This window comes from Bacillus sp. B19-2, assembly GCF_022832475.1.
GTDB lineage: Bacteria > Bacillota > Bacilli > Bacillales > Bacillaceae > Bacillus > Bacillus paralicheniformis.
Genome location: NZ_JALHKQ010000001.1, coordinates 572324 through 1033696, shown reverse-complemented (window position 1 = coordinate 1033696; position 461373 = coordinate 572324). Strand labels below are relative to the sequence as shown.

The window sequence follows — 461373 nt, the reverse complement described above, 5'->3', positions numbered from 1 at the left end:
AAAGGCGGATTTGTCCGCGCCGAATGGAGCGAAGTCCTGAAGCTGATTTCGGCTTCCCTTCTGTACACCATTGCCAAATACGGTCCTGACCGCAATGTCGGCTTCTCGCCGATTCCAGCCATGTCGATGCTCAGCCACGCAGCGGGGTCACGCTTTATGTCCCTGATCGGCGGGCCGATGCTGAGCTTCTATGACTGGTATGCCGACCTCCCTCCTGCTTCACCGCAAATTTGGGGAGATCAAACCGACGTTCCGGAAAGCAGCGACTGGTACAATTCAGGCTACATCATGACATGGGGTTCTAATGTGCCGCTTACCAGAACGCCTGACGCTCACTTTTTAGCCGAAGCCCGCTATAAAGGAGCAAAAGTGATTTCGATCAGCCCGGACTTTGCCGAGTCCTCAAAGTTTTCCGATGATTGGCTGAGCATCAGACAAGGAACGGACGGCGCACTGGCCATGGCGATGGGCCACGTCATTCTGCAAGACTTTTATGTCAACCAGAAGACGGAGCGTTTTATTGATTATGCAAAACAATATACCGATTTCCCGTTTTTGGTGACTTTGAAAGAGGAAAACGGAACGTTCACAGCAGGCCGCTTCCTCCATGCTAAAGATATCGGGCGTGCGACAGAGCATGATGAGTGGAAGCCTGCCGTTTGGGACGAAGACACAGATGGATTTGCGATTCCGCAGGGCACGATGGGCTCCCGCTGGGACGGCCAAGGAAAATGGAATCTGCGCATGGTTGATGAGGATTCAGAAAAACCGATCACACCTCGGCTTTCCATGCTTGGACACGAAGATATGATCGGCACGGTCAACATTCCTTACTTCTCACATGACGGCAATAAAGTGCTTGAAAGACCGCTTCCGATCAAAAAAATGATTCTGGACGGCGAGGAAGTTTTTGTTTCTACCGTTTTCGACCTGACGCTCGCCAACTATGGCGTCAACCGCGGAATCGACGGACAGACGCCGGCATCATTTGATGATCCTGAACCGTTTACACCGGCTTGGCAAGAGCCGATTACCGGCATTAAAAGTGAAATGGTGATCAAGATCGCGAGGGAATTTGCGCAAAATGCGATTGACACAGAGGGCCGCTCAATGATCATTGTCGGCGCCGGGATTAACCATTGGTTCAATTCAGACACCATTTACAGAGCTGTGCTGAACCTTGTGCTTCTCGTCGGAGCTCAAGGAGTTAACGGAGGCGGCTGGGCCCACTATGTCGGCCAGGAAAAACTCCGGCCGGCCGAAGGATGGCAGACGATCGCGACGGCAAAAGACTGGGGAGGCCCTGCCAAACTGCAAAACGGAACATCATTTTTCTACTTCGCCACCGACCAGTGGCGCTATGAAGATCAGGAAATCAGCGGGCTCGCTTCCCCTATCGCAAAAACATCGCGCTACAAGCACCACGCCGATTACAATGTGCTGGCGGCAAGACTCGGCTGGCTTCCATCGTATCCGACGTTTGAGAAAAACAGTATCGATCTGTATAAAGAAGCTGAAAAAGCAGGCGCTGAGAACGCTCAGCAAGTCGGAAGCTATATCGCCAGACAGCTTGAAGAGAAAAAGCTCAAGTTTTCGATTGAAGATCCTGACAATGAAAAGAACTTCCCGAGAAATTTATTTGTCTGGAGAGCCAACTTAATCTCGAGCTCCGGCAAAGGTCATGAATATTTTCTGAAGCACTTGCTCGGCACGACGAACGGACTGATGAACGATGATCAGGACAGCATCCGCCCCGAAGAAATCACATGGCGTGACAAAGCGCCTGAAGGCAAGCTCGACTTACTGGTCAATCTCGATTTCCGGATGGCGGGAACAGCCCTTTATTCAGATATCGTGCTCCCTGCGGCCACCTGGTACGAAAAGCACGATCTCAGCAGCACGGATATGCATCCGTTCATCCATCCGTTTAATCCGGCAATCAGCGCGCCGTGGGAAGCAAAGTCTGACTGGGATATTTTCAAAGCATTGGCAAAAGCGGTTTCCAATCTGGCTGAAGAAATGGACATGGAACCTGTAAAAGAGGCTGTTGCGACTCCTCTTCTCCATGACACTCCACAGGAAATGGCGCAGCCGCTCGGGAAAATCAAAGATTGGAGCAAAGGCGACTGCCCTGCCGTTCCCGGCAAAACAATGCCGCAAATTCATGTTGTGGAACGGGATTACAAGCAGATTTTCAATAAGATGACATCGCTTGGACCGAATGTTGTCAAACAGCCGTTTGGTACGAAAGGAATGAACTGGTCTGTTGAAGCAGAATATGATTCCCTCAAAAAAACGCTCGGCGTCGTAAAAGACGACACGATCGCCAAAGGCTGTCCTGACATCAGTGATGCAAGACAGGCTGCGGAAGCGGTATTGACCCTCTCTTCCACTTCAAACGGGAAAGTAGCCGTTAAAGCGTGGGAATCGCTTGAAAAAATAACGAATCTTGAGTTGAAAGACTTAGCTGAAGAACGGGAAGAGGAATGCTTTACATTTGAGCAAATTTCAGCTCAGCCGAAAACGGTGATCACCTCCCCTGCTTTCAGCGGTTCTGAAAAAGGCGGACGGCGTTATTCTCCGTTTACGACGAACGTTGAAAAACTGATTCCGTGGAGAACGCTGACCGGCAGACAGTCTTTTTACCTTGATCATGAAATGATGACGGAATTCGGCGAGAACATGGCGACATTCAAACCGATCCTGATCCACCGCCCTTTCTTGAACAAGCGTCCGGATCAGGAAGGAAAAGAAATCGTGTTAAACTACTTAACACCGCATAATAAATGGTCGGTTCACAGCATGTATTTTGATTCCCTGCCGATGCTTACCCTTTTCAGAGGCGGGCCGACAGTCTGGATGAATAAAGACGATGCGGAAGAAACCGACATTCAGGACAACGACTGGATCGAGTGCTTTAACCGAAACGGAGTCGTCGTTGCGCGGGCCGTGACATCACACCGGATTCCAAAAGGAATGGCCTTTATGCACCATGCCCAAGACCGGCATATCAATGTGCCGGGGACAAAACTGACGAATAACCGCGGAGGGACCCATAACAGCCCGACCCGCATCCATGTCAAGCCGACGCAGATGATCGGAGGCTACGGTCAGCTCAGCTACGGATTCAACTACTACGGGCCGACAGGAAATCAGCGCGACCTCAATGTCGTGATCAGAAAATTGAAGGAGGTCGATTGGCTTGAAGATTAAAGCTCAAATCGGAATGGTGATGAACCTTGATAAATGCATCGGCTGCCATACATGCAGCGTCACATGCAAAAACACATGGACAAACCGTTCCGGTGCAGAATATATGTACTTCAACAACGTCGAAACAAAACCGGGCATCGGCTACCCTAAACAATGGGAAGACCAGGATAAATACAGAGGCGGCTGGGAGCTGAAAAAAGGCAAACTTCAGCTCAAATCAGGCGCCAAAACAACACGGCTCATGAATTTATTCTACAACCCGTACCAGCCGACGATCGATGACTACTATGAACCTTGGAACTATGATTATGAAACGCTGACAAACAGTCCGGAGAAAAAACACCAGCCTGTTGCAAGGCCGAAGTCTTCCATTACGGGAGACTTCATGAACCTTGAATGGGGTCCGAACTGGGAAGACGATCTTGCCGGCGGCCACATTACAGGCCTTCAAGATCCAAACGTCAAAAAAATGGAAGAATCGATCAAGACTGAATTTGAAGACGTCTTTATGATGTATCTGCCAAGGATATGCGAACACTGCATCAATCCTTCCTGCGTCTCCTCCTGTCCGTCGGGAGCGATGTACAAACGCGAAGAAGACGGGATCGTTCTCGTCGATCAAAATGCGTGCCGCTCATGGAGACACTGTGTATCATCATGCCCTTATAAAAAAGTGTATTTCAACTGGCAGACGAACAAGGCGGAAAAATGCACATTGTGCTTCCCCCGCCTTGAAGCAGGACTGCCGACAATCTGCTCTGAGACATGCGTCGGCAGAATCCGCTATCTCGGCGTCATGCTTTATGATGCAGATAAAGTCGAAGAAGCGGCTTCAGCCGAAAATGAAAAAGATCTATATCACTCCCAGCTGGAGATTTTCCTTGACCCGAATGATCCCGCTGTCGCAGAAGAAGCAAAAGCGCAAGGCATTCCGCTGGAGTGGATCGAAGCAGCGCAAAAATCTCCGATCTACAAAATGATCATCGATTGGAAAATCGCTCTGCCGCTGCATCCTGAATACCGGACATTGCCGATGGTATGGTATATTCCGCCGCTCAGTCCGATTATGAATATGTTTGAAGGAAAAGGAACGGCCCAATCAGCTGAAGATATCTTCCCTGCCATTGATGAAATGCGGATTCCGATCGAATATTTGGCCAATTTGCTGACTGCCGGTGATACACACCATATAAGAACGACATTAAAGAAAATGTCTGTGATGCGTATGTACATGCGGGCGACCCAAACGAACAAACAGATCGATTCAGCCCTGATTCAAGATACCGGATTGACTGAAGAGCAGATTGAAGATATGTACCGTCTGCTTGCGATCGCCAAATACGATGACCGCTTTGTCATTCCGCAAACCCATCGCGAAGAAGTCGCGGATCTGTACATGGAACAAGGAAGCTGCGGATTATCGTTTGCCGGAGGACCCGGCTCTTGCCAAAACATATAACACTGGAGGGAAGCTTCATGAATGGAACAGACAAACAAACCGTTTTTGCCGCTCTTTCTCACCTCCTCTCCTACCCTGATGAAGAGTGGAGAAAAGAACGTTCCGAATGGCAGCAGATCATCGGCGAAATCGAACATGAAGCGCTGAAAGGACATCTGCTTGCCTTCTTGGAAAGCGCGGCTTCCTATTCGTCTGAGGAATTGATCGAAACGTACGTATATACGTTTGATTTCGGCAAAAAAACGAACCTTTATGTCACCTATTTCAACTCCGGTGAACAAAGGGAGCGCGGAATTGAATTGCTGCAGCTGAAAGATCTGTATCAGCAGTCCGGTTTTCAGCCGACAGACAAAGAGCTGCCGGATTATCTGCCGCTCATGCTTGAATTTGCTGCAGTCGCCGATCATGAAAAAGCTGCGGCTGTTTTCCAAAAATACGCAGCGAACCTGGAAGAATTAAGATTGCAGCTTTCAGAGAATGAAAGCATCTATACGCCGTTATTGGACGGATTAATGATGATTTTAGAGGAAATTGGTGTTGAAAGGAATGTACAGCCATGATCGAACAAATACTGTGGGTCATCCTCCCCTATATCGTCATCACCATTTTTATCGGAGGACATATATACCGCTATCAACATGATCAGTTTGGCTGGACGGCCAAATCAAGCGAAATGCTCGAAAAGAAAAAATTGGCGCTTGGCAGCAGCCTTTTTCACTGGGGAATCTTTTTTGTCATCGGCGGGCATGTGATGGGAATTTTAATTCCGGAAAGCCTTTATGAGGCGCTCGGCGTATCAGAGCATATGTACCATAAAATCGCGATCGGTTTCGGACTGCCCGCAGGCATCGCCGCGCTGTCAGGACTTATCATATTGACCTACCGCAGATTCACGGACAAACGGATTCGAAAAACGAGCTCTGCCGGTGATTTCATCACGCTGGTCGCTTTGTTATTCGTCATGACGACTGGGCTTGCAGCAACCTTCTTGAACATTGATTCAAAAGGATTCGACTACAGGACAACAATCAGCCCGTGGTTTCGCAACATTTTCTTATTCAAGCCTGATGCCGGGCTTATGGCGAGCGTGCCCCTCTGGTTTAAGCTTCACATCATCATGGGCTACGTCATTTTCATCGTCTGGCCGTTTACTCGGCTCGTCCACGTATTCAGCATGCCGCTAAAATATTTGACAAGAAGCTATGTTGTTTATCGGAAACGGGCGCCCCGGAAAAGCATGTAAACATTTTCCCTAAAGCTAAAACGGCTTTAGGGATTTTTTTCTCCATAGGCAAGCTACCCATAGTCCCCATCAATCATACGATAAAGCAAACCATCAGAAAGGAGCGTTTTTATTGTATCCATACGATCCTTCACTATATGATCCGTATCGCCAGCAATTTCCGCCGGGTCCGCCTCCGGGAGCAGGAGGACAGCAGCAACAGCAGCTGCTCCCCCCGCCGCCGAGCCAATTTCCGCAAGACACCGGCCCTTCGGTATTTGCCGTTGATCCCGGCGGAATCAGAAGATGCCTGTTCAAATACACGTTCATCCGCTTAAGAAACGGCAGCCGTTTTTGGTTCTACCCGGTTTTCGTCGGCCGTCATTCGATTGCGGGCTACCGCTGGAGGCCGCGTCAATTCCGCTGGGTTTACTTCGGTATTGACCTGAACGAGATCACTTCTTTCAGCTGTCAGTAAAAAATAAGAAAAAGGCGCCCCCCAAGGACGCCTTTTTTCATATGGTTTATTTCGATTGCAATGTTTCCTTCTCGTCTTCCCAAGCCTCTGTGTTTTTCAGACCTGGAATCGAGCTTGCCTTAAAGACAGGGTTCTTCCCTGCTTTGCGCTGTTCAGTATAGTCTTTCAGCACTTTCGCAGCAATCCCGGAAAGAAGCAAAATCGCAATCAGGTTAATGATCGCCATTAATCCCATAAATAAATCCGCCATGTCCCACACAAGCTGGAAACCGGATACAGATCCGAAGATCACCATTGCAACAACGGCTGTACGGTAAACAGCAAGCGCCGTCTTGCTCTTTTTAATAAATTCAATGTTCGTCTCACCATAATAGTAGTTTCCGACGATTGAGCTGAAAGCAAACAGGAAAATCGCCACTGCGACAAACGCAGGCGCCCAGCTTCCAATGTGATGCTGCATGGCTGCTTGTGTAATTTGAATGCCGTCAAGCTCTTTGCCCGGCGTCAGATTGAACAGCAGAATCATAAAGGCTGTCGCACTGCAGATGACCATCGTATCAAAGAATACGCCAAGCGTTTGGATAAAGCCTTGCTTCGCCGGGTGAGAGACATTGGCAGTCGCCGCTGCGTTCGGCGCGCTTCCCATTCCGGCTTCGTTTGAAAACAAGCCGCGCTTCGCACCGATAATAATGATGCTGCCGAGCGTACCCCCTGCAATCTGCTCGATCCCGAAAGCATCTTTCACAATCATCGCGAAAACGGCCGGTATTTGAGAGATATTTGTCAGCACGACAAATAAAGCAAGCGCAAGATAAATGACCGCCATAACCGGAACGATCAATTGCGTGACAGTCACGACGCGTTTCAAACCGCCGAAAATGATAAATCCGGTCAAAACCGCCAAAATAATGCCGACCGTTGTTTTATCAAGGTTGAAAGCCCCTTCCATCGAACCGACGATCGTATTGGCTTGCACCGCATTAAAAATCAAGCCGAATGTAATCGTAATTAAAACGGCAAAGATAATGCCCATCCATCTGGCGCCCAGCGCTTTTTCCATGTAATAAGCAGGCCCCCCTCTGAAATGATCGCCGTCTTTGACCTTGTACACTTGAGCCAGCGTACTTTCCACAAAGCTGGAAGCCATACCGACAAGCGCGACAACCCACATCCAAAAGACCGCTCCCGGTCCTCCTGTTGCAACAGCAAGCGCGACACCGGTCAGGTTCCCCGTGCCGACACGCGAAGCGGCGGAAATAAAGAAAGCCTGCAAAGACGAGACGCCTTTTCCTTTCTCCTCCTTTTGTCCGACGATACGAAACATCTCGAAGAAATAGCGGAATTGAACGAATTTCAATTTAAACGTAAAGAACAGGCCTATTCCTATTAATATATAGACTAAATAAGTCCAAATAAAACCGCTCGGGACATTGATGATTTCGCTTAAAATTTCTTCCATAGCACCCTCCTGAAACAAACGAATTTTGTTTTGATGTTAAGTTTTCTAACATGGTAGGATTATATCATAATAATGACACAAGAAAAACTAGATAGAATTTTCTGTTTTTTAAACATAAAGGCTGTTTGCATCATTATTACTTTAGACCTAATGCTCATTATAGCAGAGTATCATCTTTATTCATACATAAAAATGCGCTTTCATTCCGAATGCGCTACGAAAAATCTCATGTTGTCAATAAATATTTGCCAACTGTCACAAAATAATCATCTTTTCTTATCACATAAAATATGCTAAGATGATGAGATACTAAGGGGATGAGATCAAATGAAAAAGACATTGTTTCTGCAACTGTCCATATTCTTTTTAGTCATTGCGAGCCTTCATTCGTTCTCAATGCCCCAGATGCCGGCAAATCACCATACGCAAAAAGCCGCTGTTTCAGGAGATGAACTCCATGAACTGACAGTCGGCAAATATGGTGACGAAAAGGCGAAATCATTGTGGAATTCACTCGGCTTCGGAGCTGAATCCATCCTTCTCTTAATCTTAGCTGCGGCTTCCGGCCAGGCGTTCATGATGAACAGGCGGAAAGAGCATCTGAAGGCATTTATGCTCGCGGTGTTCTATCACTCTTCTTATTTCGATAAAGTGCATGTTTTAAAACCATAACCATACGAAAAAAAACGGGAGGTTTTAACATGTTATTTATCATAAGAACGGTGATTATTGGACTATTTTCATTGGCAGCAATCAATTTGTTTGTTTTTCAAGGAATTGAATTCATGCATGCGTTTACCGATCTTTTCAATCGCCAGGACAGCTGAATTTAGCGACCCGAAAAAGCTGGACAATAAAATTTCATAAAGCAGTTTGATTGGCATGAATCCGGCATTGCACGGATTCATGCCTTTTCATTTGGTCTTCCTTTGTCTTCTGATTGCAGTAAGACTTTAAAGCGGAACAATTCTATTATACTTAAATACAACTTTTCCATCTTCTTCAAAAACAATTAAATTTTTTCGAAAAATTTTAAACATTTTTTTAACAACTGCCGCCGTTTTATTTCAAATCTACAAATATAAGATATAATGTTACTGTACCAATTAAATACCAATTACTTATAGAAAGAAGATGTTCATATGAGTAAAGTATCCGGAAAAATTGCTTTTGTTACTGGCGGAGGCCAAGGAATTGGCGAAGCAATCTGCAAACGCTTGGCGGAGGATGGGTTCGCTGTTGCAGTTGCCGATTATAATGCAGAAACTGCGACACAAGTTGCTGAGGACATTAACCAGCAAATCGGTAAGGCAATTGCAGTTAAAGTGGATGTTGCTGATCGTGACGATGTTTTTAAAGCAGTCGATGAAACGGTTAAACGCCTCGGCGGTCTTGATGTGGTGATCAACAATGCAGGTCTTGGACCAACCACACCTATTGAAAGCATTACATATGAAGATTATCGGAAAGTCTATGATGTTAACGTCGGCGGTACTTATTGGGGAATACAAGCAGCTGTAAAAGCCTTTAAAGAACTTGGGCACGGCGGGAAAATCATTAATGCTTCTTCTCAAGCCGGCCAAGTCGGTAACCCGGGCTTGGCAGTTTACGGCGGAACAAAGTTCGCTGTTCGCGGGATTACGCAAACGGCGGCAAAAGATCTAGCTGAATTAGGTATTACTGTTAACGCCTTTTGTCCGGGTATCGTTAAAACGCCTATGATGATGGGGATTGCACAGCAAACCGCTGATGAAGCAGGCAAACCATTTGAATGGGGAATGGAACAATTCGCTAAAAATATTGCATTAAAACGCTTATCAGAGCCGGAAGATGTAGCAGCATGCGTTTCTTACCTTGCAGGGCCGGACTCAGATTATATGACCGGCCAGTCTCTTATCATTGATGGCGGAATGGTATTTAATTAATTTTAAAATTTATTCAATATGGAGGGCGGAATTTTCCGCCTCCATATTGAATAACAAGCTAGAGCTGATATCGTCACGGTTCGTCCAACCACGCCCCGTTTAAAAATTTTGACCAAAGAACGTCTTCCCTTTGAAACCCCTGTTGCACTAGTGCAAAGATTTCCCCTGCGATAAGCGGCAACCAAGATAACTCCTTTCTATTCCGCTCCAAACCTCATAGGTTTATTTGCGCGCTTTTTCCGTCAATTTGTTTATTTCCTCCATTTCTTTCGATTTCCTCTAAACTGCGACCTCGAGTTTCAGGGACGCGTGTCCGGATAAATACAACTCCAAGTAAACAAATCACACCGAAGATTGCAAACACAACTTCTTGAGACATCGAAGCGGTCATAATAGGAAATAGCAATCCAACCAAGAAAGAGCCAATCCAGTTAAATGATGAAGCTAATCCAGACGCACGCCCGCGAATGACCAGAGGGAAAATTTCTCCAACGATGACCCAAGTTAAAGGAGCCCATGTGAATGAATAAAGTGCTACATAGATACTTAAAAAGACAACCATCATCATCGGATTTGCATTAGGAATTAATATATTCAATATTGCCGGCAAAATAAAGGACAGCCCCATAACGGTTCCGCCTACTGTTAATAAAGTGCGGCGATTAAATTTATCAGCAATCATGATGAATAGTAATGAACCTAGCACGAGAATAACGCCTTGAATAATCGGCCACATCAACGCTGAACTTGCTGCATTCCCTGTTGCTTTTTCTACAATCAAAGGAATGTAATAAAAAATTGCGTTCGCACCCTGGAATTGTTGAAAGGCGGCAACACCGACACCGGCAATTAATAAAAAACGATATTTATTACTTAATAGTGTAGACCAAGATGCTTTTTGATTTGCCTTCGTCTCTTCTCTTGCAGTTTCTTGAATTTGTGCTATTTCAGAATCAATCTCTCCTTTGTTAGAGCGAATATAGCTCAACACCTTGCGAGCTTCATCAAGTTTATTGTTCTTGATTAAAAAACGCGGTGATTCGGGTAACTTTAACATTCCAACATATAAGATCAAAGCAGGTACGGCAGCCAAACCAAGCATCAACCGCCATGCCATTGTTTCCGGCAAATCTTTCAAGAGAAAATCAACAATGTAAGAAAGCAACATTCCAGAACAAATCATGGTTTGATTAATTCCTGACAGCCGTCCGCGTAAACGTGCAGGCGCCATTTCCGACATATAGGCCGGGACCAATGCAGAAGCAGCACCAACGGCCAATCCCAATAAAACCCGAGAAACAATCAAAAACAGGACCCCGTTATGAGGTGCTATTCCTGACAAAATGGATCCAACAACAAAAATGACAGCGGAAATTAAAATCATTTTGCGACGTCCCAAACGATCAGAAAGCTGTCCGGCCAGGGCGCCTCCAAAAATAGCGCCTAACATGACCGAAGAGGTAATCCAGCCAATAACCCCGGCGTTGTCTTGAAGGTTCCAATCATGTTGCAGAAAAGGCAAAGCACCCGTCATAACGCCGATATCATAACCGAAAAGAATGCCGGCAAAAGCCCCGAAAAAATAAATGAAGCCACTTGAGATTTTCTTTTCATTAACCATTAAAGTTCCCTCCTCAAGGTTGAAATGATACTGTGTAATCCAGCCACCAAAATTATCGATGGCTTTTTAAGAACTCATAAAAGTGTTTTCAAACCGCAAATACATGCTAGGATATAGGTGGGATTTCTCACTAACATCATGGTTTTATTCGCCTATTATTAAACGCTTTCAATTTTTCCGGAATATGACGATAACGCTTACAAAATCATGAATATTTCGATATCTGATATCCCTATTTTTCACCTCCAAGGAAGCAGAACCTCCTCGGAGGTTAGAGGCATTACTTAATAACCACATATTCCAGGTCAACCAGTTTTGCATAAGTGATCATTTGATCTGTTGTTACATTCAATGAAACAACTGTATGGTGACCGCCGCCATTCTCAAGCCACGCTTTCACTCCATCCTGGAAGTTAGGCTTCACTTCCCAAAGCACCCGTGCCACTGGAAGGTTTGGTGCCGGAACAGTTGGTTCAAATGCAGAAACTTCGTTAATCAACAGTTTGTAGTGCGTACCAAAGTCTGCCATTGAAACAACCACACCATCTCCTGCTTTTCCGTCGAACACTAAGCGCGCCGGGTCTTCACGATCACCAATACCTAATGGAGATACGATAATTTTCGGTTTGTTGCTTGCTAAAGATGGGTCAACTTCAAGCATATGTGATTGAAGGATTGATTCTTGACCGGCAGCTAATTCATATGTGTAATCTTCCATAAAGCCGGTTGATTGGTTGCGGCTCATCACTTTAAGTAAGCGATCGAGCGCTGCCGTTTTCCAATCTCCTTCACCAGCAAAGCCGTATCCTTGGGCCATCAAACGTTGGACGGCAAGACCCGGAAGTTGTTTCATCCCATATAAATCTTCAAAGTTAGTTGTGAAGGCATGATAACCACCATCTTCCAGGAAGCGTTTAATGGCGATTTCATAGCTTGCTTGTACTTTTACGCTCTTCTCCCAATCTTCCTGACTGTAACTACCATAATCAAATTCATAAAGATCTGCATATTCAGCAAACAATTGATTAATGTCTTCATCTGTAACCGAATTCACGTATTGAACAAGATCACCAATGCCAAAGTAATCAACTGTCCAGCCAAATTGAATTTGCGCTTCAACCTTATCCCCTTCAGTAACAGCAACGTTACGCATGTTGTCACCAAATCGAGCGACCTTGATGTTGAAGCTTTCGTTATAAGCAACCGCTACGTCCATCCATTCCGCAATTTGCTGTTGCACTTCAGGACGCTCCCAATAACCTACGACAACTTTATTTTGTTTTTTCAAACGGGCATTGATAAAACCATATTCACGGTCCCCATGAGCAGATTGGTTTAGGTTCATAAAGTCCATGTCAATCGTTGTCCATGGAATACTTTCATTAAATTGTGTCGCTAAATGAAGTAACGGTTTTTGTAATAATTTCGTTCCGCGAATCCACATTTTTGCAGGTGAAAAAGTATGCATCCAAGTGATAACACCGGCAACTTCGTCACGATAGTTCACTTCTTTCATGATGTTTGTGATTTTATCTGCACTCACAGCTAAATCTTGCAATACAAGCGGGTATGGCAATACAGCGCTTTCATTTAGAGCATCAGTCACGGCTTGCGCGTGCGCTCTGACTTCTTCCAGCGCTTCTTCCCCATAAAGATGTTGTGAACCTACGACAAACCAAAATTCTTTTTTTCCTGTAGTTAACATCATAACCCTCTTTTCTAAAATGAATAGTTTGATAGAATCGATTTACTTTTGACCATAATAAGCATTTTCACCGTGTTTGCGTAAATAATGTTTATCTAAAATATATTGTGGTAATTCGTTTGCAAAATGATTTAATTCTCGTGTAAATAAATTCATTTTCGCGACTTCGTCCAACACCACACTATTCAATACTGCTGATTTTACATCTTTGCCCCAAGTAAATGGACCATGACCGTGAAGTAAGACACCAGGAACAACTAAAATATCTAACCCGCGCTCTTTAAAAGTTTCGATAATGACATGACCTGTTTCTGCTTCGTAACCTCGATCAACCTCCTCTTGTGTCAAGTAACGGGCACATGGCACGGAACCATAGAATGTGTCTGCATGAGTGGTTCCCATCGCGGGAACATCAAGGCCTGCTTGAGCCCAGATTGTCGCCCAAGTTGAATGAGTGTGTACAATTCCTCCAATTTCAGGGTAATGCTTATAAAGTACCGCGTGAGTCGCTGTATCTGATGAAGGCCTCAGTACTCCTTCAACAACATGGCCATCTAAATCAACAACCACCATATCACTAGCTTTCATTGTTTCATAATCAACACCACTAGGTTTGATAACGAATAAACCAGTTTCACGGTCAATGGCACTTGCATTTCCCCATGTGTATTTCACGAGTCCATATTTAGGCAAGTCCAAATTTGCTTGTAACACTTCTTCTTTCAGTTGTTCTAGCACGTCAACCCCTCACTTTCCACTCATTAAATCAAATGATCCACAGCGGCCTGCTCAATCATTAAACCTTTTTTGTACCGTTCGATAAATGCTTCAAATCCTTCAACATCTAATTGATCAGGGTAAATTTCTTGCCCGGCATCTTCTTCAAAGACTTTTTTGTCGAGGAAATCTTCCAAGCTTTCTTCTTGATCTTTGTTCATCATGTAAGAAGCAAGAATAGCCATCCCCCACGCACCGCCCTCTCCGGCTGTTGCCATCACCGATACTGGCGTATTCATTGCAGCTGCAACTATTTTTTGTCCGACAAGAGGGGTTTTGAATAAACCGCCGTGAGCTAAAATGCTATCAATTTCAATTTTTTCCTCTTTGGTCAAAATATCCATTCCGATTTTCAAAGCTGCAAAAGCTGCAAAAAGGTGTGTCCGCATGAAGTTCGCTAAATCGAAACGACTCTCTGGTGAGCGGACAAATAACGGCCGGCCTTTTTCTAGTCCTGTAATATTTTCACCGGAGAAATAACCGTAGCTTAGTAAGCCGCCGCCATCTGAGTCAGCTACCAATGCTTTATTCAACATCACTTCGAATAATTTATTGATTTCAACCTTTTGTCCCATTGCCTCAAAAAATTCACGAAACAACCCTAGCCAAGCATTCATATCGCTTGAGCAGTTATTCGCATGAACCATTCCAACCGGACTGCCATTTGGCGTTGTTACCAAATCAATTTCCGGATATACTTTTGAAAGTTCTTTCTCTAATACAATCATGGCAAAAACTGAAGTTCCTACTGAGATGTTTCCAGTGCGTTTCCTCACACTATTCGTAGCAACCATTCCTGTTCCGGCATCGCCTTCCGGCGGACAAATCGGAATGCCTGGTTGTAAATTTTTTGATTGATCGAGAATTTTCGCGCCAATTTCGGATAATTCGCCAGCTTGCTCGCCTGAAATATAAACTTTAGGAAGAATATCCTTTATCCTCCAAGGATAGCCTTTGTTCGAAATCAATTCATCAAATTGCTTGACCATCGATTCATTGTAATTTTGCGTTGATTCATCAATTGGGAACATGCCCGAAGCATCTCCAATGCCAATTGCTTTATTGCCAGTCAGCAACCAGTGAATGTACCCGGCTAAAGTGGTGATATAATCAATGCGAGGCAAATGCTTCTCTTCATTTAATATCGCTTGATATAAATGAGCAATACTCCACCGTTCAGGGATATTGAATTGAAATTGATCAGTTAATTCTTTTGCTGCAGCACTGGTTGTTGAGTTACGCCAAGTTCGAAACGGAACAAGCAGCTCCCCTGTGTTGTCAAAAGCCATATATCCATGCATCATGGCAGAAAATCCGATAGAACCGATTTTGCGAATGGTGATGCCATAATTTCGTTCAACTTCATTCTTCATTTCACTATAAGCTGTTTGCAACCCGGTAATAATATCTACTAAGTTGTACGTCCAAAATCCATCTTCCAAGCGGTTTTCCCACTCATAACTTCCAGATGCGATTGTTTCAAAACTACGATCAATCAACACCGCTTTAATACGTGTGGATCCGAATTCAATTCCAAGTGATGTTTCTCCCTCAGTTATCGCCTGCTTGATGTTTACTTGATTCGTTTTCACGTTATCCCCCCTCTGATAGCGATTTCAAAATTATTCGAAAGAAGGCATTCCCCTTTTCGCTTAACTTAATTACAGACTTAGTATATTTTTTGTACGTACATTTGTCAATTAAGAATTAATATGTTCATATAAATATCACAACGAAATTTCTGTTCGTTTTCTCTTAAACGCTTATAATAAAAGGTATTTGTATAACATAAAATCTAAAGAAAAAAATTAGAATTACTGTTCATTTTCACGAAAATAAGGCGAAATCTTTTCATTCATTGAAAGCCATGATAAAATATGTCCACACAAATCATTCAATTAAAAAAATTAGAATGCGAACAATTATGAAAGAAGTGAGTGAAATGAAGCCAAAGTATAAGGTCATCATTAATGATATAAAAAGTAAAATCCTTTCAGGAGTTTACAGGGTAGGAGAACAAATTCCTACTGAATCCGCCATACAAGAAGAGTATAAAGTCAGCCGGCACACTGTTCGAAAGGCCATTTTAGAGCTGGCGAACGAGGGGTTTTTAAGAAGTGAAAAAGGGTCTGGCACTTATGTAAGTAACCAGTATCAATCAAAACCTGGCGGGAATTCCAATAATAAAATAATCGGTGTAATCACGACCTACATTTCAGATTACATTTTCCCCTCAATTATTCGCGGAATTGAAGGGAGATTGAATGAGGCTAATTATTCGTTACTATTAGCTAGTACAAATAATGATGTCGAACAAGAAAAAAAAGCTTTGGAAATGATGCTGTCATTTGGCGTAGATGGTTTAATTGTTGAACCTACGAAAAGTAATCTATACAATCCTAATATTGCTTACTATTTATCGTTTAAGGAACAGGATATTCCTTTCATCATGATCAATGCTTATTATGAAGAATTAGATGTTCCTTTTCTTTGTCTCGATGATGTGCAGTCAAGCTATCTCGCTACAAAAGAATTAATATCAAAAGGGCATACACAAATTGGTCTCATTTCAAAAATGGATGATTTACAAGGAAAGTATCGAATGAAGGGCTATATAAAAGCGCTTGGTGAAGCCAAATTACGATTTCAACCAGAGCATGTGCTTTCATACAATACAGAGACGAAGCTGGACCTATACACAAACCTGAAGAAGTTTTTAAATGAAAAGAGAGACGTGTTGACTGCAATTGTTTGCTATAACGACGAAGTAGGGTTGGAAGTAGCAAATGTATGCAGACAACTTAATATTTCTGTCCCGGACAAATTGTCAATTATTGGTCAGGATAATTCGTATATTGCCAAAAATGCGAATATCAAACTAACAACATTGACACATCCTCAAGAACAAATGGGACACGATGCAGCTGATTGGGTCATCAAGAAATTACAAGGAAAGAAGGACTTACCAAACGAAACCTACTATCAGCCTGTGTTAATTGAAGGTGAAACCGTAAAAGAGTTAGACGTACAATAAAGGAAAACCCAGTCCATGTTCACTAAAGGCGTGAATACGGACTGGGTTGTTTTACTCTGTTATCAATTAAGCAGCAGAGAATTTTCATGTATTTGACGCTTACTCCAAAAAGAAGCCCAACAAAGAAAAAAGCTTGTATCACAAGAAAAGTAGCCTAGTGTTTAAAAATCAACCTGTTTAAGGTTTATCTGGCATGTTCTTTTTCAGCAGCATTCTTCGCGGTTCTATTCTTGATGGGCATGTTGTGATATGAGGTCGATTTCACTCCAGTTCATGTTTGCTGATCCATACATCTGTTACTTCCCCTGCCTCATCTTCGTCGATGATGAAAGAACCGTTGCTGTACCGGTCATGAAGCTTGATATCTTTGACAAGCAGCTCCTCTGTGATACCTTTTTCGGTTTGAAGCGTGATTTGAGCATGATATGAGCATGCGAGCAGCCCGGTGATGCGGTGAGGTTTTTTCTTCAGTTCCCTCAGCATGAGAACCCCTCGTTTCGCCCGTGACGTTTTTTCAAATTCGGTGCGGTTCATCCGCTTAATAGATCCGCGCTGGGTCGCGAGCACAAGCACATCCGATTCCTCTAACACCTGCCCGCTGGCGACAAAGTCGCCGTCTTTCAAATTGACGCCTTTGACACCGGCCGCCCTTGCGCCGACGACGCTGACCTCATCTTCTGAGAACCACAGACCGTAGCCGGAATGTGTTGCGATAAACAAATCTTTCGTTCCGTCCGTTACATGAACATCGACCACTTCATCGTCGCCTTTTAAGTTAAGAGCGACCAGTGCTTTTGAATAGCGCTGTGCTTTATACTGCATCAGCTGAGTTCTTTTCGCCATTCCGTTTTTCGTAAAGAACAGCAGGTATTCAGATTCGGTAAACTCTCTGACAGGGATCGCCTTGACGATGGATTCATCGCTGTCGATCGATATGATATTTGTGATGTGCTGACCCAGGTCTTTCCATCTGATATCAGGAAGCTGGTGAACCGGACAATACACATAGCTCCCTTTATTTGTGAACAAGAGCAGTACGTCTGTCGTATTCATTTCCAGCTGACAGAGCAGACGATCGGTATCTTTCATGCCGAAGTCCTGGCCGTTTGATGCAGCAAAAGACCGCTGGCTCGTTCGTTTAATATAACCGTCTTTCGTCACGGTCACATAAACGTCTTCAGACGCCACCATCACTTCAAGATTGATTTTGATTTCTTCGATTTTTTCTTCGATGACAGAACGCCTTTGACCGGCATAGGTTTTCTTCACCTTTTTCAAGTTGTCTTTGATCACTTTTAAGAGTTTCTTGTCATTGGAAAGGATCTCTTCCAGCTCTTTGATCTTCCGGTCGAGTTCTTTTGCTTCTTGTTGAAGGGCCGTAATATCTGTGTTTGTCAGCCTGTACAGCTGCAATGAAACGATCGCTTCAGCCTGCGGCTCTGTAAATGCGAACTTTTCGATCAGATTGTTTTTGGCATCGCGCTTGTCATTGGAGGAGCGGATCGTCGCGATGACTTCGTCCAAAATGGACAGTGCCTTCATCAATCCTTCTACGATATGATGCCTTTCCTTCGCTTTTTTCAGCTCATACTGAGAACGGTTTGTGATGACTTCTTTTTGGTGGCCGATATAAGCGTCCAAAATCGATGTGAGATTCATCAGCATCGGTCTTCTGTTATGAATAGCCACCATGTTAAAGTTGTACGGAATCTGCAAATCCGAGTTTTTGTACAAGAAATTTAAAATGCCTTGTGCATCCGCTTCTTTTTTCAGCTCAATCACGATTCTGAGTCCTGTCCGGTCGGTCTCGTCACGGACTTCGGAAATCCCTTCGACCTTCCGTTCAATCCTGAATTCGTCCATTTTTTTCACTAAATTCGCTTTGTTGACTTCAAACGGAATTTCAGTAATGACAATTTGCTGGCGGCCGCCTCTGATCGTTTCGATCTCGGCTTTGCCCCTGATGATGATTTTACCTTTTCCGGTTTCATAGGCTTTTTTTATGCCTTCTTTCCCCTGAATGATTCCTCCGGTCGGAAAGTCCGGTCCTTTTACGAGCTCCATAAGGTCATCCACACTGCAGTTCGGCGAGTCAATCCGCCTTATCACGGCATCGATCACTTCTCCGAGATGGTGCGGCGGAATGTCAGTCGCATACCCGGCGGAAATCCCTGTCGATCCGTTGACAAGCAGGTTCGGGAACATCGCCGGAAGGACGACGGGCTCCTTGCTTGTATCATCAAAGTTTGGCACAAACTCGACCGTTTCTTTGTCAATATCTCGCAAAAGCTCTGAAGCGATCGCTGCGAGCCTTGCTTCTGTATAACGCATCGCAGCCGGCGGATCACCGTCGATGCTTCCGTTGTTACCGTGCATTTCAACCAGCACGTTGCGAACCTTCCAGTCCTGGCTCATCCGCACCATCGCTTCGTAGACCGAACTGTCTCCGTGAGGATGATAGTTCCCGATTACATTACCGACCGTTTTTGCGGCCTTGCGGAAATTCTTATCGTGCGTGTTTCCTTCCGCATGCATGGCGTATAGGATTCTTCTTTGAACAGGCTTCAGGCCGTCCCTGGCGTCAGGGAGCGCCCGATCCTGAATAATGTATTTGCTGTATCGGCCGAAACGGTCGCCGATCACGTCTTCCAATGGTAAATCATGATAAATCTCTGGCTGTGCCATTTATTTAAACCTCCTCAGCGACCGATAAATTCTCGTTTTCTAAAATGTTGCTTTCTTCATCAAGTCCGAAAGCGACGTTTTTCTCAATCCATTTTCTTCTCGGCTCAACTTTGTCGCCCATCAATGTCGTCACGCGCCTTTCCACACGGGCTGCGTCATCGATTTTAACTCTGACAAGCGTTCTTGATTCCGGGTTCATTGTCGTTTCCCAAAGCTGGTCAGCGTTCATTTCGCCGAGACCTTTATAGCGCTGAATCGTATATCCTTTTCCGACTTTTTTGAGGACGTCGTCCATTTCCTCATCAGACCAAGCATATTCAATGATTTCTTTTTTGCCCGACCCTTTGCTGACTTTATAGAGCGGCGGAAGCGCGATAAACACTTTTCCGTGCTCGATCAGCGGCTTCATATAGCGGTAGAAAAAAGTCAGGAGCAGCACTTGGATATGAGCGCCGTCTGTATCCGCATCTGTCATGATGATGACTTTGTCGTAATTAATGTCCTCAATGTCAAAATCGGCGCCGACCCCTCCGCCGATCGCGTGAATGATCGTATTGATCTCTTCATTTTTAAAAATATCGGCCAGCTTCGCTTTTTCCGTATTGATAACCTTTCCGCGGAGCGGCAGGACAGCCTGGAATTTCCGGTCTCTTCCCTGCTTTGCTGATCCTCCGGCAGAGTCACCCTCCACGAGATACAATTCGTTTTTGGACGGATTCCTTGATTGTGCAGGCGTCAGCTTGCCGGAGAGCGTCGCTTCGGATTTCTTTCTTTTCTTTCCGCTTCTTGCCTCTTCTCTTGCTTTTCTCGCAGCTTCTCTTGCCTGGGAGGCTTTAATCGCTTTCTTGACGAGCAATGTTGCCGTTTCCCTGTTTTCTTCAAGGAAATATGCGAGCTGCTCGGAGACGATCGCATCAACGGCTGACCTTGCTTCACTCGTGCCGAGCTTTCCTTTTGTCTGTCCTTCAAATTGCAGAAGCTCTTCTGGAATCCGGACGGAAACGATTGCTGACAGGCCTTCCCGGATGTCCGTTCCTTCAAGGTTTTTGTCCTTTTCTTTTAAAAGGGCCACCTTTCTCGCATATTCGTTGAATGCTCTCGTCATCGCCGTTTTTGCACCGGACTCATGGGTTCCCCCGTCCTTTGTTCTGACATTATTGACGAATGACAGGATGTTTTCGGAATAGCCGTCATTAAATTGAAACGCGAAGTCCACCTCGATGCCGTTGTGCTCCCCTTCAAATGAGACCACTTCAGAAAGCGCGTCTTTCTCCTCATTTAAATAAGCGACAAAAGCTTCGATTCCGTTTTCGTATAAAAACGTTTCTTTTGTTTGATCGCGTTCATCGATCAATTCGATTTTTAATCCTTTTAACAAAAAGGCTGATTCTCTCAGACGCTCTGAAAGCGTTTCAAAGTTAAATGTCGTTGTGCTGAACATCGTAGGATCAGGCTTGAAATGAATCAGGGTGCCGGTCTTTTTGGTCGTTCCGATTTTATCAAGGGATGTCACCGGTTTGCCGCCGTTTTCAAAACGCTGCCTGTAAACATTTCCGTCCCGCTCAATCGTGACTGTCAGCCACTCGGACAGGGCGTTTACAACGGATGCACCGACGCCGTGCAGCCCCCCGCTCGTTTTATAGCCGCCTTGGCCGAACTTTCCTCCGGCATGCAGCACTGTCAAAATAATTTCGGGAGTCGGTTTGCCGAGCTTATGCATTCCTGTTGGCATTCCCCGGCCTCTGTCTTGCACCGATATGCTGTTATCTTTATGTATCTTTACTATAATGTGATTCCCATGGCCCGCGAGGACTTCATCGACGGAATTATCGACGATTTCATATACGAGATGGTGCAGGCCCCGGCTGTCTGTCGAACCGATGTACATACCGGGGCGTTTTCTGACCGCTTCCAGGCCTTCGAGCACCTGTATGGAATCATCATTATAGTCAACTTGCTGTTTCTTAACCAAATGCATAAACCCCTTTCAAAAATCAAACATTGCTTATAAAGAATAATACACACTCTGTTATGTAAAGCAAAGTATTATCCGATTCTTTTCCAATCGCTTCAAGCATTGTCGGGAACATGTTAAAATGAAAGCCGCTTTTTTGCACAGCCGTCATTTTACACGATTCGTCCCCTGGAGGACAAGGCTTTTCCACCAGCAATTGGAAAATCATTCTTAAAAAAACTGTCCAAGACTTATTGTAGCCGTTTTCCACAGCAATTCGCAAACATATTCTCGCATAAAAAAGACAAAAACCCTTGAAAAAACAAGGATTTTTGTCTTTTTTATGCCGATTTTGTTAACGCGTGCGCCACTTTTATACACAAATCCATAATCACCGTATAGCCTTTTTCGCTCAGAAGCCGATAAGCCTCTTCGTTGACAAGCCCCTGCTGCGCCCAAAACACATCTGCGTCTATCTCCAGGAATTCCTTTGCGACATCGGGCAGATGTTCGGATCTTCTGAACACATTGACGATATCAATATGTCCTTCAATGTCTTTTAATGATGCCACAGCCTTGACGCCCAGCGCTTCATCTATGGCCGGATTGACAGGGATGATGTCATATCCCGCGTCCTGCATCGCTTTTGATACCATGTACGATGTTCTTTCAGGATTGTCGGACAGGCCGACTACCGCGATTCGTTTGCTGTTTTCAAGAATGCTTTTGATTTCCTGTTTAGAAGGGTTTTCCATGGCGATCACTCCTTTTACGTTCAGTTTACACGAAAGCAAAGGCGATAATCAAAATTTTCATATGATTAGGGCGCATTATCTTGTATGATATATACGGTACTTTTAAAGAAAAGCCGTCATGAAAGGCGCCTCTCATGTTAAAATAAAGAGAAGGGATCATCTAAAAAGGAGAAATGAAATGTTAATTGCTTTATTATTTGTTTTAGCCTATCTACTCGGCAGCATTCCGTCCGGATTAATTGTCGGAAAGGCCGCCAAAGGAATCGACATCAGGGAACACGGCAGCGGCAATCTTGGCGCCACCAATGCATTCCGGACACTTGGGGTGAAAGCCGGCTCCATCGTGGTGGCTGCGGATATTTTGAAAGGGACGCTCGCCGCCTTTCTGCCCGCCATCCTCCACATCGGCGTACACCCTTTGTTGGCCGGTGTAGCCGCAGTCATCGGGCATATGTTCCCTGTGTTCGCAAAATTTAAAGGCGGAAAAGCTGTCGCTACTTCCGGAGGCGTATTGCTTTGCTATCAGCCTTTTCTGTTTCTCACAATGATTGCGGTGTTCTTTCTGTTTTTGTATATCACAAAATATGTATCGCTTTCTTCCATTTTAACCGGCTTGTATACAACGGTTTACAGCCTGTTTACGAAAGATCTTTTATTGGTGGCAGTCGTCGCCTTTCTAACGGCGTTTGTCGTATACAGACACAGGACGAACATTAAACGCATTATGGATAAAACCGAGCCTAAAATCAAGTGGATGTCCGGCAAAAAATGAGCATGTCCGAAAAACATTATATTTTCATGATCGGACAAAATCGTTATATACTATAAATAGATTCAGCATGCTTTGAAACAAATGATGAAGGAGTGCTTGCCCGTGAATTTGAAAATTAATGAAGAGGCGCTTAAATGGTATAAGGACGAGCTTGATTTAAAAGAAGGAGATCAGGTTCGCTTCTTTGTCCGCTACGGAGGCTGCAGCAATGTTCAAAAAGGCTTCTCCCTTGGGGTTTCCAAAGATGAGCCGCAGCAAATCGGTGTGAGTGCGGAAAAAGACGGCATTACGTTTTTCGTTGAAGAAAGTGATGTATGGTATTTCGACGGCCATGATCTGCTTGTCACCTATAATGAATCTTCGGAAGAGCCTGTTTTTGAATATCAGTAAAAAAGAGCATTTTTTCAGCTTGCAGAGAAACTCTTGTTTTTCTGCAAGTTTTTTTATTTTTTATCTTAATTAAAGTACCGAAAAAAAGACTTCCGACACATAGGCCGGCTTGCCTGAGTGTGCGGCACATGCACACCGTGCGCTGCGTACACCTCCCCGAACAAATGAGTAAGGTACAGACTTTGTATATCTAAAATGCAGTTCGTCTAAAATAAAGCGGCAAGGATTTTCCCATTCTTCAAGATTTTTTCACAATCTTCTATTATACAGAGTCATTGACATCGAGGTGTTTGGACATGTTTTACGGTGTGATAACCTTTATTTTGCTAGCTGTTTTTCTGATCTTTTATTTAACGGACCGAAGAAGGATCATCAACGGTTTTTTATTCAATCTATTTTTTTGTTCATTTCTTGTTCTATCCTACTATCTGGCATACGTTGTCGGAATCGGATTTTTCAGACTGTTCGTCATTGTACCGCTGCTGATCTTTTTCTTTATCCTAACGTTTGGTCTATTTGCTTTAATGATCGGGTTATTTCTGAATGCGAGAATTCTTATCAAAAGAGAAGGACGACGATTGTCTAATTGTTTGACTTTAATTTCCGGGTTAGGCATTATCATATTTTTCCTATTGTCAGTGATTGACCCCGCTCGTTTTTTATCGCCAAATGTTCAGCCATTGTTTGCGGGATCATCGCTTATTACGGTCTATTTCTTTTTTCATTTAACAAATTTCTTAACAGCTTATTTTCTATATCAATTTAACAGACCGAAGCTTAATCAGGATTACATCATCGTTCTCGGGAGTGGATTAATTAACGATACAGTACCGCCGCTTTTAGCAAGCAGGATCAATAAGGCTGTCGATTTTTATTGGAAACAGACAGCTGTTGCTTCTCCGCCGAAAATCATCTTCTCCGGCGGGCAAGGACCTGATGAAAATCTTTCTGAAGCTGAAGCGATGCAAAGATATGCTTTAAAAAAAGGGATACCTGGAGAGCACACTTTGAAAGAAGACCGTTCTGTCAATACATATCAAAATATGCTTTTCTCCAAACAACTGATGGACTCATTAACAGACGGCAAATATAACAGCATCTTCACAACAAACAATTTCCATCTGTTCCGCGCCAGCCTATATGCAAAACGAGCAGGCTTGAAAAGCGACGGCATCGGTTCAAAAACCGCTTTTTATTATTGGCCGAACGCCATGATCCGTGAATATATCGCTGTGGTTGTGATGAATCGTAAACGGCATAGCATTGTCGTAGGAACGATATTGGGTTTTTCTATACTTTTGACCGCAATTCATTTTTTCATTGATTAAAACGTCAAACATGCGTCTTGAGATGTTGGTTTGTCTGGATGGCACCAACAAGAATGCTATTGATGGAAGTCTCGATGGATTATGATGGGTATTTTTGAAGGACATCTTCACCAGAAAGATGTCTTTTTGCTTGGAAAATATAATTTCACTACTCCGATGATTCAAATAGAATGGAAAACGATTTTCCCGCTATTTCGCAAAAACCTCCCCTTCTTTTATCTGCAACAAGCCGCAACTGAAAAGTGATGGTCTCAAATGCTAAAGCCTCAATTGACCCTTATCAGATCTAATGGTGAACAGATTCTTTTTTCTCAATGCTTCTCTCTGCTTCAAGTAGCTGTTTTTTTGGTGCGCTTGAACTTTAAATTAAATGCTTACAAAAGTGAAAGGAATATGTAAGAAAAATCAATAGTTTCGTTTGGAGGTTTTATATATGATGGGTTCGAGGTGATAAATAATGAAATGGTTTTTAGGGATTTTAACGGCAGGACTGATGATTTTGGCCGGGGGCTACTTTTTATATTCCGGATATTATTCAACGGAAGATTATTACGTCAAAATTACAACAGATCCAAAAGTCGTGAAAGAAAAAGCGAGTGATGGATACACATATATAAATTATAACTATGATGTTACAGGTTATGATAAAGATGGAAAACCCAAAAACCTAAAACTCTCTTCTCAGGAAAAAATGCAGAAAGGTCAGTATTATATTATTCATTGGGAATACAGAAGGGACATCATATCCAGCAAAGAAAAAGTAAGCGAGAAGCAAATAGATCAGGACATCATGCACAAATTAAACAATCAAAATGAATGAGACGCTCACTCTGCTCCCTAAAACTTCTTGTTTTAGGGACTTTTTTATGAAAAATAAAATGACTGCGGCCTTATCAAGGGATGAAAAACACTGAGGTACGACATCATTGAAACTAAAGATATCGTTCCGTCTTTTTCTCCTTCAATTTTTGCTCATCAGGATGAAACAAGCAAGAACAATGCTTGCTTGTTTCAAGGGTGTCCGGGTTTCTCTAAAACATCGGATGATTCGAGCCTGAAACGCTTGATATGGCTTGAGAGCTTTTCTTGTTTTAAAATCTCGATCTGCTTCTCTCCCAATAAATCAAAGTGAGGAAATTTGCTTCTTTTATGGATCCACTCTTTTTTCAGTCCGTACTGTTTGCCCCACTCTGCAAGCTTATCAATGTTGCCGCATCCTGCTTTTGTCACGGTATTGACATCCGGATACCTGTCATCGAGCCAGTAATGCGTGAGGAACGCAACTTCGCCGTTTGAAACGGCGCGCTTCCATTCGTTCAGCTCGTTTCTTTTAATCCCGAACGCCATTACTTTTTGGCCTCTTCATAAGCTTCATGCCACTTTGGATAAAGCTTGCGGAACTGAACCGGTTTGAAGCTGTCCCCGTCAACGCAAATATGGGACGATGTGGCCTTCACAGCGGTTTCACCAGCGGAATTGAAGATTTCATACCCATATACCGTTTTAAAGCCGTTATATTCTTCAATCCACGTATGTACCGTCGCGGTTTCACCGTAGCGAAGAGGTTTGACGTAGCGGACATTGATATCCACGACAGGCGACAGGATGCCGTCTTTCTCCATTTCGGCGTAAGAGAAGCCGAGTTCTTTAATTAAAGCCGTCCGTCCTACCTCCATCCAAATCAAATAATTGGCGTGATAGACGACGCCCATTTGATCTGTTTCGGCATAGCGGACTTCTATTTCTTTTTTTGAGACGTACAAATTCCCTCTACTCCCTTTTCACAATGTATATAATCCAATTTTAGCATATACAATGGGCAAAAACACGACAGACGGCTTCATGCAAAAAAACCAGGTCGCCCTGGTTTATTGGTGATATCCGTTTTCGCGGTCTTCCGCCTCGTCATGGATTTCATTACGCATCGCCTCAATGCTTTCATTTCGGCGTTGATTTTTTTCGCGGATCTGCTCCTGTTCCGCCTCGTTGGCAAAAGACAGCTGCTCCTCAGACTCCTCGATATTTTCGATTGTGTTCTGCACCATGTCTTGAAGCTTCTCCACGTTGTCTGATCTGTCATCCGGATGATGTTTTTGGTGTGTCATGCGGGTCTCTGCCTCCTTTTCTTCTTTACTCGCCTTTTGTCTGCATAATGATCGGCGTTTCTCCTGATTTATCATGCATCTTTTTTCCTTTGTTGCGTTTATATTCTACCGGTTTTGTCCCAAGATGGCTCGGGGCAAATTTAGACTGTTTGTCATGTTCCCTCGGCATGTCTATCCCTCCTTTTCAGCATTAGGATTCTCAAAAAGGAGCGTAAACATGAATCGATTTTTAAAAAGTCACTTCAGCTTAAATTTCTCTTCAAGCTTATCTTCCAGCCGATCAAGAAACTCCTGGTTGGTCATGAGCTCCTTTTTGTTTTCCAAGACAAGTTCTTCAAATGTCCGCCTTTTCGCTTTTTTCATGTTGAATCACCTCCAGCTTGTTTTCATTTTCACCATTTTTTGGGCAATATAAGCAAAAAAGCCGGGATTTTTTATAATCCCAGCTTTTCTTCCATATTCTTTTTCGACATCGTCCCAAGGACGATATCTTTAATGATTCCGTTTTCATCAATAATAAATGTCGTCGGATATGAAAAAATCTCGTATTTCGCATTGATGCCCGTTCGGTCTAAGACAATGGGAAAATGTAAACCGTGCCTTTCGGCAAACGTTTTAACCGACTCTTCGTTTTTCTCGGAAGATGTAAAGTTGACGGCCAAAACAGCAATGTCCCGATTTTCGTTTTGGAGTTCTTCCATTGCAGGCATTTCTGTTTCACACGGTTTACACCAGGTCGCCCAAAAGTTTAACAGCACTTTTTTTCCTTTAAAGTCTGATAAAGTTACATCGTTTCCATCCTTTAAAGACGGAAGCGTAAAATCAGGCGCCTTGTCTCCTTTCGCAATGCCGATTTCGGCTTCCTTTTGCCCTGTAAAGTTCCATACCGCAAGACCGGCCAAAACGAAAAGAAACGCGGCAGCCAGCAATTTTTTCATCATCGGCATCCTCCAATTCAGGATCACGCTGAAAAAAGAAGAGAAAGCTAAAGGCTCTCTCTCCTCATTCAATTACTGTTTCATTTTATTGCGGAGCACCATTTGCAGGATTCCGCCGTGACGGTAATAATCGATTTCCACTTCGCTGTCAAAGCGGACAACAGCTTCAAACGACTTGACTGTGCCGTCTTCGGCAATTGCTTTGACTTGAACGAGATCGCGCGGGCGCACCGTCTCACTCACGTCAACTTCAATCGTTTCTTTCCCGGTCAAACCGAGCGTTTCAGCGTTTTCTCCCTCTTTAAATTGAAGCGGAAGCACGCCCATCAGCACAAGGTTGCTTCTGTGAATTCTTTCGAAGCTTTCTGCAATGACGGTTTTGATGCCGAGCAGATTTGTTCCTTTTGCCGCCCAGTCGCGGGAAGAACCCATTCCATAGTCTTTTCCGGCAATGACGACCAGACCTGTGCCGTCTTCTTTATACTTCATGCAGGCATCATAGATGGACATTACTTCTTCTGTCGGCCAATACGTTGTATAACCGCCTTCTGTACCAGGAGCGATCTGGTTTTTGATTCTGATGTTGGCGAATGTTCCCCTCATCATGACTTCATGGTTTCCGCGTCTTGAACCATATGAGTTGAAGTCTCTAGGAGAAACGCCTTTTTCCTGCAGATATTTTCCGGCCGGCGTGTCTTTGCCGATCGCTCCCGCAGGAGAAATATGGTCAGTCGTGACAGAATCTCCGAATTTGCCGACAATGCGCAAACCTTTAAGCGGTTCAACCGTACCAGGCTCAACTGACATGTTTTCAAAGAACGGCGGGTTTTGAATGTAAGTGGACTCTTCATCCCATTTATACAGGGCTTCATCCGTTGTTTCAATTGCATTCCAGCGTTCATTGTCATCAAACACGCGCTCATATTCTTTTCTGAACAGCTCAGGAGTAACGGTTTGCTTCACGACGGAGTTGATTTCGTCCATCGTCGGCCAAATATCGTTGAAGTATACGTTTTGACCGTCTTCTCCGACGCCGATCGGTTCGTTTTTCAAGTCAATATCAACCGTGCCCGCCAATGCATAGGCCACGACAAGCGGCGGAGACGCCAGGTAGTTTCCTTTGACAAGCGGATGAATCCGGCCTTCAAAGTTACGGTTTCCGGAAAGGACAGACGTAATCAGCAGGTCGTTTTCGGCAACCGCTTTTTCGATTTCAGGCGCAAGCGGACCGGAGTTCCCGATACATGTCGTACAGCCGTATCCGACGATGTTAAATCCAAGCTCGCGCATATACGGAAGCAGACCTGAATTGACTAAGTATCCTGTTACGACTTTTGAACCCGGAGCCAGGGATGTTTTCACATAGTTCGGTACTTTCAATCCCAGTTCAACCGCTTTTTTAGCGACAAGGCCCGCACCGATTAAGACATAAGGGTTTGATGTATTTGTGCAGCTGGTAATCGCCGCAATTGCGATCGCACCCGTTTTCATGACGGCTTCTTCGCCGTTTTCAAGCTTAAATTTGATTTCTTTGTCAGCCTCACTCGCGTTTAAACCGAATCCCTGGTTGCCCGCAGGGCTTGCCAAATGCTTGTGGAACGTCTCTTTCATGTCAGTCAGCGGAATGAGATCCTGAGGACGCTTCGGACCTGAAAGATTCGCCTCAACTTTTGACAAGTCAATTTCAACGATATCGGTAAATACGGGATCTTCCTGATCAGGCGTGTAGAACAATCCGTTTTGACGGCAATATTCTTTCACCACATTGATATGTTCTTCATCACGGCCTGTTAAACGCATGTATTCCAATGCTTCCTCATCAACAGGGAAGAAACCGCAAGTCGCACCGTATTCAGGAGCCATATTTGCGATTGTCGCACGGTCTGCAAGCGGAAGTTCCGCAACACCCGGTCCGAAGAATTCGACGAACTTTCCGACCACGCCTTTTTCACGCAGCACCTGTGTTACTTTAAGCGCCAAGTCCGTCGCCGTCGTGCCGTTCGGCAGCTTTCCGACAAGCTTCGCTCCGATTACTTCGGGTACAGGGAAATATGAAGGCTGGCCGAGCATACCCGCTTCAGCTTCAATTCCGCCGACGCCCCAGCCGAGAACGCCGATTCCGTTGATCATCGTTGTATGGGAGTCAGTACCGACAAGCGTGTCAGGATAAGCGACAATCTCGCCGTCTTCTTCCACAGCATGGACAACGTTTGCCAAATACTCAAGGTTCACCTGGTGAACAATACCTGTAGCAGGTGGAACAGCTTGATAGTTATTAAACGCTTTCTTAGCCCAGCTTAAAAATTTGTAACGCTCTGCATTTCGTTGGAATTCAAGATCCATATTAATTGTCAATGCATCTTCCGTACCCGCTTTGTCAACTTGTACGGAGTGGTCGATGACAAGGTCTACCGGTATTTCAGGATTGATTTTATCCGGATCTCCGCCGACTGAAGCCATCGCTTTTCTTAATGAAGCAAGGTCTACAACGGCTGGAACGCCGGTAAAGTCCTGCAAAATAACGCGGGATGGTTTGAAAGGAACGTCAATATCCTTTAATTCGGCAGTGCCCCATTTTGCCAAGTTTTCAACGTGTTCCTTTGTAATGACTCTCCCGTCTACTTGACGAAGAACGGATTCGAGCAAAACTTTAATGGAATAAGGCAGTTTTGATACGTTTCCGATTCCTTGATCCTCTAATACTTTTAAAGAATAATAGCTGTACGTTTTGCCTTGTACTGTAAACGTTTTTCTTGATTGAAAAGCGTCTTTTTTTGCGACTTGTTGCTGATTCGCCATTTCTCCAAAATCCCCCTTTAAAGATCAAGATCATACGCCAGAAAAATCGGCATATTTCACCACAATTTTCTCACAATTTAATCTTAAAACAATTTTAAACATAAGTAAATATCAATGTTTTTATTAAATTCAATAAGAATGCCTTATATACAGAAAAAAGTTTATTTTACTGGAAATACATTTTTTTATACAATACACCCGCTAAGGCTATACTACAGTCTGAGGTGATCGAAATTGGCCAAACGAAAAGCAAACCATGTCATCAATGGAATGAACAATGCTAAACGCCAAGGAAACGGCGCGGGATATATTGAAGATGACCAGCATATTCTCACTGAGGCGGAACGCCAAAACAACAAAAAACGGAAGAACAATCAATAAATACTAAAATCCTTCATGATGGCTTAGGAGGTTAAGACATTGACAAATAAAAACGACGGCAAAGATATGCGCAAAAACGCACCGAAAGGAGCTCAGCATGGGCAGCCAGAGCCCTTGAGCGGAAGCAAAAAAGTTAAAAACCGGAACCATACGAGACAAAAACATAATTCCAGTCACGATATGTAATATTTTCCGCGTCTTTCACGGCGCGGTTTTGACTTTAACTCTCTGGCGATGCAACCTCCTTCACATGAATTCACAGCTGTGCATAATCTAACGGTAAGGCTAGGTATGGAGGAATGATCAAATGACAAATACAAAACGTTTCGATTCCGCAGATTTTGATAAAGAATGGATGAAACAGTTTGTTGACGACCCTTTTCTCCTCTATGATGAGACTTTACCGATTGACCTTTACGAAACGAGCACTGAATATATAATCGAAGCAGATTTAAGCCGCTTGAATGCCCGGAACCTTGACATGACGTTTTCCGGCTACGATTTCAAGCTTGCGGTTAAAACCGATGAACAGCATTACGAAAAATCGCTGATGCTTCCTTTCTTTTTGAATGACAAACAGATCGAAGCGGAATGCGAAAACAGCATTCTTGCAGTTAAAATCAATAAGGAAGCAAGCCAAGAGGAAGTTTCGCTTTCATTTCATATTCCTTTTATATCATACATGCACAACAAGCAGAACCCGGACAGCGCTTAAAACACTTTGCCATCCGGGTTTTTTCCGTTCGTTCGTCAAATATCCGCTAGCAATTCTCTATGGCCGATTAGGGAATTGCTATACAATAGATTATGTTCTAGCATCTCTTTTGATCAGGCCGGTGTCCCATTTTATATTATTTTTTCTATGTTCTTCTAAAACGCCTTCATGTAAAATAGGTTATAGACAAAGGAGTGATGAGAGATGCTGGAAGGATGGTTTTTATGGCTGATGCTCGCTTGGATCGTCATCATGATCGTCCTCTTGTCAATCGGCGGTTTTTTCATGTTTCGCAAATTTTTAAAAAGGCTGCCTAAAGAAGATGGGAAATCTGAGCTGGACTGGCAGGATTATTTTATTGAACGGACAAGGCATTTGTGGAATGACGAAGAAAAAGAACTGCTTGAAGAATTGGTTTCTCCCGTACCCGAACTGTTTCGCGATGTAGCAAAAGCGAAAATCGCCGGAAAGATCGGAGAGCTCGCATTGAAGGAAAAAGCCGACGCAATCGACCGGGATTTAATCGTCAGAGGCTATATTATGGCCACACCGAAAAGAGACCATAAATTCCTCGTGAAGCGTTTAAAAGAAAAGAACATTGATCACTCTTCATATCAAGAGCTTTTTAAATAAACAAAACCTTTCCTGAAAGAAGGAAAGGTTTTGTTTTAATTGACCTGTATGTGATTTGACGCTTCAATCTGGCTTGAAAGCTTTCTGAACGATAAAAACATGGCAATCCGCCAAGGAACGATCATCCCGAAAGCCAGAATCCAAAACATTCCGCTCAGTGCGCCGTAATCAATCGTTGTGCTTAATATGCTCTTCATCACAATCCGGATGACGAGCAGCGCAATTAAAATAAACACAAACGATTTGGAGCGTTTAATATAGATTTTATCATCGCGGATTTCAAATTTTGAGGTTTTAATTAAGAAAATAGAAAAGATCATGCCCACTGTGAGAGCTTCCAAAAATTCGGCACCGGTCACGTGGAACATCGGAAATAAAAACATGAGAGCACCGGTGCTCATAAAAATCGGAGGCAGTATAATTTTTTTGGCCGTAGCCGGTTTTTCAGATGACTTGATTCTGACAGCCATGACAATGACGGCCATCACGACGGCAAGTATAGATGAAACGACGATCATCATACATATCATCCCTTTTTCTAAAGCTAATTTCTCTACTTGTTACTATACTCCAAAACGAAGAAAAAAACCATGTTCAAGTTTTCAGCTGCAAGGATTTCCGAGCACGTGGCGGATCGCTTCGATGACTTTCGTCTCCTCGAAAGGCTTGACGATAAAGTCCTTGGCTCCGGCTTCGATCGCTTCAACAACGATTCGCTTTTGCCGCATGGCCGTACACATGATCACTTTCACCTTCGGGTTCAGCTTGATCATGTCCTTTAAAGCTTCAATCCCGTTTTTCACAGGCATCGTAATATCCATGATAACCAAGTCCGGCTGCAGCTCTTGATAAAGCAAAACAGCTTCTTCCCCGTTCCCGGCTTCACCCGCGACTTGCAAGTCTTCTGTTTCAAGTATTTCTCTGATTTTATCTCTCATAAATTTTGCATCATCAACAATTAAAACCCTTGTCATACTCCCCTCCAACATCATTATTCAATTTTGCTGTGAATCAGTCCTATTGTAACAAAAAACCAAGGCGGTTCTTAGCCAGGTTTCTAAAAGCCTCTGAAATCGCCGAACAGGCCTGACAGTACGATAATGATTTTCGTCATCCAGTCAAAGAACAGCAGGATTCCGACTACAATCATTGCAATTCCGCCGATCTTCATGATGATGAGCTGATGCTTCCGAAGCCATTTCATCTTTGTCATGAAAAAAGACAGGAGCAGAAACGGCAGGCTGAATCCGAGCGCATAAAGCACCATATAAGGCACAGCCGACATCGGGTTCGTTCCGGCGAGGGTGATGACCGCTGCAAGAATCGGACCGGTGCAGGGCGTCCAGCCGGCGGCAAATGCCATTCCGATTCCGACAGAACCGAGCAGGCCGCCGGGCCTGTTTTTAAAATGGAGGCGCCTTTCTTTCATTAAAAATTCAGGCTTAAAAACCCCCAGTGTGACAAATCCGAAAAAGATGATAAATACCGCGCCAAGCTGCCTGATGAGCTGATGATAATCCTTAAAAAAGGACCCGACAAGCGATGTGCTGTAGCCGAGAGCCACAAAGATCATCGAAAAGCCAATCAGGAAAAAGATCGTATGTATCAGGCTCCTTTTTTGAAACATAAGTCTGTCAGAATGGATTTCACTCATACTGACACCTGTAATATATGATAAAAAAGCGGGATACAGCGGCAGGCAGCATGGCGAAATAAACGATAGAAACCCTGCACCGAAAGCGAGAATATAGTTGATATCAGCCATCTCTTTCTCCCTTCTATTTTTTGGAATACCATGAAAGAAAATCATTTGATATGACAATTACATTTCAATTTCCTAACATATCACAAAAAAGGATGTTGGTTTCACGAATTTCTTTATATAATCAATTTTGACAATTTACCCTTATCACCTTCAGAATTGAAAAGGAACCTATATATGGATATAATAACATTTAGTAGGCAACAAAAAGATGATTTTTACAGAAGAAAGGATAAATTCCTGTGATGAAAGAAAATCTGCTTCATGAAATTGAGGAAAAAAGAAAAGAGCTGCTAAAAATCGTCATGACAAACGGCATGACTTCACATATCACCATTCAGCACAGCCAGCAGCTGGATATCCTTCTTTTAGAATACCAAAAACGATCTCTCGGACATACACAATAATCATAGATCAAAATAAAAAACCCGGAAGCGGGTTTTTTATTTTATAACCATGTTCCTTCTATGTCATAATCGCATTCGTATTATTTCGTTTGATTTTCCATGGCTTTCATCATTTGATTAATTTTCTTTTGGGATGGTTTCATACCCATCTGCATCATCATCATGCGCAGCATTTGTTCATTAATTGGCGGATTTTTTTTCAAATAGTTCATCATATATTTACGAGCAATAAAAAATCCGAGTGCAACACCTGCGAGCAATGCTAAAACGCCCACTAGGATGACAACCCACAAATCCATTTAATTTCCTCCTTCATGTTGTCTCGTATAAAGTGTACTAAACCAAACGCTATTATACAACATTTACAGTCCAAATTCTTTTTTTTATACAAAATTTCTTTCTTTCACAGGGTTCAGCCAGCCGTAACGTTTCATATTAAAATCCATCGCAAGGAAACACGGACTTACTTTCCGCAAAACCTCAAAGAAAACCGTTTCGGCATCGAATGGACCCTTCGCCAAAATCTCAATATGACGGTCTTTGATAATAAAAGAAGCGCTTCCTTTTGGAACAATCAATCTGTATATATAGTCAACTTGTGTATAGTCTTCCCGGCAGAGGTTCATTTTCATTCTTTTGTGTATATGGGCAGCGGGAATCGGTTTTGTAATGAACTCGATCTGCTTGGCGGCTAATTGAGACTTTTGATCGGGGCTCGTCCAATGATAATCGTAAAACAGCTTGAACATGACAGACTCTCTTCCAAAATAATGGCCGGCAAATTCCTCTTCTATCAAATACGTGTAATAATGGCGTTCCATCCCTGTCTCATCCCCCTGTTTCGAAGAATATATGCTTTCTATTATACAAAAGGGGGTTAGAAATAATTGTCTGATGATGATAAAAGAAGCGACTAATTTTGTCGAAACGAAAAAAAGAGAATGATCCGCAGATCATTCTCTTTCATATACCCGATTAGCGATTTAACAGCTTTTTCACCCGGTCAACTACATTCACAGGCGTAAAACCGTATTCTTTCATGATCGTTTCGCCGGGAGCTGATGCACCGAAATGGTCGATTCCGAGAATGTCCCCGTCAGTGCCGGTATATCTCTCCCATCCGAGCGGCGATCCCATTTCAATTGCGAGACGCTTTGTCACATCAGTTGGAAGAACAGCGTTTTTATATTCGGCCGGCTGCTTGTCGAAACGATCCCAAGACGGAACGCTGACAACGGATACGTCAATGCCTTCTTTTTTCAGCTCGCTTTGTGCGTCAAGCGCAAGGCTGACTTCAGATCCGCTCGCAAGCAAGATCGCTTCCGGTTTTTCGTTTTGACTTTTCGAAACGACATACCCACCTTTTTCAACGCCTTCATAAGCTGCTTCAGCAGACTGATCGATTGTCGGCAAGTTTTGGCGTGTCAACACAAGCGCAGTCGGCTGATTTTTTGATTGAAGCGCCAGTTTCCAGGCTGCTGCTGTTTCATTTCCGTCTGCAGGTCTGATGACGGACAAGTTCGGCAGCGCACGAAGCGATGCCAGCTGTTCAATCGGCTCATGAGTCGGTCCGTCTTCTCCGACGGCAATGCTGTCATGTGTAAACACATATGTGACAGGAAGCCCCATTAATGCCGCAAGACGGATCGCAGGTCTCAGGTAGTCGGAGAAAACGAAGAACGTTCCGCCGTATACGCGAAGGCCTCCGTGGAGAGCCATTCCGTTCAAAGCTGCTCCCATCGCAAATTCCCGTACACCGAACCAGATATTTCTGCCGGCGTAATCTTTCGCTGAAAAATCTCCGCCGTTTTTGATTGTCGTTTTGTTGGAGCCGGCCAAGTCAGCGGATCCGCCAAAGAAAAACGGCACTTGTTGAGCGATTCCGTTTAACACTTCCCCTGAGGATGCACGCGAAGCAAGGCTGCTTCCTTTCTCATAAGCAGGTACTTTCTGATCCCAACCTTCAGGAAGCTCGCCTTTCATCGCAAGTTCAAGCTCTTCGGCAAGTTCTGGGTGGGCTTTCTTGTATGCGGAGAACAGCTCGTTCCATTCCGCCTCTTTTTTCTTACCCGCTTCCTTCACTGTTTCGTTAAAGTGTTCGTACACTTCGGAAGGGACATGAAAATCTTCTTCGTATGTCCACTCATACGCTTCCTTCGTTAATTTCGCCTCTTCTGAGCCGAGCGGAGCACCGTGAACGCCGGATGTTCCCGCGCGGTTTGGAGAGCCGAAACCGATCGTTGTTTTCACTTCAATTAATGTCGGCTGCTTTTCATTTTGTTTCGCTTTCTCGACGGCCGCCGTAATTTCAGCAATGTTATTGCCGTCTTCAACATAAAGCACTTCCCAATTCATCGCTTCAAAACGCTGCTTAACATTTTCAGAGAATGAGCGGTTTAATTCACCGTCAAGCGAAATGTCATTTGAATCATAAAGCACGATGAGACGGCCGAGGTTTAAATGTCCCGCAAGCGAAGCCGCTTCCGATGAAATTCCCTCCATCAAGTCTCCGTCACCGCAAATGCTGTATGTATAATGATCAACGACGCGATAGTCGTCACGGTTGTAAGTTTCCGCAAGGTGACGTTCAGCAAGCGCCATTCCGACAGCCATTCCAATTCCTTGGCCAAGCGGGCCTGTAGTCGCATCTACACCCGGAGTATGTCCGAATTCCGGATGCCCAGGCGTTTTGCTTCCCCATTGGCGGAAATTCTTGAGGTCTTCAATTGAAACGTCATACCCGCTTAAGTGAAGCATGCTGTATAGAAGCATTGATCCATGACCGGCAGAAAGCACAAAACGGTCCCTGTTAAACCAATTCGGATTTTCAGGGCTGACATTCATCATTTTTGTCCAAAGCGCATAAGCCATCGGAGCAGTCCCCATCGGCATGCCCGGGTGACCGGATTTAGCTTTTTCAATCGCGTCTATGGAGAGTGTTCGTATTGTTGCGACAGATTTTAATTCAATCGTTTTCATTATGATCCCCTTCCTGTATGGACTCTACTTTCTTATCATAAATCTACCCATCGGTTTTCACAACCATTTCAGCTCAAAAGCAGTGAAAATTGACGAATCTTTGCCTTCATTTTAAATTGTAGTATATACAAAAAAGGAATACGATATCGGCGTATTCCCTAAATTAATGCAATCGGCGGTTTCTTTTTTCCTGTTTGAGCTTTTCAGGCGTCACATCATTACCTTCAGGGTCAACAATCGTCACAGTTTTCAACGTGTTTTTCATAGACGCGCGGACGCCTTGAAGATATTCCTGGCGAAGCTTCTGCTGTTCTGCTTTTTCTTCGTCTGTTAAAGATCCGCTCTTTGCTTTTTTGGCAAGCTCGTTAATTCTGGCTATTTTTTCATTAGAAATCATAAGATACTCCTTTGATTCGGTATATATCCATCATACTACTAAATCCGCTTTCGTTTGACAACAGATTAGTCTGCAAGGCCGTCCTTATACTCCTGGTAGCGGCGGTGAACGGTTGCTTTTGAAATGCTGTATCCGAACCCTCTCAACACGGCTGCAATCTCCGCAAACGTCAGCTTGTTCTCCCTGAGCCTGACGATTTCTGAAAGAGGCGCTTCGATCCGCTCTCTCCCGCCGCCTTCATTGCGGTGTTTCAGATTCCTCTCCGGGCGGTAGCCGTTTTCGACCGCCTTCTTCATTCCCCGCTTAATCTTCAGGTTATGTATTTTCCGCTGGTATTCTTCGACAATGCCGACAATCTCCAAAACCATCGAATCCGCTTCGGAAAGCTCAAGCTTTCCCCGGTGTGCCAGCGTGTAGATTTGAACGCCTTCTTTATATAAACAGTGAAGAAGGGCAATTTTGGCATTCCCTCTTCCAAGCCGCGTATCATCCTGTATTAAAACCGCGTCGATGTCTGATGTTTTGATTTCCTCGAGCAGATCGAAGACGCCGTCGCGGTCCATCTCATATCCGCTCGCCTGCTCGGAAATGACGTTCACGACGTTCATCCCGTGCTCGGCGGCAAGCGACTGAAGCTCTTCAGCCTGCCGTTTTAATGAGGTTTCCTGCTGCTCCTTCGCAGTGCTTACCCTGGTGTAAATAATCGCATTCATGGAAATCCCCTCAATCTTTTATTCTACAACTGCAAGCTGATATTGATCGGAGTGCTGTTTGGCTACCGGCAGAATCAAGACATCGCCCGGTTTAATGACGGAAGTCGGCAGATTGTTTTTATCGGCGACCCATTCGATGAATTTTTGTTTGTCAGCGGGTTTTCCGCCTTTGATCCGGTCGGCCAGCTCCCACAATGTATCGCCTTCCTGCACTTCTATTTTAACATATTGCTTTCTTTCTTCGATTTTACCGGCAAAAGACACAAACAGAATACAACAGCTGATCACAGCAGTAAACAGACTGACAAAAATCAATGATTCTCTTTTCATATCCATCACCCCAGAATGTTTGTTCGGTTTTATGATTTCAGTATACATACGAACAAATGTTTCTGTCAATCGTTTTTTTCGAACCTATGTTTGTACTCAAAGGAAAAACATGCTATAATCTAGCTAAAATCGACGTTTTGAGGTGCAAAAAATGACGAAGCTATCAAAAAGACAACTTGATATTTTGCGTTTCATTAAAGAAGAAGTGAAACGCAAAGGCTATCCGCCTTCCGTCAGGGAGATCGGAGAAGCGGTCGGCCTGGCGTCAAGTTCAACGGTACACGGCCACTTGGCAAGGCTTGAAACGAAGGGATTGATCAGAAGGGATCCGACGAAGCCGAGAGCGATCGAAATTCTCGATACAGAGGAAGAAATTCACATTCCGAAAAATCAGGTTGTCAATGTCCCGGTCATCGGAAAGGTGACGGCCGGTACGCCGATTACCGCAGTCGAAAACATTGAGGAATACTTTCCGCTTCCTGACCGCCTGGCGCCGCCGGATGAGCATGTCTTCATGCTGGAGATCATGGGCGAAAGCATGATCGATGCCGGAATTCTTGATCAGGATTATGTGATAGTCAAACAGCAGAACACCGCAAACAACGGAGATATCGTCGTTGCGATGACCGAAGACGACGAAGCGACTGTTAAGCGGTTTTTCAAGGAAGAAACACATATCCGCCTTCAGCCGGAAAACCCGACGATGGAACCGATCATCCTCCAGAATGTGACGATTCTCGGAAAAGTCATTGGCGTATTCCGCACTGTTCATTAAAAAACGGACTCATCAGCAAAACCGCCGGCCGGCGGTTTTTTTTCGCACGAAAAAACAGGCTCACATCCATACGGCAATGAAGGATGCGAGCCTGAAACAGAGGGATTGATCATATGCTTACATTACCATTATCCCCCAAAGTGGTTTTCTTGTCAACAAAAATGTTTCCTGGAGGAAACATTTTTTTCGTTGTCTCCCTTTTATTGAACGATAAACAAAATTCTCGTCCCGTCAGCGTAACCGCTCAGCCTGTTCCCGACCCAGGAACCGGCTCCGCGGTTATCCGATGAGCTGACATATCTGACCGACGCTCCTTTTCCCCCTTCTTCACACATGGCCATCGGCCATTCGTCACGGTCAAAGCCCGGCTTGGTCGGAATCCCCTTTAATGATTCCTGACGGCGCTTATCCGCTCCCGATCTTTCAATTGTGCAGACATCTGAATGGCCCGCTTTGATCGCATCGCTTATATGAGCGCCGGTTTCAGGATAGCGCGATGCCGGAAAATACAATACGTCATCATACCTTGCAGCGCCTTCGGCATGCTGAGGAGAATATGCAGCCCCTCCCGAAAGCCCGAGCAGCACCAATGCGGAAAACAGCAGATGAACCGTCCATTTTTTGATCATGACAAAAACAACCTCCTCTTGTATATGCTGGTATCACTTACAGATTAAGAGAGAATTGTTTTTGCTTTTCTGGCTCTTTGTGAAAAAGACGTTTAGATTGTGTAAATAAACGTTTATTCTTCTATGATCAAGTTAAATGCTCGGTCATGCCTGTGATAGAATTCCTCGATATCAAACTGCACGTGCTTTTGCGTCCGATCTAAACGTAAACATGTACATGCGGCTGCTCGATACGCAAACTTTTTCATCGATGTAGTTTTTTAAAATAATTCATTCACACAACAAAAAAACAGGCGGCAAATCCGCCTGTTCATACGGCAACTTCAAATGTCAGCTTGTCGCCGTGCTTATAATCAATTAATTTAAAATCATCGATTGTAAAGTCATAAAAGTTTTTGATGTCCGGGTTGATCCACAGCTTCGGCGCTTCATACTGCTCGCGTTTCATCTGAATGTTTAAATTGTCGATGTGACGGGTATAGATGTGGCAGTCGCCGATATTGAAGATGTATTCGCCCAGCTCATAACCGAGGACTTGGGCGATCATACGCTGCAAGACGTTATATTGGAACACGTTGAACGGGTTGCCGAGCGCCATGTCATTGCTTCTCGCTCTTACTTCCAAAGAAAGCTTTCCTTCCTTCACATACCATTGCGTCTCATAGACGCAGGGCGTCAAGGCCATGCCGTCCAAGTCATCGGGATTCCACAGCATAGTCAAATGCCTGCGTGAAGACGGGTTATGCTTCAACTGATGGAGCAAATAATCCACTTGATCGGCTTTCTGACCGTTAACCGTTCTGTTTTTCTTCGCTAATTGATAGCCGTACGCTGCTCCGATTGTGCCGTCTTCAAGCCGCCATTGATCCCAAATATGAACCCCCATATCGTTCAAAACTTGAACATCATTGGATTTCAGCTGCCAGATCCAAAGCAGCTCTTTAATGGCCGTTTTCCACGCCACCTTCTTCGTCGTCAAAATCGGCACTTCTGAATTGTCAAACCGCATTTTTTCGCTCATGATGCTCAGCGTATGAGCCGGCGTTCCGTCTGAATCCCACTTCGTCCGGACCTGATATTCTTCATCGGAGATCCCTGATTCAATAATTTTTTGAATGATTGCATTGTATTGCTGGTCATAATGGCTCATCTTATCCTCTCCTCTTTCCACATGATATGTATAAAATGAGTTTTTTTCAAGGTTTAAGATCATGCGCGGGTTTGATAAATCTCCAACGCTTTCTTGATAACATTTTTATCGTATCCAGTGACATCATGGATTTTCTCAGTCCAGCCTGCGATTGTGTCCGGCTTCGCTTCTCTGTATAATCCTTTGCTCGTGCTAAGATAGATGTCCCAGCCGCTGAATTCCCAATGCGCGATTTCATGTTGAAACGGAATTCTGCATTCCAGTAACGGCTCAGGCTTCAATGCCGCTTGCGAGTATTCAGCCGCCTCCCAAAAAACGGACATGTCAACAGGGTCTGTAGAGTAGACTTGAGTTGACACCTTTCCGTTCGGCCGATGGTAAAGGACCTTAACTCCGCCGGTTGTCGGCTTGACTTGAATTTGTGCTGCCGGGAAAAAACCGTCCAGCTTTTCACTGGTATAATCTTCACATTCGAAGTCGATCAGAATCGGCTGCAGCCATTGGTCTCCCAGATCACACAAAAAGCGCCGTCCTCTTTCATCAAGCGCGATGACTGCGGCATGCGCACGTTCTGTTTGGAACGAACGGCCGATCGGAAAAGCGTCCACTCCGTCTTTTGTAAACTCGTCCAGCAGCCAAATCGAAAGGTCAAAGCAATTACCGGCAATGCCGTACTCTAGGTGGTGTTCCTTCATCATTGATACGTTCCGCTGTTTCTGATCCCCTGCCTGATGATAAAACCATGCCTTTGTCAGCGTTTCCATCGGAAAAGCGTCGAATCTTCTCCACGTACGGAGAATGGCGTCCGGAGCAAACATCATCTTCCCTCCTGTCCAGAAGCGATTGTTAACACTATTATATACGGGTGCCTGAGACGAAAAAAATCCCTTAGCAAGGGATTTTTTCGTTTTATTTTCCTTTCTCATCGGTCGGAATCTGAATCAGGGAATTCGATCCTGTCGCTTTAGGCATTTTTCCGTCCCATTTTTGGATCCATTGATACTTGATCATTTCATCTGACATCGATTTTTTAATAATTTCGTTGTACTCGGCGATACCTTGGGCTTCGATCTTTTTCTTTTTCGCTTCCGCTTCGGCGATCTTCAGCTCTGTCTGCGTTCTTTCCAGTTCCTGCGAAGACTTCACGCGCGCGTCAATCGCTTCTTGGGTCGCTTTATCAGGCTTTGGCACACCGAGTGTTAAATCGTCAATGACAAAGCCGAGACCCTTCATATCATCTGCAAATGTTTTTTGGATTTCTGCAGCGGCGTCAGATGATTTTTGTCCGTATGTATCAATGACGGAGTATTTGGAAATCGACTTTCTTGCAGCGTCCCACAACCTTGTTTTCAAGTAGCTGTTTTCGATTGATTCAATATCAACCGCTCCGAATTTATTAAACAATTCTACGACTTTATCAGGCTGAACGACATAGTTGTAGGCGATGTCCATTGAGATGTTTTTGCCGTCAGAAGTAGCCACTTGAATATCCTGATTGTTTACAGTCTGCATCCGCACCGGATATCTTGTGACTTTGTCAAACAGTCCGACTAAATGCCAGCCTTGATCGAGCGTTTCCGATTTCACCCCGCCATTCGGGGAATAAACAACGCCGACATATCCGTTCGGAATTTTCTCGATGAACAGGGAAGCCGTGAATCCTCCAATAATTAAGGCAACAGCGACAATAATGCCGCCGAGCAGCGTTTTGTTTTTATTCTTCTTTGGTTTTTCATTCATCTTTGTCATCCTCCAGCGTTTTCTTTATTTTGCTCGCTCCGCTTCCGACTTTTTTAAAAAGCGGGCTTAACATAAGCCATACGCCAAACCCTATAATGGCTAGCAATATGATCGAACCAATCATGACTTTCACTTTTGTTTCACCCCTTTTGCATTTGTTGATTGATCGTATGACTAAATAAAATCATTTCACTTATGTTTACGTTCATATGAACTTAAAGTTTCATTTTTTTAAAATTTAATAGAAAAAATTTTATCTTGTGAAATCAGTTGCATCGGTTTAGGATATGTCGGATATCTTATTCTTTATGCCGCTTATATGAAAGTGTGTTCGTATATCAAATAAAGAAGCGGCATGCCGAACCAACTATCAGCTGGGCACATACTAAAAAAAGAGCCAATCATTTGGCTCTTTTAAAAATATTAAATTTCAATTATTGTTGATTGCCCTTTTTAACCCATTCAGCTACTGTCACTGTGCGTTTAGCTTGATGTTTCACTGCAGCTTCTACGTCTTCAATCATCTTCCCGTTTTGATCGACTGTAACACTCGTTCCGTATGGATTTCCGCCAGCCCCGAAGAGGACAGGATCAGTGTATCCAGGAGAAGCAATAATAGCTCCCCAGTGCATCATTGAAGTATATAAGGACAAGATCGTTGCTTCTTGACCACCATGTGGATTTTGAGCGGAAGACATTGCACTTACAACCTTATTCACTGTCTTGCCGTTTGCCCAAAGTCCGCCTTGTGTATCAAGAAATTGTTTCATTTGCGATGCCATATTGCCGAAACGTGTTGGTGTACTGAATATAATAGCATCTGCCCACTCTATATCTTCAGAGGTTACGACTGGAATGTCTTTTGTTGCATCAACAGTGGATTTCCACACTTCATTTCCCTCAATGACTGATTGCGGAGCCAATTCTTGTACTTTTAAAACTTTGACCTCAGCGCCTGCTTCTTCTGCTCCTTCTGCAGCCCATTTGGCTAATTGATAGTTTGTTCCGCCCATACTATAAAAAACTACAGCTAATTTTACATTTGACATATGATCCATCTCCTTTGATTTTCTAAATAATTTGTTTAAAAATCCCATGTTTTCACACCTGCTTTTTTGTTTTCTTTTCGGCAATCCTTTTAAGAACCACCCCCTTAAAAGTGTTTCTCTGCCATTATTATTCCTTGCCAGAATAAACTTAAAACATTTCAAATTAATAAATCTCAACCCCGAGATATTTTGGCTGGTTATATTACTTCGGTCTTTTTCTGGTGAAGATTTCGCCAATCTTTGCGTAATCATGCCCGGCTAAACGACTAATGGCGCCGAGGCCTCTTGGATCGATTTTTCCATTCTCATAGATGCTGCTTTCGATATGATATTGAACGACTCTGCCTATCATAAAATCGCATCCGTCAGAGTGCTTAACCCCCAACTCTAATGAATACTCCAGAACACACTCCATACGCACTTTTGCTTCTTTCACGCCCGGCACCGAGACTTTCACACTTTCAACGGGGGTTAACTCCGCGAACTGAACTTCACTTTGACTTGGTGGTAGGCTGGCAGCCGTTAAATTCATTTTTTCAACGTTTTGTTCATCAACGATATGGACCACAAATTCTTTGCTGTTCAAAATGTTTCTCGCTGTATCCTTTTGGCTCCCTTCAAAACGTTGAATAGAAAGGGAGATCATCGGAGGATTTGAAGATACAATATTAAAGTAACTAAAAGGAGCTCCGTTTAAGACGCCCTCCTCTGATAAACTTGTAACAAATGCAACAGGTCTCGGTATAATACTCCCGATTAAAAACTTGTAGTTCTCTCTTTCTGTTTTTGTGTTGGGATCAATGGACAGCATCGAATCACTTCCTTACAAAAATTAATCCAGCTCCTTCACTGTTACAGGAATTAATCTTCTTTCTAACTGCTCTCTGTAGTGTTCATACTGGGCCGGCAGCATTAACTGTTCTCCCATTGTCTGATATGATTCATCATGGGCGAATCCTGGTGGATCTGTTGCAATTTCAAATAAGATTTCCCCGTGTTCTCTGAAATAAATCGCGTTAAAATAATTTCTGTCTTGCACAGGTGTAACACGGTATCCGTTTTCCGCAACATATTTTTGCCATTCCAATTGATCATTGTCATCAATGGCTCTCCAGGCAATATGGTGAACTGTACCCGTTCCCATTTGTCCGCTTCCTATAGTTGTTAATTTCAAATCAATCATATTTCCTATGTCACCAGCAGAACGAAAACGTACAAAATCTCCTTCTTCTCCAACTTTTTCAAGCCCCATGACCTTTTCTAATAATTCAGCCGTTTTTTCCGGTTGTTTGGATAACAGTGTTGCTCCGCCAAATCCTTTGATTGCATTGTCCGGTGTGATTTCCCCTACTTTCCAGCTGTTCTTTTCCCCTTGTTCTCTTTCGACAATTTCCAAATGCAGACCATGAGGATCATCGAACTCTAAGTATTCCTCTCCAAAACGGTTCATTTTTGTATAAGGCACATTGAATTTTGCTAATCTGTTTTCCCAAAAAGCCATTGCGCCTTTAGGAACGGCGTAAGAAGTCACTCCCACTTGACCATCTCCAATGACTCCCGGGCTGGCACCTGCCCATGGAAAGAATGTAATAATCGTTCCCGGTTTCCCGCCTTCATTGCCAAAATAGAGGTGGTATGTTCCCGGATCATCAAAATTAACGGTTTTTTTCACTAAACGTAAACCAAGAACGCCAGCGTAAAAATCCACATTCTCTTGCGGATGGCCGACAATCGCTGTAATGTGATGGATTCCAGTTGTTTTCTTTTTCATTCCATTTCACTCCTCTTTCATGAAACATAGCTTTATGATGAGATATACGTTACAAATTCATTTACAGGTTTTCTAAATCCCCGTGGTTTTCTGCTGTCTATTTTTTCCTTCCAGAGGGTGATCATCATGACAACCTCATATTGCTCACTTATATTCCACACCTCTTTAACCTTTAAAGGATCAAAACAAACGGGACACGTATCCCCGCCTTTTTCTTTAGCAGCCATGAGTCATTCCTGATGGCTTCATCCCTTTGAAATTCTATTGTCTGGATTGATCGTATCGTTATCCATATCATCGTATCTTTTTTACTTAGGACTCCGAGCAGTTTTCAACCTTTGTAGATTTCTTTTGCTTGATGAAAATCCTTTTTGTCACCCAAAACGATGATGACTGCTGATGAGCTTAGGATCTTGTTATGTCATTATGCTCCTGTTCAGAAATAGAATCCCCAGAACAATATTTATTCCTCATTATCATGAATTCATATATTTCGAATTCGAGATATTATGATAAAAAAATTTACATGCTTTGGGCATGGAAGCCAAGTTTTTTTAACTTTTCAATTAGAACTTCTTTTTCTTTTATGTCTAACCCGCCGAAAATGACTTTCATAGCTGTTTTATGTTTTGGAAAAAGGTTGTTCATCAGTGCAGTTCCTTCATTCGTTAAGGCAGCGTATGTTATCCGGCGATCTTTAGGACAAGGCCTTCTCACTATGAGCTTTTTCTTCTCCAGCTTATCTATAACATAGGTAATGCTGCTGCTCGCGATTAATACCTTTTCGCCTATTTTTTGTATCGGCTGATCGCCTTTACTATAGACTAATTCCAGAACAGCAAACTCAGTTGGGTTTAGTCCTAAACATTTAATGTCCTCTTCCACACGCTTTTTAATCGATTGCAGTGCACGAGACAAGACAATAAATGCCTTTAAAGACAACTCCTCTTCGTATCTCTCCATATCTTGACTGCCCACGGTATTCATCCTTTTTAATTATCTCGAATTCGAGATAATTGTATAATAATGATTTGCTTGTGTCAACTTTTTAAAATTGTTTTCATTGATTTGCGGCGTACCATTGACAAAGAGGATTCGAATCTAACACAAAAAACCGCCGACTCAAGGTCGGCAGCGCCGGCTGTTTCAGAAGTCTTGTCATGCATGAAATAGTTTGTCTTTTATCTGGAGATGCAGCTTCGGATTCAGCAAGAATATAATGGACTGAAGCTGTTCCTGTTTATTAATCGAAGAATCCGCGTGGTGTTGATGGTTGTATCCGTTAAAGATCGCTATCAGCGTGGTGGCCATCACCTTCGGATTGAGCTGTTTCTGAACGATACCTTCTTCCTGGAGCTGCTCGATCAGTTCGACAAAAAACTCCCTCCATTGCTCATACAGAAGAGCTACTTTACTTTGAATCTCAGGATATCTATGACTATTTGCCATAAATTCCAAAAATAAAGCTGTCGAATGTTCTTTATTTGATGTTTGAATCAAGTGTTCAATCCCTGTGAGCAATCCCCTCAGCGTCTTTTTTCGAAAACAATTCATGCTGGTTTGAAAGCGATCTTCCATCTGCTCATTCATAATATGGAGAAACAGCATCTCCTTTGACTTAAAATACAAATAAAACGTAGCTTTAGAAAAACCGGCTTCTTTCATAATTTCATCTACAGAGGTTGCCGAATATCCATTTTGGGCGAACAGATGATATCCGGCTTCTACGATCTTTTGAACCGTATTCTGTGTCTTCTTTTTCATTAAGCTGTCCTGTCCTCTCTACTTCTCTAATTAAGTTAAACTATCTATGTATTGAGATATACTGGGAACGTCAAGGACTCGTTATGTGAAAGAAAATTGGAAAAAGACGCTTAAAATCTTTTGCTCAAACATACACTTGCAGCCAGCGCGGACGTTCTTTCATCAAGCATAGCAGTCACATATAAACACCGCCAAGTGACATAAGCCCGGTAAGTCAACAATGCCGATCGCCCTAACAGGCCGGTAGCCGCATGTTCCTTTCCTTGCAAAATTCCCAACATTCATTCTAGCATTTACTGCTAAAAACTTCATATATATTGTAATTTATTTAATTGGATTTTTCTGTTTTTTAAAAGCCTCTATGAAATACCCGGGGTCCACATTCACTTCATAAGCAAATACCCCCTGGTTCGTATGGAGGTAAAGCAAACCGGCCTCGGAAAAAGGTCTGTATGATACATCGTGGACGTGCTCAAGGCGATACTGGCGGCTTGCAGTTAAAATTTTATCGTTGTACAAGTACATTTGATTTTGCTTTTTTGTATAGGTTTGCCGGTTAAAATCAATCGTCCGTTCTGTTTTGTAGTAGCTGACAGCGGCGATGGCCTGATGGCACCCGTCTTTCATTTGAAACCTCCATTTGCTATTCATTGATTAATTTGGACATGACATATTCATCAACATATTGTCCTTTTACTTTCAAAGCGTGCTTTTTAGTGCCTTCAATGATAAAACCCATTTTTTTGTATAAACGCACGGCGGCTGTATGATGGGTCATAACAGTCAGCTCAAGTCTGTGAAGCTTTTCTTCACAGGCCCATTTTTCCAATGCCTGTAACAGCTTTCCCCCAATACCTTGTCCGATATACGTTTGGCGTATGCCGATGATGACATGGGCGCGGTGGCGTGTTCTCTGAACCTGTCCTCTGACTGCTGCAACATATCCGACTAAGGTTCCGTCATCAGCCGCACAAACAAAAACTTCACACACGCCGGATTGGATCTGTTTGATTTGCCGTTGTGCCTGAAGCTTTCGTTCACCCGGTTCAAACAGCATGAATTCAGATTCTTCATCGATCGTTTCACAGAGTTTGAGATAGCTTTTGGCATCTGAATCCTTTATTTTTCTGACTTGCACGAAAAAGCCCTCCAAACAGTTTTTAGATTATCTATATATTCTGAATTATAATCGCATAAAAAAGGCTGTGCAAACCGCAGGTGCCAAATCAATTCGCAGCTTCATCAAAAAAAATAGCAAAACCGCCGGCATTACTTTTCAAGCAGCCTCGGTTTCGCAGGGTCGCACGCAGGTTTTTGCGTATTTGTTGATTCAGCGATTTTCATTAAATAATAACATTCTTCCCTCATCATATGGTCTGCCATCAGCGCAGAGAACGTACCGAGCATCTGATCTGTAAGCTCCATCTCCTCCACTTCTTTCAAAAAGGTACGGAACAGCTCGACCTCAAGCTTCACGTCTTTATTCATCCTTCTGAGAGCAGGAAAAGATTCAACATTCGCTCTGAGATATCCCGTCAACTCAACGGATTTAATATAGAACTGTTCAAAGTGTTTGACAAGCTCCCGGCTCTTCTCTTTCAAACGTTTTTCAACCGCATCCAGGTCATCGGCAATTGCACCAGCATGTCCGGCGGCATCCATCAGCCACAGCATATGGTGGTGCAGCTCATGGAAAACAGGCGGCACTTCCCGTTTTTTCAAGTATTTAAGCACAAGCAAATATTCCTCCAGTTCATTTACCATATGGTTGATAAAAGTCGGAGAAAGGTGAATTTTAATATCGCCTGTCAGGTGCCTTTTAATGATGGAGAGTTTAAATTTCCTGAACTGCAGGGCATATTCTTCAGCTTCAAGCGTTAATGAATACAAATCAGGCGAAGTATTCACCTTTTTCAGCAAAACATCGAACGTCTGCTTGAACTGCTTCGCCTTTTGAATATCTTCCTTTTCCCTTTCGGCCAAAGAATCCAAAATAAAACGCGCATGATCACCCAAAACCTGAAGCCAAAATTTATGTTCGAAAACGGCCGTCTCCTTATAAGTTTTCAAGCTTGCGCCTCCCTTTAAATACCATTCTTCAATATGGCTATTCGCTGCAAGCACGAAATATGATCATGCAAATAGAAGCTGATCAATAAAGATTCGGAGGCAGCACGTCATCCCGGGAATGTTGAATGACTGATGGCGGCGTATCATGAATATATGCAGGCGCAGGTCTTAACACCGGTTTTTTCGCAAGGGGCTGAGGATGTTCAACATACTGAAAAACGCCTTCCCCATCCATGCTTGGTCCCTTCGCCCATCTGCCTGCAGCGCTCTCGTTGCCTCTTGAAAAATTAAATAATACATGGGAGACTTCCCGTTTTTCCAGATTGCGCGGAAATGTGCTTGGGACGACGACATTTTCTTTCGCTTCCAGTTCTTTAATGGCTGCAAGCCACTGGTTTTGATGCATCGTATCCCTTGCAATCAGCCAGGAGAGCATATCTTTGACACCGCGGTCCGTCGTCTCTTCATAAAGGCGGACGGCCTGCAGGCGTCCCTGCGATTCCGCGTTTAAATTTGCCCGGAAGTCGGCAAGCAAGTTTCCGCTTGCGATAATATAATCGGCGGTCCAGCGGTTTCCCACGCTGTCGACCGGCATCGCCCCTAACCCTGACACTATGGCATGCTGCGGATTCATCCCTCCGAGAATGGCACCGAGCACCGGATCTTTTGCCGCTTTTTCAAGATCGCCGACCGGCGCACCGTCCAAAAGCCTTGCGATCATCGTCGCAAGCATCTCGATATGGGCGAGCTCTTCAGCTCCTGTATCCATCAGCAGATCTTTGTACTTCCCGTTTCCCCTGACACTCCAGCCTTGAAAAAGATACTGCAGAGCTACTGAAATTTCGCCGAACTGTCCTCCCAGTATTTCCTGAAGCTTTTTCGCAAATAATGGATCGGGTTTTTCAGGCTTTGCACGATACTGCAGTTCTTTAATATGAAAAAACATAAGATCGCTCCTCTCCTAAAGCTACCTTATGAACGATAAGAACAATAGGTGTTTGTCTATCCCTTTTAAATGAGTTTCTATGAACCGCTAAGAAGGTCTTTAATCCACATATCAACTTGACGCTCAGACATTCCTCCGACATACATCCGCTCGGGCGATCCTTCCCGATTAATGAATATACTTGTAGGCAAATAATAAATTTCCCAAGAACGGTAAACTTCTGCCGATTGATCCAAAGCGACCGGAAAAGTTAAGCCATGGCGATCGACAAAGCTCTTTACCGCACCTTTCGATTCACGCACATTGACAGCGATGATTTCAAAACCGTCTCCTTTAAAACGGTCATAAGCTTTTTGCATGACCGGCATCTCCTCTTTGCACGGTGTACAAAAAGTCCCCCAAAAGTTGACAAGCACCGCCTTTCCCCGTAATGTTTTCAGTTCGATGTCACCGCCCTCTAAAGTCGATAATTTAAAATGTAAGGCCTGCTGATGAAGGGCGGCGCCTGCCTGTTCATTCCGGCCTCCGGCAACATGCTGATAAAGAGCATAACCAGCCGCACAACATAGAAGCAAGAGGATGGCGCCTCTCAGTAAAAGCAGCGTTTGTTTTTTCATTTTTTTCTCCCGATATATTAGCCCTGATATGAAAAAAGGACTTTGGAAAAGTCCTCTCCCGGGCTTTCTTTATGATGAGTAGTCCGGTACTTGATGCTCAAAGCCGTAAAAGCCTGTAATTCCAACATCTCCGCAGCCCGACACTTTTGTGATATCCAGGAAATGATTGCGGTGCGGCGTCCCGCTCACTTTATCTGCAGCACTTAAATGAAGATGATTTCCCGTAAACTCTTTCTCGCTTAAAGTGATCGCATGTCCTGTTAACGTGATTCTCTGCAGCTTGATATTGAGTGTGCAGCCTTCTGCATTAAAAATCGTAAACTTATAATACAGCCATGTCGGGTAGTAATTTACATTGGTGCTGTCCGCCATAAAAAATCCCACTTGATCTTCAGTCATTGTCATGGTCGTCTTTTTCTCATCTTTTGTAACCGCAGCATCAGCAGGCTGAATATGAAAACTGAAGGCCATCATGATTGAAAACAATATCAAAAATAAAATTTTTTTCATTGGCGCCCTCCCTTTTTCCATATTATAAACTTTATTGAATAAAAAGGATATTGAAATTTAATTTCCCGTCTCCGGATGAGTGTGCCGAACGATTCCTTACAAAAGTGTAATGTTCATGTCACGTTATTCGATTTTTTTATCAGACAATGAATCTTAGAATGATAAATGAGGTGAAATTGTGAAAAAGCATATCGTATGGATCAGCCTGATGATCATATTTGCCGCATTATTAAGCGGATGTAACTTAAACCGTGTGGGGACAGACGAATATTATGTTCACATTACCGGAAACGGGAAGGAAGAAACGTCCAAGTTTGACGACGGCGAGGAATACACCGTCTTCAAATATGAACTGGCCGGTTTTGATGAAGACGGTCAAGAAAAAACAATGGAATTCACAGCTGATAAAAACCTTCGCACAGGCGCGTTTTTGCAGCTTTTCTATTCTGAAAAAAAAGGCGTGAAATCGTGGGAAGAGGTTGAAAAAGACGACATTCCCGCCAAAGCCAAAGATCGATTAGGTGTGAAAAATTAAAAAAACATGCGGGAGATGGCGCCGCCATCTCTTTATTTTATCCTTGCATGCCTTCCTTTTTGCTTTTTTTAAGTGATAAAAATTCATCCTGAAAAATGCACATTCTAATAGCGTTACGATAATAGCCGTCAACGAAAAATTCATCCTGCAGCTCGCTCTCGATTGTGAACCCTGCCTTTTTATACAAGTGAATCGCTTTTGCATTATCTTCATCGACGATCAAATACAATTTGTGCAAATTTAAGACGGAAAACGCGTAGTTCATCGCCAAATACGTTGCGCTTGACGAATACCCGTTCCCTTGATGCTCGGGATCAATGATGATTTGAAACTCCGCCCGTCTGTGAATATAATCAATTTCGACCAGCTCAACCAATCCGATCATCTCAGTCTCTTTCTCTATGATAAAGCGCCGTTCGCTTTGGTCATGAATGTGTTTGTCAAACAAATCCTGCAGTTCAACAAAAGTCTCATACGGTTCTTCAAACCAATACGACATAATCTTCGCATCGTTGTTCAGACGGTGGACAAACGGAAGGTCTTCTCTTTCGAGCGGACGCAATTTAAGCTGATTCAACATATCAGCAACCTCCAATATAAATTAAAATTTAAGATGATGTAAGGCGCAGGCCGATCACCCCGACAATAATAAAGCCAAGTGAAATGAGCTGCGGAGCACGAATACGCTCTTTAAACCAAAATAAGCTGACTGCCGTAATGCCGATGCTGCCGATCCCGGTCCAAACCGCATACGCAACACCGGCTGAGAGCACCTGCATGGCTTTTGAAAGGCAGAAAAAAGATAAGCCAAACCCCAACACCATGACAATAATCGGCCATTTTTTTCTTGTGCCGTCTACATATTTCATAGCGATTGCTGCAATAACCTCTTCGATTCCGGAAATCACCAAAAACATCCACGGCATCATCAATCACCTCCTGATTGGGTATTGTTCTCTTTTGTAAACATCTTCATGCCAATAATGCCTCCCAACAGCACGATCAAAAAAAATATTTGCCCTCCTGAAAAGGGTTCACCCATAAAAACACCCGTCACATATGTGCCGGCCGTTCCGATCCCGACAAATACGGTATAAGCCGACGCCATCGGAATGTTCCTGTAAGATCGTATCAGCATGATAAAGCTTGCCGCGATCAATACAAAGATCATCAGCCAATCGGCGAAGGAATCCGCATGTTTAAGGCCTGAGGCCCAAACCACTTCCAAAAAACCCGCAATAATGACGAGGAGCCAACTCAATGATAACACCCTTCCTGTTGTGAATGAACGTCAGTCATTTTTAAGCCGATAAAAAATGAACAGCTGCAGCCGGTCATTTTTCACTTGGTTCCTATGCTTCTCTTCAGAAAAGTAAATATCTCTTTTTTGAACACACTGAGCTCTTCGTCTTTTTCCGCCCCGATGTAATAACGTTCCGCCGTGTTTTCGACAAAGTTGATAATCGTTCTGGCCGTCCAGCGCACATTGATGTCAGGAATGACCTCGTTTTTCTCAACTGCTTCTTCAATAAGTCTTTCAAGCCAAGAATAATAAGGCTGATAGATCGCCTCCCATTTTTCCATCGAATGGTCAAAGGCAAGACCTGAGTAGCAAAGAACGATAATATCCTGATGAAGTTCCGTCATGTTGAACGTCTCATCGATCATGATGTCCAAGGCGGTCCAGAAAGACATGGTTCCGTCGACCTTGCTCTTTATATGGTCCAAAGAATGTGTCAGAAGATTTTCCGCGATCGCTGGAATCAGCGCATTTTTGGATGAGAAATAAAGATAAAAAGTGCCTTGCGCAGTACCCGCCTTTTTCACGATATCTGAAATCGACGCCTTATCAAGCCCCTTTTCAGAAATGACTTCAATGGCAGCCTGCAAAATCTTTTCATATTTGCCGGACGTGTGCTTTGGCATATGGCAGACCTCCTAAAAATGAATGACTATCATTCATTTTAGGTGATCGGCTTTTCATTGTCAACCGGGCGGCGCAGGACTTATTTCCTTAAAATTTCTTTAAAATCTTAAGCATACGCTGTCTTTGGATATGAATTCCTTTTATACTTTACACATATACCGAAACAGATGGAGTTGATATTGTTGAAACTGCTGATCAAGCTGGTATGCGGAGCTGCTTCTCTTATCGCAGTCGTCCTCGCTGTATGTTTTGCAGTGAAACGGAACAAAGACAAACAATAGGAATTAGGAAAAGTTCTCAGCTAAGCTAGGGAAATGCAATGATCATAGTGATCATGAAATCGCACAATCGATTAGACCTCCTACAGATTTCTATTAATCTTTTTGGACTATTATGTTTTATGAAAATACAACATATAAATCATTATTCTAATGAGTAAATAAAGAGCTTTTTTAAATATAAAAACCACGAAGGGGCTATAGAATGGAACTTACGATCACCAGAGCACTAAGCGAACTCAAAATGTTGGATAAAAGAATCAAGCGGGCCGTAAATGAGAGCACATTCGGAGGCTTGATGATCGGAAAGAAACTGCCGAACGGATTTCGGACAACCGAAGACTTGGAAACTAGGGCGAAAGCCGATTATCAATCGGTTGAAGCCTTAATCAAAAGGCGAAATGCCATTAAGTCCGCCATTGTTGTATCCAACGCGACGACCAAAATCGAAGTGGCCGGAGTCAGGATGACCGTGGCTGAAGCCATCGAAAGAAAAACCTCCATCAGCTACGACATTCAGCTGTTGGATAAGCTGAAAGAAGTGTACGCTGATTTAGTCGACGAGGCCGACAGCGTCAATCAAAAAGTAACGGAAAGACTTGACAAACATCTGGAGACTCTTTTCGGAAAAGACGGCAAAGTAAAAGCCGCTGAAAACCAGGAAATCGTCAAATCTTTCCTCGCTGAAAATGAAGCCAAAATCATCGATCCGCTGCATCTAAAAGAGAAAATCGATTCCTTATCAAAAAAGATCGAGGACTTTGAAATGGAAGTTGACTTTGCATTGTCCGAGAGCAATACACTCACCAAAATCAAAATCGATTGACGGCCGATTGTTAGCCAACCGAAAACCGATAAAACTAAACACCTTCCGAGGGAAAGGTGACTCCCTCCTTTTATTTCATCTGCACAGCCAAAGAGACGCTGTGCCAACAATGAGATAAAAGCTCAAAGCTCAGCGTTCAGCGTTTACAGCTTAAGTATCAAAGCTCTTAACAGTTCAAAGCTTACGCCTTAAAGTTAAAAGATCGATAAAATCTGGGAGAAACGGCTGCTTGAGCATTTGTTTACCGGCTCAGTCGGTTGCCGCCCAGCAGGTTGGCTAACAATGGATATCAATAACAAAAAACGTCTATATAGACGTTTTTTTATAATATTCAATCCTTATAAACATTAATTTTTCGTTTTGTTCTTTTCTTTATATAACCAAAAATAATAAATCACCCAGCCTGCCAATATAAATAACATCCCGACCCAATACCCTTGTTCTTTCGGGACTAAAAAACTAGATATAATTGCTAATATTAAAGCCGGTACCATAATGATAAAGTATTTCTTTTTATCTAACATCACGAACACCCTTGTCATTTATTTTAAACATATATACGATATAGACGCTGTTTGGTTTCAGGGTCTCACACTGTTTATATATCATCAGGACTCAAGTCTGCAAAAACCCAAAAGCTGGCTAAAGGCTTTTGGGTTTTTGCAAAATATAATGGCCGCGGGCAGGCTTTTTAATATCTGGGCGATGTTTCATCAAGCTCTTCATAAATGTCGTCATGTTTTTAATCGGAAAGCCGGTTTCTTTCTCGATTTCAGTTTTGAGCTTAATTCCTTTCAAGCCCTCTTCATAGCGGCTTAAAATGTTTAAGGCAGCCTCACGCTGTATGGTTGTTTTTGATTGGAAAATAGTATGAGATGGAGTCTTGATGGGCGGATGTTTGTCAGCGGCATGTTGGGATTGTTTTAATTCCTCTGCTGCAGCGCTTGCCAAGTCGATCAATGAAGACTTTTTGTTAATTGCGGGATCACTCTCCCGATCCAATTCACGCAGCTTCGAATAAATGTCCTGTCGTTCTTTTCGCAATTCCCGCATCACCTGAATCTCCGCATCTCCCAGCTGTTCAAGTCTCAAACGCAACGCTTCTCTTTCGTTGAACATATCTCCCACATCCTAAAATTAAGATTCCATTATAGTTTATAGGACTTTTTTAACTTTAACAATTTATTTAAAAATAAATTCAAGAAAAGTTCTTTTTATCGTTAAAACATATATGGAATATAAAGGATGATCACGTTCACGATTCCTCTTTGGGCAGCACCGACGGCATGGCTGATATTCTTGTATCAATCGGCATATCCTTCGTCCGTCTCCTCCAAATCATATGATCATATCCCTTCCCCCAATAATCCTTCAGCACATAGTCAGGCTCGCCGAATTTCTTCTTCCATATTTTTTGTGCACCGGGATAGCCGCTGTCCAAACAAAATTCCTTCACTCCCCGATTCAGAAAGGTCAAAAACATAACGCTTAACAGCAAAGTCCCGATTCCGTGTCTTTGATAATCCGGATGGACAAATACCGTTCCTACCTCATATAAATCCTTTAAAGCCCCATCCGTACAAATATCGATCAATTCGCTGGCAGGGCCATATTCGATTGTACCGATGATTTTATTCAGACGTTGATCTGAAGCGATAAAAAAGTGCCGGCTCTTCTCATTGCTGTGTAAGTCTGCTTTCAAGTATCGCCTCTTACTTTCAATTTCACTTTCTTGATCATCAAGCAGATCTGATATCCCCTCTTTAGCAAAGGTATCCTCGACCACGATTCTGAAAAACTGATTCAGCTCTTCAACGTCGTCAATTTGCGGCCTTCTAATCTCAATCTCGTTCATTTTAAATCACTTCCTTACTCAGTGATAGTCGTTTCATTTATACCACGGAATCTTGGTTAATTTCATTTTTTCCGCGTTCTCTTCATCTCCGGTTTTCCACTCCACTTTAACTGATAGCGCATGCCCGATGACATCCTCTTCAGGCATAAAATCAAAAGTCGCGATATGATCTTCCATATAGCCTCCGCCCTCCATCTCCTCTCCGGTATATTCAGAAAGATCGTATTCTCCTCTGTCATCATACTTTTTGCCGTCTATGTATAAGGTGATTGTTTTCACGATCGTTCTTTTCGCATCTTCTTTCGCGCCATCCCAATATAAATTCAAAAAATAATTAGGCCCGATTGACGTTTTATCTGATTTCTCAATCGAAGCATGCCACAGACCGCTTTCCCCCTTTCCTTCATACACCACTTTCTTTCCGAAAATCATTGCACTGACATATCCCCCGCCAATGAAAAGCAGAATGGCGCTGATCATCAGCAGCCGTTTGAGTCCATTATTCTGTTTCATCATATCCCCCGCTTTCATCACAATAGTAGTGATGACGGTGAAAAAAGTTACGCAAAAAAGGCGCCATAAACGGCACCTTTTTAAAATCATATTTCCCCGGGATATTCAGCGCTTTTGACCAATAAATTGAATGACATGAGACAGGCCGTTGTGCCAAGCCCCTTCATGACGAACGACTTCCCCCATAAAAAAGTGGACAATACGCCAATCTGAAAAGGTTTGTAAAAATTCTTCCGGTGTATATAAAAGCTCCGGATCCTGCGGCCCGCCGCTTTTGTAAGGAATTTGGTGCGTCGAATACACTTCCGTCACGAAAAATCCCCCCGGCTTCACGGCTTCTTTTACTCCAAGAAGCGTTTTTCGGCGCAGCTCTTCTGGAAAATGTCCGAAAATACATACAATCTCGTCCCACTGCCCTTGGTTCCAAGACGCTTCATTTAAGTCAACAAGCTCTGTCTTTACTGATACATGACGTGTTTCGGCAAGCTTTTTCGTTTTCTCCAACCCTGATTCGGCATAATCCCATGACGTGACGTTCATCCCTTGTTCTGCTAAAAAAACCGCATTGCGCCCCTCGCCTTCTGCGATGGCTAAAGCATCGCCCGACAATTGAAGTTTTTTCTGCGAATCTGCCAAAAACGCATTCGGTTCCGTTCCATACACATAGTTCTCATCTTGAAAGCGCTCGTGCCAAAAGTTCATCGTTTTTGTTCTCCTTTTTTTAGAAGCTTTCATATCAATGATATACCCGTTTCTTTTAGATGATGCATCTCATTTTCGCTTCGCAGTCAAACTCGATACTCTCCTTCGAATTAACCCTTATCATTTGTTCGCAAATGAACAATAATCATGATGACGCCTAAAATGAGAAGCAATACAGGATAAAACAATACAGATGATTGAAAATAAACCGAAGCTTCACTATTGCCATCTGCATCAATTATATAATGAGGAAAAGCAACAGATAACACCTGTAAGAAAAACAGCGTTAATAGACCCAGCAAAATTGAAACAAATCCGGAAACAAAGTACATAAAAAAACCTCCTATTAGCCCATTTTGAAAATTGCCAGCTTTTTAATAAATTAAAGAAATTATCCCTCATGAAGCTGCTTTAATTTTTTTCGGATGAAAGAAATCGTATCTAATGCCAGTTTTTTGCGACAAAGAACAATTCCGGCATGGCCGCAATTGTAGAGATGTCTTTCGGGTTTCCCCCAGCTTTCCCACAACTTATCAGCATCCTCTAAGTGAACATATTGGTCATGAACGGCGGAAATCAGCAAAATGTTATCTTTGTTAACTTTCGGCACAGCTTGGCTGGGATCTGTAATTTCCCAATATGTTTTTAAATCTTCATATGTCACACCATGCTGTTCCAATTCTTCTCTTATGAATTTACCCGGGACGGTATTCCATATCGAGTAAGAAAGACGATTCGCATAAAATATCGATACCACGATGTCGATTTCAGTCTCAAGGGCAGCCATTAAATTTGTAATCCACCCGCCTAAACTGACGCCCACTATAATAACAGGACCGGTTTTATTTGCTTTGATCCAGTGAATGAGCGCCCGTAAATCGACGACAGCTTGTCTTGTTGATTCAACTGTACGATTCAAATTCGCACTTATCATCAATTCACCGCTGTAAAGCGAATGTTCCGGCTCTCTTTCAAAATGATACGGAAGAGAAAAGTAGTACATGTTCCAGCCTAAATCGTTCATCATACGCTCATGAAATATCTTTTTTATTCTGCCGTATGAATCCATTCGCCAGCCGTGTACAAAAATAACATTAGGTTGATCTATATCATTCTTATTTAAAAAAACCTCGCCTTTTAAACTATCATTGACAGTATCCCCGGATGGAATGATAGATTCATAGCTGAAATGTCCAGCCAAATAGTTTTTTCTCGCTTCATGAAGAATAAAAGAGACATCAGCCGCTTTTGCTTGATAGAATTCGTCCCTGTCAATCGGACTCAATGAAAAAGCGGAAAAATGTTTTTCTTTACTTCTTTTCCTGTGCAAATCATATAACGCTAAACGATCGATCAACTTTGCAAAAAACACTTTTTGCCCTCCTGATTGGTATAAGTAATGGTGATTCTTTTCATTGAAGAATGTTTGGCCAAGTCCTTCATCGAGCATTGGCCAGCTAACCGGTCTCATTTCCCGATTAATTATTCAAAGCTGTCTTCATCTGTTTTGTTTATTTGTTGTCACTCAGAAGGGGCGTAAAGAAATGCTATTATATTTGTTCTAAAAATGCCAATAGTTCTGAATCATTAATTTCAAAAATTAAAAATTGGATATAATCGATTTTGTTCGTATCTGGGAAAAGAAAAGGATTTATCGTAAATTTCGTGGCGGATTTCCCTAACATGCCTGCAATGCGCAGAGCGATGTCTACATTTTCAAAATCAATATTAAAGGCTGCAAACTCTTGATTCACATAATAATTTCTTATTTTTGTATCTTTTGGGTTTGGTGGGTTTGACGCGCAATTAAGAAATGTCCTTAGTTTTTCCGGATCGAAATTCATCAATAGTCCCCTCCAAAGTATAGTGGATGCAACTTTCATGTAGAGTAAGGCCATTGCTTACGGTCCTTAACGATATGCCATACAAATTGTTAAGATTAAAGCAATTGGATACAAAACCGATGCTAATCTCTGCTTCTTTTCATCAATATGAATGAAGTTTTTACGAGATAAAAAATTGCGAATTTCAGGTAAGAATATCAAAATAACTTGTGACAAGAAAGACAGCTTTTGCATTAGGGTAAGCGGGCTAAACGTAAACCCGAATCCTGCATTACCTCCTATCGTTGACCAATACATATAAAAATTAAGGAAAGGTATGACGAAGCAAAATATAAGTCTATATTGATTAATATAATCATCGTATTTTTCAGCATTCATGCCTTTAGAAGAAAATCTAAATCCATAGATGAAAAGAAAAAGTGTCCCGATACTTAATATCGGCTGCTTGATAAAATACGCGAATACAAAAGCTATTAAAAACATAATTTACTCCTTTGTAACCATTGTTAATCATCACCATTATACAGGACGAAATGATGAAAACAGCAAAACCTGCACGAGATAATATCAAATCATCTTTCCATTTTTAAATTCTAGGACAACCTTTTCTCATCATCTCCCTACAATCTTTTTCCATACCGAACGTAAGTTACTCTTCTCAGCTGCGGTAAAGTCGGTGTTTAATTTGAATTCAAACTTTTCATTCATGTGTCTCGGTATGACATGAAAATGCAGGTGTTTAATATCTTGCTGAGCAAAATGACCGTTGTCTGAGAGATCGTGTAATAATATGATCCAGTCTTTCAATATGCTTATTTGGTATGATTAATGTATGGCCACTTGTAACAGGGTTTATATCAAGAAATGCTGTTACATCGTCATTTTTATAAACCTCATAACTTGAAATTTTTTGACTAACGATTTCACAAAATATACATTTGTCCATTTCACTATTCATACTTTGTTAAGTGTCCCTCTCTTTCTGAAGTTTTTTCGGATGCACAAACTCACAACTCGTTAAGATCCTTTATAAACTAGAGATATTTGAAAAATGATCTAGCTCATGTTTAATCCGAAATTCGAAATGATTACCTTCCTTTATTAATCCAAAGATATTTTCCCTGCATGTTAAAATAGAGAAAGAAACCGAACTTTATTAATCGGTCTCTTTAATATTGATTTCTTTTTCTTATAAACATTCCCAAAATACACCCAACAATTGCCGCTGCAACATTGAGTATAAGTTTATTCTCCAGGGATAAATTTTTGGAAGGATACTCAATATAAAAAGTCACTAAAAATACGGCAATACCCGCGAAAACTGGCGGCAAAAATCTAATAAAAATCTCCCCTTCTGATAATTTTTCATTGCTTCGAATTCTTTCATTCAATCTAATCATTTGTCGGCAGCTTTGCATGCTACCTTATTTTATATACAGATAATAACATATCAACCTATATATAGATACAGTTCGATTGATACATGAGATATTTCCTTAAGACAGCGTTTGGAGTGCGATTGAAAATCAGAAATTCTTATTGCCCAGTAATGATCGATATAGTTAAAGATCTGCGGTTTTTTTAACTTCATTAATATCACTATAATTTTAAGGAGTCAGTTGGATGTTTATAAAATATAATGAATATGATTTACTAGAACTTTTTGAGAGTGAGCCAGCCAGTATAGCTGATGATCCAGAGGCTGGCGATTTTATTTACACTTATAAAGATAATCAAAACTTCAAGTTAATTTTGACGCTGGATGTTTATCAACTAACTTGTAGCCTGGATATAACCTATAAAGATTTCGCGGTATTTACTGGTGTTTTTCAAAACGTAACTAGCATTAAGAGAGTTGAAAATTTCATGGTTGTAAGTATTGGAGAAGAAGAGAGAATAAAAGTAAAATTCACTAAGCAAGTTGGAGTAGAATTACTTTAAGCTTTTAAGTTGTGTTGAAAAATAACTTTCTTGGCGGGATGAGATTGCATTTATCGAGTGCTGTTATTTATCTTCGCCCTTTCTTTAGACTCTCCTTTGTAAAAGAACTTATAAAAACGTCTTTAACTTAATAAAACGATATCTCCTCATAGTCAATATCATTGATGAGCTGTCCAATCGTTGCAATGCGTTCATCTTCTAATTGTTTAATAAACTTCATATAATATGTTTCCCACTCGCTCTTTGCTTCAACGCAGTCAGCAACAATGTCAATGAAATTGAGAATTCCCCCTCTTAATTCTTCATAAAATACAATTTTCGCAAAAATGGCCAATTCAAAATTCCCAAACGTAGCAAAAAGTGCGTCATATTCGTCGTCAAACAGACATCCCGAATTTAGCAAATCCAAATAATCATGCAGTGAAACAAAATGATCGCGGATCAGCGATATTTTTTCTGCTGTGTTTTCTCTTTCCATGATGCAATCCACCAATTTCCGCATTTCAATATCACTCATGCGATCATTTTCATTTAACATTAACGCTATTGGTTTTTCTCTCTCTTCAATTTCTGTGATGATCAACATTTTGAAGCCATCAATTTCCGCAGCGTTATTTACCCTTTGAATAAATTCATTGCGATACAAATTGATATAATCAGTAATCGTTTGATCTGTCTTTAAATCCCGCTGTAACCGATCAAATGCTTCGTTAATCAAGTTTGCCCTTTTATCAGCATGGCAATCACTTAACAACCGACTCAACCTGTCATATTGAACTTCAGAAATTCTGACTTGATTGGCTTCGCCCCCGGATAGCAGTGAAAAAACAGCATTGGTTATCATTAACTCAAAAATATTAAAAAGTTCTATGCGATAATTAAAGCGGCATATTCTCCCGAAGTTTGTCAAGATATACATTAAATCGTGATGGTTAAAAAAGTGACAGAATCTCGTTTCTATCAGCAGTCGCTCTAAATACTGTTTAATATAAAAAACACCTTGCAGTTCCATGTTGTCAATGGCTAAAGGATAGTCAATGCTCGCCATCGTATTTTGAGCTTCAAAAATAATATTATAATGATTCATAAATACAGGTAACGATTCGTCAATGGTTAAATTATAAGCATCAACAGGCACATCTAATTTTAATTTTTTTACGTCTTGATACAATTGTTTAGCTTCTTCAAAATAACAGTGAAGTAATTCGACACCTTTGGTATATATATTTTTTATACTATCAGAACGTAAATGTACTATAATCTCTTCAGGTTTCTCAAAATGGAGAGCATAGGCATCTATTGCATACATGAGGGAAACCATAATCCCTTCCGCCGTTTCTGTAGTAACCGACGTACTTTCCCCTTTGGTATACTGGCCTATCAATCGTTGCAGGATTTGCATAATCTCTACCTGTATCTTGTAAGCTTTTTCGCTGGTAATAACCCCAACCCTTTGGCCTTCCTTTAGAAGCGACAACATATATTGGCTTTGCTTTAACTTTGATTTATCAATCGTAAAATTTGAAACCAAATCATAGCGATTTAAAGTATTTTCTTGTCCCATGTTATTCATCACCTTTATATAAAGACTCACTTCTCATCGTATTTCTTCTGAAACTCTCCGCGAGTTCCTCCATTTTACTTCTTAATAACTCTAAAGACCCCGCAGAAGGCCCGTTAAAACACTCCATCATCTGATGAATCAGTTTCATGTCACCTATCTTATCTTCTGTTTCATTTCTGAGATAATAAAAAATCTCCTGAAGCTCGATTAACGTTTCGACATCATGATCCTCATCCATATAGGGCGAAGCAGCAAACACCTCAATTAATTCCTTTAGTACTTCAATCCCCAGCTCTATACGTCCATGATCATGAAGCACTTTATTTCTATAAACGATTAATGTTTTGATATCGCTGGGTGTTAAGATCAAGCCATGCTCTTTTGTTTTTTCATTTAATTCAAGCAGTTCCATCATAGGTTTTGATTGAGGGGATAATTGAATGGAATTCAAAAAACGAGATAAGTTCATAACCTCTCTTCCTTTCAAAAGCATCTTTTTTTAAAAAAACATTGACTTTTCATTTCTTGTGTGTTATAATAAAATTGTTTTACTTTTTATTAACATTCATTAATTTATTCTATTTACTTACATATGTCAATAGTTGTTTTTCAGCAGCATTGTTTTTTTCCCTCTTAAATCAGCTTTTTACTCCTCAAGACCAATTCACCTCAACAGATTTCTTTCAAAATTTTTATCTACGTATACTTCATTCTGTTAAAATTGTTGTATTACTTAACTTTTCTAATTTTTTTAATCTTTTGTCTTAGACCCGTAAATACCATCAGTAGACGGTCCCGCTGCTTTCTGGACGTGTAGCCGACTATACCTTGCTCTCTTAGGGCTAAAGAACAGCCAACGTTTCCTGAACTTGGACGTACAGCCGCTCCTTTCATTTCATGCATTTGTCACTTTAAAGATGCCGGCCAACAGCGTGTTGGATGATCTCTTTCCATTTGTACTAACTTTTTTCAAACTAAAAAGGCTGCAGCTTGCAACCTCATTTTGTTAACCTTTTTGTTTCAATGCCTCTTTCTGTTCTGGATATGATAGGTTTTCATTTCGTTTTCGACAACAAAAGAAATAAAGACATTTCAATAAGGAACTCATACTAGAGAGTAAGTGAATGCCAGTGTTCATAGTGAGAACTTCGAAGGAACTATAATGTCCGAGTTGAAAACAAACGGTTTTGTTCTTCAGTCAAAGAATGAAATAAAGATGCTTATTTCATCGACATCTCAATCCTAAATGTGGTAAAATAGATGACAATGTTAACCATAAAAAGGAGGATTATGTGTATATGAGTATTATTATTTTGGCCTCCATACTTTTATGGAGTACATTAATCTATGAATTAAGTAAATCTCCAAAAAAGCAAAACAACCGAAAAATTGTATCTTTGATATCTTTGGGCTCTTTATCAACCTTAGTTATTACTATTTCGCTTTTTCAAAACCTCCCGTTTTAAAAATTGTTTATAACTAAATCGATCGTATATGTCGTCGGCGTGGTATTGCTATAAAAAAATCCTTCTTGCAAGAAGGATTTTTTATTCATTATTCTCTTCTTTATTATCCAATTCTGGAAAATCCTCAATCATTGATCGAATATCTTCAACAAATTCTTTCTCTGTATATTGACCATCCGCGTGTTTTAGATTATCCAATTTTCCGCAAATAATCTTCAGGATTCCCTTTGCGTGCTCTTCTTTAAGGCCGTTTACTTTGTTTATATTCCTATCCAACTCAAGCATTCAAAAGTTTCCTCCCTCAGCTTATTGTTCACCCTAATATAACATGTCCACCCAACTTAGTATTTAGTTCTTTAGGTCACTTTTGCCGTGGCATTCCAAGCTGACCACACTTTGCGTCTAACACACGTGGTTTTGCTCTTGGAATACAGGTGCTGACATGAAATATATCAAGGAAAGCAACTGATGTTTAATCCCATATCAGTAAGAAACTCGACCAAGATATAATCGAAGATTACGAGGATTATCTCTCATCGATTATGAAGTTAGATTAGAAACTTCAAATTTTTTGGTCACCAAATCTTTTGACCAAAAATCAAAAACCCCCTGACACCACTGGTGCCAAGGGATTCCTAAATTAATACTGAGACATATACTGCTCGCGCTCCCAAGGATGAACTTGTGTGCGGAACATATCCCATTCGATTTCTTTTGCTTCGACGAAGTGTTCGAATAGGTGGTCGCCGAGGGCTTTGACCATGACTTCGTTTGATTTGAATTCTTCGAGAGCGTCTGCGAGTGTCGCAGGAAGGTCGACGATTCCGTTTTCGAGGCGCTCTTCTTTTGTCATCACATAGATGTTGCGGTCGATCGGAGCCGGTGCTTCGAGCTTGTTTTTGATGCCGTCAAGTCCTGCTGCAAGAAGTACGCTCAAAGCAAGGTACGGGTTCGCAGAAGGGTCTACGCTTCTGACTTCTACGCGCGTGCTGATGCCGCGGGAAGCCGGGATACGGATCAACGGGCTTCTGTTTTGCGCGCTCCATGCCACATAGCAAGGTGCTTCATAGCCTGGAACTAGGCGCTTGTAAGAGTTGACAGTCGGGTTTGTCACGGCTGTAAAGCTTGTTGCGTGCTTGACGATGCCGGCGATGAATTGCTTTGCCGTTTCACTCAGCTGAAGGTCAGCGTCTTTGTCAAAGAAGGCGTTGGCGCCGTTTCGGAAGAGTGATAGATTGCAGTGCATGCCTGATCCGTTTACGCCGAACAACGGTTTTGGCATGAATGTTGCGTGCAGGCCGTGTTTGCGCGCGATTGTTTTAACAACGAGCTTGAACGTTTGGATATCATCGCAAGCGCGGATGGCTCCGGCGTATTTGAAGTCGATTTCGTGCTGTCCAGGTGCAACTTCGTGGTGAGACGCTTCGATTTCAAAGCCCATTTCTTCGAGCTCAAGTACGATGTCGCGGCGGCAGTTTTCGCCAAGGTCAGTCGGCGCAAGGTCGAAGTATCCGCCTTTATCGTTCAGTTCAAGCGTAGGCTCGCCTTTTTCGTCAAGCTTGAACAGGAAGAATTCCGGCTCCGGTCCAAGATTGAAATCTGAGAAGCCCATGTCTTCCATTTCTTTCAAAATGCGCTTCAAGTTATTGCGCGGGTCGCCTTGAAACGGCGTGCCGTCCGGATTATAAATATCGCAAATGAAGCGGGCTACTTTACCTTTTTCGGCGGTCCATGGGAAAATCACAAATGTATCTAAGTCAGGGTATAAGTACATATCGGATTCTTCAATGCGGACGAATCCTTCGATTGAAGAGCCGTCGAACATAACCTTGTTATCAAGTGCTTTTTCCAGCTGGCTCACAGGAATTTCAACGTTTTTAATCGTTCCAAGAATGTCTGTAAACTGAAGGCGAATATATTTTACATTCTCCTCATTTACTAGTTTAACAATGTCGTCTCTTGTATACTTTGCCATTCGTAAAACTCCTCCTCTAAAAGGTAAATGTATATAGCAATACAGTTGCTAACAAATTAATGAAAAAACCTGGACATGTCTCCCTGGCGGAATGTCGTCCCTCTTTGGAAACGGCCTGCTTGGATAAGCTCGTTTTTCAGCAGTTTTCTCAGTTCTTCATCCGACAAGTTGTGTTTCTCTGCTTTTTTCGGCTTGTCTTGTTTGTCTTCTTTTTGTTCGTTTTCTGTTTTGGCGAAAATTTGTTTGATCCCCGCCATGTTTACACCTTGTTCGATCAAATCTTTAATTTCGAGAAGCTTATCTACATCATGGAATGAAAATAAACGTCTGTTCCCTTCGCTTCTTGCAGGAAATACCAGTCCATTTTCCTCATAATACCGAATTTGTCTTGCGGACAGTTCGGTCAGCTGCATGACGATACCTATCGGAAATAAGGGCATTGAGCGGCGAATTTTATCACTCATCTCAATTTCCTCCTTTTCTTATATAAATTTATTATATGTGATGTTATATAATGTGTCAACACGATGTAAGGATTCTTTACATGGAAATATTCTTTATTTTCTTTACATTAATCCCTGCTTCATGAGCGCATCCACAGCACTGCATATCGCATTCTTCACATGGGAATAGGTTAAACCGCCTTGGACATATGCCACATAAGGCGGTCTTATAGGGCCATCCGCTGATAGTTCAATGCTTGCTCCCTGTACAAAAGTGCCGGCCGCCATAATAACATCGTCTTCATAGCCCGGCATATAGCTCGGATATGGTGTCACATGGGCGTTGACAGGAGAAGCGTACTGAATCGCCTGACAAAACGCGATCATCTGCTCCGGAGTGGAAAATTCGACAGACTGGATCAAATCGGTCCGCTTGCTGTCCCACGAAGGATTCGTCCGAAAGCCGAGCTTTTCGAGAAAGCGGGCTGTGAACACGGCTCCTTTTAATGCCTGGGAGACGACATGCGGCGCAAGGAAAAAGCCCTGGTACATCTCCTGAAGGGTGTACAACGACGCACCAGCTTCACTGCCGATTCCCGGTGATGTCATTCTGTAGGAGCAGGCTTTCACCCATTTTTCCTTGCCGGCGATATAGCCGCCTGTTTTGGCGAGGCCGCCTCCCGGGTTTTTAATCAGCGAGCCTGCCATCAGATCCGCTCCAACATGGCACGGCTCACGTTCTTCTACAAATTCGCCGTAGCAGTTGTCGACGAAAACGATGATGTTTTCGTTTATTTCTTTAACAAAGCGAATCATCTTCTCAATCTCATCAATTGTAAAAGACGGACGATCGGCGTATCCTTTTGAGCGCTGGATTCCGACGACCTTTGTCTGCGGTGTGACGGAAGCTGCCACGCGGTCAAAATCAACGGCTCCCTCTTCTGTCAGCTCAACATGGCTGTATCCGATTTGGAAATCCTTCAAAGACCCCGAGTTTTCCTCACCTCTGACGCCGACGATCTCTTCAAGGGTATCGTACGGTTTGCCGGTGATGTAAAGAAGTTCATCCCCCGGGCGGAGAACGCCGAATAAAGCAATTGATATCGCATGGGTTCCCGAAATGATCTGCGGTCTGACAAGGGCCGCTTCACCGCCGAAGACGTCGGCATAGACTTTTTCCAGCGTATCGCGGCCGATGTCATCGTATCCGTAGCCAGTCGATGGTGTGAAATGCGTGTCCGATACTTTGTGCTTTCTGTAGCTTTCAAGCACCCTCCACTCATTTCGTTCACTGATTTCATCAATTGTTTTATGGATCTGAGCGATATCGGTTTCAGCCTCCACCGCCGTTTTCTTTAGTAGCTCTCCGTGTTTTAATGTCTCAAACATGTTCTACAGTGTCCTTTCCTACATATACTTCTTCAGCTCTCCCAAAATGTTTTGGTCAGGGAGAATATATCCTTCTACTTCATATACTTCGCGATCTTCGTCAAAAACAGTGCTGTTCGCCATTGTCTCAGACTTGATTCTCGACAATAGCCTTCCTTCTGAAGCGGGGATCCTTACATCATACGGAATGAGCAGCTCCTTTTTCAGATAGTCTTCAACCGCCTGCTTAAACAGCGGCAGGTCTCCGTCTATTTTGGCGCTCGTCATGATATGCCCTCTCCCTGAAGAAGGGATGAAATCCGGCCGCTTCCAGTCTCTTTTATTATAGACGGTTAAAACGGGAATATCGTCGGCTTCAAGTTCTTCAAGAAGGCGCTTGACCGTCGCTTCGTGGCCCTCGTAGTCTTCGTGTGAAGAATCGATCATATGAAGAATCAGATCGGCTTCTTTTACCTCTTCGAGCGTCGATCTGAAAGCCGCGATCAAAGTCGTCGGCAGATCCTGAATAAACCCGACCGTATCCGAGAGCAGCACGCTGTATCCGCTCGGCAGCGTCATTTTGCGGGTCATCGGGTCAAGTGTGGCAAACAGCAGGTTTTCTTCATAGCTGTCGGCGTCTGTAAGCCTGTTAAACCATGTCGATTTCCCTGCATTGGTATAGCCGACGAGCGCGATTTGCAGTACGCCGTTTTTCTTTCTTCTTTCTCTGTATCTGCTTCTGTGGCGAATGACGGTAGACAGCTGCACATTGATTTCATGAATCCGGTTTCTGATATGGCGCCGGTCGGTTTCCAGCTTTGTCTCCCCTGGGCCTCTTGTTCCGATTCCGCCGCCTTGCCTTGACAGGTTGATTCCCTGGCCGCTTAACCGCGGGAGGGCGTATTGCAGCTGCGCCAACTCAATTTGCAGCTTTCCTTCCCTTGTCCGCGCACGTTTGGCGAAAATATCGAGGATCAACTGCGTCCTATCGATAATTTTCACGTCAAGTGTTGTGACAAGCGCTTTCAGCTGACTCGGCGACAATTCGTCATTAAAAATTAAAACATCGGGCGACAGCTCTTCACAGAGCACCGCCAATTCATCTACTTTTCCTTTTCCGATATATGTAGCAGCATCCACACGGTTCCGCTTCTGCGTGACCGTGGAAACAACCGTTCCATCGGCCGTTTTCGTCAGCGCGGCGAGCTCTTCCATCGAGTATGAAAAACGCTCATCAGACACGTGCGGAAGCTGGCATCCGACTAATATGGCTTTCTCTTTCATGACGTCCTGTCCGTTCAAGTGATCATGTTCCTTTCTTAACGTTAGTCAATAAGCAGTACTATCATAACAAACGAAGGGAGCGGTTGCCAGAAATCCTCGAAAATAAAAAAAGAACGCGCCATTATACGTGCGGCGCGTCTTCCTTCAAGTCGAGATCCTGGCTTTTGATGGTTATCAGGTCATTCTTTAAATAGCAGTCCCCCATCAGCAGTCTCATCGCCTGCGAGCGGATGGATTTTTCGATCAGGTTGCGGACGAAGCGGCCATTGCTGAACTTCGCGGGGCTGACCGTGCTTTTGACGGCCATCAGATGGTCTTTCAGCTTCCATTCGGCCTCAGGGCTGAACTGATACTCCCTTTCCGCCATCATCCGTTTCGCAATGTCCATCAGCTGGCTGACTGAGTAATCGGGAAAATCGATGCTGATCGGAAACCTTGACTGAAGGCCCGGGTTTAATGAAAGAAAATGATCCATTTCCCGCGAATATCCGGCGAGGATTAAAATAAATTCGTTGCGCTTATCTTCCATATGCTTGACTAATGTATCAATTGCCTCCTTGCCGAAGTCTTTTTCTCCGCCTCTAGCAAGGGAATAGGCTTCATCAATGAACAGGATCCCGCCCATCGCTTTTTTGATTAAATCCCTCGTTTTTTGCGCCGTATGACCAATGTACTCACCGACGAGATCGGCGCGCTCCGCCTCGATCAGATGGCCTTTTGAGAGAACATTCATTTCGTAAAAAAGCCTGCCGATCAGCCTGGCGACGGTCGTTTTTCCGGTTCCCGGATTTCCTTTGAACATCATGTGAAGCGCCTGTTTTCCGGCTTTAAGGCCTTGTTCTTCGCGCTTTTTATTGACGAAAATCCAGGCGTAGATTTCCTTAATATTGCGCTTCATTTCCTCCATCCCGACCAGCGTGTTCATTTCCCTTTCAATTTCCTTCAGAATGCTGTGTTTGGCTTCATTTTTTTGCAGTGCGGCCTGATATTCGGCTTCAGCCTCTGAATTGGCCAAAACCTGCTTTTGACCGTTCAGTATGATATTGATTTGTCCGTTGTTTTTATAAGTAACAGCCCTTTCCAACACACTCACCTCACCATTCTCTCTTTATATCCTATTCATGGCGCGCTTAAGCCGTGACAGACGCCCACATGACTAGCGCATTCCGATGTTTTTTGAGAAGGACGGGGCAGGTCTTGTTGAAACCTGCGCTTTCCCGAGAAATACTTTATTTCTTATTGTATTCAGGTAAGCTGTGCGGACAAACCAATTTTTTATTTCTGTTTACCTTTTTGGTGGATGCTTAACGGGTTGACATGTTAGATCGGAAGAAAATGATGAATGATGAGGACCTTTGGGAAATGGAGCCAATCCGTCTGAAGATGTGCTGCGGCTGTTGCTCGGCTCAGTTCTTTCATCTTCTCTTTGTTAGCTTTTGATTGAGTAAATCCGAAGTGATGAAATGCGTGGCAATTAACACATATTAAATCAAGTTCAATTACTTTTACTACAGATTAGCAACAGGATGACAATTGTTTATTATTATTAGTTTTAATCTAGTGAAACAATTAATTATTGAGATTTAAGTATTAACTTTCATTATATCTTTAAGCTTTTTAATATCTAGATAAAACGATGGTTTTTATTCGCATTCATTGTATTCAAGATATAAGTTAAGCCATTCTTCTTCCTCTGGGAATGGCTCCTTATTTGTCCGATACCACCCATTAAAATATGCTACCAAATGCATCATTATCTCTTCTGCTCGTCCTTTAGAATCCATTCCTAATTGAGTAAAACCATTTTTACTGCTTAATGGATCTTTATCTCCTGGTTTATCGAAATGAACAAGAGCTATATAATATCTTCTGAGTCTGTACCAAAAGGTAATACTTCCCCCGGAATGGTCTCCAAAATGCATTACATCTACCTTCGGCTTAAAGCCTCTTAATCTTAAATAATCAGCGATTTCTTCAGCACCAAATTCTTGATCTATTTGCCCTCTTTCTTTGAGTACCAAAATTAACCCCTCTCTACGTAAAATGATTATTAGAGCTAAAATTCATCAACTATTAAATTTAAAGCAATAAACAACAGAACAATTGCTATTACAATAATTGTTTCGATAGTATAGGTTTTGTGATTTTTCTTCTTTTTCATTTCCTCCCTATATTTTTCTTGAAGCTCTTTCCTCTTCTCATCCATTTTCATTATTAGGCTCCCCTTTCGCCAAAACCAAAGTATGAACCTATTTTCGAGTCGTCTAAACAATGGGTACTTAAGAAACTAAAACGTAAGACATACGAAACCTGTGTTTTGGTTCCATTATACAACAAAGGAAAGAATTATTGGCCAAAATGAGAAACAAATAATATGATTCCTATCCCTGCGCTCATCGCACCAAAAAGATTAAATCATCGTAAAGTCGAAACTTATATCTGAAGGTGATTTAATGGAGAAAGAGTTTGAAACAAAAGGATATGACACATCCACTGTGTACGATTATTAAGTGTATCCTGATGTACATTACGGCCGCTGCGACAATTGCGACTATACGCTGTTCAAGAGCTCTGTTAAAGACGTATATTCCTGCGTGAATGTCGACGCTGCGGGATGAAGAAGGGCATTTAGCCTCTCTTCTTCAGCTGCCCGGTTTAGGTTAAAATGCTTCTTAAGATACTTTGCCTTTATCTAAACGTCTTTTATTCACTCGGCACCTTCTGGAGATCCTTTTTTAATTTAATAGCTGATGCATCAATAAAGTGTAACGATGAGGTAATATCGTCCAAAGCACTTGCATTCGAATCTTCATATGCTTCCGGTAACTTATCATATATATTTTGGAAACTAGAAACCATTGAATCATAATCAACGCAAACATCCCTGAATCGATCAGAAGGACATGAAAAACCTTCACTTGTCTTAATAATAGAGAACATTGTAATAACAGTGTCCTGTTTGACTGTTCAATGTTTTTGCTGTTACCTTGAGGTTCATTTAGAACTTCTAAGCATCTAAAACAGTTCCCATACTTTCAGTTAGTTGTTTGATACTTTCTTTGTAAGACTTTTCTTAACTTGTGAGGCTGTTTTCTTCTGTGCTTACAGTTTCCTGGTCGTCTGACGATTCATTTTCTTTACTTGTTTGGCTACATGCTGCTAAAATGAGTAGCCATGTTTAATAGAATAAAGTAACTAAAGTGATGTCTTTTCAAGTTTGTTCTCCTCTTCCAGTTTGTTATTTGACTGGAAACAGATATCTTACATATATTTCAATATTACCGTCTTTATATACAGCAATTTTTTCATTATCCTACTCAATCTTTTGGATAAGGTTTTTAGCATCTTTGTTTTTCCTTGGTATGCTCGATGCTACAATATAAAAAATGCAAAGTTAAAAAGTGGATATGGAACAAACATGCTAATACAATAAAAGACTATAACGGGCATAAAAATTGCTGTAATTATCTTCCCAAAGTTTCCATACAATACCCGTTCGCCGTTTTCATTGTATTCATCAGCAGTTGCTAAATTTAGGATCGATCGATAAGCTTGATAAAGGAACGCTAATCCAAACATTTTTCCAAGAAAATCAGAAATCGGAATGTCTAGCAAACTAAAAAGTGCAGCAACAACAATAAACCCTAAGATTAGCTGCCATCCTTGTTTAGTCCACCACATCACGTATAATTCTCCTTAAAATGTTTTAGCCCCTATTCAGTTCGTTTTATTCAAAATTAAAACTTGCAACTAATAAAGAAATGTGCAGTGAATGGATATTTGTTGCAGCATTTCATTTCCTTAGCTGTGTCCTTTTTAATATTATAATTTTTCATAATAATAAGCTTTGACCCAATGATAGTTTCTACCCTTATGTTCACACCATTCAACAAATCTCTTTGATTGTTCTTCCGTAAACATCACCCAGTCATTCAATAGATCTTGATAATAGTTAAGTGCCTCGTTATTGTTTTTTCTTGTTTGTTGACATTCTACCTTGTTGTTTAACTGCCGGGACTTAGCAAGAAGTGCTGTGTCTTCTTTAATATCGCCAAGATATAAATCTTCAGAGATATGATGAAATGAATACCAAAGGGCGTTCAAGTTAATATCAATTAGCGTTAATAAGGATAGTTGTTCATTCCTGCCACCATATCTAAGTGCATTGTTTAAGTAATCAATACGGTTTTCAGTATTTAAAAACACCCCATACCACCTATATGGTCTTGGATCTTCGGGATTACTCTTCATCCATTTCTCAAGTAAAGGCTTTAAAAGTTCCTTTTCCAATGGATGAACGAGTACATGGTGAATATCATCTGATGTTTCAAATAAAGCAAACAGCCAACAAGCAAAATTTTGTTGTGCATTATCATCCCATTTCTTTATCTCTTCAATAAAGGAAGATAATGCTTTAAAAGATTCCTTTCGTAACCCTTTTTCTTTGAGGGAACAAAACTTTTTAAATAATGGATACTCATCCAATCTGTCATTTTTTAAGATATTAGTTAAGACATTTACCATTGTTTACATCTCTCTTTATTCGGATAAATTCGTCATTTTATTCTAAACCATGTAACCCGATTCCCATTTAAAAAAACCTCCAAGTCTTATTTCAGATAACAAAGATCCGATTTCAAACTCGAAGGTGTTTTTTATTTGTCTCATCTTGCGGGGCAGTCTCCTCGTCATTAGTTTTTTGAACGCGAGCGTGAATATGCGGCGTTCTCACTGTGTTATATTGAGGCGCCTTATCTTATGTACGTGACATTCGATTTCTGTCTAGATAAGCAGTGCCGCTCCATTAATCCCTTCTACACTGACATAACACAGAAAGGGAAAATTAAATTTCTTATCTTTTATTAGATTTAAAACCTTTTGACACCATGTTTTTTCTTCTTTAGCCAGTCTGAATTTGCGATCAATCAAGAGATAACGGCCAAAGTTTTTTGACATGCTATCTGAGTCCTTGTTTTTTTCTAGCTCCGCCATTTTTTTCAATTGGGTATCAATTGTTTTTTCTAAATTTCTGATTCGATCCTGAATTAATTTTAGAGAATCTTCCTCTTCCAACAGCCAAATCGAATATACTTTAATAAGAAATTCGTCCCTATTTATTGGATCTGCAGGAGATACGGCGATCCAATCTTCTAACGCTTCTTTCCCCTTTTCTGTAATGGAATAAATTTTTTTATCAGGTTTCCCTATTTGCTCTACATGCTCGTATTCAAGAAATTCTTCTTGTTTCATTTTATTTAGCAAAGGATATATTTGACTATGTTTTGCCGGCCACACTACCTCGAGGTACTGAACTAACTCATATCCTGAACAAGGTTTTCTGCCGAGAACACTTAGAATGGCATATCCTAAAGTATTTATATCATTCACCTCAATCTTAACGGCGGTTACTTTATACTATTTTTAAATCCAAAGGTTAAACAAGCCCTCATTAATACCCAAGTTATACATATAGTATACACCAAAAACAGCACTTATTACACCCGTCGTTATCCCTAGTGTTCCGCTGATTGCCCCTCGCTTCTTACTCAGCACAAAGGGAATTCCAATGATTGTTGTATAGAAAAGCATACCAATAACTGTTCCGGCGCCGAATATAAGAATATATATTGCCGCTTCCCCCACACTCTTTACGGTACTTATCGTTAATAAGACCATAGCTCCGCTTCCTGCAAGACCATGAACTAAACCGATGAATGTTGATCTTAAGTATGTTACCTTTTTATGGCGGTGTTTATGGTCACCGCTGCTTTGATGGGTGTGGAGATGTTGATGCGTATGTACATGGCTATTCTTGAAAGAAAGTATCGTTTTAACCCCTAAATAAACAAGCATAATTCCTACTAAAAATTCTAAGGACATCGACCACTTTTCTGATATTTGCCCCTTCATTACAATGACAATGATTCCAACTATAAATAATGTTACCGTATGGCCTATGCCCCAAAATATGCCCGCTAAAGAAGCTTGCCATAACTTTTTACTTTGACTTGCAATTGTCGATACCGCAATCACATGGTCAGGTTCAATCGCATGCTTGATTCCTAAAATTAATGCCAACATTAAAACCGAGAATAATGTGCCTTCCACAAAATACATCTCCTTTTAGCTTGAATCTGAAAAAAACCAACAATTGAACAGTTGCTGGTTTTTTTCACCGTTAATATTTTCTTAAAAAACTCGGGGTTTTGTTAAACCATACTTGGTTGAGAATATGATGAAATTCGGAAAACAGACTTTCGATGATCTGCGTTTGATTTGCTAATACCCGTACGGAAAACCCAGGGACAGCCAATAAAGATATGCCTATTTTATATTGTTTTGTCTGAGTATCAACGGCCTGATATAAACGATCAAGAAGGTCATGATCTACTTTTTCATTGATCACAATCATGGAACCTAAATGAGAATAGCCTTCCATTAAACCGAGACTATCTATATTTTGTTTAGCTGGGCATAGTTTGATATGGTCATAGACTGCCAGCTCATTTTCCATATAGATTTCATTATTGAATTGAAGCGTATCATAGGTAAACTTTTCTCCACTAGGGGACCATCCAGGAGTCACAATATCTGAATAAAGGAACGTACATCCTTTTTCAATATATACTACATTTTTTTGTTTATACCGTGCATTTTGATAGCCGATAAGCGGATCGGGAATGTACTCAAGATAACTGCCTTCCTTAAGGTTAAATTCAGTTTCCTGATATGCATGCATATGCGGTGTCTTATATATTTTAGTTGCCGATTGGGTTGTTAATGTTAACCTTGCTTGTTTCTCCAGTGAAATCTTCATTTGATAGCGATCACCGTCTAAATAACCGCCGCCGGGGTTTAAAATGTAATAACAGGCTTGTCCTGATTCATCATGATAAATAGGACGCATGACTTTATACGCCCCTTGAAAATACACATTTTTCGCTATGGTCTTTCCATTTTTTTCTTCAGCGCTCAAACGCAAAACGCCTGTCCAGTCCCCCATCTTACTCCAGTCCTTTTAATAGTGCATTTTCCTTAATCCAGTCAATGACTTGATCAAGACCTTCATTCGTTTTTAAATTTGTAAAAGCGAATGGCTTGTCTCCGCGGAAAACCTTCGTATCAGATGCCATAACATCCAGGTTTGCTCCAACGAAAGGCGCTAAATCTGTTTTATTGATGATAAATAAATCAGATTTAATCATTCCTTGACCGCCTTTTCGCGGTATTTTCTCCCCTTGGGCCACATCAATAATATAGATTGAAAAGTCAACAAGTTCAGGGCTGAATGTGGCTGCCAGATTATCCCCGCCGCTTTCAACGAAAATAAGTTCAACGTCTGGATTCTTCTTCACTAGCTCATCAATGGCTGCAAAGTTCATTGATGCGTCTTCGCGTATTGCCGTATGAGGGCATCCGCCTGTTTCCACACCTATAATGCGATCTGCGGGAAGCACTCCGTTGTTCATTAAAAATTTGGCATCTTCTTTTGTATAAATGTCGTTTGTCACAACTGCCATACTCATTTCATCTTGTAAATGCCGGGTTATTTTTTCGACTAACATCGTTTTCCCTGCTCCTACAGGTCCTCCTACACCGATCCTAACTGGATTCATACCTAACACTTCCTTTTTTTATTAAGACATGAAAATACGAATATTTACACGCTCGTGCATCATCTGAGATAATTCCAAACCGGGGGAAACAATCCCAAATTCTTCTTCATGTAAACTTTGAATTTTTTCTGTTGCTTCGATTAAAACAGTCTGAAATTCTTGAATTGTCTTTTGACCTGCCACTTGCCCTAGAGGGACGGCCCGTACCGCATTTTGGACAAGATTTGAGACTACAGAATACAAATAGTACAAAGTAGTCGTTGATGAAGGGACACCAAGATGATGACCTACAATCGTAAATACAATGGAGGGATGTCCAAACGATTGCTTTTGATCTATACGCTCCCGATATGTTGAAAGAATGGGTATCTCATATAGGGATTCAATAAGATTTAACATCCGCTCGCCCATCCTTTGGGTTCCTTCTCTTGTTTCACGCGGCAAACTTTGAACAGTCAACATGCGATCTAATTTCCATACTGTTTGTAAATCTTCATTCTCTAACGCTTCATATACTAGGCGGGATGCCAACCCATCAGAATAAATGAGCTGCTCGTTTACATACGTATGAAGCCATTGTACGAACGTTGCTTGATCATAGACTTTATCTTCTTGAATATAGGTCTCAAGACCATACGAATGACTAAAAGCCCCGATAGGGAAATTTGAATCGCATAGTTGGAGTAAAGATAGAATATTAATCATGGCTATGGCCGATATGGCGGAAAGCCTGTTTTACTTTTCGGTCTTCACGTTTATATGGAATTTGCATGTCTTGAAGCAACTCTTCTACAAGATAATCATATTGAACAAGCATTTCGTCCTCTTCAAACTGCGCCGGCAGGTGGCGATTTCCTAATTGATGAGCGATCGTTCCCATTTCATTCAAAGTGCGCGGTTTGATGACTAATAAATCATCGGATAATACATCGATAACGATCATATTTTGATCATTCATATACAAAACATCACCAGCGACAAGGTCACGCGGTTCTTTTAAGCGTATTCCAATTTCGTTGCCATGATCTGTTTTCACCCGTTGGATTCGTTTTACCAAATGAGCACTTTCGAGGTAAACTTTTTCAATATGGCGTTTTTCAATTTCCTCTTTTTCCATGTTTTCAATATTTGTTACGATTTGTTCAATTATCATGACTCTCACCTCAGAATAGGAAATATCGTTGACCCATTGGCACCTTATCAACAGGGTCACATGTAATTAATTGGCCATTTACTTTCACTTCATATGTTTGTGGATCGACCGTTATTTCAGGGGTTTCGCCATTCAGCTTCATATCTTTTTTCGTTAGTTTGCGAATACCGCGAACCGGAAGAATGATTTTTTGCAACCCAAGCTTCTCATGCACTTTGTCATCGAAAGCTGCCTGGGAAATAAACGTAATGGAAGTGCTGGACAGCGCCTTGCCAAACTGCCCATACATCGGACGGTAAATCACAGGCTGCGGTGTCGGAATAGAGGCGTTAGCATCTCCCATTAAGCTCTCTGCAACAAAGCCGCTTTTAATGACCATTTCAGGCTTCACACCGAAAAATGCTGGATTCCAGACAACGAGATCGGCCATTTTTCCTGTCTCGATAGAACCGACATATTCGGAAATACCATGCGTAATGGCAGGATTCATTGTATATTTGGCAATATAACGTTTGACGCGGTTGTTGTCCGAAAGCTCGCTGTCGCCCGCCATTGTTCCTCTTTGTTTTTTCATCTTATCGGCTACTTGCCAAGTACGTAAAATGACTTCTCCAATCCGTCCCATCGCTTGGGCATCCGAACTAGTCATACTGAATACACCCATATCCTGGAGAATATCCTCTGCTGCAATCGTTTCGCGTCTGATACGTGAGTCAGCAAACGCCAAATCTTCCGGAATGGATGGATTCAAGTGGTGACAGACCATTAACATATCTAAGTGCTCGTCTACCGTATTGACTGTATAAGGTAATGTCGGGTTCGTAGATGACGGCAGAACATTGTTGAAGCTGGCCGATTTAATTAAGTCAGGAGCATGTCCTCCCCCTGCACCCTCTGTATGGTACATGTGAATGACGCGATTTTTAATAGCGGCCATTGTATTTTCCATAAATCCGCCTTCGTTTAATGTATCCGCGTGAAGGGCAACCTGAACATCATATTTGTCAGCCACACTTAGCGCATGATCGATAGCTGAAGCTGTAGCGCCCCAGTCCTCATGAACTTTCAGTCCAATGGCGCCGGCGCGTACTTGCTCTGCCAGCGGATCTTCTGAAGCGGCTTGTCCTTTTCCTGTAAACCCAACATTAATCGGCATGCCCTCTGCCGCTTCAAGCATTCGGTGCATATGCCACTCGCCCGGTGTAACTGTAGTAGCCTTTGATCCTGCAGCAGGGCCTGTCCCTCCTCCAATTAGGGTGGTAAGACCTGAAGCTAATGCTGTTCTGATTTGTTCCGGATTAATAAAATGGACGTGAGTGTCAATTCCACCTGGAGTAACGATCATACCTTCAGCAGCAATAACTTCTGTACCGGCGCCAATCACAATATCCACATTGTCCATGATTAGCGGATTACCTGCTTTCCCGATTCCAGCGATTTTGCCATCACGAATTCCAATGTCCGCTTTATAAATACCAGTGTAATCTAAGACAACAGCATTCGTAATGACAACATCTGCTATTCCCTCTCCACGTGTAACCAAAGGGTGTTGTCCCATTCCATCACGAATAACTTTACCGCCGCCGAATACCACTTCATCTCCATATGTCGTGTAGTCTTTCTCGATTTGGATGAGCAAATCTGTATCTGCCAGACGAATAGAGTCCCCTGTAGTCGGACCGTACATTTCAGCGTATTGCTTTCTTGGCATCTTGAAACTCATGATTGGTTCCCCTCTTTTTCTAATGATCCGTCCACTTTATTATGAAATCCGTATACCCGGCGTTCGCCGGCGTAAGGCACTAATTCCACTTCTTTTTCATCACCGGGCTCAAAACGCACAGCCGCTCCTGCCGGAATGTTTAGTCGCTTTCCAAATGCTTCTTCTCGTTTGAATTGAAGCGCTTCATTCGCTTCATAAAAATGAAAATGTGAACCTACTTGAACTGGGCGGTCACCTGTATTCGTTACAGTCAATTTGGACGCCGCTCTTCCGACATTACAAATGACATCTGTTTCTTTTAAAAATAGTTGTCCAGGTTCCATATAAATAGCCTCCTACCAATTTTATTTAATTGGACTATGTACAGTGACAAGCTTTGTGCCGTCTGGAAATGTAGCTTCTACCTGGATATCATCAATCATTTCCGGAATGCCTTCCATTACATCTTCCCGCGACAATATGGTTGTTCCATATTCCATCAACTCCGCAACTGTTTTTCCATCCCTTGCTCCCTCCAACACTTCATACGTTATCAGGGCTACTGCTTCCGGGTGGTTCAATTTCAATCCCCGTTCTTTACGTCGCTTCGCAAGATCTGCAGCGACAACAATCATAAGCTTGTCTACTTCACGCGGTAATAGTTGCATCACAAAACCTCCCTGTATTTTTATTACGACCAAACGGTGAGCATTCTTATAAGGGGGAGCCAGTTCATTACGAACATTAACATTCTGAGCTGACAGCGCCAAAACTAAAAAACTGAAAATATATTTGATTCCTCTGCTTCTGTTTTAAATATATATCATTTTTTACATATATGTCAATTTATATATTCAAAAATTTATATATGATACACTGAAGAATATATAACCTTGAAAAGAAAGGAGAATATTCATTATGCGAAAAAACAAACATCATTTATTAAGCGAGGGGGTGTTTTCCCGTTTAATAACAGCTTCTCTCAAAGGCATCTCTCAAGTCATCCTGATTGAGAATGTGATGACCGGCTTTCTCATCCTTATAGCTATTACTATTTTTTCCTATTATTTAGGTATAATCGCTTTGTTATCCGCTATTATCGGTACTTTAGCAGGGAAATTGGGAGCAGCAGATGAAAAGGTTATCAATCAGGGTCTATTAGGATATAATTCTGTGTTAACAGGAATAGCATTGGCATCATTCTTAACTGGCCCTTACATGTGGCTTGTCGCTTTAATTGGATCAGCCGTAGCAGCCATTTTTACAGCCGCCATGATGCATTTTACGAAAAGAACCGAAGTTCCAATCCTTACATTCCCCTTTGTTATCCTGACGTGGTTTATATTATTAGCTTCATACAAATTAAATGGAATTAAATTAAGTTCTGCCCTGGTGCCTCAAGATTTAACACACTGGAAACTAAAGACAGCAGGGGAAGTCAATTTAATAGACGGGGTCTTTCATGGAATTGGACAAGTATTTTTTCTGAATAACACAGTATCCGGGATTTTAATTTTTCTCGCTGTATTTTGGGCAGGAAGAAAACTGGGACTTTATGCAGTTATCGGAAATGCAGTTGCCATCATCATTGCATTCCTTTTAGGAGGGGAGCGTTCTCTCATCACATTGGGTCTTTACGGGTATAACGCAATTTTAACGATTCTGGCCGTATCTGCCGTTTTTAAAAGTGAACATAACCGGTTTGCATTTTTATCAGGGATCATTTCAGCTTGCCTGACAGTGCCTATAACAGCAGGCCTCAACACGTATCTTTTGCCATATGGACTCCCTGCCCTAACAATGCCGTTTGTTCTTTGTTCATGGCTGTTTTTAGGTGCAAGAAAGGTTCTGCCAAACTTATAGCTTTGCCTATTGATGATGTAAATCAGCCGCTTAGCGACAATCATTGGCATGTAAAAAGAATTGGGGCGGTAGAGCAGAAGAAATATGATAAGAAGTAAATTCATGGAAGAAACTCATGATGTCTTACTATACTAATATACTCGTGTTTAGACATACATGAATGATAACTTGAGAAAAACGATGGTGGGCTAGAAGAATACATAGGCCGTGAAAACTTACCAGGAATGCCGGGGTTTTTATAGGAATGTTCCATTTCATATAAAAAGAGTTGACCCTTTCCCTTCCTCACTATAAACAAACAGAGAAATATCCCGACTCAATCGAGAGCGCAGAAGTACATTACCCCATGAAAAACAATCATGATGCCATGAGAGCGTCTCCGACATCATTCAGATGATTAACTGCTTGATAAGACCATTAGGAAAATGATTCCATCCGGTCTGAAGATGTGCTGCGCCCGCTGCTCAGCTCTCCCCTGTTCCACTTTTATCTTTCATGTTCTGTTACTGAACCAATTGTCAGTAATGCGCAAACAGGGATAAACCCATAGCATACTGTTCCAGTTTTGCCTTCATTGATCATCAAGAAAATAAAGAGGATTTGGACACATGGAAGGCATCAAAAGTGAAGTTGAAAGTAACTGATTTGGTTAATGAAAAAAATTCTGTCTCAGGAAGAATACAAACGATTGAGACAGAATTTTGTCTTACTGATTACTTATACACGTAGCAAGTTCCATCGATAACCGTAACACACGTATACGTTCTGTGATAAGATTTACCTTGGCTGTCTCTAAAGAAAACAGTTACAGTATTGTTGCCATTCCATTGGAATTGATAGGCGTCTGGATACTTGTCTCGAATCGGAGTTAAATCCGGTGCAGCACTTGCAGGTAATCCAGATACCAACAGAGCCCCAGCCACTGCAACCGCTCCCGCTACTTTTTTGAGTTTGTTTTTAAACATAAACACATCCCCTTTTCATTTTGTTTACCTATTAAATGCTTGTCCACTTAATAGACACCTTGAGCTTAACACCAAAAGGATGAAAAAATTGTCAAATGATGTAGAATTGAAAAATAATTCAAAAATAATACACATTTTTACAATTTATTAAACATAACTTTAATCACTTTTCACTCAAGATTCACTTTAATTCCATTCCTAATATTTCAGAATCTGCACCATTTCGGTAGCCACATTTAATACATCTCACCCGGCTTTTTTCCAAATTGCCTTTAATTCCGCCCAATTACCTGCTGGATTTTCTCAATTTGATCAACCTTGAAAAACACTACTATTCAATTATTAAAGACACATTAAATGGAACTTCAATCACATTCCCTGGTGACTTATCAAGTAAAGCATCGTGAATATTCGGGTTATTTTTTTTCAACTTAAACCTTTGAACCCTTGTTATTTCAGGGTCAAATGAAATATTTTGAGATTTAAACTGCAAATTTATAAGCTTATGATATGTTTGGATAAAAAAAATCCTTCCATTCTTCTAAAGCAGATGTTGAAACGTCGTCTGGGCTTTCGAGCATACGATAACCATCTGCATAATGGAACATTAATAACCCTATACCATAATCGCAATTCTCATTCTCAAGAATTGCTCTCGGAACATCAAAACCACTATTCCAATTATAATTCGCTGAAGAAGAATCACAGGGTTTTCAATATTTCTCATCACTCTTACTAAACGTTTTATCTGTATTATAAAGCAGTTCTTCGAGGAACTTAATATCTTTCTTCTCCAATGGTGTTTTACCTCCTAACAAAAACTTCAAATATTAGTCGACCAATTGTTAAAGCTTTCTCCTTCATCATTAGGAAATTTGCATAGGTTTCCGGCCACTCCTTATATGAAGATGATGTCCATCATCGGATTTTTTCTCGATTTGAAAAAGCACTCAATCAAAGATTAAGTGCTTGAATATATTAAATTATTCTTCATCGTCCAACTCTTCGTCTTCTTCCCAGTTTTCTTTCATTCGTTTAAGTTTATCATAAAAAAACTCTATAAAACTGCTGGCTACAACATTTTCATATCCATTTTCTCGATCCCAGATAAATACTGGACATTCCCCATTCCCCATCTTGTTTGTATCTAAACAATAAGCAAAGAAGTCAATATCTTCTATAACTACTAACCCATCTGTAAGGTTATAATGTTTTCTATATTCATTTGTGAATTCAACTACAGATGCTCCACCAAAATCATAACCAAGTATATCTACTCCATATACTCCACCTGATCCAAAGTTTTTCAAGAACCATTTATAGCTTTCTGGCAAATTGACATGAAGATCGTGTTCAATACCCAAAATCTTGTCATTATCTATTCCACCCGTAAAATCCTTATCTTTTGCATTTTGAGATAAGAAATCTGTTACCTCTGTGTAAATATCCAATGCAATAACCTCTCTTATTCTTCAAATTGTTTTGCTCTCCATTTCCAGTATCTTGCTCTAAAATATTCATATTGAACTTTTAATACTGGATCATTTCTAAAGCTCTCACCCTTGGATTTAAGCCCATGTATTACTTTATAATACTTTGTATGCCAACTATTAGGTATCTCCGCCATTGTTCCACTTTCTTCTTGAATAAGGTGATGTAAGTTTATTTGTGTGCCATCTTTGGCGAAGGGAGCTTTGCCATCTTTCATTAATTCCAAATTGGTTCTCCCTTTTCGGTCTTTTTGATTAGGATCAATATCCTTCCATGTATAAACTCTTCGACTAACATTTTTAATCTTTCCTTTAGCCTTAACATGTCCCTTAACTTCTGTAACTCCATATCTCTCTTTGTTAACCCAAGGAAGGCTTATACTTTTTCCTGTAAACGGTTTTCTGCTTATATCAGAGACTTTCTTCGCAAATTGAATAAGACTGTCTTTTATATGCTCCCCATTAAGCGCATGATAAGGAACTTTCCCCCCGCCTGCAAGCTTGATTTGCGGCGCAAAAGGGTTATGTATTTGAATCCCTTTTATGTTTGAAGCAACCCTTTGCATCGATTTCTTGAAAGACGCTACACTTTTGTCCAAAGCTTGTTTCGATACTTTTTTAGAAGCTTTAGTTGCTTTGGCAGCGACCTGCCCTACCTTCCCCGCTTTTGCAGCTTTGTCAACGCCTTTAGAACCAACAATCGATGTCCCGACCATTCCAACGGCATAGCTAAACCATCTGGCTTGGGTGTAAGAATCACCATTGACGACATCTCGTTGATACGAGTCTTCAATTCCTTTTTTTATAATATTAAATGTGACATCAGGATGATGAAGCGTAAAGTTAATGCCCTCAATCGTTTCGTCTGCGTGAACGACCATGTCCCATAGGCCTACGGCAGTGTCGACAACTGCATTTTTGAGTCCTTCAGCGCTTCCTTTAATTGCGTTGCCAAAATCACGAGCGCCTTCAATTTGATTGAAATACCGCTGTTGCCAAGGGGAAAGGTTTTCGTAGCCAATTTCCGCAGCCATCTCATAAAACTCTGAAGCCGTTGAAAAATTGAAATCATCAAGCTTCTTCTTGAGTTTAGCAATTTTATTATCCTGTTTGCTAACCTCGCTAACTTCTTTTTCAAGCTTCGATCTCTTATCCAGCTTATCCAACATGATGCCCATCGCTGTGTCTTGGCCACCACGCAAAGCATCCATTTTATCCGGCTTTAAAATCGCGCCTTTTTGATAGCCGGTAATTTCAATTTTAGGGCCTGTATACATTTTTTCAAGCCTGCTTATGTATCGCTGCATCGTTTCCAGGTCGTTTTCGGCCGTTTTGAGAGCGCTTGTCTGTTCGCGGTCAAAAGTGTGCAGCTTTTCAATTGTTTGATTAATTTCTTTTTGCGCTTTTCTATTCTGTTCATGAAAATCGCTGTCATTCAAGTCAGGCAAATCGACAATATGGCTAACCTTCGAGATCGTGGCGTTGGCCTTAGAAACTAAATGTTTCGTTGTTCGATCAGCAGCGTTTAAGCCATTCTCCAGCTCGTGTTCGAGAAAGGACTGTGAAATAAATCCGTTGTGGTTTGGTTCTAGAGAGTTCAGCGCGGTTTTCATTTTCTTTAACGCAGAACTGTATTCCTCTATAAAAGTATCATAGAACTGTAGAAAAGGGGTGTGGCACTCCTTATAAAATGCACGAATTGCGTCCCCGCCTTTTCCCTTTAAAGCATCATCAAGAGATGCGATATCCTCAACGCTTTTTTTGACTTGAGCAAATTCGTCTGACTGATGTTTTAATTGTTCCAGCGTTTGATCAATGGCTTTGTGCAGCGCCTGCACATCCAAAGTCTTCATGGCACTCTCCTCTAATACTAAAGTTACAATCATTTTAGAGTTTACCACTTTATAGAAGGAAATTGGGGAATAAATCCTGATCATTCATGAAAATGAATCATTAGAATCAGGATAAACAACCTACTCAAAAAAGACGACCAAAAATCCGGCCGTCATGTTCTATAATAATTTTCCGCTGTGTAATATCTCCACTCCCAAAATGGCTGCCCATGACACATAACATATCGGTCTAAAAATATCTCAAAATTTAAATCGAGAGGCTTATACTCAAGACCATCCTCAAGTAAATAAAGGTATTTGGGATCTCCTTCCTTGAGCCTGTCTCTGTCAATCATTAGGTCGCACTCTTCCAGAAAATGTCCAATTGGAATACCGCTAACATCCTCATACAATTCCTCATCTTTCAGTTCTGTGTCGATTTCGTTGAGGTTAAATAAATGCAGACCTCCGCCAATATTCACTCCATCTAAAAGACTATCAAAAATTCTAGCTCCATTATGTAGAGTTAAAAATTTTTTATAATCATCAGGAAGAGATAATTGATGATGCGATTCGAAAGCGCGTATATCGCTTTGAGAGGCTCCGCTGTCAGAGAATGTGACAAGAGCATCTGTAATTTCACCTTCAGAGCCAAGGCTCCTAATGACTCCATTTTGATCTAATAAACTCTTTAAGCCATTCACGGTATTCTGAACGAAACTTGTCATGTTCATCCCCTCTTATTACAGGTGACTTGTTTCTCCACCAACGTGAGACTTTTTTTATGCCCCTCTATTTACAGAGGAAACAAATTGCTCGGGATTCCGTAATCATCATAAGTTTGTCTTTTAAGGATCCAAAAATTAAGGTTATTTAGGTCTAGGGTAAGCTGAGGCAAACAAATAGCTGCATGAAATAGCCTCCTTGCAAATCTCCCCCGACTTTCACGGTGCAGTCTTATCCTCAAATGTTTCCTCTGAGGCACAACTAAATCACTCCAGAAATATAATATCTTTTATTTTCGCTCTAAATCTTTGCTTTTCACTTCCTTTAATATCTCCCTAAGCAACTGTTGGGTTTCCTCGTTTTGTTTGCGATTTATCTTGTTTTCCTTTATCAGTACGATCAAGTAATATAAAAATAAAATGATAGCAGAAAGGATAAGCAAATTAGGCAGCAGCACACTTAACATTTAATATGTAAACCTCCTATTTAAAAAGATGTCCGTCAAACGATATGAACACCTTTTTTCCATTGAACCCCCTTTTTGCTTGAAGTGAACAGTTGCACTTTGCCGCACTTTAAAAACTTGTTTACATAAAACGACTTCCTCAAGCGGCGGTTACTGATCACATCAATTTTTAAAATGGAGTTTTTTTATTTCTTCAAATTTTGACAAAAACAGGGCAGGTCTTGTTGAAACCTGCGCTTTCCCGAGAAATAATTGTGCGGACAAACCAATTTTTTATTTCTGTTTGCCTTTTCTATAGATCAACCATCCGGCCAGAATGATCAACAGGCCTGATGCGTCATAAGCAAGGTCGAATAAGAGGCGGTTCGGGCTTAGCGGGTTGACGTGGTGAATCTGAAGAAGATGATGATTGATGATGCCCTCAAGGAAATTAAACCAGCCCGCCCCCAGCAAAGAGGCTCCCCAAAAGATGTGCTGCGGCCGGCTGCTGCTCAGGTCACCTCTGTTCCACAGCAGGATCCCGCCGATAAAAAGGATGACGAGCGAAAACAGATGGAACAGTCCGTCGCTCATAATTTGGTGAGAGCGGTCTGTGTCCATGTACACGCTGTGCCATTGAAGCAATTGGTGAAAAACGATGCCGTCGATCATGGCGATGATGCCGACACCGAACAGAAAAGGTCCCCAAAACGCTTTTTTGTTTTTCATATGATTTGTCCTCCTTTATTTGCTAATCTGTTATGTAGCCGCCGGCTTAAAAGATCAAACCGGTTATGTTTACATTCTCTCTCGAAAGCAATTATCCTCTTTTTACCATATGAGTATTTAAAAAGCTGATCCGAAAAGGTGTCTTCATTCCTTTCAGATCAGCTTTTTTATTTATGAAAGGCGGGAAGCCCGCACACGTTTTGTTTCCATGTCGTTAATGGTAAGTGTCTCAGGGTCAATCACGACACCGTAATCTTGCAATGCTGATTCAATGCTGACAAACTCGTTGAAGACGTCGTCCAGCACCTTTTCCGGTTCACGTTCCAGCGGATTCCCCCAGCCTCCGCCGCCTGCACGGTAAAATTGGATGATGCCGCCCGCAGGCATTTTGACTTCAAAAGCCGTTTCATCGATCTCTCTGGCTTCGTCTGTTCCATACCCGACGATCACCTTGTTGCTTGGTGCATCACCTGCTCCGCAGAAGCCTTTTGTTGTATTTCGGACCCCTGCCATCATGACGCTTGTGCGGCTTTCCTTTAAGTGCTGGATCTGAACGTCCAACCCGGGGGTGCCTCTCCATCGGCCTGCTCCCGTAAAATCGCTCGTATATTCATGCTTTAATACACGGCTCGGGTATTGAACTTCAGTCATTTCAATCGATGGCAGAATAACTCCTGTCATAACGGGAGGATAAAGTCCCCATCCGTCCGTTTCGTATGCAGCCCCCGCACCGCCGGTATAGCCGTAAAAATTCAGGTTCACCCACGGCTTCCCGTCGTCGTATTTTCCGTGAGAATAAGCGAGAGGAAGCTTATGGGCGTTCACTCCGACGCGTTTTGGCGCACATTGGGAAATGGCCTGGAGAACAGCCTCAGCTATTTCTGCCCCTACGCACGCAGTCGCGTGTCCGCACGGTGCCGGCAGCTGCGGGTTCACAACTGTTCCTACAGGCGCAGTTACTGTTACCGGATTCATATATCCTTCATTGATCGGAATATCCTCATCACAGCAAGTCGAAATACCGACAAAAGCAAACGAAGTCGTATTTGAAAGCGGGCTGTTGATGAAGCCCTTTACTTGCGGAGATGAGCCGGTAAAGTCAATGTGAAGATCGCTGCCTTTCACAGTCACCGTTGCGCGAACCTTAATATCGCGGTTGCCTTGAAAGTCGTGGTCAGCAAATGTTTCACCGACATAGGTGCCGTCCGGCCAGCTGCTGATTTCATCGCGAACCCTGTTTTCTGTATATTGAATCCGGTTGTCAATAGCCGTAATCACCTTTTCGGCGCCATATTTATCCAGCATCGTTTGGATTCGGGAGGCAGCGACCTTGCATGCCCCGATCATCGCATTTAAGTCGCCTTCAAGCCAATGGGAAAGCCGGTTGTTTGCAACAATTAAATCGAATACATCCCTGCGCTTATCTCCCCGCTCATAAATTTTTAATGGCGGAATCCGCAGCCCGTCATGCCAAATGTCTTTTGAGCGCGGATTGTACCCTCCAGCAACCGGACCTCCATTATCGGCCATATGACTTCGGACAGCAGGAAGCAGGATCGGCTTGCGATTATAAAAAACCGGCATGACGATTGTCCAGTCAAGGCTGTGCGAGCCTCCATGATACGGATCATTCACCAGAAGAATATCTCCAGGGTGAAGATCGTACCGAAAAGCGTCCAATAAATGGTCAACTGCGCCTACTACCGCATAAAGGTGCAGCGTACAGCCCGGGGCTTGCGCGACAAGGCGCGATTTTTTGCCGGAAAGGTCAAAGACGCCCGTCGTAAAATCGTGCGCTTCGTTAAACAATGGTGAACGGGCCGTTCTCGTAACAGTGGCGCTCATTTCCCTGGCAACCGCATCAAGAGAACCGCCGACCACCTGTGATAGAATAAAGTCCTGATTAATCATAGCTGCTCCTCCTTTTGAGAGTAGGTGAAGACGAGGAGCTCGCCTTTTTTCACATGTTGGTTTACCGTGCTTTCATAAAAGATTTCGTCATGATCTCCCGTTCTTGACAGAGATCCGTATTCTCCCCTTTCGCTACAAGGGAGAAGAAGGTTGAAATAAATATCGTCCTCCTGGTTAAGCAGAGACACTTTCATTTCCTCCCCATTGTCCGTCCACTCCCGGGAAACCATTTTAAAACCGTGGTAAAGCTCCAATTCCTCTGCAGAGACAAGCATCCGTTGACCAAATAAAGCAGGCGGCCCGAAGCCTTTTGAAGCTGAAGGATACCCGGGCGCCAGAACGATTGATTTCGTTTCGGCTTCCGCGCCAAGCTCCGGATAAAAAACGGCCTGCGGACCTGTCCCGTAAATCGGCGGAAATTCTTCATTCGTCCCTTGTCCGTTTTGAATGGCTTTATATACCGCTTCAGCGATGAAATGGCCGGTAATGCTTGGAGCTAATGCTGTCGCTGCAGGAAATTCCGGATCCAAAATCGTTCCCAGCCTCGTCTTCGTTTGAAAAGGTTGAAGCGTTCCTTCATTGATCGGTATATCATCTGCAATCCTCGCCAGGAACGGCCAAACGGCAAACGCCTTCGTTAAAGCGGCAGGTGAATTAACAGGCTTTACGGATTGCGCAGATGATCTGCTCAAATCGATCTCAACCGCATCGTCCTTCTTTGAGATTTGCACATGAATTATACTCTTGCTTCCTTTGGAAACTTCAAACTCTTGGACAGCGCTCATTTCAGTTTCAGGCAGGTGAGAGACATGATGCTCAACCCTTTTTCGGCTGTATTCAAACATGCTGTCGATCGATTCGGTCACTGTTTTTTGGCCGTAGCTGCCGAGAAACGTTTTCAATTGCTGTTTGGCGCCATGCAAACATGTATACATCGCTTCCAAATCCGCTTTAAAAGAAGCGGGCACCCGGCTGTTTGATAATAAGAAACGAAGAATATCGGTCTGCAGAACACCTTGCTTATAAAGCTTCACCGGCGTAATCCTAATATTTTCCTGCCATACTTCAAATGCATCGGGATGGAATCCGCCCGGATACTCGCCGGCCAAATCGATCATCTGAGCGCGGACAGCGGGGAAGAGAACGAGCTCTCCTTCAAGGAATAACGGCGCCGCCATGGTAAGCGACTGTCCTTTCGTTCCGCCGCTGTATGGATCTGCGACGAGCAACACATCTCCATCTGCGATATCAAATGAAAAATAGTCGAACAGATTTTCCACGCTTTCTTTTAAGGAAAACAAATGTTCAGGCTCATATTGATGTTGAACCGCGATTTTCAGCTCATTCGTAAAAATCGCTGTAGCAAATGCCCGGTCTTGTGAAAGCAAGGGAGAACGGGAGATGCGCTGCAAATTATCCCCGACTTCTCTGCCGATCGATTGCAGCTTGCTATAAAGAATTTGAGCTTGGATCATGCATTTCCACCTCTAGTCGCCTGTTGAGAGTGCTTTACTTCAATGACACAGTTGCGGTAAGAATCGATTAGCGCCTCATGTCCCGGATAAACAACAATGGTCGTACCCCATTGCTCAATGATGGCAGGACCGACAATCAGGTTGCCCGGCTCAAGCATTGATCCGTTGAAAATAGGCGTCCTCGTCGGTTCGATGTCAAAATACATCTCTCGTTCGCCCGTTTTCGCTTTTGAAGGGTCCTCCTGCTCAAACGGCTCCTCCTTAAGCTTTAACGGCTCTCTGACCCCAACCAGGTCAAGGCGAAGATTTAAAATTTCAATGTCGTGCTCGGGATCTTTATGGGCAAACATTCTTTCATGAAGGTCATGGAAATCTGCCGCCGTTGCTTCAAGATTCAATTCTGTTATTCTCCGCGTTCTCGATTTTACCGGTACGGTGACTTCATGGACTTCCCCGGCGTAGCGCATATCGATAAAGCGGCGGGTTTCATATTGATTGGTGACCGACTGGCCTCCCAGTTTTTCGCGGGCCGTCTGTTCCATCTTTTCAAAATCGGCATTCATCGCTTGCAGGTCAACGTTTTTCAGATTTTCAAAGCGCGTCCTGAGCTCCGTTACTTTAAGGTTTGCCGCCACATCGCCGAGCGCACAGAAGACCGGGGCAAGGGATGGAACAATAACGGTTTTAATGCCGAGGTCTTCCGCCTGCTTGCCTGCATGGATGGCTCCGGCGCCGCCGACAGCCATTAGGGCGAAATTCCTTGGATCATGACCCCGTTGTGTCGTCACAAAGTGGACTGCATTTGACATATCGCTGTTGACGATTTGTGAGATCGCAAGAGCGGCTTCCACTGTCGAAATCCCGAGCGGTTCAGCAATTCGTGTACCGATCGCCTTTTCAGCCAGTGAACGGTCAAGCTTCATTTCTCCACCAAGGAAGTTATCTGGGTTAATATAGCCTAAGAAAACATTCACGTCCGTAACTGTCGGTTCTTCTCCGCCTCTTCCGTAGCAGGCCGGCCCCGGATTGGAGCCTGCGCTTCGCGGGCCGACTTGTAAAGCTCCGCCGCTGTCAATCCAGGCGATGCTTCCGCCGCCGGAGCCGATCGTGTGGATATCCATCATCGGCAGAGCAACCCGGTATCTGCTGATCCAGTTCTCAGTCGTGATCGCCGGATTTAATTTTTCGATAACCGAGACATCGTAGCTTGTTCCGCCCATGTCTACGGTAATGACGTTCTCGTAGCCCGATTTTTCTCCGATAAAGGAAGCAGCCGTCACTCCTCCGGCTGGACCTGAGAGAAGGCCTCCTGCGGCAAATTTTCCGCTTTGAATGACATTTTGCACCCCGCCGTTTGATTGCATGACAAACAGTTCTCCGGCAAATCCGTCTTCGCGAAGCCGTTCGTCAAGATGGTTCAAGTAGCTTTGCATAGAAGGGCCGGTAAACGTGTTGACAATGGTCGTGCTCACCCGTTCAAATTCCCGAATCTGCGGCAGCACTTCATATGATAACGATACAAACATGCCGGGAGCTTCCTCATGAATAATCTCTTTAACGCGAATTTCGTGCGAAGGATTCATGAAGCTGAACAGAAAGCAAACAGCAACCGCCTCGATCCCCTCTTGGATAAACCCGCGAACCGCCCGGCGGACGGCTTCTTCATCAAGCTCAGTTACGACATTTCCCGTATGATCCAATCGTTCAGGAATCCCCACACGATACCTTCTTGGGACAATTTGATAAGGAGCTTCCAAGCGCGGAGAAAACACGCTTTCTTTGTACGCGCGACGGAATTCGATTTCGTCCCGAAAGCCTTCCGTTGTGAGAAGCCCCACCTTTGCTCCGTTATATTCCAGCAAAGCGTTAGTGGCAACTGTTGTTCCATGGACCACCAATGGACTATTGGCTAACAGATCCTTTACATCTATTCCGATGATTTCAGCCATTTTTTTAATCCCGTTCATGACACCATCAGACTGATCAGGGGTTGAAGGCGTCTTCGTCGAAACCATTTTCCCTCCTTTGTTGACAGCCACTAAATCTGTAAACGTCCCGCCGACATCAATTCCAAATACCCATTGGATTTTTTCATTCATCATTGAAAACCCTTCCTCCCTATCCGCTTAAAAACCAGACGATTCCTCTGTCGCTTCTCCGATTTCGTAACGTAGATTTAATTTCGTGAAAATAAATGTAAAAATGATATAAATCAAAAATGCAAGTATAGTAGAGTTAATCGGTCCGATACCGAACGTTATCTTTGAAGCGGTAAAACCTCCGATGATCACCGAAAGAATCGCCGCGACATTCAGCTTCGAATAAGTTGTTCCAGCCCCGAATCGATATTGTTTTTTCTTGATGACAGGTGCTGTGATCCAATGATCGGCGATCATCACTCCTGCGATCGGCGGAACATATAAACCTAAAAATGTTAAGAATGGCACAAACATATTCTGGACACCTAATAATGCAATGATGATGCCGATTACGCCCATGATCGCCACAAGTGCTTTCTTAGGAATGTTCACAACATTGCGAAGCCCCAGAGATCCGGTATACAAATTGTTATCGTTCGTCGTCCATTGTGCAAAAACGATGATGAAAAATGCCAAAAATCCAAGCCCGAGCTTGCTCATCGCGGCAGGAATATTCGGTGTTGACCCGATATCCGGAACATTCGCAGCAATGGCCATTGCTGCTCCTGCAACAAGACAGAAAACACCTCCAAGGAAATAACCGGCAGACGCACCTATTCCTCCTGAAACCGCTCCTTTTGCATATCTCGTCACATCAGGAAAAACAACCGCACCTAATGCAGCATTTCCAACTACGATTGTAATTCCGGCAAATATCGTCATAGGGTCTCCTGTCGGATGAAACGTCAGCAAGTTATGCCAGCTTCCAGAATAATTGACAGCACTCACGATGCCCCATATAGAAAAAATGACGACTAAAGGTACAGCGATAAAACTTAAAGCGGCAAGTCCGCGATATCCTATAAAAGCGGTAAGGATCATTAAAATACCGCCCCAAATGATGGCGACTTCAGGCTTTGCAAGCCAAACACCCGGAAACATTTCAGAAATGGTCGTGCCGAAAAAAGCAACCTGCCAGCCAAACCAGCCGATTCCCAGCGTCAGCGCCAAGACGATTCCAAAAAGGCCCGATCCGTAGCGTCCAAAAGCCTGACGGGCAAGAACGGTTGTCGATATTCCGTATTTTGCACCCATTACACCTTGAAAAAAGCCATAGACCGCAAGAATCAACATACCTAAGACGGCAGCCAAAACGGCGTGCGCAAAATTTAATCCCTGGATCAGCGCTCCTCCAGTCACAATCGTCGACAATGAGATAATCCAGGCACAGCTTGTAATCGTTATGTTAAAAATCGATTTTCTCTTATTTTCAGGCACTGATGTAACAGCAAAATCATCAGCATTTGTATAGGAAGGTTTTTTACTGTTGTTTTCCATTTTCATGCTCCTTCGTTTCATCATGTAGATCGTTACACCATATTCGTATCAATCGTTACCCCTCGTTTTAACGTATTGCCGATTGTACATGCCCTTTCAGCAGAGGTGATTAATTTGTTTTTATAGTCGGTCGGAAGATGCTCAGGCAATTTGACGCTAACCGTACATTTTTCAACACGGGACGGGCCATCGGGCGCTTTAGCGGCGGAAACAGAAACTGAAAACTCATCCTCCTGCACCTCTATGCAGTCCCTTTCAAACATCCTTTGCAAAGAAATGGTGATACACATCCCTAATGAAGCTTCCAACAGCTCAATCGGCGAAAGGCCGTCTGAATTCGGAGTGAAAGATCCCTTCGCCTGCATACCGGCTTCATGAAAAATCCCAAACTCTCCATTCGTTTTTCGAATAATAGACAAATTTAATTCCTCCTTTGGCCAATCAGCCCGAAAAATTCAAAATGAACCAATTCTTCAGTCATTTCATCAACTGAAAACTTAGGAACATAATTCAGATCATGCTTTGGCCCAAACAGCCATTTTGATAGTGTGCCCAACACAAGACTTGTTAACATGGTGGCCTGCAGATCAGTATTATGGGAGGAATTTAGCATGCCAAGCTCTGTAGCCCTTTGGATGTTCTTTTTAAATGCTTGTTCAACACTGATCAGCGCCTCTTCGATTGCCTCCCTGATATCCGGATCGGCGCCTTGTCCCTTGACTAATAAAAACGTCATTAAGTATCGGTTCTCCTGTGCAAACGTAAAAATTCTTTTCATAAGTGCTGTCGTGGATTGGATCATATCATCTGTAAGAGCAAACGTCTGCCTGTAGCCTTGATGAATGGCTGCAAGAAGGTTTTCTTTCCCCTTGTCTATGATTTCCTTGGCGATTTCTTCTTTGCTTTTGAAGTGCCAGTAAAAAGTTCCCTGTGCAACGCCGGCCTGTTTGACGATGTCTGAAATTTTTGTCGCGTGATATCCTTTCGTAGCAAAAATCTCAAGCGCGATATGTAGCAATTCCTCTCTTGTATCCGTATTTCCCAAGTGTTTCCCTCCTTACCCTGAAATCTCGATTGACAAGTCAGTCAGTTTTAGGGCTGTTATTCCTATTGGATTTGTAAGAATAATCTTATACAATGTTTTTTTCCTAGTCAAGTTGCTAACCTTTCCATTTTTCGCGCAATTACAAAATATGAGCAAAGTAAAACCTCTATTTCATTCTTTCATCCCTCTCACGGCACTGGATCAACCGGCTTTCGGTTTATTTTTTCAAGAGATTTGCAGTTTCATCGACTAATTCTAATAACGTTTTTTTATGATGTGATGATGAAACTTTTTGATGATCTAATTCCCGCAACCTGGAATAAATGTCTTTCCGCTCATTTTGGAGTTCGCGTATGGCTTGTATCTCGGCATTGTTCAGTTGTTCCAGTCTTAATCGGAGCGCCTCTCTTTCGTTGAACACGTTCCCACCCCCTAACAAAATATTACTTGTAGTTTATAGGACTTTTTTCAGTTTAACAATTCTTCTTTCTTAAAAATTTGCGTGTTCGATTTGGATGAACGGGATTTTGCCGGGATTCCAACTTACTTTTTATGGAGATATTTTACGGCTTTGAACACGAGGAACCGGACTTAAAAAGACCAAAGAGAACTCAGCCGGAGTCCTCTTTGGTTTTTTATCGCTACATCACCTTGTTGAATTTCAAAATCTTCTTGGAAGATTATTTTCATAAAAGAAAAATGATATAGATACAAAGCTGCAAATTTTGTATTCTTTTCATCAATCAGCTCTTGCATCATAGACTCCTTTTCGCCAAAATACAAAGTGTCCCTCAAAAACAGCAAGACTTCCCGCTTTGAAATAATCGTTCTAATTATCGCAAAAAGGAGTTTTTAAAAATATGATCATTTTAATACTAATAGCCGGTATTTTGGCCGGAATGGCCATTCCTGTTCAAACCTCAATTAATTCACGGCTAGGCATGAAAATCGGGTCTCCTTACGGGGCGGCGGCCATATCTTTTTTTGCCGGGACGCTTATCCTGCTCATTGTCGCCTTAGTGACAGAACGTCATTTTTTGTCTATCATCGGACTTCTCCCTTCCATCCCCTTGTGGATCCTCATTGGAGGCGGATGTTTAGGCGTTTTTTATTTAACTTCAAATATTTTGTTGCTTCCGCGTCTTGGATCAGCACTGACGGTTGTCGTCACTTTGCTTGGGCAGATGGTGATGGCTCTGGCCATCGATCACTTCGGATGGTTTCATATTCCCGTTCATGAATTAAACTTTCCTAGAATCATCGGCATTCTGTTCATCATCTCCGGGGTTTTCATTATCAAAAAATATGAATAGCAAGGGAGTTCATCATAGATGAAAAACAAAACGATGCACATTTTTCTTTACATGATGCTCGGGCTTTTTGCCGGAATGGCATCCCCGATTCAAACATCTATCAATTCAGAGCTGAGAAATGCTGTCCAATCACCTTTTATCGCTTCACTAATTTCGTTTTTGGTGGGAATGGTCATTCTTCTCTTTCTTACGTCGATCATTGAGCATCGTCGGTTATTTCATTTAAACAATTTACAAACAGCAAAAACCTATATCACGAGCAACCCTTGGTGGCTCTGGACTGGCGGAATACTTGGCGTCATCTTTATTACATCCAATATTTTGCTTTTACCGATTGTCGGAGCGTCGCTTACTGTTGTTTTAGCTTTAAGCGGCCAAATGATCATCGCCCTCATCATTGATCATTTTGGATGGTTCGGAACCCCCAAACACCGCTTGAATGTGCAGCGCATGCTGGGAATTGTCCTGATGATCACGGGAATTATCATCATTCAGCATTTTTGATGTCAGTCATTTTTGCACCTTCTGCCTGCTGGAATTCAGGCATTCGTTTGATTTGACAGCATTCACTTTAAAATGAATAAAAGGGCGGTGTCCGCCCTTTATTTACAGTAAGTTAGTTTACATAAAATATTTACAGTGAACTGATTTTAAGCAAATAAAAAAAGCCATTTTATTCAAATGACTTAAGTGAAGTGCTGCAATTGCCGTATGCAAGTAAGAAAGTTTTAAACCACACTCCTCAAAGTGGGTGTCTGCAGAAACGTTCCTGTCGTCCTTTCGAGGAAGGCATGACATTCCGGTTCCGATATAAAACTCCCTATTACAGCTTAAAGGTTAAAACTTAATTATCATTACGTACAATGCAGCGTAATTGAATTATATGATAAAAACATTCAAAATGCAACCTCTTGCCTAAAGAGAATATGACGCTCTATAATAAGTTGAATATTTAAAAAATTCTGCAATCTATCAGCGATCGTACAACCCTTCTCGTCCATCTGTTCATAGACTGTCTATTGAGGTGATGTCTTGTGGTAAAAATTTTTATCGATCCCGGCCATGGCGGGACTGATCCAGGCGCTTCAGGCAATGGTTTGCAAGAAAAACAGTTAACATTGCAAACCGCCTTGGCTTTAAGAAACATACTGCTGAATGAATATCAAAATGTTTCAGTCCTGTTGAGCAGGACAAGCGACCAAACCGTCAGTCTGACGCAACGCACGAACGCTGCGAACAGCTGGGGAGCGGACTACTTTTTATCGATTCACATGAATGCCGGGGGCGGGACAGGTTTCGAGGATTACATTTATCCCGGCGTCGGCGCACCTACCACCACCTATCGGGATATCATGCATGAAGAGATTTTAAAAGTTGTCGATTTCAGGGATCGCGGCAAGAAAACGGCCAATTTTCATGTACTAAGAGAAACAGCCATGCCCGCACTTCTTACGGAAAATGGCTTTGTAGACAATATAAGCGACGCCGAGAAACTGAAGTCATCCGCGTTTATTCAAACCATTGCCAGAGGCCACGCCAACGGACTCGCAAGGGCATTTAACCTTTCCAAAAACGCCGCAGCTCTCTATAAAGTGCAGATCGGCGCTTTCAGGACCAAAACCAACGCCGATTCGCTTGCCGCTCAAGCGGAAGCGAAAGGGTTTGATGCCCTTGTGATTTACAGGGACAGCCTTTACAAAGTGCAAATTGGCGCTTTTTCTTCAAAAGAAAATGCCGAAGCGCTCGTTCAGCAAGCCAAAAACGCCGGATTTGACGCTTTCATTTACCAGGAATAGGGACAATCATCAAGAAAAGCCCGCGATCTGTCTCGTATAGATCGCAGGCTTTTTTCATGCTTTTGCAGCTTTACTTTGAATCGCCGGCTTTTGCGTTTGATTCGATGCATGGCTGTTCAACACCATTCCGATAATCACAAGAACCATGCCGCTCCATGAGATGGCACCAGGAAGCGGACTTGAAAGAAGCAAAATTTCACCAGCGGCAGCAAACAGCACTTCAAACGATTGTGTGGCCTCGACAGCCCCTAATTTTCGCATATCCCCTTTTACAAGATCGGTTGCGGCAAAGAACAGCACAGTTGCGCATATTCCGGAAAAGACAGCCACCAAACCTGACTGAATGACTTGTCCCCGGCTGGGCACACCCGCCGACGCCAGCCCGTACAGCGAGAGGATCAGCCAAAACGGAAGGCTTGCCAGCGTCATCCCCAATACCCGCTGATAAGCATCAAGGCGCCCGGCGCATGCTTCCATCATTTTTCTGTTCCCAAGCGGATATGCAAATGAAGCCAACATAACCGGCACGACGCACAGCAGCATCCCATGTAATGAAAGCTGTGCCGCATGCTCAGCCTGCATCAGCGCCACCCCGATTAAAATGATCACCGACATCGCCAGCCCTTTATAGGGAATTTTGCCCCTCATCTGTACGGGACCTGTTTTTGTTTGGATGGTTTCGTAAAAAAGCGGCGCCAAAAGGGAGCCGGAAATAATCGTGATTTGCCATGTTCCTGCGATCAGCCAGCCCGGCCCGTAAGCCGCCGCAAAACAGAGCGGCGCATAAAAGAGGCCGAAGCCGACGATGCTCCATCTCAGCCAAATGCCCGGCGCTTTTTTAATTTCCTGAAAAAGCTCTTTTACGTTCCCCCTCAGCCAAACAATGACAAATAAAAGAGGCGCCATAAAGATAAATCTTAACGATGCGCTCCAGATCCAGCTTCCCCCTTCAAGCTCCATCGCCCTGTTTAAAACGAATGTAAAAGCAAAAAAGAAGGCTGCAAAAACGCCCAGTATAATCGGCCTCACAATCCCCTCACTCCTTTTCCTGATGTCCGGCCAATCGGTCTCCGAGACTGAGCCAGTTTTCCTCGGCAAGCCTGATGGCCGCATCCCGATCCCGCTGTCTGCAGGCATCGATGATGTTCTGATGCTGTTCGACAGATTTCAAGCTGCCGATCGAGGAAAACTGCGACATTTCAAGGCGGTAAATTTTCGAAGAAATTCTCTCCAATGCCCGGGTAATTTCCGGGTTTTTTGATGCTTGTAAAAACACCTCATGAAAAGCAGCATCCGATTCGATTGCTTCGATAATGTCTTCTTTTTGAATCGCTTGCTGCAACGTTTTGTTATGCGCCTCCAGTTGATCAAGGTCTGAATCCGTTAAAAAAGGAAACGACAGTTTGACAGCCAGCGCATGCAGTGCTGCAGTGACTGTAAAAGCATGTTCAGCTTCCTCGCGATTTAACGGTGCTACACGTGTTGCTGAACCCGGAACAGTTTCAACAAGTCCTTCATCTTCCAGTCGTTTGAGCGCCTCCCTGACAGGTGTGCGGCTGATGCCAAACTGCTCTGCAAGCTCCTGATCATGCAGGCGCTCCCCCGGCTTAAGTTCCAAATGTACGATGGTGCGCTTCAGCGTTTGATACACTTCTTCCCGAAGAGAAATTCGTTTGATTCGTTTAATGTTATTTTTCATCATAAAACCAATATATCGGATTTTGGTTTTATGCACAACCAAAAAGAGATTCGTTTTTATCAAATCCCTTTCACTTTAGCGGCGTATTTTTTTTTCGCCTGACAATCTTTGCAGATGCCGTACAGCTCCAATCGGTAATGTGTCACTTTAAATCCGGTCAGCCGTGCCGCGATGTCTTTTACTTTCTCAAGTTGCGGACATTGAAAATCGACGATCTTTCCGCATGCTTCGCATATGACATGATCATGTTCCTCTAGAGCCAGATCAAAGCGAAGCGGATCAGTAAAGCCCATTTCTTTTATAAGACCCTCTTGTTTAAAATAGCGGATGGTGTTGTATATCGTCGCTGTACTGACGGCGGGATAGACTTCCCTTAATGATTGTTGAATTTCTGCTATTGTGGGATGGTTCCTGTTGGCTAAAAAATAATGGTAGATGGCCAGCCGCTGCGGCGTCATTCGAATCCCTTTCTGTTTAAGCTGCGCCATCGCTTCCTGCTTTACATTCGTCTCGTTTTCCATACCTCTTTCGTCACTGCCCCTTTTTCCCTTGAATCTTCCGATATTCTTTACCCGGCGGCCTTAGAACCGGAGTTCTTTAGGTGTGGTGTTCATTTAATAAACGTTCTCCTTGATCCGATCAAAAGCCTGCCACGGCATCAGGGCACAGTTATGACGGGCCCGCAACGGATGGACGCCCATCAGGGAAACGGCATCTCCCAGCAGATCCTCTGCCGGTTCTTCTCCTTTTCTGATCATATTTTCCATCGCTGCACGCATTAGGCCGGCTTCTTTTAACGTCTTTCCTTTTATCAGTTCAGTCATGATTGATGAGGAAGCCATACTGATGCTGCACCCATCTCCGATAAAAGCTGCGTCTTCGATCTTTTCATCTTTAATGTCGATAAACAAAGTCATCACATCACCGCATGTTGGATTTTTGTAATGGACGTAATACGCGCCGTGTTTATCGATTTTTCGAAAATTTCGCCTGTATCTTGCATGATCCATAATGACGGACCGATACAGCTCTTCCAGTTTCGGCATGAAATGATGCTCCTTCCCTGTTAAACAGTTTATTTTGGTTGAAAGAACAAACGGATTCAGTTATACTTCCGTTGTTAAATCGTAATTATTACGATTTAATGATAACCGATCAAGCAGTTCAGCGCAAATGAAAAGACACAATGAAACTCCTCTTCTAATAAAGAGGCAGCTTGGTCAAACGCAAAGGGGGAAGGATTTTTATGAAGGAGCCAGACCGCATTCAACTCGATTCTTTTCAAATGACAATTTTGTCTGATGGAGCATTTCGAGTTTCAAGGGATTTCTTTTTGGCGGGAGGAGACTCCAAGGAAACAGAACGTTATCCTGAAGAATTTGAAGCAGCGCTGAACTTTGCCTTTCTGGAGACGAACGGCAAACGGATACTGATTGATACGGGATTTGGCGAAACAGGCGGACAAGAAAGCGGATACTTGATTCATCACATGACACAGGCGGGAATCAAGCCTGATTCTATAGACTATGTCATTTTGTCACACAGTCATTTAGATCATACGGGAGGTCTTCTGAATAACGGGAAACCCGCTTTTCCAAACGCTGTTCATCTGATCAGTGAAGCAGAATGGCTGTACGCAAAACAAACGCCGGCTTCTGAACAGTTTCGCATTCTGTCCGCTGTCCGGCCGCTTCTGAAGCTGCTGACAGAAGATACCGAACTGCTTCCCGGACTGAAACTGATCCATACGCCCGGACATACACCTGGACACTTGACGATTGAGTTACAAACAAAAGACGGGGTCTGTCAGATCACCAATGACGTATTTCACATTCCCGAAAGCATTTCCAATCCAAAGCTGCGGGTTTCGCTTGAGCATGACCCTATAGAGGGAGAAAAGACAAGAAGACTGCTGGTCCGGCAGGCTTATAGCGGCCAGGTCCTGCTTCACGGGTGTCATTTCCCCTACCCTGGTTTTGGGTTAATCGAAAAGCAGGGCTCACTTTTTCAATGGAAACCGGTTCAAAACGAAAAGAAAACTCGCTAAATCAGCGAGTTTTCCAATTTATACTAAAATATCAACGACAAACTGTGACCAAGATTCAAGTCTGTCATAGACGTTTTTTTCTTTCAGATCACTGGCTTTCATCCAGCGGCCGGCAATCTGTTCCTTTTCTTTAACTTCAACGTGGGCGCCCGGTTTTAATTCAAGCGCTGAAAGGATTCCGATATGTACTTCTCCGACGCTGTTTTCATCATCATTAATCAGTCCGAGCGTCACCATTTTTTCTTTATCTGATTCCTTAATCAGAAGCTCTTCATCAAGTTCGCGGTCTGTGTTTAACTTCAGAATACCGGAAAAGTCAAGCCCTTCGGCAAAGTTCATGTGGCCGCCGAAGCCGAGTGACAGCTTGTTGTGAAGCCGCGCTTCCCCTCCGCCTTCGAGCCGCTCGTATACAAATATTTCGTCGTCTCTTTTGATGACAACATAAGGGATCGGCTGTTTAAACGCAGGATCTTCTTCGGCGTCTCCCCTTCTCATTTCACTGAAGTGCTGTTCAATATGCGCCATGATCTTCCCGACCTTCTCGCCATCGCTGTTGACGCCTTGGAAGGTCAGCGTTTCATTTGCAAATACGTTTTCCCGCGGGACCACGAGAATGATTTCATCCATTTTTCCCATTGTATCCGTTTCCTCCTCAAAGTGAAAAGAGCAGATTCGTTCTGCTCTCATTTTGCCGTGTATCTATAACTGAAAGGCGGGGCTTGGGCGCGGATGCGCCCTTTTAGCCCGGCCGGCTTACTTATCGTCAAAGTAAAAATCGTCGTCTCTTAACGGTTCAACTGTTGCTTTTTTGTAGCCGTTCCCTTTCATTGAGAAGAAGTCATGTGACTTCGTTTTCGTATTCAACCCGTTCAACACGATCGGATTGATCTCTTCTTCTTCAAAATAAGCTTCAAAGCCAAGGTTCATCAGCGCTTTGTTGGCATTGTAGCGGATGAACTTCTTCACGTCGTGTGAAAGGCCGACCTGGTCGTACAGATCTTCTGTATATTCAAGCTCATTTTCATAAAGCTCTTTCAATAGATCAATGGCAAACGCGTACAGCTCTTCTTTTTTCTCAGGTGTCTGCTCATTGTAAATCTCCTGAGCGAGCAGGCCGACATAGACGCCGTGAATCGCTTCGTCCCGCAAGATCAGGTTGATGATTTCGCCGCTTTGCATCAGCTTGCCCTGTCCGTAAAAATAAAGCGGGTAGTAGAAGCCGCTGTAGAACAGGAAGCTTTCTAAATAAACGGATGCGACCATCGCTTTAAACAGCGAGATTTTATCGCCCTGGCGGATTTTCTCATAGAGTCCGACAATGACCTGAGCTTTTTTCTGCAAATATTTGTTTTGTTTAACCCATTCAAAGACTTCGTTGATCGTCTCTGTCGGGGCAAGCGTCATGAAAATGTTTGAATAGGACTTGGCGTGGACCGCGTTTTCCATCATCGCCATGAAGTTCAGCACCGCTTTGCGCTGATGCCCTTCCACATGCTCAGCGACAAGGGGCATTCCCGTGTTCCCCTGCTCTGTATCGAGTAGTGTCAGCCCCGCGAGCACCTTCATGTATGTGTCCTGTTCATTTTTACCCAAGTACTTCCATGTCAGAAGATCCCCATTAAGCGCGATCTCTTCCGGAAGCCAAAATTGCTTCACATTTTGGTTGTAAAACATTTGGGTAAAATCATCTTCATGCTTTGACCAGTTTGCTGCATCATAAATTTTCGTCACTTTCGCATACTCTCCTTTAATCAAACGACACAAGAAAGGCAGCCTTCTTGCCCTGTATCCTTCGTTCTTGCATAGTAAAGTGTTTTGATTCCTTTATGGTGGGCATAAAGGTCGATCCGGTTCAGATCGCGTGTCGTCATTGTATCTTTCAGGAACAATGTAAAGCTTATGCCTTGGTCAACGTGCTGCTGAATCGTCGAGATCATGTCGACAACTCTGAACATGTCCATATCATACGCTTCTTTATAGTAGAACCAGTTGCTCGGCGCAAGTCCAGGCATCGGATAGTACGTCTTGGAGTTGCCGTAAGTTCTTTCTTCAATCCGCTCCATGATCGGCATGACTGATGCTGTGCTTGACTGTACATATGAAATGGACCCGGTCGGTGCGATGCACAGTCTGTAGCTGTGGTACAATCCGTGTTCTTTGACAAACTGTTTCAGCTGCTCCCAGTCTTCTTTTGTCGGAATGTGCATGCCTTCAAAAAGCTTGGCCACTTTTTCGAATTTAGGCGAGAAATCTTGTGTCACATACTTTTCGAAGTATTCACCCGTTGCGTAAGCCGAACCTTCGTAGTTATGGTACGTCTCGCCTTTTGCTTTGGCGATCTCGGCAGACCGTTCAATCGAGTAGAAGTTCATCATCATAAAGAAAGTGTTCGCGAAGTCCCTCGCTTCCTCACTTTCGTAGGCGATATTGTTCTGTGCCAGGAATCCGTGCAGGTTCATCGCTCCAAGGCCGATGGATTTCATCGCTTTGTTCGCTTTTTTGACCGCCGGTGCGTTCGTAATGTTCGTCGTTTCAGAAACGTGTGTCAGCGAATCGGTTGCAAGCTTAACCGTCTGCTCAAGCGATTTGTTTTTCATGACGTTCAATATGTTCAATGAACCAAGGTTGCAGGAGATATCAAGGCCGATCTCATCTTCTTGACCGTAGTCTGTGTATGAAGAAACTTGTGAAGCCTGAAGAACCTCCGAGCAAAGGTTGGAAAATTTAACCTTAGAAATATGATTGTTCGCATGCGCGTTGTTGACATTGTCCTGGAACATAATGTACGGATACCCGGATTCCGATCTTAACATCGCAAGCTTTTCAAGCATCTTGCGCGGGTGGACTTTTTCTTTTTTGACGCGCGGATCTTCCACAAGCCTGTCGTACATCTCGTTCATGTCCATTTCATCGAGGTGCTCGCCGTACGCTTTATAAACGGTGTGCGGATAGAATACGTATGCCGCTTTATCCTCTCTTGCAAGCTCGATGAATTTGTCTGGAATGACGACTCCGATGGACAATGTTTTCACCCGGACATCCTCATCAGCCGAAATCTTCTTCGTATCGAGGAAATCGTTGATGTCACGGTGGAAAATGTTTAAGTACGCAGCGCCTGAGCCTTGTCTTTGTCCCATCTGATCAGCGTAGCGGAATGCGTTGTCAAGAAGCTTCATCACGCCGACGACGCCTTTTGTCGCGTTTTCGACGTCTTTGATCGCTTCGCCTTTCGCACGCAGTTTTGAAAGGTTTAACGATACGCCTCCGCCGAGCTTTGACAGCTGCATTGAAATATCAATCGCTCTCGAGATGTCGTTCAAGGAGTCATTGACTTCCAGGAGGAAACAGCTGACCAGCTCTCCGCGGCGTTTGCGGCCGGCATTTAAGAATGTCGGCGTGCTCGGCTGATACTCCTGGTTGATCATCATTCTGACGAATTCCTTCGCCTTCTCCTTATCCCCGTTTGCAAAAAATAAAGCTACGATAGAAATTCTGTCTTCATAGCGTTCAAGAATTTTTTTCTTGTCGTTTGTCTTCAGCGCATAGTCATTGTAAAACTTAAAAGCGCTCATAAAGGACGGGAATCTGAATTTTTTGGCGTAAGCCTCTTTGAACACTTCCTTGATTTCTTCGAACGTGTAGCGGCTTAAAAACTCTTCTTCATAGTAGTCATTCTTGATTAAGTAATCGATTTTCTCTTTCAGATCATGGAAAAATACCGTATTTTGGTTGATATAGTCTACAAAATAACTATGTACAGCTTCTTTATCTTTATCAAACTGGAATTTCCCGTCTTTTTGGATCATGATCTCATTGTTTAACTGGATCCATTTTGGCACTTGATTTTGTGACAACTCTTTCTACCTCCTGAGTAAACAGTTCAACGTCTTTGGCCGTCCCGCTGAGCTCAAATTTGCCGAGAATCGGAACCTGATACTGCTTCGAGATTTTTTCTGCGCTTTTCGCAAAATTGTCTCCCCACACTCTGTTTCCGCTTGCCGCAACTCCCAAAAGAAGATGGGCGTTTTTCTCAAGAAACATCTCAGTCGTTTTCGGAACTTCCCCAAACCCTGTCGTGTACGTGATCAAAACAAACGGTTCGTCTAGATACTCCTCTGTGCTGACTTTCCGTTTATTGCGAAAAGGCGTCTTATCCACAAAGCGCTGAACGTTTCCCGTTTTTGAATCAAATACGATCTGAATCATCATTATCACGACCTAGTAAAATTGTTTCCGAGTCTTTCAACTCGAACCTTACACAATATATAGTATACTATCATTCAAGAAAACACAATATATTGTGATCAGGTTGATGAAAGTTCACAATTTGCTTCAGCTTAGGAGGCCTAAGGCCAAAGAAATATGAGTAGAATGAGAGCCGTTCGCTCATCCTACTCACAAACCGAAATCTATCATAACACGAAAAAAATTGAGTTAGTAGACTAGACTTTTTCGCTTATTTTTTGTAAGTGTCACAGCACTTGTTCTCGCATACCTCTTTAATATCGGCTTCGATGCCGAGTTCCTTAAGAACTGACTGAACAGCCGTCATGATCGACGCTTCCCTGACAAGTTCTTTTCCGTTGACGAGAATACTTGTGCCGTATTCATAGCAGGAATCATCTTCACACGTCTCTTCCCAATGGTTGATGACGATCTTAGGTTTCATTGTTCGCTCATTCCTTTTCATTTTCAAACTGAATTGATGTAAACACTACTTAGTTTAGCGATTAGATGCCGCTTTGTAAATTTGAATGCCTCGGTCTTTCACAGGACGTATTGTTGGCGGCGTTTTAGACAGGATGTCCGGCAACGGCCGCAGTTGATTGTAAAGTCGCCTCGAAAACGACAAAATCCCAAAACAGTAAACTGTTTCAGGATTTTGTCAGGCAATCTGAAAAGACCATGCCAGGCATGGTCTTTTAGCCGTAAATCGCTATTCGAGTTCGAGCTGAACGTTTTTTTGCGGTGCAAACGTGGAAATGGCGTGTTTGTATATAAGCTGCTGCTTTCCTTCCGATTCAATCAACACTGTAAAGTTGTCAAATCCTTTTACTTGTCCGCGCAGCTGAAATCCATTCAGTAAAAAGACCGTGACAAATGTACTTTCTTTCCGAATCTGATTCAAAAACTGATCTTGAATATTTATCGATTTCATGTTTCTGGTCCTCCTTGTTTCTCTATACCATACTGTTTCGATTAAAGTTCGAGCTTTCCTGCTATGTAAGTGAAAATTTCCTGTTTTTTCTGCTCGATATTGACAGGGGGCGTCATGTCATACCAGGCGACATCCATTTGATTTCTGAACCATGTCAGCTGTCTTTTGGCATAGCGTCTCGAATTCCGCTTCAACGTCTCAACCGCCTCTTCCAAGGACGATCTGCCTTCAAGGTGCGCATAAAGCTCTTTGTACCCGATGGCCTGAACAGACTGGCAATTTCTTATGTTTTCATCATAAAGCTGTTTCACTTCATTCAGCAGCCCCTCATCCATCATCTGGTCTACGCGGCTGTTGATCCTGTCATACAGCACTTCCCGCTCCATCGTCAAACCGATGAGAGCCGTGGTGTATAAAAGCTCTTTCCGCTGGCCTTCCATATGTTCGGACATCGTTTTTCCTGTCGTATGGAGGATTTCAAGCGCCCTGATGACCCTTCGTTTATTGTTTGGATGAATGGTTTTTGCCGCTTCGGGATCGCGCTCTTTCAAAAGACAGTGAACATATTCGGCTCCCCTCTTGTCAGAGAGCGCCTCCATCTCCGCCCGGAACTCAGGGTCGCCCGCTTCCTCTGTGAATGAATAGTCATAAAGGACAGACTGAATATAGAGCCCGGTTCCCCCGACAATCATCGGAAGCTTACCCCGCCTGTCAATCTCTGCGATTTTTTGTCTGACGATCTCCTGATATTCAGCAACCGAGAAAGATTCCGTCGGTTCTTTAATATCGATCAGGTGATGTGGAACCCCGTTCATTTCTTCTTCTTTGATTTTCGCTGTGCCGATATCCATTTTTTTGTAAATTTGCATCGAATCTCCGCTGATAATTTCCGCATTCAAATGCTCGGCCAGCATCACGCTTAATTTTGTTTTACCGACAGCGGTCGGTCCGATCAAAACGATGACCGGCGGTTTCGTTTTATTCACTGCTGATCACTCTCTTTAAACAAGCTCCTCCCATTATACCATTTCACGTTCAAAAACATCCATTTCATTTTACCCGTTTTCATCATTTCCCAAACATTTCCTCACCAGCCTATCGGCTCATTTCCCACGATTTCTCTTGTGTAGCCTTTAAAAATATGCCGATGCCTTTCCTTCATTCCATCGCTTACATACACGACTCCGCCATATCTGATCGGGGGAGCCGCAGAATATGCCAGATAGGTCGTGCCCTCGATTTCATGATAGTGCGTGCCGTCCGCCCGCGGAATCGCGGGCCCCGTAATCGCGTAATACCTGTGGTAATGTCCCTTTTCGAAAGAAGTGATGCCGGAATAAAAATGAACGTGCCCATCTGTATTGCTCCCGTTTGCCGGCTGGGAAAAGCCTTCAATTAGGTGGTAATGGCCATTGGCAGTCGATGTTCTCGCCCTGTAGGCGTGGGCATGGGGAGGCGCTTTTGACCAATCCGACTGATACAGCGTCATGTTTCATTCACTCCTTTTTAAGGGCGGCTTCATTCAAAAATACGACGGGTGCCCAGGCAAAAACGGCTGGGCAGAATACAGTGATGTTAGTCAGGTTTCATTTTATTATTGGAGGGATTTTTTTATGAATCATTTCGAGCAAGCTCCTGTATATTACGACGACAACCAGCGCATCATCGGCAGACCTTACTTTGGCGGACCTTTTGGGCGACCGTTTTTCGGACCGCGTCCGTTTTTCGGCCCGGGCCCCTTCTTCGGAGGTTTTTTGGGCGGGCTTACTGCCGGAGCGCTTCTCGGCCCTTGGGGATATCCGTATCCGCCGTATCCTTACTATCCTTTTTATTGACAAATAAAGGCTCTTCCAGGGGCCTTTTTACATAACTTTTTTCTTGACTTAGAACTTTTGCATCAATTAAGATGGATTTTACCAACCGGTTAGTAATGCGGGTTTTTTTTATGTCTAAAAAAGAAGAAATCTTTGAAGCGGCCTGATGACGATTGCGGAATAAACCTTTAACACTTTAAAATCGTTTATGGGCGGCGTTTTTTGATATTCGAATGAAAACTGACTTTGTACAAGCGCCCTTGCTGCGGCAGCATTTCTTAAACCGCGGCGTGAGTTGTGTGAAAAGAGGGCTGGCAAATGGTCAAAGTCTTTTGTTTCAATTGGAACTGCTGGCTGACGAAGAGAAAGCTCTCCTTTTGAATCTTGAAATAACATCGATAGAGGAGGATTTCGTATGATTGCAGGCTACATTTTTCTACTGATCGCCATCTTGTCAGAAGCGGCGGCAGCCGCCATGCTGAAAATATCTGACGGGTTCGCGCGCTGGCAGCCGTCGGTTCTCGTAGTGATCGGCTACGGTCTCGCATTTTACATGATGTCACTCACATTGCAGGTCATCCCTCTAAGCCTCTCCTATGCGACTTGGAGCGGAGCGGGCACCGTTCTGACTGCAATCATCGGCGTCTTGTGGTTTCAAGAAAAGCTGAACCGGCGAAATATCGCCGGCATTATCTGTCTCGTGTCAGGCGTTGTCCTGATCAATCTGTCATAAGGAGGAGAATGTCATGAAAGGCATGATCTTTTTGGCGGCTGCCATTTTGTCCGAAGTATTCGGAAGCACAATGCTGAAGCTGTCAGAAGGCTTTAGCGTCCCCCTGCCCGCGGCCGGTGTCATGATCGGTTTTGCGGCTTCTTTTACGTTTCTGAGCTTTTCATTAAAAACACTGCCTTTATCTGCGGCTTATGCGACTTGGGCCGGCACCGGGACGGCTTTGACAGCTGCGATCGGGTATTTTATATTTCAGGAACCATTCAATCTCAAAACTCTTATTGGGCTTGTATTGATCATCGGCGGCGTCTTTTTGCTCAATTCAAAGCATGCTGACGCCGCAGACCAAAAGGCTCAGCTCCCGGTCGAAATCTAATCCGCTTTGGAGACGACAATCTTCGGCTCTAATTCAATGGCGACATTGCCCTGAACCGCCCTTGATATCATACAGGATGTCTCCGCCTTTTCAGCCAGTCTTTCGGCAAGTTCGACCTCTTTTTCCGCCGCTTCTTTCGGAAGACGGATCAGAGGTCTGTGAATGATTTTTTCGTATGTAAACACCCCGCCTGTCACATCGACAACGGCCTCGGATTCCATCGTCAGGCTCTCTTTTTCCAATCCGCTCCTTTCCATCATGGCTGCAAGCGTGATGATATAGCAAGTCGCAGCGGCACCGAGCAGCATTTCGTCAGGGTTTGTCCCTGCCCCCGGACCCTCCATTTCCTTTGGAATTGAAATTTCTGTTTTTAAATTCCCGCTTTCAATCCTTCCGATGTCGTTACGTTTTCCAGGCCAGTCTGCCTGAAGGTAAAAATGATGTTTAGCCATAAAAAATACCTCCTTTTTTTATCCTGCTTTAAAGTCTACCGGTATTTGACCTTTATGTCTGTTGATTTGCCTAAAAAAATCGGTAAACCGTGACAGACGTCTAACACACGGGGCATGAGCGGATCATAGAATACAACGAAAATCCGCGCAAGAAAGGACGAAAAAAATGGAGAATGTAGAACATTTACAGCAGACACCGGCTCCCGAACAGCATATGCATATCCCCCAGTATCAGCACGCCGAAACAGCCGTGCACCACATCAAATGTCCGTTGTTTCCGCACTTGAAACATAAGACATTGTGCACGGTTGCGCCTTTTGTTCATTACGGTTTAAATGAAGCGCAAGCCACTTCCTATCACCATGCCATGGAAGAAGTAGCGGCAATGGCTTATTTAATGGGCATGGGTATGGACCCTCACTTGGCCTACTGTACAGTTGAGTCATGGGAAATCAACGAAACATTTTATTAATTAGACTGAACGGTCAAAAATAAACAGAAAAGACCGTTCAGTCTCAGGAACGAGTTAAAGCAGACGCCGGCGTGTTCATTGGCGAAATCAGCCAGTGAACGCGGTTTTTTTCCCGTGATGCGTTCCACTGTATGGTGTGATGCGTTTTTCTTTGCCATTCTTGATTTTCTCGTCTAGTTCCGATATGAAGCTGGCATAAACGGGAGATAATCCTGCTTTTATATACCTTTCCCTCAAAGCGGACACTTCGACATTGACATGCCTGCCGCTCTGCCGATAATTGCCGCAGCTCCAGCATAACTCGAGGCTTCCGGCCCGGTCAAGATATGGCTCGTATTATACCGTCCATTCAGGAACATATCGCCTGACCGCGTGATGAAGCTTCCCGAATACGGGTCCGTCTTCATCGATAATTGCAGCGCTGAGCAGAACAATGCGGCGGACGCCGAATGCCGCTGCTATTTCCAAAAACGGTGCAACGAGTGGCGACGGTTTGAATACACCGACAGGCGCAACCAAATATAATGAGTTCGTGATTTTTAATGCGTCTCTGTAAATTTTTTAATCATTCCAGTCAAAATACACATGTTCCGTTCCGGCCATTGCAGGCATTCTCCGGCTTGCGATCCGGACGCCGGCGCCCGGAACGTACAAGCCGTTTGGCGATTCGGCTTCCAGTCGTGCCGGTTCCGCCGGTAATCAATATTGTTTTCTCCACTTTTATCACTCACTTGTTAGGTCATTAAAAAGTCTGCAGCCGTCTCCCGAACGATTCGATGACAATCAAAGGATTCCAATCATCTTTGTAGTGGACAATTTTGCTCTCTTTCATACTGTTGGGAAGATCCGTCTCGCACACCGTGCCTTCACATTCAAATTCGACTGCCGCATAGCCCGTATTTGCCATTTGAAGAATAGTGGGCGCTGTAAAGCGGACAATATCGATCTTTTCGGGAAAATCCTTTATATATTCGTAAATAGCCGACTTTCCTTCTATTTTTTTAGGAAAACCTGGCGGCGACTACGGATGCTCAAACACCGCGTCTTGATCCCAAAGCTGTATCCACTTTTCCATATCTTTTTCGAGCATCGACTGCAAAAATGGTTCCATCACATCGGTTATCGTATGCGCCATTTTCTCTCCCTTATTTTTTGACCATTCGGTCTAAAATAGTGATAAAAACGAGCGGCAGCCCATCTTCCCTTTTAATCAAGAACAGACAGGCTGACATCGATCAAATCCTGAAGGGCGTCAAAGTCCTCCGTTAACTTCGCCTGAAACGTTAGAGACAGCCGGGTTTGATTTAAAAAACGGGCAACTGCTGAAAGATCTTGGCCGCCCTTCTTTAGTTCCCCCTGTGACTCGGCCCGGACAAGCGCTTTGTAAAAGGCGGTTTCCAGCTGCCTTGTCTGCTTATCAATGTATTCGGCAACCTCTTGATCACGGGGAATTTGTTCAATTGCGCTGTTGATGATATAGCATGCCTTTGAGCGTTCGGGGTCTTTCAGAGCGTTTAAGCTTTCCTGAAAGATCTGCCGAACCGATTGCTTCACTGAGCCGGGGCTTTCAAGCCTGGCGATCACTTGAGCATTTTTATCATCAAGATATCTTGTAAGAGCGGCTATAAACAGATCCCGTTTCGTTCCGAATGTATTGTACAGACTTTGCCTGGCAATTCCCAGGCGGCTGAGCAGCTCTTGCATCGATGCGCCTTCATAGCCGAATTGGCCGAAAACCTCCATTGCTTTATGAAGGACGAGGGCAGCATCGAATTCTTTGCTTCTTCCCAAGCCTTTATCACCTCCTTTATTTGAAGAATACGCTTTTTAGATCGATCAGTCAAGAATTATCCGCTTCACGGATCTATTCACGGTTCCGATTGAGAAAATCGGCGCATGATCCTTCAGCGCCGGTCATAGACATAGCATAAAACCCCTGTCGCATACAGAGGAACAAAAGGAAGTGTGCCCGTTGTTTATTTATACGGTTCAGCCGGGAGATTCATTATTTGTCATCGGTGCCAGGTTCGGAATTTCGATTGACCAGATCCGATTGGCAAACGGGTTGGTCGAAACAAACATTGTCCCCGGACAGGCTCTTTTAATACCGCTTTATACATATACTGTTCAGCCGGGAGACAGTTATAACTCGATCGCCCTCCGGACGTTTGTATCCGCCGAAGCATTGCAAAAAGCAAATCCGTCTGTAACGCCTGCCAATATGAGGCCGGGGATGAAAGTGACGATTCCGGAATTGCCGAAAAAACCGATCACCGCTTTAGGATATTACACATTGAGAAACCCCAGCTTAGACCAGGAATTGATTCATAATTTTGCCCCCTACGCCACATATCTGGCATTTTTTGAATACCACATATCAAGCGACGGATCGTTAAGCGAGCTGAATGATTCACCGGCCGTACAAACGGCCTGGAGGCGGCGCGTTCCTCCCCTCATGACAGTCACCAATCTGACAGAAGCAGGCTTTAGTCCGTCTCTTGCGCACCGCGTATTAAATCAGCCTGCAGTAAGAAACCGGCTCATCGACAATATTGTTCAAACGATTTCCAGAAAAGGATATGCAGGCGTCAATATTGATTTCGAACAGATTGTGGAGGAAGACAGAGATTTATTTTCAGGTTTTCTCCGCCTGTTGAAAGAGCGGCTGAAGCCTTCCGGTTATGTGTTGACGGTTGCCGTTCCGCCGAAAACAAATGAAAATATCGCCTGGCTGAAAGGGTATGACTATGGCGGAATCGGCGCAGTGAGCGACCTTGTCTTTATCATGGCATACGACTGGCACCACGGAACAAGCGGGCCCGGCCCCGTCGCTCCGATCAATGAAGTCCGGCAGACGATTCAATTTGCCCTTCGCCATATTTCAAAAGAAAAAATCATTCTCGGCTTTCCGCTTTACGGCTATAACTGGACGCTGCCCTATCAGCCTGGTGCCGTATACCCGGGAATCGCCAACCAAGACGCCGTTCAGCTCGCCATGAAGCACCAGGTACCGATACAATATGATACAAAGTCTGAATCTCCTTTTCTCCAATACACAGATGAACAAGGCAGAAGGCACATCATATGGTTTGAAGACGCACGCAGCATCGGAAGAAAACTGCATCTCATCATCGAATACGGACTTGGCGGCGGCGGTGTCTGGCAGCTCACGCTCAGTTTTCCGCAAGGAACCTGGCTCTTGACCAAATTCTTTCGCGTCAGAAAAGTTTGATCGCTGTCGTATGAATAAGCCGAATCATCTCCCCTTTTATAAATCAATACAGTTCACAAAACATTAGAGCATCATGAGCTGTTCATATTTAAAAACCTTTGCCTGACAAAACCTTCAACAATGACAGGAATGATGCAGGATCAAGAGCTGCACGACATCTTAGAGTGTGATGCGGTCTGCGATGACTGAACAAGTGTGCCACCGATTTTTTAAATTCGGGGAAAACCGGTCAGAAGTGCGCAACGACGCGATTGACACCCATGAACAGAGCGCAGGCTAAATGGGGTATAATCTCTGAACATATTTCAGATTGATACCTAGGCTGCCAAGTCGGCTGAAGTCTCTTCCGCACCTGTAATGAAAACGCGTGAATCCCCCGCAGTTCATACGCGGGGGATTCTTATTTAAACGGTTTCTTCTTTTTTCTCATCATAATCAATGACTGCCTTTGGAAGAGCCGTATATTTCGCCCAGTAAAATACCGCAATCGATCCTGCTGCGATCAAGATTAAATCGATCGGCGTTCTCAATAGGCCGAGGCCGTTACCGAATGAGCCGAGATACGACAAAATCAAGAGCATGACATAATAACCGACAATCCACCAGCTTGATTTAAGCTGCTGTGCAAACGAAACATCGTCTTGGGGAACATATTTTTTACACGCGCAATAAACGGCAAACATCACGAGCTGCGATCCGAGCAGCCATGACACGGTGTTCCAGCCTGACCAATAGACGATATAAGACGCAAATACGAAGGATACAGGAGCAATGACAGCCATCCCCTTGATTTGCAGAGGCTTGTTGAGCTGCTTGGCATTCACATTCAGAGCTGCTGCTGAAACCGGAGCGATCGCATAGGAAAGGATCAGGGCTACAGAGCAAACATTGACGAGCGCGTCCCAAGACGGAAAAGGAAGCGTCCAAAAAACGGCGAGCGCAAACGACAGCCACAACGACGGACGGGGAATTCCCGTCGGTTTATTGACCTTGGCAAACACTTTGAACAACGTGCCGTTCCGCGCCCATGCATAAACCAAGCGCGATGTCGTATTCATAAAAATATTGCCGTTTCCGCCGGGTGATAAGATTGCATCCAGAACGACAAGAGTGGCAAGCCAGCCCATCCCAAGAAGCACCGCGATGTCTTTGAATGGAAGAGAAAACTCCTTGCCGATCGCTTTCCAGCCGTCATTCAGCATATCAGTCGGAATGGCTCCGATGAACACCACTTGCAGTATCGTATAAATGCAAGCCGAAACAATGATGCAAATCAGCAGAGCAACCGGGATGTTCCGCTGCGGATTTTTTACTTCGCCGGCGACCGAAACGATCGGATGAAGACCGAGGTATGCGAACATCACCCCGCCGGTCGAAATGGACGCCTGCACCCCGCCAAAGCCAAACGGCGCCAATTCTCCCGCAAAGTTGGCCGACTTAAAATGGAATGCCAACACGACGATGATCGTCAAAGGAACAAAATACTTAAAAACCGAAATAATTAAATTTGATTTCGCAAACGCTTTGACACTCCAATAATTGAGTAAAAAGAACAAACAAAGCAGCACAAACTGCAAAAGCCAGCCGATAATCGTCGGCGATTCAGAACCTTTTATCGTCAAACCGGGAAACCAATAAGCTACATATTGCCTGACAGCCGTCACTTCGATTGAAATCAGGCTTGTATAGGCAACGATCGTAATAAACGAAATCAAGTATCCGACAAGGTGGCCGTGGGTATACACCGGGTAGCGGATAATCCCTCCCGTCCGCGGCAAAGCAGCTCCCAGCTCGGCATAAACGAGGCCGATTAAAAGGATAATGACACCGCCGATAATCCACGAAAAGCTTCCCGCGGGCCCGGCTTTTGAAGCGACATTGCTGACGGCAAACAGCCAAGCCGATCCGAATATCGCACCCATGCCGATCAAAATCAGGTCAAGCAGAGAGATCGTTTTTTTGAAATTGCCCTGATTTGACAAATCACTTCCTCCTTTTAAATACATTTAATAGAAGGTAGTATGTTCAAAAAGCGCCTCTGTATACTTTTCCCGCTTCCTTTCGGCTGCAACAAAAAACCCGGGGATACCCCGGGTTCCTTCATATGGTTATTTCACTCCTGCCGGTGCTAAAAATGCCTCAATTTCATCTGCTGCTTTCTCGGCCCCTCCTGCTTGTTTAATGTGCTTTTGCATGTCCTGTACTCGTTTCAGGACATCGGGGTTGCCGTCCGTCTGGGAGACGGCTTCCCGCAATGAAGCAACTGTTGTGTCCTCCGGCTGCAAATGCTTGCCAAGTCCGAGTTCTTCGACGCGGCGGGCAGTGATTTCCTGTTCAATCATTTGCGGGATGGCAACAAGCGGTACACCGGCATTCAATCCTTCCATCGTACTGTTCATACCCCCATGGGTGATGAAAAGCTCCGCTTTCTTCAGGATTTCCAGCTGGGGAACGCGCTGATGAATCGAAAAGTTATCAGGTATGTCGTCAAAGCTTTCAGGATCGATTGTCGCGCCGACAGCCATGACCACCTGCCACTTCGTGTCCCTGAATGCTTCTATGCACATATGATAAAATTCCGGCCAGGCATTGAACGCCGTCCCTAAAGAAATGAGCATGACAGGACGGCCGCTGTTCGAAATAACCGGCGTGTCTTCTTCCTGAAACTTGCGTTTGGCTAGAGAAGGACCGACAAAAGAAAACCGTTCATCAAACGTTTCGCCGTAAGGCTGAAAAGCACGAGGCATAAAGACAATGTTCAATTTTGCCGGTTCGAACATCTCCTCAAAACTAAATGACGGAATATTCTCATTTTTCAAAGCGGCTTCTTGCTCAGGCGTGAGTTCGATCTTAAACTCTTCAGACATTGATTTGAATGAAAAATGTTCGTTTTGTGCATATGAAGAACAAAGGCGAACCGCCTCTATTCCAAACTTCTCAGCCAGCATTTTTCCCGCCATGGCCATAAAGTCAAAAAGGATGAGGTCAGGCTTGTCGTTCTCATAAAGCGCTTCAAGCTGAGGAAGAACCTCCTCCATTTCTTTCATAAACATCATCGGAGCCTGCGTCATATCTTTTTTATTTTTCATCAGCTCCCGAATTTGCTGCGGATCGATATTTAAAGTTGAGCGGTAGTTAAGCGGCTCTGCCCCAGTTTCCTCAACAGCTTTCACAAACTCATCCGTTACCGGATATGTTACCCGATAACCGCGTTTGACAAGGCTTGCCGTTAAAGCAAGCGTCGGATTAATATGCCCGTGAGCGGGAATATTAAAAATCGCGATATGTTTTTGGCCCATTTTTTAACCTCCCGTTATTTTTCGCTTCATAACAGTAACGATGATTTTAAATCTCTTTCACTATGTTAAACAACATATTATAGATCATAAAGGAAAAACCCTTCAAAATTAAATTAAAATTAAAAAATACTAATATAGTCCTTTTTCTCACAAAAAAACACCGAACTTTAGCCCTTAGTTTAAGGCCACACTCGACTTTATTCCCCTTTTCGTTACCGTCGACTTATATTTCAATCGTTTTAAAACAAAAAACATCCGTCAAAACAGCACTCGTTTTAACGGATGTCATGAAATTGCCATATTTTAAATTTAGTTTAAATTATTCTGTAAATGATGGTAAATCCAAAAAAATTTTTATAATGTTATTTTGTCGCGCTTCCTGCTTCATTTCCTTTCAAAACTATCGTTTATCGTTTCCTTCTCATCATAATTAGATATGAAAGGACTGTTGTTATTGGTATATACAGCGGAACATCTTGATGATTATTTAATGGAACAAGCATCCAACAATCATTTTCACGGCAGCATTTTGCTGGCAGACTCAAACGGTATTCTGTTATCGAAAGGATACGGTTATGCTAATTGCAAGGACAAAGTGAAGAATAAACCGTCTACACGCTACCAAATTGCTTCGCTGACAAAGCAATTCACAGCCATAGCGGTCATGCAGCTGCAAGAAAAGGGGCTGCTTCATACAGATGATCCGGTACAAAACTATTTAGAAGGCTATCCGAACGGAGACAGCATTACCATCAAACATTTATTAAGCCATACGTCCGGAATTCCCGATTTTCTAGAGGATGAATTGCTCGATATTGAACTGGAGCGCGCACCGTTAGACCAATTTATCGGCCGTTTTATTGACAAGCCGCTCGAATTTCGTCCGGGACAAAGGTTTAATTACAGCAATTCAGGATACATACTGCTCTCAAAAATCATTGAAACAATCACAAATGAAGCTTATGGAGACGTCATTCAACAACTAATCTTTGACCCTTTAGGCATGAAAAACTCCGGTTTCTTCACTTCTCCGGAAGATATTTCGCCCACAGTCGGATATTTATGCCTGAATCGCGAAATGATCAAAGCGCCTATCGTATACGGCTACGGGGAAAGCGGGCTGTATTCAACCGTTGAAGACTTGTACTTATGGGACAGGGCGCTTTACACTGAAAAGCTTGTCACAAAAAGCGCTTTGAAAGAAGCGCTTTACAGCTGCGTCAAAAAACCGGCTTTTGCAGCCGAGGGCCCTTCTCCGGCACTCATTCAAAACAATTCGATCGGATACGGATGGTTTATTAATCATCAAAACAAGTATAAAATATGGCATGATGGAGAAATCCACGGTTTTATCAGCTCGATTAACCGATACATGGATGAGAAAAAAGTGCTGATTATGCTCAGCAATTGCAACCTGTCAAAAACAGACGAAATTTCAGAAAACTTGGAACAAGCTTTATTGCAAATGTAGAAGCTAAAAACACTGAAAGGCAGCGGGAGCGGTATGATCAGAAAACTATTCACTATCATCATCATGGCAAGTATCATCGCGATCGGATTCGTCTTTAAAGATTCCTGGCTCGGCGTCATCAGGGACGGAGGCGTTTATTCGGTGCTATTCAGCATGCTGCTTGTGGCGGCCTGTGTATTTTTCCCGATCGTCCCGTTTGCGCTCATTGCCGGATTAAACGGCGCTTTGTTCGGAATCGCAAACGGCGTGCTGATCACGCTGACAGGGTCGATGCTCGGCACCATGCTCCTGTTCTTCCTCTCACGTTACGGATTCAGAGATTTGGCTCGCAAACGCTTAACGAAATACCCGAAAATGAGCGAATATGAAGCCTATTTTAACCAAAATGCTTTTACAGCCGTACTATTGGGCAGACTGATCCCCGTTATCCCCGCCGTTGTCATGAATATTGTCTGCGGTTTAAGCAAGGTGAAATGGGCTGTCTTTTTCGCGGCTTCGACACTTGGAAAAATCCCTAATGTTCTCGTCGTCTCTATCGCAGGTGCCAATTTCAGTGAAAACAAGCTGATCTCTATCGGTGTCTACGGCTTATACATGGCGATCATCGCGCTTGTCATCTACAGAAAGTATCCCCATCTGACTCAAAAACATAAGGAGACGAAACAGACAGGGAAACCTTCTTGACCCGCTGAGGCGGCAATGATAGCCGCCTTCGTTTTTCAGTTGAACGTCAGCCGATTACAACAGCCGTACCATATCCGATGAGTTCGGAGGTACCCTGGCCTGCAGATAGTTCGAACCTTAGACCGACGATCGCGTTTGCTCCGAGTTCTTCAGCTTGATTCACGAGCCGTTCCCTCACAGCTTTTTTCGAATCCTCAAGCATTTGGGTGTAATTTTTTAATTCTCCGCCAATGACCGACTTCAATCCTGACAGGATATCTTTTCCGATATTCCGCGACTGAACGATGCTGCTGGTGACAAGCCCTTTAACTTCGACGATATTTTGATTCGCGATTGTATCTGTTGTGACGATGATCATTAATATCCTCCCTTTTCCTAAACTTACTAGCTACCATACCATATCCGCCGGAAGCGTGCAGTTATTTATCCATCATATCGGCTGGATTTTTAAAATGTTAAGTTTTTCATGCTAAGTTTCACCACATTGCATAGCCCGCCGTTTCAATCCGGGCTTTTCACAAAGTGGGAAATGATTCAAAAGAAGTAAATATAGATAACTTTATAGCATTGTTAATTTCAGCTTCACAAGATAACACGATTTCATCACAGTTGATTCTTCTTCCACTTCCTTATTTTAGTCCTGAAGTTTTTAAATGGAGCCACAGAGTTGACGTGAATGAACCTTATAGCGGGCCACTTCGGATTTTTGCCTGTCCAATTGAAAGTACCTTGGATGTATAACTCTTCGTCCGTGAGCGTATCAATCCAAGATTGAAATTGCGACTCTGCTTTCTTGAATTCTTGACGAAGCTCAGTTAACGAAAGCTGAGAATAGGAATCATAAAAAGATTGATAAAGGGCTCCTAATTGGTTCCATTTATAATGAGGAGAGGGAGTTACAACAGTTTTCCCAAAACGCTCGTCCCTATCCCAACTCATTAGGAGGTTCAACCATCCGAGCTGATAAGCAATGATTTCCCCCGGAGTTCGATCTACATCTGGATCGAGAACATCTCTCAACTGATCGGGAATATCGTCAAACTCACCATCCAATAACAAATAACGCTTATGAATTTCTTCTTTTAAATGTTTTTTAGACTCATACACCATAATCCCCCCTTGATCATAACTATAGTGTACAGGATTCGTCCGACTTATTTTAAACTTTTTAATAAAGAACAGTTGAATTTCCGCGTCAAGAGGTAATGTGAGGGGTTCCCTGCCGTCGACCCTTCAGAGGAACTCTCGATCCCGAAATTCCTTGCGGCCATTCGAAACCCTCCGCGCATCACAAGAATCGGCTCCCTTCACCTACTCGCGAAAGGCGCCTATCTTTCTTTTAAAATATTTTTCTTCTTCTTAGGAAGTTTTACGTCAAATACGGTTTTCTTTTTTTACACAAAAAACGGCTGGGCTTAAAAGCCCAACCATCCAAAAATCTCAAAACCTTTTGTGTTTGCAAGTCAATAAATAAAGCAATCAGCCAACCAAGTAATCCGCTGCTCTCTGCTCCTTGATTTCCGAAAACGTACCCGCCCCGTATGCAGCAAGCGATTCGCTTATGTTATCTTCGGCAAAAGCTTCGACGGCCGTATCTTTCCCCCCCTTCGGCAGCGAGGACATTCAGGACGATCATAGCAACCGGAACGGGCAGCACAAACCATGCCCATTTCAGCACAGATGTTGACTTCAAATTACCGAATAAAAGCAGCAAAACGTCAGTCAACGAATAGACCACAGGATGTCACCGTACCAGATGCCAAAGGCATGAATCAAACCGACCAAAAGCAAGATGAACAGCTTTCTGCAAAAAAGCATACGCGGGTCGCAAAAAAAGACATATTGACTAAAAGAATGCCAAGTAAAGCAAACCCGCGGATGATATCAGGTTCACCAACTCTCTCCTGGGAAACCGGGGTCAACGGTAATCGATGATTCATTCCGTACCTGTACTCCCTATCGGCATAGATTCTTATATATAAGTTTCCTTGTGCTCCGAAAGCCGGGGAGGACTTCTCATTCATCTTATTTGCAAGTCTTATACGATATTCATCAGATCTGTTCGGAAAGATCGTTCCGCTCTTGATTAAAACATTGCACTACATCTTTCAACATTTGCGGGGTGGGCTGCGCTATTTTATTCATCTTATGATCAAGATGATGTGGTTTTTAAAAAGCTGATGACCTTCTGCGAGACCGATTTAGCCTCTGTTCCCAGCCAAATGAGATGACCCCAACTGTCTGCCTCATAGACTTCTGAAAAAGGGATCAGTTCTTTTGCATGATAAGCATGCTCGGCTGGAACAAGACGATCATAGCGGGAATGCATAATTAATACCGGACAAGAAATTTTCTTCAAATGATGGAAAGATAAATCGTCTATATTTTTTAAATCAAGCAAAAACCCTCGACTTGAACGCTGTCTGTTGTTCATTTTTCTCATTTCTTCAATATCTCCCTCCGTCACTTTCAGCAGTGCCTGATCAGCAGGTAGTGTAGTAAAGGAGGACAGCATTTTCTTAAAGGTCCACTCCGGAAATCGATTGTTAAGCGCCGATATTAGCTTCCATACGGTCTTTTCAACAGGCGGCCGAAAGATGATCTGGCCAACTTTATATTCAATATCCTTCGCTGTTAGCCACTGCTTTGTGACAGCGCTTTGCAAAATTAAGGATTCTACTCTTTCAGGGTATTTGGATGCAAAGCATATTCCGCTTGGCCCGCCGGCTGACACCGCAACCACATGAACTTTCTCGATATTCAAATGATCCAGCAGTTTCATATAGTAATAGCAGGCAAGTTCCAAACTGTCCCCGATTTCTTTCGATGTTCGGCCATACCCTGCACGGGAAGGCGTGATGATAGAGAATCGGCTCTCATAAAGATCTCGATACCCAAATTCTTCGCGGCAATTCGAATGCCCCCCGTGCATCACAAGAATCGGCTTCCCTTCACCTACTCGCGAATATTCAATTGTCAGTCCGTCAATTTCAAAGGTGCCGATGCTTCTTTTCATCATTTTCATCCTCTCAGGAAGCTTTACATCAAATACGTTTTTCTCTTCATTATGTTTCAGAAAATCCATACAACCTAAAAAAACGGCTGGGCTGTCCCGCCCAACCATTCGAATATCTTAAAATTTTTGTCGTTTGCAGGTCCATAAATAAAGCAATCCGCCAGCCAATACAAAGACTGTGAATATCGCAAACGAGCTGCTGAATACACGCTTTCGGCATTGTCCATTGCCCCTTCATTGACCTTTAATCGTGACATACTGAGCAAGCCAGCCTTGTACTGTGCTTTTCCGAGAGCTTAATCAAATTCCCTGTTTAAATATTTTTTTAGTTCCTTTTTTTGTTTTTTCGATACGAGGATATATAAAATATCGCCTGATTTAATTTTCGTTTCTCCGTGCGGCGTGACCAAATCTCCGTTTCGGATGATCGCATTGATCAGGGCGTCTTTCGGAAAGCTGATGTCTTTCAGTGCCTGCCCGGTGATGGCTGTTTGGTCATCGATTTCAAATTCGATAATTTCGGCGTTCGCCTTGCCGATGGAAACAAGCTCCAGCGAATGCGGTGCTTCGACTTTCTGCGGTCCGTTCAATTTCAATTTTTCTGCGAAGACCGATATGGTTGACCCCTGGATCAAAGCCGATGTTAAAACGACGAAGAATACGACATTGAAGACCAATTGGCTGTTTTCAAGCCCCATCGTCATGGGAAATGTTGCGAGAACGATCGGAACGGCCCCTTTTAATCCGGCCCACGACAAGAAGATTTTTTCGTTAAAATGAAAGCCCATTTTGATGGTCGACAGAAAAACGGCAACCGGCCTGGCGATAAAAATTAAAATCAGCGAAAGCAGGAAGCCTTTGAAAATGATGTCGAAAGATAAAAATTGGGCAGGAAAAACCAATAATCCCAGAATAATAAACATCAAAATCTGCATCATCCAGGCAAAACCTTCATTAAACCTGAAAATAGAATGTCGGTAAGTCAAATCTTGATTTCCGATGACAAGCGCGGCAATGTAGACGGCAAGCAAGCCGCTCGCCCCGATGACATCTGTAAGACTGTAGGTAAGAAGCGCAAAAGCAAGCGCAAAGATCGGATAAAGTCCGCTTGAATCCAAGTTGATTTTATTAATGGCAAAGCTGGCGAACCGCCCGAGTAAATATCCGAGCAAAAGCCCCATTCCCATCTGCCAGAAAAATGAAATCACAAGCATGAAATAAGATGAATGATCAGCCGTCAGCAGCTGGATGAGCGATAACGTCAAAAACATCGCCATCGGATCATTCGTCCCCGACTCTGCTTCCAGTGTGGAGCTCAATCTGTCTCTAATATTCTGGCCTTTCAAAACGGCGAAAATCGCGGCCGCATCTGTAGAACCGACAATCGCTCCGAATAAAAAGCCTTCCATCCAGGAAACATTAAAAATCAGTTTGGCCGCAACCGCAACCACACAGGTGGTTAGCAACACGCCAATCGTTGCGAGCGACAATGAAGGAACGGCGACCGCTTTGATTGAAGACCACTTTGTTTGCAGGCCGCCTTCAAAAAGGATGACGACGAGTGCGATAATTCCGATCAGCTGGGCTAGCTCGGGATTATTAAAATAAATAATTCCGAGACCGTCGCTCCCCATGATCATCCCGACAACTAAGAACAATACGAGGGCAGGAACTCCGAGCCTGGTCGAAAATTTTGTTGTCAGTACACCGATAATCAGCAATAAGGCCGCTAATAAAATAAACTGTTCCATATTAATGTGTTCCAACCATTTATCCTCCTCCCAATCTTAACCGATACTGGTGCTGTCCACCGTTCTTTTACCCGAACCGGCACCTTCATAAAACGTATGTAACAGACGATGTTCGTGTATGCTCGTTATGGGACCGTCCTTCAGCCTTCACTCTGTCCGTGAAACTTTGTGCCTGCAATCGCAATAATCCCAATAATGATTGCGATTGGAATCCAAATCACGGCAAACGGATGCGCAGGCTCAGCAAGTGCGGCGATGACGGCCCCCAGGCAATAGAGCACAATCGTCAAAGCGCGAAGCCATGCGTCCTTATGGATGACCTTTTGGTCGTTTTTGCTGAGGAACCGTTTTGTCACATCTTCGAAAAAGTTTGCGAGCGTCCCCGTTAGGACAGTAGTGGAAATCCCTGCAATGCCGAGCTTTCTGGCTGCTGTGGTCTGAAGCCCCATCGCCATGCTTAACAGCAAGATCAAAAAGTGTGGCGAACTTTCATAGAAAGTCAGACAAGCAAATAGAAGCAATACGGCTGCTTCAACAGCAAGTGCAATCGTGACGCCTGACGGCCAGAACGATTTTTCCTGTTTTCCGACAATGGCTGCTGAAATAATCACGCCGATGATAAATCCGAACAATGCGATCAGCGAGTACACGGCGGTCGCATGAAGAGAATTGCCGATTGATAATCCTAACAGTACGATATTCCCGGTCATATTAGCAGTAAATACGTGACCGATACTTAAGTACCCAATCACATCTACAATACCTGCTGTCAAACAGAGAAGCAAAAGCATGATGTTTCGATCATGAGCAGCATTCAATGTGATTCAATCCTTTCGAAGCTATTCTGCCCGGCGGAATGTTAAGCCATTCCATCCGGTATGTCATGAGCCTTTCCTAAGGGAAAACTCGTTTTGGGGGCTTTTTTATTGTTAGAAAAAGAGGGGGTCTTAACGAAAAAATGCGGGCGATCCGATCATGCACCTCAGCAAAACACTTATCGCTCATCGTGTTACATCTGCCATTCAATTGTATCATAAGCATTAAAATTTTTTATAAATGAAGTTCTTAAAAACTTGTTTTTAATAAATGGGAACACACTTCTTACTGTTAAGGAAGCAGGCGCCCGGCGTTTATTGCATGATCCATCTGTTTGCCTAAATAAAAACGAACGAGCCGCCTTTTAAAAGCGACTCTTCCCCCATTCCTTCAATACTTGCAAAGTTCATGTTACACGCGGGAGGACTGATTCACTTCATATGCCACCCGTATTCCCGATTCAATCGCTCCCTGCATCCACCCGTGAGTGAGGGAAGCGTGCTCCCCGGCGAAGTACACCCTTCCCTCAGGCGTAGGAATATAAGGATACAGCTCCAATTCCTGACCAGGTTCGAAAGCTGTAAATGCTCCCGCTGAAAAAGGATTTTGCGTCCAGCTGAAAGAAGCGCCTGATACAAACTCAGAATACACGATATCTCCATATATTTTCGCTAAATTTTTCAGCGTATAGCGGATCCGCTCTTCTTCCGGCTGACTGTCCCATATCAGCGCTTCATCAGCCCACGTATAGCTCGCTAAAATAACAGCATGCCCGTGTGCCCCTATGCCGCTGCTTGGGTAATATGAAAAGCGAATCGGTAAATCGGTAATGGATCTGCCGCCTCGCTGCCCGACTCTTTCCCAAAACCTGCTCTTAAATTCGATTCCTATTTTTGTCGCGGCAATATAGTTAAGCTCCCGAATCGCTCTCCGCTTATGGTAGGAAATCGAATCAAACGGCTCAAATGTCACAAATCGCAAAGCTGAAAAAGGAATGGTTACGATTGCGAAATCACTTGTCAGCGCTGAATGTTCTGCCGACTGTTGGTGGATACAATGGGCTGTCACATCGTGTTCAGTTTGAGACATTTTCATCAATTTTTGACGGAACAAAATATCGGCCTTTAATTGCGGAAGAAAAGCTTGTATCAGCAGGTCCATGCCGCCTGTAATCTCATAGAAACGAGACGGCGATGTAAAAAAGATCGATTCCCTCAATACTTCCACAAGTGACAATCCCATGTACGCTTCCATATCCAAAAGTACACCAATCATATCAATGGCGCCGTTTGAAAAATGAGTGTTGAGAAAAGAACCCAACGATTCCTTCTTGTATTGTTTTTCAACAATATTCCAATTTCTCGCCGGATCTTGGCTGATAAAATTGAGGATAGGCTGCAGAGCAGAAAGCATCAGCTGTTCAGCCGTTTTTCCCTGCTCATGGGGAGCAACGGGGAACCTTAAAACGCCCGGATGTCTTTCAAACTCATGAAGACGGGTTTTCACGCCGTTGACGTAAAGAATATCCATGGGGGTTCTGTTGATAAACTCATTGACAGGCAGATTAAATTTCTTAATGTATTCCATCGTTAAAGTATGGATATCGGGGATGCGCATCGGACCGGCATTGAAATACAACCCTTCGCTAAAGGGCGCACGGGAAGTAAAAACACGCCCTCCCGCTCTGTCATTTCCTTCTACCATCGTCACTCTGTGCCCGGCACTCTTTAATAAAGACGCTGCGACAAGCCCGGACAGCCCGGCACCAACAATCATCATATGCTTAGGATACTGTGTTGTTTGAAGGCCGTTCCTAATGAGATGAAGCATGTCTCCCTCAGTTAATTGAAAATTCAATTTACTCAGCGCCCTTTTCGGTGGATTTATTGCATTATATTCCGTTTAAAGGGCGCCAATCACCATTTTCATCCTCTCTGCACGAAGACTCCGCATGAGGGCGCAGTTGCAAATGGGTCAACTATTTTAAAAAATGTAAATCAATATCCTATACCGAATTTATAAAGTGACATAGGATAAACTATGTATCTTTAGGGAGGTGAAACATATGAGCGGAGGATACGGAAGCGGTTTTGCTTTAATTGTTGTCCTGTTCATTCTCTTAATCATCATTGGTGCCAGCTGGTTCGGCGGTGGTTATGGAGGCTATTAAGTTCGTTCCGTTTTAAAAGCGATAACCTATGACCTTCTCCTTATTTTACATGTTCTCCCCTCTCGCTTATCGTTATTGACTCCATTATGAAAGGCTCTTTTTAAAAAGAGCCTTTTTTTAATCAATACAGGAAAACGCGCCTCTATTGAGCTTCGCTTTGCTCCAAAGAAACACTATTTCCCCCTATGCTTTTGTTTCGCTTTTTGCTTTCTGAGTAAATACTTTTGTTCTTTTTCCTTTTCCCGCTGCTCTTTTGTCAGCCGCTGTTTCTTTCGTTTTCTGGCATCCAGCTCTTGTTTTATCGCTTCTTGCGCCTTATGAGACACACCGGCATTTTTCAATTCTTTAGACACTTGCCGCTGCAGCCTTTTCGGATTGATTTTGCGCGGGCGGCGGGCGTCCAGCCTAACTCCTTCCTGTTCTGCTTGTGACAGTGCCTGTAAAAGTTGATGATGAACAAAATGCAATACTTCCGAATCCTTCGGCTCTTTGCCAAACAAATGCCGGACAGCTCTCAGCTTACCTCCAATCACAACTTCAATGACTCCTATCCAAAACTGACCATCATAGTAAACCGTTAATTTCATAACGATTCCCTCCTCCACCAACATGTACTTCAGAGAATGACGGACATCCCGAGGAGGGGAAGGTTACTGGCATGATCAATCATGCATCCGGACTACCAACCGAATCGTGTTTTTTCATTCTCCGCTAAAAATTTTATCAATTTTTCCAGTTTAGGAAAAGGGGTAAAGTTCTTTTGTATCAATATATTAAGACAGAGTTAATCGAATCATAGAGAGACCCTGCCCGTTTCTGAAATCTTGTATCTAAAGCAGATCCAGTTTCAAAATGACGCGAATTGCAAGGATATAAAACCATTTTCCTTTCAACCAAAAAAGAAAAACAGAATTTGGTTGCCTAGTGTATAATATAACCTGTACATAAAAGCTTTCCTCACTCAAGGGAAGTCTTGCTCACCCTCATTGAAAGGGGGTGATGCATATGACAACATTTGAAACAATCTCATTAATGATTGCTTTCGGCATGTTAATTGCCGTGTTGTCAAAAAAAGAAAAATAGACCTCCCTTGAGCCTGGAAACTTAAAGGGATAGGTCTATCACTTAGATCCTATGAGCAAGCCCTTGGTGGGCTGCTTTTTTGTACACTGACTCGACTGTTGGCGCAGTCGGGTCTCTTTTAGTTTATGCATTTTCCAAAAAAGAAATACTTGTGTTAACCAACAGTCAGTTGGTTAAGTGGCGCTTCTAATGAGATTATAACACATGTTCCTTTAAAGTTTCTCCTATTTGTTATCAAAAAATCAACGTTATGTTTACTTTCAAAATCACGTAAAGGTGCAGCTGGATACCTCTTCTATTTGCATTTCACATGAAAAAGAGATAAAATGATTGTTAAATCGTAATAATTACGTTTTATGCGCCACATTGAAAAAAAGGCCATATAAATAAACAACCAAAGGCCGCAAAAAAGAAAACGGCAAGAGAAGGCAGAATTATAGAGAGCTTGCGAAAGGAGTGAAAAGCTCAAGGTGACGATGAAATACTGAGGAGGTTACCGGGGCCTTCTACCCGTTATGGGTATCACCATTCGGGACAGTTATCGACCGGGGCTGCCTCTATATTCATTCTTAGTTCTTTATCATTTTACCCCTTACAAATCGTAATAATTCTGTTTTACTTGGAGGGAAGATACATATGGCGACATGGGATTTAAGTCATATGAAACACCATATCTTTATCTGCAACGGCAGCAGTTGCAATCGGGTCGGGGCTGAGGAACTGACTCAAGTGATTCGGCAAGAAATCTCAGAGCGGGAGCTTGACGATGTCATTCATACAACGCGCACGCGGTGTAATGGTAGATGCCGAGATAAGTGCGTGGTTATCCACTACCCGAAAGGAACTTGGTATAAAGATCTAAAACCTGAGGATGTCCCCCTCCTGATTGACTCGCTTTGTACCAATGAAGATTATCAAGAAAAAGCGAGCCATTTGTATGATGGTCAACGTTTCGAGCGTTCACCTGGCGTCATCGCAGGAGTTCCAAAAGACAAAGAAAAAGTAATCAAAGTATCGAAAAAATTGTAAATGGAGTCGAATGATCATGCCTTTAACTAAAAAGAAAATTCCTGTCACCATCCTCACTGGATATTTAGGCGCCGGGAAAACCACACTCTTAAATCGAATACTTACAGAAAAACACAATCAAAAGATTGCGGTTATTGTCAATGAGTACGGAGAAGTCGGGATAGACAATCAGCTCGTCGTAAATTCTGAAGAAGAAATTTTGGAAATGAACAACGGCTGTATCTGTTGCACGGTCCGCGGAGATTTGATTCGTATTCTGAGAACTCTTGTATTCTCAATGGATCAAGGGAAAGTTGCATTCGATCGAGTTTTAATCGAAACAACGGGACTGGCTGACCCAGCTCCTGTTGCCCAGACTTTTTTTATGGATGAGCTGCTGTCCGACTTATTTGAAGTTGACAGTATCGTCACGGTAGTAGACAGTAAGCATATCACAAGGCATCTGGACGATCAGGATGAAGCTCAAGAGCAAATCGCATTTGCTGACGTCATCATCCTCAATAAAACAGATTTAGTATCGAATAACGATCTGAAATCCTTGGAGCAAAGACTTGTCAACATGAATCCTGCGGCCAAGAGGCTGCATGCCAGAGATTGCAACATCAATTTAAAAGATATACTGGGGATCAATACGTTTGACGTCAATCGAAAACTTGAAATCGATCCTCATTTTCTAGAGGATCATCACCACCACCATCATGATGATAAAGTGTCTTCTATTGCTTTTCGGGAAGAGAAGCCTCTTGATTTGGCAAAAGTGGATCATTGGATGAGTTATCTCGTACGGGAAAAAGGCGAAGATTTATTACGTTATAAAGGGATCCTTTCTATTAAAGGGGAAGAATATCGAATCGTATTCCAAGGGCTTCATATGCTGTTTTCAGGACGCCCGGACCGGAAGTGGAACGAAAACGAGACAAAACAAAGCGAACTTGTTTTCATTGGAAAGGACTTGGACAAAGAGGAACTGGAGCGGCAATTTAAAAATTGCATCGCAAAGTGATATTTTTCGCTTTGTTGGCCCTCGCTTTGCTTAAAATAGAAAGAGCCGAGCTTTGATTTTGCGAGTCTTTTTCAAGGGCAAAGTGAGTTTTTAAGCAGGTTATTGCCTGCTTTACTTTTTGTTCTTATAAGAGCTTCCCTACGTCCCTTGACTATCGCGCTGCATAGTTTACAGCCGCTCTTTTGGAAAATGGCCCTTCATTTTGTCGGATAATATAAAACAAGCACTCAATCAACGGATTAAGTGCTTGTTAAGACATTGGAGGGAAATACCAACGTAAAAAAGGTCAATAAACCCAACGCAAGAAGCCCATCATTGGTGTCTAACTTCAGTTTGCCATTCCTACTGTCACTTCTCCATCATGGTAAAACTCAATGACATAGCCAAGTTCACTATACATAAACGTATCTGAACCAACCGCAGTTACGTCATCAATAACAGTTAAGGCGTTTTCTAAAGTAGTCTTAACTGCCGGATCATCAGCAGGATTCCAAAGAATAATGACAGAAGTGTCAGTTATACCGTTATCTTCTAACCATTTGAATAATTCATCAGAATATTCTATTCTCTTTTTGTTTTTTACCTTTTCCCAATCAATTCTTGCCCAACTTGTTATAGGAAACTGCTTACTTAGAGAATTGAAATACTCCCCAGTGAGCTCTTCAGATAGAATTTCTTTTTGCTCTCCTAATGCTTCTAAACACTCATCAAATAAATCCAAAATATCCACCTCTATCTGTTAAGATGTTTCAATAGCGCTTTGAATGTCTTCTCGTCACCATCAAAAGAAATATAATATTTTTTTGCTTCTCTTTTTCCCTTTCGGAAATCTTCAATATTTATATGAGGCCCCTTTTCGGGATCGTAATCCAAACGCCATCTTACTTTTTTGTCACTAGATCTTCTGCCGATAATTTTACCATAACCTGCGCTTACTTCTAACCTCCCTACAAGTGGTTTTGAGTCCGGTCCTAGATCTCCAATAATCTCCATGGCTTTATTTCTAGCTTGCTCGTAAGTTTTAACCTTTGGAAGGGCTATTTCTTTTCCACTTTTAGAAGGTTTCCCAATAGATTTAGAGGATTTAAATAACACACTCTTCTTCTTATCCTCAAGCAGCTCCTTCAGCAAAGGCGTATTCTTGATATTAATTGTTTTCTCCCGCATTTGAAGCATTCCTTCTAATGCGGGAGTATAGCGATTTTTAGGTGGATGGAAATGCTGTTTAACAGAATTAACACTTTTCTTTGCTGTTTGGGCTGCAGCCTGGCCAGCTTTGCCAAGACTTTTCGAGCCTGATACGACAGTGGGACCGGCTTCCGCCAACCCCCATATCGTCCCAATCGCATAAGCAATATAGTGTCCGCGAGAATATGAATCCCCATGTACCATTTTTTCGTCCCACGAATCTGCGATTGATTGCAACATACCTTCGTAGGCGGCTTTGTAATCATACTCAAGTACTGAATTTACAGTTGCTTTTGGGTTTTTAATAAAGTCGTCTGCGTGTCCAATAAGAGCTTTACCTGTTTCAATCGTTCCTTGGATAGTATCTTTTGCAAAATCATATCCTCCAACCACAAAGCCTTTCATACTTTCTAAGACATGTTTTCCATCTTCCAGAGTTCCTTTAATCGGATCTGCTCTGAACTCATAGGCTTCTTCAATGGCAGTAACATAATTCATCTGCTCAGATGTAAGATTATCATATCCAATCTCTCTAGCAACTTTGAGAAATTCATCCGGATCATCATACAACTTTTCAAGTTTTTTCTTTAACGTATCAGTATGACTCATAGGTTCTATTTTGCTAGCCTCTTTTTCAATCTTCGATCTTTTATCCAGCTTATCCAACATGACGCCCATCGCTGTGTCTTGGCCACCACGCAAAGTGTCCATCTCATCCGGCTTTAAAATCGAACCTTTTTGGTAACCGGTAATTTCAATTTTAGGGCCTGTGTACATTTTTTCAAGCCGGCTTATGTATCTCTGCATCGTTTCCAGGTCGTTTTCAGCGGTTTTAAGAGCGCTTGCCTGTTCGCGGTCAAAAGTGTGCAGTTTTTCAATTGTCTGACTGATTTCCTTTAGTGCTTTTCGATTTTGTTCATGAAAATCGCTGTCATTCAAGTCAGGCAAATCGACAATATGGCTAACCTTCGAGAGCGTGGCGTTGGCTTTGGACACCAGGTGTTTTGTTGTGCGGTCCGCAGCATTCAATCCTTGTTCCAGCTCGTGCTCAAGAAAGCTTTGCGAAATAAACCCGTTATGGTTTGATTCCAGAGAATTCAGCGCGCTTTTCATTTTCTTTAGCGCGGAACTGTATTCCTCTATGAAAGTATCATAGAACTGTAGAAAAGGGGTGTGACATTCCTCGTAAAAGGCGCGAATCGCGTCGCCGCCTTTTCCTTTTAAAGCATCATCAAGTGATGTGATGCCTTCAACGGCTTTTTTGACTTTAGAAAATTCGTCTGATTGTTGTTTTAATTGTTCGAGCGTTTGATCTATCGCATTGTGCAACGCTTGAACATCCAGCGTCTTCATGGCATTCTCCTCTAATACTAAAGTGACATATCAGTATAGAGTTTACCACTATACGGAAACTAATTGGGGAATAAATCCTGTTCCTCCACGAAAATGAATCTTTGGGATCAGGTCATTAAACCTATTTGCCGAGGGTTTGAAATACATAAAAAAAGCCGCTATTCAAACGGCTAAAAGGATATTCCAAAAACTCATTTTTAGGTTAAACAACAAAATAATGATTGGGTGCGCTTGTGATGTTTCTTGAAGCTGTGTTCATATCATCGTTGTTCGAAAAATGACTGAGAAAGCCAAGTCCAATTATCATAATCCCTAAACCGACCTTCATTTTAGACTTCATACAAACATTCCCCCTTCAATATTTGCTTTTGAGCATAGACCATCTTTTTAAGACAGATGAGACTATCCTCTGTTTTTCCATTATAATCTAGATAGGTGCCGGCTAACAATGCCAGCTCTTCCAAATACGGAAATCCTTTGCTTGTTTCCAGTCGATTGAAAATTTTAAAAAGCGATGTAGTTTCACACCGTTTTATATAAAGTGACTCGAGAGCTTCAAAAAGGCTTATAAACAGATGATCTTTAAGCTCCACAGCACTTCTAAGCCCTTTTCGGTAATAATCCTTGGCTTTATCATACTTATTTTGTTTGAAATTGATTAGCGCCAAGTCGTGGTATGCTTGCGGCAAATTTTTTGATTTAAATTTTTTATATTGAATTAGAGCTTGTTCAATATATCTTGCAGCCTTGTTTAAGTTGTCCATTTTGTGATAGCAGTTGCCAAGGTTGTAAAAAGCAGAAGCGTATATCTGTGGATTTTTCTTTTTTAATAGTTCTGCGCCTCTAAGTGCTTGATTTAGGTGTGGAAGAGCCTTTTCATGATTCTCTAAATCATCATAATTCCCAGCAATGACAAAATGACACTGAATAAGGCGAACAGAATAGAGTTCATATTTTTTGTAAATGCTATATGCACGCTCTGCAAAGGTACATCGAAACGTGGGTCATTTTCATGTGGTAATAGACTTCAGCCATTTTAAAGTGAAATTCCGCTTTTTCAATCGAATCTGATATAGCAGGAAATTGACGTTCCGCTCTTTTATAATAAGTAATTGCCTTCGTATATTCTCCATTCCTAAATTCGTACATCCCTCGAAAAAAATGATAATAATACGTAAGCATATGATCTAATTTTCGTTTATTCCCTTCAACCCTCTTCAAATATTCTGATAATTCCATCTATTTTTCACCCGAAGGTGCTATATATTCAATCATTATACTGTGGCGGAAAGCCATCAATTGATAGTAGATTAGTAAATCCTGATCTTCTTCCATAACCTCTATATCCCTTTCAATTTCAGCTTTTAGCATTTCGGCGTCTGTCACATTGAATTTTTGAATATGCTGGTGCCACTCCGTAATTTTCATCCCCACTTCTGCAGATGAGATTCTAGCCAACCTTTTCACCCTTCCCTTAACTATACTAATGATGTAAATTTTAACAATATTTCATCATTCGAAAAAGACGTTCGGGCCACCGCAATTAAATTTTCGGTTCCTCCCGCAACAGCAATTTGGGAAAATATTAAGAGCAATTGATTTAATGGGGGCGATTTTAGGTGATTAAAGTTAGAGGCTATTGCGGCTTTTTAAAGGGAAGCGCTATATAATCCCGAGAGCTGTCGAAAAGATTGTAAATGGCTCGCCGTTTGACCAAATAGTATTTGTCCTTTTTCAACCCCATCTCTATATAAATCTCAATGTCCTTTATTTTTTGGAGATCAACAGGCTGAGAATTCATATACTTCTACCTAATCATAAACTTTATACAATGGGCTTTTTTAAACGGTGAAGATTGCACCACCTAGGCAAATATACAATTATGTATAGACAAACTTCCAGTCCAAAAATAGTCGAATATAATTCTTTATTATAAATCGTAAGATAAAAAGGAGTGATAGGGCTTGTTTTATGATCAATATCCTGTGAACCCGTTTTCATTCCCATCTTTTCATCGGCCATTTGGAATTGAATCCAGTACCTATGTTCGGAATATGCGAGCATTTAGAGATCTTGACCACCTTCGCAGAAATATTGTTCGTTTATTGAGCAGGATGGGGTATGTATTAGTCAGAATTGGAGTGGATCAATTTAATAATCTAGGAGTTACAGGTCAAAGACCCGGTACAGCTTACCAAGAGCTATGTGAAATCTGGATTTATCATAAACACCTTGAGGGCAGAAGTTACGAGGAAACCGTTCTTGCTGAATGTACTACTGATGAAGAGGCTAAAAGACATGTAGACCAGGTTGTCGCCGCACTACAGGGAATGGTTCGACCTATAGAGCCTTAATTGTTAGAATTTGCTTCATTAAAGTAGAATCAGAATCACATTCAAACCATATATCATTAGGGGAAAAGGGCCGACAAAGTAGAATAGAAAAAGTCCCCCATTTTGTCGGCTTCAATCGAGTGCTGAAACTGTTGAAAAAATGAAGAAAAATACAATGGGCTTTCAGTCTTCAACTATTTTTTTCATTTCACATCAGTAGAATTCTCATTAACCTAATTTGAAACATCAGGTAGCCGCAATTATCACAGCGTCCGCGATGAACATATTGTATCAATTACTGACTCCCATGCTGTTGAGGCAGGATCAATAATTTTAAAATGTTCCACATCTGGAAGCACAATTAATCTAACATTACTTCCTTGTTCGGTTGCCTTGAAATAGTAGTCTTTGCTTAACTTTATTGGAACATGACGATCCAACACTCCATGAATTAAAACATGGTCGATTTTTATCGGCAGCAACTCAATTGGAGAAGCAACTTTATAGCGTTCAGCAACCTCATGTGGTGACCCACCCATTAATGCGGATACATGACTTTTCATTCCTTTTTCTTCGTGAAATTCCCTCATTTTTATTAAGTCTGTTACTCCAGCTAAACTTATTACTTTGTTGATAGACACAAACAGCTTATTAAACATTTGATCTGATTTTGCTTCAGTTCGAGAAGCTAGCCAAAGTGCTAAATGCGCTCCTGCCGAATGACCAATAACAATTACACTTGACAGGTCTAAATCATAAGGTTCCATTAACTGTGACAGATGATTTATAGCATCAATTACATCGTTAAATGTCCCTTTCCAACCTCCTCCTTCTTCCCCTACTCTGCGGTACTCAATGTTCCAAGTGGCATATCCCCTACTAGTTAAATCCTCAGCAATAGGATTATTTTCTTCTAAGCCATATCTCGACTGCCAAAACCCCCCGTGAATCATAACAACTACTGGGCAGGGCTCTTTCCTTTCAGGCATCCGTAATACACCAAATTGCGAGTGATGTTGCCCATAAGATATTTTAACTTTATTAGACATCATTCCCCTCCCCCTTTACGTGAGGCATCTGCAAAAGATCCGAAAGCACCCCATCCGATCGATGCGAAATCGAGCCGGGCTATAGCTGTTTCAGGTGCTTTGATATTTCTTGGACCGCTTCGTAGTCTTAGTCAATAGAAAATTTCCCCCTATTAGAAAAAGAATCGATGAATAAATCCTGTCTCTCTGGTGAAAATGAATCATTTTATTCACGCTGATAAGCCTAAATCAAAATTCCCCTTCCGAAAAACTTATAAAAAAGGAAAAAGATTGTCAAAAAATGATCCGTTCTGTAAAATAAACAATATGAAGAAAAAGAAAAGGCTACATACTAATTTTCCAGAAAATTTTAAATAGACAAAAGAAAGGATGTAAAGGTCATTGGAAGTTAAACTCGCATCTGAAAAAGTTGCAAAGATGCTTAATCAATGGTACGGGATGATTAAACGCCATCAAATCACAGAAGCCATAGCTTTAAAAGAAGAAATTCAAAGTCTCATCAAACACATGAGTGAAGATCAAAACCTGCTGCTCTACTTTAATTTGTTAGACTTTAGATATAAGTTGATGACTGAAGAAATTGAGGAATCCAATAAGCTTTATCAAAGTATAAAAACGATCGGAGCGGAAAATACAGATAATATGATTGTCTATTATTCTTTGTTTTTTTCAGGAGTTTATGAATTCTATAAAAAAGATTACGTTGAAGCCATCAACTTCTATCAGCTTGCCGAAGCCAAACTCCGCAATATACCCGACCAGATTGAGCATGCAGAATTTCATTATAAGATTGCCGAAGCTTACTACCAGATAGATCAACACCTTATTTCAATAAGCCACGCCCAAAAGGCAAGAAGCATTTTCCAAGAACACCCAGATTATAAACTTAGATCTGTTCAATGTGAGATGACCCTTGGCGCTAATTTATATGACATGTACAGGTTTAGTGCAGCAGAAGAGCATTACCAAAAAGCGTTGAATGAAGCAAAAAGCGCAAAATACTATAGATTGGTTGGCATATTATATCATAACCTTGGATTAATTTATGACAAGAAAAATATTTCCGGGTTAGCTGAAGAATATTTTAAAAAAGCGATCGAGATCACAGAACATATTGAGTCAATAAATGGAGTCCGGACCCTTTATATGATGGCAAGCCTGTTGTATAGAAATGACAGAACAAAAGAAGCAAGAAGCTGGTATGAGAAAGGGCTTGAACATGCAGATTCAACAGACGAAGATGAATACCAAGCAAAATTAAGATTAATTCACTCTTTATATGACCATCATAATGATGCTGCAGTGAACGAATCATTACAATACCTCGAACAAAAAAATTTATGGCCAGATATTTCAGAACTTGAAGAACAAATTGCAGAATATTATTTAAAACAAGGAAATTTATCCAAGGCTGTTGAATATTTAAAAAGAGCATTAAAAGCAAAAAATCAAATTTTGAAAGTAACGGAGGCGTTAGCATGAAAAAATTAAGTATCATCGGCGTATTAAGCATCCTTACACTCACTTTTGCTTTTGGCACTTTTGAAAAAGCGAGTAACTTTGGGCAAGAACAAGGGTTTCATGTTGCCGAAAAAGCAATCACCGGCTAAAAAATTAAATCAGTGTTTCAGATTAATGACTGAAGCGGACTCCTAAAGAGTCTGCTTTTTTGTTCTTAACAGCCCTCAGATAAAACCCGAGAGCTGTCGTGAGATTGTAAATTGACCCGCCGTTTTATTTGATAGTATTTTTCCTTTTAAGGCAACCTCGATATCAATCTCAAGGAGCCTTTTAATCATTCACATTGCTTTTCATTAACCATTCTACTTCCGTTAATTCTTGTTTTTGAACGTCTTTTGTGTGTTTTTTTGTGAAATGGGCTTTAACAGCTTCTTCGTTTTCCCAAATCTCCCAGAGCATAATTTTGCGTTCTGATGGCTCAAGGGGGTACGCATGGAATTGTATGCACCCTTCTTCTTTGTTCGTTTCTTCCTCAAGTTTTTTGAATTCCTTCATTATTTCATTGAGGTCTTTATCACTGATAATTTTTAAGCATGCCGTTATGTAATGCATCCAAATTCCCCCTTCAAATCATTTCATAGCTTTTCATTATAACATTTTCTCAAAAAATGAAAACAACTACGAAGCTTGTCTAATGGCTGTCCTATAGGTTTCCACTTAAAAGAGGCTTTATCTTCCCTATCTTGAGAATAACCGGACGATATACGTGCTGCTTCCTAATCTTCTTACAAACGGCAAGATTTAAAGCAGCCCTGCTAAAAGCGGTCAAAATGTGGTCAATAAAATGAAAATCGCTCACAGCCGTTGATAGATCAAGGATTGTGAGCGATTAGTAATTACATGACCCGCTTAAACATCTTCTCCATCTCATACGTCGAGTAGTGAATGATGATCGGGCGGCCGTGCGGGCATGTGAATGGGTCGGATGTTCTGCGCAGCTCATCGAGCAGGGCGGTGATTTCGTCGTCCCGCAGATGATGGTTGGCTTTGATGGAGCCTTTGCAGCTCATCATGATTGCGGCTTCTTCGCGCAGTTTTTTGATGTCGATCGTGCGGTCATCAAGGACTTGTTGAATGATGTCTTCAATGATCATCGTTTCTTCCCCTTTTGGAAACCAAGTCGGGTGGCATCGGACGATATAGCTGCCGGCGCCAAACGATTCGAGAAAGACGCCGACTTTGGCTAAATCGTCCAAGTGCTGGTCGATCGTCAGCGCTTCATTTTTTGAATAATGGAATGTCAGCGGTACAAGCAGGTCCTGGACTTCCGGTTCGACTTCTCCGACTTTTTCACGGAAATACTCGTATTTGATCCGCTCCTGTGCAGCGTGCTGATCGATGATGTACAGCCCGTTTTCATTTTGGGCGAGAATGTAGGTGCCGTGCATTTGGCCGATCGGATACATGATCGGCACCCTTTCTTTTGGCGTCTCTTCGTCATGGACGCTTTCGCCTGCCTGTTCCGGCTCGGCTTGTACGGCCGGTTCGGCTTCCGGCGTATACTCTTCAGCTCCGGGCCATTCAGACTCGGTCTCTTGCATAATGCTTTCTTCACGCTCTGCAGGAGCGGAAGGAGGCGGGTCTTTGACAACCGAGCTTAATTTCATCGCCGAAAACGAAGGCTCCGGCTTATATTCTCTTTCAACATCAGGACCAGAAAGAGGTGCCGGCTCTCGCACCTGGTCGAAATCAAGCTTTTGCTGCTCCGGTTTATTGATCAGAGGTGCGGTTTTTTTCGGAACTTGCACGCTTGGAATGAGCTGCTGTTGTTTAAAGACGTCTTTGATGGCGTCGCGAATCAGTTCGTGAAGTTCCGTCTCTTTGCTCAGCCTGACCTCCAGCTTTGACGGATGCACGTTGACATCCACAAGCAGCGGGTCCATGTTGATTTCAATAAACGTGATCGGATGGCGGCCGATCGGAAGAAGCGTATGGTAACCCTCGTGGATCGCTTTCACGAGCGGAAAGTTTTTAATGTATCTGCCGTTGACGACAGATGACATGTAATTTCGCGATGCGCGCGTAATTTCAGGAAGGGCGATATAGCCTTTCACTTCAAAATCAAGAGATCTCGCTTCAAGCGGGAGCATTTTTTTGGCAACCGCCGTGCCGTAAATCGCCGCAAGCACATGGCGGACATCGCCGTTTCCGTTTGTCTGCAGAAGCGTTTTCCCTTGATGACGCAGCCTGATCGAAACTTCCGGGTGGGCAAGGGCGATTCTGTTGACCACATCTGTAATGTTGCCAAGCTCCGTATGGATCGTTTTCATGTATTTCAGCCTTGCCGGCGTATTGAAAAACAGATTGGTAACTGTAATTTCGGTTCCTCTGCGGCTTGACGCTTTTTGCTCGGAAATGATTCTTCCCCCCTGAAGCGTCAAATGGGTGCCTGCTCCTTCTCCGGTGCTCGTTTTAATGCTTAAGTGTGAGACAGACGCGATACTTGGCAAAGCTTCTCCGCGAAATCCGAGCGTTCTGACGCGAAACAGGTCGTTTTCGTCTTTAATTTTGCTTGTGGCATGACGCAAAAAAGCTGTTCTGCAGTCTTCTGCATCCATCCCTTCGCCGTCGTCAAGCACTTTAATCGAGGCGAGACCCGCTTCTTCAACATCGATTTCTATCACGGAGCTGTTCGCATCGATGGCATTTTCGACAAGCTCTTTGACGACCGACGCAGGCCTTTCCACTACTTCACCCGCCGCGATTTTATTTGATAAATCGTCTGGCAGCTGAACAATTTTTGCCAAGTTGGGTCACCTCTTTATTACTTTAGTTTTTTTTGCAGCCTGTACAGTTCATTCATGACTTGTATAGGCGTCATATCGAGCAGATCCATCGTTTTAAATTCGGCTAAAACAGCCTGCTCTTTTTTGGAGAGCTTCGTCTCTTTTTCTTTCGGCTTGTCCGTTTCAAAAAATGACAGCTGGGCCGGTTGATCTGCAACAGTTGCCGCGACTTCTTCCGCCGCCTCTTTTACCGTATTCGGAGCCGTTGATGGAGCCGCTTCTTTGGCGCCGGATTCAAGTTCTTTCAGGATCGTTTTCGCCCTGCGGATCAAACCGTCGGGCAATTCGGCCAGCTGCGCGACATGGATACCGTAGCTTTTATCTGCTGCGCCTTCTTTTATCTGGTGAAGGAAAACGACCTTTCCTTCGTATTCTTCCGCACGAACGTGAACATTCTTCAAGTCGGCAAGCTTTTCTTCAAGGGACGTCAGCTCGTGATAGTGTGTGGAAAATAAAGTCTTCGCGCCGATGTGCTCGTGAACGTACTCGATGATCGCCTGCGCCAGCGCCATTCCGTCGTAAGTGGACGTACCCCGGCCGATTTCGTCAAATAGAATCAAGCTGTTTTTCGTCGCATGAACGATCGCATTTTTGGCTTCAAGCATTTCCACCATAAACGTACTCTGTCCGGATATAAGATCATCCGCAGCGCCGATTCTTGTAAAAATCTGATCAAAGATCGGCAGCACCGCTTTTTTGGCAGGAACAAAACATCCGATCTGCGCCAAAATGGAGATCAGCGCCATCTGTCTCATATACGTGCTTTTTCCTGACATATTCGGCCCGGTGATTAAAAGCATTTGTCTGCCTTTGCCCATTTCGCAGCTGTTCGGAACGTAAGACTGGCTGTCCATCACCTTTTCTACGACCGGATGCCGTCCGTCGATCACCTGAACGACGTCCTCGGAAAACTCCGGTTTAACATAGTGGCGGTTTTCGCTGATCGTCGCAAAACATTGGAGCACATCAAGCTCGCTCATCATTTTTGCCAGCTGCTGCAGGCGCGGGATAAATTCCTTCACCTTGCTGCGAAGCTCGGAAAACAGCTCATACTCCAGCTCGCAAATATTGTTTTCCGCTTCGAGAATCAGCGCTTCTTTTTCTTTCAGCTCCGGCGTGATGTAGCGTTCTGCATTGGTCAGCGTCTGCTTTCGTTCATAGCGGCCTTCTTCAAGCAGATGGATGTTGGCTTTCGTCACTTCAATATAATAGCCGAACACCTTGTTAAAGCCGACTTTTAAAGAGCGGATTCCCGTGTACTCGCGTTCTTGCTGCTCAAGCCTTGCGATCCAGTCCTTTCCGTTCTTGCTTGCGTCCCTGTATTCATCCAGCTTCGCGTGATAGCCGTCTTTGATCAAGTTCCCCTCTTTTAATGAAAGAGGCGGATTCTCGTATAGCGCATCTTCCAAAAGATTCAAAAGATCGCCGCACGGATCGATTTTCCCGGCGCGCGCTTTTGCTTTCGGATGGTCGAGGGAGCCGACAAGCTGTTTGATGGCCGGCACTTGTTTCAACGATTCTTTCAGCTGGATCAAATCTCGGGCATTGACGTTGCCGTATGCGACCCTTCCGGCGAGCCGCTCGAGATCGTATACTTCCTTCAGCCGTTCGCGCAAATCTTCCCGCTCAAACAAATGGGCGATCAGCGTTTCGACGATTTCCTGGCGCTCTTCAATCTGTCCCTTTCTGATCAGCGGCCTGTCGATCCATTGCTTTAACAGGCGCCCTCCCATTGCCGTTTTCGTTTCATCCAAAAGCCAAAGAAGCGAGCCTTTTTTGTTTTTCGAACGGATCGTTTCCGTCAGCTCAAGATTGCGTTTCGAATACAAATCGATTTTCATCGCTTCTTCGAGCTCGTAAGCCTGAACGTTTTGAAGGTGGTCAAGGCTTCTTTTCTGCGTCCGCTTCAAGTAGACGTAAAGCCTCATGAACGTATCGACAAGCTCTTTGGACGCCAGTCCGTTCACAATGTCAGGCCATTCATCTGCTTGTTCATCCTCGAAAGAGATCGTAGCGCCGCAGCGCTCTTTCAGCAATGTGACATCTTTCTCGTCAAAGTTGCGGCTGACGACGATTTCCCTTGCTCCGACAGAGTAAATCTCGGAAACGACATCATCAAGCCTTTCGATAATCGTCACTAAGTTCTCGCCCGTCGTCAAATCAGAAAAAGCGAGCCCGTATGTATGCTGAAATTCACTGACAGAGGCGATAAAGTTGTTTTCATTTTCATGAATTCCTTTTCCGTCCATCACGGTGCCGGGTGTGATCAGCTGCACGACTTCCCTTTTGACGACTCCTTTGGCCGATTTAGGATCCTCCACCTGCTCACAGATCGCGACTTTATAGCCTTTTTTAATGAGTTGTTCGATATACGAAGAGCATGAATGATAAGGAACCCCGCACATCGGGATTCTATCGCTCGATCCTCCGTCTCTGCTCGTCAGCGTGATTTCGAGTTCCTGAGACGCCTTTTTTGCATCTTCAAAAAACATTTCATAAAAGTCTCCAAGACGAAAAAATAAAAAGGCATCCTGATACTCTGCCTTAATCTTTAAATATTGCTGTATCATAGGCGTGTAGCCTGCCATATTTAATCCCTCACTATGTATAAACGTTTCTATTGATTCCAACACTCATTATACCATAAAGATTGATGCTAAAAAAAAGAAACTAGGGCGGTGTTTCCCTAGCTTCCTTTTATTCTTCTGGATCTCCGACCAAAAACTCCGGATTGATGTCCTCAAGTTCTTCATCAAGTTCTTCTTCCCACGCTTCTTCCTCATCGCTTTCCGTCCAATCAGAATTGACTTCAACGACGACCTTCGTCTCGCCGACAACCTCTGATAAAAATTCCCTTTCCGCCTGTACAACCACTTTGTTTCCGTTCGGAGAAATGGTCACTTCAAGGCAGTTCGGCTGCTGAAGCACCTTCGCAATCACTTCGTGTTCATCATCTAAGTAATTTTTGTCGCGATACCGGAGCTTAATGACATCAACATAGGAAACGCGTTCTGTCACAACTTCGGTTTTGGTGTTGTCCGCATATGAATACCAGACGTTGATATCATATGTCCCTTCAATTTCCACGGTTTTTCCGATTTTTTCGGCGTCATACTTATGATTGATAATCCAACCGCCCAAAATACTGGTTGGCTTTTGCGAAGGGGAGATTGTATGAGTGGACTGGGTGAATTTCCGGCCTTTCGCGACCACCGCTTTAGTAATAATTTCCCTGTATTCAGACATTCGGTCATGCCTCCTTGTTTTTCCTCGTATTATCCTATGCTGGGCATTCGTCTAATGTGCGTTCCTTGAGAAATCAAAATAACATTCCCATATAATGAATCTGTTTAAGTGTATGCAGATAAAAGGATAAACTTGACTTAAATCAGAAAAGAAAAAGACAGACCGAAAAACGAATCTTTTCAATAAGCCGTCGCGGCGGGAAATTGTATAAAAAATGGCGCCTAAGGTTGTTGACAACATCCATTTGAAAAAGTTTAGTTTGCTTCATGATGCTGTGTCTACTTTATTCTTAATCTAATAGCATTGCTGCTACCAAGCGTATACTTCAGGCGCTTCCCCTCCGGGTCCAGGGAAGATGTCGCTCAGCTCGCTGAGTATGCCCTCATCCAGACTGATCTCAACAGCTCTGATTGCATTCCGCAGCTGTTCGACGTTTCTCGGCCCTATAATAGGAGCGGTCAACGCCGGATTTGCCAGCACCCATGCCAAAGCGACGTTGGCTTCTTTCTCCCCAAGCTCCTCGCATAGACGAAAATTTTTCGAGCTGTAAGCGGTGTTTTTCAATGAGGTCTTCCCTTTTGGCCTCGCCTGTGTTTCCATAAAAAAAGCTTGTCAATCAAAGCGTTTTTCACGGCTTTGTCGACAAGCTAGGCGCCTTTAAAAGGCGCCGCCAAATTATAGAGAACAGCTCGGTGATGAATTTTTTACTCTTGAACCGGTCTCGCCTTTCAGCAGGTCTCCCCCGGTTGATGTGATGATCTCGTTTGTCACTTGGTTTGATATTGTATGCGCGACGAGCTGCAGAAGGTCGTTGACTTCCATTTGGGAGTCTCTGAACTCTTGAATGATCGGAATCTCGTCAAGCTCTTCCTGAAGCGCGTCAATCTTTGCTTCCGTTTGTTTAAGCGCTTCGTGCTTTTCATAATGTTTAAAGTTGACGGCTTGCTTTTGCAGGGCTTTGATTTGGTTGATAATGCCCGTTATTTTGGCATTCTCATTAATCTGTGCCTCCGCTTTTTTGAAAAAGTCGACTTCTTCCGTTTCGGCAATCATTTTTGCGAGTTCCCGCGCTTTTGCAACAATCTCTTTTTTCGTATAAAGCGTCACTTTATTTCACCTCGATTGCTTCTCCTACCATTTCTCCGTCAAGCGACCAAGTTTTCGCCTGGTGGATTTTCACGTTGACAAGCTGGCCGATCGCTTCTTTTGGTCCTTTGAAGTTAACAAGCTTGTTTTTCCGTGTATAGCCGGCAAGGATATCAGGGTTGTTTTTACTTTCACCCTCTACTAACACTTCGACAACCTGCCCCTCATATTCCTTCATTTTCTTCGCGGAAATTTCGTTGACCACTTCATTTAATCGCTGAAGCCGTTCTTTTTTCACGCGCATCGGAACATTGTCTTTCATTTTTGCAGCAGGCGTTCCTTCGCGAGGCGAGTAGATGAACGTATAGGCGCTGTCAAATTCAACTTCTCTGTATAAGGAAAGCGTTTCTTCAAATTGCTCATCTGTTTCGTTCGGGAAGCCGACGATAATGTCTGTTGTTAAAGACGCGTTCGGCATCGCTTTTTTAATTTTGGCGACAAGCTCGAGATAGCGTTCCCGGTCGTATTTGCGCGCCATAAGTTTCAAGACATCCGAGCTTCCGGACTGAACAGGCAGGTGGATGTGATCCAGAAGGTTCCCGCCTTTTGCGAGCACCTCGATCAGATGATCGTCAAAATCACGCGGATGGCTTGTCGTGAAGCGGATTCGCGGAATATTGATTTTGCGGAGCTCATCCATCAAGTGTCCGAGTCCGTATTCCATATCCTCGAAATCTTTGCCGTAAGCGTTGACGTTCTGTCCGAGAAGCGTGATTTCTTTATAGCCTTCAGCCGCAAGTCGTCTCACTTCCTGAATGATTTCTTCGGGACGTCTGCTTCGTTCTTTTCCTCTTGTGTACGGCACGATGCAGTACGTACAGAACTTGTCGCAGCCGTACATGATGTTGACCCAGCCTTTAATTTTGCCGGTGCGGACTTTCGGAAGGTTTTCAATGACATCGCCTTCTTTAGACCACACTTCGATGACCATTTCTTTTGACAGATACGCTTCTGACAAAAGTTCCGGCAAGCGGTGGATATTGTGTGTACCGAAAATCAGATCGACGAACGGATGTTTCTTTAAAATCCGGTTGACGACTGATTCTTCCTGGGACATACATCCGCATACGCCAAGGATCAAATCCGGATTGTCTTTTTTCAAAGCTTTTAAATGGCCGATTTCACCGAATACTTTGTTTTCCGCATTTTCGCGAATGGCGCATGTGTTTAGCAGAATCACATTGGCGTCTTCAGTCGAATCGGTCGGCTCATAGCCGAGGGTCATGAAAATACCGGCCATGACTTCTGTATCATGTTCATTCATCTGGCAGCCGTATGTGCGGATGTAGAACTTCCGTCCTTCTCCCATCCCTTTGTACTGCTCGGAAATTTTAAAATCGCTATGGTATTTAACCTCTTCTTTGCCGCGTTTTTTCGCATCTTTTAAGGAAGGCGGAACATAAACAGCTTCGAAGTACTTGCTGTAATCCTTCTCGGATTTTTTGTCCGATGGATTGACCTGTCCGCTATCAATGCGCTGTTTCTCATTCATGTTTTTGATCTCCTTTCAAACAAAGCTCCACTCTTCAGTATAAAGGTTCTCGGTTGTCAGCACAACCCAGAACCCATCATTGTACACTAACTGAAAATGATTATCAATGGTTATTTGCTTTGTTGAGAAAGAAATCGACGAGTTTAAAGCAGACCCGCTTTTTTGGCGCCGGTTTCAATGATTTCAAGCGCTTTATCGAGCTCTTCTTTCGAATGCTGGGCAGTCATGATCGTTCTGATTCGCGCTTTGCCTTTCGGAACGGTCGGAAATACAATGGCCTGCGCAAATAAACCGAGCTCGAAAAGCGTGTTTGAAAAGCGGCATGCTTCGGCTTCATCACCGATCAAAATCGGCGTGATCGGCGTTTCGCTCTTAATCAGCGGAAGGCCGATTTTTTCAAGCTCTTTTTTGAAGTACGAAGTATTGTCCCAAAGCTTTTTAATCAATGAAGGTTCCTCCATCAGCACATTGACCGCTTCAATGCATGCCGCAGTGACGGCCGGCGGATGGGAAGTACTGAAGAGAAACGGTCTGCCTTTATGCTTTAAATAGTCGATCAGCACCTTGGAACCGGCCGCATAGCCTCCTAAAACACCGATCGCCTTGCTGAGCGTGCCGACTTGAATGTGAACCTTCCCGTCCAGCCCGAAATGGTGAACCGTTCCGCGCCCGTTCTCGCCGAGAACGCCGGACGCGTGCGCATCGTCGACCATGACAAAAGCGTCATACTGTTCAGCGAGCCGGACGATTTCGGGAAGCGGCGCGATGTCTCCGTCCATCGAAAACACGCCGTCTGTAACGATAAGCCGCATTCTGTAATTCATTGATTTTTTCAAAATCTTTTCTAAATCTTCCATATCCGCATGCTGATATACTTTTTTGCCCGCTTTGGTAAGTCTGATGCCGTCAATGATGGAAGCATGGTTTAATTCGTCTGAGATGACGATATCATCTTTGGTGAGGATGCTTGAAAGAATGCCTTGATTTGCAGTGAAACCGGACTGGAATACGAGTGCAGCTTCAGTGTTTTTAAATGAAGCGAGCTTCTGTTCAAGCTCATCATGCATGGTGAATGTGCCGGCTATTGTCCGAACCGATCCCGTTCCAGCACCGTACCGTTTGACCGCCTCTTCGGCCGCTTTTTGAAGACGCGGATGAGACGTCAACCCGAGATAGTTATTGGATGAAAGCTGAATGATGTCTTTTCCTTTCATTTTGACAGTTGATCCTTGCAGCGATTCGATGATCGGCAGTTCCTGAAAAGTTCCGTTTTCTTTCATTGTATCAAGCTCGGAAGCTAAAAAATTGAATTCTTTCATATTAATCTCTCCTTTCACGGTATCAATACGACTTTTCCGCATTGCCCTTTTCTCATCAGTTCAAAGCCTTTTTCAAACTCTTCCATCGGGAAACGGTGGGTGATGACAGGCTTGATTTGAATCGTACCGGACTGGAGAAGACCGCTGACCTGCCTCCACGTTTCAAACATTTTGCGGCCGGTAATTCCCTGAACCGTCAGTCCTTTAAAGACGATATCATTTGTCATGTCGATGCATACGGGATGCTCAGGCAGACTTAAGACATGAACCCGCCCTCCGTTCGCAGCCATTTTTAAACTTTGGCGGATGGCCGTCGGATGGCCTGACATTTCGCAAACCAAGTCCGCTCCTTCACCGCCAGTTAAAGCGCTTACATTTTTGAGCGGATCTTCTTTTTCAACGGAGATGATATCGGTTGCCCCCATTTGCAATGCAAGGTCGAGCCTGTATTCGTTTTTATCGATGGCGATCACCTGTGATGCGCCTGACGCTTTTGCAACTGCCACGGCCATCAATCCGATCGGTCCGCAGCCGACGACAGCGACTTTCACTCCGGCCGTCATTCCCGTCAGAACCGTATGCACGGCATTTCCGAGCGGTTCTTGAATAGAAGCGAGATCCTCAGGCATGCCGGCCGGGTTTTTCCAAATGTTTGCGGCAGGCACTTTGACATATTCGGCAAAACAGCCGTCTGTATCGACACCGAGAATCAGCGTTTTTCTGCAGACATGCTCTTTTCCGGTCAAACACGGCAGGCACTTTCCACAAACGATGTGCGTTTCTGCCGAAACATACTCCCCTTCTTGTACCGCAGTCACATTTTCCCCCACTAGAACAACCTCGCCGGAAAATTCGTGGCCAAACACATAAGGCGGTTTCACCCTGCTTTTCGCCCATTCATCCCAATTATAAATATGGACATCGGTTCCGCAAATCGATGCGGCTTTGACTTTGATCAGCACCTCGTGTTTGTCGATCTTCGGTATCGGGACGAGCTCGAAGCTGGCGCCCGGCTCCCCCGGCTTCTTGATAAGCGCTTTCATATTTCCGTCCAAGATGAACAGACCCCCTTTGCAAAATCGCTTTACAAAAGGATTGTAGCACGATAATTCATATTGGTAAACACCTGTGTCTTTCTGATAAAAACAGATGAACACCCTCTGAAAAATGCATGATATTTTTTTAAAATGGGATGCGGCTGAAGAAATTTTGAAAGAGAAATCCGTCGACTTGACTTGGTGTATATGAGCGCTGCAGCGCTTCGATCAGATTCCCGTAATCTTTGTGGGCTTCCAGACCCGGAATGACCCGGTCGATGCCGTCAAAATCAGATCCGAATCCGATATGCCGCTCGCCTCCCAAAGAGCAGACATGGTCAATATGCGAGAGGATATCTTTGATCACAGGCGTTTTTCCGTTTCTCACGAATTCAGGGACAAATGTCAAGCCGATGACGCCGTTCTTTTCAATAAGCGCTTTGATTTGATCGTCTTTTAAATTTCTCGGATGAGGGCAAAGGCTGTGCGCATTCGAATGAGAGGCGATCGGATACGCCGCCGTTTCAACCGCATCCCAAAAGCTTTTCTCGGATAAATGGGAGAGATCGGTCCATGCCCGGTTTTTGTTCGCCTTGCGAATCAGCCTTTCCCCGTATGAAGTCAAACCTGCGTTTCTTTCTTCTAAAGCGCCGTCTGCGAACGTATTGGCCCAGTTCCACGTCAGGCCGAAACTTCTGACTCCGAGCTGAAAAAAGATGTCAAACAGCCTTAAGTTTTTTGAGATCGGCTCACAGCCTTCCATCGTTAGAATGATGCCGGTTTCATCGCTTTTGAGTTTGTCGATATCGGCTTTATGTTTGATCAGTTTGATCCGCTTGTACTTTGCAATTTTTTCGTGAAACAGCCGGATCTGGACGAGCGCCATTTCAAGCCTTATTGTATCAGGTACAGTTTCGGGCAGAAAAATCGCCAGACACTGCACTTTCGCCTTTCCGTTTAACAGCGCCTGAACCGGCGTTTGCAGCGACGGGTCGCTGTATTCATTAAGCTTCGGATTTTTCCAAAGCTTTAGCAGCAAATCAGAATGGGCATCAAAAATTTTCACGTTCATCCTCTCCCGGCTGCATTTTTCAAAAACGGTCAAACCAAAAACAACCCGCTTACGTGAAAGTAAGCAGGTTGAAGCATTTGAAAAAGAGTGATTTTTCTATCAGCGAGGCTCTACGATTAGCTTAATCGCTGTTCGTTCTTCACCGTCAATTTGAATGTCCGTAAACGCCGGAATGCAAATCAGATCGACACCGCTCGGCGCTACAAATCCCCGTGCAATCGCTACCGCTTTAACAGCCTGATTTAATGCTCCGGCTCCGATTGCTTGAATTTCTGCAGCGCCTCGTTCCCTCAAGACTCCTGCGAGCGCACCTGCGACCGAGTTTGGATTTGATTTTGCTGAAACCTTTAATATTTCCATTCCTGCTCCCCCTTAAGTTTACAATGGATAAGTGAGTGTTCATTAGAACAATCATTATTAGATGTTGCTATTTTCAAAGCCATCCCCTTTTAATTGCTTTTCAAAAATAGCAGGGTACCTTCCATTTTTACTATATTCACTATAGGACCGGGATATTCCTGCTTTCCTTTTAATATTTTTCTAAAATGATTTTCAGTTCAGTTATTCAAAAAACATGTGGTCATCATTAATTAATATCCGGTCAATTTTAACGGCTTTCTTGCTCTGTTCGTCGATGTCAATGACAACTCCGCTCAGTGTTGTGCGGCCTTCGGCAATTTCAAAACGGACGGGCAGGCTCGTTTTAAAACGCTTGATAATCGTCTCGCGGTCGACGCCGAGAATCCCGTCGTAAGGCCCTGTCATCCCCACGTCTGTTATATATGCCGTGCCTTTCGGAAGAATGCGGTTGTCGGCTGTCTGAACATGCGTGTGCGTTCCGACAACCGCTGACACGCGGCCGTCCGTATACCAGCCGATCGCCTGCTTTTCGCTTGTCGCTTCGGCATGAAAATCGATAAAGATGAACGGTGTTCTTTTTGACGCTTCTTCTATTAATTCATCAGCTTTTCGAAAAGGGCAATCGATCGCAGGCAGAAATGTGCGGCCTTGCAAATTGATCACAGCCAGTTCCTTCGAACCGTTTGTTTTTATGTATGTGATGCCTTTTCCAGGCGTGCCTTCGGGAAAATTGGCGGGTCTGACGATCTGTGGCGCGTCATCAATAAAATCAAATATTTCCCTTTTATCCCATGTGTGGTTTCCCATTGTGAGAACGTCGGCTCCCGCTTGAATGAGCTGGTGGTATATTTTTTCGGTAATGCCTTTTCCGTGTGCCGCGTTTTCTCCGTTGACGATGACGGCGTTCGGTTTATATTTCAGCTTCAGCTTCGGCAAATAGGTTATGATCATGTCTCTGCCGGGCGAACCGACAACATCTCCAATAAATAAAATTCTCATAATTTGACCCTTTCTTTTTTAAAATAGGTTTTAATCATAGTGTTACACAAGGAAACAAAAAAATAAAGTGGCGCATTCGCACCACTTTATTTTGCGTATTCAACGGCTCTCGTTTCCCTGATTACGGTTACTTTGATGTGTCCAGGGTAGTCAAGCTCGTCCTCGATTCGTTTTCGAATATCACGCGCCAAACGATGGGCTTCAAGATCGTTGATTGAGTCAGGTTTGACCATGATCCGCACCTCTCGTCCCGCTTGTATCGCGAATGATTTTTCAACACCTTCGTACGATTCAGAGATTTCTTCCAGCTTTTCAAGCCTGCGAATATAGTTTTCGAGCGTTTCGCTTCTTGCGCCAGGTCTTGCGGCGGACAGCGCATCGGCTGCGGCCACGAGCACGGCGATGATGGAAGTCGGCTCCTGATCTCCGTGGTGAGATGCGATACTGTTGATGACAACTGGATGCTCTTTATACTTGGTGGCCAGTTCTACACCGATTTCAACGTGGCTTCCTTCCACCTCATGGTCAATCGCTTTCCCGATATCATGAAGAAGTCCTGCTCTTTTTGCGAGCGTCACGTCTTCTCCGAGCTCTGAAGCCATCAAGCCTGTCAGAAACGCCACTTCCATTGAATGTTTCAGTACATTCTGTCCGTAGCTCGTTCTGAACTTCAAGCGGCCGAGGATTTTGATTAAATCGGGATGAAGACCGTGAACTCCAACTTCAAATGTCGTCTGTTCACCCATTTCGCGAATGTAATCATCCACTTCACGGCGGGATTTCTCAACCATTTCTTCGATTCTGGCAGGATGAATGCGGCCATCCTGAACGAGTTTATCAAGAGCGATCCTGGCTGTTTCACGCCTGATCGGATCAAATCCTGAAAGGATAACGGCTTCCGGCGTATCGTCGATGATCAGATCGATCCCCGTCAATGTTTCCAATGTACGGATATTACGTCCTTCACGTCCGATAATGCGGCCTTTCATCTCATCATTTGGAAGGTTGACAACCGAAACCGTTGTCTCGGCCACATGATCTGCCGCACAGCGCTGTAAAGCCAATGAAAGAATATTTTTCGCTTTTTTATCAGCCTCTTCTTTCGCTCGATTTTCACTTTCTTTCGTCATGATCGCGATGTCATGGGAAAGCTCGTTTTCAACCCGTTCCAGAATGATTTGCTTCGCTTCATCTCGCGTCAGACTTGAAATACGCTCCAACTCTGACTGCTGCATACGAATCATTTCATCCACTTTGCTTTCCATCTCTTCAATATGTTGTTGTCGTTCATTCAGAGAATGATCTTTCTTCTCCAACATCGCTTCCCGTTTATCTAATGATTCATCTTTTCGGTCAAGGTTCTCTTCCTTTTGAAGTAAACGGTTTTCTTGTTTTTGAAGCTCATTTCGTCTTTCACGAACTTCTTGTTCAGCTTCTATCCGAAGCGTATGAATCTCGTCCTTTGCTTCAAGAAGGGCTTCTTTTTTCAACGCTTCAGCATCCCGCTTTGCGTCTCCAAGAATTTGTTCGGCTGCATTTCGCGCACCTGAAATTTTTGCTTCGGCAATGATTTTACGAACATAGTAGCCAACAACTAAACAGAATAGGCTCAGCAAAATGGAGATGAGAATTGCTAAAGGATTCATAACTTTCACCTCCTCTTGCTATGAACTTGTCTTGCTAAAAGTAAGTGTCGGCATGTACATTGTACTTCTTCTCAACATACAGAACCTTCACAGGGAGTGAAGCGGCTTCACAGCCCTTGTCAAGTTTAAATGTTTATCAATCATGTTAAGAAAAACAAGTGATACAATTTCATTGTAATTGTGTGGGAAATACTTGTCAAGCTTACGGTCTTAACGTTTCTGGATTAAACGCCTTTTCAAACCGCCCGGATGAAGGAGATGGATAAAGGAGCTGCGTCTGAATGCGCAAATGAAAGGAAAAGGCTGCCGATCGGGCCGGCAGCCTTTCACATGTTTCATGATTAAAATTCGAGTTCTTCCTGAGCTTGGGCATCGTCTTCCTGCGCAGGAGCAACGCCCCCGGTGTCCAAACCGTAGTGCTCCCGGATCTGCTCTTGAATCATCAAAAGGATGTCCTTGTTTTCTTTCAGGAACTGTTTGGCGTTTTCACGGCCTTGTCCAAGACGTTCCTCCTGATAAGAGTACCATGCACCGCTCTTCTGAACGATGTCAAGCTCTGTTCCGAGGTCGATGATTTCCCCTTCTTTTGAAATCCCTTCCCCGTACATAATGTCCACTTCGGCCGTCCGGAACGGAGGTGCCACTTTGTTTTTCACGACTTTGATTTTCGTCTTGTTCCCCATGACATCGTTGCCTTGTTTCAGCTGCTCTGCGCGGCGCACTTCAAGGCGGACAGAAGAGTAGAATTTCAGCGCTCTTCCGCCTGGTGTCGTCTCAGGATTTCCAAACATGACACCGACTTTTTCACGAATCTGGTTAATAAAGATCGCGATGGTCTTTGATTTATTGATTGCTCCGGAAAGCTTACGAAGCGCCTGAGACATCAGTCTGGCCTGCAAACCAACGTGGGAATCCCCCATGTCTCCTTCGATTTCGGCTTTCGGCACAAGCGCTGCTACTGAGTCGATGACAACGATATCCACCGCTCCGCTTCTGACAAGAGCTTCGGCAATTTCGAGTGCCTGCTCGCCCGTATCAGGCTGTGACAGCAAAAGCTCATCAATGTCGACGCCCAGCTTTTGTGCATAGACGGGGTCGAGCGCGTGTTCGGCGTCGATGAACGCCGCCTGTCCGCCCTGCTGCTGAACTTCGGCAATCGCATGAAGCGCCACCGTCGTTTTACCGGAGCTTTCAGGCCCGTATACTTCAATAATCCGGCCGCGCGGGTATCCGCCCACTCCAAGAGCCGTGTCGAGCGCTAAAGAACCGCTCGGAACTGTTGAAATTCTCGTTTCAGTTTGTTCGCCGAGTTTCATAATCGAACCTTTACCAAACTGCTTTTCTATTTGTTTAAGCGCCATATCTAAGGCTGCCTGACGATCACTCATTCTATTTTCCTCCTTTATCACTTCCGCTATATCTACTATACCTTGTTTGCACGGATTTGCCAAGAAAAAAGCGAACGCATATTCGATTTTTTTAAGAGGAAAAAATCGATCTCCTAAAATGGAATGACCTTTTTCATAATAAAGATATTCCGAAAATCCGGTTTCCGCTTATTTTTCCATCATTTTCAGCAACAGATGGCAGCCGTATTTGGCAGAACGCTTTCGCACCCCAGACCTCGATCCGGCGAACTGAAATTCGAACGCTTCTTCAGCCTGGTCCTTCACGGAGATGCCGATAAACACCTTTCCTGCCGGATGGCCTTCTTGCGTATTCGGCCCGGCTACTCCGGTAAAGCTGATGCCGATATCGCTTCCTGTTTTGACTCTGATGCCTGCGGCGAGCTCTTTTGCGCATTGCGCGCTGACCGCACCGTAGCGCTGCAGCGTGTCTTCGGCAACGCCGGCCGCTGACACTTTCAATTCGTTTGTGTAGCAGACGGCGCCGCCTTTAAAATATTCCGAAGCGCCGCTCATTTCCGTCAGCCAGGTGGAAAAAAGCCCGCCTGTAAAGCTTTCCGCAGCGGCCAGGGTCATTCCCTTGCTCTTGCATGCTTTCGCAAGCTCTTCTGCAAGAGATGTATCATCATATCCGTAAAAGAACGCTCCGACCCGCTCCAGGATGAGGTCTTCCGTTTCTTTTAACAAGCGGTTTGTCTCCGCCGGATCCGCATGCTTTGCCGTGAGCCTGAGCGTGACTTCCCCGTCTGCCGCAAGCGGGGCGATTGTCGGATTAGTCTGCGCATCGATGAGATCTTCCAAATCGGTTTCAAGCTGGGATTCTCCGATGCCGAAGAACCGCAGTACCCTTGACACGATCTTTTCCTTCGAGCCGAGCTTTTCCACAAGCAGCGGTTTCGCTTCGTTTTCAAACATCGGCTCCAGCTCTTTCGGAGGTCCCGGCAGGAGCATATAAAAGCGCGATTCATGCTCAAGCAGCATTCCCGGCGCCATCCCGAAGCGGTTCGGCAGAACATCGGATCCTTCGAGGATCAGCGCCTGTTTGCGGTTGTTCGGCGACATCTCCCGGTTCGTTTTTTTGAAGTAATCCTGAATCGATTCGAAGGCTTCATCGTCGAGCTGAAGAGGGCGCCCGACAACTTCAGCGATCGTTTCTTTTGTCAAATCATCTTTCGTCGGTCCGAGGCCTCCCGAAAAAATGATGAAGTCAGACCTTTGCTGTGCTGTCTGAATCACTTGTTTAAGGCGTTCCGGGTTGTCTCCCACTGCCGTGTGATAAAAGACGTTAATGCCGATTTCGGCTAAATGCCTGCTGATAAACTGAGCATTTGTATTAGCGATTTGTCCGAGCAGAAGCTCAGAACCGACAGCGATAATTTCCGCTTTTCTTTCCAACTTCATTGTTTCCACTTCCCCACGTTTAGTTCGATGTTTTTAAAGCATCCCAGTTTTTAGCGAAATAATCCCATCCTGATACGACTGTGAAAAAGACAGCCACCCATAAAGCAAGCGAGCCGAACGGGAAGGATACAAGCTCAAATGGAAGATTGTGAAGCAAAAGGGCAGAGATAGCGATGATCTGAGCCCATGTTTTCACTTTTCCAAGCATGTTGGCCGCGACGACTTCCCCTGTTCCCGCAAGGACGAGCCGCAGTCCCGTTACGGCAAATTCCCGGCTGATAATGACAATGGCCATCCAGGCGGGAGCAAGATGGTAATGCACCAGAATAATTAAAGCGGAAGACACGAGCAGCTTGTCTGCAAGCGGGTCAAGAAATTTTCCAAAGTTTGTGACAAGGTTCAGCTTTCTCGCATAATAGCCGTCAACCCAATCGGTGACAGAAGCAAAAATAAACAACAGTGCGCCGATCAAATGGGTGACCGGAATCGATTCGCTGCCAAAGGAGACAGCCCCCCACTGAAACGGCACAAGCATGATGACCATAAAAACAGGAATTAATGCGATTCTAGAAAGCGTGATTTTATTCGGTAGATTAAACATAAAGGTTCCTCCAGATATGTATGTTTTCCTATTGATGATGAACGCAAGAAAAAGTCATCTGTGCAATTAAGATGACTTTTCCTCCTTTTTATTTTGAATCGTTATGTTTTGTGTCATCACAGTCTTAGGATCGAGCTTGTAAGAAAGAACTTCTCCGTTGATTTTAATTTCAACGCCCGGCGCATATCCGATCCGCAAATCAATTTGCGATTGATCGGTAATATTCTTTTGAAAGGTTTCTCCTTTTTTCATCATTCCTTCTTTGAGGGAGCTTCCTTTCTCGTCGCGCACCCTGACCCATGAGTTTGCGCTTGCCTTTACTTCAAGCTCCAGCTTGTCGGATCCTGATACTTCATAAGTTGTGGAAGAGCCTTCGCTTGAGGTCGCTTTCATGGTCAGCTTGTCGTTCTCATCAGACTGCTGATCCTTTTTTTCTTTGTCGCCTTCAGCGCTGTCTTTCTGCGCATCCGTGTTCTGTTGATTTCCCTTTGTCAGCGGGGAATCTTTTGAGACGTCATACTTGCTTTGCGATTCCTCTGTCTTAGGCTCTTCAGCCTGCTGGTTGCCTCCGCCGTTTACAGCCTGAACGATGACGTAAATGATCGCGATCACAACGATAACGCCGGCTGCCACAAGCAGGGTAGGCAAAAGTTCAAGCGCTTTTGAGGCAGACTTGGGCAACTCTCTCTGCGGCTTGATTGAAGAAAGCTTCTCAGAAACCTCATCATTGTAAGAATTAGGGATATCTTTTTTAAACTCTTCAAACAAGAGCTCCGAGTCGAAGCCGACAGCTTCGGCGTACTGCTTGATAAAAGCCCGCACATAAAATTTTCCCGGAATGATATCATAGTTTCCTTCTTCAAGGGCTGTTAAATACCTTTTTTGGATCTTTGTGGCCGCCTGAAGATCGTCCAATGACATCCCTTTTTCCTCTCTGGCTTCTTTCAGCCGATTTCCTAGTTCAGTCACAACAAACACCTTCCATTTTAAAAATCAAAGCCGGAAAAACCTGAATGGTCAAACATCTGCGGTTCTTCAGCATGTTCATATGTAATCACCTCATCGGGGCTGTTACGCAATTCGATGATGTAATCAAAATCGTCCATCGTATATTCCGTATTTTGCACGAAAATGTCCGGATGCTCGACAACTTTGGTCGCCGGCAGCCGCATGATCTCACTGACGAGCTGCAAATGGCGTTCAGATCCTCTTCTCGTCGACACAATGCCGTCCAAAATGAAAACATTCTCCGGACTGTACTCATCGGCAATCAGCTGGCTTCTGATCGTTTGCTTCAGCAGGGTCGAAGAAACAAAAAGCCACCTTTTGCTTGCACAGACGCTTGAAGCGACAATTGATTCCGTCTTGCCGACCCGGGGCATTCCCCTGATCCCGATCAGCTTGTGCCCGTCTTTTTTAAACAGCTCAGCCATAAAATCGACAAGCAAGCCAAGCTCGTCGCGTTCAAACCGGAACGTTTTTTTATCGTCCGCATCCCGCTGGATGTAGCGGCCGTGCCTTACAGCGAGACGATCGCGAAGCTTCGGCTCGCGGAGCTTCGTCACTTTAATCGTATCCATCGTGTTCAGAATCGATTCCAGTCGCTTAATCTGATCTATATGACGGCATTTTAACAAGAGGCCTCTTCTTTGAGTATCGACGCCGTTAATGGTCACAATATTAATTGAAAGCATCCCCAATAAAGAGGATATATCTCCCAGAAGTCCGGGACGGTTGACTTGTATTTCATATTCTAAGTACCATTCGAGCTTTGCCAAATGATAACCTCCCTACCCATCATCGTGGCAAAAATTTACCTTCCTTTATCATAAAGCATTTTGTCTCAATTAGAAAGCAGAATGTTGTGATTAAATGAGAAAAACGTCCGTTTCCCATAATCGGGAAAAACCTGCTGTAACGGCGCCTGGATGATGTTTACCCTATCGGGGCGGAAAGCAAACAACAATAGCGGTGGCGCTGACAAAGCCGCGCCTATAAAAAAGAGAGAGTGAACACACTCTCTCCTTAATGCGAGCTGTTGTTTTCAACAAGCTTAACCATCACATTCGCAATGGCGCGCTGCTCTTCTTCTGAAGCCACGCTCCAAAGGTCCGCGAGCACTCGTTCTTGATGGTTCTTTGAATCAACCTCACCGGCCAAATAATCGCCGATCTCATATGCGAGATCTGAGATGGTTTCGTTTGACATACCTCTTTCTTGGGCATAGTTCAAACGGTCGCCCAAAAAGTTTTTCCACTGATCCCAATTATCCAGTACGGACATATCAGGCCCCTCCATTCTCTTGAAGTTACAGCCTTATTATGATCTGGGGGACCGCAAACTATACATGTTTTTAACAATGCCAGCCGCCATTAACTGACAAAATTTGACCCGTGATATAAGATGCCTTAGCAGAGAGCAGAAACAGCACGGCGTCCGCAACCTCTTCGGCTTCGGCGAGCCTTCCCATCGGAATCTCGTCAGCGATCATCTCTTCTTCCTCTTTTGAAAACGAGCCCATCATCTTTGTTTTCACAGCGCCCGGAGAAACGGCGTTGACTCTGATGCCGCTAGGCGCAAGCTCTTTTGCAAGGGCTTTGACAAACACATTTTGCGCGCCTTTTGTCATGCTGTATAAAACTTCGCACGACGCCCCTGTCTCACCCCAAATGGAGCTGACGGCTACAATTGCGCCGGATTTTTTCCTGATCATCGCCGGCAGCAGATTCCTCGTCAGCAGAAACGGGCTTGAGACATGGAGCTGCACCATGTCCTGCACAGCCTCATCGGTCATGTCTGTCACAAGCCCGCGGAAGCTTTGACCGCTGTTTAAGACGATGCCGTCAAGCGCCCGCCCGCCGATGGAAGCGGAAACGGCTTTTGCGCCGCCGGGGTCGGACAGGTCGCCGTGAATGATTTCGGCGTGAATACCGTATGTATGTGCCAGCCTTTCTGCAAGTGCTGCGGCTGCCTGCTCATTTGTATGGTAATGAAGGAGAAGATCATACCCGTTTTGCGCCAGCTTTTCGCTGATGCTTTGCCCGATTCCGCCGCTTGCACCGGTGATAAGAGCGAGTTTTGTCATACTATGTTTCCACCTTTCCGTTAAAAAGAAGAAAGGTTCAGCGTGCGTCGGAAAATGTCCTGACACGCTGAACTTTCAAACCTTGCTTTATGATTTTGGAACGACTTTGCAGACGGTGATTCTGTCTTCTTCGATTTCTTCCTGAATGACGCGGTGAACGTCTTCAAGCGTAATCGATTCGAGTACGGTCACGATATCAAACAGACTCGTCTCCAGAAAAGCGTACCGTGTAAACTGGTTGGCGATATACTCAGGCGAATTCATCGATTTTAAGAAATTGCCGATTTTTTTCTTTCTAGCCAGCTCCAGCTTTTCGGCTGTGACCGTTTCTTTCGCCTTGAACAGCACTTGTTTCAGCTCCTCGGCAAGCTTGTCGGGCTCAGGTGTATCGCCGCCGACAGAGACGAAGCCAAATCCGTGTTCTTCAGTATAGTCATAGCTGAATGTCTCATCGATATACCCTTTTTCATAAATTCTTTCATAATCGCTGGAGCTTTTGCCGAACAGGCACTCGAGGATGAGGTTGATAGTCAGCTCATGCTTCAGCAGGGCTTCTCCCGTATTCGTCGGATGAGCGCTTTTTAAACCGACGAGGCATTTTGAGCTTTGAACATTCATTTTAATTTCCTGTTCTTTTTTGAATACGGCTCCAGGCTCTTTAACTTCTTTGCGGACGATTTCAGGCTGGTCTGTATACGGCTTTTTCTGCTGGTTTTCGCGGACCTGGCGGATGATCGCTTCGGGATCGACCGGACCGACGACAAACAGCAGCATATTGCTCGGGTGATAGAACGTCTCATAGCATTCGTACAAAAGGTCTTTTGTAATATGCGAGATGCTTTCGATCGTGCCTGCGATATCAATCCGGACAGGATGCTCCTGGTACATGTTTTCGATCAAGCCGAAAAACAAACGCCAGTCTGGGTTGTCGTCATACATGTTGATTTCCTGTCCGATGATGCCTTTTTCCTTCTCAACCGTTTTTTCCGTAAAGTAAGGGTCCTGCACAAAATCGACAAGCGTTTCCAAGTTTTCTTCCACATTGGACGTGCTCGAAAACAGGTAAGCTGTTCTTGTGAAGGAGGTAAACGCATTTGCCGAAGCTCCCTGCTTGCTGAATTGCTGAAAAACATCGCCGTCTTCTTTTTCGAAGAGCTTATGCTCCAAAAAGTGTGCGATTCCGTCAGGCACACGGACCATTTCTTCTTTTCCAAGCGGGACAAACTGATTGTCAATCGATCCGTATTTTGTCGTAAAGACCGCATATGTCTTGTTAAATCCTTCTTTCGGAAGAACATAGACATCGAGGCCGCCAGGCATTTTTTCGTAATATAATGTTTCCTTCAGCTGTTTAAATTCGATCGTTTTCGTCAAGATGCTCCCTCCGTCCCTTTGAGAAAGTACGTTGTATCCAAATCGATTTTCTTCCCGACTTCGATAATCTCGGCTTTTGTGACGTTGTCGATTCGTCCCAGCCAGTCTTCCAGAGAAAATTCGGTTTGGGCGGCAGCCTGCTGATAAATAAATTCGACTAAGCCGTACGGTGTATCAAGCGTTTCAAGAATCTGGTTTTTAATGACGGCTTTCGTCTGGTCGATCGCTTCTTCTGTAAAGCTGCCTTTTTTCATTTCCTGGAACTGCTCCTTGATGATGTCGACGGCTTTTTGATAATTGCCGACTTCAATCCCCGACATCACCATCAACAGCCCTTTAAAGCTTTCGATTCTGGAAGCCGCATAATAGGCAAGGCTGGCCTTTTCCCTGACATTAATAAACAGCTTTGAATGTGAAAATCCGCCAAACAAGCCGTTAAACAGCTGAAGCGCCGGATAATCATCATCCGTAAAATGCGTTCCCGTCCGAAATCCCATGTTCAGCTTGCCTTGCTTGACATCCGCATCCTCGACGACTTCCTGAGGCTCCTTTGCGCGGATTTGCTCAAGCTTGTGAACGGGTCTCAGCTCCCGCTCGTTTACTTCGAAGTATTTGGAAATGTACGAATTCACCTGCTTTTCATCCACATCCCCAACGACGTAAATGTCGAGCTGGTCTTCTGTGACCGCTTTTTGATAAGCTTCATACAGGCTTTGAGGCGTGATGCCGTCCACATCATCAAGCTCTCCGTTGACGTGAAGCGCGTATGGCTCATCTTTGCACATCACCTGAATCAGCCTCAAATTTGAATAGCGCATTTTGTCGTTATAAACCGCCTGTATTCTTTGCTTTAGGGTGCGTTTTTCCTGAGACACGTACAGCGGCAGAAAAGCCCCGTCTTCAAGCGCCGGCGAAAAAATGATCTCTGCCAAAAGCTCGAGTCCTTTTTCCAGAAGCGGTGTCTGATCCTTTAAAAATTTTTCGTTTGCGATATCGAGCCTGAATGTAATAACATGCATTTCCCCTTTTTTGGAGAGGTCGCATGATACGGAAGTGCCGTAAAGTTCATCAAGATACGTTCTGAGTTCTGAAGTTTTGGGGCGGCTGCCCGTTCCCCGCAAAAGCACATGCGGAAAAAGCGCCCTCTCTGTCACATCCTCCTTTGTTAAAGGAGCAAGCATTTTAAAAATAATCGAGACGGTTTTGAATTTTTCCGTTTTGACGATGTGGCTTGTCAATCCGCGGTGCTTTCCTTTTATTTCGTTAAGGTATGTCATACTAGAACCTCCTTCGTCCTTGTTTATATTATGTATTATGACCACATTTCAGCATATGCGCTTGGACTGTATGGTTGTAATTATATCAACTGGAGGAGATTTAAGGAAACTAAAAACCTTATGAAAAAGACGGTGCAGATTTACACCGTCTTTGCCGCTTCACTTTCGTCTTCTTTCGGGTCGATATTAAACAGCACAAGTGCTAAGGCGGCTAAACCGCACAAAAGCGATACGATGAATATCAGCCAATCCGCATTTGTCATCATATAGGCGAATACCGGCGGTCCGAGCGCAACCCCGATAAACCGCATACTGTTGTAAAACGAAGATATCGTGCCGCGTTCTTCTTTTTCAATTCCCTCGGTAATCAGCGCATCCAAGGAAGGGAGTGCAATCCCGATGCCGATGCCGCCGATGGACATAAATAAAAACAGCGGGTAAAAGCTGTGGTTCCACCACAAACCGGCAAACGACAGAGACAGCAGGACCATGCCGGTCAGTACGCAGGCCTTCATCCTGATTTTGTCGTTTCCGATCAGCTTTCCGGCAAGGTAGGAGCTGACGGAAAGGAAAAGCAGCGGAATGCTGAGAAGCGCTCCTTTTGCAATCCCGTCAATGTGATGCTGCTTCTCCAAAGTATCCGACAGGTAGAAGAGAACCCCGAATAAAAGAAACATAATGATCCCGCCGATGACAAAAATGGAAACAAGCCATCGTCCTTCCCGTTTAAATATCTCCTGTACGCTCTTTGCGAAGTTTTTTAATGTTTGCTTTTCATCATCTTTGTCCTTCGGTTTGGGAACAAAGAACAAGACGAGAAAAAAGCTGGCGAGAGACACGATCGGAATAAACCAAAATGGCATGTACCAAACCCAAGATGCTAAAAAAGCCCCTAATATCGGGCTTAATACTTTACCGGCAGTATTGGCCGTCTCTATATCTCCGAGTCCCGCGCTGATTTCTTCATCATTTTGAAAAAGATCGCCGATAAACGGCATGACGATCGGCGCTGCGCCGGCTGATCCGATTCCTTGAAGAACGCGCCCGGCTAAAATCATCGCAAACGGATCTTTGAAAAAAGTTGAAGCCAAACCCGCCAGAGCTCCTCCAGCTCCCGCGATCACAAGACATGGGAGCATGATCTTTTTTCTTCCGAACCGGTCTGACATATAGCCGGTAATCGGGATGCATAAAATCGCCACGATTGAGTAAACCGTGATGATCAGCGACACTTGGAACGAAGAAATGTTTAATTTTTTTTCGATCACCGGCAAAACCGGAATCAGCATCGAATTGCCGAGCGTCATCACAAGCGGGACCGAAGACAGCGCAACAATGCTTTTCATGTCTTTTTTTCTGCTCAACTTTTTCACCCAATTCATCAGTATTTCCATCTGTTATTGTTCCGTGATGCGGACTTATTTATGTATGGGCACAAAAGGGCAAAAAAAACAGCCGCTCCTAATCGAGCGCCCGTATATCAAAAACGTTTTCTGACGACGTGAAATCTGAATTTATCGGCCCGAAAATAGTTTAAAGAATATAAAACGGGCTTATCGTTTTGGTCATAATGAGTCTGTTTGAGCAGCAGCAAAGATGTTTCAGGATCGCATTCGAGAATTTGAGAAATGGTGTCGTGATACCCGATCGGTACAATATCGGCAACAGCATAGCTGATCACGGCGCCGGATTTATCCTCAAGCCATTCAAACATCGATTCCTGCTCGTGTGAAAAGCCTTCCGGGAGGATATCCACAGGTATTTTATCAAGACAGTAGACAACAGGCATTCCATTTGCCGTTCTCACCCGCTCAAGCAAAAAGATCTCGGTTTCTTCCGCATATTGAAACCGGAGCATATCTTCTTCGGTAGGAGCGCTAACCTGTGAAGACATAAAAATGGTTCCCGGCGTCATGCTTGCCTGCTCGATCATTTTTGTGACGCTGTTCAGCTGCTCAATACCAGATAGAAATAACGGTCTGGCATTTACAAAATGTCCGACTCCATGCCTTCTGATGATGACGTTTTCTTCTTCCAGCATTCTAAGCGCTTCTCGCAAAGCTGTTCTGCTCACACCAAGCATCTTTGACAGCTCAAACTCAGACGGGAGCCGTTCATTCTCGCAAAAGACCCCATTTTGAATATCATCTTTTATCCGATCAATCACTTTTAAACATAACCGTTGATTGTCAGCTTTTATCGACATGTTTTCCCTCCGTCTGACAGATCAGATTCAAATTACCTTTAATTGAGGATAACTATATCATGTTTTGTCAAATAAATAAATAGACGTTTTCTAGTTTACATAATGAAATTATGTAAAACAAGAACTCTCTTCTTAAGAAGAGAGTTCTTCGTATTGCTCTTTTGACAAGAGGACTTCACGGGGTTTTGAACCTTCATAAGGGCCGACGATTCCCCGCTCTTCCATGGCATCGATAAGCCGCGCCGCTCTTGTGTAGCCGATGCGGAATCTTCTTTGCAGCATGGACACGGACGCCGTCTGCATGCTGACGATAAGCGCAACCGCTTCGTCGTAAAGATCGTCTGTCACTTCGCTGACCGTTTCCTGCGTCTCTTCTGGAATCATTTCTTCTTGGTATTGGGCTTTTTGCTGGCTGATGACGTGATCGACAACTTTTTCAACTTCTTCATCTGACAGGAAGGCCCCTTGGACGCGGAGCGGTTTGTTGGCGCCGACAGGCAGGAACAGCATGTCCCCTCTGCCGAGAAGTTTTTCAGCGCCTCCCATATCAAGAATCGTTCTGGAGTCGGTCTGCGACGATACGCTGAAAGCGATCCTTGACGGAATATTGGCTTTAATGACCCCTGTAATGACATCGACCGAAGGCCGCTGCGTCGCGATGATCAGATGGATTCCCGCCGCCCTGGCCATTTGCGAAAGCCTTGTGATCGAGTCTTCTACATCAGAGGAAGCGACCATCATCAAGTCGGCGAGCTCGTCCACGATCACAATGATGTATGGCAGCTCCGGCTGCTTTGCTTCTTCTGCGGCATTCATCCGTTTAATATAGTCGTTATACCCTTCGATGTTCCTCGTTCCCGTGTGAGAAAACAATTCGTAGCGCCGCTCCATTTCATTGACGACTTTCTTCAAAGCCTGCGATGCTTTTTTCGGGTCTGTCACGACGGGCGCGAGCAAATGCGGAATCCCGTTGTAGACGTTGAGCTCGACCATTTTCGGGTCGATCATCATCATCTTCACTTCGTGGGGCTTTGCCCTCATCAAAATGCTTGTAATAATCCCGTTGACACAGACGCTTTTCCCGCTTCCTGTCGCTCCTGCAACAAGAAGATGGGGCATTTTGTTCAGCTCTGCCAATACAGCTTCTCCGGAAATGTTCCGGCCGAGGCCGATCATCAGCTTTGCATCCGGCCGGTCATTCAGTTTCGATTCGAGCACTTCTTTCAAGGAAACCATCGCGACTTCCGCATTCGGGACTTCGATTCCAATCGCCGATTTTCCGGGAATCGGGGCTTCGATGCGGATATCTTTGGCCGCGAGCGCAAGAGCCAGGTCATCACTTAAATTGACAATTTTGCTGACTTTGACGCCCACATCAGGATAGACTTCATATTTCGTCACGGCCGGGCCGAGGTGAACCTGGGTGACTTTCGCCTTAACTCCGAAGCTTTGAAACGTCTTTTCCAGCTTCCTGGCATTGTCGTAAATATTCTTTTTATCCGCCTGCTGCCCTGTGTGCTTCGGCTCGTCCAGCAATTGAATCGTCGGAAGCTGATAATCCTTGTTTTCAAGCTCTGTGAACGTGATCTCGGGCGCGGCTGCAGCCTGCATGTCCTCACCCGTATCAGGCTCAGGAGAATGCTCTGCAGGGACAGGCGCCTGAGCTTCGTACGCTTGAACTTCGGGCTTTTCATCACGGTCGGAAAAGCTTGAAATAATCGGTTCTGACTGAATCACCGGATCTGGTTCAGGCTCCGCTTCTTGTACAGGCTCTTCAGTCACTGTCCGTTTTCTCTGCGCCTTTTGTTTTTTTCCTGATTTCTTTTTGGGCGAGCTGCTTTTCAATTGTTTCATGTCTGCTAAAAAGGCCTGCCACTGGTTTTTAATGAAGGACGCGACCGGGGTCATCCATTTGATCAGCGTCTCCTGCAGCGAACGGTCCGTAATCAAAAGAAGGCCGATCAAGATCAGGAAGACGGCGATGATTTTAGACCCTGCAGATGCAAACAGAAAGTATGACGCCGCAAATAAAACGGCTCCAATCATTCCGCCTCCAAGATCAGGGGATCCTGTCTCGCCTTTTACATCCATCAGAAACAGCTCCCACGTATTTTGGATCACGCTCGGAGACTGAACGATTCCCCTTTCGGTCAAATGCTGAAACAGCTGGACATGGGAAAGAAGCAGCATGCTTGCGATGATGCAGTAAAGGCCCGCTTTTCTCCTCGTCAAAAAACTGGGTGTTTTCTTCTTCCAAAATAAAGACACGCCCGTTAAAAAGAGGCCGAGAAAGCAAAGGATGAACCATTCACCGGCGAAAAAGCGGAACATGTAAATGAACGTTTGCCCTGCTACGCCAAGCTGCAAAACCGCAATAATCGAGATGGCGATACAGATTAATCCGTACAATTCAAATTTAAGATGAATCCGTTTTTTTCCTTGTTTTTGTTTCTTTGTTGATTTTCGTTTTCTTTTTGCCATGTTCCATCACCTTACTGCGTGTTAAAAAATGTAAAAACAAAGAGAAAGCAGCCTTTTTTCGGCTGCGATTTTCCTCTGGATTCCCCTATTATAGCATATTTATCCTTGCGACACTTCAGCTATTTATAAAATGTCAGTTTAAGCGTCTGTCCAGGTGCCGTTTCTTGTTTTAAAAAATCCATCGGGTTCGTGCTGAGAACTTGGACGACTCTTGCTTCCTCTCCGTTCATTTCAACTAAAAGGGGCACGCCGTTGACATCGATCTGTTTTAAGTTCGAGTTTTCCGCCTGCCCTGCGAACACGATTTCCTGCGGCATTGTCGTATACAGAATCATTGGATCATCCCTTCCTGGGCGCCCTTGTTTTGTTCGATTAATTCATTCAGCTTTTGAATCGCCTGTCCGACTCCGCCGGTTTCATCGATTAATCCGTATTTTACGGCATCGTTTCCTACGACATTCGTCCCGATGTCGCGGGTCAAATTGCCTTTTGAAAACATCAGTTCTTTAAATTTGTCTTCCGATATGTTCGAATGACTTGTCACGAAATTGATGACCCTTTCCTGCATTTTATCGAGATACTCAAATGTCTGCGGGACACCGATGACAAGCCCTGTCAGTCTGACCGGATGGATCGTCATCGTCGCTGTTCCAGCGATATAGCTATGGTCGCAGGACACCGCAATTGGAACTCCGATTGAATGTCCGCCGCCCAGCACGATAGAGACCGTCGGCTTTGACAGAGACGCTAGCATTTCCGCAATCGCAAGGCCCGCTTCAACGTCTCCTCCGACCGTGTTTAAGATGATGAGCAGCCCTTCGATTTTAGGATTCTGCTCTACTGCAACGATTTGGGGAATCACGTGTTCATATTTTGTTGTTTTATTTTGGGGAGGAAGCTGTACGTGACCTTCAATTTGCCCGATAATGGTCAGACAGTGAATGTTCGTATCCTGCCCCATTTGCGGGAGTGTCGTTTCGCCGAGCTGCTGGATTTTGTTGACGAGATTGTCTTTTGCGTCCGGCTTAGCCGGCTGCTCCCCCTGGCTGTCCCCGTTTTGTATCCGGTTTGAGTCCATCTGGCTCACCTCTTTCTCGAGTTTCTTTTGTATTATGGACAATGGCGTTTTTTTCATTCAACGCAAAAGGCATGAAAAAAAACCAAGAGAAATCTCTTGGTTTTATACTTCCATGATGATTGGAATGATCATTGGTTTTCGTTTCGTTTTTTCGTATAGGAACTGGTTTAATGCGTCACGCATCGCCTGTTTTAAGGCGGACCATTCGACGACGGCGTTTTCTGTGCTTTCGTTGACGAGTTCTCTGACAAGCTCCGTCGCTTCAACGATCAGCTGTTCAGATTCTCTGACATAGACAAAACCTCTCGTGATAATTTCGGGTCCTGATACAAGATGTTTTTTCTTTCTATCAAGGGTAATCACAACGATTAAGATTCCGTCCTGGGACAGAAGACGGCGGTCTCTGAGCACGATATTGCCGATGTCGCCGACACCGAGTCCATCGATCAAAACATTGCCTGAATGCACTTTATCGCCGATTTTCACGTTTTGTCCGCGGAATTCCACGACGTCTCCTTTTTCAATCAGGAAAATGTCGCTCCGTTTCATACCGATTTCTTCGGCAAGCTTGGAATGCGCTTTTTGCATTCTGAATTCACCGTTTACTGGGATTAAATACTTCGGCTTCAGCAAGTTGAGCATCAGCTTCAGCTCTTCCTGACAGCCATGGCCTGATACATGGACGCGTTTTTGGGCGAATACGACCTGCGCGCCCGCTCTTGTTAAGAGGTCGACCGCTTTGGAGTAGACAAGCTCCTGCCCCGGAATAGGGGAGGATGCGATCAGGACGGTATCCCCTTCCTCAATGTCAAGCTGCTTATGCCCTTGTTTTGCGATCCTGGTCAATGCGGCGAGCGGCTCTCCATGGTTGTCCCCTGTCAAAATCGCGACGTCTCTTTTCGGATACTTTTTAACTTCCTGGACAGGGATGAACAGATCTTCATCTGCAGTGACATACCCGAGTTTCATCGCCAGCTGGAGTATCGACGAAATATTTTTTCCTGAAACCGCAAGCTTCCTGCCATTTTGGAGCGCGGCATCAATGACCTGCTGAATCCGGTTAAAGTTAGACGCAAACACGGCAATAATGACGCGGTTTTCGGCATTGTACATCACATCGGATATCTCTCCGCCGACGACTGCTTCTGAAGGCGTATAGCCCGGTTTCTCGGCATTGGCACTGTCGGAAAGCAGACACAGCACACCGCTGTTGCCGATTTTGGCAATTTCGCCGATGTCGCTTGTCTGGTTTAAAACAGGTGTCTGGTCAAATTTAAAATCGCCAGTGCACACGATGGATCCGAGGGATGTTTTAAAGCTGACACCGACGGAATCCGGGATGCTGTGATTTGTATTGAAGAATGACACCTTTGTCGATTCAAATGTAATAACGGATTTTGAATGAATTTCTCTTAAATCGGGCTTTTTGTTTACACCGTACTGCTTCAGCGTTTCCTTTAAAAGGGCGAGCGTCAGCTTCGTTCCGTAAACAGGCACAGAAAGTTTGTTCAGGCAGTAAAATACGCCGCCGATGTTTTCCTCATGCCCGTGTGTGAGAAAAATCGCCTTTACGCGGTCAGATCGTTCAATTAAATATGAAATGTCGGGAATGACCACATCGATACCCAGCATTTCATTTTCTGGATGCATGAGACCGGCGTCAACCACGAATATGTCAGAATCGATTTCAATGACATAAAGGTTTTTTCCGATCTCTCCGACGCCTCCTAAGGCGATGATTCTAATATTTTCTGTATTTTTTTTCAAATTGTAATCCTCCTAATCTAAGTACCCGTCCATCATCACTTGTCCCTATTATACCTGAATCTAAATTTAGAAAACAAGAACCATTATGTATATGACAAACGGTCATCCCCTCCAAAAGAGAATGACCGTTTTCGTCCGTATTGTTTTTTACAGGCCGTTCATCAGGCTGCTTAAACGGAGTCGTTCATCTTCATTTAGCGGAATCAAAGGGAGCCGGACGGACCCGACGTCAAGACCCTTCAGCTGAAGAGCCGTCTTTAATGGAGACGGATTCGGTGCGGCAAAAAGCCCTTTCATCAGCGGAAGCAGCTTTTGATGAATCAAAGCAGCCTGAGCCGTGTTCCCCTCTGTATAATGTTTGATCATTTCCTGCATTTCCGGTCCGATGATGTGTGATGCAACGGAAACGATTCCTCTCGCTCCTACGGACAGCGCCGGCAGTGTCAGGCTGTCATCTCCTGAATAAACGGCAAAGTCCTCAGGGGTTTCAGCTACGATTTTTGTCATCGCATCTAAGTCGCCGCTCGCTTCTTTAATCGCAATGATATTTGGAATCTCCGCAAGGCGGATCGTCGTTTCCGGTGCGAGCGAAGCAGCCGTTCTTCCCGGTACATTATAAAGCATGACAGGCAGTGATGTTTCCTCCGCAATCGCTCTGAAATGACGGTACATGCCTTCCTGAGAAGGCTTGTTGTAGTACGGAGTGACGAGCATGACGGCGTCAGCGCCGGCTTCTTCAGCTTTTTTTGTCAGCTTGATCGACGCTTTCGTGTTATTGCTTCCCGTGCCGGCGATGATCGGGACGCGGCCTGCCGCTTCCTTGACGGAATATTGAATGAGCGCTACCTTTTCTTCTTCGGAAAGCGTCGGCGATTCTCCGGTTGTTCCGGCAACCACCAGGGAATCCGTCCCATTGTTTATTAAATAATCGATCAGCTTTGACAGTTTTTGAAAATCGATATTTTCATTTTTGTCAAAGGGCGTAACCATTGCGGTTGCGATATTTCCAAAATTCATTTTTTTCACCTCATCATGATTCAATCATATTTATTTTGACAGTTCAAACACTTCATGCAGCGCATTTACGGCCGTCGACATATTTTTCTCGTGCACGAGCACCCATATCGTCGTATGGCTGTCAGCAGACTGCAAGATCGGAATGCCTTTTTCTGATAAAGCGGTAACGATTTTTGAGGTAACGCCCGGAACGCCCATAATTCCCGCGCCAACTGCTGACACTTTCGCGCAATTTTTCGTCACGCCAGGTTCATAGCCCAATTCTTTCAGGATGCCAGAGGCGCGGTCGGTCATGTTACCAGCCACCGTGTAGACAATTTCACTTGGTGTAATATTGAAGAAATCGACGCTGATGCCGGCGTTCGCCATCGCTTTAAACACTTCAGTCTGTACGTTATATTGTCCTTCTTTTGCTGGGACTTTAAACTGTGTCACGTCTTTAACATGGGCGATGCCTGTGATAAGCCGCTCAAAAACGTCGCTTCCGGCTTTTGAGTTGTGATGGCTTGTGACGAGCGTACCCGTCTCATTTGAATAGGTTGAACGCACGCGGATCGGCACTTTCGCCTGCATTGCGATTTCAACGGCTCTCGGGTGGATCACCTTAGCCCCCTGATAGGCTAAATTACAGATTTCCGTATAGGTAATCACAGGCAGCGGCTTCGCTTTTTCAACGATGCGCGGATCAGCGGTCATGACGCCTTCGACATCTGTATAAATATCGATAAATTCCGCGTCCAGCGCCGCGCCGAGCGCAGCGGCCGATGTATCGCTTCCGCCGCGGCCGATCGTTGTGATGTCCCCTTTTGCAGTCGCGCCTTGGAATCCTGCGACGACAACCGCATCATGGTCGGCCAGCATGCTGACAAGCCGCTCAGGCTTCATTTCGAGAATCTTTGCATTCGTATGGCTGTTGTCCGTTAAAAAGCCCGCTTGCGCACCGGTTAAAGCAGCTGCTTTAATCCCGTTTTCCAAAAGCATGCTGGCGAAGACAACAGAGGAAATCGTTTCTCCGCATGATAAAAGCATATCCTGCTCGCGCTCGGTAATCGTATCCTGTCCGCCGTAGAGCAGATCAAGCAATGAATCAGTCGCATACGGATCGCCTTTCCGGCCCATGGCCGATACGACGACAACCGCTTTGTATCCTTCATTGACCGCTTTCTGAATATGGCTTAAGGCAAGCTTTCTGCCGCGGTCATCTTTTACAGACGTTCCGCCGAATTTTTGAACGATGATTTTCACTTTATTTCACTCCAAGTTGATTTCGGACGTAACAGAAGAGAGCAGGCTTTCACTTTTGCCTCACTCTCTTCTCACATCCCGTTAGAAATCTTAAACTAAATTTAAAGCTTTTAGGCTTTCTGCGATTTGTACGGAATTCCATGCTGCGCCTTTCAGCAGGTTGTCGGAAACGATCCACAGATGGAAACCGTTCGGGCGGTCAAGGTCTTTTCTCACCCGGCCGACAAACACGTCTCTTTTTCCTACTGCATCTGCAGGCATCGGATAGACCTGTTCAGCCGGATCATCCTGCAGAACGACGCCTGGAGCTTCTTTTAACAGATTTTTAATATCTTCTGCTGTCACATCATCACGGTCTGTTTCGATGTAGACGGATTCTGAATGCCCTGTTGCAACCGGCAGTCTGACACATGTGGCTGAAACTTGAAGCTCAGGCATGTGCATGATTTTTTTCGTTTCATTTATCATTTTCATTTCCTCAAACGTAAAGCCGTTTTCCTGGAATTTATCAATTTGAGGAATAGCGTTAAATGCGATTTGGTAGTGTTTTTCATCACTCTTCACCGGCATGATCTCAGGCTCGAACGGTTTGTCGTTCAAAATGGCTTCGGTTTGCCCGTAGAGCTCTTTTACCGCTTCGTTTCCGGCTCCCGACACCGCCTGATAAGTCGACACGATGATTTTGTTTAAACCGAAAGCCTTGCGGATCGGTTCGAGCGCAACAACCATCTGGATTGTTGAACAGTTCGGATTTGCAATAATGCCGTTGTGCTTGTGCAAATCTGCCTCATTGACCTCAGGTACGACGAGCGGAGTGTTTTGGTCCATCCGGAACGCGCTCGTATTATCAATGACGATCGCCCCGCGTTTGACAGCCTCGTGAGCAAGCGCCTGCGAAACGCTTCCCCCCGCGCTGAAAAGCGCGATGTTGACGCCTTCAAAACTCTCTGGACGAGCTTCTTCTACAGTGTACTCTTCACCTTTGAAAGTCTGCTTCGTACCTGCTGAACGTTTTGAGGATAATAAAGTCAGTTTATCCAGTTCAAAATTCCTGTCTTCTAGTGTTTTTAACATTTGCTGTCCTACAGCGCCTGTCGCACCAACTACTGCTACATGTAATCCTCTGCCCAATTGTAAAACTCCTTCCACCTTAATCGTCGTAAACGATTGGTTGACTATGCATTTTACATTTTATTTTAACATAGATGTGTGCCGTGGTGATTGATATTTTTTGTTACAACTTTATTTTCAAAAGATTTATTGATCATTGTGGACCAGGATGGGCTGCAGTTGTTTATGGGAGAGCGCTTCTTCGACCGCCGGCACTAAAAGATCCATTTTGGCGACGAGCGAATTCGGCTTTTTATAAGGATCATCCTGGCCGAACGGAATAAAGTAAACGTTTTTTGCCGCCATCAGCTTCATCAAGTTGACGCCGTTCAAGCCGAGCGCGTCATTCGTTGAAATGCCGAGGACGACGGGACGGGAGTTTCTCATCGTCGCCTTGGCCGCCATGAGAACCGGACTGTCCGTCTGGGCGTTCGCGAGCTTGCTCATCGAATTTCCCGTCAGCGGCGCAACAACCATGCAGTCCAGCGGCGTTTTTGGTCCGAGAGGCTCCGCTTTCGGAATGGAATCAATGACTTTAAATCCAGCCAGTTCCTCTATTCTCCTGACCCATTCTTCCCCTTCTCCAAAGCGCGTGTCCGTCGACTTGACAGTATGCGTGACGACCGGTCTGACTTCAGCTCCTTTGTTGATCAGCGCTTCGATTTGCGGAAATACGGCATCATACGTGCAATGCGAACCCGTCAGACCAAATCCGATTCTTTTTCCTTTGATCGACATTTATGACAGCCCCTTTCGGTCAGTTGTTAATTCAGTCAAAAGGTTGCACAAAACATTGGCAATGATCTGTCCCGCCGTTTTAGGCGCGACGATCCCGGGAAGTCCCGGAGCAAGCAGCGCTTTAATGCCTTGTTTTTCGGCAAAATCAAAATCGGTGCCTCCGGGACGGGTTGCTAAATCGAGAATTAATGTTCTGGGTGTCATTCGTGAGAGGACGTGTTTATCGAGAATCAGGCTTGGAATGGTATTGATGCAAATGTCGATATTTTCAACATGCTCTGCAAGTTCGTTTGTGTGGAAAGGAGTGAGGCCCATCTCCATGATTCTGGCGAGGTGGGCGGAGTCGCGCGCTCCGACTTTTACGCGTGCGCCGAGCGCCGAGAACGTCCGGCTGATGCTCATTCCCGTCCGCCCGAGCCCGAGAACCATCACATTCGAGCCGTGAATCGTAAAGTCTGTATGCTGTATGGCCATCATAATGGCACCTTCAACTGTAGGTATCGAGTTGTAAATCGCAATATCGTCTCTTTCAAAGAGCTTGACAAGACGGCGGTTCGCCCCTTTGGCCATGCCGTCTAAATACTGGTTTGAAATCCCTGAATAAATCGTACAGTGAGGCGGGGTTTTTTCTAAATGTTCCTGTTTTAACACCACTTTTTCATTGGAAAAAACAGTCGCAACCGTTCCTTCCATCGATGTGCCCGATACAGGCAGAATAATGCTGTCTATTGTGCCAAAGTCAAGTTCGTTCAGCTTTAGTTTTGTAGCTCCGGTAAATCCGTGATCAAGCTGGTCAAAACCGATTAAAAAGACCTTTGCATCCTGTTCCGTCAGCTTGCGGATGATCTCGAGCTGCCTTGCATCGCCGCCGATGATTGCAATCGTCAATCCGGTTAACATGGCTCTATCATTCACCTTCTTTTTTGACAAGGATCTAATTCATAAGCTAATTTCATCATATGACAAAAAGGAAATAGCGGTGAATTGAAATCCAGAAAAACAAAAAGCCCGCCCCAAGGGACGGGCGGGTCTTCCAGCCTTGCTTATTCTTCTTTTGTCACGCTGCTTTCCGGAACATCCAAAATGATCATATCCGTTCCGATTTTTTGAATCTGCGACCAGGGCACCTTGATGTCATTCCCCTGTTTTCTGCCAAGTCCGAACCATTTAACAGAAGGGATGATAAGAGCGGTAATCTGTCCGTCCTCCTCATTGATCTCAAGATCCGTCTGCCCCAGTACGCCGAGCCGTTCGGCCCGCTTGACATCGACGATTTCTTTTCCCGAAAGTTCACTCAGCCTCATGAAAAAACCCCCTTTTGTTATGATGTATGAACCGATAACAAAAAACATGCCTGCCTAAAAAGACAAGCATGTTGTAAGGAAGCATTATTTCGGCAGCTCACCCGACGGACTGATCAATGCAGACGAGTAATCATCGGTGAAAATCCGGTTGGCAAGATTGTTCACACGCTCGAGGCTGACGGCATTCAACTTTTCGATGATTTCATCAAGCGTCCGGTGTTTTCCGAGCAAAAGCTCATTTTTGCCGTTGCGGCTCATTTTGCTGTTTGTGCTTTCGAGACTGAGCATCAGGCTGCCTTTCATTTGCTCTTTGCTGTTTTCAAGCTCTTTCGGTGTAATTCCGTCGCTTTTTAGCACGCGCAGTGTTTCATGAATTGTTTCTGACAGAAGCTGAAGCTGATTTGCGCCGGTTCCGGCGTAGATCGTCATCATGCCGCTGTCTTCATAGGAAGTGTGGTAGCTGAACACGGAATATGCAAGACCTTTATCTTCCCGGACATCCTGAAAGAGGCGGCTGCTCATGCTCCCTCCCAAAATATTATTGAGAACGATCAAATCGTAGATTTCCGGGTGGCCTGCTTCCAGCCCGTTGAAGCCGAGGCAGAGGTGAGCCTGTTCGGTTTCTTTTTTCCGCGTCATTTTCTCATTGTGAAAATCCGGTTTTGTCATGCCGGTTCTTTTGCCTTTGGCTTCATATGAGCCGAAATGCTTTTCAGCTTCTTTTATAAAAGCTTCCGGCACATTTCCGGCTATCGAAATGACGACGCGGTCAGGCGTGTAATATTCGTCCATATATTTTCTGAGCGAATCTCCGTCAAATTCAGCTAGCGTCTCCTCTGTGCCAAGGATCGGATAACCGAGGGAATGGCTGCCGAATGACGCTTTGCTCAAGAGATCGTGGACGATGTCGTCAGGCGTGTCCTCATACATTTTAATCTCTTCATAGACGACGTTTTTTTCTTTTTTCAATTCTTCCTCGTCAAATGATGAATGAAAGAACATGTCAGAAAGCACTTCCAGAGCATAGCTTGCATGCTCATCGAGAACTTTGGCGTAATAGCACGTATATTCCTTTGAGGTAAACGCGTTGACCTGTCCGCCGATTCTGTCGAAAGACTCTGCGATGTCCCTTGCAGTGCGCGTTTTAGTCCCTTTGAAAAACATGTGCTCAAGAAAGTGCGAAATACCGTTAATTTCAGGTGTTTCATGTCTTGATCCGGTACCAATCCAAACTCCGATGGCCACAGACCGGACAGTGGGATTGTTTTCGAATACGATTCTTACCCCATTTTGACAAGTATACCGTTTAATCAAATTTGTTCCTCCTATTCAAAGAACGGGCCGCACATCCTATTCTTCAACAAGCCTTTTTTCATTCATCAGCTGTGAGACAGTTCCGATTTGATAGCCTTTTTCATGAAGGTTCTGTATCAAAACGGCAAGACTTTTTGCAGTTGGATCTGTCGGATGCATTAATATCATGGCGCCGTTATGTACTTTGCTTAATACCCGTTGCTGTAAGACGGCCGGCTGCGGTTTCTGCCAATCGATCGTATCAACTGTCCACATGATCGTTCCCATCCCCATCTTGTGAGCCTGATCCACAACCTCTTTGCGGAAGCTGCCGCTCGGCGGGGCGAACCATTTCGGCTTGACGCCGAGCGTTTCCTGTATTTGTTCATTTGTCATCCGCAGCTGTTCTGAAATACGTTCTCTCGTCAGTTTGCTCATATCCGGATGATTGTATGAATGGTTTCCGATTTCATGCCCGCCGTTTTGGATGGCTTTTGCGAGCTCGGGATGATGTTTCACCCATCTGCCCTCCAAAAAAAAGGTCGCTTTGACACGATGCTTTTCTAAAACGGGAAGCATCTCTTGCAAATATTCATTACCCCAAGCGACATTGATAATAAACGAGACCATCGGTTTATCCGGGTGTCCGCGGTAGATCGGCTCAGGCTTTAAGGATTCTAAATGAACGTCAGGTTTCACTTGATCATAAACGAGCAGCTTCTCATCAAATGCTCCGGCCCGTTTCATTTTTTTGTACGATTTTTCGATGTTTACTTTTAAGCCGTTGTAGCCGGGCATCGCTTTCCATATTTGATCAATTTTCGCATTCTGGGCCTTTACTTCATATTCAGGCGCTTTTTGCAAAAGCTCCTGGTACAATTCGTCCTTCTGAGCGGCAACCGTGACCGCGTCTTTTTTCATCGCATCTATGTAATGTTGTGAATACGGACGGTTCATCATCTGATAGGACATCAGCAAAAGAAAGAAAAAAACAGAAACACGAACAATCGTTCTTTTCAATTGTATTCCTCCCTTCCCCACAAAATATGTGAGAAAAGGACAAGATAGAACCGGACCGTTTTCACGGCTTAAAACAAAGAAGCCGGGTTACCCAGGCTTCCTTTTGCTTTGAAGACGAAGACAGAAGCAAGATAAAACACCGTTTTTTACGATTTTTGTTCTTCTTTTTCCTTCTGTTCACGCAGTACAGCTTTTCTTGATAAGTTGACGCGCCCTTGTTTATCGATTTCGGTAACCTTAACAAGGAGCTCGTCGCCGATTTTAACGACATCTTCGACTTTTCCTACCCGTTCGAGCGCAAGCTCTGAAATATGGACCAAACCGTCTTTTCCGCTGAACAGTTCAACGAAAGCTCCGAATTTTTCAATCCGTTTTACTTTACCTAAGTAAAGCTGTCCGACCTCAACTTCTCTGACAAGGTCTTCGATGATTTTCTTCGCTTTTTGGTTCATGCTTTCATCGGTGGAAGAGATGAAGATTGTGCCGTCTTGTTCAATATCGATTTTAACGCCTGTATCTTCAATGATCTTATTGATTTGTTTTCCGCTTGGTCCGATGACGTCGCGGATTTTATCCGGATTGATCGACATCGTCAAGATTTTCGGCGCATAAGGAGAAAGCTCTTTTCTTGATTCAGCCAATGTGCTCAGCATGCTTTCAAGAATTTCCATTCTGCCTTTTTTCGCCTGCTGAAGAGCCTCTTCCAAAATCTCTCTTGATAGGCCTTCAATCTTAATATCCATTTGCAGAGCTGTGACGCCTTTGGACGTTCCCGCAACTTTAAAGTCCATATCTCCGAGATGGTCTTCCATACCTTGAATATCGGTTAAGACCGTGTAGTTGTCACCTGATTTGACAAGACCCATTGCGATTCCGGCAACCGGAGCTTTAATCGGCACCCCTGCATCCATCATCGCAAGCGTGCTTGCACAAATGCTCGCCTGGGAAGTTGAACCGTTTGATTCAAGCACTTCAGAGACGAGGCGGATCGTGTACGGGAAGTCTTTTTCAGACGGAACAATCGGCTCAAGCGCACGTTCCCCGAGGGCTCCGTGCCCGATTTCGCGGCGTCCCGGTCCGCGCATCGGCCCTGTTTCCCCGACGCTGAACTGCGGGAAGTTGTAATGGTGCATAAAGCGTTTTGATTCCTCAACACCGAGACCATCCAAAATTTGCACATCGCCAAGCGCACCGAGCGTACAAATGCTGAGCGCCTGCGTCTGACCCCGTGTGAAAAGGCCTGAACCGTGTGTTCTCGGAAGGAGTCCGACTTCTGAAGAAAGCGGGCGGATCTCATCGACAGCCCGCCCGTCAGGACGAACTTTTTCCTCCGTGATCAGACGGCGCACTTCATTTTTAACAAGCTGCGACAAAGTGTCTTTCACTTGTTTCAGCGTGTCTTCATCGTGTTCCTCTTCTTCAAACTTGGCCAAAACCTCGTTCTTCACTTCGCTGATCGCGTCCTCGCGCGCGTGCTTTTCATGAACCTGGATTGCTTTTAAGAGGTTTGATTCGGCCATTCCCCGCACTTTTTCTTTCAGATCGGAATCGATCTCATACAGGGTGATTTCTGATTTTTCTTTCCCGACAGCGGCGACGATTTCCTCTTGGAACGCAATGAGCCGCTTGATCTCCTCGTGACCGAACATGATCGCTTCAAGCATGATCTCTTCCGGAACTTCGTCCGCTCCTGCTTCAACCATGTTGATCGCATCCTTCGTTCCCGCTACGACGAGGTGAATGTCGCTTTTTTCAAGCTGTTCAAGTGTCGGATTGATAATGAATTCGTTGTCAACCCGGCCTACCGTCACTCCGGCGATCGGCCCTTCAAACGGGATGTCCGATACGGACAGCGCAAGAGATGATCCGAACATTGCCGCCATTTCCGACGAACAATCCTGGTCAACACTCATGACGATGCTGACGACTTGAACTTCATTCCGGAAGCCGTCTGCGAACAGCGGACGGATCGGCCGGTCGATTAACCGGCTGGCGAGAATTGCTTTTTCGCTCGGTCTGCCCTCTCTTTTAATAAACCCGCCCGGAATCTTTCCGACGGCGTAAAGTCTTTCTTCATAATTCACGGTTAACGGGAAAAAGTCTACGGTTTTAGGTTCTTTTGAAGCCGTTGCGGTGCTGAGCACAGCGGTGTCTCCATAACGCACCATGACAGCTCCGTTTGCTTGTTTTGCAAGCTGGCCGGTTTCTACCGTCAGCTTGCGGCCGGCCCAATCTATGGAAAAGACATGTTTCTCTTGTCCCATTCTTATATGAACTCCTCTCTTCGGATAGTTTTTAGGTTACTCCTATTATGAACGAAATGAATTGAACATATCAATGGCAAAGTGCTATGTAAAGAATGAATCGGTGTCATTTAAAATCATTTATATGAACAACGCGTTTTGGAGTTGCCGGATATTCGTTCTTATACGATAAAAAAGCGGGAATCCTCCCGCTTTTTACGATTATCGACGTAATCCTAGTTTGTTGATCAACTCACGGTAACGAGTTACGTCTTTGTTACGAAGATACGTAAGAAGATTACGACGTTTACCTACCATTTTAAGAAGACCGCGACGTGAGTGATGGTCTTTCTTATGAGTGCGTAAATGCTCGTTCAAGTTGTTGATTTGATCTGTTAGGATAGCGATCTGAACTTCCGGTGATCCCGTGTCAGATTCGTGGGTTTTGAACTCATTGATGAGTTGTGTTTTACGCTCTTGAGTAATTGCCATCCTGTTTCACCTCCATATAATATTAGCCCCGATTACCTAGCAAACGCCGGTGATTCGATTTGCCAAGTGAACGGTTTTAAAGCTACAGACAATATGATACTAGAAATGCGGGCCTAATGCAACCATTTATGATGAAGTTTAGCTATTATCACCATTGTAGACGCGGATTGCCGTTTCCATACATCTAGATTCCGGCCGGCTTCCGCTCTCTGAAGAAGCGGATCGCTTCTTCTTTGTCTCTGGAAATCTGTTCGACAAGCTCGTCAACGCTGCCGAATTTTTTTTCGCTCCTCAGCCGCTTATACCATTCAACCTTAATTTCGGACCCGTATATGTCACGGTCAAAATCGAATAAGTTGACTTCGATTGAAGGCTGCCCCGGCCGTTTTTCGTAAAACGTCGGCTTGTATCCGACATTGCAGACGCCGTTGTAGACAGCGCCGCCGATTTCGGTTTTAACGGCATACACACCTGTCGGCGGGACGATGTATGTGTCTTTAAGGCCGATATTTGCGGTCGGAAATCCGATCGTTCGGCCCCTTTTATCGCCGTGGATCACAAAGCCTTTCACATGGTACGGCCTGCCGAGCAGTTCAGCGGCGTATTCGACGTCTCCGGCTCCCAGGACAGTGCGGATTCTCGTGGAGCTCACCTTTTGATCCTGATTGGAGTATTTTGCGACAGACGTGCTTTTGACACGGCCTTTCGCATACTCCTGGAAGTTTTCCATTGTGCCTTTGCCGAATTTCCCGAAGGTAAAGTCAAATCCGGCGACAACATGAGTAACGTGAAAGCCGAGTATATATTGATCGATAAATTCTTCAGGCGATAAAGAAGCGAATTCAGGGGTAAATGTGACAACGTATAAAAAATCGACCCCTAAATCTTCGATGATGCTGATTTTGTCCTGCAAAGGCGTGATTAAATCTTTTGGCTCCCGGCCTTTTTTGAGCACGGCAGAAGGGTGGGGATGAAAGGTCATCACCGACGTTTTGACCCCTTCTCTTGCCGCGGTGTTTTTTGCTGTAAGAATCACTTGCTGATGTCCCAGGTGAACACCGTCAAAATAGCCTAATGCCATAACTGATGTCGGAAAATCCTCACGCTTCAAGTCGTGTGGGTGGGAAATATGTATCGTCTTCAAGAACGGTCACCTTTTCTATTGTTCGCTTTTTTGCACGAGTACTTTTGCCGGCTTCAACAGGCCGGTTTTGGTCGGATGCGGATAATAGACGGCTGTGCACCGGCCTGCTTCCGTAAAGACCGCAATGCGGTCTTCGCTCGTTAAATGAGAAAAGCTGCCGGGCGTTTCAATCACCGCTCCATTTTCCACTTTCTTAGCTAATGTATCACTAATTATCCATTTCGGCAAATGATCAAGCGCACGTTCAATGGGGACGAGCTTTTCGGACAATGTTCCGCCAGCGATCAAGCCTTCGACGTCTTCAAAGGTCAAGCATTCATCAAGGGTAAAAGGGCCTGATGCGGTCCTGACCAGGTGGGACATATGCGCGGGATATCCGAGCTTTTCCCCGATTGTTACCGCCAAGGTCCTGACATATGTGCCTTTTGAACATGTCACAACAAACCGAAAGCGGGCTTTATCCTGCTCATGGCGAATCTCGGATGTCAATTCGATATGATGGATGGTGATGGCCCGCTTCGGCCGTTCAACCTCGATTCCGGCCCGCGCGTATTCATACAGCTTTTTGCCGCCTACCTTGACAGCGGAGTACATCGGCGGGACTTGCTCAATCGTTCCTTCAAGAGATTTCAGGACGCTCTGCACGGCCTGTTCATCAGGCGGCGCTAAGACGGGTTTCGTTTCCGTGACTTCTCCCGTCTGGTCTTCTGTCTCCGTGGAACAGCCAAGCGTGACCTCTGCATCATATGTTTTGGACTTTTCGGTCAAATACTCGACGATTTTGGTTGCTCTCCCGACACAGATCGGGAGGACGCCCGACACCTCGGGATCCAATGTGCCGGTATGGCCGACCTTTTTTGTTTTCAACAGTTTGCGGATCTTCATGACGCAGTCGTGCGAAGTCATGCCGACCGGTTTATGTAACAGAAGGACTCCGTTATACATTCGTGTTTCTTCGCCCCTTTCTCATTTGGAGCTAAAAAGGACAGGCAGTCGCCCGCCTATCCTTTTTCAGCTTATGATTCTTCTTTGTTTTCGTTCAGCTCGTGAATCAATGTTTCGATACGGTTTCCGTAATCGATCGATTCATCGAACTCAAAATGGATTTCAGGTGTTTTGCGAAGCCTGATTCGGTTTCCAAGTTCGGAACGAATAAAGCCCTTTGCTTTTGCCAGGCCTTTGAGCGTTTCTTCCCGTTTCTTTTCATCGCCTAAAACGGAAATATACACTTTGGCAATTTGCAGATCACCTGAGACCCTGACATCAGTGACTGTTAAAAATCCGATCCGCGGATCTTTCAGCTTTCTGCCGATAATGTCACCAAGTTCTTTTTTCATCTGCTCACCCACACGGGTAGCTCTCATCGTCATGACCATACCACCTCTACGTTAAAACCACTCTGTTCTCGTGATCGTCCGTTCAATTTCCGGAAAAGAGTCGATAAAGCTCAGAACCCGTTGCAGCTCTTTTTCCGTTTGCACGCGAGAGGAAGAAACGGCGGCGATACCAAAGCTTGTGCGCTGCCACGTGTCCTGGTAGTCAATTTCTGAAACAGAAACGTTGAACTTTGCGCGGATTCTTGTGATCACCCGCTTCAGCACCGCCCGTTTTTCCTTGAGTGATGATGCATCGTAAATGATGCATTCGCATTCAACGAAACCGATCACTTTCTTTCAATTTCTTGCATAACATACGCTTCGATCATATCGCCTTCGCGTATGTCGTTGTATTTCTTAATGGTGATACCACATTCATATCCTTGTGAAACTTCTTTTACATCATCTTTAAAGCGTTTCAGCACATCGACTTCACCTTCATAGATGACGACGCCGTCGCGGATCAAGCGGATTCCGCTGTCACGCGTGATCGTACCTTCCGTTACATAGCCTCCGGCAATCGTTCCGATTTTAGAGACTTTGAATGTTTGACGGACTTCAACCATGCCGATCACTTTTTCTTCATACTCAGGATCAAGCATGCCTTTCATGGCTGCTTCGATCTCATCGATGACTTTATAAATGATGCGGTGAAGGCGGATATCCACATTTTCGGCTTCGGCGGTACTCTTAGCATTTCCGTCAGGTCTGACATTAAACCCGATCACGATTGCATTTGATGCAGAAGCTAAAATAATGTCTGATTCGGTAATCGCACCTACGCCTGTGTGGATGATTTTGACTCTGACGCCTTCGACTTCTATTTTTTGCAGCGCTGCAACGAGAGCTTCAGCAGAGCCTTGCACATCAGCTTTGACAACGAGATTAATGTCTTTGACATCGCCTTGTTTAATCTGTTCAAACAAGTCATCAAGGCTGAGCTTCGCTTTATCGCTGCGCTGTTCTTCAAGCTGTTTGGAAGCGCGCGCTTCGCCGACTGAACGGGCTGTTTTTTCGTCTTTGAACACAAGGAACTGATCCCCTGCGTTCGGAACTTCGTTCAACCCGGTGATTTCAACAGGTGTTGACGGCCCCGCTGATTTAACGCGTCTGCCGACATCATTGACCATCGCGCGAACGCGTCCGAATGTGTTCCCGACGACGATCGGATCTCCGACGTGAAGCGTTCCGTTTTGAACGAGCAGTGTTGCGACAGAACCTTTTCCTTTATCAAGCTCGGCTTCGATGACAGTTCCTTTTGCTCTGCGGTTCGGATTCGCTTTGAGCTCCTCGACCTCGCTGACGAGCAGGATCATTTCGATCAGCTCATCGATCCCCTCTCCTGACAGTGCTGAAAGAGGAACGAAAATCGTCTCGCCTCCCCATGCTTCAGGAACAAGACCGTGCTCTGTCAGCTCCTGCATCACCCGGTCAGGGTTTGCCGTCGGTTTGTCGATTTTGTTGACAGCGACGATGATCGGCACTTCAGCCGCTTTCGCATGGTTGATCGCTTCGACCGTCTGCGGCATGACCCCGTCATCTGCAGCTACGACGAGAATCGTAATATCCGTAACTTCCGCACCGCGTGCGCGCATCGTTGTGAATGCGGCGTGGCCCGGAGTGTCAAGGAAGGTGATTTTTTTGCCGTTTTCCTCGATCTGATAAGCGCCAATGTGCTGTGTGATGCCTCCGGCTTCGCCTTCGACGACCTTCGTTTTTCTGATGCTGTCGAGAAGCGTTGTTTTTCCGTGGTCGACGTGACCCATGATCGTTACGACAGGAGGACGGATTTCGAGGTCTTCTTCTTGATCCGGCTCTTCGTATTTTTCGAACTCGGTTTCTTCAAGGACGATCACTTCTTCGACTTCGACGCCGTATTCTGAAGCGATCAGCTCAACGGTATCTTTGTCAAGATCTTGGTTGATCGTTGCCATAGTGCCGAGAAGCATCAATTTTTTAATGATTTCTGACGGTTCTTTTCCGAGCTCTTCAGCAAGCTGCCCGACCGACATTGAGTTGGTAAATTCGATTTTTTCAGGCAGTTCTTTTTTCGGCTTGAACTGCTTCTCATGCGGAGATTGATGATTTTTACCGCGCTTGTTCTTTTTGTTATTGTTGTTGTTGTTTTTCTTCTTGTTTTTATTGTTAAATTGAGTATTCTGCACGTTATTCTTCTTTCCGTCTCGATTTTTGTTTGGCTTACTTCCGGCATTCTGTTTTGCGGCTTCTTGCTGCGGCTTTTGTCCGCCTGTACCGGCATCCTTTTTATTTCCCGCAGGTTTAGCGCCCTTCTTGAATTTTTGATCGAGTTGTTTGATCGCATTTTCCTCGATCATCGCCATATGGTTATTGACTTCGATATTCATATCTTTCAATGCCGCGATAATATCCTTACTTGAAACATTTATGGCTTTTGCATATTCATAAACTCTCATTTTAGCCATTCGTTCACCCCCAAAAAAATTAATCGAGCTTTCGGAGCAACGTATTCGCAAAACCTTGATCAGTGACAGCAACAACCACACGGGATTCTTTGCCGATTGAACGGCCCAAAAGCATACGATCTCCGACTTTTTTCACCGGTACATCGTAGTGCCTGCATTTGTCGGTTACTTTTTTCTCCGTGTTAGCCGATGCGTCGTCTGCAAGCAAAACAAGCTTTGCGCGCGAATGCCTGATTTCTTTCACAACCAGGTCTTCTCCGGACACGACCTTTCGAGCTCGATTCGCCAGACCCAGCAAGGAAAACCATTCTGATTCCGACATTTATCTGTTCTCCTTTTCCGCCAGTTCCAGCAGTTCATCAAAAATCTGATCATCAATCTGTGCTTGAAGCTGATTTGCTAAGCTGTTTTTCTTTTTTGCAGTTAAAATGACGTCTTTATCAAGTGTAAGGTAGGCTCCCCGGCCGTTCTTCTTACCGGTCGGGTCTACGGAAACTTCCCCTTCCTTCGAACGGACGACGCGGATGAGCTCCTTTTTAGGCTTCATTTCCCCTGTTACGACGCATTTTCTAAGCGGGATCTTCTTTCGGCTTTTCACCAAAGGTCACCTCTTATTCATCCGATTCTGGAGTTTCGCTTTCCAAGAAAAGCTCTTCCGGCTCCTCTTCTTCAAGCTCCCTTGGATAAATTCCAAGCTCTCTTGCATCTGTTTCGCTTTTAATATCGATCTTCCAGCTTGTCAGCTTGGCTGCCAGGCGGGCGTTTTGACCTCTTTTTCCGATGGCGAGCGACAGCTGGTAGTCAGGAACGACAACCGTTGTCGCCTTATCCTCTTCATTGACGATGACGTCGAGCACTTTTGAAGGGCTCAGCGCATTGGCGACGAATTCAACCGGATCGTTTGACCAGTGAACAATGTCAATTTTCTCGCCTTTCAATTCATTGACGATCGCCTGAACACGCTGACCCTTCGGTCCGACGCAGGCGCCGACGGGATCGATGTCGGGATTATCCGTGCGGACGGAAATCTTCGAGCGGTCTCCCGCTTCTCGCGCCACGGATTTGAGCTCGACCGTTCCATCGTAAATTTCCGGGACTTCGATTTCAAAGAGCCGTTTTAATAAACCTGGATGAGTTCTTGAAACGTAAATCTGCGGACCCTTCGTCGTTTTTTCGACTTTTGTAATGAACACTTTGATCCGGTCATGAGGCTTGTAGACTTCATTCGGCATCTGTTCTGCAACCGGCAGAAGCGCCTCGATTTTTCCTAAAGAAACATAGATGAACTTATTGTCGATCCGCTGAACGATGCCTGTCATGATATCTTCTTCACGATCGATGAATTCGGAATAGATGACGCCGCGCTCCGCTTCACGGACGCGCTGGGTCACGACCTGCTTTGCCGTCTGGGCAGCGATGCGGCCGAAATCTTTTGGCGTCACTTCGATTTCCACGACATCTCCGACAATGTAGTTCGGATTGATGTTTACGGCATCTTCAATCGAGATTTCAAGGCGAGGATCATACACTTCATCCACGACATCTTTGCGGGCGAAAACGCGGATTGAACCGGTGTCGCGATTTAAATCTACCCTGACGTTCTGCGCCTGGTTGAAGTTCCGCTTATAAGCGGAAATGAGCGCAGCTTCAATTGCTTCAATAATAATGTCCTTACTGATTCCCTTTTCTTTTTCAAGAACAGTCAGGGCATCTAACAACTCACTACTCATGTTTATGGTTTCCCCCTTAAACAGTCAAAAATTAATTGAACGAAACAGCCAGCCTTGCTTTGGCTACTTTATCATATGGAATATTGATCGTTTTCCGGCGCGTTTTGATCATCACCGCGACTTCCACGTTTTCACCGTCAAATGCGGAAAGCTCGCCTTCAAACTCTTTATTGCCTTCAATAGGTTCGTACGTTTTAATATATACGTTTTTTCCGAGCGCTTTCATGAAATCGGCTTCTTTCTTTAAAGGCCTCTCAGCTCCAGGTGACGATACTTCAAGAAAATAGTTTTGCTTGATCGGATCAGCCTCGTCGAGCTTTTCACTAAGAGCTTCGCTAACCTTGGCACATTCCTCGATGTCCACGCCGTCATCTGAATCAATAAACACGCGAAGAAACCAGCTCGGACCTTCCTTGACAAATTCGATGTCAACGAGCTCAAGCTGAAGATTGTCTAGTATAGGCTGGACCATTTCGCTGACGGTATCGATCACTTTGTTACTCATACTTTTCCTCCTTGTGCAGGCTCCCATTCATCGGTTCCCTCGTAAAAACCCTGCTTCAAAAGCAGGGGATTTTAGAAAAAACGATGAACATGTCGAGACAAAATTGCCTGTTCAATACAAAAGAGCGGGTTTCCCCACTCTTCGCCTCGGCTATCGTTAGCATTTCCAATAAAACTATACCATAACCATATTTTTATTGCAAATCATGACAGCGTTATTCAAGCTTTTTGCAGACCTGGCTGAGACCCGGTTGATATTTCGTCATCCGGTTTTTTGTATGAGCATCAGGTATACAATTCGAATGCCGGCGATGATTCCTGCCAAAATCAGCTGCCTGCTTGAGCAGGCAGCATTAGAATTAGAATAATGACAGCTGGTTCTGATCTGGAAGCGACTCGAGACAGCCGTGGCGCTCCAAGTATTCCATGATCGTTTTTGACACCTTGCCTCTTTTTTGCAAATCTTCTTTGGAAAGAAATTCGCCTTCTCCCCTCGCTTTGACAATATTCAAAGCGGCGTTTGTTCCAAGCCCCGGTATTGAATTAAACGGCGGAATCAAGCTGTTTCCGTCAATGATGAATTCGGAAGCGCTCGATCTGTATAAGTCGACTTTTTGGAAAGAGAAGCCCCTTTCGCACATTTCAAGCGCCAGCTCAAGCACCGTGAGCAAACTTTTCTCTTTCGGAGAAGCGTCAAGGCCTTTAGAGTTGATGTCATCCATGACGGCTCTGATCGCTGTCGACCCTTTGATCATCGTTTCGATGTCAAAGTCGTCGGCCCGCACCGTAAAGTATGCTGCGTAGTAGAGCAGCGGATGATGGACTTTAAAATAAGCGATTCTGACCGCCATCAATACATATGCCGCAGCGTGGGCTTTCGGGAACATGTATTTGATTTTTTTACAGGAATCGATATACCAGTCCGGAACATTATTATTCTTCATTTCTTCTTCCCACTCAGGTGTCAGTCCCTTACCTTTACGGACAAATTCCATAATCTTAAAGGCGAGGGATGGCTCAAGCCCCTGGTAGATTAAGTACACCATAATGTCATCACGGCAGCCGATTACTTCGCTCAGTTCACAAATATTGTTGTGAATCAGCTCCTGCGCGTTGCCGAGCCATACGTCCGTGCCGTGTGACAGGCCGGAAATCTGAACGAGCTCGGAAAATGTCGTCGGCTTGGTGTCTTCGAGCATCTGTCTGACAAAGCGGGTTCCGAATTCAGGGATGCCAAGCGTTCCGGTTTTACAGCCGATCTGCTCCTCGGTTACCCCTAAAGATTCTGTCCCTTGGAAAATTTTCATCACTTCGGGATCATCGGTCGGAATCGTCTTCGGATCAATCCCGCTCAGATCCTGGAGCATACGGATGACCGTCGGATCATCGTGCCCGAGAATATCCAGCTTCAGCAGGTTGTCATGGATGGAATGGAAGTCAAAGTGCGTCGTCTTCCATTCGGAATCGGTGGCATCCGCCGGAAACTGGATTGGTGAAAAGTCGTAAATATCCATATAATCAGGCACAACGATGATTCCGCCCGGGTGCTGTCCTGTCGTTCGCTTGACGCCTGTACAGCCTTGGACAAGGCGGTCGATTTCCGCCCCGCGCATATGCAAATTGTTGTCGTTAGCATACCCTTTGACATACCCGTAAGCCGTTTTTTCGGCGACTGTGCCGATCGTTCCCGCACGGTAGACGTTATCCTCTCCGAACAGGACTTTCGTATAGTTGTGGGCGTGCGGCTGGTATTCGCCTGAGAAGTTCAAGTCGATATCAGGGACCTTGTCCCCTTTAAACCCCAGAAACGTCTCAAACGGAATGTCGTGGCCGTCTTTTCTGTAGGCCGCTCCGCACTTCGGACAGTCTTTGTCAGGCAAATCAAACCCCGAACCGACCGATCCGTCGTTGAAAAACTCGGAATGGCGGCAATCCGGACAGACGTAATGCGGCGGCAGCGGGTTGACCTCGGTAATTTCCGTCAATGTTGCGACAAGAGAAGAACCGACCGATCCCCTTGAACCGACGAGATAGCCGTCATCAAGGGAGCGTTTTACAAGCTTATGAGAGATCAGATAGATGACGGCGAATCCATGGCCGATAATACTTTTCAGCTCTTTTTCGATCCGCTTTTCGACGATTTCCGGAAGGTCGTCGCCGTAAATGCTTTTTGCTTTCTCATAGCTCATGCGGCGGATTTCGTCATCTGCGCCTTCGATCTTCGGTGTGTAAAGATCGTCTTTGATCGGCTTGATTTCTTCAATTCGCTCGCTGATCAAGCGGGTGTTCTTGACCACGATTTCTTTCGCTTTTTCCTCACCCAAAAATGAAAAGGCCTCAAGCATTTCATCCGTCGAACGGAAATGAACGTTCGGCAGCTCGTGCCTGTTGAGCGGATTTGCGCCGCCTTGTGAGGACACCAGAATCTTCCGGTAAATTTTATCCTCAGGGTTCAGGTAATGAACATTCCCTGTTGCCACTACCGGAATATTCAGCTTCTCGCCGAGCTTTGTGATGTTGGCGATGATTTCTTTTAACGCTTTTTCATCCCTGACGAGTTCAAGCTGGAGCAAGTGCCGGTAGACTTCAGGCGGCATGACTTCAAGATAGTCATAAAATGAAGCGATGTCTTCGACTTCTTCCGGCGATTTCTGCATCATGCCTTCGAATACTTCGCCTTTGTCGCACGCCGAACCGATTAAAAGGCCTTCTCTGTATTTTTCAAGCTGTGATCTTGGGATCCTCGGCACCCTGTAAAAATAATGGATATGTGAAAGCGAAACGAGTTTGAAAAGGTTTTTCAAGCCTGTTTCGTTGACCGCCAAAAGGGTCGCGTGATATGGCCTTGAACGCTGATAGGCATTGGACTGTCCCATATTTTCATTCAGCTGATCGTGGTACAGAATATTTTTTTCGGCCGCGTCTTTCAGCATCTTCACAAGGAGATAGCCTGTCGCTTCGGTATCATAAATCGCCCTGTGGTGCTGGGTAAGCTCGATGTCAAACTTTTTACAAAGCGTATTCAGCCTGTGGTTTTTGAATTCCGGATAAAGAAAACGGCCCAGCTCAAGTGTGTCAATGACCGGGTTCTGCACTTTCTCCGAATTCAGCAGACGCTTGTAGGCGACATTGATAAAGCCGATGTCAAAGCTTGCATTGTGAGCGACAAGCGTGTGATCTCCGATCCATTCTTTAAAATCTCGGATGACCTCTTCGGCTTCAGGCGCATCTTTCAGCATATCATCGGTAATCCCCGTCAGCTCGATGATCGTAGCCGATAAAGGGCGATGCGGGTTGGCAAACCTTTCAAAGCGTTCGATGATCTCCCCGCCTTTTACTTTTACGGCGGCCAGCTCGATGATCGTATCATAGACGGCCGACAGCCCCGTCGTCTCGACGTCGAACACGACATATGTCTCCTCTTCAAGCAGACGGTGCACAGGATTGTAGGCAATCGGCACGCCGTCGTCGACGAGGTTGGCTTCAAGTCCGTAGATCATTTTCACGCCATGCTTTTTGCTCGCCGCGAATGCATCAGGAAACGATTGGACAACAGCGTGGTCAGTGAGCGCGATAGCCGGATGCCCCCATTTTTTCGCCTGTTCGACAAGCTTGCCGATGCTTGATACGGCATCCATCTGGCTCATCGGTGAATGGAGGTGGAGCTCGACACGTTTTTCGTCCTCCGGTGCTGTATCTTCACGGGTTTTCGCTTTGATTTCATTGACATCGTTGGCGATCATCACCAAATCGCGGACGAACGTATCGTTTTGAATGCTGCCTCTCGCCTTTACCCACATCCCTTTTTTCAGGGACTTCATCAAAACAGCGTCCTCTTTTTCACGCGCGAACATTTTGATGAGAATGCTATTTGTATAGTCGGTTATTTTAAAGATACAAAGCGTTCTGCCGCTTTTCAGCTCTCTTGTTTCAGCGTCGAATACATAGCCTTGCACCGTAATTCTCCGCTCTTCATCCATGATGCTGTCAAGCGTTCTGATCTCTTCAGAGTCTTTAATCTGGTAGCCGATTTGAAGAGGGCCTGACGGCGCTTCATCGTCTTGGGCTTCCTTATCCTGCTTTTCCATTTCGATTAAAGCCTGAAGGGCTCTCTCTTGATCTTCGGCCATTTTTTGTTCTCTGAATTTCTGAATCTCTTGATCTGACACAAAGATTTCTGTATCGAGCTGAAGCTCAGGAAAACCGAATGTGCAGTAGCTAGACTGGATGAGCGAGCTGTATTTCTTTTTTAAAGCGGATGCTTCTGTATCTGTTTTCGTTTTAAGCAGGATTTTGTTCCCCATAAGCTTGGGCTTTTGGTCGTTCAAAAGCGTCAAAATCGGCGGGGAAATACCGTCGAGTTCCTGGATGCAGCGCGTCCAGTAATCTTGAACAAGCTGCTCGTCAATCGAAGGGTTTTCCGCCTCGATGGAACAGGTGACCTGAGCGATATGGGAAAAGGTGCGGGTCAGCTGGGTGTGAAACCGTTCGAAGATTTGATAAGGCAGGACATTTTTCAATTTAAAGTGAAAGTGCCATGTCTTCTTGTTTTTATGAACGGTCAGCTTTATGATTTGTCCGCCTTCAAGATGGCGGATCATCGTATCTTCCGTTACATTCAGCTGCTGCAGAAGAATTTGAAACTGTCTTCTGTTGACAGAAAGCTGGTCTTCCAAGACAGATTCCTCCCTAAAAGAAAGTCATAATTGAAGGTACCTTGGGACGATTCCCGAGGTACCTTCCTTTACTCTAGTTTAACATGTTTAAGCGTGAGAAGATAAGCTCTTGACTTGTTTTTCGACAAAGTCCAAAAGCTCTTCAGCGGCGACTTCAAAGGATTCTCCGGTTTTGCGGATCTTCACTTCGACAACGCCTTCATCAGCTCTTTTTCCGACCGTGACGCGAATCGGCAGACCGATCAAATCGGAATCTGCAAATTTAACGCCGGCCCGTTCAGCACGGTCATCAAACAGTACGTCATAGCCGTTCGCTTTAAAATCTTCATACAGCTTTTCGGCAAGCTGAACCTGCGCGTCATTTTTCATGTTAAGCGCGAGGATGTGCAGGTCATACGGCGTCACTTCCAGCGGCCAGATCAAGCCTTTATCGTCATGATGCTGCTCAACGATGGCCGAAAGCGTCCGGGAAATCCCGATTCCATAGCAGCCCATCAGCATCGGCTGAGCGCGTCCGTTTTCGTCAAGGTATGTTGCGTCCATCGCTTCAGAATAGCGGGTGCCGAGTTTAAAAACTTGTCCGACTTCGATTCCTTTTGCAAAACGGATCGTTCCGTTTCCATCCGGTGAAGGGTCTCCTTCCTGGATAAAGCGGAGATCGGCGAATGTCACATTGTGCGCATCCCGGCTGATATTGACGTTTTGATAATGGTAATCTGTTTTATTCGCTCCTGCCGCTGCGTTTGCCATCGCCTTCACAGCAAAGTCTGCAAAGATTTCGATTTCACGGTCGAGCCCCACCGGTCCGACAAAGCCGGGCTCAGTACCCGTTATCTCAGCAACCTCTTCGGCGCTTGCGAATTCGATCGTTTCTGCTTGGAGCAGGTTCTTCACCTTAATATCGTTGACTTCATGATCCCCTCTCGTCAACACGAGGACAAAACGTCCGTCTGCTTTCATGAGCATTGATTTCATGCAGTCTGACGGGGATATGCCAAGAAATGCGGCAACTTCTTCGATCGTTTTGACCGAAGGTGTGTGGACTTCCTGGAGCTCTTTCATTTCAGCCTGCTCGCCAGCAGCGGCTTCCTTTACTTCAGCCATTTCGATGTTGGCAGCGTATGAAGACTGATCAGAGTACGCAATTGTATCTTCACCGACATCAGACAATGCCATAAATTCATGGGTATCCTTACCGCCCATCGCGCCTGAATCTGCAATGACCGGTCTGAAATTCAAGCCGCAGCGCGTAAACACATTCGTATACGCTTGGTACATATCATTGTACGTTTCATCAAGGCTTTCGGCGGAAGAATGGAAGGAATACGCATCCTTCATGATGAATTCGCGGCCTCTCAACAGACCGAAGCGCGGGCGCTTTTCATCGCGGAATTTAGATTGGATCTGGTAAAGGGTCAGCGGAAGGCGCTTGTACGATTTCACTTCATCTCTGACGATGCTTGTGATGACCTCTTCGTGTGTCGCGCCAAGGGCAAATTCGCGGCCGTGGCGGTCTTTCAGCCTCATGAGCTCAGGACCGTACGTGTACCATCTTCCCGATTCCTGCCAAGTTTCCGCCTGCTGGAGCGCCGGCATCAGCATTTCGACGGCATTGATTTTCTCCATTTCTTCGCGGACAATGCTCTGGATTTTATGAATGACTTTATTGGCAAGAGGCATATAGCTGTATACACCGCTTGTGTTTTGTCTGATAAACCCCGCTCTGAGAAGAAGCTGATGGCTTTTCGCTTCAGCATCAGCCGGCACTTCGCGGAGCGTAGGAATTAAAGTCCTGCTCTGTCTCATTCGTTCGCACCTCATTTGTTTCAGTTGGTTACTTTTTGAGTCGGGAACAGCGTCCCTAAAAAAGAGCCTTTTAAAAGGCTTGGCTGCACTTAAAAAAGGCGATTGGTTTTACAGAAATAAGCGCTGGATATCGTTCCATGTGACGACAAGCATTAAGAGCATCAAAAATGCGACGCCGACAAAGACGACAAACGCTTCTTTCTCTCGGTTGATCGGCTTTCCGCGGATCGCTTCAATAAACAGGAACAACAGTCTGCCGCCGTCCAGCGCAGGGATTGGCAGAAGGTTGACGATCCCGAGGTTGATGCTTAAAAATGCGGCCAGCTTCAGCAGGTTGATAACGCCTGTCTTGGCCACTTGGTCTGTCATGTCATAAATGCCGACAGGACCGGCCAGCATGTCGATTGAGAATTGTCCCGTGACGAGCTTTCCGAGATTGGTCACGATGCTCTGCGCCACTGTCGCCGTTTCGGTCGCACCGTAGGAAATCGATGTCAGGATTCCTGTTTTCACCGGGTTGTAAGCGCCGAATCTGCCGACGGTTTCATCCCCTGCCTTGACAGCTTCAGGTGTTACATATTTCGTCACCTTAACGTTGTCACGCATCACAACGATTTTCAGTTCTTTTTCAGGGTGTTCCCTGACCGTGTTGACAATATCCGTCCACGATCTCATGTTCTCGCCGTTAATCGTTTGAATGCGGTCTCCTTCCTGGAGCCCCGCTTCCGCCGCCCGTCCGTTGTCTATCAACTTGCCGAGCACCGGCTCGTCAGACGGCACTCCCTGCATCAGGCCGAGCATGACGAGAATGACATAAGCCAAAATAAAGTTCATGATCGGGCCGGCCGCAATCGCCTTTATACGCTGCCAAACCGTTTTTGAATGGAATTGGCGGTTGTAAGGAGCGATCTGGACTTCTTCCCCGTCTACGATGAAAAAGGACGTTTCACTGACAGAAAAGGAAGAGAGATGATCTTCATTGCCGTGCTCATAGCCCGTAATCCTCATCTGGTGCTCCAGATCAGCCTGCTCCACTTCGATGACCAATGCGTCAGGATATTTTTCTTTTTGGTTGATAATGATCTTTTCGACTTTGTTTTCGCTGTCGAACAACAGCCCGACCGTATAACCGGGCTTCACTTCAATCATCTCAGGATCTTCACCGGCCATTCTGACAAAGCCGCCGATCGGAAGAAGCCTGATCGTATAAACGGTCTCATTTTTCTTAAACGAAAAGATTTTCGGACCGAAGCCGATAGCAAACTCCCGGCACAGTATTCCGGCTCTTTGAGCAAGGATGAGATGACCAAGCTCATGGAAAAATACGAGCGTTCCAAAAATAAGAATAAACGCGATCACAGTATTCACGAACATACCACCTTATGTGAGTAATGTTTGGACAAACTTTCTGGCGTCTTTGTCCACTTCACGGATCTCTTGAAGGCTCGGCTTTGCGATCACCTGATGGCTTTCCAAAGCTTTTTCAATGATGTCTTCAATCCCGAGAAAGGAAATCCTGCCTGAAAGAAATGCCGCAACGGCTTCCTCGTTGGCCGCGTTTAAAACAGTCGGCATTGTACCGCCTATTTTACCTGATTCATAAGCGAATTGTAAGCAGCGGAACCTTTCAAAATCAGCTTGGGCAAAATTCAGCTGTCCGACTTCCCAGAGTTCGAGTGATTTGGCTTCATCAAACGGCAGGCGTTCCGGATAGCTGAGCGCATATTGAATCGGCACTCTCATATCAGGTGTGCCAAGCTGGGCGATGACGCTTCGGTCGTGGAATTCCACCATTGAATGAATGATGCTTTCTTTGTGAAGGAGGACATCGATCCGGTCATAAGGCACATCAAACAGCCAGTGCGCTTCAATGACCTCGAGCCCTTTATTCATCATTGTAGCCGAATCGATCGTGATTTTTGCACCCATCGACCAATTTGGATGATTGAGGGCTTCTTCCACTGTGACGCCTTCAAGTTCCTGCCTTGTTCTGTCCCTGAAGCTGCCGCCTGAAGCCGTGACGATCAGCCGTTTCATATGCTTCGGATTTTCCCCTTGGAGCGCCTGAAAAATCGCGGAATGCTCGCTGTCGACGGGCAAGAGCGGGACATCGTATGTTTGGGCGTGTTCTTTCACTATATGACCGGCTGTCACGAGAGTTTCCTTATTTGCAAGCGCGACTGTTTTTTTATGCTCCATCGCCTTTAAAGTCGGCAGAAGGCCGACGCTGCCGACGAGAGCGTTGACGACGACATCCGCTTCCGGACTAACGGCCGCTTCGATTAAAGATTCCTCCCCGATCCCTGTTTTAAAGGTGTAAGAAAAAGAATGCTGTTTTAATGCTTCATATGTATGCTCATCCCCTACGGATACATACTTCGGTTTAAATGTTTCAATGATTTCTGCCGCTTTTTCGGCGTTTTTTCCGAAAGACATGGCGGTCAGCTGAAACTTATCGTCATGCGCTTTGATCACATCAAGCGTCTGTTCTCCTATGGAGCCTGTCGCCCCCAATAGACATATGTTCTTCAAAATTGCCGCACCTCTGTTTCTTTCTAGCTATCAGTACCCTTTTCTATCATAGCCCGAACGGCTGAAAAAGAACAAGCAGGAAGTACAGAACCGGCATGACAAATAAAAAGCTGTCAAAGCGGTCCAGCATTCCGCCGTGTCCCGGAAGGATCCGGCCCGAGTCTTTCACTTTGTAGTGCCTTTTGAACGCAGACTCGGCCAAATCGCCGATCTGACCGACGATTGATAAAAGCACGGTAATGATCAGCACAAACAGATAAGCGTGCGGAAAACCTGTGGCAGCCTGATAAATCGCGGAAAAAACGACCGCTGTCAAAATTCCGCCCCAAAAGCCTTCAACCGTTTTGTTAGGGCTGATTTCAGGCCAGAGCTTCCGCTTTCCAAACGCCTTTCCGATAAAATAAGCGCCGGAATCCGTTGACCAGACGACGCCGATTGCAAAAAAGACATAGCTGAGTCCGATGTTTCTGATTTCAATAAAGTAATAAAACCCGAATCCGATATAAATGGCTGCCAGCGCCACGAATGCCGCTTCGTCAAAAGTAAACGAGTTTTTGCTGAGCACCGTGTATGCCAAAAGCAAAAGGACGGCCAAAAAGACGACCTCCCCTTTGGTAATGCCCAGCCCCGCGGCTTCCGCATACTGGCTTGGATACAGCAAAACCGCCAAAAGCAGCAGGCTGATGATACCCGGAGCGCTGATGAGCTTCAGGCCTTTCATTCTTAAAAGTTCAAATAGAGCGAGTATACCTATTGCATAAACTAGCAGGGTGAACGGCAGCTTGCCAAAAATCACGAGCGGCAGAAAAACCGCTGCCGCGATCACACCCGTCAATATTCTCTGTTTCATCTGCACCATCCTCTAAATTCCGCCAAACCTTCTCCCGCGACGCTGATATTCTCCGATAGCCTGAAGCAAGTGAACGTCTTTAAAATCAGGCCACAATACATCGGTAAATAAAAATTCGCTGTAGGCAAGCTGCCAAAGCATGAAGTTGCTCAGCCTGATCTCGCCGCTTGTGCGAATCAGCAAATCAGGGTCCTGCAAAGCTTCTGTCATTAAATAGTCGGAAAATAGCTTTTCATCGATTTCCTCGGTATTCAATGTGCCTTTTTTGGCTTCTTCGGCGATTCTCTTTGCGGCTCTGACGATTTCTGCACGTCCCCCGTAATTCAATGCAAAATTAAGAATAAGTCCGTCATTGTTCTCCGTATCACGGATGGCTTTTTCAACCGCGCGGATCGTGTGGGGCGGCAGTCCTTCCCTATCGCCTGTCAAGCGGACCCGGACATTTTCTTCGACCAGCTCCGGGAGATACGTTCCCAGGAACTCTTCAGGCAGCTTCATCAGAAAGTCAACCTCAAACTTAGGACGCTTCCAATTTTCCGTCGAAAAGGCATACAGCGTCAACGCTTTGACACCGAGCTCATTGGCAAGCTTTGTCGTCTGTCTGACCACCTTCATGCCTTCGTGATGACCCGCGATGCGGGGCATCGCCCGTTTCTTTGCCCAACGGCCGTTTCCGTCCATAATAATGGCGATATGTTCAGGAATTTCTCCTTTTAAAATATTTTCTTTTGTGTAACATTCCATGTTGGAAGCAGCTGAATGCTGGTTCTTCCAATTTTTGAGTATATTGAGCATGAGAGTCCTCCATCACCCAAAAGGTTGCTTTCCTGTTATATCGTTCTAGATAACAACAGTATTAACAAAAAAACCCCCTGTAAACATGAGAGGGTCTTTTCACTATTATCTATTGTACAGAGTTTTTCATTAAACTTCCATGATTTCTTTCTCTTTATCTTTTGTGATCTCATCAATTTTTGACACATATTCATCTGTCAGCTTTTGTACGTCTTCCGTTGAAGAGCGCAATTCATCCTCAGTCATTTCACCATTTTTCTCTAGTTTTTTCAGATCGTCATTCGCATCGCGGCGGATGTTGCGGACCGCGACTTTGGCATCTTCCGAATATTTTTTCACGAGCTTGGCAAGCTCTTTTCTGCGCTCTTCAGTTAGAGCAGGGATCGTGATCCGGATGATGTTGCCGTCATTTGACGGAGTGATGCCGAGGTCGGCTTTTTGAATCGCTTTTTCAATATCGCCGAGCGCTGTTTTGTCATATGGTGTGATGAGGAGCATCCGCGCTTCCGGAACCGTAATGGACGCGATCTGGTTTAAAGGCGTCTGCGCTCCGTAGTATTCAACTGTCACTTTGTCCAGCAAAGACGGATTTGCACGTCCTGCACGTACAGTGGCCAATTCGCGCTGATAAGCGCCTATCGCTTTTTCCATCCGTTCTTTTGTTTCATTCATCACTTGAGTTGACACGTTATTTCCCCCTTACGATTGTACCGATTTGTTCGCCTAAAACGGCTTTTTTAATATTTCCTTCTTCCATAATAGAAAAGACGATCAGCGGGATGTCGTTATCCATGCAAAGTGAAGAAGCGGTTGAATCCATGACGGCCAAACCGTCTTTTAACACATCGAGATAAGACAATTTTTCATATTTTACGGCTGTTTCGTCAGTTCGAGGATCGGCATTGTATACACCGTCGACATTATTTTTAGCCATTAAGATGACGTCGGCTTCGATTTCAGCCGCTCTGAGCGCTGCTGTCGTATCCGTTGAGAAGTATGGATTGCCTGTACCGGCAGCGAAGATGACGACGCGCTTCTTTTCAAGATGGCGAATCGCTTTTCTTCTTATGTATGGCTCAGCGACCTGCCTCATTTCGATGGATGTCTGAACTCTTGATTGAATCCCGAGCGTTTCAAGGCTGTCTTGCAGCGCAAGGGAATTCATGACCGTTGCAAGCATTCCCATGTAGTCCGCTGTTGCGCGGTCCATTCCGAGATCGCTGCCCGTTTTTCCGCGCCACAGGTTGCCGCCGCCGACGACGACCGCCACTTCAACATCAAGCTCGGCGATTTCTTTCACCTGTTTGGCGATGGACTGGATCACGGTCGGATTGATGCCGTTTCCCTGTTCACCCGCAAGGGCTTCTCCGCTAAGCTTTAATACGATACGATTATACTTTGGTTTTTCCATAATAACCTCCAAGTGCATGCTTGCCGTTATTTATTATGCAAGAGAAAAAAAGGTTTGTAAACTGTTTTAAAAATAGGGACACAAATTGTGTCCCCTATTTTCTTTGAAAAGATCCTGCCGTGTGTTTTAAGGCAAGCGGCTTTTCAATCTTATTTTTTCACTTGGTTCATAACTTCTTCAGCAAAGTTTTCTTGGCGTTTTTCGATACCTTCTCCAACTTCGTAGCGGACGAATGTTTCAACTGTTGCATTTTTCGCAGCAACAACCTGTTTCACTTTTTCATCCGGGTTTTTAACGAATGCTTGATCAAGCAGGCAGATTTCTTCGAAATATTTGTTCAGGCGGCCTTCAACCATTTTTGCGACGATGTTTTCAGGCTTTCCTTCTTGAAGCGCCTGCTGAGTCAAGATTTCGCGCTCGCGGTTCGCTTCTTCTTCTGACACTTGGTCGCGGGAAATGAAGCGAGGGTTTACAGCTGCAACGTGCATCGCGATGTCTCTTGCTGTCTCTTCGTCAGTTGTGCCGTTAAGGACAGTTAATACGCCGATTTTCCCGCCCATGTGCAAGTATGCGCCGAATGCAGCGTCATCGCCTTTTGTCAGGAGAGCGAAGCGGCGAAGCGTGATTTTTTCTCCGATTTTAGCAACCGCGCTAGTGATGTATTCTTCTACAGTTGAACCGTTAGCCATTTTTTGAGCCATAGCAGCTTCAACGCTTTCAGGCTTTTCAGCAAGAATGTGGTCAGCCAGGTCGTTCAAAAGCTCTTTGAAGCCTTCGTTTTTCGCAACGAAGTCCGTTTCGGAGTTCACTTCAATAATCACGCCTGTGTTGCCGTCGGTTTTGATCAAAGTCAAACCTTCAGCCGCGATGCGGTCAGCTTTTTTGGCAGCCTTCGCGATTCCTTTTTCTCTTAGAAGATCGATCGCTTTATCCATGTTGCCGTCAGTTTCAGTTAACGCTTTCTTGCAGTCCATCATGCCTGCGCCAGTTTTTTCACGAAGCTCTTTTACCATTTGTGCAGTAATTGCCATTTTTGATTTCCTCCTTATATATCAAACAAAATATGTAAGTGTTGATCTGGTGAAAAAAAAGGTGATAAAAGGCAGACCCCCTTATCACCTTTTGACCAGGTTAAGCAGTTGTTGTTTCAGTTGTTTCTGCTTCTTTCGCTTCTGTTTCAGCTGCTTCTTCACCTTGTTTTGCTTCAAGGATGGCGTCTGCCATTTTAGAAGTCAGCAATTTAACAGCGCGGATGGCGTCATCGTTCGCAGGGATGACAACATCGATTTCATCAGGATCACAGTTTGTGTCAACGATTCCGATGATCGGAATGTTCAGCTTGCGCGCTTCTGCAACCGCGATGCGCTCTTTGCGAGGATCGATGATGAACAGTGCGTCAGGAAGCTCTTTCATATCTTTGATTCCGCCGAGGAATTTTTCAAGACGCTCTAATTCTTTTTTCAATTGAACGACTTCTTTTTTAGGAAGTACGTCAAATGTGCCGTTTTCCTGCATTTTTTCGATATCTTTAAGGCGTTTGATACGCTTTTGGATCGTTTCAAAGTTTGTTAACGTACCGCCAAGCCAACGTTGGTTGACATAGTACATTCCAGAACGTTCCGCTTCTTCTTTAACAGAGTCTTGAGCTTGCTTTTTCGTACCGACGAAAAGGATTTTTCCTCCGTCAGCTGCAAGGTTTTTCGTGAAGTTGTATGCTTCTTCAACTTTTTTGACTGTTTTTTGAAGATCGATGATGTAGATTCCGTTACGCTCCGTGAAGATGTAACGCTTCATTTTTGGGTTCCAGCGGCGCGTTTGGTGGCCGAAGTGAACACCGGCTTCAAGCAATTGCTTCATAGAAATGACTGACATGTGTTATTTCCTCCTAATATAATGGTTTTTTTCCTCCGCTTAGGTCATTTTTATGCAGGACTGCACGAGAAGCGCACAGCACCGCTTGCATAAATCGTTAAGCGTGTGTATTTAACACCAAGAAATAATATAACATAAGCTTTCTCGACAATCAAGAATCGTTTTTCAGCTTTCCGCGAAATTTTAAGAAAAGCTCGATTTCTGTTTTCCCGCTTTTCAGCTGTCTTGCGATTTCCTCCGGAGAGAGCCCCTTTTCATATAATGCGAGAGCTTCTTCTTCATAGGATACGGATGCTTCCTGTTCCTTTTGATTGAGCTCATCTTCTTCCTGCTCCACCTCATTGATCATCGCTTCGATGTGAAGCGGCAGATCGCGCGATTCGTCCGCTTCCGGAAGGGCGGGGGGTTGAGCAGGAATGTCAGGCTGTGTTTGCGCTCTTTGCGGCTCTTCTTCGGCATTCGCCCGAATCTCGCGAACGAGTTTTTCATTTTCGTCTTTTAGCTCCATCAAAAAAGCGGTCAATGTATTCTCGGTTTCTTCCAAAAGCTGTTTTTGCTCTTTCTCCGCGGCCTTAAAAGCGCTGAGCCTCGCATTCAGAATGATGACGAAATAAATCAATATACCGTGGAGCGTAAAGCTCACAAGCCATAATATTGTTGACATATTTTTCACTCGCTAACCATGAAATTTAATCAAAAAAGACTTCCCTGTCGGTCGCTTAAAAAATGCTGCCGGTTTCATGCCGGCAGCTTACATGTTATTGTACCACTTTATCGAGCAGATGCTTCAGTTTCAAAAGCGCCTTGGAGTGAATCTGTGAAATGCGGGAAGTCGACAAATTCAAAACCTGGCCGATTTCCGTCAGGGTCAGCTCTTCTTTATAGAATAAGCTGATCACGAGCTGTTCTTTTTCTGAAAGCTCGTTTATTTTTTCCGCAAGCTGGGAGATCAGTTCGTCTTTGAGCATTTTTTCTTCCGGCGTGCTCGTTTTGTCGTCCCTGATCATCACTTGGACGTTCTCCCCGTCTTCATGGTCATGAAGCTTCTCATCAATTGAAAGGAGATTCGCAAAGAAACCTTCATTGATTGTGGTCACGACGTCTTGCTCGCTCATTCCCAGCTCAGCGGCGATTTCGCTCGGCGAAACATTTCTTAAGTAACGCTGTTCGAGCTTTTCGATCGCAGCTTCCACTTTCTTCGTTTTTTCACGGGATGTTCTCGGAAGCCAGTCTTCTTTGCGAAGGCCGTCGATAATAGCGCCTCTGATTCTGAAGGAAGCGTATGTATCAAACTTCAAATCCCTTCCCGGATCAAATTTTTCAAGGGCGTCATACAAACCCAGCATGCCAAGGCTGACCAAATCGTCTTTATGAACGGACTTGGGCAAGCCGACGGCTATCCGGCCGACATGATATGTCACAAGCGGCATATAGCGGCGGATTAAATCATCGCCTGCCTGAGGATCTTTCCATTCTTTCCACCGCGACCAAAGCATCTGATCTTCATAGTTCAAGGATTGCATCTTTATCCCCCTATATTGCATATTAAATCGTCGTTACACCTTGTTTAACTGTCCGGATGACAAGTTCAGCTGACTGCGGATCGAACTCGATCGTTCTTCCGCTGTTTCCGCCTGTATCCTCGCTTACAATCGGAATGTTTAAGAGAGATAGATGTTTTTTAATCGCAAGCACATTTCTTGGCCCGACTTTCATCAAATCATTTGTCATCTTAAATTTAAACATTTCGGCTCCTCCGGCCATTTTCGCTTTCAAAGCGTATTTTCGGCATCCGGCTTCAAGCAGCATCTTAACCGTCGCTTCGACAGCTGTGTCCGCGTACTTTGCTACATTGATGTCCGGTGTCTTGGATAAGGAAGAGTCGGGAAGCATGACGTGGACGAGACCGGCCGTCTTCGCTTCCAAATCATAGAGCACGAGTCCGACGCACGAACCGAGACCCGATGTTCTGATCTTGTCGGGAGTGCGGACTATTTTCACATCGGCAATTCCCACTCTGATAATCGATGTTTCTTTTTCTAAGATTTTCATAGCGCTGCACCCAATGCATGAAAAAGCTTTTCAAAAGAATCATAGTCCGGCAGAAGGAACAAATGCGCTTTTACTTTCCGGTTGTGCTCCTCGTCAAAAATAGAGTTGTCGATCACGATAACCTGGTCTCCGACTTGGCTGAGCTCAATCAGCCCTTCGCTGATGACGGCTCCGAACATATCAAGCGTCAGTTCAGGGACGCTCGGGTACATTTGCCGGTTTGTCAAATCAGCGAGAGCGGTCAAATAAGATCCCGCCATAATATTCCCGAGTTCGTGCAGGGCGGAGGCTCCGATATCGTTCGGCGTCATGCTGTCAATCTCGAATTCCGGATTGCCGACAAGCTCCCTGATCAGCTGCTCGGCCTCTGAAAAAGGCATGATCACGAACATAGAACCGGGAAAATCCCCTTCCATGCGCAAAAAGATGCTTGCGACAGGAAGGTCTGCACCGCCGAATAGGTTGACAAGCTCATCAAACGACATCAGCTTGACAAACGGCACTTCCATTTCGATTTTCCTGTTCAGCAATAGAGCCAGGGCCGAAGCGGAATGACCCGCTCCGATATTCCCGACTTCCCGCAATATATCAAGATGCTCTTCTCTAATTCCGTTAAATACGCTCATCTTAGGCTCCTTATTTCTTCACATTTTCAGAAGCGGCGGCAAGGCTCGACTTCCGGTTTAAAACAGCTTCAGAGTCAATCAGATTGAGAAGTCTGGACCCTTGCTTGACGATACCTTTAATCCATTGCCTGCCGTCTTTTCCTACCGTTTCGGGAGCCGATTCAATTTCCTCTTCCTCGACGGTGATGACATCGTTCGCTTCATCCACCACCCAGCCGACTTCAATGTCCTGATGGGTGATGATGATGATTCTCGTTTCATCTGTAATCGTATCTCCAGGCGCTTCAATCCGCTTTCTTAAATCGATGACAGGTGTGACAACACCTCTCAAATTAATGACGCCGCAAATATACGGTTCCACTCCCGGCACCCTTGTTGGCTGCTGCCATTTTTCAATGGACATCACTTCGGATACAGAGATGGCATACTCTTTATGATTTACTTTGAACACAATCATTTTTTCACCGGTGGTAGTCTGTGTGGTCAAGAGGATCGCTCTCCTTTCGCTTTCTATTTGATAAGGGCGTTGCAGTCGATGATCAGGGCTACTTGTCCGTCTCCCAAAATCGTCGCGCCGGAAATGGCAAAGACGTTTGTTAAATAATCGCCGAGTGATTTTAGTACGACTTCCTGCTGACCGATAAAGGAGTCGACAACAAATGCCGTCAGCTTGTCTCCTTTTTTCACGACGATGGCGTGAAGCTGATCAAGATCATCCGACGAATCCTCAACATTAAACTGTTCTTTCAGGTAAACCACCGGTACGATATGGCCCCTGAAGTCGATCACTTCGCGGTCGTGCGTCTGAAGAATATCTTTCTTATCGATGACAGCCGTTTCTATAATAGAAGAAATCGGAATCGCAAACGTTTCGTTTTCAAGTTTGACTAACAGCACGGATATGATCGACAGTGTAAGCGGAAGCTGAATGGAGAAAAGCGAACCTTCGCCTTCGCTCGATTTGATGCTGACAGAACCGCCCAATGATTCCAGCTTGCTTTTGACAACGTCTAAGCCGACCCCGCGTCCTGAAATATCCGAGATTTGATCTGCTGTTGAGAATCCAGGTGCAAAAATGAGTGCGTCGATTTCATGATCTTCGATCGTTTCGGCGTCGCGTTCGGTAATGACGTTGCGTTCAAGCGCTTTTTCAAGCACCTTTTTGCGGTTGATGCCGGCTCCGTCATCCTCGACCTCGATAAAGACGTGATTCCCGCTGTGATATGCTTTCAGACGGACTTGACCCGTTTCAGGCTTACCGTTTTTCACCCTGACTTCAGGCGCCTCGATCCCGTGATCAAGGCTGTTTCTCAAGAGGTGGACAAGCGGGTCGCCGATCTCGTCTATTACCGTTCTGTCAAGCTCTGTTTCCGCCCCGAAAATCGACAGCTCGATCTTTTTATTTAATTCTTTTGTCAGCTGGCGGACCATGCGCGGGAAGCGGTTGAACACCGTTTCTACCGGAACCATTCTCATGTTGAGGATGATCGATTGCAAGTCGCCTGAAATTCTTGTCATCCGTTCGACGGTTTCTGTTAATTCGCCGTGTTCAAGCTCTTTGGCGATCTGCTCTAAGCGCCCCCTGTCAATGACCAGCTCCTCAAACAGGTTCATTAATGAATCGAGGCGGTCGATGTTGACGCGGATCGTCTTCGTTCCGCCGCCTGCTGCAGGTTTTGCCGCTTCTTTTTTGCCGTCCGGCTGCTTCGCCGGGTTTTTCTCCGCGTCTTTCGGTGCGGTTTCTTTTTCAGGCGCGACAGGCGCGGCTTCTTCCTGTGCCGAAAAATCGTTTTTCAGTTCGGTTACTTCTATTTTTTCGATTTCAGATACGCCGTTGATTTTGTTGAAAATCTCTTCTTCCCCGTGTTTGCTTAAAAAGCAAACGACGAATTCGGAATCAAAATCTTCCGATTCAAGGACTTCCGTTTCCGGAATCGTTTTGACGACTTCGCCGATTTCGTTCAGCTGCTCAAATACCATGTACACCCGGACGCCCTTCAACAGGCAGTCCTCTTTCAACGCAACATTGATTTCGTAACATTTAAAGCCTTGTTCCTCAGCTTCGGCAATGACCGTCCGCTGAAATTCGTCATAGGCCCATTTCGTTTCGGAAGATGCCGCTTCAGGCGCTTCTGCCGATGCAGCCGCCTCCTTGTTTGCACCTGTCACATCAAGCTTGGCGCAGACTTCGGAAACGTCTCTTTTGCCGTCGCCCCCTTCAATGATCGAAAGGACAATCGCTTCAAGGTCATCGAGCGCTTCAAACATGACGTCCATCCACTCTGACGTAATGGTCATTTCTTCATTCCGGATCGCGTCCAGCACGTTTTCCAGACTGTGCGTTAAATGAGCCATATCTTCATAGCCCATCGTAGCGCTCATCCCTTTCAAAGTATGAGCCGCTCTGAAAATATCATGGACAAGCTGCAGGTCTGTCGGATTTTTTTCGAGTTCGAGCAATTTTTCGTTACAGGTTTGCAAATGTTCTCTGCTTTCTTCAATAAAGACGTCTAAATATTGATTCATATCCATATGAGTCACGCCCTCTCTTTTTTCATATACGTCATAATGGCTGCGGCAATCTCATCAACATGCTTGATGTCGTTTGCAAGCCCGTTGTTAATGACCGATTTCGGCATTCCGAAAACGACGGACGACTCGGCCGCTTCGGCGATCACCGTTCCGCTTCCATGTTTCAAAAGGCCTTTTACACCTTCTGTACCGTCGCTCCCCATCCCCGTCATAATGACGGCGATTTTTTCAAACTCCCGAAGTGAGGCCAGGGATTGGAACAAGTAGTCAACAGAAGGCTTGTGGCGGCTTTCTGTGTCGCGGTCATCGAGTGTGATCACCAATTCGCCCTTTTCAAGGCCGACCGCCATGTTTTTCCCTCCGGGTGCAATGTAAACCCAGCCGTCTTTCGCTCTCTCACCGTTTTCAGCCTCCTTCACGGTTACTTCTGAGAGGTGGTTCAGCCTGTTCGCTAATGAAGCTGTAAACCCCTTTGGCATGTGCTGAACGACAAAAACAGGCGCCTTCAATGTTTTAGGAAGCTTGGGAAGCACTCTTTGCAGCGCCCTCGGTCCCCCAGTCGATGTACCGATGCAGACGAGCTGTTTTCCAGACTGAAAGCGGACTGAATCGCTGCCGCTCACTGGCGGCCGCTTCGCCGTCTCGATAGCGGGCTTTGCAATCGGAACAGGCCGGCCTTTCAGTTTCACCCGCCCCGCTGTCAACACTTTCTCAATCAGCATGTCTCTTACTTTATATAAATCTATTGAAATCGAACCCGACGGCTTTGCGACGAAATCGATCGCCCCTAGCTCAAGACATTCGATCGTGATATCAGCCCCCTGCTGCGTCAGACTCGATACCATGACAACCGGAAGCGGATCGCTAGCCATGATCCTTTTCAATGTTTCTTTTCCGTTCATCACAGGCATTTCAATATCCAAAGTGATCACATCCGGGCGGAGCTCCTTGATTTTTTGGAGCGCTTCCTCGCCGTTTCTTGCCGTTCCTGCTACAGCAATCTCGTGATTGGATGTTAAAAACTTGGTGATCATATTTCTCATAAAAGCAGAGTCGTCAACGACAAGAACACGAATCATAATGTATTGCCCCTCCTCAGGAATGAAGATAATTTATCGATAAAGGACCGGTTTTCGCCCATTTCCGTTCTGCCGTTATGAAGCAGCGATTCTGCCAGCAGGTAAACCGCCCTGCTCGGCTTTGAACGCGGGTTTTTTATCAGAAACGGCTGCTGCTCCACAACGGCTCTTGATACCAGGGGATCCTCAGGAATCGGCCCTGCATATGCAAGCTTTTGCTGTAAAAAAGCGTTTACCGTGTTGAAAAGGCGGAGAAAGGCAGAAATTCCGTCTTTTTGGGTTGTACAGCGATTGACAGCGACTTTCAGCTGAAGATCGCGTCCGGTTAATGCCAAATGCTTGATCGCGCTGTAAGCGTCCATGATGGATGTCGGCTCCGGCGTGGTGACGACCAGAATTTCATCCGCTGACAGGACGAATGGCAGCTGATCTTTTGACAGCCCCGCTCCCATATCAAAGATGACATAATCGAAGCTTTTCAAAGCCCGCGTTAATTCTTTCACAAAGAACGCCCAGTTTTCCCCGTTCAATTCGAACATCGCATTCAGTCCCGTTCCGCCCGAAATGTATTGAAGGCCACGCGGACCGGCTGACAAGGCACGTTCAAACGGCATTTTTTGCTGGAGGAGATCCATCACGGTGCAGAGCGATTGCCGGCCGATCAAAATATCGATGTTCCCCATACCGACATCAAGATCGATCAAAAGCACGCTCTTTCCTTTTTCTAAGAAGGCGAGAGCCGTATTCAGCGATATATTCGACTTCCCGACGCCGCCTTTTCCGCTCATAACAGCGAGCGTTTTCGCTTTTGGATGAGCGACAGGGGCGGGCGGTTCGGCGAAGCGCTGCTCCATCCGCCTTCGTAAGCTTTCTGCCTGATCCATGTTCAACACCCCGTAAGCAGTCTGACAAATGATGCATTTGACAAGTAGCGGATATCTTCCGGAACATTTTGTCCGTTTGTCATATAGCCGAGGCCGATTCTCGATTCGGCGAGCAGATTCATGACGCTTCCCAATGAATCGGTTTCATCCACTTTCGTGAATATCAACTGATCGATCGGAATGCTTGAGAACTGCTTAATGAGCTCCTTCATATCCTCGTACTTGCTCGTCGCGGACATGACGAGAAACGCCTGTATCTTACGCTCAAACGGAATGATTTCCTTCAGCTCCCTGACATATTGCCCGTCTTTGAAATTCCGGCCCGCCGTATCGATGAAGACGTGGTCAAAATCGGCGAACTTTTGCTGGGCCGCTTTAAATTCTTCTTTCGTGTAGCACACCTCGAGCGGCGCATTCAGAAGCTCGGCATATGTCCTGAGCTGTTCAACCGCTGCAATCCGGTACGTATCCGTCGTAATAAAAGCGATTTTTTTCTGCTTTTCCAGCACGGAAGTAGCGGCAAGCTTTGCCAATGTCGTCGTTTTGCCGACTCCGGTCGATCCGAAGAGCACGACATATTGGGAATGAATCGCCACGTCCTGTTCCCGATTATCGGGAAGAAGATCGGCCAAAGCATCTGTTAAGTGGGCCAGCGCCTTCTCATCCGTCCATTCTTCGCCATTTTTTAAAGAAGTGCTGATCAACCGGCCGAGCGCTTTCGTACGGATGGCCGGCGATACCCCCTGTTTTGCCAGAAGCTGGTCCGCCTTTTTCAGCGGCTCAGGCAGCACATCAACTGGCTGCTCATGATGCCGCATTTCCAGCAGTTCTTTCAGCTCTTTCACTTGGCTTGCCAAATCGAGGTGGTCCGGCTGCGGGACAGGCGAAGGGCTTTGTTCACGTAAAACAGGCTTTTGCCGCTCCGGTTTCCTTGCGTCGGAAAAGTCCTGGTCGACAACTGCAATCACTTCAACCCCGGCTTTTTTCACAAAGCCGAGAAATTTTCTCGTTTGAATTTTTTTAGAATTCAAGATTACGGCGTCATTCCCGAGCTCCTGTATAATTTGCTTTGTGGCTTCCTGCATAGAACCAGCTACAAATTTTTTAATTTTCATTGAATATCCACCACTCCGATGCTTTGAACTTCTACATTGGCTTCCAGTTCGTTATATGAAAGAACCGGCAGATCAGGGAAATAGCGCTCTAACAGCTGTTTGACATACATTCTGACAGGCGGCGAACATAGAAGGATCGGCACTTCCTGCCTTAATGAGAGCTGTTCGATTTCTCTTGCTACAGATTGAATGATATTTTCGGATAATGCAGGTTCAAGGGATAAAAAGTTGCCGTGTTCAGTCTGCTGAATCCCTTCCGCCACGGCCTTTTCGACGCGGCCCGAACACGTCACCACTTTCAGCGTCTCATTTTCCTTCGCATATTGGGCGGTGATCTGCTTGGCAAGCGCCTGTCTTACATACTCGGTCAGCATATCTGAATCAGTCGTCAGCTTTCCGTAGTCGGCCAGTGTTTCAAAGATTGTCACCAAGTTTCTGATCGATACTTTTTCTTTCAGAAGTTTTGCGAGCACTTTCTGAATATCACCGACAGACAGCGGATTCGGCGAGACCTCTTCGACCAGTACAGGATAAGATTCTTTCAAGTGGTCGATCAGCTGTTTCGTTTCCTGTCTTCCGATCAGTTCATGAGCGTGCTTTTTCACTTGCTCTGTAATGTGTGTCGACACGACTGAAGCCGGATCGACAACCGTATATCCGAGCATTTCGGCCTGATCTTTCTGAGATTCCGGAATCCATTTTGCCGGGAGGCCGAAGGACGGTTCGATCGTGTCAATTCCTTCAATCTGATCGTCTTCGCCTGTCGGAGACATCGCCAAAAAGTGATCGAGGAGAAGCTCGCCTTTCGCGACTTCGTTTCCTTTAATTTTGAGCCTGTACTCGTTCGGCTGAAGAGCGATGTTATCCCTGATTCTGACGACCGGAATGACGAGACCGAGTTCAAGCGCGAGCTGACGCCTGATCATGACGATTCTGTCTAATAGGTCGCCGCCTTGATTTGCATCTGCAAGCGGAATCAATCCGTAGCCGAATTCAAATTCGATCGGATCAATATCGAGCAGATGAACGACGCTTTCGGGGCTTTTTAATTCGTCCACTTCAGCTTCTTCCTCAAGGATATCCTCCACTTTTTCCTTCTCTTCACCGGCTTTGGAGAGCATATAGCCGCCGATGGCGAGAAGAAGAGCCAGAGGGCCTGTCAGGAGAATGCCGATCGGTGTGAAAATCCCGAGCAGGAAAATCGTTCCCGCCGTCACATACAAAAGTTTTGGATAAGCAAACAGCTGGCCTGTAATATCGTGGCCCAGGTTTCCGTCCGATGCTGCTCTTGTGACGACGATACCCGTCGCTGTTGAGATCAAGAGCGCAGGCAGCTGAGATACGATTCCATCGCCTACAGACAAAAGCGTAAAGTGTGAAGACGCTTCCTGAATGCTCATTTGTTTTTGCAGCATGCCGATGACAATTCCGAAAAGGACGTTAATGAGGACGATGATGATCCCTGCGATCGCATCCCCTTTCACGAATTTGCTCGCACCGTCCATCGCGCCGTAGAAGTCGGCTTCACGGGCCACTTTCTCACGGCGCACTTTCGCTTCCTGTTCGGTCACCATTCCGGCATTCAAATCGGCATCAATGCTCATCTGTTTCCCCGGCATGGCGTCGAGCGTGAATCTGGCAGCAACTTCAGATACCCGTTCCGCCCCTTTTGTTATGACGATAAATTGGATAATGATCAAAATGATAAAGACAACGAGACCGACCAAAACATTTCCGCCGACAACGAAAGACCCGAACGTCTCGACTACTTTTCCCGCATCTCCGTTGGACAGAATCGAACGTGTCGTCGATACATTCAGCCCGAGGCGGAACAGCGTCAAGAGGAGCAGCAAAGAAGGAAATATCGAAAATTGCAGCGGTTCTTGCATGTTCATTGTGGTGAGAAGCACGATTAACGCAAGAGAAATATTCACGATAATTAAAACGCTCAACAACCAAGGTGGAAAGGGTATGATAAGCATTGCCACAATGAGGACAACGCCTGATAAAACTGATAAATCTCTTGCTGACATGCTGTTTCTCTCCTTTTAAAACTGAAAAATTCACTAGATTTTTTGCTTTGTTTTGTAAACATAAGCCAGGATTTCGGCTACGGCCTTAAAGAATTCTTCCGGAACGGCCTGGTCAATCTCAACCTGGTCATAGAGCGCCCTCGCCAAAGGTCTGTTCTCGACTGTCATGACATCGTGTTCTTTGGCGATCTGCCTGATTTTCAGAGCCATCAGATCGACCCCTTTTGCGATGATAAACGGCGCATCCATTTTGTTTTCGTCATATTTCAGCGCGACGGCGTAATGGGTCGGGTTCGTGATGATGACATCCGCTTTTGGCACTTCCTGCATCATGCGGCGCATCGCCATTTCCTTTTGCTTCTGCTTGATCTTCGACTTAATCAGAGGATCGCCTTCGGTTTTTTTATATTCGTCTTTAATGTCCTGTTTTGACATGCGAATATTTTTTTCATAATCAAATTTTTGATAGAGGTAATCGAGCACCGCGAGAAAAATCAGGGCGACTGCAGCGGAAACCCCCATTAAAAAGGTGAGCCAGCCGACATATGACAAAGCCTCGCCCGCGGACAGCGCCGGGATTCTGAGAATTTTGTCAAAGTTCAGCCAGAGAACGGTGAATGTCACACCGCCGACAATCACGATTTTTAAAATCGATTTAAGCAGTTCAACGATCGCTCTGATGCTGTAAATCCGCTTGAATCCTTTAAGCGGGTCAAGCTTTTTCAAATCAGGCTTGATCGCTTCTGGGGCAAATAAAAACCCGACTTGCAGATAGTTGCTCAAAACCCCGGAGACGACGGCTGTCAGTAAAAGCGGTGCCATGATGAAGCCCGATTCAAGCACAAGACTTTGAAACAGGCCGGGAATATTGGCGACTGACACCTTCATCGTGATCAACTCTTTGTAATACTTTTCGATCAGGGCGAGCAGGCGGTCTCTCATAAAAGGTCCGATGAATAAAAACGATAAAAACACGATAAGAAGCGTGATCGCTGTATTGATATCTGCGCTTTTGGCAACCTGCCCTTTTTTTCTGCTTTCCCGCCGTTTTTTCGGCGTCGCTTTCTCCGTTTTCTCACCTGCGAAAAATTGCAAATCCAACGTCAGCTTCATCATGCCACCCCAAGCAAAGTTAATAGATCTCTCATTGTCCGAATGGCAAATTCGAAGACGTGCTGCATCATGCTGAACATAACGGCCATGCAGATGATGAGCATGATAAAGGTGATCGCGATTTTCAAAGGAAGCCCGACGACAAACACGTTGAGCTGCGGCACCGTTCTCGCCACAATCCCCAATGCCAGATCGACTAAAAACAAACAAGCCACAACAGGCGCAGACAATTGAAATGCTGTTATAAACATCGTGTTGAAGCTCTTTGCAATAAACTCGGCAAATCCTTCGCTTCCAAACGACAGCGCCATCTTGTCGACCGGGATGTATTGATAGCTGTAATATATCCCGTCAAGCAGGAGATGGTGCGCATTCAGGCTCAGCATGAGAAGCAGCGCCATCGTGTATAAAAACTGGCCGACAAGCGGGCTTTGCGCCCCTGTCTGGGGATCGATCACATTCGCGACCGCAAATCCCATTTGAAAATCAATGAATGAACCGGCGATTTGAACGGCCGAGATCATCATATAGGCGATCAGCCCGAGCAGAAGCCCGATCAGCGCTTCCTTCATGGCCAACATCATGTAAACTCCGTCAACATCAAGCTGAGGAGGCTTTTCAATCGCCTGAAAACTGACGAGCGCAAGAAAAAATGCAAAACCTATTTTATGAACGGCCGGAATTGTCCGATAAGAAAATAGAGGCACCGTTACATAGAATGCTGTGATTCTGACAAATACAAGTAAAAAGGCTGGAAATGATTCGATTATTGACATGTTAAAACTACCCTGCAAAACGGTTTAAATTAGAGAACAGCTCAGTCGCGAATGATAAAATCGTCGACAGCATCCACGGTCCGAAAACGACGAGTCCGACCAAAACGGCGACGATTTTCGGAATGAATGCAAGAGTCTGTTCCTGTATTTGGGTGGTTGCCTGAAAAACGCTGACGATCAGCCCGACGAGAAGAGCGAGCGCCAAAAGCGGCCCGCTGATAAGCAATGTAACGTATACAGCCCTTTCAGCCATCGATATAACAAATTCTGAATTCATGTATTAGCACCTACTCTAAAAGCTTTGCAGCAAAGATTTAACGATTAAATACCAGCCATCTACAAGCACAAACAGCAAAATTTTAAACGGCAGTGAAATCATGACCGGCGGAAGCATCATCATCCCCATCGACATCAAAACACTTGCCACTACCATATCGATAATCAGAAACGGTATAAATATCATAAATCCCATTTGAAACGCGGTTTTCAATTCCGAGATGACAAACGCGGGAACCATCGTTGAAAGCGGAATATCATCGATGGATTCAGGCGTTTCCATCTTTGCATAATTCATAAATAAAGCCAGATCTTTCTGTCTTGTATGCTTGCTCATAAAGGTTTTGATCGGGGCTTCCGCTTTTGTGTAAGCTTCATCCAAGGTGATTTTATTGTTCATTAATGGCGTCAGCGCTTCTTTATTAATCTCTGAAAAAGTCGGTCCCATAATGAAAAATGTCAGGAACAGTGCAAGTCCGATCAGCACCTGGTTTGGGGGCATTGACTGTGTTGCCAGCGATGTCCTGACAAAGGACAAGACGATGACAACCCTTGTGAAACACGTCATCAGGATCAAGATCCCCGGAGCGATCGAAAATACTGTCAAAAGCAGCAAGAGCCGGACGCTGGCGCTGACATTTGCCGCATCGCTTGAATTAAATAAATCCATAAACTCATTCATGTTGATTTTGGCCTTTCTTTCTGCCTTCTGCGCGATTTTGTTTCAGTTCCGCGAGCTGTGCTTTTAACGACTCGGAAAAAGATGCCGTGCCGCTTTGCTTTTGCACACCTGGAACTTTGACTTGATCCATCCATTTCTGCCATTCAATCTTGCTGTTCATCGCAGCTTCATGCTGCGTGAGAATTTCTTTATATTCCTTTTCATCATCGATCTCTTTCAGCAGCTGGATATTCTCGCCGACACCGACGACCAGCACCCTGTTCCCTACTTTAATCAGCTGTACGGACTTGTTTTGTCCGAGCGAAGTTCCGCCGATGTTTTCGACATACTGGAAGGGTTTTAACAGGCGGTTGCGTTTATTCATGAATTTGACCAAAGCATAGATCAGAAAAATGACGAACAGTAACGCGCCGATCATTTTCACAAAATCAAATATGGAAACGGAAGGAGACGGGGGTTCGGCCTCCGCCTCTTCCTTTAGAGAACTTTTTTCCTCGGTTTTGTCTTTGTCTTTTGCTTTTTCTTTCTCTTTGCCCGCACCTTTTTGCTCAAACAGATGGTCAACGGTCTGATCCCCCGATTCCTCTGCGAGAGCCGGAGCGTACGGCAGTACGAGAAAGGCAAATAGACAAAGGCCGGCTATGAAAATAAGAGGTTTCTTAAACAAGTTGTACACCCTTTAGCTTAGCGTTTTATTGATCGCTTCCATGACGCGGTCAGCCTGGAACGGTTTGACGATAAAGTCTTTCGCTCCCGCCTGAATGGCGTCGATAACCATCGATTGCTGGCCCATTGCCGAACACATGATGATTTTTGCCTGCGGATCGATTTCCTTGATTTCTTTAAGAGCCGTGATTCCGTCTTTTTCCGGCATCGTGATATCCATTGTGACGAGATCAGGTGAATGCTCTTTATATTTTTCAACAGCCTGCGCTCCGTCTTGTGCTTCTGCGACGACTTCAAAGCCGTTTTTCACTAAAATGTCTTTAATCATCATTCTCATAAATGCTGCATCATCAACTACTAAAATCTTGTAAGCCATTATTAATCTCTCCAATCAATCTGTTATTATCGTAATTTGCTGATTCGTTCCGCCTGACTTAAAATGTCTGTCACCCTGACGCCAAAGTTTTCGTCGATGACGACGACTTCGCCTTTGGCAACGACACGCTGGTTGACCAGGATGTCGACAGGCTCGCCGGCGAGTTTGTCAAGCTCAATGATACTGCCGGTTGACAGTTCAAGCACCTCTTTGACGCTGCGGTTTGTCCTTCCCAGCTCGACTGTGACGGACAAAGGAATATCCATGAGCATGTCAAGGTTTTGAAGGTGCGGCTGCGCATCAGTCTGAGGGGCAAAGGATTGAAACTCTGCCGGTGCCACCTGCACAGGTTCTGAAACTTTTGCCGTCCCTTGCCGTTTAGGCGCAGGCTCCTGTCTCTGTGTCTGAGCAGGTGCCGGACTCGGACTAGGCGCCGGTTTTTCCTGTACGGGCGGCTGCTTTGCCTCTTCAGTCTGCACTGGCTCTTCTCCGCCGTCCTGATTCGTTAATTCATCGATCAGGTCTTTTGCAAAGGTCAGCGGATAAAGCTGCATAATATGCGAATCGATCAGTTCTCCGACTTTCAGTCTGAAAGATACTTTGACGAGCGGGTCCTCTTTCGGAATTTGCTCTGTTCCTTCCCCTTCATTCACATCAAGGAGGTCAACTTCCGGCGGAGAAATATCAATCTTCTTGCTGAAGACGGTGGACATCGACGTCGCTGCGGATCCCATCATTTGGTTCATCGCTTCCTGAACGGCGCTTAGATGAATTTCGCCAAGCGACGGATCTGCGTTCGTCCCGTCTCCCCCCATCATCAAATCAGCGATGATCGCGGCATCTTCCTGCTTGATGACGAGGAGATTGTTTCCTGAAAAACCTTCCGTATAGCTCACACCGATTGAAACATACGGGTGCGGGAACTCATCATTTAAATGGCTTTTTTCAATCACCGAAACAGTCGGCGTTGTAATTTCGACTTTTTGATTCAATAAAGTGGACAAAGCTGTTGCAGAGCTCCCAAAGGAAATGTTTCCGATTTCCCCGATCGTATCCTGTTCCATCAGGGACAACCCTGATTCCGGCTGCTCTTGAGCCGTATCATCGCCGCCTTTAAGCAGCGCATCAATTTCATCCTGTGATAACCTATTGTTATTCTCCATATTCTTCACCTCTTATGTCGTGATCTAGAATTTGAATCGCAGTCTTTCGATTCATTCGGCCGGCTTGTGCTAGAAATTTCGGTTTATCTCCGACCAAAACAGTAAGAGGTTCTGCTACTGATTTGTCCAAAGTGATACAATCTCCAATTTCTAAATTTAAAAACTCTTCAATGGTTAATTCCGATGATCCGAGTTCTGCGACAATTGGAATTTGCGCCGTCATAATCCGCTTTTCTATCGACTTTGTTTCCTCCGGTTTTGGTTCAATTCTGTCTGATTGCATCCAGTAGTGAACGGAAAGCTTAGGAATGATCGGTTCCAGGACGACGTGCGGGATGCACAGGTTGATAACCCCGCTGATGTCTCCTATTTGCGTGTTCAGCGAAATGACAACGACCGTCTCATTCGGCGATACCATTTGCACAAACTGCGGATTCACTTCAAAATCGGACATTTCCGGCTCGATTTCCGTGATGGATTCCCACGCATCTTTATAATTCGAGAGGCAGCTTTCAAATAAATTGGACATGATTTTCGTCTCAATTTCCGTCATGCTGTCAATTTTGTTGTGGCTCGAACCAATCCCGCCCATCACTCGGTCCATCATCGTATAGGCGATGTTCGGGTTGATCTCCATCATGATTCTTCCTTCAAGAGGGCGAACCTCAAACAGATTGAGGATCGTCATATTCGGAATGGATCTGATGAATTCCTCATAAGGAACCTGATCAACCGAACTGACCGAGATCTGGATATAGGTTCTCAGCTGAGCCGAGAAATAAGTCGTTAGCAGCCTTGCAAAGTTATCGTGAATCCTTGTCAAGCTGCGGATCTGATCCTTTGAAAAGCGGAGCGCCCGTTTAAAGTCATAGACTTTTACTTTTTTAACGGACTCTTCTTTTTTCAGCTCGTCGGCGTCCATTTCACCGGTCGATATCGCTGAAAGCAGTGCATCGATTTCATTTTGGGAGAGTACTTCTCCTGCCATCTGTTTTCACCTCCATGGTTCTGTCATCTATGTTCCTACTGCAGATTAAAGGAGGTAATGTATACAGTTTTCACTTTTCCCTCTTTCATGTAGTTCGTGTTCAGCTTTTCTTTCAGCTGTTCTTTAAATTTTTCTTTTCCTTTTTGTCCTTCAAGCTCATTTGCGTTCGTATTTGCCAAAAGGGAGATGACTGAATCTTTAATTTGGAAATCCCGCTTTTCAAGCTCTTCTTTCGCCTCTTTCGAATCGGTTTCAAGCTTGATTGACAAACGGACCACATTGTCTGATTTTAAGTTTGTCGTGATTTCGGCGACTTCAACTGATGATTCGACCACTTCATCGATCGAAGGTTCTTTCGTTTGATCTTTTTCACTTGCGCTTCCCTTGATGACAAAGAACGCAGCGGTTCCTAACACACCAATTGCCAGAATAATCGTCAGCATAATTCCTAGAAGTTTTTTATTCATTCAGATTCCTCAATTCTTTGGTCACAAGAAAGTATTTGGATTTTTTGATAGAATGACACGATTGTATCCACAACTGTATCTTCATCTTCTTTGACAACAAACTTTTTTCCGTTGGACAGCGTAATTGTCGTATCCGGAAAACATTCAATTTGCTCAATGAATAGCGCGTTCAGAATAAAGGGCTGTCCGTTTAATCGCGTAACTTTGATCATGTGTTATCAAGAGGCGCCTTCACGAGGGCGCCTCCTTCCCTCCTATCGCTTCAGATTGACGAGTTCCTGAAGAATTTCATCAGAGGTTGTAATGATTTTCGCATTGGACTGAAAGCCGCGCTGCGCGATAATCATTTCAGAGAATTCTTCTGAAAGGTCGACGTTCGACATTTCAAGCGCACTCGTTTGAATCTTTCCTGAGCCGCCTTCTCCAGGCACAACGACTTGCGGAGCTCCAGAACTCAATGTTTCGCGGTAAAGGTTGTCTCCCGCTTTTGACAAGCCGGATGTGTTGCTGAATGTCGCAAGCGAGATTTGGCCGGCGGTCTGGTTCTCGTTGTTTTGATCGACATAAGACACCGTTCCGTCAGGTGCGATGCTGAAGCTTTGCGCGTCTTGCGGGATATTGATTCTTCCGTTGTTGGCCGTTAAGACGAACAGTCCGTCAACAGTGACGAGGTCACCTTCATCAGAAAGGTAGAAGTTTCCGGATCTTGTGTAGTATTCTTCTTCTCCTGTTCCAACTCGGAAGTAGCCGTCTCCTGTAATGGTCATGTCAAGCTGGCGGCCTGTTGTTGAAGGCGCTGCGTTTGTGTGAATGATATCGATCGATCCGATCGTTGCACCGAGTCCGACCTGCTGGCCGTTGACAGAGCCGCGGTTTGCAGTAGACGACGACGCACCAGAAAGCTGCTGGCTGACAATATCTTTAAATGTAACCCGGCTTTTCTTATAGCCTGCCGTATTGACATTCGAAATGTTGTTTGCAACAACATCAAGCTTTGTCTGGAAGTTTTTCATTCCGCTGATTCCTGAGTATAGTGAACGTAACATAATTATTCCTCCCTGAATTGTCTGTTTTTATTTGTCAGAATGGCTGACCGCCGTCACATTCCACGGATTGACTTCGGTTCCATCGTCAAGGACAAGCAGATACTGTCCGTCTGAGCTTTTAATTGATTTGACGAGCGCCGTTTTTTCTTCGCTGTCTTCGCCTTCATAGGTGACTTCTTTTCCGATCCAGCTGACATACATCGTCATCGGGTCCTGAAGTCCGACGAACGCCGACATCGTTGAGTTCAGATTCGTTAGTTGCTCAAGGCTTGAAAAGGTCGCCATTTGTGCAATAAATTCACGGTCTTCCATCGGATTTAAGGGGTCTTGGTACTGCAATTGTTTCATGAGCAGTTTCAAAAATTCATCCTTGCCAAGATTGGAGCCGGTCCCTGATTTTTCGGCTTTTTTTGCCTCGGATAAAAAATCGGATGTCGTCGATTTCGTGTTTGTTGTCCCTATGGCAGTTCTTGTATCAATTGAAGTGTCAGGCATTAGATCTCCTCCTCGCTGTCCAGTGATCGAGTCTCGATAAGCTCATCCAGAAACTCCTGAAAATCCTCATTTTCCTGCTCTTTTTGCTGTTCTTGCTTCGGCTGCTGCTGGTTTTTCTGTTCGTCCGCCAGCTGTCCGAAGGTCTGATCGCCGTTTTGAAGCGGCACACCGAAGCGGTCAATTTGTACAGACATGTTGGGCAGCGCCTGTTTAAGGTGCGCGAGATTGTGTTCGAGCAGATCTTTAGCCGACTGGGTCGATGCGATGATTTTGCTCGAAAACATTCCGTGCTGTTTGACGAGCTTGATCGTGATAAAGCCAAGATTTTCAGGATTCAGGCGGATCGTGAAACTGCCTGTCGATCTGCCGAACGGTGTATACTTCATCTGTTTCCATGAGCTGAGAATTTGTTCTGAAAAGCTTTTCGGCTGAGCGGAAGATTCCTCTGCTGCCGAGGTCTGGAGACCTTGGATCAGCACTTCGCCTGTCCGATGATTGGCCAGTACAGAGGATTGAATCGGCTGTTCCTTTTGGCCTTGCTTTCCTTCAGTTTGAATTTCCCTTCCGTTCAAAACAAAGGACAACGGCTTCTCAGAAAGAGAGACATCGGTTTTTTTGCTCATGAGCATTGCCTTCAGTTCGCTTTCCGCCATTTTCCACTCTTTTTGATCCGGTTCAGCATTTGCGTTCATCATCTGTTCCATTACACTTTTCAAGCTTTTCAGCTCGGCGTTTGACATGGACAAAAGCTGCGACTCGCCCGGATTTTTCGTGAAAAATTGACGTTTAAGTTCATCAATCAGCCCCTCTGTTCCCGCCTTTGTCTGAAGAGCGGCGAGAAATTCCGGCGCCTGTTTCAATATTTCTGCGATTTGCGAAGTTTTGAGTGCCGGTTGATTTTCATTTACGATCACAGCGAGCAGCTGCTGAATCTGACCAAGAATTTGCAGGTCAGGCAGTTTCGGCTCTTCTGTCCCGCTTTCGTCGGCAGGCAAAGCTTCAATAGCATCAGTCGTTTTGCCTGATTGTCCAGGCAGAGCGGCATTTTCAAGCAGCTCTTTTATTTGCTGTAACAGCTGATCTGCCAATGCCAGTTCATCCGGAGATGGATTCAGCTCTTCAACATGCTGGAGGGAATTCAGCCAGTCTTCATTGAAGGAGCCGCCTTCATTATTTGAAAGCCATTGCTTCAGTTCATGCAAAAGCCCTTCCAATGACGTGTCCTGAGAAGGCTCTTCTCCCTTTTGAAAAGAGGAAAGTGAGCTGTTTTCCTTTTGGAGCACATTCTGAAAGAGTGCGTCCAGAGGCGTCCTGCTCGTTTTTGCAGTTGCGGTATCCGCCGCAGGCTTGGCATCAAAAGAGATTGCGTCAAAAAGCCTCAAGCTATTCCCCCCCTTCTTTTTTCTTTTCGTTTTTCGCTTCGTTTTTTACAAGCTTTTCGGTGAATACAGCCGCTTTATCAGGAGACATTTTAGAGAGGATCTCAGTCACTTTCTTTTTGCTTAAAGAATCTAAAATGTTGATTGCCTCTTCTTCTTTTAATTCGCTTAAAATTTTTGCAGCTTTATTGCTTTGCATGCTTTCATAAATTTTGACGACTTTTTTTCCGTCTCCTTGACCTTCAGCGTTCTTTTCTTTCTGCTCTTTTTCATCTTTTTCCGTTTTTTCGAGCGAGCTGATTTTTTGTTTCAGCCTTTTAATCTCTTGATCACTCGTTTTCAAGTCACTCGTCAGCGTTTCGATTTCGCTTTTTTGTTCATCGATCGTCTTTTGGAGCTTTTCTGCTTTGTTCTCCTGCTGCTTTGCTGCGTGATCTATGTCCTGATCCTCGCCGTTTTTCACAAGCTCTTTAACGACGGGGATTTTGGAGGCTGCATCCTGGAAATTGACGCCTAAAAGCCACATGCCGACAAACGCTACAACGATTAAAAAGATCAGCGGAATGACGATGACAAATAAAAATGTCTGAAATTTACCGGCTTTTTTTTCTTCGGCCATCGTTTTTCTACCCCTAGCTTCCTTGAGTTATGTACTGGGCAATGGAGATATCGTCCATTTCCTTTAACTCATTTGCTTTGTTTTGCAGCGAATACATTTCAAACTGCTTTTCTTTCATTTTTTCAAATTTTTTCAGCTCGATATTTTTTTCCGTCAGATCGTGCTGTTTTTCATTCATTTCATTTCTCTTCATCATGACGAGCTTTTGATAATGGAAGATCGTCGTTTCAAGATTTGTGACAAATTGCTGATAATGCCGCATTTCCTGAACGCTCATTCCCGTCTGCATCTTGATTTCCTTGTTTTTTTCTAGCGTTTCTTTTTGGTTCATGCTTTCATACAGCTTTTCCGCGACCTTTTCGAATTCGGAAACTGAGTGCTGATATTCAGCGAATGATTGGTCTTTTTCATTTTCTTTAAGCTCGAGGAGCTTTTGAAATTTAAATGAATAAGCCATTCTTAATCCTCTCTTCCTGTAAGACTCTTTAATAAAGAAATGCTCTCTTCCAGCGACGCCGCTTCATCCACTTCCTGCTTGAGGAAGCTGATCAGCTTTGGATGGAATTGTATGGCCTCATCAATTTCTCTGGAAGACCCTTTTTTATAAGCTCCTATGTTGATCAGGTCCTCTGAGTTTTGATAGGTTGACAGCATTTCCCTGAACCGGTTCGCTGCTCTTATATGGTCTTTCCCGGCGATATTTGACATCACCCTGCTGATGCTTTTTAAAATGTTAACTGCCGGAAACTGGCCTTTATTCGCAAGGCTCCGGTCAAGAACGATATGACCGTCCAAGATTCCCCTGACAGTATCGGCGATCGGTTCATTCATATCATCACCGTCGACAAGAACCGTATAGAAAGCAGTGATTGACCCGTTTTCCGTCGTTCCTGTTCGTTCTAAGAGCTTAGGTAAAATAGCGAACACTGAGGGTGTATAACCTTTCGTCGTCGGCGGTTCGCCTGTCGCCAGGCCGATTTCCCTCTGAGCCATGGCGACCCTTGTCACCGAGTCCATCATGAACATCACGTTTTGTCCTTTGTCGCGGAAGTACTCGGCAATCGCTGTTGCTGTATAGGCCGCTTTCAGCCGCATCAATGCCGGCTGGTCAGATGTAGCCACTACAACGATCGTGCGCTTCAGCCCTTCTTCGCCGAGATCTTTCTCAATGAACTCTCTGACTTCCCGGCCCCGCTCTCCGACAAGAGCGATGACATTCAAGTCTGCGGCCGTCTCTCTTGCAATCATGCCCATGAGCGTGCTTTTTCCGACGCCGCTTCCGGCGAATATCCCGACACGCTGTCCTTTTCCGACGGTCAGCAGACTGTCGATTGATCTGACGCCGACCGCCATTTTTTCTCTGATCGGCGGCCTTTTCATCGGATTAGGCGGCGCCTGGTCTGTCGAAACTTGAGCCAGACCTTTTGGAAGCGCGCTGCCGTCGAGCGGATTGCCGAATGCATCGACAACTTGCCCGATCAAGCCGGAGCCGACTTTGACTCTGAGCGATTCGCCCGTCGCTTCGACAATGCTGCCGGGTGCAATATTGGCCGCTTCCAAATATGGCATCAGAAGAATATTTTGGTCTTTGAAGCCGACGACCTCAGCTTTGATGGCCTTTGGCCCGTCACCTTTTGTATAGATTTTGCAGACATCGCCGATTGAGCATTCAGGTCCTTTGGATTCAATCATCAGGCCGACCGCTTGTTTGACTTTTCCGTATCGTTTGTAGGAGTCTGCGGTTTCTATACATTCAAGCAGCTGCTCGAGCATCACTGGACAACACCTGCCGTTTCAAGCAGGCTGAGCAGTTTTTGTTTCAGCTGCTGTAATTGAGTGTCGATTCCTGCATCGATTCTTCCGAAAGCCGTTTCAACATAGCACGTTCCTTTCGGCGCTTTTTCATCGGCGTATATCGCAAGATGTGCGCCATATTGGAGGAGCTGCTCAAGTTCGTTTTTGTGGCTTTGAACCTCCGTGTAATACTCCGGATCCACATAGACGGCAATATCATCGAACTCCTTCATTTCGGACAGCACCTGTTTGACGAGGGCTGAAAAAGCTTCTTTGTCGTCAGCCTTTTGATTCCAAACTTTTTTAGCCAGCGTCACGGCAAGTTCGACAATTTCTTCGGAAGATTGTTCGATTTTTTCTTCATAGTCACGCCTCGCCGCTCTGACGATGGCGTTGGCTTCATCCAAATAGGATTGATAAGTGCTTTGAGCCTCGGCCTTTCCCTGTTCAAACCCCGTTTGAAAGCCTTCTTGTTTCGCCTGGTCTATCAGTGCTTCGCGTTCTGTTTCCCAGCTTATCCTTTCCTCTTCGATTTGCCGTCTGACCTGTTCGAGTTCAGCGCTCGCTTTTTCGTATATTTTCCCGGCTTCCTGTCTGGCATGATCGAGGAGGAATTCCGGATCCTGTCCGGTATCAAGTTCGGTTTCTGTTTCAGGAAGTTTGACTTCTTTTAATGAAATCGTCCGCCTTTCTTTTGGCGGTATTGATGATAATCGCTGTTTAATAATGTTAGACAATGATATCATCTCCTCCGCCTCTGGCGATTACGATCTCACCTGCTTCTTCAAGTCTTCGGATGACGCTTACGATTCTGGATTGAGCTTCTTCTACGTCACGCAGACGTACAGGACCCATGAATTCCATTTCTTCTTTAAATGTTTCAGCCATACGCTGCGACATATTGCTGAAGACGATGTCTTTGACCTCTTCGCTGGCCACTTTGAGAGAGAGAAGCAGATCGTCGTTTTCCACATCGCGGATAACCCTTTGAATGGCACGGTTATCAAGCGTAACGATATCTTCAAAGACAAACATCCGCTTTTTAATCTCGTCGGCAAGCTCAGGATCCTGGATTTCAAGGGCGTCAAGGATCGTTTTCTCCGTACCTCTGTCAACTCCGTTCAACACTTCGACAACGGCTTCGATGCCGCCGGTCTGCGTGTAATCCTGAGTGAATGTGGAGGATAGCTTTTGCTCCAGAATCTGTTCGACTTCATTGATGATCTCCGGCGACGTCCTGTCCATGACAGCGATCCGTCTTGCAACCTCTGCCTGCACATCCTGATTCAGCTCTGACAATATCTGACCGGATTGCACGGGATCGAGATAAGACAGAATCAATGCGATCGTCTGCGGATGCTCATGCTGGATAAAGTTCAGAATCTGCTCAGGGTCCGCTTTTCTGGCAAAATCGAACGGTCTGACTTGAAGAGACGATGTCAGCCTGTTGATGATGCTGGCGGCTTTGTCTTCGCCGAGCGCTTTGTCAAGCACCTGCTTGGCGTAGTGAATGCCACCTTGTGATATATATTCTTGAGCAACAGCCGTTTCATGAAATTCCTGAATAATTTCGTCTTTTTTCTCTGGTGATACAGCTCTGACATTTGATATTTCAAGCGTCAGCCTTTCGATTTCTTCATCTGTTAAATGCTTGTAAACGGAAGCTGACACATCAAGCCCTAAGGATATCATGAGAATGGCCGCTTTTTGTTTGCCTGTAAGCCTGTCTTGTTTCATTTTTGCCATTTCAATACTCCTCCTAATCCTCGGTTAGCCAGCTGCGCAGCAATTTGGCGAATTCTTCAGGCTTATCTTTCGCCATTTTTTCAAGCTGTTTTCGTCTGACAGTTTCTTCTGTCTCTTTTTCATTGTTCACATCAGCAACACGAATCGGTTCCTGAGGCGTTTCATACCAGTCTTCCTCGTATTCGTCATCTCTATTTTTACGTCTTCTGACAAGCCAGATGATGAGGCCGATTACAGCAACAAGCGCTGCTCCGCCTGCGATGTAAATCCACATCGGTATGCCGCCTGTTTCCGTTCCTTCATCGATTGTCTGCTTGCCGTCGAACGATTGGACAGAAACAACGATTTTATTTTCAATATCCTCATCTGTCAGCGGCTCTTCTTCATACTTCTTGTCGATCGATGTTTTCACAATGGTTGAGAGGATTTTTTTAATATCATCTTCTCTTTCAGCGGGCAGTGACTGCGGGTTCTTCGCATCAGGCGGTTCAACCATGACCTGGACGCCCAGATCTCTGATTTTGTACGGACTTTCGGCGATTTCTTTATGGATTTTGTTGACTTCATTGTTGATTCGTTCTTCGCTTTTCTCGTAGTCTCCGTTGCCTGTTCCGCCTTCTGTCTCCGCATAGTTTGTCACATCGTTTTCACCTGTTCCGTTGACGCCTCCCGCTTGTGCTCCCTGTCCGGAATACGTTTCACTGACGCGCTCTGCGCTGACCGTGATCCCTTCCATATTTTCTTTATCGACAGGTTCAACCAGGTCTTCCGTCCTGTTTTCTTTTGTGAAGTCGATGTCGGATGTGACGGATACGACCACTTTATCCTGTCCCATCATCGTGCCGAGCATGGTTTGAATTTGTCTTTGCAGGTCCTTTTCGATCTGAGCTTTGACTTGTCTTTGTGAAGAGTAGCTGTCAGCGTATGAACCTGAATCTTTGCCGGTTTGATCGTAATACGTGGAGTTTTGATCCATGATCACGATGTTTTCCGGGTCAAGGTTCGGCACGCTTTTCGATACGAGATGATAAAGGCCGTTGATTTCATTTTGATCAAGCGTGTGGCCGGGTTTCACCTGGAGAACAATCGAAGCGGATGCTTCCGGCTTTTCCTCTCCGACAAAGACGGATTCCTTCGGCAGATTAATCATAACCTTCGAATCTTTAATCCCGTCTATTCCTTTGATGAGGTTGGTAAGCTCGGTTTGCGTCGCTTTCACTTTCAATACGTCAAATTCGTTGTCCGTCATACCGAAACCGGCATTTTGACCAAAGAACGAATAATCGATGCTTCCGCTTTTCGGAAGACCCTCTGCCGCAAGATCGACTTTCAGCCCGTCGACTTTTTCTTCCGGAACCTTGATGACTGAACCGTCAGCTGCAACCTCAGATGGAACACCTTTTTCATCGAGCACTTTTTTGATTTGGCCGGTTTCTTCAGCTGACAAATCCTTATAGAGCGGCACCATTTTATTTGACGAAGCAACAATTCCAATGATGATTGACAGGATCACTGCCAGAGCGACAATGCCGATCATCAAAAACTTCTGCAGCTTTGATCTGTTTTTCCAAAAATCAGTTATTTTCGTTTTAATTTGCAATAAAGTACGATTCATCTTACTCCCCCGGTAGTTACACTAATTCTCTTCGCTTTCAGACTCCTTTCTTACATTTGCATTCTCATGATTTCCTGATAAGCTTCAACCGCTTTGTTGCGGAATTCCGTCGCAGCCGTCAATGTAATATTTGCCTTCTGGGCTGCAACCATCACTTCATCAAGGTTGACATCCTGACCGAGAGCAAGCGCGTTTGTCAGTTTATCAGATTCATTTTGAGATTGGTTCAAAGCATTGATAGAATCTTTCAGCACGTTGGAAAAGCTGACTTGGTTCTCTGAACCATCCTGCTTGTTCGTGATCTGATGTGTTGCATTCGTTCCCGCCTGCACGGATTGAACTCCAAATGGAGAGATTCCATTAACCATTCGTGTCATCACCCTACTTTCCGATTTCTAGTGCTTTCATCAGCATTCCTTTTGTCGCGTTCATCGCTGTGACATTCGCTTCATATGATCTTGTGCTGCCCATTAAATCAACCATCTCTTTTAGCGGATCGACATTCGGCATCTGCACGTATCCGTCTTCGTTTGCGTCGGGATGCGTCGGATCATAAACGAGTTTAAACGGTGTTTTGTCTTCGCTGATCTTGGTCACCTTTACCCCTTCACCGACTCTCGCCGATGCATTCATCGATGATTGGAGCACGGATGAAAAAGATTCGCCTTTCGGAGCCGTCGATACAAGCTTTCTTCTATACGGCTGCCACTGTCCGTCGACCAGCTTCGCTCTCGTTGTATCCATGTTTGCCAGGTTGGAAGAAACGGTATCCATCCTGACTCTCTGTGCAGTCAACGCCGAAGCTGAAATGTTGATGCTATTGAATACCCCCATTATTTACCTCCTGTAATCGCGGTCCGCAGTGAGTTGAATTTGCCGCTTATTCTTTCAACGAGCGCTTGATACTGGATTTGATTTTTCGCCATTTCACTCATTTCCTGATCAACGTCCACGTTGTTCCCGTTTTCTTGATAACTTGTATTCTTTCTCGACACAACTGAATAATTTGACTCATTCCCTTTGAAGTCAATGTGTCTATAGTCTGTTTTTATAGCGTTAATTCGGGAGGACTCCTCATTCAGCACATTTTTGAAGGATACGTTTTTCGCCTTGTAGTTCGGTGTATCTACATTGGCCAGATTGTTCGTTATGACTTTTTGCTTAATGTTCGCTTGATTCAAGGCTCCCTCTAGTCTATGTATTGTTCCTGAAAATATATCCATCGCCAAATACCTCCAATCTTTTTCCATCTGTCTTAAAATCTTGTCGAGAATTGTAAAAACCATAAGCCTATTGTAAGGAATAATAGGCTTAAAGTCTATGATCTGGGCGCAAAAAAAAATCGTAAGAAATATCTATTTTACGAATAGGTATTTTGACCTAGATTATAAGAACTATGTAATGTTACGTTTGTTAAAGTTTCAAAACATTATGTTAATATATTTTTTATTCGAGTAACGTATTGATTCAGCACCGCGTTTTAGTTGTTTTCTGATATGGAAAAATTACGATAATATAGTTTAAAACGTGAAATAAAAAAAGCCGCAGAACGGCATGTTCTGCGGCTTTCACCTTTTAATGAGACTTTAGTTTTTCTAATTCCATTAAAAATTTGTTGTTCAGCACTTTAATGTATGTGCCTTTCATCCCTAATGACCTTGATTCAATGACACCGGCGCTTTCAAGTTTGCGCAGCGCATTGACAATGACCGAGCGGGTGATGCCGACGCGGTCTGCAATTTTACTTGCGACAAGCAGGCCTTCATTTCCGTCAAGCTCTTCAAAAATATGTTCAATTGCTTCAAGCTCGCTGTAAGATAATGAACTGATCGCCATTTGAACGACCGCTTTGCTGCGGGCTTCCTCTTCGATCTCTTCAGCTTTCTCTCGGAGAATTTCCATTCCTACGACCGTTGCGCCATATTCGGCTAGGATCAGATCGTCATCCTCGAATTTCTCCTGAAGGCGGGACAGAATCAAGGTGCCGAGTCTTTCGCCTCCTCCGATGATCGGAACGACTGTGGTCAGACCCGCTTGGAACAAATCGCGGTTTTCCACAGGGAAAGCCGTATATTCGCTGTTAATGTCAAGGTTAGATGAAGTTTCCGGAATGTTGAACAGACTTTTTGTGTAGTCTTCAGGAAACTGGCGCTCTTCAAGCATTTTTTTCATCCGGTCATTTTCGATCTGCTGGTTGATCGAGAAACCGAGAAGCTTTCCTCTGCGGCTGACGACGAAAATGTTCGAATCAATCACATCGCGAAGCGTTTCGGCCATTTCTTTAAAATTAACCGGCTTCCCTGCCGCATTTTGCAGCATTGCATTAATCTTTCTTGTTTTTTGTAATAAAGCCATAATAAATTGATCCTCCTAAATTACTCTTATTTAATTGTTTATAAAATAAACTGGCTTAAATCCTTATTCTTAGCGATCGAACCGAGCTTTTCTTCAACATATTGAGGCGTGATGACAACTTCCTCCATCGTCACATCCGGAGCCTCGAATGACAGTTCTTCCAAAAGCCGTTCCAAAATGGTGTGAAGCCTTCTCGCCCCGATATTGTCTGTGTCCTGGTTCACATGATAAGCCACTTCTGCAATCTTACGAATAGCATCGTCAGAAAATTCAAGAGATATACCTTCCGTCTTCAATAAAGCCTTATACTGCTTTAGAAGAGCGTTGTCAGGCTCAGTTAAGATTTTCACAAAATCATCGATGCTCAGCTTTTGAAGTTCAACGCGGATCGGAAAGCGTCCCTGCAGCTCCGGAATTAGATCTGAAGGCTTCGCCATATGGAATGCACCTGCAGCGATGAACAGCACGTGATCCGTTTTAACCGCACCGTACTTTGTCATGACGGTAGAGCCTTCTACAATCGGAAGAATATCGCGCTGCACACCCTCTCTTGAGACGTCGGCCGATGAAGAAGCACCGCTCTTTTTGGCGATTTTATCGATCTCATCGATAAAGATGATTCCCGACTGTTCGGCTCTTAGAACAGCTTCCTGGGCAGCTTCGTCCATATCGATGAGCTTTGCCGCTTCTTCATTCGTCAGCACTTTTCGCGCTTCCCTGACCGTAAGCTTGCGGCGCTTTTTCTTTTTCGGCATCAGGCTGCTGAGCGCATCCTGCATGTTCATGCCCATCTGTTCCATACCCGAGCCTTGGAGCATATCAAACATGGACGGCTGCTGCTCCTCGACCTCAACGGTGACATAATGGTCTTCAAGCTCGCCGAGAGCAAGCTGATGTGCAATCCGCTTCCGGTTGTTTTCGATATCCGTGTCTTCATGCTTTTCCGCTTCATTCGTCTCTTGATCCTGATTTCCGCCAAACAGCATTTCAAAAGGATTTTTCGCACCCGTCTGTTTTTTTCTTCCCGGTACAAGCAGGCGGACGAGGCGTTTATTTGCGTTTTCTTCGGCGATGCCTTTCACTTCGTTCATTTTTTCCTCTTTGACGAGGCGGATTGACGTTTCCACAAGATCCCTGACCATCGATTCAACATCTCTGCCCACATAACCGACTTCCGTGAACTTCGTCGCTTCGATTTTGACGAACGGAGCGCCGACGAGCTTCGCGATTCGTCTTGCAATCTCGGTTTTTCCCACACCTGTCGGACCCATCATCAATATGTTTTTCGGAACGATTTCTTCGCGCAGTTTTTCATCAAGAAGACTTCTTCTGTAGCGGTTCCTCAATGCTACGGCGACCGCTTTTTTCGCATCGAGCTGGCCGACGATGTATTGATCAAGCCTTTCGACGATCTTCCTAGGAGTCAGCGGCTTTTTTTCCATATGCCTCATATCCTTTCTATTCAAGTTCTTCTACAATGATCTGATCGTTCGTATACACACAGATTTCGCCCGCGGTTTCAAGTGAGGCCCTCGCAATCGCTCTTGCGTCAAGCTGGCTGCCTGCATGACGTTTCAGCGCCCTTCCGGCTGCCAGGGCGTAGTTTCCGCCTGAGCCGATCGCCAAAATGCCGTCGTCAGGTTCAATCACCTCGCCTGTTCCGGAAACGAGCAGCATGCTGTCAGCATTCATGACGATCAGCATCGCCTCAAGCTTTCTGAGGACTTTATCGCTTCGCCACTCTTTTGCAAGCTCGACTGCCGCCCGCTGCAAATTGCCGTTGTACTCTTCAAGCTTCGCTTCAAACATTTCAAAGAGCGTGAAAGCGTCCGCAACTGAACCGGCAAAGCCAGCAATGACTTTCCCGTTGAAGAGCTTTCTTACCTTTCTAGCGGTATGCTTCATGACGACAGCCTGACCGAACGTAACCTGGCCGTCTCCCGCCATCGCGCTTTTTCCGTTGTGCTGGACGGCAAATATCGTCGTTGCGTGAAAAGATGACATAAAAGAACCTCCTTTATTTCCCTTTATGTGCCCGAGGGTGATGAGACATATATGTCTTTCTGAGCATATCTTTAGATACATGCGTATACACCTGGGTTGAAGAAAGGTTTGAATGCCCAAGCAGTTCCTGAACGCTCCTGAGATCCGCACCCTCATTTAACAAATGGGTGGCAAAAGTATGGCGGAGCATATGCGGATGTATATGTAATGTACCCGAAGTCTTTTTGACCAGTTCTCCCAAAATGTAACGAACCCCCCTCGGGGTTAAGGGCCCGCCCCTTTGATTCAAAAAAATAAAAGGGCAGGGCTCTTTCGCTTTTAACAGAAGGATGCGTCTTCCATTTTGCAAATACAGATCCAAAGCCTCCCGGGCGAATGAACCAAATGGAATATACCTTTGCTTCCTGCCTTTCCCGTGAACCAAAACCGTATCTAAAAACAGATCCAAATCAGATTCCTTCAGGCTGCAAAGTTCGCTTACCCGCATGCCTGTTGCGTAAAGAAGTTCCAAGAGCGCCTGATTTCTTTGGCCGAGCGGTGTACTCAAGTCCGAAACCTCAAACAGTTCTTCAAGTTCTTTTTCATATAAAAACTTTGGAATCCGTTTATCCTGTTTCGGAAGACTGACAAGCAGAAACGGGTTTTCTTTTACCATCTTTTCCCTTAATAAAAATTTATAGAAGCTTCGCAGAGCCGAAATTTTCTTGCTGATCGTCCTGCGAGTAAGCCCTTTTTCATGCGCTTCCGTCAAGAAAATCCTCACATCCGGATAAGTCACGTCTTCAAAACCTTTTATGCCCTGAACTTGTAAAAAGCGTTCAAAGTCTTCAATGGAAGAAATGTAACCCACAATTGTATATTTTGAATAATTCTTTTCTATTTGTAAATATTCAATGAATAAAGTTAAAAAATTCTTAACATTTGCCATCATTACACCTCTTCGAAAAGGGCTTTTAAATGTTATCACATAACAAGTTCATCTGGCAATGAATAACTATAGCGTTTTCGAAATATTTTGAATTGTCTCCAATGCGCGCGAAGCATACTGTTCATTTCGTTCCTGCTTGTTTTTAATTTTAACCCCCAAGTCCTTGAACAGACCGAAGTTCGCATTCATCGGCTGGAAGTTTTTCTTGTTTGTTTCCGTGATGTAATGGGCCATGCTGCCGATCGCTGTTTCATTTGAAAAAGTGACCGGTTCTTTTCCCTGGATGAGCCGAGCCGCATTTATTCCGGCAACAAGACCTGAAGCCGCTGATTCAACATACCCTTCAACACCTGTCATTTGGCCGGCGAAAAACAGATCGTCCCGTTTTTTAAACTGGTAGGTCGCTTTTAAAAGACTCGGCGAGTTGATGAACGTATTTCTGTGCATTACGCCGTAGCGGACGATTTCAGCTTGTTCCAGTCCCGGAATGAGGCGGAGCACTTCCTTTTGGTCGCCCCATTTGAGGTGGGTCTGAAAACCGACAATATTGTAAAGCGTGCCGGCTGCATCATCTTGGCGCAGCTGCACAACGGCGTATGGACGCTTCCCTGTTTTGGGATCTTCAAGTCCGACAGGCTTCATCGGGCCGAACAGCATCGTTTTTTTGCCGCGCTTCGCCATAACTTCAATCGGCATACAGCCTTCAAAGAAGATTTCCTTTTCAAATTCTTTCAATGGAACGGTTTCCGCAGACACGAGGGCGTCATAGAACCTGTCAAACTCCTCTTCAGTCATCGGACAGTTCAAATACGCTGCCTCCCCTTTGTCATAGCGGGATTTCAAATAGACTTTATCCATGTCAAGGCTGTCTTTTTCAACAATCGGCGCAGCGGCGTCATAAAAGTACAGATAGTCTTCACCTGTCAGCTCCCGGAGCTTTGCGGAAAGCGCTTCTGACGTCAGCGGTCCTGTCGCAATAATTGTCGGTCCTTCCGGTATTTCCGTAACTTCTTCATTGAGCACGGTCACATTCGGATGATTCTTTACTTTTTCGGTAACGTTTGCGGCAAATTCATGCCTGTCTACGGCAAGCGCACCGCCGGCAGGAACAGAACATTCGTCAGCAGCAGCGATGATGGCCGAGTCAAGAACCCGCATTTCTTCCTTTAATACACCGACAGCGTTCGTTAATGAATTCGCCCGAAGCGAGTTGCTGCAGACAAGTTCTGCAAATTTATCTGTATGGTGTGCCGGCGTTTGCTTAACAGGCCTCATTTCGTATAAACGGACATTGATACCGCGCTTGGCAAGCTGCCATGCCGCTTCGCTTCCGGCAAGTCCTGCACCGATGACATTTACTGTTTGATTCATATTCACATCTCCTAATTTATGAGTTGACTTCATCTTTTAACACAACAAAGAAGGTGAGCAAAGCCCTGCTCACCGCTACTTTTGTTGTTCTTCCTTATAATCGCAATTCACGCACTGCACTTGAACGCCTTTTTTGAGCTTTTTCTCCACAAGCATGTCCTCACATTTCGGACATTTCCGTTCAAGCGGTTTATCCCATGATACGAATTCGCATTCAGGATAGCGGTCACAGCCGTAAAAAATGCGGCGTTTTTTCGATTTGCGCTCGACGATGTTGCCGGTTTTGCATGAAGGGCATTTGACGCCGATCTCTTTTACAATCGGCTTGGTGTTGCGGCAGTCGGGAAAATTGGAGCAGGCCATAAATTTGCCGTAGCGGCCCATTTTATAGACCATCGGATGACCGCACTCTTCACAGTCCACACCCGCATACTCCGGTTCGATTTCCACTTCCTGCATCTCGGCTTCCGCCTTTTCAACGCGTTTTTCAAAGTCCTTGTAAAAGGAATCGATGATCTGCACCCATTGAATGTTTCCGTCTTCAACACCATCGAGCTCTTTCTCCATTTTGGCGGTGAACTCAACGTTAATGATCTCAGGGAAAAACTCCATGATCAAGTCAAGCACGATTTGACCGAGCTCAGTCGGGATAAAGCGTTTGTTATCAAGGGCGACATACCCGCGCTTTTGAATTGTGTCAAGCGTCGGCGCGTATGTGGACGGACGGCCGATTCCCAGCTCTTCAAGCGTTTTGACCAGCCTTGCTTCCGTATAGCGCGGAGGCGGCTGTGTGAAGTGCTGTTCGGGTTCGATATCTTTTGAAAGAACGGTGTCGCCTTCAGCGAGATCCGGAAGCATCTTATTCTTCTCTTCCATCTGATCGTCTTTTCCTTCAACGTACACCTTCATGAAACCTGAAAACTTGACTTTACTGCCGTTCGCCCGAAATGTCAACCCGTTGTTTTCAAGATCGACGCTCATCGTATCGAGTGTCGCCGGAGCCATCTGGCTTGCAACAAAGCGCTCCCAGATCAGCTTGTATAGCCGAAGCTGGTCTCTTCCCAATACCGCCTTCAGATCGGAAGGCTTTCTGAGCACTGAGGTCGGCCTGATCGCTTCGTGGGCATCCTGGGCGTTTTCATTCTTTTTGGCAGGCTTTCGCTTGCTCCCCAAAAATTCTTTTCCGTACTGTTCGCCGATGAATGATGCCGCTTCTTCTTGAGCTGTATTCGAGATGCGGGTTGAATCCGTTCTCATATACGTGATTAACCCGACAGTTCCTTCTTTGCCGAGATCGATTCCTTCATAAAGCTGCTGGGCGATCATCATCGTTTTCTTTGCCCGGAAATTTAATTTACGCGCCGCTTCCTGCTGAAGCGTCGATGTCGTAAACGGGAGCGCAGGGTTCCGCTTCCGTTCTTTTTTCGTGACCTTTTTAACCTCAAATTTGTTCCCTTTGATCTGGGAGAGGATTTGCTTTACATCATCTTCGCTTTTCAGCTGGTGCTTTTCGCCGTTTATTCCGAAGAAGCTCGCTTCAAATGTTTCTTTGCCTTTGAGAAAAGACCCTTCAATGGTCCAATATTCTTCAGGTTTAAAATCGTTGATTTCTTTTTCCCTGTCAATGATAAGGCGGAGCGCAACAGATTGGACACGTCCCGCACTCAATCCTTTTTTTACTTTTTTCCATAAAATCGGGCTGATTTTGTACCCTACAAGGCGGTCCAGAATTCTTCTCGCCTGCTGGGCGTCGACAAGATCCATATTGATCATGCGCGGATGCTTAAATGAATCTTTGATTGCATCTTTTGTAATTTCATTAAATACGACGCGGCAGTCGGAATTCAGGTCCAAATCAAGGCTGTGCGCCAAATGCCACGCGATCGCTTCCCCTTCCCTGTCGGGGTCGGCTGCGAGATAGACTTTTTTCGCCTTTTTGGCGGCCGTTTTTAATTCTTTCAACACGGGGCCTTTCCCGCGGATCGTAATGTATTTTGGTTCAAAGTTCTGCTCGATGTCAACGCCCATCTGGCTTTTCGGCAAGTCTCTGACGTGTCCCATCGAAGCTTTCACTTTATATTTTTTTCCTAAGTATCGCTCAATCGTTTTTGCCTTTGCAGGCGATTCCACGATGACTAAGTATTCGGACATAACATTATCCCCCTCAAGAGGTGTTCTCTCTCTTTTCAATTTAGCCTTTTTATTGTATTCAGCATAATCGTCGTTTATATAAACATTATTTTCACGAAAAGTGTCTGATTTAATCCTTTATATGTTGAACGCCGATTAAAGCGTTTAAACTTGAAATCCTCACTATTATTAAATATTACAATACGGTTTGTCAAACGATAATTCTAAACAGGTTCCGGATATTGAGTGCGTGAAGGCGGCAGTTCGCTCAAAATATCTTCAATATTCAATACGAGTTTCGCCCCTTCCTGGATCAGCCTTGAAGGACCAAAAGAGTTGGCGTCAAAGATCGGGCCCGGCACAGCGAACACCTCCCGCCCCTGCTCTAAGGCTTGATATGCTGTGATGAGCGACCCGCTCTTTTCCTTTCCCTGGACGACAACGATTCCTTCCGTTAATCCGCTGATCAGCCGATTTCGCATCGGAAAGTGCCATTTTTGAGGTTTAACGTCAGGAGGGTGCTCTGATACCAGCAGGTGGTTTTCGGCCATTTGACCGGCGAGCTGGCGGTGTTCACGGGGATATATGCTGTTGAATCCGCCCGCGATGACGCCGATTGTCCTTCCATTTGAACGGATGCTCTCCTGATGGGCGAGACAGTCAATTCCTTTTGCAAGACCGCTGACGATCGTCCAGCTTTTTTTGCAAAGCTCCCTGACAAGGTGAACCGCTGCTCTTTTTCCGTATAATGACGGGCTGCGGGTGCCGACGATTCCGATCAGTCTTTGTTCATGGAGAAGTTTAACGTTTCCTTTTAAAAAAAGGACGGGAGGCGGGTCATGAATGGTTTTCAGGCTGGCTGGATAATCAGGGGAACATATGGCGGTCATGCGGACTCCGGCCGCTTCGTAAGAACGGATGAGCCGTTTAACATTAGACAGTTCTTGTTCCGCCAGTTTTCGTATGGAGCACAAGTCTGATCTTTTTAATGAAAGCTTCGTTAAAAGATGGTTTTTTTCGCCCGTAAGGGACAAGGAAGGATCCTGCTTCCACCACTTGGTCAGCAGAGAAGGGGAGAGTGTGCCGCGAAGGCGGAGCAATATCAAAAGCTCGCTGCTGTCGTTCATTCAAAAACCTCCAAACATTTTTAAAACAAAACAATCTGAAAGTACTAAACGATTTAACCAGTTATGAAAAAGCAGGAATAGACCAATCGGACTATTCCCGCTCATGTTAAGATCAGTGTGTTTTACACGTTTCGTAAAGGCCTTTTTCCTTCAGCACTTTAATCAATGTTTCTCCCATGACAGAAGGCGTTTCAGCCACTTCGATTCCGCAGGCGTTCATCGTTTTGACCTTTTCGTCCGCCGTGCCTTTTCCTCCGGAAATGATGGCGCCGGCATGCCCCATGCGCTTTCCAGGAGGCGCTGTTTTTCCTCCGATGAAACCGACGACAGGTTTGGTCATGTTGGCTTTCACCCATTCGGCCGCTTCCTCTTCAGCTGTTCCGCCGATTTCGCCGATCATGATCACCGCATGTGTATCAGGGTCTTCATTAAATGCCTTCAGCACATCGATGAAGTTTGTCCCGTTGACAGGGTCTCCGCCGATGCCCACTGCAGTCGACTGACCGACTCCTGCTTCTGAAAGCTGATGAACCGCTTCATATGTAAGGGTTCCTGAACGCGACACAACGCCGACATGGCCTTTTTTATGGATATATCCTGGCATGATCCCGATTTTGCACTCCTCAGGTGTAATGACTCCCGGACAGTTCGGACCGATGAGCCTTGTTTTCTTGTCTTCCATATACCTTTTCACTTTTACCATATCCAGCACCGGAATGTGCTCAGTAATACAGATGACAAGATCAAGCTCAGCATCTGTCGCTTCCATAATCGCATCGGCCGCAAAAGCCGCAGGAACGTAAATGACAGACGCATTGGCCCCGGTCTGCTTGACTGCCTCTTCGACCGTGTTGAACACAGGCACCCCTTCGACCTCTGTTCCGCCTTTGCCCGGTGTGACTCCGCCGACAATTTTCGTTCCGTATTCAAGCATCTGCTTTGTGTGAAACAAAGCGGTTGAACCCGTTATCCCCTGAACAATGACTTTTGTGTCTTTATTAATAAATACACTCATTTTGGTCCCCTGCCTTTCTTACTTCACTAAGGATACGATTTTCTGCGCGCCGTCAGCCATTGATTCCGCAGACGTAATATTGAGTCCTGAATCATCGAGGATCTTTTTGCCGAGATCGACATTGGTGCCTTCAAGGCGAACGACAAGCGGCAATGTCAGGCCGACTTGTTTCGTCGCTTCAACAACGCCTTCTGCAATGACGTCGCATTTCATGATGCCGCCGAAAATATTGACAAAGATCCCTTTGACGTTTTGATCAGACAAAATGATCTTGAACGCTTCCGTTACCTTTTCAGCTGTCGCGCCGCCTCCAACATCAAGGAAGTTGGCCGGTTCCCCTCCGTAGTGCTTGATAATGTCCATGGTCGACATCGCAAGCCCCGCTCCGTTGACCATGCAGCCGATGTTTCCATCGAGCGAAATATAGCTTAAATCATACTTGGATGCTTCGATTTCCTTCGGATCTTCTTCATCGAGATCTCTGTACTCCAAGATGTCTTTTTGTCTGTATAGCGCATTGCTGTCAAAGTTCAGCTTGGCGTCAAGGGCCATGACTTTTCCGTCTCCCGTGACGACGAGCGGATTGATTTCAGCAATGGAACAGTCTTTTTCAGTAAACGCCTTGTACAGTCCCATCATAAACTTAACGGCCTGGCCGACAAGCTCTTTCGGGATATTGATGGCGAAGGCGATTTTTCTCGCCTGGTAACCCTGCAGTCCGACAGCCGGATCGATCACTTCTTTGACGATTTTTTCCGGCGTTTTTTCAGCGACTTCTTCAATTTCCGTGCCGCCTTCTTCGGAAGCCATCAGCACGATGCGTGAAGTCGCCCTGTCGAGAACCAGACCGACATAGTATTCTTTTTTGATATCGCAGCCTTCTTCAATAAGTAAGCGTTTTATTTGCTGGCCGTCGGGACCCGTCTGGTGAGTGACAAGCGTCTTCCCCAACAATTCTTCCGCATAGGCTTTGACTTCTTCTTTTGATTTTGCAATTTTAACCCCGCCAGCTTTACCGCGTCCGCCGGCGTGAATTTGAGCTTTCACGACATAAACCGAGCTGGACAGCGCTTCCGCTGCTTTGACCGCTTCATCTGCTGTAAATGCCACTTTACCTTCCGGAACAGCCACTCCGTATTGTCTGAGTACTTCTTTCCCTTGGTACTCATGGATATTCATTTCCCATCCTCCTAACTTATGTAGCAAAAATAAAAATAGACTGCGCTTTCATTTTATATAATCATAGATCGATTGTCTAGGTTTCGATGAGAAATCGTAAAATCCTTCTAAACATTCACACTTTTATTTTATTAAAAATATAAAATTAATAGAGGAAACGGCTTTTTTTCAAAAGTCATTCCCTCTTTTTCATTTTTTCATCAAGCGTATAGACGAATGAAAAGATCTCGGCGACGATTTCGTAGAGCGCTTCAGGAATGTGATCGTCAAGCTCCAAGTGGCGCATTAATTCGACAAGCGTCGCATCTTCCTGAATCGGTACACCGGCTTTTTGCGCCTCTTCAATGATCTTCTCCGCCGTGTATCCCGATCCTTTGGCAACCACCTTCGGCGCCTTATCCTTCATTTCATCGTAGTGAAGCGCAACAGCTCTTCTTAATGGAACAGATTCTTCCTTCATATTTTCACATCCACTGCGCTCTCTATAATTTGTTCAAAACGGGCGTCCAGGAAAGGAGCAAGCTTCATGTTTTCCCGTTTTTTTGCTGTGACGCCTGACAAGCTGTAGCCCAGTTCTTTCAGGTTTTCCTTTAAAGCGGGGACCAGCGGTGCAAGCAAAGGCTCCAAGTCGAGCCCTGTTTCAATTGTAACCGTCATGACGTTTTGCTGGATTAAACAATCGATCACCGTCTCTTCCAAGGCCTCCAACTGAAGGTAAAACATGAGGCGGCACTGGGAAGGGTCGATCTTTCCGTCGTCCTTTTTCTGCCCTTTTAAGAAAACGGTCAAATCCTGGACGCCGTTCTTTGAAAACAAAGGGTACGACAGAAAAAGCTGGCTTTGGGCAGGCTGATCATTCTGCAAAAACAGCTGTCCGTTTAAACGGTGAAAGATCTGGTTCGCTTCCTGTTTTACAGGTGCCGGAAGATCGGAAGCATGCCTCATTTCATTCAGCACGAGCTTTAAAGATTGAAGGCCCTGCTCTTTGAGGACAGCGCCGTTTTCCATCGCTCTCAACAATGAGAGTTCATCTCTGACGCCTAACAGGTCTTTGATCTTGAGGAGAACGGAAAATACATCGGCTTTATTCGTCAATGCAGGCGCTGTTTCTTTCATGATATGCTGCAATAATTCCGTCTCTTTTGGCGTGAATCCGCCCGGAACGGCCGGAGCTTGTCCAAGAGATCCGCGCGATTCAAGCGCTCTGATGACGCCTGCCGCTTCTCTTACAATATCCGTCCCGTTCGTTTCGGCTTGTTCCGCCAATTTAGCGAGCAGGTCTTTAGCTGCCGCGATTTCTGCGATTTGCGGCTTCTGCTGAACAGCTTTTGCTTCTTGTCCTTGGGTGCCGCCGGCGTCAGCTTTTTGCAAAGGATTTCCGACTTCTGACTGAACCTGCGGCTTTAATGGCTGAACGCCCTGCGGTTCTCCTTTTTCGAGCGACCTGACGTGTTCTGCAAGCTTTTGAATCAGCCTTTCGGCATGCACCTCGGTCTCCGCTTGTAAAACAGGCAAAAGCGCCTGCTTCAGCTTTTCCATGCCTGCGGATGGCTGAGTGGCGTTCGTGATCATCTCAAATGTTTTGGCAATCTGCTCGTTCAGCGGTACGGGGTTTTTGACGGCCAAAATCGAATCGAGCACGCCGGGATGGACGGGAAGTTCGCGTTTAAGTGCGAACATGACGGCATCGGCGCCTTTTTGGGCATCAGATTTCGGCAGATTTTCAAGCCACTTGATGGCGGCTCTTAAATCGTTTTCCCTGATCGGCTGCTGCTCCTTCAGCAACGCTCCGACCAGAAAGACAGCTTCCTTCGTCCGCTTCAGAGAAAGCCCGTTCAACAGCTTAAAAGCGGCGTCCTGCACTGTCTTCGGGTTTTTGTCAAACGCTTCAACGACCTGAAGGCGGCCTGTCGCTTCATCAGGCTTCTTTTCATACGAAAACCAGTAATGAGCGCCCGCTTTCAGGGGTGCCTCTAGCTTCCCCTGCCATTTCGTATTGCCGATTTGTATTTCGGCGAACTGCTCGCTGATAAAGCGGAGCACTTTGCCGAGCATCAGCCTTTTCTGATCCGTCTCCGTTCCGTTGATCCGCTGGAGAGAATCCGCTTGTTCAAATTGTTTTCTTAAGCTGTTATGTACATCGTTCAGCATCATCAAAGTCATTCTTCCTCCGGAACGTTATTCATGTGCTTTAACAGGGGCGAACGATCTTCGGTGTATCGGCGACGGGCCGTATTTGGCAAGGGCATGCAGATGCTCCTTTGTTCCGTAGCCTTTATGCTTTTCAAACCCGTAGAGAGGATACTTTTCGGCGTATTCATCCATCAGCCTGTCCCTCGTCACTTTTGCGATGCATGCGCCTGCCGCTATCGATGCGCTTTTGGCATCCCCTTTAATGATCGAGGACTGCTCTGTATCGACTGCAAGCGACATGGCGTCGATCAGAAGATAATCCGGAGCGACGTCCAGCGCTTGGACCGCTTTCAGCATCGCCGCTTTCGAGGCTTCATAAATATTCAGCTCATCGATCTCATCAGCGGCAGCGATTCCGACGCCGACTGCTGCGGCTTCTTCCATAATGTATGAATAATAGTCTTCTCTTTTTTGCTTTGACAGTTTTTTCGAATCTGTCAGCCCTAATATTTCACAGTCTTCTTTGAGGATGACAGCGGCGGCAACAACCGGCCCTGCGAGAGGTCCTCTGCCCGCCTCGTCGATTCCGGCGATATATTGATAGCCCCGCGCTCTCAGCGACCGTTCGAAAGACGTCATCACCTGCCACTCTTCCCGCATGGCCGAAAGCCTTTCATTTTTCTTCAACCAGGCGTGGACAAGCGCTTGGACGCTTTTCCGCCCATCATTTTTGCACTGCTCTATAAAAGGGTCTTTTTCATCACTCACCGATTGAAGATGTTCTTTAATTTCTTTGACGGTTAATGTTTTCACTTTCTCTTCTCCCCTAATGTTCTTATCGGCGCATCTCCTGCAAAAATAAAGGCCCGCTCTTTTAAAAGCGCGCCTTTTTACATATCCTCCGGCTTTTCAAAAGAAAGCGGACCGAACTTTTCGGTGCGGATATCGCGGATGATGACTTCTGTCGTCTTGTCGTAATCGATCTCGCCTCCGGCCATGAGACAGCCGCGTTTTTTTCCGATCTCATCAAAAAGCGCTGCAATCTCTTCTGGAATCTCCTCCAGGTCATAGCGCTTTTTTAAGCGCTCAAGGTAATTCTCTTCCAAAAAGCGCAAACCGTAGACGGCGACATCCTGCAGGTTGATAATCGAATCTTTAATTGCACCTGTTGCCGCAAGCCTCAGCCCGACAAGCTCGTCCTCAAACTTCGGCCATAAAATCCCCGGTGTATCGAGAAGCTCGAGCTCTTTTCCGACCTTCACCCACTGCTGCGCCGTTGTGATCCCGGGTCTGTCGCCCGTTTTGGCGATGTTTTTTTTCGCCAGCCGGTTAATTAAAGTCGATTTGCCGACGTTCGGAATGCCGACGATCAACGCTCTGATCGCGCGCGGCTTTACACCTTTTGCTTTCATTTTATCAAACTTTTCTTTCAGCAGCTCTTTTGAAGCGGGAAGAATGTGATTGAGCCCCTGTCCGTTGACCGAGTTGATGGCGAGGGAAGGAATTCCGTCTTTTTCAAAGTGCTGTTTCCAAGCTTTTGTCACGGAGGCGTCCGCTTTATCCGCTTTGTTGAGCAGCATGATTCTCGGTTTGTTTTTTAAAATCTCTTCAATCATCGGGTTTCTTGAAGACATTGGAATTCTGGCGTCGACCAGTTCGTATACAATGTCGATCAGCTTGAGTTTCTCCGTTACTTCCCGCCTCGCTTTGGCCATATGCCCTGGGAACCATTGGATCACCATTTGTCTGACACCTACTTTCTGTTATTGCTATTCTTTTAATGGTGCGGTGCATTTATACTTGTTTGACAAAAAAAGAGCTTGTTATGGTTAACAAGCTCTTTTCGTTCGTTATCTTTATCGTCTGATTTCTTTAATACGAGCCGCTTTTCCACGAAGTTCGCGCAGGTAATAAAGTTTCGCACGGCGTACTTTACCATGACGGACAACTTCGATTTTCGCGATTTTCGGTGTGTGCAATGGGAATGTACGCTCAACTCCGACACCGTAAGAAATCTTACGAACTGTGAAAGTTTCGCTGATTCCGCCACCACGACGCTTAATCACGACACCTTCAAAAACCTGGATACGCTCACGGTTACCCTCGACAACTTTCACGTGTACACGTAAAGTATCACCAGGACGGAACGCAGGCAAATCAGTGCGCAATTGTTCTTTTGTGATTTCTTCAATCAATTTTTGCATCGTCTTCAACTCCTTCCAACAGATGCTCTTGCGCGAGTTAACCGGCACAGCGGAACATCGTTTTCAAACTTAAACGAGCGTTCCCGTTCAAGTCACAAGTAGTATCATACCACACCTTTTTCCCTGGTGCAATAGAATCTACCGGTTTTTCCATTCAGAAATCCATTTTCGCTCTTCTTCAGATAAAGGATAGTTTTCCAGAAGGTCGGGACGCCTTAAAAAAGTGCGCCTGAGAGACTCCTTCCGCCGCCATTCTTTGATTTTTGCATGGTTCCCGCTTGTCAGAACGTCCGGCACCTTCAGACCTTTATAATCTGCCGGCCGCGTGTAATGGGGGTGTTCAAGAAGCCCCGTGCTGAAAGAGTCTTCAAGATGCGATTCTTCCTTGCCGAGCACGCCCGGCAAAAGCCGCACAACGCTGTCTGCGATCATCATCGCCGGCAGCTCTCCCCCTGTTAAAACGAAATCTCCGATCGAAATCTCGTCTGTAGACAGGTGCTCTCTGATCCGCTCATCATACCCTTCATAATGCCCGCAAATGAACATTAAATGCTCTTCCTGCGCCAGTTCTTCGGCCTTCTGTTGGGTATAGCGTTCCCCTTGGGGGCAGACGAGGATGATTTTCGGAGACCCTTCGGCTTCAGCCGTCAGCTTTTCGACCGCATCAAAGACAGGCTGCGGTTTCAGCACCATTCCTGCTCCCCCGCCGTATGGATAATCGTCAACGGTTTGATGCTTGTTGTCGGAAAAGGCCCGAAAGTTCACCACGCGAAAGCGGACAGCGTCCTTATCCTGGGCTTTTTGCAGGATCGACGAGCCGAGCACGCCTTCAAACATTTCCGGAAAAAGCGTTAAAAAATCGATTTTCATTCGTCAAGTAACCCTTCCATGATATGAATCTTGATCGTTTGATCCGCCACGTTAATCTCTTTGACAACGGCGTCGATATAAGGGATGAGCGCGTCTTTCTTTCCCGGTCTGGCCACGACCCAGACATCGTTGGCGCCCGGCGTTAAAATTTCTTTGACCTTGCCGATTAAATCCCCGTCTTCCGAGAAAACATCGCAGCCGATGATTTCGTGAAAGTAGTACTCGTCTTCCGCCAACTGGCTTAATTGGTCTTCGGGAACTTTAATCAAGGCATTCTTTAATTTTTCGGCTTCGGTGAGCGTTTCAACCTCTTTAAACTGCAAAAGGTGGAACTGTTTATGAAGCCTGTGGGCGCTGACGGTCACCTGGACAGGCTCGTCTGTTCCTTCACGGAACAAGTAGAGCGCGTTTCCGGGCTTGTACCGTTCCTCAGGAAAATCGGTTCTTGAAATGACGCGGACTTCGCCTTTTACCCCATGAGTATTAACAATTTTCCCTACATTAAACCATTGTTTCAGCATTTCTTCACCTCGGACGAATTTCAATGACGATCCCGTCTTTAATCACGATTGTTTTTCCCGTCGTCATATCATGCCAATTATCCCCGACTTCAATGTCCATTAAAGCGTCGATTTCTTTTTCCTTTACTTCGCTGCCAAGCGGCAGTGTGTGGATTTGATTGATTTGAAAAACGATCATTTTAATCTTGTCCTGTCGTTTTTCAATTTCCTTTTTAAATGATTCAGTCGCTGCCGGATTGTGGTGTTCCTTTTCGTGTTTCCTGAGCTGAAAATAGAGCTGGTTGCATTCGCGCTCCAGGATTTCCTTTCGTTCTTCAAAAGAAGCCAGCAGCTTTTTTTTGCTGTTTTCAGTCAAAACCTGCATAACGGTAACACGTTGGATAATTTGCATGGCATCATCACCTACTGTCCCGTGATTTTTCCTTTCCCTGAAATCCGGCAGCCTGGCATAAGCTGACAATCGGAATCGTTCATCTGTTTCAATTTTTCTTACATGTTAAAAAAGGGGGAGGTTTTCACCCTCTCCCCTTAGTCTGCGATCTCAAGTTGAACTTTCTTAGAAGACTGTGCGCCTGCCGCAAATACGACAGAGCGTATCGCCCTTGCAGTGCGCCCTTTTTTGCCGATGATCTTGCCGGTATCCTCTCTGTTGACAGACAAGCGGAACATCGTCCGCTCTGGATTTTCCTCTCTGAAAACCTGAACGTCATCCGGATGATCCACAAGCGGTTTGACCAGTGATACAATCAGCTCTTCCAAGTGCAGATCACTCATTATTTGCTTTGTTTAGCGTTGTGGAATTTTTCCATAATGCCTTCTTTAGAGAACAGGTTGCGAACCGTGTCAGACGGTTTAGCTCCTGTTTGAAGCCATTTAAGCGCAAGCTCTTCGTCGATTTTGACTTCCGCTGGTTTTGCAACCGGGTTGTAAGTTCCGACTGTTTCGATGAAACGGCCGTCACGCGGCGAACGAGAATCTGCTACAACAATACGATAGAAAGGAGATTTTTTTGCTCCCATACGTTTTAAACGAATTTTTACTGCCATTTTACTAGCACCTCCGAAAATATTTCAACAAGATAGTATATTAACAATGATAAAAGTGTTTGTAAAGTGTTTTTTCTTAACAACGTTTTTATCATCTGAAAACAGGTTTACATGAAGGGGAGTTTAAACCCTTTTTTCTTGCCTTTTGTCATGTTTGTCATCTGTTTCATCATTTTTTTCATTTCTTCAAATTGCTTTAAAAGACGGTTGACTTCCTGTACGGATGTCCCGCTTCCTTTCGCAATCCGTTTGCGCCTGCTTGCATTGATGATCTCAGGCTGCTCTTTTTCCTTCCCGGTCATCGACTTGATGATGGCTTCGATATGGCTGAGCTGTTTTTCATCAACCTTAACGTTTTTTAAGCCTTTCATTTTGCCTGCGCCGGGCATCATTTGAATCAGATCTTCAAGCGGCCCCATATTGCGGACCTGTCCGAGCTGTTCCAAAAAGTCGTCGAGCGTAAAGCTCATATTTTTCATTTTTTGCTCGAGTTCTTTCGCCTTTTCTTCGTCTACGTTGGCCTGGGCTTTCTCGATAAGGGTGAGCACATCGCCCATTCCGAGAATCCGCGAAGCCATCCGTTCGGGATGAAACGGCTCCAGCGCATCAAGCTTTTCGCCCATCCCGGCAAATTTGATCGGCGTGTTTGTCACGGCGCGGATCGACAAGGCCGCCCCGCCTCTTGTATCACCGTCAAGCTTCGTCAGAATGACACCCGTCACACCGAGCTGTTCGTTGAAGCTTTTGGCAACATTGACCGCGTCTTGACCCGTCATGGAATCAACGACAAGGAAAATCTCTTCCGGCTGAGCTGTTTCTTTTACCTGCTCAAGCTCATCCATCAGGTCTTCATCAATGTGAAGACGCCCCGCCGTATCGATGAGAACGTAGTCATGATGATCTTCTTTCGCCTTTTCGATCGCCTGCTTGGCAATCTCCACCGGACTGACCTTGTCACCCAGCGAAAATACCGGCATATCGAGCTGCTTGCCGAGCGTTTCCAGCTGTTTGATCGCCGCCGGGCGGTAGATGTCTGCTGCCACGAGCAGCGGATTGCGGTTATGTTTTTTGCGAAGCAGGTTGGCAAGCTTTCCGGTCGACGTCGTTTTACCGGCCCCTTGCAGACCGACCATCATGATGACGGTCGGCGGACGCTTTGCAGTGGCAATCTTGCTTTCCTCGCCGCCCATCAGCTCCGTCAGTTCTTCTTTGACAACTTTAATGACCTGCTGTCCGGGCGTCAGGCTTTTCATGACGTCTTGTCCGACAGCTCGTTCGCTTACCTTTTTCACAAAATCTTTCACGACTTTAAAATTGACGTCCGCTTCAAGGAGCGCTAAACGGACTTCGCGCATCATGTCTTTGACGTCTTGCTCCGTTACTTTTCCTTTTCCGCGGATTTTTGAGATCGTTTGCTGCAGTCGGTCGGCTAATCCTTCGAATGCCATATTAAGTGCCGCCTCCTAATCTAATTTCTCAAGCGCGTCGATCAGGGATTCCGCTTCGGGCTGACCGGCAGTCAGCTTTCTCAGCTCTTCAAAAATCTTCTTGCGCTCTTGAAATTTTTTAAACAAAAGTAGCTTTTCTTCATATTGCTCAAGCATGGCTTCGGTCCGTTTGATATTGTCATAGACCGCCTGCCTTGAGACATGATATTCTTCAGCTATTTCGCCAAGGGAGAAATCGTCTAAGTAGTAAAGCGACATGTAGCTTTTTTGTTTTGATGTCAACAACGACTGATAGAAATCGAATAAGTAATTCATTCTCGTTGTTTTTTCAAGCGTCATGAGACTCTCCCCTTTGTTAAGTCAAATCCCTTTACGATACATTAGTTTACGCTGAAATATTTGATCTGTCAAGTTTTTATCTTGTCATACATAACGGCGAAAAAGAAAACCCCGGTGAAGGGGTTTTCCGCGCCTACTCTTCTTTCTCGATCAGATCGGAAAACAGGCCGTATACATATGACTCTGCTTCAAACGGCTGCAGGTCATCCATTTTTTCTCCCAGCCCGACAAACTTGACCGGAATCTGGAGCTCGTGGCGGATGGCGAGGACGATGCCGCCTTTTGCCGTTCCGTCGAGCTTCGTCAGCACGATGCCGGAGACGTCAGTCGCTTTGGAAAATTCGCGCGCCTGAGTCATCGCGTTCTGTCCTGTCGTCGCATCCAGTACAAGCAGCACTTCATGAGGTGCATCAGGCACTTCGCGCTGAATCACGCGCTTTACCTTTTCGAGTTCTTTCATTAAGTTCACTTTGTTTTGGAGACGGCCTGCCGTGTCGCAAAGCAGGACATCGGCGCCGCGCGCTTTCGCGGCTTGAACGGCGTCATAGATAACGGCCGCAGGATCCGAGCCTTCCGCCTGTTTAACGACATGCGCGCCGACGCGCTCTCCCCACACTTCAAGCTGATCGATCGCGCCGGCTCTGAATGTATCTCCGGCAGCAAGGACGACATTTTTGCCTTCTTTGATGAATTGATGGGCAAGCTTGCCGATCGTCGTCGTTTTGCCGACGCCATTGACGCCGACGAATAAAATGATGTTCAAGCGGCCGTCTTCGACGCGGAGCTCTGCTGCTTCCTGCTCCCCGCCTTCATAGATTTCGACGAGCTTTTCAGAAATGACGGACTGAACCTCTTTCGGGTCCTGAATATTTCTTCGTTTGACCTCGCTTTTCAGTTCGTCAATCAGCTCCATCACCGTTGCAACGCCGACATCAGCACTGATCAGAACCTCTTCAAGCTCTTCAAAAAAATCCTCGTCCACTTTCCGGTAGCGGGAGACAAGCTCATTGACCCGCTCCTGAAACGTATTTCTCGTTTTCGCCAGGCCTTCTTTAAATTTGCCTGAAACCGAATCGGTCTGCTGTGTGATTTTTTCTTTCAGTTTTTTAAAAAAGCTCATGTCCTGTAACCTCGCTTTATTGAACTAGTTCTTTTGTTTCTTCAAGCTTGACTGAGACCAGCTTGGAAACGCCTGATTCCTGCATCGTCACGCCGTAAAGAACATCGGCTTCTTCCATCGTTCCTTTCCGGTGGGTGATGACGATAAACTGGGTTTCATGGCTGTATTTTTTCAAGTATTGGGCAAAGCGGAACACGTTCGCTTCGTCAAGCGCCGCCTCGACTTCATCCAGCATACAGAACGGAACCGGTCTGACTTTGAGGATCGAAAACAGGAGCGCGATCGCCGTCAAGGCCCGTTCCCCGCCGGAAAGCAGGCTCAGGTTCTGCAGCTTTTTGCCCGGAGGCTGAGCGATAATATCGACGCCCGATTGGAGCAGGTCATTCGGATCTGTCAGTTTGAGTTCGGCTCTTCCGCCGCCGAACAGCGCCCGGAAGACGTCTTCGAAATGAGAACTGATCTGCGCAAATGTTTCCGCAAAACGCTTCGTCATTTCCTCATCCATTTCCTCGATAACCTTAAAGAGCGTATTTTTCGCTTCGAGCAGATCGTCTTTCTGCTCCGAGAGGAAGAGGTAGCGTTCATTGACCCTTTCGAATTCCTCAATGCTGCCGAGGTTCACCGTTCCCAGCTCTTCGATTGCAAGCTTGATCAGCTTGACGCGCTTCCTCGCTTCTTCAGGGGAAAGCTCCAAAGGATATTTTTCCTTCGCCCCTTCAAATGAAAGTCCATACTCTTCCCGCAGGAAAGAGAGCAGGTTGTCGAGTTCGACTTCCATACGGCCGAGCTTGACTTCTTCGTCTTTTAAGAGGCCTGCCATCTGCTTATACTGGCGCTTCATTTCTTTCAGTTCCAGCTCTTCGGTTTCAAGGCCTTTTTGCAGTTTCATCCGCTGCTCTCTTCTTGATGCGATCAGCTCTGCGGTTTTATTTTTGTCGTTCAGCTTCTTTTTCGCAGCTTCTTCAAGTTTTTCCTCGCCGGAAGTATTGGAGGACATTTCTGTCGTCAAGAAAGAGAGATCCTCTTCGGCAATCTTGAGCGCTTCTGCATTCTCGGCATACTCTTCTTCAAGCCTTGCAAGCTTTTCCCGTTCATTCGCACACGACTGTTCGGTTTTCGCCAACACCACTTTCAAATCGGTCAGCTCGCTTTGCAGCGCTTCTTTCGTCGAGGTCTGCGTCTGTTTCCGCTCCGTCATGGCTTCAATTTCGGAATCGAGGCGCTTCAGCTCGCCGGCGATCGATGTGAGCTTTTCTTCAAGCTCTTTTTTACGCCGTTTCTTGTCTTCGTCCCCTTCGAACAGAGCCGATTTTTCCTGGTCGTAGAGCTCCAAATGGCTGTTGACGTTTTTCTCGGCGATTTCGAGTTCGTACAGACGCCCTTTGATTTCCTGCTGCTCGGTTCTTAAGCCTTCCCCGTCCTCGCGGAGTGACTGAAGTTTGGCATCAAGCTCTTGCATCGTCTGCTTCAGGGCTTTCACTTCTTTTTCGAGCAATTCGGTTTTCTCTTCCATCTCGGCGAGACGTTTTGTCTGGGCTTCCAGCTCCCTGTTACGTCCCAGAAGCGAGCTGCTTTTTTTCTTAACGGCTCCTCCCGTCATTGAACCGCCCGGATTGACGACATCCCCTTCAAGGGTGACGATCCGGTATCTGTGGCCGAGCCGTTTGGCAAGATCGTTGGCGCCTTTTAAATGCTCGGTGATCAGCACGGTGCCAAGCAGATTTTGCACGACGGTCCGGTAGGCCGGATCAAACGAAACAAGCTCGCTGGCGATGCCGATGAACGACGGATTTTCTTTCGCCGCTTCGATGTCTCGCGACTGGATGCGGCGCTCTTTGATGACGGACAGCGGGAGAAAGGTCGCCCTTCCGAACGAATGCTTTTTCAAATATTGAATCGCCCGTCTGGCGGCGTCTTCATCGTCTGTGACAACATGTTGGGCCGTTGCGCCGAGCGCGATTTCGATCGCTGTTTCATACCGCTCGTCCGTCTTTAACAGCTCTGCAATCGCGCCGCGAATTCCCGGAAGCTCGCCCTTGGCCTTTAATACTTCTTTGACGCCTTGATAAAACCCTGAGAAGTCCTCCTGCATCGCTTCAAGCATTTCCTTTTTGGAGCGCGCCTGCTGAACGTATTGATAAGCCTGGTAAAGGGCGGATTCCTTTTTCTCGTACTGGCTTTTTTTCTGTTCATAGCTTTTTTGCGCGTCCCTGAATGCTTGAATCTGGCTGTGAAGGCGCTCGTCGACGAGGCTGAATTCGTGTTCGGTTTTCATCTTTCGGTCGGCGATTTCCTTCCGCTCGCTTAAATATTTTTCATTGTTTTGCGCGAGCCGTTTTTGCTGCGCCGCGGATTGGGACATTTGGTCTTCAAGAAATTGAAGCTCGTTCCGGACGGATGCCTGTTCGTTCAAGAGCTCGAAATAATCGCTTTTCAGCTGTTCGATTTCTTCTTCTACATTTTCGCTGTATCCGGAGAGAGCCTGATTCTTTTCTTTCACCTTTCGGGCAAGCTCTTTTGCTTCGGCCTCGAGCTTTTCAAACACAAGCTTCTGCGCGGCGATTTTCTCTTTCAGGCTGCGCTCTTTTTCACTGCGCTGGACGAGCGCTTCTTCAAGCTGAGCTCTGTTTTGCGTCGCGTTTTTTTTGCGTTCCTTCAGCACTTCTTTCCGGCCTTCAAGCTTCTCCAGTTCCTCGCTAGTCAAAAGCAGCACTTGCTGAAGTTCATCGACAGATTCGTCGAGCGCTTGAATTTTGTCTCTTGCCTCTTCGATTTTGGCTTCCTTTGCCTGGATGGCCGCAGACGAGGACATTTCTTCGTCTTTCGCCTTTTCGACTTTTTGCTGAAGGGCTTCCCATTTTCCGTGAAGCTCTTCGATATCATACGCCGTTAACGCGATTTCGATTTTTTCAAGCTCATCCTTTTTTTCAAGGTAGTCTTTGGCGATCGAAGCCTGCACTTTCAGCGGCTCCACCTGCCCCTCGAGCTCATGGAGGATGTCTTCGACCCGGTTCAAGTTGTCCTGTGTCTCAAACAGCTTGTTTTCGGCTTTTTTCTTTCTCGTTTTGTATTTTAATACGCCGGCCGCTTCTTCGAAGATGCTTCTCCGCTCTTCAGCCTTGCTGCTTAAAATCTCTTCGACTTTGCCTTGGCTGATGATGGAAAACGCTTCTTTTCCAAGCCCCGAATCCATAAAAAGATCGATGATATCTTTCAGGCGGCACGGCTGGTTGTTGATGAGAAATTCGCTTTCCCCCGATCTGTAGACTCTTCTCGTCACACTGACTTCGTGAAAATCGATCGGCAAAAAGCGGTCGTCATTGTCAAGCGTCAGCGTCACTTCGGCAAGATTCAGCTTTTTCCGCGAATCGCTGCCGGCAAAAATGATGTCTTCCATTTTGCCGCCTCTGAGCGATTTGGCGGACTGTTCACCGAGCACCCAGCGGATCGCGTCGGTAATGTTGCTTTTTCCGCTGCCGTTCGGGCCGACGACAGCTGTCACGCCTTTTACAAAATCTACAGAAATTCGTTCTGCAAACGATTTAAATCCTATCACGTCTAAACGTTTGAGGAACATGGTGATCCTCCTTATGTATTAAAGTATTACAATTCTATCATAACCCCATCGAAAAGGCTTAAAATACATTGAAATCCCCCTGAGTTTTGCAAGGGGGATTTATTGTTTCATATGGTGTTTTTGCAGCTTCGCAAGCGCTTCTTGAGCGGCATGCTGTTCTGCTTCTTTTTTGGAACGGCCGCTTCCCACCCCAAGTACTTCTCCTTTTAGCGATACGTTTGCTTCAAATTCGCGGTTGTGCGCCGGTCCTTTTTCCTGAAGGATTTTATACTCCAGAATACCTCGTCCGTCGCGCTGTACAAATTCCTGCAGCTGGCTTTTAAAATCCATCACATGAGAAAAAGCACCATCGTCGATTTTAGGGAAAACGTACGCTTTCAGAAAGGCCACGACAGCTTCGAGCCCCTGATCCAGATAGAGCGCACCGATAAAAGCTTCAAACACATCGGCTAAAAGCGCCGGACGCTTTCTTCCTCCAGTCATTTCCTCTCCTTTTCCCAATAGAACAAGCTCTCCGAAAGAAAGCTCGTGGGCCAGGGAAACCAAAGAAGGCTCACATACGATCGCCGCTCTCAATTTCGTCAAATCACCCTCGCTCATCGCCGGGTATTTGGCGTATAAAAATTGAGAAATCGTCAGTTCCAAAACGGCGTCTCCTAAAAATTCAAGCCTCTCATTATCTTCATATGGCTTCTTTCGATGCTCATTCACATAAGATGAATGTGTAAATGCTTGATATAAAAGCTTCTCGTTTTGAAATTGAACCGAAATCCGTTCCTGAAACTTTTTAAACTGCTCCGCTTTCTTTTGAAACATTTTTTTGTCTCTGAAATGTGAATGTTTTGACATAGCAACCTCCATATGGGCACATCAAGTTCACCTCACCTCCTATGAAAAGGCAGGGTCGTGTATCATCGGCAAAACATTAAAATTAAAGCCGCATTTATAAAGGGATAAAGCCCCGTCTTTAAACGGGACTTTAAATGAGCTTACTGCTTACTATTTATGTAGTTCACAGCGTCACCGACTGTTGCAATCTTTTCAGCATCTTCGTCAGAAATCTCCATATCAAACTCGTCTTCAAGTTCCATGACAAGCTCAACTACATCAAGGGAATCAGCGCCTAAATCCTCTTTAAAAGAAGCTTCAAGAGTGACGTCGGCTTCATCCACGCCAAGGCGGTCTACGATGATTTTTGTTACACGCTCTAATGCGTCTGCCATAGCTATTCACCTCCCCTCAAGTATTATAGTTGATTCGTTTTTAAAAAACCAGAGATAATTCAATTTTTGATTTCGTTTAAACCATAGCCATTCCGCCGTTGATGTTGAGCGTCTGGCCGGTCATGTAGCTCGCATGGTCAGATGCGAGGAAAACAACGGCGCTGCTGATGTCAGACGGATCGCCGAACCGTGCAAGCGGAATCTGCTTCAGCATTTCGTCTTGAATGTCTGTTGTCAGCTTGTCCGTCATTTCCGTCGAAATAAACCCCGGTGCGATTGCATTAACGGTGATGTTTCTAGACGCAAGCTCTTTCGCCAGCGTTTTCGTCAAGCCGATCACGCCTGATTTAGCCGCGACATAGTTGGCCTGCCCGGCGTTACCGACGACGCCTACAACCGAGGTGATGTTGATGATCCGGCCGCTTCTTTGTTTCATCATCTGTCTTGTCACGGCTTTTGAACAATTGAACACACCTTTTAAGTTTATGTTAATGACGTCGTCCCATTCATCTTCTTTCATTCTCATGAACAGATTGTCTTTTGTAATGCCCGCATTGTTGACAAGGATGTCAAGCGAGCCGAAGCGTCCGACCGCTTCCTTTATCATGGCCTGAACCTCATCCGCATTTGAAACGTCCGCTTTAAAGGCAAACGCATCACGGCCGAGCGCTTTGATTTCGTCTACAACTTCGTTCGCTTTCGCTTCATTTCCCGCGTAGTTGACGACGACATTCGCTCCGTTTTTCGCCAGGTCCAGGGCGATCGCGCGGCCGATCCCTCTTGAGGCTCCTGTCACAACGGCTGTTTTATTTTCCAGCATTTTCGTTTTCCTCCTTCAACGTTTGAACGGCAAGTTCAATTGTGTTCGGGTCTGACACGGCAATCGTTTTGACTCTGCGGTTCACTTTCTTTACAAGCCCTGACAAAACCTTTCCGGGACCGATTTCGATGAACGTCGTCACGCCTTCGTCAATCAGGCGGCTGATTGTTTCTTCAAATCGCACAGGGGAATACAGCTGTTCAATCAGTTTATTCTTAATGTCGTCTTTATCCGTTACAAAGTCGGCTGTTACGTTGGAGACGACCGGAATGGCTGCATCTTTGATCTTGCACGCATCAAGAACTTCACGAAGCTTATCAGCTGCAGGCTTCATCAGGTCGGAATGGAACGGCCCGCTGACTTCGAGAGGGATCGCGCGTTTTGCGCCCTTTTCTTTGGCAAGCTCTGAAGCAAGCTCAACGCCTTTAGCTGTTCCCGAGATGACGATCTGCCCGGGGCAGTTCAAATTAGCGAGCTGAACAAGATTTCCTTCTTCAGAAACTTTGTCCGTCACTTCTTTCAGCGCCTGGCTGTCCATCCCGAGAATGGCGGCCATCGCGCCTTCACCTGCCGGCACAGCTTCATTCATAAATTCGCCGCGCTTTCTGACGGCATAAACCGCGTCTTTAAACGACAAGGCGCCGGCAGCTACCAATGCACTGTACTCGCCGAGGCTGTGCCCTGCCGCATAGTCGGCTTTAATGCCGCATTCCTTCAGTTTTTGAAGCGCTGCTGTGCTCGCCGTTAAAAGGCTTGGCTGCGCGTTGTATGTAAGCGTCAGTTCCTTTGCATCCCCTTCAAACATGAGGGTGCTCAGTTTTGTTTCAAGCGTTTGATCCGCTTCTTCAAATATCTTCTTTGCATTCGGTTCTTTTTTATACAATTCGTGTCCCATGCCGATATGCTGCGAACCTTGGCCTGGGAATAGAAAAGCAATCTTGCCCATATGTTAAAACCTCCAGACTATTCATCTGCTTTTTGTTGAATTTTTTCTTCGATAAATGCCGCGACATTTTGGCTGACCATCTCTCTGGCCTGGCGGATCGCGTGATAAACGGCGCGTCCGTCAGATGATCCGTGCGCTTTGATGACGGGCGCCTTTAAGCCGAACAATCCGGCTCCGCCGTATTCAGAGTAATCCATTTTCGTTTTCATTTCTTTCAGCTTCGGCTTCAGCGCAGAGGCGGCGAGCTTCGCCGTGAAGCTCGAAGTCAGCGTCGTTCTCAGCATTTTAAAAATGGACAGCGCCGCACCCTCGACCGTTTTCAAGGCAATGTTACCGGTAAAGCCGTCTGTCACGATGACATCAGCGACTCCCTCCAGCATGTCGCGCGCTTCCACGTTGCCGATGAAGTTCAAATCGGTTTCCTTTAATTTTTGAAAGGTCTGCTTGGCAAGCTCATTTCCTTTTTTGTCTTCGGTTCCGACGTTTAAAAGTCCGATGCGCGGATTTTTGACGCCCAGCACCTGTTCTCCGTAAACAGATCCCATAATGGCGTATTGAACGAGATGTTCGGGCTTGGCGTCCACATTCGCTCCGACATCAAGAAGGAGAAAGCCGTCTCCGGAGACAGTCGGCAATGTCGGCGCCAACGCAGGCCTTTCAATCCCTTCAATCCGGCCGACGATAAAGAGCCCGGCCGTCATAAGCGCTCCGGTGTTTCCGGCGGAAATGCAGGCATCCGCCCTGCCTTCGGCGACTTCCCCGGCCATCAGAACCATCGATGAATTCTTCTTTCTTCTGACGGCTCTGACTGGTTCGTCTGTCGCCTCGATGACTTCTTCCGCATGTTTAACAGTGATCCGCCCGTGTTCCGTTAAATGGGCGGCTATTTTTTCCCGGTCGCCGATCAGCGTGATCTCGAGGTCTTCGAAATCTTCGACCGCTTTCATCACGCCTTCAATAACCGCTTTGGGAGCATTGTCCCCTCCCATGGCATCTACAGCAATTTTCATGACTTACGCGCCACCTTCTATGATTGTTTTGAACGATACATGACAAATTCGCCTGAAAACACAGGCTCTTCGGCAACATAGCTGTTCACTTCAACAACCGTTCTGCCTTTATCTTTATCAAGCTTTACGACTTTCGCTTTTGCAACGACCCGTTCGCCTTGCTTGACCTGCCTGGTAAAGCGGATGTCCGCTTTGGCCGTCAATGCGAGCTCATCGTCGATAAGGGCGACTGCGAGCGAGTTGGCCTGGGCAAACAAATGGTGCCCCCTGGCGATTTGATTTCGGCTGAACACATGCTCCGTTCTGATCTCCAGAATGGAAATCGCGTGCTCATCCAGCTCCAAATCAATGATCTCGCCAATGACCTCGTCGAGCGGGAGAGACTTGACTTCATCTTCAAGAGATTTCTCGGCAACACTTTTGATTCTTTCTCTCAGTTCAGGTATGGAAAGTTCCAAACGGTCCAAGCGAATCGTCTGAATGCTGACGTTAAATTTCTCCGCTAACTCCTCGTCCGTAATAAACGGGGTCGTACGAATCGTCTGCTGCAGCAATTCTTGGCGTTCTCTCTTACTTTTTCTCATGTTTTTAAACACCATCCGCGCAATTATGACTAGGTACTAATAGTAGTATATAATTTCATAGATTGGAATGCAATCTTTCTTTACCCGCCGACGATAAAATTTCACAGGATTCCAGGTCAGCTCAGCTTTTCTCCGTCCATCACCCCGCTGTTGTGCAAGTGTTCCCGCAGGCTTTCATATTCGGCATCCGTCCAGAACGCCTTTGAAGAGACAAGTTCTGCAGCGTCTCTTCTTGCCGTTTCCAGCGCGCGGTAGTCGTGAACCATGTCAGCGACTTTAAACTCCGGCATCCCGCTCTGTTTTTTGCCGAAGAAGTCCCCGGGTCCTCTCAGTTCAAGGTCCTTTTCAGAAAGCTCAAAGCCGTCGGTCGTCTCAGACATGATGCTCATGCGCTCTTTGCCTGTTTCTGATTTCGGGTCTGCCATCAAGATGCAATACGACTGGTGGTCGCCCCGCCCGACCCGGCCTCGAAGCTGGTGGAGCTGGGAAAGGCCGAACCGGTCGGCATCATAGATCAGCATGACCGTTGCATTCGGAACGTTTACCCCGACTTCAACGACGGTTGTGGAAACGAGAATCTGGCATTCGTTTTTGCTGAACTGCCTCATCACCTGTTCTTTCTCGTCATTTGACAGCTTTCCGTGCATAAGGCCGATCTGCCACCTTCCTCTGAAAGCATGGGTCAGCATGCTGTGCACATCGATCGCGTTTTGAACGTCAAGCTTGTCCGATTCTTCAATCAAGGGACAAATCACATATGCCTGTCTGCCTTTTTTCAGTTCTTTTTCGATAAACGCGAGAATTCGTTCGAGCATGTCATGCTTCACCCAATAAGTCTCGATCCGCTTTCGCCCAGCCGGCATTTCATCGATGACGGACACATCCATTTCCCCGAAAACCGTGATCGCCAGTGTTCTCGGAATCGGCGTCGCCGTCATAAACAAGACATCGGGATCTTTCCCTTTGCTTCTCAGTTTTTTTCTTTGCTCGACGCCGAAGCGGTGCTGTTCATCGGTGATCACGAGTCCGAGCTGTTTAAAATGGACATCGTCCTGAATAAGGGCGTGCGTCCCCACCAAAATATCAATTTCTCCTTCTTTTAATCTTTCTAAAAGCTCTCTTCTCCTTTTCCCTTTCACAGAGCTTGTTAAAAGCGCAACATTGACATCGTGCTGCTCAAAGAGGGATACCAATGAATCGGCGTGCTGTTCCGCCAGTATTTCGGTCGGCACCATCATCGCTCCCTGGAATCCTGAAAGCAGCGAGGCGTATAAAGCAATCGCGGCGACGGCCGTTTTGCCTGATCCGACGTCTCCTTGCAAAAGCCGATTCATTTTATACCCTGAAACCATGTCCTTTAATATGTCGTCGAGCGCTTTCGCCTGCGCGTTTGTCAAAGGAAACGGGAGGCTTTTGACAAACGAATTGACGTCTTCCGGCTGAAAGGTGTGGCTGATTCCGTCGGACGCTTCCCGCTCGAACTTCCGCAAAGCCTGCATTTTCAGCTGAAACAGTAAAAATTCTTCATATACAAAGCGGCGCCGCGCATGTTTTAAAGCTTCCCTCGACTCGGGCTTGTGCATCGCCTTTACCGCCTCCTGATAAGACAGAAGTTTATAGGCGGTCCGAAGCTTTTCCGGAAGGGGGTCTTCGGCAGACGGCAAATGGCTGCGGACGGCTTCCTGAATCAATTTTCTCATCGTCTTTACGGTGATGTTTTCTTTGACGGAGTAAACGGGTTCAATCGACTGGTCACCTTGGTGCGGCCCGTTTTTCAACTCCTGCACCATCACGGATTGTCTGTGCTTGTCCCATTTTCCGGTTACGGTAACGATCGAACCGATTGCAAGCTTTTTTTTCAAATAAGGCCTGTTAAAACAAACCGCTGTAATCAAATAGTTTCCGACCAATAGCCGGAACGTGAGGCGGCTCCGCTTTTTCCCGTAATAGGCAAGAGAAGGCTCGCTGTGAACCTTCCCTTCCACCGTCACTCGTTCGTCGTGTGCCACTTCTTCCAAATCGCGCAATTCATAATCGTCATATCGGTACGGGAAGTAGTTTAAAAGATCGAGAACCGTATAGATTCCGAGCTCATTTAACGTTTTTTCCGTTTCCGTCCCGACGCCTTTTATAACAGATATATTAAGTTGCAGATTGTGTTCCACGTGCCGCTGACGCTCCTCCGAATATTTTTTTCTCCAATTCTTTGCCCGTCGGTGTTGCGGCAAGACCGCCCCGGCCTGTTTCCCTCAGCGCCGTCGGCATCGTCTGCCCGATTTTGTACATCGCATCGATCACTTCATCGCATGGAATGCGGCTTGTAATGCCGGCAAGCGCCATATCAGCCGCGACCATCGCGTTTGCTGCGCCCATCGCGTTCCGCTTCACACACGGCACCTCGACGAGCCCTGCGACAGGATCGCAGACTAGACCGAGTACGTTTTTTAAAGCGATCGCCATCGCTTCGGCGCACTGTTGAGGGGTTCCGCCCGCCATTTCGACGATGGCGGCAGCCGCCATGCCCGAGGCCGAGCCGACTTCAGCCTGACAGCCTCCTGCGGCTCCCGAAATGCTCGCATTGTTGGCAACGACGAATCCGAACGCTCCCGATGTAAATAAAAAGCGGACCATCTGCTCTTTCGTCGGCTGAAGTTTCTCTTTTACCGCAAAAAGCGTCCCCGGGACAACGCCGGCCGATCCGGCTGTCGGCGTTGCGCAAATCGTTCCCATCGCAGCGTTGACTTCATTTGTCGCAACCGCTTTGCTGACAGCGTCAAGGATGACATCCCCTGACAGCCCTTTGCCCGATTTGAGGTAGGCTTGAAGCTTAACGGCGTCTCCGCCCGTCAATCCGGAGTGCGACACGACGCCTTCAACACCTTTTTGAACGGCATCTTCCATCACGGCCAAGTTGGCCTCCATCTGCTCGAATATTTCTTCCCGCGTCCGGCCTGACACCTCGATCTCCTGCGTGATCATGATTTCAGAGATGGACACGTTCTTCTCTTTTGTCAAATGAATTAATTCTTTCACATTTCGAAACATATCGTCTCACCCTCCTTTTAGTCAGCGATCTGGGTCACCTCAATGATGTTCGGCAGCGCTCTCAATTCTTCAAAAACAGCCGGATCGATCGTTTGATCGACCTCAATCGTCATGAGCGCTTCCTGGCCGACGTCTTTGCGGGCCACTTCCATATGGCCGATGTTGATTGCGAACTTCGCAAGCACATTGGCTACGCCTGCAATCGTTCCGTAGCGGTCGTTATGGACGACTAAAATAGCGGGGTGATTACCCGACAATCTGAGTTCAAAGCCGTTCAGCTCAATGATTTCGATTTTCCCTCCGCCGATTGAGATGCCTGCGAGTTCAAGGGAGCCTTCATCATCAGAGATGAGGATGCGGGCTGTATTGGGATGCTTCGGAACCGCTTCTTCTTCCCGAAACTCGATGGCGATTCCCTTTTCTTCGGCTAGGCGGATCGAATCTTTGATTCTTTCATCAAATGTATCAAAATCCAAAAGGCCGCCGATGATCGCAACATCTGTTCCATGTCCTTTATACGTCTCGGCAAAAGAACCGTACAATGACACAACGATTTGTTTCGGCTCCCTTCCAAACACGCTTCTGGCGACTCTGCCAATTCTGGCCGCGCCGGCCGTATGAGAACTTGACGGACCGATCATGACGGGCCCGATAATATCAAACACACTTCTGTACTTCATCCTTATCCCCCTTTTACACACAGATTCCCCCGCTGTACGGAGGAAAAAAAGCCGTTTTTTTTAGACTAATCGATCATTCCCTAATTGGCAAGCAGACAACGCCCGAACGGCGGCTGCTTTAAAAAAAGCCAAAAGAAGAGAAGGGCTTTTATCATCATGCCCTTCTGCCTTTGATCGATTATTCAACAGCCAGAATGTAGGAATACAGCGGCTGTTTACCGTCGTGCACTTCCACTTCAACGTCTTCGTACGTCTCGCTGATAAAGGCTGCGAGTTCTTCGGCCTCTTCTTCCGGCGCGTCTTCCCCTTTGATCACAGTGACGATTTCACTGTCTTCATCGATCATGCCTGCGAGCAGCTTTTTCGCTGCTGTTAACTGGTCAGATGCCGTCTCAACGATTTTCCCGTTTAAGATGCCCATAAAATCGCCTTTTTTTATATCGATGCCGTCAATGTTTGTGTCTCTGACCGCATAGGTGATTTGTCCGCTTTTCACCTCGCCGATCGAACCGAGCATCGCGGCTTCGTTCTCGTCCGCTCCAAGGGCCGGGTTGAATGCGAGCAGTGCGGCCATCCCTTGAGGAACGGTCTTCGTCGGGATGACAATCACATGCTGTCCGGCAACATCCGCGGCCTGGTTCGCCGCCATGACAATGTTTGAATTATTCGGCAGAATCACGACCGTGTCTGCATTGGCGTCTTTGATCGCCTGAACGATGTCTTCCGTGCTCGGATTCATCGTCTGACCGCCTTCTATGACCTTTGTGGCGCCGATGCTTTCGAAAAGCTCGGCGATCCCTTCTCCCATAGCAACTGTGACGATACCGTACAGCTGTTTTTCTGCCGGCGCTTTTTCAGCCGGTGCAGCTGTCTCCTGTTTGTTCTGACTGAGAATCGCGGTATGCTGTTCTCTCATATTTTCGATTTTCATGTTGATGAGGCTGCCGTATTTTTGCGCATAAGTCATGACTTCCCCTGGATATTCGGCATGGATGTGCACCTTGGCGATATTTTCGTCTGAGACGACGAGCAGCGAATCACCGAAGCCGCTTAAATCCTGGCGGAACGCATCTTCATTAAAGTTTCTTTTGCCGCTGTCAAGCTTCACCATAAACTCCGTGCAATAGCCGAATTCGATGTCTTCTGTGTTCATGTGGCTTTGAGCGTTTTTATGGTGCTCCGCGCTGACAAGATCATTCAATGACGGAAGTGCGGCCGCTTTTTCAGAAAGCTTTTCTCCCTTTAAAGAAGCGAGAAACCCTTCATACACGTAAAGAAGCCCTTTTCCGCCGCTGTCGACGACACCGACTTCCTTTAAAACCGGAAGCAGCTCAGGCGTCCGCTCCAATGAAGCCTCCGCTTCATTCACGACGGCTTCCATCACCTTGATGATATCGGTTTCAGTTTGAGCGGTGAGCACTGCTTTTTTTGCCGCATCTTTGGCAACCGTCAAGATCGTGCCTTCGACAGGCTTCATGACGGCCTTGTAGGCGGTGTCCACTCCGGCCTGAAACGCGGCGGCAAATTCTTTCGCGTTAATTTCCGATTTTTGTTCAATCGATTTGCCAAAGCCTCTGAACAGCTGGGATAAAATGACGCCCGAGTTTCCCCGCGCTCCCATCAGAAGCCCTCTTGACAGGCTTTGTGCCACTTTGCCGATATTGGCGGCATCGATCTGCTCCACTTCTTTTGCACCGGATGTCATCGACAGATTCATGTTCGTTCCTGTATCTCCGTCCGGAACCGGAAATACGTTTAACGCATCAACTACATTTGCGTTTTGAGACAGATGGCGTGCGCCGTACAGAACCATTTCTGCAAAAGCTTTTCCATCCAGATTTCGTATAGACACTCTTGTTTTCCTCCTAACTACGGGTTCGTCACTCGTACTCCTTGAACGTAAATATTTACGGAATCCACTGCAAGACCCACTGTATGGTCGAGCGTATATTTGACTTTTGTTTGAACATTATGTGCCACTTCTGAAATTTTTGTTCCGTAGCTGACAATGATGTACATGTCAATATGAATACGATCTTCTTCTTGGCGGACGATGATGCCTCTTGCAAAGTTTTCTTTTCTGAGGATTTCAGTCAGTCCGTCTTTAATTTGGTTCTTGGATGCCATACCTACGATCCCGTAGCAGTCGATCGCTGCGCCTCCCGCAACCATGGCGACCACTTCGTTTGATATATCAATCTGTCCGTATTTTGTTCGGAATTCAATGGACACGTTGGTTCCTCCTTTTCGAGTCTCGCTTCTGACCTCTGGTTAACATCATTCTACTATAAGGACCTTCTTTTTAAAAGAACAGGCAGGCTTCTCTCCAAACCTAACCCTACTTATACTACAGCGCGTTCATTTTTTCAAGATGTCAAGGAATTTTTCTTGAAAGCAGAGTAATCAATAGTTGCAAACGGTTTTTAGCTGTGGTAAATTATTAAAGTATCTGAAGCATCACAGGTGATCAACTGATAATGAATGATGATGTTTTTTTTGATAGTTAGGAGGGAAACAAATGGCACGTAAATGCGTTATTACAGGCAGAAAATCACGTTCTGGCAACTCTCGTTCTCACGCGATGAACGCTTCTAAACGCACATGGGGCGCTAACGTTCAAAAAGTGCGCATCCTTGTGAACGGCAAGCCTAAAAAAGTATATGTATCTGCTCGAGCTTTGAAATCTGGAAAAGTTGAGCGTGTATAAGAAAAAATAAACGCCTGCCAAGAGCGACTGTACGCTTTAGGCAGGCGTTTTTTCGTTCTTTTGCCATCCGGGGAGAGCCCTATGACCCGCTCCGCAAAAAAAGCGCACCCGGCGCTTCTTAGTCTTTGCGAAACGAGCCAAGCATCGCCCGGACGATTCCCCCTAAAAACTTCGGTAATTTAATGGTGTAAAATTTCATTCCCTTCCCTCCTCAAAGAGTCCGCAACCGCATCCACCTTCAACATCGGATCCCATACACAAAGCGAGCGGAAGCGCCAGGATATTTAATCAGTGCTTCTTATCATTATTAATATGCCTTCAGAAAACGAAAAAGCACCTTGTGAATGGATGAGTTCGTTACTAATACATAGTGTCGAACCGAGAGCAATATGACACTTATTTAAAGAATACTTAAATCCTTCGAGGGAAAGGTTTTTTACCGTCTCCGTAAACGGCAGGAATGAAATGTACGGTTTTGTTAGATCATGCATGACGGTGTAGGAACCTGGGGGATGCATGCTGATCGTATTTTGGCGGTCGATCATGATGGTCTTGACGTTTTGCTTGATCGCGGTGTAAAGGAGATGCAGATTCCCGAGAAAATGGTCTGCTCTGCCTCCCGAAATGCCGAACATTCTGATGAATGAAGGCCGCTGTTCGACGGCCCAGCTCAACGCAAGATCCAAATCCGTCTGATCTTTTTCCGCCTGATAAATATGGAGGCGGGGAGCGGCCTTTTCAATCGCTTTTTTTTGCTCGTCTGTGATGCTGTCAAAATCCCCGAACGCTTCATCAGGCACGATCCCCGCTTCCAAAAGGGTGACAGCGCCTCTGTCAACCCCGACCCAAAGCGCCTCCCCGTCCTGATACTGCAGCAAGTCGGGAATGAGATGATCAGGGCCTCCCGCTACAATATTGATCGTTTTCATCGCATTGTCCTTTCTGTGAACGCCCTAAAAAAAGAGCGCAGCTTGAGAAAGCCGGCTCTTCTTCATCGTGAAACCTTACCCAAGCGCACCTTTTATATCGGAAATGGCTTTTTTCCGGTCTTTTTCGTTATAAACGGCAGAGCCCGCAACAAGCAGGTTCGCTCCCGCTTCGATACACTGTCTTGCCGTCATTTTGTTAACGCCGCCGTCCACTTCAATCAGCAGGTCGGCGAGCCCTTTTTGTTCGGCCATCTCCTTGACCTGCCTGATTTTCGGCAGGACTGAGGAAATAAACGACTGTCCGCCGAAGCCCGGGTTCACTGTCATCAATAGTACGAGATCAAGGTCTTCAAGCACATGCTCGATCTGCTGCACAGGGGTATGCGGATTCAAGACGACACCTGCTTTGACTCCTTGCTCTTTGATGAGCTGGATCGTCCTGTGAAGGTGCGGGCACGCTTCAACATGGACGGACAAAATATCGGCGCCCGCTTTTGCAAAAGCAGGTATATAGCGGTCAGGCGCTTCGATCATTAAATGAACGTCGAGCGGAAGTTCAGTGATCGGGCGGACGGCTTCCACTACAAGCGGCCCGATGGTCAGATTGGGAACGAAATGGCCGTCCATTACATCGATGTGGATGAAATCGGCGCCGCCTTGTTCAACATCCCGAATCTCTTCCCCTAGACGGGCAAAATCGGCGGAAAGAATCGAAGGAGCAACATATACCATATCTTAATACCTCGGCTTTCTATCTTTGATCTCTGTTAAAAATTCAACATAATGGTCGTAGCGATACTGTGTGATTTCACCGTTTTCCACGGCGCGTTTGACGGCGCAGTTCGGCTCTTTCATATGCAGGCACCCGCGGAACTTGCATTCGGCGCTTTTTTCGCCGATTTCCAAAAACGCAGACCCTAAATCTTCAGCTTCAATACCGGCAAACTCAAGCGAGCTGAAGCCCGGGGTGTCCGCGACGAGCCCGCCGTTTATATCGATCAGCTCGACATGGCGGGTCGTATGCTTTCCCCTTCCCAAGTGAGCGGAAATCCCGGCGGTTTTCAGTTCAAGGTCGGGGCTGATCGCATTTAAAAGCGAAGACTTGCCCACGCCGGACTGGCCGGCGAATACGGTGATTTTATCTTGAAAATGGGAGACGATGTCATCGATGCCGCTTCCGTTTTTCATCGATGTCAGATAGACGCTGTACCCGATGTTCCGGTAGTCTTCGGCATATTGCTGAATCCGCTCTTTGAGCGCGTCATCATCCACGAGGTCCATTTTCGTAATGCAGATGATCGGCCTGATGTCACCCGCCTCAACCAGCACTAGAAAACGATCCAATAGCGACGTGCTGAATGTCGGCTTCTTTGCCGAAAACACGAGAACCGCCTGATCCACGTTGCTGATCGGGGGTCTGACCAATTCATTGAATCTGTCTTTAATTTCGAGAATGTAGCCTTCTTTATCGTTTTCGGCCTGGTAGACGACATCGTCGCCGACGAGAGGGGTGACTTTATTTTTTCTGAAAACCCCTCTTCCCCTGCACTGAATGATCTGGTCGCCATCCAAAACATAGTAAAATCCGCTTAATGCTTTAATGATTTTGCCCTCAGGCATATTGCACCTCCCTTATTCATCCTCAGGATATTCAATCGTTTTTGACCTGACTACTTTATCGTTGATCGTTACTTGATAATACCCTTTTTGGCCGGGCGCAATCCTGAATTTGATCGTCCGCTCTGCCGGCGCCGTGATTTTGAAATTTTCGTAGACGTCGGAAATGCTGTGTTCTTCATCATCGATCGAAATTTGGACGTTTTGTTCTTCGCCCTCCGCTCCCGGTTCATAAGGGATATCAATTTTCTCGGTCACCGTTTTGACGGGTTTTTTCTCAGGTCCGAGCGAAAACGTAACCTCGACTTTGTCTCCCGGCTTGACGGATGCCCCCGCCCCCGGCTTTTGTTTGATGACCTGACCTTCCGGCACATCTTCAGAATGCGCCTCCTTTTCGACAAGGACAAGCTGATGGTCGTCCAAATAGCCCGAAGCCGCCTGTTTGCTGTATGTTTTTAAATCCCTTAAAGTAATGGCTTCCGGACCGAGGCTGACCGTTAATTTGATCTCGTCGTCGGCGGCAACGATTTCGGTGCCGGCTGCAGGGTCCTGTTCGATGATGGTGCCCGCTTCTTCTTCATGGTGCACTTCTTCTGTCTTGATGTTTTTAAAGCCTTTTTGTTCGAGAAGCTTTTTAGCGGCGTCGACTTTCTGGCCGACCACATCTTCCACTTCTGTTTTCTCTTTGCCTGAGCTTTTATAAAGCTTGACAGTTGAGCCTTCCTTTACAATATCGCCGGCTGCAGGGTCCGTTTTCACGATCATCCCTTCTTCAATTTTATCGTCGGCAATGTCTTCAGCATTAGGATCCACTTCAAACCCTTCGTCTTCAAGCTTGACGACGGCTTCTTCATACTCGAGGCCGGCTACGTCGGGAACTGCTACGTCTTTTGGAATAAAGAGCGACGGAAACACCGTTAAAGCCAAGACGGCTGACACAGCGAGAACGAAAAACACCGTCAGCAATATAAGCGGCCATTTCTTTCTTTTTTTCTTCTTGTTTGCTTTTGCCTGCTTCTTCTTTTCTTTTTTTGATAACGGAGCCGCTTCCGCTTCTCCGTCGCCGGACTTGTGGCTGCTCTCGTCTTCCGGCAGGTTTTTGATGATCGGAACAGCTTTCGTCATCTCATCATCAGATGGAATCGTGAATCGCTTTTCGTTGAGCCTGTCCGGGTCGAAAGCCGTTTTTAAATCGGATTCCATCTCTTCGGCCGCTTCATAGCGGTGGAATGGATCTTTTGCCATCGCTTTCAGGACGATGTTTTCTATGCTTTGCGGCACGGCCGGGTTCCACCTTTTCACCGACGGCGTTTCTGATTGCAGATGCTTCAGCGCGATGCTGACCGCCGATTCTCCTTCAAACGGCATACGCGCCGTCAGCAGCTCGAAAAGCACGATGCCGAGCGAGTAGATATCGGATTTTTTCGTAGACAATCCGCCTCTCGCCTGTTCGGGCGACAAATAATGGACAGAGCCCAAAACCGAGTTGGTGTGCGTGATGGTCGTCGAGCTGAGCGCCATGGCGATGCCGAAATCGGTCACTTTAATGTGGCCCATATGGTCGATCAAAATGTTATGGGGCTTAATATCCCGGTGAACAATCTGGTTATCATGGGCGTGTGCGATGGCGGATACGATCTGCTCCATGATTTGGACCGCTTCTTTCGGATGAAGCGGGCCTGTTCGGTTTATGTATTCTTTCAGGGTCATCCCCTCGACGTACTCCATCACGATATAATAGATGTCATCTTCTTCTCCGACATCGTAAATGCTGACGATATTCGGGTGGTCGAGGCTTGCAGCGGACTGCGCTTCCCTTCTGAACCGCCTGATAAAATCGGCATCGTGAACGAAGTCAAACCGCAGCACTTTTATCGCGACTTCACGGTCGAGGATGATGTCCAGCGCTAAATAAACGTTCGCCATCCCCCCGCCGCCGATGGCGCGCAGGATTTCATAACGTCCGCTGATCCGTCTGCCGATTAACACTTGTCTTCACCTTCTTCTATTTGAGAAGGAAGTTCCAATAGCGCGACGGTGATATTGTCTTCGCCGCCGTTGTCATTGGCCAGCTGAACGAGCTGTTCCGCTTTTTCCTCCGCAGAAGAAAGAGCTGTGAGCATATCCTTCAGTGTCTCATCATCTACTTTATTCGTCAGCCCGTCAGAGCATAATAGAACTTGATCGCCTGGTTCGATTTCAAAAGTATGGGCTTCAACCTTCACTTCCGGATCTGTGCCGAGCGCTTTTGTCAGCACGTTCTTCCGCGGATGGTGTTCGGCATCCTCCTTCGAAATCCCCCCTGTCCGCACGAGTTCATTGACAAGCGAGTGATCTTCCGTCAGCTGTATGAAATGGCCGTCTTGCAGGAGATAGCAGCGGCTGTCTCCGATATGGGCGACTGTCAGCGTTTTTCCCGTGTATAAAGCGCAGACGACTGTTGTTCCCATTCCCTGACACTCTTCATGCGCCCTCGAATGGTCGAAAAGTTTTTGGTTGACGGCTGAAATCTGCTCTTTCAGCCACGCTTCGCATTCAGCCGGCGAAGCCGGGACTTCTTCGGTTTCCTCCCAGATATCCCGAAGGGCTGAGACGGCCATCCTGCTGGCGACATCGCCGGCCAGATGACCTCCCATTCCATCGCAGACAACAGCTAAAACCAGTCCGTTTTTTTCTGTGAAAATGCCGGCATCGTCTTCATTGTGCTGGCGTATTTTTCCCCTGTCCGTTTTTAAGGCTGTTTTCAACCTTGATTCACCTCGTCTCTTCTTGGCGCTCCTTTGCACGAAGCTGTCCGCAGGCAGCGTCAATATCATGGCCTTGCTCTCTTCTGATCGTGACATTTACTCCATGAGACTTTAATGTTTTTTCAAAGGCGAAAATCTGTTCTTTCGGTGTTCTGACATAGTCTCGTTCAGGTACATAGTTGACCGGAATCAAGTTGACGTGGCATTTGATTCCTTTTAGCAATTCTGCCAGCTCTTCCGCGTGTTCAACCTGATCGTTGACACCGCCGAAAAGCCCGTATTCAAACGTAACCCTTCTGCCGGTTTTCTTAATGTAGTAATCGACCGCTTTCATCAGCTCCGGAAGCTTGTAGGCTCTGTTGATCGGCATCAGCCGGCTTCTGATCTCGGTGTTCGGCGCGTGCAGGGAAATCGCAAAGTTGATCTGCAGCTTCTCGTCTGCAAACTCATAGATTTTCGGAATGATCCCGCTCGTTGATACGGTGATATGGCGTGCCCCGATATTCAGCCCTTTATCATGGTTGACGATTTTCAGGAATGCAAGCATTTCCTGAAAATTATCGAACGGCTCGCCGATTCCCATAATGACGATTGAACTGACGCGTTCATCTGTTTCATCAAGCGCCTGCTGCACTTTGACAACCTGAGCGACGATCTCTCCGGCTTCCAGGTTCCGCTTTAAGCCGCCGAGGGTCGACGCGCAAAACGTACAGCCGATTCGGCAGCCCACCTGTGTCGTTACACAAACAGAATTGCCATATTCGTGCCGCATTAATACGGTTTCGATCGTGTAGCCGTCATGAAGCTCGAATAAAAACTTCATCGTTCCATCTTGTGAAGTCTGCTTGACGGCCGTTTTCAGCGTCGTTAATACGAAATGCTCGTTCAGCTTTGTCCGCAGCTCTTTTGAAAGGTTTGTCATCTTTTCAAATGACGTGACTCTCTTTTCGTAAAGCCATTCGAATATTTGCGCGGCGCGGAAAGGCTTTTCGCCGTTTTCCGAAAGCCAGTTTTTCAGTTCTTCTATTTCAAAAGAATAGATGGACGGTCTTTCTGTCCGCAATTCTTTTCTCACTTTTTGTTTCGATTCCATTATTGTGATCCCTTCTTTCTCATGCTGCAAATAAAGAAGCCGTCCGTTCCAAAGTAGTGGGGAAGGATTTGAATGCTTCCATCCTTGACATATGGCGCCGCTTTTTCGGGCAGCCGCTCGGCGAGGGTGGGGTCTGCTTCAAATTCGTCGTGTTCTTTCAAAAAAGCATGCATGACTTGTTCATTTTCGGTCGGGTCCATTGTGCATGTGCTGTAGACCAATGTCCCGCCTGTTTTCAATAAAGGTGCGATTTCGTTTAAAATCGCCAGCTGAATCCCGGCGAGACGCGCGCTGTCTTCGGGCGTTTTGCTGTATTTGAGATCCGGTTTTCTGCGGATGACACCGAAGCCCGAACACGGAGCGTCGACGAGAATCCGGTCAAACTGCTCCGGTTCGAAGGCTTCGCCGGCTTTTCTGGCATCCAGCGCCCTTGCTTCAATGTTGGAAAGCCCGATCCGGCCTGCCGCTTCTTTGATCAGCTTTACTTTATGCTGATGAAGGTCAAGGGAAACGACCTTTCCCGTATCTTCGAGCAGTTCGCCGATATGAGTGGATTTTCCTCCCGGCGCTGCGCAGGCGTCCAACACCGTTTCTCCCCGTTCAGGACCGAGGGCTCTCGCTACCAGCATTGAGCTTTCATCTTGTATGGTGACTTCGCCTTCTTTGAAAAAAGGAGTGGACGCAATCGTTCCTTTTTGCAGTTTGACAGCGTCTTCGGACAAGTCGCCTTCTTCCGCCTCAATCCCCGCTCCATTCAGGCGGGAAAGAAGCGTATCCCGGTCGTGTTTCAGCCTGTTGACGCGGATCGTCTGCTTCGGCGGGATCATGTGAATCCGGCAGATTTGTTCTGCCGCTTCGAACCCGTAGGCATCCGTCCATTCTCTGACAAGCCATTCCGGATGGCTTGTCTCAACCGCAAGGCGTTCAATCGGGTCGGCAATATCGGCAAAAGAAGGCACGCCTTCCCTCTGCACGGAGCGCAGAACGCCGTTAACAAATGAAGAAATTCCTTTATGCCCGCGTTTTTTAGCGATTTCAACAGCTTCAAAAAGGGCGGCCCGGTCAGGGATTTTCTCCAGGTATTCCATCTGGTACAGCGACATTCTCAACAGATGGATGACCCAGTCTTTCACCTTTTCCGGCTTTTTAATAAACGGCTTCAGCATATAATCGAGCGCCAGCTTGTTTTGAAGGGTGCCGTAAACGAGCTCTGTCAAAAGGCCTCTGTCTTTGTCGCTTAAATCGTTCGCTTTCATGACAGACTGAAGCAACAGATTGCTGTATGCCTGATTCTGGTCAAGCTTAATCAGTGCATCAAGCGCGACTTCTCTCACATTATTTTTCATCGTTATGCCCCAATTTCATTCCGGCTTGAAGACCCGCGCCCCTGACAAAATCTTCGGCCTTCATTCTTTTTTTGCCGGCAGGCTGCACTTCCGTTAATTTTAACGCGGTGTCATTTCCGGCAGCGACGACAATGCCGTCTTTATCAACGGAGACGATCTCTCCAGGCTCTGCCTGTTTTAAGGTTTCGCATTTTTTCGCAGCCCATACTTTCAGCGTCTGGCCGCTTAAAACCGTGTATGCGACAGGCCAAGGATTCAAGCCCCTGACTTGGTTGTACAGGACTTCGCCGGGCTTTGACCAGTCGATCAGTTCCTGTTCGCGTTTAATGTTCGGCGCGTATGTCGCTTCCCGTTCATCCTGTTTTTCCGGGGTTATCGAACCGTCAATGACCTTCGGAACCGTTTCGGAAAGAAGCTCAGCCCCGGCTTTGCTCAGCTTGTCGTGGAGCGTGCCGACATTATCGGTTTCTTCGATGTCAACTTCAACTTTTGCAAGCATATCGCCTGCATCCAATTTTTCGACCATGTACATGATCGTCACGCCTGTTTTCTCTTTGCCTTCCAGAATGGCGTAATGGATCGGGGCTCCTCCGCGCAGCTCGGGCAGAAGAGAGGCATGGACATTGATACAGCCGTATTTCGGATAATCGAGGAGCTTTTTCGGCAGGATCTGTCCGAATGCCGCCGTTACAATTAGATCGGGTTCAAGCGCCAAAATCTTGTCCGTCTCCGCTTCTTCCCTCACTTTTTCAGGCTGGAGCACGGGAATGCCGCGGCGCAGCGCTTCCTCCTTGACAGGCGGAGGGGTCATCACTTTTTTTCTGCCTTTCGGGCGGTCAGGCTGTGTGACGACACCCACCACCTCATAGCCGTCATCAATCAATGTGCTGAGCACCGGGACGGAAAAATCCGGCGTTCCCATAAAAACGATCCTTGTCATCCAATCATCCTTCCATTTCCTCAAGTTCTTCCGCATCATAATAGCGCGTTACTTTTGATGTGAATAAAATACCGTCCAAATGGTCGATTTCATGCAGCAGCGCCCGCGCCAAAAAGCCTTCAGCTTCAATCATGAACGGTTTTCCGCGGCGGTCGAACGCCTTGACCTTTACATAATCCGAACGCTTCACTTCACCGTATAGATCGGGAAAGCTCAAACAGCCTTCAGGACCCGTTTGTTCACCGCTCTCTTCGACGACCTCCGGGTTGACCAGTTCAATTCTGCCCGTGTCATCGCCGATATCGACGACTGCCGCTCTTTTTGAAACGCCGATTTGCGGGGCGGCAAGTCCGACTCCGTCCAGCTCAAGCATCGTATCGTACATATTGTCGAGCAGTTTCTTTAATGATTTATCAAAAGACGCAACGGGTTCGGCAGGGGTTTCAAGAACCTCCGCCGGATACGTTACGATCGGTTTTACTGCCAATCTAGAAGCCCTCCATCACACTGTTATTTTTACATCATCATATATGGATTCATGTCGATCGAAATCATCAATTGCTTTTGTTCAATATCTCGTTTGTAATGATCCATAATGTTTTTAAGCAACGATGTAAGCTGGTTTTCCTGTTTGTATTTTATCACGCATTGATAGCGATATCTATCTTTGATCCTGGCGATCGGCGATGCGACTGGGCCGAGAATCTTCGCCTCGCTTGAAATGTTCTGTTTTAAATAGTTGGCGATTTTTTCAGTCACGAGCGCCGCCTTCGTCACTTCCTCGTGCGATACGCTGACGAGCGCCAAATAATAATAGGGAGGATAGGCCTGTTCCCTTCTGTGCAGCATCTCCTGCCGGAAGAATGTTTCATAATCGTGCGTTTTCGTGAGCTGAATGCTGTAATGGGACGGTGTATACGTCTGAATGATCACCTTGCCCGGCTTTTCGTGGCGGCCCGCTCTTCCGCTCACCTGCGTCATCAGCTGGAACGTTTTTTCAGCGGCTCTGAAATCGGGGATGTGAAGCATCGTATCCGCGCTCAAAACACCGACGAGCGTGACGTTTTCAAAATCGAGCCCTTTGGCGATCATTTGTGTTCCCAGCAGAATATCGGCTTCGCCTTTGCCAAAGGATGTGAGCAGCTTTTCATGCGCTCCTTTTCTCGAGGTTGTATCGACGTCCATGCGGATCACCCTTGCAGCCGGCAGAACCTTCGTCAATTCTTCTTCGACCCGCTGTGTACCTGTACCAAAGTAGCGGATATGCTCGCTTCCGCATTCGGGGCAGCTTGACGGCATGCCGGTTTCATAGCCGCAGTAATGGCACTTCAGACGCTGTCCATACCTGTGGTACGTCAACGAGATTTCGCAATGAGGACACTGGATGACGTATCCGCAGTCCCTGCACATGACAAATGAGGAATATCCCCTTTTGTTTAAAAACAGAACGGCCTGCTCTCCTTTTTCAAGGGTTTCCTCAAGTCCGGCCATTAAGTCTTTGGAAAACATCGAGCGGTTTCCGCTGCGCAGTTCCTCTCTCATATCAACGAGAGACACGTCAGGCATGACTTGGTGATTGACGCGGTGCTTGAGAGAAAGAAGCTTGTACACGCCTTTTTTCGCCCTTGCGAACGATTCGAGCGTCGGCGTCGCACTGCCGAGGACGACCGGACAACGGTGGTATTCGGCCCTTTGAATCGCCGCTTCTTTCGCATGGTATCTCGGCATCTCTTCCTGCTTGTACGATGTTTCGTGCTCTTCATCGATAATAATCATGCCGAGATTTTCAAACGGCGCGAAAATCGCCGAGCGCGCCCCGACGACAAGCCGGACTTCTTTGCGGTGGATTTTCCGCCATTCATCATATTTTTCTCCTGTTGAAAGCCCGCTGTGCAAGACGGCTACCTGTGAGCCAAAGCGGCCTTTAAAGCGGTTGACCATCTGCGGCGTCAGCGAAATTTCCGGAACGAGAACGATCGCTTCTTTGCCGGCTTCCAGCACCTTTTCGATCGATTGCAGATAGACTTCCGTTTTTCCGCTTCCGGTCACTCCGTGAAGAAGAAACACATCGTGCCGCTTGTCTTCGATCGCCTCTGCTATCGCCTCGTAGGCCTGCGCCTGCTCTTCAGTGAGCGGAAGCGGTTCGGTTTTTTTGAACATTCTGTCCTGATAAGGATCCCTGTAAACCTCCTCTTCGCTTTCCTTTAACAGCCCCTTGTCGATCAGCGCTTTTACGGATGCGGAAGAGCCTCCCGTTTTGCCGATCAGATCTTTTGCCGGAACAGCACCGGCTTCTTTGCGGTCGATGAAAAACTGAAGGACCGCTTTTTGTTTGACGGCTTGCGGGGAGAGGCCGTCAAGCGTTTCTTTTAAATGTTCTTTCGCGCAAAGGGGGGCGATCATTCTCCGCGTTTTTTTATTTGTTTTCTGCTTTACTTTATACGCCACTTCAAGGTTGCCCTCTTGAACCTGGCGCTGAATCAGCTTTAATGTCCCATGGTCATCTATATCGGAATAAGAAAGTGTTTCTTTTTGCGAGAACAGGGTTTTAAGCGGTTCGGGAAGCGGCTTATCGCCGATCACCTTGATTTCTTTGCCGTATTTTGCTTTCATAGCCGCGGGGAGCATCGCCTGCAAAGCTGTAATTTTAAAAGAAAGTGTTTTTTCTGTCAGCCAATCTGACAGCTCGAGCAGCTCCTCCGTCAAAACGGGCGTCAGATCAAGGATATCCTCGATATCCTTAACCGAACGGCCGGCGAGCTCAGACGATTCTTTCACGCCGGTGACAAATCCCTGGATTTTGCGGGCGCCGAACGGAACAATCACGCGCATCCCTTTTTTAATCATCCCTTTGAATTTGTCGGGAATGCGGTAGTCAAACGGTCTGTCGATATTTTTGGTTGTAACATCGACGATTACTTCAGCGAAATTCATGAGGACGTTCCGCTCCGGCCGGCAAGCTCAGCGGCTTCCTTCAAGACTTCGGCGGCAACCTCCCGTTTTGACATCAGAGGGTGCGCCGTCTTTTTGCCGTCTCGGTGAAACACCGTCACGATGTTGGTTTCCGTTCCAAAACCGGCGCCTTCAGCTGTTATATTGTTGGCGACAATCAGATCGAGATTTTTTGTCTCCAGCTTTTGTTTGGCATAGTCTTCGACGTGCTGCGTTTCGGCTGCAAAGCCGACCAAGATTTGCTTTGTTTTCCGCTCTCCCAGCGCTTTTAAAATATCCTTCGTCCGCTCAAGCTCAATGACGAGACCGCCGTCCTTTTTCTTCATTTTTTGATCGTGAATATGCTTTGGCCTGTAATCAGCGACAGCAGCCGTTTTGATGACGATGTCGCTCTCATCGAAAACGGATAGTGCACTTTGATACATATCTTCTGCAGACTGAACATGAATAACGTCAACCCCTGCGGGATCATCAAGCGCTGTCGGGCCGGCAATCAGCGTCACGCGCGCTCCCATTTTTGCCGCTTCCTCAGCGAAAGCAAAGCCCATTTTCCCTGTCGAACGGTTGGAGAAAAAGCGGACGGGATCGATTTGTTCTCTTGTCGGGCCCGCTGTAATTAAGACACGCTTTCCTTCAAGCAAACCGCTGTTTTCGTTTGAAAAATACGACTCGGCCAACTGGACGATCCGTTCGGGCTCTTCAAGTCTGCCTTTGCCGATATAGCCGCACGCAAGGTAGCCTTCACTCGGCTCGATAAACCGGCAGCCGTCTTTGTAAAGAACGCTGATGTTCCGCTGAACGGCCGGGTGGTCGTACATATGGACGTTCATGGCCGGAGCGATCCACACCGGCGCAGTCGTCGCCAAAAGCGTCGTCGTCAGCATGTCATCGGCAATGCCTGAAGCGAGTTTTCCGATCACATTAGCCGTTGCCGGAGCAACGATCACAAGATCCGCCCAATCCGCGGCATCGATATGGGCGATGACACGGGGATTCGGTTCTTCGAACGTGTTGGTATATACTTCATTGCGCGAAAGCGCTTGAAAGGTGAGCGGAGACACAAATTCACAGGCGGATTTTGTCATGATGACTTTCACATTGGCTCCTGCCTGTACGAGCTTGCTCGTCAAGGCGGCCGCTTTGTATACTGCGATTCCTCCGCTTACTCCCAGCAGGATGTTGCGATTTTTCAGCATCGTTTTTTCTCCCCCTTATGTTCTGTTCGCCGGCCCTGAAAAAAATAACAACCTAGTGTATAGGTTGCTATTTTTAAGGCTATTAGCGATTTTCCTTTTCGAATGTAAGCAGTCCGGCATCAATTTCTTCCAGCGCTTTGCCTACAAATTTATGCGACTTCGGATTTTCGATCTGCGCGTCTTTGTGGATCTGCATTTCGCGGGCGCGTCGTGCCGATACGGTAACGAGCGTGTATTTTGAATCCAGTTTATTCATTAAAGAGTCAATTGACGGATCTAGCATAATTATTCAACCTCCAGCATTTTCTTATATCTTGGAGCAACGCGGTCGCGCCGTAAATGTTCGGCGAGAACGATTGCTTTGATTCTTTCGCACGCAAGCTCAATGCTGTCATTTTCGACAACATAATCGTAGGCGTCCATCAGTTCGATTTCCTCCTTCGCCGCTTTCATCCGGTTTTCGATCAAGGCTTCTGTTTCTGTCCCTCTTGTGACAATCCGGTTTTTCAATTCGGCGAGACTCGGAGGCGCCAAAAAGATAAACAAGCCTTCAGGAAATGCCTTTCTGACTTGCAGCGCACCTTGGACTTCGATTTCGAGAAAAACGTCCCTTCCGCTTTCAAGCGTCTGTTCGACGTAGTCAACGGGTGTTCCGTAATAGTTGCCAACATATTCGGCCCATTCGAGCAGCTTGTTGTTCTCGATCATCTCTTCGAACTCTTCGCGCGTCTTAAAAAAGTAGTCGACGCCGTCTCTTTCGCCCTGCCGCGGTTTTCTTGTCGTCACCGAAATCGAATATTCAAATTTTGTGTCCTCCTGAGCAAACAGCGCCTGCCTGACTGTTCCTTTTCCGACGCCGGAAGGGCCGGAGAGAACGATTAATAAACCTCTTTCTTTCATAAAGCTCTTATCCCTGCCCTTCATCCATAATTTCTTCTTTAACGGAAAGCCTTTGTGCTACTGTCTCAGGCTGGACGGCAGATAAGATGATATGGTCACTGTCCATAATGACAACCGCACGGGTTCTTCTTCCATATGTAGCATCTATAAGCATGCCGCGGTCTCTGGCATCCTGGATCATCCGCTTAATAGGCGCGGACTCCGGACTCACAATCGAGATCAGCCGATTCGCGGATATGATATTACCAAAGCCGATATTGATCAGTTTAATCGTCATCCTATACGTTCCCCCTGTACTTGGACGTCTCTAGTTTAACCTGCAGAGAACATCCGTAAACAATACGCACAATCGCTATTCTATATTTTGCACTTGTTCTTTTATTTTTTCAATAGAGCTTTTCATTTCGACCACATGTTTTGTGATCTGGTGATCATTCGCTTTTGAACCGATCGTGTTCGCTTCACGGTTCAGCTCCTGGACGAGGAAGTCGAGCTTTCTCCCCGCGGCCCCGCCCGCTTCGCAAATATCGCGGAACTGGCGGAAATGGCTTTTCAGCCTCGTCACTTCTTCCGTGATATCCGAACGGTCTGCAAACAGCGCGACTTCTGTCAGCAGACGGCTTTCATCGAGACCGTCTGTTGACCATTCTTCAAGGCGCGCCTCAAGGCGTTCCCGATAGTGGCCGACGACCTTGGGAGCAAGCTCTGCGATGTCGTCTGTCAGCTTTTCAAGCCTTTCAATATGCTGAAGGCAGTCATCCTTCAGCCTCAGCCCTTCTGCTTCGCGCATGCTGCACAATTCAAGAACGGCAGCCTCGACCGCTTCAAGAAGGACTTCTTCAAGCTTGTCATTTTGGATCGGCTCTTCTTCAACTTGGATGACATGGTCAAACTGAAAGGCGTCTTGAAGCGTGATCTCTCCTGAAAGCCGGCAGCGCTCTCTCATTTCGCGCGCGGCTTTCTGGTACTCTTCAAGCAGCGGCCAGTCAACCTGGATTTTCCGGGTGACCAGAGCCTCGTCGTCAACGGAAACGAACAGCTCCAGCCGCCCCCTTTGTATATGTTTAAAAATCGTTTGCTTTATTTTGTCTTCTAAATAGAGCAAAGGTCTTGGCATGCGTGCGTTTACTTCTTTAAACCGATAGTTGACAGATTTCAGCTCAACAGCTGCTGTCAGCCCATCCTTCGTTTTGCTCGCGCTGCCGAAACCGGTCATACTCCGTATCATAAAACACACCCAATTCCGTATAAGTGAAAAAGACTTCTTTGATTTAAATTTACGCAAGATGAAAAGGCAATAGAAACCTCTATTACCTTTAAGATTATATCATACAAGCCTATTTTTTTCTTGTCAAAAGTGACCCGGCCAATAAAAAAGTTGGAATCGCCGACATTCCGACAATCAGGAGCCAGTCTGCCATTAAAATCGGAACCGTATGGAAAATCGGCTGCAGCGGCGGATAATAAATAACGACAAGCATTAAAAGAATCGAAGACAATACTGCGCCGAGCAAATAAATGTTTTCAAACGGATTGCGGTCAAAGATGGACCGCTCGCTCCGGCAGTCGAACACATGAATCAGCTGCGCAAGGACGAGCGTTGCAAAAGCGACCGTCTGAGCATACTCAAGCGCTTCCGGGTTGCGGTTGTAAATGAACATAAACGCCCCGAGTGTGGCAATTCCGATTAAAAAGCCGCGCGATACGACCTTCCAGCCGAGCCCCCTTGCAAACACGCCTTCTTTCGGACTCCGCGGCTTCCTCTGCATCACATCGTCTTCAGGCTGATCCATGCCGAGCGCCATGGCAGGCAGGCCATCCGTCACAAGGTTGACCCATAGAATCTGTATCGGAACAAGCGGCAGCGGCAGCGCGAGCAGCATCGCAAACAGCATGACCAATATTTCGCCGACATTGGATGCGAGCAAATATCTGATGAACTTTCTAATATTTTCATAGATATTGCGCCCTTCCTTAATGGCCGATTTAATCGTCGCAAAATTATCATCGACAAGAATGAGCGATGATGCCTCCTTGGCGACATCCGTTCCCGTAATCCCCATCGAAATGCCGATATCCGCCTGTTTAATCGCAGGGGCATCATTGACTCCGTCTCCGGTCATCGCGACGATGTGACCGTTTTCCTGGTAGGCGGTCACGATCTTCAGTTTATGTTCGGGGGACACCCTTGCAAACACGTAAACATCGTCAACAATTTCCGCCAATTCTTCCTGTGAGAGCTCGTTCAGCATCTGGCCGTCAATGACCTTCCCGCGCGGCGGCAATAACCCGAGATCTTTTGCGATGGCTGTTGCCGTTATCACATGGTCGCCGGTGATCATCACTGTTTTGATCCCCGCTTCCCGGCACTCTTTAATCGCTGTTTTCACTTCGGGCCGCGGCGGATCGATCATCCCTAACAGCCCGATGAAAGTTAAGCCTGACTCCGCTTTTTCGAGCGAGAGATTTCCTGTATCTTTGATCGGTTTATACGCGACAGCAATCGTCCTCAGCGCTTGGGACGCAAGCGTTTCCAGCGCCGCGCTTGTTTCGGCGAGCCTTGCCTTTGTGAAGATTTCGCGCTTTTCGTCTGTCAGCGTATGCGTCGAACGCTTCATCAATACATCAGGCGCGCCCTTTGTGATAACAAAGCGCTTGCCGCTCTTATCTTCCGCAATGACAGACATCATTTTCCGCGTCGAATCAAACGGAAACTCCTCGATGATGTTAAAATGTTCGTCAACATATTTGTCCGTAAAACCCGCTTTTCGAGCTGCCGTCAGCAAAGCGCCTTCGGTGGGATCGCCGTCAAGGCGAAACTCCCCGTTTTTTTCGATAATCGAAGATGAATTGCATAATGCACCGAACAGAAGGACCTGTTGGAGCGGTTTATGATGCCTGGCTTGCACGTCGCGCCCGTTCATGGTGAAGGAGCCTTCAGGTTCGTAGCCAATCCCTGACACGTTCCACGTTTTCCCGCCTGACCAGACATGGGTGACCGTCATTTTGTTCTGCGTCATCGTTCCGGTTTTATCGGAGCAAATAATGGATGCGCAGCCGAGCGTCTCAACCGCGGGCAGCTTTCTGACGATCGACTTTTGCCTGATCATCCGCTGTACGCCGAGAGACAGAGCGACCGTGACAATGGCCGGCAGCCCTTCAGGTATGGCAGCGACGGCAAGGGAAACGCCCGCTAAAAACATGCTGTACAGGTCATGCCCCTGGATGACCCCGGCAGCAACGACAAGCAGCGTCAGGAACAAAGCGGCGACAATCAAAATTTTGCCGAGCTCTTCAAGCCTTCTTTGCAGCGGGGTCGCCGTATTCCCGGCAGATTCGAGCATATCGGCGATTTTCCCCATTGCGGAGTTCATCCCAGTGCCGATAACGACGCCGGTGCCGCTCCCCCTTGTGACCAGCGTTCCCATGAAAGCCATATTCTTCAGATCGCCCAGCGATACGTCTGACGCCTGAAAAGCTTCAGCTTGTTTAGACACGGGGAGCGATTCACCCGTAAGAGCCGATTCTTCTATTTCAAGGCTCTTTGTCTCGACAAGCCTGAGATCGGCGCCGATTCTGTCTCCGCTTGCAAAACGGACAACATCTCCCGGAACGAGCTCTTTGGAAAGGATCTTCACCCAGTCCCCCTCCCGGAGCACAGCCACTTGAGGAGCTGACAGTTCTTTCAAAGCCTCGAGCGATCTTTCCGCCCGCCTCTCCTGAAAGAAGCCGAGAATGCCGTTAACAAAGATGATCGCGATGATCGCGATGGCGTCAATATACTCCCCGAGGAAACCCGAAATCAATGTGGCAGCAAGCAAAACAAGAACCATGAAGTCCTTGAATTGAGAAAAAAACAATGCGACCGCCGATGTTTTTTCCCCTTCCTGAAGTTCGTTTGTTCCGTGTCTTTCCAGCCGCTTTCCGGCCTCTTTTTCTGTTAAACCTTTGTCGATGGACGTTTTTGTTATGTCTAACAATTCGGTTTGTCCCATCTCGTGCCATTTCATTGAATCGTCCACTCCTCCTGCCCTAAAGGTTGCTCTTGGTTTATCCATCTCTATAAGTCAATTTATTCAGACTCGTCCCAAATCATGCTATAATTATTGAATGGACGCTTTACGAAGAGGATTAACGAGAAAAGGGAGTTTTTCATATGTCTTTTGACGGCATTTTTACATACGGAATGATCGAAGAATTAAACGAAACGATTCGAGGCGGACGGATCGCAAAAATCCACCAGCCGTTTAAGCATGAGCTGGTGTTTCATATCAGGGCGAACGGGCAGAACCGCAAATTGCTGCTCTCCGCCCACCCGAGTTATGCACGGGTTCACCTGACAAACGAAACCTATGACAACCCGAGCACCCCTCCGATGTTCTGCATGCTCCTCCGGAAGCATCTGGAAGGCGGCTTTATCGACAGAGTCGAGCAAATCGGCATGGACAGAATGATGGTCTTTCATATCAGGAGCCGGAACGAAATCGGCGACACGCTGACAAGAAAGCTGATGGTTGAAATCATGGGAAGGCACAGCAACATCGTGTTAACCGACGGAGAAAAAGACGTCATCATCGACAGTTTGAAGCATCTGTCACCTTCGGTGAACAGCTACCGCACCGTGCTTCCGGGATACGATTACATTCTCCCGCCCGCCCAGAACAAATTGTCACCGCTGGAAGCGGAGACTGAAGATATTCTCCGCCATTTGAATTTCCAGGAAGGCAAACTGGACAGACAGATCGTCGATAGCTTTTCCGGCGTCTCGCCTCTGTTTGCGAAAGAAGCCGTCTTTCGCGCGGGCCTTGCCAACAGGGCGACACTGCCAAGCGTCTTGACGGAGATGTTCAGCGAAATTAAAAACCGGCGTTTTCAGCCCCAGCTGATCACGACAGAAGATGGAAAAGAATATTTTTACCTTCTTGAGCTGACCCATATAAAAGGCGATAACAGACCCTTTCATACGCTAAGCGAACTTCTTGACCGCTACTATTTCGGAAAAGCGGAGCGGGACCGCGTTAAACAGCAGGCTCATGATTTAGAGCGTTTCGCGGCAAACGAAAAGAAAAAGAACGAAAACAAAATCAAAAAGCTGAAAAAAACGCTTGAGCAGTCCGAACACGCGAAGGATTATCAGCTGTACGGAGAGCTGTTGACAGCGAACCTGTACCAGCTGAAAAAAGGAGACAAAGCGGCGAGAGTCATCAACTACTATGATGAAAACGGCGGAGAAATCACGATTCCGCTCAATCCGAATAAGACGCCTTCCGAAAACGCGCAAAGCTATTTTACAAAATATCAAAAAGCGAAAAATTCGGTGGACGTCGTGAAGGAGCAGATCAGATTGGCAGAAGAGGAAATCGCTTATTTCGACCAGCTGATTCAGCAGCTTTCGTCTGCCTCTCCGAAAGATATAACTGAAATCCGCGAAGAGCTCGCCGAAGGAAAGTATTTACGGGCCAAACAGCAAGGGGGCCAGAAAAAACAGAAGAAACAGGCGCCAACGCTCGAAACATACAAATCCAGCGCAGGAGAAACGATTCTCGTCGGCAAAAACAACAAGCAGAACGAATATTTGACGATGAAACTTGCCGCCCGCGACCACATCTGGCTTCACACGAAAGATATTCCGGGGTCGCACGTCGTCATCCAATCGAGCGATCCGGACGAGCAAACCATCCTTGAAGCGGCGCAGATCGCTGCCTATTACAGCAAAGCGAAAAACTCGGCTTCGGTTCCTGTCGATTATACAAAAATACGCCATGTTAAAAAGCCGAATGGCGCAAAGCCTGGTTTTGTCACCTACGACAGTCAGCAAACCGTTTTTGTAACACCTGACGAAGACTTGATCATCAAGCTGAAAAAATAATTGCCAAAAGGCCTGAACCTCAAGAGTTCAGGCCTCTTCTTTTACGGAGAAGCTCGTCGATCTCTTGGACGAGCTCATCATCGATCAAATCATCAATCTGTCCGGCCAGCTTGATCGTGTGACGCGGACTGGCTCCGTTTGTCGAGACGGATATGGTTATGTTTCCTCTGTTGATGATTTTCGGAACATACACATTTCCAAGCTCCGCTTCACTCGCAACATTGACAAGCTGATCAGGAGCAGCTGATGCGGCGATCCGCTTGTTCGCCTCGTGATCATCGGTCGCGAGAATGATCAGAAATGCATCCTTGAAATCGCCGGGCTCCGCTTTTTTCTTCTTCCATTCGATGCCGTTCTCTTCGATCAATCCGAGCATCTCTTCTGATGCTTCAGGGCTGATGACGGTTGCGGCTGCACCTTCTGCCAGCACCGTTTTCAGCCGCCGCGCCGCGATCTTTCCCCCGCCCGCAATGACTGCGGCTTTGCCTTTGATGTTAATGTGAAGCGGCAGCATCTGATGCTCCTGTAAATCCAAAGCGCCCGGCTTTGTTGATAACCGCTTCCTCCACGCGGTGCAAAAAGGCATTTTTAACATGGGGGTGAAAGCCGAGGTAATCCGTCAGCACGACATCCGGATTGGTTTCTTTCAGCTTGGCGGTTTCCCTTTCAATCTCGTTCATCAGCATACCGGTAAACAGCAGATACGGCACGATGAATGTCGTTTTTCCGTCCCGTTCTTTCAGCTGTTTAAACACATCCAGGTAGTGCGGTTCACAGGCTGTCATAAAGCAGGGAATGACTTCGTCAACGGGCGTGAGGCCTCTCAGCCGCTCGCAAATGTCATAGACATCCCGTTTGACATCCGGATCTGAGCTCCCCCTTCCGATCACCACGACTCTTGCATGTTCATATGGCGTCCCCGTTTCTTCGATCCTTGTAAAAACCGCTTTGACGACTTCCTGATTGACGCCGATCGGCTTTCCGTAAGTGACGCTGACGGCAGGGTACTGAGAAGAAGCACGGGCAAGTTCCTCAGGGATGTCCCTTTTGGCATGCGCGGCTGTCAAGAGGAGAAGCGGCACAGCCGCGATATGGGTCGCTCCCTTTTCCACACAGGCTTTAAAGCCGGTTTCGATATCCGGTGCCGCCAGTTCCAAAAAAGAAATTTCCTGAATGGGGGCGGACATGTTTTCTTTGCAGCTCTCCAAAAAAGCGGCTGCCTCTGTTTGGGCTCTTTTCAGACGGCTACCGTGGCCGATATATAAAATCGCTTGTTTCATATTAAAGCGCCTCGCTTAATGCCGGATCTTTCAGCTCTGGTTCAAACCAGCTTAACTGTGAGCTGAATTGAACGACATCCCCGATGACAATCAGGCTCGGGTTTTCAATCTTTTCGCTTTCGACGGTACCGGCAAGCGTTTCAACCGTGCAAAGCACCGTTTTTTGTTTGTCCGTCGTTCCCCAATGAATGAAAGCGGCAGGTGTAGACGGATCTCTGCCGTTTTCGATCAGAAGCCTTTCGATTTGCTTCACGTTTTTAATCCCCATATAAATGACAAGCGTATCGATCCCTGTGGCTAACGCTTTCCACTTCTCTTCAAAGTTTTCTTCTTTTTGATAATGGCCTGTCACGAAAGCGACGTTTGAACTCGCTTCCCGGTGTGTCACCGGAATGCCCGCATAAGCAGCAGCGGCAATCCCCGAGGTGATTCCCGGCACGATTTCATAAGCAACTCCGTGTTCAGCGAGGGTTTGCGCTTCCTCCCCGCCTCTGCCGAATACGAAAGGATCACCGCCTTTCAGCCTGACAACGGTTTTCCCTTTTTTCGCATACTTGACGAGAAAATGATTGATTGTTTCCTGCTTCATCATGTGGTAGTCCGGAAGCTTTCCGCAGTAGATGAGATCCGCTTCCTCCTTGGCGTGCTGTAAAATCTGTTTATTCACAAGCCTGTCATACAAAATGACATCGGCTGTCTGGATGGCTTTTAAAGCTTTGATCGTCAGTAAATCGGGGTCTCCAGGACCTGCCCCAACGATATATACTTTCCCCATCTTAGATCTCCCCCCGATCTGCTCAACGTCTTCTTCAATTCATTATAAATCATAAAGAAAGCGTTTGGTGCCTGAAAATATCACAAAAACCAAACGTTTTCTTTATGAAATAAGAAAGTGCATGTGCAGCACTTTCCTATTCATCCGCATTTTATTTCGTTTGATCTTTCACGTATTGGACGAGCTGATTTTTGCACTCTTCCCGGTTATGTGCGCCTGTATCAAGGACAAGCTCAGGCGTTTCAGGTTCTTCATAAGGCGAATCGATCCCCGTGAAAAATGGAATTTCTCCGTTTCTCGCTTTTTTGTACAAGCCTTTCGGGTCGCGCTCCTCGCACGTCGCCAAATCGCATTTCACATAGACTTCGTGAAACTCATCTTCCTCGACAAGCTGTCTGACAAGCCCGCGGTCTTCTTTAAAAGGGGAAATGAACGCCGTAATGACGATCGTCCCCTGTTCGACAAAGAGCTTCGCGACCTCGCCGATCCGGCGGATGTTTTCCTTCCGGTCTTCATCGGAAAACCCGAGGTCCTTGTTCAGCCCGTGCCTGACGTTGTCGCCGTCGAGCACCGTGACCTGGTAGCCTTGTTCAAACAACTCACGCGCTGCGGCGTTGGCAATCGTTGATTTTCCTGAACCGCTCAAGCCCGTCAGCCAAACGATCGAGCTTTTATGTTTATTTTTCTCATGATATTCCCGTTTTGTAATGGACGCTTCATGCCAGACAATATCTTTATTTACCAAGAGATGCTCCCCCTTAAGAAACCCCGGCCGTTAAGCCTTTGATTAATGTTTGAATAACTTCTGGACGGCTGAATGTGCTCGGCGGGAACTCGCCGTTTCTCAGCATGCCCCTCACTTTTGTGCCGGACAAAATGACATGATGTTCTTTGCCGTGAGGGCACGTTTTCGCCGTCGCCATTGAACCGCAGACATTGCAGTAGAAGCTGTGTTCGAATTTCAGCGGCGTAATGCCGATCTCTTCCGGTGCGAACTGATCGAACAGCTCCTGCGCTTCATATGTGCCGTAGTAATCGCCGACTCCGGCATGGTCTCTTCCGACGATAAAGTGCGTGCATCCGTAGTTCTTTCTGACAAGCGCATGGAAGATCGCTTCCTTCGGCCCCGCATAGCGCATCGCCGCCGGAAAAACGCCGAGGAAGACGCGGTCTTTCGGATAGTAGCCGTCAAGCAGCACCTGATAGCTTTCCATGCGGACATCAGCCGGAATATCGTCTGATTTTGTTTCCCCGACGAGCGGATTGAGGAAAAGGCCGTCTACCGTCTCGAGCGCCGTTTTTTGAATGTATTCGTGCGCTCTGTGAACCGGATTTCTCGTCTGGAATCCGACGATTGTTTTCCAGCCGAGTTCTGCGAATTTTTTTCGTGTTTCCAGAGGATCAAATGTGTGCGCCGGGAATTGCTTGACGCTCCGTTTAATGAGCGTGATCGGCCCGCCCACATAAACGCTGCCGCGGTCAAACAATTTTTTGACGCCCGGATGTTCCAGTTCGTCGGTTTTATAGATATTGACGGCTTCCGTTTTCTTGTCCGGCGCATAGATGTCTTCGATCTCAATGACGCCGTATGTTTCCCCATTATAGGTGAGGCGGACGGTGTCCCCCGCTTTTAAGCTTGAAGCTTTTTGCTCGTCAACGGGCAGAGCGATCGGAAGCGTCCATACTTCGCCGCTTGACAGTCTCATATTTTCGACAACAGACAGATAGTCTTTCTCTGTCATAAAGCCTTGGATCGGGCTGTATGCGCCGATTCCGATCAGCTCCAAATCTGAAAAAGCCATTAAATCAAGCTCAATTTCCTGTGCGATATGTTGAAAATCGTATGCTTCATTGACGCGGTTTACCAATACACCGCCGTGTGGTGCTAAACTCATAAACTTGTTTCCCCCTACTTTGTGTTTAAATTCCTCCGCCTTGTTCATGGACGGAGCTGTGCTCTTTTTTGACCGCTCTCATCAGGCTGATCGTTCCGACAGATGCCAGAAGGACGCTTGTGACGACGATGAGAGCATAATAGTCTCCTTTTAATAAAAGGCTGACCAGCATATAAGACAGGCTTAATGAAAGGAACGGCGAGACGACCCATACTTTCAGCATCGTTTTGACCACTTGTTTATGAAAGACATTGCCGCCGTTTTTTGCCATTCCCATCCCTATAATAGAAGATGATGTGACTTGCGCAAGCGGAACCGGCAAACCGAAAATCGAACTGATGATGACAAGCCCGGCTCCCGTTCCGGAAAGGATGATCCCCTCTCCTTTTGAAAATCTCGTAATTTTTTTGCCGTTTGTTTCAAGAACGCGCCTGCCCAGTAAAAGGGCGCCCAGCGCGACAAACAGTCCGCCATAGAGCGTTCCTTCCCCGACTGTCAAAACATGCGCCGCCACCAGAGGTCCGACAGCATTTGCGACATTGTTCATGCCTGCTGAGAAGGCTTCAAAAAACCCGGTGATCAACAGAATCACCGCCAAAACCTTTGCTTTCTTTCCCGCGGCTGGACGTTTGATCGTTTTTTTCATGATGTTTGCCATCGCAAATGTAAATGTAAAAGCGACGATTGGTACAACGACCCAAAATGAGACGATGACAAGCAAAGATTTCACATACAAAACCTGGTAAGCGACACCTACTCCGACAACAGATCCGACCGTCACTTCACTTGTCGAAAGCGGGATGCCGAGTACATTTGCGATAAAGAGCGACAGTGCCGCCGATCCGATAATAATGCAGACGATTTCAAGCGAAATCACCCGTTCGGGAATAATGCCTGAGCTGATCGTTTTCACGACGTTTCCTCCGCCGATGACGGCGCCCGAGAGAACGCCTGCTGCACAGATTATAAGTGCGTGAAACTTCTTTTTGACTGCTTCAGATCCATAGGCGATTCCCATTGAAGCAGCTGCACCGCTCGCTCCGATATTCATCGCAAAAAACATGCTAAATAAAATGGCGGCAAGTTCCATGACTCATCTCCTTACTCGTGTAATCCGCATTCTGTTTTAGCCGATCCGTTCCAGCGGCCAGATCGAAGATCATCCATTGTAAAGGCCGGAGATGTGCACGGAGCGCAGCCGATGCTCGGGTAGCCTTGATCATGAAGCGGATTGTACGGGAGATCGTGCTTTGTCACATATCTCCAAATATCCTTCCACGTCCAATGAATGAGCGGACAAACTTTGATGGACTTGAATTTTTCATCTTTGTTCAAAAAGTTCGTTTTGCTCCGCCCGGGCGATTGCTCGCGGCGCAGGCCCGACAGCCACGCCGGGTAGCCTGAAAGCGTCTCGCGGAGAGGAATGACTTTCCTCATTTCACAGCAGGAATTCGGAGCGGTCTTCCACAGTTCGTCCCCATATTCTTTCGCCTGCTCTTCGACGGTAAGCTCCGGTGTTTTCATGATAATCTGAAGGCCTGGATATCGTTCTTTGACAGCGTCGATCGTTTCATACGTTTCTTTAAAATGAAGTCCCGTATCAAGGAAAACGATGACCGCATCTTTTTTCACCTTATAAATCAAATCGATCAGGACGATCCCCTCAATTCCGAAGCTGCACGCATATACAAGCTGATCCCCGTAATGCCCGTACGCCCATTTCAAGACGGACAGCGCTCCTTTATAAGAGTCATCTTCCTGAAAAGAGATATTCGGTTCCTCCCATGTGCTGTAAGTAAAAATTTTCGGTTCCCCCTTTTTTTCGCCAACAAAAAAACGGCTTCCAGCAGAAAAAAACTGTGAAAACCGCCTCTAGTTTGTCTAGTCAGCTATTTCAATCTTATTTTTTCATTTTTTTCGATTTGAATGACTTTGCCGTCCTGAACAACGAATGTGATCGATCCGTAATTCATGTCTTTCAGCATGTCTTTCATTTTGATGATCACCTTTTCAAGCTGTTCATCTGTCTTCACTTCTAGCTCCTCCTCTGCCCCTAAAAAATTAAAATCTTTCTTCCAATTTTGAAAGAAAGACGAGGAACTCCGCTATTCCTTATCTCTCAAAATGAGGGCATTTTGCTGGAAGTAGCACCTTACGCTTCACACGCAGGTTGCCGGGTTTCATCGGACCAGTCCCTCCACCGCTCTTGATAAGTTTGCTTTTGTTATTTTAAAATTTTAGCACAATTCGAATAAAAGTCAACCCGACTTTTTTTATAGGATTAATAAAAAATAAAAATAATCCGATTTTACTATTTTTAAATCTGTAAAAAGACGCAAAAAAAGCCGTTCTCTCATTAGGAGAATACGGCTTTTTTCATTAGTCCATCCAAGACTTGCTTTCAGGGTCCGCTTTCCATTCTTTCAGTTTGGCGGCATCCTGTTCGCTGATATATCCGCCGGCAAGCGCAGCTTCTGTCAATGTATCGTAATCAGTCAGCGTGCGGTATTCAACGCCCGCTTCGCTGAAGGCGGCGGCGGCTTTAGGAAGCCCGTAAGTGAAAATCGCGGCGACACCGAGCACTTCACATCCCGCCTCTGTGAGAGCGGCTGCCGCTTCAAGGACGCTCCCTCCCGTTGAAATTAAATCTTCGATCAAAACGACTTTCTGTCCTTTTACAACAGCGCCTTCAATTTGGTTTCCTTTGCCGTGGGCTTTCGGTTTGCTTCTGACGTAGCACATCGGCAGGCTCAGCCTGTCGGCGGCAAGCGCGGCATGGGGGATTCCCGCGGTTGCCGTACCGGCGATCATTTCGGCTCCGGGAAACTTGTCTTGAATCAGTCCGGCAAGCCCTGAAGCTATATCATTCCTTACTTCCGGATATGAAAGCGTCAAACGATTGTCGCAGTAGATGGGCGACAGGATGCCGCTCGCCCATGTAAACGGCTCGTTCGGGCGCAGGAAAACCGCTTTGATTCTTAATAAATGGTTTGCAATGTCTGTTTTCATGCCTTGGTTCCCTCCCACTCATGTCCTATTCTTCTGTAGGCTGACACAGGATCTTCCGCCTGTGTAATCGAACGGCCGACAACGATCGCCGACACGCCTTTTTCCCTTGCGTAGCCAGGTGTCGCCACCCGGACCTGGTCGTTGTTTTTGTCATCCGCCATGCGAATTCCGGGTGTCACGGTCAGAAAATCTAATGACGCGGCCCGGTAAATGTGTTCGGCTTCATGGACGGAGCAGACGACGCCGTCAAGTCCGCTTTTTTCAGCCAGCTTGCTGTAGTGAACAACTGTATCGAGAAGCGGCGTTTCAATCAGCAGCTCATGCTGAAGCATTTCTGAAGACGTGCTTGTCAGCTGGGTCACAGCAATTAATGAAGGGCGTTTCCGGCCTGCCGGAGTCCCCGCTTCAAGGCCTTCAAGCGCCGACTCCATCATTTGCTTTCCGCCTGCTGCGTGCACATTGACAAGGCTGACGCCAAACCCCGCCAGCCTTTTCATCGCCTTGTATACGGTCGTTGGAATGTCGTGGCATTTTAGATCAAGGAAAATGCGGCAGCCGCGCTCCTGCAACTTTTCAAGGATGGCCGGTCCTTCCTGATAAAAAAGCTCCATGCCCACCTTCACGAAAAGCTCTTCTCCATGAAACCGGTCCAAAAACGCATATGTTTCCTGTGCTGATGCAAAATCAAGCGCGATGATGGGCGGCGTATGTTTCATCCTTCCAGCTCCTTCCGACACACTCGTTTAACGAATGGTATCCGTATTTTTCTAAAACGCGCGGCAAATCGGCGATGATGTCGGGACAAGCAAACGGATTAACGAAGTTTGCCGTGCCGACGGCGACTGCGCTCGCACCCGCCAGCAAAAACTCAAGCACATCTTCGGCTGACTGGACACCGCCCATGCCGATGATCGGAATGCTGACTTTCTGGCTGACTTCATGCACCATTCTGATGGCCACCGGTTTAACGGCAGGGCCCGATAACCCGCCGGTTTTGTTCGCCAAGATCGGCTTTCCCGTTTTTAAGTCGATCCGCATCCCGATCAGCGTGTTGATCATCGTCAAACCGTCCGCTCCCGCTTCTTCTATGGCAAGCGCGATGTCGGTAATGTTCGCGACATTCGGCGACAGCTTCACATAGACGGGGACGCTCGCAACCTCTTTCACCGCTTTCGTCAGCTCGCCGGCCATTTCCGGCTGTGTGCCAAAGGCGATGCCTCCCGTTTTCACGTTAGGGCAGGAAATATTCAGCTCGAGCGCATGAACGTTCGGCGCTTTGCTGATTTCTTCAGCCACTTCAACATAATCGTCGATCTGCGAGCCGGCGACATTGGCGATAATCGGTGTGTCGAACTGTTCAAGCCATGGCAATTCGCGTTCCATGACAGCCTTTAATCCCGGATTTTGCAGGCCGATGGCATTAAGCATGCCGGCTTGTGTCTCGGCGACGCGCGGCGTCGGATTCCCGAAGCGCGGTTCGCTCGTCGTCGCTTTAATCATGATCGCACCGAGACGTGAAAGATCGTAAAAGTTCGCAAATTCTCTCCCGAATCCGAAGCAGCCTGAAGCCGGCATGATCGGATTTTTTAATTGAAGGCCCGGCAAATTGACTTCAAGCATCATAACAGCACCTCCTGAGCTTTGAAAACAGGGCCGTCAAGGCATACCTTCACATAAGAAGTTTCGCTTTCTTCCGTATGGCAAACACAGGCAAAGCAAGCGCCGATCCCGCATCCCATGCGCTCTTCCATCGACAGATAAACCTCTTTATCCGGATAGCGCTGTTTTAAAGCTTTCAGCATCGGTGTCGGTCCGCAAGCCATTATGCAGTCAAACTGAAGCCCCTCGTTTTCAATGACATCTGTAACAAACCCCTTTGAACCGCGGGTGCCGTCTGCGGTTGCCACATACACCCGGCCGAAACGGCTGAATTCCTGTTCGTAAAAGACATCTTTTGCAGAAGCAAATCCTAACACATGGATCGTGTGCACCCCTCTATTTGTCAGCTGTTTGCTCAGCTCGTAAAGCGGCGGAACACCGATCCCCCCTCCGACGAGAAGAGCCGTTTTCCCCGGTTCAAGCGATTCAGCCGGAAAACCGTTGCCGAGCGGACCGAGGACATCGATCTGATCTCCTTCCTGTTTTAAAGACAGGAGGCTCGTGCCTTCCCCATCCTTGCGAAAGATGATGGTCACCTGCCGGGCGGCTCTGTTGATAGCGGCGATGCTGATCGGCCGCCTCAAAAGCGGCGTGAGGGAGTCTGAGACCTTGATGTGAAGGAACTGGCCGGGAGCGCCGCAAACTTCGGCAATCTCCCCTTCCAGCACCATTTGATAAATATGATCCGCGATACACTTGTTTGAACGGACTGTCATATACCCTTTTCTCATCTGACGGCCGCCTTTTGCTCGATTTTAATCGCCGGCATATGATCGGCGCGGAAGCTCATGCTTTCTAGCACCCGCAAAATCGCTTCCGCCGTATCAAGGGATGTCAGGCAGGCGACTCCGTTTTCAACGGATTCGCGTCTGATTCTGAAGCCGTCTCTTGCCGGCTGCTTCCCTTTTGTCAGCGTATTGACGACGAACTGCGCTTCCCCGTTTCGAATGACATCAAGGAGATTTGTGCCTTCTTCGCCGATTTTCCCGACGGTTTTAACAGGTACGGATGCGTCTCTTAAATAGCCGGCCGTTCCTTCCGTAGCCAATATTTTATAGCCGATCGCATGGAACCGCTTGGCGATCAATAGTCCTTCCTCTTTATCTTTATCAGCAACTGTCAGGAGAACAGAGCCGTAGTTCGGAATTTGGATGCCTGAAGCGATCAGTCCTTTGTATAGCGCTTTTTCCAAAGTGCTGTCTTTGCCCATGACTTCCCCGGTCGACTTCATTTCCGGTCCGAGCGTGATATCCACTCTCCTCAGCTTTGCAAACGAGAAGACCGGCACTTTCACATATACGCCTTCCTGCTCTTTTTGGAGGCCTTCTGTATAGCCCATATCGGCAAGCTTCCCGCCGAGAATCACTTTTGTTGCAAGATTGGCCATCGGAATGCCAGTGATTTTGCTGAGAAACGGCACCGTGCGGCTCGATCTCGGGTTAACTTCAAGCACGTAAACCTCCTCTTTTGAAAGGACAAACTGAATGTTGAGCAGGCCGACGATGTTTAAGCCTTTTGCAAGCTTAATCGTGTATGCTTCAATCTTTTTCTTGATGTCCTCTGAAAGGGATTGCGGCGGGTAAACGGCAATCGAATCCCCCGAGTGGACGCCGGCCCGTTCGATGTGCTCCATAATCCCCGGAATGACGACCGTTTCACCGTCAGAAATCGCATCCACTTCAATTTCCTTTCCGGTCAAATATTTATCGATCAGGACAGGGTGCTGCGGATTGATTTTCACTGCATTCTCCATATAATGGAGAAGCTCTGCTTCCTGGTAGACGATCTCCATCGCACGTCCCCCAAGTACATACGATGGGCGGACAAGCACCGGATAGCCGATGTTGGCTGCGATTTCAACGGCGCCTTCCACAGATGTCGCCGTTTTTCCGAGCGGCTGAGGCACATGCAGCGTTTCAAGCGTCTGTTCGAACTTGTCGCGATCCTCGGCGCGGTCCAAATCTTCAAGAGATGTTCCGAGAATGGCGACGCCCCGCTCCGCGAGCTCGTCGGCAAGGTTGATCGCAGTCTGTCCGCCAAACTGAACGACGACGCCTTTCGGCTGCTCCAAATCGATGATATGCATGACATCTTCAACAGTAAGCGGCTCAAAGTAGAGCTTGTCGGAAATGCTGAAGTCCGTTGAAACCGTCTCAGGATTGTTGTTGATAATGATTGCTTCATAGCCGGCTTCTTTTATCGCCCAGACCGAATGCACGGTCGCATAATCGAATTCGACCCCCTGGCCGATTCGGATCGGACCCGAGCCAAGAACGATGACGCTGTTTTTGTCTGTTCTGACCGATTCATTTTCCTCTTCATATGTGCTGTAGAAATAAGGTGTTTCCGATTCAAATTCGGCCGCGCATGTATCAACCATTTTATATACAGGCGTGATGCTTGCTTCTTTTCTAAGATCATAAAGCTTTCGTTCAGGCATCTCCCAGAGAAGGCTGATGAAGCGGTCTGAAAAACCGAGCTCTTTTGCTTCTTTTAAAAGACCGAGGTCGCCGCGCCCGGCTTTCAGCCTCTCTTCAAAGCGAATGATTCCCTCAAGCTTGTGCAGGAAGAACAGGTCAATTTCCGAAAATTCGTGGAGATCGCTGACTGTGTATCCTCTTCTAAACGCTTCGGCCAAGTAAAAGAGCCGTTCGTCTCCCGCTTTTTTAATCCGTTTTTCAAGCACTTCATTTGAGATCTCACCGGCATCTTTCAGCTCCAGGTGATAGACATCCGCTTCAAGAGAACGGACCGCTTTCAGGAGTGATTCCTCCCACGTTCTTCCGATCGCCATCACTTCGCCCGTCGCTTTCATCTGCGTGCCGAGCCTGCGGTTTGCCGATTCGAATTTATCAAACGGCCAGCGCGGTATTTTTGAAACGACATAGTCGAGCGCAGGTTCGAAAGACGCGTACGTTTTTCCTGTAACAGGATTCATCATTTCGTCAAGAGACAAACCGACGGCGATTTTAGCGGCCAGCTTTGCGATCGGATAGCCCGTCGCTTTTGAGGCAAGCGCTGATGAACGGCTGACCCGTGGGTTTACCTCGATGATGTAGTACTGAAAGCTGTCCGGATCAAGCGCCAGCTGAACGTTACAGCCGCCTTCGATTTCTAGCGCGCGGATGATTTTCAGCGATACATTGCGAAGCATTTGGTATTCGCGGTCGCTCAGCGTCTGGCTCGGCGCGACAACGATACTGTCCCCGGTATGAATCCCGACCGGATCGATGTTTTCCATATTGCAGACGACGATCGCGTGATCGCTCGAGTCTCTCATGACTTCATACTCAATTTCTTTGTAGCCGGCGATGCTCTTTTCAAGCAGACATTGATGAACCGGGCTCATTTTTAAGCCGTTTTCAACAATTTCCTTCAGCTCGTCTTCGTTTGAGCAGATGCCTCCGCCTGTTCCGCCAAGCGTGTATGCCGGCCGGACGATGACGGGGAAGCCGATGCGCTCGACGAATTCGTGCGCTTCCTCGAGCGAGTGGATGATCTCGCTTTCCGGAACCGGTTCATTCAACTCATTCATCAGGCTTCTGAACAAGTCGCGGTCCTCCGCTTGTTGGATCGCTGCCAATTTCGTGCCGAGCACTTCAACGCCGCACTCAGCCAGGATGCCGTGCTCGGACAGTTCGACCGCCAAGTTGAGGCCCGTCTGCCCGCCCAATGTCGGCAAAATGGCGTCCGGCCGCTCTTTGCGGATGATCCGTGTTAAAAATTCAAGCGTCAGCGGTTCGATATATACACGGTCGGCCATTTCCGTATCCGTCATGATCGTCGCCGGATTCGAGTTGACGAGAATGACTTCATAGCCTTCTTCTTTTAAAGCGAGGCAGGCCTGTGTGCCCGCATAATCAAATTCCGCCGCCTGCCCGATAATAATCGGCCCTGATCCGATCACCAAAATCTTTTTGATATCTACGCGTTTAGGCATACCGCTTCCCCTTCTTTCTCTGTGGTTTCAATCATGTGTAAAAATTGATCAAATAAATGGTTGGCGTCTTCCGGTCCCGGTGAAGCTTCCGGATGGTATTGAACTGTGAAAGCCGGTTCGTGTTTATGTTTAAGCCCTTCGATTGTGTCGTCATTAATCGCCACATGTGTCACTTCAAGCGGCGTGTTTTCAACAGAAGATACGGTATAGCCGTGGTTTTGAGCCGTAATTGATACTCTCCCGGTTGCAAGCTCTTTAACCGGATGGTTGGAACCGCGGTGTCCGAATTTCATTTTCGCCGTCTTTGCTCCGCAGGCGAGGGCAAACAGCTGATGGCCGAGACAGATGCCGAACAATGGAACCTTGCCGAGAATGTTTTGGATCATCGCAATCGCTTCAGGTACGTCCGTTGGATCTCCGGGTCCGTTTGACAGCATCACGCCGTCAGGCTTCAGCTGCATCACTTCTTCTGCCGTTACATTGTGAGGAACAACGATCACATCGCATTTGCGCTTGTTCAGCTCCCTTAAGATGCCGTGCTTCATTCCGAAATCGACAAGCACGATTCGCTTCCCTCTCCCAGGGCTCGGATATGCCGTTTTTGTTGAAACTTGGCTGACCTGATCGGTCGGAAGGTTCGATTCTTTCAGCTTTTGAACCAAAGCCTCAGCATCTTCTTCCGGGCCGGCGAAAACCCCTTTCAGCGTACCTGCCGTTCTGATCATTCTTGTCAGCTTTCTCGTGTCAATCCCTGAGAGTCCCGGGATGTTCTTCATTTTTAAATATTCATCAAGGGTATAAGCAGAGCGCCAGTTTGACGGAAGTTGACATAATTCCTTTACGATAAACCCTTTTACATAAGGGGTGATGGATTCAAAGTCGTCTCTGTTGATCCCGTAGTTCCCGATCAGCGGGTAGGTCAGGGTGACAATTTGTCCGCAGTATGACGGGTCTGAGAGGATTTCTTGATAGCCTGTCATCCCCGTGTTGAATACGACTTCTCCCATCGTATTTTCCAGGCTGCCGAAAGCTTCCCCTTCAAAAATCGTTCCGTTTTCTAGTACAAGACGTCTTTTCATTTTACAAGTCTCCCCTCTTGGTAAACGAGTTTTCCATTTGCCATTGTCATAACCGGCCAGCCGAAGCAGCTGATGCCGTCAAACGGCGTGTTTTTCCCTTTAGAAAGAAAGGTGCTTTTGTCAATTTTTTCTTCGCGTTCAAGATCTATGAGCGTAATATCCGCGGACCTTCCGGCTTCAAGCTTCCCGTAAGGAAGTCCGAACGCCTCGCAAGGTTTGACCGTCATATAATCGTGCAGCTGTTTCAGCGTCCATTTGCCTGTTTTGACAAAGTGCGTGTAAAGGAGCGGAAAAGCCGTCTCCAAGCCGACAATCCCAAATGGCGCCAGGCTCATCGTCTGTTGTTTTTCTTCTTCTGTATGAGGGGCATGATCCGTTGCGATAAAATCGATTGTTCCGTCTCTAAGCCCCTCAAGGAGCGCTTCTCTGTCTTCCGGACTTCTGAGCGGCGGATTCATTTTATAATTTGTATCAAGACCGGGAATGTCACTGTCTGAAAGGAGCAGATGGTGCGGCGTCACTTCCGCTGTCACGCGGATTCCCGCTTTTTTGGCATCGCGGACGACCCTGACCGATTCCTTCGTGCTGATATGACAGACATGGTAATGGCAGCCTGCCGCTTCGGCAAGAAGCACGTCCCTTGCGATGTGAACCGCTTCGCACACTGAAGGAATCCCGTTTAAACCGTTGGCTTTGGCAAATTCCCCATCGTGTACACTGCCGCCGTAAATCAATGAATTGTCTTCACAGTGGGCGACAATCGCTTTATCGATCGAAGCCGCTTTTTTCATCGCTTCATACATCATCCCCGCCGTTTGAACGCCGACGCCGTCATCGGTAAACGCGAACGCACCTGCGTCTGTCAGCCCTTCGAAGTCGGTCATTTCCTGACCTGTTTGTCTGATGGTGATGGAAGCATACGGCAGCACTCTGACAGATGCCGTTTCGTCAATGCGGTTGACGAGCCACTCCATCTGCTCTTTCGTATCGGGGACAGGCCGCGTATTCGGCATTGCGGCGACAGTTGTAAACCCGCCTCTCGCTGCAGCTTTTGCACCTGTTTCGATCGTCTCTTTCTTCTCGCCGCCCGGCTCTCTGAAGTGAACGTGAAGGTCAACAAGCCCTGGCGAGACGAAAAGTCCATCGGCATCGATAACCGTTTCTCCCAAAGCGGCCTCAAGGTTTCCGATTTCGCTGATTGAATCGCCTTCAACCCTGATATCGAGTTGTACTTTTTCGCCTTTTTCGTCGAGTATGAAGCCGTTTTTAATTAAATAAGACATAAGCCTGATCTCCCCTTTTTTTGTTTTTGCCGTTTAGAAGCGCTCTTTTTAAAACCGCCATTCTGATATATACACCGTTTTCCATTTGTTTGAAAATCCTCGACTGAGCGGATTCGACAAGCGCACTGTCAATCTCGACACCTCTGTTGACAGGCGCAGGGTGCATGATGACCGCGTCTTTTTTCAGGAGCTCCGCCCGCTTCAGCGACAGTCCGAAAGTTTCAAGATAATCGCGTTCTGCCGCCTTTTTCTCATGACGTTCGTGCTGAATCCGGAGAAGCATCACGACATCCGAATTTGCGACCGCTTCGTCAGGCGACACATATGTCCCATAGGGATTGTCTTCATCCCGCCATTCGGCTGGACCTGAGAAAAGAACCTTTGCTCCGAGTCTTGTCAGCACTTCGGCATTCGACCTTGCCACTCTGCTGTGTTTGATATCTCCGTGTATAGATACCGTCAGTCCTGCAAAACTGCCCCATTCCTCGTGAATCGTCATCAAGTCGAGCAAAGATTGAGTGGGATGCTGACCGCAGCCGTCTCCGGCATTGATCACCGGAATGCCGACGTGTCCGATGAGTTCATCATAATAATGATCTTGAGAGTGTCTGATCACACATACATCAGCGCCGATGGATTCGAGTGTCTTGACGGTATCGTACAACGATTCTCCTTTTTGTACGCTTGTTGAAACACCGTCCAGGTTCAACACATTCATGCCGAGTTTCTTCTCAGCCACTTCGAAGCTGAAGCGCGTTCTTGTGCTCGGTTCAAAAAACAGATTGGCAGCAAACTTTCCGGAGAGGACGGAATCGGACTTGCCTTTTTTCAGCTCTCTCGCCTCTTCAATCAGCTCGTGAATATCCTCAAGACTAAGCTCATTCATTGCGGTCAAGTGTTTCATTTTTTCTCCCCCTCAGGCTTTAATTTCCCGTAAAAAAACCCCAAGCTATAACGGCTTGGGGTACAGTGAATCAGAGAATGCGCTTTTTAGCACTTCTCTCTCCGCAACCCTTTCAAGCCTCTCTGGACTTCATTTAAAAGGTTTTTAAATATGCTCTTCTATTTCAATCCCGTCCTGATCTCCCTTTGATTCAGGCAGGACAAGGTTTAAAATCACTCCGACGATCGCTGCAAGCGCCATGCTTGACAGCTCGAACCCTGAGATTTTGATAAATGCGCCGCCCACTCCGATGACGAGAATGACGGATGAGATGATCAGGTTTCGCTTGTTTTCTAAGTCAATTTTGTTATCGATCAGCATGCGCAGTCCGCTTGATGCGATGATACCGAACAGGAGGAAGGAAACGCCTCCCATGACTGCAGAAGGGACAGAACTGATCAGGGCCGAAATTTTGCCGATAAACCCGAAGCACAGTGCAATGACAGCCGCTCCGCCGATGACAAATACGCTGAATACTCTTGTGATGGCGAGTACGCCGATGTTTTCTCCGTAAGTCGTTGTCGGCGGTCCGCCGATGCATGATGCCAGCATCGTTGCGACGCTGTCGCCGAAAATCGAGCGGTGAAGCCCGGGCTTCTTAATGAAATCCTGACCGACGACTTTGCTTAATACCATTTGGTGGCCGATATGTTCTGACATGGTCACGAAAGCAACGGGCACCATGGCGATTCCGATTCCGACAGCCGCCGCGCTCGGCGTATAGTCGACAAACGGAATGACGAAATCAGGAACAGCAAACCATTTTGCGTCAAGTACCATCTGGAAGTCGACGATGCCTTGGGTCAGGGCGAACAAGTACCCGCCGATAATACCGATCAAGACCGGAATCAGGCTGAAAAACCCTCTTAAGAAAATCGCGCAGATTATGGTGAGCGCGAGTGTGAATCCTGCGACGCCAAAATGTTTGGCGCTGTAGACGAGCTCTTTTGCTCCAGAATCTTCATACATGGCCATATTGACAGCCGTGCTTGCCAGTCCGAGTCCGATGACGATAATGACCGGACCGACGACAACAGGCGGCAGGAGCCTCATCAGCCAGTCCGTTCCAAGCTGCTGGATGAGCAGGGCGATCAGCCCGTAGGCGATGCCTGCCATAAATGCGCCGATCATGGCCGCACCAGGGCCTCCGGCGGCTTTTGCCGCGATAATCGGTGCAATAAATGCAAAGGATGAACCTAAGTATGCCGGGATCTGTCCTTTTGTAATCAAGAGATACGCAAGCGTCCCTAGCCCGCTCGTAATAAGGGCTACGCCCGGGCTTAAGCCTACAAGCTTTGGCACGAGGATCGTCGCCCCGAACATGGCAAACAGATGCTGCAGGCTGAAAGTTATCCAATTCAAAGGTTTTGGTACTTCTCTGACACCGAGGTTCACTTTTTTCTGACTCATATTTTTTCCTCCTGATGGTTGACTCACTGTCTATGATGTCTTCATATCCTGAAAAGATTGCGCCCATTAAAAAAGCCTCTTTGCTTAAATTGCGCAAAGAGGCAGACAAAGATCCGCCGCATGATGAGGCGGCTATCTTTCGTTCTATCCCTCTTTGCAAACTCACTGGAATGCATTTAAAAAAGGATTGTCATTCACTTTTTATAAATCGCCGCAAGGTCGCGTCCGTCAACTTCTTCCAATTGAACCATGACCTTTTCGGTTTTCGATGTCGGAATGTTTTTCCCGATATAATCTGCTCTGATCGGCAGCTCTCTGTGGCCGCGGTCGACAAGCACCGCGAGCTGGATGGATGAAGGCCGCCCGACATCGACGAGCGCATCCATGGCCGCTCTGACCGTCCGTCCCGTGTAAAGCACGTCATCGACGACGATCACCTTTTGATCGGTGATGTTCGCCGGAATGTCCGCTCCTTTGACAAGAGGCTCTTCATTGGACGTTTTTTTGGAGAGATCATCCCTGTAAAGGGTGATGTCAAGCTCTCCTACGGTGACTTTGTTTCCTTCGATTTGCTCAATCCGTTCGGCAAGCCGTTTGGCCAGATAAATGCCTCTCGTTTTGATTCCGACTAGGATACAGTTGTTCATTCCTTTGTTTCGTTCAATCATTTCGTGGGCGATTCTTGTCAGCGCCCTTCTGATCGCCTGTTCGTCAAGCACAACAGCCTTTTCTTGTTCTTGCATGGCCAGCACCCCGCATCTTTTAAAGGATAAAACAAAAACCCCTTCTGCATAAAGGCAGAGAGGGGTCTTTAAACGAATTCATTGATTCGCTTGTCCGGTATCCTTCTCAGCCTCTCTGGACTGTGTTAAAGAATCTGATTTAACTGCATTTATTATTTCAAAAAAGAAAACGTCTGTCAACGTTTATTTCGAATTTTGTCGAGGAGATTTTTCATGTCGTCAGGCAGAGGCGCCTCAAATTCAACATATTCTCCCGTACGCGGATGGTCAAATCCCAATACGCCCGCATGCAGCACCTGGCCGTTGAAATCGACCGTCTTTTTCGGGCCGTATTTCGGATCTCCAGCCAGAGGAAAACCGATATATTTCATATGCACGCGAATTTGATGGGTTCGCCCCGTTTCAAGCTGACATTCCACAACAGTGAAATCGTCGAACCGTTCGATCACTTCAAAATGAGTGACGGCATGCTTTCCATTTTCCCTTGTGACCGTCATACTCTGCCTGTCTTTTTTATCCCTGCCGATCGGCGCGTCGATCGTCCCGTGGTCATGTGAGATGACGCCGTGGACAAGCGCGGTGTATTTTCTCGTCACCGTTTTGTTGACAAGCTGATTCACGAGCGATTCATGCGCCATATCGTTTTTGGCAACCATCAACAGGCCTGAAGTGTCCTTGTCAATCCGGTGGACGATGCCCGGCCTCATCACGCCGTTGATGCCTGACAGATCGTCACAATGCGCCATCAAACCGTTAACAAGCGTCCCCGTCAGATGGCCGGGTGCCGGATGAACGACCATTCCGCGCGGCTTGTTGACGACCAGGACGTCCTGATCCTCGTAATAAATATCAAGATCCATCGGTTCAGCCGTGACATCCAGCGGTTCCGGTTCGGGAACACGGACTGACACCGCATCCCCTTCCTGAACTTTATAATTGGCTTTGACCGCATTTCCGTTCACCAGCACGCGGTCTTCTTTAATCCACTGCTGCACCTGAGTCCGCGACCAATCCGCTTCAACTGCGGTCAAGTACTTGTCAATCCGTTCACCTTTATGTTCTTCATGAACGGTCATATCATAATGCTCCATGTTACAGCTCCTTCTTCTTCTTTCCGTCTAACAGCATTTGTATAAATAAGAGCAGGACACCGACGCATAAAGATGAATCGGCAATGTTGAAAATCGGATAATGATAATTGACGATCGTCACGTGTATAAAATCGACAACTTCTTGCCTGAACACGCGGTCGATAAAATTGCCGACAGCACCGCCAAGCATCAATCCGAGAGCGGTTCCGAGCAGGATTTGTCCTTTGGCATGTTTTTGAATGTAGTAAACAATGCCAATGATAACCGCCGTGGTAATGATGTAAAAAAACCACATCTGTCCGGCCAAAATGCCCCATGCCGCGCCTGTATTCCTGTGCGACGTAATTTGAAAGAAACCGTCGATGACGGGAATGCTTTCACCGTACTCCATTTTGCCGACGACCAGCCATTTTGTAAATTGATCGATACCGATAATAAGCAGTGCAATTATGTAATAAGGCACAAACCGTTCCTCCAGTTTCTGTTTCTCTTCATTTAAGCATTTTAACAAGAAAAAGAAAAGGAGTAAAGGAATATTCATTGACATCCTGAAAGAGGGCAAAAGCCCTCCCCTCTTACAGAATGTTATGAATAGAGCGCCCGGTTGAACGTCTCATCCGTCTCAGCCCAAATAGGAAGCGTCTTTTTTTCAAACTGGGCATGATATAAAAAATCGTTCGCAGTGCGCGCGGTCGGCAGAATAGCCATTTTTTCCAGCGGAATTGCCTGATTCGTTTCTTCGCAAATACCGTATGTTCCGTTTTCGATTTTCGAAAGGGCCAAAAGCACGTCCTGAAGCTCTTCTTTGACATGATACATAAGTGTTGCCTGCTGATACGAATTGATGCCTTGAGAATCCTGCTGAAAAAAGGAGTATTCAAAAAGCCTTGCTTCCAGTTCTTCCTTCATTTGAAGAAGTTCGGTATGAATTGCCGCCAGCTGATCGTTCACGCCTACATCAACTCCTGCTCTTATCGTTTGTGACCTTAGTGTTACCGACAAAGCCGGTATCCAAGCCCAAAAGATTTTTCCTGACGTACAAAACGATGTCAGCAATGGCATCCTTTCTGCAGGATATGATGGCGGCAGCGTTCAGCCAGGACGCCTGGCGGTTAGCTGCCGATCCTTTTGATATCCGCGAACACTTACTTAGCAGGCCTGATAGGGTTTGGCGGCATACTAAAAGCGGTTCGGAAAAACTCCGAACCGCTTCGTGGTTAATTTTGATAATACGTCTTCACAATTCCGGCACAGCGAGGGCAAAGTTCCGGATGATCGGCATCCTGGCCGATTTCTTTGGAAACCATGCGGCATCGCTCACAAGTCTCGCCTTCTGCCTGAGCAACGACGATTTTTCCTGTTTCAAACGTCTGCGCATCTTCAGGCGCTTCGGCTTCCGTTCCGCCGATTGCAAGCTCTGACACGATGAACAGCTGTTTGACGTCTTCCTTGATCGAAGAAAGCAGCGCTTTTGCTTCTTCATTCGGATACAGCGTCAAGCTCGCAACCGAAGATTTTCCGATGATCTTTTCATTACGCGCTGTTTCAAGCGCTTTAAGAACATCGTCGCGAAGCTTCATGAAGCTGTCGAACTTCGCTTCCGTCTCTTTTGCATTCGGAATGTCTCTTGTTTCCGGCATATCGGTAAGCTGCACGCTTTTTTCCGATACGAATGTGAAGTGGCTCCACATTTCGTCCGCAGTATGCGGCAGGATCGGCGCAATCAGCTTGACAAGCCCGAGCAGCGTTTCGTAAAAAACGGTCTGCATGCTGCGGCGGTCTTTATGATCGGCGTGTTCAATATAAACGACGTCTTTGGCAAAATCCATATAGAATGAGCTGAGCTCGATCGCACAGAAGTTGTGAACAGCATGGTAAATGACCGCAAAATCGTATTCTTCATACGCTTTTTTAACTTTTTCAATAAGGCTGTTCAGCTTGATCAAAATGTACTGATCGACTTCGCGAAGATCTTCCACAGCGATTGCATCTTTCGCCGGATCAAAATCGGCAATGTTTCCGTGAAGGAAACGGAACGTGTTGCGGATCTTCCGGTACACTTCTGCGACTTGCTTTAAGATCGCGTCAGATACGCGGACATCTGCTTGATAGTCGACAGACGCGACCCACAGCCTTAAAATATCGGCCCCGAACTGATTCATGATTTTTGCCGGAACAACGACATTGCCGAGCGATTTGCTCATTTTGCGGCCTTCTCCGTCAAGGGCAAAACCGTGTGACAGCACACCTTTATAAGGTGCTTTACCCGTTACGGCAACGGCTGTCGAAATCGATGAGTTAAACCAGCCGCGGTATTGGTCAGAACCTTCCAGATACAAGTCCGCAGGTCTTACAAGATCCTCGCGCTCTTCCAATACGGCCTGATGTGACGAACCTGAATCAAACCAGACATCCATGATATCCTGTTCTTTTGTGAACTTGCCGTTCGGACTTCCTGGGTGAGTAAAGCCTTCCGGAAGCAGTTCATTCGCATCTTTTTCAAACCAAATGTTCGAACCGTGCTCCCTGAATAGTTCAGAAACGTGGTCGATCGTTTCATCCGTGATGATCGGCTCCCCGTTTTCGGCATAAAATACCGGAATCGGCACGCCCCATGCGCGCTGTCTTGAGATACACCAGTCACCGCGGTCGCGGATCATATTGTAGAGGCGCGTTTCGCCCCATTCAGGCACCCATTTTGTTTCTTTCACCGCGTCAAGAAGCTCGTCTCTAAAGTCTTTGATAGAAGCGAACCATTGGGAGGTCGCGCGGAAAATGGTCGGTTTTTTCGTTCTCCAGTCATGCGGATAGGAGTGGGTGATGAAATCGAGCTTCAGCAAAGCGCCTTTTTCTTCGAGCTGTTCTGTAATCGGCTTGTTGGCCTGATCGTAAAACAGTCCTTCAAAACCAGGGGCTTCGCTCGTCATATGTCCTTTTTCATCAACCGGACAAAGCACGTCAAGTCCGTATTTCTGACCGATGATAAAGTCGTCTTCCCCGTGTCCCGGAGCGGTATGGACGCAGCCTGTACCGGCATCTGTTGTTACGTGTTCACCGAGCATGACAAGCGAATCTCTGCCGTATAAAGGATGAACCGCGACGATATGTTCCAGGTCTTTTCCTTGAACGGTTTGAACGACTTCATGATCTTCAAAGCCGATCGCTTTTGCCACGCTTTCAATCAATGCGCTTGCCATCACATAGCGCGCGCCTCCGGCAGCAACGACGCTGTACTCCAATTCAGGGTGTACGGCGATGCCGAGGTTGGCCGGGATCGTCCACGGCGTTGTCGTCCAGATGATGATTTTTTCGCCGTTTGTTAATACACCTTTTCCATCTTTTACATCAAATGCAACATAGATAGACGGTGAGCGTTTATCATGGTATTCGATTTCAGCTTCAGCCAGAGCGGATTCGCTTGAAGGGGACCAGTAAACCGGCTTCTTCCCTTTGTAAATATAGCCTTTTTTCGCCATTTCGCCGAATACTTTAATTTGCTGTGCTTCAAACTCCGGCTTAAGCGTCACGTATGGGTTTTCCCAATCTCCTCTGACACCGAGCCGCTTAAATTGCGTTTTTTGGCCTTCGATTTGCTGCCATGCGTATTCTTCGCAAAGCTTGCGGAATTCGGCTACCGTCATTTCTTTGCGCTTCACTTTTTTGTTTTTCGTGAGCGCTGTTTCAATCGGCAGGCCGTGTGTATCCCAGCCCGGAACGTACGGTGCATGATATCCGCTCATCGATCTCGAACGGACGATGAAGTCCTTCAGTACTTTGTTGAGCGCATGGCCCATATGAATATCGCCGTTCGCATATGGAGGTCCGTCATGAAGCACGAACATCGGCCGGCCTTCGGTTCGTTTCTGAACGAGGCTGTAAATGTCCATATCTTCCCATTCCCCCTGAATTTCAGGTTCACGGTTCGGCAGGTTTCCTCTCATCGGAAAATCTGTTTTCGGCATTAAGAGCGTGTCTTTATAATCCATTACCATTCCTCCAAAACATCTTTTCTAAAACAAAAAAAGCCTTTTCATCCCATAAGGGACGAGAAGGCTTTGATCTCGCGGTACCACCCTTTTAGACAAGCCGATTCGGCCTATCCGCTCAAACATCGTAACGTGATGGGACGTCCTTTCCTACTGGACGGTTCAGAAAGGAAACTTGAGGGCTGATTCACAACGATTCCAACAATCCCGGGCTTACACCGCCCCCGGGTCGCTTTTATTGTTCTCAGAAATCAATGTCTGTCCCTCTCAAACGTTTTTCACTCAATTTATGAACGTATTATATGCGAACGGATGACGATATGTCAAGAACGCAAATGAAATTCTATTCTTTTTCATCCATAACGGCGTCTACTTCGTATTCAAGCAAATGATCCCAGTCGTCGTTTTTCAACAGGTCAAGCTGCGCTTCGATCAGCATTTGGAAACGGGTTCTGAACACTTTTGACTGCTTTTTCAGCTCTTCGATTTCCATCGCGATCTTTCTCGATTTTGAAAGAGACTCATTAATGATCCGGTCAGCGTTTTTCTCAGCTTCACGGATGATGAGCTTCGCTTCTTTCTCGGAATTGCGCTTTACGTCTTCTGCTGCTTCCTGTGCGACAAGGATCGATTTATTCAACGTCTCTTCGATCGTCGAAAAATGGCCGAGACGCTCGTCAAGCTCGTTCACCTTTGATTCAAGCTCATTTTTTTTGCGCAGAATGATCTCATAATCCTTTCTCACCTGGGCCAGGAACTCGTTCACTTCATCTTCGTCATAGCCGCGGAACGCTTTTGTAAATGTTTTATTATGAATGTCATTTGGCGTCAAAGGCATGCTGCCCACCTCCATTATTTTTCTTTATGTACACTTGTCCTAGTCAACATTATAAAGCAAAATTCGACCGGGCGGAGAAAAAACTGTTAAAACGCGTCATTTTTGTTTTTCAAACGTCAATCTCCATTTGCCCTTCTTCGTTTTGCCGTCAATGTTTTTCATCCTGAATCGGCCAAATCCCCGGATCGAAACCATATCCCCTTCCGCCAGTGCATATGAAGGGTCTTCGATGACTTTCCAGTTCACTTTCACGAGGCCGTTTTTCACGATAACCTGTGCTTTTTGCCGGGATTGTCTGCTCATTGCCGAGCAAATCGCATCAAGCCTCAAAGATGAAACCGTATCATCCCTTATTTCGACATCCTGCTCCGGTACTTTAAGCTTTGAAAGCGGAATTTTTTCAAGGGAAACTTTCACCTTGCCGATTTGTGTCAGCTGGGTGAAAACAAAATCAGCGACTTCTTCCGAACAGATAAACTGCCATGTCCCGTCCGAAAAGATCAGGTCGCCGAACTTTTGGCGCCTCAATCCGATGCCCATCAATGAGCCGAGAAGCTCGCGATGCTCGATGGAGGCGAATTTTTGCGGATAGATGACTTCCCAGCCCTGAAGCTGAAAATCTTCGGCAGACGGCTCGGCATATTCAGGGAACAGCACAGCCCTCTTTCGTTCTGCTTTAGGAAAGCCCCCGAAAAATTCAAGTCTCACGTCGTCCGACTGACCGATGACAGATTGCAGGATCACCTGTTCCCGCGGGTCCAAAAAATCGGTCAGCTTCATCCGGTACTGTTCCGCCACAATTCTTTTCCACTCAAGAGCCTGGTCGATAAACGGCTCTTCGTCTTTTCTGAAGTGCTGGTAAATATCGCTCATTGTCTTTCCTTTCTATGTAAAGAGGCCTGGCCTACAGCCAAGCCCGATACTCGGCCCGCAAAGATTGAAGGCACGCTCCTGAACCACGGCGCCGCTGCCGCCGGTAAGTGTTACGGGAGATCGGCATAATGTCTTTAAAAAGCGCCGAGCATTCTGAAAACCGCAAGAAGCCCTGCATCTGCGAACCGCAGGATGAAAATTGCCACAATCGGAGAAATATCAATCATCCCGAGCGGAGGAATGATCCTTCTGAACGGTTCGAGATAAGGCTCGCAAAGTGAAGCAAGCACCCGTCCGAATGAAGACTCCCTAGCATTAGGCACCCAAGACATAAAAATGTAAATAATGAGCGCAAACGAATAAACGGTTAGAAGAATACTTAAAACTCTATAAATATAAAATAGGATCATCTGTGATTTACCACCTCTGATGTTCTTCTTCTATGAGCTCGGAAATCGTACCGGAGACATCAACGTTTTCAGGCGTGCATAAAAAGATGTCCGCTCCGATCCGCTGAATATCGCCGCCGAGAGCATATACAGTTCCGCTCAAGAAATCAACGATTCTTTTCGCCTGATCGTGCTGAATGCGCTGCAGGTTCACGACGACGGCGCGGCGGTTTTTGATATGGTCTGCGATTTCCTGGGCTTCCGCGTACACCCGAGGCTCACTTAACACTACTTTAGAAGATTTCTGAACGCTTTGCAAACTTACGACATTCTGCTTCCCAGCCGCTTTAGACTGGTAGGCGGTTCTGTCTTTCGATTCATGCTCTTCAGGGATTTCCTCCCTGTCTGTTTCAATGTACTCGTACTCGTATTCCTCATCATCCAAGGAAAAAAAGTTTTTAAATTTGTTTTTCAAACTCATGATTGTCCACCTCCAGTTTCATTTCCGACTAAGGAAGATCCGATTCTGACGAATGTCGCGCCTTCCTCGACTGCGATCGTATAGTCGTTAGACATCCCCATCGAAAGCTCGCTGCACGGGGCGTTCCATTGACCGAGCCCGCGAACCTCGTCGCGCAGCTCTCTCAGCAAGCGAAAACAGCTTCTGATTGCCGTCTCGTCATCCGTAAAAGGAGCCATCGTCATTAATCCCGCAATCCGGATGTTTTCATATGCAGACAATTTTTTCACAAAAGGAAGAACCTCTTCTTTTGCCATGCCGTGTTTTGAAGATTCAAGGGATGTGTTGACCTGAACAAAACAGTCAATCGGTTTTTTTGCCCTCTTCTGAATCTCATCGGCCAAAGAAAGCCTGTCTAAAGAATGGATATATGAGACATGATCGATGATTGCTTTTACCTTTCTCGTCTGCAGGGTTCCGATAAAATGCCATACCGGTTCGCTGTCTTTCAAAGCGTCGAGCTTATGAAGCAGCCCGGTATCGCGGTTTTCTCCCAAATGTCTGATTCCTGCATCAAGCGCTGCCTGCGCCCGTTCCGGGGAAACATATTTCGTGACAGCGATGACGGATATTTCGTCGGGCGTTCTTCCCGCTTTGATACACGCTTCGTTGATCCTGTCATTTATATGTCGTAAATTGCTTTTTACATCCACCTGAAGCTATACCTCCTTTAATCCGATGAAGGACATCATCCGTCCGGTTTTTCCCCGGTCTCTCCGATGGGAGAAAAACAGTGAATGCTCGCAGCTTGTACAAAGGGAACTCACCTTAATCTGGCCGTTTGGAATTCCGGCGTGTACAAGCAGCTGCCTGTTCACTTCTTTTAATTCGAGACGGTACTCCCCTTCTTTTATCGTCAAAAAGGCTTTTTCTTCTTGCTGAAGAGGAAGATTTCTGATTTTGTCTATTACATGATCGTCGACAGTGTAGCAGCACGCGCCGATCGCAGGCCCGATCACGGCGTGGATGTCTGCGGGATTTGATCCTTCCCGGCTGACCCACGTGTCAACCATGCTGGCTGCAATCCCGAGCGCGGTGCCTTTCCAGCCCGCGTGAGCGATTCCGGCCAGCGAGCGGACAGGATCGTAAAAATAAACGGGAACGCAGTCGGCAAAGCAAAGCGCCAAAAACAGGTTTGGCCTGTCTGTATAAAGTCCGTCCGTAGCCTTCAGCGCCGTATCGTATCGGAAAGCGCCGCTGGCGCGATCGCCATCCGTCACTTTTTGAATCCGGTCTTCATGCGTCTGATCGGCAAATACCCAGTCGTGCAGATCGGTTTTTAAGATGTCGGCAATCTGTTTTCTGTTATTGATGACATGCTGTTCATGATCCTGAACGTGCAGCCCTGTATTCAGTGAGTGAAAAGGCGGTTCGCTTTCTCCGCCGTTTTTTGTCGTAAATCCGGCTGTGACGGCTCCGCCGGTTTCCGCCGTCTGATTCCATTCCTCAATCAAAAGCATTGACGGAGCATCAAGACGAAAGGGGTTATATGTATTCATGGTGATCAGCCTTTCGACAAACATCGTAGTCTTTCATCATATCGCTCCTATTTTAACACATCTTGATGCATTCGTTTAGTTTCGTTTCAAAAAACTAAACGAAATGTATTGTTTGCAACATTTACCGCCGTTTTTGCAGACGGTCTAACCGGTACGCAATAATGTTGAAAAAAGCAGGCGGATAAGGGCCCGCCGGTTGATCAGGCATCATCTCATATGCTTGATCAGCTTAAACGCACAAGAATCACATCTTCTCCAATTTTAACAATATTTCGCCACGGGATGACGATTTCCTCTTCTTTTCCGAAAAATCCGAAAACTTTCCCCGTTCCACCGATGACAATCGCCTGGATTTTGCCTGTCGTTACATTAATATCAATATCGCCGATGCTGCCGAGCCTTTTCCCGTTTGATACGTTAACGACATCTTTTATCTGGAAATCAGAAATGTTCATCATATCCAGCGCACGCCTCCTCTGATCAAATCTCCTTTTAAGATTATATGAAAGGCAGTCCTTTATTTAGACTGCCTTTTCGGTGGTTTATTTCGTTTTTTTCCTGCCGGTTAAAATGTCGAGATGGACGGTCGTCACAGCGGATTCTTTCTTTAAAAAGGCATTGATCCGCTCCTTTTCCGCGCGCCATGATAATGGCGTCATCTTGATGAGCGGCGCGAGGAGACTTTGGTCTAAACGTTTGCTGTAGGCGATCTCCGTTCTGTCGATCAGATCGAAATAGGACGAGAACCGCTCAGCCGAATCCTCGCTCGTATAGGCTTGTTTGTCCGAGCCGTTGTACAAAAATCCCCGCAGTTCTTTCAGATAGCCGCTTTTCGGAATCACTTTCAAAACGATGCCGTCATCCGATAACAGCCGCTCGAATTCCGCGTAATTAGAAGGCGACAATATATTGAGGATCGCGTCGAATGAACGATTCCGAAACGGCGCGGCAGCCAGATCGGCGACACACCAGATCGCCTCTCTTTCTTGCTTAGCCGCCGACACAATCCCGGCTTTCGCCAAATCCAGCCCGACACTAAGGACAGGCGTTCCGGAACGCGCATGAAGCATTTCAGCGATTCGCGCCAAATGCGAACCTTCCCCGCAGCCGGCATCAAGGATGCTGACAAAGTTGCAAAACGGGAGGCCTGCTTGTTCGAGACGGTCTGTCAACGCGCCGCTAAGCGGTTCAAAAAAGCCGGCGGCTGCTAACATTCTTCTCGCTTCAAATAATTCTTTATCATATTTAACAGAAGGAGCATGCGTCGTGACATTGACATATCCTCCTCTTGCGATATCAAACGTATGTCCGTTTGCACAGATCAGGCTTTTTAAATCGGTGACCGCCATGTTCGCTGCGCATATCGGGCACTGAAACAACGTTTCATGCCTCTTCATGAGCGATGCTCTTTTTAATTTTTTATTCATCATTGTTACACCTCATTCATTCACATTTAAACAATGAAAAAGGCATAGACAAATAAACCCGCTCCTTCGGCATTTTTTCAAGACGAAGGTGTGGATGGTTTAAGCGTTTGTCTATACCTTTCATTATCTGTAGCGAATGAATTGAATGATCATTATGATGAACCCCTCATTAACATGACGTTCTCTATTATCTTACCAGCTTCTTTAAGATGAGGAAAGCTGAAAAAAGCCTCCAAACAAGGAGGCTGCCAAAGACATCATTTGTTTTAAATGTTGAGGTTTGCAAGCTTTTTCTTGGACAAATACGGTCTGCCATCCGTCCATACCGCCTGGACGGGCATATCGAAAAATTCGGACAAAACCCCGCCGGACATCATCTCTCTTGTCTTCCCCAAGGCAAACACTTCACCTTTTTTCAACAGCAGCGTTTGGCTGAAAGCGGGGAGAATTTCTTCTGCATGGTGAGTAACATAAAGCATGGACGGCGCACTGTCTTTTTTGGCAATTTGTTCAACTGTCTCCAGCACCTGCTCCCTCGCGATGAAATCAAGACCGGTTACAGGCTCGTCGAGAATCAGCAGCTCTGGATCGGCCATCAAGGCCCTTGCGATCAGCACTTTTTGCTTTTCTCCCTGAGAGAGCGTTTCATATCTCCTGTCCGCATAACGGATGGAGCCGAATTCCTCCATGAGGGCGATCGCTTTCTCCCTGACAGACTGTGAAGGCGATTCATAAAGGCCGATCGAAGCGAAAGCGCCGCTTAAAACAATTTCAAATGCACTGTCTTCAGGATACAGCTTCTGCTGCAGGGCCGCCGACACAAGGCCGATTTTTTGGCGAAGCTTTTCGTTCAGCTCCGTTTTTCCAAATTCGCGCCCTAACACGGTAACTTTTCCTGTTGTCGGAAAATAATAAGCGCACAGCATGTTCAACAGAGCGGTTTTACCGGCCCCGTTCAATCCGTATAACGCCCAGTGCTCCCCCTTCTCCACCGTCCAATCAATATCCTTTAATATCCACTCTCCGTTTCGTTTTAGTGAAGCACGCTCAAGCTGCAGAACCATACGAAATCCCCCTTTTTTATGTAAATATTCTGATAAATTAAAATATAATTCTTTTATTATAGCTTATTTATTTAACAAAGTGAATGAGAGATTTTCCATTTTTAGCATGTGAAAAGCCGCAGATTGACTGCGGCTTAGTGAATGTTCTTATTCATTTGTTTAATGGCGGCTTTTTCCAGCCTTGAGACTTGGGCTTGGGAGATTCCGATCTCATCAGCGACTTCCATTTGCGTCTTGCCTTGGAAGAAGCGTTTTCTGAGGATCATTTTTTCCCGTTCGTTCAGCCGTCTCATGCCTTCTTTTAAGGCGAGCTCTTCGATCCATTGCGAATCCTTGTTGCGCTCATCGCTGATTTGATCCATGACATAAATCGGATCTCCTCCGTCATTGTAAATCGGCTCAAACAAAGATACAGGATCTTGAATGGCGTCAAGCGCAAAAACGATTTCTTCATGGGACACTTCAAGCTCTTTAGCGATCTCCTGAGCCGTCGGCTCCCTGCTTGTCTCACTGATCAGCCGTTCTCTCACTTGCAGCGCCTTGTACGCGATATCCCTGAGTGACCGTGAGACGCGGATCGGGTTGTTATCGCGCAAATATCTGCGGATTTCTCCGATGATCATTGGTACAGCATATGTTGAAAACTTAACATTGTGGCTCAGATCAAAATTATCAATTGATTTCATTAGTCCGATGCAGCCGACTTGGAATAAGTCATCAACATACTCTCCTCTGTTGTTAAACCTTTGAATGACGCTTAAGACAAGGCGCAAATTACCGTTAACAAGCTTTTCTCTTGCTGTCGTGTCTCCTTCATCCTGCATTTGCTTGAACAACTTTCTCATCTCTTCGTTCTTCAGTACGGGCAGTTTTGATGTATCAACCCCGCAGATTTCAACTTTATTTCTCGACACTTTTTTCCCTCCCTACAGGAGCTGCTGTACAAAGTTCAGTATCTCCTCGGGTGGGAAAAATATGCATCGTTAATTTCCAAAAATAAGAAGATCGAGTCGAAAACCCTTGACTGTCAACACTTCAAATTTCATAAAAAAATTAAACCATTTTATTGAATTCTTTTCGCAGCCTTTTAATAATTCTTTTTTCAAGCCGGGAAATATAGGACTGAGAGATGCCGAGCATATCGGCAACGTCTTTTTGCGTTTTTTCTTCTCCTCCGACAAGCCCGAAGCGAAGCTCCATGATCTGTTTTTCTCTGTCATTGAGCTGTTCAAGCGCTTTTTTCAACAGCTTCTTATCAACGTTTGCTTCGATATCTTTTGTAATAATGTCGTTTTCTGTTCCGAGCACATCTGAGAGAAGCAGTTCATTTCCGTCCCAATCGATGTTCAGCGGTTCATCGAATGATACCTCTGAGCGAATTTTATTGTTTCTTCTTAAATACATCAAAATTTCATTTTCAATGCATCTGGAAGCATATGTAGCCAGTTTGATTTTTTTCTCGGGATTAAAGGTATTCACCGCTTTGATAAGGCCGATCGTGCCGATGGAGATTAAATCCTCGATATTGATGCCGGTATTTTCAAATTTTCTCGCGATGTAGACGACCAGCCTGAGATTTCGTTCAATCAAAATCGCTCGTGCCGCCTGATCACCATCAGGCAGCTTATGGAGAAGCACCTGCTCTTCATCTTTTGACAATGGCGGGGGCAGCGCTTCGCTTCCACCGATATAATAAATTTCGTCGCTTTTCAGCCCCAGTTTTATTAAAAGTTTGTACCACAGATAGGTTAACCTTAATTTTAGTTTTTTCATCTTCCTCCCCCTTCTAAATAAACGTCTTCAGGAGTATGATAATGTAACAGACTGCGAGTTTAAGAAACGTGTTTGACCGGGTTTCCGGCCAGCATTTTCGGATGGACGATGGCGTCAAATTCGCCGTCCGCGGAAAGCGGTGAGGTGCTGATGCCAATCAGGCATTTCGGCGCTTCAATCACCTCCTTTTCCGAAAAAATGAGCACATGATCCGGCTTTAGGCAGAGCAGAAACTGATGCTGATGGCCGACCCCGCGGTACGGAATCAGGCGGATCCGCCCGATATACGGGAGTGTTTCATCAAGTTTGCCGACGGCATCAAGCGGGCTCATTTCCTTGATGATCACACTCGCTTCTTCTCCCAATACACCTTTCAATTTTTCAATGTTGACGATCATGACGGGCGTTTTTGTGATCGGGTCGTAAAGCTGGTTTCCGGAGTCAATCAATCCGGTGAAATGAAGTGTATGTTCATCAATGCCGGTCTCTAGGCGGACGCGTTCTTCATATTGAATTTTCTTCGCTTCAGCATCTTCAAAACGCTTTTTTGAAAACAGCCATACAGCCGGAAAACCCGCACCGACAAACAGCCAGCTGACCGGGTCTCCAAAACCGGACCAATTCGTCATAAAGACGCGGTTTTCCATGATCGAATCCGTTTCAAGCAAAGAATGCGCTCCAATAATCCCTCCTCCCATTAAGAAAGTGGCAAAATAAAAAGAAAACAAATTTTGCAAAAAAAACCGGAACCGCTTAAAACCAAATGTCACAAAAACGATCACAACCGAAAACGACAGTTTGCCTGCAGGATGAAGGACGTACGGCGAAAAAGGTGTAAACATAAACAGAACGATGCTTGACGCGACAAGCGCCCCTAAGATCAGTCTCCGCTTTTTAACCCTTCGCTTTAAAATAAATGCGGTCATCATTAAAAGCAGCAAGTCAAAACAAAAGTTTAACAGCCATATCGCATCTAAATAGATTTCCACATCCTTCCCCTTTCTTTGGGCTCGATGACCTTATTGTTTGTTTTCCTAAGTATAAATCAAGCCCAAAGGTAAAGTCTGTCAATTAATGTTGCGCACATCGTACATTTTTTGAAGTTTTCGTACTGAATTTGTCGATCATAAAACAAAAAAAACGCTGCCATTGAAGACAGCGCCTTTTCACCTTTATTTCAGCTTTTCATTGATGTACAGTTTGCCTTTTGCCGTTTGTCTCGTTTCATTGCCGTAATCATCCCGGACGATGACCTCGATTTCCGCTCCTTTTGCTTTTGCGGTTGAAGTCGCGGTCCAATATCCTTCATACTTGCCTTTTGAGACTTCTCTGATCGGCAGCTCCGTTACGTTTTGGGCTGCTGTTTTGAAATTGGTAAGCGGCATTCTGATCACAAAGACAGCATCCAAATCAGCGGCGCTTTCAAACTCGATTTTCACGGTTTCTCCCGTTTTGAGCTCGAGGTCTTCAGCCGGTTTCAAGCCGGTGATTTGCGGCGCTTCAAAGTTGACATCGACCTTCACTTTTTTGGTCGTTTTGTTGCCTGCCGCATCCGCTGCCGTTACTTTGATTTCATTTTGGCCGTTGTCAAGCATAATCCTCGCAGAATATTGGCCATTGTCAACAGCCGCTTTTTTGCCGTTTACATGAACAGATTTTAAGTGGTCGTCTGATACTGTTCCTTTCACAGTGACAGTCTCTTTATTGAGTTTTGAACCGCTTTTCGGCGTGTCGATCGTAAGCTTCGGCTTTTTCTGGTCAAGAACGATCCGGACCGGTTCTGAAGCATCCGTCGTTCCGGAAGCCGATGACGATTTGGCGGTGATCACATTTTCACCTTTTTTCAGCGGAATCTCTTTTGAGAAAGTACCGTCTCCCGCCGTTTTCGCCGTTCCGGCTTCTTCATCTCCGTTAAAGAGATGAACGGTCGTGTTCGGAGACGATGTCCCTTCGATGACAGCGTTCTTTTTGTTGGTGATGAATCCGTCTTTAGGAGACGTGATCACAGGCACCGTCAATTCATAGTCGACCAAAGCGCGGATCATGAAGTTGCCTTGGTCTGATGGCGCTTTCGACCATGAGCCGTCCGTATACTGCCAGTTGCGGCCTGAATATTCCCCGTCTTCGTCTGTAGCAAGTCCAGGTGAGTTGGCCAGCTCCTCTGTCTGGACGTACACGAGGTAAAAGTCTTTTCCGACGAGAATGGCTTCATCTCCTAAATCGACGGTCGTCCATTCGCCTGTGCGGAGCGCTTCAGCCTTGAACGGGCCGGCGATTCTTTTGCCCGGAGAGCCTTTTTCACCCGAAGCATCGTAGACCTCGACTGCAAAATCAGTGCCGCCCGGATCAGGGAATTCTGTATCCCAGAATTTGAACAAGCCGCCTTTCAGCATGGCTTTTTCCTGCCCGTTTTCGAGCGTCATTTTAACAGCCAGCCCGTTGCCGGATTCATAGAAAGCCCAGGCGTTTTCCCCGGTTCCGTCATCATAGCCTATTTCCCCCGGATAGCCGATGAAAGGATCGAGCTCGATATCTTTTGAGACATTTCCTTTTAAATCAACGGAAAACTCGCTGCTGTAATATCCGTTTGCAGAGACCTTTACCGTATAAGAGCCTTCATACGCCGTTAATGAATAGCTTCCGTCGCCGTCCGTCTGAACCGGTTTTACGGATGCATCTTCAACGATATACAGCTTTGCATGTCGGACGGGTTCGCCCGTTTTTTTGTTTTTTATCGTTCCGGTGAGCGTCCCTTTCTTCAGTTCTTTTAAGACAAAGTCTGCCGTCGTCGTCTTGTCGGCCTCGATTTTTACGGTTTGCGCATTTGATTCATATCCGTACGCTTCTGCTTTCAGCGTATACGTTCCAGGTGCATGAGCCAAGCTGTATGCGCCTGTTGCCTGGTTGGAATATGTCGATTTGCCCGTCTCCAGCACGCTGACCTGAGCCCGTACCGGAAGAACTGCAGGAGCTGCTTTTTTCGTCTCAGAATATTTTTGAACGGCTTCTGCCGGTTTTGCTTTTTTCGGATCAATCGTTTGTTTCTTCGTTTTCTTATCCTTTATTTTGGCCGGCTGTTTTTCAACGCCCAGTCGTTTTTTCGTGCCAGAGCTCTTCACTTCCTTCACAAGCGCTACATCATCGATATAGAGCCCGTCACCTTCAATGCTGTCGTCAGATTGAAGGTTGAACATAATCTTAATCGTCTGTCCCCCGTATTCCGACAAATCGATCTGTCCGTCTTTCCATTCTGACGTCCTGCCGCTGTACTCAGCAGCCGGGATCCATTCATCTTTCCCTTCAGGCTGTACGTAAACGAAGCCGTAATCAAAGTCCTCTTCAACATCATGCCAATATTTGTATGTGAGATAAAGTTTTTGATTTTTTGGAACGCTGACAGGAGGCATGAGAAGATTCATATTGGCCGAACTTTCATACGGCCCTGTCAGATTTGTTGCGAATACGTTTTTTCCCGATGCTGCGGCATTCGGGCCTGACTGAGGAATACCGCGCTCCCATGAATTCTTCACGCCTGATGTGATCCAGCCGTTGGCGCCATTCTCGAAATCTTGTTTATACCCTGTTGTCACAGCCGGAGAAATCGGGATTTCGTATACTTTGGATTCCGTTTTGTTTCCTCCGAAATCGGTGACAATCCATTTGTAGGAAAGGACTTTCCCTTCAGAAACGGATATAGCCGCCTCGTACGTTCCTTTTTTATGGTCGCCGGAAGTTTGTTTGGCAGCGATCGTTACCCAATCGGAATCATCGGTTTTATAGCTCAATTTGACCGATATGATGCTGACATCGTCTTCCACATCAACTGTAAGAGGTGTTTCCGATCCTGCGTAAATGCCGTTGATCTCTTGATGGTTTAAGACTGGCGGATTTTTGTCTTCGCCTTCTTTTCCGACTTGTCCTTCCGCTTTGCCCAACCCGTCTGTGACAGCGGACACCGCGTCAAACACGTTCACGAGCCCGTGGCCGTATCCGTTGTTCGGCGATTCGGTAAATTTGCTGTCTGTGAGCGGTGTTGCGGTTTCCATCAAAATCTTTTCGATTTCATCAACGGTGATCGACGAATCGGCCTGCTTGATAAGAGCGGCCGCGGCTGCGACATGCGGTCCTGCCATTGAAGTGCCGTCCCAGCCGTCTTGATAGCCGCTTCCAGGCACAGAAGAGCGAATGTTGACACCAGGTGCCGTTATTTCAGGCTTGGTCTCATCATACGGGGAAGGACCTTGAAGTGAAAAATCGGCTAAGCGATTATCGATGTCTGTCGCTCCGGTCGCGAACGCTTCGGGGTAGTTTGCCGGATTGGCAATCGAAGCAGGTCCTCCCGGATTGGAGAAATCAGCGTTCCCCGCAGAGAACTCAGGGAAGATGCCGGCAGCACGCCACGCTTTTACGATATCCCTGTAAAACTCATCAATCCCGGCTCCCCCAGACCACGAGTTATTGACAACATCCGGAGCCATTTCAGGGTGCGGGTTGCCATCTTTATCTTTCGGCGCCAAAATCCATTCACCCGCCGCAATCAGGTCTTCGTCCGTTCCGCCTTCATCTGAAAAAGCTTTCACGGCAATCCACTTTGCACCCGGCGCCACACCGATTTGGTTTTGGCCGTCAGGCTCTGAGCCGACCATCGTCCCGGTTACATGCGTGCCGTGCTCTAGGTCGTCAAAAGGTTCAGAAGCGCCAGAAACCGCATCATACCAGCTGAATTCGTGATCAGGCTGATCGGGATGCTGCGGGTCATATCCGCGGTATTTTTCTTTTAAGGCCGGATGATCCCACTGCGCGCCCGTATCAATTGACGCGACAACCGTGCCCGTTCCGTCATATCCCAATTTCCATGCTTTTGGCGCGTCGACTCGATTGATATTCCATTCGATTTCTTTTTCATCCTTAGCGGCCGATTTTTTCACAGACTGTTTAGCCGGTTTGATCAGCTGCCTTTTTTCGTTCGGGAGCACTTTCTCTACTTCCGGAAAAGCCGCTACTTGTTCCATGACCTCTTTCGTCGCATGGACGGCCATGCCGTTGACAATATAATAGGATCGGATTTTTTTTACTTTTCCTTGTTTTTCCTGCTTTTTCAAATAGCGTTTCAAATCGCTTTGCGTCTCATCCGCTTTGACTCTTAAAGCGGAGACAACAGCCGAGCGCTTTTGATATTCTGTTTTAGCCGCGCTCAGCGACTTTTTCTTCGCATTCTTTTCCGCCTGCTTGGCCACTTTTGGTGTATCGACTTGATCTTTCAGTTTGATCAAAAATGTGACTTGATCTTCTTTTTTAAACTGTTTGACGAGAGATTTCGAAATTTTTTCCTTCCCTGCAGCTGCTTGTTCTTTCATAGAAGTAAGCGCAGGCTTTGCCGCGGCATCTGAAACGGCGGGCATGAACAGCGAGCCGATTAACAAACTGCTTAAAATGATGGAAAACGCCTTTTTTCTCAGCTTTCTTTTCAAATGAACATCCCCCTTTTTATGAAATTGGCTGGATTTGTCCGTCCTCCCCTCCTTATGGATGCCTTGTCTGACTTTGATGTAACTTAAATATAGTAAAAACTGGTTGATTTTTTTGTCGGTATTTGTCAAGACCATGTTTAAAATCAGATAAAAAAAGGACAAAACCTTTAAGCGGTTTTGTCCTTTTTTATCATTTTGTTTTTTTAGCTGCGTCAAAAGCTTTTAAAGCGTTGACTAAGCCGTATCCGTAGCCGTTGCTCGGCGATTTTTTAAAGGTTTTGTCAGTCAGAGGCGTCGCCGTATTCAGCAGGATGCGCTCGATTTCATCGACTGTGAGATCCGGATTGGCTTCCCTCATTAAGGCGACGATGCCGGATACATGCGGGGTTGCCATCGATGTTCCGTTCATTGCAGCATATTTGTGTCCCGGATAAGCAGAGCGGATGCTGACACCAGGTGCAGAAATATCGGGCTTGATTTCGTCATATGGCGAAGGCCCTTGCAATGAAAAATCGGCTAACGCGTTTGTGCTGTCAACTGCGCCAATCGCGAAAGATTGCGGATAGTTGGCCGGGTTTTCAACTGAACCCGGTCCGCCCGGTTCGAATTCGCTGACATTGCCTGCTGCAAATGCAGGGAAGATATCAGCTGCCCGCCAAGCTTTGACAATATCCAAATACCATTCATTGAGTCCGCGTTCCCCCGCCCAAGAATTGTTGACGACATCAGGAGCCTTTTCAGGGTGCGCTTTTCCTTTTGCATCTTTCGGGGCCAAAATCCATTCTCCTGCAGCCAAAAGGGATTTTTCATCTCCGCCGTCCTCTGAAAAAGCCTTGACAGCGATCCATTTCGCTGTCGGCGCGACACCGATCTGGTTTTTGCCGCCGGCTTCTGAGCCGACCATCGTGCCTGTCACATGTGTGCCGTGGCCCAAGTCGTCATATGGCGTTTTCTTATTGCTTACCGCATCAAACCAGTTGAACTCATTGTCTGGACTATTCGGTTTAGAAGGATTGTATCCTCTGTACTTTGTCTTCAACGCCGGATGATCCCACTCAACGCCGGTGTCAATCGAAGCGACGACGGCTCCTTTGCCTTTATAGCGCTTTTTCCAGACATCAGGCGCATGAACCTGCTGAATGTTGGAAGCGGGGGAACGATCCGCGGACGTTTTCGATTCTACCGTAGGTTTTTCAGTGTTGCCAAGCTTAATTTTTTGATTTGGCAGCACTTTTTCAACCTCCGGAAATGAAGCCGCTTTTTCCATAACATCCTTTGTCGCTGTCACGGCAATGCCGTTTACAATATAGAAAGACTCCACTTGCTTTGCTGTTCCTTTTTTCTCTTCTTTTTCCAAAAACGATTTCAAGTCTTTTTGCGTTCTCTCAGCTTTTGTACGCAGGGATGTCAGCACGGCCGAACGTTTGATTTCTTTCACTTTTTTCACTGTCATCACGCTTGCTTTCGCCCGGTTTTCAGCCGCTGTTGCCGCTTGCTGAAGATTCGCCTGGTTTTTCATTTTGATTAAAAAAGTCACTTTATCTTCTTTCTCAAAACGTTTGTAAAGAGCGCTTGATATTTTGCTTTGTTCCTTGGCCTTCGCTGCCGTACCTGTTTCAGCCTGCACAGCAGCCGGAGCGAGAAGTGAACCGATGAGTGCAGCGCACATGAATGTGCGGAATAATGGCTTTTTCTTCACATGACATCCTCCTTAAGCAATAGCAAATATAGTCGTTTCTTGCGTTTCTTTGTCTAGAAACAGAAACTATTAATAATGGTAAAAGAAAAGACTTATAGATATTGTCGTATTTTGTCATTTTTCCTTTGCCAGTTTGTAAATTCGTTCTTTTTACATATGACTTGTTCACCGTCATAGTTCGGCCAGATGACAAGACGAAAGGAAAATCCGTGCATCTGGGAGAAAAGAGAGAGGTTAGATGCAAGGCTTTTGAGGGAGGCGCTTCGATCAGAATGACAATTGATGCTTTGGGAGGGGAGAATCCGTTTCCAGCGCATAAAAAAAGCCGCCGACTTCTTGTCGGCAGCTTTCCAATGTATTGTAGACGTTTTAGCGTTTATTGCGGTTTCTTAAGAAAGTCGGGATGTCAAGCGTATCCTCGGCAGGCTGTGATTGGCTGCGGTGCGGCATGCTTGGCTCCTCGCGCTTCGGCTCCCGTTTCGGAGCAGGCTGATGATGCTGTTTTAAGCCTTGGTTTAAAGGTCTCTGCGGCTTAGATGCATCTTGATCCTGTTCGATAAAGCCGGTCGCGATGACTGTAACGACGATTTCGTCTTTCAAGTTTTCGTTGATGACAGATCCGAAGATCATGTTGACGTCCTGGTCAGATGCAGCTGCCACAATGTCCGCTGCTTCCTGAACTTCATAAAGGCTTAAGTTGGTTCCGCCTGTAATGTTCATCAGCACGCCTTGGGCGCCGTCAATCGCCGTTTCAAGCAGCGGGCTGGAAACAGCTTTTTTAGCGGCTTCTGCAGCGCGGTTCTCACCTGTCGCTACACCGATACCCATCAGTGCAGAACCTTTGTTGGACATGATCGTTTTGACGTCGGCAAAGTCAAGGTTGATCAGTCCAGGTGTTGCGATCAGGTCTGAAATGCCCTGAACACCTTGACGGAGAACGTTGTCCGCTTCGCGGAACGCTTCAAGCATCGGTGTGTTTTTATCGACGATTTCAAGAAGACGGTCATTCGGAATGACGATCAGGGTGTCGACGGCTTCCTTCATTGCTGAAATACCGCCTGCCGCCTGAAGCTGTCTTTTTCTTCCTTCAAAGGTAAACGGCCTTGTGACAACGCCGACAGTCAATGCGCCCAGATCTTTTGCGATTTGTGCGATGACAGGTGCCGCGCCCGTTCCTGTTCCGCCGCCCATTCCGGCTGTGACGAACACCATGTCTGCACCTTTCAGCGCTTCTTCAATTTGTTCTTTGCTTTCCTCTGCGGCTTTTTTGCCGACTTCCGGATTGGCTCCGGCGCCGAGACCGCGTGTCAGCTTCGCACCAATCTGCATTTTCGTTTCCGCTTTTGACAGGTTGAGAGCCTGGGCATCCGTGTTGACTGCGATAAACTCGACTCCCTGAACGTCATTTTCGATCATCCGATTGACGGCATTGTTACCGCCGCCACCTACTCCTATTACTTTAATCGATGCTAAGCCGTCTATATTTGTTTCAAACTCTAACATGCTAAATCCTCCTAATCCGTCGAATGACTAATCTCTATTCCCAAAAGAAGTTAAATATTTTCTTCATTTTGCTTGGCTTTTTCTCAGCTTGAGCCTGCTGCTTGGATTTTGGCTTCGGTCGCTGCTGCACTTCTTTTTGATGTGTTGCCGCGACTTCCTGAACCGCTTGTTCCGGCATCTTAAAACCTACTTTTCTGCCTTGGATTTTTGCGTTGCGGTAAGCGAATTGGATGAGGCCGACTCCTGTCATGTATTGAGGTTCTCTTACACCGATATAATTCGGGCTAGCCACTCTGACGTTATTTTGAAGAACATCCTGTGCGAGGCTGAGGACCCCCGGCATTCCAGCCTGTCCCCCTGTAAGCACAAACCCTCCCGGCAATTCTTTTATTCCCATGTTCCGCAGTTCCTCTGCCACGAATAAAAAGATTTCTTCGAGCCTGGCTTCGATAATGTCTGCCACTTCCCGCTGAGAAAAGGTTTGCTTTTGGTCTGTCCCGATCACGGCGACTTCAAATGTTTCCTCTTCCGACGCTTCTTCATAGAAAGCATGTCCAAACTGCTTCTTCACCCGCTCAGCTTCGTCTGTGGAAGTGCGCAATCCGATTGAAATATCCTTGGTGATGTTTTCTCCTCCCAGGGGTATGACGCGGGTCGCAAGAAGATGGCCGTCCTCAAATACGGCAACCGTTGTCGATCCTCCCCCGATGTCGATTAAAGCCACTCCGAGGTTTTTTTCGTCCTTTGATAAAGCGACAGATCCGGCAGCCAACGGCTGAAGGCAAATATCCGTTATTTCAATTCCCGCTCTTTCCACACAGCGCAGCAGGTTATGTAAAATCGTTTTAGAACCCGTGATCAGCGACCCTTCCACTTCAAGGCGGACGCCGAGCATCTTTTTCGGATCTGTGATATCGCCTCTGCCGTCAACGATAAACTGTCTCGGAATCACATCGACGATCAGCTGTTCAGGCGGGATGGAAACGACTTGAGCGGCCTCCATCACCCGGCGCACGTCTTCAACGTGGATCTCTTTATTCTCGCTTGAGACAGCCACAACACCGTTCGTATCTTGAATATGGATGTAGTTCCCGTTAACCCCGACGATCGCGTGGGTCAGCGGAAAACCTATCATTCTTTCTGCTTGTTCAAACGCTTTTTTTATAGAATGAACCGTTTCATCTATATCAACGATTGATCCTTTTTTCAGCCCCTCTGAGGGAACATTTCCGACTCCGATAATGTTAAGAGAATCGTCTGACATTTCACCGACGATCACTTTAATATTGGACGTACCGATGTCTAGACTGACGTAAAGTTCATTGTTGTTCATTCTATGGCACCTCCTCACATTTCAGTCAATTCTATTCTATTATTTGCCGAACAACAATACAATGAATCTGGTTTTACAAGTGTGTAACAATCAATACAAACCAATACGCTTCGTTTTTAGTTTTAGGATTACTGTGAATATTCGTGATATCCTATGTATATCCTCTTTTAAATCCGATTTTTTTTAATTTTTTCTCCTCGAGGCCGTCCATTTGGCGAGCAGTATTCTTCTGATGACCGCGATGTTTTGGAAAAGCCTCACACCAAATGCAAACATACCGACTAAATACAAGTCTACACCAAGATGAACGCCCAGAAAAGCCAAACTTATGGCGAGAATAATATTGAAGAAAAAGCCTGTCACAAAAACTAGTTCATCGTATACACTTTCCAAATGGGCCCTTATTCCCCCGATCAAAGTATCAAGGGATGCAAGAATCGCCAGGGACAAATAATTTGAGTATTCATCCGGAATGGTGAAGTTCGTGCTGAACCCGATTGTAATTCCGAGCAAAAGCCCTAAAACCGGAAGCCACATTAGGAATTCTCTCCTTTTGATTTCTCGAGCGGTTTCAAAGGCGCAACTTGCATTGAACCTTCGTAAGCTTTGATTTTGATTTGTTTTTCAGGCCTTTTGATTTGTAAATCCAGATTTTCTCCCGCGAACAGATCCTGCAGGGATGAAGCATTCATTCGGCTATATAGTTTATCGGCGTTTTTGCCGATGACTTTTACCGTTATCGGATAGTTGTCCAAAGGATATCCGTCGATTTTGGTTGTTCCGTTGATATCCCTGATCACCGTCGTGTTGACAACCCTTCTGTCATTGATCGATATTTCTTCCGCTTCATACATATTCAGTTCATTAATCAGCTTTTTCAGAAGGTCTGGAGGGGGATTTTGAATGGATTCTCCCGTGAGTTCTTCCGAGAAGAGCTGAGAAATGGTGATGATGATTCCGTTCCCTGTAACATCTGTAAAGCCGGCCTGTTTTTTTAAGTTTTGAAGCGTTTCATTCAACGCTTTTGTCCGCGAGGTTTCTTCTTGATGACTGTATGTGTTCAGCATTTTTTCATACTTGTCAATTTCGCTGATCAGCTCAAGCTGTTTTTTCTGTTCTTTCTTCAGGTCCTCCCTGAGGTCCCAAATGTCCCGCGTATCGCGGACCTTCGGCGCTTTCAGCGAATTGAACTGCACGGACAGCATAATTCCGAAAATGAGCATCAGGATGCTCAAACTGATGAAACGATTATTTTTCTTCAACGTCCGCCCACCAACTTTTCAACGTTCATTCCCCTTGCTTTAAAAGGGGCTCCATCTTGATTTGGTCTTGTTTTTCGATGCTGACTGAAATATGATCGCGGCTCAGCTGGTCCACAAGTCCTCCTGCAATGTTCAGCGCCGGCATCAGCACATCCGCATCCCCGATGGCCGAAATGACAAACGGCGCGGGATATTGGTTGCCGTCAACCGTGATGACAGGACCGTTGCACGATATGTAAGAATGATGCGTCACGCGCTGTCCGTTGATCGACACCGCGGCCGCCCCGGAAATCCACAGCTCATTGAGCAGGCGGAATATGTGGCTTTCATGGACGATATAGTTGTTGACATTCTCACCTTCCGGTATGTAAGAAGCGTCTTTCAGCGTCACCTTGATTCCTTCGCCCTGAACGCCGATTTCCCCAACGAACATTCTGTACCTTTCAACATCTTCCACAATATTGTAATACTCTTTTTTTTCCTTTTTCAAAGCCGTTTCTGTTTTCTGTACTTCCTGCTGTTTTTTGTAAAGCTCCTGTTCCAGCTTTTTATTTTGCTTTTCCTGGGAAATCAGCCGGTCGCGCAAGGAATACTCCTCTTTCCAATTTTCGGCGGTTTCTTCATGGTCTTTGTTTTCCCTGGCGAATTGATAGGAGAAAGACAGCAGGAATCCCAGGACAAGCATGGCGAGTGAAAGATTGACTGTGTGCCTCTTCAATTTCCGTCTCCCTTTTTGCTTTCATCCGTTTTTTTCAGAGGTTCAAAATAAGTCGCGACTTCCATATGGATAATGCCTTTTTCCCCTTTCGGCAGCTCTTTTACGATCGCCGGATAGCTGTTCATTTTCTGTCCGAACGTTTTCAGCGAAGCTGTCACGATGTAGCCGTCGTTCATATACAGTCTGATCAGCCAAGGATTTGATTTTTGAGGCGTATAGTTAATCTCGGAAATCGACTTTTTCACGGAATCGGAAAGCTTGTTCAGCTGTTTTGCCATTTGAACGAGCTTTTCGTCTTCCTCCCAGTTATTAAGGGTCGGTCCGATGTCAGTCGGCGTCACCTCTTCAGGAAGCACTGTGCCGTTTTCAAGCACAGAGTAGTACACATTATGTTTTTGCAAAAACGCAATGCTTTTATACTCTTCGATGGAGATGGCGATTTTGTTGGGCAGCTGTTTTGAGATTTCGGCTTTTTTGATCAATTTATTCTGCTCGATCTTTTCTGCGGCTTTTTGCTTGCTCAGACTCCAGAATTCCGTCTGTCCTTTATGGATCGAAGACAGGGAAATGATCTGGTCTTTTGAAACGTTTTTGTTTCCTTTGATCTCTACCGTCGAGACTTTGCTGATCGGCGTCTGCAGGTAAATGATGATCAGCATCATCGTGAAAAAGAGCAGAATAAACGTAATCAGCCGGCGGTTTGCCTTTTGCTTTCGCTGTTCTTTGATTTTGGGAATCCGTTCTTCTATATTCACTACTTTTTCTTTATCAATACCGGGTTTCACGTAGGCTCACCTCAGGTTAATAAAGCAGACAAAAAGACTTTTATTTGCTTATTTTTGTTCGAAAAAAGACGCGCTTCCCGACATATGAAAGCACGGGGCAAGCTAAAAAGCTTCCGTTTAGCGAAACAAACGACATACTAGGATGCCGTTTGCTTGTTTGTTTCATACATTATATCATAAGGCGATCTGAAGTAGAGAGGCCGTTTACCGTTTTTCTCCGATAATTTCGACCTCAGTGTGCATGTCGATATCGTATTTTTCTTTAATCGTTTTTTGAATGAATGCAATCAAATCCAGGACGTCTTTCGCTGTTGCGCCGCCTGCATTGACAATGAAATTGCCGTGCATCTCTGAAACCTTTGCCCCGCCGATCTGATAGCCTTTCAAACCAGCCTCTTCAACTAGCCGGCCCGCATGTTCAGGCAGCGGGTTTCTGAAGATGCTGCCTGCGCAAGGGTTGGACACAGGCTGCGTTTCTTTTCGGTAGTCTTTGTTTTTCTGCATCTGTGCGACGATCTCATCGCGTTCTTTTTGCTCCAGCTGGAGAACGGCTTCAAGACATATGCCCGGCCGCTCGTTTTGCAGGATGGACGTGCGGTAGCTGAACGTCATCTCTTCATTCGTCAGCCAATCGATCGTTCCGTCTTCAAACAGGATCAATGCTTTCACCAATACCTTGCTGATATCTGAACCGTGGGCGCCGGCATTCATGTAAACCGCTCCGCCGACCGAACCCGGAATGCCCGCGGCAAATTCGAGGCCGGAAAGCCCTTTTTTGCTGATGCCTGTCGCAAGCCTTACGACAGAGTAGCCGCCGCCGACCGTTACTTGCTCGCCGTCGATTTCCATATGGTCAAGTCCTTGGCCGAGCTTGATGACAACGCCTCTTATTCCTTCATCGAGAACGAGAAGATTCGAGCCTCTGCCGATGGCCGTCCACTTGACGCCGTGCTTCTTGATCACCTTCATCGTATCTTTGACAGCTTGAATGTTTTTCGGAACCACCAGCACATCAGCCGGTCCTCCGATTTTAATCGTAGTATGGTTGCTGAGCGGCTCGTTTTCCAGAACTTTGCCGACTTCAAGTTCTTTTAATTCTTGTATCACCTTATCCATCGAAAACCTCCAAAATCCTTCTGTCTTATCATTTTGCATGATGTTTCAGTTCTTTCAGCACATTGTACAAGCGTTCGGCCGCGTCCGGCACGCCAAGCGACTTCGCGCGGCTCTTCATCTCTTGCAACGTCTTTTCGTCTTGTAAAATATGATCGATCGCCTGAATTAAGCGGTCTCCATTAAGCTCTGATTCTTTTAAAACGACAGCGGCGTTCTGCTCTCCTAGTGAGCGTGCGTTCACTTCCTGGTGGTTGGCCGTAACGTACGGACTCGGAATCAAAACGCTTGGAATGCCGAGCGCGGTGATTTCCGCTATTGTCGTTGCTCCCGCGCGCGCCACGACGACCTCGAACGCTTTTAAGTACTCGGGCATTTGATGGAGAAACGGCTGAACGACCATATTCGGAGCGGCACCTTCTTTTTCAAGCGCAGCTGTTACTTTATCATAGTGAACTTCCCCTGTGACATAAAGAACCTGGTAATCCCGCTTTTTTAATTCGTTTTGCATCTCGATAACCGCTTCATTGATCGGAGCGGCACCGCGGCTGCCTCCGAAAATAAGGACCGTTTTTTTGCCTTCTGAAAGGTCCAAAGCGGTCAGGGAACGGCCCCCTTTTATAGAGACGACTTCAGACGCCCTCGGGTTTCCTGTAAAAACAACTTTTTCTGCAGGAAAATGCGGTTTCGCTTCATCAAAACAAATGGCTACCTTATCAACATATTTGGATAAAAACTTATTGGTGAGTCCGGGAAGGCTGTTTTGTTCGTGGATAATCGTCGGAATCCCCAGTTTTGAAGCGGCGTATACCACGGGTCCGCACACGTAGCCGCCCGTGCCGATCACCGCGTCGGGCTTAAACCGTTTTAATTCTTTTTTGCATTCCTTTACACCCTTTAAAAAGCGCATGACAGTTTTGACGTTTTCAAATGACAGCTTTCTTTTAAAACCTGTAATTTCAATCGCCTTGAAAGGGATCCCTTCCCGCTCGACGATATTTTTCTCCAGGCCCTTTTCGGTTCCGATATATAAAAACTCAACATCTTCATGATGCCGTTTCACTTCTTTAATAAACGCAAGGGCGGGGTAAATATGGCCGCCCGTTCCGCCTCCGCTAACAACAATCCGCATCTGTTCTCCCCCTTATTCCTTATGTACACGCCGATAACCCTGCTATCTCGCAACAGGGTTATCGCCAAAATCTAGTATCTAGAATACCTGCTGACATTCAGCAGCACGCCGACCGCCATAAGCATCAAGGTCAGTGATGAACCGCCATAGCTTAAAAACGGAAGCGTAATGCCTGTAACAGGAATCAGGCCGGTCACGACGCCAATATTGATCATAACCTGAATCGCTATCATCGAAATGACGCCGACAGCGACAAAGCTGCCGTATAAATCGGGCGCACCGAGCGCGATCCTGATGCCTCTCCATAATAGAACGCTGAAGAGCAAAAGAATCAGCGATCCGCCGATAAAGCCGAGCTCCTCTGATAAAATCGCGAAAATAAAATCTGTCTGCGGCTCAGGCAGATAAAAAAACTTTTGCCTGCTCTGGCCGAGGCCGAGGCCGAACAGCCCGCCGGGCCCCACCGCATAAAGCGACTGAATGATTTGAAAGCCGCTCCCCAAAGGGTCCTCCCAAGGGTTCAAGTATGAGGTGATCCTTTTGATCCGGTACGGCGCCGACAGCACAAGGCCGACAAAGCCGCTCAGACCAAGAAGACCGAGAAAGACGAAGTGCGAAATTCTCGCCCCCGCGACGAAGATCATAATGATGCATGTGCCGACCATTACGGTTCCTGTTCCAAGGTCAGGCTGCAGCATGATGATCAGAAAAGCTGAAAAGACAATGCCCAGCGCCGGCACAAAGCCTTTTCTAAACGATGTAATATTCTTTTGCTTTTCAGATAAAAACTTGGCCAAAAATGCGATCATCGCGAGCTTCATAAACTCGGACGGCTGAATGCTGAAAGCGCCGACTCCGATCCAGCTCCTCGACCCGTTCCGTTCCATGCCGATCCCGGGAACAAGGACGATGATGAGCAGAAAGAAACATACTATGATCAGTATTTTCGCATAAGTCCTCCACGTCCAGTAGTCGACGTTCATGATGAAAAACATGGCGATGACCCCGATGCCGGCAAACAAAAGCTGCCGTTTCGCAAAGAAAAAGGAGTCGTCGTATTTGTAAGTCGCCCATACTGCACTGGCGCTGTATACCATAATCAGTCCAATTGTTAAAAGCAATAGCGTAATGATAACCAGCAAAAAATCCGGTGACGTTTTTTTTGTTTGCAAAGCCGAACACCCCAAGCTCTAATTCTTAGGGCTATCTTTACGAGACAAGCCCTTATTTAAGCATATGCACGGCGTTTACAAACATGTCACCACGTTCTTCAAATGTTTTATACTGATCCCAGCTTGCGCAGGCCGGGGACAGAAGAATGACATCTCCTTCGTCTGACAGGCTGAACGCCGCAGTTGCCGCTTGTTCAACATTATCGACACGTTTAACCTGTTGTATTCCCATTTCTTCGGCCAGCTTCTCAAACTTCGGCGCGGTCTCGCCGAATGTGATCACCGCTTTGACAAAAGACATATGCGGCTTTAGTTCATCGAATTCATTTCCGCGGTCAAGCCCCCCTGCCAGCAAAATGACCGGCTTTTGAAAGGCGGACAGCGCTTTTTTCGTCGCAAGAATGTTTGTCGCTTTGCTGTCATTGTAAAACAGTCTGTTTTTGATCGTCGCGACGTATTGCATCCTGTGCTTTACACCGGTAAAGCTCGTCAGCACATTACGGACGGCCTCATCGGAAACGCCTGCGGTTTTAACGATGCAAAGGGCGGCCAAAATGTTCTCCAAATTGTGCTCTCCCGGCAAAACGACGTCTTCAAGCGGCATGACCGGTTCGCCATTAAACATGATCACGCCGTCTTTCGCGCACGCTCCGCGCTCAAGAGTCCTGCGGACCGAAAAATACACCTTCTCCGCTTTTGAACACTCGGCGAGCCGGACGACTGTCTCATCGTCCAAATTAACAACGGCAACGTCTGTTTCCGATTGATTTCGATAGACCTGCTGTTTGGCAAGCTCATAATTTTGGCGCGAATGGTGATAATCGAGATGGGCATCAAATACGTTTAATAACAATCCGATTTTCGGTCTGAATTGATAAGTCCCCATGAGCTGAAAACTCGACAGCTCTGTCACGATCCATTCGTCTTCCCTGGCCTGATTGGCCATTTCGCTTGCCGCCGTGCCGATATTACCAGCAACGAGCGCTTTTTTCGAATCGGCTTTCAGCATTTCATAAACAAGCGTTGTCGTTGTCGTCTTTCCGTTTGAACCGGTAATGCCGATGAACGGAGCATCTGTCAGATGATAGGCAAGTTCAACCTCCGTCCAGACCGGGATGCCCCGCTTCAGCGCTTCTTCGACCATCACGTTTTCATAGCGGATGCCAGGATTTTTAATCAGAATGTCGATCGAATGAAGATCAAACAGTTCCGTCGGGTGAGAGCCGCAGACGACTTTCACCCCTTTTTCCGCGAGAATCCGCGCAGGTTCATTTTCCTCAAAAGGCAGCTGGTCATTCACGACAACCTTTACGCCTTTCTCATGAAGGATCGAAGCGGCAGCATATCCGCTTTTCGCCAGCCCCAGTACGAGCACATTTTGATTTTGCAATAAATCTTGAGTATCCACTTATAACCACACCTCGATGTAAATTCCTAAGACGGCTAGCAGAAGCCCCGCTGTCCAAAAAGTGACGACAACTCTCCACTCAGACCATCCGACAAGTTCGTAATGATGGTGAAGAGGGCTCATTTTGAAAATTCGTTTGCCGGTCGTTTTAAATGAAATGACCTGCAAAATGACGGACAGTGTTTCAATGACGAATACGCCGCCGATGATGACAAGCAGGATTTCCAATTTCGTTAAAATCGCAATCGTTACAATCGCGCCGCCGAGGGCAAGCGATCCTGTATCTCCCATAAAGACTTTCGCGGGGTGCGCGTTAAACACGAGAAATCCTAACACTGCTCCAACAACGGCAACCGCGAAAATGGCGACATCGTATTGCGACTGGTTCCACGCCAAAATCGCAAACGCACCGAACGCGATGGCAGCGGTACCCGACAACAGACCGTCAAGCCCGTCAGTCAGGTTGACGGCATTTGAACCGCCGACAAGCATAAAGATGACGAGCACCGGATAAATCCAGCCGAAATCAAAAGACAGCTCTGTTCCCGGAATGCGGATGTCAGTCGGCAGCCCTTGGAAGTGGTAGACGGCATAGAATACCAGAGCAATCACGATTTGGCCGATCAGTTTTTGTTTGGATGTGAGTCCAAGGTTACGCTTCATCACAACTTTAATATAATCATCCAGAAAGCCGAGCAGACCGTATCCAACCGTAACAAACAAGAGAAGGATCATGTTCATGCTGACTTCGGAAAATTTCATCGTCATGGCTATCGTCGTCGCGATAATCGACAATATGATCATGACGCCGCCCATCGTCGGCGTTCCCGATTTTTTTTGATGGGATTTCGGACCTTCCTCACGGATGCTCTGCCCGAATTTCAGCCTTCTTAAAAACGGAATGAAAATCGGAGATAAAAGAACGCTGATTAAAAAGCCCATGATAATGGTAAATAAAATTACTTGTTCGAGCATCGTTCTTCTCTCCTTTCCGCGTGGTATAAGTAGCAGCATACGCATTTATCATATTCACTGTTTTTTTTCATATGTTGATTTATTTCATCCATCATTTCAACAACTCTTTCCTGTAGTTCTTTTTCGATTATTTCAGCTCAAGAATGGCTCTTTTGGCAACCTCAGCGTCATCAAAATCAAAGGTTTGACCGCCGATCTGCTGGTAGGTTTCATGGCCTTTGCCTGCGATCAGGACGACATCGCCTTTTTTGGCGTTTGCAATGGCAAAAAAGATCGCCTGCTCGCGGTTGACGATGCTGTGATAGTATGCCCCTTTTACGCCTTCCTCCATATCGTTTAAAATGGCGAGCGGGTTTTCGCTTCTCGGGTTATCGGCTGTAAAGACCGGTTCATCGGCAAGGTCAACGGCGATCTTCGCCATTTTCGGACGCTTCGTCTTATCGCGGTCTCCTCCGCAGCCGACGACGACAAACAGCTTTCCTTCCGTTAAGCCTCTGCACGTGTTCAGGACATTTTCGAGGCTGTCAGGGGTATGGGCATAGTCGACGATCACCGGAAAGTCCTGGCCGGCGTCCACAAGTTCAAATCTTCCTCTGACGCCTTTCAGCCCTTCAATTCCTTCTGTGATCGTAGCAAACGGGATATCCGCTGCGATTGCGATCGCGGCGGCCGTTAAAACATTGTAGACGTTAAAGAGGCCGACAAGCGGAATCGTCACTTGGGCAGAACCTTTGGGTGTCACCAGGTCAAAGGTTGTCCCTTTCGGAGCCATTTTGATATTTTCAGCCTTGACATCGGCATCGTTTTGAATTCCGTATGTCAAAAGGTGTGCTGATGTCACTTGGGCGAAATAGGCTGAAGCAGGGTCATCCGCATTCAGCACGGCCCACTTCGGTTTTTCGTGGTTAAAAGAACCGCCGAGCTGAGAGAAAAGCAGACTTTTCGCATGTTTATATTCTTCCATTGTCCGGTGGTAGTCAAGGTGGTCCTGAGTCAGGTTCGTAAATGCGGCGATATCGTAATCACACCCGTGGACCCGGCCCATGTGGAGAGCGTGTGAAGACACTTCCATGACGGCTGTATCCACATCCTGATCAACCATTTTCCTAAACGTTTTTTGAAGTGTGACGCTTTCCGGCGTCGTATTTTTCGCATCGAACGTTTCGTCATGGATTTTCGTGTACATCGTGCCGATCAGTCCTGTGCGGCTCCCGGCTTTTCTAAAGATCTCCTCCACCATGTGAGAAGTCGATGTCTTGCCGTTTGTGCCTGTAATGCCGATCAGCTTCAGCTGCTTCGTCGGCTGGCCGTAAAAGGCGTCCGACAGCACGGCAAGCGCCCTCTTCGTATGACGGACGATGATCACCGGCACATCGGCGTCCACTTCCCTTTCCGCCACGATGGCGGCAGCCCCTTTTTCAGCGGCTTGCCGGGCGTAGTCATGCCCGTCGACTGTATAGCCTTTTATACAAACAAAAAGACTCCCTGTCTTGACTTCCCTGGAGTCCATCTCAATTGAAGTTATATCAGGGTCTTCTTGGCCGGCATAGGAAGGTGCATTTTTTAAATATGTAAGAAGCTTTGTTAATTTCATCGTATCAAACCTCTCAAGTCTAGTCATTCTTCATTCGTTGTCATATGTTTCTGCATTGATTCGCTGCACAGGCTTCGTGCAGGCATACAGTTCATATTTTAGCGTAAAAAAGAGGATACATCCAGCTAATCCTTTAAAATCGATATATTTTTTAGGAGGAACGGCCCCCGGTCATCAACCGGCTGCCGCTCCTTATCATGATCCGAATTAATCAGAGGCTCCGCCTTCACTGTCAAGGTAAATGCGAATGGTCGATCCTTCTTTTACTTTTTCGCCCGGTTTAGGGGACTGCTGAACGACGACATCGCCTTCTCCGGAAGCTTTCAGCCTGAGGTTGAGCAGCAATGGTTCAAGCTCTGTCACGGAAAGCCCTATAAGGTTCGGGACCTCGATCAGCTTTTTGTCCAGCCATTGATATTCACGTTCAATCTGATCTTTCCGCTTCTTAACGCCAAGCTGCGGAAGGCTGTCTCTCATGATGTTTCCGACGATCGGCGCTGCAACCGTACCCCCGAATTGAATCGTGCCTTTCGGGTTGTCGACGGCGACGTAGACGACGATGCTCGGATCATCTGAAGGAGCCGTTCCGATAAACGAGACGATGTGGTTGTTTTTTAAATATTTCCCATCCTTTACTTTTTGAGCCGTACCGGTTTTGCCGCCCACCCGGTAGCCGTCGACAAAAGCGTTCCGCCCCGTCCCCTGGGCGACAACGCTCTCCAGCGCGTAACGGATCTGTTTGGATGCTTCTTCAGAAATCACTTTTCTTTTGGCGATCGGCGTCTGTTTTTTCACTGTTTGTTTTGTTACGGGATCAATCCATTCTTTAGCAATATACGGCGTATACAGCGTTCCACCGTTGACAGCTGCAGAAACAGCTGCGACCTGCTGGATCGGTGTCACCGATACCCCCTGGCCGAAAGCGGTTGTCGCCTGCTCTACAGGACCGACGCGGTCAAGCGGGAATAAGATGCCCGTTCCTTCGCCTTGCAGATCAATTCCGGTTTTTTGTCCGAAACCGAAATTTTTAATGTAGCTGAACAGTTTTTCTTTGCCAAGCCGCTGACCAAGCTCCACAAATCCCGGGTTGCACGAATTTTGGACGACTTCAAGAAACGATTGCGCGCCGTGTCCGCCGCGCTTCCAGCATTTCAGCCTCGCGCCGTCCACTTCAACGGAACCCTTATCATAGAAGTGATCTTTTTGGAGGTTGACTTTGTTCTCTTCCAAAGCTGCGGCAAGCGTGATGATTTTAAAAGTCGAACCGGGCTCATATGTGCTCCATACAGGCAAGTTCCGATTATAGACTTTAGGATCGATTGATTGGTAGTTTGCGGGATCAAAGTCCGGCCGGCTGACCATCGCCAGTATCTCCCCGTTTTTCGGGTTCATCGCAACACCGACCATTCCGTCTGGATTATACTTCGCTTCTGCGATATCAAACTCCCGCTCCATGATCGTCTGCACCTTTGAATCGATCGTCAGCTTCATATCGAGCCCGTCTTTGGGCGGTGTATAGTCATCCGCCTCACCCGGCATCCTCTTGCCTTTCGCATCAGAATAAAATTTCACATAGCCCTTTTCACCTTTCAACTCTTTGTCATAAAAAGCTTCGAGGCCAAGCAGACCCTGGTTGTCAATGCCCGCGAATCCGAGCACATGGGACAGATAGCTGCCGAACGGATAATGGCGGATCGAATCTTCTGCAATGTATACGCCTTTCAAGTTGAGATCTCTGACTTCTTTTGCTTTCTCGTGGGAAATTTTCCGTCCCTCGGGATTGATCCTTTCAATCGACGTTTTTTTCGTGACATGTTTGTACGCTTTTTCTTCCGACATATTCAACACGCTGGCCAGCAGTTTGCTCGTTTTGATCGGATTTTCAACCTGCTTCGGAACAACCAAAACCGATGGCGCGCTTTGGTTTGTCGCCAACTTGACGCCGTTCCTGTCCAATATTTCGCCCCTTTCCGGCTCAAAAGGAAGGTTCCGGCTCCACGAATCTTTTGCTAATGTCGTCAGTTTATCCCCCAGAACGAACTGAACGTATCCGAGCCTTGTATCAATAATCAAAAAGATGATCACACCAAAAAGCAGAACGAATATTAAACGTTTTCTAACCGTTACATTGGAAACGCGCAAGAGACCGTTCACTCCTTATTTAGGCTTGTTTCATTTTATGCCTAGGAGCGTTTTGATAGAACGGCCCTTATTTTTATATGTTCAGGAGGCGGCCGCGCCCAAACGGAAGGCTATCGACTCTGAGTCGATAGCCTTTTAGACGGGATCTATTCGTTTTTCAATCTGACTTTCACGACCGAGTTGGCTTTTAATTCTTTGCCTGCTTTTACATTTTGGCTTTTCACATAACCCTGGCCGCTCGTTTCGATATGAATGCCGGCCATGGCGCCGAAGCGGAGGGCGTCACGCTTTGACCAGCCCGTCATATCAGGCAGTGTGATTTTCCCGTCGGCCTTCAGGAAGACCCGCTGATTCGGCAGGACGGCTTCTCCTGCTTTCGGGTACTGTTCTTTCACAGCCAAGCCATCGCCGATCGTAACCGGAACAAGGCTGCTGTTTTGCGCCTCTTTTTCGGCGGATTCAGCTCGTTTGCCGGTGAAATCAGGCATTTCCAGCTGTTTTTCTTCCTGCTTTTCTTCTTTTTTGGTCTCTTTCGGTGTGATATTTAAATAGTGAAGACTGTTTTTCATCACCGGATTGAAAATTTTTGATACCGGAGCAGAGCCTGTTTCCGTAGCCTTTAATTGCGGCTGCTGTACGGCTACATAAACGAGAAGCTGCGGATCGTCCTTCGGCGCCATGCCCATGAAGGAGAACACGTAGTTTTCGCGGCCGGTCAAATATCTGCCGTCTTCTCCGGAAATTTGCGCCGTACCGGTTTTTCCGGCGACATCAAATCCTTCGATCTTGTACGGCTTCCCCGTCCCTTTATCAGATGTGACGACTTTTCCTAACAGGTCGCGCACTTCTTTTGCCGTTTTGGCAGAGATCGGCTGGCCGACTTTTTCCGGTTTATTTTGATAAATCGTTTTGTTTTTGTCAGAATCAACGACATGATCGATGACATAAGGCTTCATCATTTTTCCGTTATTCGCGATCGCCGTCGCGGCCTGAAGCTGCTGGATCGGTGTGACCGCTGAGCTTTGACCAAAGGCAGTTGTTACTTTATCACGCAAATATTCAAAATTGATTTTGCTGTTCGCTTCCCCGGGCAGGTCAATGCCCGTTTTTTCGTAAAAATGGAACTTCCGCAAATATTGATTGAAGCGGTCTGTGCCGAGTTTATCGTTGGCAAGGATCGCAAACGCGACGTTTGAGGAGCGTTCAACACCTTCATTAAATGTGATCGGGCCCCAGCCGTTGCCGCCATTATGATCTTTAATCGGCTTATCTTTTTTAGAAACCGAATAAGATCCAGACTTGTATTTCTCTCCTCCATTATATACGCCTTCTTGGATGGCCGCCGCCAATGTGAAGATCTTCATCGTCGAGCCCGGCTCAAAGCTGTAGGAGACTAGGTCGTTGTAATAGTTCGTGACATCGCGCACGTTCGGGTTGAAGCTCGGCCTTTGCCCCATCGCGAGCACTTTGCCCGTTTTCGGATCAACAACCGCTGCCATAATCTTCTTCGGCTTGTATTCTTTTTGGACGGTCGTCATGCTGTCTTCCAAAAACGCCTGGATTTTTTGATCGATCGTCAAATACACGTTGTCTCCGTTGTTTGGCGCTTTAATACTTTCATTGCTGTTCGGCAGGCGCCAGCCCGTTCTGTCGGTATCGTACGTCATGTATCCGTCCGTTTCTTTCAAATAATCGTTCAGCGTTTTTTCAAGGCCCATCATGCCTTGCATTTCACCTGTTTTTGCATTGATCTGCGAATAGCCGATGAGGTTGGAAGCGAAGATTCCGTTTGGATAGTAGCGCTTCGTATCGCGGGTGAACACGATGCCAGGAAGCTTCAACTTTTCGATTTTTTCTTTTTGGGCGTATGTCAAATCCCGCCCTGCCGATCCGAATTCAACCTGAAACGCTCCTTTTTTATTGAGAATATCGAGCACTTTCCCCTCATCCATGCCGAGAATCGGCGCAAGCTTCTCAGCCGTCAGCTGCTTATCTTTCACGTATTGAGGTTCCATCTTTTCGCTCATAATCGCGACGAGCTTATATGTTGAAGTGTCTTCGGCAAGCACTTTTCCGTTCCGGTCAAGGATCGATCCCCGGTGGGCTTCGATCGTCCGCTTTTTCTCATACTGTTCGTTCGCCTTCTGTGCAAGCACTTCGCCGTTCACTTTCCCCGTCGCTTGAATAAACGCAAATCGTCCTACGATAACAAAGAAAAAGAGGGCAAAACAAATACTGAGTATTGCCGCTCCTCTGTTCATGAATTTATTTTTTTTCGGCATTGTGCATCATTCCTGTATGTCTTTCACTTTTTTATCACCTAATTTAAGGCCTTTTTTCCGGGCGATGTCCATGATACGGTCCGGCTCTTTCAGCATATCGGCTTCTTTTTCGAGGTCATCAACTCTGCTGCTTTCCGTTTCAACCTTCTTTTCGAGCTTTTGAATTTCAATATTGGTCTGATACGCGGCGAAAGCCTTTGAAATCATAAATAGTGAAGCGCTGAGTACAGCCAGGGCAAAAAGCACAATCAGTACCTTTTCCCCAAGCGTGATCGATGCTCTTCTCCGGATGATAACGGATTGTTCTGCACTGTTTGTCTGTCGTTGCTGTTTTTCTACTTTATAAGCCAAATTGCTCATAGACTGATGACCTCCTTTTAATTCGTACAGCTCACTCTCGTGCTTTTTCCGCGATGCGCAGCTTCGCTGAGCGCGCACGGTTATTGTGTTCAAGCTCCTCTTCGGAAGCTGTGATCGGCTTTCTGTTGACTAATTTTAATTTCGGTTCAAACTCCTTGGGGATCACGGGCAGTCCGTGAGGCAGTTCAGGAGGCGATGACATCTCTTTAAATGTCGATTTGCAGATCCGGTCTTCCAGCGAGTGGAATGTGATGACCGATACCCTTCCGCCCGGCTTCAGCACCTCAATCGCCTGCAAAAGCGCTTCTTCAAACACTCTCAATTCATCGTTTACCGCAATTCGAATCGCCTGGAAGATCCGTTTGGCCGGATGCCCGCCGCTTCTTCTTGCCGGTGCGGGAATCGCCTCTTTGATGATATCGACAAGCTGGCCTGTTGTTTCAATAGACGATTGTTCTCTTGCTTTTTCGATTTTCCTGGCGATTTGCTTGCTGAACTTCTCTTCTCCGTATTTAAAGAAGATTTTCACGAGATCCTCATAAGGCCATTCATTGACGACTTCCTTTGCCGAAAGGCCCGCCGACTGGTCCATTCGCATATCAAGAGGTGCATCATGATGATAGCTGAAGCCCCTTTCAGGTGTATCCAGCTGAGGAGATGAGACGCCTAAATCAAATAAAACACCGTCCACTTTCGTGATGCCGATTTCGTTTAGACGGTCTTTTAAATACCGAAAATTGCTTTTTATGAAAACGACTTGTCCTTCATAATCCGCCAGTTTTTCCTTCGCATGGCGGAGTGCGGTTTCATCCTGGTCAAAAGCGACCAGCTTTCCTTTTTCAGACAGCTGCGAAAGCAAATATTCGCTGTGACCGGCACCGCCTAATGTACAGTCTACATATGTACCGTCTTCTTTTACATTTAAACCGTCAACTGTTTCTTTTAATAATACTGTTGTATGCTCAAACATTTCTTTACTAGTCCCACCTTTATTCAAATGAACTGATTGCAGAAGCGCCGCATGCGCAAAGATTCATTATATATCAAATCCGATCATGTTTTCAGCTATTTCGGCAAATGAATCTTCCTGCTCTTCTACGTATTGTTCCCAAATCTCTTTGCTCCACAATTCAATTCGATTTGAAACTCCGATGACCACGCATTCCTTCTCAAGCTTTGCATAATTTAAAAGCGGCGATGCAATGTTGATCCGGCCCTGCTTGTCCAATTCGCATTCGGTGGCTCCGGAGAAAAAAAAGCGGGTAAAAGCGCGTGCATCTTTCTTCGTAAGAGGAAGAGCCTTCAGTTTTTCTTCGATGAGTTTCCATTCGGACATCGGGTAGCCAAACAGGCACTGATCAAGCCCGCGCGTCAAAACAAACTGCTCGCCGAGGCCTTCTCTGAATTTCGCCGGAACGATCATGCGGCCTTTTGAATCAATCGTATGCTGGTATTCACCCATAAACATGATCTCGGCCCCCACTTTCGTTCCTCAACTCACCACTATCCACCACTTCTCTCCACAAATTTATTTTACACTGTTTTAGAACAAAAAAAAACCCTGAACTACTCAGGGTTTTTTAAAAAATTATTTCAAAGTTTGACAACTTGATGCATGTTTTGAAATGAATATGGCAAATCCTTGTATTTTTCCAAGAAATTCGGACCGTATTTGTTCAAATAATACATGATGTTCCAAATTCTCTCCTGCGGAGCGTCTAATGGCTTGATGCTCGTTTGAATTTTGTCAAAATCACGCAGAATGTAGTTTTCTCTTTCTCCAATCCTTTTGATGACCGTTTTCTCCAGAAACTCGAGCTGATCTTGAATGAAGCCCGCGTTCTTTTCTAAAAGGGGGCCGAGGCTCCCGTCGATTTCGAGGGCTTCCGCGCGCACCGCGGAATGGATGTTTTCGATTTTTTCTTTCGCCTGTTTGACCGAATCGGTAAAACCGCTCGGAACCTTATCTTCAAAATACTGTTCTTTTTTGGCGCGCGCTCCCTTTTCAATCGATTCGCGGAGTTCGATCCCCCGTTCGCCCAGCTTTTTTTCGATGTGCCGTTCAAGGAATGTAACCTGAAGCCTCGGTACGACAGGCGGCATTTTATAGCCCATAACCTGAAAAGCGCCTTTCAGCTCGCCCCAATAATTGATCTCTCCGGGACCGGCGATGAACGCCAATGTCGGAAGAAGGTATTCCTGCATGAGCGGCCTTGTTACGACATTATTACTGAACGCCTCCGGCTTTTGGCAGATCAAATCGCAAAGCTCTGCTTCAGACCACTGAAGATGAAGCTCTTTTATAAAAAACGCGCCGTTTTCTTTTTCGATTAAAAAGCGCTCGCCGTCATGCTCATAAAAAAGGTTCGCATGCTGTGCGGCTCCTTCGATAATCGGTGTGTAGCCCAGTTGTTGCATGAATTCCTGCTGCCGTTTGACAGAATCGGTCAGCTCGTCGTTTCTGTTCAGCAGCTGCCGGAAAAAACGCGCTTCAAGGGCTCTGATGCCCGGGTCGCCGGAATTCAGAAGGATCAGGCCGTCTTGTGCAAACATGCCGGCAACAAGGTATTCGAAAAAATCGGTGAAGGAAAGAGACTGCCTTAAACATCGGCGCAAATGGCCGAGAAGATCATTCGTATACTCCGTTTCTTCAAATGAGGCAAAAATCCCGTCCAGCCACTTTTCAGCTTTTTCGGCATCGAGCGCCGTTTTTGACGCCTGGCTTTTTTTCCAGTGGGACTGCGGGAGCTTGTGCTTTTTCACCTTGCCGCCGTCAGAAATGTGGACGTGATTGATTTCTTCCAGATCGTGGTCTTCCCCCGCAACCCAGAATACCGGAATGACCGGAACGTTCAGCTCTTGTTCTTTTTGCTTTGCAAATACAAGGATCGATACGATTTTATGTATAGTGTAAAGAGGCCCCGTTAAAAGGCCGGCCTGCTGCCCTCCGACAACGACGACGCTTTTCGGATCGCGAAGCCGTTCGATTGTTTCATTCATGCTTGCCGATTGAAATTTGCTGTGATAGTCGAGCAAATAGTCTGCTAAAGCATCGCGGTCATACGTCCGGGAGGAAAGGTCATCCAAACGGACACTCCAACTTTCATTGCTCAGGCCGTAATCAAAAAACGGCTCTATCTCCTTTTTTCCATTTATATAGTCTCGAACAAAAGGGTTTTGACTTTGTATGGAAAGTTCAGTAAGCTGCATCTTTAGAACTTCCTTTCTCCAGTAAATAGTTAGCTTTCCGAAACGAGTATAGCACGTTCCGTGATTCGGTCAAAAGATTTAGCTCCATTCGTTTTCAAGCGCCTTGATGCTGCGATATAAAAAGGTAAGGTGAGGAGCAGACTCCCCTGACTCTTTTGCCCGCTTCAGCAGATAGCCCATGATCGCATCGGCTTCCGTTTTTCTTCCGGCCAGCACATCGGCAAGCATCGAAGACGTGTTGCTTTTTGTCCGGCGGCAGACGGAAAGAACATGGTCCCACGCTGCTTGGCGGTCTTCAAGTTCCAAAATCCGGCTCGCTTCTTCAAAGACGAGCTTCATATAGTCCGCATACATCGGCTCTTCAAGCAGTGCGCCGTTTTCCACCCGCAAAAGAGCCGTCAGCGGATTGATGCACGCATTGACAATCAATTTTCCGGCGAGGGTCTTATACCAGTCTTCGCACCAAATAAAAGGGAACGCTTCATGAACCGAAGCGAGCTCTTTTTTCAGACGGGCGGCGGAGGGGCTTCGGAATGCGCTCCATTTTACGGCCCCTTTTCCCGTGTGCCGGAATGTGCGGTCATCCACCCTGACTGCTCCGTGCTCCACAGATCCCGTATAAATGCGGTGGCCTGTCTGCCATTTTTCAAGCACGGGAATATGGGCCATTCCATTTTGCAGGAACATGATATCAAGAGGAGCTGCCTGTTCCAGTTCCGGCAGAACACCTCCGAGCTGGTGCTCCTTTACGGCAACAAAAAGAAGGTCGCAGTCCGGATCAAGTTCAGTCCTGCCTCTGACGTTCGCGATCATCTCTTGTTCGTCTTCAAGAAGGCGGATTCCCTTTTCTTCAATCGCTTCAGCCTGTTCTTTTCTCCGCGCGATCACCGTCACTTCATGGCCGAATGAAAAATAGTATGCAAAAAGGAGGCCGACCGAGCCTCCTCCAATGACTCCGATTCTCACATTCTCACACCCTGATTTTTTTCATATACTGTATATCATAGCAGAAATTTTCGCCGTTGACTTGTAAGTTGTTTCAAATATTCAGAACCATTTCGCTTCATTATATTAGAAAATTTTTATCATTTGGATTTTTTGAAAAAAGCGTTTACAATAGAAGTAGACCACAAACAAGGGGGTAACATAATGGTCAAAGTCGAACGTTTGCTGATCAACTACAAAACGCTTGAAGAATTTAAAAAGTTCAGGGAGTACGGCATTCAAGAGCTTTCCATGCTGGAGGACCTTGAGAGCAACATGATTGAAAACGACAGCAATTCACCTTTTTACGGCATCTATTACGGGGATCGGCTCGTCGCAAGAATGAGCCTGTATAAAGCGGATGGAAAAACCAACCAATACTTTGAAGAAGGCCAAGATTACCTCGAGCTCTGGAAGCTTGAAGTTTTGCCGGGGTATCAGCGCAACGGCTACGGTACGATGCTGGTGGAGTTCGCCAAATCATTCGGACTCCCGATTCGCACAAGCCCGCGCGTCAAATCATCCGATTTTTGGAGCAAGATGGGCTTTACACCGGTTAAATACGATATGGCCCGGGATAAAGGGGAAAATCCGCTCGTTTGGCATCCTGCGAGCGAACCAAATCAAAGTTCTGAATCAGCATAAATGAAAAAAGCCGGCCGAAAGCAAATGGCCGGTTTTCATTTTTCAAGCGTCTCGAGATTTTCATTCGACTCCGGCTGGCGCTTCACCTTTTTGTTTCGTTCGCCTTCCTGAAGCACGACCATTTTCCGGGCTCTCTCCATGATTTCAATCAAGGCTTTATAGTCCTCTTCCGTCAATTCAAGCCGTTTTTTCAGCGATTGATTTTCGCTTCGCAGCTTTTCAACTTCTTGTTTCAGCTCATTGATTTCTTCAGCGAGCTTTTTCTGCTCATCTATAAAGTCTTTTTGAACCGGGGCTTCTTTCAGCTTTTCAAGGTATTGAATGACATCATCGAGCGTCAGATTTTCCGTATTGCTCCCGGAAACCGTTTTGACAGATCCAGGAAGGTTTGCGGAATGGATGCCGATTTTTTTGCGCAGCTCTTTGCGCTGCTTTTTTGCCAGTTCAATGCCTGATTGGTATTGCTTTCTGACAAAGGAATTCCAGCGGAATCCGCAGGCAGCGGCCGTTCTGCTTAAAGCCTTGCCCACTTCTTCAAAGGCCGAAAGCTGTGTGCCGCCTTCCCGAATGTGCCTTAAAACAACCTCAGCCAGCAATATATCTTCATCCTGTGTCCATGCATCCTGTCTTGTAATCGTCAAATGTTATCCCCCTCCATGACTTTATGAATTTACCTCATACATATGCGGCTGATAGAGTAGATAGACTATTTTCTTTACAGGAAATAAAAGGATGAAGGGAATAAAAAAACACAAGACCTGAAGTCTTGTGTTTTCATTGTTGACGATTAGTTGCTTTTTACGTCTTTTCCTTTGTATGATCCACATGCTTTGCAGACGCGGTGTGAAAGTTTCATCTCACCGCAGTTTGGGCATTCTACCATACCAGGCACTTGCAATTTAAAGTGTGTACGACGAAGTCTTTTTTTCGTTTTAGAAGTTCTTCTAAAAGGTACAGCCATTATTCCCACCTCCTTAAAGAGCGTTAAGATTCATCATCTTGTTTTAAGAGCTTCTCGAGTCCGGCAAGTCTCGGATCGATCCGGTCTTTCCGGTCATCTTCTGTAATGACCTGCCAATCCTTGCCCTCCTGCGGAGCACCTTCTTCTTTTTGAACAGACTCACAAAAGATTTGCATAGGGATCTCAAGAAGGATTTCTTCTTTCACGACCGGAGTCAAGTCGATAAGGTCATCCTCAACAACATGGACGTCTTCATCTTCCAATTCCTCGGTCTTATGAAATATAAACAGTTCTTTTGTAGAAATACTGAATGGATAACGAACATCAACAAGCGTTCTTGAGCAAGGCAAGATCATCTCGCCTGAAATGGTAAAATCAAATGCAGCCTGCTTTGAGCGGATTTCCGCGCGCCCTTTCACCCGCACCGGTGAAATGCTGCGTATTTCCGAGCTTTGAGAGAGTTCGCTTAAATCAACGGTTTCATCAAATTCAAAGTCTTTCTTCGGCATTTGATTCAACTGATGTATCGTCCATTTCATTGTATCACCTCTAAGTGAGCAACAAACATGATTATAGCTTTCATCATGTTTTTTGTCAATATTTTTTCTTTACAGATATGCGCCTGCGCTTTTCATTCGTTGACATTGTGAACAACAATTCATACACTTAGAAAAAATGCTGTTTTCGCTAGGCGTCTGGACATTCCATGTGTAAATGTATCATAACTATTTCAAGAGATGCAAGAGAGGTGAAAAAATGAAAGCGGTCGGCCTTGTTGTGGAATACAACCCTTTTCATAACGGACATTTATATCATATAAAGGAAGCAAAATCGGAAACCCGGAGCGAGGTGGCGGTTGCCGTTATGAGCGGCTCCTTTTTGCAGCGCGGCGAACCGGCCATCGTCTCAAAGTGGGCGCGAACGAAGATGGCGCTCGCATCATTTGCCGATGTCGTCGTTGAACTTCCTTACATATTCGCTGTCCAAAAAGCGGAAACGTTTGCTGAAGGCGCCGTCTCGATTTTAAATGAATTAGGGTGTGCTTCTTTGTTTTTCGGAAGCGAGCACGGCGATATTGAGGCGTTTCTCAATACAGCCGCACATACGATAGAGCATGAAGACGAGCTCAACGAAGAAGCAAAAAAACAAATAGCTTTTGGGCTGAGCTACCCGCAAGCGATGGCAAATGCGTTCCGGGCTGTAACCGGAGACGGCAGAAACATTGTTGACCTTTCAAAGCCGAACAACATACTCGGATTCCATTATGTGAAAGCCATCGTGCAAAAGCAATTGAGCATGAAGCCTGAAACCGTCAAGCGCCGATCCTCGGGCTATCACGATTCGGCCTTCCCGGAAGCGGACCGAATCGCAAGCGCCACAAGCATACGCAAATCGATCTTTGAAACGGGAAGCCTCGCGAACAGCCGCTTCTACCTTCCGAAGCCATCGATCGACGAGCTTAATGAATACGCCCGGATTTTCGGCATGTGGCACTCGCCGGAAGATTATTTCCCCTTTTTGAAATACAGCCTCCATACAATGGATACAGAAGAGCTGAAAGGGATTTATGAAGTGGAAGAAGGACTTGAGCACCGCGCCAAAAAAGCGATCCGAAAAGCAGGCTCATTTAAGGAATACATGGAGCTTTTGAAAACGAAGCGCTATACGTGGACAAGGCTGCAGCGCATGAACACCCACATCCTCACAAAAACGAAGAAAGCCGACGTCAAGCGCATGTTAAACGAACCGCATCCGGCATACATCAGACTTCTCGGCATGACAAAAAAAGGGCAGGCCTATTTAGCCGAAAAGAAAAAAAGCTTGAGCGTACCCCTTATTACAAAGACGGGATCTTTTTCCCACCCTTCCCTTCAGCTCGACATAAAAGCGGGCCAAGTATACAGCGCCCCGCTCAAAGAGCCGGAGCGGACGATGCTGACGGAGCAGGAATATTCCCTTTCGCCGATCAGGTATGACGAAGACAGCCGGATATTTTTGCGCAAATAAAACCGCCTGATGTTGTCCATCAGGCGGTTTTTACTTTATCTTCTAAATAATGAATCGCATCATCCATCGTGTCGACAGGGACGATTTTCATATCGGTTTTAATATCTTTTGCCGTTTTGACCGCTTCTTCGTAGTTTGATCCTTTTTTTCCGCCTTCGTTCGGAGCAAAAAAGATGTCGGCTCCCGCCTTGTCTGCGGCAACGACTTTCTGGCTGATGCCGCCGATCGGACCGACTTTGCCTTCGTCATCAATCGTTCCGGTTCCAGCAATATGGTGTCCTTTCGTCTCGTCTTCTTTTGTCAGCTGGTTATAGATCTCCATTGACATCATCAGCCCTGCCGAAGGACCGCCGATGTTTTCAATGTCCATATCGACCTCCGGCTTCACCTTGACATTGCGGTCTGTGATGAGGGATACGCCAAGCCCGGCTCTCTTCGGATCTTCTTTAAATGTTTTCAGCTTCATCTCATATGTTTTTTCTTCTTTATCCCGTTCAACTACAATTTTCACGCGGTCTCCGGCTTTTTTTGATTCGATGTAGCGGACGAAGCTCTCCGCTGAGCGGAACGTTTTTCCGTCCGCTTTTTTAATTTTGTCTCCGACTTGTATTTTTCCTTCTGCAGGCATGCCGCTGACGACCGTCATGGCATATACGCCGTTAAACGTGTAGCTGACTTCTTTTCCGGCCCGCTTATAAGCGGCGATCATCGCATTTTCCTGGGAATCTCTCATCATTTGCAGCTGGCGCTTCATATATTCCTGATCAGATTCGCCTTCTTGTTTGAAATTTTCTTCCGGAAGAATTTCGTGGTAAGGGCGCATTTTTGCCCACATGTATGTAAGCGGATTTGCAGGGCCGACTTTAACTGTCATTAAAGAAAAGCTCCCTTTTTCAGGATAGCCGTTATCGACTTTAATTAAAGGTTTCAGCTCAGTCGCTTCGCCGGGTTCTGTGATGTAATAAGGCAGCTTCACAAATGACAGCGCGGCCGTGATGATAACGATCAGTAATGCGATGCGTATAATTCTTTTTTTCAGCATGAATATGTAACCCTCCATCTTTATTTTCACCGGCTCACATCTTCGGTCCGGTTCCAAATTTTCAGCCTGCATGAATTCACAGATGTATGAAATACCTTCTATTGATGCTTATCAAGGAGAAGGGCTTCTGCGAGTTTAAAGCAGCTTCCGGTTCATTTGTATCACCGATCTGCAATCTGGTGGTCTAAAATGAGGACCAGCCTTCGTATAATGATAAAGAAGTTTCACGGAGAAGGCTTCCGCACAAATCGGGCAAGCTTTTCGTTTATTTTATCATGATCCTGTTTCCAATGTGTATTCACAGCCGCAAAGGGGGTTAGAAATGGACATGTCAAAGGTAAAGACACTCATGATTGCCGTTTTGCTGCTTTCGTTTACAGCCGCTGTCATCACCCATCCGCAAGAATCATTTAACGCATCTAAAAGTGGACTTGCCATGTGGTGGGAGGTCGTTTTCCCTTCCCTTTTGCCTTTTTTTATTTTATCAGAGCTCTTGATCGGGTTTGGTGTCGTCAAGTTTGTCGGGCTGCTGCTCGAACCTTTTATGAGACCGGTGTTCCGCGTCCCCGGCGTCGGAGGGTTCGTGCTCGCGATGGGAATGGCGTCAGGAAACCCGGCCGGGGCAAAACTGACTTCAAGGCTGAGACAGGAGCGGCAGATTTCCCGGGTCGAAGCAGAGCGGCTCGCTTCGTTCACCAACTCATCTAACCCGCTGTTTATTTTCGGAGCCGTTGCGGTCGGCTTTTTCCATAATCCTTCTCTCGGCGTCGTACTTGCAGCAGCCCATTATTTGGGCAATTTCGCAGTCGGATTGACGATGCGTACTTACGGACGAAAAGAAGAAAAACGCACCGCTGTGCGAAAGAAGCTTCCTTTGCCTTCCATTAAAGATGCCTTAAAAGCGCTCCATCAGGCAAGACTTGAAGAAAAGCGGCCGCTCGGCAAACTTTTGAGCGATGCTGTCATCTCTTCCGTCCAAACGCTGTTAATGGTGGGCGGCTTCATCATTCTTTTTTCGGTTTTTAATAACATTCTTTCTGTGATGCACATCACCGACATTCTTTCGCACGCCACACGAATGGTTTTGACTGCTCTTCAATTGCCCGGTGATTTTGATAAACCGTTATTATCGGGATTGTTTGAGATTACGCTCGGCAGCAAACTGGTCAGCGCCACGGATGCGGCGCTTCTCCAGCAAGCGGTGATCGTCAGCTTTATTTTGGGTTTCAGCGGCTTCTGCGTTCAGGCGCAGGTTGCAGGCATTCTTGCTGAAACCGATATTCGCTTTAAGCCGTTTTTTATCGCCCGCATCCTCCAGGGAATTTATGCAGCGATCTTTGTTCTTATTCTTTGGAAGCCTCTTTATACATCGTTTTATTCCCCGACGGAGCCGGCCTTCTCCTTTCTGACGGCCGGGAAAACGGAATCTTTCTTTCTGCAGATGTGGAACGCGTTGGCAGAGATCGGTCCGCTCCTTACGATCGGCACCCTTCTCATCTACAGCATTCTTTATGCCAAATCTTACGCCCCTGCTAAAAAATGAGCAGCCGGTTACGGCCGCTCATTTTTTGCAAACTTTTTTTCAAGTGCAGCCTCGACCGCTTCCGGCACGAGTTCTGCGACTGAACCTTTATATTTTGCCACTTCTTTGACAATGCTTGAACTGAGGAATGAGTATTGGTTATTCGTCATCATAAAAAACGTTTCAATATTTTCATCGAGCACTTTGTTCATCGAGGTTCCCTGCATCTCGTATTCAAAGTCAGATACCGCTCTAAGCCCCCGCAGGATGACGTTCGCCTGCTTGCTCTTTGCATAATCAATCAATAGCCCCCGGAAAGATTCCACTTGCACATTCGGGATATCCTTCGTCACTTCTCGAAGCAGCCCGCAGCGTTCTTCCACCGTAAACAGCGGCTTTTTCGAAGAATTGTTCAAGACGCATACATACACTTTGTCAAACACTTTCGCCCCGCGCCTGATGATATCCAAATGTCCAAAAGTCACCGGATCAAAACTTCCGGGACAAACGGCAATGCTAGCCATCCCCATTCCCTCTCTTTCTGTATATGGTCACGCCTGTTAAGCCGTATATTTCCTGACGGGCAAGCTGAAGTCCGCCCGCCTCGGCCGGAAGCATAACTTCCTTCCCATGCTCAGCTAAAATAAACCCTCTGTCAGTCAGCATATCCGATTCATCAATCTTCGATAAAAGCGCTTCCAGCTTTTGTTCTCGATATGGCGGGTCCAAAAAGACGGCGTCAAAGCTTGCGCCCCTTTTCACCAGCGCATGGAGAGCCCGTTCAGCGTCATTCCTGTACACCTCGGCGCGTTTTTCCAAGCCCAGGGTTTTCAAATTCCCTTTTACGGTTTGAATCGCTTTAAAATCACGGTCGACAAAAATGAAGCGGTCAAACCCCCGCGACAGCGCTTCAATGCCCAATCCGCCGCTTCCCGCGTACAGATCAAGACCCGTGCCGCCTTCAAAATACGGGCCGACCATATTAAAGATGGATTCCTTTACTTTATCAGTCGTCGGCCTTGTCGACGTGCCGGGAACCGCTTTTATGGCACGTCCCTTATACGTCCCAGAAATCACTCTCATACTTCCACCACTTTTTCTTAAAACTCGAAAAAAATCATTCCTATCTTATCATAAAGTGTTTTCTGGCACAAACACCCAAAGTACAAATTCATATGTATAGCAAAAAGGCACAGTGGTGATAATAATAGCAACAGCATCGATTGATGTTGTTGCCAACCGCGGAGAAGACTTACGTTTCCCCATAAGTTCTTCCTCCGGTTTCTCCTCTCCCTTTGCCTTCTCCTTAATTTTTAAGGAATAGAAGGACCCCGCAGAGGTATTTCTGCGGGGATTTTTTTAAAATAAACCAAGTTAGAGCCCGGCTTTATAGTCGTATTCTTTCGCTTTATCCTGCTTGGATTCAAACTCCATTTTCAAGAACGGTTTGTATGAAAGATCCACCTGTTTGACAAAAGAGTACGAACGTATTTTAGCGATGATTCTTTCGGCATCTTCCATATTGCAATAAACCACTACATATTTCAGCCGCTTTGAAACGTAATGAACATTTCCGAATTTCCTGAGCATTTTCGCCTGCTTCAAGGAGTGCAGCCAAACGATTAAGCCTTGACGCCTGATTTCCAAATTGTTCACCTGCCTGTCGCTCTGTGCATGAAGTTCTAAAAAAAAACGAGACTCGGGGCGACCGAGCCTCATCAGGAAACTTTACAGCCGCAGCTTCCGCCTGACCCGCAGCCGCCGCCGCAAGATGAAAGATTATCAAAATAAGGGTTTCCAGTCGGTACTTTGATATGTTTTGATACAGCCTGACCGATTTCCACGCTGACTTCATCAAGGATGGATTGCAGCTCGGTTTCCGCCTTTTTAAATTCGGCTACTGCATCGTGAAGGTCAAGCTCCCGTTTGATTTCCCTCATTTTCTTGGATATCTCTTTATAATCAGGATGATACTTGCCAAAGCGCTGCACATCCTCGTACTGTTCTTTTATTTTCGTAAACGAAGCGATAATACGTCCGGCCTCTTCATCTTCGCGGAGACGCTCGTAGCATTTTCTGTAATGTTCAGCCGCCTCTGATTGAAGAATCATGTTGGCCAAATCATATGCTTCATTTTGAAGCCGCAACGATTCCATTGTGGCAAACATAGACATGCACCTCCAGCTATAGTGTATCACAAAACAGCCGTTTTCAAAAATGTCTGTGCCGCCTCCGAACTATTATTTTCCAAAAACTTCGCTTGCACAAGCTGCATCGCGCCAATCCGAAACGCCCTTGGGCTTCGGTTTATGGGTGGCGCAGCCGGCCAGCAAGAGGCACAGCGTGATCACAAGCCAGCACTTTTTCATCACAGATCAACTCCTTTACACCTAGCTTTGCCAGAATGACGCGATTTATCATCATAAAAAAGACTCAGGCTTTAAATTAATCCTGAGTGCGCATCGCATGAAACATTTGAAGCATCATCTGGGCCATCTGAATGCCGCCCGATAGCTGGTTGACCCTGTGAGGAATCGTTTTTTCATAAAAGTTCATCATATCGAGATGAAAGGCTGACAGGTCATTCGGATTCCGCGAAAGCTTGCGGTACCAGACCGGCTGCTCACGGATGAACCGGCGGCGCTCTTCATCAGCGAACACATACTCCTGCACTTCTTTACGCATGTCTGACTCCTTCCCTAATCTTTTCGGAAAGAAAACGGATGCTCGCCGCCGCTTTGATTCTGCTGTTTTTGGCTTCCGCCCGAAAACTGGCTGAGCAAGCTTTGCAGCGAAGAAATAGACTGGCTCATTTTATTGATCTGCTCATTCATTTGATTGGCATCCATCTTTCGGACGGCCGTCACCATTTTTGAAATGAAATCGTTTTTGCCGCCAGCAGAAGGCTCCTTCTCTGCCGAAGCTTCTTGTTCCCTGTATGGATCCCAAATCGAATCGTCTTCCCCGAGCAAAACCCAGTTTTCATATACTTCCTGCCAGCTTTTTTCTTGTTTCCGGACTTCGGAAATCAACTTAGGATGCCGTTTAATAAATTGCTTAAATTCATCAATGGATGATTGCGCGTTTTGATTTGCCAACGTCTACACCCCCTCCGAAAACATATGCCTGCTATAGTGTAATCCGTCCCGGCAAAATGTGTTCGCCTAAAATTCTTCTTTTTATAGGAGTCAGTGCGGAAGAGTGAGCAGCCGACCAAACATTAAAAGTTTCATGGTTTTCTCTAAAAACTAAAAACCCGGGTATGATCCCGGGCTCTAGTGCCATTCTTTAATAAAGTTCTGCGTATAATATTTCTCGTCCACCCCGACTCCGAGATGAGTATAGTCGGCATGTAACAGCGCTTTTCTGTGTCCTTCGCTGTTTAACCAGCCTTCAACCGCCGCAGGCCCGTCGACATAGTTGAGCGCGATATTTTCCCCCGCCTGCTCAAAGTTGACTTTCCCTTTTTCCAGCCTGTCTTTGAGCGTGCCTTCCGTTTCTGACACATGGGAGAAATAATGATGCTCTTTCATGTCGCTGCTGTGGCCGTATGCCACTTTTGATACGCCTTCATCCCAAGAGAGCTGGGAAAGGCCGTGTCTTGCGCGGATGACATTCGTCAAATCAAAGATCTGCTTCTCATTTGATTTCTCGATTTTTTTCCAATCCGATTCTGTCAATGCATGAGGTTCGATCAGGGTGCCTCTGTAGACAACTTCGTACGGCCTTTGCTTGATGAAAGTCGGCGCATCAAATGCCCTGATGCTTGACAGCGTCCCCTCGAATTTATCCATATACAGCTGAACATAAATGTCTCCTACTTTCACCGTCGGCCTTGTATTCATGTCTTCCTCGGAAAACTCAAAACGGTATGAACTGCCTTTATATTGAACATTGACATACGGGGCGATCTGGGCGGTTTTGAAAACTTCCCTTGACGGCCGTCCAATTTTAAACGGAGCGGTGTTCAGCCCGTCGCCTGTCGCAAACAATGTCACGGCCTTGCCGCCAAGCAAGCCGACTTGAACGTACTGTTTTGCCCCTTGGCTATAGACCCACCATTCATAATCATATGCTGAAGGATCGATCCTGTCCGGTTTCCCCAGTTTCTTTTTGATGGTATCAGCCGACTCTCCGATAAAAGAAAGCAAGCCGGAATCGGGAATGTTCAAGGATTTCTCTTTTTTCGCATCCTCGTTTGAGACTTGCGGCTTGTCTTCCTTCACAATTTTCTCAGGTGTTGAACCGTATTGAATAAACAGCGTGTATGAAGCCGCAACAATGAGAAGGATGACAACCGCTCTTAATATATTTTTCAAACTTTCACCTCCGACTGACGGATCAATCTATCCATAAAACGGCGCACCGCATCAATTTGCCTTTAGTGTCATTTAAACAGAACTGACATGAATTTTCAATGATAATACAGCCTATTAAGATGTGCGACAAAATATGTTTTAATGAAGAAAATCTCCAGGCCTCTCTTCGTTTTCCGATATAAATGTCAGCGCATCGCCAGCCTGCCGGTTTGATTTTTTGTGGGTTGAAACATCGCCGAGTGTAATGATACCCGCAAGCGTTTTTCCCCGTGTAACCGGGACCCTTCTGATCTGATAATCTCCCATGAGATCAACCGCTTTTTCAATTGAATCGTCTTCACTTACCGTAATGAGATCCGTCGTCATGACATTTGTAATTTTTTGCGAATTCGGTTTTTTAACGGCGATCCCCCGCAACACCAAATCCCGGTCAGTGACGATCCCAACCAGTTCCAAGCCGTCATCAAGCACAACCGGAATCGCTCCGACATTTCCGTCTTTCATTTTCACGGCAGCCTCGTACACATTATCAAGAACTGTACAATATAATATTTCCTTTGTCATGATATCTTTCACACGTGTCAATCAGAAGACCTCCTCTTGTCTTTCGTTTGTTCATATTGTCGTCAAGCCGCCCGCGATTCATACTGTTCACAAAAATATTTATATATCGGCTAAAGCCAGGATTGAAAGTTTAACGCTTTCATACTATGATTGTCAGTAAAGGTAATTTTTTAAAGGGGGTTTTACGGGATGAAATTTGAAGAATCCGGTATTGAAGGCTTGACTGCTGACCTTAACCGGTTAGACGACATCATGGAAAACGAAGGGTTTGTAAGAGCTGGTCAATGGGATTATGAACGCGTCACATATGACCGCAAATTCGATATGGTGGAAGGCAGGTACTACCTCCGCGTGTTCGGTTATGCCGTCGAAGGCGATGTGGGGGCCCGGCGCGCGGTCATCAAACTGATGACACCGCTTTTGGGCAAATATTATTATCCGCATGGAGTGGAATACGGTGAAAACGAACATTTCCCGCCGCAGCTCCTCAAAACAAGCAAAACGGTGCTGAATTCGATCAAAGAAAAAGTTTCAGCGCTTGAAGTGTAGCAGACGTACATAAAAAGGGTACAGCCCCTCTGGTGAGGCTGTACCCTTTTTTCATCTTAATGCACCGTAGACGGTGAATATCGTTCTTCTTCCAGTTCCTTTTCGTCTTTGGCTCTTTCCTTCCTCGCCCATCCGAAAAAGATAATCGCCAAAAATGTCCCGTACACGATTTCCTGTATGATTTTCATGACGATCGCGCCAAGCTGCTGATCTTCCAGAACAGGCATGCTGCTGAACATTTCCGGACCTGTAAGCGTCATTCCGCTCAGCGTATCGAGAGGAACGCACAGTTTCATTGCCTCCGCCCATGCGGCCGGATCTGAATATGTCGAATACAGAGTCGTATCGCTGAACATGATCAGCGCGCACGCCGGTGTCAGCAAAATGCCGTCAGCCATAATGTAGCCGAGCTTCAAAAGTCCGTTCATTTGCGGAAGCTCCTCGACCTTATGAACGAGCGGCCACCACATGAAAAACGCCGCAATAAAGATCAGCACCGTAATGACGGCATGATAAACGGCATCCGTCTTAATAAAATCAAACACTAAAGGAATGTGATACATCGAAAATAAACCGTTAAACACGATTATCGCGATCAATGGTTTTGAAAAAAACCGGAACAGCGGCTTGACGACCGGTAGAAAAATGACCTTTTTCCAAAACCAAGGCGGTATGCCAAGGATGATCAAAGGCGGCACGATCAAATACAAAACCGCCATTTGCGCCATATGTGCGCTGAACATAATATGTCCCAACAAATCAATCGGACTGCCTTTAGAAACGTATAAAAGAAGCATCGCCGTCAGGAATAAACCGATTTCTTTCCTGGATGCCCGCTCTTCTTCTGATCCAAATCGTTTCATCAGAAAAAAGTAAAGGACGGTTATGAAAACGACAGCCCCTAGGAAATAGGGGCTCCACAGGGCGCGAAAACCGAATATTTCAAGGCTGCCCAACATGAGGCATCCTCCTTTCCGTATGCCGGTTCGATTACCACCAGATAAGCGTCACAAAAGCCAAAACGGTAACAAAAGCGACCAAAACGCCCGAATAAAGGAACAACGTCGGCGCTTCATGCCCCCTCTGACTCATATGCATGAAGTAGTACAGCTGAAATGCAACCTGAATGACGGCCAGCAGCAGAATAAACGGCACCGTAAACCATACGCCGGCATCTGAGGCGACCGTTAAAAAAGCGACAATGGTCAGGCCGATCATCAAACCGAATGAAATAACCTGATATCTCATGTCCTCCGCATTTTTCTTTTTGCGGTAGGCAAGATCTGTTTTGGGATTCCCTCTGTTTTCGTTATTCACCATTTTTATCCCACCATCCCCATCAAGTATACAACGGTAAAGATAAACACCCAGACAACGTCGATAAAATGCCAATAGAGGCTTGCGACAAAAAATTTCGGCGCGTTGTAAAGGCTTAATCCGCGGCGCGCATTTCTGATCATCAAAGAAAGAATCCAGAGCAGCCCGAACGTAACGTGCGCCCCGTGCGTGCCGACTAGCGTATAAAAAGCGGAGCCGAGAGCCGAGCTTTGAATGGTGAACCCATATTCGTGAATATAATGGGTGAATTCATATATTTCAAGCGCCAGGAAGCCTGCACCGAGCAGAACGGTGATTCCGAGCCAAACCTGCATCTTTTTAAAAGCAAAGTTCTTCATATGATACATGGCATATACGCTCGTTAAACTGCTCGTTAAAAGGAGCATTGTCGCCAGAAAGACCAGCCCCATGTCAAACATCTCGGTCGTTTTCGGCCCTCCTGCATTCGAATTCTTCAGCGCAAGGTATGTTGCGAAGAGAGACGCGAAAAGAACCGTCTCTCCTCCGAGAAATAGCCAAAAGCCGATAAACTTATTTTTTCCTTCTAATGTAGCTTTTTCAGGAGAAGCCGGGAAGGTTTCAGCCGTTAATTTCTCTTCTGTATGCATTATGCCTTCACCCCTTTGTCGTCATCATCCATCAGATCTTCTTTATGAATATGATACCCGTGGTCATCAATTACAGACCGGAGAAGCATCATAAATAATGTGATTCCTAATCCGATCAGAATGACAGGCAGCCCCCAGGCAAATTCCGTCCGGTACATGAAGCCGAAAGCGGATATAAACAGCCCGAGTGACATGATGAACGGGAGAATCGATCCGTTTGGCATATGGACGTCCTGAAGCGGCTCCGCGGCGGTCATTGACTGCTTGCCGGCTCTTTTTTCGATCCATAAAGCATCAAGGCCTCTGACCAGAGGCAGCTGTTTAAAGTTGTATTCAGGAGGCGGTGAAGACACGGCCCACTCAAGCGTTCTTCCGTCATGCCAAGGATCGCTGCCGACTTTTTCCCCTTTGGCAGTCGTCACGATAATATTGATCACGAGGATGATGACCGCAGCCGCCATAAACACAGCTCCGATTGAACTGATTAAGTTCGCCATGTCAAATCCCTGATTCGGCAAGTATGTGAACACGCGTCTCGGCATTCCCCACAACCCGAGCCAATGCTGGATGAAGAAAGTCAGATGGAACCCGATGAAAAAGAGCACAAATGTTATTTTTCCCAACGCTTCGCTCAGCATTTTCCCGAACATTTTCGGCCACCAGTAATGAGCGCCGGCGAGGATGGCAAACACCACTCCGCCGATGATGACGTAATGGAAGTGGGCCACGACAAAGTACGTGTCGTGGAACTGATAGTCAGCCGGTGCAGCAGCAAGCATGACACCTGTCACCCCGCCCATGACAAACGACGGGATAAAAGATATCGCATAAAGCATCGGCGTTGTAAACTTAATGCTCCCGCCCCAAGCCGTGAGCAGCCAGTTGAAGATTTTAATTCCGGTCGGGACGGCAATGGCCATCGTCGCCACCGCAAAAATGGCGTTCGCCACAGGCCCGAGTCCCGTTGTAAACATATGGTGGGCCCAAACCATGAAGCCTAAAAAGCCGATCAATACGGTCGCAAATACCATTGAAGAATAGCCGAACAGCCTTTTCCTCGCAAAAACCGGAATGATTTCCGAAAAAATTCCGAACGCCGGGAGTACGAGAATATAAACTTCAGGGTGCCCGAAGATCCAGAACAGATGCTCCCAAATGATCGTATTACCGCCTAGTTCCGGATTGAAAAAGCTCGTTCCGAACAACCGGTCCAGCATCAAGAGCGCGATGCCTACGGTCAGCGGCGGGAACGCGAACAAAATCAAAGCCGAAGCGACGAATGTCGTCCATGTGAATAGCGGAAGCCTCATGTATGTCATGCCCGGCGCCCTCATATTGATAATCGTCGCGAGAAAGTTAATCCCGGCAATCAGCGTACCGATCCCGGCAATTTGCAGACCGAGAACATAGAAATCGATCCCGTGCCCTTCAGAATGAAGGGAAAGCGACGCGTAAGACGTCCAGCCGGCATCGGGTGCCCCTCCCAAAAACCAGCTTAAATTCAGAAAGATGCCGCCGAAAAGGAACAGCCAGAAGCCGAGCGAGTTCAAAAATGGAAACGCAACATCCCGCGCGCCTATCTGCAGCGGAACGACGGCGTTCATCAGTGCGAACAAAAGCGGCATCGCTGCCAGGAAAATCATCGTTGTACCGTGCATCGTCATGATCTCATTGTAGACTCCGCCGCTCATGATGTCATTGTTCGGTATCATCAGCTGAACCCTGATCAGCATCGCTTCGATTCCGCCGAGCACAAAGAAGAACCCGCCGCCCAGCAAATAAAGGATGGCAATCTTTTTATGATCGACAGTCGTTAAATAGTCCCATAATACAGCCCCAAAACCTTGCTTTTTCTTAAGCGTACTCACAATGTAACCTCCCTCATTCTCCCTTTGAAGCGTTAGTCTTCCGTTTTTAACCCCTTTAAATATTCAGTCAGTGCATCAAGTTCCTTGTCGCTCAAATCAGGGTATGTGCCGGTCATTTTGTTGCCCGGTTTTATGCTTTCAGGATCCTTGAGCCACGCTCTCAAGTTTTCATCGCTGAATTCCTTCACGCCGGCGATCGTCGACCGGTCTCCAAAAGTCGCGAGGTTCGGAGCCGTTCTGGCCGCTTCCGCCCTTTGGTCTTTTGAATCGGTCGCATGACAGCTCAGGCAGTTTTTCTCTTTGAACACTTTTTCTCCTTCAACAGCGAGATCGGTTTTCGCCCCAGCTTTATAGTTTTCCATATCGCTCATCCATTCCTTGAACTCATCCTTCGAAACCGCTTTAACTTTAAAGTCCATTAAAGCATGGGAAGGTCCGCAGAGCTCGGCGCATTTCCCGTAGAAATAGTCTCCGGCTTTTTCAGCGCGTTTTGAATCGAACGTTAAGAAGAATTTGTTTTCATTGTCTGTGTTCGTATCAATCTTACCCCCGACTGAAGGAACCCAGAATGAATGTTTGACATCGGAAGCTTTCAGCTTAAAGTAAACGCGTTCATCGGTCGGCACGACCAGCTCCTGGCTCGTCACCACGCCGTAGTCAGGATATTCGAATTCCCACCAGTAAAGGTTCGCCCGGACATTGACGACCAGCGCCTTCTCCGGATCCCTGTTTTTCTTATCCATCGGTTTTGTATCAGCAAGATCAAAGGTCTGTGCGACAACAGGAACAACCAGGATAAGAAGGAGAAGAATTGGAATAACAGTCCATAAAATTTCTAAATTGCGGTTTCCTTCAACCTGTTTCGGGATGTGGTCATCACCGAGCTTAGATCTTCTGTACTTGACGATGACAAATACGAAAATGAAACTTACCACCACTACAACAACAACCATGATCAGCGTGCTGAGAATCATTAGGAAATACTGCTGATCAGCCACCTCGCCCGCCGGCTGCAGCGTTGATATGAACGGTTCTCCGCACCCTGCTAAAACGAGCGCCAAAATAGTGAACAGCGACATCAGACGCCATTTCTTTAACATTTCTTCCCAACCCCTTTTCAATCAATCCTTTTGAAACTTTCACTGTTCAAACGTTTATAGGACACCTATTCATTCATCTGACTCCCCACTTCAATTAAAGCACTTACATTTCCTCTTTTCTTAAATAATGAGGTTTTTTACTCAAAATACCATCTATGTATGAACGTAAAGCCGCCTTGTTAAACATAATCGAAAAAATCGATAAGGCGGCTTTTACATGATTGTTGTCTGTTTGAAGTGTTAAGTGACAGCCTTCAATGTGATGAATTATAGAGTTCTATCCAATTTTAAAAAGTGTAAATACGACCATGGCAACAAAGAAAATGGTCAAGTAATTTAATGAATATACAAACATGAGCGTTGCCCACTTCATGATATTTTTGCTTCTGTAACCGACCAGACCGCAAACGAGCCAGCCGATATTGAGCACCGTCCCCAAAATGACGATCGGCAGTCCGAGTCCGCCCAGGAAAAACGGTAGCGGCATTAAGCAGGCAATCCAAATGATGATTTGCCTTTTCGTCACTTCAAAACCGTGTACAACAGGCAGCATCGGTATATTTGCGGCTCTGTATTCCTCCGTTTTCTTAATCGCAAGCGCCAGAAAGTGGGGAATCTGCCAAATAAACATAATTAAAAATAGCACCCACGCCTCAACTCCGATGGAGCCTTGGACAGCGGTCCATCCGATCAAAGGAGGAACAGCCCCTGACACACTTCCGATGATTGTATTAACGGTATAGCGGCGCTTTGACCACATCGTGTATAGAAACACGTACGTAAAGACGCCGACAAACCCTACTGCGGCAGTTGTCAGATTGGTCATCAGCAGCATGATAAAACCGAGCGCAGTCAGCAGAATGCCGAACCACAATGCCTGTGAAGGCTGGATTTTTCCAGTCACCGTCGGCCTTGTTCTCGTCCGCTGCATGAGCTGGTCAATATCACGGTCATAATAGTTGTTGATGACGCATGATCCTGCAATAATAAGCGAGGACCCCGCTAAAGTGAACAGCACGATATCAAGGTTTCCTAGAAAGCTCAGATTTGAAAAGTAAAAAGCGAGCCACATGCCCGTAAAAGTTGTTATCAGGTTCGAGTAAACAATCCCGACTTTGATAAGGGCGAGGAAATCTTTCCATGCTGTCGTCTCTTCTATTTGTCCATTCATTGCTGTATCAGCTGTAATTCTTGTTTCAGCCATAATACTAACCCCCCTTACTCAAACCTTCATCACGTCAAGAGAAGCGGTATATTCATAAAAAACCTACAACTCTATCATACAAGATTACCGGTTGGAAAAAAACAGCCTATTAAATATTAATCGACAAACCGGTTTATATTTGTGAACTTTTTATGACTTTCTTTACAGATGAAGGAAAAGTTGTGAACAAGAGCGGAAAACCACTGTCATTCTAATATAGTTCTATCAAACGAAGCCAGAATTATCAAGTCTTCAAAACCAATAAAAATGTGAACGCCTTCTATTGCATTTTTGTGAACAATAATCATTATGAATTGCAGCAGAACATCAATTCGCTTACACTTGAAGGTGGTAAATATCTTTTTATTAGTCAGTTTGCATTAAAAAGGAGAATTGAATTTATGAATAAAGCATTAAAAGGCTTGGGAATTATCACAACTATCGCCATGCTTTTCGTGCTGATCGGCGGCGCCCTCGTCACAAAGACGGGTTCAGGAATGGGCTGCGGCAGATCTTGGCCGCTTTGCAACGGAAGCATATTCCCGGCTCTGACCCTTGAATCGATTATCGAATGGAGCCACAGGTTTGTCAGCGGCACATCCGGCATCCTTGTGCTGGCTCTCGCCATTTGGACATGGAAAAAAATCGGCCATATCAGAGAAACGAAATTTCTCGCGGTAATGTCGGTCGTCTTTCTCATTCTTCAGGCGCTCCTGGGCGCTGCGGCGGTCGTCTTCGGGTCGTCGGCCCTGATCATGGCTTTGCACTTCGGAATCTCGCTTATTTCCTTTGCATCTGTTCTGCTGTTGACGCTCCTCGTGTTTGAAGCTGACAGCAAGCAGAAAGCCGAATCGTTTTATATAGGAAAAACCATGCAGTTTCATATGATAGGAATCATTATATACACATATATCGTCGTTTATACAGGCGCATATGTCCGGCATACGAAGTCAAGCCTTGCGTGCCTTGACTTTCCGATGTGCAGCACGCAAAACGGCTGGTTCCCAGGGAAGTTTCACGAATGGGTGCAGATGGGACACAGGGCTGCGGCGCTTCTTCTGTTCGCCTGGATCATCGCGGCAGCTGTACATGCGGCCAGACAGTATAAAAGTCAAAAACGCATTTATTGGGGCTGGATGATATCCCTGATCCTGATCATCCTTCAGGCTGCCTCAGGAATTGCGGTTGTCTACAGCAGGCTGGATTTGGGATTTGCACTCGCCCACGCTTTCTTTATTTCCTGCGTGTTCGGAATCCTTTGCTACTTCCTGCTGCTTGTTGTGCGCTATCGCAGACAGGTGCAAAAATAACAATAAACGGTTGATCCCCCGCAACAGGCGGGGGATTTTTTTCATAAAAAAAGGCCGCCGACAAAAGTCAGCGGCCGCGTTTTTATTTTTTCAGCTCAATGAGGAGGTCGCCGGTTTGAATGGCTTCTCCGTTTGTCACGTGAATGTTTTCAACAGTTCCTGAAAACGGAGCCTGGACGGTCGTTTCCATTTTCATCGCTTCATTGATCATTAAATGATCGCCCTTCTTCACTTGGTCCCCTTTGCTTACAAGAAGCTTAATCACCGTTCCCGGCATGGACGCCGCGATGTGATTCGGGTTTGAACGGTCGGCTTTCACCTTTTGATGAACGGACGATTTAATGCTTTCGTCTTTAATGACCACTTCGCGAGGCTGGCCGTTCAGTTCAAAGTAGACGACTCTTGTCGCATCAGGACGCGGTTCGCCGATAGAGACAAGTTTGACGATCAGCGTTTTCCCTCTTTCGATCTCGACCTCGATTTCTTCGCCGAGCGTCATGCCGTAGAAGAAGGTCGGTGTATCAAGCACTGAGATGTCCCCGTACAGTTCCGCCGTCTTCACATACTCGGTAAACACTTTCGGATAAAGCGCATATGCGACAGCATCCTGGTCGGAAAGCTCCAGATCATGCGTTTCCTTAAACTCCGCTTTTATATCGTCAAACGAAACAGGTTCGAGCAGTTCTCCAGGGCGCACTGTAATCGGCTCCTGCCCTTTCAAAATCAGCTTTTGCAATTTCTCAGGGAATCCGCCGTGAGGCTGGCCGATATACCCTTTAAAAAGCTCGACTACTGAGTCAGGAAAATCGAGTGATTCCCCTCTTTCGTAAATATCATCTTCCGTCAGGTTATTTTGCACCATGTAAAGCGCCATATCCCCGACAACTTTAGATGACGGCGTAACCTTTACGATGTCCCCGAACAGGTGGTTGACCCGGCTGTACATTTCTTTCACTTCATTCCAGCGGTCACTGAGGCCGACTCCCTTAGCCTGCTGCTGAAGGTTGCTGTATTGGCCGCCAGGCATTTCATGCTTGTAAATTTCGGTATGAGGCGCGTTCATGCCGCTCTCAAACTCGCTGTAGTATTTTCTGACAGACTCCCAATATTGAGACAGCGACTCTACCGCATCGACATTAAACTGCGGACGGCGTTTATCGCCTTCAAGCGCATGATAAAGCGAGCTTGCGCTTGGCTGTGATGTCAGACCCGCCATAGAGCTGACCGCTACGTCGACGATGTCGACGCCTGCTTCTATCGCCTTCGCGTACATAAAAATACCGTTGCCGCTCGTGTCGTGTGTATGCAAGTGGATCGGAATGCCGATCGTCTCTTTCAAAGCTGACACCAGTTCGTATGCTGCTTGAGGTCTCAGCAGGCCGGCCATATCTTTAATGCCGAGAATATGCGCCCCCGCTGATTCAAGCTCTTTTGCCATTGACGTATAATATTCAAGGTTATACTTGCTTCTGTTCGGATCGAGAATGTCCCCTGTATAGCAGATCGCCGCTTCGGCAAGCTTGCCTGACTCGCGCACTGCATCAATGGCGAGCGTCATCCCTTTAACCCAGTTCAAGCTGTCAAAAATGCGGAATACATCGATTCCGGCCGCAGCCGATTCGCTGACAAACTTTTTAATCAGGTTGTCAGGGTAGTTTGTATACCCGACGGCATTCGAAGATCTCAACAGCATTTGAAACATCGTATTCGGAATTTCCTTCCGCAGCTTCTCAAGCCTTTTCCAAGGGTCTTCTTTCAAGAAACGGTAAGCGACATCAAAAGTGGCGCCGCCCCACATTTCAAGGCTGAAAAGCTCAGGCCAGAGTGCAGCTGTCGGGTTGGCGATTTTTTCCATGTCATGCGTTCTGAATCTTGTCGCAAGCAGTGACTGATGGGCATCGCGGAACGTCGTATCAGTGAGGAGCACTTCCTCTTGATCTTTCACCCATTTGACGAGCCCTTCAGCTCCGCGTTCATCAAGAATCTGTTTTGTTCCGCTCGCGATCGGCTGATCGACATCGGTTTTGACGATTTGCGGCTTATCAAACTCAGGCTTCTTCTTTTTATCGATGCCCGGGAAGCCGTTGACCGTTACGTTCCCGATATACGTCAGCATTTTTGTTCCGCGGTCTTTCTGCTTCGGAAAGACAAAGAGTTCCGGCGTTGTATCGATAAAAGACGTATCGTACTGCCCTGTGAGAAACTTTTCGTGTTTCGCCACGTTTTCAAGGAAAGGAATATTCGTTTTGATTCCCCTGATCCTGAATTCCTGAAGGTTGCGGACCATTTTGGCCGCCGCCTGTTCAAACGTCAGCGCCCAGGTTGAAAGCTTAACAAGCAGCGAGTCGTAATAAGGCGTAATGACAGCGCCCTGAAAACTGTTTCCGGTATCAAGCCTCACCCCGAAACCGCCGCCTGAGCGATATGCCATGATTTTGCCTGTGTCAGGCATGAAATTGTTTGACGGGTCTTCAGTCGTAACCCTTGACTGGATCGCATATCCGTGCAGCGTGATGGCATCCTGGTTCGGAATGCTGATTTCGCTGCTGCCCAGACTGAGTCCGGCAGCAATCAGGATTTGCGTCTGAACGATATCGACACCCGTCACCATTTCCGTAATGGTGTGCTCCACCTGAACACGCGGGTTGACTTCAATAAAGAAAAACTCATCGTTCGCAACTAAAAATTCGACTGTACCGGCATTGACATAATCAACATTCTTCGCAAGCTTAACGGCAGCATCGCAAATGTTTTCCCGGAGGGACTCAGAAAGCGAAACGCTCGGCGCCACTTCGATAACCTTTTGATGACGCCTTTGCACAGAGCAGTCGCGGTCGTAAAGGTGAACCACGTTACCTTCTTTGTCTCCGATGACTTGAACTTCAATGTGCTTCGGCTTTTCAATCAGCTTTTCGACATACACTTCATCATTGCCAAAAGCAGCTTTCGCCTCTGATTTCGCCCTGTTATAGGATTCCTCCAGCTCCGATTCGTCTCTGACGATCCGCATGCCGCGGCCGCCGCCGCCAAGCGACGCTTTGATGATAAACGGATATCCGAACTCCTCCGCAAATTGTTTGACCTCTGCGATATCAGCCACTGGGCCATCGCTCCCCGGTATGACGGGAATTCCTGCTTTTTCAGCTTGTTCACGGGCTTTTACTTTGTCTCCAAACATATCGAGGTGCTTGGAGGTCGGCCCGATAAAGATGATGCCTTCCTCTTCACACCGTTTGGCAAACTGAATGTTTTCCGACAGGAAGCCGTAGCCCGGATGGATGGCATCCACATGGTTGCGTTTCGCAATCTCGATGATCCCTTCAATATCAAGATAAGCATCAATCGGCTTTTTCCCTTCGCCGACCAGGTATGCTTCATCGGCTTTGTATCTGTGGTATGATCCGCTGTCTTCTTTAGAATAGATCGCTACCGTACGGATATTCAGTTCTGTGCAGGCGCGAAATACGCGGATAGCGATTTCCCCTCTGTTTGCAACAAGAACTTTTTGAATAGACTGTTGTGACATGTCGTTCCCCCTCATCCGCTGTTTTAAGTATGTATCTATTCTAAATGAATCGGATGGACATTGTACACGCTTAGTTTTTTAAAAATTTATACTTTTTTTATATTGATTTTCTTTGGTTTTTGTAGTATCGACAGGCTGTTTTCGTTTGAACCGGTCAAAGTATTCATTAAACATGCTGATGTTCACCAATATCCCCGCACTTGCCATCAGCAGAATGAGCGATGACCCTCCATAGCTGATAAACGGAAGCGTCACCCCTGTCAAAGGAATCAAACCGGATATGCCGCCCAGGTTCACGAAGGACTGGATGGCGATCATGCTTGATATGCCGATCGCAAGCAGGCTTCCAAACGGGTCGTCGCATTTTCTCGCAATATAAAACCCTTTTAAAACGATGAAAGCGAGCAGCAGCACGACAAAAAGGACACCGAAAATGCCGAGCTCCTCGGCGATGACCGCCATAATGAAATCGGTGTGCGTTTCAGGCAGATATCCATACTTCTGCACGCTCTCGCCGAGACCCAGGCCGAACAGCCCTCCCGAACCGATCGCCAAGTAGGAGTTGACGACTTGAAAGCCCGAATCTCCCGCATCTTTAAACGGGTTTTGGTAGCTTTCAAACCGCTTCATCCGTCCTTCTGTTAAAATGCTGTCCCAGTTGAAATAAATGAGCGGGCTGACGAGCACAAGGACAGCCCCGGCCAAAAGCACGAGCTTTAACAGCGTTTTGCCGCTGAATCCCGAGCACAAAATAATGCACAAAGCGATTAAAGCGATGATAAAGGCCGTTCCTACATCCGGCTGAGCAGCGACCAGGGCGCAAATGAAAAGCGTGATGATCGCAGGAGGGGCGATTCCGGCTCCCAAGTTGTCAATATAGCTTTGCTTTTTGGCATAGACGGAAGAAAGATACAAGATGACGGTCAGCTTGACAAACTCCCCCGGCTGGATGCCGTAATTCGAAACCCTGAACCAGCTTTGGGCATTCCCGGCCACGTGTCCGACAACGAACAGTGCGAACAAAGCGACGACGGAAATGAGCAGCAAAAACTTTTGGAACTTTTGATTGGCAAAAGCCTTATACGGAAAAAGCGCCGCGCCTAAAAATATGACGGTTCCGAGCGCCAAAAACATCAGCTGCCTGTCAAAAAAGTAGCTGCTGTCATATCCGTACCTTGTCACGGCTGTGATCATACTTGAGCTGTACACCATTACGAGCCCGAACCCGCACAGCAGGAATACAGCGAAGATTAATGAATAATCATAGGATTTGAGCATTCTTTTTATCATATTATTATCCTCTTCCTTACTTGCCTTCAAAATGTGTTTGTGGTAGCTCCTTCGTTATTTTACTACACTTTCTTAAAAAGCACGAAAGATACCCTTATCATAAGACTTCGAATCCCCTCAGAAAGAAAAGTCCGTCTGTGACAAGACTGCCGTTCTATTTTTTTATCGGCATACCATGCGTCTTCGTTTATTCGGCACGAACAGCGTCCATTCCTTCATCAGCGGACGTTTTCTTTCTCATTCCGAACAAAAAAAGCCTGCCGGCAGTTTGTTTCTATCGAAACGTCGTCGACAAGCTGACTCAGACAGAAAGATTCTTCTGAGGTGTTCATTTATTTTTTTGTAAATGCATCATGTAATGCAGACAATTCACGTTCCAGCCTGTAAAGCAGTTCTTTACCCTCTTCTTCATCCACTAATCCAAGGCGGACAGCAAAATCAATTTCCCTAGAGAGTCCGAACATTTGTGTATCTAAAACCTCTTCATAAAGAGGACATTGAGGCATCGTTAAGTTGTCCATTTGCACTTGAATCAGCTTTAAGATTTTATCAGCATCACGTTTTAACAAGGCAAGTGCTTTTTCACGATGGTCGACTACAATCTCAGACGCCAAAAGTATCCCTCCGTTCCCCAGGCGAGTACCTAATTCTTCTATTTATGATAAAGCCTCAGCCGAAAAAAAGCAAGCTATTTCTGTCCTTTCGCCGTATTTCAAAGACTCGCATTTTAAGCTTCCGCTAACGTTTTAAAAAATGCTTAAACTGTAGTTCGCCGATAACAGCTCTAAAAGTCGGATTCCGGCGATGCTGTTTCCCTTTTCATCGAGCGAGGGCCCGAAGATGCCGATGCCGAAACGGTATGGGGATAACCCCATGATTCCCCCAGAAACCCCGCTTTTGGCAGGTATGCCGATTTTGATTGCGAACTCGCCGCTGGCATTATACATCCCGCATGTCACCATATATGTCTTGCAAATTCTCGCGATATCCTTCGGTATGATTTGCTCTCCCGTTTCGGGATGCTTGCCGTTCAAAGCAAAAACAGAGCCGATCTTCGCCAGGTCTAAGCTGTTCATTTCAATGGCGCACTGTTTTGTATACACATCCATGACATCCTCAACCTCAGCCTGAAAAATGCCGTACTCTTTCATGTAATAGCACATCGCCCTGTTGACCATCGAGGTTTCAAATTCAGATTCGGCGACCTTCTCACAAACGGCAATGTTCCGGTTATTTGCCAGTTTTTTAATAAAATCAAGCAGCCTGCCGATCTTATCGGCGTTTGTCTCTCCTTTAATCATGCTTGTCACCACCAATGCTCCGGCATTTATCATCGGATTCAGCGGCTTCCCCGGGTTGACGGTTTCAAGTTTGATGATGGAGTTAAACGGATCACCAGTCGGCTCTTGCCCTACATAATGAAACACTGTTTCCGGGCCGTGATCGATCAGAACAAGAGCAAGCGACAATACTTTTGAGATGCTTTGCAAAGTGAAGGCTTTTTCCACGTCTCCTGCTGATATACACGTCCCGTCCGTAAAGTAGACTGCCGCCGATAAATCGTCCTCCGATAATTCAGCCAAAGCCGGTATGTAAGATGCAACCTTTCCTTTGTCCGTCACTTTTTTCGCTTCTGTGACAAAATATTCGAGCTCCTCATTATCCCGGCAATTCAAGTTTTTTCCCTCCATCCGAGCGTCATTGCTGTTATCTTTCCCGAAGAGGGCTTTTGTTATGAGAAGTGACATTTTGAAAGAAAGCGCTTATAATTTTTGTGAGGGAGTGGTAGAAACATGAGCATTGTAACGATCACAGGAAATGTAAAGTATCCGATTACGCTCGATCCGAGCGTTTGGATTTTTGATGACCGAAAATTTGATCTCGATCAGTTCTTTTCACATTTCGGAGAGGTAAAAGATGAAGATGACGACCTTGTGATTGACCGGGAACGGCAAATCAGGGAAGGTGCTGTATCACCGCCGACTCTGAAATCAGAGAAAAAGTATGAGAAGGAAAAGCTGCTTGACGGCACTTTCGGGATCAAGCTTGAACCTTTTTTGAAAAATGCGGAGGTGTCAGGCTCCGCCGTCAAATGCCTCTTCAAAACGGAAGGTGAAGACGTTTCCGTTCCGATCGAAGAAGCGGGCGGCATGATTCTCTGCTTCAGCAACAAAGGCAAGCCGCTTGGCGAAGACGGGCCTGTACACGTTTATTTTCCCGACGGATCAAACAGGATGACTCCTGTGAAACGAGTAAAAGAAATTCACATTGTTTAATGCAGCAACTGGTGCACCGGAGGCGATGAAACACTCCGCCTCCCCTTTTCCCGGCCGGGTTTCGGCTCTTGCCGGCGACCCGGCCCGTGTGCCATGCAAATTGAAGCCTGGGCTAAAAGCCCGGGTTTTTTAATTACAGCAGATCAGCAGCAAGCCTGGCGAGCCGGGAGCGCTCTCCTTTTAAAAGCTTCACGTTTCCGGAAATTTTTTGATCCTTAAAGCGTTCTACAACATAGGCCAGGCCGTTGTTCATCGCATCTAAATAAGGATGGTCGATCTGTTCGGTGTCTCCCATCAATACGATTTTGCTGCCTTCCCCGACGCGCGTCAGAAGCGTTTTGACTTCATGCTTGGTCAGATTTTGAGCCTCATCAATGATGATGAATTGGTCGGGAATGCTTCTGCCCCTTATATATGTGAGGGCTTCGACTTGAATGGAGCCCATCCCCGCTAAAATATCATCAAGCTCCCCCGGCTTTTTTGCATTGAACAAGTATTCCAGATTATCAAAAATAGGCTGGACCCACGGACGAAGTTTTTCTTCTTTTTCACCCGGAAGATAGCCGAGATCTTTTCCGACAGGAACGATCGGCCTTGTGACAACAAGTTTTTTAAAATTCCCCAGATCCTCTGTCTGCAGCAGCCCCGCTGCCAGCGCAAGCAGAGTTTTACCTGTGCCGGCTTTTCCGATCAGGGTGACAAGCGGAATATCTTGTCTTAAAAGAAGTTCCAACGCCATCGTCTGCTGTACATTTCGCGAACGTATGCCCCAAACCTGTTCCTGATCGAAAACAAGCTTTTTCACGGCTTTTCCGCTTTGATCTACGATCCCTACGGCAGAAGATGATCCGCCGAGCGCGTCCTTCATGACGACAAACTGGTTTGGACGCAGCATCTCACTGCTGATTTCGTGAAGCGGCAAATCGTGATGTTCAAAAAAGGAATCCATCTGATCCGGGCGAATGTACACGTCCGTATAACCACTGTATATATCATCATTGTCGACAACCCTGTCGTGCAAAAAATCCTCTGACATCAAGCCGATGGCATCGGCTTTGACGCGGATCAGCATATCTTTGCTGACAAGGATAACCGGCCTGCCGCCTTCTTTCGTTTCCTCTTCCAGGCTGAGGTTTTTCGCTACGGCTAAAATGCGGTTGTCGCCTGTTTTTTCGATAAAAATTTCTTGAAGCTGCTGAAAAGAGCGGTGGTTCAGCTCGATTCTCAAGCTTCCTCCGTTTGGTAGGGGAACATTTTCATACAACCTTCCTTTTAAACGCAAATCATCTATCAATTTAGATACGCGCCTTGCATTCCTCCCAATTTCATCCATATAGCGTTTCTTTGAGTCGACTTCCTCCAATACGACAGCCGGGATGACAACCTCGTTATCTTCAAAAGAAAAGATTGAATTCGGATCCTGCAATAACACATTCGTATCTAGCACATAAATTTTACTCAATCTTCCGCCTCCTGATCAGGATTTTTAGCCTTTTCTTTTCATTTGGGTTAAAAGCTGATGGAGCGCCCGCTAAAATATATGTTTTTGTGAATAAAGATAGAAGGTTAATTCAACAATAAAAATTAATGAAAGCATTTTTAAGGAGGCAACCTCAAGTGCGAATCTTTTTTTTGATCCTAATCCAAACCGTTATGCTGCTTTCAGCCTGCGGCATTCAAAATAATGCCCGAAATGAAGCCAACGAGCTTCCCGGCAACAAACCGATTCAAGTAAAAAACAGCTCCCAAGAGCCGGTGAACCGGAAAGACGGGCAAGCCATCTCGCGGCGCCTTGTGAAGATCACCGAAAGCGTTCCGGGTGTCAATGATGCGACCGCCGTCGTGCTCGGCAGGCTAGCCGTCGTCGGAATTGATGTGAAAGACAATTTGGAACGCAGCAAAGTCGAATCCATTAAGTATTCCGTGGCTGAAGCGCTGCAAAATGACCCTTACGGAGCAAACGCCGCCGTTGTCGCGGACCCCGACGCAGTCAACCGCCTGCGGGCAATGGGCAGAGAAATTCAAGCGGGACGTCCTGTCAAAGGGATTCTCGACGAGCTGGCAGCCATCGTCGGGCGCGTCCTTCCTGAAGTGCCGAACGACGCAACAGACAACCAGCAAACAAATCCTACAAAATCCAATAACGACCAGCTGAATGACAGAAACCAGAAACAGCTTGAAAAGGAGCAGAATAAGCAATCAAACAAGCATATGAAAAATCGGCAGCCATAACTTTTAAAAGCCTGTGCCACTGTTTTCTTGACGGCACAGGCTTTTTCCTTTTTTCTAAAGGAGAAAATTTATTTGTCCGATTGATTAAGGTATAATGAATCGTAAGCGAGGTGAATCAAGTGAGGGTAAAGTGTTCATTGTGTGACAAAATCGAGAAAATCGAAGATGACACACTCATTGCCAAACGTCTCCGAAACCGGCCGATACATACTTATATGTGCCATGAATGCAGCGAACGAATTAAAATCAAAACAGAAAACCGGATGAAAACCGGCCGTTTTAAGCTATATCCGCACAGAAAAGATAAAGAGCAGATCAAGTCATAAAAGCATGGACAAGCTCCATGCTTTTTCATCACCTTTTTGTTACATAAGTAACAAAATTAAAGATTATAGTTGATAAACATTTTCATTTATAGTATCTTAAAATTGTTTCATACGTAACAAAAAAGGAGTGATTCATCATGGATTTTGATGTATTGATTGCAGGCGGCGGCCCCGTCGGTCTGCTGACGGCTTCCGAGCTGGCTTTGGCCGGTGTCCGGACCTGCATTGTCGAACGGCTGAAAGAGCCTTCTCCATTCTCAAAAGCGCTTACGCTGCATCCGCGCTCAATCGAAATACTTGAAATGAGGGGGCTTGGAGAACGGTTTAAGGAAATTGGCAAGCCGGTCCCTTCGGGGCATTTTGCCAGTCTGAAGACGGGATTGGACTTTTCTGCGCTTGACACGCAAGCCAATTTTACATTGTTCATCCCCCAGTCCGAAACTGAGAAGGTGCTTGAGGAACATGCACGAAATCTCGGTGTCTGCATCCTTCGCGGTCATGAAGTTCTCGCTGTCCGCGAGCATGAGGAATCAGCCGAGCTTGTTGTCCAGGGTCCGGATGGCCTGTCCTTACTAACGGCTTCCTATATCGTCGGTGCTGACGGAGCAGGAAGTATCATTCGCAAGCAGGCGCGCATCGCTTTTTCCGGAACTGATGCAAATATCACTGCAATGCTTGCTGATGTGTCGCTTGAAAATCCGCCGGAATCTCATTTTTATACTTGCGAGAACCGTGAAGGCGGCGTTGTGATCGTGCCTTTAGACGGCGGCATTTTCCGCGTCATCATAACGTCGCCGCACATGCCTCAAGCTTTGCTTCACGAGCCCGTCACACTGGAAGAATTAAAAAAAGAACTCAACCGCATCTGCGGCACGGACTTTGGAATGGACGGCCCGGTTTGGATGTCCCGCTTTGGAAATGCCAGCAAGTTGGCGGAGCATTACCGTTCCGGCAGAATTTTCTTGGCTGGAGATGCCGCGCATATTCATTTTCCCGCAGGAGGGCAAGGTTTAAATGTCGGGCTTCAGGACGCGATGAACCTCGGCTGGAAGCTGGCAGCAAAGATCAACGGACGGTGCCCCGACTGGTTGCTTGACAGTTACCATAATGAAAGACACCCTGTCGGGGAAGCGCTGCTCGTCAATACACAAATCCAAACAAAGCTGTTTGATTTTACACGTGAAGGCCTGTACCTCCGCGAATTATTATCCGGCATTCTCGAATTTGCAGACGTCAATCGCTATCTGGCCGAACAAATTGCGGCGCTCAGCGTGCAATACGAAGCAGATGAAAAGATGCCTGAACATGAGCTGAACGGAAAACGTCTGCCAGATATCGACCTGACCCTTTCAGATGGTACTGTCAAACGGCTCTACACTTTTCTCCGCGATGGACGCTTTTTTTTGGCGGCGTTCGGGTTCGAAGCAAAGGAATTTTCCGGCTTTCCTCACGTCCGGCGCATACAAGTGAAAGCAATTGACGGCAGGCCTGAATGGTATGGGGTAAAAGCAGCGCTGATCCGTCCCGACGGCCACGTAGCCTGGGCTGTCGACGAATCCCTGGAAAATGCGGAGCAATTGATTGCCGATGGTATCCGCCGCTGGTGCGGGAACTCTCATCTTCAGTCTGTTTAACCATTTTGTTTCACGCGCAACAAAATGGTATAATCAAAGCAGAAAAATCGATTAAAGGAGCCGGTTTTCTGCATGGAGCATTTAACACACGCCAAGCAAGAAATATTTGACCTGTACATCAGGATCATTCATCAGCAGGAACAGCAAGAAACCGTCATGAAAGAGCGCATCTCCGCAGAAATGAAAAAGATGGAGCGCGAATTCGGAGCTGAACTGAAACTCAACATGTCTGACATCCATACGATCAGCTGCATTGGCGACCACGAACCGATCAACGTCACCTCGATTTCCGAGAAGATGGCATTTTCAAAAGCGACGGTCTCAAGGATCACCGCAAAGCTCACCGAAAAAGGCCTCGTCAGCAAAACACAGCTCAGCGATAATAAAAAAGAAATCTACTTTCGCTTAAGCCATAAAGGAAGAAACATTCATCACCTTCACCAGCGGGAGCACGAAAAAATCGAACAAAGCTTTAAACGATTTTTAAGCAGGTATTCAGCAGATGAGATTCTTTTTGCCAGGGCTTTGTTTCGGGACTTATTAACGGCGGATTTTCTGGCGGACACAGAAAAGACATAGCCTTCTTTGGCTATGTCTTTTCTACGTATTCGCCCCTGTCTGCTCTTTTTTCGAACGGTGCAGACGGATTTTGTAAATCGAAAGGATTAAAACGGCTACGATCAGCCCTTCTCCAACCGGCAGAAAAACGCCGAAAAAAGTTAAAAACGTACAGCCTAGCGCCAGAAAAAAGTAAATGATCGCCGTTTTCAACAGCGGCAGCCGTTTGGCAAACCCGAGTTTAAAGACGACCGCAGACAGAACGAAGATGGTGGCATAAAGCCACCACATTCCCGCCTCAGGATTCTGGTCCACTTTATAAAGAGCGGCAAAAAACGACAGCCGTTCACTTACATCAGTCAAAAAGATTCCCCTCCCCTTTGCTTAGTTGGGTTGCTCTTTTTTTAGGTTCTGCAAATGTTACGACAATCCTGCCAGCTTTTTCTTTTTCGCTGCTTTTTCGCGTTCGTTTTTGTCGAGAATTTTCTTTCTCAATCTGATGGATTCAGGCGTGACTTCGCAGTACTCATCCTCGTTCAAGTATTCAAGCGATTCTTCAAGCGACATGATACGCGGTTTTTTCATGCTGACCGTCTGATCTTTCGTCGCTGAGCGCACGTTTGTCTGCTGCTTCATTTTGTTGATGTTGACGACAAGGTCGTTTTCACGGTTGTGCTCGCCGACGATCATGCCTTCATATACTTCTGTGCCCGGCTCGACAAAAATCACGCCGCGTTCTTCAACGCCTTGAATGCCGTAGGCTGAAGCTTTCCCGGTATCCATTGAGACAAGCACACCTTGACGGCGCCCGCCGACTTGCCCGGGCTCAACAGGCTGATAGCTGTCAAACGTATGATTTAAAATTCCGAAACCGCGTGTAAGGGAAAGGAATTCGGTTGAGTAGCCGATTAATCCGCGTGAAGGGACGTTGAAAATCAGGCGGACTTGCCCGTTTCCGTTATTGATCATGTCGATCATTTCACCTTTGCGCGCGCCCATTGATTCCATTACAGATCCGGTATGCTCTTCAGGCACATCGATTTGCACGCGTTCAACAGGCTCACAGCGAACGCCGTCGATTTCTTTAATGATGACTTCCGGCTTCGATACTTGCAGTTCAAAGCCTTCACGGCGCATGTTTTCGATTAAAATCGACAAATGCAGCTCACCGCGTCCGGATACGATCCAGGCATCAGGTGATGGTGTCGGATCGACTCGAAGGCTGACATCTGTCTGAAGCTGCTGTTCAAGGCGCTCTTCAATCTTCCTGGCCGTGACATATTTTCCTTCGCGACCGGCAAAAGGACTATTGTTAACCGCAAACGTCATTTGAAGCGTCGGCTCGTCAATGCGCAGAACTGGAAGCGCCTCCTGCTGCTCAATCGGGCAGACGGTTTCTCCGACATTGATGTCTTCCATTCCTGATACCGCGACAAGATCGCCGGCTTTCGCTTCTTCAATCTCGACTCTCTTCAATCCCTGGAAACCGAAGATTTTCGTGACACGGAACGGTTTGGCAGAACCGTCAAGCTTCATTAAAGCAACTTGTTGTCCGACCTTCATCGTTCCTCTGAACACGCGTCCGATTCCGATACGGCCGACATAATCATTGTAGTCAAGCAGAGCCACCTGGAACTGTAAAGGCTCCTCATGGTTATCGACAGGACAAGGAATATGGTTGACAATCGCTTCGAATAAAGCTTCCATATTTTCATCCTGCTGCTTCGGATCAGCTGAAGCGGTGCCGTTGATCGCAGAAGCGTAAACAACCGGGAACTCAAGCTGTTCTTCATTGGCATCAAGCTCGATAAACAAATCCAGCACTTCGTCAACGACCTCTTCAGGACGGGCAAAATCGCGGTCGATCTTATTGACAACAACGATCGGCGTCAAGTTTTGCTCAAGTGCTTTTTTCAGCACGAAGCGGGTTTGCGGCATGCAGCCTTCATAAGCGTCAACAACAAGCAGAACGCCGTCGACCATTTTCATGATCCGCTCAACTTCTCCGCCGAAGTCCGCGTGTCCTGGAGTATCCAAAATATTAATGCGTGTATCTTTATAATTAATCGCTGTATTTTTCGCTAAAATCGTAATACCGCGCTCTCTTTCCAAATCATTGGAATCCATTGCGCGCTCAGCCACGTTTTCATTTGCACGGAATGTGCCAGCCTGATGGAGGAGCTGATCCACAAGCGTCGTTTTCCCATGGTCAACGTGGGCGATAATAGCGATATTGCGAAGATCTTCTCGAAGTTTCACATTTTCATCTCCTAAAAAATTTAGATAATCTTTCATATTATAACTGACGAACGAAGTTATTTCAATTTGTTTCGAATTTCCAGCTTCGGTTGACCCTTTCTATTCAGCGCGATTTTCTGTAAACTAACAGTAGACTTCATACTAAGGGGATGGGAAAACAGTGAAACAAATCAAATGGATATTCTTATTATTCGCACTTGCTGCAGTGATCAGCATCATGATGATCGGCGTTGCAGTCGCCGAAAAAAGCGGAGCCGGCGTCGCAATCGCCGTCGCGATTCTGATCGTCATTATGGGGAGCGGTTTTACACTCAAAAAAAGAATGCGCGAAAAAGGACTGCTTGAATAAGAAAGGAGCCCCTTCCGGCTGAAGGGGCTTTTGATTGTCAAACACGTAACCCCGCGTAAATCATAGCCTTGCACCATGTTCATCCCTCTGCAGTCTGAAAAAACCCGAAAAAAACCGGCGGCAACAAGCCGCCAGTTCTTATAAAAAGAATAAATAAATCAAAAGCATCAGCAAGTAGCCCCCGCCAAACAGCGCTGCCCCTTTGAGAATCAGCCTTTGATAGTACGCTTTCCTGAATTTTTGTTCTTCCGCTTCTCCTGCTTCCTTTGGCAATCTGCCGTCATCATGAAAATTGACAGGTTCCCTCATCATGTCGTACATTTCCCGGCAATCTACGCACGTTTTGATGTGCGCTGTAACCAAACGTTCCGTTTTGCGGCTGCAATCGCCTTCTATGTATAGAGGCAGTAAATCTCTCACAAGATGACATTTCATATTGTTAAACCTCCCTGCCTTCCAAGCTTTTTCTCAGCTCAAGGCGGGCCCGGTGAAGATTGGTTTTTACCTTTGACAGTTTCCAATTCAGCACTTCCGCTATTTCCTCATAGGAAAGCTCCTGAAACTCTCTTAAAATAAGTACGGTCTGGTAATGTTCTTTCAGTCGGTTAATGTGATGTCTTAACTCCTCCTGCCTTATGGCGTTTGCCAAATGGCGCTCAGGCATTTCAAACGTGTGCTGTTCCATGTCGCCGCAAGCCGTCACATCGGAAAACTGGATTTTTTTATCTTTTCTGTACCAGTTGATAAACGTATGATGCGCGATCGTATACAGCCATGTTTTGATCGAGGAATGGCCCCTGAAAGACTCCAGGCCCGCAAAAGCTTTCAGAAACGTATCCTGTGCCAGGTCTTTCGCCGTCTCAAGCTGATGGGTTCGCCTGTACAAATAGTACATAATGTCATGATAATATTCCCTGTACAGTTCTTCAATCGTCTGTTTTTTATTGGAAGCCATTTAGAAAAAAAACCACACCGTCATCCAAATCGAAAGGAGCAGGAAAGAACCATACAACGAGTAAACAAAAACCTTGATATGACGGAGCTGTTGACGATCATCCGCCTTTTGTATGCCGGGGAGCTTTCTATTCTCGACTGCTGCCGCTTCAGCCTGGCCTTGAAAAAGCGGCTCATGCTCTTTCATCCAGTTCACGGTTTCCTCTTCCAGTTCACCTTCTTGATAGAGCTCATACAAATCAAGAAACACCGCTTTTTTTTCTTCACTTGTCATCAAATTGTTTCACCTCATTTGTCACGGCATCAACCAAGTATGCATCATGTTCGTTTGAGCCGAACGGCTGGATGATGACAAGCCACGCATACCGGCTCTTTTGATCCCAGTCTGAAACAATCACAAGCTTCGTCCGTTTATAATAGACCAGCCCTTTTTGATAGCGTTCAGACACTTTCCGAAAAGCTTTTTCCCCGTCTTGATACGTGTAGGGGGGCTTTTCATCCGCTTCGCGAAATTCCTTTCTCACTGTCAGATAAGCACCCTCTTCATGTTTCGTCATGGTCCAGCCCGTATTTAATACAGCATCGCTTTCTTTTTTCTGAAATTCTATCAGACCCTTTTCTAACTCCACCCTTTTCAGCTGAGAAAGATCTTGATCAAATAATGAAAGCAAGCGTTTTTCGAGCTCTTGTCCGCGATAGGGCAAGGCGCTTTCAGATTTGAACGTAATAGCCGTTAATGCACCTGTTACAGGATGGAACACCATCTCCGTTCCGTCGTTTGTCTTCACGTTGATGGCTGCCGAGTTGAGGTTGAATAATAATGATAAATTGAAGTCTGTCAGCTTATAATGTTGAACAGGCATATCCAGTTTCCGATAAACCGCTTCAACACCCCGCTCGATATCCTGATCAGAAACACGGGCTTGTTTGACGCTTTCTAAGCTGTAAACAGACGCGTCCTCATGGAATTCCATCAGAGTCTCTGTCCGCCATGTAAACCTCATTGTGCTTAACTCAGGGTCCTGTCCCTCAGGGTAAAATTCAACAATAGCTTCTCCGTCATCACGGCTTACCTTTGCCTTGATTTGTTTGTCAAGTTCCCGGCCGTGTTCCCGCAGAAATTGCTTTGACCGCTTGATATATGCCTGATCGGACAGTGTGTTCCCTTTAGGCTCCTTTTGGTTGTAATAATTAGTAACCATTCCTGTCCAGCCGTCAACGTACGCCTCGTAATCTTTCGTTTTGAAATGATAAACGTTATGAAAATCCTGGTTGGTGGCTGACAAATAGATCAAGCTGTCCGTCGGAAAAAACGAGCTGACAGTCTGCTTCGCTTCTTTAACCGAAACAGGTTGAAAATTGGCATCAACCACATCTGAAACCTCCGGGTGTGAGATTGTAAAAGCGGCATCTGCAAAATTGTAAAAAGGGTTAAGAAGTAGTGTGAAAAATACGGCGGTGCCCGCTGTTAAAACACGCTTCACCCTCAAAAAAGGCTTTCTCGAGCCATTCAGCAAGTGATATGTCATAAGAAAACCGAGCATTGTCAGAAATACGTTCAGCGGAAAAAATTCGTAGCCGAGCTTTTTGATGAAGAAACCGCCGATTGTCACAATATAAAAAATCAGAAGGAGAACATAACGGTTTCTTTTCCAATAAAGTTGAAAAAACAAGCAGATCATCAGTCCTGGTATACCGACAATGAACAACAGAACGAGCGGCAATTGCTCGAGATCAGCCCCGTTTTCCTTTAAATAGACAGCAGAGCCGAACAGCGATTGAAAAAACGGCATCGTCATCACCGCAATGTCAAATGCAAAAAACAGCCCCTTGCCCCCTTTTTCCGCGAGTGTCATCATATAATGAAAAGAGACAAGCAAAATATAGCCGAACAGCAAAAACTGCATAAAAGGCAGGAGCGCATCTTGTCCCTCTATGTACAGGTTTGAAAACTCAGCCGCTTTCATTTGGTGAGCCAATTCAAACGAAAGGGCGCCCACCAAAATCAGCCTGAGCGCGATGCCTGCATAAAAAAAGAGACTCCGTCTGCTCACTTTCGGATGAAATGACACGGCATACAGAAGGGCAAGCCCTGTCAAACACCATTGAATGACAAGCATGCTCTGCCTGCTTAAAATAAAATAACGTTCAAAATGGAGTACATAATCACTAAATCGTTCAATCAATTTCCACAATTCCTTTACATCAAATTAAGGCCTCATCATCATAGACAAACGAGGCTGCAGATTGTTTCAAAAAATCATAAAAAATGAGACCTGTTGTCAAACAAGTCTCATTGAGCCTCAAGCAAGGGGCAACACCATAATCAAATATCGTTTTCCCCGCTCGTCTTTTTCCGTTTTCAGCTGTTCAAATCCCGAACGGGCAAGCATGTTCAGCCACGCGTCCTTTTCATAAGGCACCGCCGCAAACAACGCTTTATGCCCCTTTTCTCTCAAGCGTTTTCCGATCGTTTCAATCACTTCTTTTGCCCGGCCTTTTTGGCGGAAATCGGGATGGACAAGAAGTGTTCCGAGCCAAGGCTTGCCATTGGAAGGCGCCCATTCGAGATGAAAGCTGAGAGCCGCCGGCAGGCCCCTGTCTTCCCAGACGAGCCATTCGCCGTTATACATCGCATAAGTGCTCATATAGCGTTCCAGGCTGTTTCCGTCAAGCTCTTCCTTCGCCCACCCGGGGCTCGCTTCGGCCAGCTCCTCAAAAAAGGCGAAATCAGAAGAAGAGAAAGACCTGCTATTCATGCGGCAAATATTCGTCGAAAATCGCCCGGTGAGCTGCCGGATTGCCGGCTACGATGCTGTGGTTTTCAAGAAAATTGAGCGGTTTCCCGTCAATGGTCGTATATGTTCCGCCGACTTCATCAAGCAGGATGCAGCCGGCAGCGTAATCCCAAGGAGCAAGTCTCATCGTCACATACACATCCATTCTGCCGGCCGCTACATAAGCGAGTTCCAAAGCCGCTGAACCGTATGAACGGGTCCCTCTGACGCGCTTGACAAGCGGGGATAATACGCTTGGATCGATCCGTCTGTTCTCGGTGATCCATGTCGCATTGATGGCCAGAATCGATTCTTCAAGCGGCACTTCTTTCATCTTGCCGAGCTTTGTATCATTCATGTATGCACCTTCGCCTTGAAAAGCATGATAAAGCTCATCGTGAGTCACATCATAAATCAAACCGATTTTGCCTTTTCCGTTTTCAAAAATGCCGATTGAAATCGCAAAATTGCGTTTTTGATGAATAAAATTCATCGTACCATCGATCGGATCGATGATCCAAACGATACCGTCCAAAGACGTAAGCTTGTCCCCCTGGCCTTCTTCGCCAAGAATATGATGATCCGGAAAAACCGATTGGATTTTTTCAATGAAAAAACGCTCTGTTTCCTTGTCAATGTTTGTGACAAGATCATTTGGATTCGATTTCGTTTCAATTGTCATCTTTTCTTTCATTGACTGCTGAATTCTCTGACCAGCTTCTTTCACCCAGCTTTTCGCCAGGCGGTCGATTTCCTTCCAGTTTGTCATCACACAACCTCTTTTCTATGTATACCTGTTGATTTATTCATAGCATACTGATATTAGCCGGGAAAAATCAAGAAAAATGACAAATGATCAGGCGGCCCAGATAAAAACGAACCTCTCAACCGGTTCGTTTTTATTATGGTTTCAACCATATAATCTAATCCATTCTTTTCTGAGTCGTTCCAGTTTGCGCTTGCTCAACTCGATTTGGGTTTCATCCTTTTTTTCCATGGCTTCAAAAAGCGTTGCAAGTTCATAATCGACCTCAAGCCTCCAAACAGCGGCCCGATTGTCTTTTTCCTCTTTCAATCCTTGTTTCACAATTGGTTTCATGTGCCCTACGCCCCCTCCAGAGAAAATTGATTTCAAAGAGAATCCTTCTGGTTTTAGTCCTAAGCGTGATTTATATTAATTTCTTATTCATATCGTATGAAGTGCTCAAACATTCGCAACGTTATTCTAAAAATTGTGTGTTTACCTAACGATTCCCCAAAATCCGCGAAGCGAAACGTAATTTTTTGTTTGAAAAGCCGACTGTGATACAATATCTTTACTGATTGGACAAGGAGGAACACAATGAGCAGTCTGCGTTTTACTGAAGAGGATTTTCGTACATTTACAATAGAAGGTTTAGATGCGCGGATGAACGTTCTGAAAGAAACAGTGCGCCCGAAACTTGAAGGGCTCGGCGATCATTTTGCGCCTGTTCTGTCCGCATTGACAGGAGACGAAATGTTTGTCCACGTCGCAAAGCACGCGCGCCGCTCTGTCAATCCGCCGGACGACAGCTGGGTTGCTTTCGCAAACAATAAGCGCGGCTACAAAAAGCTGCCTCATTTCCAAATTGGTTTATGGGAAACCCACGTGTTCGTATGGTTTGCATTGATCTATGAGTCTCCTCTCAAGCAGGAATACGGCCAGCTGTTTAAAAAGCATCTGCCGGACATTGAAAGCAACATTCCAAGCCGTTTTGTCTGGTCGGCCGATCATACGAAACCGGGCGTCATAAGACAGTCTGAGATGGACGATAAAGAGCTGGAGAACCTGTTTGAACGGCTCGTCAACGTGAAGAAAGCAGAAGCGCTTTGCGGTATTCAGCTTGCAAAGGACGAAGTGCTGCAAATGAGCGAAGAGACATTTCTATCCGAAATCGAAGCGGCTTTTGAAAAGCTCGCCTTCCTTTACCGCCTGACGCAGAAAGTATCGGTTTAAACAAAAAGGGATGGCCTGTTGTGCCCATCCCTTTTTGTTTTGGATTTTCTCATTACATTTTAATTTTCGTATTTTCCGTTTGTTCCTTTGCTTTTTTGACTGCCTGATACGGAGAGTAATCGCTCGCTTCTTCAAACTGGCTGCAGAGCTTTTTTTCCTCCGCTTTTCCCGGAACGATTTCTTTAAAGCGGCGGTAAGCACTCATCAGTACGTCGCGCTCTACGCCTTTTTCATAAGCGAGCTCAACCGTCTGAAAAAACGATATGACGTCTATCGCTTCCTCTGTGCTCCAGTCTTCATTCATCGGATATTGGTATCCTTCTTCCATTTGGTTCATCTCCTTGTGCAGTTCGCCCTGACGGCTTGTTTGGCTTTAGTATTGGTTTTCTTTTTTGCGACTATCCAAAGGGACAGAGCAGCCCTAAAGATGATAAAATGTTCTTTACATTCTTTCAAGAACATAATATAATTCATTTGTTTTATGCCATCAAGCAAAAACGCAAAATAACTCAACGATTTTTGATAAAGAATAGTCTTTAAAGAAATAGCAGGTTTATCATGAAGGTGGGAAAACAATTGTTGCAGCACGAAACACCCCTATATACCGGATTAAAAAAACACGCCGGCAAAAACCCGATCCAGTTCCATATACCCGGGCACAAAAAAGGCTCCGGGATGGACCCTGAATTCAGGGCGTTTATCGGAGAAAACGCATTAAGCATAGATTTAATCAATATCGAGCCTCTCGATGATCTGCATGCACCGAAAGGAATCATCAAACAGGCGCAGGATCTGGCGGCTGAAGCATTCGGAGCCGACTACACGTTTTTTTCCGTTCAGGGAACGAGCGGCGCCATCATGACGATGGTCATGGCCGTATGCGGCCCCGGAGACAAAATCATCGTGCCGAGAAATGTTCATAAATCGGTCATGTCAGCGATCGTCTTTTCAGGCGCAGTACCGATCTTCATCCATCCGGAAATTGACGATGAGCTGGGAATTTCACACGGAATCACCCCTGAATCAGCGAAAAAAGCGCTGCTTGAGCATCCTGACGCAAAGGGGCTTCTCGTTATCAACCCGACTTATTTCGGCATAGCTGCAGACTTAAGAAGCATCGTGGAGCTGGCTCATTCATTTCATGTTCCTGTGCTTGTCGACGAAGCACACGGCGTTCACATCCATTTCCACGAAGATCTGCCTCTTTCGGCCATGCAGGCCGGAGCGGATATGGCGGCAACGAGCGTTCATAAGCTCGGAGGATCCCTTACACAGAGCTCGATTCTCAATATGAAAGAAGGTCTCGTTTCAAAAGAAAGGGTTCAATCGATTTTAAGCATGCTGACGACGACATCGACCTCCTATTTATTGCTCGCTTCACTTGATGTCGCAAGAAAACGCCTAGCCACAGAGGGACACGAACTGATCGAACAAACGATTAAGCTCGCTGACGAAACAAGGATCCGCATCAATGATATCAACGGTATTTCATGCGTCGGGAGGGAAATTCTCGGCTCCAAAGCGGCTTTTAACTATGATCCGACCAAATTGATCATATCTGTGAAAGATCTCGGCATGACCGGGCATGATGTGGAAAAATGGCTGCGCGAGTCATATCAAATCGAAGTGGAGCTTTCTGACTTATACAACATCCTGTGCATTTTTACACCGGGAGACCGGAAAGAGGATGCGGATGCGCTGATCAAAGGCTTAACCGACATCGCTCAACAGGCCGCCTCTGCTGCGGAAAACAGACGCAAGCCTGAAGTGCTTCTGCCAAACATTCCGGCGCTTGCAATGACACCGCGTGACGCTTTTTATGCAAATACGGAAATCATTCCGTTTAAAAAAGCGGCTGGCAGAATCATTGCCGAATTTGTGATGGTTTATCCGCCAGGGATACCGATCTTCATTCCAGGCGAGATCATTACCGAGGATAATATCAACTACATCGAAAAGAACCTCGAAGCAGGGCTGCCTGTTCAGGGACCGGAAGATGACACCCTCCATATGATCCGCGTCATTAAAGAACAGCAAGCAATCCTTTAAAAAAACATAAAAGCATGCGGCACTGTAAATGGCCGCATGCTTTTTTCTATTCTTCCTCTCTAAGATGGCAGTTGCACTGTCCGCACGTTCCGTAAAGAATCGTCACTTTCTCATCTTCAAAATGCTGAATGGTTTCATTGCAGTCTTGACAAACGATCGTGCCCATCTTTCATTCCCCTTTTCTTTTCAAAATGGAAGCGTTTAAATTTGTTACCCTTATAATATTATGTCACATTAATATTGTCAATGGTTAATTGTATAACACATTTAAATCATTTTTGCTCTTTTTTCAAAAAAGGGCCATTCATGTTATATATGTATTCCTGCTTAAAGCGTAGGCAGAACGCTTCTCTGCTGATCCCGACTATGTACCCATCAAATCCGTTCAATCTACAACGTCTCATAAATAAAACGGCAGTTATCAATTGTGTAACAAATGGGTAACAACGAAAGAATATTTCAATTATCATGATAAAATAGGAATTGTTTACTAATCGAACAGGAAAATCGGCTTGCATTATATAGAGAGGTGAGGAGACGTCATGTGGTTTCGAGCGATATTCACCGCCGCAATTTGTTTCCTTTTTTTGACGAGTGGATGTTCTTTATCTCACATCATGCCTGACCATCAGCAGCAGCAAAGCGCCAACCAACGCCACCTCAAGCTCATCTTTTTTTCCGATGACGAGCATATGGGGCAGGAAGTGGCTTATTATGATGCGCTTTTGGATTTAAAAAAAGAATTTCCCGAACAGGTTTCAAATATGGAAATTTCACATGAGAAAGGCCAGTGGAAAAAAGAGGTTAAAATCTTTCCCAGCTTGCTGCTTGTTCATGATAAAAAAGTACTGGTTAAAATTGAAGGAAAAATAAAAGATAAAGATAAAATTGTAGAGCTTCTTCAAAAAGAATTGAAGCATTAAAAATCCCCTGTGTATGTGCAAGGGGATTTTTTATCTTGAGCTATTGCTAAAATACATAAAAAACCCCCTGCTGGGGGTTTTTCTGTTAATTATTTTACAACGTGAATCGGCATGCCAATGGCAACTTCTGCAGCTTCCATTGTGATTTCTCCCAATGTAGGGTGAGCATGGATTGTCATGGCGATATCTTCAGCAGTCATGCCTGCTTCGATCGCCAAGCTCAGCTCAGAAATCATGTCAGAAGCGCTTGCTCCGGCGATTTGTGCACCGATAACTAAGCCGTCTTCTTTGCGTGTTACAAGTTTAAGGAAACCGTCAGTTTCGTTTAATGACAGCGCACGTCCGTTTGCAGCAAACGGGAATTTGGCTGCAGTCACTGCAAGACCTTCTTCTTTAGCCTGTGCTTCAGTGTATCCCACAGATGCAAGTTCAGGTTCAGAAAAGACGACCGCAGGAATTCCGAGATAATCGATTTCCGCTGCTTCTCCGGCAATCGCTTCAGCAGCGATTTTACCTTCATAAGAAGCTTTATGTGCAAGCGGAGGACCTTCGATGATGTCACCGATCGCATAGATGTTCGGAATGTTTGTACGGCATTGTTTGTCCGTTTTGATGATGCCGCGGTCCGTCATTTCAACGCCCACTTGTTCAAGTCCGAGCTCGTCCGTGTTTGCAACGCGGCCGACAGTAACAAGTACGTAGTCCGCATCGATCGTTTGCTCTTCGCCTTTCACTTCGAACGTAACGGTTACGCCGTCAGCTTTTTCTTCTACGCCTTTAGCCATAGCTTTTGTATGGATTTCAACGTTGCCTTTTTTCTTCAGGTTGCGTTTGACAAGAGAGCTCATTTGCTTCTCAAAGCCTGGAAGGATTTCTTCTCCGCCTTCAAGAATGACAACTTCAGTGCCGAAGTTTGCATATGCAGTACCGAGCTCTGTTCCGATGTAGCCGCCGCCGATGACAACGAGCTTCTTAGGAATTTCTTTCAGTGCAAGCGCGCCGGTTGAATTCAGTACGCGGTCGCTATATTTGAAGTTTGGCAATTCGATAGGGCGAGAACCTGTTGCAATGATCGCATTTTTGAACGTGTAAGTCTGAGCTGAATTCTCATCCATCACGCGTACAGAATTGCTGTCTACAAAGTACGCTTCGCCTTTTACGATGTCGACTTTGTTGCCTTTCAGAAGGCCTTCAACACCGCCGGTCAGCTTATTGACGACAGAGGCTTTCCATTCTTGAACTTTTGTAAAGTCAACTTTTACGTTTTCAGCAGTGATCCCCATCTCTTCAGAATGCTTTGCATTCTCATAACGGTGGCCTGCATTGATCAGCGCTTTTGAAGGGATACATCCGACATTCAGACATACGCCTCCAAGATTGCCTTTTTCAACGATTGTTACTTTTTGTCCAAGCTGAGCAGCGCGGATGGCAGCTACATAGCCGCCAGGTCCCGCACCAATGACAAGAGTATCTGTTTCAATAGGGAAATCTCCTACTACCATTACATTACGCCTCCATTAAAATTAATTGTGGATCGTTCAGCAAACGCTTGATGTGATTTAATGCGTTTTGTGCAGTTGCGCCGTCGATCATACGGTGGTCGAAGCTTAGAGAAAGAGCCAGAACAGGTGCAGCGACGATTTCGCCGTCACGAACGACAGCTTTCTCAGCGATGCGGCCGATTCCAAGGATCGCAACTTCCGGATGGTTGATAACCGGTGTGAACCATTGACCGCCGGCAGAGCCGATATTCGTAATTGTGCAAGAAGCGCCTTTCATTTCAGCAGGAGCAAGTTTGCCTTCGCGTGCTTTTGTCGCAAGTTCGTTGATTTCGTTTGAAATTTCAAAAACAGCTTTGCGGTCCGCATTTTTAACGACCGGCACAAGCAGGCCTTTGTCAGTGTCTGCCGCAATACCGATGTTGTAGTAATGCTTCTGAATCACTTCATCTGTATTGTCGTCAATTGATGTATTCAAGACTGGATATTTTTTCAGAGCTGATGTTAAAGCTTTTACCACGTAAGGCAGGTAAGTCAGCTTAATTCCTTGATCAGCCGCAACTTGTTTAAACTGCTTGCGGTGAGCGACAAGGTTTGTCACATCGACTTCGTCCATTAGTGTAACGTGTGGAGCGGTATGTTTTGAGTTGACCATAGCTTTCGCGATGGCTTTGCGGATTCCGCTCATTTTCTCGCGCGTTTCAGGGAGTTCGCCTTCAGGCACTTGAACCGCCGCTGTAGGTTTTTGTGCAGCAGGCTCTGCTTTTTCTTCAGCTTGAGCAGCCTGAGCGTTTCCGGCAGTTCCTCCGTTTAAGAAGCTGTCGATATCTTCTTTCAGAACGCGGCCGTTTTTGCCGGAACCTGAAACATTCACGATATCAACGCCTTTTTCGCGGGCATACTTGCGGACAGATGGCATTGCAATGACGCGCTTATTCGGATCTGTATCCGCTTGCTCGTTTGCTTCCGCTGCTTCTGCAGGTGCATCAGTTTCTTGTTTTTCAGCTTCTTCCGCTTTCGCTTCGCCTGATTCGTCGCCTTTGAATTGAAGATCTTCGTAACCTGGTGCATCAAATGTGATGATTGTCTGCCCAACGGTTGCGACTGTTCCCTCTTCAACTTTTAATTCTAATACTTTTCCTTTAACAGGTGAAGGAATTTCTACAACTGCTTTATCGTTTTGCACCTCTGCCAAAACGTCGTCTTCGTTTACCTCGTCGTTTGGCTTGACGAACCATTTCACGATTTCGCCTTCGTGGATTCCTTCCCCGATATCCGGAAGTTTAAATTCAAATGCCACAGTTTTCGACCTCCTAAGATTATTACGTAGTTGATATAGTGGTCAGCCTGCTTGTTGAGGCTGACTGTCAGCAGACGGCTACAGTTTCTCCGACTGACTGTGGAAATGCATGAAGGGAAAAAGACTGATATCAGCTTTTCCCTTTGAATTGTTCAGATCTAATTAAAATTCCAATACTTTTTTCGCAGTTTCAAGCACGTCTTTATGGTTCGGAAGCCATACGCTTTCAGCTTGAGAGAATGCGAATACAGTATCAGGAGCAGTGACGCGAAGCACCGGAGCTTCAAGGCTCAAAATCGCGCGGTCGTTGATTTCGGCAACAACGTTTGCAGCCACTCCAGCCTGTTTTTGCGCCTCTTGAACGACGATCGCGCGGCCTGTTTTTTCCACAGATGCGATGATCGTGTCGATGTCAAGCGGGCTGACTGTGCGAAGGTCGACAACCTCAGCAGATACGCCTTCTTTTTCAAGCTCTTCTGCAGCTTTTAATGACTCGTGAACCATCGCTCCGTATGTGATGATGGAAAGGTCTTTTCCTTCGCGTTTCACATCGGCTTTGCCGATTTCAATTGTGTATTCCTCTTCAGGAACTTCCTGACGGAATGAACGGTAAAGTTTCATGTGCTCAAGGAAGACAACCGGATCGTTATCGCGGATCGCGGAGATTAAAAGTCCTTTAGCATCGTACGGAGTTGAAGGAATGACGACTTTAAGTCCAGGCTGCTGTGCAACGAGTCCTTCCAAGCTGTCCGCGTGAAGTTCAGGCGTATGAACACCGCCGCCGAATGGAGAGCGGATTGTCACTGGTGAAGTCCAGCGGCCGCCGGAACGGTAGCGCATCCGTGCCATTTGTCCGGAAACTGAGTCCATCACTTCGTACACAAAGCCGAAAAATTGAATTTCCATTACAGGACGGAAGCCTTGTAAGCCTAAGCCGAGTGCAAGGCCGCCGATACCAGATTCAGCAAGAGGAGTGTCAAATACGCGATCCTCACCAAACTCTTTTTGCAATCCTTCAGTCGCACGGAACACGCCGCCGTTAACACCGACGTCTTCTCCGAAAACTAAGACATTTTCGTCATTTTTCAGTTCTGTGCGTAACGCATCAGTGATTGCTTGAATCATTGTCATTTGCGCCATGGCTTACTTCGACTCCTTCTCTTTATAAATTTCCTTTTGTTCTGCAAGGTTGTAAGGAAGCTCTTCATACATGATGTCGATCAGGTCGGTCACTTTTTGCTTCGGCTCTTCGTCAGCTTTTTTGATCGCCTGCTTGATTTCTTCTTTCGCTTCTTCAATTACCTTGTTTTCTTCTTCTTCAGACCAAAGGCCTTTGTTTTCCAAGAATTTGCGGAAACGGACAAGCGGATCTTTCTGCTCCCACTCATTCTCGATTTCTTTCGTACGGTATTTCGTCGGGTCGTCACCGGCCATAGTATGAGGACCGTAACGGAAGCAAAGCGTTTCGATCAGGGTAGGGCCTTCGCCGTTTACAGCGCGCTCGCGTGCTTCGCGTGTCGCAGCGTATACAGCAAGGGCATCCATGCCGTCTACTTGAACGCCGACGATACCTGCAGCCGCAGCTTTTTGTGCGATTGTTTGAGCTGCTGATTGCTTCTCAACAGGTGTAGAAATCGCATAGCGGTTGTTTTGAACAACGAAAATAGCTGGAGCTTTATACGCACCGGCAAAGTTGATTCCTTCGTAGAAGTCACCTTGGGAAGCACCGCCGTCTCCAGTATAAGTGATCGCCACAGCCTGTTTGCCGCGTTTTTTCAAGCCGAGTGCAACGCCGGCCGTCTGGATGTATTGCGCACCGATAATAATTTGCGGTGACAGCGCATTGACATCATCCGGCATTTGATTGCCGCGGAAATGTCCGCGAGAGAACAAGAATGCTTGATAAAGTGGAAGTCCGTGCCAGATCAGCTGCGGAACATCACGGTAGCCCGGAAGAACGAAGTCTTCTTTTTCAAGCGCGAAATGCGTGGCAATTTGAGACGCTTCCTGACCGGCAGTCGGCGCGTAGAAGCCAAGGCGGCCTTGTCTGTTCAAAGAAATAGAACGCTGATCCAAAATGCGTGTATACACCATGCGGCGCATTAATTCTTTTAATTGATCATCAGATAGATCGGGCATTGCCGCTTCATTAACGACTTCGCCTTCTTCATTCAAAATTTGAAACGTTTCGAACTGCTTTTTAATGGCATCGAATTGCTTTTTGCTATCAACGATTGCTTTTTTCGTTTTTGCAGCCATATAAAGTCACCTCTTCCTTTCTTTTGACAGTCATAGACGTGTATCCCTTATACATACAGAATTAGGGTGTCCTAAATTGACGGGCGCAACTCATATTTATTTCTTATTAGCCGCTTTGATGGTTGTCGAAACTTTTATGTAAGGACAGCACAACGCGTTCTAAAACTGTATCATTTATAGTTTATGACAAACTAATACAACAAGTTCCACCAAGGCTAAGTTTACACCAGTCGATCATGCTCGTCAATCGATTTCATTCCTGAAATTCAATAAATGTATTCGCTTTACTAAATTTCTGTTTCAGCGTTGTTCAGACTGTTTCAAACTGTTCTAGTATAGATGGAATTCTGTATTACAATAGCAATACAGATTTTGTCGAAAAAAGAGGGCTGAATATTCAGCCCTCTTTCATCTCGAACCCCGCAGCCTTGTAAAAATCTTTTCTGGCTTTGTTGTAATCCTTTGTATACTCATTGAAATGTTTGCTTTCTTTCAGCACTTTGTCATACGATTGATTGATTTTTTTCAGCTGCGCCTCGAGGTCATCCAGTTCAAGACCTTTGTTTTTGAGCAGCTTGTACAGCTCTTTGTCAAGGCCGATTGCGTTCTGATAGGCGTCATAAAGCGAATCGTAGGCTTTGTAGCGCTTTTCCATAAAAGAAGCAGCGTTCTCAGCTTTTTTCCTGACCTTCTGATCATCGATTTTTTCCGCAGACGCTTTGTTCGCTTCAAACTCCTGCTTTGCTTCGTCTATGCTTTTTTTCTCAGAATTCAAGTGCTTCTCGCGGTTTCCGGCTGTCTTGAGCGCTTTGTCGGAGAGCGCAGCGATCCGGTCAAAATCATCCATATTGAGCCTGATCATCTCCTCGTAAAGCTTTGATTCGGCTTTTTCCAGACTTTTAAGGGAACCCTGCTCTTGTTTAAAAGGCTCTTCCAATTTCACGATCTTCTCCAGCGAGCCGTGAAAAGACTCGACAGGATCTTTCCAGAGACAGCCCGATAATACAAATGCTGCCGTGAAAAGAACAACGATGCCTGCTGGCACCCGCATGTTTGAAAATTTCACTCTGAACTTCCCCCAATCTCGACAAATTCCACTATAAAATGAATTCGTTTGTTTGACAACAGAAGTCTAAAGCGCATGGACAAGCCGATATCAGATCGGTATGCCCCCGCCTTCGCTTTTAGACCAAAACATTTAGGGAAAATTCCTTGAAGTTGGGCATTCGACTATACAACCTTTGGACTTTTACATAATTTATATTAGACGCCATGCCTACCAAAAAGAAAAGGCTGGCGTAAAATAACGGAGGAGGTCTTCATATGTACGGTTATTGCTGCCCTGGATACGGGTACGGCGGCGGTTATGGATACGGCTACGGCCGCACATTCGCTTTGATCGTCGTTCTCTTTATATTGCTGATTATTGTAGGGGCCGCTTATTTAGGCTGCTAGCCCCTGATGAATCCGTCATGACCAGCCTCCTTTGGCTGGTCATTTTATCATGCACAGAGATTGCGCGAAAAGAGCAAGATCCGCTATACTTTACATAATGAATCGTTGGGAGTGAAGATGTTGATCACAATGGAAAACATTGTCCGCGACGGGCACCCCGCTTTAAGAACCGTCGCCGAAGAAGTTCAATTGCCAGCTAGCGAAGAAGAAATCAAACAGCTGAGCGACATGATCGAGTTTGTCAAAAACAGCCAGGACCCTGAAATCGCTCAAAAGTACAACCTTCGTCCTGGTGTCGGCCTAGCCGCTCCGCAAATTAATATCAATAAACGAATGATCGCTGTTCATGCCGAAAATGAAGACGGGACACTTTACAGCTATGCGCTTTTCAATCCGAAGATCGTCAGCCACTCTGTTCAAAAATGCTATTTGACAAGCGGCGAGGGCTGCCTGTCCGTCGACGAACCGATTCCCGGATATGTTCCGCGCTATGAACGGATCCGTGTCAAAGGAACGACACTTGATGGCGAAAACGTCGACATCCGCTTAAAAGGATTTCCGGCAATCGTATTCCAGCATGAAATCGATCATTTAAACGGCGTTATGTTTTACGATCATATCGACAAAGAAAACCCGCTGAAACAACCCGAAAACGCAACGCCTGTCGGCAGATAATGCCGCAAAAAAAAACGGATCAGACATGATCCGTTTTTTTATGGTTTCAAAAGCCCGAGGGCTTCTACCGCGTATTGAATGCCGTCTTCATCGACGGGCTTTGTGACAAAGTCGGCTATTTTTTTCAGCTCGGGCACAGCGTTGCCCATCGCCACTCCTGTTCCCGCGAACTTGATCATCTCGAGGTCGTTCAGACCGTCTCCGAACGCGTAAGTATCCTCTCTGTCGAACGGAAGCTTTTCAATGACTTTTTTGATTCCTTCCGCTTTCGAACCGCCAGAAGGCAGCACATCTGTGGAGCGCTCGTGCCAGCGGACGAGATCAAACTCCTGAAACCGGCTGTACCGCTCTTCCTCGTCTTGCGTACAGAACAAGAGGACCTGAAAAATATCCCTGCCTTTAAAATAGGCGCGATCCTCTTCCGGCGGATTGACTTTTAAGCTGCCGATCCCTTCATGGACGAACGGATGGCCGGCAGTTGTAGAGCGCATCCCCTCTTCTCCCATGAAGACGAGGGGATGGCCGCAGCTGTCCGAATGCGCAAGCAGCGCTTCCAGTGACTGTTCGGCAATGGGGTTTTTATAAATGACCTCTCCTTCAAAAACGACATATTGTCCGTTATAAGAGACAAAAGAATCGATGCCCAGTTCTTCAAGCACAGGCCTGACCATAAACGGCGCCCGGCCTGATGCGATGAAAACATGATGGCCGTGCGCTTTCAAATCGGAGACAGCCTGTTTCGCGGTGTCGGGAATACGTTTATCATGATCATAAATCGTTCCGTCGATATCAAAGAAAATCAGCTTTTTATCCATGGCAGTGAATCCTTCTCCCTTAGCTAGTATGATTGATGGTTCTCCTGTACCATCATACAAAAACTGCGTACGCGAGAAAACCTTTTCACTTCAAAATCAAAACAAAATCAACATGCCAATAATATCCATGTAACAATAGACGGATTCATCATATAATAGAACTAAAGAGATACGGTAGTGACCGGACAAATCAGAGAAAGGAGGAATCCGTATGCTACGCCGACTGCGGAAAAAATTAAAAAAACAGCTGAATGGCATGATGCGCAGAAAGTCGATTGCCTAAAAGGACCTTCACTCGTGTGGAAGGGTCCTTTTTTTCTCAAGCGCTTTTCTTATGAGGCAATTTCGAATATAATAGAAAGATGAGTCTAACAATCGGCAGTTAAGGAGAGATTTGGATGATCTATAAGGTATTTTATCAAGCAAGCAATGACGAAGTACCTGTTCGTGAAAAAACAGATTCAATTTTTGTGGAAGCTCAATCTGAACGTGAAGTCAGATCTAAATTAAAACAATACAACTACAATATTGAGTTTATACAGCAAGTTGAAGACGCTTTTTTAGAATATGAAAAGCAAAGCGAAAATTTTAAAGTATTGGAGTTATGAATGCATGAAATTTGTTAAAAATGATCAAACGGCTGTATTTGCCCTTGGAGGACTTGGGGAAATCGGCAAAAACACGTACGGGGTCCAGTTCCAGGACGAGATCGTGCTCATCGATGCGGGGATTAAGTTTCCGGAAGACGAGCTCCTCGGAATCGACTATGTCATCCCCGACTACACTTATTTAGTCAAAAACGAAGAAAAAATCAAAGGTCTTTTTATTACGCACGGCCACGAAGACCATATCGGCGGAATACCGTACCTGCTCAAACAGGTGAACATTCCCGTTTACGGCGGGCAGCTCGCCATCGGCCTTCTCAGAAAGAAGCTTGAAGAGCACGGTCTGCTGCGCCAAACAAAGCTTCATATCATTGAAGAAGACGATATCGTCAAATTCAGAAAAACGTCGGTTTCTTTTTTCAGGACGACCCACAGCATTCCGGACTCATACGGGATTGTCGTAAAAACACCGCAAGGAAACATCGTACATACCGGTGACTTTAAATTCGATTTTACACCGGTAGGCGAACCCGCCAACTTGACCAAGATGGCCGAAATCGGAAAAGAAGGCGTGCTTTGCCTGCTTTCTGACAGCACCAACAGTGAAATCCCTGATTTCACGATGTCAGAGCGCAAAGTCGGAGAAAGCATTGATGACATTTTCCGAAAAGTCGAAGGGCGGATCATCTTCGCAACCTTCGCGTCAAACATCCACCGCCTGCAGCAGGTGATCGAAGCAGCTGTTGCAAACGGACGGAAGGTTGCCGTATTTGGGAGAAGCATGGAGTCGGCGATTGAAATCGGCCAAACGCTCGGGTATATTAAGGCTCCGAAAAATACGTTTGTTGAAGCGAATGAAATCAACAGGCTTCCTGCCGGCAAAGTGACGATTCTCTGTACCGGAAGCCAAGGTGAACCGATGGCTGCGCTATCTCGAATTGCTAACGGCACACACCGGCAGATCTCCATCAATCCCGGGGATACGGTCGTATTTTCATCATCTCCGATCCCGGGCAATACAATCAGCGTCAGTCGCACAATTAACCAGCTTTACCGGGCGGGTGCCGATGTCATCCACGGTGCTGTGACTAACATTCATACATCAGGACATGGCGGCCAGGAAGAGCAGAAGCTGATGCTCCGCCTCATCAAGCCAAAGTTTTTCATGCCGATTCACGGTGAATACAGAATGCAGAAAATGCACGTCAAACTGGCGACAGACTGCGGAATTCCTGAGGAAAACTGCTTTATTATGGACAACGGCGAAGTGCTTGCTTTGACAAGCGAAGAAGCCTCAGTCGCAGGTAAAATCCCGTCAGGCAATGTCTATATTGACGGAAGCGGCATCGGCGACATCGGGAACATCGTGCTTCGCGACCGCCGGATTCTTTCTGAAGAAGGGCTTGTCATTGTCGTTGTCAGCATCAACATGAAAGAATTCAAAGTGTCCGCAGGACCTGACTTAATTTCCAGAGGGTTTGTTTACATGAGAGAGTCCGGTGATTTAATCAATGATGCTCAGGACCTGATTGCAGGACACCTTAAAAAAGTGATGGAGCGCAAAACAACGCAGTGGTCTGAAATTAAGAACGAGATCACAGACACGCTTGCTCCGTTCCTCTATGAAAAAACAAAACGCCGGCCGATGATCCTTCCGATTATTATGGAAGTCTAATCGCGGCTTTAGCAAAAAACGGATGCACCGGTGTGCATCCGTTTTTTTATGGTTGAATCGGGATATGCCTGAACGCTTTAACATCAAACAAGCCTTCCGTCGTCATTTTAATGTCGGGAATAACAGGAAGCGCTAAAAAAGAAAGCGTCAGAAAAGGATTGAACGCTCCTGAAAATCCTGTCTCCGTTAATGCTGCATGAAGAGATTTTAAGCTTTCGTTTACCGTCTCAAGCGGTTTGTCCGACAAGAGGCCGGCAATCGGCAGAGCGACGGATTGAAGCTCCTTTCCTCCTTTTGCAATGGTGAGGCCTCCCCCGATTTCTCCGAGACGTTCAACCGCTTTTAAGATGTCTTGATCATTTGTACCGACAGCGATTAAATTGTGGGAATCATGAGAAATCGTTGTCGCGATGGCGCCTTCTTTTAAACCGAAGCCCCTGACAACGCCGAGTCCGATTCCTTTAACGCCGCGATGGCGCTCAATCACTGCAATTTTCATCAGATCGCTTTCCAGATCCGGCTGAAAAAAAGCGCCGCTTTTCGGCTTGGCCAAGGACAGCTTTGTTTCAAGCTGATTGGGGATAATGTCAATAACCCTGATTTCACTCCCTTGAACGATCGGAATTTCCAGATCATTCGCATGCAAATCAGGGAGATGGACAGATTGGAGCAGAGCGGCTGCCGCATTGCCGCCCATAGATTCGCTTTGTTCTGCCCCGCTCCAGATCACGCCGTTAATCATCGTCTTTGAAATGCTGACGTTCTCAAAATCGCTGATGAAAAGGAGGTCTGCGTCATAACCCGGTGCGACCGCTCCCTTCGCCTTTAACCCGAAGCATTCCGCTGCATTGAGGCTGCCCATTTGATATGCGAGAAACGGGTCAAGTCCCTCTTGAATGGCAAGCTTGACCTGGTGGTTAATGCTTCCTTCATCGATCAGTTCATCCAAATGCTTATCATCCGTACAGAAAAAGAAGCGTCTCGCATTTTTCTCATTGACCGCAGGCAAAACATGACGTGTATTCTTTGCCGCAGAGCCTTCTCTCAGCATGACGTACATACCTCTTCTGACCCGTTCAAGCGCCTCTTCAGGTGTTGTGACCTCATGGTCTGTCAGCACGCCCGCCGCTCTGTAGACATTGACGAACCCGGCTGACAAGCCGGCCAGATGTCCGTCAATACGCTTGCCTGCTGTATGGGCATCCATGAGCTTTTGCACCATATCCGGCTCTCCCGCTTCAACAGCCACATAGTCCATCACTTCCGCAAGCCCGAGCACCTCTTCGCGGCTGTAAAAAGGATGTAAATCTGCGGCGTTCAAAACCGCACCCGATTTTTCAAATGGTGCCGCAGGCACACAAGAAGGGAGCATAAAACGAATGTTCAGCCTGGTCATCTTAGCCTGCTCCAACATGAACTCAAGACCCCTCACTCCTGAGACATTCGCGATTTCATGGGGATCGGTGACAACGGTTGTCACACCGTGGGGAATCACCGCTTTGGCAAATTCGGGCGGCGTCACCATTGAAGACTCAATGTGGACATGACCGTCGATAAAGCCGGGAACGATCATTTGTCCTTCTGCGTCAATGGTATTCTCCCCCTCATAATCGCCCAAACCGACGATGGCCCCGTCTGTGATAGCGATGTCTGTCTTCAACCATTCCTGATTAAAAACATCCATGATCTTTCCGTTTTTAATTACAGTATCCGCTTTTTTACGATGACTGGCGGCGCCAAGCCGGCGAATGAACATCTCTTTGTCCAAAGATATATGTCCCCTCTCTTTTTTATATGGATATGGTTCAATATCGTAGCTGAATCGTTTGAAACAGTCAATGAAAAGATCAAAAAAACCGCGGGCTGTGGGGTTCCCGCGGCTGATCGATGGCATTTTAATGTTGAAAGACTTTTTTTTCAAATCTCTCGATGTCAGGATTTGAGCCGATGACGATTAAAATATCGTCTTTTTGAATCTCTTCGGTGGCAAGCGGAGATACGATGACTTCTTTCCCCCGCTTGATCGCGACAATATTAATTCCGTATCTGGCCCTGATATCAAGGTCAAGCAGCGTATTTCCGGCCAGTTTGCCGTTCGCTGCGATTTCGACAAGGCTGTGTTCATCAGAAAGTTCAAGATAATCAAGCACATTGTTGGAGACGATATTGTGGGCGATTCTTTTTCCCATTTCACGCTCCGGATGAACGATCCGGTCCGCTCCGATTTTGGATAATACTTTTTCGTGATAATCGTTTTGAGCTTTGACAGTGATCATTTTCACACCAAGCTCTTTCAAAATCAGCGTTGTCAAAATGCTCGCTTGAATGTTCTCCCCGATCGCTACAATGACGTGGTCAAAATTGCGCAGTCCAAGGTTTTTCAGCACTGATTCATCTGTAGTGTCTCCTATCACAGCATGTGAGGCAATTTTGGCGTATTCGTTTACGCGATCTTCATCTCTGTCGATCGCCATTACCTCAAGCCCTTCTTCACTCAATGCTTTACAAATGCTGCCGCCGAACCGGCCGAGTCCAATTACTGCAAATTCTTTTTTCATCGGTAATTCCTCCATGGGTCAATCTGAACAAATTCTATCATATGAAGTGGAATTTTTCCTCTTTTATTTTATCGTTGCGCGGCTGCAGCATCCTTGCTGAAGATCGTTCTCTTCGGATGCCGCTCCTTTGTCGATCGGAAGCAGGATGTGGAATGTGCTCCCTTCGCCCAATTCGCTGTCGATTTTCATTTCTCCGTTGTGGGCGCCGATAATATTCAGGCAAATCGTCAGCCCAAGACCCGTCCCTTCTTCTTTCGTTGAAAAGAAAGGCTCCCCGAGCTTTGCCAAATCGGCTTGGGAAATGCCGCCGCCTTCGTCTTTGATGCTGATTTTCACATAGTCACCTTCAACCTCCGAGGAGATCGTGATTTTTCCGCCGTCAGGCATCGCTTCTATCCCGTTTTTTATTAAATTAATGAATACCTGTTTGATTTGATTTTCATCACCGTTTATTTCCCACTCCTCTCCGTTCTGAAACGCTTTTTCGATCTTAATGTGGGAAAGCACGGCGTTGGTCTCAAGAAGCGTTGCCACCTGCTGAAGAACCGAATTGATGTTGACCTTTTTAAATTGAACCTGGTGCGGTTTGGCCAGCACAAGCAGTTCGCCGAGCACAGAATCGATTCGTTTAATCTCTGAGAAAATAATGTCAAAGTAATCTTTCCGGTCGGGATATTCCGCTTTCATCAGCTGCAAAAATCCGTTTACCGATGTCAGCGGGTTCCTGACTTCGTGAGCGATCCCTGCGGCGAGCTGCCCGGCCATCGCCAGCTTCTGAGACTGCATAGCCAGCCGCTGATTCGACTTGAACAGTTCCATCTCCGCTTTTTTCCGTTCTGTCACATCAGTCAGCGTCCCCAAGCTGCTCGTAAATTGACCGTTTTTATAATAAAGTTTATAGTGAACTTCGCCCCAGAACTTGCTCCCGTCTTTGCGATGGTAGAGCACTTCGATCCTGCCTTCAGGCTCCTTGTTCTTCAGCTGGGCGATCAGGTGATTCGAGATCCGTTCTTCATGGTCAAAATAATCGTTGTACATCGTTCCAAGACTCTCTTCGACACTGTATCCGGTCAAGGTTGTCCACGCCTGATTCAAAAATGTAATGTATCCTATCCGGTCCGTCTGAAAGACGATTTCCTGAAGGTTATCCATGATGCGGTTGGTTTCTGAGGAAAGCTCTTTATATTTCTTTTCGCTTTCCTTCAGTTTATAGACAAGCTGATTTGACTCATCGATATAAAGCGTGAGCCACCAAACGCTGATTAATGTCACCAGCGTAAACAGCAGATCAACCGTCCAATTGATTTTATTTCCCAACACCCCATAGAATAAAAAATTCCAAAACATGATAAAAGTCATTGCCAGCACGGTTGCAATGATTCGTCCTTGATATCTTCTCATACCCCCACCTGCCACTTGTATTTCTCAGTCAATTGTAACATTCTTTACACCACATTTGAGAGGATTGTTCGAAGTATTTATCGTCTCTATGGCTGAATTTTTCAGTGACGGCGGTTTTATCTTCTGTCGGTGCAAGAAAAAGCCCTTCTGATAAAGGGCTTCAAATCTTATGCTTTCACTTCGTTTAAGGCGGCTTTAATTTCTTCCAAAAGCAATTCAGCCCCCTCAGGACTCAGCGTAATTTTCCCGTTTCCATACTCGCGGTTTTCAGAAGTGATTTCACCGGTCATCAGGCACACACCGTGCGGTTTATATTTTTTCAGGACAATTTTATCTTGGTCGACAAAGAATTCGATGCTGTCCTTGATCGAAATATCCAAAGCTCTTCTCAATTCAATCGGCATCACGATTCGGCCGAGTTCGTCTACTTTTCTCACAACTCCAATTGCTTTCAAAACTTTCGCCTACTTCCTCTTTTGTTTCTATTTTTCTAAGATATTGTCTTAGCATAACGATAGACGAACGAAGACTGAAAAAGGTTTCCCTTATTGAACGTTTCTTTGACAAAAATTCGGTCATAAAAATGAAATAATTTCTCATCATGTCAATATGAGGACAGCATTTTACAGATTGGTTTCAAACTCGTCACAAACCCCCAAAAACCGCCGATCATTTGAGAAAATTTAAATGAAATTCATTTTTTCAGCACGAAGAAAATTTCGTTTTTCGGAAAAATTTTAAATAGAGATTGGGTGAAAACATGTTTCAAACAACCGAGATCGGAATTGATCTAGGCACAGCTAACATATTGGTTTACAGCAAAAACAAAGGAATTATTTTAAATGAGCCTTCCGTTGTCGCCGTGGATACGGAAACAAAGAGCGTATTGGCGGTCGGCACAGAAGCCAAAAACATGATCGGGAAGACACCGGGAAAAATCGTCGCGGTCAGGCCGATGAAAGACGGAGTCATCGCCGATTATGACATGACGACAGACCTCTTGAAGCAGATTATGAAAAAAGCCGGAAAGAACATCGGCTTTACGTTCAGAAAGCCGAGCGTCGTCGTCTGCACGCCGTCCGGTTCAACCGCGGTTGAAAGGCGCGCGATCAGCGATGCTGTCAAAAACTGCGGAGCCAAGCAAGTCCATTTGATTGAAGAGCCTGTCGCTGCCGCCATCGGTGCAGACCTGCCTGTCGATGAACCTGTCGCAAACGTTGTCGTCGATATCGGCGGCGGCACGACAGAAGTGGCGATCATTTCATTCGGAGGCGTAGTCTCGTGCCACTCGATCCGGATCGGCGGCGATCAGCTTGATGAAGACATCGTGTCATTCGTCAGAAAAAAATACAACCTGCTGATCGGTGAACGGACGGCCGAAGAAGTCAAGATCGAGATCGGCTACGCATTGATTGACCATGAGACGAAAACGATGGAAGTCAGAGGGCGCGACCTTGTCACAGGCCTTCCGAAAACGATTACCCTGGAATCAAAAGAGATTCAGAAAGCGATGCGCGAATCGCTCCTTCATATTATCGAAGCCATCAGAGCGACGCTTGAAGACTGTCCTCCCGAGCTGAGCGGAGACATTGTCGACCGGGGCGTGATTTTAACCGGAGGAGGCGCGCTTTTGAACGGCATCAAAGAATGGCTTTCACAGGAAATCGTTGTGCCCGTGCATGTTGCTGCAAATCCGCTCGAGTCTGTCGCCATCGGAACGGGCCGCTCTCTTGAAGTAATCGATAAATTGCAAAAAGCGGCTAAATAATTTTTGTTTTCGCGTCTTTTTTCCCTGCTTCTTTCATATCGTGAGGAATGGAGAAACGATAAGGAGGAAGAACATGCTTAGAGATATGGGAAGACGCCTGGCCATCACCGTTATTTTAAGCGGTATTATTCTCGGGGGGATGAGCATCTCCCTTGCAAACATGCCAAGCTCGCCCCCCGGCCAAACGGCCAAAATCAACCGTTAAAAAAAGATGCAGCCTTACCGGGCTGCGTCTTTTTTTCTTTTCAATCAAATATTTGATATGATGTTATGGACAATAAAGGAGGTTTTGCCAATGAATTCGTTTACTGATAAATTGAGCAAGTATGCGAAGCTTGTAGCCGAAGTCGGTGTAAACGTTCAAAAAGGACAGAAAGTCGTCATCAACGCGTCAACAGAAGTACGCGATTTTGCACGGCTCCTCGTCAAAAGCGCCTATCAAAGAGGGGCAAAAAACGTGACGGTCCGCTGGCAGGATGATGAGGTGACAAGGCTGAAATATGAGCTGGCCCCAGCGGAAGCCTTTGAAGAATTCCCTGAGTGGGAAGCGAAAGGTCTGGAGACGCTCGCTAAAGAAGGCGCCGCTTTTATTTCCATTGTCTCTTCAAGCCCTGATCTTTTAAAAGGCATCGATTCCAAAAAAATCGCAGCCCAGCAAAAAGCCGCCGGAAAGGCGATGCATACATACAGGCAAATGATTCAATCGGATAAAGTCAGCTGGACTGTCGTCGCAGCACCTTCACCGGCCTGGGCAAAAAAAGTATTCCCTGACGCAGATGAAGAGACAGCGGTGCAAAAGCTGTGGAATGAGATCTTCAAAACGACCCGCGTCGACCGTGAAGATCCTGTTCAGGCGTGGAAAGACCACGATCAAACTTTGCGCGATAAAGTAAGCGTCTTAAACGACAAGCATTACCAAGCCCTTCATTACCAAGCAAAAGGAACAGATTTGACGATCGAGCTTCCTGAGAAGCACCTGTGGGTCGGCGCAGGAAGCACAAACGAAAACGGCATCGAGTTCATGGCCAATATGCCGACAGAAGAAGTATTCACCGCTCCGAAAAAAGACGGAGTGAACGGCACTGTTTCAAGCACGAAGCCGTTAAGCTACGGCGGCAATCTGATCGACGGCTTTCAGCTGACATTTGAAAACGGACGGATCACCGATGTCAAAGCTGAACAAGGTGAAGAGATTTTAAAAGAACTGATCGAAACAGATGAGGGTTCACACTACTTAGGCGAAATTGCGCTCGTTGCCCACGATTCGCCGATTTCCAAGTCCAATATTCTGTTTTACAACACGCTGTTTGACGAAAACGCGTCAAACCACCTCGCGATCGGCAGTGCGTACGCATTCAACATCGAAGGCGGAAAGCAGATGTCGCGCGAGGAGCTGGCGAAAGAAGGATTAAACGAAAGCATCACACATGTTGACTTCATGATCGGTTCAGGAGAAATGAATATAGACGGAATCACAGCAGACGGAAAAAGAGAGCCGATTTTCAGAAACGGCAACTGGGCGATCTAAAGCATTCCGCCCAAAAGGACCTCAGAAAACTTCTGAGGTCCTTTTATATCGTGTCCGCATGCGGCCGGTCTTCCTAACTTCCGTACATATAAAGCCGGTCCAATGCCCCGCCTCCTCATGATTTAGGCAAACTGCTTAAATGTTCATGCTTCAGCTTCCAGCTTCCTGACTCGCCCTTTACAAATACGTTTGTCGCACGGCCTGCCCCTTGAACCGGTTCGCCCCTATAAAATCCTGTCCATTCGTATGTATAAAGACAGACGGCCTGTTCGTCCGTTTCCGTGATCCAACTGATATGACTGGCACTGTATACTTCGTTTTCGATTTGCTTCCAGGCGTTTTCAAAATAACGCTGAATTTCCTCAGCGCCCGAGCACGTTTGATCCGAAAACCAGTACACAGCGTCGGGATGAAGGAGCTTTTTGACATTCTCAAACTCATGTGTGTTTGTAGCTTGAATATATTGCTCAAGAGCCTTGCGGCATGACACGGCAACCATCTCCCTTTTTTATAAAAAAACCCGCTTTTTAAGGCGGGTTTTCTAGCATTACGCGTAAAGTTCAGCAAGCTTGTCCTGAACCGCTTTGTCTTCCAAAAACTCGTCATAGCTCATCTGTTTATCGACGATTCCGTTTGGCGTGATTTCGATGATGCGGTTGGCGATTGTTTGGACAAACTGATGGTCATGAGATGTAAACAGCATAGCGCCTTTAAAGCTGATTAAACCGTTATTCAGCGCTGTAATGGATTCGAGGTCCAAATGGTTTGTCGGCTCATCAAGCATCAGCACATTGGCGCCGGACAGCATCATTTTGGACAGCATGCAGCGGACTTTTTCTCCCCCTGACAAAACGCTTGCTTTTTTCAGCACTTCTTCACCGGAGAACAGCATCCGGCCCAAAAATCCGCGCAGGAAGCTTTCGCTTTGGTCATGCGGCGAAAATTGGCGAAGCCAATCGACAAGGTTTAAATCGCTGTTTTCAAAATACTCGCTGTTGTCTTTCGGGAAAAACGCCTGTGATGTTGTGACGCCCCATTTAAACGATCCGCTGTCAGGCTCCATTTCCCCGGCAAGGATTTTAAAGAGCGTAGTAGCGGCAAGCTCATTCCGGCCTGTAAAAGCGATTTTATCCTCTTTATTCATCATAAAGCTGACCGAGTCAAGCACCTTGACACCGTCAATCGTTTTCGACAGGTCTTTGACGACAAGCACATCGTTTCCAATTTCGCGTTCAGGTGTGAAATGCACGTACGGATACTTGCGCGATGACGGTTTAATATCGTCAAGCGTAATCTTTTCAAGCAGTTTTTTTCTTGATGTCGCCTGCTTCGATTTGGAGGCGTTGGCGCTGAATCTGGCGACGAACTCCTGGAGCTGTTTGATCTGCTCTTCTTTTTTCTTATTGGCTTCCTGATTCATTTTTAGCGCAAGCTGGCTTGATTCATACCAGAAATCATAGTTTCCGACATAAATTTGAATTTTGTTAAAATCCAGGTCGGCAATATGCGTACATACTTTATTCAAAAAGTGGCGGTCATGCGATACGACGATAACCGTATTCTCAAAATTGATTAAAAACTCTTCAAGCCACTGGATTGCCTGAATATCCAAGTGGTTGGTCGGCTCATCGAGAAGAAGGACGTCAGGTTTTCCGAACAGGGCCTGCGCAAGGAGAACTTTCACCTTTTCGGAACCGCCCAGATCCGCCATTTTCTTCGTATGGAGCTCTTCAGGAATGCCGAGGCCTTTTAACAAAATCGCCGCTTCCCCTTCGGCTTCCCAGCCGTTCAGCTCGGCGAATTCGCCCTCAAGTTCTGCGGCGCGGATTCCGTCTTCATCTGAAAAATCGGGTTTCATGTAAATCGCGTCTTTTTCCTGCATGACTTCATAAAGGCGTTTATGCCCCATGATCACGACTTTCAGCACTTCATGTTCTTCATACTCAAAGTGGTTCTGCTTCAGGACGGCAAGGCGTTCGCCCGGGCTCATATGAACCTCGCCCGTCTGAGGCTCGATTTCACCTGATAATATTTTCAAAAAAGTGGACTTTCCGGCGCCGTTTGCTCCGATCAATCCGTAGCAGTTTCCCGGCGTAAACTTAATATTTACATCTTCAAACAGCTTCCGGTCCGCAAACCGCAAGCTGACATTTTGAACAGCTATCATTTAAAATCCTCCATCTATACTTCATTAAAAAGAGTATAACACGAAAATTCCGCAAGAGAAATGCTTTGCTTTTTTACGATAAAGTTTTAAAGAAAAATATATCAAAAAAACTCTTATTCACACTTTCTCGGTGACAATATGTTACAATTATTGAAGAATGGGGGAAGGAATAATGAGATTGAAAGATGACCCTGATATCATCAGGTGGATTAATTCGAGGCCGCGCCAAGCGCTTTTCGTGTCAGTGGCCATGGTGATTTCTACGATGTCTATCGGGCTTTTCAAAGGGTTTGATATGTGGACCTCTGACTTTTTTATATTTTCCTGTCTGCTGATCGGCTTCGGCCTTCTTGTGGGATGGCTGCAAAAGATATATTATAAAAAGGTGATATTTGAAGAAAACTCGGATCGTTAGACGGAGGAAGACATGAAGCTTATCACTTTGACGGAATACTGCATGTTTATTTTTTTCGCAGGGGTTTATCTTGCCGTAACCGGCTTTACAGCACGGGATGTCGGCCTTTACATCGGGATTGCCATGATTTATGTGTTCGTTCATATCGCGGCGAAACGAATGCTGTCAAAACGGGGAAAAGAAGCCGCGGAAATCAGAGTCTTGTACAGCGTTCTTCTGATTATGGCCTCTGTGTTCGTTACCGTACTGTTTATCGCAGTGCTGGCATCAATAGCCGCATAAATCAAGCAAAAATGCCTGATTGTCCAAATGGACATCAGGCATTTTTCAGTCTGTTTTTCGGATTTCGTTGAACGGGAAAAACACAAATTGTGAAGTCCCGGCGACTCGTTTTTTATCGATCAGTCCGAGTCCGTTCCGGCTGTCCATCGACCTCTGGCGATTGTCTCCCATCACGAAATACTTGCCTTCCGGAACCTTCACAGGGCCAAAGTCGCCCGTCAGCTTGACGCCGACTGCTTCCGCCTCTTTTCTGTTTTCCGAAAGATACGGCTCAGACACCTTTTTCCCGTTTATGTACAGCGTGTCATCTTTCATTTGCACGGTATCTCCCGGCAGGCCGATCAAGCGCTTTACATAATGGACATTTTTTTCATCGCCGTCGATAATGACGATATCTCCCCGCTTAAATTCGCCTACGTATTTAACCGTTTTATAGACGAACAGCCGCTCTCCGTCGTGCAGCGTCGGGTCCATTGATGTACCTTCGACTAAATACGGTTCGAATAAAAATGCCCTGATCAATAACGCCAGAACGACTGCGATAATAATGGCTTTTACCCATTCAAAGAGAGAGTTTTTATTTTTGGTGGATTTTTCTTCAGTCAAAACGCTTCCTCCTAAAAACAGTCTGTCACAGCATACATGCAAAATAAAGCTTTCCTATACTTTATCACAAGTTCCTGCCGAATACATAATCCCCGCGCTCACTTCCGGCAAAAACGGTAAAAAAGAAAGTGCCACGTTAGGATTACTGTGGCACTTTCAGCACTTATTTTTCAGTTGGAACCGGCTTTTTCAAGAAGCCGAGAATGAGAGCCGTCACAACCGCACCGACCAAGATACTGAGGAGATACAGCAGCGCATGGTTCGTCGTAAAGAAGAGAACGAATATTCCGCCATGCGGCGCTTGCAGTGTGACATGGAAAAATTGAGACAAACCTCCGGCAACTGCTGATCCGATCATACAAGCAGGAATGACGCGCGCCGGATCTGCTGCCGCAAAAGGAATCGCACCTTCAGTAATAAATGACAAGCCCATCACGTAGTTGGTAATTCCGGCTTCGCGATCCCGTTTTGAGAATTTATTTTTAAAGAAAGTCGTTGCAAGAGCAATTCCAAGCGGAGGCACCATACCGCCTGCCATGATCGCTGCGTGAGGTCCAAAGTTCCCAGCTTCAATCATCGCGATACCGAATGTAAAGGCCGCTTTGTTGATCGGACCGCCCATATCAATCGCCATCATACCGCCTAAAACAATACCCATTACAACAAGGTTCCCTGTTCCAAGACCCTCAAGCCAATGTGTCATACCATCCATAATGTACTTGACAGGCGTATTGACAACATAATGCATGATGATTCCGGTCAAGAATATTCCAAACAGCGGGTAAAGCAGCACAGGTTTTAAACCGTCAAGCACTTGCGGCAGACCAGCGAACACTTTTTTCAAGAGGACAACAATATAACCAGCTAAGAAACCGGCAATCAGGCCGCCTAAGAACCCGGCGCCAGCTTGTGTCGCCATGAAACCGCCGACCATACCAGGCGCAAATCCCGGACGATCTGCAATGCTCATCGCGATAAATCCGGCCAATACAGCGACAATTAATCCAAGTGCATTCGTTCCGCCAATATTATTTAATACAGCAGCGAACTCATTATAAGTCGGATCACCCGGCTTGGTCGCGTTGATTCCCCAGAAGAACGAAACCGCAACTAAGATCCCGCCCCCGACGACGAATGGCAGCATGTTGCTGACACCGCTCATCAAGTGTTTGTAGAAACCGCCGCCTTTTCCTTTGGCAGCTCCGTCATCAGAATCGGATGCACCGCCGCCTTTACCCTGATAGATAGGCGCGTCTTGTTTCAGCGCCTGCTCAATCAGCTCTTTCGGACGTCTGATTCCTGCTGTAACTGGTACTTCAATGACATGCTTGCCTTGAAAGCGATCCATTTCAACCTGCTTGTCGGCGGCGACGATGATCGCAACCGCATCTTCGATTTCCTGCGCTGTCAGACCATTTTTAATACCGCTTGAACCGTTCGTTTCAACTTTGATATCAACGCCGAGCTCTTTCGCTTTTTCCTTCAAAGCATCGGCAGCCATGAACGTGTGGGCGATCCCTGTCGGACATGCTGTAACCGCAAGGATTTTTCCTTTTGCTGATGGTGCAGGCGCTTCTTCTGCCTGTTCTTCTTCTTCATCATCTTTATCATGCTGGTTGATGATGTCGATGATTTCGTCTTCGGATGAAGCTTCAAGCAGCTGTTTGCGAATCTCTTCCCTCATTAGCAAAGTCGACAGTCTTGACAATGCTTCCAAGTGAGTGTTATTCGCGCCGTCTGTAGCGGCGATCATGAAAACAAGATGGCTTGGCTGGCCGTCAAGCGATTCATAATCGACACCGCCTTTTGAACGGCCGAACGCGATCGCAGGCTCTTTAACGCTTGCCGTTTTCGCATGAGGGATGGCGATGCCTTCGCCGATACCGGTGGAACTTTGTTTCTCACGGTTGATCACGGCTTCTTTGTAGCCTTCTTTATCATTCAACTTGCCTGCCTGATCCAAAACGCTGACGAGTTCTTCGATAACGTTTTCTTTCTGGCTGCTCTCAAGGTTTAACTTGATCGTATGCTTTGTTAGTAGCTCAGTTATTTTCATAACCTTTCCTCCTTTATATCGCTTTGACTTGAACTTCCGGAAGCAGCTTGTGAACGAGCTCTTCCGTTCCCAGCTCCTCTGAAAAGGCGGTTGCGCTTCCTGACGCAACACCTAAGCGAAAAGCTTCTTTGATGTCGAGCTGTTTTTCAATGCCTGCGAGAAAGCCTGCAACCACTGAATCTCCTGCGCCGACTGAGTTCACGAGCTTTCCTTTAGGTACATTGGCATGGTAGACGCCGTCTTTTGTAAATAAAAGTGCGCCTTCGCCAGCCATGGAAACGATCGCGTTTTCGGCCCCGCGTTCAACGAGTTTCTTACCGTAAGGCACCGCTTCTTCCGCTGAAGTGATGGTTGTCCCAAACATTTCACCGAGCTCGTGATGGTTCGGTTTCATTAAAAGCGGCTTCATTTCTGCTGCTTTTAAGAGCGCCTCACCCGAAATATCAACGACAACCCGGACATTTTGCTCTTCGCATTTTTCTGCAATCTTTTCATAGGTGTCCTGCGGCAATGAAGAAGGAATGCTGCCAGCCAATACGACAATGTCCCCTTCTTTCATCGCTGAAAATTGGTCTAAAAAGGCGGCGAAATCTTCTTCGCTGATGACAGGCCCCTGCCCGTTGATTTCCGTCTCATCCCCGGTCTTCAATTTGACATTGATGCGCGTGTCTCCATTCACTTCATGAAAAGCCGTTTCAAGCTTCTCTTCTTCGAGAAATGATTTGATATACCCCCCGGTAAAACCGCCGATAAAACCGAGAACTTTAGAAGGTACATGGTGTCTGTTCAGCACGCGTGAGACATTGATACCTTTGCCTCCGGGATATTTCGTGTCATAGACTGAACGATTCAGCCCGCCTACGGAAAATTCTTCAACGTGAACAATATAGTCGACCGATGGGTTGAGAGTTACAGTGTATATCATTTTTTCACTACCTTTACGACAGTTTTTTCTTGATAGTTATCAAATGAATGTTTTGCAGATCCTGTTGTAATGATAGTTGCTTCGTCTAAACCGGCAAAGGCAGAAAATGAAATTTCCCCAAACTTGGAAACGTCAGCTAAAATAAATGCTTTTTTCGCCTGGTTGACAGCTTTTGTTTTCAAAAGCGCTTCTTCAGGATCCGGAGTCGTATACCCCGCTTCTTTATGAATGCCGTTGACGCCGATGAAGCTTTTATCAAACCGGTATTGGCTGATGGCTGATAAAGCCGAACCGCCCACGATTGCTCCGGTTTTATACTTCACATACCCGCCTAATAAATAAAAAGGAATGCCTTTTTTACCTAATGCCTCAATGTGCATAACTCCATTTGTGACCACGATAATATCCATCTCCGGATCGATAAAATCGATCATTTGCAATGTGGTCGTTCCGGCATCAAGATAGATACAATCACCTTCTTCAAGAAGTGAGGCCGCTTCTTGAGCGATTTTTCTCTTTTCATGAAGGTTTTTGGATGATTTCTCTAGCATGTCAGGCTCCGTACGAATATCGGAAAGCCTCGATGCCCCTCCATGAACACGCTTTAAATATCCGCGGGCTTCCAGCGTCGACAAATCTCTTCTGATCGTTGACTCAGATGCGTTCGTTAAATTCATTAAGTACTGGATTTTCACGACATCATGCTTTTCAATCTCGTCAATAATCAGCTGATGCCGTTCGGGAGTCAACACATTATCACCCCTTTTGGAAACGCCTTCATTTAGCTTACAATTACATTGTAAACGCTTTTTCGACATAACTCAACAAAAATCTTTCAAATTCATTCAATAACCATCAAAATCTTTCACATTTTAACATACTATCGTGATATGTACCGTTTGTAAACTGTATAAACTATAAAAATCCGCAAAAATATGTGACATTATTATTATCTATTCCTTCAAACATCATTCAGATCACAACGATAAAAACCTCATGCTCGCCGCATGAGGTTTTACAATCATACATCAGCCTATTGAACGTTCTAAAAATACTTGCCATAAGCCTAATAAATAAGACAACATCAGCATCATAATAAATATGAGGGGAAACGCCGATCCACGCCGCCCGTACGCTTATCGGCTGACAGCAATTTGCCGCTTTACTCATACCTCAATGCATCAATCGGATGAAGGCGGGCCGCTTTATTGGCCGGGATGAGGCCAAAGATAACTCCGATCGCCATGCTGAACAGAACGCCTCCGAGGACCACCTGCCAGGAAACGAGCGGCGGCCAACCGGCAAAAAACGATACGAGAGCTGCTCCGCCGTATCCGAAGCCGATGCCAAACACCCCGCCGATCAGCGTGATCAAAGACGATTCTATTAAAAATTGCATCAGAATCTGGCCTCTTGTTGCACCAAGCGATTTTCGAATCCCGATTTCCCTCGTCCGTTCCGTGACCGACACCAGCATAATATTCATGACGCCGATCCCGCCAACGAGTAAAGAAATGCCTGCAATTGAGCCGATGAACATCGTCATTATTGTTGTAATCTGGCTGATGCCGGCCGCTATGGCCTCCATGTTCATCACTTCGTACGAGTCCGTAGTGCCGTGATTGTTATTGACGGCCGCGGCAGCCTGCTTTCCGACGGCTTGCAGATGGTCGGCAGATTCAGCTTGAACGGAGACAGAGTCATAGTCGCTGATGCCGAAGGACGATTTTAACATTGAAAACGGAACATACATCTCATTCATCCCCAACGCAAGCAGCCCGGTTTCTTCTTTTAATACGCCGATGATTTCAACGGGCTGGCCATTTATCCATACGGCGCGGCCGAGAGGCGACTGCTGAGAAAAAAGTTCCTCCGCAAGTTTCGGCGAGACGACGGCGACCCTGCTTCCAGCATTGTAATCCTCTTCTGAAAACTCTCTTCCCTTTTCGACTTCCATCGAATTGATGCTGATATATCCGTCATTAATGCCGTTTACAGTGGCATCGGTTTTTTCATCCCGGAAGCGGACATTCATAGACTCGGTAGTTTTCGCAACGACATGCTTCACGCCTTCGAGTGACTTTAAACTTCTGATATCTTCTTCGGTGAAGCCGGCGTCTAAATAGGCGTTGGGATTGGCCGTTAATTCTTCATTGCTGGGCTGATAATAGATTTCGACCGTGTTGCCGGGCCCGCTGATCGTCTGCTTGAGCATCTGCTCTCCTCCTTGCCCCGCTGCAACAACGACAATAACAGAGCCTACACCGATAATGATTCCGAGCATTGTTAAAATCGATCGCAGTTTATGGGAAAGGATGGAACTTAACGCCATTCTCAAGTTTTCGATGAGATTCATTGCACCGTCCCCCTCCGCTCTGTTTCCGGCGAGACGATCACACCGTCCCTCACCATGATGATCCGGCTTGTATAATCTGCAATCTCCGGTTCGTGGGTGACGAGCACCACCGTCGTTCCTTCCTCATTCAATTCGGTGAATTGCTCCATGATGTCCCGGCTTGTTTTCGTATCGAGCGCTCCGGTCGGTTCATCAGCCAATATCAGCTTCGGTTCATTGACGATCGCTCTTGCGATGGCTACACGCTGTTTTTGGCCGCCGGAAAGCTCGTTCGGCAAATGGCGCATCCTGTCCTTAAGCCCGACTTTTTCAAGCGCCCGTTCGGCCCGCTCCCGCCGCTCTTTTCTTGGAATGCCGGAGTAGATCATCGGAAGCTCCACATTCTTTATGGCATTCAGTCTCGGCAGAAGCTGAAACTGCTGAAAAACAAAACCGATTAAACGGTTTCTGACGCCGGCAAGCTCCCTTTCGCCATATGCTGAAATATCCTCGCCGTCCAGCCTGTAAATACCCGATGTCGGGCGGTCAAGACAGCCGATAATGTTCATGATCGTTGATTTTCCAGAACCGGAAGGCCCCATGATAGACAGATATTCACCAGACTCAATTTTCATATTGATCTCCCTGAGAACATCAATGGTTTCCCCTCCGATTTGGTAGCTTTTTTTCACGTGGGAAAGCTCAATCATTGAAGCTTCACTTCCGTTCCGCTTTTCATGTCCTCAGCCGGGTTTTCGATAACCGGGTCCTTGTTCGTCAGACCGCCGGTAATTTCAACGAGGCCATCTGCTTTCTCGCCGGTTTTGACATTGATCCGTTTCGCCTTTCCGTCTCTGACTGCATACACGTATGATTGATCATCATCCTGCTTGACGGCACCTTCAGGAAGAGCCTGAATCGTTCTTTTATCCGTCTGGATTTTGAGAATCATATTGAAGCCGGGCTTTGCTTTAGGACGCTCCCCTTTTATTTTGACTTCAAACGGATATTGAACAGCTTGTTCCTTTCCTCCCGCAGCACCTGCAGTCGCCTCTTCTTCGGGAACTAATCCGACTTGTGAGATTCTGCCCCGCCACTCTTTATTTTGGATGACATCAGAAGTAATGGTCACGTTCTGTCCCTTTTTCACTTTCAATGTGTCATACTCTGACAGCACGCCTTTAACAACAAGCTTGTCCTCGTTACCTATATGTATAACCGGCTTTTGAATATCCGATTGCTTTAAGGCGGCTTGTTTATCAACGGTGATCACTGTCCCGTCAATGCCGCTTTTCACTTGCAGCGCTGCCGATTTTTTCTCGAGCGTTTCCTTTTGCAAGTCGGCTTGTTTCAGTTCAAGTTGAAGCGATTTTTCTTCCATTTCAAGCTGTGACCGTTCGTCATCAATCTGCCTCTTGGCTTTTTCCGCTCCGAGCTCAGCCTTCAGCTCGTCTTCCTTGCTTTTTAGGCTGCTGATTTTTCGCTTAACCTGTTCAAGCTGGAGCTCCTTCGATTGAATGGATAAAGCATTCTGTTCTTTTTCCAGGCGCATTTCTTCGTTCGTATAGGTGAAAAGCACATCTCCTTTTTTCACCTTGTCGCCTTCTTTTACTTTGATGTCGGCAATTTTTCCTTTTTCAGGTTCAAAATATTCGTATTGTTCATTGGCAAACTTTAGGGTGCCCGGAACCATGACTTCAGAAGAAATCTCTTTCTCTTCCAATTTCACGGTTTGGACCGCTGTTTCAGCCCCTCCGCCCGTTTGCACCGAGCGGTAGAGGTTGAGTCCGATAAAAAGCGCAGCAGCCCCAACAATGATGATGCCGATCCATATTTTTTTCATTTACATTGCTCCTTCAAATGTATCGAAGAAATTCATCGCGATTCCGGCTGTTAATGCGAGCAGAATGGAGATCGCAAATAAAATAATCACACCGGTCCAAGCCGCTTTTTTGGAGATCCCCCCAACCTTTTGGAGACCTAGTGCAACCAATGCGAGCGACCAGATGGTGAAAATATCAAATACACCCAATACCGATTTAAGCGGCTCGTCTGCCGGGATGATGCTGCTTAAAGATGTGACGGCGATCGTGGGATCAATATTTGAATAATAGATCACAAGTCCGCCTATGAATTGCCCGATAGCCACAATAAAATGCGTAAAAACAGACAGCGAAAACATATGAACAAAATCGGTTGTTCCTCTTCCGATTTTGACAATCAGCCAATAGATTAAAGCGCTGATCAGCATGGCGATCACAGAACCGAAAATCCCGCCGATGATGCTGAATCCCTTCATAGCGGCTTGAAATGCTTCAGCATCCGGCATTTCTGCTAAATCGGCAGATAGCGGTATTTTTTGACTGAGCATATACCCTGCGGTAACCGACAAGATTAAAACAATGACAAGCGGAAACCAGAAAGCAGGCTTTTCTCTCATTCTCTCAAACTGTTCTCCGGGATGGGTAATCAATCCGAACAATGACGGATTTTTTACTTTTTCAGTTTCTAAATGCGTTTCCATGTGTATCCCCCTTAAAAATGAATTACCAGTTTATACGCAGAATGGTCTAAAATGTTTCACATCTGTTTTCTCAAAAAAACGCCCCGGCCGCATTTCAGAATATGCGGCCGTGGACGGTTTCAGTTTAGTTTCGCTGAAACATTTGATACTGCGCTTTCACCAGCTCATAATACATTCCACGTTTTTCGATTAATTCCTGGTGATTTCCTTCCTCTATTTTCCGGCCGTGGTCAAGAACCAGGATTTTATCCGCATCCCTTATCGTTGAAAGCCTGTGAGCGATCATAATAGCCGTTCTGCCATGGAGCAGGGTTTTCAATGCAGCCTGAATCTTGACTTCCGTTTCTGTGTCAATACTTGCGGTTGCTTCATCAAGGATCAGAATGCGGGGGTCTGCCAGGAGTGCCCTCGCAAATGAAATGAGCTGCCGCTCACCTGCCGATAATACATTGCCGCGTTCCTCCACTTCTGTGGCGTATCCATTCGGAAGCGCTGAAATAAACGAATCGGCCCCGACAGCTTTTGCTGCTTCGATCACTTCTTCATCGGCGGCGTTCGGACGGCCAAAACGAATATTTTCCATAATCGTTCCGGAAAAAATAAACGTATCCTGCAGCACGATGCTGATTTGCGAACGAAGATCGGAAAGCGAGATATCGGTAATCGGTATTCCGTCCACTTTGACAGTCCCGCCTGTTGCATCGTAAAACCTGCTGATCAGATTCGCGATCGTCGTCTTCCCTGATCCTGTATGTCCGACAAGCGCGAGCGATGTTCCCGCCGGCACCTCAAATGAAATGCTGTGCAGCGCCTTGCGATTGCCGTCATAAGAAAATTCCACCTGTTCAAATTCGATCCGGCCTTTTAATTCTTTAATTTTGACCGCATCTTCCTTGTCTGCGACACTCGGTTTTTCATCCAGAAATTCAAATATCCTCTCCGACGAAGCCATCCCCATCAACAGCTGGTTGTAGACTTGGCCGAGCCTTGAAATCGGCTCCCAGAACATTCCGAGATAGAAGGCGAACGAGACAAATACACCGATCGTAATCGTATCATTGATGATTAAGCTTGTGCCGTACCAGATTAAAATGGCCGTCCCGACGGCGTTTGTCATTTCTACAAGCGGGCGGAATGTCGCATTTTTTTTCGTCGCTTCCCGCCAGGCTTCAAAGTTCTCGCTGTTGACGCCTTCAAAATACATCATATTCTCTTTTTCCTGCGTAAATGCCTGAGTGACGCGGATGCCTTGAATGCTTTCATTCAAATGTGAATTCAGCTTGGACTGCTTTAAGCGCACCTTTTGCCAGGATCGCCGGATTTTCCTTCTGAGATTGGTAGAAATAAAGAACATAACAGGCAGCGTCACCATGATGGCGATGGTCAGCTCAGGACTGAGCGAAAACAGAATGACGATAATGCCAAAGAGAAGCAAGACATCCATCAATAGATTGATGACTCCGCTTGTAAATAATTCCTGAAGAGAATTGATGTCATTCATGATCCGGACAAGGATGGAACCTGCCGAACGCTCGTCGAAAAAGCGGTGTGACAGCCGCTGAACATGCGTAAATAAATGCTGTCTGAGATCATAAATGACATGCTGACCAAGCTTGTTCATCCAGCGGATTCTCAACACATTGCTAACATAATTGACAAGATATAATCCGCTGATGACGGAGATCAGAATCACAAGAAGATTCATATCCCGGCCTGCGATTGCTTTGTCGAGCGCATAGACGCCGATCAAAATCGGCACCGTCAGCCGGATCGCCGCCGAGATCATGACCGTTAAAAAGGAGAGCGGCAGCAAATTTTTTCGGTAAGGCTTTAAATATTTGAGCAGCCTCCACATCTGTGCCCAGTTAAAAGGCTTTTCAATGATTTGGTCTGAAGTATAAAAAAACCGGTTCATCAACGTTTGTTTTTTCGCCTGATTTTCCATAGCAAGAGCCTCCTATCCTGCAAAATGCGGCTCATTCAATACATTTTGATCTTTATACTGCAAATCAAAAATCCGTTTGTATAAACCGTTTTCTTCCATTAATTGTTCGTGTGTTCCCCTTTCCTTGACAACACCTTTATCAAGCACAAGGATTTCGTCGGCATGCTTTAAGGATGAGATTCTGTGAGCGATGATGAACGTCGTCCGATCCCGCATCACTTCCCGCAATGCAAGCTGAATACGGTGCTCCGTTTCCATGTCAACGGCACTCGTCGAATCATCGAGGATGAGAATGCCCGGGTTCAGACAAATCGCTCTCGCAATCGCGATTCGCTGTTTTTGGCCTCCGGACAGTCCGAGCCCCCTCTCGCCGAGCATCGTATCGTATTGGTTCGGAAGCTCCATGATAAAATCGTGCGCCTGGGCTCTTTTCGCGCTTTCGATGATCTCTTCCATTGATGCATCAGGCTTTCCATAAGATATATTTGACCTGATCGTTGAGGAAAATAAAAACGATTCCTGCGGGACGACGCCGATATTGGAGCGCAGCATCTTTAATGAGTAGTGTTCAAGCGGCTTGCCGTCGATCGTGATCCGGCCGGATGTCGGCTCATAAAAGCGGCTCAGCAGTTGAATGATACTGCTCTTTCCTGACCCCGTCGCACCGATTAACCCGATCGTTTTGCCGCGCTCGGCTTGAAAAGACACCCCATGCAGTGCTTCAGCGTTTTCTTTTGTATATTGAAGGGAAACATCGCTGAATACGACATCACCGTTCAGTCTGCCGTTTTTCACCGCATGTCCGCTGTCGGTGATTTCCTCTTGGGCATCAAGAATTTCCAGCAGCCGCTCTCCTGATGCTTTCGCTTGTGAAAACAGGTTGATGACATAACCGAGGTTCATGATCGGCCACATCAAGTAATTGACAAGACTGAAAAAAGCGACAAGCTCCCCCGGTTTTAAGCTGTTTTGCATCACGAGCCAGCCGCCGAACGACAGCAGGGCAACGAGGCAAATATTGCCGATAAACTCCATCAGCGGAAAGAATTTCGACATGATAAACGAAACGTTTAAGCTTTTATTTCGAAAATGGTCATTTGAATGAGTAAAGTTTTGAATCTCAAAATCTTCTTTTGATAAAGATTTAACGGTATTCATGCCGCTGATATTTTCCTGAACTTTCGTATTTAAACGAGCGAAAGATTTTCTTATGTTCCGAAAAGCCGGATGCACTTTTTTATCAAACCTGTAGACAACCGCTCCCAAAAACGGCAGAGAAGCAATCGTTACCAGAGTCAGCGGCACAGAATAAGAAAACATGACAGACAGACTGAAAGTGACAAGCAGGATAAAGCGAATCGCCTCAGCAAAGCCGAAAGATAAAAAGAATCTGATACCTTCGACGTCAGCCGTAAGCCTCGACATTAAATCTCCCGTTTTAGCGCTGTCATAATACTTGAACGGCAGACGCTGCAATTTCGCATACAGCTCTTTTCTTAACCGGTAGACAGAGCGGATTCCGAACATATCTCCAAGATACTGATGAAAAAAAGTGGCTGCGCCCTTCGCCGCCATGACAGCGATGAACCCGAGGCTGATCCATATGACCAAACCGTACCTTCCGCCGAGAATCACTTCATCAATTGTCATTTGCAGAATAATCGGGTAAACAACAGTGATCGCCGTCATCAAAAGCATCGACACAAGCGACCACAAGAACATTTTTTTATAAGGCCAATAAAAATCTTTTAGTTTTTTAAGGGACTCCATTTGCACCAGCACCTTTCCAATTCATGTAAAACAAGGACACATCATCTAATATATCGGTTTGCGAAATAAAATTCCACCGATTTTACAAAATTCAGACTTATTATGGAGTTTTCCTCCTTCTTTCGCTTGAAATAAAGCATTTTTAAAATGTGACAGTCAATAAAAAATAGTTTCTTGTTGTCAAAGGAAATTTTTTGATGAATGAAGGAAGATGATGTAAAATAATAGAAAATGTTATCAAATTATGAATGACGGAGTTGATTGCAATGGCGAAAAGAGAGGCTTTAAAAAAACAGCTTCTCCTCTTAGGTGAATTGGAACAAAGAATCTGGAAGGACTTCCGGAAAGAACGCGAAGGGATTTACGCAAGGTTAGGAGAACTTGACAGACAAATCCAGCGACATAGACGTTCCACTAAAGAGTATTATGCAGCACATTGCGTAGACATTATTAAACAGCAAAAAGGAAAAATTGTAACGACAAAAGAATTGAAAATGAAACTGAAAGAAAGAACCAATTTTAATGTTCACCGTATTAGTGAGCTTTATGACTTGATTCAAAAATTAGAACCAAACATTTCGAAAGAACGGCGCGGCTGTTTTATTTATCTGGAAAACGCTTCGAAAAAAAACGTCGGTCGGTAACAGGCTCTACGCCTGAACCGACCGACGTTCTCAACCTCCGCTGACCGGGGGAATAAGAGCAACCGTATCTCCAGACTTAACCTCACTGTTTCCTCTTCTGTACACTTCGTTGACAGCGATCATCGCCCTGTCCGTTCCCTGAAGATTGTAAGTTTCTTTTAAAAACTGTCTGATGTCGTCTGTTGTCGTTTTTTCTTCATCTATATCAATGCTCTGCGCACCCGCTTGTTCGGCAAGCTGGGCAAACAGTAAAACTTTAATCAATGGTCAGCACCTCTTTTTCTGCCGGAAGCCGCTACTTCCATATCTGGTTTCCCTTCCGGGTATTCAGTTGTCTCAAGCTGGTCGCCGATCCAAGTCTCGCCATCCTCCCAATGTTCTTTTTTCCAAATCGGGACAATTTGCTTTATCCTTTCGATCGCATATTCGTTCGCTTCATACGCCGCTTTCCGGTGAGGTGACGACACCGCGATCACAACAGCCGCGTCAGAGATGTCCAGCCTACCGGTGCGATGGGTAATCGCTGCAGCTGTACCGGGCCATTTTTCATTGATCTCTTTCCCGATCTGAGCAAGCATGCTGACCGCCATTGGAACATAAGCTTCATATTCGAGATAGAGGGTCTTTTTTCCATTTGTCCATTCTCTCACTGTTCCAATAAACGTCGTGATGGCACCGGCTTCCCTTCTTTCAACTTTTTTGACGATATCTTCGATGACAATCGGCTCTTTTGTTATAACAAATCGTTCAGACAAACGCCTTCCTCCTTTAGATGATTCAGAATAAAAGCCACGGCGCTCGGGTCTTCAATATGAAAGGCTGGAACATCCGTTTTCGGCTCGCTCTTTTGATAAATGACGGCGATGATGCCGTCCAATTCCTCCAAGAGCTGACAGTCCGCTTCGTTTCTGACCATGACAACTTTTTGATATGGCGCATGTTTAAATCCTTCAATGAGCAGACACTCAACCGCTAAAACGCCATAAGCGGCAATCAGTTGATCAAGCGTCCACTCGCCGCGCGCCGTCAGCTGAAAAACGCCTGCTCCTTCGACGCCGGACGCAGCCGCTCCAGCCCGAAAAAAGCGGTCAGAATCCTTTCCCTCGGCGAAAACATCCGGTTCTCCTCCATGTCCGTGGTGTTTCAGGCAGCCGATCTTGACTCCGAGTTGATCGAGCTTTTCCGCCAGTTTTTCAACGAACGTCGTTTTGCCGCTGTTTTGGTACCCTACGATCTGGAGGATTGGAAAATGTGCGGCCACAGCTCTTCACTTCCGTTCTCATCCCGGTATAAAAGAACATGCACTCTTGCCCCGGCCTCATAGCCTCTCGTTCCGCCCGGCAAAACCATCAGCGCATTGGCATCTGCCAGAGACGTGACGGCGCTCGATTTATCCAGACCGACAGGCTCCGCATGAAGCGCGCCGTCTTTAATGGATACAAACGAGCGGACAAACCTTGTAAACGGATTAGGTTTTGGAAAACCCTTCCTTAAAACCGCTTCTGCACATAAAGAATACGGCTTCTGATGATGCAGCCAGGTGCGCAGGGACGGTTTGACAAACAGCTCAAATCCAACGAAGCAGGCTGACGGGTTCCCTGACAGCCCAAACAGTAATTTGCCGTTTAATTGAGCAACAGTCGTTACACTTCCCGGACGCATCGCCACTTTATTAAACAGGACCTCGGCACCGAGCTTTTCGTAAATTGCCGGCAGAAAATCAAAGTCCCCTACGGACACCCCTCCGGTCGTAATCAGAAAATCCACCTTGTCCAAAGCTTTTTCCACCGCTGCAAAGCTTTCATCAAATCGATCAGAAATCTTTCCTAAATAAAGGGGTTTTCCGCCTGCCTCTTCAACCTGGGCGGCCGCCATGCCTGCATTGCTGTTGCGGATTTTTCCGGGAACGAGGGGATCGCTGACATTCAGAAGCTCCGTTCCGGTGGCAATGATGCCTACCACAGGCTTTTTGACTGCAGGTACCGCTGCATATCCGAATGTTGCAAGCAAAGCGACGACACCCGGCGTGATCCGGGTTCCTTTCTTCACAAGAACTGATCCTTTTCTCGCATCTTCTCCGGTTTTTGAAATATTTTCTCCCGGCTCCAATGAGCGCTTTAACACCATATAGTTTTTACCGTCTTCTGAGAAGGTTTTTGTCAGCTCAAGCATGACTACCGCATCAGCGCCCTCCGGAATCTGCGCTCCGGTCATAATTCTGACAGCTTGAAAAGGCCCCAGCGTTTTACCTGACACGGCTCCGGCTCCAATGTGATCAACCACCTCGAATTGCAGCGGATTTTCCCGCGAAGCACCGGCGGTATCGCAAGCTCGGACAGCAAAGCCGTCGTACGGCGAACGGTCAAAAGCGGGTACGTCGTGATCAGCCTTGACATCTTCGGCTAAAAATCTATGGAGACTCTCCTCAAGGTGGATCCACTCTGTATCTCCCTGCTTCCGGTGCCGAGAGACACGCGCAGCGGCTTCAAAAACTGGAATGGGCGTTCTTTTTTCAATCATTAAAAAAACCTCCTGTTGTTACATTCCGATGACTCTCGCCAATATGGAGTTGGCTTCTTTTATATCATTTGTGCCGTGAACAAGGGCTCTTCCATCGTTAAATATGACGATTCTGAATGTCTCGTATTGTACATGCAGCAAATAATCATTCGCTTCCACTTTTCCGATGCCCGAAAGTTTTTTCCTGAGCTCCTCTTTAGGCAGCCGTTTTAACATATCGCTGCGAATTTGGACGGTCTCTCTTCCGCACAGCACGTCGGCTTTTTTTTGGCTCATGTTGCTGAGAAAAGGATAAACCGGCGTTTCTCCGCACGAAGGACATGTCTCATTGCGGCCGATCTCCATTCGGAAGTGGGTGTTCGCCCATAAATCAAATGTGACAAAAGCGGTTTGAAGCGCATCTTGGTTGTCCGTTAAGATTTTTAAAATTTCAGCTTGCTGATAAGCCGACACCATTTGAACGGCCGGCGAAATAATCCCCGACGTGTCGCATGTAGCCCCGCCAATCGGAACATCTTCAAACAGGCAGGTAAGGCATGGCGTTTTTTTAGGAATAATCGTCATATACATGCCCTGACTGCTGACACAAGCGCCGTAAACCCACGGAGTGCCCGTCTCTTGGGCAAGGTCATTGATGATCATGCGGGTCTCAAAGTTATCCGTTGCATCGATGACAGCATCCGCTTCTTTGATCAGCGGTCTGAGTGTTCCCACGGTGCCGTCGGCAACATATGTACGAAGCTCAACATCGCGATTGATCTGGGAAAGGCGTTCTTTGGCGGCTGCCGCTTTCGGAAGCCTTTCCTCCGCGTCTTTCTCTGTGTAGAGCTGCTGCCTTTGCAGGTTGCTCCATTCCACATAATCGCGGTCTATAATAGACAGTGTACCGATGCCTGCGCGAACAAGCCCCTCGGCAGCCGACGTGCCGAGCGCCCCGGCTCCGACGATCAAAACATGGCTCTGCCTGATTCTGTCCTGACCCGCCTGTCCGATGTTTTGATATCTGATTTGTCTTGAATACCGTTCATGCATCAGGATGATCCCCTTTACTTCCTTTTCTCTATCATATCATTTTTCCGTCTGCTGTTTTTTGAAAAACCCTTTTCGAAAAACCCTTGCAATCTATAATAAAATATTTCATCCCGGAAAGAACGGTTCTATTTTATCTAAATCCGACTTTTTATTGACATTTATAAATTCCCGCGGCTCTGCCCCGACCGTATCAGCTTCAATATACTTGACGTGAATGCGGTCGAGAAAACTGCTGATCTTCAGCTCGTTCTGCTGAAGCTGTTCGAAGAGGACGGATTTCACCCTTCTATTGTAAACGGCAACAAGCGGCTGCGCCCTACCGTCTGCGACCGGCACGACGGCGTCATCTGCCGGGGTCATCTGCCGTTTTAAAGCCGATATGGTCTCCTGCCGGACAAGCGGGGTATCACAGGCCGAAAAAATATAGCATTCCCCTTCCGCTCGCTCCATGGCTGTGTACATACCTGCAAGCGGCCCTTTCCCACTGAAAGGTTCGATATCTTCCAGCACCGCTTTTTCTCCGAGCTCTATAAACCGCTCCGTCAGCCCCGGACGGCTCAATATCAAGACGTCGCCTCCCAGCGCCTGTTTGCACCATTGATAAAGCGGCTTGCCTTTCCAGCGGGCAAACGCCTTCGGTTCCCCAAAACGGCGCGAAAATCCCCCTGATAATATGACATGTATTTCTTTCATGCAGCTCAACCTTCCTTCACGTGTTCCTGCCTGCGAACATCATAGCAAAATTTTAGAAATCCGAACAAGTCTGTAAAATCTCTTTTTCAAAAGGCATGGCGGGTTTCATTTATGCATATTGTAGTTGTAACATCAATAGGGGGCTGGTCACCATGAAAAAAACATCGGGTTCGCTGCCTTATTTTCATGATTTATCACAGGAAAACCTTTTTTTAAAGGCGGAGCTGGCAAGATCACATCAATTGATACACGAGCTTGAAGCAAGCTATTTTCATCAAAAAAATCATAAGCTTAACCAGGAAAACGCCGAGATGAAACAGCAGCTTCAGCAGCTGTCAATCGAACTGGAGCGGGTCTCGGCAAACAAGGAAGACGAGTCGGCCGAAACGCTCAACCGGATAAAAAGCGAACTGCTGGGTAAAATCGTTGTTCTTCAGGAACTCCTTCAAAAAGAAACCTATGCAAGAAAACAAGAGATAGAAAAAAAGCACCGCCTTCATTTAACAAATGTAAAAGTCGAAGAGGAGAAAAAAAGCTTACATAGCCAAATAGAATATGAAAAGCTTCATGCGGAAAAAGAAAAAACGCTGAGGGAAAAAAAGGAGCAGGAGCTCAAAAACGCTGCCCACGAAAATGCCCGCCTGAAAGACGAACTTCACGCTAAAGGTCTTCAGCTCAAACAAATCGAAACAGATGTTGCGGTATTAAAAGAGCGGGTGACAGAAACGAAAAACCGCCTTTTGGAGGCTGAAAAAACAAAAGAAGCGCTGTTTTACGAAACGATTCTATCCTATAAAAGGCAGCTCGATGAAAGTGATAAGTGGATCGCTTCTCATTTTGCCGATATTGATACGTCTCAGCAGACGGAGAAGGCGCTTGAACAAAACGAAGAGCTTTTTGAACGGTCTGAACAGATCGAGGCGGTGCTTCAAACAGTTACGGAGCAAGTCGATCAGCTCCAACAGCAATTGAGCGTCATCAAACAAAATGACACGAAAATGGATCAGAAAATAACCGAGTGGAAAAAACAGACGAAAGAAGAAACCACCCCGCAAAAATGGGTCTATCAAATGAAACGCAAAGACAAAGAAACAAAACCTTTAAATTGAATACCACTTTAAGGGATAATTTGGATTTTATAAAAAACCGCTTGAGTCGATTGTCTCAAGCAGTTGATTACGGCGGCGGCGTATATAGCGGCCGCCTTAGTGCCCCTCAAAATAGAAACGCTATCTGGAAAAGCAAGGGTTTGACTATTGCTGCTCTGTCTCGGTAGAAATCTCACCCTCTAATATATATTGACCGCGGTATGGTTTTTTGACTTCCGGGTACATTTTAATCAGGCTTTGCATAAAGGTTGTCATATTAGGGATCTCAAGTCCGCTCTCTTTTTCGATTTCTTTTTGAAGTTCGGAGCTTTTGATGGCCGCATTATGGCGTTTTAATGTTTTAATCGCCGCTTCACGCAGTTTTGCAGCTTTTGAGCCTGGACGTGCTGTACCCCTTCTGCGCCTTGTCGTTCCATCTGGAATTCCGGCAGGCAGTGAGGAGGTTTGCGGAGAAGTCTGCTGCTGGTTCTTTTGAGATGCTTGCGGCTGCTGCTGTTGTTGCTGATAGCTCTTCATCTCCTGCGCAGCTAATTCAGCTAAAACAGGGAGAGATTCCGTTTTACGCTCCGGGCGAAAATCTTTTTTTGTATCATTAAAGCTGGATGGACGATCCAATTCACGCAGCTTTGCATATATATTATCCCGCTCAATTTGATACTCCCTAATCACCTTAACCTCAGCCTCATTCAGCTGCTCCAATCTTAAACGCAATGCTTCCCTCTCGTTAAACATACCGTTTATACCCTCCTATCAGAATAAATAAACCTTCCAATAAAAATATTAGATTACCAAACTAATTTTATCAACTATTTTTTCGTTTTTCTACTGTTGCTTTCCGTTAAGAAAATAGAACTAAATTTCCGGAAAACTTGAAGCCTGAGGAGTTTTTGAAGCATTTCGGCCTACTCTAAACCCGTTGTCGAAAAATGGTAAATAATGAAGGAACCTAGAAAATTACTTTTCAATGAAACATAATTTACGATTAGACTCTACTGTTTAATCATGATGGAAAGTGTGAAATATCAATGATTATTCCGGCTTATAAATCCAGAATATTCAAAATTGACAGATTTCACTTGTCGAATTCACAGTCTGTTGTGCACGGGGAAAGTCAGAAAAACTCCTGAAACAAAAACAGGACATAAGACTCATCAAATGAAATAAACAGTGTCTAATGAATTATTTGTCGAAAGGGGCGGATAGAGGAAATTTTTTTATTTTTTTTTTGCGATGAGGAGCCGAATAAATAAAAAACCCCATGAAAACGGGGCTTTTCAATTTTATTCAGCAGACTGTTCTGTTTCGGCAAGAACACGGTTTACACGTTTTTCGAGCATTTTCATCCCGCTTCCTCCAGCTTGAAAATGGCGAAGCTGGCCTGTTTTATCAAAAACGTAATAAGCCGGGACATATTCATTTTCGAAAGCGTCAGTCAGCTTATGGTCGCTGTCAACAAAAACAGGCTGAGTAATATCATGTTCTGCGGCAACCTCTTTGATTTTATTCAGGTCTAAATCGTCTTCTGAACGCGGCATATGCACGGCCACCACGTTTAGTTTATCGCTGTAGCGGTCGCGGAATTCATTGACTTGCGGCATCGCCTCTTTGCACAAGTGGCAACTGATCGACCAAAAATGAATTAATGTTGGCTTTTCTCCGATAAGCTGCTCTTTTGTCACTTCTCCGTTTAACCACTCTTTTGCACCGGTCAGTTCCGGCATCGGCTGACGTAATTTCATGATTTTTCCTCCATTGTCATTTTTGTCGATTAAAAAGGTCTAACAAATGTTAGACCTTTCCAATCTGATTTCTAATTTGAGAATAAAAATTAAAGAGTTGCTTGACCCGGTTTCCAGTTTGCAGGGCAAAGACCGCCTGTTTGCAGCGCTTGGAGCACGCGCAATGTTTCGTCTACATCACGGCCGATATTGTTATGGAACACTGTTTGATATTGAAGTTCGCCTTCCGGATTAATGATGAACAATCCGCGAAGCGCCACACCTTCTTCTTCAATCAGTACGCCGTATTCACGGGATACTTCATGGTTTGTGTCGGCAGCAAGCGGGTATTTCAGCTGGCCGAGACCGTTCTCTTTGCGGTCTGTGTTAATCCATGCCAAGTGAGTGTGGATGGTGTCAGTTGAGACGCCAATCACTTCTGCATCAAGGTCTTCAAACTCGTCATAGCGGTCAGACATTGCTGTAATTTCTGTCGGGCACACGAAAGTGAAGTCCATAGGATAGAAGAATAGAACCGTCCACTTATCATTTTTCATGTTTTCTTCAAGGCTTACTTTTCCGAATTCTTTGTTTGCAAGAACCGCTTCCATTTCAAAGCGCGGCGCTTGTTTACCTACCATGCGTTCTGCCATTTTATGTATCCCTCCAATTGTGATTTTTGGGTTCTGCTACCCATATCAAAATGAGAATTTAAATATTAAATTCTCATTTAGTTAATAACATCACATACATCACTCATTATAATACTTACCATATTTTTAGTCAATATTAATTGATAATAAATTTAAATTAGCGGTTGTTCTTTTCTAAGCCTCTAAAAAAAGTGTAACATGCCTCCAGATGAGGAAACAACTCTTTAACACCCGGCAGCCGTTTTTTTGGAAAAACAAGTTAAAACCGAAGCTGGAACTTCGGTTTTATGTCTAATTACTGAAGTTTTTGCTCAACCTGCTGACAGATTTCATCGGCAGTTAAACCTGTCGCCTGGATGACAGATGCTCCGGTCATCGTATCTGAAATCCCGAGCATGTCAGTGTCCAGACCAGTGACAACACAGCAGTCGCAGCCTTTTGCATCGTCTTCGGTTTTCATCGTTACAACCTCATACCCTTTTTCCTTCAAAGCAGCCTCGACATCAGAAAGAGATTGTTCGATTCCGATTTTTTTCGACATGAAGAAACACCTCCACCAATTAAGATGCCACGTTTGCCGATTTTTTATACCAGCCGCTTGGTCTAATTGGCTTTGGAAGAGAAATAAGCCGTCATGACGCGGACTGCCGTCTCAAGCGCTTCCTCTTTCGGCTCAAGTTTGGCATGGTGAAGCCCGTAAGGTGAATCGACGCCGAGCCAAAACATGAAGCCCGGGTACTTTTTCAACATATAGCCGAAGTCCTCCCCTGTCATCGCTTCTTTTGAACGGACGACCTCTGCAAGGCCGTTTTCAGAAACGAACTGCATAAAGTCTTCAACTAAACCGCTTGAATTATAGACTTGATAATATGCGGCAGGATAGCTGACTTTACCGCTGCATTGATAAGCTGTTTCCAGCCCTCTTACCATGGCCTCGATCCTTTTTTTCACCTGTTCCATTGACGCTGGGGACAGCGTCCTGATCGTCCCTTCAAGCCTTGCTTGCTGAGCGATGATGTTTTGTGCCGATCCGCCTGTAATCGTCCCGATGGTGATGACAGCACTGTCCAGCGGATCGACATTCCTGGCTACGATCGACTGCATTTGCGTAACGAGCGAACTGGCGGCGACCACCATATCTTCTGCAAGGTGGGGATATGCGGCATGCCCGCCCTTTCCTTCAAGTTCGATTACAAGCTCTGACGTATTGGCAAAGAGCAGCCCGCTTTTCGTTCCGATCGTTCCGACCGGGAGCTCAGGCGCGATGTGCAGCGCTGTGATCATGCTCGGCTCCCACTTTTTAAACAAGTCGCTTTCAAGCATCGGCTCAGCGCCGCCCGGTCCTTCTTCAGCCGGCTGAAACAAAAACAGCAGATCTTGTTTAACCGGGTGGCTGACGAAATGATCGATGATGCCGAGGGCAATCGTCATGTGGAAATCATGCCCGCACGCATGCATCCTGTCCTGATGAACGGAAGAAAAAGGGTATCCGGTATCTTCCCGAATCGAGAGCCCGTCCATATCCGCCCTGTACGCCAAAATCTTTTCAGGGGCTTTCCCTTTAACCTTTACAAACAGTCCGGTTCTCCACTTTTCAATTTCAATCCGGTCTTCCGGATGCTTTGCTAAGTGGTTCAAAAGATAAGCCTGTGTCTTATATTCCTGAAAACCGAGTTCAGGAATTTGGTGCAGCTCTCTGCGAATCGCTGCTAATTCGTCCAATTTCATCTTTCTAACCTCCCCGGCGATATGAAAATGCGTGGATTGTCACATCCACGCACTTTTCGCTGCCGCTTCTTAAAGCTGGCGCAATTCCTGTTTGATTTCTGTTTTGCCTTTTGTTTTCTCATCGATGTCTTTGATTTTTTTCGCAGGAGTTCCCGCGACTACCGTGTAAGGCTCAACATCTTCCACAACGATCGCGCCGGCAGCAACGACGGCTCCTTTTCCGACAGTCACGCCTTCAAGTACGACGGCGTTTGCACCGATGACGACATCGTCTTCAATAACGACAGGTTTTGCTGAAGGAGGCTCAATGACACCGGCAAGCACGGAGCCGGCTCCGATGTGGCAGTTTTTGCCAACGGTAGCTCGTCCGCCCAGCACGACATTCATATCGATCATCGTTCCTTCGCCGATCACAGAGCCGATGTTGATGGAAGCTCCCATCATGATGACGGCGTTGTCGCCGATTTCCACTTGATCGCGGATGATCGCACCCGGCTCGATGCGCGCTTTAATATTTTTCAAATCGAGCGTTGGGATCGCCGAATTGCGGCGGTCGTTTTCGACAACATAGTCTTCAATTTTGCCTTTGTTTGCTTCGAGCGCAGCTTGAATCTCCGCCCACTCTCCGAATACAACCCCAGTATGCCCTGTAATAAAAGGCTTGGCTGAAGCGCCGAAGTCAATTCCTTCAAGATCGCCTTTCACATACACTTTAACAGGTGTTGATTTCTTACTATTTTGAATAAATGAGATAATCTCATTTGCATCCATCATTTTCATTATGTAAGTCCTCCTTCTCTTTTTCTCCTCATTACTGTATCAAAGGAAAGATTTAAAAACAAGAAAAAAAGGAAAGGGGCGTCCCGTTTCCTTTTTTATCAAATGTCATGCCGGCACTTCACATTTCTTTGCAAAATCCTTACCGAATTGAAGCAGCATATCTTCTTCTTCATCCTCCGGATTCATTTCGATTTTGACGGACGGAAGCACCGTGTCTCCGCCAAGCTCTTTGATTTTGTCCTCAAGAATATCGACGGCACCGCAAAAATGCTCGTAAGAAGTATCTCCGGACCCGAAAACAGCAAACGTCTTGCCTGTGAAATCCATCCCTTCCATATCATCGTAAATATCCAAAAACTCATCAGGGAGATCCCCGTCGCCCCATGTATAGGCGCCAAATATCATGTGCTGATAATCGTTAAAGAGCGCCGCATCTACATCCATCGCTTCATGGCGGTCCACTTCAGCCCCGCCCTCAACAAGGCCTTTTTCGATTAAATCGGCCATCGCTTCTGTATTTCCAGACATGCTTGCATAAACCAGCAAAACTTTCCCCATCGTTATTCCTCCTATAAAATCAGTGGGCTGCAGCAGGCTGTTCATAAGGCCTGACAAATTTGCATTCATAAAGACCTGCGCAAAAGAAGTTCTCCTTTTGATTGGCCACTCTGAATCCATGCCCTTTAATCGTGTCAAACCATTTCAGCTCTCTTTCAAAGAAATCAAGCCGGTAGATTCTTGAAAATCCGTCTCGGTCTTGAGCCGATGTGACATAGATGATTCCGTTGTCTTCGGACACATCCAGGAATGATTCTTCATGCTCAACAAGGCCCTGCCTGATTTGGATTTCATCATTCGTGTGGATGTTAACCAAATTGACCGCACCGTGATTTCCTTTTTTGGATCCCATCGCACAAACCAGCCATTCGCCTTCAAATGCGATCATCGAAGCGGTCATGCGGCCGGTTTCTTTTTTGATCAAAAAAGCCGATTCTGCTGCCAAATCGTATGCCCAAACACCGCCATGCACTTCATGAATCTGCGTTCCGATGTAAAGGCGCTCCTCATGGAGGCACAGAGAGCGGATCACGGGCGGATGACTCAAACCGGAAAACGGCTTGACGATTTTCCATGAGACGCCGAAATCCTCTGATATGTAAATGCAATGCTTCCCATGGGCACAAACAAAGCCGTCCGTTCTCCCTGTAATCGACCAAATCGTGGCGTTTGTCGGAAAGCTTGAGATTGACCAGGTTGTTCCTTGGTCAGACGATCTGATAATCGTTCCCCTCTCCCCTGCGCCGAATAAATAATCGCCGATATAGGTGATGGAACAAATCTTGCTTTTTAATTGAAAAAGCTTTGTCCAGCCTTGTTCAAGTGAATAGTGAAAAATCCCTTCCCGCTTGATGGCGACAAAGTAACCGGAATGCTTTGCCGAAGCGACGGCCGTCGCACCTTTATGAAACATGGGACTCAGCCTGCCGCTTTTCCTGTTCTGCCCATCTTATAAAACCTTCGGCAAATTCCTTGCAGCACTCGGCATCTTCATCCGTTTCGGGGGCAAGTTCTATTTTCAAGGTCTCTCGATAAAGATCGGCGCCGGTTCGTTCGAGCATGCTGTAAAACGTGTTGACCGCTTCACAAAACCGGGGGTATGCATAATCGCCGGACCCGAAGCATGCCGCTTTCTTTCCTTTAAGGTCAAGCGTAGAGACCTCGTCGTAAAACGATTCCGCTTCATAAGGAAGATCCCCGTCTCCCCATGTGTAGGTGCCGATTAAAAGAAGATCGTATTCAGCCAAAGAGTCGGTATCGACATCATCCATTTCCTGAATTGCGACATCAAAACCGTTCTCCCTCAATATATCTTTGATGATCATCGCGATATCCTCCGTGTTGCCGGACATGCTGGCATATGCAATTAATGCTTTAGACAACAGAATCACCTCTATTATTGATAATGATTTTCATTATTATATAGATACACTTTAAATGATAATGATTATCAATGTCAATAACTCACACAAAAAAAGCAGCCCTCTTCTTGGAGTCCTGCCTTTCTGATGTTTATTCAATTGCCGTACATGCTTTCACAACCTCTACAAACGCCTGTACTTGCTTCAGCTGAAAAGCCGGCTCATAACCGAGCAGCCACGTATCTCTGCCGATTGCTTTTCCTTTAGCATCAAGCAGAGGGATTTGATGAACATGGTTCCCGCTTCCGTGAAGCGTCACAGATGGAAGGATCGCATAACCGATTCCGTGGAAAGCCATCTGTTTGCATGTTTCAATTTGGTCGACAATAATGGTCTGCTTTGGCGACGTTTTGAACTTTTGGTGCCACCAGTGCTGAATTTCCTGATAGTATGTGCTGTCGCTTTTGAACTGGATGAACGGCCGTTCCGTTTTGGCAATGTCCTCAATGTTTCGGATCTCTGCATCGACAAGGTACAATTCGTCCCGCATCAAGTAGTGCTTCGGCCCTTTCCATTCCGGGTTTCCTCTGATAATGCCGACATGAACATGGTCTTCGTAGAGGCTTTTCAGCATTTCGCTGCTCCAGCCGGTGACGAGTGAAATTTTCACGTTTGGATATTGTTTGACATAGGTTTTCAGAACGTTGGGAAGCCAATGCTGCCCGATGATCGAAGCTGCTGCCAATTTGAGCGTACCGTGAATCTCGCCCTCCAGCTCATCGATATTCTCTCTCACTTTTTCCTGTTCCAATGTCACATCTTTTGCAAACTGGATGATTTTTTCTCCGGCAGACGTAACGGTCAGCCCTTTTTGCGATCTTAAAAAAATTTTCGTTCCCCATGATTTCTCAATGGTCTGCAGGCGCTGGGACAAAGCCGGCTGGGAAACAAACAGGCGTTCAGCCGCTTTCCGCATATTTAATTCTTCCGCAAGAACGACAAGCATGTGGAGCTCTTGAAGCTGCATGGACATTCCTCATTCCAATAAGTTTTTCTTATCATACATTTAATCAAACGGCTGTTTTTTAATCAAGCGGGAAGTCTGGCTTCGGAGAATGTGCGGAGGGTTTGGTGGAGCGCTGCAAATAAAAAATAGGCCGCTGCCGCGCCTATTTATTCAACGTTCTCAAATGCTTATTCAGCTGTTTTAACACGACACGCCTTGTAAATATGCCTTCGAAAACCTGCTCTTCATTTTCGACACATACAAACGCGTTGTTGATGACCAGTCCGAATCCTTTTAAGATCGGGTCGTCAATTTTCAAGCGCGGGATGTCTGTCAGCATGACTTCTTCAACATGAATCTTGTCAAGCTTCTCAAATTCGATTCGTTCCAAGCCGAAGATTTTATCCATGATCATATTCGTTCCGATTAATCCGTGCAAACGGAAAGAAGCATCAAGTACAGGGATCGCGGTATATCCGGTTTTCGTCAATACGAGAAGGGCATGTTCCAGATTATTTCCGACTTGAACATGGGCTACTTTATCAGCATCGATCATAAACTGACCTACTGTCGTTTCAAGAAGTTCATCTGATTGCAAACTAATCATGATTTTTCGACTCCTTTTCAGCTTTAATCCATCAACGCATATTTTCCCTATACTACAATAATATAAACGATATCAATATTTGTCGAAAACTTTCCTTTCTTCCAAGGTCAGTTTATCATTACATATCCTTTTAGGAAACAAAAAAGATACTCTAATGAGTATCAATTGATATAATCTGACCTAATTTTCAGACCGGACACGGTCGTATAAGGTAACCAGTTTTTTATATGTCAGGCTATCCACATTTTTTGTACCCGTTTCTATATCATTGATCTCACTGCTTAGTAGCTCTACGGCATACTCATGGTCCAAAAGTACGTTCAGCAACAGTTTTCTCTCTTCTTCTGAAAAGCGTTCCATTCTTAACCAGCCCCCTAATTGATTTAGCTAGAGTCAGAAACGATATGTTCTCTCTAGTTTCTATAGGGCTAGAATATGAAATTGCAATTCAAACGTCAACCGCACATTTCGACATCTGTTCGATTATCTTTCAAACAATTATTTTGTGTACCGGTTTGCATAGCTTGAAGCTGTGTAGGAGTCAGGTTTAATTTTGGCGCAGATCCCCATCGAGGTGATCCGACCTGTCATTTCCTGGATTAAATCCTTTGTCATTCCTTTTTTTCCGATATCCAAATGAACTTCAAGGGTTAAATCTGCTCCCTCGTCTGTAAACGGAAGAAGCAGATCCATAATTTCATTAAAGTAATCATTTAAAAGATATGCGGCAATCTCTTGGCTGTAAGCTGTTTCAAGCGATATTTTCTCCCTGAGGCTATGTATCGGTCTGTTGACAACCGTGTTTTTCAGACAGCCCCACGCTCCTTTGCCCTTGCGGTGCAAATGGATAGCCGTGATAAACTTTGTGCAGTTCTGATGGATTTGCGAGTCTGTTCCGACGGACAGCAGATAGCTTGCCCGCGGATCTTGGCGTATGAACGCCTTCAGTCTCCCGATCACTTCAGGAAATGTCATTTGATCTTCAGAAAGATTATAAAAAAGAAAAGAATCAGCCATTGGAATGCCCCTTTTCATTTTTGATCTGCACCGAAGATGGAACGATTCGTCTGTCTGCTATCCTTTTTTGGTCGGTATATTTTTCAAGCTGAACCCGCAGCTGTCACATCTGTAAATCACATTCTGATTGGACTGGGCTGTCAGAACTTGATCCATATGCTCGGTTGTTTTGCAATGCGGACAAATAACGCTTGGAAAAGCTTTCATGCCATATCCTCCTATTGCTGAAGCAGTTCAAAGATTTCGATTGAAATCATATCGATGTTGTCAAACGGAAATGTGGTAGGCTTATCGCCTTTTTGATAAACTGTCAGCTCAAATGTTTGGTTTTTTTCAAAATATTTTACGCTGCAAATTTTTTCTCCGTTTACTTCAAAATTGCGCTGCGTCGGTTCTCCGGCAGCCTCCGCAGTCTCCTGCAGGCTCTGCAGTCTCGTGATGATACCCATTAATTGTGACATTCTAAAAAAGACTCCTTTCAAAAAAACAACTTCAGGATCAACAAGTATTAATTATAATACAAGTTCTACAAAGCATCATACCACAAAGTATCAGCCGATGACATTTTTCCTTTCTGATCATGAAAAAGAAAAACCGCTTTTCATAGTTTGAGTTTTCTTTTTTCATGTCATACATGAAAAATATTTTTTTGACTGCAAAGGAGCCTATTTTAACCACCAATTTAGATTTATGGAGGAACAGGATTGTCTTATTCCTGTCCCACACCTAAAGCCCAAAAATCCCGCAGCCATTTGCAGTGCGGGATTCCATGCAAATAAAAAACTTGGCGGGGGCAGCGCCAAGTTTTTTAAATCTTGATCTGATAGAGGGGTTGGGGAACAGAGAGGTTCATCTCTCTATAATTAAATGATAATGATTATCAGTATCATTGTCAATGAATTTTTTAAAAATTCTTTTTCTAGCTGAAAAGTTCGGACAATGTCCAGTTAATATCGATGGCAAACAGCGGGAATACAGCGTGGTCCGCTTCCTTGTTATCCGCAAAATTCGAGTTTGTTTCTTTCTCATCCGGTTGTTCGGACATCATGTCTTCTCCAGCCGGTTTTGTATCAGATTGGCCGATAGCCGTTACTTTGAAGCTGCCGCCGATATTCTCCAGCGTCACCGTCTGATAATTTTTTTGATATGAAACAGGACCGCCGTCTTGATCTCCAACACATTCATATACGGTATAGCTTCCGTCTTTCACCGCCACTTTTGTGTGTTCATCATAGCTGAAGAAAGGGATTGCAACTTCCCGCGCGTCTGTCCCGTAAAAAATCCACCCCGCTTGTTCGGGAAAGGCGTTCGCCTCTACGTACTTCGCTGCCATGGCGTGTTCCATATAAGGTTCCAAGAGGTATATCATGTCTGTTTTCGATCTTTCCTTTTCGGTCAGCTGAAAATGGACGTCAGATACGGATTGAAGGGTCTCAAATAACGACGCTCTTGTCGGTTTTTCTCCGGCTTCGGCAAAATCCGCACAGAGGAATACAAAAGCCGCAGTCAATAGTCCACACAGTAAGGATGACCAAACGTTCTTCATATGATCCGCCCCTTTTTTAGCATATATATATTCACATTTTCCTTTATATACGCAAAGCAAACCTCTCGGGATTCATTTTTTTGAAAAGAAAAAGCGGCGAAAGGCCGCCGCTTAAATTAATCCGTCTTGTTCGTATAAATATGAGTAGGACAGGTCAATGAACAGATAAACTTCTTCATCCATCGGATAGGAAAACGTTCTGATCATTTCCCCCGTTTCGATATCGCTGTACAAATCGCTGAAAAACCCTTTTCTCATCGTTCTCATCCTCATGATATTCTCGAGAAAATAAGGGCGCCAGCTCCAGTTTTTGCCGATGTACTCAGGCTGAAATATCCATGCTCCGTCATGTTTAAACACGTTTTTCGTCAGCTGAATCCCGTCTTCATCGCACATGTAAATTCTAAAGCTGCAATCGGTCAGTTCTTTTCCGAGATTGAAGAGAAACTCATCGTCAGACTGAGCCGTTTTCTTTAGCGATGTGACAAGCTGATGAATCCGTTTGTAAAACTGCTCAGAGTGGTCGTACAGAATGGTTAGCTTCTTCTTCTCACGCGTGATAAATTGGTGAAACTCGGCCTGCAGCCGGTCCTTTAATACATCCCGTTCGATAAATTCATCCCTCGGCAGTTCAAGATACTGCCCCTGAAAATACCGGCCACCGTTTCTCCATGCGTATTGCAGCTGAAAGCTCGCCTCAATATCCTCGTAAAGCAATGCGGCACCGATTTTTCTGGCAAGGAGCGATATGCTGTAAAGCACATATTCATAGGATGGTGAAGGAGAAGACAGCTTGAGCGGCTGAAGGTCGATCTTTAACAGATCCGGGGAAAGAAGAGCGATTCTGTCGAGATTGCTGCTTTCTTTTCCGATATTATCAACAGCGACTTTAATTCCGTATGTACGGTAATAGGTCAGCAAATGATGCAGCTGTTCAATATCCCCTTCAAACTTTTGCTCCGTGATTTCGATAACGAAACGGCTAAGCTCGAGCCCTTTATCCTGATATTCCATCAACAGGTCGAGGAACGATTCACCGTGATCCATCATCAGCACATTTGCATCTTGATTGACGAAGATGAGCAGGTCGCGACCGCTCTCCAAAAAATGATCAAGCGCCTGGCGGATCACCTTGAGATCAACCTCTTTCTTGTATTCTTCCGGAATTGTCGGATCAGAAAAAAACGGCCCGAGGCTCTTCACTTCAGATTCTACCTTGATACGCCCCAGCACTTCATAGCCGATCACCTTTTGTTCTTCAGCACTGAAGATCGGCTGATAGTATGGAATGACATCTTCAATGTTCGTTAAAATATCGAGTGGATCCAACATGGCATATCACCTGCTTCTAATCTTTGTCTGATTATACCATACCGGCCCGCACCTTTGAATTTGAAATCTTAAAACGGACGGGGATTCAGCCATTGACCGCCGTCCATCGTCACACACTCCCCGTTGACATATCCCGCCTGTTCAGAAAGCAAAAATGCAGCGAGCCCCGCGATTTCTTCAGGGGTTCCCAGCCTGTTGAGCGGAACGCTTTTGATTGTCGCGCGCGCGGCTTCTTCCGATTCGAACAATTTTTCGGCACCGCCCGTCCGCTCGATCGGACCGGGCGCGATGGCATTGCACCTGATCCCGTATGCACTTCCCCACTCGACGGCAAGCGTCCTCGTCAGCGACAGCACACCTGCTTTAGCCGCCGCGGAATGAACGACACCGGCACCGGCGCCCCATGCATATGTCGCGACCATATTTAAAATCTGGCCGCGTTTCTTTTCCTTGATCCAGTAGCGGCCGGCTGCCTGACTGCAATAAAATGTCCCGTTCAGCACGATATCGATGACCGCCTTCCAGCCGTTGACCGACAGTTTTTCAGCAGGGCAGATAAAGTTCCCTGCGGCATTGTTAACCAAAGCGTCGATCGTGCCAAAGCGTTCTGCCGTCTCTGTGATCATCTGTTCCACATCTTCAACAGACCTGACATCCATCCGGCATACAGCCACCTGCCCCGCAAATGTTTCAATTTCTTCTTTTGCCGCTTCAAGCGTTTCTTGTGTTCTGCCTGTAATCATCACATTCCAGCCTTCTTCAGCCTGCTTTTTGGCGATCGCTTTTCCCATTCCGCTTGATCCGCCGGTCACGATTACAACTTTTCTGTCCATATCCATCCCCCTTGTCATGAATGAGTATTCATTCAATTCATAGTTTATCATATTAGTTAAAAAAAATTAACAAAACACGCGGACTGTCCTAAAACGGCTTTTCTGGATGATATAATGTAGAGATTCTATTAAAGGTTGGTTGCTTATGAAAAATCCGTCCAGAAGACAATTTTTAAAAGGCTTCTTAGGCCTTGCTGCAGCAGGGCTCTTTACCGCTGCCGGCGGCTTGGGCTATGCGCGCTATCTCGAACCGCATATGCTTGAAACGAACTTGATCCCCATTCGGCATCGGCTCATTCCTAAAGGGTTTGACAAGTTTCGGATCGTTCAGTTCAGCGACACCCACTTAAGCGAATACTTTACAGCAGACGAGCTTTCAAATGTTGTCAGCCAAGTAAACGCCCTCTCCCCGGATCTTATCGTATTCAGCGGGGATTTAATAGATAAACCGCATCGCTACCGGGAACACGAGCGTGCTGTCAACGCCTTAAAAAAGCTTGCGGCCCCCTATGGAAAGCTGGCCATATTCGGAAACCATGATCACGGCGGTTATGGAACAAAAGTCTATCAGACGCTCATGGCATCGGCCGGTTTTCGGGTGCTGCGAAACGACTTCATGAAGCTTGAATTGATAGACGGAAGCGTCATTGAGATCGCTTCACTCGATGATTTGATGCTCGGCAGGCCGGACTATGAAGGCATCCTGTCAAAGCTGAGCGAAAAAGCCTTCTCGATTTTGCTCGTCCATGAGCCGGACGCTGCTTTAACGGCAAAACAATACCCCGTCAATTTGCAAATATCCGGACACACCCATGGCGGACAAATTCAGATTCCCGTATTCGGTCCTTTAATCACGCCTCCGTACGGAGAAATTTATACGGAAGGGATGTATGAAACAGCCGGATTGAAAATCTATGTCAATCGAGGAATCGGCACGACCAGGCTGCCGCTCCGCTTTCTGTCAAAGCCCGAAATCACCGTGTTCCAGCTTGAATCCATTTAAATTTTGACCGGCCTTTTGGCTCAAAACGCAAGACATCTGCATACATTATGTAAAAACATTCCCGCTCCTTTCATCCAATCCTCATTAAAAAAACGAAACTTCCCCAGCCTCTTTCCGTCTATATATTAGCAGCGGAAAAGGCTCTCTTTTCGTTTTGAAAAGGAGATGTGCTGATTATTGCTGATGTACCAAGTAAAACCTGGAGAAACTCTGGAAAGCATCGCCGCCGATTTCAGAACGACCCGGCAGGCTTTGCTGCAGGCGAATCCGGGCTTAAACGGCAGCCAAGTGTCCGCAGGCCAATCGATTATCATTCCCGGCATTAGAAACCCGGACACAATCCCTTATCGGATTGTCGTGTCTCTAAGCGGCAGAACGCTCAGATTATATGAGCAAGACAGACTTGTAAAAACATATCCGATTGCCGTCGGAAAAATCCTCACACAGACGCCGAGAGGCGAATTTGTCATTGTCAACCGGCAGCCAAATCCGGGCGGCCCGTTCGGCGCCTACTGGCTGAGCCTCTCAAAACAGCACTACGGCATCCATGGAACGAATAACCCGGCGTCAATTGGCAAAGCTGTTTCAAGGGGATGTATCCGCATGCACAATCAGGATGTTCTGGAACTTGCTTCTATCGTACCCAACGGAACCCGAGTGTCCATTACACCTTAGGCCAGTACATTTCCAGACAAATGCAATTTGAACAATCCAACATCTTGTATTAAGATATAATGGGACCTTTAGGGTAAGGAGCGTATATATGGATCTTTTTAAAAATCGTAATTTCGTCCGACTTTTTTTCGCAGCTTTCGCTTCTCAAATGGGAACGACAGTCGGAAATATGGCTTTCGCTTTTTTCTTGCTCGACCGGTTCAGCAGCCAGCCGGCCTACACGACAATCGCCGAGCTGATGTATTCCTTGCCGACGGTTTTTGTATTCTTTATCGTCGGGGTGGTCGCTGACCGTTTTGACCGCAAGAAAGTCGCGGAAAACTGTGATTGGATCAGAGCGGGACTGACTGTCGTTCTTTTCTTTGTACTGTATCTTCAGATCATACCGCTTGTGTTTTTAGTTCTATTTATCAGAAGCGCGGTTACAAAATTTTTCTACCCGGCCGAAGCAAGTTTGGTCCAGGCCATTTTAAGAAAGGATCAGTATGCAAAGGCAGCCGGACTGAACCAGATGCTTTTCAGCCTGTTTCTATTGTTCGGCGTAGGAATTGGAGCTTTTATGTACAAGACGATCGGCCTGCATGGAGCTATCGCTCTTGATTTTGTGAGCTTTATCGTATCCGGCATTTTAATCCGTTCCTGCGATATTCCGCTTGAAGCGCGGCAGCCGAACGGGCAAAAAGGCTGGAAAAACATGACCGTCAAAGATTCGATGCGCGATTTTAAGGAAGGCATCGTTTATATATTAAAAAATAAATTGCTTGCCTCTCTCGTATTCGGATATTTTATCTTCGGGCTTGTCAGCGGCGGACTTTCGGTTCTGCCGATGTTTAAAATGAAGTATGAGCTGTCCCCTGACAGTTATGAGTGGCATACATCCCTCTTTACAATCGTACTGGGTATCGGACTTTTGACAGGGATTGCCGTTGCCGCTTTGCTTGAAAAAAAAGTGAAGCCGGCATACATGATGTCAGTCCCGATTTTTATAGCGGGTGCCTTTATCATTCTGCTTGGGTTTACAGATCAATTGCCCGTATATTACTCGGCTGCGTTTCTTGCCGGGATATGCATCGGGCCGATCAACACAGCGCTTGGCGGCTGGATTCCCAAAATCGTCCACCCGAGGCTGATGGGAAGAGTCAGCGGGTGGACCGATCCGCTGACAATGCTGGCGCAATCCTCAGCGCTTGGCGTGATCGCTGTTCTATTCCCGGGAATCATCGCCGATGTCGATTATATATATTACGGTTTGGCGGGAATTATTCTGCTGGCGGCGATGTACTATTTTATCGTCCTGCCTAAATTAAGCGCCGAGAGCGCGGAAATCGACGTTCAAGCGGCGCTGAAGAGACAAAAAAATACAAAAGCGAAAATGAACTCTGTTTTATAAAGATGAAAACGCGCGATTCCTTAAAAAATCGTGCGTTTTTTCTATGAGATATTTGCATTTTCTGTTCTATTTCGTATAATTTAGACATAAGCCTTGCATCTTTAGGAGGTGATCTAGAAACGAATGGATAGGAGAGAAAAGATGGACGACCATAATCATACGAAAGAATTAAAACCGACAGTTGAAAACCTTTCAAAAGCGATTTATACAGTTAATCGCCATGCGAAAACCGCGACTAATCCCAAATACCTGTATCTTCTGAAAAAGAAAGCTTTGCAAAAGCTGCTTAATGAAGGAAAGGGTAAAAAGGTAGGCCTTCACTTTTCGAAAAATCCAAGATTCAGCCAGCAGCAGTCAGATGTGCTGATTTCTCTCGGAGACTACTTTTTTCACATGCCTCCAACAAAAGAAGACTTCGCAAACCTTCCACACTTAGGTACATTAAATCATTCGTATCGGAACCCTAAAGCTCATATGTCTTTGAATATAGCGAAACAGCTTCTTCAAAACTACACGGGAATTAAGGAAAAACCGCTCGTCACAAACCGGAAGCGCCCTGCCTCAAAGCCCGTCTTCAAGAAGCTTGGCGAAAGCTATTTTTAATAAAAAAAAGCCTCGAAAAGAGGCTTTTTTTATTCCTTGAAAATATATTTATCAAGCTTTTCGATCAGTTCGTTGAGCTCTGGCTTGCTGATTTGTTCGTCAGCTCCGACTTGTTCCCCTTTATGGCGAAGATCGTCTGTAATCAAAGAAGAGAAAATCAAGATCGGCAGCTCCGAACTCAGCGGGTTATCTTTTAACAGCTTTGTGAGCCGGTGTCCATCCATCTGCGGCATTTCAATATCCGTGATCATGAGATCGACTTTTTCGTGAAGAGCTGTGCCGTCTTCCATCAATTGAAGCGCATGCTCGTAAGCCTCTTTTCCGTTTTCAAAAGATACGATGTTGTTATACCCCGCTTCATTCAGCTTTTCCACCAAAAGCCGCAAGAGGAGCGGAGAGTCTTCGACAATCATCAGCTTTTTGTCAGTCCGTCTCTGATCAAATTTTTCATCTTTCATTTGGTAAGGATCCGTACCTGACTCAGACTCAAGATCAAAAATGATTTTTTCGTAATCAGGCAGGAAAATCATTGTGCCGTCAAGCTTAATGATGCCGGTAAGGTGACGGTCCATTCCTTGGTTTAAAGCGGTCGGCTTCTCGATTTCTTCCCACGACACCCGGTGAATCTGCGAAACCGATCCTGTGTGAAAGACGATTTTCCGCTTGTTGAATTCCGTCACAATGTATTTTTCCTGATGCTCGTCCTCACCGTGCTCGACGCCGAAGAAAGAGAATAAATCAATGACGGGAAGAATTTCCCCGCGCAATGTGATCATGCCCTCCATATGCTTGTGCGAATGAGGCACTTTCGTGATGTCAACCGGCTGAATGATTTCTCTGACTTTCATGACATTTATGCCGAAAATGTTGAGACCAACTTCGAACTTCACGATTTCTAATTCATTGGTTCCCGAACTTAATAAAATTTCCTGTTGGTTTGAAGACACTGATATCCCTCTCTATCCTACTTTGTGTTTACTTTTTATATCGGCGTCTTTTGTTAAAAGTTGATGCTCTGGGTTAAGCTTTTGCCTTAACATTTTGATGAATGATCAGGCCGATCGCTGCCAATAACACTAAAGATCCGAAAGCCATTCTGCTGGCCATGTTCCCCAGATCCCTGAACAGCAAAGTAATCGATCCGTACAGGACCGGACCGAAAATGGAAGAGATTTTCCCCGACAAAGCAAACAATCCGAAAAATTCGCCTCTTTTATGTTCGGGCGTCAGTTCGATAATCAGTGTCCTTGATGCGACCCATGTGCCTCCAAGCGAGATGCCGAACAAGCTTCCCGCAATCCAAAACAAGACCGTTGACGTTGTGCAGGCTCCGATCGTCAAAGCGGTGATCATAATGGCGGCGACAAGGCTGACCGCGTGTTTGGCGCCGATCTTTTTTGTCACAAAGCCGAGCAGAAATGAACCGATGATGCTTGAGACCGTTGAAACAAGGTAAAGCAATACAAATTGTCCGGTCGTAAAACCGATGACCGTTTTTGAATAAACAGCCATCATGGCCACTGCTGTAGCAAGCGCGTCATTCAGGAAAAAGTAGGCGATCATGAACAAGAAGACCGGTTTGTACAGGCGAATGTCCTTGAACGTCTGCACGATTTCCCTGTATCCGCTGAAAAACGATTTCTTTTCTTTCGGTTCCGGTTTTCTTTTCTCTTTCGTGAAAAGCAAATACGGAAGTGAAAAAAGCAAAAACAAGAGAGCCGACGGGATGAAAGCGCGGTGAAAATCCTGGTTGCCGACCAGAAGGTAAACCGTTAAGCCGGCTAAAGTGCCGATATATCCGATCGCAATCCCGAATCCTGATAAGAGAGGAATTTCTTCTTTTGTACCCAAATCAGCCAAAATCGTATCATAGAACACCAGGCTTGAATGATAGAAAAACTTTGCGGTCACAAACATGATGACGACAAGGATCAAAGATAACGGAAGCCCGTATATGTCCTTCTGAAACGAGGCGCCCGCAAAAACCCCCATTAAGATGGTGCACAAAACACAAATCATCGTAAACAGACCGATGTATTTTTTCTTTCTGCCCGTCCGGTCGATCAGCACCCCGAATAAAGGCGTGAAAATGACGAGCAGAAAGCTTGCGGCTGCGTTCGAATAGGAGATGAAAGTGCTTGCCACCTGATTCATGCTGGCGTTTTCGCCGACTGCCTCCTGCAAATAAAAAGGAAAAAAGATTGTCACAATGTTTGATGAAAAAATCGTGTTTGCAAAATCGTATAACGCCCAAGATAGAATCGGCAGCGTCAAAAAGAGCTTGATTCCCGTTCTTTGCGCCTGCTTTACAGCTTGTTCACGTTCCGGCTGAGTATCCATCTGGATTGATGCCTCCTTATTTTTATTCCTGCCGTGAAACATTTTTCTGAACAAGACAGCACGCATTCATGCTGAAAGCGTGCTGTCTTTTGTCCGTTATTTTTTTACGACAATGGTTCCTGCCAACATATCATGAAGCGCCTGGCGCCTTTCTGTGAAAAAGGCCATAATGTAGCCGATCAACAAAATCGGAGAGAGAAAGCTTCTCGCCAGAAACCTTCCTGCCGCACAGCCAAAAGAGATTCTTCCGCCTTCTGCTTTCGCCACCTGAATGTTCATGATTTTCTTGCCGAGCGTCCCTTGCCATTTGGATGATTCCATCAGCGTGTAATAAAGAAAATAAACAATAAAAGTAATACTTCCAACGATTGCTATGGTTTTGAACATGCTGATGATAAACGTAAAGATTTCCTGATCGCTCAAATACTCGGGATCAGTCTCCATCATGATCATGATATCCGAATTTCCCAACATCAACGCCGCTGTTAAAACGTACGTGAAAATATATGCGGGAATCCCGAGAATCAATCCGTCGAGCAGGGAAGCTACAAAACGCGCGCCGATTCCGGCATACTCGCTCCTTTCAGGAGCAGTTTCGTGTTTGTCTAATTCCAATTCCAATGTGCTTTTCCTCCTAACATCTTAACTTCTATATACTACTAAGACTCGCTGAATATTATCAATACGTATTACGTTTTTTTAAAGTTAAATTAATGTACGGCTCACAAGTTTTTCATTGACTTTGACATTTATCGTGTTACAATGGTCAAGGATTTTTCAGGAAAGGTGTTTATGATGGGAACAATTGTAACGATTAAAAATCATGAAATGACCATTTTAGAAGGGGTCAGCCGGGCCGTTTACACAGAAATGCTCAAGGATGCTTCAGACAGTGAAGAACAAATATATATTTCGTGGAAAGAAGATGTTGACTTCGATTACGGCTACTAACGGAACATAATGTAAGGCAATCGTTTGATTGTCTTATTTTTCTATCTGCAGCCATCCGCATGTCCGCATGTCCGCATACCTTGGATTGTTTTGCATATACTTGTTACGAGTTTTTATAAAATTGATTGATTAAAAGATGACAATTGGTCTGATGATGGTAAAATAAGATAAACCATAACATTTTTAAGGTGATGCTAAATGGAACATTTGCTTAATCCAAATGTAAAAGAAATCGAAATCTCAGGGATCCGCAAGTTCTCAAACCTTGTATCCCAGTACGAAAACGTAATCTCTTTAACAATCGGCCAGCCTGATTTCTTCACCCCCCACCATGTCAAACAGGCCGCCAAAAAAGCGATAGATGAGAATCAAACATCTTACACTCACAACGCCGGGTATCCCGAACTGAGGCAGGCTGTACAGCTTTATATGAAGAAAAAAGCTGATTTAAATTATGAAGCGGAAAGCGAGATCATTGTGACGACGGGAGCCAGCCAGGCCATCGATTCGGCATTCCGCACGATTTTATCACCCGGCGATGAAGTCATTCTTCCCGGGCCGGTATACCCCGGATATGAGCCGATCATCAAAATGTGCGGAGCGTCTCCATTGATCATTGACACCACGTCTCACGGCTTTAAGCTGACAGCAAAATTGATCGAGGAAGCGCTGACGCCGAAGACAAAATGTGTTGTTCTTCCTTATCCATCAAATCCGACGGGAATGACGCTGTCCGAAGAAGAGCTGAAGGACATCGCCTCCCTTTTAAAAGGCCGGAACGTCTTTGTGCTCTCGGATGAAATATACAGCGAACTCACTTTTGACAGACCGCACCACTCCATCGCGTCTGTGTTAAGGGACCAGACGATCGTTATCGGCGGACTTTCCAAATCCCACAGCATGACAGGCTGGAGAATCGGATTTTTGTTCGCGCCGAAGGAAATCGCCAAACATATTTTAAAAGTCCATCAATACAACGTATCATGCGCTTCATCGATCTCTCAAAAAGCCGCTCTGGAAGCCGTCACCAACGGGTTTGATGACGCGCTGATCATGCGCGAGCAATATAAAAAACGGCTTGACTACGTGTACGACAGACTTGTGACAATGGGCCTCGACGTGATTAAACCGTCGGGAGCATTCTACATTTTCCCGTCCATCAAATCGTTTGGAATGTCTTCCTTTGATTTCTGCATGTCGCTTCTTGAGGAAGAGGGGCTTGCGATCGTGCCGGGCAGCTCGTTTTCTGAGTACGGGGAAGGCTATGTGAGGATCTCTTACGCATATTCTCCTGATACGCTAAGGGAAGGTCTTGACCGGCTGGAGTCCTTTGTTTTCAATAAGAGGCAGTCGATACAGACTACGTAAACAACGGCTTTTACGCCGTTGTTTTTTATTTTATTTTGGAAATGAAATCTTAAATGTCGTGCCTTTTTCTGCTTTGCTGTCGACTTCGATTGTTCCGTTGTGATTTTCGATGATATTGAAGGTGACCATCAAACCGAGGCCTGTTCCTTTTTCCTTCGTCGTCAAAAACGGCTCGCCGATCCGCTTCATGACATGTTCAGGTATCCCTTCTCCTTCGTCCTCCACCTCGACGATGACCGAATCATCAGTTTCTCTGACGGTCAAATGGACCGTACCGCCGTTCGGCATGGATTCGACGGCGTTTTTGATCAGGTTGATAAACACTTGCTTTAATTGATTTTGATCCCCTTTAATATAGATATTGTTCGGGAGGATCGTATTGATCAAAATGCCGTTTAAGTTGGCCTGCGTTTCTAAAAGAGCCGTTACTTCGCGGATCAGCCTGATCAGATCAAGCTTTACCTTCAATGCGTTTTGCTGCGGCTTTGCCAGCATGAGAAGCTCGCTCAAGATCAGTTCGATTCTGCTTAATTCGGAAAAGATAATATTAAAATAATGTTCATTTTCTTCCATCGTGGGCTTCATCAGCTGTAAAAACCCTTTGATCGCGGTGAGCGGATTGCGGATTTCGTGGGCGATCCCGGCTGCAAGCTGTCCGGCGATCGACAGTTTTTCCGAACGGACCATCAGCTCTTCGGTCTGCTTGCGTTCAGAAATATCCCTTAAAATCACCTGAACGGCCGTTTCTCCGAAAAATGTCGTAGGGATGCAAACCATTTCTGTATAGATAAGCCTTTTTTCAAATGTATACCACGTCTGCTTTATGATTTCAGATTCGGATTTTCGGTCTGTAATCCGTTTCAGCCTCGCTTTGACACCCTCATGATCGCATGGGTGCAGATGTTCATAAATATCTTTGCCGATTAAATCCTCATACGTTTTTGCTTCAAACAGACGAATGCCTGATTCATTCATAAAGACCCATCTACCTTTATGAATAACGGCTATCGTATCGATTGAGTTTTGAATCAAGAGCTGATAGCGCTCCCTGCTTTTTTGCAAAATGGTCTGAAATTTCTTCCTCGATGAAATGTCAATGAGCAGGAGCAGCTCCGCTTTCTGGTTTTGATAAATGGTCGGCGCCGCCTTGACTTCGAGGTGAATCTGCGTGCCGTCGAGCTTATGCCACGTTTGCTCGATCATTCCGACATCAAGCCCCTGCTGCATCCGCTTGATGCGGTTTTTGACGATGTCATGGTACTCTTTCTCGATAAAATCGTAGGAATACTTTCCGATAATTTGCCGTTTGTGCTCGGCTCCGAGCAGGTTGACCATAGCGTCATTGACGTAGACGATTTCCCCTTGAACGCTGATGCACAGAGGGTTTGGCAAGCCTTCCACCATGGCTTCGAATTCCTCTTTTGCCGGCAGCCTGGAAGCTTCTTCCGGTGCGTCTTCCTCTTTTATGGAGCTGCTTTTCTTAGAGGGACGGTCTTCAAACACTTTCATTTTGAGTACAATCTCGCGTTCTTTTTCTCCAACATGAGTCGTCACGAAATCGATCGACGCTTCGATCCAGATCATCGTGTAGTCTTTTTTCACAAATCTGAAGGTGCAAGGCAGCAAATGATGCTCATTGTAAAAATAGCTTTCTACCAGAAAAAGATCGTCTTCGTGTAAATAGTCCTTCAAATACGTACCGATCAGTTCATTCTGCTCGTAGCTTAAGAGCTCTTTGCAATTTGCAGATATGTATATAAAACGGCCGTTAGCTGACAGGACTGCCTGTAAATTCATATGAGGCTTATATTGCTCAAAACGTTTTGTTTTTTGTTCCATCATATCCCTCCTTTATACCCTATTCATGACCAGCATTCATTAAAACTATTTTGCTTAAAAGGATTCGCTAAAATACGGGAAATCTCCTTCAAAACTTCTAGCATTCGTCAAATTTTGATAACAAAAAAAGAACCCGGAAAAAATCCGTGTTCTTTTTTGTCTAATCCTTGCTGTATTTTTTTTGCAGATCGGCATAGGCTTTGACGATTTTGGCGGCGATGTTTTTGTTCATCTTCGTTTTGTCGTCAACAGACGGGACGACAACGCTGAAGGCGACCTGCGGATTTTCCGACGGGTAATAGCCGGCAAAAGTGATATTATAAGTCTCTTTCCCCCACCAGTTTCGGTTTGTGCCGTAGTAGTGCGTCTGTGCCGTTCCAGTTTTGCCTGATACGTCAAGCGAGCCGAATGTTCCCGCGGCTGTTCCCGTCTGGGTTACCCTTTTAAATCCTTGCTTGACGATGGCGATGTCGCTTTGGGAATTGTTGATACGATTCAGCACATTTGCAGGGCGCTCTTCGATGACAGGGCCGAGCTTTTCGCTTTCAGGCTGGTGAATGCTTTTCATTACTCTCGGCTGCACCCTGTATCCGCCGTTGGCAATCGTTGAAACATATTGGGCGAGCTGCAAAGGCGTATACGTGTCAAACTGACCGATCGCTTCATCGAGCAGGAGTCCCCCGACAACCTTAGGATTTGTCTGCATTCCGGCAGACTCCTGGGGCAGGTCAATCCCCGTTTTTACCCCAAGCCCAAACTGATTGTAGTAATACCTCATTTTCTTTAAGTCCTCAAGACCAGCCGGAAGTGGGCCGCCCGGTTTATACGTGATTCCCGCCATCCTCATAGCCACATGAAACATATAAACGTTTGAACTTTTTTCCAGCGCTTTAACTTCATTTGCCCATCCGATAGAATTTGTGTAAGATCCTTTTTTTAGCCCCCCTATGAAGGTCAGCTTTCCATTATCATAATAACTCTGCCCGTGCGGCATGCCGTCCTGATAGCCGGCCAGCACGGTCGCGCCTTTGACTGCCGATCCCATTTCGTACTGGGTCGTAAACGCGCCGATTGAATAGTCGGTGATTTTGCCGTCGATGATTCGTTTTCCGGCCATGGACAGAATGTCTCCGTTATTCGGATCCATCATGACGACGAACGCTCTGTCCAGCATGTAGTTTGAGCCGCGGAATTTATTAAGCTCCTCTTCGATCGCTTCTTCGACTTTCTTTTGGAGCTCCATGTCGAACGTCAGCTGCAGATCGTAGCCGCGTCTTCCTTCATCAACCGTTTCCTGGCTGATGACCTTGCCTGAGCGGTTTTCTGTATATTGCACTTTCGCTTTTTTCGGATTTAAATATTCTTCATATTGATACTCGAGATAGCTTTTTCCCACTCTGTCATTCCGGGCATATCCCCTTGTCAGGTAAAAGTCTTCCCGGTCCTTGATAAGCCCTTGCTCAGGCGTTGTGACGCCTCCGAAAATGGAGTAGAGCGTTTTTTCATAAGGGTATTTCCTGGTCCAGTCCATGATGACGTCAACGCCGGGCAGTTCCTCGAGATGCTCGGAAACGCGGGAGACTTCCTCATACGTCAAGTCGTTGGCCGGCATCTGTTTTGAAGCCTTCTCATCAAGGAGCTGCGCATCGTTTTTCCCCGCGGTTTTCGGGCTCATCGCTTTGACGATTTGCGGCTCATATGCATAGCCGCCTGAAAACCTTCTGAAAATCGCGGCGACTTTAAGCTCGTCTTTGTCCTTTTCCAGCGCTTTGATCTCTTCCGCCGGAACGCGGTCCACCTGCAGCTTGTATGTTTGATCAGACTTGAGGGTTTTCTCGCTGTCTTTCAGAAGTGCAGCAGCTTTTTTCGGGTGTCTGGCAAGCCAATAATCTTGCAAATCTCTCTCTTTCAGAAATGATGTATCGATATCGATCAATTCTGCGAGTTTTTTGGCTGTGCTGATTTTTTCTTCCGTTTTTGTGCTTGTCATCATCGTATATGTGATCGCGGGAACGCTTTGGTTGTCGACAACCACCCGCCCGTATCTGTCATACATTTTACCCCGCGGTGCCGGGTATGACGCAATTTTCGCCTCGGTTTTCGAAGCTTCCTGCTCATAAGCCTCTCCATTGACGATTTGCACGAGGCCCAGCTTGACAATCAGCGCAGCGAACAAAGTGAACACCGCAAAGAAGTACAGGTTGATCCGCCATAAACGCGAACGCCTGCTCTTTTTGATTTCAGCCGGATCATGTTGAGATTCTGTCACTGAAACTCTCTCTCCTCTCACAATATTCAATTTTTACATTAATTAACTGAGATATATTGTAACACTTTTGTAATGGTTGTTACAATCTAAAGTTTTTAAAAAAGCTGTCAATCTCTTTTTATATTAAAATTTAACTAACATATTTAAATTTTACCACGTTTATGACAAGACGCGTAAAAGAACGATCTGGTTGCATATTGGCAGCAAAGGGTTTTTCTTTTTTTATGTCAAAATTAACAATAATACCTTGTCAAAGTCAATATATGGATCTATTATTTCAAAAAAGCCGTGTTATGATTCTAGTGTACGAAACAACAACTACAACATTTAGGAGGATTACTGTTTATGAAAAAAGCTTTTCTTTTATCAGCAGCAGCTGCAGCAACGCTCTTCACATTCAGCGGCGTTCAACACGCTGACGCTAAAGAGCAGCAGCAAGTACAAGTCAAAACCGTTCATTCCATAAATGTAACTGATCTCGCAGGCAAACTGAATATCCAAAACATGAACCAGCTTTCTAAAGCTGACCAGGAAAAAATTCAGTCTCTGCTTCATTCTTATATGAAACAAGCCACTCAACAGCCTAAAGCTTCTGCACCGAAGTCTTCTGCACCTAAAGCTTCGAAGCCTGAAAGCAAGCAGACTCAAAAACAGGAAGCTTCAAAGCCTGCGGCTTCAAAAGAGCAGACTTCACAGCAAAAGCAAAATACAGCGCCTTCATCTTCTTCTGTAAGCGCGTATGAAAAAGAAGTTGTTGAGCTGACGAATGTGGAAAGAAAGAAACAAGGGCTAAAACCTCTTACTTTGGATGAAAAACTGAGCAAGGTTGCCCGCACGAAATCTCAAGATATGAAAGATAACAATTATTTTGATCACAACAGCCCGACTTACGGTTCTCCATTTGACATGATGAAGAAATTCGGCATCACATACCGCACTGCCGGAGAAAACATCGCGAAAGGCCAAAAAACGCCTCAGGAAGTTGTCAAAGCTTGGATGAACAGTGAAGGCCACAGAAAAAACATTATGAACCCTAACTTCACACATATCGGTGTTGGATATGTGAAAGACGGCAACTACTGGACTCAGCAGTTCATCGGAAAATAAGAACCAGCAAAAAACCACTTGCATACAGCAAGTGGTTTTTTCGTTATTTGTATTCTGTCCAAAGCTTGTACAGACTTTGGGTGCCGCTGTTTTCTTCGCCTTTTTCCACAAGGGTGTCGTAAAGGCTTTTCGCAAGCTCGAGCCCCGGCATTTTCTCGTCCATCAACTCCGCTTCTTCAAGCGCAATGCCCATGTCTTTAACAAAGTGTTTGACGTAAAAGCCCGGTTCAAAGTCGCCTTTCAGCATTCTAGGCGCGAGATTTGAGAGGGACCAGCTTCCCGCAGCGCCGGTCGTAATGCTTTTTAACACATTGTCGGGATCGAGTCCGGATTTTTTGGCGTAGGCCATCGCTTCTGCGACGCCGATCATACCTGCAGCAATCGCAATCTGGTTGCACATTTTCGTATGCTGGCCGCTTCCGGCCGGTCCCTGATATTGGATGTTTTCACCCATGATCGAAAAGATCGGGTAACATTCATCATAGGCTTTCCGTTCTCCTCCGACCATGATGGCGAGCGTGCCGTTTTTCGCGCCGACGTCCCCGCCTGAAACCGGAGCATCCAAAGCGTAAAGTCCTCTCTCTTTTGCAGCAGCCTCGATTTGTTTGGCGAGAGAAGGCTTGGAAGTCGTCATATCGATAAGGTAAGAACCTGTTTTGGCATTTTCGATAATGCCTTCGCTTCCAAAGTAAACTTCTTCAACGTCTTTTGGGTAGCCGACCATTGTGATGATCACATCAGACGACTGCGCCAGTGCTTTGACGGATGATTTCCATTCCGCCCCTTTTTCCACGAGGCTGTCCGCTTTCTGTTTTGTTCTCGTATAGGCGCTGACGGGATAGCCTGCAGCTAAAATATGCGAGGCCATGCTGTTTCCCATTACACCGAGTCCGATAAATCCGATTGTTTTTTTCATGATGTCATCCCCCTTAAATTGCTTTTACCATTCCGCCGTCTATCAGCAGTGTCTGTCCAGTCATATATGTATTGCATTCTGATAAAAGAAAGCTTGCATACTGTGCAAAGTCGTCAGGTTTTCCGTAGGAGCCGAGCGGAATCTCTTTCTCATAGCTTTCCTTCACCTGCTGCTCGGAAAGGCCCGTTTTCTCGGCTTTCAGCCGGTCAAGCTCTGCCACGCGGTCTGTCGCGATTCTTCCCGGGGCGAGCGTGTTGATCAAAATGCGATGTTCGGCCAACTCTTCAGCAATGGATTTTGTCAGACCGACGATTCCCATTCGAAACGTATTGGAAAGCAGCAGCCCCGGAATCGGTTGCTTGACTGATGATGAAGCGATATTAACGATGCGTCCTCCATCCTTTTTTAGATATGGAAAAGCTTCGCGGATCAAACGGACATAGCTGAGCAGATGCAATTCAAATGATGAGATCCAGTCATCATCTGTCAGATCCAGCAGGCTGCCGCCCTTTGGTCCTCCGACATTGTTGACAAGCATATCGATCATTCCAAATGTGTCAGCGGTCTTTTGAACGAGCGCTTTGATCCCGTCGGCGTCTGCAAGATCGCATACTTGATAAGAGATGGATCCGCCGCCGAGTCCGCTCAGCTCTTCCGCTGCTTTTTTCAAGCCTGCTTCGTGTCTCCCGGACAGCATGACATTTGCCCCTTCTGTCGCAAGGGCTTTTGCGATTGCATTGCCGAGTCCTTTGCTGCTTGCTGCCACAAGCACCGTTTTGCCATTCATCTTTAAGTCCACAATCATCACTCCCTTCATACTTATAGTGTAACACGTATATTCTGAAAATTGGGATTGCGAGCGTTGAAAAAGTCCCTCTTTCAACAAGAGGGACTTCTTTATTACACGTTAAACTTATTGATTGCATTTAATAATTCTTGGTTGGCTTCGCTCAGCGCTTCAGCGGATTTTGCGATGCTTTCCAGCGCTGTCAGCTGCTCGTTCGTCGAAGCGCTGACCTCTTCCGCAGCCGCTGCTGACTGCTGAGAAATGGCTGAAATGCTCTGGATCGAATCGGTCATTTTTTGCTGCTCTCCGCTCATATCCGAGATTTCAGAGTAAATGTGGTCAATTGAGTTGACGAGCGCCTGCATTTCTGCAGTAATTTTGCTGAGCGCTTCTCCTGTCTCATGAATCATTCCATTTTGCTCTTCATTCATCTTGCTTGCTTCCGTCATCGCTGAAACGGCTTCTTTCGTTTCCAGCTGAATCTGCTTAACCGTTTCGCTAATATGCTGTGAAGAGACCGCCGATTGTTCGGCAAGCTTTCTCACCTCTTCTGCAACTACCGCAAAACCGCGTCCGCTTTCGCCGGCACGGGCTGCTTCAATGCTGGCGTTCAGAGCAAGCAGGTTTGTTTGATCAGAGATCGCCGAGATGGCTGTAACGACGTCTTCGATGTTTTTCGTTTTTTCTTCAAGCTGCAAAAGCATATGTTCCACTTTCTTCGTCTCCGAGTTGGCTTCATTTGATTTTGCAAGCAGCTGCCCGAGAGCATCGATTCCTGTATAGCTTGCATCTTCTGATGTTCTCGAAAGCTTCTTGATGCTGTCGGCATGATGTTCAATTTCTTTAATTTTGACAGACAGCCGTTCGGATTGTTCATTTACATTTTCGACTTCTGCCGCTTGTTCTGTCGCGCCTGTCGCCACCTCTTCGATTGCTTTGGCGATCTCATCGCTCGCAGAAACTGTTTCTTCTGAAACAGCGCTTAATTGATCGGTTGTATCCGATACTTTTCCAGACGATGATCTGACTTGCACAATCATTTCTTTCATGTGTTCGACCATCTTATTGAAGTCTTTTGTCAATATGCCGATTTCGTCTTTTGAGGCAGCAGCTGTCTGGACCGTCAAATCACCGCCCGCAACTGCTTTTGTTTTGGCAATTAGCTGCTTAATCGGGCCTGTGATCGTTTTGGCAAGGAAATAGCTTAAAATGATCGCCGCTGCCAAAGCAATGATTGAAACAATCATGACCATTTTGTTCATTTCCTGTGCGACCCACATCAGCTTCGCTGTGTCGAATTGCGTACCGACTTTCCAGCCCGTACCGCCGACGGTCTGATAAGCGATCACCGTATCTTTGCCTACTTTGATTCCGTCTTTGGATGACGGGATATCCCGATATGTTTTGTCTTTCGATATATCGTCACCTTGTTTTGACGGGTGGGCGAGCATTGTCCCGTTTTGGTCCATAATAAATGCGTAGCCGTCATATGGCATCTTTTGATTTTCGATGATTTTGTTTAATGAATTCAATGACAAGTCTATACTGACAACGCCTTCAACTTGATTATGGACGACGATGGCTTTTGCCGCAGTAACTGTCATATCTCCGGAAACCGCATCTTTGTAAGGTTCCGTCCAAACGACTTTGTCGGGTGTTTTTGCAGCTGACGTATACCATGGCCTTTCAGCCGGATTATAATCATCATCAAAGGTCTTTTTCGGAAATGTAAACATTTCCTTCTTCTTTGTGCCGATATAAGCTAAATTGACATACTCATTTTTTTCTTTTAATTGTTTTAATTCATCATTGACGATTTTTATAATTTTATTATCACCGTCTTTTAAGAATGAGTGAGCCAATTCTCCATCACTTATACGATTCAAAGAAATCTCGTAGTTTTCTAATTGAAGCTCAATATTTCTTTTAATTGAACCGAGGAGGCTGGACGTCGATTCTTTTGCTTCATCTTCAAGCATTGATTTCAACAAATATGTTGTGGAAAACTGTAGGACGATAACCGTCAAAATCAGCAGGATGGCAACAAATCCAGCAATTTTGACATGCAGTTTTTTAAACAAATGAAACCCTCCTTTACATGCACCTTCATATTCTTTTTATCGGCCAAAATTTCGCAAAATTAAGATAGCCTGCTAAAATAACGATATAATGAAGGAAATATCAAAAGGAGTGATGGGCGATCTATAAACAGTTTTACGTCGATAACGGCACTTCTTATCAGCAGGTGGACATCCGCAACTACAGCAAAAAAGATATTCCCGATTTGATTGCACTTCAAAGAGAATGCTTTCCGCCTCCGTTTCCGGAAGACCTTTTGTGGAATGAAAAGCAGCTCTATTCCCATATTGAACGATTTCCCGATGGTGCGCTTTGCGCGGTTTCCGAAGGCCGAATCATCGGTTCGATGACGACGCTTATGACTGATTTTGATCCGCATCATCCGCACCACAGGTGGGACGAAGTGACGGACAACGGGTATATCGGCACACATCAAAACGATGGAAACTCCCTTTATGTCGTCGATATTTCCGTATCCCCACACTATCGAAAACTCGGCATCGGAAAGCTGCTGATGCAATCCATGTATGAACTGACGGTCTTTAAAGGGCTCAATCGGCTCATTGGCGGCGGGCGGATTCCCCATTATCACAAGTCAGCTGAAGAAATGACGCCCGAACAGTATGTTCAAGCTGTCTTGGACGGGGAAAAGCGCGATCCCGTGCTCTCATTCCTGCTCCAGTGCGGACGATCACCGGTTTGCGTGATTCCCGGCTACATTGAAGATGAGGAATCGCTTGATTATGCGGTCTTAATGGAGTGGAAAAACCCTTTTCTAACATCTCAAAACAAAAAACAGAGCTTTTCCAATTAAAGCTCTGTTATGTGAAATATTCGATTTTTGCTTCGGGAAAATAGTTATCAATATACGTTTCAAGGGCGCTGCGAAGCTCTGCTTCTTCATCTTTCTGGTATATATATTTGCCAATCCCGTATCTGCCCCATTTGTAGCGCCGTTTTTCTTCATCCAGTTCGAGCTTTGTCTTTGGATAGTTTTTTTCAATGACTCTTTTTGCCGGCTTCGTGAATCTATGCTGGATCATTTCAAAGGTAATGTCGCGCCTCGCATGCTGCGGCAGCGCACGATCGAGCTTTTCGAGGAGCACTCTGTAGCCTTCCTGCCAGCCGTCATGAATATAAATCGGAGCGATGATAAAACCGAGCGGATAGCCCGCCTCCGCTACTTTCACGGCGGCTTCGATCCGTTTATCCAACGGGGATGTGCCGGGTTCAAAACTTTTGATAACATAATCGGCATTCACGCTGAAGCGAAAACGCGTTTTTCCATTGTGCTTGGCATCAAGCAAATGATCGACATGATGGAATTTTGTCACGAAACGCAGTTTACCGTGGTCGGATTGACCGAAATGCTCAATTGCACGTTTTAATGTGTGTGTCAAATGGTCAATCCCGACAATATCAGATGTGCAAGAAGCTTCAAACCGCGTATCCTCGGGCGCGCGTTCTTTCATATATTGATCCGCCTGATCAAGTATTTCCTCCACATTGACGTACGTTCTGATATACGGCTTGCTGCCCATTGTCGTCTGCAGGTAGCAGTAATGGCAGTGACCCATACACCCTGTTGCAAACGGAATCGCATATTCTGCGGACGGTTTTGACGAATCGAATTTCAATGTTTTTCTGACGCCGATAACCAAAGTGGATTTCGCATTTCTGTATTTTTGCAGGTGGCCTTCCCCCGGGATATTCCTTACCTGGTTGTGTGAAGTCGTTTCCCTGATCTCAAGCCCCATGTTTGAAAATTTATCTCTCAGCTCTTTCCCCAGCGGATATTCCAGCGCTTTCGGTTCAATATAGACGAGCTGGGGAACAAACGGTTTTACCATTGGAAACAGACACATCCTTTGCTTATTTACGTTACTTTTTGCATTTAGAGGATGCGATATACCGGTAATATCTTCATATCCCGTCAAATAATTCACGGTAAAGCCGTTCCGCCTCTTCATATGAAGAAAAAACGGCATCATCTTCGGCAAAGGCGTGATATGTATCATACATAAACAATGCCAGTTCACCTTCGTGAAGCGGGTGATCAACGACTTCAGCTTCCTTTATATGCGCGACATTGGCGGCATGCGGGTTCCGGTAAATGACATAGACCTCATCACCCGACTTGAATGGCTGCCTGGGCATATCAAAATCCCCCTTTCTAACAATTGGTCACATGTATTATTTCCGCCGCAGCCGAGATCATTCAGATCAACAAAAAAACCCGGACGGGCATTGGTTATGCCGGTCCGGATTTTCAATCGCTTATGCCATATTGAAGGTTTCTTTTACGAATTGTACAACCTCTTCTGTTGTGCTCATGGACAGAATTTGCTCTTTGAACGATTCCGCCTCTTTTTTAGAAAGCTTGCTGATTTGCGTTCTTGCCGGCAGGATTGACGTCGCGCTCATTGAGAACTCGTCCAGTCCAAGACCGAGCAGGATCGGGATCGCGATTTCATCTCCCGCCATTTCGCCGCACATGCCGACCCATTTTCCTTCTTTATGAGCCGCTTCAATGACAAGCGTGATCAGGCGGAGAATCGCAGGATTGTACGGCTGGTAAAGGTAAGATACCCGCTCATTCATCCGGTCAGCAGCCATCGTATATTGAATCAGGTCATTCGTTCCAATGCTGAAGAAATCGACTTCTTTAGCGAATTGATCAGCGATCACCGCTGTTGAAGGGATTTCAACCATCATACCGACTTCAATGTCGTCGGAAACTTGTTGACCTTCAGCTTTCAGCTTTTCTTTTTCTTCTAAAAGAATCGCTTTCGCTTCTTTAAATTCGTTTACAGTCGCGATCATAGGGAACATAATTTTTAAGTTTCCATATGTACTTGCCCGAAGCAGCGCACGAAGCTGCGTTCTGAAAATCTCTTGCTCATCAAGGCAAAGACGGATCGCTCTGTATCCCAAGAAAGGATTCATTTCTTTTGGCAGTTCTAAATATGGAAGCTCTTTGTCTCCGCCGATATCAAGAGTACGAACGACAACAGATTTGCCTTCCATACGCTCAAGAACGGTTTTATAGGCATCAAATTGCTCCTCTTCAGTCGGAAGCTGGTCTCTGCCCATGTAAAGGAATTCAGTCCGGTAAAGGCCGACTGCTTCTCCTCCATTTTCCAGAACGCCTTTTACATCATCAGGTGTACCGATATTAGCGGCAAGTTCCACATGATGGCCGTCATTCGTGACAGTCGGTTCATTGACGAGCTTCGCCCATTCGGCTTTTTGTGCCAGGAAGGCTTGATGCTTTTCTTCGTATTCGCTGATTGTTTCCTGGGAAGGATCAACGATGACATCGCCATTGATGCCGTCAACGATCACTGTTACGCCGTTTTGAATGCCTTTCGTTGCCGTTTTTGTGCCGACAACGGCCGGAATTTCAAGCGAGCGCGCCATGATGGCTGAGTGGGACGTCCGTCCGCCGATATCTGTTGTAAACCCTTTAACAAAGTTGCGGTTTAATTGCGCTGTATCAGACGGTGTCAAGTCTTCGGCCACGATGATGACCTCTTCGGAAATCAGGCTCGGGTTCGGAATTTCAACGCCGAGAAGATGCCCTGTGACACGCTTGGTGACATCGCGGATGTCAGCGGCGCGTTCTTTCATATATTCGTTATCCATCGACTCGAACATTGTGACGAACATGTCGGCCGTTTCTTTTAAAGCGAATTCCGCATTGACGGAGTCCGATTTGATTTTGTCTTTAATCGGGTTTAACAGTTCCGGATCGCTTAATACTAACAAATGTGCAGAAAAGATTTCCGCTTTATCTTCTCCAAGCTCTTTCAATGCATGGTTTTTAATGATTTCAAGCTCTTTTTTAGAACGCTCGATGGCGTCTTCAAAACGATTTACTTCCGCATCAGAATCAGAGATGTTTTTCTTTTCAACCGTTAGATCAGGCTCCTCAAGCCGATATGCTTTTGCGATCGCTATACCGGCGGAAGCGCCTATTCCTTTTAGTTCAAGCATTATTCGCCTAAACCTTCGCTTTTCATTGTTTCTTCAAGTGCGGAAAGAGCATCATTTTCATCAGCGCCGGAAGCAGAAATCGTAATTTCAGCACCTTTGGCAATACCTAGTGACATAACACCCATAATTGATTTAAGATTTACGGTTTTTCCGTTATATTCCAAATTGATATCTGCATCATATTTGCTTGCTGTTTGTACAAGAACAGTCGCTGGACGAGCGTGGATTCCAGAATCTGCAGTTACTTTAAACGTTTTTTGTGCCATTTTTTATCAATCTCCTTTTAATTTAAAGCTTTTAGTACATTCACAATATTATATCATACAGCCGTACATGTCATCTGACAAGTACGGCCATTTTGTGAATTTATTTTTCAACGCGGACGATGTCGTCCTGTGTCAGGCTGACATTGCCTTCTGCCTGTAGGCTCACGCTTTCTCCTTCTTGAAGGTTCGTGAACACGATCGGCGTCATCAGGGAAGGTACGCTGTCCTTCACTTTTTCAATGTCGACTTCAAGCAGTTTCTGGCCGGGCTCAACCCTGTCACCTTCAGAAACAAATGCAGTGAAGCCTTCGCCTTTCAGGCTGACCGTATCGATTCCAAAGTGGATCAGAATTTCTCTGCCGCCGTCAGACTGCAGACCGATCGCATGCTTTGTCGGGAACACGTTCAGCACTTTCCCTCTCACAGGTGATACAACTGTGCCTTCTGCAGGAAGAATCGCGAATCCGTCGCCCATCATTTTTCCGGAAAATACTTGATCCGGAACATCTGTAATCGGATGAAGCTCACCAGCAAGCGGTGAAACGAATACTTCTTCACCTGATTCGTTTTGAAGAGGCTCGACCATAGCTTCTTCGATTTGCTGCTCTACTTCCTCGGCAGCGTTTGGAGCTTTTTCAGGACGTGGCGTGCGGCCTGACATA

General features: G+C 45.9%; 478 protein-coding genes, 1 other RNA gene, 13 pseudogenes, 1 riboswitch and 1 other annotated feature (2 of these 494 only partly in view). Of the genes and pseudogenes, 78 read left to right on the top strand and 414 right to left on the bottom strand.

The genetic code is table 11. The annotated features are described in order from the left end of the window. The 5 genes from MST20_RS05425 to MST20_RS05405 all read left to right on the top strand — a co-directional run. Nucleotides 1-3213, top strand: partial view of a nitrate reductase subunit alpha gene (locus MST20_RS05425; RefSeq protein ID WP_243940589.1) — the 3' portion only. It extends 474 nt beyond the left edge of the window; 3213 of the gene's 3687 nt are visible here — the last part of the coding sequence; its start codon lies beyond the left edge, outside the window; the stop codon is at nt 3211-3213. After that, on the top strand, nt 3203-4672 hold the full coding sequence (gene narH / locus MST20_RS05420; RefSeq protein ID WP_020451629.1) for a nitrate reductase subunit beta: 1470 nt from the start codon (nt 3203-3205) through the stop codon (nt 4670-4672). Before MST20_RS05425 ends, narH begins: the two co-directional genes overlap by 11 nt. 17 nt (nt 4673-4689) lie before the next feature. Next, a complete protein-coding gene (gene narJ, locus MST20_RS05415; protein WP_020451628.1) occupies nt 4690-5232 on the top strand; it encodes a nitrate reductase molybdenum cofactor assembly chaperone in 543 nt (180 codons plus the stop codon). Beyond that, entirely contained in the window at nt 5229-5915 is a 687-nt protein-coding gene (gene narI / locus MST20_RS05410) for a respiratory nitrate reductase subunit gamma (RefSeq protein WP_059231107.1), read from the top strand. Before narJ ends, narI begins: the two co-directional genes overlap by 4 nt. A 112-nt stretch (nt 5916-6027) precedes the next feature. Further along, the gene (locus MST20_RS05405; RefSeq protein ID WP_059231105.1) at nt 6028-6372 is read left to right on the top strand and encodes a hypothetical protein; all 345 of its coding nucleotides are present in this window, start codon (nt 6028-6030) and stop codon (nt 6370-6372) included. A 46-nt stretch (nt 6373-6418) separates the two neighbouring features. Here the strand turns inward: MST20_RS05405 and MST20_RS05400 are convergent, their stop codons facing one another. After that, nucleotides 6419-7831 (bottom strand): alanine/glycine:cation symporter family protein, encoded by a 1413-nt coding sequence (locus tag MST20_RS05400; protein ID WP_243940587.1) that lies wholly within the window; start codon nt 7829-7831, stop codon nt 6419-6421. 327 nt (nt 7832-8158) lie between these two features. On the opposite strand from MST20_RS05400, the gene MST20_RS05395 reads away from it, so the two are divergent. The 3 genes from MST20_RS05395 (at nt 8159) to MST20_RS05390 (ending at nt 9756) form a co-directional block, all read left to right on the top strand. Further along, on the top strand, nt 8159-8503 hold the full coding sequence (locus tag MST20_RS05395) for a hypothetical protein (protein WP_243940585.1): 345 nt from the start codon (nt 8159-8161) through the stop codon (nt 8501-8503). A gap of 29 nt (nt 8504-8532) precedes the next feature. Beyond that, nucleotides 8533-8658: a hypothetical protein gene (locus MST20_RS21155; protein WP_261378965.1), complete on the top strand. Its 126-nt coding sequence runs from the start codon at nt 8533-8535 to the stop codon at nt 8656-8658. Between the two features lie 315 nt (nt 8659-8973). Then, entirely contained in the window at nt 8974-9756 is a 783-nt protein-coding gene (locus MST20_RS05390; protein WP_243940583.1) for a (S)-acetoin forming diacetyl reductase, read from the top strand. A 214-nt stretch (nt 9757-9970) separates the two neighbouring features. Here the strand turns inward: MST20_RS05390 and MST20_RS05385 are convergent, their stop codons facing one another. The 4 genes from MST20_RS05385 to MST20_RS05370 form a co-directional block, all read right to left on the bottom strand. After that, nucleotides 9971-11377 carry a sugar porter family MFS transporter gene (locus tag MST20_RS05385; protein WP_243940581.1) on the bottom strand — a complete coding sequence of 469 codons (1407 nt, stop codon included), beginning with the start codon at nt 11375-11377 and terminating at the stop codon, nt 9971-9973. A gap of 280 nt (nt 11378-11657) precedes the next feature. Then, on the bottom strand, nt 11658-13082 hold the full coding sequence (gene araA / locus MST20_RS05380) for an L-arabinose isomerase (protein WP_243940579.1): 1425 nt from the start codon (nt 13080-13082) through the stop codon (nt 11658-11660). A gap of 42 nt (nt 13083-13124) precedes the next feature. After that, nucleotides 13125-13820, bottom strand: a complete 696-nt coding sequence (locus tag MST20_RS05375; protein ID WP_243940577.1) for an L-ribulose-5-phosphate 4-epimerase — start codon at nt 13818-13820, stop codon at nt 13125-13127. Nucleotides 13821-13843: 23 nt separating this feature from the next. Then, nucleotides 13844-15451, bottom strand: a complete 1608-nt coding sequence (locus tag MST20_RS05370; RefSeq protein WP_243940575.1) for a xylulokinase — start codon at nt 15449-15451, stop codon at nt 13844-13846. A gap of 350 nt (nt 15452-15801) precedes the next feature. On the opposite strand from MST20_RS05370, the gene MST20_RS05365 reads away from it, so the two are divergent. Continuing rightward, on the top strand, nt 15802-16893 hold the full coding sequence (locus tag MST20_RS05365; RefSeq protein ID WP_105980981.1) for a GntR family transcriptional regulator: 1092 nt from the start codon (nt 15802-15804) through the stop codon (nt 16891-16893). A gap of 261 nt (nt 16894-17154) precedes the next feature. On the opposite strand, the gene parC is transcribed toward MST20_RS05365, so the two are convergent. The 3 genes from parC to MST20_RS05350 all read right to left on the bottom strand — a co-directional run bounded on the left by parC (nt 17155) and on the right by MST20_RS05350 (nt 22287). Continuing rightward, nucleotides 17155-19578: a DNA topoisomerase IV subunit A gene (gene parC, locus MST20_RS05360; protein ID WP_243940573.1), complete on the bottom strand. Its 2424-nt coding sequence runs from the start codon at nt 19576-19578 to the stop codon at nt 17155-17157. A 4-nt stretch (nt 19579-19582) separates the two neighbouring features. Then, complete coding sequence (gene parE / locus MST20_RS05355) at nt 19583-21550, bottom strand: DNA topoisomerase IV subunit B (protein ID WP_075754576.1); 1968 nt, start codon at nt 21548-21550, stop codon at nt 19583-19585. A gap of 323 nt (nt 21551-21873) precedes the next feature. Continuing rightward, entirely contained in the window at nt 21874-22287 is a 414-nt protein-coding gene (locus MST20_RS05350; protein WP_152848662.1) for a CoA-binding protein, read from the bottom strand. Nucleotides 22288-22465: 178 nt separating this feature from the next. Here MST20_RS05350 and plsY point away from each other — a divergent pair, with 178 nt between their 5' ends. From plsY to MST20_RS05330, 4 genes are all read left to right on the top strand, one after another. Beyond that, nucleotides 22466-23059: a glycerol-3-phosphate 1-O-acyltransferase PlsY gene (plsY, locus tag MST20_RS05345; RefSeq protein WP_025809960.1), complete on the top strand. Its 594-nt coding sequence runs from the start codon at nt 22466-22468 to the stop codon at nt 23057-23059. Between the two features lie 102 nt (nt 23060-23161). After that, nucleotides 23162-23449: a HesB/YadR/YfhF family protein gene (locus tag MST20_RS05340; protein WP_020451611.1), complete on the top strand. Its 288-nt coding sequence runs from the start codon at nt 23162-23164 to the stop codon at nt 23447-23449. Nucleotides 23450-23745: 296 nt separating this feature from the next. After that, nucleotides 23746-24777 carry a YdcF family protein gene (locus MST20_RS05335; protein ID WP_243940571.1) on the top strand — a complete coding sequence of 344 codons (1032 nt, stop codon included), beginning with the start codon at nt 23746-23748 and terminating at the stop codon, nt 24775-24777. 457 nt (nt 24778-25234) lie between these two features. Continuing rightward, nucleotides 25235-25597 carry a YxeA family protein gene (locus tag MST20_RS05330; RefSeq protein ID WP_243940569.1) on the top strand — a complete coding sequence of 121 codons (363 nt, stop codon included), beginning with the start codon at nt 25235-25237 and terminating at the stop codon, nt 25595-25597. A 191-nt stretch (nt 25598-25788) separates the two neighbouring features. Here MST20_RS05330 and MST20_RS05325 read toward each other — a convergent pair whose 3' ends face one another. The 7 genes from MST20_RS05325 to acnA form a co-directional block, all read right to left on the bottom strand. After that, on the bottom strand, nt 25789-26124 hold the full coding sequence (locus MST20_RS05325; RefSeq protein ID WP_243940567.1) for a hypothetical protein: 336 nt from the start codon (nt 26122-26124) through the stop codon (nt 25789-25791). Continuing rightward, nucleotides 26124-26540 carry a YbgC/FadM family acyl-CoA thioesterase gene (locus MST20_RS05320; RefSeq protein ID WP_020451607.1) on the bottom strand — a complete coding sequence of 139 codons (417 nt, stop codon included), beginning with the start codon at nt 26538-26540 and terminating at the stop codon, nt 26124-26126. Before MST20_RS05320 ends, MST20_RS05325 begins: the two co-directional genes overlap by 1 nt. 105 nt (nt 26541-26645) lie before the next feature. Then, the gene (tlp, locus tag MST20_RS05315; RefSeq protein ID WP_075754568.1) at nt 26646-26882 is read right to left on the bottom strand and encodes a small acid-soluble spore protein Tlp; all 237 of its coding nucleotides are present in this window, start codon (nt 26880-26882) and stop codon (nt 26646-26648) included. A 25-nt stretch (nt 26883-26907) separates the two neighbouring features. Further along, nucleotides 26908-27051: an acid-soluble spore protein N gene (locus MST20_RS05310; protein WP_003182261.1), complete on the bottom strand. Its 144-nt coding sequence runs from the start codon at nt 27049-27051 to the stop codon at nt 26908-26910. A 68-nt stretch (nt 27052-27119) separates the two neighbouring features. Beyond that, entirely contained in the window at nt 27120-27245 is a 126-nt protein-coding gene (locus MST20_RS05305) for an FbpB family small basic protein (RefSeq protein ID WP_065643189.1), read from the bottom strand. Nucleotides 27246-27316: 71 nt separating this feature from the next. Beyond that, complete coding sequence (locus MST20_RS05300) at nt 27317-27823, bottom strand: redoxin domain-containing protein (protein WP_243940565.1); 507 nt, start codon at nt 27821-27823, stop codon at nt 27317-27319. Nucleotides 27824-27892: 69 nt separating this feature from the next. Further along, on the bottom strand, nt 27893-30619 hold the full coding sequence (acnA, locus tag MST20_RS05295) for an aconitate hydratase AcnA (protein ID WP_243940563.1): 2727 nt from the start codon (nt 30617-30619) through the stop codon (nt 27893-27895). A gap of 234 nt (nt 30620-30853) precedes the next feature. Between acnA and sspO the strand changes: the two genes are divergently transcribed. The 4 genes from sspO (at nt 30854) to MST20_RS05275 (ending at nt 32348) form a co-directional block, all read left to right on the top strand. Continuing rightward, the gene (gene sspO / locus MST20_RS05290) at nt 30854-31000 is read left to right on the top strand and encodes a small acid-soluble spore protein O (protein ID WP_243940561.1); all 147 of its coding nucleotides are present in this window, start codon (nt 30854-30856) and stop codon (nt 30998-31000) included. Between the two features lie 39 nt (nt 31001-31039). Then, nucleotides 31040-31186: a small acid-soluble spore protein P gene (locus MST20_RS05285; RefSeq protein WP_243940559.1), complete on the top strand. Its 147-nt coding sequence runs from the start codon at nt 31040-31042 to the stop codon at nt 31184-31186. Nucleotides 31187-31307: 121 nt separating this feature from the next. Then, nucleotides 31308-31715 carry an Hsp20/alpha crystallin family protein gene (locus tag MST20_RS05280; protein WP_243940557.1) on the top strand — a complete coding sequence of 136 codons (408 nt, stop codon included), beginning with the start codon at nt 31308-31310 and terminating at the stop codon, nt 31713-31715. Between the two features lie 204 nt (nt 31716-31919). Beyond that, nucleotides 31920-32348, top strand: coding sequence for a DUF2621 family protein (locus MST20_RS05275; RefSeq protein WP_243940554.1), 429 nt, complete (start codon nt 31920-31922; stop codon nt 32346-32348). A 35-nt stretch (nt 32349-32383) separates the two neighbouring features. Here the strand turns inward: MST20_RS05275 and MST20_RS05270 are convergent, their stop codons facing one another. The 3 genes from MST20_RS05270 to MST20_RS05260 all read right to left on the bottom strand — a co-directional run bounded on the left by MST20_RS05270 (nt 32384) and on the right by MST20_RS05260 (nt 34113). Further along, entirely contained in the window at nt 32384-32878 is a 495-nt protein-coding gene (locus MST20_RS05270) for a CcdC family protein (RefSeq protein WP_116758574.1), read from the bottom strand. 72 nt (nt 32879-32950) lie between these two features. Continuing rightward, nucleotides 32951-33322, bottom strand: coding sequence for a response regulator (locus MST20_RS05265; RefSeq protein ID WP_243940553.1), 372 nt, complete (start codon nt 33320-33322; stop codon nt 32951-32953). Between the two features lie 83 nt (nt 33323-33405). Beyond that, a complete protein-coding gene (locus MST20_RS05260) occupies nt 33406-34113 on the bottom strand; it encodes a cytochrome c biogenesis protein CcdA (protein WP_243940551.1) in 708 nt (235 codons plus the stop codon). 242 nt (nt 34114-34355) lie between these two features. On the opposite strand from MST20_RS05260, the gene MST20_RS05255 reads away from it, so the two are divergent. After that, nucleotides 34356-34517 (top strand): aspartyl-phosphate phosphatase Spo0E family protein, encoded by a 162-nt coding sequence (locus MST20_RS05255; RefSeq protein WP_276320352.1) that lies wholly within the window; start codon nt 34356-34358, stop codon nt 34515-34517. 80 nt (nt 34518-34597) lie between these two features. Here MST20_RS05255 and MST20_RS05250 read toward each other — a convergent pair whose 3' ends face one another. From MST20_RS05250 to yneA, 6 genes are all read right to left on the bottom strand, one after another. Continuing rightward, a complete protein-coding gene (locus MST20_RS05250; RefSeq protein ID WP_003182236.1) occupies nt 34598-34816 on the bottom strand; it encodes a YneF family protein in 219 nt (72 codons plus the stop codon). A gap of 84 nt (nt 34817-34900) precedes the next feature. Beyond that, nucleotides 34901-35338 carry a sporulation inhibitor of replication protein SirA gene (sirA, locus tag MST20_RS05245; protein ID WP_243940549.1) on the bottom strand — a complete coding sequence of 146 codons (438 nt, stop codon included), beginning with the start codon at nt 35336-35338 and terminating at the stop codon, nt 34901-34903. A 154-nt stretch (nt 35339-35492) separates the two neighbouring features. Further along, complete coding sequence (tkt, locus tag MST20_RS05240) at nt 35493-37496, bottom strand: transketolase (RefSeq protein WP_243940547.1); 2004 nt, start codon at nt 37494-37496, stop codon at nt 35493-35495. Between the two features lie 163 nt (nt 37497-37659). Then, the gene (locus tag MST20_RS05235) at nt 37660-37893 is read right to left on the bottom strand and encodes a DUF896 domain-containing protein (protein ID WP_020451594.1); all 234 of its coding nucleotides are present in this window, start codon (nt 37891-37893) and stop codon (nt 37660-37662) included. A gap of 65 nt (nt 37894-37958) precedes the next feature. Then, nucleotides 37959-38606, bottom strand: coding sequence for a YneB family resolvase-like protein (locus MST20_RS05230; RefSeq protein WP_020451593.1), 648 nt, complete (start codon nt 38604-38606; stop codon nt 37959-37961). A gap of 18 nt (nt 38607-38624) precedes the next feature. After that, nucleotides 38625-38936, bottom strand: coding sequence for a cell division suppressor protein YneA (gene yneA, locus MST20_RS05225; protein ID WP_243940546.1), 312 nt, complete (start codon nt 38934-38936; stop codon nt 38625-38627). Nucleotides 38937-39087: 151 nt separating this feature from the next. Here yneA and lexA point away from each other — a divergent pair, with 151 nt between their 5' ends. Further along, nucleotides 39088-39711 carry a transcriptional repressor LexA gene (gene lexA / locus MST20_RS05220; RefSeq protein ID WP_020451591.1) on the top strand — a complete coding sequence of 208 codons (624 nt, stop codon included), beginning with the start codon at nt 39088-39090 and terminating at the stop codon, nt 39709-39711. A gap of 200 nt (nt 39712-39911) precedes the next feature. Here the strand turns inward: lexA and MST20_RS05215 are convergent, their stop codons facing one another. The 17 genes from MST20_RS05215 to MST20_RS05135 form a co-directional block, all read right to left on the bottom strand. Continuing rightward, nucleotides 39912-40340, bottom strand: coding sequence for a NucA/NucB deoxyribonuclease domain-containing protein (locus MST20_RS05215; RefSeq protein ID WP_279599910.1), 429 nt, complete (start codon nt 40338-40340; stop codon nt 39912-39914). A 310-nt stretch (nt 40341-40650) separates the two neighbouring features. Then, complete coding sequence (locus tag MST20_RS05210) at nt 40651-41490, bottom strand: thymidylate synthase (protein WP_026579651.1); 840 nt, start codon at nt 41488-41490, stop codon at nt 40651-40653. Nucleotides 41491-41549: 59 nt separating this feature from the next. Continuing rightward, the gene (locus MST20_RS05205) at nt 41550-42311 is read right to left on the bottom strand and encodes a hypothetical protein (RefSeq protein WP_243940544.1); all 762 of its coding nucleotides are present in this window, start codon (nt 42309-42311) and stop codon (nt 41550-41552) included. Between the two features lie 88 nt (nt 42312-42399). After that, on the bottom strand, nt 42400-43230 hold the full coding sequence (locus MST20_RS05200) for a prohibitin family protein (protein ID WP_065643198.1): 831 nt from the start codon (nt 43228-43230) through the stop codon (nt 42400-42402). Beyond that, nucleotides 43223-43363 (bottom strand): hypothetical protein, encoded by a 141-nt coding sequence (locus MST20_RS05195; protein ID WP_243940542.1) that lies wholly within the window; start codon nt 43361-43363, stop codon nt 43223-43225. Before MST20_RS05195 ends, MST20_RS05200 begins: the two co-directional genes overlap by 8 nt. A 301-nt stretch (nt 43364-43664) precedes the next feature. After that, the gene (wrbA, locus tag MST20_RS05190) at nt 43665-44279 is read right to left on the bottom strand and encodes an NAD(P)H:quinone oxidoreductase (protein WP_243941165.1); all 615 of its coding nucleotides are present in this window, start codon (nt 44277-44279) and stop codon (nt 43665-43667) included. A 202-nt stretch (nt 44280-44481) separates the two neighbouring features. Beyond that, complete coding sequence (locus MST20_RS05185) at nt 44482-45090, bottom strand: flavin reductase family protein (protein ID WP_243940540.1); 609 nt, start codon at nt 45088-45090, stop codon at nt 44482-44484. Nucleotides 45091-45111: 21 nt separating this feature from the next. Further along, nucleotides 45112-46050 (bottom strand): ring-cleaving dioxygenase, encoded by a 939-nt coding sequence (locus MST20_RS05180; protein ID WP_243940538.1) that lies wholly within the window; start codon nt 46048-46050, stop codon nt 45112-45114. Nucleotides 46051-46082: 32 nt separating this feature from the next. Then, a complete protein-coding gene (locus MST20_RS05175; protein ID WP_243940536.1) occupies nt 46083-46277 on the bottom strand; it encodes a nitroreductase family protein in 195 nt (64 codons plus the stop codon). 295 nt (nt 46278-46572) lie between these two features. Further along, a complete protein-coding gene (locus MST20_RS05170; protein WP_347880854.1) occupies nt 46573-47028 on the bottom strand; it encodes a MarR family winged helix-turn-helix transcriptional regulator in 456 nt (151 codons plus the stop codon). Nucleotides 47029-47208: 180 nt separating this feature from the next. Next, nucleotides 47209-47814 carry a TetR/AcrR family transcriptional regulator gene (locus MST20_RS05165; RefSeq protein ID WP_243940532.1) on the bottom strand — a complete coding sequence of 202 codons (606 nt, stop codon included), beginning with the start codon at nt 47812-47814 and terminating at the stop codon, nt 47209-47211. Nucleotides 47815-48138: 324 nt separating this feature from the next. Next, nucleotides 48139-48441 (bottom strand): hypothetical protein, encoded by a 303-nt coding sequence (locus MST20_RS05160; RefSeq protein WP_152848607.1) that lies wholly within the window; start codon nt 48439-48441, stop codon nt 48139-48141. Between the two features lie 16 nt (nt 48442-48457). Beyond that, nucleotides 48458-48952: a GNAT family N-acetyltransferase gene (locus MST20_RS05155; protein WP_243940530.1), complete on the bottom strand. Its 495-nt coding sequence runs from the start codon at nt 48950-48952 to the stop codon at nt 48458-48460. A gap of 131 nt (nt 48953-49083) precedes the next feature. Next, nucleotides 49084-49884, bottom strand: coding sequence for a DUF2935 domain-containing protein (locus MST20_RS05150; protein WP_243940528.1), 801 nt, complete (start codon nt 49882-49884; stop codon nt 49084-49086). A gap of 82 nt (nt 49885-49966) precedes the next feature. Further along, a complete protein-coding gene (locus MST20_RS05145) occupies nt 49967-50830 on the bottom strand; it encodes a manganese catalase (RefSeq protein ID WP_243940526.1) in 864 nt (287 codons plus the stop codon). A gap of 77 nt (nt 50831-50907) precedes the next feature. Further along, nucleotides 50908-51447: a thiol-disulfide oxidoreductase ResA gene (gene resA / locus MST20_RS05140; RefSeq protein ID WP_243940524.1), complete on the bottom strand. Its 540-nt coding sequence runs from the start codon at nt 51445-51447 to the stop codon at nt 50908-50910. A gap of 69 nt (nt 51448-51516) precedes the next feature. Then, nucleotides 51517-51957: a hypothetical protein gene (locus MST20_RS05135; RefSeq protein WP_243940522.1), complete on the bottom strand. Its 441-nt coding sequence runs from the start codon at nt 51955-51957 to the stop codon at nt 51517-51519. Between the two features lie 178 nt (nt 51958-52135). Between MST20_RS05135 and MST20_RS05130 the strand changes: the two genes are divergently transcribed. Continuing rightward, nucleotides 52136-52492 carry a YxeA family protein gene (locus MST20_RS05130; protein ID WP_243940520.1) on the top strand — a complete coding sequence of 119 codons (357 nt, stop codon included), beginning with the start codon at nt 52136-52138 and terminating at the stop codon, nt 52490-52492. Nucleotides 52493-52529: 37 nt separating this feature from the next. On the opposite strand, the gene speG is transcribed toward MST20_RS05130, so the two are convergent. The 4 genes from speG to MST20_RS05110 form a co-directional block, all read right to left on the bottom strand. Further along, the gene (gene speG / locus MST20_RS05125) at nt 52530-53072 is read right to left on the bottom strand and encodes a spermidine N1-acetyltransferase (RefSeq protein ID WP_165427073.1); all 543 of its coding nucleotides are present in this window, start codon (nt 53070-53072) and stop codon (nt 52530-52532) included. Between the two features lie 28 nt (nt 53073-53100). Next, on the bottom strand, nt 53101-53418 hold the full coding sequence (locus tag MST20_RS05120; RefSeq protein WP_243941164.1) for a DMT family transporter: 318 nt from the start codon (nt 53416-53418) through the stop codon (nt 53101-53103). A 2-nt stretch (nt 53419-53420) separates the two neighbouring features. Further along, nucleotides 53421-53753, bottom strand: coding sequence for a DMT family transporter (locus MST20_RS05115; RefSeq protein ID WP_243940518.1), 333 nt, complete (start codon nt 53751-53753; stop codon nt 53421-53423). A gap of 80 nt (nt 53754-53833) precedes the next feature. After that, on the bottom strand, nt 53834-54418 hold the full coding sequence (locus MST20_RS05110) for a TetR/AcrR family transcriptional regulator (protein WP_243940516.1): 585 nt from the start codon (nt 54416-54418) through the stop codon (nt 53834-53836). A 484-nt stretch (nt 54419-54902) separates the two neighbouring features. Here MST20_RS05110 and MST20_RS05105 point away from each other — a divergent pair, with 484 nt between their 5' ends. After that, complete coding sequence (locus tag MST20_RS05105) at nt 54903-55523, top strand: hypothetical protein (RefSeq protein ID WP_243940514.1); 621 nt, start codon at nt 54903-54905, stop codon at nt 55521-55523. Between the two features lie 347 nt (nt 55524-55870). Here the strand turns inward: MST20_RS05105 and MST20_RS05100 are convergent, their stop codons facing one another. From MST20_RS05100 to MST20_RS21240, 9 genes and pseudogenes are all read right to left on the bottom strand, one after another. After that, on the bottom strand, nt 55871-56047 hold the full coding sequence (locus tag MST20_RS05100; RefSeq protein ID WP_186438739.1) for a hypothetical protein: 177 nt from the start codon (nt 56045-56047) through the stop codon (nt 55871-55873). A gap of 118 nt (nt 56048-56165) precedes the next feature. Beyond that, on the bottom strand, nt 56166-56642 hold the full coding sequence (locus MST20_RS05095) for a Rok-like winged helix domain-containing protein (RefSeq protein WP_059231482.1): 477 nt from the start codon (nt 56640-56642) through the stop codon (nt 56166-56168). Between the two features lie 136 nt (nt 56643-56778). Beyond that, nucleotides 56779-57378: a GNAT family N-acetyltransferase gene (locus MST20_RS05090; protein ID WP_243940512.1), complete on the bottom strand. Its 600-nt coding sequence runs from the start codon at nt 57376-57378 to the stop codon at nt 56779-56781. Between the two features lie 33 nt (nt 57379-57411). Continuing rightward, on the bottom strand, nt 57412-57891 hold the full coding sequence (locus MST20_RS05085; RefSeq protein WP_243940510.1) for a DUF4944 domain-containing protein: 480 nt from the start codon (nt 57889-57891) through the stop codon (nt 57412-57414). A 105-nt stretch (nt 57892-57996) separates the two neighbouring features. Further along, a complete protein-coding gene (locus MST20_RS05080; protein WP_145685451.1) occupies nt 57997-58593 on the bottom strand; it encodes an SAM-dependent methyltransferase in 597 nt (198 codons plus the stop codon). 110 nt (nt 58594-58703) lie between these two features. After that, nucleotides 58704-58925 (bottom strand): hypothetical protein, encoded by a 222-nt coding sequence (locus tag MST20_RS05075; RefSeq protein WP_101560913.1) that lies wholly within the window; start codon nt 58923-58925, stop codon nt 58704-58706. Nucleotides 58926-58984: 59 nt separating this feature from the next. Then, nucleotides 58985-59965 (bottom strand): alpha/beta hydrolase, encoded by a 981-nt coding sequence (locus MST20_RS05070; RefSeq protein ID WP_243940508.1) that lies wholly within the window; start codon nt 59963-59965, stop codon nt 58985-58987. Between the two features lie 178 nt (nt 59966-60143). Continuing rightward, nucleotides 60144-60437, bottom strand: coding sequence for a hypothetical protein (locus MST20_RS05065; RefSeq protein WP_243940506.1), 294 nt, complete (start codon nt 60435-60437; stop codon nt 60144-60146). A gap of 612 nt (nt 60438-61049) precedes the next feature. After that, nucleotides 61050-61395: pseudogene (locus tag MST20_RS21240) on the bottom strand (HIT family protein). Between the two features lie 665 nt (nt 61396-62060). Between MST20_RS21240 and MST20_RS05055 the strand changes: the two are divergent. Continuing rightward, complete coding sequence (locus tag MST20_RS05055; RefSeq protein WP_243940504.1) at nt 62061-62378, top strand: hypothetical protein; 318 nt, start codon at nt 62061-62063, stop codon at nt 62376-62378. 127 nt (nt 62379-62505) lie between these two features. Here the strand turns inward: MST20_RS05055 and MST20_RS05050 are convergent, their stop codons facing one another. From MST20_RS05050 to MST20_RS05005, 10 genes are all read right to left on the bottom strand, one after another. Further along, nucleotides 62506-63942, bottom strand: coding sequence for a DUF6179 domain-containing protein (locus tag MST20_RS05050; RefSeq protein WP_243940502.1), 1437 nt, complete (start codon nt 63940-63942; stop codon nt 62506-62508). Between the two features lies 1 nt (nt 63943). Then, nucleotides 63944-64411 (bottom strand): DUF6323 family protein, encoded by a 468-nt coding sequence (locus tag MST20_RS05045; protein ID WP_020451555.1) that lies wholly within the window; start codon nt 64409-64411, stop codon nt 63944-63946. 1078 nt (nt 64412-65489) lie between these two features. Next, the gene (locus MST20_RS05040) at nt 65490-65693 is read right to left on the bottom strand and encodes a hypothetical protein (RefSeq protein WP_243940500.1); all 204 of its coding nucleotides are present in this window, start codon (nt 65691-65693) and stop codon (nt 65490-65492) included. A gap of 355 nt (nt 65694-66048) precedes the next feature. Continuing rightward, nucleotides 66049-67383, bottom strand: coding sequence for a type I glutamate--ammonia ligase (gene glnA, locus MST20_RS05035; protein ID WP_025811550.1), 1335 nt, complete (start codon nt 67381-67383; stop codon nt 66049-66051). 56 nt (nt 67384-67439) lie between these two features. Continuing rightward, the gene (locus MST20_RS05030) at nt 67440-67847 is read right to left on the bottom strand and encodes a MerR family transcriptional regulator (protein WP_003182143.1); all 408 of its coding nucleotides are present in this window, start codon (nt 67845-67847) and stop codon (nt 67440-67442) included. 102 nt (nt 67848-67949) lie between these two features. Continuing rightward, the gene (locus tag MST20_RS05025) at nt 67950-69215 is read right to left on the bottom strand and encodes a methionine gamma-lyase family protein (RefSeq protein WP_243940498.1); all 1266 of its coding nucleotides are present in this window, start codon (nt 69213-69215) and stop codon (nt 67950-67952) included. Nucleotides 69216-69233: 18 nt separating this feature from the next. Then, on the bottom strand, nt 69234-70478 hold the full coding sequence (gene hflX / locus MST20_RS05020) for a GTPase HflX (protein ID WP_429703409.1): 1245 nt from the start codon (nt 70476-70478) through the stop codon (nt 69234-69236). Between the two features lie 121 nt (nt 70479-70599). Beyond that, entirely contained in the window at nt 70600-71565 is a 966-nt protein-coding gene (gene spoVK, locus MST20_RS05015) for a stage V sporulation protein K (RefSeq protein WP_003182136.1), read from the bottom strand. 556 nt (nt 71566-72121) lie between these two features. Continuing rightward, complete coding sequence (locus MST20_RS05010) at nt 72122-72499, bottom strand: hypothetical protein (protein WP_243940495.1); 378 nt, start codon at nt 72497-72499, stop codon at nt 72122-72124. Between the two features lie 35 nt (nt 72500-72534). Next, entirely contained in the window at nt 72535-72690 is a 156-nt protein-coding gene (locus MST20_RS05005) for a hypothetical protein (RefSeq protein ID WP_243940493.1), read from the bottom strand. A 241-nt stretch (nt 72691-72931) separates the two neighbouring features. On the opposite strand from MST20_RS05005, the pseudogene MST20_RS05000 reads away from it, so the two are divergent. Continuing rightward, a pseudogene (locus MST20_RS05000) lies at nt 72932-73110 on the top strand (DUF8096 family protein). A 740-nt stretch (nt 73111-73850) separates the two neighbouring features. Here the strand turns inward: MST20_RS05000 and MST20_RS04995 are convergent. The 11 genes from MST20_RS04995 to MST20_RS04945 all read right to left on the bottom strand — a co-directional run bounded on the left by MST20_RS04995 (nt 73851) and on the right by MST20_RS04945 (nt 81617). After that, entirely contained in the window at nt 73851-74162 is a 312-nt protein-coding gene (locus MST20_RS04995; protein WP_243940491.1) for a hypothetical protein, read from the bottom strand. A gap of 138 nt (nt 74163-74300) precedes the next feature. Next, on the bottom strand, nt 74301-75002 hold the full coding sequence (locus tag MST20_RS04990) for a hypothetical protein (RefSeq protein ID WP_243940489.1): 702 nt from the start codon (nt 75000-75002) through the stop codon (nt 74301-74303). 258 nt (nt 75003-75260) lie between these two features. Continuing rightward, nucleotides 75261-75866 carry a PadR family transcriptional regulator gene (locus tag MST20_RS04985; protein WP_243940487.1) on the bottom strand — a complete coding sequence of 202 codons (606 nt, stop codon included), beginning with the start codon at nt 75864-75866 and terminating at the stop codon, nt 75261-75263. Nucleotides 75867-75899: 33 nt separating this feature from the next. Then, nucleotides 75900-76586: a HoxN/HupN/NixA family nickel/cobalt transporter gene (locus MST20_RS04980; RefSeq protein WP_243940485.1), complete on the bottom strand. Its 687-nt coding sequence runs from the start codon at nt 76584-76586 to the stop codon at nt 75900-75902. 70 nt (nt 76587-76656) lie between these two features. Continuing rightward, nucleotides 76657-77481 (bottom strand): urease accessory protein UreD, encoded by an 825-nt coding sequence (locus MST20_RS04975; RefSeq protein WP_243940482.1) that lies wholly within the window; start codon nt 77479-77481, stop codon nt 76657-76659. A 1-nt stretch (nt 77482) separates the two neighbouring features. Beyond that, nucleotides 77483-78094 (bottom strand): urease accessory protein UreG, encoded by a 612-nt coding sequence (ureG, locus tag MST20_RS04970; protein ID WP_059231446.1) that lies wholly within the window; start codon nt 78092-78094, stop codon nt 77483-77485. 21 nt (nt 78095-78115) lie between these two features. Next, nucleotides 78116-78799, bottom strand: a complete 684-nt coding sequence (locus tag MST20_RS04965) for an urease accessory protein UreF (protein WP_243940480.1) — start codon at nt 78797-78799, stop codon at nt 78116-78118. Continuing rightward, a complete protein-coding gene (gene ureE / locus MST20_RS04960) occupies nt 78792-79247 on the bottom strand; it encodes an urease accessory protein UreE (protein WP_243940478.1) in 456 nt (151 codons plus the stop codon). The genes MST20_RS04965 and ureE overlap by 8 nt, the downstream gene beginning before the upstream one ends. A gap of 10 nt (nt 79248-79257) precedes the next feature. Next, nucleotides 79258-80970, bottom strand: a complete 1713-nt coding sequence (gene ureC, locus MST20_RS04955; protein ID WP_243940476.1) for an urease subunit alpha — start codon at nt 80968-80970, stop codon at nt 79258-79260. Further along, complete coding sequence (locus tag MST20_RS04950) at nt 80967-81293, bottom strand: urease subunit beta (RefSeq protein ID WP_243940474.1); 327 nt, start codon at nt 81291-81293, stop codon at nt 80967-80969. The genes ureC and MST20_RS04950 overlap by 4 nt, the downstream gene beginning before the upstream one ends. Nucleotides 81294-81314: 21 nt before the next feature. Next, nucleotides 81315-81617 carry an urease subunit gamma gene (locus tag MST20_RS04945; protein ID WP_020451534.1) on the bottom strand — a complete coding sequence of 101 codons (303 nt, stop codon included), beginning with the start codon at nt 81615-81617 and terminating at the stop codon, nt 81315-81317. 250 nt (nt 81618-81867) lie between these two features. On the opposite strand from MST20_RS04945, the gene MST20_RS04940 reads away from it, so the two are divergent. After that, a complete protein-coding gene (locus tag MST20_RS04940; protein ID WP_243940472.1) occupies nt 81868-82812 on the top strand; it encodes an urea transporter in 945 nt (314 codons plus the stop codon). Nucleotides 82813-83525: 713 nt separating this feature from the next. On the opposite strand, the gene MST20_RS04935 is transcribed toward MST20_RS04940, so the two are convergent. The 15 genes and pseudogenes from MST20_RS04935 to MST20_RS04865 all read right to left on the bottom strand — a co-directional run bounded on the left by MST20_RS04935 (nt 83526) and on the right by MST20_RS04865 (nt 97662). After that, nucleotides 83526-83777: a hypothetical protein gene (locus MST20_RS04935; RefSeq protein WP_075754482.1), complete on the bottom strand. Its 252-nt coding sequence runs from the start codon at nt 83775-83777 to the stop codon at nt 83526-83528. A 331-nt stretch (nt 83778-84108) separates the two neighbouring features. Beyond that, nucleotides 84109-84574: pseudogene (locus MST20_RS21235) on the bottom strand (DUF4274 domain-containing protein). Between the two features lie 186 nt (nt 84575-84760). Then, on the bottom strand, nt 84761-85228 hold the full coding sequence (locus tag MST20_RS04925) for an SMI1/KNR4 family protein (RefSeq protein WP_243940470.1): 468 nt from the start codon (nt 85226-85228) through the stop codon (nt 84761-84763). A gap of 14 nt (nt 85229-85242) precedes the next feature. Next, entirely contained in the window at nt 85243-87120 is a 1878-nt protein-coding gene (locus tag MST20_RS04920; RefSeq protein WP_243940468.1) for a T7SS effector LXG polymorphic toxin, read from the bottom strand. A 152-nt stretch (nt 87121-87272) separates the two neighbouring features. Further along, nucleotides 87273-87827 carry an SMI1/KNR4 family protein gene (locus MST20_RS04915; protein WP_243940457.1) on the bottom strand — a complete coding sequence of 185 codons (555 nt, stop codon included), beginning with the start codon at nt 87825-87827 and terminating at the stop codon, nt 87273-87275. 287 nt (nt 87828-88114) lie between these two features. Next, complete coding sequence (locus MST20_RS04910; protein ID WP_243940455.1) at nt 88115-88291, bottom strand: hypothetical protein; 177 nt, start codon at nt 88289-88291, stop codon at nt 88115-88117. 273 nt (nt 88292-88564) lie between these two features. After that, nucleotides 88565-88999 (bottom strand): DUF2243 domain-containing protein, encoded by a 435-nt coding sequence (locus MST20_RS04905; protein WP_020451523.1) that lies wholly within the window; start codon nt 88997-88999, stop codon nt 88565-88567. Nucleotides 89000-89170: 171 nt separating this feature from the next. Continuing rightward, nucleotides 89171-90910, bottom strand: a complete 1740-nt coding sequence (locus MST20_RS04900) for a hydantoinase B/oxoprolinase family protein (RefSeq protein ID WP_243940453.1) — start codon at nt 90908-90910, stop codon at nt 89171-89173. Continuing rightward, the gene (locus MST20_RS04895; protein WP_243940451.1) at nt 90907-92385 is read right to left on the bottom strand and encodes a hydantoinase B/oxoprolinase family protein; all 1479 of its coding nucleotides are present in this window, start codon (nt 92383-92385) and stop codon (nt 90907-90909) included. The genes MST20_RS04900 and MST20_RS04895 overlap by 4 nt, the downstream gene beginning before the upstream one ends. Next, the gene (locus tag MST20_RS04890) at nt 92382-94487 is read right to left on the bottom strand and encodes a hydantoinase/oxoprolinase family protein (protein ID WP_243940448.1); all 2106 of its coding nucleotides are present in this window, start codon (nt 94485-94487) and stop codon (nt 92382-92384) included. The genes MST20_RS04895 and MST20_RS04890 overlap by 4 nt, the downstream gene beginning before the upstream one ends. Before the next feature lie 24 nt (nt 94488-94511). Further along, nucleotides 94512-95861, bottom strand: coding sequence for a cytosine permease (locus MST20_RS04885; protein WP_243940446.1), 1350 nt, complete (start codon nt 95859-95861; stop codon nt 94512-94514). A gap of 32 nt (nt 95862-95893) precedes the next feature. Continuing rightward, nucleotides 95894-96280: an OsmC family protein gene (locus MST20_RS04880; RefSeq protein WP_243940444.1), complete on the bottom strand. Its 387-nt coding sequence runs from the start codon at nt 96278-96280 to the stop codon at nt 95894-95896. A gap of 2 nt (nt 96281-96282) precedes the next feature. Next, a complete protein-coding gene (locus MST20_RS04875; protein WP_165427041.1) occupies nt 96283-96906 on the bottom strand; it encodes a TetR/AcrR family transcriptional regulator in 624 nt (207 codons plus the stop codon). Nucleotides 96907-97204: 298 nt separating this feature from the next. Continuing rightward, nucleotides 97205-97327, bottom strand: a pseudogene (locus MST20_RS21340) (hypothetical protein); the annotation flags it as partial. A gap of 170 nt (nt 97328-97497) precedes the next feature. Next, complete coding sequence (locus MST20_RS04865) at nt 97498-97662, bottom strand: hypothetical protein (protein WP_243940442.1); 165 nt, start codon at nt 97660-97662, stop codon at nt 97498-97500. Between the two features lie 104 nt (nt 97663-97766). On the opposite strand from MST20_RS04865, the gene MST20_RS04860 reads away from it, so the two are divergent. Further along, nucleotides 97767-98219, top strand: a complete 453-nt coding sequence (locus tag MST20_RS04860) for a DMT family transporter (RefSeq protein ID WP_243940440.1) — start codon at nt 97767-97769, stop codon at nt 98217-98219. Between the two features lie 18 nt (nt 98220-98237). Further along, nucleotides 98238-98723 carry a DMT family transporter gene (locus MST20_RS04855; protein WP_243940438.1) on the top strand — a complete coding sequence of 162 codons (486 nt, stop codon included), beginning with the start codon at nt 98238-98240 and terminating at the stop codon, nt 98721-98723. Between the two features lie 187 nt (nt 98724-98910). Here MST20_RS04855 and ssrS read toward each other — a convergent pair. Continuing rightward, nucleotides 98911-99094: non-coding RNA, 6S RNA (gene ssrS / locus MST20_RS04850), on the bottom strand. A gap of 159 nt (nt 99095-99253) precedes the next feature. On the opposite strand from ssrS, the gene MST20_RS04845 reads away from it, so the two are divergent. Continuing rightward, nucleotides 99254-100015 (top strand): N-acetylmuramoyl-L-alanine amidase, encoded by a 762-nt coding sequence (locus MST20_RS04845; protein ID WP_243940436.1) that lies wholly within the window; start codon nt 99254-99256, stop codon nt 100013-100015. Nucleotides 100016-100069: 54 nt separating this feature from the next. Here the strand turns inward: MST20_RS04845 and MST20_RS04840 are convergent, their stop codons facing one another. From MST20_RS04840 to sufU, 4 genes are all read right to left on the bottom strand, one after another. Then, on the bottom strand, nt 100070-101044 hold the full coding sequence (locus tag MST20_RS04840) for a DMT family transporter (RefSeq protein ID WP_243940434.1): 975 nt from the start codon (nt 101042-101044) through the stop codon (nt 100070-100072). Between the two features lie 7 nt (nt 101045-101051). Continuing rightward, complete coding sequence (locus MST20_RS04835) at nt 101052-101717, bottom strand: GntR family transcriptional regulator (RefSeq protein ID WP_075754710.1); 666 nt, start codon at nt 101715-101717, stop codon at nt 101052-101054. Between the two features lie 56 nt (nt 101718-101773). Further along, the gene (locus MST20_RS04830; protein ID WP_243940432.1) at nt 101774-102235 is read right to left on the bottom strand and encodes a Fur family transcriptional regulator; all 462 of its coding nucleotides are present in this window, start codon (nt 102233-102235) and stop codon (nt 101774-101776) included. A gap of 93 nt (nt 102236-102328) precedes the next feature. Continuing rightward, nucleotides 102329-102760: a Fe-S cluster assembly sulfur transfer protein SufU gene (gene sufU / locus MST20_RS04825; RefSeq protein WP_243940430.1), complete on the bottom strand. Its 432-nt coding sequence runs from the start codon at nt 102758-102760 to the stop codon at nt 102329-102331. A 200-nt stretch (nt 102761-102960) separates the two neighbouring features. Between sufU and MST20_RS04820 the strand changes: the two genes are divergently transcribed. Further along, nucleotides 102961-103761 carry an MBL fold metallo-hydrolase gene (locus MST20_RS04820; RefSeq protein ID WP_243940428.1) on the top strand — a complete coding sequence of 267 codons (801 nt, stop codon included), beginning with the start codon at nt 102961-102963 and terminating at the stop codon, nt 103759-103761. Between the two features lie 18 nt (nt 103762-103779). Here MST20_RS04820 and MST20_RS04815 read toward each other — a convergent pair whose 3' ends face one another. The 8 genes from MST20_RS04815 to MST20_RS04780 all read right to left on the bottom strand — a co-directional run bounded on the left by MST20_RS04815 (nt 103780) and on the right by MST20_RS04780 (nt 110408). Next, nucleotides 103780-104397, bottom strand: coding sequence for a hypothetical protein (locus tag MST20_RS04815; RefSeq protein WP_243940426.1), 618 nt, complete (start codon nt 104395-104397; stop codon nt 103780-103782). Between the two features lie 117 nt (nt 104398-104514). Beyond that, nucleotides 104515-105492 (bottom strand): class 1b ribonucleoside-diphosphate reductase subunit beta, encoded by a 978-nt coding sequence (gene nrdF / locus MST20_RS04810; protein WP_243940425.1) that lies wholly within the window; start codon nt 105490-105492, stop codon nt 104515-104517. Between the two features lie 20 nt (nt 105493-105512). After that, entirely contained in the window at nt 105513-107615 is a 2103-nt protein-coding gene (nrdE, locus tag MST20_RS04805; protein WP_243940423.1) for a class 1b ribonucleoside-diphosphate reductase subunit alpha, read from the bottom strand. Next, the gene (nrdI, locus tag MST20_RS04800) at nt 107572-107967 is read right to left on the bottom strand and encodes a class Ib ribonucleoside-diphosphate reductase assembly flavoprotein NrdI (RefSeq protein ID WP_011197997.1); all 396 of its coding nucleotides are present in this window, start codon (nt 107965-107967) and stop codon (nt 107572-107574) included. Before nrdI ends, nrdE begins: the two co-directional genes overlap by 44 nt. 250 nt (nt 107968-108217) lie before the next feature. After that, the gene (locus MST20_RS04795) at nt 108218-108430 is read right to left on the bottom strand and encodes a hypothetical protein (RefSeq protein ID WP_020451502.1); all 213 of its coding nucleotides are present in this window, start codon (nt 108428-108430) and stop codon (nt 108218-108220) included. Nucleotides 108431-108697: 267 nt separating this feature from the next. After that, nucleotides 108698-108919: an RNA chaperone Hfq gene (gene hfq, locus MST20_RS04790; protein ID WP_020451500.1), complete on the bottom strand. Its 222-nt coding sequence runs from the start codon at nt 108917-108919 to the stop codon at nt 108698-108700. Nucleotides 108920-108960: 41 nt separating this feature from the next. Further along, entirely contained in the window at nt 108961-109905 is a 945-nt protein-coding gene (gene miaA, locus MST20_RS04785) for a tRNA (adenosine(37)-N6)-dimethylallyltransferase MiaA (protein WP_243940421.1), read from the bottom strand. 101 nt (nt 109906-110006) lie between these two features. Next, on the bottom strand, nt 110007-110408 hold the full coding sequence (locus MST20_RS04780; RefSeq protein ID WP_243940419.1) for a YmaF family protein: 402 nt from the start codon (nt 110406-110408) through the stop codon (nt 110007-110009). Between the two features lie 124 nt (nt 110409-110532). Between MST20_RS04780 and MST20_RS04775 the strand changes: the two genes are divergently transcribed. From MST20_RS04775 to erbB, 3 genes are all read left to right on the top strand, one after another. Further along, nucleotides 110533-110754 (top strand): hypothetical protein, encoded by a 222-nt coding sequence (locus MST20_RS04775; protein ID WP_243940417.1) that lies wholly within the window; start codon nt 110533-110535, stop codon nt 110752-110754. A gap of 394 nt (nt 110755-111148) precedes the next feature. After that, the gene (gene erbA, locus MST20_RS04770; protein ID WP_003182039.1) at nt 111149-111466 is read left to right on the top strand and encodes an SMR family multidrug efflux transporter EbrA; all 318 of its coding nucleotides are present in this window, start codon (nt 111149-111151) and stop codon (nt 111464-111466) included. Between the two features lie 13 nt (nt 111467-111479). Beyond that, nucleotides 111480-111839 carry an SMR family multidrug efflux transporter EbrB gene (gene erbB / locus MST20_RS04765; protein ID WP_243940415.1) on the top strand — a complete coding sequence of 120 codons (360 nt, stop codon included), beginning with the start codon at nt 111480-111482 and terminating at the stop codon, nt 111837-111839. Here the strand turns inward: erbB and MST20_RS04760 are convergent. After that, nucleotides 111836-112291, bottom strand: coding sequence for an OsmC family protein (locus MST20_RS04760; protein WP_243940413.1), 456 nt, complete (start codon nt 112289-112291; stop codon nt 111836-111838). The two genes, erbB and MST20_RS04760, sit on opposite strands and share 4 nt — an antisense overlap. Nucleotides 112292-112457: 166 nt before the next feature. On the opposite strand from MST20_RS04760, the gene MST20_RS04755 reads away from it, so the two are divergent. Then, on the top strand, nt 112458-112763 hold the full coding sequence (locus MST20_RS04755) for a hypothetical protein (protein WP_243940411.1): 306 nt from the start codon (nt 112458-112460) through the stop codon (nt 112761-112763). Here the strand turns inward: MST20_RS04755 and MST20_RS04750 are convergent. From MST20_RS04750 to MST20_RS04740, 3 genes and pseudogenes are all read right to left on the bottom strand, one after another. Then, nucleotides 112760-113487: pseudogene (locus MST20_RS04750) on the bottom strand (NAD-dependent epimerase/dehydratase family protein). The gene MST20_RS04755 and the pseudogene MST20_RS04750 overlap by 4 nt on opposite strands. Nucleotides 113488-113505: 18 nt before the next feature. After that, nucleotides 113506-113898: pseudogene (locus MST20_RS04745) on the bottom strand (nuclear transport factor 2 family protein). A 71-nt stretch (nt 113899-113969) separates the two neighbouring features. Continuing rightward, the gene (locus MST20_RS04740; protein WP_243940409.1) at nt 113970-114554 is read right to left on the bottom strand and encodes a TetR/AcrR family transcriptional regulator; all 585 of its coding nucleotides are present in this window, start codon (nt 114552-114554) and stop codon (nt 113970-113972) included. Between the two features lie 181 nt (nt 114555-114735). On the opposite strand from MST20_RS04740, the gene MST20_RS04735 reads away from it, so the two are divergent. After that, entirely contained in the window at nt 114736-115995 is a 1260-nt protein-coding gene (locus MST20_RS04735; protein ID WP_243940407.1) for a glycosyl hydrolase family 18 protein, read from the top strand. Between the two features lie 404 nt (nt 115996-116399). On the opposite strand, the gene MST20_RS04730 is transcribed toward MST20_RS04735, so the two are convergent. Both MST20_RS04730 and MST20_RS04725 read right to left on the bottom strand, forming a co-directional pair. Continuing rightward, entirely contained in the window at nt 116400-117977 is a 1578-nt protein-coding gene (locus MST20_RS04730; RefSeq protein WP_243940405.1) for an APC family permease, read from the bottom strand. Between the two features lie 126 nt (nt 117978-118103). Continuing rightward, nucleotides 118104-119294, bottom strand: a complete 1191-nt coding sequence (locus tag MST20_RS04725) for a macrolide family glycosyltransferase (protein ID WP_243940403.1) — start codon at nt 119292-119294, stop codon at nt 118104-118106. A gap of 454 nt (nt 119295-119748) precedes the next feature. On the opposite strand from MST20_RS04725, the gene MST20_RS04720 reads away from it, so the two are divergent. Together MST20_RS04720 and MST20_RS04715 are read left to right on the top strand one after the other, a co-directional pair. After that, nucleotides 119749-120765: a serine hydrolase domain-containing protein gene (locus MST20_RS04720; protein WP_243940401.1), complete on the top strand. Its 1017-nt coding sequence runs from the start codon at nt 119749-119751 to the stop codon at nt 120763-120765. A 33-nt stretch (nt 120766-120798) separates the two neighbouring features. Next, a complete protein-coding gene (locus MST20_RS04715; RefSeq protein ID WP_243940399.1) occupies nt 120799-121449 on the top strand; it encodes a TVP38/TMEM64 family protein in 651 nt (216 codons plus the stop codon). A 46-nt stretch (nt 121450-121495) separates the two neighbouring features. On the opposite strand, the gene MST20_RS04710 is transcribed toward MST20_RS04715, so the two are convergent. The 3 genes from MST20_RS04710 to MST20_RS04700 all read right to left on the bottom strand — a co-directional run bounded on the left by MST20_RS04710 (nt 121496) and on the right by MST20_RS04700 (nt 123072). Then, on the bottom strand, nt 121496-121807 hold the full coding sequence (locus MST20_RS04710; RefSeq protein ID WP_003182008.1) for a YbjQ family protein: 312 nt from the start codon (nt 121805-121807) through the stop codon (nt 121496-121498). A gap of 245 nt (nt 121808-122052) precedes the next feature. Further along, entirely contained in the window at nt 122053-122559 is a 507-nt protein-coding gene (locus MST20_RS04705; RefSeq protein ID WP_243940397.1) for a ClbS/DfsB family four-helix bundle protein, read from the bottom strand. 369 nt (nt 122560-122928) lie between these two features. Next, a complete protein-coding gene (locus tag MST20_RS04700; protein ID WP_243940395.1) occupies nt 122929-123072 on the bottom strand; it encodes a hypothetical protein in 144 nt (47 codons plus the stop codon). Between the two features lie 39 nt (nt 123073-123111). Here MST20_RS04700 and MST20_RS04695 point away from each other — a divergent pair, with 39 nt between their 5' ends. Continuing rightward, nucleotides 123112-123384 (top strand): hypothetical protein, encoded by a 273-nt coding sequence (locus MST20_RS04695; RefSeq protein ID WP_243940393.1) that lies wholly within the window; start codon nt 123112-123114, stop codon nt 123382-123384. A gap of 217 nt (nt 123385-123601) precedes the next feature. Here the strand turns inward: MST20_RS04695 and MST20_RS04690 are convergent, their stop codons facing one another. The 4 genes from MST20_RS04690 to MST20_RS04675 form a co-directional block, all read right to left on the bottom strand. Beyond that, a complete protein-coding gene (locus MST20_RS04690) occupies nt 123602-124465 on the bottom strand; it encodes an alpha/beta fold hydrolase (protein WP_243940391.1) in 864 nt (287 codons plus the stop codon). 296 nt (nt 124466-124761) lie between these two features. Then, nucleotides 124762-126231 (bottom strand): potassium/proton antiporter, encoded by a 1470-nt coding sequence (locus MST20_RS04685; protein WP_243940389.1) that lies wholly within the window; start codon nt 126229-126231, stop codon nt 124762-124764. A gap of 125 nt (nt 126232-126356) precedes the next feature. Then, the gene (locus MST20_RS04680) at nt 126357-127034 is read right to left on the bottom strand and encodes a YoaK family protein (protein WP_075754416.1); all 678 of its coding nucleotides are present in this window, start codon (nt 127032-127034) and stop codon (nt 126357-126359) included. 409 nt (nt 127035-127443) lie between these two features. Next, a complete protein-coding gene (locus MST20_RS04675) occupies nt 127444-128862 on the bottom strand; it encodes a flavin monoamine oxidase family protein (protein ID WP_243941157.1) in 1419 nt (472 codons plus the stop codon). Nucleotides 128863-129097: 235 nt separating this feature from the next. Between MST20_RS04675 and MST20_RS04670 the strand changes: the two genes are divergently transcribed. After that, on the top strand, nt 129098-129202 hold the full coding sequence (locus MST20_RS04670; RefSeq protein WP_243940386.1) for a YjcZ family sporulation protein: 105 nt from the start codon (nt 129098-129100) through the stop codon (nt 129200-129202). Nucleotides 129203-129375: 173 nt separating this feature from the next. Here the strand turns inward: MST20_RS04670 and MST20_RS04665 are convergent. After that, nucleotides 129376-129862: pseudogene (locus MST20_RS04665) on the bottom strand (YjdF family protein). A 339-nt stretch (nt 129863-130201) separates the two neighbouring features. Here MST20_RS04665 and MST20_RS04660 point away from each other — a divergent pair. The 3 genes from MST20_RS04660 to MST20_RS04650 all read left to right on the top strand — a co-directional run bounded on the left by MST20_RS04660 (nt 130202) and on the right by MST20_RS04650 (nt 132317). Continuing rightward, nucleotides 130202-130285 (top strand): putative holin-like toxin, encoded by an 84-nt coding sequence (locus MST20_RS04660; RefSeq protein WP_034291561.1) that lies wholly within the window; start codon nt 130202-130204, stop codon nt 130283-130285. Nucleotides 130286-130921: 636 nt separating this feature from the next. Next, a complete protein-coding gene (locus MST20_RS04655; RefSeq protein WP_243940384.1) occupies nt 130922-131314 on the top strand; it encodes a (2Fe-2S) ferredoxin domain-containing protein in 393 nt (130 codons plus the stop codon). Between the two features lie 10 nt (nt 131315-131324). Next, entirely contained in the window at nt 131325-132317 is a 993-nt protein-coding gene (locus MST20_RS04650) for a CobW family GTP-binding protein (protein WP_243940383.1), read from the top strand. A 328-nt stretch (nt 132318-132645) separates the two neighbouring features. Here the strand turns inward: MST20_RS04650 and MST20_RS04645 are convergent, their stop codons facing one another. From MST20_RS04645 to MST20_RS04630, 4 genes and pseudogenes are all read right to left on the bottom strand, one after another. Further along, entirely contained in the window at nt 132646-133038 is a 393-nt protein-coding gene (locus tag MST20_RS04645; RefSeq protein WP_243940381.1) for a CDI toxin immunity protein, read from the bottom strand. An 11-nt stretch (nt 133039-133049) separates the two neighbouring features. Further along, nucleotides 133050-134858, bottom strand: coding sequence for a T7SS effector LXG polymorphic toxin (locus tag MST20_RS04640; protein ID WP_243940379.1), 1809 nt, complete (start codon nt 134856-134858; stop codon nt 133050-133052). Nucleotides 134859-135187: 329 nt separating this feature from the next. After that, nucleotides 135188-136316 (bottom strand): annotated as a pseudogene (locus tag MST20_RS04635) (response regulator aspartate phosphatase). Nucleotides 136317-136520: 204 nt separating this feature from the next. Continuing rightward, a pseudogene (locus MST20_RS04630) lies at nt 136521-136635 on the bottom strand (ArpU family transcriptional regulator); the annotation flags it as partial. Nucleotides 136636-136822: 187 nt separating this feature from the next. Between MST20_RS04630 and MST20_RS04625 the strand changes: the two are divergent. Continuing rightward, the gene (locus MST20_RS04625; RefSeq protein WP_243940377.1) at nt 136823-137212 is read left to right on the top strand and encodes a hypothetical protein; all 390 of its coding nucleotides are present in this window, start codon (nt 136823-136825) and stop codon (nt 137210-137212) included. Nucleotides 137213-137454: 242 nt separating this feature from the next. Here the strand turns inward: MST20_RS04625 and MST20_RS04620 are convergent, their stop codons facing one another. After that, the gene (locus MST20_RS04620) at nt 137455-138240 is read right to left on the bottom strand and encodes an alpha/beta hydrolase family protein (RefSeq protein ID WP_243940376.1); all 786 of its coding nucleotides are present in this window, start codon (nt 138238-138240) and stop codon (nt 137455-137457) included. A 381-nt stretch (nt 138241-138621) separates the two neighbouring features. Between MST20_RS04620 and MST20_RS04615 the strand changes: the two genes are divergently transcribed. After that, on the top strand, nt 138622-139722 hold the full coding sequence (locus MST20_RS04615) for a Rap family tetratricopeptide repeat protein (RefSeq protein ID WP_243940373.1): 1101 nt from the start codon (nt 138622-138624) through the stop codon (nt 139720-139722). Then, the gene (locus tag MST20_RS21150; RefSeq protein WP_279599906.1) at nt 139719-139850 is read left to right on the top strand and encodes a hypothetical protein; all 132 of its coding nucleotides are present in this window, start codon (nt 139719-139721) and stop codon (nt 139848-139850) included. The genes MST20_RS04615 and MST20_RS21150 overlap by 4 nt, the downstream gene beginning before the upstream one ends. 181 nt (nt 139851-140031) lie before the next feature. Here MST20_RS21150 and MST20_RS04610 read toward each other — a convergent pair. From MST20_RS04610 to MST20_RS04000, 123 genes and pseudogenes are all read right to left on the bottom strand, one after another. Next, nucleotides 140032-140350 (bottom strand): annotated as a pseudogene (locus MST20_RS04610) (putative quinol monooxygenase). A gap of 247 nt (nt 140351-140597) precedes the next feature. Then, entirely contained in the window at nt 140598-142508 is a 1911-nt protein-coding gene (gene mutL / locus MST20_RS04605) for a DNA mismatch repair endonuclease MutL (protein WP_243940369.1), read from the bottom strand. A gap of 17 nt (nt 142509-142525) precedes the next feature. Next, on the bottom strand, nt 142526-145135 hold the full coding sequence (mutS, locus tag MST20_RS04600; RefSeq protein WP_243940367.1) for a DNA mismatch repair protein MutS: 2610 nt from the start codon (nt 145133-145135) through the stop codon (nt 142526-142528). Between the two features lie 109 nt (nt 145136-145244). Next, nucleotides 145245-145793 carry an outer spore coat protein CotE gene (gene cotE / locus MST20_RS04595; RefSeq protein WP_020451464.1) on the bottom strand — a complete coding sequence of 183 codons (549 nt, stop codon included), beginning with the start codon at nt 145791-145793 and terminating at the stop codon, nt 145245-145247. A gap of 309 nt (nt 145794-146102) precedes the next feature. After that, nucleotides 146103-146385, bottom strand: a pseudogene (locus tag MST20_RS04590) (aldo/keto reductase); the annotation flags it as partial. Nucleotides 146386-146468: 83 nt separating this feature from the next. Next, a complete protein-coding gene (ricA, locus tag MST20_RS04585; protein ID WP_020451463.1) occupies nt 146469-146900 on the bottom strand; it encodes a regulatory iron-sulfur-containing complex subunit RicA in 432 nt (143 codons plus the stop codon). 1 nt (nt 146901) lies between these two features. Then, nucleotides 146902-148431, bottom strand: a complete 1530-nt coding sequence (gene miaB / locus MST20_RS04580; RefSeq protein ID WP_243940365.1) for a tRNA (N6-isopentenyl adenosine(37)-C2)-methylthiotransferase MiaB — start codon at nt 148429-148431, stop codon at nt 146902-146904. 143 nt (nt 148432-148574) lie between these two features. Further along, nucleotides 148575-149750, bottom strand: coding sequence for a glycine C-acetyltransferase (locus MST20_RS04575; protein ID WP_243940363.1), 1176 nt, complete (start codon nt 149748-149750; stop codon nt 148575-148577). A gap of 14 nt (nt 149751-149764) precedes the next feature. Then, on the bottom strand, nt 149765-150808 hold the full coding sequence (gene tdh / locus MST20_RS04570; protein ID WP_243941156.1) for an L-threonine 3-dehydrogenase: 1044 nt from the start codon (nt 150806-150808) through the stop codon (nt 149765-149767). A 124-nt stretch (nt 150809-150932) separates the two neighbouring features. Continuing rightward, nucleotides 150933-151853: a dipeptidase gene (locus MST20_RS04565; protein ID WP_165427003.1), complete on the bottom strand. Its 921-nt coding sequence runs from the start codon at nt 151851-151853 to the stop codon at nt 150933-150935. Between the two features lie 105 nt (nt 151854-151958). Beyond that, nucleotides 151959-152219, bottom strand: a complete 261-nt coding sequence (gene spoVS / locus MST20_RS04560; RefSeq protein WP_003181955.1) for a stage V sporulation protein SpoVS — start codon at nt 152217-152219, stop codon at nt 151959-151961. A 201-nt stretch (nt 152220-152420) separates the two neighbouring features. Next, a complete protein-coding gene (locus MST20_RS04555; RefSeq protein ID WP_243940361.1) occupies nt 152421-153218 on the bottom strand; it encodes a TIGR00282 family metallophosphoesterase in 798 nt (265 codons plus the stop codon). Between the two features lie 86 nt (nt 153219-153304). Further along, nucleotides 153305-154864, bottom strand: a complete 1560-nt coding sequence (rny, locus tag MST20_RS04550; protein ID WP_020451457.1) for a ribonuclease Y — start codon at nt 154862-154864, stop codon at nt 153305-153307. 341 nt (nt 154865-155205) lie between these two features. Then, complete coding sequence (gene recA, locus MST20_RS04545) at nt 155206-156252, bottom strand: recombinase RecA (RefSeq protein WP_043926427.1); 1047 nt, start codon at nt 156250-156252, stop codon at nt 155206-155208. A 168-nt stretch (nt 156253-156420) separates the two neighbouring features. Beyond that, the gene (locus MST20_RS04540) at nt 156421-157671 is read right to left on the bottom strand and encodes a competence/damage-inducible protein A (RefSeq protein ID WP_243940359.1); all 1251 of its coding nucleotides are present in this window, start codon (nt 157669-157671) and stop codon (nt 156421-156423) included. Between the two features lie 19 nt (nt 157672-157690). Further along, on the bottom strand, nt 157691-158272 hold the full coding sequence (gene pgsA, locus MST20_RS04535; RefSeq protein ID WP_003181921.1) for a CDP-diacylglycerol--glycerol-3-phosphate 3-phosphatidyltransferase: 582 nt from the start codon (nt 158270-158272) through the stop codon (nt 157691-157693). A 66-nt stretch (nt 158273-158338) separates the two neighbouring features. Then, complete coding sequence (locus MST20_RS04530) at nt 158339-159241, bottom strand: helix-turn-helix domain-containing protein (protein WP_347880853.1); 903 nt, start codon at nt 159239-159241, stop codon at nt 158339-158341. Between the two features lie 17 nt (nt 159242-159258). Continuing rightward, nucleotides 159259-160050 carry a YmfK family protein gene (locus MST20_RS04525; protein ID WP_003181917.1) on the bottom strand — a complete coding sequence of 264 codons (792 nt, stop codon included), beginning with the start codon at nt 160048-160050 and terminating at the stop codon, nt 159259-159261. A gap of 247 nt (nt 160051-160297) precedes the next feature. Continuing rightward, a complete protein-coding gene (locus MST20_RS04520; protein ID WP_075752761.1) occupies nt 160298-160555 on the bottom strand; it encodes a DUF3243 domain-containing protein in 258 nt (85 codons plus the stop codon). Nucleotides 160556-160625: 70 nt separating this feature from the next. Beyond that, nucleotides 160626-161357: an elongation factor P 5-aminopentanone reductase gene (gene ymfI / locus MST20_RS04515; protein ID WP_243940358.1), complete on the bottom strand. Its 732-nt coding sequence runs from the start codon at nt 161355-161357 to the stop codon at nt 160626-160628. An 87-nt stretch (nt 161358-161444) separates the two neighbouring features. Further along, nucleotides 161445-162731 (bottom strand): EF-P 5-aminopentanol modification-associated protein YfmH, encoded by a 1287-nt coding sequence (yfmH, locus tag MST20_RS04510; RefSeq protein WP_243940356.1) that lies wholly within the window; start codon nt 162729-162731, stop codon nt 161445-161447. Further along, a complete protein-coding gene (yfmF, locus tag MST20_RS04505; protein ID WP_243940354.1) occupies nt 162728-164008 on the bottom strand; it encodes an EF-P 5-aminopentanol modification-associated protein YfmF in 1281 nt (426 codons plus the stop codon). The genes yfmH and yfmF overlap by 4 nt, the downstream gene beginning before the upstream one ends. 140 nt (nt 164009-164148) lie before the next feature. Further along, the gene (gene bcbE / locus MST20_RS04500) at nt 164149-165354 is read right to left on the bottom strand and encodes a bacillibactin exporter BcbE (protein ID WP_243940352.1); all 1206 of its coding nucleotides are present in this window, start codon (nt 165352-165354) and stop codon (nt 164149-164151) included. A gap of 134 nt (nt 165355-165488) precedes the next feature. Then, complete coding sequence (locus MST20_RS04495; RefSeq protein ID WP_243940350.1) at nt 165489-166214, bottom strand: GntR family transcriptional regulator; 726 nt, start codon at nt 166212-166214, stop codon at nt 165489-165491. Between the two features lie 132 nt (nt 166215-166346). Further along, entirely contained in the window at nt 166347-168695 is a 2349-nt protein-coding gene (locus tag MST20_RS04490; protein ID WP_243940348.1) for a DNA translocase FtsK, read from the bottom strand. Nucleotides 168696-168814: 119 nt separating this feature from the next. Continuing rightward, a complete protein-coding gene (locus MST20_RS04485) occupies nt 168815-169030 on the bottom strand; it encodes a YlzJ-like family protein (RefSeq protein ID WP_003181904.1) in 216 nt (71 codons plus the stop codon). Further along, nucleotides 169027-169773 (bottom strand): ClpP family protease, encoded by a 747-nt coding sequence (locus tag MST20_RS04480; protein WP_165426997.1) that lies wholly within the window; start codon nt 169771-169773, stop codon nt 169027-169029. The genes MST20_RS04485 and MST20_RS04480 overlap by 4 nt, the downstream gene beginning before the upstream one ends. A gap of 102 nt (nt 169774-169875) precedes the next feature. After that, on the bottom strand, nt 169876-171540 hold the full coding sequence (gene rnjB, locus MST20_RS04475; protein ID WP_243940346.1) for a ribonuclease J2: 1665 nt from the start codon (nt 171538-171540) through the stop codon (nt 169876-169878). A gap of 147 nt (nt 171541-171687) precedes the next feature. After that, entirely contained in the window at nt 171688-172557 is an 870-nt protein-coding gene (gene dapA / locus MST20_RS04470; protein ID WP_075752777.1) for a 4-hydroxy-tetrahydrodipicolinate synthase, read from the bottom strand. Between the two features lie 30 nt (nt 172558-172587). Further along, nucleotides 172588-173802, bottom strand: a complete 1215-nt coding sequence (dapG, locus tag MST20_RS04465) for an aspartate kinase (RefSeq protein WP_243940344.1) — start codon at nt 173800-173802, stop codon at nt 172588-172590. A 90-nt stretch (nt 173803-173892) separates the two neighbouring features. Further along, the gene (gene asd / locus MST20_RS04460) at nt 173893-174933 is read right to left on the bottom strand and encodes an aspartate-semialdehyde dehydrogenase (RefSeq protein ID WP_025811420.1); all 1041 of its coding nucleotides are present in this window, start codon (nt 174931-174933) and stop codon (nt 173893-173895) included. 126 nt (nt 174934-175059) lie between these two features. Continuing rightward, nucleotides 175060-175650 (bottom strand): dipicolinate synthase subunit B, encoded by a 591-nt coding sequence (gene dpaB, locus MST20_RS04455; RefSeq protein ID WP_243940342.1) that lies wholly within the window; start codon nt 175648-175650, stop codon nt 175060-175062. After that, complete coding sequence (dpaA, locus tag MST20_RS04450) at nt 175651-176550, bottom strand: dipicolinic acid synthetase subunit A (RefSeq protein WP_243940340.1); 900 nt, start codon at nt 176548-176550, stop codon at nt 175651-175653. Between the two features lie 143 nt (nt 176551-176693). Next, nucleotides 176694-176954: a YlmC/YmxH family sporulation protein gene (locus MST20_RS04445; RefSeq protein ID WP_243940338.1), complete on the bottom strand. Its 261-nt coding sequence runs from the start codon at nt 176952-176954 to the stop codon at nt 176694-176696. An 84-nt stretch (nt 176955-177038) separates the two neighbouring features. Beyond that, on the bottom strand, nt 177039-178268 hold the full coding sequence (locus MST20_RS04440) for a M16 family metallopeptidase (RefSeq protein WP_243940336.1): 1230 nt from the start codon (nt 178266-178268) through the stop codon (nt 177039-177041). 36 nt (nt 178269-178304) lie between these two features. Next, nucleotides 178305-179267, bottom strand: coding sequence for a polysaccharide deacetylase family protein (locus MST20_RS04435; RefSeq protein ID WP_377903082.1), 963 nt, complete (start codon nt 179265-179267; stop codon nt 178305-178307). Between the two features lie 146 nt (nt 179268-179413). Next, a complete protein-coding gene (pnp, locus tag MST20_RS04430; protein ID WP_243940334.1) occupies nt 179414-181531 on the bottom strand; it encodes a polyribonucleotide nucleotidyltransferase in 2118 nt (705 codons plus the stop codon). 201 nt (nt 181532-181732) lie between these two features. Next, the gene (rpsO, locus tag MST20_RS04425; protein ID WP_003181879.1) at nt 181733-182002 is read right to left on the bottom strand and encodes a 30S ribosomal protein S15; all 270 of its coding nucleotides are present in this window, start codon (nt 182000-182002) and stop codon (nt 181733-181735) included. Nucleotides 182003-182186: 184 nt separating this feature from the next. Then, entirely contained in the window at nt 182187-183146 is a 960-nt protein-coding gene (gene ribF / locus MST20_RS04420) for a bifunctional riboflavin kinase/FAD synthetase (protein WP_243940332.1), read from the bottom strand. Between the two features lie 15 nt (nt 183147-183161). Beyond that, entirely contained in the window at nt 183162-184091 is a 930-nt protein-coding gene (gene truB, locus MST20_RS04415; protein ID WP_165426989.1) for a tRNA pseudouridine(55) synthase TruB, read from the bottom strand. A 71-nt stretch (nt 184092-184162) separates the two neighbouring features. Beyond that, a complete protein-coding gene (gene rbfA / locus MST20_RS04410) occupies nt 184163-184516 on the bottom strand; it encodes a 30S ribosome-binding factor RbfA (protein WP_154997438.1) in 354 nt (117 codons plus the stop codon). An 18-nt stretch (nt 184517-184534) separates the two neighbouring features. After that, nucleotides 184535-184813, bottom strand: coding sequence for a DUF503 domain-containing protein (locus MST20_RS04405; protein WP_020451433.1), 279 nt, complete (start codon nt 184811-184813; stop codon nt 184535-184537). Continuing rightward, complete coding sequence (gene infB, locus MST20_RS04400) at nt 184810-186966, bottom strand: translation initiation factor IF-2 (protein WP_243940330.1); 2157 nt, start codon at nt 186964-186966, stop codon at nt 184810-184812. Before infB ends, MST20_RS04405 begins: the two co-directional genes overlap by 4 nt. Nucleotides 186967-186985: 19 nt before the next feature. Continuing rightward, nucleotides 186986-187288 (bottom strand): YlxQ family RNA-binding protein, encoded by a 303-nt coding sequence (locus MST20_RS04395; protein ID WP_020451431.1) that lies wholly within the window; start codon nt 187286-187288, stop codon nt 186986-186988. Then, nucleotides 187289-187564: an RNase P modulator RnpM gene (gene rnpM / locus MST20_RS04390; RefSeq protein ID WP_029327011.1), complete on the bottom strand. Its 276-nt coding sequence runs from the start codon at nt 187562-187564 to the stop codon at nt 187289-187291. It lies immediately after the preceding gene. Between the two features lie 13 nt (nt 187565-187577). Next, a complete protein-coding gene (gene nusA / locus MST20_RS04385; protein ID WP_003181864.1) occupies nt 187578-188696 on the bottom strand; it encodes a transcription termination factor NusA in 1119 nt (372 codons plus the stop codon). A gap of 31 nt (nt 188697-188727) precedes the next feature. Beyond that, nucleotides 188728-189201: a ribosome maturation factor RimP gene (rimP, locus tag MST20_RS04380; protein ID WP_023857195.1), complete on the bottom strand. Its 474-nt coding sequence runs from the start codon at nt 189199-189201 to the stop codon at nt 188728-188730. 358 nt (nt 189202-189559) lie between these two features. Then, complete coding sequence (locus MST20_RS04375) at nt 189560-193876, bottom strand: PolC-type DNA polymerase III (protein ID WP_243940328.1); 4317 nt, start codon at nt 193874-193876, stop codon at nt 189560-189562. 87 nt (nt 193877-193963) lie between these two features. Further along, a complete protein-coding gene (locus MST20_RS04370; protein WP_243940326.1) occupies nt 193964-195682 on the bottom strand; it encodes a proline--tRNA ligase in 1719 nt (572 codons plus the stop codon). A 108-nt stretch (nt 195683-195790) separates the two neighbouring features. After that, a complete protein-coding gene (gene rseP, locus MST20_RS04365) occupies nt 195791-197056 on the bottom strand; it encodes an RIP metalloprotease RseP (protein ID WP_095323561.1) in 1266 nt (421 codons plus the stop codon). Between the two features lie 6 nt (nt 197057-197062). Next, nucleotides 197063-198214 (bottom strand): 1-deoxy-D-xylulose-5-phosphate reductoisomerase, encoded by a 1152-nt coding sequence (gene dxr / locus MST20_RS04360; RefSeq protein ID WP_243940324.1) that lies wholly within the window; start codon nt 198212-198214, stop codon nt 197063-197065. 46 nt (nt 198215-198260) lie between these two features. Continuing rightward, the gene (locus MST20_RS04355; RefSeq protein WP_279599904.1) at nt 198261-199064 is read right to left on the bottom strand and encodes a phosphatidate cytidylyltransferase; all 804 of its coding nucleotides are present in this window, start codon (nt 199062-199064) and stop codon (nt 198261-198263) included. Nucleotides 199065-199076: 12 nt separating this feature from the next. Continuing rightward, nucleotides 199077-199859 (bottom strand): isoprenyl transferase, encoded by a 783-nt coding sequence (locus tag MST20_RS04350; RefSeq protein WP_020451418.1) that lies wholly within the window; start codon nt 199857-199859, stop codon nt 199077-199079. Between the two features lie 129 nt (nt 199860-199988). After that, nucleotides 199989-200531 (bottom strand): ribosome recycling factor, encoded by a 543-nt coding sequence (gene frr, locus MST20_RS04345; protein ID WP_279599950.1) that lies wholly within the window; start codon nt 200529-200531, stop codon nt 199989-199991. Nucleotides 200532-200547: 16 nt separating this feature from the next. After that, a complete protein-coding gene (gene pyrH, locus MST20_RS04340; RefSeq protein WP_020451416.1) occupies nt 200548-201270 on the bottom strand; it encodes a UMP kinase in 723 nt (240 codons plus the stop codon). Between the two features lie 149 nt (nt 201271-201419). After that, nucleotides 201420-202301 carry a translation elongation factor Ts gene (gene tsf / locus MST20_RS04335; RefSeq protein ID WP_243940320.1) on the bottom strand — a complete coding sequence of 294 codons (882 nt, stop codon included), beginning with the start codon at nt 202299-202301 and terminating at the stop codon, nt 201420-201422. A gap of 100 nt (nt 202302-202401) precedes the next feature. Then, entirely contained in the window at nt 202402-203142 is a 741-nt protein-coding gene (gene rpsB, locus MST20_RS04330; protein WP_243940318.1) for a 30S ribosomal protein S2, read from the bottom strand. A gap of 151 nt (nt 203143-203293) precedes the next feature. Then, the gene (locus tag MST20_RS04325) at nt 203294-203806 is read right to left on the bottom strand and encodes a DUF6115 domain-containing protein (RefSeq protein WP_243940317.1); all 513 of its coding nucleotides are present in this window, start codon (nt 203804-203806) and stop codon (nt 203294-203296) included. A gap of 94 nt (nt 203807-203900) precedes the next feature. Further along, a complete protein-coding gene (locus MST20_RS04320) occupies nt 203901-204665 on the bottom strand; it encodes a FliA/WhiG family RNA polymerase sigma factor (protein ID WP_003181822.1) in 765 nt (254 codons plus the stop codon). A gap of 22 nt (nt 204666-204687) precedes the next feature. Next, nucleotides 204688-205194 (bottom strand): chemotaxis protein CheD, encoded by a 507-nt coding sequence (locus tag MST20_RS04315; protein WP_003181820.1) that lies wholly within the window; start codon nt 205192-205194, stop codon nt 204688-204690. Beyond that, the gene (locus tag MST20_RS04310) at nt 205191-205820 is read right to left on the bottom strand and encodes a chemotaxis protein CheC (protein WP_003181818.1); all 630 of its coding nucleotides are present in this window, start codon (nt 205818-205820) and stop codon (nt 205191-205193) included. The genes MST20_RS04315 and MST20_RS04310 overlap by 4 nt, the downstream gene beginning before the upstream one ends. A 10-nt stretch (nt 205821-205830) precedes the next feature. Beyond that, on the bottom strand, nt 205831-206307 hold the full coding sequence (locus MST20_RS04305) for a chemotaxis protein CheW (protein ID WP_003181816.1): 477 nt from the start codon (nt 206305-206307) through the stop codon (nt 205831-205833). 23 nt (nt 206308-206330) lie between these two features. Next, nucleotides 206331-208352 (bottom strand): chemotaxis protein CheA, encoded by a 2022-nt coding sequence (locus tag MST20_RS04300; RefSeq protein ID WP_243940314.1) that lies wholly within the window; start codon nt 208350-208352, stop codon nt 206331-206333. 5 nt (nt 208353-208357) lie between these two features. Next, nucleotides 208358-209431 carry a protein-glutamate methylesterase/protein-glutamine glutaminase gene (locus MST20_RS04295; protein ID WP_243940312.1) on the bottom strand — a complete coding sequence of 358 codons (1074 nt, stop codon included), beginning with the start codon at nt 209429-209431 and terminating at the stop codon, nt 208358-208360. After that, nucleotides 209428-210315: a MinD/ParA family protein gene (locus tag MST20_RS04290; protein ID WP_243940310.1), complete on the bottom strand. Its 888-nt coding sequence runs from the start codon at nt 210313-210315 to the stop codon at nt 209428-209430. Before MST20_RS04290 ends, MST20_RS04295 begins: the two co-directional genes overlap by 4 nt. 2 nt (nt 210316-210317) lie before the next feature. Beyond that, entirely contained in the window at nt 210318-211430 is a 1113-nt protein-coding gene (flhF, locus tag MST20_RS04285) for a flagellar biosynthesis GTPase FlhF (protein ID WP_243940308.1), read from the bottom strand. Beyond that, on the bottom strand, nt 211427-213463 hold the full coding sequence (gene flhA, locus MST20_RS04280; protein WP_065644141.1) for a flagellar biosynthesis protein FlhA: 2037 nt from the start codon (nt 213461-213463) through the stop codon (nt 211427-211429). Before flhA ends, flhF begins: the two co-directional genes overlap by 4 nt. A gap of 33 nt (nt 213464-213496) precedes the next feature. After that, entirely contained in the window at nt 213497-214576 is a 1080-nt protein-coding gene (gene flhB / locus MST20_RS04275) for a flagellar biosynthesis protein FlhB (RefSeq protein ID WP_065644140.1), read from the bottom strand. Continuing rightward, nucleotides 214576-215352 (bottom strand): flagellar biosynthetic protein FliR, encoded by a 777-nt coding sequence (gene fliR, locus MST20_RS04270; protein ID WP_043926383.1) that lies wholly within the window; start codon nt 215350-215352, stop codon nt 214576-214578. The genes flhB and fliR overlap by 1 nt, the downstream gene beginning before the upstream one ends. 7 nt (nt 215353-215359) lie before the next feature. After that, nucleotides 215360-215629: a flagellar biosynthesis protein FliQ gene (fliQ, locus tag MST20_RS04265; protein WP_003181801.1), complete on the bottom strand. Its 270-nt coding sequence runs from the start codon at nt 215627-215629 to the stop codon at nt 215360-215362. A 15-nt stretch (nt 215630-215644) separates the two neighbouring features. Continuing rightward, the gene (fliP, locus tag MST20_RS04260) at nt 215645-216310 is read right to left on the bottom strand and encodes a flagellar type III secretion system pore protein FliP (RefSeq protein ID WP_043926382.1); all 666 of its coding nucleotides are present in this window, start codon (nt 216308-216310) and stop codon (nt 215645-215647) included. Then, on the bottom strand, nt 216303-216977 hold the full coding sequence (gene fliZ, locus MST20_RS04255; RefSeq protein WP_025811387.1) for a flagella biosynthesis regulatory protein FliZ: 675 nt from the start codon (nt 216975-216977) through the stop codon (nt 216303-216305). The genes fliP and fliZ overlap by 8 nt, the downstream gene beginning before the upstream one ends. A 12-nt stretch (nt 216978-216989) precedes the next feature. Continuing rightward, nucleotides 216990-217352 (bottom strand): response regulator, encoded by a 363-nt coding sequence (locus tag MST20_RS04250; protein ID WP_003181796.1) that lies wholly within the window; start codon nt 217350-217352, stop codon nt 216990-216992. A 26-nt stretch (nt 217353-217378) separates the two neighbouring features. Next, entirely contained in the window at nt 217379-218515 is a 1137-nt protein-coding gene (gene fliY / locus MST20_RS04245) for a flagellar motor switch phosphatase FliY (RefSeq protein ID WP_065644138.1), read from the bottom strand. Further along, entirely contained in the window at nt 218505-219503 is a 999-nt protein-coding gene (gene fliM, locus MST20_RS04240; RefSeq protein ID WP_065644137.1) for a flagellar motor switch protein FliM, read from the bottom strand. The genes fliY and fliM overlap by 11 nt, the downstream gene beginning before the upstream one ends. Nucleotides 219504-219538: 35 nt before the next feature. Next, nucleotides 219539-219970: a flagellar basal body-associated protein FliL gene (gene fliL, locus MST20_RS04235; protein WP_243940306.1), complete on the bottom strand. Its 432-nt coding sequence runs from the start codon at nt 219968-219970 to the stop codon at nt 219539-219541. Continuing rightward, a complete protein-coding gene (swrD, locus tag MST20_RS04230) occupies nt 219967-220182 on the bottom strand; it encodes a swarming motility protein SwrD (protein ID WP_003181786.1) in 216 nt (71 codons plus the stop codon). The genes fliL and swrD overlap by 4 nt, the downstream gene beginning before the upstream one ends. A 42-nt stretch (nt 220183-220224) precedes the next feature. Then, the gene (gene flgG, locus MST20_RS04225) at nt 220225-221016 is read right to left on the bottom strand and encodes a flagellar basal body rod protein FlgG (RefSeq protein WP_075752825.1); all 792 of its coding nucleotides are present in this window, start codon (nt 221014-221016) and stop codon (nt 220225-220227) included. A 27-nt stretch (nt 221017-221043) separates the two neighbouring features. After that, a complete protein-coding gene (flgD, locus tag MST20_RS04220) occupies nt 221044-221511 on the bottom strand; it encodes a flagellar hook assembly protein FlgD (protein ID WP_243940304.1) in 468 nt (155 codons plus the stop codon). Then, on the bottom strand, nt 221511-222893 hold the full coding sequence (locus MST20_RS04215) for a flagellar hook-length control protein FliK (protein WP_243940302.1): 1383 nt from the start codon (nt 222891-222893) through the stop codon (nt 221511-221513). The genes flgD and MST20_RS04215 overlap by 1 nt, the downstream gene beginning before the upstream one ends. A 1-nt stretch (nt 222894) precedes the next feature. Continuing rightward, nucleotides 222895-223509, bottom strand: coding sequence for a MotE family protein (locus MST20_RS04210; RefSeq protein WP_243940300.1), 615 nt, complete (start codon nt 223507-223509; stop codon nt 222895-222897). Nucleotides 223510-223522: 13 nt separating this feature from the next. Further along, nucleotides 223523-223966 (bottom strand): flagellar export protein FliJ, encoded by a 444-nt coding sequence (gene fliJ / locus MST20_RS04205; RefSeq protein ID WP_243940298.1) that lies wholly within the window; start codon nt 223964-223966, stop codon nt 223523-223525. A gap of 2 nt (nt 223967-223968) precedes the next feature. Further along, complete coding sequence (gene fliI, locus MST20_RS04200) at nt 223969-225282, bottom strand: flagellar protein export ATPase FliI (RefSeq protein ID WP_065644130.1); 1314 nt, start codon at nt 225280-225282, stop codon at nt 223969-223971. Beyond that, a complete protein-coding gene (fliH, locus tag MST20_RS04195; RefSeq protein WP_243940296.1) occupies nt 225282-226049 on the bottom strand; it encodes a flagellar assembly protein FliH in 768 nt (255 codons plus the stop codon). The genes fliI and fliH overlap by 1 nt, the downstream gene beginning before the upstream one ends. Further along, entirely contained in the window at nt 226033-227049 is a 1017-nt protein-coding gene (fliG, locus tag MST20_RS04190; protein WP_043926372.1) for a flagellar motor switch protein FliG, read from the bottom strand. The genes fliH and fliG overlap by 17 nt, the downstream gene beginning before the upstream one ends. Nucleotides 227050-227062: 13 nt before the next feature. Then, complete coding sequence (gene fliF / locus MST20_RS04185) at nt 227063-228664, bottom strand: flagellar basal-body MS-ring/collar protein FliF (RefSeq protein WP_243940294.1); 1602 nt, start codon at nt 228662-228664, stop codon at nt 227063-227065. Nucleotides 228665-228714: 50 nt separating this feature from the next. Next, nucleotides 228715-229032, bottom strand: coding sequence for a flagellar hook-basal body complex protein FliE (fliE, locus tag MST20_RS04180; protein WP_243940292.1), 318 nt, complete (start codon nt 229030-229032; stop codon nt 228715-228717). A gap of 13 nt (nt 229033-229045) precedes the next feature. Continuing rightward, complete coding sequence (gene flgC / locus MST20_RS04175) at nt 229046-229498, bottom strand: flagellar basal body rod protein FlgC (protein WP_020451388.1); 453 nt, start codon at nt 229496-229498, stop codon at nt 229046-229048. After that, on the bottom strand, nt 229498-229887 hold the full coding sequence (gene flgB, locus MST20_RS04170) for a flagellar basal body rod protein FlgB (RefSeq protein ID WP_243940290.1): 390 nt from the start codon (nt 229885-229887) through the stop codon (nt 229498-229500). The genes flgC and flgB overlap by 1 nt, the downstream gene beginning before the upstream one ends. Nucleotides 229888-230239: 352 nt before the next feature. Further along, nucleotides 230240-231019: a GTP-sensing pleiotropic transcriptional regulator CodY gene (codY, locus tag MST20_RS04165; protein WP_003181756.1), complete on the bottom strand. Its 780-nt coding sequence runs from the start codon at nt 231017-231019 to the stop codon at nt 230240-230242. 38 nt (nt 231020-231057) lie between these two features. Further along, entirely contained in the window at nt 231058-232461 is a 1404-nt protein-coding gene (hslU, locus tag MST20_RS04160) for an HslU--HslV peptidase ATPase subunit (protein WP_243940288.1), read from the bottom strand. 16 nt (nt 232462-232477) lie between these two features. Beyond that, nucleotides 232478-233023 carry an ATP-dependent protease subunit HslV gene (hslV, locus tag MST20_RS04155; RefSeq protein ID WP_243940286.1) on the bottom strand — a complete coding sequence of 182 codons (546 nt, stop codon included), beginning with the start codon at nt 233021-233023 and terminating at the stop codon, nt 232478-232480. A 13-nt stretch (nt 233024-233036) separates the two neighbouring features. Next, on the bottom strand, nt 233037-233951 hold the full coding sequence (gene xerC, locus MST20_RS04150; RefSeq protein WP_020451383.1) for a tyrosine recombinase XerC: 915 nt from the start codon (nt 233949-233951) through the stop codon (nt 233037-233039). Between the two features lie 66 nt (nt 233952-234017). Then, nucleotides 234018-235322 carry an FADH(2)-oxidizing methylenetetrahydrofolate--tRNA-(uracil(54)-C(5))-methyltransferase TrmFO gene (gene trmFO / locus MST20_RS04145; RefSeq protein WP_243940284.1) on the bottom strand — a complete coding sequence of 435 codons (1305 nt, stop codon included), beginning with the start codon at nt 235320-235322 and terminating at the stop codon, nt 234018-234020. Between the two features lie 75 nt (nt 235323-235397). After that, entirely contained in the window at nt 235398-237473 is a 2076-nt protein-coding gene (gene topA / locus MST20_RS04140; protein WP_243940282.1) for a type I DNA topoisomerase, read from the bottom strand. Between the two features lie 203 nt (nt 237474-237676). Further along, nucleotides 237677-238579, bottom strand: a complete 903-nt coding sequence (dprA, locus tag MST20_RS04135) for a DNA-processing protein DprA (protein ID WP_243940280.1) — start codon at nt 238577-238579, stop codon at nt 237677-237679. Between the two features lie 112 nt (nt 238580-238691). Next, entirely contained in the window at nt 238692-239594 is a 903-nt protein-coding gene (sucD, locus tag MST20_RS04130) for a succinate--CoA ligase subunit alpha (RefSeq protein WP_020451379.1), read from the bottom strand. Nucleotides 239595-239612: 18 nt separating this feature from the next. Continuing rightward, on the bottom strand, nt 239613-240773 hold the full coding sequence (gene sucC, locus MST20_RS04125) for an ADP-forming succinate--CoA ligase subunit beta (protein WP_020451378.1): 1161 nt from the start codon (nt 240771-240773) through the stop codon (nt 239613-239615). A 175-nt stretch (nt 240774-240948) separates the two neighbouring features. Then, entirely contained in the window at nt 240949-241233 is a 285-nt protein-coding gene (locus tag MST20_RS04120) for a FlhB-like flagellar biosynthesis protein (RefSeq protein ID WP_025811381.1), read from the bottom strand. After that, nucleotides 241230-242927 (bottom strand): hypothetical protein, encoded by a 1698-nt coding sequence (locus tag MST20_RS04115; protein ID WP_243940278.1) that lies wholly within the window; start codon nt 242925-242927, stop codon nt 241230-241232. The genes MST20_RS04120 and MST20_RS04115 overlap by 4 nt, the downstream gene beginning before the upstream one ends. A 24-nt stretch (nt 242928-242951) precedes the next feature. After that, on the bottom strand, nt 242952-243719 hold the full coding sequence (locus MST20_RS04110; protein ID WP_243940276.1) for a ribonuclease HII: 768 nt from the start codon (nt 243717-243719) through the stop codon (nt 242952-242954). A gap of 77 nt (nt 243720-243796) precedes the next feature. Continuing rightward, nucleotides 243797-244648 carry a ribosome biogenesis GTPase YlqF gene (ylqF, locus tag MST20_RS04105; protein WP_243940274.1) on the bottom strand — a complete coding sequence of 284 codons (852 nt, stop codon included), beginning with the start codon at nt 244646-244648 and terminating at the stop codon, nt 243797-243799. 114 nt (nt 244649-244762) lie between these two features. Then, nucleotides 244763-245110 carry a 50S ribosomal protein L19 gene (rplS, locus tag MST20_RS04100; protein WP_003181728.1) on the bottom strand — a complete coding sequence of 116 codons (348 nt, stop codon included), beginning with the start codon at nt 245108-245110 and terminating at the stop codon, nt 244763-244765. A 138-nt stretch (nt 245111-245248) separates the two neighbouring features. Then, nucleotides 245249-245980 carry a tRNA (guanosine(37)-N1)-methyltransferase TrmD gene (gene trmD / locus MST20_RS04095; protein ID WP_243940272.1) on the bottom strand — a complete coding sequence of 244 codons (732 nt, stop codon included), beginning with the start codon at nt 245978-245980 and terminating at the stop codon, nt 245249-245251. Continuing rightward, nucleotides 245977-246501: a ribosome maturation factor RimM gene (rimM, locus tag MST20_RS04090; protein ID WP_065644119.1), complete on the bottom strand. Its 525-nt coding sequence runs from the start codon at nt 246499-246501 to the stop codon at nt 245977-245979. Before rimM ends, trmD begins: the two co-directional genes overlap by 4 nt. Nucleotides 246502-246505: 4 nt before the next feature. Beyond that, the gene (locus MST20_RS04085) at nt 246506-246892 is read right to left on the bottom strand and encodes a YlqD family protein (RefSeq protein WP_020451370.1); all 387 of its coding nucleotides are present in this window, start codon (nt 246890-246892) and stop codon (nt 246506-246508) included. Nucleotides 246893-247029: 137 nt separating this feature from the next. Next, a complete protein-coding gene (locus MST20_RS04080; RefSeq protein WP_023857213.1) occupies nt 247030-247275 on the bottom strand; it encodes a KH domain-containing protein in 246 nt (81 codons plus the stop codon). Next, entirely contained in the window at nt 247275-247547 is a 273-nt protein-coding gene (gene rpsP, locus MST20_RS04075) for a 30S ribosomal protein S16 (RefSeq protein WP_006638197.1), read from the bottom strand. Before rpsP ends, MST20_RS04080 begins: the two co-directional genes overlap by 1 nt. Nucleotides 247548-247654: 107 nt before the next feature. After that, nucleotides 247655-248995 carry a signal recognition particle protein gene (ffh, locus tag MST20_RS04070; protein ID WP_243940270.1) on the bottom strand — a complete coding sequence of 447 codons (1341 nt, stop codon included), beginning with the start codon at nt 248993-248995 and terminating at the stop codon, nt 247655-247657. Between the two features lie 15 nt (nt 248996-249010). Next, nucleotides 249011-249334 carry a putative DNA-binding protein gene (locus MST20_RS04065; protein WP_065644118.1) on the bottom strand — a complete coding sequence of 108 codons (324 nt, stop codon included), beginning with the start codon at nt 249332-249334 and terminating at the stop codon, nt 249011-249013. A gap of 133 nt (nt 249335-249467) precedes the next feature. Further along, nucleotides 249468-250454, bottom strand: coding sequence for a signal recognition particle-docking protein FtsY (gene ftsY, locus MST20_RS04060; protein ID WP_065644117.1), 987 nt, complete (start codon nt 250452-250454; stop codon nt 249468-249470). A 16-nt stretch (nt 250455-250470) separates the two neighbouring features. Continuing rightward, nucleotides 250471-254031 carry a chromosome segregation protein SMC gene (gene smc / locus MST20_RS04055; RefSeq protein ID WP_243940268.1) on the bottom strand — a complete coding sequence of 1187 codons (3561 nt, stop codon included), beginning with the start codon at nt 254029-254031 and terminating at the stop codon, nt 250471-250473. Nucleotides 254032-254130: 99 nt separating this feature from the next. Continuing rightward, complete coding sequence (rnc, locus tag MST20_RS04050) at nt 254131-254880, bottom strand: ribonuclease III (protein WP_075752863.1); 750 nt, start codon at nt 254878-254880, stop codon at nt 254131-254133. Between the two features lie 140 nt (nt 254881-255020). Beyond that, entirely contained in the window at nt 255021-255254 is a 234-nt protein-coding gene (gene acpP / locus MST20_RS04045; protein WP_003181706.1) for an acyl carrier protein, read from the bottom strand. Between the two features lie 76 nt (nt 255255-255330). After that, nucleotides 255331-256074: a 3-oxoacyl-[acyl-carrier-protein] reductase gene (gene fabG / locus MST20_RS04040; RefSeq protein WP_243940266.1), complete on the bottom strand. Its 744-nt coding sequence runs from the start codon at nt 256072-256074 to the stop codon at nt 255331-255333. Continuing rightward, entirely contained in the window at nt 256061-257020 is a 960-nt protein-coding gene (gene fabD, locus MST20_RS04035) for an ACP S-malonyltransferase (RefSeq protein WP_243940264.1), read from the bottom strand. Before fabD ends, fabG begins: the two co-directional genes overlap by 14 nt. 17 nt (nt 257021-257037) lie before the next feature. Further along, the gene (gene plsX / locus MST20_RS04030) at nt 257038-258030 is read right to left on the bottom strand and encodes a phosphate acyltransferase PlsX (RefSeq protein ID WP_243940262.1); all 993 of its coding nucleotides are present in this window, start codon (nt 258028-258030) and stop codon (nt 257038-257040) included. Between the two features lie 17 nt (nt 258031-258047). After that, nucleotides 258048-258614 (bottom strand): transcription factor FapR, encoded by a 567-nt coding sequence (gene fapR, locus MST20_RS04025; RefSeq protein WP_020451360.1) that lies wholly within the window; start codon nt 258612-258614, stop codon nt 258048-258050. A 116-nt stretch (nt 258615-258730) separates the two neighbouring features. Beyond that, a complete protein-coding gene (gene recG, locus MST20_RS04020; RefSeq protein ID WP_243940260.1) occupies nt 258731-260779 on the bottom strand; it encodes an ATP-dependent DNA helicase RecG in 2049 nt (682 codons plus the stop codon). After that, nucleotides 260757-261659, bottom strand: coding sequence for an L-serine ammonia-lyase, iron-sulfur-dependent, subunit alpha (sdaAA, locus tag MST20_RS04015; protein ID WP_243940258.1), 903 nt, complete (start codon nt 261657-261659; stop codon nt 260757-260759). Before sdaAA ends, recG begins: the two co-directional genes overlap by 23 nt. A gap of 17 nt (nt 261660-261676) precedes the next feature. After that, complete coding sequence (sdaAB, locus tag MST20_RS04010; RefSeq protein WP_152848014.1) at nt 261677-262339, bottom strand: L-serine ammonia-lyase, iron-sulfur-dependent subunit beta; 663 nt, start codon at nt 262337-262339, stop codon at nt 261677-261679. Between the two features lie 178 nt (nt 262340-262517). Beyond that, nucleotides 262518-264191: a DAK2 domain-containing protein gene (locus tag MST20_RS04005; RefSeq protein WP_243940256.1), complete on the bottom strand. Its 1674-nt coding sequence runs from the start codon at nt 264189-264191 to the stop codon at nt 262518-262520. A gap of 17 nt (nt 264192-264208) precedes the next feature. Next, nucleotides 264209-264571, bottom strand: a complete 363-nt coding sequence (locus MST20_RS04000) for an Asp23/Gls24 family envelope stress response protein (protein ID WP_243940255.1) — start codon at nt 264569-264571, stop codon at nt 264209-264211. Nucleotides 264572-264857: 286 nt separating this feature from the next. Here MST20_RS04000 and rpmB point away from each other — a divergent pair, with 286 nt between their 5' ends. After that, nucleotides 264858-265046 (top strand): 50S ribosomal protein L28, encoded by a 189-nt coding sequence (rpmB, locus tag MST20_RS03995; protein WP_003181685.1) that lies wholly within the window; start codon nt 264858-264860, stop codon nt 265044-265046. A gap of 118 nt (nt 265047-265164) precedes the next feature. Here the strand turns inward: rpmB and spoVM are convergent, their stop codons facing one another. The 17 genes from spoVM to MST20_RS03910 all read right to left on the bottom strand — a co-directional run bounded on the left by spoVM (nt 265165) and on the right by MST20_RS03910 (nt 282776). Continuing rightward, entirely contained in the window at nt 265165-265245 is an 81-nt protein-coding gene (gene spoVM, locus MST20_RS03990) for a stage V sporulation protein SpoVM (RefSeq protein WP_003221545.1), read from the bottom strand. 85 nt (nt 265246-265330) lie between these two features. Continuing rightward, nucleotides 265331-265975 carry a thiamine diphosphokinase gene (locus tag MST20_RS03985; RefSeq protein ID WP_243940253.1) on the bottom strand — a complete coding sequence of 215 codons (645 nt, stop codon included), beginning with the start codon at nt 265973-265975 and terminating at the stop codon, nt 265331-265333. Between the two features lie 75 nt (nt 265976-266050). Next, a complete protein-coding gene (gene rpe, locus MST20_RS03980; RefSeq protein WP_039072720.1) occupies nt 266051-266707 on the bottom strand; it encodes a ribulose-phosphate 3-epimerase in 657 nt (218 codons plus the stop codon). A 3-nt stretch (nt 266708-266710) separates the two neighbouring features. Then, a complete protein-coding gene (gene rsgA / locus MST20_RS03975) occupies nt 266711-267595 on the bottom strand; it encodes a ribosome small subunit-dependent GTPase A (protein WP_243940251.1) in 885 nt (294 codons plus the stop codon). Nucleotides 267596-267607: 12 nt separating this feature from the next. After that, on the bottom strand, nt 267608-269581 hold the full coding sequence (gene pknB, locus MST20_RS03970) for a Stk1 family PASTA domain-containing Ser/Thr kinase (RefSeq protein ID WP_243940249.1): 1974 nt from the start codon (nt 269579-269581) through the stop codon (nt 267608-267610). Next, on the bottom strand, nt 269575-270339 hold the full coding sequence (locus MST20_RS03965) for a Stp1/IreP family PP2C-type Ser/Thr phosphatase (RefSeq protein WP_243940247.1): 765 nt from the start codon (nt 270337-270339) through the stop codon (nt 269575-269577). Before MST20_RS03965 ends, pknB begins: the two co-directional genes overlap by 7 nt. Nucleotides 270340-270346: 7 nt before the next feature. Further along, entirely contained in the window at nt 270347-271432 is a 1086-nt protein-coding gene (gene rlmN / locus MST20_RS03960; RefSeq protein ID WP_279599903.1) for a dual-specificity RNA methyltransferase RlmN, read from the bottom strand. Further along, complete coding sequence (gene rsmB / locus MST20_RS03955; RefSeq protein ID WP_243940245.1) at nt 271432-272778, bottom strand: 16S rRNA (cytosine(967)-C(5))-methyltransferase RsmB; 1347 nt, start codon at nt 272776-272778, stop codon at nt 271432-271434. Before rsmB ends, rlmN begins: the two co-directional genes overlap by 1 nt. Next, entirely contained in the window at nt 272768-273718 is a 951-nt protein-coding gene (gene fmt, locus MST20_RS03950) for a methionyl-tRNA formyltransferase (RefSeq protein WP_243940243.1), read from the bottom strand. Before fmt ends, rsmB begins: the two co-directional genes overlap by 11 nt. A gap of 4 nt (nt 273719-273722) precedes the next feature. Continuing rightward, entirely contained in the window at nt 273723-274205 is a 483-nt protein-coding gene (def, locus tag MST20_RS03945; RefSeq protein ID WP_243940241.1) for a peptide deformylase, read from the bottom strand. Nucleotides 274206-274234: 29 nt separating this feature from the next. Next, complete coding sequence (gene priA / locus MST20_RS03940; protein ID WP_243940240.1) at nt 274235-276652, bottom strand: primosomal protein N'; 2418 nt, start codon at nt 276650-276652, stop codon at nt 274235-274237. Beyond that, a complete protein-coding gene (gene coaBC / locus MST20_RS03935) occupies nt 276649-277866 on the bottom strand; it encodes a bifunctional phosphopantothenoylcysteine decarboxylase/phosphopantothenate--cysteine ligase CoaBC (protein ID WP_243940238.1) in 1218 nt (405 codons plus the stop codon). The genes priA and coaBC overlap by 4 nt, the downstream gene beginning before the upstream one ends. An 82-nt stretch (nt 277867-277948) precedes the next feature. After that, the gene (gene rpoZ, locus MST20_RS03930) at nt 277949-278149 is read right to left on the bottom strand and encodes a DNA-directed RNA polymerase subunit omega (RefSeq protein WP_065644103.1); all 201 of its coding nucleotides are present in this window, start codon (nt 278147-278149) and stop codon (nt 277949-277951) included. Nucleotides 278150-278151: 2 nt separating this feature from the next. Then, on the bottom strand, nt 278152-278766 hold the full coding sequence (gene gmk / locus MST20_RS03925; RefSeq protein ID WP_003181659.1) for a guanylate kinase: 615 nt from the start codon (nt 278764-278766) through the stop codon (nt 278152-278154). Between the two features lie 7 nt (nt 278767-278773). Beyond that, nucleotides 278774-279043, bottom strand: coding sequence for an extracellular matrix/biofilm regulator RemA (gene remA / locus MST20_RS03920; protein ID WP_003181657.1), 270 nt, complete (start codon nt 279041-279043; stop codon nt 278774-278776). Nucleotides 279044-279118: 75 nt separating this feature from the next. Continuing rightward, entirely contained in the window at nt 279119-279994 is an 876-nt protein-coding gene (locus MST20_RS03915) for a YicC/YloC family endoribonuclease (protein ID WP_243940236.1), read from the bottom strand. A gap of 109 nt (nt 279995-280103) precedes the next feature. Next, nucleotides 280104-282776, bottom strand: coding sequence for a calcium-translocating P-type ATPase, SERCA-type (locus MST20_RS03910; protein WP_243940234.1), 2673 nt, complete (start codon nt 282774-282776; stop codon nt 280104-280106). A 146-nt stretch (nt 282777-282922) separates the two neighbouring features. Here MST20_RS03910 and MST20_RS03905 point away from each other — a divergent pair, with 146 nt between their 5' ends. Continuing rightward, a complete protein-coding gene (locus MST20_RS03905; RefSeq protein ID WP_243940232.1) occupies nt 282923-284635 on the top strand; it encodes an Rqc2 family fibronectin-binding protein in 1713 nt (570 codons plus the stop codon). 19 nt (nt 284636-284654) lie between these two features. Here the strand turns inward: MST20_RS03905 and MST20_RS03900 are convergent, their stop codons facing one another. The 55 genes from MST20_RS03900 to MST20_RS03630 form a co-directional block, all read right to left on the bottom strand. Further along, nucleotides 284655-285149 (bottom strand): precorrin-2 dehydrogenase/sirohydrochlorin ferrochelatase family protein, encoded by a 495-nt coding sequence (locus tag MST20_RS03900; protein ID WP_243940230.1) that lies wholly within the window; start codon nt 285147-285149, stop codon nt 284655-284657. Then, nucleotides 285130-285915: a sirohydrochlorin chelatase gene (locus MST20_RS03895; RefSeq protein ID WP_243940228.1), complete on the bottom strand. Its 786-nt coding sequence runs from the start codon at nt 285913-285915 to the stop codon at nt 285130-285132. Before MST20_RS03895 ends, MST20_RS03900 begins: the two co-directional genes overlap by 20 nt. 1 nt (nt 285916) lies before the next feature. Then, nucleotides 285917-286690, bottom strand: coding sequence for a uroporphyrinogen-III C-methyltransferase (gene cobA, locus MST20_RS03890; RefSeq protein ID WP_243940226.1), 774 nt, complete (start codon nt 286688-286690; stop codon nt 285917-285919). A 151-nt stretch (nt 286691-286841) separates the two neighbouring features. After that, a complete protein-coding gene (gene cysC / locus MST20_RS03885; RefSeq protein WP_020451337.1) occupies nt 286842-287435 on the bottom strand; it encodes an adenylyl-sulfate kinase in 594 nt (197 codons plus the stop codon). A gap of 13 nt (nt 287436-287448) precedes the next feature. Beyond that, nucleotides 287449-288585 (bottom strand): sulfate adenylyltransferase, encoded by a 1137-nt coding sequence (gene sat / locus MST20_RS03880; protein ID WP_243940224.1) that lies wholly within the window; start codon nt 288583-288585, stop codon nt 287449-287451. Between the two features lie 25 nt (nt 288586-288610). After that, nucleotides 288611-289675, bottom strand: a complete 1065-nt coding sequence (locus MST20_RS03875; protein WP_065644095.1) for an inorganic phosphate transporter — start codon at nt 289673-289675, stop codon at nt 288611-288613. A gap of 11 nt (nt 289676-289686) precedes the next feature. Beyond that, nucleotides 289687-290388, bottom strand: a complete 702-nt coding sequence (locus MST20_RS03870) for a phosphoadenylyl-sulfate reductase (RefSeq protein WP_243941150.1) — start codon at nt 290386-290388, stop codon at nt 289687-289689. A gap of 86 nt (nt 290389-290474) precedes the next feature. Next, entirely contained in the window at nt 290475-290591 is a 117-nt protein-coding gene (locus MST20_RS03865; protein ID WP_369878884.1) for a YezD family protein, read from the bottom strand. 103 nt (nt 290592-290694) lie between these two features. Beyond that, a riboswitch (SAM riboswitch) is annotated at nt 290695-290801 on the bottom strand. A 163-nt stretch (nt 290802-290964) separates the two neighbouring features. After that, nucleotides 290965-291594 carry an orotate phosphoribosyltransferase gene (gene pyrE / locus MST20_RS03860; protein WP_279599896.1) on the bottom strand — a complete coding sequence of 210 codons (630 nt, stop codon included), beginning with the start codon at nt 291592-291594 and terminating at the stop codon, nt 290965-290967. Further along, nucleotides 291591-292310 (bottom strand): orotidine-5'-phosphate decarboxylase, encoded by a 720-nt coding sequence (pyrF, locus tag MST20_RS03855; RefSeq protein ID WP_165426949.1) that lies wholly within the window; start codon nt 292308-292310, stop codon nt 291591-291593. The genes pyrE and pyrF overlap by 4 nt, the downstream gene beginning before the upstream one ends. Then, nucleotides 292279-293214: a dihydroorotate dehydrogenase gene (locus MST20_RS03850; RefSeq protein WP_243941148.1), complete on the bottom strand. Its 936-nt coding sequence runs from the start codon at nt 293212-293214 to the stop codon at nt 292279-292281. The genes pyrF and MST20_RS03850 overlap by 32 nt, the downstream gene beginning before the upstream one ends. Next, on the bottom strand, nt 293214-293984 hold the full coding sequence (locus tag MST20_RS03845) for a dihydroorotate dehydrogenase electron transfer subunit (protein WP_243940220.1): 771 nt from the start codon (nt 293982-293984) through the stop codon (nt 293214-293216). Before MST20_RS03845 ends, MST20_RS03850 begins: the two co-directional genes overlap by 1 nt. After that, nucleotides 293981-297193, bottom strand: a complete 3213-nt coding sequence (gene carB, locus MST20_RS03840; protein WP_243940218.1) for a carbamoyl-phosphate synthase large subunit — start codon at nt 297191-297193, stop codon at nt 293981-293983. Before carB ends, MST20_RS03845 begins: the two co-directional genes overlap by 4 nt. Continuing rightward, the gene (locus tag MST20_RS03835; protein WP_065644089.1) at nt 297178-298272 is read right to left on the bottom strand and encodes a carbamoyl phosphate synthase small subunit; all 1095 of its coding nucleotides are present in this window, start codon (nt 298270-298272) and stop codon (nt 297178-297180) included. Before MST20_RS03835 ends, carB begins: the two co-directional genes overlap by 16 nt. Then, nucleotides 298269-299555: a dihydroorotase gene (locus MST20_RS03830; protein WP_243940216.1), complete on the bottom strand. Its 1287-nt coding sequence runs from the start codon at nt 299553-299555 to the stop codon at nt 298269-298271. The genes MST20_RS03835 and MST20_RS03830 overlap by 4 nt, the downstream gene beginning before the upstream one ends. Continuing rightward, nucleotides 299539-300459, bottom strand: coding sequence for an aspartate carbamoyltransferase catalytic subunit (locus MST20_RS03825; protein WP_243940214.1), 921 nt, complete (start codon nt 300457-300459; stop codon nt 299539-299541). Before MST20_RS03825 ends, MST20_RS03830 begins: the two co-directional genes overlap by 17 nt. A 144-nt stretch (nt 300460-300603) precedes the next feature. Then, entirely contained in the window at nt 300604-301908 is a 1305-nt protein-coding gene (gene pyrP / locus MST20_RS03820; protein ID WP_065644086.1) for a uracil permease PyrP, read from the bottom strand. Between the two features lie 194 nt (nt 301909-302102). Then, complete coding sequence (pyrR, locus tag MST20_RS03815) at nt 302103-302651, bottom strand: bifunctional pyr operon transcriptional regulator/uracil phosphoribosyltransferase PyrR (protein WP_243940212.1); 549 nt, start codon at nt 302649-302651, stop codon at nt 302103-302105. 176 nt (nt 302652-302827) lie between these two features. Then, nucleotides 302828-303742: an RluA family pseudouridine synthase gene (locus MST20_RS03810; RefSeq protein WP_243940210.1), complete on the bottom strand. Its 915-nt coding sequence runs from the start codon at nt 303740-303742 to the stop codon at nt 302828-302830. A gap of 1 nt (nt 303743) precedes the next feature. Beyond that, a complete protein-coding gene (lspA, locus tag MST20_RS03805; RefSeq protein WP_279599895.1) occupies nt 303744-304283 on the bottom strand; it encodes a signal peptidase II in 540 nt (179 codons plus the stop codon). Nucleotides 304284-304327: 44 nt separating this feature from the next. Further along, nucleotides 304328-304693 (bottom strand): TraR/DksA family transcriptional regulator, encoded by a 366-nt coding sequence (locus MST20_RS03800; RefSeq protein WP_075752924.1) that lies wholly within the window; start codon nt 304691-304693, stop codon nt 304328-304330. A 266-nt stretch (nt 304694-304959) separates the two neighbouring features. Continuing rightward, complete coding sequence (ileS, locus tag MST20_RS03795; protein WP_243940206.1) at nt 304960-307728, bottom strand: isoleucine--tRNA ligase; 2769 nt, start codon at nt 307726-307728, stop codon at nt 304960-304962. A gap of 51 nt (nt 307729-307779) precedes the next feature. After that, nucleotides 307780-308009 (bottom strand) — a binding site (T-box leader). Nucleotides 308010-308071: 62 nt separating this feature from the next. Continuing rightward, nucleotides 308072-308566 carry a DivIVA domain-containing protein gene (locus MST20_RS03790; protein WP_020451319.1) on the bottom strand — a complete coding sequence of 165 codons (495 nt, stop codon included), beginning with the start codon at nt 308564-308566 and terminating at the stop codon, nt 308072-308074. Between the two features lie 96 nt (nt 308567-308662). Further along, on the bottom strand, nt 308663-309439 hold the full coding sequence (locus tag MST20_RS03785; RefSeq protein WP_243940204.1) for a YlmH family RNA-binding protein: 777 nt from the start codon (nt 309437-309439) through the stop codon (nt 308663-308665). A 134-nt stretch (nt 309440-309573) separates the two neighbouring features. Next, complete coding sequence (locus MST20_RS03780) at nt 309574-309849, bottom strand: YggT family protein (RefSeq protein ID WP_065644081.1); 276 nt, start codon at nt 309847-309849, stop codon at nt 309574-309576. 7 nt (nt 309850-309856) lie between these two features. Next, nucleotides 309857-310309 carry a cell division protein SepF gene (gene sepF, locus MST20_RS03775; protein ID WP_003181594.1) on the bottom strand — a complete coding sequence of 151 codons (453 nt, stop codon included), beginning with the start codon at nt 310307-310309 and terminating at the stop codon, nt 309857-309859. Continuing rightward, nucleotides 310306-311001, bottom strand: coding sequence for a YggS family pyridoxal phosphate-dependent enzyme (locus MST20_RS03770; RefSeq protein ID WP_145653265.1), 696 nt, complete (start codon nt 310999-311001; stop codon nt 310306-310308). The genes sepF and MST20_RS03770 overlap by 4 nt, the downstream gene beginning before the upstream one ends. Before the next feature lie 6 nt (nt 311002-311007). Next, entirely contained in the window at nt 311008-311847 is an 840-nt protein-coding gene (gene pgeF, locus MST20_RS03765) for a peptidoglycan editing factor PgeF (protein ID WP_243940202.1), read from the bottom strand. Between the two features lie 224 nt (nt 311848-312071). Then, nucleotides 312072-312305: a YlmC/YmxH family sporulation protein gene (locus MST20_RS03760; RefSeq protein WP_243940200.1), complete on the bottom strand. Its 234-nt coding sequence runs from the start codon at nt 312303-312305 to the stop codon at nt 312072-312074. An 84-nt stretch (nt 312306-312389) separates the two neighbouring features. Further along, nucleotides 312390-313274, bottom strand: coding sequence for a putative RNA methyltransferase (locus MST20_RS03755; RefSeq protein ID WP_243940198.1), 885 nt, complete (start codon nt 313272-313274; stop codon nt 312390-312392). Between the two features lie 266 nt (nt 313275-313540). Continuing rightward, nucleotides 313541-314338 (bottom strand): ABC transporter ATP-binding protein, encoded by a 798-nt coding sequence (locus MST20_RS03750; protein WP_243940196.1) that lies wholly within the window; start codon nt 314336-314338, stop codon nt 313541-313543. A gap of 134 nt (nt 314339-314472) precedes the next feature. Then, nucleotides 314473-315252 carry an RNA polymerase sporulation sigma factor SigG gene (gene sigG / locus MST20_RS03745; RefSeq protein WP_003181576.1) on the bottom strand — a complete coding sequence of 260 codons (780 nt, stop codon included), beginning with the start codon at nt 315250-315252 and terminating at the stop codon, nt 314473-314475. A 139-nt stretch (nt 315253-315391) separates the two neighbouring features. Next, a complete protein-coding gene (sigE, locus tag MST20_RS03740; RefSeq protein ID WP_006638262.1) occupies nt 315392-316111 on the bottom strand; it encodes an RNA polymerase sporulation sigma factor SigE in 720 nt (239 codons plus the stop codon). 59 nt (nt 316112-316170) lie between these two features. Continuing rightward, the gene (gene spoIIGA / locus MST20_RS03735) at nt 316171-317100 is read right to left on the bottom strand and encodes a sigma-E processing peptidase SpoIIGA (protein ID WP_243940194.1); all 930 of its coding nucleotides are present in this window, start codon (nt 317098-317100) and stop codon (nt 316171-316173) included. A 183-nt stretch (nt 317101-317283) separates the two neighbouring features. Continuing rightward, the gene (locus MST20_RS03730) at nt 317284-321582 is read right to left on the bottom strand and encodes a S8 family peptidase (protein WP_243940192.1); all 4299 of its coding nucleotides are present in this window, start codon (nt 321580-321582) and stop codon (nt 317284-317286) included. Between the two features lie 190 nt (nt 321583-321772). After that, nucleotides 321773-323281 (bottom strand): S8 family serine peptidase, encoded by a 1509-nt coding sequence (locus tag MST20_RS03725; protein WP_347880852.1) that lies wholly within the window; start codon nt 323279-323281, stop codon nt 321773-321775. A gap of 369 nt (nt 323282-323650) precedes the next feature. After that, nucleotides 323651-324784 (bottom strand): cell division protein FtsZ, encoded by a 1134-nt coding sequence (gene ftsZ / locus MST20_RS03720; protein WP_103749021.1) that lies wholly within the window; start codon nt 324782-324784, stop codon nt 323651-323653. A 34-nt stretch (nt 324785-324818) separates the two neighbouring features. Further along, entirely contained in the window at nt 324819-326117 is a 1299-nt protein-coding gene (gene ftsA, locus MST20_RS03715) for a cell division protein FtsA (protein ID WP_065644077.1), read from the bottom strand. Nucleotides 326118-326300: 183 nt separating this feature from the next. Continuing rightward, the gene (locus MST20_RS03710; RefSeq protein WP_003181559.1) at nt 326301-326654 is read right to left on the bottom strand and encodes a small basic family protein; all 354 of its coding nucleotides are present in this window, start codon (nt 326652-326654) and stop codon (nt 326301-326303) included. After that, nucleotides 326654-327379, bottom strand: coding sequence for a DUF881 domain-containing protein (locus MST20_RS03705; RefSeq protein WP_020451306.1), 726 nt, complete (start codon nt 327377-327379; stop codon nt 326654-326656). Before MST20_RS03705 ends, MST20_RS03710 begins: the two co-directional genes overlap by 1 nt. Nucleotides 327380-327404: 25 nt before the next feature. Then, the gene (locus MST20_RS03700) at nt 327405-328097 is read right to left on the bottom strand and encodes a DUF881 domain-containing protein (protein WP_243940190.1); all 693 of its coding nucleotides are present in this window, start codon (nt 328095-328097) and stop codon (nt 327405-327407) included. Further along, complete coding sequence (locus MST20_RS03695) at nt 328094-328882, bottom strand: cell division protein FtsQ/DivIB (protein WP_020451304.1); 789 nt, start codon at nt 328880-328882, stop codon at nt 328094-328096. The genes MST20_RS03700 and MST20_RS03695 overlap by 4 nt, the downstream gene beginning before the upstream one ends. Nucleotides 328883-329086: 204 nt before the next feature. Beyond that, nucleotides 329087-329998, bottom strand: a complete 912-nt coding sequence (gene murB / locus MST20_RS03690; protein ID WP_243940187.1) for a UDP-N-acetylmuramate dehydrogenase — start codon at nt 329996-329998, stop codon at nt 329087-329089. 28 nt (nt 329999-330026) lie between these two features. Beyond that, on the bottom strand, nt 330027-331127 hold the full coding sequence (gene murG / locus MST20_RS03685; protein WP_243940185.1) for an undecaprenyldiphospho-muramoylpentapeptide beta-N-acetylglucosaminyltransferase: 1101 nt from the start codon (nt 331125-331127) through the stop codon (nt 330027-330029). 71 nt (nt 331128-331198) lie between these two features. Next, a complete protein-coding gene (spoVE, locus tag MST20_RS03680; protein WP_075752954.1) occupies nt 331199-332299 on the bottom strand; it encodes a stage V sporulation protein E in 1101 nt (366 codons plus the stop codon). A 52-nt stretch (nt 332300-332351) separates the two neighbouring features. Then, a complete protein-coding gene (murD, locus tag MST20_RS03675) occupies nt 332352-333707 on the bottom strand; it encodes a UDP-N-acetylmuramoyl-L-alanine--D-glutamate ligase (protein ID WP_243940184.1) in 1356 nt (451 codons plus the stop codon). Next, on the bottom strand, nt 333708-334682 hold the full coding sequence (mraY, locus tag MST20_RS03670) for a phospho-N-acetylmuramoyl-pentapeptide-transferase (protein WP_154997809.1): 975 nt from the start codon (nt 334680-334682) through the stop codon (nt 333708-333710). 127 nt (nt 334683-334809) lie between these two features. Next, nucleotides 334810-336276 (bottom strand): UDP-N-acetylmuramoyl-L-alanyl-D-glutamate--2,6-diaminopimelate ligase, encoded by a 1467-nt coding sequence (locus MST20_RS03665; RefSeq protein ID WP_243940182.1) that lies wholly within the window; start codon nt 336274-336276, stop codon nt 334810-334812. Nucleotides 336277-336483: 207 nt separating this feature from the next. After that, entirely contained in the window at nt 336484-338418 is a 1935-nt protein-coding gene (locus MST20_RS03660) for a stage V sporulation protein D (RefSeq protein ID WP_243940180.1), read from the bottom strand. Between the two features lie 146 nt (nt 338419-338564). Then, complete coding sequence (locus MST20_RS03655) at nt 338565-340700, bottom strand: penicillin-binding protein (protein WP_243940178.1); 2136 nt, start codon at nt 340698-340700, stop codon at nt 338565-338567. A gap of 6 nt (nt 340701-340706) precedes the next feature. After that, nucleotides 340707-341060 carry a cell division protein FtsL gene (ftsL, locus tag MST20_RS03650; RefSeq protein WP_043927563.1) on the bottom strand — a complete coding sequence of 118 codons (354 nt, stop codon included), beginning with the start codon at nt 341058-341060 and terminating at the stop codon, nt 340707-340709. 31 nt (nt 341061-341091) lie between these two features. Next, entirely contained in the window at nt 341092-342030 is a 939-nt protein-coding gene (gene rsmH, locus MST20_RS03645; RefSeq protein WP_243940176.1) for a 16S rRNA (cytosine(1402)-N(4))-methyltransferase RsmH, read from the bottom strand. Between the two features lie 66 nt (nt 342031-342096). Beyond that, nucleotides 342097-342528, bottom strand: a complete 432-nt coding sequence (mraZ, locus tag MST20_RS03640; protein ID WP_009328555.1) for a division/cell wall cluster transcriptional repressor MraZ — start codon at nt 342526-342528, stop codon at nt 342097-342099. A 125-nt stretch (nt 342529-342653) separates the two neighbouring features. Next, nucleotides 342654-344270, bottom strand: a complete 1617-nt coding sequence (gene bshC, locus MST20_RS03635) for a bacillithiol biosynthesis cysteine-adding enzyme BshC (RefSeq protein WP_243940174.1) — start codon at nt 344268-344270, stop codon at nt 342654-342656. A gap of 78 nt (nt 344271-344348) precedes the next feature. Beyond that, entirely contained in the window at nt 344349-345236 is an 888-nt protein-coding gene (locus tag MST20_RS03630; RefSeq protein WP_243940172.1) for a 2-dehydropantoate 2-reductase, read from the bottom strand. 183 nt (nt 345237-345419) lie between these two features. Between MST20_RS03630 and MST20_RS03625 the strand changes: the two genes are divergently transcribed. Then, nucleotides 345420-345899: an N-acetyltransferase gene (locus MST20_RS03625; protein ID WP_020451291.1), complete on the top strand. Its 480-nt coding sequence runs from the start codon at nt 345420-345422 to the stop codon at nt 345897-345899. A gap of 35 nt (nt 345900-345934) precedes the next feature. On the opposite strand, the gene gerR is transcribed toward MST20_RS03625, so the two are convergent. The 3 genes from gerR to MST20_RS03610 all read right to left on the bottom strand — a co-directional run bounded on the left by gerR (nt 345935) and on the right by MST20_RS03610 (nt 347399). Next, nucleotides 345935-346540 (bottom strand): sporulation-specific transcriptional regulator GerR, encoded by a 606-nt coding sequence (gene gerR, locus MST20_RS03620; RefSeq protein ID WP_243940170.1) that lies wholly within the window; start codon nt 346538-346540, stop codon nt 345935-345937. 146 nt (nt 346541-346686) lie between these two features. Continuing rightward, complete coding sequence (gene rpmF, locus MST20_RS03615) at nt 346687-346860, bottom strand: 50S ribosomal protein L32 (protein ID WP_003181522.1); 174 nt, start codon at nt 346858-346860, stop codon at nt 346687-346689. Nucleotides 346861-346883: 23 nt separating this feature from the next. Next, nucleotides 346884-347399: a YceD family protein gene (locus tag MST20_RS03610; protein WP_075752976.1), complete on the bottom strand. Its 516-nt coding sequence runs from the start codon at nt 347397-347399 to the stop codon at nt 346884-346886. A gap of 217 nt (nt 347400-347616) precedes the next feature. Between MST20_RS03610 and MST20_RS03605 the strand changes: the two genes are divergently transcribed. Beyond that, complete coding sequence (locus MST20_RS03605; protein WP_243940168.1) at nt 347617-348867, top strand: nucleotidyltransferase; 1251 nt, start codon at nt 347617-347619, stop codon at nt 348865-348867. Nucleotides 348868-348886: 19 nt separating this feature from the next. On the opposite strand, the gene MST20_RS03600 is transcribed toward MST20_RS03605, so the two are convergent. Beyond that, entirely contained in the window at nt 348887-349909 is a 1023-nt protein-coding gene (locus MST20_RS03600) for a SepM family pheromone-processing serine protease (protein ID WP_243940166.1), read from the bottom strand. Nucleotides 349910-350231: 322 nt separating this feature from the next. Here MST20_RS03600 and ylbJ point away from each other — a divergent pair, with 322 nt between their 5' ends. Then, nucleotides 350232-351452 (top strand): sporulation integral membrane protein YlbJ, encoded by a 1221-nt coding sequence (gene ylbJ / locus MST20_RS03595; protein ID WP_243940164.1) that lies wholly within the window; start codon nt 350232-350234, stop codon nt 351450-351452. A gap of 8 nt (nt 351453-351460) precedes the next feature. On the opposite strand, the gene coaD is transcribed toward ylbJ, so the two are convergent. From coaD to MST20_RS03555, 10 genes are all read right to left on the bottom strand, one after another. Then, on the bottom strand, nt 351461-351955 hold the full coding sequence (gene coaD / locus MST20_RS03590; RefSeq protein ID WP_165426920.1) for a pantetheine-phosphate adenylyltransferase: 495 nt from the start codon (nt 351953-351955) through the stop codon (nt 351461-351463). Continuing rightward, nucleotides 351948-352514 (bottom strand): 16S rRNA (guanine(966)-N(2))-methyltransferase RsmD, encoded by a 567-nt coding sequence (gene rsmD, locus MST20_RS03585; protein ID WP_243940162.1) that lies wholly within the window; start codon nt 352512-352514, stop codon nt 351948-351950. The genes coaD and rsmD overlap by 8 nt, the downstream gene beginning before the upstream one ends. Nucleotides 352515-352562: 48 nt before the next feature. Then, a complete protein-coding gene (locus MST20_RS21145) occupies nt 352563-352697 on the bottom strand; it encodes a hypothetical protein (protein WP_265627120.1) in 135 nt (44 codons plus the stop codon). A 108-nt stretch (nt 352698-352805) separates the two neighbouring features. Next, complete coding sequence (locus tag MST20_RS03580) at nt 352806-353078, bottom strand: YlbG family protein (RefSeq protein ID WP_009328559.1); 273 nt, start codon at nt 353076-353078, stop codon at nt 352806-352808. A 71-nt stretch (nt 353079-353149) separates the two neighbouring features. Beyond that, on the bottom strand, nt 353150-353599 hold the full coding sequence (gene ricF / locus MST20_RS03575) for a regulatory iron-sulfur-containing complex subunit RicF (RefSeq protein ID WP_243940159.1): 450 nt from the start codon (nt 353597-353599) through the stop codon (nt 353150-353152). 72 nt (nt 353600-353671) lie between these two features. Next, nucleotides 353672-353800 (bottom strand): hypothetical protein, encoded by a 129-nt coding sequence (locus tag MST20_RS21140; protein ID WP_265627121.1) that lies wholly within the window; start codon nt 353798-353800, stop codon nt 353672-353674. A gap of 76 nt (nt 353801-353876) precedes the next feature. Further along, nucleotides 353877-354116, bottom strand: coding sequence for a YlbE-like family protein (locus tag MST20_RS03570; RefSeq protein ID WP_020451282.1), 240 nt, complete (start codon nt 354114-354116; stop codon nt 353877-353879). Nucleotides 354117-354130: 14 nt separating this feature from the next. After that, nucleotides 354131-354529: a YlbD family protein gene (ylbD, locus tag MST20_RS03565; protein WP_243940157.1), complete on the bottom strand. Its 399-nt coding sequence runs from the start codon at nt 354527-354529 to the stop codon at nt 354131-354133. A gap of 177 nt (nt 354530-354706) precedes the next feature. Beyond that, nucleotides 354707-355750, bottom strand: coding sequence for a CAP domain-containing protein (locus MST20_RS03560; RefSeq protein WP_243940155.1), 1044 nt, complete (start codon nt 355748-355750; stop codon nt 354707-354709). Nucleotides 355751-355888: 138 nt separating this feature from the next. Beyond that, nucleotides 355889-356335: a CBS domain-containing protein gene (locus tag MST20_RS03555; RefSeq protein WP_023857262.1), complete on the bottom strand. Its 447-nt coding sequence runs from the start codon at nt 356333-356335 to the stop codon at nt 355889-355891. A 168-nt stretch (nt 356336-356503) separates the two neighbouring features. Between MST20_RS03555 and MST20_RS03550 the strand changes: the two genes are divergently transcribed. Further along, nucleotides 356504-356863, top strand: coding sequence for a YugN family protein (locus tag MST20_RS03550; RefSeq protein ID WP_020451278.1), 360 nt, complete (start codon nt 356504-356506; stop codon nt 356861-356863). Nucleotides 356864-356919: 56 nt separating this feature from the next. On the opposite strand, the gene ctaG is transcribed toward MST20_RS03550, so the two are convergent. From ctaG to cyoE, 6 genes are all read right to left on the bottom strand, one after another. Next, entirely contained in the window at nt 356920-357819 is a 900-nt protein-coding gene (gene ctaG / locus MST20_RS03545; RefSeq protein ID WP_243941146.1) for a cytochrome c oxidase assembly factor CtaG, read from the bottom strand. Nucleotides 357820-357853: 34 nt separating this feature from the next. Then, entirely contained in the window at nt 357854-358183 is a 330-nt protein-coding gene (gene ctaF, locus MST20_RS03540; protein ID WP_003181487.1) for a cytochrome c oxidase subunit IVB, read from the bottom strand. Nucleotides 358184-358185: 2 nt separating this feature from the next. Further along, the gene (ctaE, locus tag MST20_RS03535; RefSeq protein WP_020451275.1) at nt 358186-358809 is read right to left on the bottom strand and encodes a cytochrome c oxidase subunit III; all 624 of its coding nucleotides are present in this window, start codon (nt 358807-358809) and stop codon (nt 358186-358188) included. After that, on the bottom strand, nt 358809-360677 hold the full coding sequence (gene ctaD, locus MST20_RS03530) for a cytochrome c oxidase subunit I (protein ID WP_023857264.1): 1869 nt from the start codon (nt 360675-360677) through the stop codon (nt 358809-358811). The genes ctaE and ctaD overlap by 1 nt, the downstream gene beginning before the upstream one ends. Before the next feature lie 32 nt (nt 360678-360709). Then, nucleotides 360710-361777, bottom strand: coding sequence for a cytochrome c oxidase subunit II (coxB, locus tag MST20_RS03525; RefSeq protein WP_243940152.1), 1068 nt, complete (start codon nt 361775-361777; stop codon nt 360710-360712). A 277-nt stretch (nt 361778-362054) separates the two neighbouring features. Further along, nucleotides 362055-362981: a heme o synthase gene (gene cyoE / locus MST20_RS03520; RefSeq protein WP_075752998.1), complete on the bottom strand. Its 927-nt coding sequence runs from the start codon at nt 362979-362981 to the stop codon at nt 362055-362057. A 401-nt stretch (nt 362982-363382) separates the two neighbouring features. Here cyoE and MST20_RS03515 point away from each other — a divergent pair, with 401 nt between their 5' ends. Then, nucleotides 363383-364291 (top strand): COX15/CtaA family protein, encoded by a 909-nt coding sequence (locus MST20_RS03515; protein WP_243940150.1) that lies wholly within the window; start codon nt 363383-363385, stop codon nt 364289-364291. An 82-nt stretch (nt 364292-364373) separates the two neighbouring features. Here the strand turns inward: MST20_RS03515 and pyc are convergent, their stop codons facing one another. The 4 genes from pyc to glsA all read right to left on the bottom strand — a co-directional run bounded on the left by pyc (nt 364374) and on the right by glsA (nt 370798). Further along, a complete protein-coding gene (pyc, locus tag MST20_RS03510; protein ID WP_243940148.1) occupies nt 364374-367817 on the bottom strand; it encodes a pyruvate carboxylase in 3444 nt (1147 codons plus the stop codon). A gap of 78 nt (nt 367818-367895) precedes the next feature. Further along, nucleotides 367896-369107, bottom strand: a complete 1212-nt coding sequence (locus tag MST20_RS03505; protein WP_243940146.1) for an FtsW/RodA/SpoVE family cell cycle protein — start codon at nt 369105-369107, stop codon at nt 367896-367898. A gap of 332 nt (nt 369108-369439) precedes the next feature. After that, nucleotides 369440-369721, bottom strand: a complete 282-nt coding sequence (locus tag MST20_RS03500) for an Fpa/YlaN family protein (RefSeq protein ID WP_003181465.1) — start codon at nt 369719-369721, stop codon at nt 369440-369442. A 132-nt stretch (nt 369722-369853) separates the two neighbouring features. Next, a complete protein-coding gene (gene glsA / locus MST20_RS03495) occupies nt 369854-370798 on the bottom strand; it encodes a glutaminase A (protein ID WP_481747881.1) in 945 nt (314 codons plus the stop codon). Between the two features lie 102 nt (nt 370799-370900). Between glsA and MST20_RS03490 the strand changes: the two genes are divergently transcribed. Then, a complete protein-coding gene (locus MST20_RS03490; protein ID WP_165426909.1) occupies nt 370901-371383 on the top strand; it encodes a peptidyl-prolyl cis-trans isomerase in 483 nt (160 codons plus the stop codon). Nucleotides 371384-371516: 133 nt separating this feature from the next. On the opposite strand, the gene MST20_RS03485 is transcribed toward MST20_RS03490, so the two are convergent. Then, complete coding sequence (locus MST20_RS03485) at nt 371517-372845, bottom strand: PhoH family protein (RefSeq protein ID WP_165426908.1); 1329 nt, start codon at nt 372843-372845, stop codon at nt 371517-371519. A gap of 155 nt (nt 372846-373000) precedes the next feature. Between MST20_RS03485 and MST20_RS03480 the strand changes: the two genes are divergently transcribed. The 4 genes from MST20_RS03480 (at nt 373001) to MST20_RS03465 (ending at nt 376154) form a co-directional block, all read left to right on the top strand. Further along, nucleotides 373001-373615, top strand: a complete 615-nt coding sequence (locus MST20_RS03480; protein ID WP_243940142.1) for a YhcN/YlaJ family sporulation lipoprotein — start codon at nt 373001-373003, stop codon at nt 373613-373615. 119 nt (nt 373616-373734) lie between these two features. Next, the gene (locus MST20_RS03475) at nt 373735-373941 is read left to right on the top strand and encodes a YlaI family protein (protein WP_243940140.1); all 207 of its coding nucleotides are present in this window, start codon (nt 373735-373737) and stop codon (nt 373939-373941) included. Nucleotides 373942-374078: 137 nt separating this feature from the next. Next, on the top strand, nt 374079-375575 hold the full coding sequence (locus MST20_RS03470) for a monooxygenase (protein WP_243940138.1): 1497 nt from the start codon (nt 374079-374081) through the stop codon (nt 375573-375575). A gap of 72 nt (nt 375576-375647) precedes the next feature. Further along, on the top strand, nt 375648-376154 hold the full coding sequence (locus tag MST20_RS03465; protein WP_243940136.1) for a MarR family transcriptional regulator: 507 nt from the start codon (nt 375648-375650) through the stop codon (nt 376152-376154). A 21-nt stretch (nt 376155-376175) separates the two neighbouring features. Here the strand turns inward: MST20_RS03465 and MST20_RS03460 are convergent, their stop codons facing one another. Continuing rightward, nucleotides 376176-376496 carry a YlaH-like family protein gene (locus MST20_RS03460; RefSeq protein ID WP_003181448.1) on the bottom strand — a complete coding sequence of 107 codons (321 nt, stop codon included), beginning with the start codon at nt 376494-376496 and terminating at the stop codon, nt 376176-376178. Nucleotides 376497-376553: 57 nt separating this feature from the next. Next, nucleotides 376554-378392 (bottom strand): translational GTPase TypA, encoded by a 1839-nt coding sequence (gene typA / locus MST20_RS03455; protein ID WP_243940134.1) that lies wholly within the window; start codon nt 378390-378392, stop codon nt 376554-376556. 160 nt (nt 378393-378552) lie between these two features. Between typA and MST20_RS03450 the strand changes: the two genes are divergently transcribed. Beyond that, nucleotides 378553-378741 carry a YlaF family protein gene (locus MST20_RS03450; RefSeq protein WP_243940132.1) on the top strand — a complete coding sequence of 63 codons (189 nt, stop codon included), beginning with the start codon at nt 378553-378555 and terminating at the stop codon, nt 378739-378741. Between the two features lie 138 nt (nt 378742-378879). Here the strand turns inward: MST20_RS03450 and MST20_RS03445 are convergent, their stop codons facing one another. The 7 genes from MST20_RS03445 to MST20_RS03415 form a co-directional block, all read right to left on the bottom strand. Next, nucleotides 378880-379176, bottom strand: a complete 297-nt coding sequence (locus tag MST20_RS03445) for an anti-sigma factor family protein (RefSeq protein ID WP_243940130.1) — start codon at nt 379174-379176, stop codon at nt 378880-378882. A 4-nt stretch (nt 379177-379180) separates the two neighbouring features. Further along, complete coding sequence (locus MST20_RS03440; protein ID WP_243940128.1) at nt 379181-379696, bottom strand: sigma-70 family RNA polymerase sigma factor; 516 nt, start codon at nt 379694-379696, stop codon at nt 379181-379183. Further along, nucleotides 379697-379969 (bottom strand): hypothetical protein, encoded by a 273-nt coding sequence (locus MST20_RS03435; protein ID WP_243940126.1) that lies wholly within the window; start codon nt 379967-379969, stop codon nt 379697-379699. Then, nucleotides 379959-381881 carry a hypothetical protein gene (locus MST20_RS03430; protein WP_243940124.1) on the bottom strand — a complete coding sequence of 641 codons (1923 nt, stop codon included), beginning with the start codon at nt 381879-381881 and terminating at the stop codon, nt 379959-379961. The genes MST20_RS03435 and MST20_RS03430 overlap by 11 nt, the downstream gene beginning before the upstream one ends. A gap of 117 nt (nt 381882-381998) precedes the next feature. Beyond that, entirely contained in the window at nt 381999-382454 is a 456-nt protein-coding gene (locus MST20_RS03425; RefSeq protein ID WP_243940122.1) for a GNAT family N-acetyltransferase, read from the bottom strand. Continuing rightward, nucleotides 382447-383241 carry an inositol monophosphatase family protein gene (locus MST20_RS03420; protein WP_165426902.1) on the bottom strand — a complete coding sequence of 265 codons (795 nt, stop codon included), beginning with the start codon at nt 383239-383241 and terminating at the stop codon, nt 382447-382449. Before MST20_RS03420 ends, MST20_RS03425 begins: the two co-directional genes overlap by 8 nt. A 141-nt stretch (nt 383242-383382) precedes the next feature. Further along, nucleotides 383383-383571, bottom strand: coding sequence for a hypothetical protein (locus MST20_RS03415; protein ID WP_020451253.1), 189 nt, complete (start codon nt 383569-383571; stop codon nt 383383-383385). Nucleotides 383572-383814: 243 nt separating this feature from the next. On the opposite strand from MST20_RS03415, the gene MST20_RS03410 reads away from it, so the two are divergent. Further along, entirely contained in the window at nt 383815-384450 is a 636-nt protein-coding gene (locus MST20_RS03410; protein WP_243940120.1) for a YktB family protein, read from the top strand. A gap of 52 nt (nt 384451-384502) precedes the next feature. Here MST20_RS03410 and MST20_RS03405 read toward each other — a convergent pair whose 3' ends face one another. Together MST20_RS03405 and MST20_RS03400 are read right to left on the bottom strand one after the other, a co-directional pair. Further along, nucleotides 384503-384778, bottom strand: a complete 276-nt coding sequence (locus tag MST20_RS03405; protein ID WP_020451251.1) for a UPF0223 family protein — start codon at nt 384776-384778, stop codon at nt 384503-384505. A 5-nt stretch (nt 384779-384783) separates the two neighbouring features. Further along, on the bottom strand, nt 384784-385038 hold the full coding sequence (locus MST20_RS03400) for a hypothetical protein (RefSeq protein WP_243940118.1): 255 nt from the start codon (nt 385036-385038) through the stop codon (nt 384784-384786). Between MST20_RS03400 and MST20_RS03395 the strand changes: the two genes are divergently transcribed. Beyond that, the gene (locus MST20_RS03395; protein ID WP_243940116.1) at nt 385027-386499 is read left to right on the top strand and encodes an aminotransferase class I/II-fold pyridoxal phosphate-dependent enzyme; all 1473 of its coding nucleotides are present in this window, start codon (nt 385027-385029) and stop codon (nt 386497-386499) included. The genes MST20_RS03400 and MST20_RS03395 overlap by 12 nt on opposite strands. Before the next feature lie 46 nt (nt 386500-386545). On the opposite strand, the gene MST20_RS03390 is transcribed toward MST20_RS03395, so the two are convergent. Continuing rightward, nucleotides 386546-386665 carry a GapA-binding peptide SR1P gene (locus MST20_RS03390; RefSeq protein ID WP_020451249.1) on the bottom strand — a complete coding sequence of 40 codons (120 nt, stop codon included), beginning with the start codon at nt 386663-386665 and terminating at the stop codon, nt 386546-386548. Between the two features lie 538 nt (nt 386666-387203). Here MST20_RS03390 and MST20_RS03385 point away from each other — a divergent pair. Continuing rightward, complete coding sequence (locus MST20_RS03385; RefSeq protein ID WP_243940114.1) at nt 387204-387422, top strand: hypothetical protein; 219 nt, start codon at nt 387204-387206, stop codon at nt 387420-387422. A gap of 89 nt (nt 387423-387511) precedes the next feature. On the opposite strand, the gene lpdA is transcribed toward MST20_RS03385, so the two are convergent. The 5 genes from lpdA to MST20_RS03360 all read right to left on the bottom strand — a co-directional run bounded on the left by lpdA (nt 387512) and on the right by MST20_RS03360 (nt 393546). Then, on the bottom strand, nt 387512-388924 hold the full coding sequence (gene lpdA / locus MST20_RS03380) for a dihydrolipoyl dehydrogenase (RefSeq protein WP_020451247.1): 1413 nt from the start codon (nt 388922-388924) through the stop codon (nt 387512-387514). A 4-nt stretch (nt 388925-388928) separates the two neighbouring features. After that, nucleotides 388929-390221 carry a dihydrolipoamide acetyltransferase family protein gene (locus tag MST20_RS03375; RefSeq protein WP_243940112.1) on the bottom strand — a complete coding sequence of 431 codons (1293 nt, stop codon included), beginning with the start codon at nt 390219-390221 and terminating at the stop codon, nt 388929-388931. Nucleotides 390222-390383: 162 nt separating this feature from the next. Next, a complete protein-coding gene (gene pdhB / locus MST20_RS03370; RefSeq protein WP_243940110.1) occupies nt 390384-391361 on the bottom strand; it encodes an alpha-ketoacid dehydrogenase subunit beta in 978 nt (325 codons plus the stop codon). Nucleotides 391362-391364: 3 nt separating this feature from the next. Further along, the gene (gene pdhA / locus MST20_RS03365) at nt 391365-392480 is read right to left on the bottom strand and encodes a pyruvate dehydrogenase (acetyl-transferring) E1 component subunit alpha (RefSeq protein WP_075753024.1); all 1116 of its coding nucleotides are present in this window, start codon (nt 392478-392480) and stop codon (nt 391365-391367) included. A 397-nt stretch (nt 392481-392877) separates the two neighbouring features. Continuing rightward, nucleotides 392878-393546 (bottom strand): YkyA family protein, encoded by a 669-nt coding sequence (locus tag MST20_RS03360; protein WP_165426898.1) that lies wholly within the window; start codon nt 393544-393546, stop codon nt 392878-392880. 257 nt (nt 393547-393803) lie between these two features. Between MST20_RS03360 and MST20_RS03355 the strand changes: the two genes are divergently transcribed. Together MST20_RS03355 and def (MST20_RS03350) are read left to right on the top strand one after the other, a co-directional pair. Then, the gene (locus MST20_RS03355) at nt 393804-393935 is read left to right on the top strand and encodes a YjcZ family sporulation protein (RefSeq protein WP_003181399.1); all 132 of its coding nucleotides are present in this window, start codon (nt 393804-393806) and stop codon (nt 393933-393935) included. Between the two features lie 120 nt (nt 393936-394055). Then, entirely contained in the window at nt 394056-394610 is a 555-nt protein-coding gene (gene def / locus MST20_RS03350; protein ID WP_075753456.1) for a peptide deformylase, read from the top strand. Between the two features lie 38 nt (nt 394611-394648). On the opposite strand, the gene MST20_RS03345 is transcribed toward def (MST20_RS03350), so the two are convergent. After that, nucleotides 394649-395425 (bottom strand): Cof-type HAD-IIB family hydrolase, encoded by a 777-nt coding sequence (locus MST20_RS03345; RefSeq protein ID WP_243940108.1) that lies wholly within the window; start codon nt 395423-395425, stop codon nt 394649-394651. A 398-nt stretch (nt 395426-395823) separates the two neighbouring features. Here MST20_RS03345 and MST20_RS03340 point away from each other — a divergent pair, with 398 nt between their 5' ends. Together MST20_RS03340 and rnjA are read left to right on the top strand one after the other, a co-directional pair. Next, nucleotides 395824-396033 (top strand): DNA-dependent RNA polymerase subunit epsilon, encoded by a 210-nt coding sequence (locus MST20_RS03340; protein ID WP_020451240.1) that lies wholly within the window; start codon nt 395824-395826, stop codon nt 396031-396033. Nucleotides 396034-396037: 4 nt separating this feature from the next. Next, nucleotides 396038-397705: a ribonuclease J1 gene (gene rnjA / locus MST20_RS03335; RefSeq protein ID WP_243940106.1), complete on the top strand. Its 1668-nt coding sequence runs from the start codon at nt 396038-396040 to the stop codon at nt 397703-397705. A 46-nt stretch (nt 397706-397751) separates the two neighbouring features. Here rnjA and ade read toward each other — a convergent pair whose 3' ends face one another. The 4 genes from ade to MST20_RS03315 all read right to left on the bottom strand — a co-directional run bounded on the left by ade (nt 397752) and on the right by MST20_RS03315 (nt 402119). Then, entirely contained in the window at nt 397752-399473 is a 1722-nt protein-coding gene (ade, locus tag MST20_RS03330) for an adenine deaminase (protein ID WP_243940104.1), read from the bottom strand. A gap of 127 nt (nt 399474-399600) precedes the next feature. Further along, entirely contained in the window at nt 399601-400263 is a 663-nt protein-coding gene (locus tag MST20_RS03325) for a potassium channel family protein (protein ID WP_020451237.1), read from the bottom strand. Nucleotides 400264-400326: 63 nt separating this feature from the next. Next, the gene (locus tag MST20_RS03320) at nt 400327-401664 is read right to left on the bottom strand and encodes an ATP-binding protein (protein ID WP_243940102.1); all 1338 of its coding nucleotides are present in this window, start codon (nt 401662-401664) and stop codon (nt 400327-400329) included. A gap of 167 nt (nt 401665-401831) precedes the next feature. Beyond that, a complete protein-coding gene (locus MST20_RS03315) occupies nt 401832-402119 on the bottom strand; it encodes an AbrB/MazE/SpoVT family DNA-binding domain-containing protein (RefSeq protein ID WP_020451235.1) in 288 nt (95 codons plus the stop codon). A gap of 305 nt (nt 402120-402424) precedes the next feature. On the opposite strand from MST20_RS03315, the gene mreBH reads away from it, so the two are divergent. The 3 genes from mreBH to MST20_RS03300 all read left to right on the top strand — a co-directional run bounded on the left by mreBH (nt 402425) and on the right by MST20_RS03300 (nt 404960). Further along, a complete protein-coding gene (gene mreBH, locus MST20_RS03310) occupies nt 402425-403432 on the top strand; it encodes a rod-share determining protein MreBH (protein ID WP_003181381.1) in 1008 nt (335 codons plus the stop codon). A 73-nt stretch (nt 403433-403505) separates the two neighbouring features. Continuing rightward, nucleotides 403506-403637, top strand: coding sequence for a protein YkpC (locus tag MST20_RS03305; protein WP_003181378.1), 132 nt, complete (start codon nt 403506-403508; stop codon nt 403635-403637). A 90-nt stretch (nt 403638-403727) separates the two neighbouring features. Next, nucleotides 403728-404960: an aminopeptidase gene (locus MST20_RS03300; protein WP_075753033.1), complete on the top strand. Its 1233-nt coding sequence runs from the start codon at nt 403728-403730 to the stop codon at nt 404958-404960. Nucleotides 404961-405075: 115 nt separating this feature from the next. On the opposite strand, the gene MST20_RS03295 is transcribed toward MST20_RS03300, so the two are convergent. Together MST20_RS03295 and MST20_RS03290 are read right to left on the bottom strand one after the other, a co-directional pair. After that, nucleotides 405076-405450, bottom strand: coding sequence for a YybH family protein (locus MST20_RS03295; protein ID WP_243940100.1), 375 nt, complete (start codon nt 405448-405450; stop codon nt 405076-405078). A 57-nt stretch (nt 405451-405507) separates the two neighbouring features. Beyond that, nucleotides 405508-407127 carry an ABC-F family ATP-binding cassette domain-containing protein gene (locus MST20_RS03290; protein WP_065644046.1) on the bottom strand — a complete coding sequence of 540 codons (1620 nt, stop codon included), beginning with the start codon at nt 407125-407127 and terminating at the stop codon, nt 405508-405510. 172 nt (nt 407128-407299) lie between these two features. Between MST20_RS03290 and MST20_RS03285 the strand changes: the two genes are divergently transcribed. Further along, complete coding sequence (locus MST20_RS03285) at nt 407300-407542, top strand: hypothetical protein (RefSeq protein ID WP_243940098.1); 243 nt, start codon at nt 407300-407302, stop codon at nt 407540-407542. A 12-nt stretch (nt 407543-407554) separates the two neighbouring features. Then, nucleotides 407555-407824, top strand: coding sequence for a hypothetical protein (locus MST20_RS03280; protein ID WP_165426891.1), 270 nt, complete (start codon nt 407555-407557; stop codon nt 407822-407824). A 45-nt stretch (nt 407825-407869) separates the two neighbouring features. On the opposite strand, the gene lepB is transcribed toward MST20_RS03280, so the two are convergent. The 10 genes from lepB to MST20_RS03230 form a co-directional block, all read right to left on the bottom strand. Beyond that, nucleotides 407870-408430 (bottom strand): signal peptidase I, encoded by a 561-nt coding sequence (gene lepB, locus MST20_RS03275; protein ID WP_043928613.1) that lies wholly within the window; start codon nt 408428-408430, stop codon nt 407870-407872. 163 nt (nt 408431-408593) lie between these two features. Beyond that, nucleotides 408594-410486 carry a PTS fructose transporter subunit IIABC gene (locus MST20_RS03270; RefSeq protein ID WP_243940096.1) on the bottom strand — a complete coding sequence of 631 codons (1893 nt, stop codon included), beginning with the start codon at nt 410484-410486 and terminating at the stop codon, nt 408594-408596. Between the two features lie 13 nt (nt 410487-410499). After that, nucleotides 410500-411411, bottom strand: a complete 912-nt coding sequence (gene pfkB / locus MST20_RS03265; protein ID WP_043928615.1) for a 1-phosphofructokinase — start codon at nt 411409-411411, stop codon at nt 410500-410502. Next, nucleotides 411408-412163: a DeoR/GlpR family DNA-binding transcription regulator gene (locus MST20_RS03260; RefSeq protein ID WP_243940095.1), complete on the bottom strand. Its 756-nt coding sequence runs from the start codon at nt 412161-412163 to the stop codon at nt 411408-411410. Before MST20_RS03260 ends, pfkB begins: the two co-directional genes overlap by 4 nt. A gap of 410 nt (nt 412164-412573) precedes the next feature. Further along, nucleotides 412574-413767 carry an ABC transporter permease gene (locus MST20_RS03255; RefSeq protein WP_243940093.1) on the bottom strand — a complete coding sequence of 398 codons (1194 nt, stop codon included), beginning with the start codon at nt 413765-413767 and terminating at the stop codon, nt 412574-412576. Continuing rightward, nucleotides 413764-414456 (bottom strand): ABC transporter ATP-binding protein, encoded by a 693-nt coding sequence (locus tag MST20_RS03250; RefSeq protein WP_243940091.1) that lies wholly within the window; start codon nt 414454-414456, stop codon nt 413764-413766. Before MST20_RS03250 ends, MST20_RS03255 begins: the two co-directional genes overlap by 4 nt. Further along, the gene (locus MST20_RS03245; RefSeq protein WP_243940089.1) at nt 414453-415589 is read right to left on the bottom strand and encodes an efflux RND transporter periplasmic adaptor subunit; all 1137 of its coding nucleotides are present in this window, start codon (nt 415587-415589) and stop codon (nt 414453-414455) included. Before MST20_RS03245 ends, MST20_RS03250 begins: the two co-directional genes overlap by 4 nt. Next, a complete protein-coding gene (gene yknW, locus MST20_RS03240; RefSeq protein WP_243940087.1) occupies nt 415590-416270 on the bottom strand; it encodes a YknW family membrane protein in 681 nt (226 codons plus the stop codon). It lies immediately after the preceding gene. Between the two features lie 124 nt (nt 416271-416394). Then, a complete protein-coding gene (locus MST20_RS03235) occupies nt 416395-418215 on the bottom strand; it encodes an ABC transporter ATP-binding protein (protein WP_243940085.1) in 1821 nt (606 codons plus the stop codon). A 12-nt stretch (nt 418216-418227) separates the two neighbouring features. Next, nucleotides 418228-419985: an ABC transporter ATP-binding protein gene (locus MST20_RS03230; protein WP_243940083.1), complete on the bottom strand. Its 1758-nt coding sequence runs from the start codon at nt 419983-419985 to the stop codon at nt 418228-418230. Nucleotides 419986-420251: 266 nt separating this feature from the next. Here MST20_RS03230 and MST20_RS03225 point away from each other — a divergent pair, with 266 nt between their 5' ends. Continuing rightward, nucleotides 420252-420629 (top strand): Rok-like winged helix domain-containing protein, encoded by a 378-nt coding sequence (locus MST20_RS03225; protein ID WP_243940082.1) that lies wholly within the window; start codon nt 420252-420254, stop codon nt 420627-420629. A 30-nt stretch (nt 420630-420659) separates the two neighbouring features. Here the strand turns inward: MST20_RS03225 and moaD are convergent, their stop codons facing one another. The 6 genes from moaD to mobA all read right to left on the bottom strand — a co-directional run bounded on the left by moaD (nt 420660) and on the right by mobA (nt 424874). After that, nucleotides 420660-420893 (bottom strand): molybdopterin converting factor subunit 1, encoded by a 234-nt coding sequence (gene moaD / locus MST20_RS03220; RefSeq protein WP_165426882.1) that lies wholly within the window; start codon nt 420891-420893, stop codon nt 420660-420662. After that, complete coding sequence (locus tag MST20_RS03215) at nt 420890-421384, bottom strand: molybdenum cofactor biosynthesis protein MoaE (protein WP_243940080.1); 495 nt, start codon at nt 421382-421384, stop codon at nt 420890-420892. The genes moaD and MST20_RS03215 overlap by 4 nt, the downstream gene beginning before the upstream one ends. Further along, complete coding sequence (gene mobB, locus MST20_RS03210) at nt 421363-421890, bottom strand: molybdopterin-guanine dinucleotide biosynthesis protein B (RefSeq protein WP_243940078.1); 528 nt, start codon at nt 421888-421890, stop codon at nt 421363-421365. The genes MST20_RS03215 and mobB overlap by 22 nt, the downstream gene beginning before the upstream one ends. Beyond that, a complete protein-coding gene (locus MST20_RS03205; RefSeq protein ID WP_243940076.1) occupies nt 421857-423149 on the bottom strand; it encodes a molybdopterin molybdotransferase MoeA in 1293 nt (430 codons plus the stop codon). Before MST20_RS03205 ends, mobB begins: the two co-directional genes overlap by 34 nt. An 18-nt stretch (nt 423150-423167) precedes the next feature. Continuing rightward, the gene (locus MST20_RS03200) at nt 423168-424181 is read right to left on the bottom strand and encodes a molybdopterin-synthase adenylyltransferase MoeB (RefSeq protein WP_243940074.1); all 1014 of its coding nucleotides are present in this window, start codon (nt 424179-424181) and stop codon (nt 423168-423170) included. A 105-nt stretch (nt 424182-424286) separates the two neighbouring features. Continuing rightward, nucleotides 424287-424874: a molybdenum cofactor guanylyltransferase gene (mobA, locus tag MST20_RS03195; protein WP_243940073.1), complete on the bottom strand. Its 588-nt coding sequence runs from the start codon at nt 424872-424874 to the stop codon at nt 424287-424289. Between the two features lie 152 nt (nt 424875-425026). Here mobA and MST20_RS03190 point away from each other — a divergent pair, with 152 nt between their 5' ends. Then, nucleotides 425027-425983: a coiled-coil domain-containing protein gene (locus MST20_RS03190; protein WP_243940071.1), complete on the top strand. Its 957-nt coding sequence runs from the start codon at nt 425027-425029 to the stop codon at nt 425981-425983. 144 nt (nt 425984-426127) lie between these two features. Here the strand turns inward: MST20_RS03190 and rok are convergent, their stop codons facing one another. From rok to fadH, 18 genes are all read right to left on the bottom strand, one after another. Continuing rightward, nucleotides 426128-426715, bottom strand: coding sequence for a transcriptional regulator Rok (gene rok, locus MST20_RS03185; protein WP_020451209.1), 588 nt, complete (start codon nt 426713-426715; stop codon nt 426128-426130). 548 nt (nt 426716-427263) lie between these two features. After that, nucleotides 427264-427722, bottom strand: coding sequence for a redoxin domain-containing protein (locus MST20_RS03180; protein WP_020451208.1), 459 nt, complete (start codon nt 427720-427722; stop codon nt 427264-427266). Between the two features lie 89 nt (nt 427723-427811). Beyond that, a complete protein-coding gene (ahpA, locus tag MST20_RS03175; RefSeq protein ID WP_020451207.1) occupies nt 427812-428354 on the bottom strand; it encodes a biofilm-specific peroxidase AhpA in 543 nt (180 codons plus the stop codon). A 295-nt stretch (nt 428355-428649) separates the two neighbouring features. Beyond that, nucleotides 428650-428895: a YkuS family protein gene (locus tag MST20_RS03170; RefSeq protein ID WP_003181323.1), complete on the bottom strand. Its 246-nt coding sequence runs from the start codon at nt 428893-428895 to the stop codon at nt 428650-428652. A 62-nt stretch (nt 428896-428957) separates the two neighbouring features. Then, nucleotides 428958-430082 carry an N-acetyldiaminopimelate deacetylase gene (locus MST20_RS03165; RefSeq protein ID WP_243940069.1) on the bottom strand — a complete coding sequence of 375 codons (1125 nt, stop codon included), beginning with the start codon at nt 430080-430082 and terminating at the stop codon, nt 428958-428960. A gap of 69 nt (nt 430083-430151) precedes the next feature. Next, on the bottom strand, nt 430152-430862 hold the full coding sequence (gene dapD, locus MST20_RS03160; RefSeq protein ID WP_075753069.1) for a 2,3,4,5-tetrahydropyridine-2,6-dicarboxylate N-acetyltransferase: 711 nt from the start codon (nt 430860-430862) through the stop codon (nt 430152-430154). 105 nt (nt 430863-430967) lie between these two features. Next, complete coding sequence (locus tag MST20_RS03155) at nt 430968-431420, bottom strand: flavodoxin (RefSeq protein ID WP_243940067.1); 453 nt, start codon at nt 431418-431420, stop codon at nt 430968-430970. 19 nt (nt 431421-431439) lie between these two features. Continuing rightward, on the bottom strand, nt 431440-432333 hold the full coding sequence (locus tag MST20_RS03150; RefSeq protein WP_243940065.1) for a WD40/YVTN/BNR-like repeat-containing protein: 894 nt from the start codon (nt 432331-432333) through the stop codon (nt 431440-431442). Then, complete coding sequence (locus MST20_RS03145) at nt 432323-432802, bottom strand: flavodoxin (RefSeq protein ID WP_243940064.1); 480 nt, start codon at nt 432800-432802, stop codon at nt 432323-432325. Before MST20_RS03145 ends, MST20_RS03150 begins: the two co-directional genes overlap by 11 nt. A gap of 130 nt (nt 432803-432932) precedes the next feature. Beyond that, on the bottom strand, nt 432933-433808 hold the full coding sequence (locus tag MST20_RS03140; protein WP_243940062.1) for a LysR family transcriptional regulator: 876 nt from the start codon (nt 433806-433808) through the stop codon (nt 432933-432935). Between the two features lie 142 nt (nt 433809-433950). Further along, nucleotides 433951-434394 (bottom strand): cyclic-di-AMP-binding protein CbpB, encoded by a 444-nt coding sequence (gene cbpB / locus MST20_RS03135; RefSeq protein ID WP_003181307.1) that lies wholly within the window; start codon nt 434392-434394, stop codon nt 433951-433953. Between the two features lie 180 nt (nt 434395-434574). Next, nucleotides 434575-434754 carry an antirepressor AbbA gene (gene abbA / locus MST20_RS03130; protein WP_003181305.1) on the bottom strand — a complete coding sequence of 60 codons (180 nt, stop codon included), beginning with the start codon at nt 434752-434754 and terminating at the stop codon, nt 434575-434577. A gap of 138 nt (nt 434755-434892) precedes the next feature. Further along, a complete protein-coding gene (locus MST20_RS03125; RefSeq protein WP_020451199.1) occupies nt 434893-435411 on the bottom strand; it encodes a ribonuclease H-like YkuK family protein in 519 nt (172 codons plus the stop codon). Between the two features lie 57 nt (nt 435412-435468). Further along, complete coding sequence (locus MST20_RS03120) at nt 435469-435618, bottom strand: hypothetical protein (protein WP_165395389.1); 150 nt, start codon at nt 435616-435618, stop codon at nt 435469-435471. Nucleotides 435619-435629: 11 nt separating this feature from the next. Beyond that, entirely contained in the window at nt 435630-435872 is a 243-nt protein-coding gene (locus tag MST20_RS03115; RefSeq protein WP_003181299.1) for a YkuJ family protein, read from the bottom strand. Between the two features lie 458 nt (nt 435873-436330). Beyond that, nucleotides 436331-436957, bottom strand: coding sequence for a DUF3993 domain-containing protein (locus tag MST20_RS03110; protein WP_243940060.1), 627 nt, complete (start codon nt 436955-436957; stop codon nt 436331-436333). Nucleotides 436958-437068: 111 nt separating this feature from the next. Next, nucleotides 437069-438289, bottom strand: coding sequence for an EAL domain-containing protein (locus tag MST20_RS03105; RefSeq protein ID WP_243940058.1), 1221 nt, complete (start codon nt 438287-438289; stop codon nt 437069-437071). A 68-nt stretch (nt 438290-438357) separates the two neighbouring features. Further along, complete coding sequence (gene fadH, locus MST20_RS03100) at nt 438358-439122, bottom strand: 2,4-dienoyl-CoA reductase (RefSeq protein WP_243940056.1); 765 nt, start codon at nt 439120-439122, stop codon at nt 438358-438360. A gap of 145 nt (nt 439123-439267) precedes the next feature. Here fadH and MST20_RS03095 point away from each other — a divergent pair, with 145 nt between their 5' ends. The 4 genes from MST20_RS03095 (at nt 439268) to MST20_RS03080 (ending at nt 442793) form a co-directional block, all read left to right on the top strand. Continuing rightward, the gene (locus tag MST20_RS03095) at nt 439268-440125 is read left to right on the top strand and encodes a metallophosphoesterase (protein ID WP_165426871.1); all 858 of its coding nucleotides are present in this window, start codon (nt 439268-439270) and stop codon (nt 440123-440125) included. Between the two features lie 177 nt (nt 440126-440302). Continuing rightward, nucleotides 440303-440800: a L,D-transpeptidase family protein gene (locus MST20_RS03090; RefSeq protein ID WP_165426870.1), complete on the top strand. Its 498-nt coding sequence runs from the start codon at nt 440303-440305 to the stop codon at nt 440798-440800. A gap of 88 nt (nt 440801-440888) precedes the next feature. Further along, nucleotides 440889-442190, top strand: a complete 1302-nt coding sequence (locus MST20_RS03085; protein ID WP_243940054.1) for an MFS transporter — start codon at nt 440889-440891, stop codon at nt 442188-442190. 141 nt (nt 442191-442331) lie between these two features. Then, nucleotides 442332-442793, top strand: a complete 462-nt coding sequence (locus MST20_RS03080) for a YkyB family protein (RefSeq protein WP_003181285.1) — start codon at nt 442332-442334, stop codon at nt 442791-442793. A 29-nt stretch (nt 442794-442822) separates the two neighbouring features. Here the strand turns inward: MST20_RS03080 and MST20_RS03075 are convergent, their stop codons facing one another. From MST20_RS03075 to MST20_RS03065, 3 genes are all read right to left on the bottom strand, one after another. Next, nucleotides 442823-443740: a chemotaxis protein gene (locus MST20_RS03075; RefSeq protein WP_075753085.1), complete on the bottom strand. Its 918-nt coding sequence runs from the start codon at nt 443738-443740 to the stop codon at nt 442823-442825. 73 nt (nt 443741-443813) lie between these two features. Then, on the bottom strand, nt 443814-445133 hold the full coding sequence (locus MST20_RS03070; protein ID WP_243940052.1) for an MFS transporter: 1320 nt from the start codon (nt 445131-445133) through the stop codon (nt 443814-443816). Nucleotides 445134-445229: 96 nt separating this feature from the next. Further along, nucleotides 445230-445754: an RDD family protein gene (locus MST20_RS03065; protein ID WP_165426867.1), complete on the bottom strand. Its 525-nt coding sequence runs from the start codon at nt 445752-445754 to the stop codon at nt 445230-445232. 174 nt (nt 445755-445928) lie between these two features. On the opposite strand from MST20_RS03065, the gene MST20_RS03060 reads away from it, so the two are divergent. Both MST20_RS03060 and MST20_RS03055 read left to right on the top strand, forming a co-directional pair. Next, complete coding sequence (locus MST20_RS03060; RefSeq protein WP_020451187.1) at nt 445929-446084, top strand: hypothetical protein; 156 nt, start codon at nt 445929-445931, stop codon at nt 446082-446084. Between the two features lie 198 nt (nt 446085-446282). Next, nucleotides 446283-447505, top strand: a pseudogene (locus tag MST20_RS03055) (aminotransferase A). On the opposite strand, the gene MST20_RS03050 reads toward MST20_RS03055, so the two are convergent. Together MST20_RS03050 and MST20_RS03045 are read right to left on the bottom strand one after the other, a co-directional pair. After that, nucleotides 447483-449291: a PAS domain-containing protein gene (locus tag MST20_RS03050; RefSeq protein WP_243940049.1), complete on the bottom strand. Its 1809-nt coding sequence runs from the start codon at nt 449289-449291 to the stop codon at nt 447483-447485. The pseudogene MST20_RS03055 and the gene MST20_RS03050 overlap by 23 nt on opposite strands. Before the next feature lie 160 nt (nt 449292-449451). Beyond that, entirely contained in the window at nt 449452-451560 is a 2109-nt protein-coding gene (locus MST20_RS03045; RefSeq protein ID WP_243940048.1) for a peptidoglycan D,D-transpeptidase FtsI family protein, read from the bottom strand. A gap of 345 nt (nt 451561-451905) precedes the next feature. Between MST20_RS03045 and MST20_RS03040 the strand changes: the two genes are divergently transcribed. After that, a complete protein-coding gene (locus tag MST20_RS03040; RefSeq protein ID WP_243940046.1) occupies nt 451906-452667 on the top strand; it encodes a CAP domain-containing protein in 762 nt (253 codons plus the stop codon). Between the two features lie 43 nt (nt 452668-452710). On the opposite strand, the gene MST20_RS03035 is transcribed toward MST20_RS03040, so the two are convergent. From MST20_RS03035 to MST20_RS21330, 4 genes and pseudogenes are all read right to left on the bottom strand, one after another. After that, nucleotides 452711-453583: an NAD(P)-dependent oxidoreductase gene (locus tag MST20_RS03035; protein WP_243940044.1), complete on the bottom strand. Its 873-nt coding sequence runs from the start codon at nt 453581-453583 to the stop codon at nt 452711-452713. A 13-nt stretch (nt 453584-453596) separates the two neighbouring features. Further along, nucleotides 453597-454382: an SDR family oxidoreductase gene (locus MST20_RS03030; RefSeq protein WP_243940042.1), complete on the bottom strand. Its 786-nt coding sequence runs from the start codon at nt 454380-454382 to the stop codon at nt 453597-453599. Nucleotides 454383-454483: 101 nt separating this feature from the next. Further along, nucleotides 454484-455410 carry a methyl-accepting chemotaxis protein gene (locus tag MST20_RS21335; RefSeq protein WP_374706232.1) on the bottom strand — a complete coding sequence of 309 codons (927 nt, stop codon included), beginning with the start codon at nt 455408-455410 and terminating at the stop codon, nt 454484-454486. Nucleotides 455411-455425: 15 nt separating this feature from the next. Next, nucleotides 455426-456349 (bottom strand): annotated as a pseudogene (locus MST20_RS21330) (HAMP domain-containing protein); the annotation flags it as partial. 221 nt (nt 456350-456570) lie between these two features. On the opposite strand from MST20_RS21330, the gene MST20_RS03020 reads away from it, so the two are divergent. Next, on the top strand, nt 456571-457263 hold the full coding sequence (locus MST20_RS03020; RefSeq protein WP_243941143.1) for a GNAT family N-acetyltransferase: 693 nt from the start codon (nt 456571-456573) through the stop codon (nt 457261-457263). Nucleotides 457264-457270: 7 nt separating this feature from the next. Here the strand turns inward: MST20_RS03020 and splB are convergent, their stop codons facing one another. The 5 genes from splB to ptsG all read right to left on the bottom strand — a co-directional run. Next, nucleotides 457271-458299, bottom strand: a complete 1029-nt coding sequence (gene splB / locus MST20_RS03015) for a spore photoproduct lyase (protein ID WP_243940038.1) — start codon at nt 458297-458299, stop codon at nt 457271-457273. 73 nt (nt 458300-458372) lie between these two features. Next, nucleotides 458373-458606, bottom strand: coding sequence for a transcriptional regulator SplA domain-containing protein (locus tag MST20_RS03010; protein ID WP_243940036.1), 234 nt, complete (start codon nt 458604-458606; stop codon nt 458373-458375). A 120-nt stretch (nt 458607-458726) separates the two neighbouring features. Beyond that, nucleotides 458727-460445 (bottom strand): phosphoenolpyruvate--protein phosphotransferase, encoded by a 1719-nt coding sequence (ptsP, locus tag MST20_RS03005; protein ID WP_243940034.1) that lies wholly within the window; start codon nt 460443-460445, stop codon nt 458727-458729. Then, a complete protein-coding gene (locus tag MST20_RS03000) occupies nt 460445-460711 on the bottom strand; it encodes a phosphocarrier protein HPr (RefSeq protein WP_003181247.1) in 267 nt (88 codons plus the stop codon). Before MST20_RS03000 ends, ptsP begins: the two co-directional genes overlap by 1 nt. Before the next feature lie 100 nt (nt 460712-460811). After that, nucleotides 460812-461373, bottom strand: partial view of a glucose-specific PTS transporter subunit IIBC gene (ptsG, locus tag MST20_RS02995; RefSeq protein WP_025811357.1) — the 3' portion only. 1535 nt of this gene lie beyond the right edge of the window; only the last 562 of its 2097 coding nucleotides appear in the window; its start codon lies beyond the right edge, outside the window; it ends in the stop codon at nt 460812-460814.

Bases quoted from the DNA above. Each gene is read 5' to 3' on its own strand.
- narJ (WP_020451628.1), top strand. From the start codon at position 4,690: ATGAATGGAACAGACAAACAAACCGTTTTTGCCGCTCTTTCTCACCTC.
- narI (WP_059231107.1), top strand. From the start codon at position 5,229: ATGATCGAACAAATACTGTGGGTCATCCTCCCCTATATCGTCATCACC.
- MST20_RS05400 (WP_243940587.1), bottom strand. From the start codon at position 7,831: ATGGAAGAAATTTTAAGCGAAATCATCAATGTCCCGAGCGGTTTTATT.
- MST20_RS05395 (WP_243940585.1), top strand. From the start codon at position 8,159: ATGAAAAAGACATTGTTTCTGCAACTGTCCATATTCTTTTTAGTCATT.
- MST20_RS21155 (WP_261378965.1), top strand. From the start codon at position 8,533: ATGTTATTTATCATAAGAACGGTGATTATTGGACTATTTTCATTGGCA.
- MST20_RS05390 (WP_243940583.1), top strand. From the start codon at position 8,974: ATGAGTAAAGTATCCGGAAAAATTGCTTTTGTTACTGGCGGAGGCCAA.
- MST20_RS05385 (WP_243940581.1), bottom strand. From the start codon at position 11,377: ATGGTTAATGAAAAGAAAATCTCAAGTGGCTTCATTTATTTTTTCGGG.
- araA (WP_243940579.1), bottom strand. From the start codon at position 13,082: ATGTTAACTACAGGAAAAAAAGAATTTTGGTTTGTCGTAGGTTCACAA.
- MST20_RS05365 (WP_105980981.1), top strand. From the start codon at position 15,802: ATGAAGCCAAAGTATAAGGTCATCATTAATGATATAAAAAGTAAAATC.
- parC (WP_243940573.1), bottom strand. From the start codon at position 19,578: ATGGCACAGCCAGAGATTTATCATGATTTACCATTGGAAGACGTGATC.
- MST20_RS05350 (WP_152848662.1), bottom strand. From the start codon at position 22,287: ATGGAAAACCCTTCTAAACAGGAAATCAAAAGCATTCTTGAAAACAGC.
- plsY (WP_025809960.1), top strand. From the start codon at position 22,466: ATGTTAATTGCTTTATTATTTGTTTTAGCCTATCTACTCGGCAGCATT.
- MST20_RS05335 (WP_243940571.1), top strand. From the start codon at position 23,746: ATGTTTTACGGTGTGATAACCTTTATTTTGCTAGCTGTTTTTCTGATC.
- MST20_RS05330 (WP_243940569.1), top strand. From the start codon at position 25,235: ATGAAATGGTTTTTAGGGATTTTAACGGCAGGACTGATGATTTTGGCC.
- MST20_RS05325 (WP_243940567.1), bottom strand. From the start codon at position 26,124: ATGGCGTTCGGGATTAAAAGAAACGAGCTGAACGAATGGAAGCGCGCC.
- tlp (WP_075754568.1), bottom strand. From the start codon at position 26,882: ATGACACACCAAAAACATCATCCGGATGACAGATCAGACAACGTGGAG.
- MST20_RS05310 (WP_003182261.1), bottom strand. From the start codon at position 27,051: ATGCCGAGGGAACATGACAAACAGTCTAAATTTGCCCCGAGCCATCTT.
- MST20_RS05305 (WP_065643189.1), bottom strand. From the start codon at position 27,245: ATGAAAAAAGCGAAAAGGCGGACATTTGAAGAACTTGTCTTGGAAAAC.
- MST20_RS05300 (WP_243940565.1), bottom strand. From the start codon at position 27,823: ATGATGAAAAAATTGCTGGCTGCCGCGTTTCTTTTCGTTTTGGCCGGT.
- acnA (WP_243940563.1), bottom strand. From the start codon at position 30,619: ATGGCGAATCAGCAACAAGTCGCAAAAAAAGACGCTTTTCAATCAAGA.
- MST20_RS05280 (WP_243940557.1), top strand. From the start codon at position 31,308: ATGACAAATACAAAACGTTTCGATTCCGCAGATTTTGATAAAGAATGG.
- MST20_RS05275 (WP_243940554.1), top strand. From the start codon at position 31,920: ATGCTGGAAGGATGGTTTTTATGGCTGATGCTCGCTTGGATCGTCATC.
- MST20_RS05270 (WP_116758574.1), bottom strand. From the start codon at position 32,878: ATGATATGTATGATGATCGTCGTTTCATCTATACTTGCCGTCGTGATG.
- MST20_RS05265 (WP_243940553.1), bottom strand. From the start codon at position 33,322: ATGACAAGGGTTTTAATTGTTGATGATGCAAAATTTATGAGAGATAAA.
- MST20_RS05260 (WP_243940551.1), bottom strand. From the start codon at position 34,113: ATGGCTGATATCAACTATATTCTCGCTTTCGGTGCAGGGTTTCTATCG.
- MST20_RS05255 (WP_276320352.1), top strand. From the start codon at position 34,356: ATGAAAGAAAATCTGCTTCATGAAATTGAGGAAAAAAGAAAAGAGCTG.
- MST20_RS05250 (WP_003182236.1), bottom strand. From the start codon at position 34,816: ATGGATTTGTGGGTTGTCATCCTAGTGGGCGTTTTAGCATTGCTCGCA.
- sirA (WP_243940549.1), bottom strand. From the start codon at position 35,338: ATGGAACGCCATTATTACACGTATTTGATAGAAGAGGAATTTGCCGGC.
- tkt (WP_243940547.1), bottom strand. From the start codon at position 37,496: ATGAAAACGATTGAATTAAAATCTGTCGCAACAATACGAACACTCTCC.
- MST20_RS05235 (WP_020451594.1), bottom strand. From the start codon at position 37,893: ATGATTTCTAATGAAAAAATAGCCAGAATTAACGAGCTTGCCAAAAAA.
- MST20_RS05230 (WP_020451593.1), bottom strand. From the start codon at position 38,606: ATGAATGCGATTATTTACACCAGGGTAAGCACTGCGAAGGAGCAGCAG.
- yneA (WP_243940546.1), bottom strand. From the start codon at position 38,936: ATGAAAAGAGAATCATTGATTTTTGTCAGTCTGTTTACTGCTGTGATC.
- lexA (WP_020451591.1), top strand. From the start codon at position 39,088: ATGACGAAGCTATCAAAAAGACAACTTGATATTTTGCGTTTCATTAAA.
- MST20_RS05215 (WP_279599910.1), bottom strand. From the start codon at position 40,340: ATGATCAAAAAATGGACGGTTCATCTGCTGTTTTCCGCATTGGTGCTG.
- MST20_RS05210 (WP_026579651.1), bottom strand. From the start codon at position 41,490: ATGAGCCATTATGACCAGCAATACAATGCAATCATTCAAAAAATTATT.
- MST20_RS05205 (WP_243940544.1), bottom strand. From the start codon at position 42,311: ATGATGTTTGCTCCGGACGCCATTCTCCGTACGTGGAGAAGATTCGAC.
- MST20_RS05200 (WP_065643198.1), bottom strand. From the start codon at position 43,230: ATGAATGAAAAACCAAAGAAGAATAAAAACAAAACGCTGCTCGGCGGC.
- wrbA (WP_243941165.1), bottom strand. From the start codon at position 44,279: ATGTCAAATGTAAAATTAGCTGTAGTTTTTTATAGTATGGGCGGAACA.
- MST20_RS05185 (WP_243940540.1), bottom strand. From the start codon at position 45,090: ATGCTGTCCATTGATCCCAACACAAAAACAGAAAGAGAGAACTACAAG.
- MST20_RS05180 (WP_243940538.1), bottom strand. From the start codon at position 46,050: ATGAAAAAGAAAACAACTGGAATCCATCACATTACAGCGATTGTCGGC.
- MST20_RS05175 (WP_243940536.1), bottom strand. From the start codon at position 46,277: ATGGCTGCTAAAGAAAAAGGCGGGGATACGTGTCCCGTTTGTTTTGAT.
- MST20_RS05165 (WP_243940532.1), bottom strand. From the start codon at position 47,814: ATGAAAAAGAAGACACAGAATACGGTTCAAAAGATCGTAGAAGCCGGA.
- MST20_RS05160 (WP_152848607.1), bottom strand. From the start codon at position 48,441: ATGAAAGACGGGTGCCATCAGGCCATCGCCGCTGTCAGCTACTACAAA.
- MST20_RS05145 (WP_243940526.1), bottom strand. From the start codon at position 50,830: ATGTTTTTTCATATTAAAGAACTGCAGTATCGTGCAAAGCCTGAAAAA.
- resA (WP_243940524.1), bottom strand. From the start codon at position 51,447: ATGAAAAAACAAACGCTGCTTTTACTGAGAGGCGCCATCCTCTTGCTT.
- MST20_RS05135 (WP_243940522.1), bottom strand. From the start codon at position 51,957: ATGAAAAAAATTTTATTTTTGATATTGTTTTCAATCATGATGGCCTTC.
- speG (WP_165427073.1), bottom strand. From the start codon at position 53,072: ATGTTGAATCAGCTTAAATTGCGTCCGCTCGAAAGAGAAGACCTTCCG.
- MST20_RS05120 (WP_243941164.1), bottom strand. From the start codon at position 53,418: ATGCCGTGGATGTTTTTGGTGATTTCCGGAATCGAAGAGGTTATTGCA.
- MST20_RS05110 (WP_243940516.1), bottom strand. From the start codon at position 54,418: ATGCCAAAGCACACGTCCGGCAAATATGAAAAGATTTTGCAGGCTGCC.
- MST20_RS05105 (WP_243940514.1), top strand. From the start codon at position 54,903: ATGGAACTTACGATCACCAGAGCACTAAGCGAACTCAAAATGTTGGAT.
- MST20_RS05100 (WP_186438739.1), bottom strand. From the start codon at position 56,047: ATGTTAGATAAAAAGAAATACTTTATCATTATGGTACCGGCTTTAATA.
- MST20_RS05095 (WP_059231482.1), bottom strand. From the start codon at position 56,642: ATGTTCAACGAAAGAGAAGCGTTGCGTTTGAGACTTGAACAGCTGGGA.
- MST20_RS05090 (WP_243940512.1), bottom strand. From the start codon at position 57,378: ATGAACGAGATTGAGATTAGAAGGCCGCAAATTGACGACGTTGAAGAG.
- MST20_RS05085 (WP_243940510.1), bottom strand. From the start codon at position 57,891: ATGAAACAGAATAATGGACTCAAACGGCTGCTGATGATCAGCGCCATT.
- MST20_RS05080 (WP_145685451.1), bottom strand. From the start codon at position 58,593: ATGAACTTTTGGCACGAGCGCTTTCAAGATGAGAACTATGTGTATGGA.
- MST20_RS05075 (WP_101560913.1), bottom strand. From the start codon at position 58,925: ATGTACTTTGTTTCCGGATTTGTTTCAATTTTGCTGGGTCTATTAACG.
- MST20_RS05065 (WP_243940506.1), bottom strand. From the start codon at position 60,437: ATGAATTTCGATCCGGAAAAACTAAGGACATTTCTTAATTGCGCGTCA.
- MST20_RS05055 (WP_243940504.1), top strand. From the start codon at position 62,061: ATGTTTATAAAATATAATGAATATGATTTACTAGAACTTTTTGAGAGT.
- MST20_RS05050 (WP_243940502.1), bottom strand. From the start codon at position 63,942: ATGGGACAAGAAAATACTTTAAATCGCTATGATTTGGTTTCAAATTTT.
- MST20_RS05045 (WP_020451555.1), bottom strand. From the start codon at position 64,411: ATGAACTTATCTCGTTTTTTGAATTCCATTCAATTATCCCCTCAATCA.
- MST20_RS05040 (WP_243940500.1), bottom strand. From the start codon at position 65,693: ATGCTTGAGTTGGATAGGAATATAAACAAAGTAAACGGCCTTAAAGAA.
- glnA (WP_025811550.1), bottom strand. From the start codon at position 67,383: ATGGCAAAGTATACAAGAGACGACATTGTTAAACTAGTAAATGAGGAG.
- MST20_RS05030 (WP_003182143.1), bottom strand. From the start codon at position 67,847: ATGAGTGATAAAATTCGCCGCTCAATGCCCTTATTTCCGATAGGTATC.
- MST20_RS05025 (WP_243940498.1), bottom strand. From the start codon at position 69,215: ATGTTTGAGACATTAAAACACGGAGAGCTACTAAAGAAAACGGCGGTG.
- hflX (WP_429703409.1), bottom strand. From the start codon at position 70,478: ATGAAAGAGAAAGCCATATTAGTCGGATGCCAGCTTCCGCACGTGTCT.
- MST20_RS05005 (WP_243940493.1), bottom strand. From the start codon at position 72,690: ATGAAAATGGATGAGAAGAGGAAAGAGCTTCAAGAAAAATATAGGGAG.
- MST20_RS04990 (WP_243940489.1), bottom strand. From the start codon at position 75,002: ATGGTAAATGTCTTAACTAATATCTTAAAAAATGACAGATTGGATGAG.
- MST20_RS04975 (WP_243940482.1), bottom strand. From the start codon at position 77,481: ATGGGGGACTGGACAGGCGTTTTGCGTTTGAGCGCTGAAGAAAAAAAT.
- ureG (WP_059231446.1), bottom strand. From the start codon at position 78,094: ATGAATCCAGTTAGGATCGGTGTAGGAGGACCTGTAGGAGCAGGGAAA.
- MST20_RS04965 (WP_243940480.1), bottom strand. From the start codon at position 78,799: ATGATTAATATTCTATCTTTACTCCAACTATGCGATTCAAATTTCCCT.
- ureE (WP_243940478.1), bottom strand. From the start codon at position 79,247: ATGATAATTGAACAAATCGTAACAAATATTGAAAACATGGAAAAAGAG.
- ureC (WP_243940476.1), bottom strand. From the start codon at position 80,970: ATGAGTTTCAAGATGCCAAGAAAGCAATACGCTGAAATGTACGGTCCG.
- MST20_RS04950 (WP_243940474.1), bottom strand. From the start codon at position 81,293: ATGGAACCTGGACAACTATTTTTAAAAGAAACAGATGTCATTTGTAAT.
- MST20_RS04945 (WP_020451534.1), bottom strand. From the start codon at position 81,617: ATGCAACTATTACCGCGTGAAGTAGACAAGCTTATGATTGTTGTCGCT.
- MST20_RS04940 (WP_243940472.1), top strand. From the start codon at position 81,868: ATGCGAAAAAACAAACATCATTTATTAAGCGAGGGGGTGTTTTCCCGT.
- MST20_RS04935 (WP_075754482.1), bottom strand. From the start codon at position 83,777: ATGTTTAAAAACAAACTCAAAAAAGTAGCGGGAGCGGTTGCAGTGGCT.
- MST20_RS04920 (WP_243940468.1), bottom strand. From the start codon at position 87,120: ATGAAGACTTTGGATGTGCAGGCGCTGCACAAAGCCATTGATCAAACG.
- MST20_RS04915 (WP_243940457.1), bottom strand. From the start codon at position 87,827: ATGACAAGTTTCGTTCAGAATACCGTGAATGGCTTAAAGAGTTTATTA.
- MST20_RS04910 (WP_243940455.1), bottom strand. From the start codon at position 88,291: ATGTTAAGTGTGCTGCTGCCTAATTTGCTTATCCTTTCTGCTATCATT.
- MST20_RS04905 (WP_020451523.1), bottom strand. From the start codon at position 88,999: ATGAAAAACAAAAAAGCGTTTTGGGGACCTTTTCTGTTCGGTGTCGGC.
- MST20_RS04900 (WP_243940453.1), bottom strand. From the start codon at position 90,910: ATGATTAATCAGGACTTTATTCTATCACAGGTGGTCGGCGGTTCTCTT.
- MST20_RS04895 (WP_243940451.1), bottom strand. From the start codon at position 92,385: ATGATCCAAGCTCAAATTCTTTATAGCAAGCTGCAATCGATCGGCAGA.
- MST20_RS04890 (WP_243940448.1), bottom strand. From the start codon at position 94,487: ATGATGAATGAAAAAATCCAATGGGTATTTGGAATTGATGTCGGCGGG.
- MST20_RS04885 (WP_243940446.1), bottom strand. From the start codon at position 95,861: ATGGAAAACAACAGTAAAAAACCTTCCTATACAAATGCTGATGATTTT.
- MST20_RS04865 (WP_243940442.1), bottom strand. From the start codon at position 97,662: ATGCAAGAGCTGATTGATGAAAAGAATACAAAATTTGCAGCTTTGTAT.
- MST20_RS04860 (WP_243940440.1), top strand. From the start codon at position 97,767: ATGATCATTTTAATACTAATAGCCGGTATTTTGGCCGGAATGGCCATT.
- MST20_RS04855 (WP_243940438.1), top strand. From the start codon at position 98,238: ATGAAAAACAAAACGATGCACATTTTTCTTTACATGATGCTCGGGCTT.
- MST20_RS04835 (WP_075754710.1), bottom strand. From the start codon at position 101,717: ATGATGAAAAATAACATTAAACGAATCAAACGAATTTCTCTTCGGGAA.
- MST20_RS04830 (WP_243940432.1), bottom strand. From the start codon at position 102,235: ATGGAAAACGAGACGAATGTAAAGCAGGAAGCGATGGCGCAGCTTAAA.
- sufU (WP_243940430.1), bottom strand. From the start codon at position 102,760: ATGCCGAAACTGGAAGAGCTGTATCGGTCCGTCATTATGGATCATGCA.
- MST20_RS04820 (WP_243940428.1), top strand. From the start codon at position 102,961: ATGAAGGAGCCAGACCGCATTCAACTCGATTCTTTTCAAATGACAATT.
- MST20_RS04815 (WP_243940426.1), bottom strand. From the start codon at position 104,397: ATGGGAAAAATGGATGAAATCATTCTCGTGGTCCCGCGGGAAAACGTA.
- nrdI (WP_011197997.1), bottom strand. From the start codon at position 107,967: ATGATTCAGATCGTATTTGATTCAAAAACGGGAAACGTTCAGCGCTTT.
- MST20_RS04795 (WP_020451502.1), bottom strand. From the start codon at position 108,430: ATGAAACCTAAGATCGTCATCAACCATTGGGAAGAGACGTGTGAAGAT.
- hfq (WP_020451500.1), bottom strand. From the start codon at position 108,919: ATGAAATCGATAAATATTCAAGATCAGTTTTTGAATCAGATTCGGAAA.
- MST20_RS04780 (WP_243940419.1), bottom strand. From the start codon at position 110,408: ATGACGCTGTATCAGTCGGATTGGTCAAAAGCGCCTCCCCATGCCCAC.
- MST20_RS04775 (WP_243940417.1), top strand. From the start codon at position 110,533: ATGAATCATTTCGAGCAAGCTCCTGTATATTACGACGACAACCAGCGC.
- erbA (WP_003182039.1), top strand. From the start codon at position 111,149: ATGATTGCAGGCTACATTTTTCTACTGATCGCCATCTTGTCAGAAGCG.
- erbB (WP_243940415.1), top strand. From the start codon at position 111,480: ATGAAAGGCATGATCTTTTTGGCGGCTGCCATTTTGTCCGAAGTATTC.
- MST20_RS04760 (WP_243940413.1), bottom strand. From the start codon at position 112,291: ATGGCTAAACATCATTTTTACCTTCAGGCAGACTGGCCTGGAAAACGT.
- MST20_RS04755 (WP_243940411.1), top strand. From the start codon at position 112,458: ATGGAGAATGTAGAACATTTACAGCAGACACCGGCTCCCGAACAGCAT.
- MST20_RS04725 (WP_243940403.1), bottom strand. From the start codon at position 119,294: ATGGGCCAAAAACATATCGCGATTTTTAATATTCCCGCTCACGGGCAT.
- MST20_RS04715 (WP_243940399.1), top strand. From the start codon at position 120,799: ATGATCAGAAAACTATTCACTATCATCATCATGGCAAGTATCATCGCG.
- MST20_RS04710 (WP_003182008.1), bottom strand. From the start codon at position 121,807: ATGATCATCGTCACAACAGATACAATCGCGAATCAAAATATCGTCGAA.
- MST20_RS04705 (WP_243940397.1), bottom strand. From the start codon at position 122,559: ATGGTGTATGAGTCTAAAAAACATTTAAAAGAAGAAATTCATAAGCGT.
- MST20_RS04700 (WP_243940395.1), bottom strand. From the start codon at position 123,072: ATGTCCTCGCTGCCGAAGGGGGGGAAAGATACGGCCGTCGAAGCTTTT.
- MST20_RS04695 (WP_243940393.1), top strand. From the start codon at position 123,112: ATGCCCATTTCAGCACAGATGTTGACTTCAAATTACCGAATAAAAGCA.
- MST20_RS04690 (WP_243940391.1), bottom strand. From the start codon at position 124,465: ATGAAAAGAAGCATCGGCACCTTTGAAATTGACGGACTGACAATTGAA.
- MST20_RS04675 (WP_243941157.1), bottom strand. From the start codon at position 128,862: ATGCTTCATCTCATTAGGAACGGCCTTCAAACAACACAGTATCCTAAG.
- MST20_RS04670 (WP_243940386.1), top strand. From the start codon at position 129,098: ATGAGCGGAGGATACGGAAGCGGTTTTGCTTTAATTGTTGTCCTGTTC.
- MST20_RS04660 (WP_034291561.1), top strand. From the start codon at position 130,202: ATGCATATGACAACATTTGAAACAATCTCATTAATGATTGCTTTCGGC.
- MST20_RS04655 (WP_243940384.1), top strand. From the start codon at position 130,922: ATGGCGACATGGGATTTAAGTCATATGAAACACCATATCTTTATCTGC.
- MST20_RS04650 (WP_243940383.1), top strand. From the start codon at position 131,325: ATGATCATGCCTTTAACTAAAAAGAAAATTCCTGTCACCATCCTCACT.
- MST20_RS04640 (WP_243940379.1), bottom strand. From the start codon at position 134,858: ATGAAGACGCTGGATGTTCAAGCGTTGCACAATGCGATAGATCAAACG.
- MST20_RS04620 (WP_243940376.1), bottom strand. From the start codon at position 138,240: ATGTCTAATAAAGTTAAAATATCTTATGGGCAACATCACTCGCAATTT.
- MST20_RS21150 (WP_279599906.1), top strand. From the start codon at position 139,719: ATGAAAAAATTAAGTATCATCGGCGTATTAAGCATCCTTACACTCACT.
- mutS (WP_243940367.1), bottom strand. From the start codon at position 145,135: ATGGCAGGCTACACGCCTATGATACAGCAATATTTAAAGATTAAGGCA.
- cotE (WP_020451464.1), bottom strand. From the start codon at position 145,793: ATGTCTGAATACAGGGAAATTATTACTAAAGCGGTGGTCGCGAAAGGC.
- miaB (WP_243940365.1), bottom strand. From the start codon at position 148,431: ATGAATGAGAAACAGCGCATTGATAGCGGACAGGTCAATCCATCGGAC.
- MST20_RS04575 (WP_243940363.1), bottom strand. From the start codon at position 149,750: ATGAAAGAATTCAATTTTTTAGCTTCCGAGCTTGATACAATGAAAGAA.
- spoVS (WP_003181955.1), bottom strand. From the start codon at position 152,219: ATGGAAATATTAAAGGTTTCAGCAAAATCAAATCCAAACTCGGTCGCA.
- MST20_RS04555 (WP_243940361.1), bottom strand. From the start codon at position 153,218: ATGAGAATTTTATTTATTGGAGATGTTGTCGGTTCGCCCGGCAGAGAC.
- rny (WP_020451457.1), bottom strand. From the start codon at position 154,864: ATGAATCCTTTAGCAATTCTCATCTCCATTTTGCTGAGCCTATTCTGT.
- recA (WP_043926427.1), bottom strand. From the start codon at position 156,252: ATGAGTGATCGTCAGGCAGCCTTAGATATGGCGCTTAAACAAATAGAA.
- MST20_RS04540 (WP_243940359.1), bottom strand. From the start codon at position 157,671: ATGAAGTTGGAAAGAAAAGCGGAAATTATCGCTGTCGGTTCTGAGCTT.
- pgsA (WP_003181921.1), bottom strand. From the start codon at position 158,272: ATGTTTAATCTACCGAATAAAATCACGCTTTCTAGAATCGCATTAATT.
- MST20_RS04520 (WP_075752761.1), bottom strand. From the start codon at position 160,555: ATGTCCGTACTGGATAATTGGGATCAGTGGAAAAACTTTTTGGGCGAC.
- ymfI (WP_243940358.1), bottom strand. From the start codon at position 161,357: ATGACAAAACTCGCTCTTATCACCGGTGCAAGCGGCGGAATCGGGCAA.
- yfmF (WP_243940354.1), bottom strand. From the start codon at position 164,008: ATGACATACCTTAACGAAATAAAAGGAAAGCACCGCGGATTGACAAGC.
- bcbE (WP_243940352.1), bottom strand. From the start codon at position 165,354: ATGAAAAGCATTGTTGCGCTGTCTTCGGTCCCGCTTGTGATGACGCTC.
- MST20_RS04495 (WP_243940350.1), bottom strand. From the start codon at position 166,214: ATGTCGATAAAAGCTGACAATCAACGGTTATGTTTAAAAGTGATTGAT.
- MST20_RS04490 (WP_243940348.1), bottom strand. From the start codon at position 168,695: ATGGCAAAAAGAAAACGAAAATCAACAAAGAAACAAAAACAAGGAAAA.
- MST20_RS04485 (WP_003181904.1), bottom strand. From the start codon at position 169,030: ATGATTCTGTATACGACAATGCCGCAGGAAATCGTGTTCGCAGGGCAG.
- MST20_RS04480 (WP_165426997.1), bottom strand. From the start codon at position 169,773: ATGGACTCAAACCGGATACAAAACGGGGACAGCCAGGGGGAGCAGCCG.
- dapA (WP_075752777.1), bottom strand. From the start codon at position 172,557: ATGAATTTTGGAAATATCGCAACCGCAATGGTTACGCCCTTTGACAAA.
- dpaB (WP_243940342.1), bottom strand. From the start codon at position 175,650: ATGTCGATCAAAGGAAAAAGAATCGGATTTGGTCTGACGGGTTCGCAT.
- dpaA (WP_243940340.1), bottom strand. From the start codon at position 176,550: ATGTTAACCGGATTGACGATTGCAATCATCGGCGGCGATGCAAGGCAG.
- MST20_RS04445 (WP_243940338.1), bottom strand. From the start codon at position 176,954: ATGAGGCTGAGTGAACTTTCGGGAAAAGAAATCGTCGATGTCAAGCGG.
- pnp (WP_243940334.1), bottom strand. From the start codon at position 181,531: ATGGGACAAGAGAAACATGTCTTTTCCATAGATTGGGCCGGCCGCAAG.
- rpsO (WP_003181879.1), bottom strand. From the start codon at position 182,002: ATGGCAATTACTCAAGAGCGTAAAACACAACTCATCAATGAGTTCAAA.
- truB (WP_165426989.1), bottom strand. From the start codon at position 184,091: ATGTATAACGGAGTCCTTCTGTTACATAAACCGGTCGGCATGACTTCG.
- rbfA (WP_154997438.1), bottom strand. From the start codon at position 184,516: ATGACGATGAGAGCTACCCGTGTGGGTGAGCAGATGAAAAAAGAACTT.
- infB (WP_243940330.1), bottom strand. From the start codon at position 186,966: ATGGCTAAAATGAGAGTTTATGAATATGCAAAAGCCATAAATGTTTCA.
- MST20_RS04395 (WP_020451431.1), bottom strand. From the start codon at position 187,288: ATGTCGGAATCAGAATGGTTTTCCTTGCTGGGTCTGGCGAATCGAGCT.
- nusA (WP_003181864.1), bottom strand. From the start codon at position 188,696: ATGAGTAGTGAGTTGTTAGATGCCCTGACTGTTCTTGAAAAAGAAAAG.
- rimP (WP_023857195.1), bottom strand. From the start codon at position 189,201: ATGAGTAACAAAGTGATCGATACCGTCAGCGAAATGGTCCAGCCTATA.
- MST20_RS04370 (WP_243940326.1), bottom strand. From the start codon at position 195,682: ATGAGACAGAGCAGGACTTTAATTCCTACGCTCCGCGAAGTGCCGGCT.
- rseP (WP_095323561.1), bottom strand. From the start codon at position 197,056: ATGTTCGTGAATACTGTGATCGCGTTTATTCTTATTTTTGGAACGCTC.
- MST20_RS04355 (WP_279599904.1), bottom strand. From the start codon at position 199,064: ATGAAACAGAGAATATTGACGGGTGTGATCGCGGCAGCGGTTTTTCTG.
- MST20_RS04350 (WP_020451418.1), bottom strand. From the start codon at position 199,859: ATGCTCAATATACTCAAAAATTGGAAGAACCAGCATTCAGCTGCTTCC.
- frr (WP_279599950.1), bottom strand. From the start codon at position 200,531: ATGAATGAAACAAAAGAACGGATGGAAAAAGCGATAGGCGCTTATCAG.
- pyrH (WP_020451416.1), bottom strand. From the start codon at position 201,270: ATGGAAAAACCAAAGTATAATCGTATCGTATTAAAGCTTAGCGGAGAA.
- tsf (WP_243940320.1), bottom strand. From the start codon at position 202,301: ATGGCAATTACTGCACAAATGGTAAAAGAGCTTCGTGAAAAAACTGGC.
- rpsB (WP_243940318.1), bottom strand. From the start codon at position 203,142: ATGTCAGTCATTTCTATGAAGCAATTGCTTGAAGCCGGTGTTCACTTC.
- MST20_RS04325 (WP_243940317.1), bottom strand. From the start codon at position 203,806: ATGTCAACAATATTATGGCTTGTGAGCTTTACGCTCCACGGTATATTG.
- MST20_RS04320 (WP_003181822.1), bottom strand. From the start codon at position 204,665: ATGCAATCCTTGAACTATGAAGATCAGATGCTTTGGTCGCGGTGGAAA.
- MST20_RS04315 (WP_003181820.1), bottom strand. From the start codon at position 205,194: ATGAAAATCTTAGAAAAAGAAACATCGATTATCAGAGTGGGAATTGCC.
- MST20_RS04310 (WP_003181818.1), bottom strand. From the start codon at position 205,820: ATGAGCGTATTTAACGGAATTAGAGAAGAGCATCTTGATATATTGCGG.
- MST20_RS04300 (WP_243940314.1), bottom strand. From the start codon at position 208,352: ATGGATATGAATCAATATTTAGACGTCTTTATTGAAGAAAGCAGAGAA.
- MST20_RS04295 (WP_243940312.1), bottom strand. From the start codon at position 209,431: ATGATTCGTGTTCTTGTCGTTGACGACTCTGCTTTTATGAGAAATATG.
- MST20_RS04290 (WP_243940310.1), bottom strand. From the start codon at position 210,315: ATGGATCAGGCAGAAAGCTTACGAAGGCGGATGGAGCAGCGCTTCGCC.
- flhF (WP_243940308.1), bottom strand. From the start codon at position 211,430: ATGAAAATTAAAAAATTTGTAGCTGGTTCTATGCAGGAAGCCACAAAG.
- flhA (WP_065644141.1), bottom strand. From the start codon at position 213,463: ATGTCAGCAAGAGATTTATCAGTTTTATCAGGCGTTGTCCTCATTGTG.
- flhB (WP_065644140.1), bottom strand. From the start codon at position 214,576: ATGAAGCTGACGTTGGATTTGCAATTTTTCGCAGGTGAGAAAACGGAG.
- fliR (WP_043926383.1), bottom strand. From the start codon at position 215,352: ATGTCAATAATCGAATCATTTCCAGCCTTTTTACTTGTATTTGTCAGA.
- fliQ (WP_003181801.1), bottom strand. From the start codon at position 215,629: ATGAATTCAGAATTTGTTATATCGATGGCTGAAAGGGCTGTATACGTT.
- fliP (WP_043926382.1), bottom strand. From the start codon at position 216,310: ATGAATGAGTTTATGGATTTATTTAATTCAAGCGATGCGGCAAATGTC.
- MST20_RS04250 (WP_003181796.1), bottom strand. From the start codon at position 217,352: ATGGCTTACAAGATTTTAGTAGTTGATGATGCAGCATTTATGAGAATG.
- fliY (WP_065644138.1), bottom strand. From the start codon at position 218,515: ATGGAGAATAACAATAGGTTATCACAGGATGAAATTGATGCGCTGCTT.
- fliM (WP_065644137.1), bottom strand. From the start codon at position 219,503: ATGGCAGGAGAAGTACTCTCCCAAAATGAAATCGATGCACTGCTTTCA.
- fliL (WP_243940306.1), bottom strand. From the start codon at position 219,970: ATGAATAAAAAACTTCTAGGAATTATGCTGACGATTATTCTGGCAATT.
- swrD (WP_003181786.1), bottom strand. From the start codon at position 220,182: ATGATCAAAGTTACGCGATTAAACGGACAGCCCTTTATTCTGAACGCG.
- flgG (WP_075752825.1), bottom strand. From the start codon at position 221,016: ATGTTACGTTCACTATACTCAGGAATCAGCGGAATGAAAAACTTCCAG.
- flgD (WP_243940304.1), bottom strand. From the start codon at position 221,511: ATGCCTGACACTTCAATTGATACAAGAACTGCCATAGGGACAACAAAC.
- MST20_RS04210 (WP_243940300.1), bottom strand. From the start codon at position 223,509: ATGGCCGAAGAAAAAAAAGCCGGTAAATTTCAGACATTTTTATTTGTC.
- fliJ (WP_243940298.1), bottom strand. From the start codon at position 223,966: ATGGCTTATTCATTTAAATTTCAAAAGCTCCTCGAGCTTAAAGAAAAT.
- fliI (WP_065644130.1), bottom strand. From the start codon at position 225,282: ATGCTCGAGCAGCTGCTTGAATGTATAGAAACCGCAGACTCCTACAAA.
- fliH (WP_243940296.1), bottom strand. From the start codon at position 226,049: ATGATATCATTGTCTAACATTATTAAACAGCGATTATCATCAATACCG.
- fliG (WP_043926372.1), bottom strand. From the start codon at position 227,049: ATGGCAAAAATGAAACAAGACAGGCTTACAGGCAAACAAAAAGCGGCC.
- fliF (WP_243940294.1), bottom strand. From the start codon at position 228,664: ATGAATCGTACTTTATTGCAAATTAAAACGAAAATAACTGATTTTTGG.
- fliE (WP_243940292.1), bottom strand. From the start codon at position 229,032: ATGGTTAATGGAATCTCTCCATTTGGAGTTCAATCCGTGCAGGCGGGA.
- flgC (WP_020451388.1), bottom strand. From the start codon at position 229,498: ATGGGGGTATTCAATAGCATCAACATTTCAGCTTCGGCGTTGACTGCA.
- flgB (WP_243940290.1), bottom strand. From the start codon at position 229,887: ATGGATATATTTTCAGGAACAATACATAGACTAGAGGGAGCCTTGAAT.
- codY (WP_003181756.1), bottom strand. From the start codon at position 231,019: ATGGCTTTATTACAAAAAACAAGAAAGATTAATGCAATGCTGCAAAAT.
- hslU (WP_243940288.1), bottom strand. From the start codon at position 232,461: ATGGAAAAAAAGCCGCTGACTCCTAGGAAGATCGTCGAAAGGCTTGAT.
- hslV (WP_243940286.1), bottom strand. From the start codon at position 233,023: ATGTCATCTTTTCACGCAACGACGATATTTGCCGTCCAGCACAACGGA.
- xerC (WP_020451383.1), bottom strand. From the start codon at position 233,951: ATGGCAAATGTTAAGAATTTTTTAACTTTATTCATTGAATATTTACAA.
- trmFO (WP_243940284.1), bottom strand. From the start codon at position 235,322: ATGAATCAAACAGTAAATGTCATCGGTGCAGGACTTGCCGGAAGCGAA.
- topA (WP_243940282.1), bottom strand. From the start codon at position 237,473: ATGTCCGAATACTTAGTCATCGTGGAATCGCCTGCAAAGGCAAAAACG.
- dprA (WP_243940280.1), bottom strand. From the start codon at position 238,579: ATGAACGACAGCAGCGAGCTTTTGATATTGCTCCGCCTTCGCGGCACA.
- sucD (WP_020451379.1), bottom strand. From the start codon at position 239,594: ATGAGTGTATTTATTAATAAAGACACAAAAGTCATTGTTCAGGGGATA.
- sucC (WP_020451378.1), bottom strand. From the start codon at position 240,773: ATGAATATCCATGAGTACCAAGGGAAAGAAGTACTCAGACAATACGGA.
- MST20_RS04120 (WP_025811381.1), bottom strand. From the start codon at position 241,233: ATGAAGGAAGAATCTGTTCCATTAAGAAGAGCTGTTGCGCTTCACTAC.
- MST20_RS04115 (WP_243940278.1), bottom strand. From the start codon at position 242,927: ATGATGCTGAACGATGTACATAACAGCTTAAGAAAACAATTTGAACAA.
- ylqF (WP_243940274.1), bottom strand. From the start codon at position 244,648: ATGGTGATCCAATGGTTCCCAGGGCATATGGCCAAAGCGAGGCGGGAA.
- rplS (WP_003181728.1), bottom strand. From the start codon at position 245,110: ATGCAAAAATTGATTGAAGAAATCACAAAAGAACAATTGCGCACTGAT.
- trmD (WP_243940272.1), bottom strand. From the start codon at position 245,980: ATGAAAATCGATTTTTTAACGCTTTTTCCGGAAATGTTTGAAGGCGTG.
- rimM (WP_065644119.1), bottom strand. From the start codon at position 246,501: ATGCTGAAACAATGGTTTAATGTAGGGAAAATTGTTAATACTCATGGG.
- MST20_RS04085 (WP_020451370.1), bottom strand. From the start codon at position 246,892: ATGCAAATTATCCAACGTGTTACCGTTATGCAGGTTTTGACTGAAAAC.
- MST20_RS04080 (WP_023857213.1), bottom strand. From the start codon at position 247,275: ATGAGTGATCTGCACTTGGAAGAGCTGATTGTATCACTGGTCAAACCG.
- rpsP (WP_006638197.1), bottom strand. From the start codon at position 247,547: ATGGCAGTAAAAATTCGTTTAAAACGTATGGGAGCAAAAAAATCTCCT.
- ffh (WP_243940270.1), bottom strand. From the start codon at position 248,995: ATGGCATTCGAAGGATTAGCCGACCGACTGCAGCAAACGATCTCAAAA.
- MST20_RS04065 (WP_065644118.1), bottom strand. From the start codon at position 249,334: ATGACGCTTGAAAAAACAACGAGAATGAATTACTTATTCGATTTCTAT.
- ftsY (WP_065644117.1), bottom strand. From the start codon at position 250,454: ATGAGCTTTTTTAAAAAACTGAAAGAAAAAATCACACAGCAGACCGAT.
- smc (WP_243940268.1), bottom strand. From the start codon at position 254,031: ATGTTCCTCAAACGTTTAGACGTGATAGGATTTAAATCGTTTGCAGAA.
- rnc (WP_075752863.1), bottom strand. From the start codon at position 254,880: ATGTCAAAACATTCACATTTCAGAGACAAAAAAATGTTTCAAAAGAAA.
- acpP (WP_003181706.1), bottom strand. From the start codon at position 255,254: ATGGCAGACGCATTAGAGCGTGTAACAAAAATCATCGTAGACCGCCTT.
- fabG (WP_243940266.1), bottom strand. From the start codon at position 256,074: ATGCTGGAAAATAAAACAGCCGTTGTGACAGGAGCCTCAAGAGGGATC.
- fabD (WP_243940264.1), bottom strand. From the start codon at position 257,020: ATGGGCAAGATTGCTTTTCTATTCCCAGGCCAAGGTTCGCAGCATATC.
- plsX (WP_243940262.1), bottom strand. From the start codon at position 258,030: ATGAAAATTGCTGTAGATGCCATGGGAGGGGACAATGCTCCCAAAGCG.
- fapR (WP_020451360.1), bottom strand. From the start codon at position 258,614: ATGAGAAAAAGTAAGAGAGAACGCCAAGAATTGCTGCAGCAGACGATT.
- sdaAA (WP_243940258.1), bottom strand. From the start codon at position 261,659: ATGTTTCGAAATGTGAAAGAATTAATTCATTTGACAAAAGAGAAGAAC.
- sdaAB (WP_152848014.1), bottom strand. From the start codon at position 262,339: ATGAAGTACAGAAGTGTGTTTGATATTATCGGGCCCGTCATGATCGGT.
- rpmB (WP_003181685.1), top strand. From the start codon at position 264,858: ATGGCACGTAAATGCGTTATTACAGGCAGAAAATCACGTTCTGGCAAC.
- spoVM (WP_003221545.1), bottom strand. From the start codon at position 265,245: ATGAAATTTTACACCATTAAATTACCGAAGTTTTTAGGGGGAATCGTC.
- MST20_RS03985 (WP_243940253.1), bottom strand. From the start codon at position 265,975: ATGAAAACGATCAATATTGTAGCGGGAGGCCCTGATCATCTCATTCCC.
- rpe (WP_039072720.1), bottom strand. From the start codon at position 266,707: ATGGTATATGTTGCTCCTTCGATTCTTTCCGCCGATTTTGCCCGTCTA.
- rsgA (WP_243940251.1), bottom strand. From the start codon at position 267,595: ATGCCTGAGGGCAAAATCATTAAAGCATTAAGCGGATTTTACTATGTT.
- rlmN (WP_279599903.1), bottom strand. From the start codon at position 271,432: ATGGAATCGAAACAAAAAGTGAGAAAAGAATTGCGGACAGAAAGACCG.
- rsmB (WP_243940245.1), bottom strand. From the start codon at position 272,778: ATGAAAAATAATGTGAGAGAAGTCGCGCTTGATGCACTGATTAAGCTT.
- fmt (WP_243940243.1), bottom strand. From the start codon at position 273,718: ATGACAAGGATCGTTTTTATGGGAACGCCGGATTTTTCCGTCCCGGTG.
- priA (WP_243940240.1), bottom strand. From the start codon at position 276,652: ATGAATTTCGCTGAAGTAATCGTCGATGTTACAACCAAAAATATCGAC.
- coaBC (WP_243940238.1), bottom strand. From the start codon at position 277,866: ATGCTGAAAAATCGCAACATCCTGCTGGGAGTAAGCGGAGGAATCGCA.
- rpoZ (WP_065644103.1), bottom strand. From the start codon at position 278,149: ATGCTAGATCCGTCAATTGACTCTTTAATGAATAAACTGGATTCAAAA.
- gmk (WP_003181659.1), bottom strand. From the start codon at position 278,766: ATGAAAGAAAGAGGTTTATTAATCGTTCTCTCCGGCCCTTCCGGCGTC.
- remA (WP_003181657.1), bottom strand. From the start codon at position 279,043: ATGACGATTAAACTGATCAATATCGGCTTTGGTAATATCATATCCGCG.
- MST20_RS03915 (WP_243940236.1), bottom strand. From the start codon at position 279,994: ATGATACGGAGTATGACCGGTTTCGGCAGCGCGAGCAAAACGAAGGAT.
- MST20_RS03910 (WP_243940234.1), bottom strand. From the start codon at position 282,776: ATGAAATGGCACGAGATGGGACAAACCGAATTGTTAGACATAACAAAA.
- MST20_RS03905 (WP_243940232.1), top strand. From the start codon at position 282,923: ATGTCTTTTGACGGCATTTTTACATACGGAATGATCGAAGAATTAAAC.
- MST20_RS03900 (WP_243940230.1), bottom strand. From the start codon at position 285,149: ATGCTGCCGCTTCACATTAACATCAAAGGCAAAGCCGCAGTCATTGCG.
- MST20_RS03895 (WP_243940228.1), bottom strand. From the start codon at position 285,915: ATGAAACAAGCGATTTTATATATCGGCCACGGTAGCCGTCTGAAAAGA.
- cobA (WP_243940226.1), bottom strand. From the start codon at position 286,690: ATGGGGAAAGTATATATCGTTGGGGCAGGTCCTGGAGACCCCGATTTA.
- sat (WP_243940224.1), bottom strand. From the start codon at position 288,585: ATGAGTTTAGCACCACACGGCGGTGTATTGGTAAACCGCGTCAATGAA.
- MST20_RS03875 (WP_065644095.1), bottom strand. From the start codon at position 289,675: ATGGAACTTGCCGCCATTTTATTTAGCATGTTTTTTGCGATGAATATC.
- pyrE (WP_279599896.1), bottom strand. From the start codon at position 291,594: ATGAAAACAGACATTGCAAACCATTTATTAAGAATCAAAGCGGTTTTC.
- pyrF (WP_165426949.1), bottom strand. From the start codon at position 292,310: ATGAAACATACGCCGCCCATCATCGCGCTTGATTTTGCATCAGCACAG.
- MST20_RS03850 (WP_243941148.1), bottom strand. From the start codon at position 293,214: ATGCTTGAAGTCAATTTGCCGGGCCTTCAATTAAAAAATCCGATCATG.
- MST20_RS03845 (WP_243940220.1), bottom strand. From the start codon at position 293,984: ATGAGAAAAGGGTATATGACAGTCCGTTCAAACAAGTGTATCGCGGAT.
- carB (WP_243940218.1), bottom strand. From the start codon at position 297,193: ATGCCTAAACGCGTAGATATCAAAAAGATTTTGGTGATCGGATCAGGG.
- MST20_RS03835 (WP_065644089.1), bottom strand. From the start codon at position 298,272: ATGAAAAGACGTCTTGTACTAGAAAACGGAACGATTTTTGAAGGGGAA.
- MST20_RS03830 (WP_243940216.1), bottom strand. From the start codon at position 299,555: ATGTCTTATTTAATTAAAAACGGCTTCATACTCGACGAAAAAGGCGAA.
- MST20_RS03825 (WP_243940214.1), bottom strand. From the start codon at position 300,459: ATGAAACACTTGACCGCAATGAATGAGCTTAGTCTTGAGGATATTCAC.
- pyrP (WP_065644086.1), bottom strand. From the start codon at position 301,908: ATGAGTCAGAAAAAAGTGAACCTCGGTGTCAGAGAAGTACCAAAACCT.
- pyrR (WP_243940212.1), bottom strand. From the start codon at position 302,651: ATGCAAGAACAAGAAAAGGCTGTTGTGCTTGACGAACAGGCGATCAGA.
- MST20_RS03810 (WP_243940210.1), bottom strand. From the start codon at position 303,742: ATGGAGCATTATGATATGACCGTTCATGAAGAACATAAAGGTGAACGG.
- lspA (WP_279599895.1), bottom strand. From the start codon at position 304,283: ATGAATATTCCTTTACTCCTTTTCTTTTTCTTGTTAAAATGCTTAAAT.
- ileS (WP_243940206.1), bottom strand. From the start codon at position 307,728: ATGGATTATAAAGACACGCTCTTAATGCCGAAAACAGATTTTCCGATG.
- MST20_RS03790 (WP_020451319.1), bottom strand. From the start codon at position 308,566: ATGCCTTTGACGCCAAATGACATTCATAATAAAACATTTACAAAAGCG.
- MST20_RS03785 (WP_243940204.1), bottom strand. From the start codon at position 309,439: ATGAGCGATATTTACCAGCACTTCAGAAAAGACGAAGAGCCGTTTATC.
- MST20_RS03780 (WP_065644081.1), bottom strand. From the start codon at position 309,849: ATGATCCTATTTTATATTTATAGAGTTTTAAGTATTCTTCTAACCGTT.
- sepF (WP_003181594.1), bottom strand. From the start codon at position 310,309: ATGAGTTTGAAAAACAAATTTAAAAACTTTTTTTCCTTGGATGATGAG.
- pgeF (WP_243940202.1), bottom strand. From the start codon at position 311,847: ATGAATACATATAACCCCTTTCGTCTTGATGCTCCGTCAATGCTTTTG.
- MST20_RS03760 (WP_243940200.1), bottom strand. From the start codon at position 312,305: ATGATGAACATTTCTGATTTCCAGATAAAAGATGTCGTTAACGTATCA.
- MST20_RS03755 (WP_243940198.1), bottom strand. From the start codon at position 313,274: ATGAATAAAAAATTAAAAAGAGCATCGCTCATGAAGAGGCATGAAACG.
- MST20_RS03750 (WP_243940196.1), bottom strand. From the start codon at position 314,338: ATGGTTCTGCAGCTTGAGCGTGCTTCACTAAAACGAAACGGAGAGTGG.
- sigE (WP_006638262.1), bottom strand. From the start codon at position 316,111: ATGAAAAAACTAAAATTAAGGTTAACCTATCTGTGGTACAAACTTTTA.
- ftsZ (WP_103749021.1), bottom strand. From the start codon at position 324,784: ATGTTAGAGTTTGAAACAAATATAGACGGCTTAGCATCGATTAAAGTA.
- ftsA (WP_065644077.1), bottom strand. From the start codon at position 326,117: ATGAACAACAATGAACTTTACGTCAGTCTAGACATCGGTACGTCCAAT.
- MST20_RS03710 (WP_003181559.1), bottom strand. From the start codon at position 326,654: ATGTGGCTTCCGGTTTTAGGGCTTTTGCTCGGAATTACAATCGGGTTC.
- murB (WP_243940187.1), bottom strand. From the start codon at position 329,998: ATGGATAAGGTGATACAAGAATTAAAAGAACTTGAAGTCGGCAAAGTT.
- murG (WP_243940185.1), bottom strand. From the start codon at position 331,127: ATGCGGATTGTTGTTAGCGGAGGCGGAACGGGCGGCCATATTTACCCC.
- mraY (WP_154997809.1), bottom strand. From the start codon at position 334,682: ATGCTCGAACAAGTAATTTTATTTACCATTATCATGGGCTTTTTAATC.
- MST20_RS03665 (WP_243940182.1), bottom strand. From the start codon at position 336,276: ATGAAATTAACAAAGCTTCTTACATATTTAAAAAATGCACCTTCCTAT.
- MST20_RS03655 (WP_243940178.1), bottom strand. From the start codon at position 340,700: ATGCCGAAAAAAAATAAATTCATGAACAGAGGAGCGGCAATACTCAGT.
- ftsL (WP_043927563.1), bottom strand. From the start codon at position 341,060: ATGAGCAATTTGGCTTATAAAGTAGAAAAACAGCAACGACAGACAAAC.
- rsmH (WP_243940176.1), bottom strand. From the start codon at position 342,030: ATGTTTGAGCATACAACAGTATTATTAAAAGAAACAGTTGACGGTTTA.
- mraZ (WP_009328555.1), bottom strand. From the start codon at position 342,528: ATGTTTATGGGTGAATACCAGCATACGATTGATTCAAAAGGCCGCATG.
- bshC (WP_243940174.1), bottom strand. From the start codon at position 344,270: ATGCAGCTTACTGAACTTTCCATACAAAGTCAAAACCCTTTTGTTCGA.
- MST20_RS03625 (WP_020451291.1), top strand. From the start codon at position 345,420: ATGGTCAAAGTCGAACGTTTGCTGATCAACTACAAAACGCTTGAAGAA.
- rpmF (WP_003181522.1), bottom strand. From the start codon at position 346,860: ATGGCTGTACCTTTTAGAAGAACTTCTAAAACGAAAAAAAGACTTCGT.
- MST20_RS03610 (WP_075752976.1), bottom strand. From the start codon at position 347,399: ATGAAATGGACGATACATCAGTTGAATCAAATGCCGAAGAAAGACTTT.
- MST20_RS03605 (WP_243940168.1), top strand. From the start codon at position 347,617: ATGAAAGCGGTCGGCCTTGTTGTGGAATACAACCCTTTTCATAACGGA.
- MST20_RS03600 (WP_243940166.1), bottom strand. From the start codon at position 349,909: ATGCTGAAAAAAAGAATTATACGCATCGCATTACTGATCGTTATCATC.
- ylbJ (WP_243940164.1), top strand. From the start codon at position 350,232: ATGGACATGTCAAAGGTAAAGACACTCATGATTGCCGTTTTGCTGCTT.
- coaD (WP_165426920.1), bottom strand. From the start codon at position 351,955: ATGGCTAGCATTGCCGTTTGTCCCGGAAGTTTTGATCCGGTGACTTTT.
- rsmD (WP_243940162.1), bottom strand. From the start codon at position 352,514: ATGAGAGTGATTTCTGGGACGTATAAGGGACGTGCCATAAAAGCGGTT.
- MST20_RS21145 (WP_265627120.1), bottom strand. From the start codon at position 352,697: ATGGGGAAACGTAAGTCTTCTCCGCGGTTGGCAACAACATCAATCGAT.
- ricF (WP_243940159.1), bottom strand. From the start codon at position 353,599: ATGTTTGCCACAATGGAATCGTTGCGGCTTCAAAATGAAGCATATGAT.
- MST20_RS21140 (WP_265627121.1), bottom strand. From the start codon at position 353,800: ATGAAAAAGTGCTGGCTTGTGATCACGCTGTGCCTCTTGCTGGCCGGC.
- MST20_RS03570 (WP_020451282.1), bottom strand. From the start codon at position 354,116: ATGCGTAAAGAAGTGCAGGAGTATGTGTTCGCTGATGAAGAGCGCCGC.
- MST20_RS03550 (WP_020451278.1), top strand. From the start codon at position 356,504: ATGAAATTTGAAGAATCCGGTATTGAAGGCTTGACTGCTGACCTTAAC.
- ctaF (WP_003181487.1), bottom strand. From the start codon at position 358,183: ATGGTGAATAACGAAAACAGAGGGAATCCCAAAACAGATCTTGCCTAC.
- ctaE (WP_020451275.1), bottom strand. From the start codon at position 358,809: ATGCATACAGAAGAGAAATTAACGGCTGAAACCTTCCCGGCTTCTCCT.
- coxB (WP_243940152.1), bottom strand. From the start codon at position 361,777: ATGTTAAAGAAATGGCGTCTGATGTCGCTGTTCACTATTTTGGCGCTC.
- cyoE (WP_075752998.1), bottom strand. From the start codon at position 362,981: ATGGCTGAAACAAGAATTACAGCTGATACAGCAATGAATGGACAAATA.
- MST20_RS03515 (WP_243940150.1), top strand. From the start codon at position 363,383: ATGAATAAAGCATTAAAAGGCTTGGGAATTATCACAACTATCGCCATG.
- pyc (WP_243940148.1), bottom strand. From the start codon at position 367,817: ATGTCACAACAGTCTATTCAAAAAGTTCTTGTTGCAAACAGAGGGGAA.
- MST20_RS03505 (WP_243940146.1), bottom strand. From the start codon at position 369,107: ATGATAAAAAGAATGCTCAAATCCTATGATTATTCATTAATCTTCGCT.
- glsA (WP_481747881.1), bottom strand. From the start codon at position 370,798: ATGGAGGGAAAAAACTTGAATTGCCGGGATAATGAGGAGCTCGAATAT.
- MST20_RS03490 (WP_165426909.1), top strand. From the start codon at position 370,901: ATGAGCATTGTAACGATCACAGGAAATGTAAAGTATCCGATTACGCTC.
- MST20_RS03470 (WP_243940138.1), top strand. From the start codon at position 374,079: ATGGATTTTGATGTATTGATTGCAGGCGGCGGCCCCGTCGGTCTGCTG.
- MST20_RS03465 (WP_243940136.1), top strand. From the start codon at position 375,648: ATGGAGCATTTAACACACGCCAAGCAAGAAATATTTGACCTGTACATC.
- MST20_RS03445 (WP_243940130.1), bottom strand. From the start codon at position 379,176: ATGAAATGTCATCTTGTGAGAGATTTACTGCCTCTATACATAGAAGGC.
- MST20_RS03440 (WP_243940128.1), bottom strand. From the start codon at position 379,696: ATGGCTTCCAATAAAAAACAGACGATTGAAGAACTGTACAGGGAATAT.
- MST20_RS03435 (WP_243940126.1), bottom strand. From the start codon at position 379,969: ATGACAAGTGAAGAAAAAAAAGCGGTGTTTCTTGATTTGTATGAGCTC.
- MST20_RS03425 (WP_243940122.1), bottom strand. From the start codon at position 382,454: ATGAATAGCAGGTCTTTCTCTTCTTCTGATTTCGCCTTTTTTGAGGAG.
- MST20_RS03420 (WP_165426902.1), bottom strand. From the start codon at position 383,241: ATGACAAACTGGAAGGAAATCGACCGCCTGGCGAAAAGCTGGGTGAAA.
- MST20_RS03415 (WP_020451253.1), bottom strand. From the start codon at position 383,571: ATGAAACCAATTGTGAAACAAGGATTGAAAGAGGAAAAAGACAATCGG.
- MST20_RS03410 (WP_243940120.1), top strand. From the start codon at position 383,815: ATGAGCAGTCTGCGTTTTACTGAAGAGGATTTTCGTACATTTACAATA.
- MST20_RS03405 (WP_020451251.1), bottom strand. From the start codon at position 384,778: ATGGAAGAAGGATACCAATATCCGATGAATGAAGACTGGAGCACAGAG.
- MST20_RS03390 (WP_020451249.1), bottom strand. From the start codon at position 386,665: ATGGGCACGATCGTTTGTCAAGACTGCAATGAAACCATTCAGCATTTT.
- lpdA (WP_020451247.1), bottom strand. From the start codon at position 388,924: ATGGTAGTAGGAGATTTCCCTATTGAAACAGATACTCTTGTCATTGGT.
- pdhB (WP_243940110.1), bottom strand. From the start codon at position 391,361: ATGGCGCAAATGACAATGATTCAAGCAATCACTGATGCGTTACGCACA.
- pdhA (WP_075753024.1), bottom strand. From the start codon at position 392,480: ATGGCTGCAAAAACGAAAAAAGCAATCGTTGATAGCAAAAAGCAATTC.
- MST20_RS03355 (WP_003181399.1), top strand. From the start codon at position 393,804: ATGTACGGTTATTGCTGCCCTGGATACGGGTACGGCGGCGGTTATGGA.
- MST20_RS03345 (WP_243940108.1), bottom strand. From the start codon at position 395,425: ATGGATAAAAAGCTGATTTTCTTTGATATCGACGGAACGATTTATGAT.
- MST20_RS03340 (WP_020451240.1), top strand. From the start codon at position 395,824: ATGATCTATAAGGTATTTTATCAAGCAAGCAATGACGAAGTACCTGTT.
- rnjA (WP_243940106.1), top strand. From the start codon at position 396,038: ATGAAATTTGTTAAAAATGATCAAACGGCTGTATTTGCCCTTGGAGGA.
- MST20_RS03325 (WP_020451237.1), bottom strand. From the start codon at position 400,263: ATGAAAAAAGAATTTGCAGTAATTGGACTCGGCCGGTTCGGCGGCAGC.
- MST20_RS03320 (WP_243940102.1), bottom strand. From the start codon at position 401,664: ATGAGAAGATATCAAGGACGAATCATTGCAACCGTGCTGGCAATGACT.
- mreBH (WP_003181381.1), top strand. From the start codon at position 402,425: ATGTTTCAAACAACCGAGATCGGAATTGATCTAGGCACAGCTAACATA.
- MST20_RS03305 (WP_003181378.1), top strand. From the start codon at position 403,506: ATGCTTAGAGATATGGGAAGACGCCTGGCCATCACCGTTATTTTAAGC.
- MST20_RS03300 (WP_075753033.1), top strand. From the start codon at position 403,728: ATGAATTCGTTTACTGATAAATTGAGCAAGTATGCGAAGCTTGTAGCC.
- MST20_RS03290 (WP_065644046.1), bottom strand. From the start codon at position 407,127: ATGATAGCTGTTCAAAATGTCAGCTTGCGGTTTGCGGACCGGAAGCTG.
- MST20_RS03285 (WP_243940098.1), top strand. From the start codon at position 407,300: ATGAGATTGAAAGATGACCCTGATATCATCAGGTGGATTAATTCGAGG.
- MST20_RS03280 (WP_165426891.1), top strand. From the start codon at position 407,555: ATGAAGCTTATCACTTTGACGGAATACTGCATGTTTATTTTTTTCGCA.
- MST20_RS03270 (WP_243940096.1), bottom strand. From the start codon at position 410,486: ATGAAAATAACTGAGCTACTAACAAAGCATACGATCAAGTTAAACCTT.
- pfkB (WP_043928615.1), bottom strand. From the start codon at position 411,411: ATGATATACACTGTAACTCTCAACCCATCGGTCGACTATATTGTTCAC.
- MST20_RS03255 (WP_243940093.1), bottom strand. From the start codon at position 413,767: ATGAATCTCATCGAAAACTTGAGAATGGCGTTAAGTTCCATCCTTTCC.
- MST20_RS03250 (WP_243940091.1), bottom strand. From the start codon at position 414,456: ATGATTGAGCTTTCCCACGTGAAAAAAAGCTACCAAATCGGAGGGGAA.
- MST20_RS03245 (WP_243940089.1), bottom strand. From the start codon at position 415,589: ATGAAAAAAATATGGATCGGCATCATCATTGTTGGGGCTGCTGCGCTT.
- yknW (WP_243940087.1), bottom strand. From the start codon at position 416,270: ATGGAAACGCATTTAGAAACTGAAAAAGTAAAAAATCCGTCATTGTTC.
- MST20_RS03235 (WP_243940085.1), bottom strand. From the start codon at position 418,215: ATGGAAAATCAGGCGAAAAAACAAACGTTGATGAACCGGTTTTTTTAT.
- MST20_RS03230 (WP_243940083.1), bottom strand. From the start codon at position 419,985: ATGGAGTCCCTTAAAAAACTAAAAGATTTTTATTGGCCTTATAAAAAA.
- MST20_RS03225 (WP_243940082.1), top strand. From the start codon at position 420,252: ATGGCGAAAAGAGAGGCTTTAAAAAAACAGCTTCTCCTCTTAGGTGAA.
- MST20_RS03205 (WP_243940076.1), bottom strand. From the start codon at position 423,149: ATGATTGAAAAAAGAACGCCCATTCCAGTTTTTGAAGCCGCTGCGCGT.
- MST20_RS03200 (WP_243940074.1), bottom strand. From the start codon at position 424,181: ATGCATGAACGGTATTCAAGACAAATCAGATATCAAAACATCGGACAG.
- mobA (WP_243940073.1), bottom strand. From the start codon at position 424,874: ATGAAAGAAATACATGTCATATTATCAGGGGGATTTTCGCGCCGTTTT.
- MST20_RS03190 (WP_243940071.1), top strand. From the start codon at position 425,027: ATGAAAAAAACATCGGGTTCGCTGCCTTATTTTCATGATTTATCACAG.
- rok (WP_020451209.1), bottom strand. From the start codon at position 426,715: ATGTTTAACGAGAGGGAAGCATTGCGTTTAAGATTGGAGCAGCTGAAT.
- MST20_RS03180 (WP_020451208.1), bottom strand. From the start codon at position 427,722: ATGAAATTACGTCAGCCGATGCCGGAACTGACCGGTGCAAAAGAGTGG.
- ahpA (WP_020451207.1), bottom strand. From the start codon at position 428,354: ATGGCAGAACGCATGGTAGGTAAACAAGCGCCGCGCTTTGAAATGGAA.
- MST20_RS03170 (WP_003181323.1), bottom strand. From the start codon at position 428,895: ATGTCGAAAAAAATCGGAATCGAACAATCTCTTTCTGATGTCGAGGCT.
- MST20_RS03165 (WP_243940069.1), bottom strand. From the start codon at position 430,082: ATGAAATTGGACGAATTAGCAGCGATTCGCAGAGAGCTGCACCAAATT.
- dapD (WP_075753069.1), bottom strand. From the start codon at position 430,862: ATGAAAATGATGGATGCAAATGAGATTATCTCATTTATTCAAAATAGT.
- MST20_RS03155 (WP_243940067.1), bottom strand. From the start codon at position 431,420: ATGGGGAAAGTTTTGCTGGTTTATGCAAGCATGTCTGGAAATACAGAA.
- MST20_RS03150 (WP_243940065.1), bottom strand. From the start codon at position 432,333: ATGTTTCATAAAGGTGCGACGGCCGTCGCTTCGGCAAAGCATTCCGGT.
- MST20_RS03140 (WP_243940062.1), bottom strand. From the start codon at position 433,808: ATGCAGCTTCAAGAGCTCCACATGCTTGTCGTTCTTGCGGAAGAATTA.
- cbpB (WP_003181307.1), bottom strand. From the start codon at position 434,394: ATGATTAGTTTGCAATCAGATGAACTTCTTGAAACGACAGTAGGTCAG.
- abbA (WP_003181305.1), bottom strand. From the start codon at position 434,754: ATGGAACGCTTTTCAGAAGAAGAGAGAAAACTGTTGCTGAACGTACTT.
- MST20_RS03125 (WP_020451199.1), bottom strand. From the start codon at position 435,411: ATGGCTGATTCTTTTCTTTTTTATAATCTTTCTGAAGATCAAATGACA.
- MST20_RS03120 (WP_165395389.1), bottom strand. From the start codon at position 435,618: ATGAAAGCTTTTCCAAGCGTTATTTGTCCGCATTGCAAAACAACCGAG.
- MST20_RS03115 (WP_003181299.1), bottom strand. From the start codon at position 435,872: ATGTCACAATTAATGGGTATCATCACGAGACTGCAGAGCCTGCAGGAG.
- MST20_RS03110 (WP_243940060.1), bottom strand. From the start codon at position 436,957: ATGAAGAACGTTTGGTCATCCTTACTGTGTGGACTATTGACTGCGGCT.
- MST20_RS03105 (WP_243940058.1), bottom strand. From the start codon at position 438,289: ATGTTGGATCCACTCGATATTTTAACGAACATTGAAGATGTCATTCCA.
- fadH (WP_243940056.1), bottom strand. From the start codon at position 439,122: ATGGACAGAAAAGTTGTAATCGTGACCGGCGGATCAAGCGGAATGGGA.
- MST20_RS03095 (WP_165426871.1), top strand. From the start codon at position 439,268: ATGAAAAATCCGTCCAGAAGACAATTTTTAAAAGGCTTCTTAGGCCTT.
- MST20_RS03085 (WP_243940054.1), top strand. From the start codon at position 440,889: ATGGATCTTTTTAAAAATCGTAATTTCGTCCGACTTTTTTTCGCAGCT.
- MST20_RS03080 (WP_003181285.1), top strand. From the start codon at position 442,332: ATGGACGACCATAATCATACGAAAGAATTAAAACCGACAGTTGAAAAC.
- MST20_RS03070 (WP_243940052.1), bottom strand. From the start codon at position 445,133: ATGGATACTCAGCCGGAACGTGAACAAGCTGTAAAGCAGGCGCAAAGA.
- MST20_RS03060 (WP_020451187.1), top strand. From the start codon at position 445,929: ATGGGAACAATTGTAACGATTAAAAATCATGAAATGACCATTTTAGAA.
- MST20_RS03050 (WP_243940049.1), bottom strand. From the start codon at position 449,291: ATGGAACAAAAAACAAAACGTTTTGAGCAATATAAGCCTCATATGAAT.
- MST20_RS03040 (WP_243940046.1), top strand. From the start codon at position 451,906: ATGAAAAAAGCTTTTCTTTTATCAGCAGCAGCTGCAGCAACGCTCTTC.
- MST20_RS03035 (WP_243940044.1), bottom strand. From the start codon at position 453,583: ATGAAAAAAACAATCGGATTTATCGGACTCGGTGTAATGGGAAACAGC.
- MST20_RS21335 (WP_374706232.1), bottom strand. From the start codon at position 455,410: ATGATTGTGCAAGTCAGATCATCGTCTGGAAAAGTATCGGATACAACC.
- splB (WP_243940038.1), bottom strand. From the start codon at position 458,299: ATGGTAAAACCGTTTGTTCCCCAGCTCGTCTATATTGAACCGAAAGCG.
- MST20_RS03010 (WP_243940036.1), bottom strand. From the start codon at position 458,606: ATGCCCAGGCAGCCATTCAAGTCGGGTGATGAGGTCTATGTCATTTAC.
- ptsP (WP_243940034.1), bottom strand. From the start codon at position 460,445: ATGCTTGAACTAAAAGGAATAGGCGCTTCCGCCGGTATAGCGATCGCA.
- MST20_RS03000 (WP_003181247.1), bottom strand. From the start codon at position 460,711: ATGGCACAAAAAACGTTTAAAGTAACTGCAGATTCTGGAATCCACGCT.